The organism is Solwaraspora sp. WMMB762 (assembly GCF_049179115.1).
In the GTDB taxonomy this organism is placed as follows: domain Bacteria; phylum Actinomycetota; class Actinomycetes; order Mycobacteriales; family Micromonosporaceae; genus Micromonospora_E.
The window spans coordinates 1,437,063-1,898,435 of record NZ_JBMHMD010000001.1 but is presented as its reverse complement, the minus strand read 5'-3'; the positions used below and the strand labels follow the sequence as shown (position 1 = coordinate 1,898,435).

Sequence of the window (461,373 nt, the reverse complement as noted above, 5' to 3'; positions counted from 1 at the left end):
CGCAGGTCGACGGCGTGGCTGACGATGGCGATGAGTCCGTTGCTGACCACGTCGGCGGTGCCGACCACGGCGAGCGGCACCAGCCACAGCCAGGGGCTGCGGTAGGTGATCAGCAGCAGGGCGGCGACAACGGCGACGGTGGCGGCGAGCAGGGTGACGTTGGCACCGTCGAAGGCGGCGGCGACGTCAGCGGTGAAGCCGGCACCGCCGGTGAGTTCCGCTTCGGCGCCGGCGGGAAGTCCAGCGCGGGCCTCGGCGCGGAGCCGGTCGACGATCTCGCCGAGGCGTTCGATGTCGATCTCGGCCGGTAGTGGGACGGCGACCAGGGCGGCGGTGCGGTCGGGGGCGTACACCGGTGGGCCGACCTCGCCGACGGCGTCGCGGGCGAAGGCTTCACGGTCGGCGGCGATGGCGGCGTCGTCGGCGGCGGTCAGCGGCTGTCCGTCGCGGGAGTAGACGACGAGGGCGGGGTTGAGCTGCCCGCCGGGCAGTTGCCGGCGCAGTTCGGCGACCTGGACCGACTCGGCGGTGTCGGGGAGCGCCCCGGTGGGATCGTTGCCGGTGCGGGGATCGCCGGCGAAGCCGATCACCAGCGCGGAAAATGCGGCTGCGGTGAGCAGAACCAGCCAGGCGGTCCACCGGCCGCAGATGATCGCGGTCAGCCGGGTGCCGAGCGGTGTGGGCATGTGTGCACCTCGTTCGTCGCCGGTTGGGCGGGGCAAAATCTCACGGTCATCCAGTATCTCGTTCATCGAGACTATAGCCGGGCTGGGATAGGGTCATGTCAGGACATGGATCGGAGGGCACACGGTGGGCGCCGGTGTATGGGGGACCCGGCCGAGTGGTCGGTCAGCGGTGGTGGCGGAGATCATCCGCCGGTTGCGCAGCTACACCGCCGACGCCGGCCATGTCGGCCATGCCTTCGCCGCGCTGCACGACCTGCACGCCACCGACCTGCAGGCGCTGATCGCGGTGATGGACGCCGAGCAGACCGGGAGCCCGATCACCCCGGGCGGCCTCGGCGCACATCTCAATCTGACCTCCGGCTCGGTCACCGCACTGGTGGACCGGCTGGAGCGGGCCGGACACCTGTACCGCGATCGGGACCCGGACGACCGGCGCAAGGTGCGGCTGCGGTACGCGGCCGAGGGCGCCGCCCTGGCCCGCGAGTTCTTCGCCCCGCTGGGCCGGCGTACCGACGCCGTGATGGCCGACTTCACCGACGACGAGTTGGAGACGGTCCGCCGGTTCCTGGCGGCGATGGGCGAGTCAACCCGGGCGCACCGCGACGAGGTGCGCGCCGCCGCTCGGGACGGCGGCCGTGGGCGCTGACGGCGTACCCGACGGCCGGCCCGATCGGCGGCACGGTGTCGCGGGCCTGCGGCGGTTCGGGGTCCCGGGCCTGCGGCGGTTCGGGGCCGGGGGTCCGTCGCGGGTGCGGATCCGGCGCGACCTCGCCGTGCGGACCCGCGACGGGCTGCGGCTGCGGACCGACCACTATCGGCCGGTGGGTGCGGGCGCCGCGCCGACCGTGCTGATCCGGACCCCGTACGGTCGGGGCGGTCCGGTCCGGCTGCTCGGTCTGCTGTTCGCCCGCCGTGGCTGGCACTGCGTCGTCCAGTCCTGCCGGGGCACGTTCGGGTCCGACGGGCTGTTCGAGCCGCTGCTGCACGAGCGGGCCGACGGGCTGGACACCCTGGAGTGGCTGCGCCGGCAACCCTGGTACGACGGCCGGCTCGGCACCTTCGGCATCTCCTACCAGGGCTTCGGGCAGTGGGCCACGGCCGCCCATGCCGGCGACGACCTGCGGGCGATGGTCGCGGTGGTCACCGCCGCGCAAACCCGCGACTCCACGTACGCCGGCGGGGCGTTCTCCCTGGACACGGTGCTGACCTGGGCGGAGCTGATGTCGGCCCAGCAGGTGCCGTGGCTGACCCGCCAGCGTGAGCTACGTCGTGGCCTGCCCCGGCTGACCGCCGGCCTGGCGCACCTGCCACTGGCCGAGGCGGACCGGGTCGCGACCGGCTCCACCGTGCCGTTCTTCCAGGAGTGGCTCACCCAGCACCGCCCGGCGGCACCGTACTGGTTGCCCCGCACCTTCCACCGGGAGGTCGCCCAGGTCCGGGCCCCGGTGTCGATGGTGACCGGTTGGCACGACATCTTTCTGCCGGCCCAGCTGGCCGACTACGCGGCGTTGCGGGCGGCGGGTCGGCGGCCCCGCCTCACCGTCGGGCCGTGGACGCACGGCAGTCCCGGACTGTTCGTCACGGCGTACCGGGAGGCGGCGGAGTTCTTCGCGACCCATTTCGGCGAAGGGCCCGCCTCGTCCGGGCACCGGCCGGTGCGGGTGCACGTCGCCGGGGCCGGGTGGCGTGACCTCGCCGACTGGCCGCCGCCGGTGACGACCACCGGGTGGTACCTGTGGCCCGGTGGTCGGCTGGGCCGGTCGGTGCCGCCCCGGTCGGCGCCGGACCGGCACCGCTACGACCCGGCGGTGCCCACGCCGGCGGTGGGCGGGCCGATGCTGATCGCCCAGCACGCCGGGGTGCGCGACAACCGGGAGCTGGAGGCCCGCCCGGATGTGCTGACCTACACGAGCGGGCCGCTGGACCGGCCGGTGGAGCTGATCGGCCCGGTGACGGCCGAGGTGTACGTCCGCTGCAGCGTCGAGTACTTCGACGTGTTCGTCCGGCTGTGCCGCGTCGACCGGCGCGGTGGATCCTGGAACATCTGTGATGGACTGTCCCGGGTGGATGGCGAGGCGGGCGGCGAGGCAGTCCGGGTGCCGGTGACCCTCTGGCCGACCGCCTGCCGGCTGGCAGCAGGGGAGCGGTTACGGGTTCAGATCAGCGGTGGCGCGCATCCGCGGTGGGCGAGGAACCCGGGATCCGGCGAGCCGCTGGGTACCGCCGCCCGGCTGCGGAGCAGCGAACGGTGGATCTTCCACGACCCGCAGCGGCCGTCGGTGGTCTGGTTGCCGGTCACACAGGACTGACGATCCCTGCCGCCGGCCACCACCCGGCCTCCAGCGGTGGGCCGGTGCCAACCGATCCGAACCAGCAGCGGTCCACAACTTTACCCATTGCCGCCAATACTCAGAGTTATTTGCCCTGGTCAGAAGCTTGTTGGCCGCGCTATTCTCGATACATGGCACCGTCGGGAGGGCGTCGGTCACCAAGACTGACGACACCGGGAGGACCGGGTTCGAGCTGTCGCCGGACGTGCCAGTCGAAGTGAGTCACCGGCCTGGCCAGCCGGTGAGCACAGTGGACCTTATGGTGCGGCGGCGCCCGTACCGGTGAGCGGAACCGCACCGGCGAGCGGGGCCGCCCGGCAGGTGGCGGCCGAGCCGGTCCATGGTCCCATGCTCCTCCGACGTCGACCGGAATCGATCCACCCACCCATCCGCCGGCTGGGAAAGGAGGCACCACCACATGGGAATCTGGACCGATCTCGCTACCTGGCGGGGTCCCACCGTGAACAGCGGCAACGGCACCGGTGCGTTGAACGAGCCGGAGGACCGGCTCGACGCGCACCACGGCATCGTGGTGCACATCGCCGCCGGCTACTTCGAGGGCACCATCGCCTGGCAGCGTAATCCCGCGTCGCGGGTGTCGTCGCACTTCGTCGTGGCCAAGGACGGGCGCATCGCGCAGATGGTCGACACCGAGATCCGGGCGTGGACACAGCGGGCCGGCAACCGCACCTGGCTCAGTATCGAGAACGAAGGGTTCCTGCCGGACCGGCTCACCGCACCGCAGCTGGAGGCGAACGCCCAACTGCTGGCCCGATCACACCTCGAACACGGCGTGCCGGTCCGCAACGCGAACAGCCCGCGCGAACGCGGACTCGGCCATCACAGCATGGGTGCCGAGAACGGATTCGACTGGGGACACAGCCAGTGTCCCGGTCCGGCGATCGTCGCTCAGAAACCGACGATCGTCGCCCGCGCGGCGCAGATCGTCACCGCGATCCGACCGCCGGTACCACCCCGACCGAGATGGATTATCGACGACCTCGACGACCCGGGAGACACCGTCATGTATCTCGTGCAGTGCACCATCCAGACCCCGAACCCGATCTACGTCGTGCACGACAGCGGCAAGGTCCGGCACATCGGGCCCGCCGAACTCGCGTACCTGCGCGGCCTCGGTGGCGAGGACGAGGTGCCTACCATCACCGAGTCCGATCCGGCCGCCTGCTCGCGGTTGCTGGCCGAGGCCCGGGTCGCCCAGGGCTTCCTGCAGAACTGACGGTCCGGTGCGGCCCCGGCCTCATCCGGCCGGTGTCAAGGACTCCCAGCTGACGCCCGGGTACCCGCCGGACTGCCGCCAGAAGTCGTCGAACTGGGCGAGGGTCAGCTGACCCGGCATCGGATACCGGGCCGGGATCGCCTGCAACGCCTCGTCGTACCGCGCGTACAGCGACATCTCACAGGGAAAGTCCGCCAGGTTCCGGCCAAGGTAGCGCCCGCTGCGGGCGGCCCGGTCGAGCACCGCCTGCCACCGCTCGGGCGGCGGCCAGCCGACCGCGTTCGGCACACCGTTCTGGAACAGCGCCAGGTGGATGTCGGCGTACGGTTCCCGCTCGTCCAGGTAGCGCTGCACGTCGTGCAGGCTCGGATCCATGGTGAACGTCATCCAGTAGGGCACCGAGCCGGTCCGCAACGTCCACCACGGGTCGAGCACGATGAACGATTCGATCAGCAGCCGGCGCGCCGGGATGCGCCGCTGCCGGTACCACCACTGGTAGAGGTCGGCGACCATCGGCGACGGCGCCGACGGCCGGTCGAACCCGATCCGGCGGACCTGGTAGCCGTTCTCGGCGGCGAACCGGTCGATGTCCTCGGCCAGTTGCGGGGCGAAACCCCACTCCGCCTCCGGGCTGACGCTGTCCGGTTCCGGGCCGACCCACCGGCGTACCGGGGAGTCGTAGCGGTGCAGGTACGCCGCCACCCGGGGGCCACCCCGGTGGAACTCGTTCTGGGTGGCACCGCCGACCGCACCGTGCTGGAACACCTGCCGCTCACCGACCGCGGTGGTCCGCCACTGCTTGCGGCAGTCGGCGATGATGATCGTCCCGCCGGGCGCGAGCCGTTCCCGGAGGAACGCCTCGTACTCCGCACCCAGGGTGCGGCGCTTGAACCGGAAGTAGGTCAGCGCCCGCACCATCAGCCGGTCCTGGTTGGCGTCGTGCATGTGGTGCAGTTGGATGTCCGGGTTGGCGTCGAGCAGCGCCCGACCCGGCTTCAGACCTTTGCGCAGCGCGGTCGTCGGATCGTCCGGATGCACCCGCTGGGCGACCGGGATGAAGAAGGTCTGCGGCAGCCACGGCACCCCCAGCGCCGCCCACAGGTGCACCAGCGCGCCGCTGGACGAACCGACCGCCACCGCCGGATAGCGGCGCCGCGGGTATTCCCGGGTCACCCACCGGGAAACCTCCGCCACGTCGATGCGGCCCATTTTCGCGGCCCGTACCGCCTCGGTCAGCCCGCCGACGATGAACGCCTTCTCCCTGGCCCGGCCCGGCAGCAGGTCGGTCACCTTCACCAGCGGCTTCAACAGTCTCGACTGGCCGAGGGCGGGAAACGACTCACCCCGCAGGTATGCGGCAGTGGCCAGCAGCATCGCCGAGGCCGAGTCGAAGCTAGCCAGGAACGCGGGCGCGGGCACCGTCGACACCTCCGCCGGTTGTCGCGAGCTCGTCGAGGAAGCCGTGGATCACCCGGGCGAACTCGGCCGGGTTGTCGTGGCTCATCGCGTGCACCACGCCGGGCAGTCGGCACAGCCGGGCATCGGGGGCCTGCCGGCGCAGGTCGGCGACCCACTGGTCGGAAACCAGCGGGTCGCGGGTGCCCCGGCACACCAGCACCGGCGCGCCGACCCGGCGGATCCTGTCCTCGGGCCGGTCCGCCAGCGCCGCCGAGAAGGTTCGCAGCACCGGCCGCACCCCCGCCCGGCGGTAGTCGGTCAGCTGGATCCGTTTGAGCCGGACGGACTGGGTGGTCTGCTCGGCCTGCCAGCGCCACAGTTGGCTGCGCCACGTGCGGCGACCCGGATCCACCGTGGGGCTGGCCAGCACCACCGCCGACACCCAGTCGGGGGCCTGGGCGGCCGCCTCCAGCACCACCTGACAACCGAGCGACACGCCGACCAGAACGGCCGGGGCGGTGACCACGGCGGGCAGCCAGCTGGCCACGGCGGTGCCGAGCTCGGCGATGCCGGGCACCGGCTGCGGCTTGCTGCTGTGGCCGCAGCCGGGCAGGTCCGGAGCCAGTACGGTGCCGGTGGCGGCGAGCCGACCCGCCACCGGCACGCCGAGTCCGGCGGCGACTCCGAGCCCGTGCACCAGCACGATCGGCGGCCGCCGATCGGTCGGAGCCAGGTCGGCCGGTGCCGGCGGCCGGTCCGGGCGCTGCGTTGCCGGCGCCGCCGGTCGGTCCCAGCACAGGCTGGTGACCGTCCACATGGTGTCCGAGGACGCGCCGGCCCGGACCCGCCAGCTCGGTGGGGCCGGCACCTCGACCTGTCGGGTGACCGGCTGCGGTGTCGGCGAGCCGGGCGGCGACGGCGTCAGCAGCGGGCTCATCGGGCACCACCCGAGGCGGGGTACGCCGTACTCCGGCCGCTGTCGACCCGGGCACCGAGCGGCATGGGTCGTAGCAGGTTGCCGGCGGTATAGCCGACCGGGACGTCGGCGACCTGGGTCCGCCGCGCCGCCCGGGCGCGGGCCCGCTCGGTCAGCGCCGGCAGCAGCCGGGCGGCGAGCATCCCGCGCCGGGCACCGGGCCCGACGTGGACCTCCCGGCGAGGGCTGCGGACCAGCTGGACGACGGCCCCGGCCACCTCGTCGGGGTGGCAGGGGCGGGCCGGCGGCACCATCCGCCGGCCGGTCCAGTTGGCGGTGCTGCGCGACATCGGGGTGTCCACCGGCCCCGCCAGCACCGTGCACACCGCGATCCCGGGCACGTCGCGGACCTCCTGCCGGGTGCAGTCGCTCAGCGCCCGGATCGCGTGTGCGCTCGCCGCGTACGCGCTCTGCTGCGGCGACGGTGCCCAGCCGTGCACCGACGAGACGGTGATCAGGGTCCCGTGTCCCTGGTCCCGCAACCACGGCAGCGCGGCCCGGATGCCGTGGTACGTGCCGAACAGGTTGGTCCGCACCACCTGATGCCACAGGTGTGCGGGAGTTTCCTCGACCGCGCCGTACAGGTTGACCCCCGCGTTGTTGACCCAGACGTCGATCCGGCCGAACCGGGCGACGGCCTGCCGGGCGGCGTCGGCGACGGCGTCGGCGTCGGTCACGTCGAGTGGAACCACCAGCACCTGTCCGCCCCGCCCGCGGCATTCGGTGGCCGCCGTCTCCAGCGCGTCCCGGCGGCGGGCCAGCAGCACCAGGGTGGCGCCGGCGGCGGCGAAGCGGTGGGCGCAGGCCCGTCCGATTCCGCTGGACGCGCCGGTGACGACGACGACCCGGTCGTCGAGATGTCTGGCCATGGGTTCCTCCCGGTCTCGGTGGGCAGGGGTCAGTTCATCGGGGGTACGCCGAACGGCAGCGCCATCGGCCGGCCCCAGTCCCGCCACGGTGGGCAGGGCAGTGCAGGTTCGTCGTCGAGGAACCGGTTGACTTCGTGGTAGAACGCCGGGGTGTCCGGCAGGAAGGGGTGTGCCTCGCGGACCGGGCAGACGTTGCGGGCGACCGGCAGCCGCCAGCCGTGCGGCATGAGTGGCAGGTCGGTCGCCGAGGTGACCGCCACCGCCCGCGCCGGTGGTGGCAGCGGCTCGGTCAGCACGGTGGCCCCGCCGTTGGCCGGGGCGAGTAGTTCCCGGGCGGCCGGGGCGTCCGGCTCGAAGTGGAAGTCCACCCAGTCGGAGATCGGCACCAGCAGCCGGAACAGGTCGCTGCCGACCCGACCGGGCCCGTCGCGACCCGGTGGGAGGTAGCCGGCCGGGCTGTCCGGGAACGGCCCGACCAGGATCAGATAGTCCACCTGGGCGGTGGCTCCGCCGGCCATCGCCTCCCAGGCCACCCACACCGCGTGCGAGTGGGCGGCGACGACCAGCGGGCGGGGCAGATCCCGGACCTGGTCGGCGAAGACGGCCACCTGCTCGGCGAACGGCCGCTGGGTGTCCGCCCGGTGGTACGGGGCGCCGGTGCGGATCGGGCAGCGGGCCCGGCCCCGCGGCTGGCCGTCGCCGGGGCCGGCGTAGGAGAAGTAGAACGTCTGCGCGCAGGTGTAGCCGAGGACGTCGGTGCGGGTGCCGAAGATGGTGCCCCGGCCGGAGGCGGAGTTGATCCCGCTCATCAGCAGGATGGAGCCGGCGCGCGGGGCGGCCGGGTCGGTGACCGGCACCGACCTGGTGGCGATGGACACGGCGGTCGCGACGAGGAACAGCGCGGCGACGCCGGCGAGTCGCAGCCGGGGGTACGCCGGGGCCGGGCGGGCGAGCAGCCGGACCGTGACCGCGGTCAACGCCCCGGAGACCGGCACGGCGACCAGCCGCAGCGCCGGGATCTGTTCGGCGAGCACGCCGAGGCCGATCAGGGCGGCCGCGTACGGCACGGTCACCTCGACCCGCAGCCCGTGGCGCCAGGCGCGCGGCCAGGCCTGGCGCAGTCGCGTGGTGCCCTGCCACGGCAGCGTGACGACGACGGCCACGACCAGCGCCAGCAGCCCGACGGCGGCCCAGAACAGCCGGGAGTAGAGGACGGCGGCGGCGATGTAGGTGGCCTCGGCGGCGAACAGCAGGACCGGCAGCGCCGTGAGGTAGACGGTGGCGGCCAGGCGTAACCGTTGCCGGTCCAGCCCGCCGAGCATCAGCGCCAGCACGCTCACCCGTACCGCCAGCGCCCCGATCAGCCCGGCGGCGAACCACGGCCGGGACGGCGCTCTGGTCAGCAGCAGCCGCAGGTCGGTGTACAGGTCGACCGGGGGCAGGGCGACCAGGTGCGCGAGGCCGGGCCAGTGGGGCAGCGCGCCGGTGGCCGCCAGCAGGGTCACCCCGACGGTCAGCACGGCCAGCGGCCAGAGCCGGGGCGGTCCGAGGGTCGGGGCCGCCCGGATCGCGGCGGTGTCCGTTGCGTCCCGTGTGCCCATCCGGTCGTGCCGCCCGTCCTGTCCCGGCCGGCCGTGGAGAGCCGGGTCTGGTGATGCCGAACGACGGCTGCCCGCCGGCGGGTGGCTCAAACCTGCCCGGCGGCGGATGCCGGTGCCGGGGATCGGCGGACGGTTTCGGTCCGGGGTGATGTGGGTACGACTGCGGTGTTCACACCCGTTGCGCCCGTACCGTGAGGAGCGAACGATCATGGCCGACCAGCACATCCGGCAGGATCCGACGGAGCAGTACGGTCAGCGGCGGGGGCAGCCGGTGCAGAAGCAGCCACCGCCGGGCACCGGCGCCAGGATGGATCCGCCGCCGGACCACGGCGAGGAGAGTTACCGCGGCTCCGGCAGGTTGACCGACCGGCGGGCGGTGATCACCGGCGGGGACTCGGGGATCGGCCGCGCGGTCGCGCTCGCGTTCGCCCGGGAGGGCGCCGACGTCGTCCTGTCGTACCTGCCGCAGGAGGAGCGCGACGCCCGGGAGACGGTCCGGCTGGTCGAGTCGGCCGGCCGGCGGGCGGTGCCGGTGCCCGGCGACATCACCACCGAGCATCAGTGCGTCGAGCTGGTGCGACGCGCCGTCGAGGAGCTCGGCGGCATCGACATTCTGGTCAACAACGCCGGGTATCAGATGGCGCAGGAGAAGGGGATCGCGGAGATCTCCACCGAGCAGTTCGACCGGGTGCTGAAGACCAACCTGTACGCGTTGTTCTGGATCTGCAAGGCGGCCGTGCCGCACATGCCGCCGGGGTCCAGCATCATCAACACGTCGTCGATCCAGGCGTTCGATCCGTCGCCGTCGTTGCTGGACTACGCGACCACCAAGGCGGGCATCGTCAACTTCACCAAGGGGCTGGCGGCGAACCTGGTCGACCAGGGTATCCGGGTCAACTCGGTGGCGCCCGGGCCGGTCTGGACACCGCTGATCCCGGCGACCATGCCGCCGGAGGCGGTGGGGGAGTTCGGCACCACGTCGCCGATCGGCCGGCCGGCGCAGCCGGCGGAGCTGGCCCCGTCGTTCGTCTTCTTCGCGTCGCAGGAGTCCAGCTACACCACGGGTGAGGTGCTCGCCGTGACCGGCGGTCGCCGCACCATCTGACCGTCGCCGCAGCGCCGGTGACGGGTCACCAGCCGCGGGCCCGCCACTGCGGCAGCGCCGGGCGTTCGGCACCGAGTGTGGAGTCCCTGCCGTGACCGGGGTAGAACCAGGTGTCGTCGGGTAGCCGGTCGAACAGTTTGCGCTCGACGTCGTCGATCAGAGACAAGAAGTTGCGGCGGTTGCCGCGGGTGTTGCCGACCCCGCCGGGGAACAAGGCGTCGCCGGTGAACAAATGCGCCACCCCGTGCGGGTCCCGGTAGAGCAGGGCGACCGAGCCGGGCGTGTGCCCGACCAGGTGGACGACCTCCAGTTCACAGTCGCCGACCGCGACCCGGTCGTCGTCGGCGATGGTGGCGGTGACCAGCGGCAGCCCGTCGGCGTCGGCCGGGTGGGCGAGCGAGGCGGCCCCGGTCGCGGCGGCCACCTCCTCCAGCGCCACCCAGTGGTCCATGTGCTGGTGGGTGGTGACGACGGCGGCGAGCCCGGCCGGACCGATCAGCTCCAGCAGCCGGGGTGCCTCGTTCGCCGCGTCGATCAGCACCTGCTCGCCGGTGCTGGTGCAGCGCAGCAGGTAGGCGTTGTTGTCCATCGGCCCGACCGCGATCTTGGTGATGGTGAGCTCGGTCAGCTCCCGGACGTCCGGCGCGCCGCCGCCGGTGACGTCTCCCTGGTAGGGCACCGGAACCTCCTGCTGGTCGTGGCCGGGCGGAATTGGCTTTCCCGGGCTGCCGTCAGAAGGCTACCGTTGCCGTGACGCGTCAGGCAGAGCTCTCCGGAGGGAGGTGGTGGTGACCGTGACTGTCCCCTGCGGTCCGTCCGCTTCTCCTTCCCACCGGGGTCGTCCGGCCGGTCCGGCCGGCGGGCACCCCACGACCTGACAAGGGTTCTCATGACGTTCGATCTCGCGTCCCTCGGCTGGGACGCCTTCCACGACCGTGCCCTGCCGGCTCTCGACACCGACCACCAGCCCGGCCGGGTGGCCCGGGTGGACCGCGGGGTGTGCACCGTACTGGTGGCCGACGGACCGATGCGGGCGAGTGTCGCCGGCGCGGTCCTCACCGCCGCCGCGTCCGACCCGGTGGCCCTGCCCTGCGCCGGCGACTGGGTGCTGGTGCGGACCTGGCCGGACGAGCGGACCACCGTCGAGCAGGTGCTGCCCCGGCGGACCGCGCTGGTGCGCCGTACCGCCGACAAGGACTCCACCGGGCAGGTGCTCGCCGCCAACGTCGACACGGCCGCCGTCGTCGAACCGATGCACCCGGCACCCGACCTGGGCCGCGTCGAACGCTTCCTGGCGTTGGCCTGGGAGTCCGGCGCCGAGCCGGTGGTCCTGCTGACCAAGTGCGACGCGGTGGCCGACCCGGCGGCGGTGGCCGACCAGGTGGCCGCCGTGGCGCCGGGCGTACCGGTGATCGCGGTCAGCGCGCAACGCGGTGACGGCATCGACGAGGTGTCCCGGCTCGTGGCGCCCGGTCGCACTCTGGGGCTGTTGGGGCCGTCCGGGGCGGGCAAGTCGACGCTGGTCAACGCCCTGGCCGGCACCGAGGTGATGGGGGTGCAGGCCATCCGCCGGGTCGACGGCAAGGGCCGGCACACCACCACCTACCGGGCGCTGATCCCGATCCCCGGCGGCGGGGCGGTGCTGGACACCCCAGGGGTACGGGCGGTGGGTCTGCTGGACTCCGCCGACGGCTTGGACGAGGCGTTCTCCGACGTGGCCGAGCTCGCTGCCGCCTGCCGGTTCGCCGACTGCGCGCACAGCGGTGAGCCGGGCTGCGCGGTGCGTGCCGCGATCGAGTCGGGCGACCTGCCGGTGCGCCGCTGGGAGAGTTGGCAGCGCCTGCAGCGGGAGGTCGCGCACGAGATGCGTCGCCGGGACGCGCGGCTGGCCGCCGCCGAGCGGGCCAAGTGGAAGCGGATCTCGAAGGACAACCGGGCACGTTACCGGCAGCGGTGACGCCGTTCGGTGGGCTCCGGTGACGGTCGTCGTCACCGGGCCCACCGGTCGCGGGGCGGTCCGGGTGGCGGCGGCGTGGGTCAGCTGCCGGTCGGGTGTTCGCGCAGCCAGTCGTCGACGGTGTCGCCACGGACCGCCGCGTACAGGTCCGCCGCGGCCGCCTCGTCGGGGAAGACGACACTCTGCCCGGCCTGCTGGCCGGTGCCCGCCGACGGCGAGGTGAGCATGGTCAGGTCGGTGCTGCGCAGCTGCCGCAGCGCCCACACCGTGTCGAACACCGAGGTGCCCTCGTCGACGGTGACCGCGTCGGCGGTGGCGCGCAGGAAGTCGTCCAGCCGGCCCGGGCTGGTGAGCAGCCCGCTGCCGCTGGCCTGGTCCAGCACCGCCGCGATGATCTCCTGCTGGTGCCGTACCCGGGTGAAGTCGCCGTCGGCGAACTGTTTGCGCTGCCGGGCGTAGTCCAGCGCGGTGTCGCCGTCCATCTGCTGCAGCCCGGCGGTGAACTGCCGGTACGGCGGGTGGACCGAGGTGAACGACTCGTCGACGGCGAGTTCGATTCCGCCGACGGCGTCGATGATCTCGGCGAAGCCGGCGAAGTCGATGAGCACCACGTGGTCGATCCGGACTCCGGTGAACGCCTCCACGGTCTGCACCAGCAGCGGCGTCCCACCGGTCGCGTACGCGGAATTGATCTTGTCCTGGCGGCCGTCGCCGCCGTCCGGGTCCGGAACCTGGACCCAGGTGTCCCGGGGGATGGAGATCATCTGTACGCCGCTGCGGTCGGCCGGCAGGTGCGCCAGGATGATCGTGTCGGTGCGGGAACCGGAGGTGTCCGGATCCCGGGAGTCGCTGCCGACGATCAGGAAGTTCCTCGCCTGCTCGACGGCCTTGACCGGGCGTTGCGCCTCGGGCAGTGCGGTGAAGATCTCCACCTTGTCGACGTGCGACTCGACGGAGCGGGCGTACAGCCATCCGGCGGTGGCGGTACCACCGACCACCAGGAGTAGCGACAGCCCCGCCACGAGCAGGGCGAGACGTAGCCAGCGGCCACCGCGGCGGCGGGTGGTCGGCCGCCCGGTCGCTTCGAGTGACGGCCCGGTCGCGTCGGGTGGCGACACAGTGTCGGGGGTGGGCGCTTCGGGCGTGGCGTTCGCTTCGACCATGGGGTCGGAGACCGCGTCGGACATGGGATCAGAGGCTACGTCGCCGCTGACCGGCCCGACATTGCCGGCTTGGTCGGTCCTGCCGGCCAGATGGCAGCGGGGGCCGACCCGTCCCACCCCCCGATCGGACGGGCCGGCCCGCTGACACGTGGAGGAACCCCCTGCTCCACGCCAGGTCAATGGGTGACTTGACCAATATGTGCAGTATGCCGGGAGATCCGGCTCGCCCGGGCGGTATTGGCGGGACCGGTGCCGGGATACCCCGATCGGGTGACGACGTGTGTCGGGCAGAGTTGTCGGAGCCCGGGGCTACAGTTGCCGAGGCATCGGCCGGGTCGGCGCAGACCTACTGACCCGGCACCGTCAAACGTGACGATTCAGACACCTGACAAATACGCACCTTTGTGAGCCTCTACGGGAGCAGGCGGACCGTGGCCGACCGATTGATCATCCGTGGCGCGCGTGAGCACAACCTCCGCGACGTCAGCCTCGACCTGCCGCGTGACGCGCTCATCGTGTTCACCGGGCTGTCCGGCTCGGGCAAGTCGAGCCTCGCGTTCGACACCATCTTCGCCGAGGGACAGCGGCGGTACGTCGAGTCGCTGTCGTCGTACGCCCGGCAGTTCCTCGGCCAGATGGACAAGCCGGACGTCGACTTCATCGAAGGGCTGTCCCCGGCGGTCTCCATCGACCAGAAGTCCACCTCGCGCAACCCGCGGTCCACCGTCGGCACGATCACCGAGGTCTACGACTACCTGCGGCTGCTCTTCGCCCGGGTCGGCGAGCCGCACTGCCCGGTCTGCGGCGAACGGATCTCCCGGCAGACCCCGCAGCAGATCGTCGACCGGGTGCTGGCCATGCCCGAGGGCACCCGGTTCATGGTGCTCGCCCCGGTGGTGCGCGGCCGCAAGGGCGAGTACCTCGACCTCTTCGCCGACCTGCAGGCCAAGGGGTACGCCCGGGCCCGGGTCGACGGGGTGGTCCACCCGTTGACCGAGCCGCCGAAGCTCAAGAAGCAGGAGAAGCACACCATCGAGGTGGTCGTCGACCGGCTCACCGTCAAACAGAACGCCCGGCGGCGGCTGACCGACTCGGTGGAGTCGGCGCTCGGCCTCACCGGTGGCATCGTGCTGCTCGACTTCGTCGACCTCGCCGAGGACGACCCGGCCCGTGAGCGGCGCTTCTCCGAGCACCTGGCCTGCCCGAACGACCATCCGCTGGCGATCGAGGACCTGGAGCCGCGGGTCTTCTCATTCAACGCGCCGTACGGTGCCTGTCCCGAATGTGTCGGTCTGGGGACGAAGAAGGAGGTCGACGCGGAGCTGGTCGTCCCGGACGTGGAACGGTCGCTGCGCGACGGCGCCATCCAGCCCTGGTCCGGCGGGCAGACCCAGGAGTACTTCGCCCGGCTGCTCGCCGCGCTCGGCGAGGCGGAGCACTTCGACCTGGACACCCCGTGGCGCAAACTGCCCAGCCGGGCGCAGAAGACCATCCTGTACGGCGCCGACGACCAGGTGCACGTCCGCTACCGCAACAAGTACGGCCGGGAACGGTCCTACTACACCGGCTTCGAGGGCGTGGTGCAGTGGATCGAGCGGCGGCACACCGACACCGAGTCGGAGTGGTCGCGGGAGAAGTACGAAGGCTACATGCGGGACGTGCCGTGCGGGTCGTGCGGCGGCGCCCGGCTCAAGCCCGAGGTGCTCGCGGTCACCGTGGCCGGTCGCAACATCGCGGAGGTGACCGGGCTGTCCGTCGGTGAGTGCGCCGACCTGCTGGGTGGGCTGGTGCTCACCGACCGGCAGAAGATGATCGCCGAGCGGGTGCTCAAGGAGATCAACGCCCGGCTGCGGTTCCTGGTCGACGTCGGCCTGGACTACCTGTCGCTGGACCGCCCGGCCGGCACCCTCTCCGGCGGCGAGGCGCAGCGGATCCGGCTCGCCACCCAGATCGGCTCCGGCCTGGTCGGGGTGCTGTACGTGCTGGACGAGCCGTCGATCGGGCTGCACCAGCGGGACAACCACCGGCTGATCGAGACCCTGGTGCGGCTGCGCGGCCTGGGCAACACGCTGATCGTGGTCGAGCACGACGAGGACACCATCCGGACCGCCGACTGGATCGTCGACATCGGGCCCGGCGCCGGTGAGCACGGCGGCCGGATCGTGCACAGCGGGCCGGTCGACGAGCTGCTGACCAGCGAGGAGTCGCTGACCGGGGCGTACCTGTCCGGCCGCAGGGCGATCCCGGTGCCGGCCACCCGGCGGCCGGCGACGGCCGGCCGCGAGTTGGTGGTGCACGGCGCCCGCGAGCACAACCTGCGCAACCTGACCGTCACGTTCCCGCTCGGCCAGCTGATCGCGGTCACCGGGGTCAGCGGCTCCGGCAAGTCGACGCTGGTCAACGACATCCTCTACACCGTGCTGGCCAACCAGATCAACAACGCCCGGCTGGTGCCCGGCCGGCACACCCGGATCACCGGGCTGGACTACGTGGACAAGGTCGTCGGGGTCGACCAGTCGCCGATCGGTCGTACCCCACGGTCGAATCCGGCGACGTACACCGGGGTGTTCGACCACGTCCGCCGGTTGTTCGCCGAGACGACCGAGGCCAAGGTGCGCGGTTACGGTCCGGGGCGGTTCTCGTTCAACGTCAAGGGCGGCCGGTGCGAGGCGTGCTCGGGCGACGGCACCATCAAGATCGAGATGAACTTCCTGCCGGACGTCTACGTGCCGTGCGAGGTCTGCAAGGGCGACCGGTACAACCGGGAGACCCTCGAGGTCCACTACAAGGGCCGGACCATCGCCGAGATCCTGCAGATGCCGATCGAGGAGGCGGCCGAATTCTTCGAGGCCATCCCGGCGATCCACCGGCACCTGAAGACCCTGGTCGACGTGGGGCTGGGCTACGTGCGGCTCGGGCAACCGGCGCCGACCCTGTCCGGCGGCGAGGCACAGCGCGTCAAGCTCGCCTCCGAGTTGCAGAAGCGCTCCACGGGCCGGACGGTCTACGTACTCGACGAGCCGACCACCGGGCTGCACTTCGAGGACATCCGCAAGCTGCTGACCGTGCTGGCCGGCCTGGTCGACAAGGGCAACACCGTGGTGGTCATCGAGCACAACCTCGACGTGATCAAGACCGCCGACTGGCTGATCGACATGGGGCCGGAGGGCGGGCACCGGGGCGGCACCGTGGTCGCCGCCGGCACACCGGAGGAGGTCGCCGAGGTCGCCGAGAGCCACACCGGGGCGTTCCTGCGCCCGGTCCTGGGCCGTACCGGCGCCGCCGGTGGAGCCGCCGCCGCGTCCGCGCGGGCCGCGAAGGCCAACGGTACGCCCGGCCGGACGAACAGCCCGACGACCAGAGCCAAGCGCGGCACTGGTGGGCGACGGGCGGCCGAAGCGGTCGCACAGCATTGACACAGCTCCCGTACAGCGGCGTCTACGGCTGCGCTTGGATCATGGTCCTGCCGTCATATCGGGATGAACCGTTCGTGACGCCTCGCCGTTTCTACTGGCGTGGCCATGGACGACCAGCCGTGGCAACTGACAGGAGGCAAGCTGAATGACTGAGCACCAGACGACCACCGACGCCGGTCCGACCAGCCGCCGGGCGCTGCTGATCGGCGCGGGCGGGGTCGGAGCGACCGTGGCGCTCGCCGCCTGCGGCACCGGTACCGACGACGACCTGGGCGACGGTGCCAACGCGCCGGTCGACGCGGGCCAGTCCGCCGGCGCGGACGGCGGCGCGGACAGCGGTACGGACGGCGGCGACACCGGATCCGGCGGTGACGGGCTCACCACCAGCCAGGTGCCGGTCGGCAGCGGCGTCATCCTCGCCGCCCAGGGCGTCGTGGTCACCCAGCCCGCCGAGGGCCAGTTCAAGGCGTTCAGCAATGTCTGCACCCACCAGGGCTGCCCGGTGGCCAACCTTGACGGCGGCACCATCAACTGCACCTGCCACTTCAGCAGTTTCTCCATCTCCGACGGCTCGGTGCTCTCCGGCCCGGCGTCGGCGCCGCTGGAGGAAAAGACCGTCACCGTCGATGGCGAGACCATCTCGGTGGCCTGACGACCGGATCGTCCGCGTCCGCCGGGTGCGTGCCGCCCACGCGGACGCGGACGCCCGGAGCTGTCACAGCCCTGGACTACGCTGACGGCGATGCCAGATCCGTCCAGCTACCGCCCCGCCCCCGGCACCATCCCGGACTCGCCGGGGGTCTACCGGTTCCGTGATCCCACCGGGCGGGTCATCTACGTCGGCAAGGCCAAGAGCCTGCGCAGCCGGCTCAACTCCTACTTCGGCGACCTCTGGCAGCTGCACCAGCGGACCCAGCAGATGGTCACCACCGCGGCGTCGGTCGACTGGGTGACCGTCGGCAGCGAGGTCGAGGCGCTGCAGCTGGAGTACCTCTGGATCAAGGAGTACGACCCCCGGTTCAACGTCCGCTACCGGGACGACAAGTCCTACCCGTACCTGGCGGTGACGCTGGACGAGGAGTTTCCCCGGCTGCAGGTGATGCGCGGGGCGAAACGCAAAGGGGTGCGTTACTTCGGGCCGTACTCGCACGCCTGGGCGATCCGCGAGACCCTCGACCTGTTACTGCGGGTCTTCCCGGCGCGGACCTGCTCGGCCGGGGTGTTCCGGCAGGCCGGCCAGGTCGGGCGGCCGTGTCTGCTCGGCGACATCGGCAAGTGCTCGGCGCCGTGCGTCGGCCGGGTCGACGCCGCCGGGCACCGGGCGATCGTCGACGAGTTCTGCGACTTCATGGCCGGGCGCACCGACACCATGGTGCGCCGGCTGGAGCGGGACATGCACGACGCCGCCGAGGCGTTGGAGTTCGAACGGGCCGCCCGGCTGCGTGACGACGTCGCGGCGCTGCGCAAGGCGATGGAGAAGCAGACCGTCGTGCTCGGTGACGGCACCGACGCCGACGTGGTCGCCTTCGCAGAGGACCCGCTCGAAGCCGCGGTGCAGGTATTCCACGTCCGCGGCGGTCGGGTACGCGGTCAGCGCGGCTGGGTGGTGGAGAAGGTCGAGCAGCTGACCACCGCCGACCTGGTGCACCACTTCTGCACCCAGGTGTACGGACCCGAGCAGGGCGAGACCGACGTGCCCCGGGAGCTGCTGGTGCCCGAGCTGCCGGCGGACGCGCCGGCGCTCGCCGACTGGCTGACCGCCCGCCGGGGCAGTCGGGTGACCCTGCGGGTGCCGCAACGCGGCGACAAACGCGCCCTGATGGAGACCGTGGCCCGCAACGCCGGCGAGGCGCTGACCCGGCACAAGCTGCGCCGGGCCAGTGACCTGACCACCCGCAGCCAGGCGTTGGAGGAGATCGCCGAGGCGCTCGGGCTGGCCGCCGCGCCGCTGCGCATCGAGTGTTTCGACGTGTCGCAGATCCAGGGCACCGACGTGGTCGCCAGCCTGGTGGTGTTCGAGGACGGGCTGCCCCGCAAGGCCGAGTACCGCCGGTTCGCGGTCCGCGGCGCGACCGACGACCTGTCCGCGATGAGCGAGGTGCTGCGCAGACGCTTCGCCCGCCACCGCCAGCCCCCCGACGAACCGCCGCCGGCTGCGGATGGGCTGTCGGCGACGCAGACGGCTGCCGACGGGGCCCAGCCGCCGCCGGGTGTCGACCCGCAGACCGGACGGCCGCGCCGGTTCGCGTACCCGCCGCAGTTGGTCGTGGTCGACGGCGGTGCGCCGCAGGTGCAGGCCGCCGCGACGGTGCTGGCCGAGCTCGGCGTCGACGACGTCGCGCTGTGCGGGCTGGCCAAGCGGCTGGAGGAGGTGTGGCTGCCCGGCGACGACTACCCGGTGATTCTGCCGCGCACCTCCGAAGGGCTCTACCTGCTGCAGCGGATCCGCGACGAGGCGCACCGGTTCGCGATCACCTACCACCGGCAGCGCCGGTCGAAGCGGATGACCGCCTCCGGGCTGGACCAGGTGCCCGGGCTCGGCGAGACCCGGCGCAAGGCGCTGCTGCGGCACTTCGGCTCGGTCCGGCGGATCGCCTCGGCGACCGTCGACGAGATCACCGAGGTGCCCGGCATCGGCCGGCGGACCGCGGAGACGATCGTCGCTGCGCTCGCCGGGTCGCCGGATGATGGCGCGGATCGCACCTAGAATCCCATCTGTGGTGCCGACCTGCGCGCACCTGGCGCGCCGCGTACCCGAGGCAGGAGGACCGTGAGGCAGAACAGCCTGAACCCGGGCGACGACATCACCCGTCGGGCCGTCGGCCCGGCCGATGACCCGCCGGCCGGCGACCGGTCGGTCCCCGACCAGTCCGCCGTGGCCTCGGTCGACGACCTGGCCAGCAGCGCCGTGCACGACGGCGAGCCGGTCGGCACCGTGGCCGACCAGAACGAGGCCCGGCTGGTCGTGGTGACCGGGGTGTCCGGTGGCGGACGCAGCACGGTGGCCCGGGCCCTGGAGAACGTCGGCTACTACGTGGTGGACAACCTGCCGCAGGCGCTGCTGCTCGACATGGCCGAGCTGGCGATGCGGGCCGGTGGGGCGGCCCGGCGTACCGCGATGGTGCTGGACGTGCGCAGCCGTGCCTTCTCCACCGACCTGGTCGGCGCGATCCGGGCACTCAAGGAACGCGGCTACCAGCCCCGGGTGGTCTTCGTCGATGCCGCCGCCGACGTGCTGATCCGCCGGTTCGAAAGTGTCCGGCGCTCGCATCCGCTGCAGGGTGACGGCCGGCTGGCGGACGGCATCGCCGCCGAGCGGGACCTGCTCGCCGAGGCCCGCGACCAGGCCGATGTGATCATCGACACCAGCCATCTGAACGAGAACCAGCTCCGGCGCCGGGTCGAGGAGCTGTTCGGCGGCGAGGACGCCCGCCGGCTGCGGATCACCGTGCTGTCGTTCGGCTTCAAGTACGGGCTGCCGCCGGACGCCGACTTCGTCATCGACGCGCGGTTCCTGCCCAACCCGTACTGGGTCCCGGACCTGCGCGAGTACACCGGCCGGGAGGCGTCGGTCAGCGGGTACGTGCTCAGCCAGGAAGGCGCCGACGACTTCGTCCGCAACTACGCCGAGCTGGTCAACGCCACCACCGCCGGGTTCGAGCGGGAGGGCAAACGCTATCTGACCGTGGCGGTCGGCTGCACCGGCGGCAAGCACCGCAGCGTCGCGATCGCCGAGGAGCTCGCCGTACGGCTGCGCCAGGCCCGGCTGTCGGTCAACGCCCAGCACCGTGACCTGGGGCGCGAGTGAGCGTACTGCGGGTGGTGGCCTTCGGCGGCGGGCACGGGCTGGCCGCCTCGCTGCGTGGCCTGCGCCACGCCGGTGCCGACCTGGCGCTGGACCTCACCGCAGTGGTCACGGTCGGTGACGACGGTGGGTCGAGTGGCCGGCTGCGGGCCGACCGTGGCGCGCTGCCCCCCGGCGATCTGCGCCAGGCGCTCGCCGCGCTGGCCGGGCCGGCGCCGGCCGACCAGTTGACCGCCGAGCTGTTCCAGCACCGGTTCGTGCCGGTGCCGGGGGAGGCGCCGGCGACCGACCGTCCCGACCCACTCACCGGGCACGCCGTCGGCAACCTGGTGCTGTGCGGGCTGATGGAGCTGCTCGGTGACCCGGTCGCCGCGCTCGACCACGTCGGCCGGCTGCTCGGCGCGACCGGCCGGGTGCTGCCGATGTCCTGCGAGCCGGTGTCGATCGAAGCCGACGTGCGTGGCGGTGACCCGCGCCGGCCGGCCGACGTGGTCACCGTCCGGGGCCAGCACGCGGTGGCGGTCACCCGGGGCCGGGTCGAGTCGGTCCGGCTGCAGCCGAAGGCACCGGCCGCCTGCCGGCCGGTGTTGGCGGCGGTGCGTGACGCGGACTGGCTGATCTTCGGGCCGGGTAGCTGGTACACCAGCGTCATCCCGCATCTGCTGGTGCCGGACCTGGCCGCCGCGATCGTGGCCAGCCCGGCCCGTCGGCTGGTCACCCTGAACCTGGCGGCGGAGAAGGAGACCCTCGGGCTGTCGGTCGCCGACCACCTCGCCGCACTCAGCTGGTACCTGCCGCAGCTGCAGGTCGACACGGTGCTCGCCGACGGTACGGCGGTCGGCGATCCCGACCCGGCCGCCCGTGCGGCAGAATCGCTGGGTGCGCGTTTGACGCTCGCCCCGTTGGCGGTCGCCGACGGCAGCCCCCGGCACGATCCCGTCGCGTTGGGTGCCGCCCTGGTGCCTGTCCTGCGGTCCGCTCGTTAAGCACGTACGTATCGGTACCCGCCGTCTAACCGGCCCCCGTGAGGTGAATGACTATGGCGATGACCGCTGCCGTCAAGGACGAGCTGAGCCGGGTCGACGTGCCCAAGCCGTGCTGCCGTCGTGCAGAGATGGCCGCGTTGCTGCGCTTCTCCGGCGGGCTGCACATCGTCGCCGGCCGGGTCGTCGTCGAAGCCGAGCTGGACACCAACGCGGTCGCCCGGCGGCTGCGCCGGGAGGTGGCCGACGTCTACGGCTACTCGAGTGAGATCCACGTGCTGAGCCCGAGCGGGCTGCGCAAGGGCAACCATTTCATCATCCGGGTGGTCAAGGACGGCGAGGCGTTGGCCCGCCAGACCGGCCTGCTGGACGTGCGGGGCCGGCCGGTGCGTGGCCTGCCCCCGCACCTGGTGTCGGCGAACGTCTGCTGCGCCGTGTCGGCCTGGCGGGGCGCGTTCATGTCGCACGGGTCGTTGACCGAGCCGGGCCGGTCCAGTGCGTTGGAGATCACCTGTCCGGGGCCGGAGTCGGCGCTGGCGCTGGTCGGTGCCGCCCGGCGGCTGGGGATCGCCGCCAAGGCACGCGAGGTGCGCGGCGTCGACCGGGTGGTGGTCAAGGACGGTGACGCGATCGCCGCGCTGCTCACCCGGATCGGCGCGCACTCCAGCGTGCTGACCTGGGAGGAGCGGCGGGTACGCCGGGAGGTGCGGGCCACCGCGAACCGGCTGGCCAACTTCGACGACGCCAACCTGCGCCGCTCGGCCCGCGCGGCGGTGGCCGCCGCCGCCCGGGTGACCCGGGCGTTGGAGATCCTCGCCGACGACGCCCCGCGGCATCTGACGTCGGCGGGCCGGCTGCGCCTGGAGCACCGCCAGGCGTCGCTGGAGGAGCTGGGCGCCCTGGCCGACCCGCCGCTGACCAAGGACGCGATCGCCGGGCGGATCCGGCGGCTGCTGGCGCTGGCCGACAAACGGGCCCGCGATCTCGGCATTCCGGACACCGAGGACGCGGTGACGGCGGAGATGCTCGTCGGGTGAACACCAGTTGTGAACCAGGGTGACCGGACGCCCCGGCGCAACACGGCACGGGCTTCTCGGATAGGGTCGCAGTGTACGGCGACGGGGCCGGCACCCGGCTCTCCCGCCGCGACCACCGCCTCGGGTGTCCCGCCCGAGCCACGTACGGCTGCGGCGTGACCAGCCGGATCATCTGATCGGCGCCCGGCCCGCCACGCGGTCGGCGCACACCAATCCGTCCGGCTCCGGCCCGGACGGGCGAGAAGCAAGGAGATGGGACCTGTGACCATCCGGGTTGGCATCAACGGCTTCGGCCGTATCGGCCGTAACTTCACGCGGGCGGTGCTCGCCTCCGGCGCGGACATCCAGATCGTCGCGTTCAACGACCTGGGCGACACCGCGACCACCGCGCACCTGCTCAAGTACGACAGCATCCTGGGCCGGCTGCCGCACGAGGTGAAGGCCAGCGGCGACGAGATCACCGTCGGCGGGCAGACCATCAAGGCGCTCGCCGAGCGCGACCCGGCCAAGCTGCCCTGGGGTGAGCTCGGCGCCGACGTGGTGATCGAGTCGACCGGCTTCTTCACCGACGCCACCAAGGCCAAGGCACACGTCGACGGCGGCGCCAAGAAGGTCATCATCTCGGCCCCGGCCAAGAACGAGGACTTCACCGTCGTGCTCGGCGTCAACGACGGCCAGTACGACCCGGCCAAGCACACGATCATCTCGAACGCCTCCTGCACCACCAACTGCCTCGCCCCGATGGCCAAGGTGCTGCAGGACACGTTCGGCATCGAGCGCGGCCTGATGACCACCATCCACGCGTACACCCAGGACCAGAACCTGCAGGACGGCCCGCACAAGGACCTGCGCCGGGCCCGCGCCGCCGCGCTGAACATCGTGCCGACCTCGACCGGCGCCGCCAAGGCGATCGGCCTGGTGCTGCCGGAGCTCAAGGGCAAGCTGGACGGCTACGCGCTGCGGGTGCCGATCCCGACCGGCTCGGCCACCGACCTGACCGTCACCGTCGGCCGCGAGACCACCGTCGAAGAGGTCAACGCCGCGGTCAAGGCCGCCGCGCAGGGCCCGCTGGCCGGCATCCTCACCTACACCGAGGACCCGATCGTGTCGGCCGACATCGTCACCGACCCGGCGTCGTGCATCTTCGACGCCGGCCTGACCAAGGTGATCGGCGACCAGGTCAAGGTCGTCGGCTGGTACGACAACGAGTGGGGCTACTCCAACCGCCTGGTGGACCTGGTCAAGCTGGTGGGCGCGTCCCTGTGAGCCAGGTAGCCACTCTCGACGACCTTCTCGCCGAGGGTGTGTCGGGTCGGCGCGTGCTGCTGCGCGCCGACCTGAACGTCCCGTTCGAGAAGGACAACCCGGGGGTCATCGCCGACGACGGCCGGATCCGGGCGGTGCTGCCCACCCTGACCGCGCTGCGTGACGCCGGCGCGGCCGTGGTGGTCTGCTCTCACCTGGGCCGGCCCAAGGGCGCCCCGGACCCGAAGTACACCCTGGCCCCGGTCGCCGCCCGGCTCGGCGAACTGCTCGGCGCGCCGGTCGCGTTCGCCACCGACACCGTCGGTGCCTCGGCGCAGGCCACCGTCGCCGGCCTGACCGGCGGTCAGACCGCGCTGCTGGAGAACCTGCGGTTCAACCCGGGGGAGACCAGCAAGGACGTCGACGAGCGGGGTGCCTTCGCCGACCAGTTGGCGGCGTTCGCCGACGCGTACGTCGACGACGCGTTCGGCGCCGTGCACCGCAAGCACGCCAGCGTGTACGACGTACCGGCGCGGCTGCCGCACGTCGCCGGCAAGCTGGTGCACCGCGAGGTCGAGGTGCTCGGCAAGCTGACCGGCGCGCCGGAGCGGCCGTACGTGGTGGTGCTCGGCGGGTCGAAGGTCTCCGACAAGCTCGCCGTGATCGAGGCGCTGCTGCCGACCGTGGACAAGCTGCTGGTCGGCGGCGGCATGTGCTTCACCTTCCTCAAGGCCCAGGGTCACGAGGTCGGCAGGTCGTTGCTGGAGACCGAGATGGTCGACACCTGCCGTGAACTGCTGGAGCGGGGTGCCGGCAAGATCGTGCTGCCGGTGGACGTGGTGGCCGCCACCGCGTTCGCCGCCGACGCCGACCACGACGTGGTCGACGCCGCCGCGATCCCGGCCGACCGGCTCGGCCTGGACATCGGCCCGCGCAGCGTCGCCGCGTTCGCCGAGGCCCTGGCCGGGGCGCGGACGGTGTTCTGGAACGGCCCGATGGGCGTGTTCGAGCTGGCGCCGTTCGCCGCCGGCACCCGCGGCGTCGCCGAGGCGATCACCAAGGTCGACGGTTTCACCGTCGTCGGCGGCGGTGACTCGGCGGCCGCGGTGCGCACCCTCGGCCTCGACGAGTCCGCCTTCGGGCACATCTCGACCGGCGGGGGCGCCTCGCTGGAGTACCTGGAGGGCAAGACCCTGCCCGGCATCGCCGCCCTGGAGAAGTGAGAGCAGTGCCTGAGACCGTTTCCCGCCGGCCGCTGATGGCCGGCAACTGGAAGATGAACCTCAACCACCTGGAAGCCATCGCGCTGGTTCAGAAGCTGGCGTTCAGCCTGAACGAGCAGCAGTTGACCGACGTCGAGGTGGCGGTGCTGCCGCCGTTCACCGCGCTGCGCAGCGTGCAGACGCTGATCGACGGCGACAAGCTGGCAATCGGGTACGGCGCACAGGACCTGTCGCCGTACGCCTCCGGTGCCTACACCGGTGACGTCTCCGGGGCGATGCTGGCGAAGCTGGGCTGCCAGTACGTGACCGTCGGCCACTCGGAGCGGCGGGCGTACCACAACGAGGACGACGCGGTGGTCAAGGCCAAGGTGGCCGCCGCGCTGGCCAACGGGATCACCCCGATCCTCTGCGTCGGTGAGGGCCTGGACGTGCGGGAGGCCGGCGGCCACGTCGCGCACTGCCGCGACCAGGTCGACGCCGCGCTGGCCGGGCTGACGGCCGAGCAGGTGGTCAAGGTCGTCATCGCGTACGAGCCGGTCTGGGCGATCGGCACCGGCAAGACCGCCACCCCGGCCGACGCGCAGGAGGTGTGCGGGGCGATCCGGGCCCGGCTGGCCGAGTCGTACGACCAGGCCACCGCCGACCAGACCCGGATCTTGTACGGCGGCTCGGTCAAGGCGGCGAACATCGCCGCGATCATGGCCGAGGTCGACGTCGACGGCGCGCTGATCGGCGGTGCCAGCCTGGACGCCGACGAGTTCGCCCAGATCGCCCGCTTCCCGGAGCACGTCAAGCGCTGACCCGGTCGGCTCCGGGGCACGTCGGCCCCGGAGCCGGTCGGCAACCGGACACCCGGCCCGCTATCCTTGGTGGGCCTGTGCTCCGGCCAGCGCGGGCTCGCCCGGGTCGCCCCCGAGATCCCGGCGACCGTCACGAGAGGACTGACCACTACCATGCCGATCGAGTTCGCCTACGTATTGATCGTGTTGCTGGTGATCACGAGCGTGATGCTCACCATGCTGATCCTGCTGCACAAGGGCAAGGGTGGTGGCATGTCGAGCATGTTCGGCGGTGGGGTGAGCACCAGCCTCGCCGGATCCTCGGTGGCCGAGAAGAACCTCGACCGCTACACCGTGCTGACCGGCATCGTGTGGTTCGCCTGCATCGTCGGTCTCGGCCTGTGGCTGAAGGTCGCGATGAGTGCGGGTGTGTGATCCGTCGCATTCCGTCGTAAGATTTCGCGCGGCCCGTTGATACGGGCCGCGCATTCTTTTGGGTACGCCCGCTTCACCGGCGTCGCACCACCGCATCGTGCCGTGGTGACACCCCCTCCCCGACGACAGGAGCGACAACATGGCGAGTGCCAACACGATCCGGGGCAGCCGGATCGGTGCCAGCCCGGCCCGGCCCACCGAGCGGGCTGAACCCGCACCCCGCCGGCAGACCACCTACTGGTGCGCCAACTCGCACGCGGTGGAGATCAGTCTCGCCGTGGAGGCGGCAGCCCCGGAGACCTGGGAGTGCCCGCGCTGTGGGCTGCCCGCCGGGCAGGACCGGCACAATCCGCCGGCCCGGCCACGGACCGAGCCGTACAAGTCGCACCTGGCGTACGTGAAGGAGCGCCGCAGCGACGCCGACGCCGAGGCGATCCTCGCCGAGGCGCTCGCGGCGGTCCGCGCCCGACGCGGCGAGGCCTGACCGGCTGCCTACCCCCACTCCCGACGCACCGGAGGCTGACCCGGCTCATCATGCCCGGGATCGGCATCGACCGCGCCGAACATGTCCTCCGGTGCCACCCGGGCCGGCAGCTCGCCGAACCTGGCGCGCCGCAGCCGGTCGAATTCGTCGTCCGCCGACGGCGCTGTCCGCTCCCGATCCTCATCCATGGCGAAGTCCCTTCGTCGGACTCCAGTATCCCGCTGCCGTCCGTCAGGCGCAGGGTTGCGTCGCCACCGCGGCATGGGGGTCAGTCGGGGCGGGCACCAGCACTGTCGTGCCTGACCAGTTGATGTGCGCGTTTCGGATGTGGTGCCACGGTTCGCCGTCCTCGTCGAGGCCGGTCAGTTCGGCGAGGTAGTGGCCGAAGCCGTACCCGCCGGCCCGCAGGGTGGCGATCGCCCACGGGTGGAGCTGGTCGGCGACGCGGTCGGGGTGGCGCTGGTCGTACGGGACCTCGATGACGCCGAGCAGGTCGTAGCGCTCGTCGGTGCCACCGGGGTCGACCACCCGGCACAGCGAGAATCCGTACCGTTCGCGCTGCTCACCGTCCACCCAGCTGAGTTGTACGGCCACTGTGTCCTCCATGATCATTGATTGGATGCTGCGGTGCACGAAGCATCGCGCTAAAACTCGCTTATATCAACCCCTTGTGTTGTTCATGATCACCTGGTGTGATGTCGTGGTCACCGTCCAATCGTGAGAGAGGCCACCGATGGCACGTGCACCGAGGACCCGCAAGGCACCCGCCAACCCCGCCATGTCGCCCACCGTGCAGGCCATGGAGCTCGGCATCCGGCTACGCGAGCGCCGCGAAGAGCTCGGCATGACCGCCGTCGGCGTCGGCCGCAGCAGCGGCATCACCCAGGCGTACGTCTCCGGAGTGGAGATCGGCAAGGTCAAACTCCCCGCCGACCGGCTCGCCCAGCTCGTCAAGATCTACGAGATCGACGACCAGGAGGCCGCCGAGCTGGAGGCGCTGCGGATCGGCGCGATGGCCCGCGCCTGGTGGCACACGTACAAGCAGCTCTTCCCGGCCGAATTCCTGCGCTTCCTCGGCTACGAGGCCGGAGCCGACCACGTCCGCACCTACCAGAGCGAGCTGATCGACGGCCTGCTGCAGACCGAGGCGTACGCCCGCGCGATCCTGCGCGGCGGCAACACCTACGTCCGGCTCACCGAGACCGAGCAGCGCGTCGAGGTACGGATGGCCCGGCAGCGCCGGCTCGCCGAGGACCCACCGCTGCGGATCACCGCGATCTTTGGCGAGGGTGCGATCCGGCAGCAGGTCGGCGGCCCCGCAGTGATGCGCGCCCAACTCGATCACCTGGCCGACCTGATGACCCGCCATTCGGAGCAGATCCGGGTGCACATCATCCCGTTCTCGGCCGGTGCGTACCCGGCGCTCGGTGGGCCGTTCCAGATCCTGACATTTCCGTCGCCACGGGTGCCGGATCTGGTCTGGCAGGAGGTACTGACCTCCAGCGACATCATCGACCAGTCCAGCCGGGTCGCCGACTACACGATCACCTTCGGTGAGACGCTGGAGCGGGCGTTAAGCTTCGACGAGTCCCTCGCCCTGATCCGCCAGGTGGCCCAGGAGATGACATGACCGAGCACACCCCCGCACACGGCTGGTTCACATCCTCCCGCAGCGCGAACAACGCCGCCTGCGTCGAGGTTCGCCTCAGCGCCGACACCATCGGCGTACGCGACTCCAAGGACCGCGGCGGCCCGGCGCTTGCCTTCGACCCGGCCGCCTGGACCGGCTTCCTCACCACCCTCAAGGCCGCCACGCCGGGCTCGTAGCCATCGAGGCTATCGCCAGAACGTCAACCGCCGCCTGCGCCACGGAGTCGCGGCGTAGGCGGCCAGCCCGACAGCCAGCAGCACGGCGCTGAGCACGAGACTGGGCACATCGTCGTACGGCCGTGCGCTGAACTCCCACCACCGATACTGATCGTTCCCGCCGAACCCCCAGTACCACAGAACGACGGCGACGACCGTGGGCAGCGTCCAGGCCAGCCGCCAGCCGAGGACCGCTCCGGCGAGCAGCGCCAGGCCGAACCAGGCGATCCACCCCCGCGCCATGATCGCAACGACAGCCGGCTGCGTGGTCAGTGCGGAGATGCCCAGGAAGATCACTGCGGAGCCAATGCCCAAGCCGGCGAGGTAGAACCGTTGCATGGACCGTAGTCGTCGGGTGGCTGCCAGCTCCAGGCCAGCGAGGGGACTAGCCAGCCCGATAACTGGCAGGACGGCAGCGCCCATGGCGAGCAGCCGCCACAATGGGACGAACGCTGTGTCGTGTTCGACCGTCCGAGGTAGCGGTGCCTCGACCATGCCGAACCAGGTCACGAGCGCGCCCAGAAGCACCATGCCGGCGAGGACGCTACGTGCCGGCCGAACCGAGAGAAACAGCCTGACAGGTACGGTGCCTGTGGACACCTCAACGACCCGGCTGGCAGTAACGTCCATGAATGTACTTCACCTCTTCGTTCGCCCATATAAACTGATCGGACAGGGAATTTCCGTTTGCGATCTCGCGTCCATCCGACCAGGCTTCTTGCGTGTCCGCAGGTGCATTGGTCTGATAATCCGGGCTGCTTTCCCCAGCCAGATATGCCTCCAGCCAGGCGCCAAGCGCCTCGAATCGCCTCCGGTCGGGCGGGATTAGGACGTTCCAGTCGCAGGATTCAAACTTGAAGGTCGAGGAAATTATCGCCGTACCGATGCTGCCTGAGAAAGACCATGAACTTCCCTCGAAAATGTAGAAAATTGGTGGTGCTCCGTTGTAGCTGAGGTGCCACTGCCCGTCGGGCAAGCGAATCCAGGCTTTCTGTAGGCCGGCCTGATTGATGCGTGGCGGGCGGACGAAGCTCTTTGGCAGCAGATCGATCCGCGCGCTGACCTCCCGCAGTGGGGGAAGGTACTTCTCGTGCTCCGGCCAGATGCACAATGTGGTCGTACCTTCGACGCACATCACGTCTTCTCCTGGCTGCTTCCGGTCCGTCACCGCGTTCGTGGCGACCAGGACTACGACGAGCGGCAACACCGCAGGGACCAGCAGCAGCGTCCTCCGCCGTCGCAGTGCATGGGAGGTCGGCAGGCAGAGCATCGTCAGCAGCAAGACTGTGACTGACGCCAGCCGTAGGGTGAGTGGTCCCGGGTCGACTGTCATCTCCGGTCGGCCGGAGATGACGACGAATCCGAACCGGTCGAGCAACGCGGTCAGAAACAGGAATCCCATTGCCGCCGTCAGCGCTGCGAACACCGAACCGAGCAACTTCCCGCACACCCAGCCCAGGGCGGTCGAGGTCAGAATCACGAAGATTCCGAGTAGCGCGTAGCCCAACCAAAGATGCACGCCGGGTGGAAACGTCCGAGCCGTGATCGTGAAGGCGACGGCCTGACCGACCAGGTACGGGACCAGCAGGACGACGACAGTAGCGCCCAGCCGGTTCGCCTCCAGCCGGGCCGGATGAAAACGCGAGGCCGTCAGCTGCTCCACGATCCGGTGTCGCTTCGGCGCGCTCGCTGCCCACGCCGCCGCACCGGCACCGACCACACCGAGCAGGTACGCGGGAGCCAGCGCTGCCGCGCCGGTCTCCGGCCAGACGCCGATCCAGTGGCGGTTGCGGAGGAACAGCACCGCCAGTTCGATGGCGACGAACACTGGCAACGCCCACCGGACCGGAGAGTTCCGGACGTGCAACCACAGCCCGCTCACAGGCTTCGCTCTCCTTCGGGCAGTAGATGCATGTACGCCCGCTCCAGCGGGGAGTGCCCGGGAAGTCCGTCGTGCCCCAGCGCAGACAGCTCGGCCACCGAACCGTCGAACCTGGCCACCCCGCCATGCATCACGATCACCCGGTCACAGACCGCCGCGACATCGTCGATGAGGTGGGTGCTGAGCACCACCACCGTTTCGCTCAGCCCTGCGACGATCTTGCGGAACTGGAGTCGTTGGCGCGGGTCCAGGCCGACGGTGGGCTCGTCGAGCAGCACCACGCGGGGACGTCCGACGATCGCCCAGGCGATGCCGGCGCGCTGGCGCATACCACCGGAGAGACTACGCATCCTCGAGCGCCGTCGATCAGCCAGGTCGACCATCTCCAACGTCTCGTCGACCGCTTGCCGCCACTTGCTAGCCGGCACCCCACGCATCCAGGCCGCATAGGTCACAAAGTCGACGACCTTCATCAGCGGGTCGAACCCGAAGTCCTGCGGTAGATAGCCGATGCGGTCCCTGATCTTGCGGGCCGACCGCTCGTCGTCGATCTCGACGTCGTCGATGTGGATCCGGCCGTTGCGTGGTGGCATGACGGTTGCCAGCGTCCGCAGCAAGGTTGTCTTCCCCGCGCCGTTGGGGCCCAACAGCGCGGTGATCCCGGGCTGCAGTGTGACGCTGAGGTTGTCGATGATGGTCGACTTCCCATAGCCCTGGGTCAGCGCATCGAGCACGATCGTCACCTGGCGACTCGCAATCACAGGTCCGAGGATTGGCAGAGCAAATACTGGCTCCCTGGATTCGCGCCGAACCAGGCCGGGCTGTCGGACCGGCCACAGTAGGCACGTTGACCCTGGCAGGATAGACCCGTCGGGAGACAATCGTCTCGGTCAGGAGGCGACATGGCTGAACGTGACTTCGCGCGAGCTCGGTTCATGACTTCGGACAGCACAGGCGATGCCGGCGGATCGGCCTTCGTGGTCCCGGCGGAGCTGGCCGCATCCCACGGCACCTACTTCGGCGACGCCGGGCGGGCCTGGATCGCGGCGTTGCCGCACCTGGCGGCAGCCACCATGGACGGGTGGAGGCTGCGCCCTGACGGGCCGGCGAGCTGCGGTGCGATCGCCCTCGTGCTGCCCGTCGTACAGGCCGACGGGTCCCCGGCCATGCTGAAGCTGCAGCCGATCGACGAGGAGACCGTCGGCGAGCCGGTGGCGCTGCGGACGTGGGACGGCGACGGCGCTGTCCGACTCCTACGGCACGACGCACGCTCCGGCGCGATGCTGCTGGAACGCCTCGATGCCGGCCGTACCCTCGCCGCCGTACCCGATGATCTGACCGCGCTGCGGATCCTCAGCCAGCTGCTCGCCCGGCTGACCTCGGTGGCCGCACCGCCCGACGTCCGTCGCCTCGCCGATGTCGCCGCCGGGATGCTCGACCGGGTGCCGCAGGCGCTGGTACGGCTACCCGCCGCCGACCATCCGCTGGTCCGGCGGTGCGCGGCGGCCGTCGAGGAGTTGCTGCCGGAGGCCGGGGACCGGCTGCTGCACTGGGATCTGCACTACGACAACGTCCTCGCGTCCCGGACCGACTCGTCCGGGTTCGGCTCGGCCGCGTCCGACAGTCAGGTGCCGTGGCTGGCGATCGACCCGAAACCACTCGCCGGCGACCCCTGCTTCGAGCTTCTCCCCGCCCTGCACAACCGCTGGGACGACGTTGCCGCCACCGGCGACGTGCCGCGTGCGGTCCGGCGACGCTTCGACCTGATGACCGAGATACTGGGCGTCGACCGGGAGCGGGCCATCGGTTGGACGCTCGGCCGCGTACTGCAGAACCTGCTCTGGGAGTCCGAAGCCGGCGGCCAGGCGTGGCACAGCGCGCCCGACCGCGCCATCGCCCACACCCTGCTGCGCCAGGATTGACCTGCCGTCAGCCGATCGTGGCGATGAGCCGTCGCAGCGCGGCGTGAGCCGGCGGACCCCACGTCGGCTTGCCGCCGGGGCGACCGTGGACCCCGGCGTCGCCGATCAGGATGCCGCCGAGGGCGCGGGCGATCGCCCAGCCACGGGCGCGGCGCATGGTGGCGGCGTCCAGAATCGGCTGGTACGCCGCGTAGAAGTGATCGATGCTGTCGTCCGGGAGCAGGATCCAGCCGGCGGCGAGGTCGTACGCCGGGTCGCCCACGCAGAGGTCCCCGAAGTCGATGACGCCGCAGATGGTGCCGTCAGCGGTGAGGACGTTGGCCGGATGCAGGTCGGCGTGCAGCCACAGGGCCGGGCCTGACCATCCGGGTGCGGTGACCGCGTCCTGCCAGACAGCCTGGACGGCGTCCGGGTCGTCGATCAGCCCGCGTGCGGTGACTTCGGCGAGGCCGCGAGTGAACTGGTCGGTGTGGTCGGTCAACGGCCCGCCCCGGCCGCTGCCGCTGCCTGTGGGTGCGTTGTTGGGAGCGGGTCGGTGCAGCGCGGTCAGGAACGCTGCCAGGGATTCAGCTGCCGCGCGGGCTCGCGTGACCGGGGCCCGGTCGGCGGGGGCACCCGGGACCCAGGTTGTGACGAGCCATGGCCGGGGGAACCGCGCTGACGGCTCGCCAAGTCGCTGCGGTACGGGGACCGGCAACGGTAGATGCGGTGCCAGCGTGGGCAGCCAGGCGTACTCCTTGACCAGCAGCGCGTCCGCCGAACCGGTCGCCCACGGCAGCCGGACGGCGAGATCCTCACCGAGGCGCCACATCTGGTTGTCCCAGCCGCGCGCGCCCAGCCGGACCGGCCGGTCGGCAAGGTCGGGACACTGATCGCGGAGCAGACACCGGACCAGCTCCGCGGTGACCTCAACCTCGACGTGGTCCACGGCGAGCAACAGTAGCCGTAGCCTGACGGTAGAGCCCAGGGAATCGGCGCAGGCCTGGAGGGTGGATTCGTGGAGGTGACGACCTACTTGGTGGTCTGCCGGCGGGTCGGCGACTGGTGGGCGATCAGTGTGCCTGAACTCAACGGCGTACATACGCAGGCCCGACGACCAGACCAGGTCGCTGCGGCGGCTCGAGAAGCGATCGTGTTGCTGCTTGACGTCAATCAAGCCGTGGTGGACGTCGATGTGTTTCCAGATCCTTCAGGCGTCTGCGACGGAGCTGGTCAGCCGGCCTGAGGCTGGGCCCGCTGGGCGGGCTCGATTGGGTACTCCATCGATGGTCGATGCTGCCGAGTAGTGCGTCTTGGTCGTCGGCCAGATGAGAACGAAGCGGCAGCGGGACGAATCGGCAGGCAACCCGTAGCTCGCCGTCCAACCCGGAACCCGTCACTGTGTGCTGCCAGGTATCGGGTGCGTCAGATGGAGCCCGCAGGTGGAAGTAGGCTGTGCGGCGGGGCCGACCGGTCCCGGGGTGTGGCTTGTCTTCCGCCCCGATCTCGCAGACCACGGTGACGTCGGTCAGGCCGGTCTCCTCGGCGGCTTCGCGTAGTACCGCGTCGTGCAACTCCTCGTCGGGTTGCACGCCACCAGCCGGCACCTGAGTGCCAGCGTCGGGGTGGTCGATCTGGTCGAAGACGAGGAGTTGCGCACCGCTGCCGGTGGTACGGATGACATATCCGGCGACGCGGATTCGTGGCCTCATCGGTACATCGTGCACGGCCGCTGGCCCGGCACCGACGGGTGTTGATGTCGGACCGACGGGGCTACGGACGCAGTCCAGACGTCGACGACGGTCAGGTGACCAGCGACTACGCCGTCGACGCGCAGGATGTGATCGCTCTGATGACCGGCGGCGTCCATCTGGTCGGCCACTCGTATGGCGGCACGGTGGCGATGACCGCTGCGGCGGCGCGGCCCGACCTGGTCCGGTCGTTGACGCTTATCGAGCCGTGCGCCCATCTGGTCGCGTCGGACGATCCGCTGGTCGCTGCGGCGATCGAGGACGTGCGCGAGTTCATGGCTGATGCCCGTAAACGGCCGGCACGGCGGTATCTGGACCTGGTCTACCCGGCTGGGCAGTCGCGTCCGGAGCCGGCGGATTGGCTGGACCGGGCGGCCCGCACCGTCCTGAACGAGCCCCACCGCGAGCAGTCCTACGCGGTCAACAAGGTGCTCGAACAGCTGTGGTCAACCGGGTGAGGTGGTAGTCCGCTCCATCTGCCGGTGGCCGATCGGATGCGTGCGGTCTGACATGGCGTCGGCGTGTCGGGTCGGTGGCGCGTAGTGGATCACACCCGGCCGGTGTTCTCGCCCCGTCGTTGGTCAGCAGGTCGAGTGGAACAGGCCGCCCACCGGCTGGGTCGCGGCCAGTTCGTTGTAGCGCTCCACGGCTTGCGTCGTCTCGGCGATGTACGGCGTGATGCCGTGCCGGTCGAGATGTTCGAGGGTGCGCGGGTCGACCTGGAGCTGAAGCTGCATGCCGCGTGACAGGACGATCGCGGTCGCGCCGTGGCGCAGCAGCTCCTCGACGTCTTCGGGTTGAATCCCCGGGCTGTGCCGGGTCCCGGTCGCGGACCAGTCCCAGGCCCGGCCGCCACCCGGGTGGAGCATGAAGTCCTTGCCGGTCCCGAGTCCTTCGACCTCCATCCGACCCCACGAGATCGCCAGCACCCTGGGGGATCGCCCTACGGCGTCAGTCAAGACATTCTCCGGTGCTTTGTGTGGAGTCCGGCGTGCTGCTCAGCGACCAGTATCCGCGGCGGAAGAATACCAGCGGCGCGGCGCTGCGCAGATGACGGAAACGGCGTACGAGACCGATGATCAGCAGGTGGTCCCCGGCGTTGTGGCTGGCGTGGAGATCGCAGTCGAGGTAGGCGAGGGAACCGTCGATGACGGGGGAGCCGGCCTCGGACGCGTGCCAGCTCAGGTCGGCGAACTTGTCGGGCCCGGTGGCAGCCAGTGCCCGGCTGACGTGGTCCTGATCGGCGGCGAGGACGTTGACGCTGAAAGTGCGGCCCGCACTGATCAGCGGCCAACTGGTGGAGGTGTTGTTGATGCCGAAGCCGATGAGGGGTGGCCGCAGTGAGATGGAGAAGAAGGAACCGACGACCAGTCCGACGGGGCGGGCGGCGTGGATGGCGGTGACAGCGACGACGCCGGTGGGGAAGTGCCCGAGTAGTAGGCGAAAGTCGTCCGTGGTCGCCGGTCCTTCAGCACGTGTCACGGCTGGCGTCTCCTTGACTCAGCTTGGGCGGCCGCGCTTGACTTCATAGAAGTAGGAGGTCTTCGCGAGCGTCGTGATCGCGTCGTAGAGCTCGCCGGCGTTGCCGGTCGGCGGGATCGTTTCGAAGACCGGGCCGTGGATTCCCCGGGGAGCGTCGGGAAACTCGATGACCGGGCTGCCCACGTCCGGCCCGGCCGAGGCGATCGCGGCGTGTGTCTCCGCTTTGATCTGGGCGTCCCAGCGTGGGTCGTGGAAGGCGTCGAAGGCATCCTCGACGCCGGTGGACTTGCTGGCTTGACGGACGAGATCTTCGGTGAACCCTTCGCCGTTGTCGTGGGCGGCGGTGCCGACGGCGGTGTAGAAGTCAGCGGCGTCGGCGGGGCGCCCGGCGTCGCGAAGTGCCTCGCCGACGCGTAGGGCGGCGTGGGAGGCGCCGAGCATGGCGGCCCAGTCGGGATTCATCTCCGCGCCGTAGAGGACCTTGAGGCTGAATGGCCGCCAGTCGATGTCGAAGGTCCGCTGTTCGGCGGCGGCGACCAGCCAGCGGCCGGTACGCCAGGACCAGAAGCAGGCAGGATCGGACCAGAACTTGACCAGGGTCACGGGTACTCCTTCAGATGGCGGCTGGTTGGGCTGGGGCGGTGTCGGGGGCGAGGGCGGCCTTGACCGCGGGTGCGACGTGTTCGCCGAACAGGCGCATGGAGCGGTTGCTGGCTTCAAAGTCGAGGCCGCCGAACTGGAACCAGCCCTGGAACATGTCGACTCCGGCCTTGGCCTTTTCCAGCAGCTGCGCCACGCACTGGTCGGGGGTGCCGAAGATGATCCGGTGATTTTCGACGGCTTCCTGGAAGGGAAGGCTGGTGATCTTGTCAAACCAGGCCTTGTGGTCCTCGTAGCCCTTGTCGACTGTGGTGCTTTGGTTGATCATCACTGAGGCTTCGTGTCCAGCGCCGAGCCAGGCTGCCAGGTGGGGCTGGGCGAGCTTGCGGGCCTCAGCCTCGGTCTCGGCCACGAAGATGTGCTGCATGGTGCCGTAGCTGCCGGTCGGTGTGCCCGGATGAGCGGCCTGCCACTCGTCGCGGTAGATCGCGGCGGTACGGGCGGTGTCGTCGGCGTCGAGGAACGCGGTGCACAGGTTGACGCCGAGCCGGGCGGCTTTGCGGATGGACTTCTCGCTGATGCCGGCCATCCACATCGGCGGGTGCGGCGTCTGGGTGGCCTCCGGGACGAGGGTGACGCCTTCGCCCTGCCAGGGGCCGGCGGCGTAGGACGCCACGCCGCCGTCGGTGAGGAGCTGCTTGATCAGTGGGAACGCCGCGTCGAACAGGCTTTCGCTGTCGGCGCGTTGGACACCGAACCCGGCCTGTTCGTGACCGGCGAGTCCACGGCCGAGGCCGATCTCCAGACGACCGTTGGTGAGCAGGTCGAGCATGCGGATCTCTTCGGCGGCCCGTACGGGGTGGTACAGCGGCAGGTTGAGGGTCATGGCCCCGAGCCGGACGTTGCTGGTCGTCTGGGACAGGGCGGCGATCATCAGGTGGGGGGAGGGGACGATCTGGAACCCGGCGTTGGAGTGGTGCTCGGTGAAGAAGTAGATGTCGATGCCCACCTCGTCGGCGATGCGGGCCTGTTCGAGGGAGTGCTGGTAGGCGGCGGAGTGGGGAAACTTGTTGTCGACGGGGCGCCAGGCTGACGCGCCGTCGGAGGTGGACGAGGTGATGTCGTAGACGCTGAATCGCACGGGCGGCTCCGGGGCAGGGCTGTCACCAGTGACGCAACGCGTCACTGGTGACAGCCGTGGGCAGGGACGACGGGTGGGTTCTACCGGCGGGTCGACAGGGTCACTGTCTGGGGGGCGCGAACCTGGTTGGTCTTCGGCACCAGACGGGCCAGCGGGTGAGCCGGGTCGATGGGGCGGTAGTCGCAGTTGGTGTCGGTGCTGGACAGTAGTTCGAGCTCGCCGAACGCGAACTCGATCGGCCGGCCGCGCCCATGTGGGCTGTCCGGCGGGTAGACCCAGCTCTTCTCGGAGACCTCGCACTGGCAGCCGCGGACCGGGGCCTGTGGGCCGCCCTGACGCACGTGTCGCCAACCTGCGGCGACGGCCCGGTCACGGATGTCGGCGTAGACCGCGCGGCTGTCAAGGCTGTCCTCGCGCAGGTCGATGCCGAGGTGGTCGACGAACGGCAGTGGACGGGTCACCGCGCCGGGAATGAGGTCCTCCTCGGCGATGGCGCCGCTGGTGAAGATGACCGCGATGCCGCTCGGGAAGCCGTACTTGCGGAAGTTGGGGGCGTCGCGTTGCGCGGAAACGTCCCCGGCCAGGATCTTGTCGTGGGGCAGCGCGTGCACGTCGGCGACCTTCACCTGAACGTGCACCGACTCGGCGATGCCGATCGCGGCGGCGAACGGGAAATCGGCAGTGAACAGCTCGTCGACGAGGGCTGCCTCGTCGGCGCTGATCAGGCCCAGTTCGGTGAAGAACCGAAGGGTGGCGGCGGCGGAGGACTGCTCGGGCATCGGTCACGCTCCCTGGGCGGCGATGTCTGCGACGGCGGCGACGAGTCGGTCGACCTCGTCGGCGGTGTTGTAGAGGTAGAGGCTGGCTCGGACGTTGCCGGCGCGGCTGTCCTCCTCGTGCAGTTCGTTGAAGAAGTAGTTGAGCGCGCAGTGTTGTCCGGCGCGTACGGCGACGCCGTAGCTGTCGTTGAGTAGCTGCCCCACTTCGGTGAAGTCGCGGCCGGCGATGTTGAACGAAACGACGGCGACCCGGTCGGCGGGTTCCGGTGGTCCGTACAGTTCCACGCCGTCGATCCTGGACAGGCCGGTGCAGAGCTGGTGCATGAGTTGCTGCTCGTGAGCGGCGAGGTTGTCCAGGCCCAGGGCGGTGAGGTAGTCGATCGCGGCGGCCAGTCCGAGTGCCTCTGCGATCGGCGGGGTGCCTGCCTGCCACTTGTCGGGCAACGAGGTGAACGAACAATCCGACAGGACACAGCCGTCCAGGGTCGGTGCGGCGCAGGCCGTCGTGTCGATCGTGCCGCCGCCCAGGACACCGGGGGTGAGTGAGACGGCGTACTGGCGGCGGATGTAGAGCACTCCGATACCGGTCGGGCCGAGCATCTTGTGGCCGGAGAAGGCGAGGAAGTCGCAGTTGAGCTTGCTCACGTCCAGCGGCAGGTGCGGGGCGGACTGGGCGGCATCGATCAGGAACAGCACGCCGCGTTCGCGACAGATCGCCCCGATCTCCTCGACCGGTAGCCGGTTGCCGAGGATGTTGGTGACGTGCGCCAGCGTGACGAGCTTGGTGCGATCGCTGAGCAGCCCTCGGAACGTGTCGAGGTCGAAGCTGCCGTCGCGGTCCGCGTTGTACCACCGCACGTTGACGCCCTGCTTGTTGGCGATGCGCATCCACGGGGCCATGTTCGACGTGTGCTCGAGGTTCGACAGCACGATCTCGTCGCCCGGCTCGAAGTCCAGAGTGGCGGCGACCAGGTTGATCGCCGTGGTGGTGTTGGAGGTGAGCACGATCTCCTCGGTAGAGGCGTTGAGGAACCGGGCGATCGTGGTCAACGCGTCGTCGAAGCGTTGCGAGGCGCGCATCGACAGGTCGTAGGAGCCGCGGTGCACGTTGGCGCGGTAGCTGGTGTAGTACTCGGTCATCGCGTCGATGACCGGTCGTGGCGTCAGGGATGACGCGACGCTGTCGAAGTAGGCCAACGAGCCCGACAGCGTCGGGAAGTCACCGCGGACCGTGGCGACGTCGAAGGTCGAGGCGAGCTGCTGCGGAGTGCCCATGCCGCCATCTTGGCACTCATGTTCCCTGCTTGCAACAGCCAAACCCGATTTCACTACAGCGGACCAATATCATCAACGAATGCTGTTGTTAGCTGTCGGTGGGATCTGGTTGAATGGTCCCATGGCACAGTCGCTGCAGGTCGCCCCACTGGAGTCCCCGTCGGAGACGGCGGAGCAGTGGGCTCCGGTGTTCAAGGCCCTGGGCGACCCGGTCCGGCTCGAGATCACCCTCCTCCTGGCGGCACGCCCCCGTACTGTCAAGGAGCTCCAGGAAGCCCTCGGGCACAACCAGGCCCTGGTCAGTCATCACCTCCGGACGTTGCGTGACCAGGGCGTCGTCACCTGCAACCCGCGCGGGCGCAGCAACGTCTACGAGATCCAGATTGACCCACTGGCCTGTCTCGCACAGTGCCTGACCTCGATGGTCAGCCCCACTGACCCGGACTGCGCCTGTCCGCCGTCGGCCTCCTGACCGCGGAAATCCGACACCCACTCATCGGTCCTGGTCACTACCCGAGTCTTGCTCGCGTGCCGGTCCCGCCGTTAGCCTGGCGCATGTTTCTATCATCAGCAGCTCCTGATGATGTCGGGATATGTCGTTAGGTGGCTGTCCGCACAGGGGGAGTACGAGCATGTCGGCCGACCGGATCACCCTGCCGCAAGTACCCGCCTCGTCCACCTGCGGCGGCGCTCCGCAGGACGAGAGCAAGGGCCTCATCGTCTACGTCCGTGACGAGGCCGAGAGTCGCGAGGTCACCGAGGTATTCGACCGACTCGACAATCCGCCGGACTGCTGCCGGCTGCGCACCCGCCAGCTCACCGAAGGCGCGCCGGCCGATCACCCGCGAATCGTCAGCGACGTCGCGGCCCACACCGGCGGCTGGCCGCTGCCGCTGACCGTGGTCGACGGCAACGCGGTGGTCGCCCGCCGGCTGCCGACATTCGACGAACTCGTCCGCTTCACCTCCGGCAAGACCGTAGGACACGCACCGGACCTGCTCCCGAGCACGACCTGAGCGGAGGCGACGCGATGTCGCGTACGGTGCGGGGCGCCTGTCCACACGACTGCCCCGACCGCTGCGGCTGGGAGGTCACCGTCGACGGGACGGGCGTGGCGGTGTCGCTCCGGGGATCCAGCACCCACCCGCTGACCGCCGGGCGGTTGTGCGGGAAGCTGGCCGGCTACCTCGACGACCGCGTATACCACCCCGACAGACTGACCCGGGCACTGCGCCGCGTCGGCCGCAAGGGGCAGGGACGCTTCATCGAGATCGGCCTCGACCAGGCTCTCGACGAGATCGCCGACCGGCTCCGCGACACCGCCGACACCGACGGGCCCGCCGCCATCGTCCCGTTCAGCTACGAGGGCACCCAGGGGCTGCTGCAGTCCAAGTCGATGAGCGAACGGTTCTTCGCCCGGCTCGGTGCCACCGAAGTCCTGCACACAATCTGCGGAGCCACCGCAGGCGCTGGCGTCTCCGCAGTCAACGGCAGCACCAACGGCGTACTGCCCGAGGACGCCCGACACGCCCAACTGGTGTTGGTCTGGGGAGCCAACCCGGTCGTCACCAACCAGCACCTCTGGCCCGCGGTGCTTGCCGCCCGGGCGAACGGCGGACGGATCGTCGTCATCGATCCGGTCCGTACCCGGACGGCAGCCGCTGCCGACTGGCACGTACAGCCCCGCCCTGGAACCGACGCGGTCCTGGCTCTGGGCATCGCACACGTCATCGTCGGTGACGGGCACACTGACCGGGACTGGCTCGGTGCCCACGCCACCGGCCTCGACGAGCTCGTCGTGTGCCTCGAGCGATTCACCCCGGAACACGTCGCGGGAATCGTCGGCATCCCCGCCGCCGAGGTCGTCGACCTGGCCCGCGCCTACGCCGGGGCGAGACCTGCCCTCATCCGCCTCATGATCGGTATGGAGCACCATCCCGGTGGCGCTGCCGCCTACACGGCAATCGCCGGCCTTCCGGTACTCACCGGCGCCTGGGCACACCACGGCGGTGGCCTCTCCTTCCATACCGCCGCCCACTTCATGAGCGCACTCAACATGGCCGGACTGAAGATGTCGCACCTGGCGGCCGGCCCCCGGAGACGGATCAACATGGTGCGGCTCGGCCACCTGCTCACCGACCCGGACCAGGACCCACCTGTCCGCGCTCTGTTCGTGCACGGCAGCAATCCGGCAGTCACCGTGCCTTCGGCAGGTCTCGTTCAGGCCGGCCTCGGCCGCGAGGACCTGTTCACCGTCGTGCACGACCACGTGCTCACCGACACCGCCCGGTTCGCCGACATCGTGATTCCGGCGACCACCCAGCCCGAACACCTCGATCTCATGTGGTCGTGGGGGCACACCGATCTCATGCTCAACACCCCCGCGCTCACCCCACCCGGCGACGCCATCAGCGTCACTGACCTGTTCCGCTCTCTCGCCGCCCGCATGGGCTTCACCGAACGCTGTTTCGGCGACACCGACGCCGAGCTGATCACGACCGCCGTCGACAGCGACCATCCATGGCTGGCCGGCATCAACGAGGACGAACTGCGCGCCACCGGCTGGCAGCGGCTGGCCCTTCCGGTGCCGTACCTGCCATTCGCCGACGGTTTCCCGACTCCCGACCGCAAGGCCAGGCTTTCCCCGGTGGCGAGGGTCGCGGCTGATCTCGACGGCGGCCCCGCGCCCCCTGGCTCTCCGACACGGCCACTGCAACTGCTGACCGTCAAGGCGCTGCATTCGATGAATTCGACGTACGCGGAGACTCCCCGCGCCACCAGAGGCGGCAGGTCCTGGCTGGACATCCACCCGGACGACGCTGCCCGGCGCGGTATCGGCGACAACAGCGTGGTGCGGGTGCACAACGACCGAGGAGAGATCCACCTCGTGGCTCGGGTCGGCCGGCGGGTGCGACCCGGGGTCGTCGCAACCGAGTTCGGCCGAGGGACAGCGACCAGTGCCGGGCGCCCAGCAGGCCCGGCCAACCTGCTGACCGACGACACCCTCACGGACGCGGGAGGTGCGGCGTTCCACCACACCTTCGTCGAGGTCGACCTCGTGAATTGACCACGGGGCCTCACGGCGAGGGCAGCAGGACGGGGCACTGACAGCTGCCGGGTCAGGCGGCGAAGCCGAGGACGACGGCGGCCACCAGTCCGGCACAGACGGGCGTGGCGGTCCAGGCGATCGCGAAGTCCCGGAGGGTCCTGCCGGAGATCCGGCTGAGTTGCCCGCCGGCGGAGCCGACGATCGCTCCGGTGGAGACCTGGGTGGTGGACATCGGCAGGGCGAGGACGGCGCCGGCTCCGACCAGGCAGGCGGTCGTCGCGTTGGCGGTGAAGCCTTCGGTGTGACTCATCCGGACGACCCTTTCGCCGAGGGTGCGGGCCACTCGGATGCCGAACAGCGAGCCAACCGCCATGGCGGTGGCGACCATCAGACTCACCGACGTGGCGGAGAACCCCGCTGGCAGCAGCGCAAATCCACCGACGGCGGCGATCTTCGGAGTGTCGTTGAGTCCTCGGGCGCATCCCGTAGCTCCACTGGAGACCCAGTGTAGGACCGTGATGAGCCTGGCCCGGTTCGCTTGGCCGCCAGCGCCGTCGATGGATTGCCCGGCCTGCCGTTCCTTGGCCGACGCTCCTCCTCCGCCGATGGGTGACACGCCCACGGTGACGATCTCGGGGTTGCCGGCGGCGCGGCGGCGTCGGATGAGCTGCACGCCGATGGCGAGTGCGGCTGAGATGCCGTACGCGACGACGATACTCAGCAGTAGCGGCAGCACGAATCGTTGCAGCACGCCGGACCACTGCACGCTGGTCGGTGCCAGTACGAGCCCGGCACCGACCAGCGCGCCGATGATCGCCTGCGTGGTGGACACCGGGAGCCTGGCGAGACTCGCGAACGCCACCCAGCTGGTGGCGCCGACGAGGACCGCGAGGGCGAAGGCCGCCGTTGGTGCTCCGTCGACGATTCCATTGGAAAACAATTTCCCCATGCTTCGTCCGACTTCGATCGAGAGCAGGGCGCCGAAGAGAGTGGTGACAGCGCCCCAGGCAACGGCGGTCCGGTATGCGGTAACACCGGCTCCAGCCAGGGTGGAAACGCCTTTGGAGACATCGTTTGCGCCGTTGGCGGCGGCGAGGAAGAGCAGCGTGACAAGGATGGCAACCGTCATTTCCGCCCCCTGTGTTCGGCGCAGGTCTTTGCTCAAGTTTGTAGCGCGGTTCACTGTCTGTCAATAAACAATTCACCTTTCGTTTGTCTGTCGGGTTGGGGCACGCGACAGACCTGCGTGTATCGAAAAAATTGAAGACTGGCGGGTCTGGCATTCGGCCCAGGGGGCGGCTGGTATCGTGTTGGCGGTACGGAGAATTGTTGGGTTCGTCCAGATCCGTCGCAAAAGGGCAGCGCTGTGTCGTGGTGCTGGATGCCGGGCGTACGGCTGGGACCATCCGGAGTGCCGGACGGGCTGTGGTAGCGGTGGGGCGTTCGTCAGGCTGGCGAAAAAACCCGGCCGAGCCGGGTGAGGGTCTGTGGATAGACCCAGTAGTAGACCCAGGTGCCGCGTCGCTGTGAACCCACCAGGCCGGTCTCGCGGAGCACTTTGAGGTGGTGAGAGATGGTGGGTCCGGTTACCTCGAACTGCTTGGTCAACTCGCAGACACACACCTCGCCGCCATCGCGAGAGGCGATCAACGAGAACAGCCGTAGCCTCACCGGGTCGCTGAGGGCCTTGAACACCTGCGCGTAATCCACCGCGTCGGCGGGGTCGATCGGTTCGGACAGCAGGGGAGACCAGCGGGAGATCGGGATCGGCGGAGCGGAACTCTGCTTGGCCACGCTCCATCGTCGCCTGTGACTGCTGCAAACCGCAAGGGCGGGGAGTCTCTGGTTACCGAGTGCTGCGGGCCGATACGGCGGCGAGGCATTGGGCCAGCTGATCAACCGCTGCCGGTACGAGCCAGTAGTACACCCAGGTGCCACGACGCTGGCAGTTGACCAGACCTGCCTCGCGTAGCACCTTCAAGTGGTAGGAGACGGTGGGTCCGCTCAGGTCGGAGGCGCTGACAAGATCGCATACGCAGACCTGACCGCGGGTCGCCATTGTGGTGAGCATCCGTAGCCGGGCCGGGTCCCCGAGCGCCCTGCACATCGCGGCGATCACTTGGTGCCGAGGGCCGTCGGGATCGTCGCCGACGAGGTGAGCCGGGTGGAATGCCTTGCGGGAGCGACGGCTCCGGCCATGCCGACCACCACCGTCCGGATGGGTCTTCGACAGGAGACTCGCCTCGGTGGGCGCGTCGGCCGAATTCGATTCCGGCTCACCCGGTCGCGGCATGAGGAAGCTCCCGTCGTCGTTGGGCTCCACGGCCGATGAAAGTCCCGACGCCGTGGATTCTGGACCGGGCACTGTTCGCCGGATCCGTGTCGCAAAAATCGGCTCGCTGGCGCGACAGGACATGCTGCAGGCAGGCGGGCGGGCCGCCTCTCGATGGAGTCGCGACGAGGAGCAGCTTTGATCAATGCGAGGCAGAAAGATGATCGAGGCGGTTGGCTGGGGTCCTGTCCGCCAGTCTTCCCAACGTTAATCACTGCGGTCAACCGGGTGAGTGGCATGCGATGGTGTGCTTGTTTGTTCACATCGTGAAACATCCTTGCTGATCATTTTCGGCATATCGCGATCTCGGCGATAGCGGGGAAGTGCCAGCTGAAGCGGTGTGCGTCGATGAACATGACGCATGTCGATCTTAGATTGGGTGGGTGGATCGTCCTTGACACGGGTGAGGGCTGGTTAGACGATGATGAAAGTCGACGGGTGGCTTGTCAGCTCTGCGGCCACCCCTCGGCTGCGCCTATTCCGGCGGCATTCGGATACCCCGATCTTGTACATCCATCATCCGCCAGGAGGTATCGGTATGGCCTTCCACGTCTCCACGGTTCAAAACGATCTTCGCCTGTTCACCGAGGCCGGTCTGCTCGCCGCACAAGAGGCCGAGCAGGTCCTCGAGGTGATCAGCGATGCCTTCCCATTCGCTCAGGCGATGGACAATGCCGAGTCAATTCATGTGCACGTCAACGCAGACGACGTGGCGAACCTGCCGGTGGGACAGCGGCTGGCGGACGCATGCCAGGAGACCTCGAACTCCGCCCAGGAGCGGAAGTTCTCCTTCCCTAGCGGCCTCAACGTCATCTTCGCCTCCGAGCCGACCGCCCAGGACGAGTTCATCCCCGGCGCGGCCCCACCGGTGAAGCCCTACGTCGACCATCTCGGGGTGGACCTGCGCGAAGAGAACGCGGCGACGCAACGGATCTTCGATGCGATCCCGGACGCCGCGAGCAGGGCCGGATGGCGGCACGTCTACCAGGCCGGACCGGTGCGCTGCTGCCACACGATGATGGGGCCGAAGCACTGGGTCTACCCACCGGAAGGGGCGCAGGGATCTCGTCGGCCGATCGAGTTCGCGTTCGGGGACCTGCACTCGTCCGACGAGTACCTGGGCTGCGACTACCGGCCGATCGACCCGGCACACCCGCTCGCCGCCGAGGCGGGTGAGTTGATCGCGGACTGTGGACCGTCTGCGGCGCCGGCGGTGACCGCCGTCGCGACCCGGCCGGTGTCGGCTCCGGTGAAGATCTACGTCTTCGAGGAGTGCTCCTGCAACACCACGCCGTCGCAGCCGCTTCTCGACGTGTTGCAGGAGCGGTACCCCTCAGCCGACATCAAGGCGTTCGACATGGCCAAGCCGACCGGGATGGTTCCGCTGCCGCCGGCGTTGTTCCTGGCCCTGCAGACCGAGGGCTCGCGGTGCCTGCCCGCGCTGGTGGTCGACGGGAAGGTCCGGACACAGGGCTGGCTGCCTACGCCGGACGCCGCAGCGGAGCTCATCGACGACCCCGACCCTGCGTCCGCGCCGTTGCGCCGCCCGGCGAGCGCCGCTGACGCCTGCTGCACCACCGACGCCTGCTGCTGACCACCCTCGCCCGATCGCCAGCCGCAGCCACTACGTCCGCCCGTCGAACTCGAATCAGCATCAGTCGACGTCATAGGAGACAGGAACAGCCCATGAAGATCGAAGTGTTCGTCAGCAGCGACGACGACCAGCTCACCGCTCAGCAGACGTTGGACGCGGTACCCGACGTTCCCGACACCGTGACACTCGTCGCCACGAACCTGTACGGCTCGACCCTCGACGGGGTTCCGGCGGTCGTCCTGCAGGTAATGCGGATCAAACGGTCGGGCACCATGCCGCTCACCGTCGTCGACGGCAAGCCGGTGCTCTCAGGTGAGCTGCCGACCGTCGATCAACTGACCGAGTACGTCACCGACGGCGTCGAGGCAGCAGCCGGCCTCGTCGACCGCGCCGACTCGGCGGTCGAGTTCGCCACCGCCAGCCGGATGCACATCAGCATGTTCGTCAACAACCTTGAGGAGAGCGTCAAGTTCTACCAGGTCTTCTTCGGCCAGCCGCCGACAAAGCACCTCGCCGACTACGCCAAGTTCGAGGTCGCGGAGCCACCCCTGGTGATCTCGTTCAACCCGGACCGCAAGCCCGCCTCCGGGGGCGCCGTCAACCACCTCGGTGTGCAGGTCAAGAGCACCGACATCGTCATGGCGATGAAGGAGCGGTTCGCTGCCGCCGGGTTCCTCACCGACGAGGAGGTCGCCACTCCCTGCTGCTACGCGGTGCAGACCAAAGTGTGGGTAGGCGACCCCGACGGAAACCGTTGGGAGGTCTACGTCGTCACCGAGGCCGATGCCGACGAGGGCTGTGGACCGGACTGCGCCTGCTACGCCGAGATCGCGCCCAGTCGGGTGAGCGTTGGCCAGTCGTCGAAGATGCCGGTTTCGGCGTGAGCCCCCGACCAGGTGAACAGGGAATGCCGATGACCAGCACCACGCCGCACACCGCGGACACCATCCAGGAGACGATCCGGCAACGGTACGGCGGCCGTGCCGCCGCTGCGGTGGACCTCGATGTCAGCGCTGCGGCCTCCTGCTGCGGCACCGACTCCAGCTGCTGTGGAGACACCCCGACCGTCGGCGTCAATGAATTCTCCGCCGACATCTACGCCCTCGACGAAATGGACGAGGTGCCGCTGCGCGCGGCACTGGCCCGCCTCGGCTGCGCGAATCCGACCGCCGTCGCGGCGCTGCGCCCCGGCGACGTCGTACTCGACCTCGGCTCCGGCGGCGGCCTCGATGCGATCCTCGCTGCCCGGCGGGTCGGCGAGGCCGGCCAGGTGTACGGCATCGACATGACAGACGAGATGCTCGGACTCGCCTGGCAGAACGCCGCCGCTGCCGGAGTCGGCAACGTGTCGTTCCTCAAGGGCGATATCGCCGACCTGCCGATGCCCGACGCCAGCGTCGACGTGGTCATCTCCAACTGCGTGATCAACCTTGCGGTCGACAAGCGGAAGGTCGTCGCCGAGACCTGGCGGGTGCTGCGACCCGGCGGGCGGCTCGCTGTCGCCGACGTCGTGATCCAGGGTGGTCTGCCGGCCGGATCCCCGTTCGCCGACGCGCTGCGCGCCGACCTGTACGCCTGGGGCAGCTGCGTCGGCGGCGCGCTCAGTGACGACGAGTATCTGCAGCTGCTGCGTGACCAGGGCTTCACCGAAGCGCGGATCGACATCCTGCGCCAGCACGACGCCACCGATCTGTTCCCGAGCGGGCTACCAGAGTACGCGGCGCTGGAACCCGTACCGGTCGTCGAGCAGATCCTGGCCCGATTCGCGAGCGCGATCGTCCGTGCCGAAAAGTCCTGACCACGCCTGCAACCGGGAGAGCCGATGAGTACCAAGTTCGTTGTGCTGAGTGGGTTCCTCGGCGCGGGCAAGACAACCACGATGACCGTGGCGGCCGATCAGTTGCGGGCCGTCGGCCAACGGGTCGCCGTGATCACCAACGACCAGGGCGTCGACCTGGTCGACACCGCCTTCGCCGCCAACGGGTCGGCCGACGTCGGTGAGGTCACGGGCGGCTGCTTCTGCTGCCGGTTCGAGGATCTGCTTGCCGTCATGTCGCAGCTGATTCACCGCATCAGCCCTGACGTCATCATCGCCGAATCCGTCGGCAGCTGCACCGACCTGACCGCCACCGTCGTCCGCCCGTTGACCGCACTGCATGGCGACGAGTTCGTCACCGCCCCGATGACCACCGTCGTCGATCCGATCCGCTACCTGCGGATGCTGCCCGACCTGGACCGAGGAGACGACGGTACTGACATCGCATACCTGTATCGGAAGCAACTCGAGGACGCCGCCGTGATCGGCGTCAACAAGGCCGATCTACTGGCAGCCGACGAGATCCAGTTGGTCGTCGAGTCGCTCGCGCGCCGGTTCCCGCGCGCGGAAGTGGTCACCTACTCGGCCGCCACCGGCCGCCTCACCGGGTTGCTCGACGCGTGGGCCGGACGGCACACCGCCGACGACGGGAACCTCGATCTCGACTACCAGCGGTACGGAACAGCCGAGGCCCGGCTCGCCTGGCTCGACCGGACCCTTGACCTGCAGGCGCTGCACCGTCCTTTCGACCCGGCCGCGTGGGCCCGGACCTTTCTGACGGCGATGGCCCGCGCGAGCCGAGACAAGGCGCACCTGATCGGCCACGTGAAGCTGATGTTCCAGGACACCGCCTCCGGCCTGTTGACGAAAGCCAGCCTCATCGACAGCAGTCAGTCCGGCGTAGTCGACCTCGCAGGTGCCACGACCAGCAGCGCAGGGCGGCTGGTCCTGAACGCCCGGGTCGCCTGTGAACCGGAACAGCTCGAACGCCTCGCCGACGAGTCGACGGCCGTGGCGGACCAGGACCAGGACGTACGGTCCACGCCGGCCGGTCAGCGCTCGTTCAAGCCGGGGCAGCCGCGTCCGACGCACCGCATGCTCGCCGGTGACACTACCGGCCAACGGCACCATCTGCCCCCTGCGCCGTTGTCGTCGTCGACCCGTCACGGGTCCGGGAAAGGTCGGGTAGCACCGTGAGTATCGACCGTGCCGTCCAGCAGCGGTACAGCGCCGCCGCCGAGGTCGTAGAGCCGGGTCTGTGCTGCCCGGTCGACTACGACCCCCAGTACCTCAAGGTCATTCCGGCCGACGTGCTGGAGAAGGACTACGGATGCGGCGATCCGGTCAGCTACCTGCAACCAGGAGAACGCGCCCTGGACCTCGGCAGCGGGGCCGGCAAGGTCTGCTTCATCGCCGCGCAGATCGTCGGCCCCTCCGGCGCTGTCATCGGCGTGGACCTCAATGACGACATGCTCGCCGTGGCCCGGCGAGCGCAGCCCGAGGTGACCCGACGACTCGGCTACGGCAACGTCACCTTCGCCAAAGCACGGATCGAGGACCTCGCGCTCGACCTCGACTTCCTCGACCGCCACCTGGACCGCCACCCGGTCCGCTCCCACGACGACCTGGTCCGACTCGATGAGCTGGCTGACCGGCTGCGCCGCGACTCGCCGCTCGTCCCCGACGGCAGCATCGACGTCGTCATCTCCAACTGCGTACTCAACCTGGTGGCGCCACAGCGCAAGCAGGACATGTTCGCTGAGATCGCCCGGGTGTTGCGGCCGGGTGGCCGGGCGGTGATCAGCGACATCGTCAGCGACATCGACGTGCCGACCGCGATGCGAGCCGATCCACAGCTATGGTCGGGCTGCTACAGCGGCGCACTGCAGGAGGAGCGCTTCCTCGACGGGTTCAACCAGGCCGGCCTGACCGGACTGACGATTCTCAAACGCGAGACCCGTCCCTGGGAAACGGTCGGCGACGTCGAGTTCCGCAGCGTCACCGTCGCCGCTTACAAGCCGCCGAGCCGCGAGAACGTGTCGACCGGACACGCCGCCGTCTACCGGGGACCGTTCGCCGCCGTGACGATCGATTCCGGCCTGCAGATGATCCGGGGCCGAGTCGTACCGATCGATGCGGAGGATCTCCGGTCGATTCTCGCCGGCCCGATCGCGGAGCACACCTTCATCCTGGAAGCCGAGCCGGTCGATCCGACGTCATCGCCATCGGAAGCTGCTCTGCCGACGAGTGCGGCTCCGGGAGTCGGTCAGAGCGCCGCCGCTGGGCGCCCCCGGTACCGGCCCGTTTCCGAACCGGCCAGTTGCGCCCAGCCAGGCGGGGGGTGTGGCTGCTGACCGGTGTGCGGTGTCAGGGTGGGCGACCCCCCCGACGTCAGCTGCCGATTGGTCCGCACGCCTCGATGCGGGTCGCCTCGCACGCGTCCCAGATGATTTGGTAATAGGAGTGTTCCACTGGCAGGTAGCCGTAGTCACGGTTGGAGCTGACCAGACAGGCGTCGCCCGTGCACCAGCCGCGTTCCTCCAGATACTCGGAATTGATCTTCAGCGTGGCGGTGCGGATCTTGGCTCGTAGGTCGTCGGGCAGCGCGGATCGGGTGACCACCGGCGAGTGTGGTGCCCTGACCTGCCAGAACGCCTTCAGCTCGCCCTCGGCGACGTCACCGGTCCGGATGGCGTTCTCCAGTTGAGCGTCCGCGACCAGCCCGATTTCACAGTCACCCCGCTTGACCGCGCGCGGGATGGTGTTGCCGGCTGGTACGACGAGGCGGGTGAAGTCCCGGTCAGGAGCGAGGCCGGCCTTGGAGAACTCGAACAGCGGCAGCAGGGTGGAGGTCGACGCCGGGTCCGGGAAGCAGACGGTCCTGCCGCGGAAGTCCTCCAGTGATGACAGCGTGCTCGATGCTCTGGTTACCCCGAGGACGACGTAGCCCGGTTGGTCGCCCTTGCGGTGCTGCAGCAGCCCGGTCGGCTCGATCTCCGCTCCGTTCTGTACGGCGAGGGCGTAGGAGAACGCGCCGAGCTGCGCCATGTCGACGCTGCCGGCGATGAGGGCCTCGATGACTCCCGCGTAGTCGGCGGCCTGGAACGTCTCGACCTCGATGCCGACCTCCTCGGACAGGGCCCTGATGAACAGTCCGTAGTGGTCCTTGAAGGTGCTCGCTTCACCGGCCGGCACGGCCGCGAACACGATCTTGTCCGGCCAGCCCGTCTGCGAACGGCCGTCGCCGCCGCCGCCGTCGCCGTTTCCGGCGCCGCAGCCGCCGGTGGCGGCCACCAGGAGGAGGGCGATCGCGGCCGTCGCGATCCGCCGGTTCTGTCTCATGAGCGCTCCTCATTGATGGTCTAGGGGGCCAGCCGTTGTGGGGTGGGGGACAGCTCGGCGAGGTCGTCGCCCGGCTCGTCGGCGACTGGAGTCTCCGGCGTGACGGGCACGCCGTCACGCTGGTAAACCTGCATCAGCTGCTGTCGGGTCAGGTCCCCGGTCGGCCGGTCCAGTACGGTGCTGCCCGCGCACAGGCCGATGACCCGGTGCGCCCAACCGAGTGCCATGTCGACCTGGTGCAGGCTGCAGATGACGGTGAGGTGTTCCTCGACGCAGATACGGCGTAGGACGTCCATCACCTGGCCCGACGACTCCGGGTCGAGGGAGGCGACAGGTTCGTCGGCAAGCAGCAGTTGCGGCCGCTGCATGAGGCTTCTCGCGATCGCGACCCGCTGCTGTTCCCCACCGGAGAGGGTGTCGGCTCGCTGGAATGCCTTGTGGCCGAGACCGACCCGGTCGAGGTGGTCGAGGGCGGTACGGCGTAGCGCCTTGGAGTAGGTCGACACGCCGAGCCGCGGGCCGCGCAGTCCGCCGAGGGCCCCGGACAGGACGTTCTCCATGCAGCTGAGCCGGCCGACCAGGTTGAACTGCTGAAAGATGAAGCCGACCTGGCACCGCAGATGCCGGATCGCGCGGGCGCGGGCGCGCACCACATCGACGCCGAGCACCTCGACCGTGCCGTCGCTGGGCGTGTGCAGTCCGTTGAGCAGCCGAAGCAGGGTCGACTTTCCCGATCCGGACAGGCCGATGACGGCGAGAAACTGCCCGCTGGGCAGGTCGAAGGATACGTCGTCGAGGGCGGTGTGGTCGCCGAATCGCTTCGTGAGGTGGGCGACGCGGACGGCCGGCGCCGGCTGACGGTCAGGCGGTGTTGCTGTCGGCCGTTTCACAGGATCCTCTTCCTGAGCATGTCGGAGAAGCGTTCGACGACGAAGACGGTGCCGAAGATGACGATCAGCACTGCGGCGGTGGTGCGGAACTGCAGCGTGTGCACCGACTGGTAGGTGATGAACCCGATCCCGCCGGCACCGACGATCCCGACGATGGTCGAGGATCGGATCGTGCTGTCCAGTGTGAACAGCGTCGTGGCCACGAAGGACGGTGCGACCTGTGGCACGACGCCGGCGGTCGCCTGCTGGAGCCGGGTCGCGCCGACCGACCGGAGCGCGGCCCGCGGCCCTGGGTCGAGATGCTCGATCGCGTCGGCCATCAGTTTCGCGGTCAGACCGATCGATCCCAGGCCGAGCGCGATCACGCCGGCGAACGGTCCGAGGCCGAATGCGGAGACGAAGATCAGTGCGAGGACCAGCGGCGGCAGACCTCGGGACAGGACAATGACCAGCCGGGCAGCGTGATAGACGGCGGGATGTGGGGCAACGGTACGGGCGGCGAGGAACGCGATCGGCAGGCTCAGCGTCGTCGCCAACGCGGTGGCGCACACGGCGATGGTGAGCGTCTCCGCGATCGCCGGTCCCAGATCCTCCCGGACGGAGGCGAAGTCCGGAGGCAGGAACGTTCCGACGCTCGCGACGAGTTCGGGAATGGCCCGTAGCAGCGCGCCCGGACTGATGCCGAGGCCGGCGAAGCTGACCATGGCCAGCCCGACGGCCGTCACCACGGCGATCTGTCGGGTCAGCCGGTCCCTGGTCCACGGCGGACTGAGCCGTGGGCCCTTGGCAGCGGCCGGCCGGTCCTGGACAGGCCGGCGGGGCCGAGGTCGCGCCCGGGTGGGCTGTTCGTGGGCGAGGATACTGGCCCGGATCGCGGCGGAGATCCGTTCGACGATCACGACCAGGGCGATGATGATCAGTGCGAGACCGAGGCCGCGCTGGTACTGGAGGGTGCGCAAGGTGTTGTAGAGCTCGAAGCCGATGCCGCCGGCGCCCACGAACCCGAGAACGGCGGAGGCTGCCACGTTCATGTCCAGCCGGTACAGGGTGGTGGAGACGAACGACGGCAGCACCTGCGGGAGGACCCCGGTCACGATCGCCTGCAGGCGGGTCGCCCCGACCGTCGCCACGGCCTGGTGGATCTCGTCGTCGACTTCCTCGATGGCGTCGGCGAACAGCTTTCCGATCATGCCGGTGGAATAGATCGCGACGGCGAGCACACCCGGCAGCACGCCGACGCCGAGGACCCGGACGAAGATCAGGGCGTACACCAGGTCGGGGATCGACCGGGCACCGAGGATGATCGCCCGTGCGACGGCTCGCACCGCGGGGGACGGGGCTGTGTTGGCGGCGGCGAGAAACGACAGAGGCAGGGACAGCAGCAGCGCCAGGGCGGTGCCGGCGACCGCCATCATCAGCGTGTCGAGGATGGGGCCGACGACGCGGGACGGCTGCGGCATCTCGACCGGCAGCATCCGGCCGAGCAGGTTGCCCAGGTCTGCCCAGCCGTCGACGAGCCGCTGCGGATCGACACCCACCTCACGGGCACTGACCACTATCGCGAGAACGGCACCGGTGGCCGCCGCGATGCCCACGATGCGGTTGCGGCTCCACGGCGGCCGCAGCGCGCGCTCGTCGTTCGCCGCGTCTGTCGAGGTCGTCGCTGCCCGGTCGGTGGTGGCGCGGTCCGGGCGTTCGGTGCTGTCCGTCGGGCTGGTCATCGAACAGATCGCTAGCTGCCGATTGGGCCGCAGGCATCAATCCGGGTGGCTTCACAAGCGTCCCAGATCACCTGGTAGTAGGTGCCGTCGATCGGGATGTAGCCGTAGTCGCCGCTGGCGCTGATCAGGCAGGCGTCACCACCGGAGCAGAAGCCTTGCTGCTCCAGGTACTCGGCGTTGATGCGGTTGGTGGCCTCCCGGATCCGGTCCCGCAGGTCCTGCGGGAGCTCGCTGCGGGTCGCCAGTGGGGAACCAGGCGCCCGAACCTCCCAGACGACCTTGAGGTCGTCCTGCCCGACATCGCCCTGCCGGATGGCGGATTCGAGTTGGGCCTGCGAGGCGAGGCCGACTTGGCAGTCGCCGCGTTTGACGGTGCGGGGGATGGTCGCGCCGGCCGGTACGGTGAGTCGACGGAAGTCCTTGTCGACGGTCATGCCCGCCTTGTGGAACTCGAACAGCGGGATGAGGGTCGTGGTGGAGGCCGGGTCGGGAAAGCAGACGGTCTTGCCGCGGAAGTCGGGGAAGCCGCTGATGGCGCTCGAGGACGGCACCATGCCGTAGATCACGTAGCCGGCCTGGTCGCCCTTGGCGTGGATACGGACGCCGGACGGCTCGATTAGTGCCCCATTCTGCACGGCGAGGGCGTACGAGAACGCGCCGAGCTGCGCGACGTCGACGGTGCCGGCGATCATTCCCTCGATGACCCCGGCGTAGTCCGCAGCTTGGAAGGTCTCGATCTTGATGCCGACGTCCCGCGACAGCGCGTCGACGAAGGGCCCGTAGTCGTCGTCGAACGTGCGCGCCTCACCACTCGGCGTTGCCGCGAAGACGATCTTCTCCGGCCAGCCGTTCGTATCCGTGCCCGTACCCGTATCGGCGGAGTCGCCACCGCAGCCGGTTGCGGCGAGAGCCGTGACGGTTACGGCGGCCAGCAACCGCCGTCTCCTGGTGGTCGATGTAGGCACTGTGGAACCTCCCTTGTCGTGGCGATGCCGGGTGGTGGCCGGGCAGCGATGCGCTGACCGATCGCTTCCGCGACGCTGGGCAGCGGTGACGGTCGATCCGGCCCGCTGGAGCCGAACCGATCGGACCCAGCGACCAGGTGGCACCTTCGGACGTAGGCCGGGTGCCCGTTCCGTATCTACTGGAAGACACCGGGCGCCGGCGCGGTGGTCTCCTCGGTGGTGATCCGAACAGCTTCGGCTTTTGTCGGGACCCGCTGGGTGACAACCGGATATCCGTCGACCACGGTCAACGGCAGCGGGCAGGACTCCTTGAGCCGCCAGAGGGCCACGACGACGTCCGGGAACTCGTCCGGACGATCGTTGGACAGCAGGCGGATCCGAAGCCGGTCCTGCGGTGGATCGTCAAGTTGGTCGAAGATCGCCTGGGCGGCTCGTGCCTCCTCGTCGGACTTGACGTAGACGATGATGCCCGCCATGTCCTCGCTGAGGCTGGCGCGACGGCTCTCCTCCCACGGCAGCGCCATCGTCGCCATCGGATGGGCAGGGTCGATGGGCCGGTGGTCGCAACCCAGGTAATTCTCGTCGATGCGCAGCTGGCCGTAGGCGAACTCTGTCGGCCGCAACCAGTCCTCGGCCCCACCCGGCCCGTACACCCAGTACTTCTCGGCCACCTGGGTGTGCGCCCCGTGGACGGGCCGCCCAGGTCCGCCCTGCCGGACGCTGCGCCATCGGTTGTGCGCAGCGACCGTCGGAATGTCGTCGAACCTCCGCCGTGTCCGGGTGTCCTCGGTGCGCATGTCGACCCCGAAGTGGTCGACGAAGGGTCTCGGCAGGGTGACCGCACCCTTGATCAGGTCGTCCTGGGCGATGGGGAAGGACGAAAAGATGACGTTCAGGTTGCCAGGCAGCCGGTACTTCACGTAACCGGGGGCCTTCCATCGTTCCAACTGGCCCCTGGCGTGCAGTTCATGATGCGGCAGGTCGGAGAGATCGTCGAGCTTGACGTGGATGTGGATGGACTCGGCGCTGGAGACGGCCTCGGTGAAGTCGAACCCTCGGTCGAGGAGCATCAGCAGTTGGTCGGGCTCTCGTCGGGAGAGGAGCTGGCGGCGCACGAGGTACTCCAGCTCCGGCTCGAGAACCGCTCGATCGAAAGGCATGGCCGGCCTCCCCGTCTCCCACTGCCCACAATAAACTCAAGATCATCGCCATCATCAAAAGTTACTGATTTCAATGGCATCTGCGATGCTATCGGTGCGCGTGAAGCCGGGCAAGGGGCCGCCTTCAGTGACCCGTTTTGGTTAGCTGCTCCGGGTGCGTATATAAAAGATCTGAACGGGAGAGAGCTGATTGACTGCCGGCTATGTTCTGATATATCGGGCGGTGTCGCGACGTGGCACTCGGTGGTGGCGCCCTGCCTTGGGTCGACAGTCGGCCATCCGACACGAGTGCGTCTGCTCGAGTCCGGTCCGGCTCGTCGCTGCGCTCGTGATCGTTGACCCGGTGGCGGCATGGCGTCACCCAGGCGGCATCGCCACCTGTGCCGTCATCGCCGCCTCGGGCTCGAATAGCGCGAAATCCGGACTCGGCATTGAATACCCTAATTTTGCGTCTGGTAGGCAGCGACTTGAGGGATCCGCTGCGGGTCGGCGACAGGTAGGGTGGCGGCGCTTGTTGCAGCGAACCTCCCGTGGTCGCCAGCGGCGGTCGCGGCAGTGGATTTCCCATCCCGAGCTGTGTGGCCGTCGGCAACCCGTGTTGGCGATTGCAATGACTCCTGTCAACATAGATGGATGTCTAAGCAGTCTGGTTGGCTCGGCCCGGCCGACGTCGGTGCGGGTGCGCCCTGCTGCGTGCCGATGAGTGAACGGTCGATCCCCGCCGAGACCGCAGTGGTAGTCGCGCCGGCCTTCAAGGCGCTCGGTGATCCCGTGCGGCTACAGCTGATGTCGATGATCGCCTCCGCGCCCGGCGGCGAGATCTGCGTCTGTGACCTCACTCCGGCGTTCGACCTGTCCGGGCCGACGATCTCCCACCATCTCAAGACCCTGCGTGCGGCCGGCCTCGTTACCGCCCAGCGCCGACGTACCTGGGTCTACTACCGGGCCCGGCCGGGCGTCCTGCGCCAGCTCGCGACCCTGCTCAGCATCGAACCCTCGGTCGATGTCCAGCCTGCGGGCGATCCGCGCACGAGCGCTGGCTGAGCGTGCCGTTCCACGGGCGATCCGGTAGACGGCCCCGGTGGGCCGTCTACCGGACGGTGCCCTACCGGGCGTCGCAGGCGCCGACGCAGGCGCACGGCGGCTCGATGAGGCCGCCGGCGACGGCCTCGAGCTCCTCGTCGCTGACCTCGATGACCTCCACCTCAGTCTCGTTGCTGGTCTCCATAGTTGTCACCTCCTTCCCGCTGCTCGTGGGCGGATCCGTGCCGTCGCGCCGCCGGGGCCGGTGGGCGATGGAGCGGCGGTGACGGCCGATGGTGGCTCACCCAGTTGCGCGGCGACCAGATCGGCGTAGCGGCCGGCGCGGTCGAGGAGGTCAGTGTGGCTGCCCTGCTCGCTGACCTTGCCTTGATCCAGAACGACGATGAGGTCAGCGTCGCGGACGGTGCTGAGCCGGTGCGCGATGATGATCTGGCTACAGTCCAGGGTGGCGAGGTTGCGATGGATGGCGGCCTCGGTGACGGCGTCGAGGTGGCTGGTGGCCTCGTCGAGCAGCAGCAGCCGGGGCCGACGCACCAACGCGCGGGCGATGGCGAGCCGCTGCCGTTGCCCGCCCGACAGGCCGCCACCCCGTTCGGTCAGGCGGGTACGGTAGCCGAGCTGCATCGCGGTGATCTCGTCGTGCAGACAGGCGAGCCGGGCGGCACGCTCGATATCGGCGTGGCCGACGGCGCTGTCGTGGAAAGCGATGTTCTCACTGATGGTGCCGGCGAACAGAGCCGGCTCCTGCAGGACCGTGCCGACCTGTCGGCGCAACGCACGCACGTCGAGGGCCGTCAGGTCGGTGCCGTCGATGGTGACCGTACCGGTGGTCGGCTGATGCAGGCCGAGAAGCAGAAGTGCCAGGGTGGACTTGCCCGTGCCGGACGGCCCGACGATCGCGACACGGCTGCCAGGGGCGATGACGAGGTCGATGCCGCGCAGGACCGGCGGGCTGTTGGTGTCGTAGCGGAAGGCGACGTCGCGTAGCTCGATACGGCCCGCAGCGTTGGGGGCGGCGTTTGTCGGCGAGCTTTCGGCGAGCTCCGCCGGCGTGTCGAAGACGTCGGCGAGGCGTTGCAGTTGCGCGCCTGCGTGTTGCAGTCGTTGACCGTTCGCTGCCAGGACCGCGAGTGGCACGACGACTGCGGCGGCCAGCCAGGTGAGGGCGATCGCGGTGCCGGCGGACAACTGACCTGAGGCCAGGCGGGTGGCCCCGAGCCAGAGGACCAGCAGAGGTGTCAAGGTCCGCAGCGCGGTGGAGGCGGTATCGAGGGCTGCGGTGAGGTGGTTGCGGGAGATGACCGTGCGGATCCAGGTTAGGAACAGCTCCGACCAGCGTGCCTGAGCCCGGTCCTCAGCCGCGGCGGCCTTGATGGTGGTGACGCCCTCGACCGTTTCGGTCATCCGACCGTAGCTCTGCGCCTGCGCAGACAGTTCGGCGGACATCCGGTCTCGGGCCAGCGGCAAGGTGATGGCCAGCAGTGCGACCTGAGCAGCGATGACGATCGTGACCACGCCGGTGACCGGCAGGTCGATGGTGGCCATGACAGCCAGGTAGATCCCGATTACGGCGAGGTCGAGAGCTGCGGTCAGTGTCTGGGCGGTGAGAACGTCGCGCAGAATGCCGATGCTGGAGGCCCGCAACATGATGTCGGCGGCGCTACGGCGCTGGAAGTAGGACAGTGGCAGGGCGAGCAGATGGGCGCTGAAGCTGACCATCGCATGGGTGTCGAGGCGTCCTTGCAGGTAGATGATCAGGGCGGAGCGCAGATAGCTGCTGACGAGATGAGCGGCGAAGACCACGACCACACCGATGCCGAGCAGGGTGAGCACCGATGAGGTCGGGGCTGGGGCCAGCCGGTCGACGACGACACCCGCCAGCAGCGGCAGCGCCAGGCCGAGCAGTTGTAGCACCGCGCTGACCGCGAGCAGTTGCCCGGCGGCCAGCCTGCTACCCGGCAACCGGAACAGCGCCTGTAGGTAACGGCGCCAGAATGGCGCGGTTGATGGTGGCCGGCTGGTGAAGTCGGGCCCGGGGCTGACGGCCAGCAGGACCTGACCGCAGCCGGCGTCGAACTCGTTCATGGTGATTCGGCGACGTCCACGAGCGGGATCGGCCAGGTGCACCCGGCCCCGGCGAACCCGGTCGACGACGACGAAGTGGTCGCTGCCCCAGTGCGCCACGACAGGTAGCGGTAGCCGGGGAAGTAGACCCGGCGCGGTCCGGTAGGCGCTGACGGTCAGACCCACGTTGCGGGCAGCCCGGGCCAGGGCGGCGGCGGTGGCGCCGTCACGTCCGGCGGGACACAGTTGCGCGGCCTCTCGTAGGGACAGATGGTGACCGTGGGCGGTCGCGACCATGGCCAGGCAGGCGGGGGCGCACTCGGTGTCGCTGCCCTGCAGCACCAGCGGCACCCGGAGCCGGGTCACGGCAACCGTCCGGTCACCGTCGTGAGAAGCACGCCGGCCACGGCGGCGAGCGCGACCAGCACGGCCCACAGCAGCGCGAGGAACCGGGGCCGCACGGTGCGGGGAAACAGCTCGGCCCGTGGGTCGTCGAGCATGCGTCGACCGTGGTCACCGAACATCGGCACACCCGCCTTCACCTTCGCCGGAACAGCACAGCCGGGGACGCGAGAGTCCGTTGTGACCCAGTGGTGTCGCCAACCCGCTCATGCCTGCCTTTCGCCGCGTTGGGCGTCCAGTGGTTGGCAGTACTGTCACCCATCGGCCGCGACTGAACCGTGACGGCGGCGTGATGTCGCCATGACGATCAGGGGGGTTCATCCCGAAGAGCCAGAACATAGACATGAAAAAATATCAGGCTATCCTGTTGTATCGACAAGGATGACGCGCAGCGGAGGTCGCGGATGACGGTGACGGCACCGCACGACCAAGTCCTACCGTCGGACGATGGGGAGGCACTGACACTGCGGTTGCTGGGCCGCTTCGAGGTGACCGGGGTACCGGCCAGTGCACTTGGCGCAGCCGGGCAGCGGCTGTTGGCGCTCATCGCGGTCAACGGTGGAGTGCTCGCCCGGTGGCAGGCGGCCCAGGCGCTGTACCCGACGACGGTGGACGCGAACGCAGCGGCGAACCTGCGGGCCCTGCTGTGGCGGCTGCAACGGCATTGCCCCGCCCTGCTGCGCACCTCCGCGACCGACCTGAGACTCGCGCCCCAGGTCCGAGTCGACTACCTGGTGGCCGTCGCCACCGCCCGACGCCTGCTGACCCCACCCGCCACCACGGCGCAGCCCGTCCCGGAGGTGGCCGCACAGCTACGGGAAGACTTGCTGCCGGGCTGGCCGGAGCCGTGGCTGGTCCACGAACGCGAACGCTTCCACCAACTCCGGCTGCACGCACTCGAAGCACTGTGCACCCATTTCAGCCTGGTCGGCAGGCACGGCGACGCGGTTGACACGGGACTGGAAGCCGTACGGGCTGACCCGTTACGGGAGTCGGCCCGCCGGGTGCTCATCGACGCCTACCTGACCGAGGGCAACGTCAGCGAGGCAGTCCGCCAGTACCAGGCGTTCGCCGTCGTCTTGCACGCCGAACTCGGTCTGCAACCCACACCGGCACTGCAACGACGGCTCGGGCCACGCGCGTCGATCAGCCCAGCCGGTGCCGTCATGACGGAGTCGTGGTCATGATGGTGCCAGCAGCCCTTCAAGTCGAGGCCGCTGCGAGCTGCGGACCAGCCGAGTGCGGCCCGGCGGGCCCGAACGCCCGTACCCGCTGGTTCCAGATGCTGGCCGACCCGACCCGCATGGCGATCCTGACGCTGCTGCTGACCGGCCCGCACCATGTCGGACAGATCGTCGCCGCGACCGGGTTGCCGCAGAGTCGAATCTCCAACCACCTGGCCTGCCTGCGAACCTGTCGCCTGGTCGTAGCGGAACGGCAGGGCCGACGAGTGCTCTACCGGATTGGCGACCCACGGCTGCGTCTGCTCCTCGATCTCGCCGACGACCTGGCCGCCGGCAGCAACGACCTGACGGACTGCGGGTTCTGACTTGGCGAACAGAAAGGTACGTGGAGCCTGCCCGCACGACTGCCCCGACCGGTGCAGCTGGGTCGTCACCGTCGACGATACCGGCACTGCTGTGGCCCTCAACGGCAACACCGACCACCCGCTCACCGCCGGCCGACTGTGCACCAAGGTCAACGGCTATCTCCAGGACCGGGTTTACAGCCCACACCGGATCACTCGGGCGCTGCGCAGGGCCGGCCCCAAGGGTTCGGGACAGTTCACCCCGATCGACCTGGACGATGCACTTGACGAAGTCGCCACTCGGCTGACCAGGATCGCCGCCACCGAAGGACCTGCGACGATCATCCCGTTCAGCTACGAGGGCACCCAAGGGCTCCTGCAGTCCAAGTCGATGAGCGAGCGGTTCTTCGCCCGGCTGGGCGCCGCCGAGGTCAGCCACACCATCTGCGGACCGACCGGCGCTGCCGGTCTGTCGGCGGTCAACGGGTTCACCGTCGGTGCGCTGCCCGAAGACGCTGTCCATGCCGAACTGATCATCGTCTGGGGCGCCAACCCGGTAGTGACCAATCAGCACCTGTGGCCGGCGATGCTCGCCGCCCGATCTCGCGGGGCCCGCATCGTCGTCATCGATCCGGTGGCTACCCGTACCGCCCGTGCGGCCGACTGGCACCTGATGCCCCGGCCCGGGTCGGACGCCGCGCTCGCCCTCGGCCTCGCTCACCTGGTCATCACCGGGGACTTCGTCGACCACGACTTCATCGCCACCCGCACCACCGGCTTCGACGAGCTTGCCGCCGCCGCTGCGGACTTCACCCCCGGCCGTACCGCCGACATCACCGGCATCGCCGAGTCCGACCTCCGTGCCCTCGCCGCCGAGTATGCTGCGGCCCGTCCGGCGCTGATCCGGCTCATGGTCGGTATGGAACACCACACCAACGGAGCTGCCCTGTACGCCGCCATCGCCGCGCTGCCCGTGTTGACCGGAATGTGGCGCCATCCTGGTGGCGGCATCGCCTACCACACCTCGCCCCTGTTCAACCGGTCCCTCAACCTCGACGGTCTGCGAATGGCGCACCTGGCCCCCGGACCGCGCCGACGCATCAACATGGTGCAACTCGGCCAGGCCCTCGCCGACCCGGACGCCGACCCGCCCGCCCGCGCGTTGGTCGTGCACGGCAGCAACCCCGCCGTCATCGTGCCCCGCCAGCCTCTCGTCCGCCGCGGTATGACTCGCGACGACCTGTTCACTGTCGTCCACGAGCATGTCCTCACGGACAGCGCCCGCTACGCCGACATCGTCCTGCCCGCCACCACCCAGCTCGAACACCTCGACCTGATGAAATCGTGGGGTCACACCGACCTCATGCTCAACCTGCCAGCCATCGATCCGCCCGGCGACGCGATCAGTGTCACCGACCTGTTCCGCGCGCTTGCCGCGCGGATGGGTTTCCCCGAACCCTGCTTCAGCGACAGCGACGACGATCTGCTCGCCACCGCGTTGAGCTCCACCCACCCCCATCTGGCTGGAATCACTCTGGATCGGCTGCGCGAACACGGGTGGCAACGCCTGAACATTCCCACCCCGCACACCCCGTACGCCGCGGAGTTCGCCACCCCGGACGGCCGGGCGCGCCTGGCCGCCGCCGCCCGCGCCGCCACGACTGCGCTTCCACGCCCGCCGGATGCCCGGTGGCCGCTGCAACTGCTCAGCGTCAAGGGCCTACGGTCGATGAACTCCACCTATGCGGACACGACCCAGTGCGCCCGCGACGGCGGCCCGTGGCTCGACCTGCACCCCGACGACGCGGCTGCACGAGCCATCGCCGACGGGGACCTGATCGAGGTGCACAACCAGCACGCCACCATCACCCTCCACGCGCGGGTCGGAGCCCGGACCCGGCCAGGGGTGGTGGCGGTCGTGTTCGGTGCCTGGAGCGTCACCCGCACCGGTGCCTCGGGCGCGTCGGTGAACCTGCTCACCCCGGACAGCCTCACCGACGCCGGCGGGTCCGCGTTTCATGACACCTACGTCGATGTGCGACCGGCGCGCTGAGCTGAGCGCGGCGCCGATGCGGGCCCAGGAAGGCGACCCGCAGCCGCGTCGGTGCGCGCCGGTCGCACGGTGGATCGGCGGCGACCGGCCCGGTCAGAACGGGCTGAGGACCACTCCGGCGGAGCGGGGGTCGCCGTCGTGCACGAGCGACTCGAACGCGCCGACGTCGTCGAAGGCGAACGCGTACGCTTTTCCATCACGCATGTTGGCGTGGATGATCCGGGCGTACTGGTTGGTCGGGTTGTTGCGGTAGAACTCGGCGGCGTTGGTGCTGGGCTGGGTGTGGATGGTGCCGAGGGTGCCCCGGTTCAGTGCGGCGCACAGCGTACGGGAGATCGGGCCGACCACCTGGTCGTTGGGGGCGGGCAGGTCACCGTCGCAGCCCCACACGCTCGCCGACGAGGGCCGGTTGAACGAGGCGACGACCTGACCGGCACCGTTGGTGAAGGTCATCACCCGGCCCGAGGTCCGCCCGTAGTAGCGGATGTCGGGGCGGTCGCCGAACGGTACGACGGTCAGCGTCCGGCTGGTGTACGTGTTCCACGCCGAGGCGATGTAGGAGTCCAGGTAGCTGGGGCTGAACAGGCCGGCGCCGGTCGCCTTGCCGGGGGCGAGCACCCGCAGTACGGTGCCGTCGCCCCGGGTCTGCACCGTGCTGGCCCAGCCGGACTGGGCGCGGATCCCGTTGATGATTGCGTTGCGGCCGCCCGCGACGACGTCGCCGGTGCGCTTGGTGACACCGCCCGCGGCGGTCACGGTGACCGCGTGCGGCACCGCGAACATGTCCACCTGGGAGCTGTTGAGCCACAGGCCGGCGTCGTTGTAGGTGAACTCGCTCCAGTCGAACAGGATGTCGCGGTTGGGGTCGCCGCCGGCCCACGGGGCGGGCTGCACCAGGCCGGTCGGAGTGAGGAAGAACTTCAGCTTCTCGCCGAGGGAGAAGTAGACCCGGCCGGAGAAGCCGCGCGGGAAGCGGACCGTCGTGCTGCCACCGTTGGTCGGTCCGGCGATCGAGGCGTCGGGGGCCGGCGACGGCGGGATCTGCCCACCGGACCAGGGGATGAACGTGCCGCCCTGGTTGACGTAGCCGAGGCGGCCCGTGGAGAGCTGCACGCCGATCACGTACAGGTGGACAGAGCCGGATCGGCCGGTGTTGTTGGTGACGGTGACCGGCAGCAGTGCCGGGCCGACGGCCTGGGCGGGCGCGGCGGCGACGAGGCCGGTCGGGACGGCGGTGAGCAGGGCCGCTGCGACGGCCAGCAGCCTTCTTCGGACAGCCATGAGGGACTCCTCCGGTCGGGATCGGTCGGCGGTCGGACGGGTAAGAGAGCGCTCTCCGAGAAGAGTCTTATTGTTAACACTGTTTGTCAATAGATGTACGGCGATGTGGTGACCTGGGGGTGTCGACCTCGGTTATCCGGTTGCCGGTGGGGTCGGGTGTCCCCGACGATGACCGTCATGGCGACGGGTGATCGGCCGATGGATGCCGCTCGTCGCCGCGAGCTTGCCCGCCGGGTGCTCGACGGCTACGCCAGCGGTCCCGACGCCCCGGTCCGGGCGACCGCCAACGCGCTGGCGAAGATCGACCGTGCCGTCGCCCTGGTGCTCGTCGAAGGTGTGAGCGACCAGATTGCGGTGGAGACGGCCGCGGCCGGCCGTGGCCGGGACCTCGACGCGGAACGGGTGGCGGTCGTGCCGATCGGTGGAGCACATGCCACCGGCCGGTTCCTGGCCGGCCTCGGTCCACAGCGGTCGCGGGTACGGCTCGCCGGGCTGTGCGACCTCGCCGAGGCGGACTTCGTCGCGCGGGGACTGGCCACCGCCGGGATCGGTGTGCCCCGAACGCACGACGACCTCGCCGAACTCGGGTTCTTCGTCTGCGTCGACGACCTGGAGGACGAACTGATCCGAGCGCTCGGAGTCGACGGAGTCGAGGCGATCCTGGCGACGCACGGCGACCTCGGGTCGTTCCGTACGCTGCAGGGCCAGCCCGCCTGGCGCGACCGGCGACCCGCAGCGCAGCTGCGCCGGTTCATGGGCAGCGGCTCGCGCCGCAAGTCACGCTACGCCCGGCTGCTCGTCGAGGCGGCGATCGCCCGGGACGTGTTGCCGCAGCCCCTCGACCGGCTACTCGCCTCCGTCGGCCCGCACTGAACAGACGGAGGCCGCCGGACGGGAACGTCCGGCGGCCACCACGTCACGGGTTTTCCGAGGCTAGCCAGCCGAGGTCGGCGCGGTGACCAGCTCGGCGGCCGCTGCTTGGTCGAGCAGCCACCAGGTGCGGCGCACGCCGCGTACGCCGGCTGCCGGCACGGCGACCGGGTCGCTGCCGCCGTACGCCCGACCGACCGCCGCCGCCTTGTCCGCACCGGCAGCGACCAGCCACACCTCGTCGGCGGTGTTGATCGTGGACAGGGTCAGCGTGATCCGGGTCGGCGGCGGTTTCGGGCTGTCCCGTACCGCCGCCACCGGGCGGGTCTCGCCAGTGACCGGATGCCCCGGGAACACCGACGCCACGTGCCCGTCCTCGCCGACGCCGAGCATCAGCACGTCGAACCGGGGCAGCGGGGCCGTACCCGGGCCGGCGACCCGGTCGAGGACGGCGGCGTACCGGGCGGCGGCCGCATCCGGGTCGTCGCCGTCCGGTCCGTCCGACGCCGGCATCGCGTGCACCCGCTGCGGGTCCAGCGGCAGTACGTCGAGCAGCGCCTCGCGGGCCTGGGTCTCGTTGCGGTCCGGGTCGCCGGCGGGCAGGAACCGTTCGTCACCCCACCAGACGTCCACCCGGGACCAGTCGACCGCCTGCCGGGCCGGCAGTTCGCCGACCGCGCGCAGCACGGCCGCCGCGACCCGCCCGCCGGTCAGCACCACCGACGCTTCGCCCCGCTCGGCCTGGGCGTCGATCAGCCGGACGACGAGCCGGGACGCCACCGCGCTGGCCAGCACGGTGGCGTCCGGGTGCACGACGAGCATGCCGGGGCCGCTCACGAGCCGCTCCGAGCCGGACCGGCCGCGACGACCGCCGGGTCCGTGCCGGCGGTCGGCCCGGTGGCCTCCGCCGGGTCCTTCCAGATGTGTACCCGTTTGGCGGGCCGGGCCGACAGATCCGGCAGTCCGGCGAGGGTGCCCAGCGCCTCGGAGTAGACCTGGTCGGCGTCGAGCCGCCGCAGCTCCTCGGCGAGCTCCTCGCCGAGCGGCCGGCGGACCAGCGGCATCTGCCGCTCCGGCTGGCCGGTCCGGGTGAACATCGCCGAACTGTCCTCGCGGACCAGGCTCAGCCCGTCGCCGTTGGCGCAGCGCAGCTCCACCGACCGCATCCGGGGGAACTCGCTGGTCTCCTCCCAGCGCGGCGTGATGCCGAGCCGGGCCGCCAGCCAGCTGATCATCAAGGCGGCCGTCGGGTCGGCCCGGGGCGCGGTCACCGTGGCACCGGTGATCTGCGCGTCGGTGGTGTCGAACGCCCCGGCGACCAGGGTGCGCCACGGGGTGATCCGGGTCCACGCCAGATCGGTGTCGCCGGACGCGTAGTCGACCGCCCGTTGCAGCAGCGCCTGCACCGGGTTGGGGGCCTGCGCCGAGTCGGTGATCCGCCGGTCGGCGACCACCCCCAGGTAGTCGTTGGCGATCTGCTCCGGCGGCTCGCCGTGCCACCAGGTCACCACCGGTACGTCCGGCACCAGCAGCGGCATCACCACCGACTCGGCGTGCAGCGCCAGCCGACCCGAGGTACGCATGACGACCGCCTCGCACGGCCCGAGCCGGCCGCCGACGACCACCTCGGCGTCGAGCCGGCTGACCTTGCGGTCGATGTCGGAGCGGACCACCACGAGCAGCCGGCACGGGTGGGCGGCGGCGGCGATGGTGGCCGCCGCCTCCGCCTCGCGTACCCGTTTCTCGTCGACCACCACGATCAGGGTCAGCGCCATTCCGCTGGCCACACCACCGGCGCTGCGCCGCTCCGCGGCCAGGGCCTTGACCACCTCGTTGCCGGTGGTGTCCCACAGGCTGATCATGCTCTCCTCCAGGACCGGCCCTCGCGGGCCAGCATCTCGTCGGCGGCCCGCGGACCCCACTCGCCGGACCGGTACGGCTCCGGCCGGGTGCCCTCCCAGGCCTCTTCGAGGGGGTCGATCACCCGCCAGCTCTGCTCCACCTCGGCGGCGTCGGGGAACAGGGTGCGGTCGCCGATCAGCACGTCGAGCACCAACCGCTCGTACGCCTCCGGACTGGCCTCGGTGAACGCCTCGCCGTACTGGAAGTCCATCGCGATGTCGCGGACCTCCATGGTGGTGCCCGGCACCTTGGCGCCGAACTTGAGCACCACGCCCTCGTCGGGCTGCACCCGGATGACCAGCTGGTTGTTGCTGAGCATCTCCACATCGGTGCCGTTGAACGGCAGGTGCGGTGCGGCCTTGAACATCACCGCCACCTCGGTCACCCGACGCGGCAACCGCTTTCCGGCGCGCAGATAGAACGGCACCCCGGCCCACCGGCGGTTCTGGATGCCCAGCCGCATCGCCACGTACGTCTCGGTGGTCGAGTCGGCCGGCACGTTCGGCTCCTCCAGGTACCCGACGGCCCGCTGCCCGGCCACCCAGCCCTTCAGGTACTGACCGCGTACGGTGCCGGCGGCCACGTCGTCGGGCAGGCTGATCGCCCGCAGCACCTTCAGCTTCTCCGCCCGGATCTCGGTGGCGTCGAAGCTGGTCGGCTCCTCCATGGTGACCAGGGCCAGCAGCTGCAGCAGATGGTTCTGCACCACGTCACGGGCGGCACCGGTGGCGTCGTAGAAGCCGGCCCGGCTGCCGATGCCGACGTCCTCGGCCATGGTGATCTGCACCGAGTCGACGTACTTGGAGTTCCACAGCGGTTCGAACAGGTTGTTGGCGAACCGCAATGCCATGATGTTCTGGACGGTTTCCTTGCCCAGATAGTGGTCGATGCGGAACACGTCGTCGCGGGTGAACACGTCGTCGACCAGGTCGTTGAGCGACTTCGCCGACGGCAGGTCGTAGCCGAACGGCTTCTCCACCACCACCCGACGCCAGCCGCCGCACCGCTCGTTGTCGGCCATGCCGGTGCGGGCCAGCTGCTTGAGCACCTGCGGGAACGCCGACGGCGGGATCGAGAAGTAGAACGCGGCGTTGCCGTGGATGCCGTGCGATTCGCGCAGCCCGTCCAGGCAGGCCGACAGCTTGTCGAACGCGGCGTCGTCGTCGAACGAGCCGCCGACGAACTTGATGTTGCCGGCCAGGCGGGACCAGACCTCCTCACGCCACGGGGTACGCGCGTACTCCTTGGCCGAGTCGTGGGCCAGCGACTCGAAGTCGCCGTCGGTCCAGTCCCGCCGGGCGAAGCCGAGCACCACGAAGCCGGGCGGCAGTAGCCCTCGGTTGGCCAGGTCGTAGATGCCGGGGAGTAGTTTCTTGCGAGCCAGATCACCGGTGACACCGAAGATCACCAGAGCGCAGGGCTCCGGGATGCGCGGCAGCCGCCGGTCCTGCGGGTCGCGCAGGGGGTTCACGTCGCCTCCTCAGTCCGTTTCTCTCCGGACCAATTGTCAGCTGGGCAGGTTTCGAATCGTGTCCAGGAGTTGGGCGACGCCGGCGGCCCGATCGGTCAGGTGCAGCCGCAGCAGCGGCCGGCCCCGTCCGGCGAGCGCCTCGCGGTCACCGGCGGCCTGCGCCGCCTGCAGCTCACCGAAACTGTACGGGCGACCGGGGACCGGCAGGTCGTCGGTGACTGCGCCGGTGATCTGCAGGAACGCGCCGACCTGCGGCCCGCCCTTGTGGTACTGCCCGGTGGAGTGCAGGAACCGCGGCCCCCAGCCGAAGGTGACCGGCCGGTCCGCGGCGGCCGCCAGCAGCGGGCGCACCCCGGCGGCGTCGGCGTCGCCGAACCGGTCCAGGTAGGCCATCACCGCGAGGTAGCCGTCGGTGCCGACGCCGTCGATCAGCCAGCGCAGCGCGCCGGCCAGCTCACCCGGTACGCCGTCCGGCCCGTACACCTCGATCGCGCCGTCGACGAACGACGGTGCCTCGGTCGGCGGCCCGGACGCCAGGATCCGGTTGGTGTTCTCCTTCGACTCGGTGACGTTGGGCTGGTTGAACGGGTCGATGCCGAGCACCCGGCCGGCGATCGCCGTCGCGTACTCCCAGACCAGGAACTGCGCGCCGAGCGGTCCGTTGACCGCCAGGTCGGGGCGGACCCCGCCGCCGGGCACCCCGCCCGGCTGGCCGGCACCGCCGTAGGTGACGGTGAGCACGTCCGGGCCGGACGCGCCGGGGGCGTCCGGTGCCTCGACGACCACCGGCAGGATGCCGATGCCGTCCTTGCCGGTCGACTCGGCGATCAGCTGCTCGATCCAGTCGCCGAGACCTTCGATGCCGGTGCCGTCGGAGACCAGCGCGATCTTGTCCCGGCCGGTGGTGGCCGCCGCGCCGAGCGCCGCGCCGAGCGCCAGCCCCGGGTTGTCCCGGTCACCGCCGAGCGCGGCGGACAGCTGCTCGGCCTGGTCGAGCAGCTCGACCACGTCCACGCCGGCCAGCGCCGACGGGACCAGACCGAACGCGGTCAGCGCCGAGTACCGTCCGCCGACCTCCGGGTCGGCGAGCACCACGGTGGCACCCATCTCCTCGGCGGTGGTGGCCAGCGGCGAGCCGGGGTCGGTGACGACCACGAACCGCCGCCCGGCCTCGGCCTCGCTCAACCCCGCGTCGAGGAACGCCTGCCAGTACGCCCGACGGTGGCTGTCGGTCTCCACGGTGCCGCCGGACTTGCTGGCCACCACCACGACGGTCCGGTCCAGCCGGTCGCCGAGCGCCGCCCGCACCTGGTGCGGGTCGGTGGTGTCCAGCACGGTCACCGGCTTGCCGACGGTGAGCGAGATCACCTCGGGAGCCAGCGACGACCCGCCCATCCCGGCCAGCACCACGTGGTCCAGGTCGCCCAGCTCGGCCCGCAGCTCGGCGAGCTGCGGCAGCAGCTCCCGGCTGCGGGTGAAGGTGTCCAGCCAGCCGAGCCGGATCTTCGCCTCGGCCTCGGCGTCCGGGCCCCACAGCGTCGGGTCCTTGCGGGCGAGCGAGCCGGGCACCCCGTCGCCGACCAGTGCGCCCCGGGTCGACGAGGCGGCCGAGGCGTCGACCGCGTCGGCCCCGTACACGCTCAGCCCGGCCGCGGCCTCGACCCCGCCGTCGAAGAAGTCGCTCATGCGTTACCTCCGGCCTGCTTGGCCGCGGCGGCGTGCCCGCCGGCGGCCGCGTTCGGCTCGTCGGCACCGGCCGCCGCCGCGTCCAGCGACGAGCGGACCCCGTCGAGCAGCTCCTGCCAGCTGGCCTCGAACTTGCTCACCCCCTCCGACTCCAGGGTCTTGACCACGTCGTCGAGGTCGACGCCGACGGCGATCAGGTCGTCGAGCACCTGCCGGGCGGCGGGGTACGAGCCGGTGACCGTGTCGCCCCGGGTCTCGCCGTGGTCGGCGTAGGCGTGCACCACCGACTCCGGCATGGTGTTGACCGTGCCGGGGGCGATCAGCTCCTCGACGTAGATGACGTCCCGGTAGGCCGGGTTCTTCGTCGAGGTGGAGGCCCACAGCGGGCGCTGCGGGTGGGCACCGGCGTCGGCCAGGGCCTGCCAGCGGTCCGAGGAGAAGACCTCCGCGTACCGCTCGTACGCCAGCTGCGCGTTCGCCACGGCGGCCTTGCCCTTGAGCGCCTTGGCCTGGTCGCTGCCGATCTTGTCGAGGCGCTTGTCGATCTCGGTGTCCACCCGGGAGACGAAGAACGACGCGACCGAGCCGATGGTGGTCAGGTCGTGGCCGTTGGCCTTCGCCTGCTCCAGGCCGGCGAGGAAGGCGTCCATCACCGCGCTGTAGCGGTCCAGCGAGAAGATCAGGGTCACGTTGACGCTGATCCCCTCGGCCAGGGTGGCGGTGATCGCCGGCAGCCCGGCCTCGGTCGCCGGGATCTTGATGAACAGGTTCGGCCGGTCGACCAGCCACCACAGCGCCTTCGCCTCGGCGACGGTCTCCGCGGTGCGGTACGCCAGCCGCGGGTCGACCTCGATCGACACCCGGCCGTCGACGCCACCGCTGGTCTCGTACGCCGGGCGCATCACGTCGCAGCCCCACCGCACGTCGTAGGTGGTGAGCATCCGGACCGCCTCGTCCACGCTGACGCCCCGGGCGGCCAGGTCACGCAGCTGCCAGTTGTACTCGTCGGCGTCGGCGAGCGCGGCGGCGAAGATGGTCGGGTTGGTGGTCACGCCGGCGACGTGCTTCTCGCGGCGCAGCTGGTCCAGGTTGCCGGTGCTGAGCCGTTGCCGGGACAGGTCGTCGAGCCAGACCGCCACGCCTGCGGCGGTGAGCTCACCCAATCGGTCCGTCATCTGGTGCCTCCTCAGTTTCCGGTGGTGGTGCCGGTGATGGCGCCGACCCGGGTCAGCGACGCGTGCGCCGCCGCGACCACGGCGTCGGCGGTGAAGCCGAACTGCTCGAACAGCACCTGGTACGGGGCGCTGGCCCCGTAGTGTTCAATGCTGACCGATTCGCCACAGTCGCCGACCAGGCCGCGCCAGGACATGCCGATGCCGGCCTCGACGCTGACCCGGGCCTTGACCCCGCGCGGCAGCACCGACTCGCGGTACGCCTCGTCCTGCTCGGTGAACCATTCCTGGCACGGCATCGAGACCACCCGGGTGGCGACGCCTTCGGCTTCGAGGCGCTCCTGGGCGGTGAGCAGCAGCTGCACCTCGGATCCGGAGCCCATCAGGATCACCTGCGGCTGGGCGTTGCCGGCGTCGGCCAGCACGTAGCCCCCCTTGCGGACCCCTTCGGCCGAGGCGTAGACGTCCCGGTCGATGACCGGCACCGCCTGCCGGGTCAGCGCCAGCGCGGTCGGCCGGTCGGTGTGCTCCAGGGCGACCCGCCAGGCCCAGGCGGTCTCGTTGGCGTCGGCCGGGCGGACCACGTCCAGGCCGGGGATGGCCCGCAGCGCCGACAGGTGCTCGATCGGCTGGTGGGTGGGGCCGTCCTCGCCGAGACCGATCGAGTCGTGCGTCCAGACGTAGATCACCGGGAGTTTCATCAGCGCGGCCAGCCGCACCGCCGGGCGCATGTAGTCGCTGAACACCAGGAAGGTACCGCCGTACGGGCGGGTGCCGCCGTGCAGCGCGATGCCGTTGAGGATCGCCCCCATGGCGTGTTCGCGGATGCCGAAGTGCAGGGTGCGGCCATACTCGTGGCCGGGGAACTCCTTGGTGGCGTACTCGGCCGGGACGAACGACGGCTCGCCCTTCATCGTGGTGTTGTTGCTCTCCGCCAGGTCGGCCGAGCCGCCCCACAGCTCCGGCAGCTCGGCGGCGAGGGCGCCGAGCACCTTGCCGGAAGCGGCCCGGGTGGCGACCCCCTTGGGGTCCGCCGGCCAGTCCGGCAGCGCGTCGGTCCAGCCGGTCGGCAGGGTACGGGTGGCGAGCCGGTCGTGCAGCGCCTTGCGCTCCGGGTTGGCCTGCGCCCACGCCTCGTACTTCTCGGTCCACCTGGCGTGTGCCTGCCGGCCCCGGTCGAGCACCTCGCGGATGTGGGCGAAGACCTTGTCGTCGACCGCGAAGTGCTGGTTGGGGTCGAAGCCGAGGATCTCCTTGGTGGCGGCGACCTCGTCGGCGCCGAGCGCCGAGCCGTGGATCTTGCCGGTGTTCTGCTTCTTCGGCGCCGGCCAGCCGATGATGGTGCGCAGCGCGATGAACGACGGGCGGTCGGTCTCGGCGCGGGCGGCGGTCAGCGCCGCGTACAGCGCCTCGACGTCCTCGTGGTACTCGCCGTCGCCGGCCGCGCCGGCCCGCCAGTCGACGGTCTGCACGTGCCAGCCGTACGCGGCGTAGCGGGCGGCGACGTCCTCGCTGAGCGCGATCCGGGTGTCGTCCTCGATGGAAATCTGGTTGTCGTCGTAGACGACGGTCAGGTTGCCGAGTTTCTGGTGCCCGGCCAGGGCGCTGGCCTCGTGGGTGATGCCCTCTTCGATGTCACCGTCGGAGGCGATCACCCAGATGTTGTGGTCGAAGACCGACTCGCCGGGCGCGGCGTCCGGGTCGAGCAGTCCGCGCTCCCGGCGGGCGGCCATCGCCATTCCGACCCCATTGGCCAGCCCTTGGCCGAGCGGACCGGTGGTGGTCTCCACTCCCCGGGTGTGGCCGTGCTCCGGGTGTCCGGGGGTCAGCGATCCCCACTGCCGCAACGCCTTGAGGTCGTCCAGGCTCAGCCCGTAACCAGAGAAGAAGAGTTGGATGTACAGGGTGAGACTGGAGTGCCCGGCGGAGAGGACGAACCGGTCCCGGCCGGCCCAGTCCGGGTCGCTCGGGTCGTGCCGCATGACCCGGTTGAACAGCAGGTACGCCGCGGGAGCGAGGCTCATCGCGGTGCCCGGATGGCCGTTGCCGGATTTCTCCACGGCGTCGGCGGCCAGCACGCGTGCGGTGTCGACCGCGCGGCGGTCGAGGTCGGACCAGTTCAGGGGGGCATCGGTTGGTGTTGCAGCCACGGTGGGTGTGCTCCTCGTCCAGCAGGTAGGCGGAACCCTCGTCACGACCCTATCGAGCAGGGTTGAACGCGCGCCCGCCGATCTCGACAACCGGATGGTCGTCCAGGGTCGTGGTCGGCCGTCGGACCCTCCGACCGACCACCGGGGGATACGCATCGTGGCCGGTGGAAAGCCTGTCGGGTGTGACGACGAGCACCGGTGACGGGTCGGCCGGGCAGGCAAAATACCTGCGCGTACGCTGTCGGAGGCGCGTCGGCCCGCAGGTCGCCGCCAGTTGAAGGTCACCCGCCGCCGACGCCGGAAGGTGCAGCCCGTGAGCATGGTCACCGAGCGCCCCGCCCATGACCGGGCGCGGGTCAGGTCCGTCGTCGAAGCGGACCGGGTGCCCGGCACAGCGGCGGTGGATCCGGGACCGGTGGCCGCCCCCGACTGGCTGGCCGTGCTCCGGGCGTACGTGTCGCTCACCAAGCCGCGGATCATCGAGCTGCTGCTGGTCACGACCGTACCGACGATGATGGTCGCGGCCGGTGGGCTGCCGTCGCTGGGGCTGGTGGCGGTGGTGCTGGTCGGTGGCACCCTGGCCGCCGGTGCGGCGAACGCGTTGAACTGCTTCATCGACCGGGACATCGACCAGTTGATGCGCCGGACGAAGCGCCGGCCGCTGCCGAACCACGTGGTCAGCCCCAGGCAAGCGCTGATCTTCGGGTTGGTGCTCGCGGTGGGTTCGGTGGCCCTGATGGCGGTCTTCACCAACTGGATCGCCACCGGGCTGACCCTCGCGGCGATCGCCTACTACGACCTCGTCTACACGCTGTGGTTGAAGCGCACGACGCCGCAGAACACGTTCTGGGGTGGCATCTGCGGCGCCGCCCCGGTGCTGATCGGTTGGGCGGCGGTGACCGGTGGCCTGGCCCCGGTGGCCTGGGCGCTGTTCGCCGTGGTGTTCTTCTGGCAGCTGCCGCACTTCTACGCGTTGGCGATCAAGTACAAGGTGGACTACGCGCGGGCCGGGATCCCGATGCTGCCGGTGGTGGCCTCCGAACGTCGGGTGGGCGTGGAGATCGTGCTGTTCAGCTGGTTGACGGTCGGGTCGTCGGTGCTGGTCTGGCCGTTGGGCATGTCGTTGATCTACGCGGTGCCGGCGGTCGTGGTCGGGGTCGTCTTCCTGCTGGAGGCCCACCGGCTGCAGCGCCGGTCCGGGCGTGGTCTGCCGGTCCAGCCGATGCGGCTGTTCCACTGGTCGACGACCTACCTCACGGTGCTCTTCGTCGCCGTGGCGCTGGACGCGCTGATCTGACGCCGGGTCCCGCCCCGTCCAGGTCCCGAACTTCTGTCGTGTTTGCCGTTTTTCGTGCTGAAATTTGTCCCTTTTTGTGGGCGGAAATCACCATCAATCATCTGTGGGACTTCTTAAGCCCACGGATGATTGGAGTCACAAAAAGCCGACATCCGATCGGCGAAACGTCGTCGCTCTGCTTACGCTTCGCGTATGGCAGATGGTTCCGATACGACGCTGGCGACCGAATCCGTCCCGGGGGACGCCCCCTCTGGTCTGGTCGCCGGCATCCGGTCCTTCGCCGCTGGCCACGGCGGTGCGAAGGCGGTCATCGAGTATGTCGGCAAGCGTGGCGCACGGATCGTCCTGGTGGGGGAGGACGGCGCCTGGGGCGACCAGTTCGCTGACGGCACCGACGTGGCCCGCGCCGCCTGCCTCAAGGCGGGGGTCGAGATCGAGAACGAGTGGGAGCGGGAGCTGATGGATCAGATGCGACCCAGCAACGACCTGTGGCGGTCGATGTCGCGTCGCAGTCTGGCGCGCTGACCAGCCCGTTCCCGTCCTGCATAACGAACGACGACCAGTTGCGTGACTGGACGAGCGGTCCGTCAGCTGGAGGAATAGAGCCGAGCGAGACCCGGGCGGTTACGCCCGGGTCTCGCTCGTTGTCTGCCGCGGCAACCTGCGGCTGGACGTCCGGGTGGTCGGCGGCTAGCCGCAGCTAGACGTGGGCCGGCGGCCGGACGGGTGCCGGTGGCACCGGCAGCGCGGTGCCGCTGTCGGCGCCCCAGCCGATCGTCCGGTACGTCTGCGGACGCCTGGCGCGCAGCCAGAGCGCCCAGCCGACGCCAGCCAGCGCGGCCAGGGCGTACCCGGCCGGGAACCACCAGCGCAGCGGGGACGCGCCGATGCCGAGCAGGTCACCGAAGCTGGTGACGGTGCCGACGAGGATCAGCCCGAGCGCACCGGTGGCCGCGCCCGGCGCGATCAGTCGCCGCCAGGCCGACTCGCCACGCGGGTCGCGGCGGAAGTAGCCGATCACCGCGAGCGAGGTCACGGTCATCAGGATCAGCACGCCGAGCCCACCGGTGACGGTCACCCAGAAGAACAGGTGGGTGATGGGATCCAGGCCGGTCGCCGCGTACGCCACGATCACCGCGGCGGCCAGCCCGCTCTGCACCAGCGAGCCCAACTTCGGCGCGCCGGTCCGCCGGTTCGTCCGGCCGAGCGCCGCTGGCAGCACCCGTTCCCGCCCGAGGGCGAACAGGTACCGGGCAACGGTGTTGTGGAACGCGAGCAGCGCGGCGAACAGGCTGGTCAGGAACAACAACCGGCCGGCGTCCACGAGCGTCGTGCCGATGTGCGGGCCGACCAGCACGAACATCAGTTCGGTGCCGTGCTCGCGGGCCTGGGCGACGACGTCGTTCGGGCCGGCCGCCACCGCCATCGCCCAGGCGGAACCCGCGTAGCAAACTCCGGCGATCGTCACCGCCAGGTAGGTGGCCCGGGCGACCGTACGACGCGGATCCCGGGTCTCCTCGGCGAACACCGTGCCGGCCTCGACACCGACGAAACCGGCTATGCCGCCGACCAGCATCGCCGCCACCCCCGGGGTGAGCAGCTGGCGGGGGTCGAGACCCGCCACGGCGGCACCGTCGGCGGGGTGGCCGACCATGACGATGCTGTAGCCGATGATGACCGCGAGCTCGGCCAGCAGCAGGCCGGCCAGGATCCGGCCGTTGAGGTCGACGCGGGCCAGGCCGAGCACGGTCACCAGGGCCCAGCCGGCCAGCGCGCAGAGCCACCACGGCACGGTGGCACCGGCGACGGCGAGTACCTCGGCGGCAACCACGCCGAAGGCGCCGTACAGCCCGATCTGCATCGCGTTGTACGCGACGACGGCGACGAACGCCGCCGCGATGCCGGGGATCCGGCCGAGACCGTGCGCGACGTAGCTGTACATCGCGCCGGCGTTGACGACGTGCCGGCTCATCGCCACGTAGCCGACGGCGAAGACCGCCATCACCACCGCGATGAGCAGGTAGGCGACCGGCACCGCAGTGGTGCCGGTGACGGCGTAGCCGGTGCTGGCGCCGCCGGCCACCACGGTCAGCGGCGCGGCGGCGGCGAGAACGAAGAACAACACCTGGGGTACGCCCAGGCGGGACCGGGCCAACGTCGCGGCGACCGTGCCGGACCGGCTCGTACGGAAGGTAGACACGCGGGAGCTCCGAAAGTGGGTCAGACAGGAAAACGCGGGAGTGCGCGTGCGGTGACGGAGGATCGTCCGGGGTGCCGCTACGCGGGTCTGGTCTGTCTGGTCCAGGCGAGGAACCGACCAGGGGCGCGGCAGCCACGGCACGGGGGGACCGTCACTGCCGCGCCCGGTTCGTCGTGCCGGTGGTTGTGCCCCGGCACAGGCGTAGCCTCACCGGTACTCTCCGCTATGGGGATAGGTCTGCCGTTTTCAACCGTCTTCAACGGTTGGTGACCTTACGGTTGCGCTCTGACTAGGGGGCGCTCGTTGCCGTCGTCGGAAACCGGCCCGGCCGCGTCCGGTGCCGGCCCGGTGGCGCCTGATCCCGGCCCGGTGGCGGCTGATCCCGGCCCCGTGGCACCCGGTTCCGGCCCGCCCGGCGCCCGGGTCCGGGTGGACCAGAGCACGCTGAGGGTGGCCAGCCACACCAGGCAGGCGCCGAGCATGTGCGCGCTGACCAGCGCGACCGGCAGGTCGGTGAGGTACTGGACCACGCCGATCAGGCCCTGGGCGAGCTCCACGACGACGAGCAGGGCCGCCGCGCGTACCGCCGGTCGGGGTGCGCCGACCGCGCGCAGCGCGAACCACCAGGCGGCCGACAACCCGATCAGCAGGGCGACGGAGTCGGCGTGCAGCTGGGACATGGCCTGCGGGTCCAGCCCGGTGCGCCCGGCGTCCGGATCGCCGGCGTGTGGGCCGCTGCCGGTCACCACGGTGCCGAGCACCAGCACCCCGAAGCTCACGGCGGTGATCACGAAGGCCAGCTGGCGCAGCGGCCGGGCCACCACGTCTCGGTTGGTGCGGCCGCCGACGCGTACCCGTCGCCACAACCCGTACGCCACCGCCAGGGTGACCATCGACAGCATGAAATGCAGCGCCACCACCCAGGGGTTGAGCTGCACTCGGACGCTGGCCCCGCCGATCAGGCCCTGCAGGATCACCAGACCCAGTACGCCGAGGGCCGGCCCGCGCAGGTCCAACCGGCGTGGCCGGGACCGCAGCACAGCCAGCAGGGTGGCGAGCGCGATCATGCCGACCAGGATGCCGAGGACCCGGTTGCCGAACTCGATGATGCCGAGCACGCCCATCTCCGGCGTGGTGACGTAGGAATCGTCGGTGCAGCGCGGCCAGGTCGGGCAGCCGAGTCCGGACCCGGTGAGCCGCACGCCGCCCCCGGTCAGCACGATCGCGACGTTGGCCACCAAGGAAGCGAGCGTGAGCCGCCGGAGCAGGGCGGGGCCGGCGGTCAGCCGACCGGACGGGGAGACAGGCACGGCGGCAATCGTACCGATATGGCGGATACCACAGCTGTGCGGTGCCGCCGGTACCACGGCCCTGCGGTGCCGCCGGCCGACTGCGGCAAGGCCGCGCCGTGCTTGTCCCGGTTGCGGTCACGCTCGGTGCGGTGGATCACCTGGGGGCGCGTTTGCGGCCGACCGCTGAAATACGTAACGTTGGCGTAGTGAAAAACAGGGTGGGCCTTCCAGAGGGCGGGTCGGCGACCGGTGCGGTCGCCGCCGGCCCGGACGGGCGTACCCGGGACCGCCTGGTCGGGCTGCTGCTGGAGCGGGGGGCGGCGACCGCCGCTCAGCTCGGTGACGAGCTCGGGCTGAGCCCTGCGGCGATCCGCCGCCACCTGGACGCGATGCTCGCCGACGGCGACGTGGTGACCCGGGACGCGGTCACCCGGGCCCGTCGGCGACGCGGCCGGCCGGCCAAGGTCTTCCGGCTCAGCGACGACGCCCGGTCCCGGCACGGGCGCTACCGCTACGACAGCATGGCCGCCGCCGCCCTGCGCTGGATCGCCGGCCACGGCGGCGAGGCGGAGCTGGAGGCGTTCGCCGCGGCTCAGGTCGCCGGGCTGGAGACGCGGTGCCGGGCGGCGATCGACGGTGCCGGTGCGGACCCGATCGCCCGCGCCGAAGCCCTCGCCGCCGCACTCAGCGCCGAGGGCTACGCTGCCAACGCGTCCACCATCGCGTCCGGGGGGCAGTTGTGCCAGCATCACTGTCCCGTGGCCCATGTGGCTGCCGAGTTTCCGCAGTTGTGCGAGGCTGAGACTGCGGTGATCTCCCGCCTGATCGGCACCCACGTGCAGCGGCTGGCCACCATCGCTCACGGCGACGGGGTGTGCACCACGCACATTCCAGACCCGAGACGGGCCGGCGGCGCCCCGACCGTTGCCACCAAAGTTTCCACCGACCACGTCACCAGCACTGTGAGGACAGATAGATGACCGAGCAGACCGTCGCGCCCATCTCCCAGGAGGAGCACCTCGCGGCCCTCGGCCGGTACGAGTACGGCTGGGCCGACCGCGACGTGGCCGGCGCTGCCGCCCAGCGCGGGCTCAACGAGGCGGTGGTGCGTGACATCTCCGCCAAGAAGAACGAGCCGCAGTGGATGCTCGACCTGCGACTCAAAGGGCTGCGGCTGTTCGGCCGCAAGCCCATGCCGGCCTGGGGTGCCGACCTCACCGGAATCGACTTCGACAACATCAAGTACTTCGTCCGCTCCACCGAGAAGCAGGCCGCCAGCTGGGAGGACCTGCCCGAGGAGATCAAGAACACCTACGACAAGCTGGGCATCCCGGAGGCGGAGAAGCAGCGGCTGATCGCCGGCGTCGCCGCCCAGTACGAGTCCGAGGTGGTCTACCACAAGATCCGTGAGGACCTGGAGGAGCAGGGCGTGGTGTTCCTCGATACCGACACCGCGCTGCGCGAGCACGAGGACATCTTCAAGGAGTACTTCGGCACCGTGATCCCGGTCGGCGACAACAAGTTCGCCGCGCTGAACACCGCGGTCTGGTCCGGTGGATCGTTCATCTACGTGCCGAAGGGTGTGCACGTGGAGATCCCGCTGCAGGCCTACTTCCGGATCAACACGGAGAACATGGGCCAGTTCGAGCGGACCCTGATCATCGTCGACGAGGGCGCCTACGTGCACTACGTCGAGGGCTGCACCGCGCCGATCTACTCCTCCGACTCGCTGCACAGCGCGGTGGTCGAGATCGTGGTGAAGAAGAACGCCCGCTGCCGCTACACGACCATCCAGAACTGGTCGAACAACGTCTACAACCTGGTCACCAAGCGGGCCGTCTGCCACGCCGGCGCCACCATGGAGTGGATCGACGGCAACATCGGTTCCAAGGTCACCATGAAGTACCCGGCCGTGTTCATGACCGGTGAGCACGCCAAGGGCGAGGTGCTCTCGGTGGCGATGGCCGGCGAGGGGCAGCACCAGGACGCCGGCGCGAAGATGGTGCATGCGGCGCCGCACACCTCCTCGACGATCGTCTCCAAGTCGATCGCCCGCGGCGGCGGCCGGACCTCCTACCGTGGGCTGGTCCAGGTGCTGGAGGGCTCGCAGCACAGCCGGTCGACGGTGAAGTGCGACGCGCTGCTGGTCGACGCGGTCTCCCGGTCGGACACCTACCCCTACGTCGACATCCGCGAGGACGACGTCGCCATGGGGCACGAGGCGACCGTCTCCAAGGTCAGCGACGACCAGCTGTTCTACCTGATGAGCCGGGGTCTGAGCGAGGACGAGGCGATGGCCATGATCGTCCGGGGCTTCATCGAGCCGATCGCCAAGGAACTCCCGATGGAGTACGCCCTCGAGCTGAACCGGCTGATCGAGCTGCAGATGGAGGGCGCGGTCGGCTGACCCGCCCGAGACACCGCCCCACCGACACCGCCGAGAACAGGAAGAGATGACTATTCAGGCCTCCGCGCCGCCCAAGACCAAGTCGCAGGCGTTGCGCTCGTACGATGTCGCCGACTTCCCGGCCCTGACCGGCCTGGAGGAGGAGTGGCGCTTCACCCCGCTCAAGCGGATGCGGGGACTGGCCACCGGGACCCCGGCTGCCAGCGGCTCGGTCCGGTACGAGTACGCCGACCTGCCCGCCGGGGTGACGGCGGGCCAGGTCGACCGCACCGACCGACGAGTCGGCGGCGTGCTGACCCCGTTCGACCGGATCAGTGCCCTGGCCTACAACGGGTGCGCAGAGGTCCTGCTGGTGGAGGTGGCACCGGAAGCCACCCCGGCCGAGCCGGCGGTGGTCCGGGTGCTCGGCGCCGGGGCGGACCAGATCGCGTACGGGCACACCCTGGTCGACGTCGGCCGGTTCGCCGAGGTGACCCTGGTGTTCGACCAGGTCGGCTCGACCACTCTGGCCGACAACGTCGAGGTGATCGTCGGCGACGGCGCGACGCTGACCCTGGTCACCGTCGCCGACTGGGCACCCGACGCGGTGCAGGCGCAGCATCTGAAGTTCCGGCTCGGCCGCGACGCCCGGGTCACGCACATCCAGGTCACCCTCGGCGGCGACCTGGTACGCCAGTTCACCAGCGTCGAGTACACCGGCCGGGGCGGCGACGCCGAGCTGTTCGGGCTCTACTTCGCCGACGCCGGCCAGCACCTGGAGCACCGGCAGCTGGTGGACCACACCGTGCCGGACTGCCGCAGCAACGTCGGCTACCGGGGGGCGCTGCAGGGCGACAGCGCGCACACCGTCTGGGTCGGCGACGTACTGATCCGCGCCGAGGCCACCGGCACCGACACGTACGAGATCAACCGGAACCTGGTGCTGACCGACGGCGCCCGGGCCGACTCGGTGCCCAACCTGGAGATCGAGACCGGCGAGGTGGCCGGGGCCGGGCACGCCAGCGCCACCGGCCGCTTCGACGACGAGCAGCTGTTCTACCTGATGGCCCGGGGCATCCCGGAGGCCGAGGCGCGCAAGCTGGTGGTCCGCGGGTTCTTCGCCGAGCTGGTCGACAAGATCCCGGTGGCGGAGCTGCGCGACCGGCTCGGCGACGCGATCGAGCAGCGGCTGCGCCGCGTCGAGGCCGGCGCGGGCGCGCCACGTACCGCTGCGGCGCAGCCGCCGACCGTGCCCGGCCAGCCCGGCCAGCCCGGTGCGGTCACCGAGGGGACCCGCTGAGCATGTCCGACCTGATCCGGGTCTGCGCCACCACCGAGATCCCGAAGGGTACGGCGGTCAGCGCCGACATCGACGGTACGCAGATCGCCCTGGTGCACACCGACGAGGACTCCTTCCACGCGGTGTACGACGAGTGCTCGCACGCCGCGGTCGCCCTCTCCGAAGGCGAGGTGGACGGCTGCACGTTGGAGTGCTGGCTGCACGGTTCGCGCTTCGATCTGCGCACCGGCGAGCCGACCGGGCTGCCCGCCACCGAACCCGTACCCGTCTTCCCCGTCGAGATCCGCGACGGCGACATCTACGTCAGTCTGACGCCGAGCAATGGAGTGACCGCACCATGAGCGTTCTGGATATCCGCGACCTGCAGGTTTCGGTCAAGCTGCCGGAAGGCGAGCTCAAGCCGATCCTGGCCGGGGTGACGCTGACCATCCGGTCGGGGGAGACCCACGCCATCATGGGCCCGAACGGCTCCGGCAAGTCGACGCTGGCGTACTCGATCGCCGGGCACCCCAAGTACGAGATCACCGGCGGGGAGGTGCTGCTCGACGGTGCGGACGTGCTGGCCATGTCGGTCGACGAGCGGGCCCGCGCCGGGCTGTTCCTCGCCATGCAGTACCCGGTGGAGGTGCCCGGCGTCTCGGTGGCGAACTTCCTGCGTACTGCCAAGACCGCTGTCGACGGCGCCGCGCCGAAGCTGCGCACCTGGGCCGGTGAGCTGCGCGGGGCGATGGAGCGGCTGCAGATGGACCCGGCGTTCGCGCAGCGCAACGTCAACGAGGGCTTCTCCGGTGGGGAGAAGAAGCGGCACGAGATCGTGCAGCTGGAGCTGCTCAAGCCGAAGATGGCCATCCTCGACGAGACCGACTCCGGGCTCGACATCGACGCCCTGCGGGTGGTCAGCGAAGGGGTCAACCGGGTCCGCTCCACCGGGGAGACCGGCCTGCTGCTGATCACCCACTACACCCGGATCCTGCGCTACATCAAGCCCGACTTCGTGCATGTCTTCGTCGGCGGACGCATCGTCGAGGAGGGCGGCCCGGAGCTGGCGGAGAAGCTGGAAGCCGAAGGCTACGAGCGGTACGTCGCGGGTGCCGGCGCGGCCTCGGCCTGAGACTCACTATCACCCTGTGTGCAGAAGGGCGGCGTCGAGCCGATGAGCACCATAGCCATCCCCCGGGACACGCCGGCGCCGGGCGGTCCGTCCGCTCTGGACGTCGACGCCGTCCGGGCCGACTTCCCGATCCTCGGTCGGGAGGTCAACGGGCATCCGCTGGTCTACCTGGACAGCGCCAACACCTCGCACAAGCCGCGCCAGGTGCTCGACGCGCTGACCGACTACTACCAGTCGCACAATGCCAACGTCGCCCGCTCGGTGCACACTCTCGGCACCGAGTCCACCGAGGCGTACGAGGGCGCCCGGGCCAAGCTGGCCGCGTTCGTCAACGCGGGCAGCCCGGACGAGGTGGTCTTCACCAAGAACTCCACCGAGGCGATCAACCTGGTCGCGTACGCGTTCTCCAACGCCTCGACGGGCGCCGCGATCGGGGCCGACCCCCGGTTCCGGCTCGGCCCCGGCGACGAGGTGGTGATCTCCGAGATGGAGCACCACTCGAACATCGTGCCGTGGCAGCTGCTCTGCGAACGCACCGGCGCCACGCTGCGCTGGTTCGGGCTGACCGAGGACGGTCGGCTGGACGAGTCGCAGCTGGACGAGTTGGTCACCGAGCGGACCAAACTGGTCTCGCTGGTGCACATGTCGAACATCCTCGGCACGGTCAACGACCTCACCGCGATCACCCGGCGGGTCCGCGAAGTCGGTGCGCTGCTGCTGCTGGACTGCTCGCAGTCGGTGCCGCACCGCCCGGTCGACGTCGCCGCGCTGGACGCCGACTTCATCGTCTTCACCGGGCACAAGATGTGCGGACCGACCGGGATCGGGGTGCTGTGGGGCCGCGCCGCGCTGCTCGCCGCGATGCCACCGGTGCTCGGCGGCGGCTCGATGATCGAGACGGTGGCGATGAGCGGGTCCACGTTCGCCGCCCCGCCGGCCCGGTTCGAGGCCGGCACCCCGCCGATCGCCCAGGCGGTCGGCCTCGGTGCCGCCGTCGACTACCTCGCCGGGCTGGGCATGCCGGCGGTCGCCGCGCACGAGCAGCGGATCACCGGGTACGCCCTGGAGGCACTGGCCACCGTGCCGGGGTTGCGGATCGTCGGCCCGCCCGGACCACACGGGCGAGGTGGCACGGTCTCGTTCGCGGTGGACGGGATCCACCCGCACGACGTGGGTCAGATCCTCGATGCCCAGGGGGTGCAGGTACGGGTCGGCCACCACTGCGCCCGGCCGGTCTGCGTGCGCTACGGCGTCCCGGCGACCACCCGGGCCTCGTTCTACCTCTACACCACGACCGGCGAGGTCGACGCGCTGGTGCATGGTCTGGAGAAGGCGCGGAAGGTCTTCGGCTGATGGAGCTCGACCAGCTGTACCAGGAGATCATCCTGGACCACTACAAGCGTCCGCAGGGGCGTGGTCTGCGTGAGCCGTACGCGGCGGAGGCGCACCACGTCAACCCGACCTGCGGCGACGAGATCACCGTACGGGTGAATCTGGGTGCCGACAACCGGCTCGGGGTGTCGCACGACGGCCAGGGCTGTTCGATCAGCCAGGCATCGGCGAGCGTGCTGTACGAGCTGGTCGACGGTCGACCGGTGGACGAGGCGTTCGCGGTGCACGGCGCATTCGTCGCGCTGGTGTCCGGCCGCGGCGAGGTCGAGCCGGACGAGGATGTGCTGGGTGACGGGGTGGCGTTCGCCGGTGTGGCGCGCTATCCGGCCCGGGTGAAGTGTGCGTTGCTGCCGTGGATGGCCTTCAAGGACGCCGCGGCGCGCGCCGGTGTGGGTGCGAGCCCGGAGGTGAAGCAGTGAGTGCCGAAGAGACCATGACCGGGGCGACGCAGGCGACGGAGCCCACCGACGGCGGTACGGCCGCCTCGGCGACCGTCGGCCAGCCGGCGATCGCCGACATCGAGGAGGCGATGAAGGACGTCGTCGACCCGGAGCTGGGCATCAACGTGGTCGATCTCGGCCTGGTGTACGGCGTACACGTCGACGATGACAACATCGCCACCCTGGACATGACGTTGACCAGTGCGGCCTGCCCGCTGACCGACGTGATCGAGGAGCAGGCCCGTACCGCGTTGACCACCGGACCCGGTGGCGGACTGGTGTCCGACATCCGGATCAACTGGGTGTGGATGCCGCCGTGGGGGCCCGACAAGATCACTGACGAGGGTCGGGACCAGTTGCGGGCGCTCGGCTTCAACGTCTGACGGCACCCGCGCCCGTCCAGTTCTAGCCGCGATCTAGAAGGATCTGGCCGGTATTTCGACCATGATTCTTCTAGATCGCGGCGAACTCGGGCGGCGGCGCGGCGGGTCAGTGCACCAGGCTGACCAGGGCCCGTTTCAGGAATCCGTCGTGCCGGTCGTCGACCCAGCTGACCGCGCTGATCGGGCGCCCCTGCCGGCGCGCCTCGTCGCAGTAGTCCAGCACGTCGGTGGCCGGCTGGTAGTCGGTCACCGCGAGCGCCGCGTTGGCGCGCATCCGGTACGCCGCGTCCTCGGCGTCGCGTACCGCCACCCGTCCGTCGTCGTCGCGGCGGGCGGCCACGGTGATCTGCCAGCCGAAGATCTGGACCAGCACGATTCCGGGCGGGGCGTTCGCCGGGATGCTCACCTCGGCGTTGGCCCGGGCGAGCGCCTCGGCCACCTCCCGTTGGTAGGTACCGGCCCAGGCCGCCTGCGCCTGTTGCGGACGCATCACCGACAGCAGGTCGGCCTGACGGTCCGCAGGCATCGCGGTGAGCAGGGCAGCGACCGTGGGTTGCGGCAGCCGGTCGGCCACCGCGTGCACCTGCTCGGCCGGCAGCCGGTTGAGCATGGCCACCGCCTCGGCGGTCGGCATGGCCCGGGCCAGGTCGGCCAGCTGATCGGTGCTGAGCAGGCCCATCAACCGGGACCGCAGATCGTCGCCGGCGGCCGGGAGCAGCCGGACGAGGTCGGAGGTCGTCAGCTCGGCGACTGCCACCGGGATGCGGTCGGCCGGCATGGCTGCCAGCAGCCCGACAGCCTGTCGCGGCGAAGTGCTGCGGACCATCGCGATCAGCTGGGTTATGGGCATCATCCCACCGGGCAGCATGAGTGTCGTCTCCAGGGAGTCAAGTGATCGTTACGCGCGCCTGATGTGCCTAACATCCCTGGTCGGCGCGGTGCATCACCCCGTTGGCGGACAAGTTCCCCGATTCGGTCAGGCCGGTCCACCGGGCCGGCGGTGCGCCGCGTACCGCTTGGTCAGCCGGCGTCCCGCGACACCGTCGGGGATGGATCACCGGATGCCGTCGGTTCGCCGGTCACTATCGATGATCTTGGCTCCGGTAACCGGCTGGGTGCCGGTGCCGACCGTCGGTACTATGGGTCCGTGCTGCTCTGCGAAGGCTGAACCGCCCCACGCCGACGGACAGGACGTCCGGTCGGCGTTTTGTCGTGTCCGCGAGTCAGCTTCCGATCTCAGGAGTGAGCTACCAATGATCACCGCTACCGGCCTGGAACTGCGTGCGGGCTCGCGGATCCTGCTGTCCGACACCACCCTGCGGGTGCAGCCCGGCGACCGGATCGGCCTGGTCGGCCGCAACGGTGCCGGCAAGACCACCACCCTGAAGGTGCTGGCCGGCGAGGGCCTGCCGTACGCCGGACAGATCGACCGGCGTAGCGCGGTCGGTTATCTTCCACAGGACCCGCGTACCGGCGACCTGAACGTGACCGCCCGCGACCGGGTGCTGTCGGCCCGCGGCCTGGACCGACTGATGTCCCAGATGAACGAAGTCGAGCAGCAGTTGGCGCAGGGCGGCACCGACGAGCGCCTGGTCCGCCGCTACGGCACGCTGGAGGACCAGTTCGCCTCCCTCGGCGGGTACGCCGCCGAGGCGGAGGCGGCCCGGATCTGCGCCAACCTGGGTCTGCCGGACCGGGTGCTGGGCCAGCCGATCGGCACGCTCTCCGGCGGTCAGCGCCGCCGTATCGAGCTGGCCAGGATCCTGTTCCGGGACGCGGCCGAGAACGGCGGCGGCATCCTGCTGCTCGACGAGCCGACCAACCACCTGGACGCCGACTCGATCACCTGGCTGCGTGGCTTCCTCGCCGGGCACAAGGGCGGACTGGTGGTGATCAGCCACGACGTGGATCTGCTGGACGCGGTGGTCAACAAGGTCTGGTTCCTCGACGCCACCCGCTCGGTGGTGGACGTCTACAACGTCGGCTGGGCGGCGTACCAGCAGCAGCGGGAGACCGACGAGCGGCGCCGTCGCCGGGAACGGGTGAACGCGGAGAAGAAGGCCGGGGCGCTGCTCGCCCAGGCCGACAAGATGCGGGCCAAGGCCACCAAGACGGTGGCCGCGCAGAACATGGCCCGGCGGGCGGAGAAACTGCTCGCCGGTCTGGAGGACGAGCGGGTCGCCGACAAGGTGGCCAAGGTCCGGTTCCCCAGCCCGGCCCCGTGCGGCAAGACGCCGTTGACGGCGGCGGGGCTGTCGAAGTCGTACGGATCGTTGGAGATCTTCTCCGGGGTCGACGTGGCGGTCGACCGTGGCTCCCGGGTGGCGATCCTCGGGCTGAACGGTGCCGGTAAGACGACGTTGCTGCGGATTCTCGGTGGCCTGGTCGAGCCGGATTCCGGGGCGGTGCGGCCCGGGCACGGGCTGCGGATCGGCTACTACGCGCAGGAGCACGAGACCCTGGAGGTGGAGCGTTCGGTGCTCGACCACATGCGCAGTGCGGCGATCGACCAGGCGGACACCGACCTGCGAAAGATTCTCGGTGCGTTCCTGTTCAGCGGTGAGGACGTGAACAAGCCGGCCGGGGTGCTCTCGGGCGGGGAGAAGACCCGGCTCGCGTTGGCCACGCTGGTCTGTTCGGGGGCGAACGTATTGCTGCTCGACGAGCCGACCAACAACCTGGATCCGGTCAGCCGTGAACAGGTTCTCGATGCCATCGCCCGGTATCCCGGAGCCATCGTCCTGGTGACCCATGATCCGGGTGCGGTGCTGGCTCTCAAACCGGACCGGGCGATTCTCCTGCCCGACGGAGACGAGGATGCGTGGAGTGACGACCTGCTCGAACTCGTGGAACTTGCATGAGGACGTGGTCCGCTCGACATGCCAGCCCGGGTCGATGCCGCATCGGTGAACGTCATTATCGGATAGCGCGAATTGTATGAACAAGGGGTACCGGGTTGAGGCCGACGAAGGGCTGCCGGCATGCCGCTGGGATTCCTCGGCGGCGCCGTATCGGGTAACTGACAGGGTTGTGCGTGTCGGTTGGCGAACAGTTGATATCTGGCGCATGATCGTTGGAGGCGGTCTAATAGGTGGGACCGCATCGAACCGCACAGTCTGGGACGTGAGGAATCAACATGGCAGCCACCGGCACAGCCGCCACCACCGAGAAGGGTCGCCGGATCGTCGGAGCCGAGCGTCAGACCCTGGCCAAGGACCTGGTCAAGCGGTACACATCCGGCGAGAGCATCCGCGCCCTTGCGGCCTCCACCGGCCGCTCGTACGGGTTCGTCCACCGAGTGCTCACCGAGTCCGGCGTGCAACTACGCCAGCGTGGCGGCGCTCGGCGTCGCAAGAAGGGGTGACCATCCGGTCGCGCCCCGTACCCCGCTGCCACGGTCAGGGCCCTCGTTGACCGTGTCCGGTGGCGTACGACTCGACTACGACGGGCCGGTCGCGACGGTGACGTTGGACCGGCCCGACGTGCTCAACGCTCAAACCCCGCAGATGTGGCGGGCGCTGCGCGGCATCGGCCGGGAGCTGCGCGGCGACGTCCGCGTCGTGGTGGTCCGCGGCGCCGGTCGGGCCTTCTCCGCAGGCCTCGACCGGGGCGCGATCCAGGCACTGCTCGATCCCAGCGCTGCGGGTGGCACCGATGCGGATCTCGCCGCGACCGACCATCCGCGAGCCGACTCGCCTGGTGACGGTCCGCCCGGTGACGATCCGACCCCGCCGCCGTTGGCCGCCCTGTCGCCGGACGAGTGCGCCGCCCGGATCGCCGAGTACCAGGAGGCCTTCACCTGGCTGGCACGCCCCGACGTGATCAGCGTCGCCGCCGTGCACGGGCCGGCCGTCGGCGCCGGATTCCAGCTTGCCCTCGGCTGCGACCTGCGCGTCCTGGCCGACGACGCCCGGCTGCGGATGGCCGAGGTGACCCTCGGCCTGGTGCCGGACCTCGGCGGCACTCGGCGACTGGTCGACCTGGTCGGCTACGCCCGCGCCCTGGAGATCTGCGTCACCGGTCGCTGGCTCGACGCGGCCGAGGCCGATCGGCTCGGGCTGGCCAACCTGGTGGTGCCCGCGACGGAGCTGGCCCCGGCCGTCGCCGACCTGGTCGCGGCCGTGCTGGCCGGGCCCCGCGACGCGGTCGTCGAGATCAAGGCCCTGCTCACCGGAGCCACCGACCGCACCCCCGCCGCCCAGCTGCGCGCCGAGCGGGAGGCGCAGACCCGACGGATCCGGGACCTGACCGGAGCCGGCGAGTAGCCGCCGGGTCGGGCAGTAAGGCCTCAACGGGAAGACACCAGTTACCTGAACTGTTGTCGTAGGCGTCCGGGACACTGGTACCCGCGACGGTGGCGAGACGAAGGTGGCGGGTGCCGATGGCTGGATCCGGTGGGATGGGTGGCATGGGGGCCGGCTGGGGCATGCTGCGCTCGATGCGCGACGGCGACCAGCTGAGTTCCCACCGGGTCAGCCGGGGAACCACCCGGCGGATCTTCGCCTTCGCCCGCCCGTACCGGCGGGACATCACCGTCTTCCTGATCACCGTCGTACTGGCGGCCGGTATCGGGGTCGCCACCCCGGTCCTCGCCGGCGACGTGGTGAACACGATCACCGCCGGTCGCGCCGACGCCGGCGCGACCGTGGTCCGGCTGGCCCTGCTGATCGCCGCGCTCGCCGTGGTGGACGCGCTGCTCTCCCTGGCCCAACGCTGGTACGCCGCCCGGATCGGTGAGGGCATCATCCTGGACCTGCGGACCCGGGTCTTCGACCACGTGCAGCGGATGCCGTTGCAGTTCTTCACCCGGACCCAGACCGGTGCGCTGGTCAGCCGGCTCAACAACGACGTGATCGGCGCCCAGCGGGCCTTCACCTCGACGCTGTCCGGTGTGGTCAGCAATGTCATCCAACTGGTGCTCACCGCCGCGGTGATGTTCACCCTGTCCTGGCAGATCACCGCGCTGTCCCTGGTGCTGCTGCCGATCTTCATCGTGCCGGCCCGCCGGGTCGGCAAGCGGCTCGCGGAGATCACCCGGGAGTCGTACGACCTCGACGCCAAGATGAACGCCACGATGACCGAGCGGTTCGGGGTCGCCGGCGCGCTTCTGGTCAAGCTCTTCGGCCAGCCCGAGGTCGAGGCACGCCGGTTCGCCGAGCGGGCCGACCGGGTCCGGGAGATCGGCATCCAGTCGGCGATGTACTCGCGTACCTTCTTCGTGGCGATGCTGCTGGTCGCCTCGCTCGCCCAGGCGCTCACCTACGGACTCGGCGGCTGGCTGGCGGTCACCGGCGCGGTCAGCGCCGGCACCGTGGTGACCCTGGCCCTGCTGCTCACCCGCCTCTACGGGCCGCTGACCGCGTTGAGCAACGTGCGGGTCGACGTGATGAGCGCGTTGGTCTCCTTCGACCGGGTGTTCGAGGTGCTCGACCTCGCCCCGTCGATCGCCGAGCGCCCGGACGCCGTCGTCGTGCCGCCCGGCTCGAGCCGACTGGAGTTCCGCGACGTCCGGTTCCGGTACCCCAGCGCCGCCGAGATCTCGCTGGCCTCGCTGGAGGACGTCGCGACGCTCGACCGGACCGTCTCCGAGCCGGTGCTGCGCGGGGTGTCGTTCACCGTGGAGCCGGGGCAGCTGGTCGCCCTGGTCGGCCCGTCCGGCGCCGGCAAGAGCACCACCGCGATGCTGGTCTCCCGGGTGTACGACGTGACCGATGGCGAGATCCGGGTAGGCGGGGTGGACGTGCGCGACGCGACACTCGACTCGCTGCGCGACACCATCGGGGTGGTCACCCAGGACTCCCACCTGTTCCACGAGACGATCGCGGAGAACCTGCGGTACGCCCGCCCGGACGCCACCGACGACGAGATGTGGGCGGCGCTGCGCGGCGCACAGGTCGAGGAGCTGGTCCGGGCCCTGCCGGACGGGCTGGACACGGTGGTCGGGGAGCGCGGCTACCGCTTCTCCGGCGGCGAGAAACAGCGGATCGCAATCGCCCGGCTGCTGCTCAAGGCGCCGTCGATCGTCATCCTCGACGAGGCCACCGCCCACCTCGACTCGGAGTCCGAGGCGGCGGTGCAGCGTGCTCTGTCGGTCGCGCTGACCGGCCGTACCGCACTGGTCATCGCGCACCGGCTGTCGACGGTGCGCGACGCGGACCAGATCCTCGTCCTCGACGAGGGCCGGATCGTCGAGCGCGGCCGACACGCCGAGCTGATCGCCGCCGGCGGGCTGTACGCCGAGCTGTACCGAACCCAGTTCGCGATGGCCGACTCGCCGACCCCGTACCTCGACGACACCGGGCTGGATCCAGTGACGGCCGGGTCGGGTCGCGCCTTCCCGACCGACCAGGACCTGCCCCCGCCGCCGGGCGGTGCCGCCGGATAGCGGCCCGCCGTCGACTACGCTGGGCCGGTGGAGCTGGAGGTTGAGGTCGCGGCGGCACTGCACGAGTTCGCTGCGCGGCTGGCCGCGCTCGATCCGGCACCGGTCCGGTCGGCTGGCGTGGCGCTCCGCGTCGGCGACGCCGACCCCGTCGTACTGTCCGAGTCGGTGGCTGCCGCGCTCTGCACCGCCCTGCGGTCGTACCACGATCCCCGCGACCGGGGCCGGTGCGCCCAGTGCGGGGGGCCACGTCTCGACGAAGGTCTTCAGTGTCTCGACTGCGGACAACCGGCCGGCCTGTTCGGTCAGCTGATCCGCGAGCGGATGGCCCGCCACCAGTAGTCGCTATCGTGGCGGTCCGGCCGCCACCGCCTGCCGCAGCCGGTCGAACTCGGCGACGAGCCGGTCGAGCTGGTAGTGGGCATTGAGCCCGCTCGGGTTGGGCAGCACCCAGAGCCTCGCACCGCCGAGCTGCTCGGGTCGGGGTCCGACGAGCGCCCGTGGCTGGCCGAACGCCAGCCGGTACGCGGTCACCCCGACCACGGCGATCCACCGGGGTCGGCACGCGGCGGCCAACCGGACGAGCCGCGCGCCTCCGGCGACCAGCTCCGGCGCCGAGAGTTCGTCGGCCCGCGCCGTCGCCCTGGCGACCAGGTTCGTCACGCCCAGCCCGAACCCCGGCAGCAGATGGTCCTCGCTGGGGTCGAGCCGCCGGGGCGTGAAGCCGGACCGGTGCAGTGTCGGCCAGAACCGGTTGCCCGGGCGGGCGAAGTGGTGGCCGACGGCGGCGGAGTACAGGCTCGGATTGATCCCGCAGAACAGCACGTCGAGGTCGGGTCCGACGACGTCGGGCAGGGTACGGCCGACAGCGTCGGCCAGGAGCTGCGCCATCGTGACCCGGTCGGTGGACACGCCGGGAAGCCGGTCAGGGGCAGGGCAGCGCGCCGCCGTCGACGGGCAGCGTGATGCCGGTCAGATAGCTCGCCGCCGGGGACAGGACGAACGCCGCCACTCGGCCGAACTCCGCCGGCTCGCCCAGCCGGCCGAGCGGGATGTCGGCCTCGGCCTCGGCCCGGGCCTGCTGCGGATCGTCGGTCGCGGCGAAGAGTTCCACGTTGCGGTCGGTCATGATCCGGCCGGGCAGCAGACTGACCACCCGGACGCCCCGGCCGGCGTAGCCGTCGGCGAGCTCCTTGGCGACCGCCGCAAGCCCGGGCCGCAGGCCGTTGGAGATGCCCAGTCCGGGCAGCGGCATCCGGGCTGACGTCGACAGCACCACGGCGACCGCCCCGCCGGCGGGTAGCGCGTCGGCGACGGTCCGCACCGCCCGTACCGTGCCGACGAATACCGTGTCGAACGCCGCCCGCCACTGTTCGTCGCTGACCGCGTGGCTGGGACCGGGTTTCGGCCCGCCGACCGAGATCAACGCCCCGTCGAGCCGGCCGAAGTGCTCCTGGGCCGTCGCGACCAGGCGTGCCGCGCAGCCCGGCTCGCCCAGGTCGGCGCTGACCGCGACCGCATGCTGCGGGCCGCCGAGACGTTGCGCCGCCGCCGTCACTCTGGCGGTGTCCCGGGCGGCGAGCACCACCCGCGCCCCGTCGGCGACCAGACAGGCGGCGGTGGCGTAGCCGAGTCCACGGGACGCGCCGGTGAGCACGTACACCCGGTTTTCGAGGCCTAGATCCATGGCCCGATCCTGCCGCATGCCGCGACGCCGCCGAACGTCCGTACCCGACCGCCGACCTGGACCGCCCACCCACCGGGCAGCCGGCGTACCGCCGGAAGCCGGCGTCGGCGGGGAACCGACGCCCCGTCGTAGCACCAGCCGACCTCCCGGCCGGCCAGCTCCGCCATGGCCAGGCCCGGCAGACGGTTGTCGGCGGCCAGCGCCCGGGCGAAGTCCCAACCGTCACTCAGCCCGCCCGCCGGTCGCCGGCCGGTTGCCCAGCGGACGAACGCGGCCGGCCAGGCGTCACCCAGCGAGGCGGCCAGCAGCGGCCAGTGCCGGGCCACCTCGCCGGCCCGCTTGCGGGCCAACGCGGTACGGGCGACCGCCAGCCGGTGCGGGTCGAATCCGGGTGGCGGATCGGCGCCGTCGACGAGGGATGCGACCAGTGCACGCTGGGCAGCGGCGAGCTCCGCCTGCCGAGCAGCGGCGAGCTCCGCCCGTCGGGCGGCGGCGAGCTCGGCACGGGGGTCGGAACCAGCGCCGGACGACACCCGTCCGGTCACGTGATCCGGTCCAGCCCGGCAGCCGCCGCGATGGAGTCCAACTCGGCGCGCAGCACCTCGCCCGGCGGATAGTGCCCGTCCCGCTCCAGCAGCACCGCTGGTGGCCGCCGCCGGGCGCACAGCTCGGCGAGCAGCTGCAGCACCTCGGCTGGGACCGGGTCGGTGTGCGTGTCGTGGTAGATCCCGTCCCGGTCGGCGGCACCGCCGGCGACGTGCACGTACGCGATGCGTTCCAGCGGCAGCCGGTCGAGCAGGGCGACCGGGTCGTCGCCCCGGTTGCGGGCGTTGGCATAGACGTTCGCGACATCCAACAGCAGCAGCGCACCGGAGCGCTCGACGATCTCGCTGACGAAGTCGGCTTCGTCGAGCTCGTCGTCGGGCCAGTCGAACACCGCGGCGATCGGTTCGAGCGCGACCGGCACCGGCAGCTCGGCGGCCACCCGCCGGACGTTGCCGACGACCGTGTCGACCGCCGCCCAGGTGCGGGGCAGCGGTAGCAGATGCCCGGCCTCGACCCCGCCGGCCCGGACGAAGGCGATGTGTTCGCTGACCAGTGGCGCGCCGAGCAGTTCGGCGACGCCCGCGAGCCGGTCGACTCGGTGCTGCTCGACCGGTTCGGCGCCGCCGAGGGACAGCCGTACGCCGTGCGCCACGACGGTCACCCCCCGCTCACGTAGCCGGCGCAGCCCGTCGTCCAGTGGCCGGCCGGGGTCGACGGACTCGGCGATCACCTCGCAGAAGCGCAATCCGGGCAATTCATCGACGAATCCCGAGATCTCCGGCCGCCAGCCGAGGCCGACCCCGAGCCCGCTGTCGGGGTTGACCGGCCAGGCGGTGGCGGACATCGGGCTCATCCGCCGCAGCCGCCACCGCAGCCGCCACCACCGCAGCCGCCGCCTCCGTCACCGCCGCTGTCACCGCCCCAACCGGAGGACCCGGTGCCGGCGCTCACCCGCTGGATCTCCGCGGTCCCCGCAAACGCCGGGTCCATGGCCCACAACGACGCTGCCCCGAAAACGCCGACCCCCATCGCCGCGCCGGCGACACCGTACGTCGCGGGGGCCGGCCGCAGGGTCGGCGAGAGGTGACGGTACTGGCTGCGCAGTTTGGTGAGGAGGCGATTGGCGGCCCGGGTGCGGCGTGGCACCGAGAAGAACAGCACCAGCGCCACCGGCACGGTGACCGCGAGCATCAGCACCAGGTAGCCGACCGGCCGGTTGTTCGCGGCGCCGGCGAACACCCGCAGCACACCGACGGCGGCGAGGATCCCGACCGTGCCGGCGAGCAGCCGGGCGGTACGGCGTTGGCCGTCGCCGATGGCCAGGCCGGCGCAGACCAGGCCGTCGCGCATCCGGTGCAGCGCGTCGGTGACCCACTGGTCGGTCTGCAGGTCGCGGACCCGTACCTGGCGCTGCGCGGCGTGGTGGACCGCCTGGTCGAGCTGCCCGGCACCGGTCGGCAGTGGACCGGCGGCCCGCAACGTACCGCGGGTGCCGACGTCGACGCTGCCTGCCGAGCGCAACGCCGCCAGGCTGGCGTACACAGCCAACCGGCCCCCGCCGTTGAGGTACGCGACCTCGGCGCCGCCGAGTGATCCGGTGCGGCCGCCGTGCCCGGCGAGCGCGATCCGCCGGTAGCCGAGGTTGGCGACGAGGAGTACCAGTGCGGTCAGGCCGAAGACGGCGAGGAAGGTGGGGCCGGGGATGCCCCAGGTTTCACCGGGCGTCATGGGTCTCCTCGGTTGCTGGGGGCGGGCGTCGGGTCGCCGACGCTCCCGCGCTGACGGTGGCCCCTATTGTGGGACGGCCGTGCCACCGGTCAGCGTGGCGGAGGACGACGTACCGCCTCCTCGACGATGTCGAGGACGGCGCCGAGGTCGCTGCCCGGCCGTCCCATCGCGAGCTGCAGCACCAGCCCGTCGTAGGCCAGCTCCAGGAACCGCGCCAGGACGTCGATCGGTACGTCGTCGCGCAGCACGCCGGCGTCGCGTTGGCGGCCGAGCCGTTCCCGGGTCGCCTCGGCGATCGCCGCCGACCGGGCGGCCCAGCGCCGGGCGAAGTCCGGGTCGGTACGCAGCCGCCGGGACACTTCGAGCTGGCTGCCCAGCCAGCCGGCGGTGTCCGGGGAGTCGGCCCGGGTGAGCAGATCGCGCATCACCTGGACCAGGCCGTTGCGGGCCACCGTCTCGACCATCGCGGCCGCGTCGTCCTCTGCGACGGCCAGGAACAGTGAGTCCTTGTCCCGGAAATGGTGGAAAATCGCTCCTCGGGACAGCCCGGTGGCCTCCTCCAGCCGGCGGACGGTGGCACCTTCGTACCCGTGCCGGGCGAAGCAGACCCGGGCGGCGGCGAGGATCTCCTGGCGGCGTGCGTCGAGCTGGATCTGGCTCACCCGGGGCATGATGTGATCGTGTCAGGTGGGCAGAGCGGTAGCAAGCCGTACGTACGGCTTGCTACCGGCACTCGTTTACATTCTGGGACTGTTCCCCGCCATACGGTGTCGCGTAAGGTGCGCCCGTGCCACTCCTGCTCCTGGATCTGGACAACACCCTGCTCGACCGGGCCGGGGCGTTCCGTGTGTGGGGTCAGGAATTCCTGGACTCGGTCGGTGCCCCACGAGACGACATCGACTGGCTGGTCTCCGTCGATGCCGACGGGCTGACCGACCGGTGGGATCTGGCCGACGCGCTCCGGGAGCGGTATCGGCTCCGGTCGTCGTCGGTCGACCTGGTCGAGGAGCTGCACGACGGCGTCGTGCGGCACACCCGACTGGATCCGCTGGTCGCCTGTTCATTGGCGATCGCCCGGGACGCCGGCTGGGTGCCGGTGATAGTCACCAACGGGACGGCCCGCCAGCAGGAGGCGAAGATCCGCCGGACCGGCCTGGACCGGTACGTGGCCGACTGGGTGATCTCGGAGGCCGCCGGGGTCAGCAAACCCAACCCGAGGATCTTCGCGCTGGCCGCGCAGAGCGTCCGGATGCGGCTACGCGGCGCCTGGATGGTGGGTGACAGCCCGGAGGCCGACATCGGCGGGGCCGCCGCGACCGGACTGCCCAGCGTCTGGCTGCACCGGGGCCGCAACTGGCTGGACGAGCGGTACGCGCCGACCCGGGAAGCGTCCGGCGTGATCCCGGCCGTGGCCGCGGTGCTGGCCGGCTGATCTGCGGCTGCCTGCGGCCTCGGGTACTACTGCAGGTAACCCTCCACCTCACCGGTGGGCCGTGGCTGGACGGCGTCCGGGTCGCCGCCGACGTTCCGGGCGGCCCGGCGGCGACGCAGCAGGTCCCAGCACTGGTCGAGCGCCTCTTCCAGCGCGCCCAGTCGGGCGTGCTCCTCGTCCGCGGAGAGCTGCCCGGCGGCGAACCTGCCACGCAGCTCGTGCTCCTCGTCGACCAGTTCCTGGATCCGGGCCAGCAGGGTCCTGTCGTCCATGGTCCGAGCTTGGCACAACACGGCGGTGGGTGGTGACCGGACCGGTCACCACCCACCGCCGCCGTTCATCCGTGACCGGATCAGCTGGCCAGCATCTTGCGCAGCACGAACTGCAGGATGCCGCCGTGCCGGTAGTAGTCGGCCTCGCCCGGGGTGTCGATCCGGACCACGGCCTCGAACTCGACACCGGTGTCGGTGCGCACGGTCACCGTACGCGGAGTGGCGCCGTCGTTGAGCGCGGTCACCCCGACGATGTCGATCGTCTCGGTGCCGGTGAGCCCGAGGGAGGCGGCGTCCTGCCCGGCCGGGTACTGCAACGGCAGCACCCCCATGCCGATCAGGTTGGAGCGGTGGATCCGCTCGTAGGACTCGGCGATGACCGCCCGTACGCCGAGCAGCATGGTGCCCTTGGCCGCCCAGTCCCGCGACGAACCGGAGCCGTACTCCTTGCCGGCCAGCACCACCAACGGCACGCCGGCCTGCGCGTACCCCACCGACGCGTCGTAGATGCTGGTCTGCTCACCGGTCAGATGGTTGACCGTGAAGCCGCCTTCGACGCCCGGCACCAGCTGGTTGCGCAGCCGGATGTTGGCGAAGGTGCCGCGGATCATCACCTCGTGGTTGCCGCGCCGCGACCCGTACGAGTTGAACTCGTGCCGGGGGACGCCGTGCTCACTGAGGTAGCGCCCGGCGGGGGAGTCCGGCTTGATCGCCCCGGCCGGCGAGATGTGGTCGGTGGTCACCGAGTCGCCGAGCTTGGCCAGCACCCGGGCGCCGGCGATGTCGGTCACCGGCTGCGGCGTCGGCGCCATGCCCTCGAAGTACGGGGGCTTACGGACGTAGGTCGACTCGTCTGCCCAGGTAAACGTGTCGCCGGTCGGGGTGGGCAGCGACTGCCAGCGGTCGTCGCCGGCGAACACGTCGGCGTACGCGGCGCCGAACCCGGCGGCACCGATCGCACTGGCCCGGACCTGTTCGATCTCGGCGTTGCTGGGCCAGATGTCGCGCAGGAACACCGGCTGGCCGTCGGACCCGGTGCCCAGCGGCTCATTGGCCAGGTCGATGTCCATCGTGCCGGCGAGGGCGTACGCGACGACCAGCGGCGGTGAGGCCAGGTAGTTCATCTTGACGTCCGGGTTGATCCGGCCCTCGAAGTTGCGGTTGCCGGACAGCACCGACACCACGGTCAGGTCGTGTTCGTTGACCGCGGCGGAGATCTCCTCGGGCAGCGGGCCGGAGTTGCCGATGCAGGTGGTGCAGCCGTAGCCGACCAGGTGGAAGCCGAGCTTCTCCAGGTACGGGGTGAGGCCGGCCCGCTCGTAGTAGTCCATGACGACCTTGGAACCAGGTGCCAGGGTGGTCTTCACCCACGGCTTGCGGGTCAACCCCCGGTCGACGGCGTTGCGGGCCAGCAGCGCGGCACCGAGCATCACCTGCGGGTTGGAGGTGTTGGTGCAGGAGGTGATCGCCGCGATCACCACGGCCCCGTGATCCAGCTCGAACCGGGCGCCGTCGGCACCGGTCACCTGCACCGGCTTGCTGGCCCGCCCACCGGCGCCGACCGAGGCGCTGATCAGCTCGTGCGGCTTGTCGGCCGGGTCGTCGGCGCCGTCGGCGGCCGGCGGGTCGCTGGCCGGGAAGGAGTCGACGCTGGCCTCGTCGGCCGGGCCGGCCACGGACGGGGTGTGGTCGTCGGCGACGTAGTCGGTCAGCGCCGAGCGGAACATGGTCTTGGCGCTGCCCAGCGGCACCCGGTCCTGCGGGCGCTTCGGCCCGGCCAGCGACGGTTCGATGGTCGACAGGTCGAGCTCGAGCCGCTCCGAGTAGTGCGGTTCGGCAGCCGGGTCGTGCCACAGGCCCTGTTCCTTGGCGTACGCCTCGACCAGCGCGACCTGGGCGTCGTCGCGACCGGTGAGCCGCAGGTAGTTGATGGTCTCCCCGTCGATCGGGAAAATCGCGACGGTGGAGCCGTACTCGGGCGACATGTTGCCGATGGTGGCCCGGTTGGCCAACGGTACGGCGCTGACGCCAGGTCCGTAGAACTCGACGAACTTACCGACCACGCCGTGCTGGCGCAGCATCTCGGTGATGGTGAGCACCAGGTCGGTGGCGGTGGTGCCAGCGGGTGCCTCGCCGGACAGCTTGAACCCGACGACCCGGGGGATCAACATGCTGACCGGCTGGCCGAGCATGGCGGCTTCCGCCTCGATGCCGCCGACGCCCCAGCCCACGACGCCCAGCCCGTTGACCATCGTGGTGTGCGAGTCGGTGCCGACGACGGTGTCCGGGTAGGCCTGCCCGTTGCGCTCCATGATCGTACGGGCCAGGTACTCGATGTTGACCTGGTGCACGATGCCGGTACCGGGCGGTACGACCTTGAACTCGTTGAACGCGGTCTGGCCCCAGCGCAGGAACTGGTAGCGCTCCTTGTTGCGGCCGTACTCCAGCTCGACGTTGCGGGCGAACGCGTCCTCGCGGCCGAACAGGTCGGCGATGACCGAGTGGTCGATGACCAGCTCGGCCGGGGCGAGCGGGTTGACCTTGGTCGGGTCGCCGCCGAGGTCGCGGACGGCCTCCCGCATGGTGGCGAGATCGACCACGCAGGGGACGCCGGTGAAGTCCTGCATCAGGACCCGGGCCGGGGTGAACTGGATCTCGACGCTCGGCTCGGCGGTCGGGTCCCAGGACCCGAGTGCCCGGATCTGCTCTGCGGTGACGTTGGCCCCGTCCTCGGTGCGGAGCAGGTTCTCCAGCAGGATCTTCAGGCTGTACGGCAGGTGCTCGTGACCCGCCACTGTGTTGATCTTGAAAATCTCGTAGCTCGCGTCGGCGACGCGCAGCTGGCTCTTCGCACCGAAGGTGTCGAGGCTCGCCACGTCGGACTCCTTACCGCTGTGTCCCTGGTCGTCCTGGCAGTCTTTCGTACGGATTACCGCGGCGTTGGGGTGAGGTAACACTTACCCGGAGCGCGGCTCGCAACAAAACCGTACGTCCGTCTTGCTATTGCTGCAACCCGGGTACCGGCTTCCGGGACGGGTTTGTCGACCGGTCCCACCGGGCACTGCGGTCTCGTGGACACCTCGACCGACCTCGACACGCTCGCCGGCTTCTTCGACCGGTACGGCGCGGCGATCACCGCCGGCGATGTGCCCGGTATCGCGGACTGCTTCGCGTCGCCGGCGATGGTCGTCGCCGATGCCTACAGCTTCGCGTTCTCCTCGCCGGCGGCGGTGGCGCTGTCCTTCGTCGGCGCCGCGCCCGACTACGCCCAACGGCGGATCGTCGCGTCGCACGCCCGCTTCCACCAGGTCCAGCAGGTGAGCATGACGTTGGTGGCGGTCGAGGTGGAGTGGGAGTACCTCGACGCCGACGGGCGGTCGGTGCCCGGTCAGCGATTCCACTATCTGTTGCGGCTTGGTCGCGACGCGGTGCGTATCTGTACTGTTACCCCACTCGACTAACTAGTCAGTAACTGGGCCTTTTGCACTGCGGGTCGGAATCGCTACTCTTCCGCGGGACGCCGGTGCGAAAAAGGGGGCCAACGTGGACGGCAGGCACGCCGCGCGCACCGCCTGGACCCCTTCCACCGTGATCGTCCTGGCACCATGGGTAGTCGTCCTGAGTGGACTAGCTGTCATGGTGGTCATCTTTCTGGTGGCTGCCGGTTGCGTGCCCATGCAGACCCGGGCGATCGGTGAGCCACCGCCGACCGTGGTCCCCGAGTCAGAGCCCGAGCCTGAACCGCGGGTCGCCGCGAGCCCGCCGGCGGTGAACACCGGCGGCCAGCTTGTCGCCGCCGCCCCGCCGCCGTCCGGTGAGGCGGTCCTGCGACCCGCACCCTCCTCGCCGGCACCATCCACTTCGGCTGCCATGCCGCCGTCGCCGGCCGGTCCGACCCACCGGCCGGTCGAGCCGCCGCGCGCCACGAAGCCTGCCCCGCCCCGCACCCCGGCGCCGCCGGCCGATCCCGACGTGGTCGGCCGCTACCGGGTGCTCCAGCAGTTCGGCGACGGGTTCATCGCCGAGGTGCTGGTGGTGAACACCTCGCGGCGCGATCGTGACTGGACCGTCACCGTGCGGTTCCCGGACAACGTCGGCCGGCTGTACGCAGCCTGGGTGGAAGGCGCGCCGCAGGCGACTGTGCGCCGGTCCGGCCGGGAGTATGTCTTCACCAGTTCGGTGCCGGTCGGGGCCCGTTCGTCCGTGCCGTTACGGTTCCACTTCGAACGCCATGGTCGCGGCACCACCCCGCAGCACTGCCTGGCCAACGGGGCGCCCTGCGATCTGGACTGACCACGCCTGCAAGATATTGCAGAATCTTGCAGCAAGGGTTAGCGTGCGCTCATCGTCAACGGAAGGCTGTCGATGGAAGCCGCACCCGTCCGCACCCGTGCGTCCCGCCTGGCGCCGTACGCTCTCGCCGCCGTCCTCGCCGCCACCCTGGCCGGCGTCCCGGCACCGGCGGCCGGTGCCGCACCCACCGGTGCCGCACCCACCGGGACCGCGTCTACCGGGACCGCCAGCGGCGCCGAACAGTTCTACTTCCTGCTGCCGGACCGGTTCGCCAACGGCGACCCGGGCAACGACCGGGGCGGGCTGACCGGCGACCGGCTCACCACCGGTCACGACCCCACCGACAAGGGCTTCTACCAGGGCGGCGACCTGCAGGGTGTGATCGACAACCTGGACTACATCCAGGGCCTGGGCACCACCGCCATCTGGCTCGCCCCGGTCTTCGTCAACCGACCGGTGCAGGGCAGCGGCGACGACGTGTCGGCCGGCTACCACGGATACTGGATCACCGACTTCACCCAGGTCGACCCGCACTTCGGCAGCACCGCCGACCTCAAACGGCTCGTCGACCTCGCCCACCGACGCGGCATCAAGATCTATCTGGACGTCATCGTCAACCACACCGCCGACGTCATCTCCTACGCCGAGGACAGCTACAGCTACGTCGACAAGGCCACCGAGCCGTACCGCGACGCCGCCGGCCGGCCGTTCGACGACCGCAACCACGCCGACGGCAGCCGCGCGTTCCCCGACGTCGACACCGACGCGTTCCCGTACACCCCGGTTGTCGACCCCGCCGACGCGCGGGTCAAGGTCCCGGCCTGGCTGAACGACCCGACCATGTACCACAACCGGGGCGACAGCACCTTCGCCGGCGAGAACAGCGAGTACGGTGACTTCTTCGGCCTCGACGACCTGTGGACCGAACGGCCGGAGGTGGTCCGCGGCATGACGAAGATCTTCGCCGACTGGATCCGTGCCACCGGGGTGGACGGCTACCGGCTGGACACCGTCAAACACGTCAACCTCGACTTCTGGCCGCAGTTCAGCCGGGGCATCGACGACGCCGCCCGACGCGCCGGGCACCCCGACTTCTTCATGTTTGGCGAGGTCTACTCCGCCGACGCCGAGGTCACCTCGACCTACGTCCGCCGCGGTGGGCTACCGGCCACCCTGGACTTCGGCTTCCAGGAGGCCACCCGGTCGTACGTCGCCGACGGCGGGCCCGCCGCCGCCCTGGCCGAGCTGTACGCCGCCGACCCGCTGTACACCGCCCGGGACACCGACGCCGGCCGGCTGCCCACCTTCCTCGGCAACCACGACATGGGTCGGATCGGCACGATCATCGCCGACGGTGGCACCGACCCGGCCAGCCACCTGCGTCGCGACCTGCTCGCCCACGAACTGATGTTCCTCACCCGGGGCCAGCCGGTGATCTACTCCGGTGACGAGCAGGGCTTCACCGGCGCCGGCGGAGACAAGGACGCCCGGCAGACGATGTTCGGCTCCCGGGTCGCCGACTACCTCGACGACGACCTGCTCGGCACCGACCGCACCCACGCCGACGACCAGTTCGACCGCGACCACCCGCTCTACCGGGGCATCGCCAAGCTCGGCGCGCTGCGCGCCGGCCACCCGGCGTTGCGCGACGGCATCCAGGTCACCCGGTACGCCGCCGACGGCCCCGGGGTTTTCGCCTTCTCCCGCGTCGACCCGGCCGAGCGCGTCGAGTACGTCGTCGCGGTCAACAACGCCACCACCGCCCAGCAGGTCACCGTCGACACCTGGTCACCCGGTGCCACGTTCACCGGCGTGTACGGCGGGCACCGGCCGGTCCACGCCGACGCCGCCGGGCGGATCACGGTCACCGTGCCGGCGCTGTCCTCGCTGGTGCACCGGGCCGGCACCCCTATCCCGACACCGGCCGGCGTACCGTCGATCTCGATCACCGCCCCGGCCGACGGTGCCGCCGTCGCCACCCGGGCCGCCGTCACCGCCGAGGTGACCGGTGACCCGCTGGCCGAGGTCACCGTCGCCGCCCGGGTCGGCGACGGCAAGTGGACCGTGCTCGGCCGGGCCCGGCACGCGCCGTACCAGGTGCACCACGACCTCGCCGGGTTGGCCGGCGGCACCCGGATCGAGTACAAGGCGGTGGTGCGCGACAGCAGACACCGGACCGCCACCGCCAGGACCACCGCCGTGGTCGGCACCCCGCGCTCCGGTGACGCCCGCGACTGGCTGGTCGTGCACTACCAGCGACCCGACGGCGACTACCCCGACTGGGGCCTGTACACCTGGGGCGACATCGACCCCGACTGGCAGACCAGCTGGCCGACCGGCCAACCGTTCGCCGGTGAGGACAGCTACGGACGGTTCGCCTGGGTGAAGCTCGCCCCCGGCGCGAAGTCGGTGGGATTCCTCGTCGTCGACGCCGACGGCACGAAGGACATCGACGTCGACCGGACCGTCGACGTGAGCGCCACCGGCGAGGTGTGGGTCAAGCAGGGCGACCCGGCGCTCTACCCGACCCGCCGCGACGCCACCGGCGAGGACGATCCGCCGGTCGACGACGGTGTCGCAGTGCTGCACTACCGCCGCGCCGACGGCGACTACACCGGCTGGGGGCTGCACGTCTGGGACGGCGCCGCCACCCCCACCGACTGGGCCGAGCCGCTGCCGCCCGCCGACCGGGACGACTACGGCGTCACCTTCCGGGTGCCGCTGACCGACGGCGCGACCGGGCTGAGCTACATCGTCCACCGGGGAGACGACAAGGACCTGCCGACCGACCAGCGGCTCGACTTCGCCGCCGCCGGCCGCGAGGTGTGGCTGCTCGCCGGTGACCCGCAGCGGCTGCTGCCACCGGCACCCGCCGGCGCCGGACGCGATCTCGACCTGACCGCTCAGCGGGCCTACTGGATCGACCGGTCCACCGTGGCCTGGGCCACCGGACCGACGGACGGCAGACGCTACGACCTGGTCTGGGCACCCGACGGCGGGCTGCGGGTCGACGGTGACGACCTCGTCGGCGACCATCGGTCGATCCCGCTGACCGCGCGGCGCAACGGGCTCACCGAGGCCCAGCGGGCCGCGTTCCCGCACCTGTGGGCGCACCGCGCCTTCACCGTCGACGCCCGGGACCGGGCGACGCTCGCCGCCGCGCTGCGCGGCCAGGTCGCGGTCACCGAACGCGACCATGAGGGCAACCTGCTGGCCGTCACCGGCGTGCAGACGCCCGGCGTGCTCGACGACCTGTACGCCGCCGCGACGAAAGCCCCGCTCGGGGTCACCTTCACCGGCCGGCGGCCCACCCTGTCGGTCTGGGCGCCGACCGCCCGTACCGTCGCGCTGGAGTTGTTCGACACGCCGACCGTCGAGCCGCAGACCGTGGCGATGCGCCGCGACGACCGCACCGGCGTGTGGTCGGTACGCGGTGAACCGTCCTGGTCCGGCCGCTACTACCGCTACCGGGTCGACGCCTGGCAGCCGGCCGCCGGGCGGATGGTGACCGCCTCGGTCACCGACCCGTACGCGGTGGCCCTGGCCGCCGACTCCACGCACAGCCTGATCGTCGACCTCGACGACCCGGCGCTGAGCCCGGACGGCTGGACGCGGCTACGCAAACCGGCGGCGGTGCCGGCCGGTCGGACCCAGATCCAGGAAGTGTCGGTCCGCGACTTCTCCATCGCCGACGACAGCGTCCCCGCCGCCCGGCGCGGCACCTACCTGGCGTTCACCGACCCGGACAGCACCGGGATGCGGCAGTTGCGGTCGCTGGCCGACGCCGGCGTCACCCACCTGCACCTGCTGCCGACCTTCGACTTCGCCACCATCCCGGAACGCCGCGCCGAGCAGGCCGAGCCGGACTGTGACCTGGCCGCGCTGCCGGCCGACTCACCCCGCCAGCAGGAGTGCGTCGCCGCCGTGGCCGACCGTGACGGCTACAACTGGGGCTACGACCCGCTGCACTACACGGTGCCGGAGGGCGGCTACGCCACCGACCCGGACGGTGCCGCCCGCACCGGCGAGTTCCGCCAGATGGTCGCCGGGCTCAACGCCGCCGGGCTGCGGGTGGTGCTCGACGTGGTCTACAACCACACGTTGGCGGCCGGCGTGGACCGGCACTCGGTGCTCGACCAGATCGTCCCCGGCTACTACCACCGGCTGCTCGACGACGGCACCGTCGCCACCTCCACCTGCTGCGCCAACACCGCCCCGGAACACGCCATGATGGGCCGGCTGGTCGTCGACTCGGTGGTCACCTGGGCCAAAGAGTACAAGGTAGACGGTTTCCGGTTCGACCTGATGGGCCACCACCCGAAGGCCAACATCCTGGCGGTCCGAGCGGCACTGGACCGGCTGACGCTGGCCCGCGACGGCGTCGACGGCCGCAACATCCTGCTCTACGGCGAGGGCTGGGACTTCGGCGAGGTCGCCGGCGACGCCCGCTTCGTCCAGGCCACCCAGGCCAACATGGCCGGCACCGGGATCGGTACGTTCACCGACCGGCTACGCGACGCGGTACGCGGCGGCGGCCCGTTCGACGCCAACCCCCGGGTGCAGGGCTTCGCCACCGGCCTGTTCACCGACCCGAACGGGGATCCGGTCAACGGCAGCCGCGCCGAGCAGCAGACCCGGTTGCGCCAGCAGCAGGACCTGATCAAGGTCGGGCTGACCGGCAACCTGGCCGGGTACTCGTTCACCGCTGCCAGCGGCGACCGGGTGACCGGTGCCGACGTCGACTACAACGGCTCACCGGCCGGCTACACGGCGGCACCGGGGGAGGCGGTGACCTACGTCGACGCGCACGACAACGAGATCCTCTACGACGCGCTGGCGTACAAGCTGCCGGCCGGTACGTCGACCGCCGACCGGTCCCGGGCCCAGGTGCTTGCCCTGTCAACGGTGATCTTTGCCCAGGGCACCGGGTTCGTCACCGCCGGCAGCGAACGGCTGCGGTCCAAGTCGTTGGACCGCAACTCGTACAACTCGGGGGACTGGTTCAACCAGATCCGCTGGGACTGCGAAGCCGGCAACGGCTTCGGTGCGGGGCTGCCGCCGGCCGCCGACAACGCCGACAAGTGGCCGTACGCCGGCCCACTGCTCGCCGATCCGGCGCTGGTCCCGGACTGCGCCACGATCGAGGCGACCGCCGCCCGGTACGCCGAACTGCTGCGGATCCGTACCTCGTCACCGGTGTTCGCCCTGTCCACCGCCCGCGAGGTGCAGCGGCGGGTCAGCTTTCCGCTGGCCGGGCCGGCCGAGACCCCCGGCGTGATCACCATGCGGCTGCGCTCCGCAGGCCTGGACCGGCGGTGGCGGTCGGTGACGGTGATCTTCAACGCGACTCCGCAGACCGCCCGGCAGCGGCTGCCCGAGCTGCGCCGGGCCGCCGTCGAACTGCACCCGGTGCTGCGCGAGTCGGCCGACCCGGTGAGCCGGCAGGCCAGCTTCGACACCGCCACCGGCACGTTCACCGTGCCGCCGCGTACCGTGGCGGTCTTCGTTCAGCCGACCTGACGGCCCACCGGATCGGCACCGGATCAGGTGAACCCGCGTCGGGCCGTCGGGGTCAGGGCAGCCGGGGGCCGGCGTCGCGCTGCGCCGCCAGCCAGGCCTCGACCTCGTCGGCCTGCCGGGGCAGCCCGGCCGACAGGTTCACCGCCCCGGCGGCGGTGACCAGCACGTCGTCCTCGATCCGGATGCCGACGCCGCGCAGCTCCTCGGGCACCAGCTCGTCCTCCGGCTGGAAGTACAGGCCGGGCTCGACGGTCAGCACGTACCCCTCGCCGAGCTCGCCGTCGCGGTAGCGTTCCTTACGGGCGTACGAGCAGTCGTGCACGTCGAGGCCGAGCATGTGGCCGAAGCCGTGCAGCGTCCACCGCCGGTAGACGGTCGACTCCTTGTCCATCGCCTCGTCCACGCTGACCGGCAGCACGCCCAGCTCGGCCAGGCCTTCGGCGAGCACCCGCATGCAGGTCTGGTGCACGTCGCTGAACTTCACCCCCGGCTTGATGTAGTCCATGCCGGCCTGCTGCGCGGCGTACACGATGTCGTAGACCTGGCGCTGCAGGGCGGTGAACCGGCCGGACACCGGCAGGGTCCGGGTCACGTCGGCGGTGTAGAGATGGTGCCCCTCCACGCCCATGTCCATCAGCAGCAGTTCACCCGGACGGGTGACGCCGTCGTTGCGGACCCAGTGCAGGATCGTCGCGTGCGCACCCGCGCCGACGATCGAACCGTAACCGACGTCGTTGCCGTCGTGCCGGGCCCGCAGCGCGAAGACCCCTTCCAGCAGCCGCTCGGCGACCGGCCGGTCGGCCGGCAGCACCCGGGCCACGTCCTCGAAGCCGCGGACCGTCGCGTCGATCGCCGCCTGCAGCTGGGCGACCTCCCATTCGTCCTTGACCAGCTTCGCCTCGGCGATCGCCGTGGCCAGCTCACGGTCGCGGGCCCCGGCGTCGTCGCCGCTGTCGTACGGCAGCACCGCCGCGTCCACCCGCGGGTCGAAGCCGCGCAGCACCCGGGTCCGGGCCGGCGCGGACCCGGCCAGCGCCTGCGGCAGCTCACTGAGCGGCGCTGTACGCAGACCCAGCTCGGTCGACTTCTCCGCCAGGGTGCGCCGCCGGCCCACCCACAACTCGCCGTCGCGGCTGCGGAAGAACTCGTCGTTGTCCCGCGACGACCGCTGCCGGGTGTAGAGCACCGCGTCGTGTCCGTCCCCGGTCGGGTGCAGCACCAGCACGCTGTCCGGATCGTGGTCACCGGTCAGGTAGACGAAGTCGCTGCCCGGCCGGAACGGGTAGTCGGTGTCGTTGGCCCGGGTCTTCTCGGTGCCGGTGGGCACCACCAGGGTCTCGCCGGGGAAGGCGTCGGCGAGGGCGGCGCGACGGCGGGCGTGGTTCGGTGCCTCGGTACGCGGGGCGAGCGGCAACGTGTCGTCGCGCCAGCCGGTGCGCATGAACTCCAGGAGTTTCTCCGGGAAGTCCGGGTCGTGCGACTCGGTGCGCGGCTGCTCGGCGACAACCTCGGCGGTCGTCTCGGTGCCTTCGGCGGTCATCTCGGTGCCGGTGGCGGCCGTCTCGGTGCCGGTGGCTCCGGCCCGGTCCGGTGCCGTGCCCTCGGTCTGATCTTGTGTCAATGCGTCCTCCCCACGGTTGGGCGTACTCGACGGTACCGCGTGACCGGCACGTGAAAAGATGTCTGCCATGTGCGGACTCCTGGCCTTTTTCAGCGCCCGCGGCGACGCCGGCGCACACCGCGACGCGATCGCCCACGCGTTGGAATGCCTGCACCACCGTGGCCCGGACGAGACCGGCGTGGAGGTGATCGGCGACCCGACCGGCCGGTGGGCGGACGCGGTGTTCGCGCACAAGCGGCTGGCCATCATCGACGTGGCGTCCAGCCAGGAGCCGCTCGCCTACGCCGACGGCCGCTACCTGCTCACCTTCAACGGCGAGATCTACAACTACATCGAGCTGCGCGACCAGCTGGTCCGGGAGTTCGGCGCGCAGTTCGCCACCGCCGGCGACGGTGAGGTGATCGTCGCCGGGTACCACTACTGGGGCGAGAAGGTGCTGCACAAGCTGCGCGGCATGTTCGCCTTCGTGATCTGGGACCGGCAGCGGCGTCGCGCGTTCGGCGCCCGGGACTACTTCGGCATCAAGCCGCTGCACTACCTGCACACCCCGGACGGCATCTACCTGGCTTCGGAGAAGAAGGCGCTGCTGCCGTTCTCCGCCGCCGCGGGTGCCGGCGACGCCGGGGTGGACACCGCGAATCTTTCGCACTATCTGACCCTGCAGTACGTGCCCGAGCCGCGCACCCTGCACTCCGGGATCAGCCGGATCGGCTCCGGGGAGTGCCTGACCTGGTCGCCGCCGGCGCTGGACCCGACGACCGGTGGGCCGGCGCCGGACCCGGCCGGCGGGGTGCAGGTCCGCCGCTGGTACCAGCCGATTTTCCGGCCGACGCCGACGCCCGACCCGCAGCGGCTGTACGACGAGATCCGCGAGACGCTGCGGGAGAGCGTACGCATGCACATGCGGGCCGACGTGCCGGTCGGGGCGTTCCTGTCCAGCGGCATCGACTCGACCGCGGTGGTGGCGCTGGCCCGCGAGTTCAACCCGAACATCCTGACCTTTACCGTCGGGTACGACGTGTCGGGCTACTCGGAGATCGAGGTCGCCCAGGACTCGGCCCGACACCTGAACGTGACCACCATCCCGACGAAGATCGGGCCGCAGGACATGATGGAGGCGCTGCCGCGCATCGTCTGGCACCTGGACGACCCGGTGGCCGACCCGGCGCTGGTGCCGCTGTACTTCGTGGCGCAGAAGGCCGCCGAACACGTGACCGTGGTGCTCTCCGGCGAAGGCGCGGACGAGTTCTTCGGCGGCTACACCATCTACCGCGAGCCGCTGTCGCTGGGCGCGGTGCACGGACTGCCGGATCCGATGCAGAAAGGTCTGCGTGCCGTCTCGAAGGTGATCCCACAGGGGGTCAAGGGCAAGAGTTTCCTGGAGCGGGGCACCACCCCGATCGAGGAGCGTTACTACGGCAACGCGCGGATGTTCACCGAGGAGGAGAAGCGGCACCTGCTGCGTCGCTACGACCCGTCGGTGCGCTACACCGACGTGACCGCGCCGATCTACGCCGAATGCGCCGAGCTCGACGACGTGACCAAGATGCAGTACGTCGACCTGTACACCTGGCTGCGCGGCGACATCCTGGTCAAGGCGGACCGGATCTCGATGGCGCATTCGCTGGAGGTGCGGGTGCCGTTCCTCGACAAGGAGGTCTTCGACGTAGCCGCGAAGATCCCGGTGGAGCTACGGCTGCCGCCCCGCTCCGACGCCACCAAGTACGCGATGCGCCAGGCCCTGCAGGGCGTGGTACCGCCGGCCATCGTGAACCGCCGCAAGCTGGGCTTCCCGACCCCGACCCGGGTGTGGTTGCGCGGCGAGATGTACGAGTGGGCCCGGCACATCTTCGCCACCTCGGGCGCCGGTGACCTGCTCGACCTGTCGTACGCGATGCGGCTGCTCGACGAGCACAAGCGGGAGGAGGCCGACCACTCCCGCAAGGTGTGGACGGTGCTGGTGTTCTGCATCTGGCACGCGATCTTCGTGGAGCGTTCGCTCGACCCCGGGATCCGGCGCAACCAGTCGGCGCTGCTCACCAAGCCGGTGGTCGGGTCGATGGTCGCCTGACCCACTGCGGTCACGCGTCGCCGGGACTACCCAGCCACGCACCGACCGGGCCCGGCAGCGTTTCGCGCTGCCGGGCCCGGTCAGGTGGGAATCTGCCGTGTGCGGCGGTGGATCAGCTCGCCGAGCAGGCCGTCGACGGTGTGCCGGGGCTGCCGTTGGCGACGAAGCCGAACGTGGTCGATCCGCTCGGCGACAGCGACCCGTTCCAGGCCGCGTTGCGGACGGTGACGCTCGATCCGCTCACCGTGTGGGTGCCGCTCCACAGGCTGTTGATGGTGACCCCGCTGCCGAAGTTCAGGGTCGTGGTCCATCCGCCGATGCTCGCGGAACTGTTGTTGGTGACCGTCACCTCACCCTGGAATCCGCCGGACCAGGAGCTGGTGGTCCGGTAGGTGGCCGAGCAGCCGCCGGTCGGCGGGTTGCTGGTCGGCGGCGCGGTGGTCGGCGGGGCCGTGGTGGGCGGGGGAGCCGTGGTGGGCGGCGGCGGAGCGGTGGTGGGCGGCGGGGGCGGGTTGTCTCCGCCGATCCCGGTGACCTCACCGTTGCCACCGTCGAACGTCACGTCCGAGCAGCCGAAGAAGTTCTCCTGGCTGTCCGAGCGCACCCACCGCGAGTAGATGATGTGCCGGCCGCTCTTGTTGCTGGGCAGGTTGCCGCTGAAGTAGTAGTGGCCGTCGTTGGTGCCGACCGCGCCGCGCTGCGGCGGGTTGGTCACCGTCAGGAACGGCGTCGCCTCCAGGTCGCTCCAGGCCAGCGCGCGGTTCGGGCTCCAGCTGTCCTTGGTCACGTAGAAGTAGAACGTGCCAGGGTGGTGGGCCCAGTTGCTGTACTTGAACTCCATCCGGGCACCGGCGGTCAGGTGGGTCAGCGGCCAGTCGTTGCGGGCCAGGTTGTAGCCGGAGAAGCCGGAGTTACCACCGCTGCACAGCTGTCCGTCGGGGATGAAGCCGGTGGTGCGGCCACCCGCGTCGGAGCGCAGCACGCTGAACCAGTTGTACAGCGAGTTGGCGCCGCTCTGGGCGACGGCGGCCGAGCAGGCCGGGTTCTGCGGGATGATCTGGCCGGTCTGCGTCAGACCGTCGACCCAGCAGAGGTAGGTGCGGCTGCCCGGCGTCATGGCGGCACCGTGCGCGGAAGCCGCGTTGGGGGTCACCACCGTGAGCAGGCCGGCGGTGAGCGCGGAAGCGGCGGCGACTACCGCCACTCTGCGTAGAGCTTTCACCGAGACTCCTTCGTGAACCGGTCCACGGCGCGGGACAGACCCGGGCCGGCGGACAGGGCGATGGGTTCCGACATGGCGGAACGTCAGGAAACATGAGGAGGAACGGCGCCGGCCGGCCGTGCCGCGGACGCGGTTGACCGACGTGCCGTCCGATGGACGTCTAGCGCGCTCGCGCAGCTCCCGGCGAGTCCGAAGGACAGCGAGTTGCCCCCACGCTGTCCTGGTAATCGATATCCCACCATACATCGATCGGAAGTGCAATAGTCGCTGCTCGATGTGCGGCGCGAGGTGCGGGGTGGCGACCGGTGCCCGGGCGCCGACCTGGCAGACTTCGCAGCGGCAAAACTGCAGGTGGGAGGAGATCCATGCGGTACGCGGTGGTGCTCGGCGAGGCACTGATCGACCTGCTCGACGGCGAATGCGCCGGCCAACCGGTCTACCGCCAGGTGATCGGCGGGGCACCGCTGAACGTCGCGGTCGGCGTCGCCCGGCTCGGCGGCGCGGTCGAGTTCGCCGGGACCCTCGGCGACGATCCGCTCGCCGACCGGATCCGCGACTTCCTGCGTACCGCCGGGGTCGGCGACCGGGCCCTGGTCACCGTGCCCGCGCCCACCACCCTGGCGGTGGCCACCTTCACCGGCGCCGAGCCGGACTTCCGCTTCTACGGCGACCCGCCCTCGTACGGGCTGCTCGAACCGGCCAGCCTCGACGGGAAACTCGTCGGCGACGCCGCCGTGCTGTACTGCGGCTCCATCGCCCTGCTGTGTGAGCCGACCCTGGCCGCCGCCCGGCAGGCTTGGGCAGGCACCGGCGGGCTGCGGGTCTTCGACCCCAACGTCCGGCCCCGGCTGCTGCCCGACGCGGCGTCGCTGGCCGCGTACCGGCAGGTCGTCGCCGGCTTCGCGGCAACCGCCGACCTGGTCAAGCTCAGCGCCGCCGACGCCGAGGCGCTCTACGACGGCGCCGACCCGGTGACCGCCGCCGCGCTGCTGCACGATCTCGGCGCCGGTGCGGTGGTGGTCACCCGGGGTGCGGACGGCGCCCTGGTCAGCGCCGGCCGCGAGGTGCTGACCGTGGCCGCCCCGACGGTGGCTGCGGTCGACGCCACCGGTGCCGGCGACTCGGTGATGGCCGCACTGATCGCCGAACTGCTCGACACCGGGCTGCCGGCCGACGCCGCCGGCTGGGCAGACCGGGTCGGGTTCGCCCTACAGGTGGCGGGGCTGGTGTGCGAGTCACCGGGCGGCGCGGTGTCGATGCCCACCCGGGCGGCCGTCGCCGAACGTTTCGGCTGACCTTTTGCGCCCGGCTGACCTGGTCGTCGCTGACGTTGGCGTCGAGACCGGGTCGGCGCAGCACGTGCACCCGGTCGGCGACCTCGGTGACGGTCGGCTCCATCCAGGTGGGAATCCACGTGGGACCCAGGTTTCGCGGACATTTCAGACGAGTATCGCTGGAAACCTTGACCGGTGGATGTGAGCGCTAACAGGATGAGGCTCCCGTCACGTTCGCGTCTGGAGCTCGCATGCAAGCGTCCATCGGCCGCCACGTTCCCCGTAGCTCATCCACACGCAGGCCCAATCCTGTCCGGACCGGGCTCGTACCGGTCCGCCTCGCCAGAATTGTCAGACGGTGCGTTGCGGCGATCGCCCGGATCCCAGCGATGGTTAGCGCTCACTGGGCCGGCCTACGACGCCGCCTCGCGTACGTCACGGCCGGCGTGCTCCTCTGTGGCGTACTGTCACCGGTCGGCGGGACGGCGCACGCCGCCGAGACCTGGTCCCCGCGCTCGTCGTACACGTCGACCGACAACGGCGACGGCACATACTCCGTACCGCTGCTGCGCTCCGACGTGCCGGACATCAGCGTCGAGCGGGTCCCGGCCGCCGAGAACGACGAAGGCCGGGACATCTACTACATGATCAGCACCACGATGCACCTCAGCCCTGGTGCGCCGATCATGAAGTCCTACGACCTGGTCAACTGGGAGATCGTCAACTACGTGTTCGACCGGGCGAGCATCGGCGACTCGTTCTCGCTGCGCAACGGAGGGAACTCGTACGGCCAGGGCCAGTGGGCGTCGTCGCTGCGCTACCACGACGGCACGTTCTACGTCGCGTTCAACACCAACAACCTCGGCGGCGCGTACATCTACCGTACCGATGACGTCGAAAACGGTGCCTGGCAGCGGACCCCGCTCGGCCGGGGCCTGCACGACCCGTCGCTGTTCTTCGACGTCGACGGCACCCCGTACATCTTCTACGGATCCGGCGGCACCAGCGCGGTACGGCTCAACGCCGACCTGACCGCGATCGAACAGGACTACCCTGACATCTTCACCGCCGGTGACTACGCCGGCCAGCCGTTCATCGGCGGACTGTTCGAAGGCGCCCAGTTCTACTACATCGACGGCTACTACTATGCCGTGATCATCACCTGGCCGTCCGGGCAGGGCCGGCAGGTCGTCATGTTCCGCTCGACCGAACTGCTCGGCCGCTACACCTCGACCGGCGGCGTCAACACATACGTTGCCCGTGGCGTGCTCAACTCCAACGGCTTCGCCCAGGGCAGCCTGGTGCCGATCGCCACCGCCGACGGCGGCACCGACTGGCACGGCATGTTCTTCCGCGACACGTTCCCGATCGGCCGCATCCCGGCGCTGATCCCGGCCACCTGGTCCGACGGCTGGCCGGTCTTCGGCACCAACGGCGTCGTGCCGGTCGGTGGCGTGTTCGACAAGCCGATCCGGCTCAGCGCGGCCGAGGAACTGTTCCAGCGGCAGAAAAGCATCGTCGTCTCCGACGACTTCGCCAACGACGCCCCGCACAAGGCGTACCAGGACGAACAGTGGACAATCCCTACCCCGCCACCGATCGACGACTCGCTGATCGGCGTCGAACTGCTCGACAACGCGGGCTTCGAATCCGGTGCGCTCACCCCGTGGAGCGCGCAGTACGGTGCCACGCTCAACCTGGACTCCACCGACCCGGCCAGCGGGCCGACGGCGCTGCGGGTGAGCAACCGGACCCTCAACGGGTCCGGCCCGAACCAGTTCCTCAACGGCAAAATGCAGCACGGTGTCACCTACACCGTCTCGGCAAAGGTCAAGTACACGTCGGGTCCGGCGAGCGTGCGCTTCAACCTGGTCGCCGACTGGGGCAGCGGTGTTCAGGTGATGGCCGCCGGTGACGTGCCGGCCGGCCAGTGGACCACCGTCACCGGCCGCTACACCGTGCCGGCCACCGCCAACCTGGCGAACTACAAGTTCGCCGTCGAAACGCCGTGGGCCAACCCGCAGCCACCGTCGTCGACCGTCGAATACCTGCTCGACGACGTGTCGATCGTCGGCCAGCCGTCGACCATCGAACACCCGACCGAGGCGGAGATCGCCCCCAACGGCTCCCGGCTCGACATGGCCTGGGAGTGGAACCACGCCCCGGACAACCGCTACTGGTCGCTCACCGACCGCGACGGCTGGCTGCGCCTGACCAACGGCAAGGTCGTCACCGGCGAGTACGTGTACACGAAGTTGTCCAACCGGGCCGAGCTCGCCTGGTTCGAGGAAGCCCGCAACACGCTGTCGCAGCGGACCTTCGGCCCGCGACAGTCCGCCGAGACCAGGATGGACATCTCCGCGATGCGCGACGGTGACGTCGCCGGCATCGCCGCCTACAACCGGGGTTTCTCGTACGCGGCGGTCAAGCGGGTCGACGGAGTCAACACCCTCGGCGTGGTCAACCGGGGCCAGCCGTTCGCCGTCGACCTCGACCAGGCCACGCTGGAGACCTTCCTACCCGGGACGACCGTGGCGCTCGGTGACGCCACCGAGGTGCACCTCAAGGCGGATCTGGACTTCGCCGCGCCGACCGGGCAGCTCTGGACCACCTTCTACTACAGCCTCGACGGGCTCAGCTGGACCCCGCTCGGTGACCGGGTCGGTCCGCAGACCCTCGACGGCTCCCTCGCCCACTTCATGGGCCACCGGGTCGGCCTGTTCACCTACGCCACCGAGACCACCGGCGGACACGTCGACTTCGACCACTACCTGCTCAGTGACACCCTGACCGCGCAGGGCCAGCCGCTGCGTACCGCCGACCTCGACGCCGCCATCGGGTACGCGGCGACGCTGCGCGCGGCCGACTACCCGGCGGACGCCTGGGCGGCGATGCGGGCCGCCCTCGACGACGCGGTGGCCGCGCGAGCCGGCCAGTTCGGCACCCAGAACCAGATCGATGCCCCGGAACGGGCGCTCAGCTACCAGCTGGCCCGGCTCGGCGTGCTCAGGCTCGACGTGCCGGCGCTGGTGTCGGTCACCACGTCGAGCCGCTGCCTGGCCAAGAAGGTCCAGCTGGTCGTGCACCTGACCGGTGCGGCGTCGTCGCGGGCGACCGGCACGGTGACCTCGCCGTACGGGACCAAGGAGTACGGGGTGCAGCCGGACGCCAGCAAGGTGCGCACCTTCCCGACCGGCGCGGCGTCGATTCCGGCCGGCGAGGTGACGGTGACCGCCACGGCACGTGTCGACGGCACCCCGGTCAGCACGACCGTGACGGTGCCGTACGACGCCCGCGTCTGCCAGTGACCGAATTCCCACCCACCAACCGGAATCACCAAGAGAGGATGCTCGTGAGACGACACGTGACAACGACGGCCCGGCGACGGGTCGGCGCACTCGCGGCGGTCGGCGCCCTGGTAGCCGCCGGGCTCGTCGCCCCGACGTCGCCGGTGTACGCCGCCGACGCCGACCTGATCGTCAACGGCGGGTTCGAGGCCGGGCTGGACGGCTGGTTCGTCAACAACGGCAACGCCACCGACAGTGCGACGCTGACGCCGACCGACGACGCCTTCTCGGGGGCGAGCGCGGTGCTCGTCACCGACCGGGCGACCACCGGATCCGGTCCGATGCAGGACCTGTCCGGCAAGGTGCAGGCCGGGCAGACCTACGCCCTCACCGCCCGGATCAGGTACGACAACGCGGCCTCGCCGGCGACCAAGCAGTTCTTCGCCACGATGCACTACGGCGGAGCCACCTACACCAACCTGGTCAGCGTGACCGCGGCCAAGGGCCAGTGGGCGCAGTTCTCCGGGCAGTTCACCATCCCGGCCAGCCAGAACGTCGCGACGGCACGGCTGTTCTTCGAAACGCCGTGGACGTCGAACCCGTCGGCGGACCCGGATCTGCACCTGATGGACTTCACCCTGGACGACGTGTCAGTGGTCGGCGCACCGCCGCCGCCGGCACCGTCGAAGACCATCGAGGTCGTCGGCAAGCTGCCCGGCGAACACAACCCGTTGATCGGGCACAAGTTCGGTGCCGACGGGTACGGCTTCGTCCACGACGGCCGAGTCTACCTGTACCTGACCAACGACACCCAGGGGTACGCCCCCGACCCGAACACCGGCGTCTCGCCCGGCATCAACTACGGCGACATCAACCAGATCACGGTGATCTCCACGACCGACATGGTCAACTGGACCGACCACGGCGAGATCCAGGTCGCCGGCCCGAACGGTGTCGCACCGTTCACCAACAACTCGTGGGCACCCGGCATGGCCCGCAAGGTGGTCGACGGTGAGGAGAAGTTCTTCCTCTACTACGCCAACGGCGGTGGGTCGAGCAACGTGATCACCGGTGCGTCGCCGATCGGCCCGTGGGTCAGCGAGCGGACGAGCACCCTGATCGACGGCCGTACGCCCGGCGCCGAGGATGTCGCCTGGAAGTTCGACCCGGCGCCGTTCGTCGACGACGACGGCGAGGAGTACCTCTACTTCGGTGGCGGTCCCGCGTCGACCAGCATGCCGCCGGAGGAGCGGTTCAACAACCCGAAGAACCTGCGGGCGATCGAACTCGGCGCGGACATGGTGTCGACCGAGGGTACGGCCGCCGTGGTGGACGCCCCGGTGGCCTTCGAAGCGGCCCAGGTGTTCAAGCGCGACGGCAAGTACTACCTGTCGTACTCGTCGCACTTCGGCGGGCCGGACTTCGGCGGCAACCAGACACCGCTGCCCGGCTACCCCGGCGGTGGCCAGATCGGCTACCTGATCTCCGACGACCCGATGTCGTGGCCGAAGGAAACGTACGCGGGCGTGCTGTTCCCCAACCAGTCGCAGTTCTTCGGGGCCGGCACCGGCGGCAACAACCACCAGTCGGTGTTCGAGTACGAGGGCAAGTACTACTTCACCTATCACGCCCCGACGCTGAACAAGCGGATCAACGGCAACACCACCCAGGGCTACCGCAGCCCGCACATCCAGGAGCTGACCTTCAACTCCGACGGCACCATCCAGCAGGTCGTCGGCACCTACGCCGGGGTGGAGCAGGTCCGCGACTTCGACCCGTACCGCGTGTTCGAGGCCGAGACGTTCGGTTGGAGCAAGGGGGTCGCGACCGCGAAGGTCGACGGCGGCTCCCCGCAGTTCGGCGACGCGGCACCCAACCTGGTGGTCCGCGACGTCGACAACGGCGACTGGACGGCGCTGTCGTCGGTGGACTTCGGTGCCGGGGTGGCGAGCCTGACGGCGAAGGTCCGTCCGCTGGTGGCCGGTGGGACGATCGAGGTGCGGCTCGGCGACGTCACCGCGCCGGTGGTGGCGACGATCCCGGTCGACGCGCCGCTGGGCGAGTGGACCGAGCTGACCGCGTCGCTCGACGGCGTCACCGGGGTGCACGACGTGTACTTCACCTACACCGGACCGGCCGGCGAGGACCTGTTCGAGCTGGACACCTGGGCGTTCGCGCGGGATCTGGCGGTCTTGGCGACAGGCAGCGTCCGGTGCTTCGGGCGTAACGCCCAGCTGGTCGTCGACGTCACCAACGACGCGTCGGCCCGGATCACCGGCTCGGTGACCACGGACTACGGGACCAAGGAGTACGGCGTCCAGCCGGGCACGAGCAAGGCGCGGACGTTCCCGACGGAGACGGCGACCGTACCGGCCGGTGTGGCGACGGTGACCGCCTCGGCGAAGGTCGACGGTGAGCTGGTGTCGGTGACGCTGGACGTGCCGTACGAGGCACATTCCTGCCTCTGAACCTGACGCTGTACCCGATGTGTGGGGCGGTCCGGTCGTCCGGGCCGCCCCACACCGCCGCTGTTGCATGCCTGACGAGGTGATCGCACGGTGGACACTCGGTGACGCCGACACGGAAGGGCGTCCCACAATGATCCTCTATCCGAAGTGATCCCCTGGCACCCGATGCCTTGCCGCGCGAGGATTCGAGCCGCGTCGAGCCGACTTCACCAGTAAGTCGTTGGCTGAGCCGAGGTTGCCGATCACGACTCCGGCCAGCAGCCACATGAGTCTGCGGGGGAGGACGAACGTGACGTCGATCCGCATGCGTTCGTCGGGTGGTACGTTCTCCTGCGCGTCAGGATTCATGCCATCAACCTGCCCCGAGCGGCGGTGCCACGTACCTGTGTCGGGGAGACACTGAAGTGCCGCTTGAAGTCTCGGGCGAACTGGTCGGGGCGAAGGTACCCGTACTCGGTCATGATTGTCTTGATCGGTGCGGCAGCCATCAAGGGATTTCGCAGGCTGCGGTGCGACGCCTCGAGGCGCAGTCGTTTGAGTAGTTGCATCGGCGTGATCCCCGTGTCCTGAAACAGCCTGTAAAGGTAGCGCGGTGACACGTTGGCAAGCTCCGCGAGCCGATCGGGGTCGAAAGCCGGGTCACTGAGGTGCCGGCGAAGAATGGTGCGAAACGACGCCATGCGCAGTAGGTGTCGGGTGCGCGGGGTGAATCCGAGCGGTTGGTTGAGCCGCTGGCGGATCAACCCGACCGTGCACTCCTGTAGAGCGGCCGCGAGATCTGGTTCGTCTTCCTGATCGGTGGCGGTGTCAGCCAGCCCGATGAGGAACTCGGCGATCAGGCTGCGTCCGGGTAGGTTCCTCGGCACGGCGGTGCCGACGAGTGGCGCGACGCCGGCGCGGGCGATCGGCAGCAACGTTCGCGGGAAAGTCAGCATGACCAGCTGCATCGGCACTGGGCCGGTTGGGTGCACGGCCTGCCACGGTCGGGACAGGTCGTACAGCCCGATGTCCCGGGCGCGGAACAGCACCTGCCTGCCCGCCTGCTCCATCCGGGCACCACCATTGACGCTGAGGAAGATCCGATAGCACTCAGGGTCACATTCCCTGATGAGGCGGCCGGTTCGGTGCGCGATGATTTCGGTGTCGGCGGCCCAGGTCACCGCCTCGATCTTGAAGTCGCCGACCTCAGCGACTGACATCACCGCGAGCAGGTCGCCTGGTGCACGTCCGTGGATGGCCACCGGGGCGAGTTCGGTAGCGACGCTGCTGCGGGCGTACTCGTACCGGTCGAGCGGATGAACGGACCTGGTGTCATAAAGTACATACATGACATTTCCCTGCTGCTCCAGACGTTGACATCCACCCATTGTCAAATGGGGAGAGCTGTTCGGGGTTGGCTGTGAACGCACAATCGGTCGCGGGCTCTTGATCCGATTGCCGCCACCGCTGCTCCCCAGCCAACCTCGACTCACGGGTGTCTCCGGGCCGGTGGCCGGAGTCTGGTGGTGACCGCCAGGACGGATGGCGTGGCCGCCGGCGAGGACGACCCGGCCTGCCGGCACTGCGCCGGCATCCTCAAGACGGCGACGATCTCGTTCGGCCAGTCGCTGCACGGACCGACCCTGCGGCGGGCGGCGCGGGCCGCCGCCGACTGCGACCTGATGCTCGCCGTCGGCACCTCGCTGACGGTGCAGCCGGCCGCCGGGCTGGTGGAGATCGCCGCCGAGTCCGGCGGCCACGTCGTGAACGTCAACGCCGCGCCGACCCCGTACGACGCGATCGCCGACGCGGTGGTGCGTGACCCGGTCGGATCGGGACCAACGTCCCTGGTGAACGGGTCGCGAAGCGGCGACGCTGGGTGAGAGGCGGGACAGGTATCCGCATCGACCGCCTCACCCGACCGTCCCGGAGGTGTCCCATGTCGGTGTCCTCGCTGTCCGCGTTGGCCGACGAGCAACTCGCCGTGGCCCAGGCCGCCGACAACGGGCGCAGTGCCAAGACCGTACACGGTGGACCTGGCGCGGCCCTGCGGCACACGCTGCTCGCGCTGACCGGCGGACACGCGCTCGCCGAACACGCCAGCCCGGGTGAGGCGACCCTGCTGGTGCTGCGGGGCCGGGTTCGGCTCGTCGCCGGAGACCGGTCCTGGCCGGGCGAGACGGGTGACCTGCTGGTCATCCCGGACGCCCGGCACGCGCTGTACGCCGACGAGGACTCGGCGGTGCTGTTGACCGTCGCCCGCTGACGGCGGTGTCGGCGGCTCAGCCCGCCAGCATCCCTGGCCCGAACACCTCGTAGACGATCCGCTCGGCGGGCAGGCCCCGGCGCAGCAGCCCGCCACGGACCTGGGCCATGAACGGCACCGGCCCGCACAGGTGCGCGTACGTGTCCAGCGCGAACGGGATCCGTGCCGGATCGACCCATCCGGAGTTGATCGTCGCCTTCAACTCGGGGAGTTCGCCGTCGGTGGCGTTTTCGTACCACAGGTGCACCGACAGGTTGGGCATCCGCTGCTGGAGCTCCGGCAACTCGTGGCGCAACGGGTGCGCGGCCGCGGACCGGTCGGCGTGCACCAGCACCACCTCGCGGGCCGGCGCGACCGTGCTCAGCTGGGCGAGGGCGGCCATCGCCGGAGTGACGCCGATCCCGGCGCTGACCAGCAGCAGCGGCGCGCCGGTGGAGCCGGCCCCGCCGGTGCCGCCGATCGAGCTGACCTCGCCGAACGCCGGGCTCAGCCGCAGGATGTCGCCGACGGCGGTCCGGTCGTGCAGCTGGCTGGAGACCGCCCCGTCCGGCACCGGCGACCCGGCCACCGGGCCGGCGGCTGACCCGTCCGCTGCGCCGCCCCTGCCCCGGAGCCGTTTGACGGTGATCCGCCAGGTCGCGGCGCCGGGCCGACCGGACAGACTGTACTGGCGGATCTGCCGCCCCTGGCCGCCGGCCAGATCGACCGCGACCGAGACGTACTGGCCGGGGGTGAAGGTGGGGGCCGGGTCGCCGTCGGCCGGGGCCAGGATCAGCGACACGACGTCGGCGGTCTCCGGAATCTTCTCGACGACCCGCCAGGGCCGCCAGCCGGCGTCGGCCTGCAGGGGAAGTCCGGCGACGGTGTACAGCCGGGCCTCCCGGGCGATCAACTCGCAGGCCAGCAGCCAGTAGACCTCGTCCCACGCCGTCGCGACCTCGGGCGTCACCGCGTCGCCGAGCACCTCGCCGACGGCGGCGAGTAGATGCCGCCCGACGATCGGATACTGGGTGGCGGTGATGCCGAGCGAGGCGTGCTTGTGCGCGATCCGGTCCAGGATCGGCGCCCAGGGCAGCATGCTGCGCCCGGTCAGGTGCTCGGCGTAGGCGACCACCGCGGCGGCCAGCGCCGCCTGCTGGCGGCCGGTCGCCTGGTTACCCCGGTTGAACAGATCCAGCAGCTCCGGATGGGCGGCGAACATGCGCTGGTAGAACCGGCTGGTGATGGCCTCACCGTGGGCCTGTACGGCGGGCAGGGTCGCGGTCACCACCGCTGCTGAGGACTTCGAGAGCACGGTCACTCCTTTGGGGATCGGACGGGTACGACGCCACTAAACAGGAATCTGCGACTCCTCTTTTAGGGCCATTGGTCCCGAGCCGCGATCACGCCGCGCCGGGCCGGCCGGCCGCGCCGAAGCGGCTGGACCGGTGCCGGCCTGCCGTGGCTGATTAAGAGGCCGCGCGGAATGGTTGGTGGTCATCGGCGGCGGGTGGGGCGGTTGTCCCATCGGTAGAGGGTCCATGCGCGTCGGGTGAGGCTGCGGACGGTGATGATCGCGTCGGCGAGGTCGAAGTACGCGTCGATGACCTTCTCTGTTCGTTCGTAGCAGCGTTGCAGCCGGTTGAACGCGTTGTGCCAGCTGTTCGTCCGTTCAACGTGCCACCGTTGGCTCGCCTGGATGGGTGCCTTGTCGCCCTTGTGGGCGATCTCGCCGGTCAGGCCGCGTTCGGCCAGCAGCGTTCGGGTGGTGGCGGAGTCGTAGCCGGCGTCAAGGTGCACCGTGATGGTCGGCGGTAGTGGGCCGAGGTCGTCGAGGTGATCGAGGGTGGGTGCCAGCAGGGGCGAGTCGTGTCGGTTCGCGCCGGCCAGGACCCGGCCGAGGGGAATGCCGTAGCCGTCGACCATCGTGGAGCGTTTCATGCCCTGCTTGCCCCGATCGACGGGGGACCGTCCGGCGCAGTCACCGCCGCCGGGAGCCTTGGTGATGCAGCCGTCTACGGCGATGTCACTCAAGACCAAGCCGACGAGCCGGTCGTAGGCGTCCACGGCGATCTGCTTGAGCTGGGCGAACACCCCGAGGCGGATCCATTCGTCACGGCGGCCGCGGATCGTGGTGGCCGAACAGGTGGCATCGGCGATCGCCTCGTAGGAGCAGCCGAACCGCAACACCTGAACCAGCTTGTCGAACACGATGCGGTCATCGACCCGTCTACGGTGACAGCCCAACGGGTGTGTCGGTTGGTAGGTCGGCCGATCGGGTAGCAGCGCGGCGAACTGGACCCACAACGGCTCGATCAGCCATGCTGGGATGGCAGGCACAGAACCTCCCGTGATCACGGAGCGTCAGCAACTTCATGATCACTAGTTCTGTGCCTGCATCCGTTCAGGCGCGCCGATCAACCCACCATTACGCGCGACCGCTAAGGTCGGGACGTGAAGCTCAACCGGTCCACGGACATGGCGTTACGGATCGCCATGCTCACCGCCGCGTCACGCACCCGTACCACGGTGGACGACCTGGCCGACCGGCTCGCCCTGCCACGCAGCCACGTCGCCAAGGTCGTGCAACGGCTGCAGCGGCTCGGCGTACTGGTTACGGTCCGGGGCCGGGCAGGCGGCACCGCGTTCGCCCCGGACGCCGCCAAGATGACCGTGGCCCAGGTGGTACGGGCCTTCGAAGGCGACGGTGAGGTGGTCTCCTGCGAACAGCCGGCCTGCCCGCTGCGCGCCGGCTGCCGGTTGCGGGTCGAGCTGCGCCGGGCCCAGGCGGCCTTCCTCGCCGCGCTCGACAAGGTCTGTCTTGGGGACCTCGTCGACGCCGACACCGGTCCACTGCCCGCACTGCTCACCATTGACCTCGGAGAACCGTCGCCGGCCCTCGACAGGCGCGCCGAGGTCAGTCAGGCCCGGTTGGACAGTTCGGCGTAGCCTCGGACGACCGCGACGCCCGCCGCCTGCGGCCCGAACGGCGCCCGCGCGGCCACCCGCGCCGGCGGTGCGCCGTCGGCGTGCCCGTCTCGGATCAGCCACTCCAACGCCACCAGGTCGGCGTGCTGGGCCCGGACGAAGTCGACGCCGACGCAGGCGCCGTGGCCGGGGACCACGACACTGGCCGGCCCGAGCCGCCGCAGCACCGCCGCGAGGGTGTCCGGCCACTCCAGCGGGTAGGCGTCGTCGAACGACGGTGGGGCACCCTGCTCGACCAGGTCACCGGCGACCAGCAGGTCCGCGTCCGGGACGTGCACCACCAGGTCGCCGATGGTGTGCCCACGCCCGGGATGCCACAGCTCGACCGCCCGGCCGCCCAGGTCGAGCGTCGCGGCGCGGGTCACCGTACGGTCCGGTGGGTGAACCACCGCGTGGCTGAGCTGCTCGGCCAGCTGCGGATCGTGGCCGATCATTTCGCGGTACGCCTCCTCGCGGACCACCTCGACCGGGCGGGCCAGCAGGCGGGCCGCCTCCTGATGGGCCCACACCGGCGCGGGCGGGTCCCCGGCGGCCACCTGGTTGCCGAAGCAGTGGTCGAAGTGGTGGTGGGTGTTCACCACCGACCACGGCAGGTGGGTGATCCGTCGGGCCGCCTCGACCAGCTCGGCGGCCTCGGCCGGCGTACTGCCGGTGTCGACGAGCACGGCGGCGGCCGCGCCGACGACCAGCGTCGAGTTGACGTCGAGCCGGGGCCGGCGCAGTACGTACACCCGGTCGCCGACCTCGACGAACCGGGCGCTCATCCGGAGACTGCCCGCTCACCGGTGGGGTCGTCGCCGGCGCGCGGCGCCGGCGTGCGGTCGAAGGCCCGCTCGACGAACCGGTGCCGGTCGACCAGGGCCCGCTCGATACGGCCCTGCGCGATGGTCGTGCCCGCCTCGAACACCACCACCTCGAAGACCAACCGCCGCCCGTCGACCTCGGTCAGCCGGGCCAGCGCGGCCACCGTGCGGCCGACCGGGGTCGCCGCCCGGTGGTCCAGCTCGACCCGGGTGCCGACGGTGGTCATGCCGGGTGGCAGCCCGGTGGCGGTGGCGGCGACCGTCGCCGCCTCGGCCAGCGCGAGCAGCCGCGGGGTACCCAGGACCGGTACGTCGCCCGAGCCGACCGCCTGGGCGGTGTCGGAATCGGTCACGGTCAGCTCGACCCGGGCGGTGGCACCCGGGCGGAAACTGTTCTCCGGCGTCTGTCCCATGACCATTCAGCCTAGGTGCTCGACCTGCGTCGGACCACGAAAGCCGGACCGCGCGCCGGCGGTGCTCTGCCGGACCGCCATGGTGAACGGGGTCTGCACGTCGTACGGCGGCCGGGGCGGGCGTCCCTCGATCCGGTCGACCAGCCGTCGGACCGCCAGCCGGGCGATCGCCGCCTTGTCCGGGGAGATGCTGGTCAGACTCGGGTTGGCGTACCGTCCCTCCTCGATGTCGTCGATCCCGACGACCGCGACGTCCTGCGGGATCCGTCGGCCGGCGTCGACGGCGGCGCGCATCGCGCCGAGCGCGATCAGGTCGTTGTACGCGAAGACCGCGTCCGGCGGCTCGGTGAGGGAGAGTAGTCGTCGCATAGCCGTCGAGCCGTCGGCCCGGCCGAACCGGTCGGTGACCACGGTCAGTTCCGGCCGGTCGGGCAGCCCGGCGGCGGCGAGGCCCGCCCGGAAACCGCGCAGCCGCAGCTGCGCCGACTGTCGGTCGTCGTGGCCACGGGCCCCGATGAAGGCGATTCGGCGGCGGCCGAGCGCGACCAGGTGCGCCACCGCCGCGCGGCTGGCCGCGACGTTGTCGATGGCGATGTGGTCGTGCGGTACGTCGGAGACACCCTCGCCGATGAGGACCAGCGGTAGCGCGTCGCGGCGGGCGAGCACCTCGGTACGGCCGATCCGCACCGGGCTGAGGATCAGCCCGTCGACGACGTGCCGGCGGGAGCCACCGAGCAGCGCCAGCTCCGTGTCGGGGTCTGCGTCGGTGCTCTCCATCACGAGGGTGTAGCCGAGGGCCGCAGCCTCCCGGATCGCCATCTCGGCCAGCTCGGCGAAGTACGGGTTGGTCAGCTCGGGGATGGCCAGCGCGATCAGTCCGGTTCGGCCGCGCCGCAGGTGCCGGGCGCTGAGGTTCGGGGTGTAGCCGAGTTCGTCGATGGCCTGCTGCACCCGGCGTCGGGTGGGTTCGGCCACCGGCCGGTAGCCGTTGACCACGTTGGAGACCGTGGCCAGTGAGACGCCCGCGCGCTCGGCGATGCTCCGCAGACTGGCACCCATGCGTCGATCCTGGCATACATCGACGGGCGGAGATTGACGGCGGTCGACCGGACGTCTATAACGTTATAAACAAGCCTCGACGTACCTCGATGCACGATCTGATCCGATCCCGTCCCCGGCCCGTCCACCGATGGAGACGACATGAGATCGCCCCGTACCCGTTGGACCGCTGTTGTGGCAGCGACCGTGACCGCGGCCGCCGGCCTGCTCGTCGCGCCCCCGGCCGCCGTCGCGGTGCCCGCCCGCCCCGCACCACTGATCACCCCGTGGACCGCCCAGGCGCTTACCGGCACCCCGCTGCCCGAGTACCCCCGACCGCAGATGACCCGCCCCGACTGGCGCAACCTCAACGGCGAATGGCAACTGCGGCAGTCCACCACCGACGACCCCCCGCAGTTCGGCGTCGACCTGCCCGAACGGGTCAACGTGCCGTTCCCGGTCGAGTCGGCGCTGTCCGGCATCGGCCGGGCCGCCGACGACGACCGGCACTACCTGACCTACCGGCGTACCTTCACCGTCCCGCGAAGCTGGACCGGGCGGCGGGTGCAGTTGCACTTCGGCGCCGTCGACTGGCAGACCACCGTCTGGGTCAACGGCCGGCGGGTCGGCGATCACACCGGCGGCTACGACGCCTTCAGCTTCGACATCACCAGTGCGCTGCGCGGCGGCCCGAACGAGCTGATCGTCACGGTCTGGGACCCGACCGACAGCCGCCAGCACGGCAGCCTGCCGCCGATCGGCAAACAGACCCGCACCCCCGGCGGGATCTTCTACACCCCGGCGTCGGGCATCTGGCAGACCGTCTGGCTGGAACCCACCCCGGCCACCTCGATCAGCGACGTCGACCTGCGCCCCGACCTGGCCAGCGACACCATCCGGGTCCGCGTCGCCACCCGGGGCAACGCCGCCGGCCACACCGTCCGCGCCGAAGCCCTCGCCGGCGGCACCGTCGTCGGCACCGCCACCGGCGGCTTCACCGAGTTCGCCGTACCGGTGCCGAACCCCCGCCTCTGGTCTCCGGACGACCCGTACCTCTACGACCTGCGGGTTACCCTGCGCGACCGGCGCGGTCGGGTCGTCGACCGGACCACCCACTACTTCGGGATGCGGGACATCGGCGTACGGATCATCGACGGGGTGCCGCGACCGACCCTCAACGGTGAGTTCGTCTTCCAGCTCGGCACCCTCGACCAGGGCTACTGGCCCGACGGCGGCTACACCGCGCCGACCGACGAGGCACTCGCCTTCGACCTGCGCAAACACAAGGACCTCGGGTTCAACATGGTGCGCAAGCACATCAAGGTCGAACCGCAGCGCTGGTTCTACCACGCCGACCGGCTCGGCCTGCTGGTCTGGCAGGACATCCCGTCGATGACCGCCCAGGACATCGACCCGACCGACGCCCAGCAGGCCCAGTTCGAGGCGGAGGCGCGCCAGATCGTCAACGAGCACCGCAACTCGCCGTCGGTGGTCGCCTACGTCGTCTACAACGAAGGCTGGGGCGAACGGGCCCTCGCCGACACGATCCGGGTCGGCCAGGCCGTCAAGGACCTCGACCCGACCCGGCTGGTCAACACCCACAGCGGGTACAACTGCTGCCAGTCGCTCGGCAACCCCGGCAACGGCGACATGGACGACTGGCATGTCTACGTCGGACCCGGCGCGCCCGCGCCGACCGGCGGGCGGATCTCCGTGCTCGGCGAGTTCGGCGGCCCCGGCCTGCGGGTGCCGGGCCACGAATACAGCCCGAACGGCAACTTCCAGGCATACGAGTGGCAGCCGACCCCGGCCGCGTTGACCGACCGCTACGTGGGGCTGATCCAGGGCACCACCAACCTGATGATCGGCCGAGGGCTGAGCGCCGCCGTCTACACCGAGATCACCGACGTCGAGGGCGAGCTGAACGGCTTCCTCACGTACGACCGCCAGGTGGTCAAGATGGACGAGCCCCGGGTACGGGCAGCCAACCTGGCGCTGATCGCCACCTCCCGGGCGCTGCCGTCGCGTACCCCGGTCGCCCTGCCGCTGGACGCCCACCGGTCGCTGCGGGTCACCACACCCGGCTTCACCGACCGCTACCTGCGGCACCGCGACAGCCTGGCCTACACCGACGTGGTCACCGCCGACAGCCCGCAGCTGCTCAAGGACGACGCGACGTACGTGACCCGGCCTGGTCTGGCCGACCCGGACTGCTACTCGTTCGAGTCGGTGAACTTCCCCGGCCAGTACCTGCGGCACGCCAACTCCCGGGTCCGCAACTCGCCCGACGACGGTACGGCGCTGCTGCGCGCCGACGCCACCTGGTGCGCCCGGCACGGGCTGACCGGATCCGATGTCTCGCTGGAGTCGTACAACTATCCGGGCTCGTTCCTGCGCCACTACGCCGCCGAGATCTGGCTCAGCGACGGCGCGGGCGGCCACAGCTGGAACTCGCCGACCAGCTGGGCGGCCGACGCGACCTGGGAGCTCAGCCCCGCCTGGGCTCCGTGAGCGCGCCGACGCGGTAACGGTCGGCGACCGCTGCGAAGGCTGCTTTGGGCTCCCACGGAAGGCCGGCGTAGGCACCGCTGCTGTGGCCGTCGATGACCTTGACGATCCCGGGGCTGGCGAGATCGAGGTCGTCGCGGGGGTCACCGTCGGGGCGGTGCGGCAGGTTGTCGAGCGCGAAGAGGTGTACGAATGTGCTGTCGACCCCGGCGGAGTCGAAGATTTCGAGCAGTTCGCTGAGGTACGCCGCCTGGCCGGCCTCGTCGCGTTGGTACCGCCCGTTGAGCCGCAGCGGCTCCCCGGTGGCCTCGTCGTACTCGATGATCTCCATGCTGCGGGGCGCGACATCGCCCGCGCCCCGCCAGGTGGCGGTGCCGAAGCCGGTGACGGCGACCGGTTTCGACGCAGCGACGAGACCGCGTACGCGGTCCCGGAACTGGTCGGCGACCTCGGCGGACCTGATCAGTTCGAGGGTGACGAAGTCGAACAGGTCCCAGTCGACGCCCTCGAACGGTATCGCGGCGTAGGTGACCTTTCCGTGGAATCGCTCGCGGATCGCCGCCACGGCGGTGGGCAGGAAGCGCCCGAGCCGGGAGCGTGCCTCGGCCATCCGGCGAGCCGGGTCGGCCATCAGGTGGTTGAGCCGTTGCTCGATGCGGTCGCCGTCAATGAACCCTCGGTTCATGACGCTCAGCTCGACCCCGGCGACGAACACCACCTCGGCGCCGGTTGCGCGCAGCCGTTCGGCCCGCTCGGCGCAGTCGAGCAACAGGGCGAGGATCTCGTCGGTCGTCAGGTCCAGCGGGTACGGCGAGAACCAGACCTCCAGTCCAAGGTCGGCGGCGGCGCGGGCGGCGAACTCCAAGCGCTGTGGGTCGCCGCCGACGACGTGGACGGCGTTGCAGTGCAGGTCGTCGCGGATGACGGTCAGCTCTCGCCGGACCCGCTCCGGATCGAAGTGTTCCAGGGAGTTCCGGTCGTCACGGACGAAGCCGGTGTCGTAGGCGATGCCTCTGGCTCGCATGTCCTCGTGGTCCTTCCTGGGCAGCTGTCGGGGGTCGTGCGGGCCGAGGCTAACATAAAAGTGCGCGTACGCAAGTTTGCGCGTACGCAATTAAGCGTGCGCGCAGTTGTCGTGCGATAGTGAGGGAGTGACAGCAGGTCGGCCACCCTTGCGTGAGCGGAAGAAGCAGGCCACCCGGGAGGCACTCCGGGCGGCGGCACTGCGACTGGCGCTGGAGCATGGGCCGGACAACGTGCGCGTCGACGACATCGCCGAGGCCGCAGGCGTATCACCGAGGACCTACAACAACTACTTCTCAAGCCGGGAGCAGGCGATCGTCGCGGCGGTCACGGCTGAGCGTGGGTCCCGGCTCGCGGCAGCCATCGCCGACCGCCCCGCTGACGTCGGTCTGGCCGACGCTGTCATCGACGCTGTCGTCGGGCAGTACGCCGACCCTGGCGACCACGCTCAGGGCACCCTCCTGATGATCACGAGCAGCGCCGCGCTCCGCGCCTGCTACGTTGACGCCGTCACCGCGATCGAAGGCCCGCTCGCCCAGGCCATCACCGGCCGGTGCCCGGACGTGGACGGTCTGACCGGACAGGTACTGGCCGCAAGCGCCAGCGCAGCAGCCAAGGTCGCGGTTCAGCAGTGGCTGCAGTCCAGCACGGTGCCGCCGTCGATGCCCGGATTCGTGGTGCCGTCCGGGTCGCTGCCGGACCTGGTCCGGGCCGCGTTGACGCCGCTGCGACCGGCCTTCGACGCCGTTGCGCCGCCGTCGCCGTCGCAATGATCAGGGCTCGAGTCGGGTGGCCTCGGGATCAGGCCCGTTGACTGCCCGCCCGCTGTTGACGGCGAGGACGACGCCACTGACGAATCCGGCGGCGGGAGACAACAAAAGGCGACAGGGGCACGGTACCGCTCGAACCGGTCGGTGGCGATGGAGCCGAGCGCGACAGCGTTGGTACGGATGCCGGCCGGGCCGTGATCCACCGCCATCGCCCGGGTCAGACCCTCGACAGCAGCCTTCGCGGTTGCATAGGGCAGCGCTCCACGGACCAGGCGCTGCGCCTGGTGGGACGGGACGTTGACGATGGCCTCGCCGCGCCCATGCGCCAGGAAGTGGTTGACCGCGACGTGGCAGCCGGTGACCGCCAGAGCCAGTTTGGTGGAGATCAGGTCCAGGATCTGAGCCGCAGACACGTCACCCATACCCGCGTCACCGAAGGCCGCGGTGCTGACCCTCGTGGGCCAGGCGTTCGGCGATCGCGCGACCGATGCCCCGGGCACCTCCAGTGACCACATACGACGGCCGCGTCACCATGCTCGGATGCCTCCGCCGTGTGCTCGGTCCTCAGGTGTCGATGAGGCTCCGGGGAGGTTGTGGCGCTGCCTCGGCTCCAGCCGCGCAGGTGGAGCCGAGGCTGGGTGATCCGACCTACGGCCAGCTCAGGGCTTCAGATCGGCGGCGGTCGACACGAAGGACTGCCACGCGGCCGGCCCGAAGGCCAGGGTGCCACCGTCACGGTCCTTGGTGTCCCGGACGAGGACGCGCCCGGTGAAGTTGTCGGCCACCTCGACGCAGGCCCCTGTGTCGGACTTGGTGCTCTTGCGCCAACGAGGCTTGGTGAGGTCCATGTCTCTCCCGCCTTCGTGATCAGTTCGAGCGAGTGCGCGCAGGGTAGAGCGTACTGCCGGATCGACTCCCAGCCGCTCTCCAGGCTCGATGCCGGTGCGGTCGGGCGACTGGGCTGCCACCGGGATAGGGGCCGACTCCGGAGAGGGAAGATCTTTGGTATCTAGCCCACATCGCGGGAAGTCGCACAGTTAGTGCGACGTGCGCCGCTGTGGGGTTGGGTAGTTCATCAAATTGGGGCACACTGTGAAGGTGACAATTCCTCATGAGCGCACATGGTGATCGACTTCATGTCTCAAAATAGCTTGACATTGAAAAAATTCACCATCTTGAAGTCTGTCTTGTGTCTATGCGTCACCCACCCGGCTCGCCGTCGTTTACGTACGGTCGGTAGCCTGATGATGGGAGACGACTTGGGACCGATTTACGGCTTTCCGTGGCATCCTGAGATGGAGATCCGGAGGGTCCTGGAGGAACTGTACTGCCGTGGATTTACGGGTCGGGTGAGCCGACCGGAAGGTCGAATCTTCTGCAGTTGTGGCAATCACTCCAAGAGTTTGAAGTGGAGTCCGGAAGATGCCATGAGGTATGCGGATCGCCTCAGGGCATGGGCAAACTCGCTCAGATGTCGACGGCGTCCAACCGGGGGTCGGCGGAAGAGGGATCGGAGGCTAGAATCGTATAAGGAGCTGAACGGATGGAGGCGAGGATCGTCTTACGGGCCGTGCCCCGAGGATGGGGTGCAGGGCTACGGCCAGTCGCAGCCGAGTTGCATGCCGATGCGGAACGCCTCTTGGAAGAGATCCTCGCGGTTGAGAACTCGGCCAGTGTCGCAGATGTTTCAACCTCCAGCGACGCCATCGAGGGTGTCATCGAAGTTGAGGCCTTCATTGAGGCCGAGAGGGAGGGTGCTGCGGTCGATTGGCTCGTGAGCGCCTTCGCGGTCGCGGCGGATGCCATCGAGCGTCGCCGGCCAGGCGGTCGGCAGTCGATCAAATATCGCAAGAAGCTTCTCTATATCGAATACTCCAATGATGAGTTGTCGCGCGGTGACGATGGTGATCCCGAGTTGCCGCGCGGTGCCCATGGTAAATCTGATCCATCACGCCGGAACGTTTCCGGTGGACAAGGTGGGGATTTGATCATTGGTTGGCCAGACGCCGATAATGCGGCGCGAGAGCGGCCGTCGCAGGATGGAAAAGGGTCCTTCGGGGAAACTGGCGACCGTGTGGTGGCTGTACAGTATCTGCTGATTCCGAAGGTGGGGTGGCATCCCTCACCGGTGCGGCCCCCGGGTGTGTGACGCTGTTCCCCTGACGAGACCAGGCGAAACAGGACGAGCTCCCGGTCACCGATCAGGTGACCGGGAGCCCTTAGTATCCTGGGCCAGGACCTGCAGTGCACGCCCCGTCCGGAGTACGCCGGGGCAGGGGCCCACACCCGCACGTACTCGGTCGTCGGAGGTTCGGCCGCCCCGACGGGAGTCGTCGTCCGGCGGTGCCGCGGGCTACCGTCGCGTGATGAGTGGTGTACGCGACGACGTCGACATCCGACAGGTCACCGGTTGGGTCGCCGCCGCCCGAGGGGTCCTGGCGTTGACCGGAGCCGGCATCTCCACCGACTCCGGGATTCCCGACTTCCGGGGCCCCAACGGCGTCTGGACCCGGGACCCGGAGGCGGCCAAGCTGTTCACCCTCGACGCGTACGTCGCCGACCCGGCGGTGCGGCGTCGGTCCTGGATCGGCCGCCGGGACCATCCGGCCTGGTCCGCGCAGCCAAACGACGGCCACGCGAGCCTGGTAGAGCTGGAGCGGTCCGGCCGGCTGGCCGCGATCGTCACCCAGAACATCGACGGCCTGCACCAGCGCGCCGGCAACAGTCCGGACAAGGTGATCGAGATCCACGGCACCATGTCCGAGGTCGAGTGCCTGAGCTGTGACGACCGGACCGGCATGGACGAGGCGCTGGCCCGGGTGGCCGCCGGCGAGGACGACCCGGACTGCCGCTTGTGCGGCGGCATCCTGAAGGCGGCGACGATTTCGTTCGGCCAGTCGCTGCACGGGCCTACCCTGCGCCGGGCGGTGCGTGCCGCCGAACGCTGCGACCTGCTGCTCGCCGTCGGGACGTCGCTGACCGTGCAGCCCGCCGCCGGCCTGGTGGAGGTCGCTGCCGAAGCCGGCGCCCGAGTGGTGATCGTCAACGCGGCGGCGACGCCGTACGACCCGATCGCCGACGCGGTGCTGCGCGAACCCATCGGTACGGTGCTGCCCGCCCTCGTCCACCAGTTGATCTAGAAGGATCTGGCCGGTATATCGACCACAATCCTTCTAGATCGCTTCTAGATCGGCGGCTGCGGCGGTGGCGGATCGGCTGGCGTGCTGCGGGCGGCGCGGGCCCGGTCGCTGAGCTCCGCCGCCAGCCACCACGCCTCGGCGACGTCGCGGTCCTTAGCGGCGGCGCTCGGCCCGCCGGCGGTGTCGGCGTACACGGTGGCCAACCCGAGCAGCCGCTGCAGCGGCCCGCGCACCACCCGTACGCTCTGCATCCGCGCGTACGGTACGACCAGCATCTGCCGGGCCAGCAACCCGCTGCGGACGCTGAACACGTCGTCGGCAAGCCCGGCACCGAGCTTCGGCTGCACCAGCGGGTTGAGCCAGCGGGCCCGGCGCGGCGGCGGCGTCATCGGCAGCGCGTCGAGCGCGATGCCGGGCAGCACGTCGGCGAGGATGTGGTTGGCGGTGGGCAGTACACCGACCGGCAGCAACTGGCCGGACTGGGTGCCGCCGCCCTGCCCGTCCGGTGCGGCGTATCCGGCGACGTGCAGCCGCATCCGCAGCCACTTCTTCCCCCGCCACAGCAGCGGCCAGGTCGCCCCGACCGCCTGAATCCGGTGCAGCGGTACGGTCTGCGACCGGGTCTCGGTCAGCCCGTGCCGGACCCGCAGACCCACCTCGTCGCGGGCCAGCCGGAAGTTCCAGTCGCTGAGCACCCGCCGGATCGGCTGCAGGATCACCCCGGCGGTGGCGGTCAGGGTGCTGGCGACCGCCACGAACGACCAGGTGGCGTCCATCGCGAACTGGGCGATCACGAACGCGACACCGAACGGCAGGAACATGGTTTGCGGGGTGAGCAGCTGGCTGATCAGCAGGTCCCGGTTGACCACCGTGTGCAGCAGCCGGCCGGGTGGCGGCGCGGACGGGTCGGGCAGGCTGGCCGGGGTGCCGTCCGGCGGCGGTGCCGTCCCGTCGAGGGCTGCCGCGTCCGGTGCCGGCCCGGTGCGGCCGGTGCGGCCGGCGAGCGTCAGCAGCCGGGCCCGCAGCGTGGCGGCGTCGGCGACAGTCAGGTACGCCAGTGGTGCCTCGGTCTGGCCACCGCCGACCACTTCGAGCCGCAGCTCGGCCAGGCCGGTCAGTTGGGCGAGCAGCGGCCGGACCACTTCGACGGCCTGCAGCCGCTCCAGCGGGATGGCACGGGTCCGCCGCCATAGCAGACCTTCGTGAATTCGCAGCTCACGGCCGACCACGTGGTAGCCGGTGTTGTACCAGCTGATCACCGCCACCGCCAGGTAGCCGAGCAGGCACAGCACGACCAGCAGCGCGAAGCGGCCGAAACCGACCCGGCCGAGCGTCTGCCAGGACAGGCCGGCGATGATCACCACGAGGGCCCTGCTGCCCTTGAGGATCGGGCTCAGCGGATGCAGCCGCTGGCGGGGCTCCTCGACCGGACCGGACGGCGGGTACGGCGGGTACGGCTGGCCCGGTAGCGGGTAGGCCTGGCCGGGCAGCGGGTACGGCGGCGGGACCGGTTCGTGCGGCTGGCTCACAGGCCCTCCGCCCGGATCTCGCCGAGCGCGGTGAGCCGGTCCCGTAGCCGGGACGCCTCGGCGGGCCGCAGCCCGGGCACCCGAGCGTCGCTGGCCGCCGCGGCCGTGTGCAACTGCACGGTCGCCAGGTCGAAGGCCCGCTCCAGTGGGCCGGCGGAGACGTCGACGAACTGCATCCGGGCGTACGGGACGATCGACAGCCGGCGGACCAGTAGCCCATGCCGCACCAGCAGGTCGTCGTCGCGCTCGGCGTACCCCCAGGCGTAGACGGCCCGCACCGTCGCCACCACCCGCAGCACGGTGAGCAGCACGGCGGCGGCGAAGCCGACGCCGACGAACCAGAAACCGGTGATCGCCCAGCCGACGCCGAGCCCGACGAGCAGGAAACTCATCCCGATGGCGAGCCGGATCAGCTCCACCCAGACCAGGTCGCGGGAGACGGGCTGCCACTGCACCGTCTCCGGCCAGGGCTCCAACGGGCTGATCGGGGCTGCCGGTGCGGCGGACTGTTCGGTCACCCTTACGAGCGTAGGCGATCAGCCAAGCGGTGCCACGTCGCGGAGAAATCCGCGTACGTGCAGGAAGTCACCGAGCCGGTCCCGGTGGTCGGCGCAGGCCAGCCAGGTTTTGCGGCGTTCGGGCTGGTGCAGCCGGGGATTGTTCCAGTTGAGCGCCCAGATCGCCGGGGCGCGGCAGCCCTTGGCGGAGCAGATCAACTGCTCACCTGGTGCGGTGTCGGCAGGATCGGGGGAGGCGGCCACGGCACGAGTCTAGGTCGGGACCAGGCCGGAGGCGGCACGAGCCGGGGGTGTGAGCGCCGGGCGGCCACGGGGGAAGCCGCCCGGCGACGGCTGAATCGTACACACGCCGATCCCCCTCGTGTCTACCCACCGGGCGGTGCTTTCTCAGCCCCTGCCCGCCGGTTCGGACCGGCGTGCGACGCTTAGTGCGGCACGACCTTTTCGACCGACGACGCCAGAACCCTGACGACGCCAGAACACGCTGTGGAGGACCGGTGGCCCAGCCGACCACGCCCGAATCTTCGACACCGACCGCTGCGCCGCCGTCGCCCCCCGAGGCGACACCGGCCATCGACGCGACCCTGCTCGAGCGGGCGATGTTCGAGGTCAAACGGGTCATCGTCGGTCAGGACCGGATGGTCGAGCGGATGTTCGTCGCGCTGCTCGCCCGAGGGCACTGCCTACTCGAAGGCGTCCCGGGGGTGGCGAAGACCCTCGCCGTGGAGACCCTCGCCACCGTCGTCGGCGGCTCGTTCGCCCGGATCCAGTTCACCCCCGACCTGGTCCCCGCCGACCTGGTCGGCACCCGGATCTACCGGCAGTCCAGCGAGAAGTTCGACATCGAGCTCGGGCCGGTGTTCGTCAACTTCCTGCTCGCCGACGAGATCAACCGCGCGCCGGCCAAGGTGCAGTCGGCGCTGCTCGAGGTGATGAGCGAGCGGCAGGTGTCGCTGGGCGGGCAGACGCATCCCGTACCGGATCCGTTCCTGGTGATGGCCACCCAGAACCCGATCGAGCAGGAGGGCGTCTACCCACTGCCGGAGGCCCAGCGGGACCGGTTCCTGATGAAGATCGTGGTGGGCTATCCGACCGACGCGGAGGAGCGGGAGATCGTCTACCGGATGGGGGTGGAGGCGCCGCAGCCGAGCGTCGTATTCAACCCCACCGACCTGGTCGACCTGCAGCGCAAGGCGGACAAGGTGTTCGTGCACAACGCGCTGGTCGACTACACCGTACGCCTGGTGCTGGCCACCCGGGCGCCGGCTGAGCACGGCATGCCGGACGTCGCGCAGCTGATCCAGTACGGTGCCAGCCCGCGTGCCTCGCTGGGCATCGTGCGGGCCACCCGGGCGTTGGCGCTGCTGCGCGGGCGCGACTACGCGTTGCCGCAGGACGTGCAGGACATCGCCCCGGACATCCTGCGTCACCGGCTGGTGCTCAGCTACGACGCGCTCGCCGACGACGTACCAGCCGACCACGTCGTCGGGCGGATCATGCAGATGGTGCCGCTGCCGTCGGTCGCCCCCCGGCAGAACGCGACGCCGCAGCCGGTGGGACCGATGGGACATGCCGCGCCGGCCGCCGCGGTGCCCGGCCCGCCCGGTGGCGCCGGCTGGCCCGGGCAGTCGCAGTGACCGCTGCGGTGCCGAGTTCGGGCCGCGCGGAGGCGGTGCTGTCCCGGCTCTACCTGACCGTCACCCGCAAGCTCGACGGCCTCCTGCAGGGCGACTACGTGGGGCTGCTGCCCGGTCCGGGCAGCGAGGCCGGTGAGTCGACCGAGTACCGGCCCGGTGACGACGTACGCCGGATGGACTGGCCGGTGACGGCCCGGACCACCGTGCCGCACGTACGGCGTACCGTCGCCGACCGGGAGCTGGAAGCCTGGGTGGCGGTGGACCTGTCGGCCAGCCTGGACTTCGGCACCGCCCGGTGCCTCAAACGGGACCTGGCCGTCTCGGCGGCGGCGGCGATGGTGCACCTGACCGCGCGGGGCGGCAACCGGGTCGGCGCGGTGATCGGCACCGGTGATCCGGCGCTCGGCGGCGTCCTCACCCGGCTGCCGGCGCGGACCGGCCGCAAGGAGGCGCACGGGCTGCTGCGGGCGATCGCCGGCACCCCGTCCCGGCCCGGCCGCAGCGACCTCGGCGCCCTGATCGACATGCTGAACCGGCCGCCGCGTCGCCGTGGTGTCGCCGTGGTGATCTCCGATTTCCTGGCCCCGCCGCAGCAGTGGGGCCGGCCGGTCCGCAAACTCGCAGTCCGCCATGACGTCCTCGCCGTCGAGGTGGTCGATCCGCGTGAACTGGAGCTGCCCGACGCCGGCGTGCTGACCCTGGCCGACCCGGAGACCGGCACGCTGCACGAGGTGCAGACCGCCGATCCCCGGCTGCGCCGACGGTACGCCGAGGCGGCCGGGGCCCAGCGGGCGGCGATCGCGCAGACCCTGCGCGGTGCCGGCGCGGCCCATCTGCGGCTGCGGACCGACTCGGACTGGCTGCTGGACATCGTCCGGTTCGTCGCCGGGCAGCGGCACGCCCGTACCCGTGGCATCGCCCGCCCGGCCCCCACCCCGCGCCCGGAAAGCGAAGCTCGATGATCCGTTTCCTGCAGCCCTGGTGGCTGCTCGCCCTGCTGCCGGTTCTGGCGATCGCCGGGATGTACGTGTGGCGTCAGTTCCGCCGCAAGGCGTACGCGGTCCGGTTCACCAACGTGGACCTGCTGCGTACGCTGGCTCCGCGTGGTCTGGGCTGGCGCCGTCACCTGGCCGCCGGGGCGTTCCTGCTCAGCCTGCTGGTGTTGGCGTCGGCGCTGGCCCGGCCGTCGATCGACGCCGAGGAGTCGCTGGAGCGGGCCACCGTCATTCTCGCCATCGACGTGTCGCTGTCGATGGAGGCCGACGACGTGACCCCCAGCCGGATCGAGGCGGCCCAGCAGGCGGCGAAGGAGTTCGTCGCGGAGCTGCCGGAGGGCTACAACATCGGGCTGGTCGCGTTCGCCAAGTCGGCGAACGTGCTGGTCTCGCCGACCAAGGACCGGGCTGCGGTGTCCCAGGCGATCGACGGTCTGGTGCTGGCCGAGGCCACCGCCACCGGCGAGGCGGTGTTCACCTCGTTGGAGGCGATCCGGCTGGTGCCGACCGACGGCGCGCAGGGCCCGCCGCCGGCCCGGATCGTGCTGTTGTCGGACGGCTACCGCACCTCGGGCCGGTCGGTCGAGGAGGCCGCTGCGGCGGCGTCGGCGGCCAACGTACCGGTGTCGACGATCGCGTTCGGCACCGACGACGGCCAGGTGCAGATCGGCAACCAGGTGCAGCGGGTGCCGGTGGACCGGTTCGCGCTGGCCGAGCTGGCCGAGACGACCAACGGCTTCTTCTACGAGGCGGCGTCGGTGGGCGAGCTCAACCAGGTGTACGAGGACATGGGCTCGTCGATCGGGCAGCGGACCGTGCCCCGGGAGATAACCCAGTGGTACGCGGCCCTGGCGTTGCTGCTGGCGTTGGGCGCGGCCGTGCTCAGTCTGCTGTGGACCTCGCGGCTGCCGTGAGACGGCCGGACCAGCAGGTGACAGGGCCCTGCCCGGCGGGCGACGGACACCCGCCGGGCCGGGACCCGTCACCGTGCGCCGCTGGCCAGTACGAAGATGACGGCGATCCAGACGGCGGCCAGGGTGAACCCCAGCGGTGCGACGTAACGGTTCATCGAGGGTGGACTCCGGCGACGGGCCGGCCACCTGTGGATCAGGGTGACCGGCGGGCGGGCTGACGGGGCGACACGGGCAGATCGCGCGGGCGCACCGGGAGCCGCGCCGACCTCAGCGCGCTCGACCGGTGGCCCGGCGACGACTAGGAGGATCGCTATCTCGCACAGCGATCACCTCCACAGGTCGTCCGGCCGTTGAACCGGGCAAGAGCGTACACCCGCGCCGGCGGGTCGGCACAATCCACAGCAACGTGATCAGCGCGACGGCGAGAACCGGCAGGTAGACGGCCCGGTCGAGAAGCCACCCGGGATGCTCCGGCGCGGTGTGCACCCCGGCGACGGCGGTCCCGCCGGCGAGCCACAGCGCGGCGACCGTCAGCCCGACCAGTACCGGCTGGTGCCACAGGTAGACGCCGAGCGCGTGCCGGTTCAGCGCCGCGACCAATGACCACCACCGGGCGGTGGTGTCGATCCGCCCTCGCCACCACCGGATAGCCAGCCCGGCCGCACCGACCTGCGCGGCCACCAACGCCAGCGTCGCCAGCGACGGCGGGTTCAGGTTCGACCGGACCTGCCCAGGTACGCCGACCGCGCTGGCCGGGTACCCGCCGACGACGGTCAGCACGGTCAGCACGGCCACGCCGCCGACCAGTAGGCCCACCGCGCAGCGTGCCGGCGGTGGACCGTACTCGGCCATCAGCAGCCCGGCGAGGAACGGCATCAGCCAGGCGGCGAAGACGGCGAGCACCGGCGGAAGATGACCGACATCGGCGGCGGTGACCACGGTGAGCGCCGCCGTCACCAGCGGCGTCACGATCACCAGCGCCCGTTCCGGGCCCTGCCGGACACCGCGCAGCAGTGGGCCGCTGACCGCCCGCAGGACCAGCAGTACCACGAGGAACCACAACGGACTGACGGTGAGCGTCGCGACGGTCACCAGGCTGCCGGTCGGCGCACCGGCGAGGTAGCCGACGACCAGCGCCAGCACCAGGCCCCCGGCCAGCCCGGTCAGCGGTCCACGAAGCGCTCGGAGCCCGCCGGGCGTCCGGAGCGCACCGGGGCGGGCCCCGGCTGGGCCGGCCGGGCCGCTGCTGCTGCGCGCGGCGGCGAACCCGGCGGCGAAGAACAGCAGGCCGAGGGTCTGCGCCAGCCAGCTCAGCGGGCTCAGCCAGGGCAGGTCGGTCAGCGGGCTGGCGGTCCGCAGCACCCCGTCGTCGGTCAGTACCACGGCGGTCACCCACCAGTGGCCGGCGACGACACCGACGATGGCGAGCGCCCGGATCAGGTCGACGACCGGCTCCCGCTGCGACGTCGCCGCCGGCTCCGTCGGCACCCCGTTCACCGCGCCACCGCCATCGCTCGGGTGCCGGGTCGGCCCGGGCCGTCGGCGACCAGGTCAGCCGGGTCGCCCGCGACGAGTTCGGCGAGCGCGGCCAGGGTGCCGCTGCCCGGCCGCAGGTAGCCGTCGTGTCCGTCGACGCCGTCGGTGGGCAGCGGCCGGGCGCCGAACGACGGCTCCGCCGGTGCCGTGCCGTGGCCGAACCCGGCCAGCCGTACCGCCGGCACCCGCCGGATCCAGTCGTCGGCGGCGGTGGCCTGCCAGACCCGGGCCGAGGTGCCCAGATCGTCGACGTGCGGCGCACCCATCCCGGGCGCGCCGAGCGCGACCAGGTCGGTGACGCAGCCGTCGAGCCGCGCCGCGGCCAGCCCAGTCACGAGCGCGCCATAGCTGTGTCCGATCGCCACGATGGAGGCGGCCGGCTGCCGGCGGCACAGCTCGGCGACGAACCCGACCAGTGCGGCCGCGCCGTCCTCGGCCCGGTCCCAGCGCAGCGCCGCCGGTCCGAACCCCTCCGGCGGGTCGTAGCCGAGCCAGGCCACCACGGCGGTACGCGGTTCGCGGCGGTGCGCCGCCCCGTACAGCACCCGGGCCTGCACCGCCGGGGCGCGGTGGGTGACCCCGTCGAGGCCACGGTCGAAGGTGGCCAGCGTGTTGTCCGTACCGGGCACCAGCACCGCGATCCGGCGGCTGGTCGCCAGATCGCCGACCACTTCGACAGCGGTGCCGTCGCCGGCGGTGTCGAAGACCAGGAACCGCCGGCCGGTGGTGTCCGGCCACGGTCCGCCGGGACCGGTCGGCGCGGTGCCCAGGGTGACGCCGCACAACGTCGCGAGGACGATCAGTCGGATACGCATACCGGTGAGCCTGCGGTGGCGACGGGTCGCGCCGCGTCGTGCCGCAGAGCCAGAACCGGCGTGCCACCGGGGAGCTATTCGCCGGCGGCGACCAGCCCGGACTCGTACGCGACGACCACCGCCTGTGCCCGGTCGCGGACTGCGAGCTTGCTGAGGATCCGTCCGACGTGGGTCTTGACGGTCTGCTCGGCCACCACCAGGTCGGCGGCGATCTCGCCGTTGGACCGGCCCCGGGCGATCAACCGCAGCACCTCGGTCTCCCGGTCGGTCAATGAGGTCAGCGACACCGGTCGGGGACGGTGCTGCCCGGGGCGGGTGGCGAACTCGGCGATCAGCCGGCGGGTGACCGACGGGGACAGCAGCCCGTCCCCGGCGGCCACCACCCGTACCGCGTTGACCAGATCGGCGGCGGGTGCGTCCTTGAGCAGGAACCCGCTGGCCCCGGCGCGCAGCGCCTCGTAGACGTAGTCGTCGAGGTCGAAGGTGGTCAGGATGAGCACCCGGGGCGGTTCGTCGCGGGACCGTCCGTCGAGCAGTTGCCGGGTGGCGGCGATCCCGTCCAGCACCGGCATCCGAACGTCCATCAGCACCACGTCGGGGTCGAGCCGGCGGGCCGCGCTGACCGCGTCGGCGCCGTTGGCGGCGTCACCGACCACCACCAGGTCCGGTTGGGCGCCGAGCAACGCGCCGAAACCCTGCCGGACCATCGCCTGGTCGTCGGCGATCAGCACTTTGATCATGTCGTCCTTCGGTCGTCGTCGGGCACGCTACCCGGTCGGTTGGTACGGCAACCAGGCGGTGACCACGAAGCCGGACCGGCCGTCCGGACCGGCGGTGAAGGTGCCGCCCAGCAGCTCGGCCCGTTCCCGCATCCCGACCAGCCCGTGCCCCCCGGTGGAGCGGTCGCGGTCGGCGGCCAGCCGGGCAGGCCCGTTGCTGACCCGGACCACCAGGCGCGCGACCGTGGTCTGCAGCTCCACCTGGACCTTCGCCCCGGGTGCGTGCCGGCCGGCGTTGGTCAACGCCTCCTGCACGATCCGGTAGGCCGCCAATCCGACCGGTTCGGCCACGGTGTGTGTGGCCAGGCGCGGGTCCGTCCGCAGGTCGACGTCGAGCCCGGCCCGGCGGGCGGAGTCGACCATCTCGGCGACGTCGGCCAGGTCGGGCTGCGGGCTGCGCTGCGCCCGTTCCGTCTCGCTGCGCAGTACGCCGAGCAGCCGGCGCATGTCGGCGAGCGCGGTACGGGCGGCACCGGCGATCGCGGTGAACTCGTCACGGGTCGGCCCGGTCATTCCGGGGAGCCGGTACGGCGCGGTCTCCGCCTGCACGGCGATCATCGACATGTGATGCGCGACGACGTCGTGCATCTCCCGGGCGATCCGGGCCCGTTCCTCCAGCACCGCCCGGCGCTGCTGCTCCTGCTGGGTGACGACGGTCTGGCTGGCCAGCGCGTGCTGGCTGACGCGTCGCCGGCGCACCTGGTCCGCGACCGCGATGACCAGCGCGATCAGTCCGACCAGCACATACATGACGTCCGAGCCGGTGAACACGAGGACGGGCAAGGCGGTCACCACTCCGGCTGTCGCCGAAACCCGCAGCTCAGCCCGCAGGGCGAGGGTGGCCAGCACGGACAGCAGGGCCACGAGCTGGAACGGACTCCACGGAACCCCGTACGGGTACAGGACCATGCCGGGGAACAACAGCAGGAACGAGATCTGCCAGGCCCGCAACGGCCTGAGGTAGGCGAGCGCAGCCGGTGCGACGCTGACGAAGCCGAGGACCGGCCCGAGCGGTCCCGGCAGGTGGCTGATCCCGTGCAGGTCGTACGCCGCCGCGCCGCCGAGGAGCAGGAACAGGGCGAACGCCAGCCACCTGCCGATGACCTGCCGCCGACCGGGTGTGGCGGCGGCGGGCGGCGGCGGATAGTCGGGTCCGGAGATCATCTGGTGCCACGTCTGCCGGACCTGCTCGGTCACACTGTTGCTCACCGCTGCCACCACCGCGAGGCTACGACCGGACCGACCTGGTGTCATGACACCAGGGAGCTAGCACCCCCGGGTTACTGCTTACCCGGCGGTAGCACCTAGTCTCCAAAGCCGGATCATCGACGACGAGGGGGGAACGTGGCCCGCACCGTACTGGTCACCGGCGGTAACCGGGGCATCGGCCTGGCGATCGCGCAGGCGTTCGCGAAGCAGGGCGACCGGGTCGCGGTCACCTACCGATCCGGCTTCGACGAGCAGGCCGGCCTGTTCGGCGTACGCTGTGACGTCACCGACGCCGACTCGGTCGACCAGGCCTTCAGCGCGGTCGAAGCCGAGCTCGGGCCGGTCGAGGTGCTGGTCGCCAACGCCGGCGTCACCGACGACACGCTGCTGCTGCGAATGTCCGAGGAGCAGTTCACCTCGGTGCTGGACACCAACCTGACCGGTGCGTACCGCTGCGCCAAGCGCGCCTCGACGAAGATGCTGCGGGCCCGCTGGGGCCGGCTGATCTTCATCTCGTCGGTGGTCGGCCTGCTCGGCTCGCCCGGTCAGGTCAACTACGCGGCGAGCAAGGCCGGCCTGGTCGGCATGGCCCGGTCGATCACCCGCGAACTCGGCGGACGCAACATCACCGCCAACGTCGTCGCCCCCGGCTACGTCGAGACCGACATGACGGCGGCGCTGCCCGAGGAGCGCAAGGCCGAGTACCGCAAGGCCATCCCGGCCGGCCGGTTCGCCACCGCCGACGAGGTGGCCGCTGCGGTGACGTGGCTTGCCGGCGACTCTGCCGGTTACATCTGCGGGGCGGTCATTCCCGTCGACGGTGGCCTCGGCATGGGGCACTGACCGTCGACGCCGCACTGACCGTCAACGCCGCACCGACCTGCGACACCGCACCGACCCGACCTGGCTACGAAACACCGAACGGAGAAACCTGTGTCCGCACTGCTGGCCGGTAAGCGGCTGCTCGTCACCGGCGTCATCACCGACCAGTCGATCGCTTTCTCGGTGGCGAAGCTCGCCCAGGAGAACGGCGCCACCGTGGTGCTCACCGGGTTCGGCCGGATGTCGCTGGTGGAGCGGATCGCCAAGCGGCTGCCGGCCGAGGCGCCGGTGATCGAGCTCGACGTGACCAACCCGGAGCATCTGGCCGGGTTGGCCGACAAGGTCGGCGGGCACGTCGACGGCCTCGACGGGGTGGTGCACTCGATCGGGTTCGCCCCGCAGAGCTGCCTCGGTGGCGGGTTCCTCGACGCGCCCTGGGACGACGTGGCCACCGCGCTGCACATCTCCACCTTTTCGTACAAGTCGCTGGCGATGGCGGCGCTGCCGCTGATGCGTCCCGGCGGCGCGGTCGTCGGGCTGACCTTCGACGCCACCCTGGCCTGGCCGGTCTACGACTGGATGGGGGTCGCCAAGGCCGGCCTGGAGTCCGCGTCCCGCTACCTGGCGCTGCACCTGGGACCGAAGGGCATCCGCAGCAACCTGGTCTCCGCCGGCCCGCTGCGCACCATGGCGGCCAAGTCGATCCCCGGCTTCGAGGCCTTCGAGCAGGCCTGGACCGAGCGGGCGCCGCTGGGCTGGCAGCTGACCGACCAGGAGCCGGCGGCGCGGGCCTGCCTGGCGCTGCTGTCGGACTGGTTCCCGGCGACCACCGGCGAGATCGTGCACGTCGACGGCGGCTTCCACGCCATCGGCGCCTGATCTCCGGATGCGCCGCCGCCCGGCCCCGCCCGACCAGGAACAATAGGCCCATGGCGTACGACGCACTGGTTCTGCTGTCGTTCGGCGGCCCGGAAGGTCCGCAGGACGTGCTGCCCTTCCTGCGCAACGTGACCCGAGGGCGCAACGTGCCGCCGGAGCGGTTGGCCGAGGTCGCCGAGCACTACCAGCACTTCGGCGGCGTGTCGCCGATCAACCAGCAGTGCCGGGAGCTGCTGGCCGCGATCCGGGCCGACTTCGCCGCCCACGGGATCGACCTGCCGGTGTACTGGGGCAACCGCAACTGGCATCCGATGCTGGCCGACACGGTGGCCCGGATGCGCGACGACGGGGTCCGCCGCGCCCTCGCCTTCGCCACCAGCGCCTACGGCGGCTACTCGTCGTGCCGGCAGTACCAGGAGGACATCGCGGCGGCGCGGGCCGCGGTCGGCCCGGACGCCCCGGTGATCGACAAGCTGCGGCAGTTCCACGACCATCCCGGGTTCGTCGGCCCGCACGTCGAAGCGGTCCGGGCCGCGCTGGGCACCCTCGACCCGGCGCTGCGTCGGCGTACCCGGCTGGTGTTCACCGCCCATTCGGTCCCGACCAGCGCGGCGGCCGCCGCCGGCCCGGAGGGCGGGCGTTACCAGGCCCAGCTGGCCGAGACCGCCCGGCTGGTCGCCGCCGACGCCGCCCCGGACCTGCCGTACGACCTGGTCTGGCAAAGCCGGTCCGGGCCGCCGCAGGTGCCCTGGCTGGAGCCGGACGTCAACGACCACCTGCGCGAGCTCGCCGGTCAGGGGGTCGACGCGGTGGTGGTCAGCCCGATCGGCTTCGTCTCCGACCACCTCGAGGTGGTCTGGGACCTGGACACCGAGGCGGCGGCGACCGCCAAGGAGCTGGGTCTGGCGTACGCCCGGGCGGCCAGCCCCGGCACCCACCCGGCCTTCGTGTCGATGGTCCGGGACCTGGTGTCGGAGCGGCTGCGCCCGGACGGCGCGGTCACCCGGGCACGGCTCGGTACGCTGCCGGTCTGGGACACCTGCCCGGTGAACTGCTGCATCCCGTCATCCACCCCCCGGAGATCCTCGTGACCGACCGTAAGCCCGTCGAGAGTTGGCTGACCGACATGGACGGTGTGCTGGTGCACGAGGGCCAACCGGTCCCGGGTGCGCCGGAGTTCATCAACCGGCTGCGCGCCTCCGGCAAACCGTTCCTGGTGCTGACCAACAACTCCATCTACACCCCCCGCGACCTGCAGGCCCGGCTCACCCGGATGGGGTTCGACGTGCCGGAGCAGGCGATCTGGACGGCGGCGCTGGCCACCGCGCAGTTTCTCGCCGACCAGCGGCCGGGTGGCACCGCGTACGTCATCGGTGAGGCCGGGCTGACCACGGCGATGCACGCGGTCGGCTACATCCTGTCCGACTACGCCCCGGACTACGTGGTGCTGGGGGAGACCCGCACCTACAGCTTCGAGGCGATCACCAAGGCGGTCCGGCTGATCAACGGCGGCGCCCGGTTCATCTGCACCAACCCGGACCCGACCGGGCCGTCGACCGAGGGTGCGCTGCCGGCGGCCGGCTCGGTCGCGGCGATGATCTCGAAGGCGACCGGGGTGGAGCCGTACTTCGTCGGCAAGCCGAACCCGATGATGATGCGGTCGGCGTTGAACACGATCGACGCGCACTCGGAGAGCACCGCGATGATCGGCGACCGGATGGACACCGACGTGCTCTGCGGGCTGGAAGCGGGACTGCAGACGATCCTGGTGCTCACCGGGATCAGCAGCCGTACCGACATCGACCGCTACCCGTACCGTCCGTCGCGGATCGTCCCGTCGGTGGCCGATCTGATCGACGAGATCTGACGCCACCGCCCCGTCAAGGCTGCGACCGGGAGTCAGGGCCGCAGTGGGGCGTTGCAGGCGGCGACCAGCGCCCGGCGGCAGGCGGTGGTGAGCGGCCGCAGCGCGGCGTCGCGCTGCTGGGCCTCGTAGCCGTTGACGGCACCGCCGGGGGCGACGTGCTCGGCGAGCGCCAGTACCTGGTCCAGCACGCTGGCCCGGGCGAACAACCGGCGGGCCCGCGGATCGAAACCGGGTGGCAGGTCCATCCCACCGTCCGGGCGGCGCAGCGCGGCCAGCGCCCCGGCCAGCTCCGGCCGCCAGTGGGCGACGTCCAGTCGGGTCAGCGCCGTGGTCGTCTCGGCCAGCGCGGTGGACAACTCGGCCTCGGCCTCGGCGGCGCTCGGCCCGGCGTGCCCGGCGGCGGGCAGCTCCTGCGGCAGCGGGTAGATCCGCCACAGCACCGTCTCGAAGGTGACCCCGGACCCGGACGTGTGCGAGCGTACTTCGGGGATGACGCCCAGCCCGCGCGCCACCACCGCCTCGCCGGCCAGCAGCGCGGCACCGGTGAACTCACCCGGACCGGGCAGGCCACGCGGGTCGCCAGGGGCCGGCAACGCCAGCCGGATCTCGTCCGGCGGCAGCTTCGCGAAGCAGGACAGCGCGTCGCGCAACGGCAGGTCGGTCCAGGCACCGGGCGCGTCGGCGACCAGATGCTCCTCGTCGCCGGCTATCTCGTCGGCTATCTCGTCGTACGGCACCAGGCCGGCGCGCCACGCGCGCACCCAGGCCACGAACCGGCTGGAGCGGCGCGTCGCGAGGGTCGCCGCGCCTGCTGCGGGGGACATGCACGCTAGGGTACGTGCCGCGCTGCCGGTTGTCTCGACACCGGGCGGCAGGTCACCGTCGGGGGTGTCCGGTCGGCGCGTCGGCGGGCCACCGCCAGCCGATGCGGTTAGCCTGCCCGACGTGGGTGGTGACCGGCGGTACGGCGACGACGTGTTGGCGGGCAACTGGCGCCGACGTCGGGTGGTACCGGAGGTCGACGCCGAGCCGGACCTCGTGGTGGAGGACGCCGACTCCGGTTTCTGCGGTGCGGTCGTCGGCTTCGAGTCCGGCGCGGTGACGCTGGAGGACCGGCACGGCCGCCGGCGGCATTTCCCGCTGGTCCCGGCCGGTTTCCTGCTGGACGGCCAGCCGGTGACGCTGCGCCGGCCGCCCCGCGAGCCGGCCGCGCCCCGGCAGCGGCAGCGCACCGCCTCCGGGTCGGTCGCGGTCGGCCACCGGCCGGCCCGGGTGGCCCAGGCCAGCCGGATCTGGGTGGAGGGGGTGCACGACGCCGCGCTCATCGAGCGGATCTGGGGCGACGACCTGCGGGTCGAGGGTGTCGTCGTCGAACCGTTGGACGGCATCGACGGCCTGGCCGCAGCGGTGGCCGATTTCGCGCCCGGCCCGCAGCGCCGGCTCGGCGTGCTGGTCGACCACCTGGTCCCCGGGTCCAAGGAGAGCCGGGTCGTCGCCACGGTCACCTCGCCGTACGTGCTGGTCACCGGGCATCCGTACGTGGACGTGTGGCAGGCGGTCAGACCGGACCGGATCGGGTTGCGCCAGTGGCCCCGGATCCCGCCCGGCCAGCCGTGGAAGGAAGGCGTCTGCGCGGCGGTCGGCGTGGCCGATCCGGCGCAGCTGTGGCGCCGGATCCTGTCCAGTGTGCACAGCTATCAGGATGTGGAGACGCCGCTGATCAACGCGATGGAGCGGCTGATCGACTTCGTCACCGTACCGCCGCAGTGAGCCGCCGCACCGTCTCAGTGAGCCGACCGCGCCACAGCAGTGGGGTGCGCGGGCGGCCGGTCAGCCGAGGTCGTCCGGGTCGCGGGTGAGGACGAAGGTGGCCAGGTCCAGCGCCGTCGGGGTGCCGGTCGGTCCACGCCGTACGGTGAGGATCTCGCCCTGCTGGGCGCCGCTGCGGCCCTGCCAGCGGTCCGCACCCGCCGCGACGAACCGCGACGTCACCGGGTGCACCGGCCCGAGCAGGGTGAGGACCAGCTCGGCGGCGTCGGCGTCCCAGGAGACCTGCATCTCCCGTCCCATCCACCACCACCGGCCGCAGATCGCGTCGATCTCCGGCGGCGGCGCCGTGCCCGGCCGCCACGGCTGTGGCGCGACCGGTTCCCGGTCGAGCACCCCGGCCAGCACCCGGAGCCCCAGTTCGCGGATGGTGCCCCGGGCGAAGCCGTACGAGTTGGCGAAAGTGACCACGCCGGTGCCGGTGGCGCGGTGTACGGCGAGCAGCGCCACGTAGCCGGGCATCGAGCCGCCGTGGCCGGCGAAGACCCGCTCGCCGACCCGGTACAGCTCGGGGCCGAGCCCGTGGCCGCCGGTCCACCGGTGCGGGTCGTTGATCGCCACCGGCAGGCACATCTCCGCCATCGTGTCGGGGTCCAGCACCGCCGGGTCCGGGTCGGCGAGGAACGCCGCCCACCGGCTCAGGTCGGTGACGGTGGACCAGAGCTGGCCGGCGGGGGCCATCGCCCGGGTGTCGGTACGCGGCTCCTCGCGCAGCGTGCCGTGCCACGGGTGCACCACGTAGCCGGCGGCGTACGGGGCGGTGGCGTGGTACGTGGTGCGGGTCATGCCGAGCGGGCCGAGCAGGTCGGTGGCGACCAGTTCGGCCCACGGCGTGCCGGTGATCCGCTGCAGGGCGGCGCCGAGCAGCCCGTACGCCAGGTTCGAGTAGTGGTACGTACGGTGCGGCGGGAAGGCCATCTTGTCCGGTCCGAGCCCGGCCAGCAGGGTGGCGACGTCGGTGCCGGTGCTGCGTTCCCACCAGCCGTCACTGTCCGGTTCGCGTTGCAGGCCGGCGGCGTGGCCGAGGAGCTGGCGCAGGGTGATCCGCTCGTACGGGGCGTCCGGCAGGTGGTCACGGAGCCGGTCGTCGAGGTCGAGCCGGCCGGCGTCGCGTAGCCGCAGCACCAGGGTGGCGGTGAAGGTCTTGGTGATCGAGCCGATCCGGTACTGCAGGTCCGCGTGGGGTGCCGGGTGGTCACCGGCGGCCGCGACGTGCACCAGCCGCCGGTCCCGGAGCACGCCGAGGACGACGGAGGGTGCCCGGCCGGACGACTGGGTCTCGGCGACTGCGGTGTCGATCATGCTGATGGTGTCGGGGGACAGGGGTGCGGACACGCGTACCTGCTCCTTGCTCGTGACTCAGGCAGAAGGGATCGTGACTCAGTGTGGCCGGATCGGTCCGGCTCACCGATAGCTGCCCGATTTGTCGGGTTGAGGGTCGCCGGTGGTGCGCGTACATGTCACGATCGGTGTGTGGAACCCGTCCTGTGGATCGTATTGGGCGTCGTGCTCGCGGTCGCGGAATTATTCACCGCGACGCTGTTCCTCGTCATGTTCGCAGCCGGCGCGTTCGCCGCGGCGATCGCCGCCGCTCTCGGCGCCCCGGTGGCCGCCCAGGCCCTGGTCTTCGCCGCCGTCTCGGCGCTGACCGTGGTCGCCGTCCGGCCGGTCATCCAGCGGCACCGGCAGTCCGCGCTCAGCGGTGGCGAGGAACCGTTCGGCGTGCAGGCGATCGAGGGTGCATCGGCGCTGGTGCTGGAGCGGGTCGACGCCGACGGCGGCCAAGTCAAGATCGACGGCGAGTTGTGGAGCGCCCGCTCGTACGACGGCACCCAGGTCTTCGCCCCCGGCGAACGGGTACAGGTGATCCAGGTCAAGGGCGTCACCGCGCTCGTCTGGCGGGACGACGTCACCGGCGGCGGACCGGCATGAACACCCCGGGCCGGCATCAACATCCCGAGCCGAGAAGGTGAACGACGATGGACTTAGTGATCGCGGTGCTGGTCGGGGCGGTCGCCCTGATCACGGTGATAACCCTGATCCGGGCGGTGCGGATCGTCCCGCAGCAGCGGATGGACCTGGTCGAACGGCTCGGCCGGTACCAGCGCACCCTGACTCCCGGTCTCAACCTGCTCGTCCCGTTCGTCGACACCGTACGGGCCAAGGTCGACATGCGGGAACAGGTGGTCAGCTTCCCGCCCCAACCGGTGATCACCTCGGACAACCTGGTGGTGTCGATCGACACCGTCCTGTACTTCAAGGTCGTCGACCCCCGGGCCGCCACCTACGAGATCGCCAACTTCCTGCAGGCGATCGAGCAGCTCACCGTCACCACGCTGCGTAACGTCATCGGCTCGCTCGACCTGGAGCGGGCGCTGACCAGCCGCGAGGAGATCAACCAGCACCTGTCCGGTGTGCTGGACGAGACCACCGGCCGGTGGGGCATCAAGGTGACCCGGGTGGAGATCAAGGCGATCGAGCCGCCGCCGAGCATCCGCGACTCAATGGAGAAGCAGATGCGCGCCGAGCGGGACCGCCGCGCCGCGATCCTCACCGCCGAGGGGCACAAGCAGTCGCAGATCCTCGGCGCCGAGGGCGAGAAGCAGGCCGCGGTGCTGCGCGCGGACGGTGACCGGCAGGCCCGGATCCTGCAGGCCGAAGGCCAGGCCAAGGCGATCCGGACCGTCTTCGACGCCATCCACCAGGCCAATCCGAGCCAGAAGGTGCTCGCCTACCAGTACCTGCAGGCGCTGCCGCAGATCGCCAACGGCCAGTCCAACAAGATGTGGATCGTCCCGGCCGAGCTGACCAAGGCACTCGAAGGTCTGGGCGGGGCGCTCGGCGGGCTCAGCCAGATGGTCGGTGACGCGCCGTCGCAGGAGGTCGACTCCAGCGCCGTGGAGCGGGAGGCGGCCGAGGCGGCCGAGGCCGCCGCCGCCGAGGCGCAGCGGGTCAACGACGAGGTGCGGGCCGCCGAGCAGGTCACCAGCGGCGGTACGGCGGCCGGCGGCGCCAAGGCCAGGCCGGCCGGGCTGCCCGCGCCCGAGCCGGTGCCCGCGTCCGAGCTGCTCGGCGAGCTGAACTCCGAGCAGCAGCGCCCGCAGGCCGAACACGGCTGACCCGCAGCCGGGGCCCGGCCCGAGCCGATCGGGGCCGGGCCGGGCTGACCCGACCGGCTGAAATCCGAGGAACCCGCGCGTACCGCCGCCGTCGGCTGCCACGATCGGTCGGTCAGTGAGGACAGCCGACGGGGCCCGGGCGGCCCCGCAGCGCGGGGGAGGCGACACCGTGACGCGTGCCGTCAGGAACACCCGGCCCCGGACCACCGCGTCCAACGCCGGCCGGTCCGGTCCGGTTCGGGTGGTCTCCCGCAGCGACGCCGGGGTCGCCGTGGTGGCCGCCGCCGCACCGGAGAACACCCCGGTCGGCCCGGCCACCAACGCCGCCTGGGCATGGTCGATCCGTCGGTTCAGCCGGGTCGCCATCTGGACGTTGCCGGCGTACGCGATCGCGTTCGGGATCGGCAGCCTGAGCGGACTGCGCGGCGGCGGCCCGGCACCCGACCTGGTCGACGGCCGGCCGGCGTACCTGGTCTCCTGGGTGATCGCCAGCTGGCTGGGGCTGGTCGCGTTGGTGGCGATCGCCGGGATCCACGCCGCCGCCCGCAGCCGGGGCACCGCCGTTTCCGCGTTGCTGGTCGGCCTGGCCGGTACGGCGTCGACGGTGCCGTTCGTCGGGCTGCCCGACGGCACCGCCGTCTACGGCACGTCGGCCCGGTCGATCGCCCTGGTCGGCGCCGCACTGTACAGCCTCGGCTGGCTGCTCGCCGGTGCCGCGGTGCTGCGTTCGGAGCTGTTCAACCGGCTCGACGGCTGGCTGCTGATCGTCGCGTCCCCGCTGCTCGGGCTCGTCGGGCTGCTCTCCGGGCCGCTGCAGACCGTCGGCGCGGTCCTCACCCTGACCGCCGGGATCGGTCTGGCCTGGTCCGCCGGCCGGATGGTGCCCAGCGTGCAGGCGCCGTCAACCGCCCCGGCCCGCGCCTGACAACCGGCCAGCCAGGCCTGCCGGCAGCACCACCCCGGCCAGCTCCCGTCAGGCCGGGTCGTCGCGGCACAGCTCCCAGAAGGCGACCGCCGCCGCCGTCGCCACGTTGAGTGAGTCGACACCGCGCCGCATCGGCACCGCCACCCGTACGTCGGCGGCCTGGACCGCCGCGGTGCTCAACCCGGGCCCTTCCGCGCCGAGCAGCAGCGCCGGCCGCGCCCGGGCCGCGGCGTCCAGCCGCTGGACCGGCACCGCGTCCGGTGCCGGGGTCATCGCGAGCAGCCGGAACCCGGCGGTACGGATGGTGGCCAGCGCCGCCGGCCAGGCCGCCGCCCGGGCGTACGGCACCGCGAACACCTCGCCCATGCTGACCCGCACTGACCGCCGGTACAGCGGATCCGCGCAGGTGGGGGAGAGGACCACGGCGTCCATGCCGAGCGCCGCCGCGCTGCGGAACAGCGCACCCAGGTTGGTGTGCGTGTTGATCCCTTCGCAGACAACCAGCCGGCGGGCCCGGTCGAGCACCTCGTCCAGGCTGGGCAGGGCCCGGCGGTGGAACGAGGCCAGCACCCCTCGGTGTACGTGGAATCCGGTGATCGACTCCAGCACCGCCGGGGTCGCCGCGTAGACCGTCGCCTCCGCCGGCAGTTCGGCGAGCTGGTCGACCCGCTTGGCGTCGACAAGCACCGACCGTAGCCGGTAGCCGGCCCGCAGGGCCCGCCCGATGACCAGCTCGCCCTCAGCGATGAACAGGCCGTTCGGCGGCTCCCACCGGGTCCGCAGCTCGACGTCGGTCAGCGCCCGGTAGTCGGCGATCCGCTCGTCGTCCGGGTCCATGATCTCCGTTGTTGGCACACCGGGCATTGTGCCGGTCGCCGGGGTAGCGTACTGCGGGTGTTCCCGACCGTCCGTGAGGTGCTGGCGCTCGACCCGGTGCGCAACGGCGGACCCCGGGTGGTCGCCGCCGAGGAGGGCCTGGACCGACCGGTGCGCTGGGTGCACGTCACCGAGGTGCCGGACATCGCCAGCCTGCTGCGCGGCGGCGAGCTGGTGCTGACCACCGGGATCGGGCTGCCCGCCGACGACGCCGGCGTGCGGGCCTTCATCGCCGACCTGGCCGAGGTAGGTGTCGCCGGTCTGGTGGTGGAGCTCGGCCGCCGCTACCACGGCGGGGTGCCGAAGGTGATGGCCGCGGCCGCGCACCGGCACGGGCTGCCGCTGGTGGAGCTGCGCCGGGAGACTCCGTTCGTGCTGATCACCGAGGCGGTGCACGCCCTGATCGTGGACGCCCAGCTGGCCGAGCTGCGGGCCACCGAGGAGATCCACCAGCGGTTCACCGAGCTGTCCGTGGAGGGCGCGGAGGCCACCGAGGTGGTACGTCAAGCGGCCGAGCTGGCCGGTGCACCGGTGGTGCTGGAGAACCTGTCCCGCCGGGTGCTGGCCTATCACACCGCCGGGGAGAACCCCCGGCTGCTGCTGGACGGCTGGGAGCAGCATTCGCGCCGGATCCAGCCGACCGGGCGTACCGCGTACCACGCGGACACCGGTTGGCTGGTGACCATGGTCGGCGCCCGGGGCCAGGACTGGGGCCGGCTGCTGCTGCGCTGCCCGGCTGCCGGGCCGGGTGTCTCGGGCGGGTTCAGCGGGTCGGGCGGGCCGCCGCTGCGGTGGTCGATCCTGCTCGAACGGGCCGCGTCGACCCTGGCGTTGGGCCGGCTGATCCGCCGCGACGCCGAAGGTCTGGAGCGGCAGATTCACCGGACGCTGCTGACCGCGCTGCTGGACGGGTCGCAGCCGGTCGACGAGGTGGCGATGCGGGCCCTGGCGCTCGGCGTCGGCCTGGACCGGCGGCATCTGGTCGGCGTTGCGGTCCGGTTCCGCGACGCCGGTTTCGACGCCGCCGGTGCCGCTGGCGCCGTCAGATCGGCTGGGTCTGCCGGGCCGGCCGGGTCCACCGGGTCGACTGTCGCGGTGCCGTCGGCCGACAGCGCCGAGACGGTCCAGGCCCGGCTGCGCGACCTCGCCGAGACGGTCGGCCTGGCGTTGCGGGAAGCCGGGCTGACCGGCCTGGCCAGCCCGTTGGACGAGCATGCGGTCGGCGTACTGCTGGCGGTCCGCGACGCCACGGCGGCGGACCCGGCGCTGGACGGTCTGCTGGCCGCGCTGCACCGGTTGCGCCGGTCCGAGCCGGTGCCGGTGGTGGTCGCTGCCGGCAGCGGGGTGGACGGCGTCCGGGAGGCCCGGCGGACCCTGGTCGAGGCGCGCCAGGTGGCCGAGGCCGGCCGCCGGGACCGCCGCGCCGACCAGGTGCTGCGGCTGCCGGACGTCGGCCTGGCCGGGCTGCTGCACCTGCTGCGGGAGGAACCCCGGTTGCAGGTCTTCGTCGAGCGTGAGCTGGGCCCGCTGCTGGCGTACGAGGCCCGTCATCCCCGGCAGCGGATGCTGGCCACGCTGCGGGCGTACCTGGAGCACGGCCGCAACAAGTCGGCGGCGGCCGCGGCGGTGCACCTGTCCCGGCCGGCGTTCTACGAGCGGTTGACCCGACTGGGGCAGATTCTCGGCGTCGACCTGGACTCGGTGCAGACGTGCCTGTCGCTGCACGTCGCGGTGCTGGCGCTGGACGAGGTACGGGCCCGCCCACCGGCCTGACCGGTCGCGGGACTGACCGCCCGCCTGGCCTGTGGGGCTGGCGCCGTACCGGGTCGAAGGTCCTGAATCTTCGGGACCTTGAGCCACCGCCTCCCATATACCCCCCGGGGTATGTTTGGACTGAATCCGGCAACCGTGAACCAGCCGCCGAAGGAGGTCCCGGGCATGTTCTTCGCCCAGTACTACCTGGACTGCCTGTCCCAGGCGTCCTACCTGATCGCCGACGAGACCACGAAGCGCGCCGTCGTGGTCGACCCGCGTCGCGACGTCACCGAATACCTGGCCGACGCGCAGGCGCACGGCCTCACCATCGAAGGCGTCGTCAACACCCACTTCCACGCCGACTTCATCGCCGGCCACCTGGAACTCGCCGCGCGCACCGGCGCGTGGATCGGCTACGGCCGGCAGGCCGAGGCCGACTACCCGATCCGCAAGCTGGCCGACGGGGACCGGATCAGCCTCGGCGACGTGACCCTGGAGATCATGGAGACCCCCGGGCACACCCCGGAGTCGATCAGCATCCTGGTGTACGAACACGCCGACGACCCGGTCGCGTACGGCGTACTCACCGGCGACGCGCTGTTCATCGGCGACGTCGGCCGGCCCGACCTGCTGGCCTCGCTCGGCGTCACCGCCGACGAACTCGGTCGGATGCTCTACGACAGCGTGCAGCACAAGCTGATGACGCTGCCCGACCCGGTGCGGGTCTTCCCGGCCCACGGCGCCGGATCGGCGTGCGGCAAGAACCTGTCCACCGAGCGCTCGTCGACCATCGGCGAGCAGCGGGCCACCAACTACGCCTGCGCCCCGATGGACGCCGAGCAGTTCCTGGCGATCGTCACCGCCGGCCAGCCGGCCGCCCCGGCGTACTTCGGCTACGACGCGGTGCTCAACCGCCGCGACCACGCCCTGTTCGACGTCACCGCCGCACCCACGCCGCTGAACCCGGCGGAGTTCGTCGCCCGGCAGGCCGCCGGCGCCGTCGTGGTCGACGCCCGCGACCCGCAGGAGTACGCCGCCGGCCACCTGCAGGGGGCGCTGAACGTCCCCGCTGACGGCCGGTTCGCCGAGACCGCCGGCACCGTGCTGGCCCCCGGCACACAGATCCTGGTGGTCGCCCCGCAGGACCGCGAGGAGGAGATCGTCACCCGGCTTGCCCGGATCGGTTTCGACACCGTCGCCGGCTACCTGCGCGAGCCGGAGCAGGCGTTCCTGCAGATGGTCGACCAGCTGACCCGGGCGAGCCGGCTGACCGTGGCGCAGTTGGCCGCCGCACTCGACGGCGAGCAGCCACCGGTGGTGCTCGACGTGCGCAACGCCAGCGAGCGGGCCGCCGGGGTGATCGACGGTGCGCGTGAGCCCGGGGTCATCGAGGGTGCGCTGCACATCCCGCTGGCCGAACTGTCCCGGCGGATCGCCGAGGTGCCGGCCGACCGGCCGGTGGTGGTGCACTGCGCCGGCGGATACCGCTCGTCGGTCGCGGCCAGCCTGCTGCGGGCCAACGGCCACCCGGACGTCTCCGACCTGCTCGGCGGCTACCAGGCCTGGCGGGCACTGCGTCAGCCGGTCGGCACCGTCTGAGCCCTCGGCCATCTACCTACCAGTGAAAGGGTATCAACGATCATGAGCGACACCGTCTCCGTACCGGCTCCGGCACCGCGACTGCCGTTGATCGGCGACCGGGCACCCGACTTCACGGCGGAGAGCACCCACGGCCCGGTCCGGCTGGCCGACTACGCCGGCCGCTGGCTGGTGCTGTTCAGCCACCCGGCCGACTTCACCCCGGTCTGCACCACCGAGTTCGTCGCCTTCGCCGAACTGGCCGACGAGTTCGCCGCCCGCGACGTGGCGTTGCTGGGCAACTCGGTGGACTCGGTCTTCAGCCACCTGGCCTGGACCCGGTCGATCCACGACAAGCTCGGCGTGCGGATCCCGTTCCCGATCATCGCCGACCTGGACATGGCGGTGTCGCACGCGTACGGGATGCTGCATCCGAACACGTCCGGTACGGCGGCGGTGCGGGCCGTGTTCGTCATCGACGCCGAGCAGATCGTCCGGGCGGTGCTGTACTACCCGATGAACGCCGGCCGGATGATCCCGGAGATCCTGCGGCTGGTCGACGCGCTGCAGACCGCGGACCGTGACGGGGTGTCCTGCCCGGCGAACTGGCGACCTGGTGACGACGTGGTGCTCGGTGCGCCGCGTACCGAAGCCGACCTGGACGCGCGGCTGACCGACGACACGGTCAAGCTGACCGACTGGTACCTGGCCACCCGGCCGGCCCGGGGCTGACCCGGCGACCCTGCCCGGGGCCCGGCGACCCACCGGGCCCCGGCGGATCGCCGGGGCCCGGCGTCAGGCCGGTCCGTCGGGCTCCGGCGTCAGGCCAGGGAGAGGAACAGCTTCTCCATCTGCTCCAGGCTGGCCTTGCGCTCGGTGACGTCGGCGTCGGGGCCCATGCACTGTTCGAGCCCACTGGCGATGACCTTGAAGCCGGCCCGGTCGAGCGCCCGGGAGACGGCGGCGAGCTGGGTGACCACCTCGGCGCAGTCCCGGCCGGACTCCAGCATCGCGATGATGCCGCGGATCTGCCCTTCGGCCCGGCGTAGCCGCTTGACCACGTCCGCCGTGGTGTTCTCCTCGACCTGCATGGCGAGTTCCTCCTGGTCCGGGGTCTCCCGCTGGTGCTTCCGGGCCTACCCAACTGGGTTTACACGATACACCCGGGGGTATCACTTGCAGATGTACGTTCATTCGAACATACTGGGTCCGTAGATACCCCCAGGGGTATGCGCGAGAGCGGAGGAGCACCCGTGGAACTCATCTCATTCCGTACCCCCGGCCTCGGCGACCAGTCCTACCTGCTGGTCCACGAAGGCAAGGGGGTGCTCGTCGACCCGCAGCGCGACATCGACCGGTTCCTCGACGCCGCCGCCGAGCGCGACGTCGACCTGCGGTTCGTCCTGGAGACCCACCTGCACAACGACTACGTCTCCGGCGGGCCGCAGCTTGCCCGGCGCACCGGCGCCGAACTGGTCCTGCCGGCTGGCGCGGCACCGACCTACCGGCACACGCCCGCCTTCCACCTCGAGGACATCAAGGCCGACAACCTCACCCTGCGTCCCGTCCACACCCCCGGTCACACCCCGGAACACACCAGCTACCTGGTGCTGATCGACGGTGAGCCGGTCGCCGTCTTCTCCGGCGGCAGTCTGCTCGTCGCCTCCGCCGGCCGACCCGACCTGCTCGGCCCCGACCGGGCCCGCACCCTGGCCCGGCTGCAGCACGGCTCGCTGCACCGCCTCGCCGGCCTGCCCCGGGCCGTCGAGCTCTATCCGACCCACGGTGAAGGCTCGTTCTGCACCGCCACCGGCGCCGGCCGGTTCATCTCCACCATCGGCGACGAGGTCGACACCAATCCGCTGCTCGGCATCGGCGACCCGGAGACGTTCGCCGACCGGCTGCTCGCCGAGCCGATGCCGATCCCGGCCTTCTACCAGTACATGGGCCCGGCCAATCTGCGTGGCGGCGAGCCGATGCCGGCCGTCGAGATCCCGGAGATGACCGCCGCCGACCTGCCGACCACCGACGACGCCCAGTTGCTGGACATCCGGCCCCGACCCGCCCAGGCCGCCGGCCTGCTGCCCGGCTCCGTCGGCATCGAGCTCACCGACGACTTCGGCAGCTGGGCTGGCTGGCTGCTGCCGTACGGCGCACCCGTCGTGCTGATCGCCGAACCCGGCCAGGACGTCACCGAAGCCGTCGTCCAGCTGGCCCGGATCGGGCTCGACACCGTCCAGGGCGTCCACCGGCCGGCCCCCGCCGACCAGCTCGGCCCCGGCTACGAACTACTCGACCTGGACAGCTTCCGGCAGCGGCTGGCCCAGCCCGACGCACAGCTGCTCGACGTACGGATGCCGAGCGAGCGGGCGCAGGTCAGCTGGCCTGGGTCGGTCGAACGCTTCCTCGCCGACCTGGTCACCGACGGCATCCCCGCCGAACTCGACCCGCAGCGACCGGTCCTCGTCGCCTGCGGCAGCGGACGGCGGGCCGCCATCGCCGCCAGCCTGCTGGTCCGCGCCGGCCACCGGCCCGCCGTGCTCAGCGGGGCCGGCGTCGCCGACCTGGCCACCGAATCCTGACCACCACCGCACGACCCCGAACGAACACCCGCGCACGGAGGAATGACATGCCCCCCACCACCAACCCGAACATCCAGGTGCCCGCCGCCCGCGCCCTGCTGGCCGACAACCCGGACACCCTGGTCGTCGACGTGCGCACCCCGGCCGAGTTCGAGACCGCCCACATCGACGGGGCGATCAACCTGCCGCTGGACCAGGTCGACGCGCACCTCAACCGGATCGTCGCCGACGCCGGCGGCCGCATCCTGCTGATCTGCCAGTCCGGCAACCGGGCCAACCAGGCCTGCGCGAAACTCACTGGCGCCGGCCTGGACAGCGCGACCGTACTCGACGGTGGGATGAACGCCTGGATCTCCGCCGGCGCCCCGGTCAACCGGGGCCGCCAGCGGTGGAGCCTGGAACGTCAGGTACGGCTGGTCGCCGGCGCGATCGTGCTGGTCTCGGTGCTGGCCAGCATCTGGTACCCGCCGGCCCGGTACGTCGCCGGACTCATCGGGGCCGGGCTGACCGTTGCCGCGTTGACCAACACCTGCGCCATGGGCATGCTGCTGGCCCGCCTGCCGTACAACCAGGGCGCCGGGTGTGACGTCGACGCCTCACTCACCCGGATCAGCCGGGCCGGCGCAGCGAAATGACCACCACCGCGTACCCCCGCCAGGAGCGCACCGGCCCGGCGCGGATCGTGCCCATCCTCGGTTGGCGGCGCGGATACGACCGGCACGTGCTGCGCCATGACCTGATCGCCGGCCTCACCGTCGCGGTGATGCTGGTGCCGCAGAGCATGGCGTACGCCGCCCTCGCCGGCATGCCACCGGTCACCGGCCTGTACGCAGCGATCGTGCCGGTGCTGGTGTACGCACTGCTCGGCACCTCCGGTTCACTCGCCGTCGGCCCGGTGGCGATCACCGCCCTGATGACGGCCACCGCGCTCGCCCCACTGGCGCACGGCGACCCCGGCCGGTACGCCGCCCTCGCCGGCCTGCTCGCCCTGCTGGTCGGCGCCATCCAGATCCTGATGGGGGTGCTGCGCCTCGGCGCGCTGGTGAACTTCCTGTCCCACTCGGTGCTGTCCGGGTTCACCTCAGCCGCCGCGCTCGTCATCGCCGCGAGCCAGGTCAAGGACCTGCTGGGGATGCGAGTCGAGCGGGCCGAGAACCTGCCCGGCATCCTGGCCAGCCTGTGGCAGGGCGTCGCCACGATCCACCCGCTGACCGTGGCGGTCGCCGCGGCCAGCATCGCCGGGCTGGTCCTGCTGCGCCGGTACGCCCCGAAGGTGCCGGCGGCACTGCTGGTCGTCGCCGCCGTCACGGCGGTCAGCGCCGTACTGGCCCTCGGCAACCGGGGCGTACCCATCCTGCGGGATGTGCCGAGCGGGCTGCCCACCCCGGACCTGCCGGCGCTCGCCCTGGCCGACCTGCGGTCCCTGCTGCCGGCCGCGATCGCGATCGCCCTGGTCGCCTACATGGAGGGCATCGCGGTGGCCAAGTCGCTGGCCGCCCGGTCCCGCCAGCACGTCGACCCGAACGCCGAACTCGTCGCGGTCGGCGCGGCGAACGCCGCCGCCGGTGCCTTCCACGCCTTCCCGGTGGCCGGCGGGTTCTCCCGCAGCGCGGTCAACTTCTCCGCCGGGGCCCGCACCCCGGTCGCGTCGGTGGTCACCGCTGGCGTGGTGGGGCTGACCGCGCTACTGCTCACCCCGGCCTTCTACCACCTGCCCAAGGCGGTGCTCGGGGCGATCGTCGTGGTCGCCGTACTCGGGCTGGTCGACTACCGGGGCGCCTGGACGGCCTGGCGTCTTCGTCGGGTCGACGGGCTGACTCTGGCGCTGACCTTCGCGGTCACCCTGGTCGCCGGGGTGGAGCCGGGCCTGGCCGCCGGGGTGGTGTTCAGCCTCGCGGTGTTCCTGCGCCGGTCCGCCCGCCCGCACACCGCCGAACTGGGCCGGGTGCCCGGCACCGCCACCTTCCGCAACGTGGCCCGTTACCAGGGCCTGGTCACCGATCCGCAAGTGGTGGTGCTGCGCATCGACGGGCCGCTGTACTTCGCCAACGCGCAGTACCTCGCCGACCGGCTGCTGACGCTGGCCGAGACCCGCGAAGCGCTACGGGCGGTGGTGGTCGACGCCAGCGCGATCGGCGACGCCGACGCCGACGGCGCGCACGCCCTGGCCCAGGCCAGGGAGCGGCTGGCCAGCCGGGGCGTGGCGCTGCACCTGGCCACCGTCCGGGGACCGGTGCGGGACCTGCTCACCCGCTCCGGCCTGTGGCCGACGATGCGGGAGGCCGGGCAGCTGCATCCGGAGGTGGCCGGCGCGGTCGACGCCGTCACCGGCGAAGGCGGGGCGACCGGCGGTGACGGGACCGCGGACACTGGCTCAACGCCCCGCCTGCCGCAGGAGGTGTACTGACGTGCCGGACCGGTTCGCCACCGTGGTGACCTGCATCGACGGCCGGATTCACGGGCCGCTCGGGCAGTGGGTCCGCGACCGGCTCGGCGTCGACCACCTCGACCTGATCACCGAACCAGGCGCCGACCGAGTGCTGGCCACCGCCGACCCGGCGGAACTGACCCGGCTGCTGGACGCGGTGGGCGTCTCCCGGACCGCGCACGGCAGCGGCACTCTGGTGCTGGCCGGGCACGCCGACTGCGCCGGCAACCCGGTCAGCGAGGCCGAGCACCACGATCAGCTGCGCCACGCCGCCGACCGGCTCGCTGCCCGGCTGCCCGGCCTGCGGATCCTCGCCGTACACACCGGCAGCTGCGGAGCCGGCTGCTGGCAGCCGCACCTGGTCGACGACCGCCACATGTAGGCGGTGTGGGCAACCGATGGATCAGTGGCAGGGATGCTCTCGCCAGCTGTAGTACGTGGTCCGTTGGCCCCACAGCTCATCCGTGTAGGTGCCGTCACAAACTCCGTAGAGCCACCGACCGACCTCATTGGAGCAATGTTCGGCTGTCGTTGAGGATAAAGAAGAAGAGCGTGGATCGGCAGCCGTCCGCGAAATGCGACATCCTTTTAGGTTCCGGGAGCGGTTGTCCATCGCACGGTACGGCTCCGCCGCGAGCCGGATCTCAGGCCAACGCGGTGAGGACCTTCGCGTACGCCGCCGGCACGTGGTGCGGCCCGCCGGGCAGCAGTACGTCGGAGGCGTCGACCGCCGGCCAGGCCTGTTCCGGCACCGCCGCCATCAGCTCCCGTACCAGTGGGGTATCGCGCCACTGCGGCGACCCGGCGAGCATCCGCAACGCGACGAGGGACTCCTCGACCTCACCGACACACTCGAACGGCTTGTGCCCGTCGAGGCCGAGCAGCTCCCGGTAGCCGGCCGACTGGGCCGGATCGGCGAGCAGGTCGACGCCGAAGATGCCGACCAGCCGGTCCCGCGACATGAACGGCGCGAACGCCAGGAAAACGAACCGGCACTTCGGGCACGCCCCGCACCAGCGTTCGCTGCGGTCCCGCAGCTTGAACGCCGCGTTGCAGCTGGTCACCACCGGGTCGTAGCCGGTCGAGCGGGCGTACAGCTTGGCGATGTGCAGCTCGGACAGGGTGCGCAGCAGCGAGAAGTACGGCTCGGTCAGCCCGGCGTGGCCGTGCAGCGCGGCCCGCAGCAACCCCTCGGCCTCAACGCCTTTGGACCACTGGTGGTTGATCTCGTGACCGTTCCAGACCAGGTTCGGGTCCGAGGCGGACCGCTCGTTGGACATCACCACCGGCCCGAGGCCGTGCAGCACCGCCGTACCGACCGCGATCAGCGAGTTGACGGCGGTCACCGGAACATGGCCGTTGTACGCACCGGCCGCGTTGAGGTCGAACAGCCGCGGGTCCAACCCCCGGCGGGCGGCCAGCGCCGGCAGCCCGGAGGCCGCGTTGACCGCGACGATCACCGGGTTCGGGTTGACCGAGAACGGCACCGGGTCGAACCCGGCCCGGCGCAGCGCCTCCAGGGTGACGATCGAGTCCTTGCCGCCGCCGACCGCCGACAGCGGCCGCCGGTCGGCGGTGTCCATCGGCTGCGGCGGCGCCGGCACCCCATCCGGCACGACGGGGGTCAACTCGAGCACGTGCGGCAGACCGTTGCGGTACGCGTACTCGGCCAGGCCCTTGGTGTAGACGGCGGTGACCAGCGCGACCGCCTCAGGCCCCAGCGGCGCGGGCGCCACCAGCGACGGCGGAGCCGCCGCCTTGTAGTAGCTGACCCCGGCGACCAGGTGCAGCAGCTCCAGGACCCGACGGAACGTCGACCCGGGCCCGCTCGGCGGCGGGGTGCCACCCTCGGGCATGGGGAAGGTGATCCGCTCGACGAAGGTCAGCTCCGCGCCGTCGTCGCCGGTGAGCGCGTAGCCCAGCTCGGCCACCCCGGTCACCGGGTCGAATTCCAGACTAGGGAAGGTAAACGCGGTGTAACGTCGCAATTCGTCGATTTCCACCCGTACCTCCTCCACAGCTCACCGACCAGACATACTAGTCCCAGCGCGCGCCCGCCCCGGCAACACCGCAGTGCCGGTCACCGTGGTGCCCGGAATCGATGGTCGAGGTGCTATACACAGCGGCATGCTTCGCGACCGGACGATCGCCTGTCTACTGTTCGCCGTCGCCTTCTTCGGGCTGGTGATGCAGTGGATCTACCCGTTCAGTGACATCCCCGAGATGGTGAGTATCGCCATCACCCTGGTCTCGGTGGCGAGCGCGCTCACCGGCGTACGGCTGTGGCTGCGCTCCTCGCGGCAACACTCCGGCGGTGCGGACGTGGAAGTGGAGTCCGACGGGGCAGCAGATGCGGGGGCGAGCGGCTCGGGCGACTGACGGCGGGCCTCGGGCCACCGGCCCGGCTGGTCCGGCCGGTCAGGCGACGCAGTGTCAGGTCGGGCCGGGCCGGCCGCTACACGATGACAGTTGCTCCCGATCCGGTCCCGGTGGGAAGGTGCTCCCATCGACGACCCAGGGAGCGTGGTGCCGCAGATGACCGCCGACGACCTGCTCACCCGGCACCGGGCCGTGATGCCCGACTGGATGCCGCTCTACTACGCCGAACCACTGGAGATCGTCGCCGGCTCCGGCCGGCGGGTCACCGCCGCCGACGGACGCAGCTACCTGGACTTCTTCGGCGGCGTGCTGACCAACATGATCGGCTACGACATCCCGGAGATCCGCGACGCGGTGCAGCGCCAGCTCGCCACCGGCGTGGTGCACACCTCGACGCTCTACCTGATCCGCCACCAGGTCGAGCTGGCCGAACGGATCGCCGCGCTGTCCGGCATCGCCGACGCCCGGGTCTTCTTCACCAACTCCGGCACCGAAGCCAACGAGGCCGCGCTGCTGGCCGCCACCAACTACCGCCGGTCGCATCAGATCCTCGCGGTGCGCAACAGCTACCACGGCCGGTCGTACGCCACGATGGGCATCACCGGGCACCGCAGCTGGTCGGCCAGCGCCCTCAACCCGCTGCAGGTGAGCTGGCTGCACTCCGGTGACCGGCTGCGCGGCCTGCTGGCCCGGCTCGGCCCGGACGCCCAGCTCGACGCCGCCGTCGAAGACCTGCGCGAGGTCCTCGCCACCCAGACCGCCGGTGACGTCGCCTGCCTGATCGCCGAACCGATCCAGGGCGTCGGCGGCTTCGTACACGGCCCCGACGGGCTGCTCGGCGAATGGAAGAAGGTTCTCGACGAGTCCGGCATCCTGCTGATCTCCGACGAGGTGCAGACCGGCTGGGGGCGTACCGGCGAACACTTCTGGGGCTACCAGGCGCACGGCGTCGTGCCGGACCTGCTCACCTTCGCCAAGGGCATCGGCAACGGCTTCGCCCTGGCCGGCGTCGTCGGCCGCGCCGACGTGCTCAACTGCGTACCGGCGATCTCGTTCTCCACCTTCGGCGGCAACCCGGTCAGCACCGCCGCCGGCGTCGCGGTCCTCGACTACCTGCGCGAGCATGATCTGCAGGCCAACGCCGCCCGCACCGGCGAGCTGCTGCGTACCGGACTGGTGGAGGCGGCGGCGCGGCATCCGATCGTCGGCGAGGTGCGTGGCAAGGGCCTGATGCTGGCCGTCGAGTTCGTCCGGCCCGGCACCCGCGACCCGGACCCGGCCGCGACCACCGCCGTGTTCGAGGCCTGCCGCGCCGGCGGGCTGCTGGTCGGCAAGGGCGGCCTGTACGGCAACGTGCTGCGGATGGGGCCACCGTTGACGCTCACCGACGATGAGGCCCGGGAAGGGCTGGCCATCCTGGTCGACGCGATCGCGTCGGTCTCGGCGACTGTCGTGGCAGGTGCGGCGTGAACCGGATTCCGCACTTCGTCGACGGTGCCCGTACCACTGTGATCGAAGCCGGCGGCGACGGTCGCCACGGTGAGGTGTTCGACCCGGCGACCGGGCAGGTCGCCGCGACCGTCGGCTTCGCCACGGCCGCGCAGGTCGACGCGGTCGTGCAGGTGGCGGCGCGGGCGGCCCGCGACTGGCGGGACGTGTCGCTGGCGCGGCGCACCAGCGTGCTGTTCGCCTTCCGGGAGATCATCAACGCCCGGCGCGACGAACTCGCCGCAGTGATCACCGCCGAGCACGGCAAGGTCCTCGCCGACGCCGCCGGCGAGGTGCAACGCGGCCTGGAGGTCGTCGAGTACGCCTGCGGCATCCCCTCGCTGCTGACCGGCGGCTTCAGCGAGAATGTCTCCACCGAGGTCGACTCGTACAGCATGCGTCAGCCGCTCGGCGTGGTCGCGGTGATCTCGCCGTTCAACTTCCCGGCGATGGTGCCGCTGTGGTTCGTGCCGATCGCCGTGGCCTGTGGCAACGCCGTCGTGGTCAAACCGTCCGAGAAGGACCCGTCGGCGGCGGTGCTGCTCGCGCAGTGGTTCACCGAGGCCGGCCTGCCGCCCGGGGTCTGCAACGTGGTGCACGGCGACCGTGAGGCCGTCGACGCACTGCTGGACAATCCGGGCGTACGGGCGGTGTCGTTCGTCGGCTCCACCCCGGTGGCCCGGCACGTCTACCAGCGGGGCACCGCCGCCGGCAAACGCGTGCAGGCCCTCGGCGGGGCGAAGAACCACATGGTGGTGCTGCCCGACGCCGACCTCGACCTGGCCGCCGACGCGGCGGTCAACGCCGGCTTCGGCTCGGCGGGGGAGCGGTGCATGGCGATCTCCGCCCTGGTGGCGGTGGAACCGGTCGGCGACGACCTGGTCGCCCGGATCGTCGAACGGCTCGGGAAGATCCGCACCGGGGACGGCCGCCGGCCCGGCTGCGACATGGGCCCGCTGATCACCGCCGCGCACCGCGATCGGGTCGCCGGGTACGTGGCCGCCGGTGCCGCCGACGGCGCGAAGATCGTCGTCGACGGCCGGGGCGTGCCGGTCGACGGCGACGCCGCCGGCTTCTGGCTCGGCCCGACCCTGCTGGACCAGGTGACCCCGCAGATGTCCGTCTACACCGACGAGATCTTCGGCCCGGTGCTGTCGGTACTGCGGGTCGACTCGTACGACGCCGCGTTGGAGCTGGTCAACGCCAACCCCTACGGCAACGGTACGGCGATCTTCACCAACGACGGCGGTGCCGCCCGGCGCTTCCAGCACGAGGTGGAGGTCGGCATGGTCGGCATCAACGTGCCGATCCCGGTGCCGATGGCCTACTTCTCGTTCGGCGGCTGGAAGTCGTCGCTGTTCGGCGACAGCCACGCCCACGGGCGCGACGGGGTGCACTTCTTCACCCGGGGCAAGGTGGTGACCAGCCGTTGGCTCGACCCCCGCCACGGTGGTGTCAACCTCGGCTTCCCCACCCAGACCTGACCGACCCGCTGGCCCCGCCCCATCTCTCCCTCAACTTGGAGGGGATTCCGTGCCAGATCACCTCCATGGGGTGTCGTGTACCGTAGGTTCTGTCAGTCACTGACACAACCGTCATTAGGTGCCGGGATGATCGGCAACTCAGGGAGAGTGTGATGGCCGAACCAGCAGAGACCGTCCGGGTCCACGACCGCTTCTACATCGACGGCAGGTGGGTCGAGCCCAGCTCGGACGCCATGATCGAGGTGATCGACTCGGCGACCGAGGAGCCGTTCCTCCGGGTCGCGGCGGCGCAGCAGCCGGACATGGACCGGGCGATCGCCGCCGCCCGCCGGGCATTCGACGAGGGCCCCTGGCCCCGCCTGTCACACGGGGAGCGGGCGGACTACCTCCGCAAGCTCGCCACCGGTATCAAGGCCCGGACCGAGGACTTCGCGGGCGTGTGGGCGCGGGAGACGGGCGTGCTCTACAACTTCGCCGTACGGATCGGCGCGATGGCCGAGCACAGCCTGAACGGCTACGCGGACCTGGCCGAGACGTTCGCCTTCGAGGAACCGGGCCTGCCCAGCATGTGGGGCGGCTCCGGGATGCTGATCCGGGAGCCGGTCGGCGTGGTCGGGGCGATCTACCCGTGGAACGGTGCCCTCGAGTACATCGTGCACAAGGCCGGCCCGGCGCTGCTCGCCGGCTGCACGGTCGTGCTGAAGTCACCGTCCCAGGCGCCGGGCGAGGCGTACCTCGTCGCCGAGATCGCCGACGAGATCGGCCTGCCACCGGGAGTCCTCAACATCGTGACGGCGGACCGGACCGTCGGCGAGCAACTCGTCACCGACCCCCGGATCGACAAGATCACCTTCACCGGCTCGACCGCGGCGGGCCGGCGGATCGCCGCGCTCGGCGGCCAGCGGGTCGCCCGGGTGACCCTGGAACTCGGCGGCAAGTCGGCCGCGGTCATCCTCGACGACGCCGACGTCGCGGGCGCCGCCAGGTCGCTCGCCGGCATCGAGTGCTTCCAGTCCGGTCAGGTGTGCGCCTCACTCACCCGGATCATCGTGCCGCGCAGCCGGCACGACGAGATGGTCGAGGCCATCGCCGCCGTGTTCCGGGAGGTCCGGGTCGGGTCGCCGTTCGACCCGCAGACGCAGATGGGGCCGCTGGCGTCCGCCGCGCAGCGGGAACGGGTCGAGGGGTACGTCGCCAAGGGCGTCGCGAGCGGAGCCACCCTCGCCGCTGGCGGCGGCCGGCCGAAGGAACTCGACCGGGGCTGGTTCGTCGAGCCGACGGTGTTCGGCAACGTCGACAACTCGTCGGTGATCGCCCAGGAGGAGATCTTCGGGCCCGTCCTGAGCGTGATCCCGGCGCAGGACGAGAAGGACGCCGTACGGCTGGCGAACGACTCCATCTACGGCCTCAACGCCGCCGTGTTCACCCCGGACACCGACCGGGCCCTCGCCGTCGCCCGGCAGTTGCGCAGCGGCACCGTCGGGCAGAACGGCTTCAAACCCGACTTCGGCATCGCCTTCGGCGGCTTCAAGCAGTCCGGTATCGGGCGCGAAGGTGTCCGGGAAGGCATCCGGGCGTACCTGGAGACCAAGACCGTCATCCTCGGTGACGCCGTGGCGATCGGCTGAGCCGCACGCCGTAGCCAGTTTGTGGGCCGCCCGACCGGGTCACCGGACCGGGCGGCCCACGCTGTACGCGCAACGGGCCGTCGTCAGGGACGTACCAGCTGCCGTCGGGACGTACCAGCTGCCGTCAGGGGCGTACCAGCCACAGCGGGTCGGCGAGATAGCGGGCGGCCACCTCCACCGTGCCGGGCTGGTTCTCCGCCCACAGATCCGCCGGCAACGCGTCCTCGCGATGGGTGGTGGCCCAGCCCAGCATGGTGAGCCGGCGCAGCATCGACAGGGCGCAGGCCACGTCGAGGTCGGCGGCGTGCAGCGGTACGTGCTCCTGATAGCCGGCCAGCCACCGCGCCGCCATCTCGCGGGCCTCCGCACGATGCTCGTAGAACGTCAACGCGGCCCCGAAATCGTAGAGGTAGTAGCCGTACCCGCAGTCGTCGAAATCGATGACGGTCAGCGCGTCAGCATTGGTCATGGCGTCCGAGTGCGTCATGGCGTTCGATGGACGCAGATCGGCGTGGATCAGGCCGACGCTCTCGGCCGGGTCCCGCGAGCCGGTCCGGTCGGCGACGACAGCGCAGGCCCGCGCCTCGGCCCGTTCCAGAACGCGCCGCTGCGTCGCGGACAGTTCGGCGCGACGCCAGTCACCCCACCGGGCCGTCGGGCCGACGAGGTCGGCGAGCCCCCAGGTGAACCGGTGGAAACCGGCCGGCGGGGTCCACTGCCGGGCATGCCGGTGCAGGACCGCGGTGACCGCCCCGATCTCCTGGAACCAGCGGGGAGTGTCGTCCCGGTCCTCCAGCACCGTCCCGGCGACGAACTCGAACGCCACCGCGTTCCACGTGCCCCCTGCCTCGTCTCGGATGAGCTGCAGCAGGCCGCCGTCGGCCCCGGGCACCGGCGTCGGCGTCGACAGGCCGACGTCGCGGCGCAGCGCCTCGATCCACCGCAGCTCCGAGCGCAGGTGCGCGGCGCTGGTGGCGTAGCCGGGCCGGGCCAGGCGGATCACCAGCGCTGGGCGGCCGGCCACGTCCACCCGGAACGTGACGTTCTCCGACAGCACGATGAGGCGGACGACGGTGTCGGAAGCGAGGCCCCACGCGGTGACGACACCGTCGCGTACCCAGTCGGGCGCGTCGTCGCCGCGCCGCAGGGACGCGAAGGACGCGAGCCCGGTCGGCTGCGCGGCGGTGCCGGTTCCGTCAACGACTTCGAACATCAGGAGACCCTCCGTGAGGGCCGGACGCAGGTCGAGAATATCCGCCGGTGGTGCGAATGGCGATACGGCCGGGGTGCAGGTAACACGCCATTCACGGATACCGGGGGATCTGTTACATGCCGGAAAAAGTGGCCCTCCCATCGGGCAGATCGGCTCCGTACGCTCGATGACATCACCAGTCACCCGGCCGGACGCACCCGCCCGTGACAAAGCCAGTTGTCTCGATGTCAGCGAAGGAAAACGATCGAAGAATGGCGTCTACGGAGCTTCGAAACGGGTCACGGCACGGCCTGACCGGTAAGGCATCGATCCTCGACGGAAACAGCTTCCGTGCCGAGAACGCCCCGGCGTTGACCGCCCGTACGGATTCGCTCGTGCAGCGCCGCCGGAGGGTTCTCGGCCCCGCGTACCGACTCTTCTACCGCAACCCGGTCGAGGTGGTCCGGGGCCGAGGGTCGCGGGTGTGGGACGCCGACGGCGTGGAGTACCTCGACCTCTACAACAACGTTCCGTCGGTCGGGCACGCCCACCCGGCGGTCGTCGCCGCCGTGCAGCGGCAGATGTCGCTGCTGAACACCCACACGCGCTACCTGCACGAAGCGATCCTGCGGTACGCCGACGACCTGCTGACGACCTTCGCCGGCCCGATCGACCAGGTGATGTTCGTCTGCACCGGGTCCGAGGCGAACGACCTGGCGCTGCGCGTCGGCCGGGCGTACACCGGCGGGCAGGCCTACATCGCGACGAGCGAGGCGTACCACGGCAACACCGCCCTGGTGTCGGCCCACTCGCCGGCGCTGTCGGACTGCGAGCCGATGGACCCGGCGTTGCGGGTAGTCGATCCACCCGACACCTACCGGTACGGCTCGTCGGACGCCGCCGGCGCTGCCTTCCTCGCCTCGGTCCGGGCGGCGATCGACGACATCGAATCGTCCGGTGACCGCCTCGCCGGCCTGATCCTCGACACGTCGTTCTCGTCCGACGGCATCTACCCCGGCCGCCCAGGCATGATCCGGGCGGCGGTCGAGCTGGTCCGTGGGCGCGGCGGCGTCGTCATCGCCGACGAGGTCCAGCCCGGTTTCGCCCGGACCGGCGAGTCGTTCTGGGGCTACCAGCGGCACGGGCTCGACCCGGACATCGTCACCACCGGCAAACCGATGGGCAACGGCTTCCCGATCGCCGCCGTGGCGGCCCGGTCCGAGGTCCTCGCCCCGTTCGCCGGCACCCGCCCTTACTTCAACACCTTCGGCGGCAACCCGGTCGCGATCGCCGCGGCGCAGGCCGTACTCGACGTCATCCGGGACGACGAACTGCAGTCACACGCCCTGGCCACCGGGGAGTCACTGCGCGCCGGCCTGCGGGAACTCGCCGGTACGCATCCCGCGATCGGCGACGTACGCGGGGTCGGCCTGTACACCGGGGTCGAACTCGTCCCCGACGGCACCAGCCGCGAGCCGGCGACCGGCCTGGCGCTCGACGTCATCGAGGAGCTGCGCGCCCGGCGGGTGCTGACCAGCGTTTGCGGCCCGGCGAACAACGTGCTGAAACTGCGCCCGCCGCTGCCGTTCGCCGCCGCTGACATCCCACAGCTGATCGAAGCGCTCGACGGCGCGCTGACCGCCTCCGGCGCCTGACCTTGTCCCGTCACCCGCCAACTCCGCCTATCATTCGCGACAGAAGGAAGAAGACCATGAGTACGTATGTCGAGTTCATCAAGGAGTACAGCGAGTTCATCGAGTCCACGATTCTCGATGAGCCGACGTTCCTGGCCAAGCTGCCGGACTACATCACCGATGAGTCGGTCCTCGCCGAACCCGACAGCCTCTTCGGCCGCCTCGTCGGAATCGACGGGTGGAACACGTGGCGCAGCGGCGCCGCTGACATGGCCGTCCGTACGGGCATCCAGTTCGCGGCGAGCAACTCCCAGTACTTCGAGAACGGGGACACGGTGCTGCACTACTACGACATCGAGTTCTCGCCCCGCGAGGGCTACCCGGACGGCTGGCGTACCTCCATCATCGAACGCTACGACTTCGCCGACGGGAAGATCGCGACACTGACCGAGTACTACGCCGACACGACCGCGTTCGTCAACTTCTTCGCCTGACGAGGAGCGGCGCGGGCGGGGCTTTCGTCAGGTGCGAGCCCCGCCCTGCCGCGTGTCGGGGCACTTCCGGGCGTACGACCGGACCAGTCACCTCGGGCGGACCGCCCGCTTCCAGCTCGTACCCAGGCGTTCGAGTGAGATCCGGGTCCGGTCGGCGCGGAACAGGTCACGCGACAGCTCGATCGGGCGATCCGCCGTATCGACGGTGAGGCGACGGATGTCGAACAGCGGGGCACCGACCGGCACCTGCAGGATTCGGGCCTGCGCGTCGGTCGCGGCGCCCAGCTCGATCGTCTCCGCCGCCCGCGCCGGCTCGATCCCGTACTCCCGGCGAAGGATCTCGTAGACACTCACCGAAAAATCGAGTCGGGTCCACCCGGGCAGCAGCCGGGCGGGAATGGTCATGCTGTCCAGGGACAGCGGGACGCCGGCGGCGTCGCGTCTTCGGGTCAGTCGGATGACCGGGTCCCGCTCGGCCAGGCGCAGCTGGCGACACTCCAGGCGGTCAGGGGTGCCCACTTCCGCCCGGAGCAGGCTGGTGTCGTGCCGGAGGCCCTGCTGCCGGAGCATGTCCGGGACACCCTGAATCGTGTTCGGGTGTCGGGTCACCTTGCCGTCACTGACGAAGACGCCGCCGAGGCGGCCCATCGTGCGCCGGATCTCACCGCACCGCTCAAGCACCTCCAAGGCGGCACGCAGCGGCGAGCGGTCGACCCCCAGCGCCGCGCACAGCCCGCGCTCCGAGCCGAGGCGCTCGCCGGGCCGGAGCTGCTCGCGCTTGATCATCCCGCGAACGCGCTGCACGATCTCCTCGCGTGAAGCGCCCGTCGACGAGCGTGGTCTGTCCTGGTCCAGCACCTTCCGCACCCGCCCCCCACGTCGCGAGCCTGCGTACTCCAGCCGAGCTGCTGCTACAGCGTACGCTGGTTATGGCAGTCGCTGCTATTGGTGACAGTCGGTGTGCTCTCATGCGAGGTCTGCTTGGTGGTCGCTGCCGGCTGATCTGCCGAATTGGGGTAGAGGTCCGGGGTGGCGGACTGCCGGCGTCGCTACGGTAGCTTCGGGGTGCTTGCTGCGAGTAGGCGGTGCATATGACCGTCGAGATGGTCGTGCCAGCCTGGATGCGCGAGCAGGTCACGGCCGAGCAGTACGCGGCGTGGACAGAAGAACAGTGCGCGGGCATCGAGATCGTGGATGGGACGGTCCAGGTGAGCCCGCGCGCCTCCAAGCGACACAACCGCCTGGCCAGGCTCCTAGCGAACGCCCTGGACGGGGCGGCTGGGTCGGAATGGAACGCTGGCACAGGTTTCGACGTCCGGCTCCAGGACGTGCCGCTGAACAACCGTCGGCCTGACGTGGCGGTCTACTGGGCGGATGCCATCGACGTCACGCCGACCCGACCAGAGCATGTCCTTCTAGTCGTCGAGGTGGTCTCTCCCGGTTCGGAGACGACCGATCGGATCGTCAAGGCAAACCAGTACGCGAGGTCCGGGATTCAGTTCTACTGGCGTGTAGAGCAGGCAGTCACTGGCGCTCCTATCGTCTACACGCACGTGCTCGACCCGGCAACGGGCCGCTACCGCGACGACGAGATCTTCACGGGCCTCGTAAAGCTGACCGTGCCCTTCCCCGTCGAGGTCGATCTCGGCGAGATGTGACTGGTCCTGGCCCGCCTGGCAACGGCGGCATACTTCGATCGTTGACGATCAGCCGAGGTCGTGCTCGTCCGGTCTCGTGTCGAGGACAATGCCTTCTGTGTCGGGCGACGTGATCTCCGACGAGCAGTACGTCTGCGACCGGCAGCCAGACGGCGTCGGACTGCGGCTTGCTCCACACAACCGGGTCGGGGATCCGGCCGACGCCCGCGCCGCCTCGATTAGGGATGCACAGTCCGACGAGCCTGGGCGCCGGGACACCTGCCATGAACCGGGTCGTGATGATCACATGAGCGTACCCAGGTGGCGGCAGATCGAGAGCGGACCGGCAGGGCTGGTTTCGTATCGATGAGACTCGTACACAGTGATCATCGCGGTGAGGTCGCCGAGCGTCACGACCGTGGACATGTGCCTGCCGATGGCCTCCGAGTTTATGTCCGATGGGTACGCCGCCCAACGCCGTTTGACGTAGATGACCAGTTGCCCCGCGCGACCCGATGTCCATGTGGCTTGACCTTGTCCACTCAGTAGCCACGCCCCGAGCGTCACTGACCGCTCGGCAGCGGCTGCCCGGCCGTGCGTGGCGGCCGCTGCCGAGCGGCGAGTAGCTGGGACGCAGGGGTCGAGGCGAGCGCTCCGCTTTACGGACAGTCGCTATCAGAGCTGCCACCTCCAGGTTTGCGAGGTGAGTCGGAGGCGCGCCGAGAACCGGTGCACGCCAACGCAATCGCGCTGGATGTGATCCAGATCATAATTTTATCAACGTCGATCTAATGATTGTTACCGCGAGTGATCGACCCATCTCCAAGGGCTTAAATATTGATGAACATAGATCAATTGTGGGTTCTGCGGTTCCGTCATGCTGCAGCGGGGGGTAACCCAGATCGGTCCGGGGCCGTACAGTCGCCGCCACTGATAGCTCTATCCACGGGGGTGTGTGTTGAGGGTTCGGTGGCGGCGTGGTTTGTCCGCTGGGGTGACGGCTGTGGTGGCTGTCGGGATCATCGCTGTTCCAACACCGGAGCAGGTTGCCGCACAGACGCCAGAGTGCGTGGACGTGGCCGGCTCTGAGGTCGAGGCGACAACGCTCGCGGTTGCGTGCGGTCAGCCGGTCGTGGTGGACGGGTCGCGAACAGAGCTCGCCGAGGTGACCGCCTTACCGGACGGTCGGTTGCGGTTCGTGTCGGCGGTCGTGCCGCAGCGCACGCGCAGGGGCGGCATCTGGGCCGACATCGACCTCGAACTTGCTCAAGGTGGGGACGGGCTGTGGCGGCCAGAGGTGTCGGTCGCGGATGTCGCCTTTTCGAACGGCGGTGATGGCGCGATGGTGACGCTGGTGCGTGACGGGCGAACGGTCACGCTGTCGTGGCCGCAGACACTGCCCCCACCGACGGTGTCGGACGACTCGTTGACGTACCCGAACGTGCTGGACGACGTGGACCTAGTGGCGCGGGCGACGCGGACAGGCTTCACGCACGTCCTGGTGGTGAAGACCCCAGCGGCCGCGCAGCTTGCGGACGTACGTGCGGCGCGGTTCCAAATCGGTGGCGACGTGGATGTCGTCTCGGGGCAGGACGGAGGACTGCGGGCGATGGCGGGGTCGGTTCTAGTTGCCTCGGCGGAGCCAGCGGTGATGTGGGATTCCCGAGTGGATCTCCCGGCCGACCTCTCAACCCGGGGACTGCAGGCGGAGAGCACGCAGTCGACGGCGACGGAGGCCGGAGACGCGGCTCGGATCGGCTCGGTCGATGTCGAGGTTTCCGAGGGCAACCTGGTGCTGCGCCCGGATGTGACGCTGCTGGACGATCCGGACGCGGTGTACCCGCTGTTTGTGGACCCGGCGTGGTCGGTCGTCAAGAACAAGTGGGCGTACGGGACGAACAACGGGTCGTCGAACTCGGACCTGAGCGCCGCGCGGGTGGGGCGTAGGCCAGACACCGGTGATCTGTACCGCTCATACTTCCAGTTCCCGACGACGGCCAACGGGGTATCGCTCAAGGGCAAGCACATCGAGTCCGCGTACGTCCAGATGAAGCTGGACCACTCGTGGTCATGTGGGCCGACAGTGGCGTCGATGTACCTGACTCCGGCGATCAACGCGACGCCGAAGGCGAGTTGGTCGGCGATGACGCTGACATCGTTCATGAGTTCGGCGACCGGTAACGCGAATGAGGCAGGTGGATGTTCGTCGATCCAGCCGGACATGATCATGAACTTCAGCGGGTCAGGCACCACCAACCAGGTACAGGCTGCAGCGAACAAGAATTGGAACTCGATCACCGTGGGGTTCACGGCGCGGGCAGCTAACGGGTCGGGGGAGTCGACGCAGGATCGATGGAAGCGGTTCTTCCCCAACAACGCGAAGCTGTTCGTCGACTACGACACCAAGCCCGGTGCTCCGCACACCTTGCAGGTCGCGGGTGTGAGCTGTGGCTCCAGCGTGCTGAGGATAGGTACTCTGAGCCCGACGTTCTCTGCGGTCTTCCCCGATGGCGACAGCAGTGACTCGCTGACCGGCACCTTCGAATGGATCGAGGTACCGGCTGGGGGCATAGGCGCGGTGACCGACACGACCCCGGCCCGCAAGAGCCCGCCGCCAGCGAAGACGGGAATCACCCCGAACAGTCGCGCCACGAGTTCCGCCGTGGCGATCACATCCGGCCGCACGTACGCGTTCCGAGCCAGGGGAACCGACAAACCCCCCTACTCGATCACCGGCCCGTGGTCGTCGTGGTGTCAGTTCATCCCGGACACCACCGCGCCGCCAGTGCCCACCATCACCCCAGGTGCAGCGGGGGAGCCGGGTAGGACCATGACCTTCGCGCTCAGCACGACCACGACGGACGTGACCAAGTTCCGCTATGGCTGGTCCAACCCGCCGACGACCGAGGTCGCCGCCAGCGGCACCAACCCGAAGACGGCGACGGTCAACGTCACCGTGCCGAGCTTTGGCCAGAACACCTTCTGGGTGCGCGGCATCGACGCAACGGGCAACCTCGGCAACGTCGGATCCGCCACCTTCACCGCTCCCCGCTCAGCACCGGCCGTCGCCAAATGGGGTTTGGAGCATTACCCGGGCGTGGATCAGACCGAGGCGCTCGCCGACCAGCAACCCAGCCTGGCGGGCGAGACCAGCCTGGGCACCTCCGACGTCAGCTGGACCGACGATGTCCGCATCATCGGTGGCCAAACCTCCTCGTTCAACGGCACATCGAGTCATGCGTTCACGACTGATCCAATTATCGACCCGACAGCTTCGTTCTCCGTCTCCGCCTGGGTAAAGCTGGGGAATGCCGGTGACACCCTTCCCACCGTGAATCGGATCGGGATGACCCAGGACGGAGCCTTGAACGGCAGCTTCGTGCTGGGATATCACGCGGGCACCCAGAAGTGGTCCATGTGGATGCACAGCGACGATACCGCAACGACGACGACGTTCGGCTTGGTAAATTCTCCATCGCCGGTTGTCATGGGCTCCTGGACGCATTTAGCCGGCGTGTATGATGCGACCAGTAGGACGTCGACGATATATGTAAACGGACAAGCGCCGACCTCGGTTGCGGCCACAGGTATGCAGCCTTGGCCGAACCGACAACGGATCGTAATTGGTCGGGAGCTCTGGAAAGGCTCCCCCGTCAACTTCTGGTCCGGTGAGATCGCCGACGTCCAGGTATTCGACAGGGTGCTGGTGCCGCACGACTTTACCGGCATGCTCGCGCACGACCCGATGTCGAGCGGATTCCATGAGCCCGGGATCCTGACACCAGTGCAGGTAGGAAACTGGGACTTCGAGGCTGCGACCCCCTGCTATCTGGCAGATTTGAAGGACACCTGCGAGGCCCCTGACACGGTGACGGCCTGGGGCCGGTGGCTGGCGTTGACACGGGGGTCTGCCGTGGGAACAGGCTACTCCGCCAACGGCTCCGGACTGTGGCTCGACTACGAGTACTTCCCGGATGAAGGCTACACCGAGAGCACTGCGGAGTACGCCAGGAGTGCGGTGAAGGCGGGCACCACGCCGCCGGACACCGATGGTCTGGAGTTCACCCAGTGGCAGGACCGGGCAGTCCTGCGTACTGACCAGTCGTTCACGATGTCGGCCTGGGTGATGCTCGATCGACTCGATGGCATGCGGACAGCGGTGTCCCAACGGGGGGTGCATGAGAGCGCCGGCTGGCTCAAGTACAGCGCCGATGTGGGCAAGTGGCAGTTTGCCATCAGTGACGAAGATGTCATCACCACGTCGACGGCCAGCATCAGGTCGACGTCGGCTGCTGAGGAGGGCGTGTGGACTCACCTTGTCGGGGTCTACGACGCGGAGCGGAACCAGATTCGCCTCTATGTCAACGGTGAACTTGAAGGGGTTACGCAGAACATCCCGTTTACCCCGATGGTCTCGACCGGCCCGCTACTCGTGGGTCACACTCTGTGGAAGGACGAGCTGATGGATCAATGGACCGGCGGCATCGACGAAGTCGCCGTGTTCCAAGGGGCGCTGACGGACACGGCGGTGTCCATGCTGTACGACTCGTAGTTCCCGTTCGGGGCCAGAGTCACGGCCCGGTCTCGACCTCTGTCGACCGTCTCGACCGGGCCGCATCGATCGGATTAGGCCGCAAGGCCTGAATCTTGCTGGATCTTGTACATGTCGATGTGACCCATCTACTCCACTGCGCCGTGCGGCTGTCCTTCCGGGGGAGAACACATGATGTCTGCACAATCTGCCCGAGCTCCGTGGCAGCGACGACGGAAGTCTCAGCGGGCGAGCCGCCTACGCCGGTGGATCGCGGGCCTGACGGTGGTGCCCGTGGCGGCGTCGCTGCTGGTCGGAGGACCGGCTCAGGCCGCCGCACCGGCGGTAGAGCCGGCGCCGCCCCAGGCGGAGAAGCTGGACTCGCATGGCGGTCCGGTCACCGGGCGGGCGTGGACACAGAAGCCGGTACGGGAATCGCCGGTTCCCAAGCCGCTGTGGCCGGCGGCCGGCACCACTCGGGTGGAACTCGACTCGCCGATCCCGGCTGGCCGGGGCACCAGAGCGGGTACGTTGCCGGTGTGGGTCACCCGCGGCGACGGTCCGGGTGGCATCCGGGCCACCAGCCTGAACGTACAGGTGGTGGACCGGGAATCGCTGCCGGCAAGCTGGCGTGACGGTCTGGTGCTCAAGGTCGCGGCACCGGCCGGAGCCGCAGCCGGCACGGCGAAGGTGACGGTGGATTACAGCTCGTTCCGGTACGCCGTGGGCGGGTCCTGGGCATCGCGGCTGCGCCTCTGGCAAGTCCCGGCCTGCATGCTGTCCACACACGAGATACCAGCCTGCCGATCGGTGCCACTTTCCACGACGAACGATCTCGGCGCAGGAGTGGTCACCGCCGAGGTGCCCGTCGCCGCCACGACCGCAGCGCTGCCCGAGCGGGGTCGGCAGCCGGGCGATGTGGCGGCTCGGTCCAGCGGCTCCTACCTCGTCCTGGCGGCTGCCGGTTCGGGTGCGGACGGCGACTTCACCGCGACCACGCTGGCCCCGTCGTCGACCTGGACGGCAGGCGGCTCCTCGGGTGACTTCTCGTGGAGCTATCCGCTGCGGACCCCGCCAGCTGCCGGTCCGGAGCCTTCGATCGGCCTCGCCTACTCCTCGTCCTCCGTCGACGGCCGGTCGGAGGTGACGAACAACCAACCGTCGTGGATCGGGGAAGGCTTCGACTACTCGCCCGGCTTCATCGAGCGCCGGTACGTGCCGTGTGCCGAGGACCGAAGGGTCGCCGGCGCGAACAACGCCCAGGACAGCGGCGACCAGTGCTGGCGCTCGGACAACGCGACGATGAGCCTCAACGGCCGTAGCACCGAGCTTGTGTTCGAAAACGGCAAGGGCTGGCACCCGCGTTCCGAAGACGGTTCCAAGATCGAGAAGCTGACCGGTGCGACGGGTAACGGTGACGACAACGGCGAGCACTGGAAGGTGACGACCAGTGACGGCACGCAGTACTTCTTCGGCTTGCACTCGTTGCCGGGCCACACCTCGAAGACCAACTCGACGTTGGCCGTACCGGTGTTCGGCAACCACGCCAACGAGCCCTGCCACGCCACGACGTTCGCCAACTCCGACTGCCACCAGGCGTGGCGGTGGAACCTCGACTACATCGTCGACGTGCGCGGCAACACCATGTCGCTGTGGTACGGCAAGGAGACCAACAAGTACGCCCGCAACGACACCGACTCCGACGACGTCTCCTACGATCGTGGGGGATACCTGACCCGGATCGACTACGGCACCTACGACCGTACGTTGGCGACGCACGGCGTCGCCGAGCGCAGCGTCAACCCGTACGCGCAGGTGGTGTTCGAGACGGACATGCGGTGCTTCTCGAACTGCGGCACCGAGTCCAATCCGGTCGAGGAGTCGTGGAAGGACACTCCCTGGGACCAGGAGTGCGAGGCGTCGGCCACATCGTGTCCGCAGCAGTATTCGCCCACGTTCTGGACGACGAAGCGGTTGAAGAAGATCACCACCAGGGTGTGGGACACCACCAAGACCACCCCGGCCTGGCAAAACGTCGAGTCATGGACCCTGTCGCACACGTTCGCGGCGACGGCTGACTCCACGCACACCGGTCTGTGGTTGAACAGGATCGACCACGCAGGGCACGTCGGCGGCACCGTCAGCCTGCCGCCGGTGACGTTCGAGGCCGTGTCGCTGCCCAACCGGGTGTTGACCGAGCACGGCACGACCGACAACTGGCTGCGGATCTCCAGCATCGTGACCGAGACCGGATCCCGGATCAAGGTGGACTACGCGGAGCCGGAGTGCACCGAGGCGATGGTCCAGAACCTGAACCCGCACACGAACACGAAACGGTGTTACCCGGTACGGGTGCCGGACCCGGCCGACCCGACCGGCCAGCAGCTAATCACCGAATGGTGGCACAAACACCGGGTCGAGCACGTGGCCGAGGACGACGTGCAACTCACCGACGGACACCAGGCACCGTCGAAGCACACCTGGTACGAGTACGTGGGCACGCCGTCGTGGCACTACGCCGACGACGACGGTCTGACCCGGCCCGAACGCAAGACGTGGTCCCAGTGGCGTGGCTACGCCCAGGTCAAAACCCGGGTCGGTGACGACTCGGCGACCCGGACCCTCGCGGTCACCACCTTCATGCGGGGGATGCACGGCGACAAGGCCAGCCCGAGCGGAGGCACCCGCAGCGTGACGGTCCCGGCCTCGTTGGGCTCCGAGACGGTCTACGACCAGGACCAGTTCGCCGGCCAGGTGCGGGAGCAGGTCGTCTACAACGGGGTGGACACCAAACCGGTGTCGAAGACGGTCAACGTACCGTGGCGATCGAATCCGACCGCGAGTCGGACGATCAACGGTGACACCGTCGACGCCCGGTTCGTCGAGACCCAGGCCACCTATACGGCGACTGCTCTGGGCGTCGACGGCAGCCGCGGCTGGCGGACCTCGCGGGGCAGGAAGAACCTGGATCACACGTACGGCACGGTCAACTGGTCGCAGGACGACGGCGACATCAGCGTCCCCGGCGACGAGAAGTGCATCACCTACCAGTACAACCGCAACACCGCCAAGAACCTCACGACCACGGTGAAGCGGACGACCACCACCGTGCTGGCCTGCGGCACGAACCCGTCCACGGTCGACGACGTGATCTCCGACGCGCGGACCTACTACGACGGTGCCGGCAGCGTCGACACGGCACCGACCTTCGGGTCGGTGACGAAGACCGAGCATCTCAAGGACTGGGTGGCCGGTACCGGCACCGTCTGGCAGGTCGTGTCGCAGGGCGGCTACGACCACACCGGCCGGCCGGTGAGCACCACCGACATCAAAGGCAACGTCACCACGACCGCGTACACGCCGGCCGTCGGCGGCCCGGTCACAAAGGTGACCACGACCGGTCCGGCGCCGTTCAACTGGACGTCGTCCGTCGACACCAACCCCTACTGGGGCTCCACGGTCAGGGCGATCGACCCCAACAACCGGGCGATCTCGGACGTCGAGTATGACGCGCTCGGACGGGTCAGCAAGGTGTGGGGGCTGGGCTGGACCAAGGCCGCCAACCCGACCACCCCATCGGCCCAGTACACATACACGTTCGCCCCGGGCCGGGACGCCTATCCGTCTGTCAGGGCACAGACGCTCAACGCGGACGGAAACTACGTCACCTCGTACGAGATCCTCGACGGGTTGCTGCGCCCCCGACAGACCCAGACCCCAGCAGTGAACGGAACCGGGGACCGGGTGGTCACCGACACGATCTACGACAGCTTCGGCCGCGCCGCGGTCTCCTACGGGGCACACGCCGAACCCGGGGCCGCGTCCGGCACATTGTGGTGGGAGCCGGAATGGTCCGTCCCCGCCGTCTCCAAGACCGTATTCGACCGGGCGTCACGCCCCACGAACACGATCTTTCTTTCCGGTGACGGAGTGACCAACCTGGTCGAGAAGTGGCGCACGGTTACCGATCACGAGGGCGATCTGACCAAGGTCACTCCACCGCAGGGCGACACCGCGACCACCACGGTGACCGACATCGAGGGCCGCGTCGTCCAGCTACGTCAGCACACCACCACAGCCGGAGTCGACGGGGCCTACCAGGAGACCGAGTACGTCTACAACCGCAAGGGCCAGCTGGTCCGGACTCTCGACCCGGCCGGGAACCGGTGGGTCAACGAGTACGATGCCAAGGGCCGCCTCTGGCGCACGACGGATCCCGACAAAGGTGCGACGACCAGCACCTTCAACGACGAAAACGACCTGGTCCAGACGACGGACGCCCGAGGCGAGGTGCTGTGGTATGGCTACGACGCGCTGGGCCGGAAGAAGGAACTGCGGGACGACTCCGAAACCGGGCCACTGCGCGCCGAGTGGAGGTACGACACCCTTTACACCGGGCAAAGCGGATTCAAGGGCCAACTCACCCAGGCGATCCGCTACGAACCGGCCGGTAGCAGCAACGCCTACCGGTGGCAGGTACGTAGCTTCGACGACCGCTACCAGCCCAAGGGCGTCAACTACGTCATCCCCAGCAGCGAGACCGGCCTGAGCGGGACCTACATCTACGCCTACGCATACGCGCCGGCGACCGGTGCTCCGACGTCCATCTCGTATCCGGAAGGTGGTGGCCTCGTCACCGAGCAAGTCACCACCGACTACGACGCCACCACCGGGATGCCCGTCCGGCTGGACACCAGTATCACCGGTTCCGTCGGCACGATGGCCACCGCCACCTACACGGCGTACGGCGAACGCAGCGGCGCGATCTACAAGATGCCCGGCGGTACCTGGACCCAGGATGCCGTCTACCGGGACGAGGCCACCCGCCGGATCACCCGCACGACTGTGGGGCGGGAGACCATCGCTGGTACGGTCTCCGACCGCAACTACACCTACGACCACAGCGGTAACATCACCTCCATCGAGGAGAAGCCGCAGATTGGTCAGGCCGACACCCAGTGCTTCCGGCAGGATCCGCTGGGCCGGCTCGCCAGCGCCTGGACCCCGCAGACCGGGGTGGCCTGCCAGACCGATCCGACGGTGGCGAACCTGGGCGGTCCGGCCCCGTACTGGCATGACTGGACGTTCGACTCCACCGGCTCCCGGCTGACCGAGACCAGCCACACCGCCGGCGGTGACACCACCCGCAGCTACACGGTGCCGACGGGTGGCCAGGGTGTCGCACGCCCGCACGCCGTCACCGCGATGACCACCCAGGCACCAGGTCAGAGCGGCGTCGTCAACGCCTACGCCTACGACGCGGCCGGTAACACGACCTGCCGGCCGACCGGCACCGCCGCCAACAACTGCGGCACCGGTACCAACAGTCAGACCCTGGGCTGGGACGCCGAGGGCAAGCTGGCCACGGTCTCGGCCGCCGGTCAGACAATCGAAACCAACATCTACGACGCCAACGGGGCCAGGATCATCCGCCGCGACAGCAGCGGCACCACTGTCTACCTGCCCGGGCAGGAGATTCGCCGCGAGGGCGGCGTCAACACTGGCACCCGCTACTACAGCTTCGCCGGCACCGTCTGTGGCTCCCGTACGGGCGGATCGGCGGCCACCAACCTGACCTGGCTGTTCAACGATCATCAGGGCACGCAGCAGATCGCGGTGAACGCCGGCACCCAGGCCGTCTCCGTGCGTCGTCAGACCCCGTACGGGGTGCCGCGCGGCGCGAGCCCGACCTGGGCGAACAACAAGGGCTTCGTCGGCGGGGACATCGACCCGACCGGCCTGACCAACGTCGGCGCCCGACAGTACGACCAGACGTTGGGCCGGTTCATCTCCGTGGACCCGGTCCTGGTCGCCGACGATCCGGACCAGTACAACGCATACCAGTACGGCGGCAACAACCCGGTCGACAACGCCGACCCGACCGGCATGTACTACACGGAGAACAGCGACGATACCGGCGACCGCGGCTACGTCATGTCCAACGGCACGACCAAGATCGTCAAGAAGTACGTGCCGCCCGCCTGCACCGCTGAATGCCAGCAACGACGCGAGGCGGTTCACAGGGCGATCGACGAACGCGTCGAAGCAGAACGCAAGCATCGCGAATGCCAGGCCAGCTTCTGGTGCCGCAACAGTCAGCGAGCCAAGGACTTCGGCTCGGGTCTCGTAGATACCGTAGTGCAAAACGCCGATGTGGTGGGCGTGATCGCGGGCGTGGCTGTCGGGCTCACCTGCACGGTGGTGACCGGCGGCAGCGGGGCGCTCCTATGTGGTGCGCTCGGCGGCGCGGTCTCTGGTCTCGTAACTGGCGGGCTGAAATGCGCGGGCGGTGACCAGAGTCGGTGTTCGGTGGGAAGTCTGGCTCTTGACGCCGCAGTCGGCGCCGGGCTCGGATTTTTCGGCGGTGCTGTCGGAGCGGCGGTCGGTGGCGCGCTAGCTGGCGCTGCCTCCCAATTTACGGCCAGGGCTGCAGGTGCCGGTGTTCGGTCAGGCCTAGGGAAGGCATGGAATGGTATTTTGCCTGCTGCGCGGGATTTGAAGAACACAAAATCTTTTGTCATGGGGTCCGCAAGAAACTGGAGTGACGATGCGAAAATGATGGGTGGAGGCGTTAAGGGGCATTCCCGGATTGCGCTGGATACTCTCCTGATGGTTGAAAGTGGGGCCGCCTCCAGTAGTGGTCTAGCTGGCGGTCTGGTCGGGGGGGCTATGCCTACAACTAGAGATGACGTGAGTCAGTTCATGCGCGAAGGTTACGTGTTCAATCAGGTTACGCACCCTATGCAAATTATGGGCGGCCTTGTGGGAGGGGCATTCTGACTGGTCAGCCAGATGTGGTCGGAGACTCGCGCGACGATAGGTCGCGCGAGATCTCGGCTTGGCATCATTATGGGCCGGCCGTATACCGAATTCGTCAATTGTTCTTCGCGGCAACGACGATTCTTCTTTCAGTCTTCTTGACGTTTGTCTGTCTAACGGTTTCTAGTTTCTACCCTGGAACTGGTTCTGCCCGGCCTTACGGTCCAGCCGAAAGGTCGGTTGAAGCGATTGTCGAGGATTGTCGTAGGGTTGGCCCGGTAAGCGACCATGGATTCGGCTACTGGTGGGTCTGTGACATAGCCGTGTCGCGGCTTGTCGGGGCCAACGCGGTGGTTGACCGATCCATTGCTGTGCCAGAAGACGTTGGGCAGGTAATTACGCTGCGTGAGGCGTGTTACGGCGAGAATCAAACCGACTGTCGATACGGCGAGCCGACGTCCGCTATTTGGCCGGTTCTCATGGTTGTCCTGAGAATGCTCTGGCGAGGATTTTTGGTGGTTGCGCTCTTTATGGTGCTCATCTACTTAATGAAGTCGATTCTCGGTGCGCCCAGATCTTATGCTCTGGTTGATCGGTTGCGCGGGAAGCATGGAAACATGTGAGGAGGAGACTAGTGTGATTTCCGCAGACGAGTATCTGAGGGCTGTCCGGCAACGATTCGTTGCCGCTGGGTGTGCGGTAACCGAGGAAGCCATCGGTTCGTTGCCGGTGGTCGTCGGATACCGGGCAAAGGTTCGACTATTGACGAGGATGCACAGCTTCGCGGTAGTGGCGAAGGTGGAGCGGGTGGACGAGGAGAGCCTGCGCGGGTTCGTCGACGATGTGGTCAACCTCGGATTGGGGCGTAAGGGTCAGTGGCGCGGCATGCAGTCGGGCGTGATCGTGCTGCCCATCCTGGTGGCCGAGGCGGTAGATCCGGCCGCTGCTGCGCTGACCCAGAAGGCGTACCGGCTGAACCTGAACGGCTTCGCGGCGATGGCCCAACCCGCAGTGGTGGACGTGACCGCTGGCCGGGTGTGGACCTTCCGGGGAACCCGGTTGTGGGGCTACGCGTTCAACTCGCTGATCAAGCAGTCGTACGAGGCGTACCTGCCGGAGCCGGCGGCTGAGTTGAGCTGATGGCGAACGGCTCCCTGCTTGGCCGGCCCCCCACGGTTGGTTGGGCGGACGGCGTCGGTCGCGGCAAGGACATCTAGGCTGCCGGGAGTGTGCGTATGGTAAATGTCAATGAGGCCATTGAGGGGCGGCTGCGCTCCGACGGTTGCGAGGTAATAAAGGAAGATGTCGATGATGAGACCATCACGCTCGGCTATACGTCTGAGTGGAGATGGCTGTGTCGAGTGCATGTACTCGTCGCTGTGGTGAGCAGGGCGGTGGTAACTGAAGAAGATGTCCGGGACTTCACCCTCGAGGTCTTAATGGTGGCCGACAGGATGGGCTTTGAGGAACGGCCTCCAGTCGGGCGTACTGGTGATGCCGATATTGGTGGCGTCTGTCATTGGAGAGGAGATACCCGATATGATGTCGCGATCCTTTCGCCTCGGAACTTCTGGTTTTGCGGCTATGGCTCAACCTGCTGTCGTAGATGCGGGCAGCGGTCACGTATACACCTTTCGAGGACGTCGCCTGCTGGGTGCCGCTTTTGTGAAACTGGTCCATGAAAAGATTGAAACCTATTTGGCTGGCCTTGCTGAGGGTCGGAATTCCTAAGCCCCGATCAACGTGCCTCGCGGCTGCCGAGTGCTTTGAGGTGGGCGCCGCGCTTCCCGCTTCCGGAGGCAATGGGTATCGGGGCTTCGTCGTTGGTGCTCTTCGATCGGGATCGGCTGCTGGCTGAGCTGTCGGAAGAACTCGACTGCAAACTGACAAATACTGAGAGGCTCAAGGTGACGAGCGCCAAGTGGGAATCGACGTAGGTGATGTCGGGTCGTCGGGGACGGGGTGGGGCGTGGTCATCGTCACGGTGCTATTTATTATTGCGGGACTGGCTACAAAAATCTGGATGGCCAACTGGCCCTTCGGTACGCCGTGGGCAAAGGATCTCACTGACAAGGAGCGCCGTATTGAGGTCGACCACAATCGGCGGCACCATCGCGGTGTGGCACGCATCATGTTGCCGGTTCTTGCCTTCGGTTTCGCAATCACATCGATCGAAAGTTTCGCGGGCCCGAAGAGCAACCGGTCTGCGTCAGTCGCCCTAGGTGTGTGTTCGGTCGTGTGCGTAGGCATGTTTGTTGCACTGATCAAGGGAGACCGAAGACGGCGGTCTTCGAAACGGCGACAAACTCCCACTGAGCCCTTTTCATGCTGCGTAGCGGTCGGTCTCGACGTGGTGCAGAACGAGGATGGCCTGCACGATCGCGGTCGCTCGCCGTGGACAGCAGCGCAGCTTGGCCAGGATCTTCCAGGCCTTGAGGGTGGCGATTGCGCGTTCACCGCGGGCGCGGATCTTCGCGTGGGCGCGGTTGATGGCCTTCTGCCGGCGTGACAGCTTCGGGCGGAAGCGGCGTCGCTTGAACGGAGTGCGCACGCTGCCGCGGGCTCCTTGGTAGCCCTTATCGGCGAAGGTCATCACGTCCGCCCTGGTCAGCGCATCGATAATGCCGTAGGTCCTGGCTGCGGTCAGGTCATGAACCGAACCGGGCAGCGCCGGTGAAGCCCAGACGAGCCGGCCAGCGGCATCGGCGATGACCTGCACATTCACGCCGTGGTGCTTGTGTTTCCCAGAGTAGTAGGGTCGCTGGTCGGCGACCCGATCGATCGGAATCAGGGTGCCGTCCAGGATCGCGTACGCCAGTCGGCGGATCCGTACCATGGCGGTGGCCAGGTCATCGGCGGCCGTCGCGAGCAGGGCTATCGCTTCCTGGACGTAGCGCCAGGCGGTGGCGACGCCGATCTCGAAGCCGGCCGCGAGTCGGGTGTAGGTGTCGCCGTTGCGCAGATGGGCCAGGGCGAGCAGCGCCTGCCGGCCGGGTTCGAGGCGCCGCCACCGCGATCGGCGCTGCTTACGGTGGCTGCGGATGCGTTCGGCCAGGTGGTTCAGGGTGCGGCTGGACAACGAGATCGTGGCGGGGTAGGACAGCATGGCGAGGCTCCCGGTCGGGGCTTCGAGTCTTGGTCGACAGCTGTCCTACCTGGAGCCTCGCACCCATCGATCAGCGGGCCTACCGCATCCGCCCTGAGCTGCAAGATCAGCTTGGAAAAGGCTCACTCTTGGACGGGCTGGGATCGGAGGGCGCTGTAGCCGCCGCTCCTGTCGGTTCCACAGGTACACCCGACTCAACTTGCGTCTACGTTTCCCGGTCGAGGAGTTGCCGCTCATCGCGGGGTGCGGGCGGGTGGTGTGGGGCCACCTCGGGGTACCCGAGGTGACCCCCCACCGTGGGTTTGGGTCAGTGAGGGAGGGCGCCGGTCTGCAGGGCGGTGGTGAAGGTGCCCCACTGGGCGGTGCTGAACGTCAAGGTGGGGCCGGTGCGGTCCTTGCTGTCGCGTACCTCGGCGCGGCCGGCGTGCCGGCGGGCCTCGACGCACTGACCGCCGTTGCCGCCGCTGCGGCTGGAGGTGAACCAGGGGGTGTCAGGCTTCATGCCAGGTGCTCCTCGATTGGGATCGACTGCGCGCGGATCTCGCGGAAAATTCGACGGTACTCGGCCAACTCTTCAGGACGCTCCAGGTAGCGGGAGCCGAGATGGGTTTCCACGTAGGCGATGTCGGGGTCATCGGGGTCGGCGAAGTCGAGCAGGGTGAACGGGCTGACCATCGCGGCGTGTGCACCGGCGGACCACGGCAGGACCCGGATCTCCACCCGGACCCGTCGACCGACGCTGGCCAGGTGGGCGCGTTGCTCGGCCATCACCGCCGGGCCACCGACCTCGCGGGCGAGGGCGCCGGCTCCGAAGACGGCAACGATCCTCGCCGGCTCGGCCCGGTCGTAGTAGGAAATCTGCCGATCCAGCCGCAGCGACACCAGCCGCTCGATCTGCTGCTCCGACGCCTGCCGGTCGGCGGCCCGGAACACGGCGCGCATGTAGTCCGGGGTCTGGAGTAGACCGTGGATCAGCTCCGGGTCGTAGAGCTGGATCTCGGTGGCGGCGGCTTCGAGTCCGATGTACAAGCGGAACCAGTCCGGTACGGCGTCGCCGTGCGACTCCCACCAGCCGTGCTCGTCACACGCGGCGGCGAGCCGGGTCAACGCGTCCGTCGTCTCCGGGTCGGCACCGTAGAACCAGCAGAGACCTCGCACCGTGTTCATCTTCACCGGAAACTTGCCGTTCTCGATGCGCCACAACGTCGTACGGGAACAGACCTTCGCCCGCTCCACCTCCTGCTCGGTGCGGGCCGCCTCCTCCCGCAGCCGGCGCAGCCGCCGCCCCAGTTGGCGGCGCACCATTGTCGGTCCGGTGACCGGCATCGCTTCACCTTCCTCTCATCCGACACACCCACCACCCATGCCAATGTTTCAAAATGAAACACCGGGCCGGGTTGACCGCCGAATTCGCACGTCAGAGCCGTGACAGGTCGGCGTCCACGATCGAGTCACCGTACCCGGGCGAAGAATGTGGTCCGCCACCAGGGTGGAATCGACGCGTGTTCGCAGACGAAAGTTGATCAACGGTGTCCGGCGGTCATCAGCCGATCGCTCATCCGCACCGCTCATTCGGGCCTGCCGGTGAGCTGACGTGACGCCCCTTGATCAGCTGACGGCTGATGCCGGGCGGCGGCGATACCCCGACGTTCGGCTGATTGCCGATGCGATCAACGCTTCGCCAGGATGGGTGCCGACTTCTCACGTTAGGCGGGTCGTTGGTCTATTCGCTCTCGCAGGTCCCAACTGGTCGGGTGGTGTGGATCAGGCACCTACGCGTGAGCGACTGGGAACAGGAATTATTGACATCGACTGATGCTCCGGCCGTCGTCGTTCAGCGTACCGCCGGGTCATCCAGCCAGCAGACGACGGTCGCCGCCGTCCTCGACGAGTTGGAGGCGACCGCCCGCCAACTGTTCCCCACCTGGCTGCCCGGAGCCGAAGGCATCACAACATCGGCCGGGGCCGCGCGGGCCGCCGTGCGGCGGCTCGCCGTCGCCCACGCCGCCGCGACCGCCCAGTCCGGCCCGTTCCTCGCCGACCTGGCCGCCGCCGCCCTGACCGGTTCGACGGCACACACCCGGCGGCACCATGCCGAGGTACGGGCACGCGGCTTGGCGCGGGTCATCGCGGCCAGCTTCGACCGGCCAGGGTGCGCGCTGGTGCTGCGCCCGCCCGATCACCTCGACGAGACGGCGACGCTGGCACTGGCCCAGGCGGCACAGTGGCTGGTCGACCACGGCCGGCTGACCGTGTGGATCGACAGCGATTCGCCGTACGGCATCGACAGCCGGCCGCGAGCGACGGAGCCGCCGCGCGCCGAAGTGACGCCGCCGCCCATCGTGACGCCGCCGGCCCGCCCGCGCCGTGAGTCGCGGGTCAGCACCCGACGGACGCCGAGCGTCATCGGCAAGCCGCACCCGACCAGCCGCGCCGAAGTAGTGCTCGAAGCCGCCCTGGCCCGCCGGGCCTGGGCCGCCGGCCGCGCCTGGAACCACACCGTCCGGCCCGGTCCGCTGGTCAACCCCGTCCGGGTCGACCTGCTGTGGAAACGGGAACGGTGCGTCGTCGAGATCGACGGAGACGACCACCGTACGCCCGGGAAGTTCACCGAGGACCGGCACCGTGACGTGATGCTCCAGCTCAACGGGTACGCCGTACTTCGCTTCACCAACGCGCAGGTGCTCGACGACATCGACAACGTGCTCGTACTCCTGCAGCAGTTCCTCACCAACCGTCGACGTACCGGAAAAGGACCCTGACATGTCGGACGAGAAGTTGACCATGGTCGAGACGTCGGCGCTGCTGATTCTCCTTGCCGAGGCCGGCCCGGTGCCCAACGCCAGCCTCACCAATGATCATCGCTGCGAGCTGAAGAAGCCGTCCCGGGAAAAGCTGGAACGGTTGAAACTGATCGAAGTCGGCGGTACGCCGCGCCGGCTCGTCCTGACGTTGAGTGAAGCGGGTTGGCGGCGCTGCCGCACCGAACTCGCTGCGGGCTCGCCGCCACCCGGATCGGGTGCCATCGGCGGTGCGCTCTACGCCGTACTCCTGCGATTGGATCGTTTTCTGACCGCGCAGCGACTCAGCCTCGGCGAGTTCGTGACCGCCTCGAACGCCCCCGCCGCCGAGGACCTACCGGTCGCCGAAGACCTATCGGCCGTGCCCGACGCGCCGAAAGCGGACGAGCCAGCCGCGGACGAGCCAACCGTCGAGGAGCGCGTACTGTCCGCGTACCACAAGGTTGCCAGCCGGGCCGGCGACCTGGTCAACCTTGCCGACCTGCGCGATCTGGTCGACGACCTCGACCGGGCCGACATCGACGCCGCCCTGCGCCGGTTGCACCGCCGACCCGGCGTCACCCTGGTGCCGGAAGCCAACCAGAAGGCCCTCGACGCACGGACCCGGGCCGCCGCCGTCGTGGTCGGCGATCAGCCCAAGCACATGATCACCATGGCGGCGTCATGACCGAAGCAGCGCTGAAAGCACTCACGCATCTGCAGTTCAACTACACGCCGGCGATGAACGACGTCTGGCGGCCGGCGGCGTCCCACGTCGACGGGCTGCACCCGGACGTGCTCCGGACCATCCTCGACGGACTGGCGCTGGCCAAGAAAAGCCCGGACACCAGCCCGATCGGTGTCGCCGTGCAGGGCCAACGCGGCGCGGGCAAGACCCACCTGCTCAGCCGGGTCCGCGAGTTGACCCAGCTCGATGGCGGCTACTTCTTCCTGATCAACCTGCTCGATGCCAGCGCCTTCTGGCGCAGCGCGGCCGTCTCGATGGTCGACGGTCTGCACCAGCCGGTGGACGACGACGGCACCACCCAGCTGCAGATGTTTCTGCACCGGCTCGTCGACGGCCTCGAACTGTCCGTGGTGACCCGGATGGCGGTGACCGGCCGGGCCCCGATGACCGTGGACCGGCTCAACGAGTTCGTGGCCGCCCTGAGCTGGTCGAACCGCCGGATCGGGATCGGCTGCCGGGACACCGCCCGCGCGCTGACCCTGCTCGCCGGCATCGACCCACGAGCCCAGGACGTCGCCAACTCGTACCTGCTCGCCGGCGAGGAGGCCGAGCCCGGCGAACGCCTCGCCTGGGGCATCCGGCCAGCCCGGCGGCTGCCGCAGGAGATCGTCTCCGACGTGTCCCGCCTGCTGGCGCTGACCGGACCGTCGGTCATCGCGGTGGACCAGGTCGACGGACTGATCGCGCAGGTGGCCAACCGCAGCCACGCTTCCGGGCCGCCCAGCACCGGGGCAGAGGAGGACGGCTGGCGGGCGGCTGTCTCGATCGACCAGGTCGCCAGCGGCCTGATGGAGCTGCGCGAGCTGACCCACCGGACGCTGACCGTGCTGTCGCTGTTGCCCGTCTCCTGGGTGTTGATCAAGAGCAACGCGGTCGACACCGCGCAGGACCGGTTCCGGGAAACCGCCCCGCTCGAATCGATCCCGGACGCCGACCTCGGCCGGACCCTGGTCGAACGACGGCTCGCCGCACACTACGCCGACGTCGGGTTCGTGCCACCGTACCCGAGCTGGCCGGTGCGGCCCGAAGCGTTCGCCGACGCCCCGGACTACACCCCACGGCAGCTGCTCATCAACGTCGAACGCCACATCCGCGCGTGCGTACGCGACGGCCAGGTCACCGAGATGACCACGCTCACCACGCTCACCACGGCCGCCGCCGAGAAGCCGACCGCCGAGGCGAAACCGGCTCCGACGAGGCCGACGGCACCGGCCGCTGACGGCTCGTCGTTGGGCACGCTCGATCAGCGGTACGCCGAACTTCGCGCGAAGGCACAGGTAGCCGGACTGCTCGGCCCGGCCAACGAGGACACCCAGGTGCCGCAGCTGCTCGCCGCCGGCCTGCGCGCCTGGACCTGGGAAAGCACGGACACCGACTTCGACCAGGACACCATCCCGGCCCGCCGGCCGGTGCTGCACGCCCGGCTGCGCCGCACCCTCGACGACGCGACCGGCGACGAGGCGCACTGGGCGCTCCGGGCCATCGCCGCACAGCATTACAACGGCGAGCTGTCCCGGCTGCGCAACGCGTGCGTGGCCGCCGGGTTGGCGCACGGAGTCGCCAACCGGCGACTGTTCATCCTGCGCAACGACGAGTGGCCGCGAACTCCTGCCGTGCGCAAGGCGGCGGACGATTTCGCCGCCGCCGGTGGGCGGACGCTGCCGGTCACCGAGGACGACCTACGCAGCCTGGTCGCGCTGCGGACACTCCTCGCCGAGGAACCGGACGGCCTGCAGGCATGGCTGGCCGACCGTCGCCCCGCCTCGCGTACCGCCCTGTTGTCGACCGCGCTCGCCGACGCCGCCCGCGAACCGGCCGCCGACGGACCCGGCCGCGAGTCGGCCGCCGTCGACGGCCCCGGACCGTACCTGCGGGTGGGTGCCGACTTCGACCACGGCGATCCGGTACGGGTGGAGCTGGCCGCGCTGCGCAAGCACGTCGCCATCTTCGCCGGCTCCGGCTCCGGCAAGACCGTCCTGATCCGGCGAGTCATCGAAGAGTGCGCGCTGCTCGGCGTGTCCGCGATCGTCCTGGACCCCAACAACGACCTCGCCCGGCTCGGCGACGCCTGGCCGGAGCCGCCGGCCGCCTGGGGCGACGGCGACGCGCGGGCGGCCGCCGACTACCTCGCCGCGACCGAGGTCGTGGTGTGGACGCCGGGACGGGAGGGCGGCCGGCCGTTGACGTTCCAGCCCTTGCCGGACTTCTCCGGCGTACGCGACGATCCCGACGAGTTCACCCAGGCGGTGGACAGCGCCGTCGACGCGTTGGCCCCGCGTGCCAAGGTGGCCGCCACCACCGCCAAGGCGATGCGTGGGCAGGCCGTCCTGCGGCAGGCGTTGCGCCACTACGGCCGGCACAGCGACACGGCGACCCTCGCCGGGCTGATCGCCCTGCTCCGCGACCTGCCGGACGGGGTGAGCGAGCTGACCGGAGCGGCGGCGATCGCCGCCGACCTGGCCGAGAACCTGGAGGCGGCGCGGATCAACGACCCGATGTTCGGCGGTACGGGCGAGTCGGCCGACCCCAGCACGCTGCTGACCCCGGCCCCGGGCAAACGCGCCCGTGTCTCGGTGATCAGCTTCGTCGGACTGCCGGGGGAGGAGAAACGACAGGGCTTCGTCAACCAGCTCCAGCTGGCCCTCTTCGCCTGGATCAAGCGAAACCCGGCCGGTGACCGGCCGCTGGGCGGACTGCTGGTGATGGACGAGGCGCAGACCCTCGCCCCCTCCGGCCCGATCACGCCCTGCACCCGCAGCACCCTGATGCTCGCCTCCCAGGCCCGCAAGTACGGGCTCGGCCTGGTCTTCGCCACCCAGGCGCCGAAGGGCCTGCACAGTCAGATTCCCGGCAACGCGGCGACGCAGTTCTTCGGGCTGCTCAACGCACCGGTGCACATCGAAGCGGCTCGCGAGATGGCCCGGTTCAAGGGCGGCGACGTGCCGGACATCTCGCGACTGACCAGCGGACAGTTCTACATCGCCGTCGAGGGACAGTCGTTCCGCAAGGCCCGTACGCCGCTCTGCCTCACCCACCACCCGGCCAGCCCACTCACCGCCGAAGACGTCCTCACCCGCGCCCAGCAGAGAATGTCGCCATCGGACGCTACAGTGTCGCCCGCCGAGTAGTCCCCGATAGGCGCTTTAGCACATCCGTCCTCGGTGAGTGCTGTCCTGCGCCGATGCAAATGCGAAAGGAATTCTGAGTGCGTTCGTTGAATCTTGATGTGTTGCTGGCCGCCGGGTCGCCCGGTGGGTCGAGCTGTCTGACGTCGACGACCACGTTGGAGCCGGCCGGTGGCCGGCACACCTCGGTCGCGCCGGCTAAGTTCGCCCCCGAGCGGGGGAAGGGGTCGGTGTACGCGTACGAGCAGCGGTTTCTCGGCGACGAGAGCCGGTACGCCGCGATCATCGACTCGAAGCAGTCCCAGCTCAACCGGGCCGAGCAGGCCCTCGCTCAGGCCATCGAGGATGGACATCCGCTGCTGTCGCGGGTGCCGCACGTGCAGGTCACCTACGAGCGGGACGGCGCGGTCGAGCGCTACTACGACCTGACGCTGCCGCACCGGGTGTTCGACGGTCACATTCGCGCCGGCACCATCGACGGGGTGCCGACCACGCAGACTCCGGCGTACCGGGCGGTGCGGGACGCGAGCCCGGCGAACGCGCGGGCACTGCTGGAGACCAGCCCGATCACGCTGGTCTTCGGCGGCTGGGATTCGAGCCGACGGAGCCGGCAGGGCCGGTGGCGCAGCGCCCTGGTCGGGGAGATCGTCGGCTTCGTCGCGGCGAGCCGGGACGGGACCGGCGCCCTGATGGAGCCCAAGCCCGGTCGACGGGGCGGGGCTCGGGTCGATCCGGTCGGCATGCAGATCAACCTCGACAAGAAGACGATGACCGAGACAGCGAACTGGCAGCAGGCCGAGCTGAGCCCAGTCACGCATAGCAAGATCCTCAAGGCAGCTGGTGCGATCAAGGTCGGCACCGCGGAATCGGCGTCCGCGCTCGGCCTCGGCGGCATCCCGCCGACCCTGGACCAGTTGGCCGGCGTCGCCTGCGACACCATCATCCGTACGCACGTGTTGTCGTTCGCGACGCTGCGGCAGATGCGCTTCGGGGCCGGCGTCGACGGCGACGCCGCCTGCCGGGCACTGCTGGCCGCGTTGGCGCTCAACGCGCTCGCCCGATCCGACGCCGAACTGTGCCTGCGGGCCAACTGCGACCTGGTCGAGGCCGAGCAGCCGAAGGTCCGGCTCGACCAGCGCGGCGGGTCGTTCGCCGATGTTGAGCCGCTGAGCATCGACGCGGCCGACCTGCTGCTCGGCGAGGCCCTCGCGCACGCCGAGAAGGTCGCCGACGTGACCTGGTCGGGTCTGGCGATGCGGGTCGACGGCAACCCGGACATCGTCTCCGGCGCGCTCGAAACGGGTGACGACCAGTGAGCTTCGCGATCGTCGCCGAGCCGGTCCTCGGCATCTACAAGGGGCACGTCGGCAGCGGCGAACTCGACCCGCTGCCGTCGCCGGCCCGGCTGCACGCCGCTCTGCTCTGCGCGGCGGCGCAGGGGGTGCGGGCGGTCCCCGACGGCGACAGTCTCCAGCCGTGCGACACCGACCGGGAGGCGCTGCGCTGGCTGGAGGCCAACCCACCGGACGGCATCGCCGTGCCACAGACCCTGCCCAACGGCGGTGGCGCGACGGCGTACCGGCAGGAGGGTCTGATCGTCAAGGAAGGCCGCGGCCCGCTGGCGGACAAGCTGGTCGGCAAGCCGGCGGTGACCGGTGTCGCGGTGACCGGCCGGTACGCGTGGACCTGGGAGCAGCCGCCACCGGAGCCGGTGGCCGCCGCGCTGACCGCGCTCTGCCCGGAGGTGCCCTACCTCGGCACGACCGAGTCACCGGTACGGCTCGTCGTCGCCGACGCCGAGCCGACACACCGCCTCGACCCCGACGCCGACCTGTTCACCGGCGACGGGCTCGACCTGGCGGTGGCCGTCGCCGGCCGGTCGGACGCCCTCGAAGCGGCGCACCGGGAGACGACGGCCGCGCCACCGCTGAAGTCCGACGCGCACAGGTCGAGCGAGAAGACGGTAGCGCCGCCGACCGTGACCGCCGGCGTCGAACTCGGCCGCTACACCCCTACGGAGCAGCAGCCCCCGCTGACGCCGTGGACGTCGGTGCTGCTGTTCGGCATGGACCACCCGGTCCCGCCGCAGCTGCGGGTGCGGTACGCGGTCGCCGTACACCGGGCGTTGATCTCGCTCGTCGGCGACGGCGCGCCCGCGATCCTCACCGGCGCGTACGGCGACAACGTGCCGCAGCCGGCGAACCGGTGCGCGATCCAGTTCGTCGGCCCGGACGCGCCGCACGTCGGAGGCACCGCGCTGGCGTTGCTGCTGCCCCGCGACGCCGACGACATCGACCTGACCCTGATCCGGATGGCGGCGCACCACCTGCGGCAGGTCAAGGTCGGCACCGGCCCGTTCGGGGTCAAGCCGCCGGTCGAGGTCCCGGCCGACGAGTTCTGGCCGCAGCCGGCCGCCGGCACGCAGCGGTGGTGGCAGACCGAGCCGGTCGCCGTACCGGAGAGTCGGCCGCCGCGCGGACGCGTCCGCGCCTGGTCCCTCACCGACGCCGCCGCGCTGTCGGTCGCCCTGGTCTGGCGCGACGAGTTCGAGAAGGTGCCGGACCGGGGCGAAGCCCGCTACGCGGCGTTGGCGCGGGCGGCGTCCGCGCGCGGGGTCCGGGTCGAATCAGCGGTACGGGTGATGGACGGCGACGTCGGCCGGTACGTCCACAAGGTCCACAGTGACACGATCATCCAGCCGTACCGGGCGGTGCTCAACCTCGGCACGCTCACCGGGCCTCGGACGATCGCCGCGATCGGGCAGAGCCGGCACCTCGGCGGCGGCCTGCTGGTGCCCCGGGACCTGCCAGAGGCCATCGCCCGCCGGCTGGCCCGGTGAGCGTCGACCGCGCCGACTTCGGCGCCTTCTTCGCCGCCGTCCGCAACGGCCAGCAGCCGTTCCGCTGGCAGGAGCGGCTCCTCGACCACCTGCTGACCACCGGCCGCTGGCCGGACCAGCTGGTTGCGCCGACCGGGGCCGGTAAGACCAGCGTCATCGACGTGCACGTGTTCGCGGTGGCGCTGATGGCCGCCGGCCACCCGGTACGGGTGCCGCGCCGGCTCGCCCTCGTCGTCGACCGTCGGGCACTCGTCGACGACCAGCACGCACACGCCACGGCGGTCGCCGACCTGTTGGCGACGGCCCGGGGCGGCCGGACCGTGCTGGCCCGGGTCGCCGCCGCGCTCGACTCGCTGCGTACCGGGCAGGCCGAACCGACCGCGAGTCCGCTGTCGGTGGCGTTGCTGCGCGGCGGCGCGCCGCCGTCCCGGTCCTGGTTGGACGAGCCGACCGGTGCGGCGGTGCTCTGCGCCACCCCGGACATGTGGGGGTCGCGGCTGCTGCTCGCCGGATACGGGTCGCGGGCGCAGGCCCGGCCTCGGGAAGCCGGGCTGCTCGCCTACGACACCGTCGCCGTCGTCGACGAGGCGCACCTGTCCCGGCAGCTGGTGACCACCGCCCGCCGGGTCGCCGAGCTGGCCGCCGTCGCCGACGAACCGCTCGGCGTACCGGTGCTGCAGGTCGTCGAGACCACCGCCACGCCGCACGCCGACGCCGGGGTGGCGGTCGGCGTCGAAGCCGACGACCTGGCCGTGGACGCGCCGCTGCGGCAGCGGCTGACCAGCCCGAAACCGGTCACCCTGCGGCCGATCCCGGCCTGGCCGATCCCACGCAGCGGCCCGGCCTACAAGGCGGGCGTCGCGGCGCTCGCCGACGAGGCGGCCCGGCTGCATGCGGCGTACGGCGCGACGGTCGGCTGTTTCGTCAACAGTGTCGCGGTCGCCGCCGCTGTCGCGGGGGAGCTACGCGCCCGTGACCTCAGAGTCGAGTTGATCTGCGGGCGGCTGCGGCCGTACGACGTGGACCGGTTGCGGCCGCCCGCGTCGAACCTGCTCAGCCTCGGCGGTGATCCGACGGTCGATGTCCTGGTCAGCACGCAGAGTCTCGAAGTCGGTGTCGACCTTGATCTGGCGGCTGCCGTGACCGAGCTCGCCCCCGGTGGGGCGCTCGCCCAGCGGGCCGGCCGAGTCAACCGGCTCGGCCTCCGTTCAGCTACGCAGGTCAGCGTGCTGGTGCCGGCCGGCGAGCTGCCCGACCCGGCCCAGTCCGGGCCGTACCAGCGGGACGACCTTGCGGCGGCGCGCGCCTGGCTGGCCGGGCGGGCCGTCGACCCGGCGGGCCTCGCCCCGTGGGCACTGCGCGACCCCCGGCCACCCGCCCCGGAGCTGCGGCGCGACCTGCTGCAACGGCTGGAGCTGGCGCAGGCGTGGCAGCTGGCGCGGACCAGCGACGACCTCGCCGCCGCCGCACAGGACGACCTCGACCTGTGGCTCTCCGACGACCTCGACGCAGCCGACCACGAGTTCGGCGTCGTGGTGCGGCGGGCACTGCCGGCCGACACCGCCGACGCCGTCAAGCTGATCGAGGCACTGCCGCCCCGCCCGTACGAGGTCTTCCCGGTGTCGATCCGAAAGTCGACGGAGATCGGTAAGCGGCTCGACGACCTTGCGGAGGCAGCTGTCAAGGCCCGCTTGGACCCGCCGCCCACGCCGATACTGGTCCGGCCGGGTGAGTCACCGCCGCGCCCGCTGACCATCGACGACCGGATCCGCCCCGGTGACATGCTCGTCGTCGACGACACCACCCCGCTGTTCACCTCCAAAGTCGTCGACCCGGACGGCACCGAACAGGTCGACGACGTGCTCGACCTCATCGCCGCCCCGAAACCCGGCGACGTGGTGTTGCGAATCGAACGGGACACGGCCGCGCACCGCCGGTTCCTCGACGCCGTCGCCGCCACCATCGTCGACCAGGACGACCCGGACACCCACGGTGCCGTGGAACCCGACCCGGAGGAGGTCGCCCAACTGCTGCGGGTGCACCGCGACGAGCTGACGCCGCGCCCGATGGTGATCGCGGCGGCGGCTCTGCTCGACCGGCCGGAGACTGAGCGGGCCGGGGCCGAGGTGATCCCGCACTGGCAGGAATCCGACGACGGCAAGCCGCAACTCGCCCGGCTGATCGTCGTCGACCTGCGAAAGGCGACCGTAGACGACGAGCTGCGCCAGACCTGGACCCCGCGCCGCCGCCGGGTGCCGCTGCACCAGCACGCCGACGCGGTGGCCGCCCGCGCCGAAACGGTCGGCGACCGGCTCGGCCTTCCCGCCGAGCTGGTGCAGGTGCTGCGCCTCGCCGGCCTGCATCACGACGACGGCAAGACCGACAAACGGTTCCAGCAGTCGCTGTGCGACGGGGAGCCACCGCCCGAGCCACTGGCCAAGAGTGGAGTACGGGACATGCGGACGATCCGGCGGCTGCGCCAGAAGTCCGGGCTGCCGACCGGATGGCGCCACGAGCAGCTGTCGGCACGCCTGGCCTGGTCGAGGCTGTCTACTCAGGACTCCACCGTCCAGGACGATGACCTTCGGGAGCTGATCGTCCGGCTGGTCGGCACCAGCCACGGGCACGGCCGGCACGGCTTCCCACACACCGCCGGGCAGCTCGTCGGCACCGTCGACGACACCGCCGTCGACTTGTTCGACGAGGGCCGGTGGGACGAACTGATCGAACGCACCCATCGCCGGTGGGGGGTGTGGGGCTGCGCCTACCTGGAAGCGCTGCTCCGCGCCGCCGACGGGCAGATCTCCGCGGAGGGGTCATGACCGACTTCGTACTGCCGCACGCCGACCCGTACACGATGCTGTCGCACATGACGCTGCACGGGCTCGCCGCCATCGCCGAGGACGCCGGCCTCGACGACGTCCGGCTCTCCTGGACACCCGGCATGAACTCTCGCCCGGTGCTCAGCGCCCCGCAGGCCACGCCGGAAACGATCGGCGAGATCGTCCGCCGGCACGCCGCCCGCCACGACGACCCGGACGCCTGGCCCAGCCGGCACCTGCGCGACGGCGAACAGCGCGCGCTGATGAGCCCCCGGATCAGCGTCATCACCACCGGCGACAGCTGGCAATCACTGCAGCAGCGGCGGCACGCTGTGCTCGACCAGCTCACGCGGGCACGGGCGCTGCTCGACCTGCGGCTGATCGCCGCACTCGGCGAACCGGCCTACTGGAGCTGCAACGGCAAAGGCGACCGACTCCAGGACGACGGCGCCAGCCGGCTGGAAATGCAGCCCCGTAACCAGGGCTCCGAGTTCGTCGGCAACCGACTGCGGCCCCTCGCCGCGGCCGTCGCCGCCCGTACCGCTGAGGAGGTCGCCGACGGGCTGACCGGCGGCCGGGTCCGCGACGAGATCGCCAAAGACAAACCCGACAGCCGTACGCCGACCGGCTTCGCCGCCCCCGGCCCGACCGACAACGCGGTGGCCTGGTGTGCGCTCTGGGGCATCTCGCAGTTCCCGATCGCCCAGCGGGTCAACGCCACCGCCACCACCACCGGCCACCTCGGGCGGGCAACGGGCGGCTGGTTCTGCGTACCCGTGTGGACCGGGCGGTGGCGCACGGCCCGGCACCGGACGGTCCTCGCCAGCGGGCAGCTGACCCGGTTCGCGGCGGCCGGGCTGCCATCAAAGGCGCTCGGGAAGCCGCCGGACAGCACACCGGTCGACGGCGAACCCGCCCGAGCGTGGCTGGCCGCCCGGGGCGTCACCGCCGTCATCCGGTTCCCGGTGCAGCGGTTCGGCAGCGACAGCGCCCCCGAACGCCGGGCCATGCGCGGCGAGCTGCTCAAGACCGACAAGCCACTCGTCGCGAGAACCTGACGATGACGACGCCGGAACTGCTTCCGATCAGCCTGGTGGCGCACCAGGCCTTCTGCCCACGCCGGGCCTGGCTGGAAGCAGCCGGCGAGTCGACCGACACCCAGCAGGTGCAGGTCGGCGTCCAGGCCCACATCCCGGCCGACGACCCGACCGGGTCGCGGTCCCGGCGCTACCGGGCCGTCGACGTGGTCAGCCACGACCTCGGCGTGTACGGGCGCTGCGACACCGTCGAACTCGACGACGACGCCGCGATGACCGTCGTCGAACACAAGGCCACCCCGGTGCGCCGCCGGCCGGACGTCACCGATCCGATGCGGATCCAGGTGGCGTTGCTCGCTGGGGCGTTGGCGGACATGGGCTACCCGGTGGCCGGGCAGGCGGTCTACTTCACGAACCACCGGGTGCGGGTCGACATCACCCTGTCGCCGGCGGACGTGGCGGCCGCCCGGGAGATGGTGGCGGCAACCGTGCGTACGCTCGACGCCGAGCAGGCCCCGCCGCCGCTGGAGAACGACCGGCGCTGCTCCCGCTGCTCACACATCAGCGTCTGCCTGCCCGACGAACGCCCACTCGCGCCGGTGATCCGCCGGATCGTCGTCGCCGACCCCGACACCCAGGTGCTGCACCTGACCACACCCGGCTCGCGGGCGTACGTCGAGCGAGGCCGGATCGAGGTCAGCAAAAGCGGCGAGAAGCTCGGGTCGTTTCCGATCGAACGGGTGCAGGGCCTGGTGGTGCACGGCAACGTCGACCTGTCCAGCGGCCTGATCAGGGAGGTGCTGTGGCGCAGCCTGTCGGTGGTGTGGTGCACCAGCACCGGCCGGGTCACCGGCTGGGCCCGGCCGGCGCAGGGACCCAACGGCGGCCCGCGACTGTTGCAGCACGTCGCCTCCCACAACGGGCGCATCGACCTGGCCCGGCAGTTCGTCACCGCGAAAATCGCCAACCAGGCGACGTTGCTGCGCCGCCACGGCAACGCCCCGGACACGGTGACCCGGCTGCGCGAGCTGCAACGCCAAGCCCTCGACGCGCTGTCGTTGGCTGACCTGTTCGGCATCGAAGGTGAGGCCGCCGCCGGCTACTTCGCCCAGTTCCTGACCATGTTCCGGCCGAAGGTCGTCGACGCCGAGCAGCTGACGTTCTCCGTACGGACCCGACGCCCGGCCCGCGATCCGATCAACGCCGCGTTGAACCTCTGCTACGGGCTGTTGACCGCAGACGTGCTCCGGGCCGTCGTCGCCTGCGGGCTCGACCCGCACGCCGGCTTTCTGCACAGCTCCGGCCGCAACAAGCCGGCGCTGGCTCTCGACCTGGTCGAGGAGTTCCGGGCAGCCGTCGCCGACTCGGTGGTCGTCACCGCCTTCAACAACGGCGAACTCCGCGCCCGGGACTTCACCACGGTGCTCGGCACCACCCGGATCAGCGCGAACGGACGGAAAGCGCTCATCGCCGGTTACGAACGCCGGGTTACCGGCACCTTCCGCCACCCGATCTTCGGCTACGAGGTGAGCTGGCGGCGCGCGATGGAGATCCAGGCGCGCCTGGTGCTCGGCGTGATCGACGGGACGCAGCCCCGATACGAGGGGATCAAGATCCGATGAGCCTCGACGACGTACGGCGTTATTTGATCGCATACGACGTTTCCGACGACGTCCGCCGCACGCGGGTGGCCAAGAAGCTCGAATCGTACGGCGACCGCGTCCAGTACAGCGTGTTTGTCGTGGATGTCCGTCCGGCGAAGATCCTGCGGCTACGGGCCGAGCTGACCGACATGATCAACCAGGGTACGGATTCGATCCTGTTCTGCGACCTGGGTACGCTGCGAGAGCGCGCCAGCCGATCCCTCGACGTGATCGGCCAGGGTCGGCCGATCACCGGCCACGGCCCCGCGATTCTGTAGCCCCGCCCGTCACCCGCCGCGAAGGGTCCGTCGTGACGGCCGTGAGCGCGGACCCTTCGCGGAGCTGTTTTACCTGCTCAGATGCTATTCTATAGTGGACGCAAGCGGCTGTCGGGGCGTCGCGAGGCTCTCCGTCGACGGACCCTTCGCGAACCCCTCGCTCCACCGCAGGTCGGGAGGGGTAAGATTCGGGCCCAGTCGCAGCTCTCTCGGGAGCTGCCCTTCATTGAGGCGCCAGCGCGGCTACCCGACCATCGCCAACGTCGCCGACCCGTCGCAGCTCTCTCGGGAGCTGCCCTTCATTGAGGCACGCTGCTGACGGGGACGGCGATCACGTCCACGGTCGCAGCTCTCTCGGGAGCTGCCCTTCATTGAGGCGGGCGGATCACCGGCACCGGCCGGCCCGGCAGCAGTCGCAGCTCTCTCGGGAGCTGCCCTTCATTGAGGCACTGAGACAGTCGCGGGTCCGCCACGGATACGCCCGATTGTCGCAGCTCTCTCGGGAGCTGCCCTTCATTGAGGCTGGCGCAACGGCAAGGGCGTGCCATCATAAGTTTCGTCGCAGCTCTCTCGGGAGCTGCCCTTCATTGAGGCGCGGAGAAGTACGCCGACTGGACGACAGCATTCGAGGTCGCAGCTCTCTCGGGAGCTGCCCTTCATTGAGGCGACCACCGTGGTGCTGCTGCCCGCTCGCGCCGCACCAGGTCGCAGCTCTCTCGGGAGCTGCCCTTCATTGAGGCTGGCGCAACGGCAAGGGCGTGCCATCATAAGTTTCGTCGCAGCTCTCTCGGGAGCTGCCCTTCATTGAGGCGCGGAGAAGTACGCCGACTGGACGACAGCATTCGAGGTCGCAGCTCTCTCGGGAGCTGCCCTTCATTGAGGCGACCACCGTGGTGCTGCTGCCCGCTCGCGCCGCACCAGGTCGCAGCTCTCTCGGGAGCTGCCCTTCATTGAGGCGCGAGGACGGTCACGGCTGTTCCTGGGTGTACGGAGTCGCAGCTCTCTCGGGAGCTGCCCTTCATTGAGGCCTTCGATGGTGATCGCGTTACCCATAGCGAAAGACGTCGCAGCTCTCTCGGGAGCTGCCCTTCATTGAGGCGAATACTGCCAACTTGAAACCACCAACTTCGAAAGTCGCAGCTCTCTCGGGAGCTGCCCTTCATTGAGGCGCGCGCAGCCGGCGGGCAGTGCTCATCGTGCCCGAGTCGCAGCTCTCTCGGGAGCTGCCCTTCATTGAGGCGTGGACCTGCGCCCCGAGGGCTTCCTGGGACAACCGTCGCAGCTCTCTCGGGAGCTGCCCTTCATTGAGGCGTGGCGAGCTGCAGCACGTGGACGGCGACCTCCCGTCGCAGCTCTCTCGGGAGCTGCCCTTCATTGAGCCTTTTCCAAGCTGATCTTGCAGCTCAGGGCGGATGCGGTAGGCCCGCTGATCGATGGGTGCGAGGCTCCAGGTAGGACAGCTGTCGACCAAGACTCGAAGCCCCGACCGGGAGCCTCGCCATGCTGTCCTACCCCGCCACGATCTCGTTGTCCAGCCGCACCCTGAACCACCTGGCCGAACGCATCCGCAGCCACCGTAAGCAGCGCCGATCGCGGTGGCGGCGCCTCGAACCCGGCCGGCAGGCGCTGCTCGCCCTGGCCCATCTGCGCAACGGCGACACCTACACCCGACTCGCGGCCGGCTTCGAGATCGGCGTCGCCACCGCCTGGCGCTACGTCCAGGAAGCGATAGCCCTGCTCGCGACGGCCGCCGATGACCTGGCCACCGCCATGGTACGGATCCGCCGACTGGCGTACGCGATCCTGGACGGCACCCTGATTCCGATCGATCGGGTCGCCGACCAGCGACCCTACTACTCTGGGAAACACAAGCACCACGGCGTGAATGTGCAGGTCATCGCCGATGCCGCTGGCCGGCTCGTCTGGGCTTCACCGGCGCTGCCCGGTTCGGTTCATGACCTGACCGCAGCCAGGACCTACGGCATTATCGATGCGCTGACCAGGGCGGACGTGATGACCTTCGCCGATAAGGGCTACCAAGGAGCCCGCGGCAGCGTGCGCACTCCGTTCAAGCGACGCCGCTTCCGCCCGAAGCTGTCACGCCGGCAGAAGGCCATCAACCGCGCCCACGCGAAGATCCGCGCCCGCGGTGAACGCGCAATCGCCACCCTCAAGGCCTGGAAGATCCTGGCCAAGCTGCGCTGCTGTCCACGGCGAGCGACCGCGATCGTGCAGGCCATCCTCGTTCTGCACCACGTCGAGACCGACCGCTACGCAGCATGAAAAGGGCTCATTGAGGCTCCTCGGCGTGGAGCTGGCCGAGGATGCAGTCGCACCCGGGTCGCAGCTCTCTCGGGAGCTGCCCTTCATTGGTGCGGCAGGGCGGTGGGGGCCGCCTCGGGTACCGAGGCGGCCTTCACCGCCGTGGGTGGGGTCAGTGGGGGAGGGCGCCGGTTCGCAGGGCGGTGGTGAAGGTGCCCCACTGCGCCGCGGTGAAGGTGAGAGTGGGACCGGTGCGGTCCTTGCTGTCGCGTACTTCAGCGCGGCCGGCGTGCCGGCGGGCTTCGACGCATTCGCCGCCGTTGCCGGCGCTGCGGCTGGAGGTGAACCAGGGGGTGTCGGGCTTCATCGTAGGTACTCCTCGATCGGGATCGACTGGTCGCGGATCAGCCGGAAAACTCGACGGTACTCCGCCAACTCCTCCGGACGCTCCATGTAGCGAGCGCCCATATGGGACTCGACGTAGACCACGTCAGGGTCGTCGGGGTCGGCGAAGTCCAGCACGGTGAAAGCGCCTGCGAACGCGGCGTGTGCACCAGCGGCTCCGGGCAGGACGCGGATCTCCACTCGTACCCGTCGACCCACGCTGGCCAGGTGGGCGCGTTGCTTGGCCATGACCGCCGGGCCGCCGACCTCGCGAGTCATTGCACCCTCTCCGAGGATCGCGACGATCCGGGCCGGCTGCTCGCGGTCGTAGTAGGAGATCTGCCGATCGAGCCGCAGCGACACCAGCCGTTCGATCTGCTGCTCGGAGGCCTGCGGGTCGGCGGCCTGGAAAACCGCCCGCATGTAGTCCGGCGTCTGCAACAGACCGTGGACCAACTCCGGGTTGTAGTTGTGGATCTCCGTCGCGGCGGCTTCGAGGCCGATGTACAAGCGGAACCAGTCCGGTACGGCGTCGCCGTGCGACTCCCACCAGCCGTGCTCGTCGGACGCGGCGGCGAGCCGGGTCAGCGCGTCCGTCGTCTCCGGGTCCGCTCCGTAGAACCAGCAGAGGCCTCGTACGGTGTTCATCTTGACCGGAAATTTGCCGTTCTCGATCCGCCACAACGTCGTACGGGAACAGACCTTGGCCCGTTCCACCTCCTGCTCGGTGCGGGAAGCCTCCTCTCGCAGTCGGCGCAGCCGCCGCCCCAGCTGGCGGCGCACCACAGTCGGTCCGGTCACCGGCATCGCTTCACCTTCCTCTCATCCGACACACTCACCACCCGCGCCAATGTTTCAAAATGAAACACCGGGCCGGGCCGCTCGCCGGATCGCCACGTCACAGTGGAGACAAAGCCCGGCGTACGCGATCGATTCTGCCTTATCGGGGAGGGAAACGCAGGCCGCGACAATGGTGAATTCGACGGAGGTTGTGATGGGATGGGTGAAAGCCAGGAGGGCGCACGTAGGCTGCGGTCGGCGGTGGAAGGTAGGGCGAACGGAAGGCTGCAAGATGGATCTTCACGAGGGCGTGCCGGCCGACTGCCTGTTCTGCCGGCGCGATGATGGGCAGCTCAACCGCATCTCGCACGAGAACGCGACCTGCTTCGCCCGGCTGGACAACTTCCCGGCGACGGAAGGGCACACCGAGATCGTGCCGAAGCGCCACGTCGAGTCGTTCTTCGACCTCACCCCTCAGGAGCTGCAGGACACGTACGAGCTGATCTTGATGGTGCGCAACGATTTGACCGGGAAGCTGCGGCCGGATGGGTACACGATCGGGATCAACGAAGACGTCCTCTCACATCCGACCTGCCGACCTGACCCGCCTCACCCTGACCCGCTGGCGACCGCCTCGTTCACGGGCGCAGGCGTGCAGCGGCTCCGGGACGGCGTTGACATTTCGACAGGCTTCCGGCCCACCCGGGCGGCTCAGGCTGAGTGTCGACAGGGAACACGATTCCCCTGGGAGGGAGATGACGATGCTCGTTCGGAAGGCACTCAGCAGTGTCGTGGCGGTCGGGGTCGCGGTCGCCGCCGCCCTGACGATCGCACCGAGCGCGGCGCACGCCGCCTACACGCCGGAGGGGGTGTGCGGCAGTGGCTACTACGTCCAGCGGTCGTACCCGTTGCCCGGTGCGCGGGTCTACCAGCTCTACAACGGTTCGAGCAACTGTGTCGTGACCATCAAGACCGCCTCGGTGGGCACCCCGACCCGTACCACGGCGGCACTCCAGGTGTCGGGTAGTGACTGGTCGACGGACACGGGCGACTACCGCTACTACGCCGGACCGGTACGGGTCCCGGCGGCGGGCAAGTGCGTCCGGTACTTCGGCTACCACGGTGGCACCAGCTACACCAGCCCGTGGGGCAACTGCGGGTGAGCCACCCGGCTCTGGGCCGGCGGACCTCCTCAGCGGTGGTCCGCCGGTACCGGTCTGTTCGCCGTACGGCGCCGCCGCCTACCGCGTCCACATCGATGTCGACACCGGTGCAGGTCAATCGGTCGCTACCACCCGAACGAGAAAGAAGACCGGTCGGGAACTGGGAAAGAACAGCTCTCCCTGGTCGTCGACCATTTTCCACCGGACCATGCAGTCGCCCGGGGTGCTCCGTGCGGTAACGGTCACGCTGATCTTTACTCGCTCGTTCGGCAGGGTGTTGCTGATCGGAATCCGGTGCGGTGTTTGACAGTCATCTGGCGCGGCCGGCGAGTCCTCTCGCTGCAGATGCCGGCCGTACCAGGGAACGGTGCCGCTGTTCTCGATTTCCCATACCTTGACGAAGGTCATGCCGGTGGTCACCGTCGTGCCGTCCGGAACGGTGACGTCGGTGATGAACCGACTGTGGTCGCCGCTGATTCGCGGAGCCGGGGGCAGCGGCACGGTTGGGTGCGCCGTCTCCGGCCCTGGCTCCGCGGTTGTCCGGTCCTCCGGACGTAGCGCGAGCGCGGTCCCAGATAGCACGGCGAGTAGGATGAGCGCACCTGCGACGGTCAGGACCCGCCGGGGCGACCGGAGGGGGAGCGGGGCGGCTGGTCCGGGCTCGGCCGTTGGTCCGTGGCCGCCAGCAGGTTCGACCTCGGCGACAGGACGGCTCGCTGGTCGGAGCGGGCCGGCCTGGGCGCAGCGCTCCCACCGGGCCCGCCACTGTGTCTCGTCGCCGCCGCAGGCGTGGATGTACTCCCGGGTCGTCTCCCAGGAAGGAAACCGATTCCCGGTCGCGGCCTCGTGCAGGGTGGTGTGCGAGATCCTGCCGGAGCGGCCGGCCATCCGCCGGAAGGAAGGGTTCCCCGCCAGGGCGCGCAACTGTCGCAACTCCTTGGCGAACTGCGCGGTCGTCGTTTCCCGTTGGCCGTCGTCGTCAGGGTCTAGTTCTGGCATTTGATTCCCGTGTCATCCCGTCAGATCTGTTGTCCGATGTTGTAAGAGCATACCGGACGGTCAATGTCCGGGTCGATGCTGGCGGTAAAGGCAGATCGATGTGAAAAGATCTCGCAGTCTTGTCTGCAACCCTGATGGTCGGCGATGTCGGAGATGGAACGAGGGCTGAAAATGTATCTTCGGGTACTGGGGCTGGTCGAGCTGCGGATCGACGGACGGACGCTGGTCGCCCGGCGACCGCAGCAGGCGGCCGTGTTGGCGGCGTTGGCGGTGGATGCCAACCGACCACTGCGCACCGAGGCGTTGATCGCGCGGATCTGGGGGGAGCAGCCGCCCGAGCGGGCCCGGCGGACCTTGCACACCCACATCAGCGGTCTGCGGCGACTGCTGGAGCAAGGTGGTGGGGAACGGACGACGGCTCAACTGCTGCGTCGACCCGGCTGCTACCTGCTGGAGGTCGATGCCGACTGCGTCGACCTGCACCGGTTCCAGCGCCTCACGGACACCGCCGCGGACCGGACCGGCGACGAGCGGGTGATGCTGCTGCGGGCTGCGATGCGCCTTTGGCGGGGTGACGCCCTGGCAGGGGTCCCCGGTGACTGGGCGCAGCGGGTCCGGGAGGCATACCGGCAGCACTATCTCGGCACTGTTGTGAACTGGGCGCAGGCAGAGGTGGTGGCCGGCAACGCAGACACCGTGATCGGTCCGTTGACGCTGCTGGCCGGCGAGTACCCGCTGACCGAGTCCCTGGCCGGCGCCCTGATGCGGGCGCTGCACGCGGCTGGGCGCGGCGCTGACGCGCTGGATCAGTACGCGCGCACGAGACGCCGGCTCGTCGACGAACTGGGCGTCGAACCTGGCCCGGACCTGCGGGCCGTGAACGCGGCGATCCTGCGGGGCGAACCGCTGCCCGCCCGCCCCGGCGCGCCCGACGCTCCGATCCTCAGCAGCGTGCCGTGATCGGCAGTCATCGCTTGTACGATGGCCGTCGGGACGTCACACGACAGGCTGCGGACGCGGCGGCAGGTCGGCGGTGGAGGCCGCGGGTGACCGGAAGGCCACAAAATGGACGTTTCTGAGGACCTGTTGGTGGACTGCCTGTTCTGCCGGCGGGATGATGAGCAGCTCAACCGCATCTCGCACGAGAATGCGACCTGCTTCGCCCGGCTGGACAACTTCCCAGCAGCGGAGGGGCACACCGAGATCGTGCCGAAGCGCCACATCGAGTCGTTCTTCGACCTCACCCCTCAGGAGCTGCAGGACACGTACGAGCTGATCTTGATGGTGCGCAACGATTTGACCGGGAAGCTGCGGCCGGATGGGTACACGATCGGGATCAACGAAGGTCGCGCGGCCGGGCGTAGCGTCGACCACCTGCACGTCCATGTGATCCCGCGCTGGTTCGGTGACGTCGAGGACCCGGCCGGCGGCATCCGACAGATTCTGCCGAACTGTGACCCGCAGACCTGGGCGGCTGCGACGGCCGAAGCGCTCGGCTGGCCCGGTCCGCTGCCGCGCTGAGCGGCGTGCGTGCGCCGGACCGGATCAGCGTCGTGCCGGATCAGACGTGGGCCAGGCCGTCGTCGCCGAGCAGGACGCAGAGCGAGTTGATCTCGTGCCACAGGTCGTCACCGACGAGGGTGGCGAAGCCACGGCTGCTGTCCACGCTGACGCAGCCGACGAACTCGCCCTCGCCGTCACGAATCGGGCTCGCGAACACGGCGCCCCGGTGGCGGACCCGGAGGAAGTCCAGCCAGGTCAGATTCATGACCGCATCGCCGCCGTGCGCCGTGACGTGCGCCTCGTACGCGGCCTGTGTTGGCAGCTCCGCGGCGAGCGCCTCGACGTCGACGGCGACCTCTTCGTTGCGTTTCCAGCAGAGCCCGACGACTCCGACGCCGCACCCTGGCGCGAACGCCCGGGTGGTCGGTGTGCTGCCCAGCCGGTACGTGCCCACCCGGACCAGCCGGCGGTGCGGGCGGCGTAGCGACCAGGAGACCCGCCACACGTGCAGGCCGAGATCGGCTGCGGGCAGCGGCGGCGCCGTCCGGGCGGCTATCGTCAGCAGCCGGCCGAGGTGGTGCAAGACCTGCTGTCGTACGGCGGTGCGGCGGGCCACCTGGGACCGTTCCGCCCACAGCTGGGCCGGCGTGAGCGCGCCGAACGTCGCGATGGCCGTGACGGCGACGCCGACGATGTGGCCGCGACCGCCCGCGAATCCGTCCCAGAACGTCGCCGACGGCACCGAATTCTGTTCCGCAACCAGTACGCAAGTTGCGGTCAGCATGATCGTGCGATCAAGGAGCTTCGCCGTGAGTGGCCGCATGTCTCAACGGTAAGTCGTAATGCCACCTCCGCAGTGTCGATCAAACTGTCGGCAGTGACGTCCGTCGAGTCTCTGATACCGTAAACGTCTACGCTTAACCATCCAGCGTGGAGGTCGGTATGGCCCGGTTTTCGGCGTGTGATGGTGACGAGCTGTGCGACGAGTTCCGCTCGGGCGGTGGCGGCAGCTTCGCCGCCGTATACCGGGGAGATCCGCCGAGTCGGACGATCGCGTCCCTGTCGGGGCTGCGGCTCGTCGCTGACCTGTCTCCGCTGGTCGTGGGGCATCTGCTCCTGCTGCCGGAGCGCCACCATCTCAGTTTCGGTCATCTTGACGGCGGGCTGATCGCCCAGGTTCGGGACGTCGTCGGGTGGCTGCGGCCGCGCTATGTCGCCACCTTCGGCCAGATGGCCATCATGGAGCATGGATCTTCCACGACAACGCCGTCCGGGTGTATCACCCACGCCCACTGGCATATCCTGCCGGTGAATGGATCACAGCTGGCGGAAATGATCACCCGCGACGGGCTGTCGGCCATCCGACTGCCCGATTTCACCGCGCTGCGGCGCTTCGCCGAGTCCGACCGACCCTACTTCTACTGCGCCGACGGCGACACCACTCACGTCGCATTCGACGCGCAGCGTCGCATCCGGTCACAGTATCTGCGTTCGGTGGCCGGCACACTGCTCGGCATCGCGGAACCCGAATGGGACTGGTCGCTGGTGGTCCGCAGGCACCTGCTGCGGGCGACGATGATCGCCACTGCCGGCTGGCAGGAGCAACTCATCACCCCTGATCACCGCGACGGGTCCAACGTGTCCATGCGTGCTCGCGTGAATGACGTACGGTGACGACAGTCCCGCTTCGACAGAAGGCCACCTCGCCGATGCGCCACGAACTCGCGATCTCCATTGACGGCCCTACCGCCAGCGGTAAGACAAGTCTCGCGTACGCGCTCGCGGCGCAGCTGGACATGCGCGTACTCGACACCGGGCTCACGTACCGCGCCGTCGCCTACGTCGCCTCGCGTGGGCCGGTGCCGCCCGGCCGGCAACTGTTCGACGCGCTGCGGCACGAGCCGGCCACGCCGGGGACGCGACCGGTCACCCCGACGGTCGTTTACCACCAGGAGAGCATCATCGACGATCTCTGGTCGTCGGAAGTGGAACAGCACCTACGGGCCGTGTCGGCCGACCCGGCATGGCGCCACGACATCACCGAATACCATCGCACGATCGTTGACGGCCATGAGCGGATGATCGCGGTCGGCCGCGACTGCGCCACGACGATCATGACCGACGCCGACTGCCACATCTTCCTCACCGCCGCCGACGCGATCCGGCGGGAACGCCGCCGCGCCCAGCACCGGGCGCAGCCGGGCCGTGTCATCCACGTTGGACCGCCGGCGCGGCTCGACGACACCATCCGCGAACACGTCGCCTGCCGGCCACACGGCCTGGTACTGGACACCACGTTTCTGCCGGCAGCCGCCGTGCTGCGGGCAGTCGTACACCATCTGGGAGCGCGCCGATGACCTCGCCCGCCAGCTACTCCGATGAACCGAGCCGGGTCGCCGCGCTCGTCGGCGCATTCCTCGCCGGCCAGTCCGGCTCGGTCCTCGGCGACAGCCACGGCCCGTACGCCACCCTCACCGCCGGTGCGGACACCCGCGACGACTGCGCGATCTACGACCTCGACGGGCCGGTCACCCTCGTCGTCGGATCCGATTACGTACGCGGCCCGAAGTTCGCCCTCTACGAACACGGCCTGCTCACCAACGTCGACATCGGCTACTACCTGGTCGCCGCCAACGTCAGCGACATCGCGGCGATGGGTGCCGCGCCGATCGGCGTACTGACCGTCGTGCGCTACCCGAACGACCTCGACGACTCCGGGTTCCTCGACGTCATGGCCGGCATCCACCAGGCCTGCACCGACTTCGGCACCGTCAACGTCGGCGGCGACATCGGCAACGCTGAACGTATCGTGCTCTCCGCGTCCGCGATCGGCATCTGCCGTACCGGCACCGCCCTGACCCGCCGCGGCGCGCGACCCGGCGACCACCTCTGCGTCACCGGCCCCTGCGGGATCCTCGGCGCGGCCGTCGCCTACTTCCCGAAGCGTGCCGTCAACGGGTGGACCCTGCCCGACAGTATCGAAGCCGACCTGCTCGACAGTTGGCGCCGGCCCCGCGCCCGGGTCGCCGAAGGCCGGCTGCTCTCCACCGGCGGCTACGCCACCGCCTGCCAGGACACCTCGGACGGCCTGCGCGCCACGATCGAGCAACTCGCCGCCGCCAGCGGTGTCGGCTTCACCATCACCGCCGACGACATCGCCGTCCACCCCGCCGTCAGCGCCGTCGCCAAACTCGCCGGCACCGACGACGTCACCCTCGCGATGAGCGCGTCAGCCGATTTTCAGCTCGCCTTCACGGTGCCCGACGACCGGCTCGACGCCTGCCGGGACGCCTTCGACCGCGACGGTCTCACCTTCGACGTCATCGGTCGCGCCACGCCACCCGACGACGGTGTCAGCCTGCTCACCCGTGACGGCAGCAGGACCGACCTGCCCGGCGTCGCCTGGAAACATCAGAGCACCGACATCAGCACCCTCGTCACCGGCGGCGGCGCCCCGGGCGCCCCGGCACGGTGACCCCCGTGCCCGCCGTGACCGCCGGCTGGTCCGGAACCGCCCAGGTGCGCCGCTCCTATGCGGCCCTGGCCGAGCATTACACGGCGATGACCGCCGACTACCGCCGGTTTCCCGGGCTGCGACAGGAGTTGACGGCCTTCCTCACCGCGCTCGGGCCGGGGCCGGTGCTCGACCTCGGCTGCGGCGCGGGTCGCGACGCCGACCTGGTCGCCGGCACCGGCCGGGCCGTCGTCCTCGCCGACGTCACCCCGGAACTGCTGCGCGCGACCACCGTACGGATCGCCGTCAACGCTGCTGTCTGCTGCGACGCGCTCGCCCTGCCGCTGCGTTCCGCGACCTTCGCCGGTGTCATCGCCAGCGGGGTCCTGTTACACCTGCCCCGGCAGCACACGGTCACCGCGCTCGACAACATCCGGCGGGTCCTGCTGCCCGGCGGAAAGGCGCTGATCAGCATGAAACACGGCGGTCGCGACGGCTGGCGCAGCACTGACGACTTCCCGGCCCCGCGCTGGTTCACCTACTACGCGCCGGAGGAGTTTGCGGCGCTGTGTCGCAAGGTGGGGCTGCGTGTCGCGCAGCTGGACGTCAGCAGCCGCAAGGACTGGTTCACCGCCACCACCGAACGTCCCGAGCTATAAGATCCGTTGTGGACCGCTGCCACCGACTGCGCGGCGCCTGCCCTCAGTTGGGCAGCCAGAGTGGACGAAGGGTACAATCCACACCGCACATCGGCAGGAGGCTTATGGGACAGGTCTCATATTGCGAAAGCTCGGACAGGAAGGGACATAGGCAGCTTCCGTCATTAATTGATCGACTGGTATTCTTGTCTCCCAGATCGGCCAATGGAGGAGTCGATGAAGCTTCGCCTTCTGTCCACATCGAGCAACGCTGGATCTTGTCCGACGCTCTACGAGACCGATACCGGCGACATCGTCGTCCAAGGCTACGAGTTGACCGACCCGGAGGCGCTTTCGCAGCTCCGTGACGTGCTGCCGGGCGAGAATTTCGTCGTAGTGCCGCGTTCGCTCATGTCATGGTTCGAAGGCAAAAGTAGCGAATGACGGCAATCATCGACGACCCTGACGCGTTTCAGAAGCTGTTTCTGAGCTTTGAGCATGTCGCTTTCAAGTTCGAGGTGCGAAGATCCTACGGGGTGAAGGCCGAAGACCTTCCATTCCAGGAGTTCCTGGCTGGCCGGGACCCCGGCATCGAATGGCTCCGGGACTGGCTGGACTTGATGGCGTCGCAGACCTCGACCGGGAAGCGGGTGGAACGCGTCCGGGTCGTCGATGATCCACCCAGCGACTATCTCCGTTTCGAAATTTCCATCACCCCGTACAACTCGGCTGTTGGTGAGGAAATCCGTTACATTGATCGCGATCTGGCCGAAGCGTTGGACCTCCCGCACCATGACTTCTGGCTATTCGACTCGCGCAAACTCGCGGTCCTGCACTTCGGCGACGACGACACTTTCCTCGGCTTCGAGACGGTCGACGGGGTTCACGACATACTCCGGCACTGCTACTGGCGCGACGTGGCATGGACCCGCGCGACCAGGTTCGCCGACTACCGGTCGTAATGACGGGATGCGCGGTGACCGTCTGCGAGTCCCGGTCTGCGGCGAAGCGAGGGAGGTGCAGGCATGTCGAGCTCACTGTGGGTCGGTGACCTCGTCCGGTTGCGGGCGATCGAACCCGATGACGACCGCTACTACCAGGCCTTCGGCGAGGACACCGAGGACGCGCGGTCCGTGTTCCGCGTCGAGCCGCCGCGCTCGACGGCGCAACGCCGGCAGGAGATCGCCGCCCTCGGCACCTGGCAGGCCGGAAGCGACTGCTTCGCGCTGGCCATCGAACGGGTCGACAACCCGGGAATGATCGGGGCGATCTCGACCCGCGACGCGGACCCCCGTACTGGCAGCTTCAGCTACGGCCTCGCCATCGCACGGGACCAACGGCGTCACGGTCATGCGACGGAAGCCGCACGAATCCTGCTGCGCTACATGTTCACCGAACGGCGCTACCACAAGTGCCTTGTGGACATTTACGCTACCAACGTCGCTTCGCTGCGGCTGCACGAACGACTGGGATTCGTCATCGAAGGGCTACTGCGCGAACAGGAGTACTTCGACGGCAGGTATCAGGATGTCGTGCTGATGGGGCTGCGGGGTTCCGAGTTTCTCGCCGCGCGCGGCGAAACCGAGGTGGTATGAACCCGACCCAGGGCAACGCCGATGCCGACAACGACTTCGCCGGCGGTGCCGGTGCGGTCGTCCAAGCTGCGCAGATCTCCGGCGGCGTGCACGTCCGGATCACTGACGTCCCGCTTCCGCCGCCGCGCCAACTGCCACCCGCTACGAAAGGATTCATCGATCGTGAGCTGCATATCCGGCAGCTCGACTCGCTACTCGACGAGACGGATCTACGGACCAGCGACGGCAAGCTTCCAGTCGTGACGATTTCGACCGTTTCCGGCAGTGCCGGCGTCGGCAAGACCGCGCTCGCCGTCCACTGGGCGCACCGGGTGCGCGCCCGGTTCCCGGACGGGGACCTCTACATCAACCTGCGCGGCTACGATGCCGTGCCGCCGTTGACACCGCAGGAGGCCCTGGACGGGTTCCTACGGGCGCTGAACGTACCGCCGGAGAAGATCCCGACGGACCTGCCCGGACGGACCGCGCTCTACCGGTCGCTGACCGACGGACGCCGCATGCTGGTGCTGCTGGACAACGCGTCGACCGCCGAGCAGGTGCGACCGCTGCTACCCGCCTCCCCGACCTGCATGGTGATCATCACGAGCCGGGACAGGCTTTCCGGTCTTGCGGTACGCGATGGCGCGATCCGGGCCGTGCTCGACGTGCTGACCGACGACGACTCGATCCGGCTGTTGCGCGAGACGACCAGCCCGGAACGCATCGACGCCGAACCCGGTCAGGCCATCAGGCTGGCGGAACTCTGCTCGCGGCTCCCGCTCGCGCTACGCATCGTGGCCGACCGCGCCGTCAGCGATCCGGACATGAGCCTGGCCGATCTGGTGACGGAGCTGGAGGAGGAGAACGGCCGGCTCGACGCACTGTCCGTGCCCGGTGACGAGTTGTCCGCCGTCCGTACCGTCTTCTCGTGGACCTACCGGTCGCTCGACCCTCCGGTCGCGCGCACCTTCCGGTTGCTGGGGCTGCATCCGGGCGCGGACGTCTCGTTGTCGGCGGTGGCGGCACTGACCGGGCGGCCGGTGTCGGAGACGCGCCGGCACCTGGACTCACTGGTCGGGCTGCACATGCTGACCCGGATCGGAGGGCACCGGTACCGGTTGCACGACCTGCTCCGTCTCTACACGGCGGAACGGACGCAAGCGGACGAGCCACCCGCCGAGGTCAAGGCCGGGCTGGCGCGGATGTTCGACTGGTACCTGGTCCGGGTGTACGACAGCAATCGCAAGATCCTCCCCCAGGGCCGACCGATTCCGGGCCTGACCGGTGTCACCGCTGACGGGCAGCCCCCGTTCGCAACGCTCGACGAGGCGCTGCGCTGGTCCGAGCAGGAGCGCCTGAACGTACTCGACGTCATCCGCCTGGCGCACGACACCGGGCACTGCGACGTTACCTGGAAACTCGCCGCCGCCTCGATGGCGTTCTTCGAACGACGCTCCTACTGGCGGGCCTGGATCGACAGCCATCTGCTGGCCCTCGACTGCACCCGCCACCTGGCGGACCGATCGGCCGAAGGCTTCATGCTGCTGCTCCTCGGCGACGCCTGGTGGGACCGCGGTGAGATCGACGAGGCACTGCAGTACTACTCGGCAGCGCGGGACGCGGCCCAGCAGGTCGGCGACAGCTGGACAGCCGGCTACGCGCTGCGCGGCTGCTGCCTCGCCTACGAGGACTCGGGACGATTCGACGAGGCGATCGAGTGCGCCGAGGGCGCGTTGGAGATCTTCCGCGACGCCGGCGAGGACCGGGGCATCGGCCTGTCCCTGATGAGCCTCGGCAACGGCCACCGCAACATGCTCCGGTACGCCGAGGCGATCGCGTCGTACGAGCAGGCAATGGAGATCTTCCGGACTCTCGGAAACCGCTGGAGCGAGGGCCTGGTCGAGCTGCAGCTCGGCCGCACGCTGATCGAGGTGCCGGAGCCTGCCACGGCGCTCGACCACCTCGCCCGCGCTCGGGAACTGTTTGCGGCGGCGGGCGATCCCCGCCACGAGTGCATCGCCATGATGTATACGGGCGACGCGCACGCGGCGGACGGAGACCGGGCCGAAGCGTGCCAGGCGTGGTCGGCGGCGCTGACGACGCTGATCGGGCTGGACGACCCGCTCGTCGCTGAGGTGCGGCGGCGGTTGGAGTCAGCTGAGGAAGGACGTGAGTGAGGATGGACGACCCGGTCCTGACCGCTGTCGCGACAGCGCTGGCGACGGGTGTGGTCGCTGAGGTGACCGCTGGCGGCAAGGCCGCGTTCACGGCACTGGTCCGGCTCGTCCGGCGTAAGGCGACCGAGCAGCCCGCCACCGGGACCGCACTCGCCGCAGCACAACGTGCGCCATCGGACGATCAGCGAATCGCGCAACTATCCGCTGCGCTGACCGCAGCCGCGCTCAACGACCGTGTGTTCGCCGCCGAGCTGCACCGGCTCTGGGGTGAGGTCAGGGCGGCGCGGACAGTAGACGACCACAGCCGGGCCAGCAACACGATCTCCGGCCCGGTATGCGGCCCGGCGGTGCAGGCACGTGACATCCACGGCGGCGTGCACTTCGGCTCCGGAGGATGAGAAGCGGTAGTGGACGGTCAGTGGGTGGGCTGCGGCCGGCTGCGGATGCAATCGCCGACCTCGTCGAGGATCTGGCGATGACGGTGCAGCAGGCTGCCGGCTTGACCCGCCTTGCCCAATCCACCCAGGGCGGCGGCTGCCTGGACGGATTCGCGTAGCAGCTCGGGCAGGGTCCGGGGGAGCAGCGCTGCGTCGGCCGTACCCAGGTGGTGGTCCCGGGCGTGCGCGTCGGCGGCCTCGGCGATGACCGCTTCCGCGGTGGTCGCGGTGCCGTGGGTGATCGGAGCGCGGTCACGGGCTCTGTTGAGCAACAGAAGGATGTGCGCTGGCCATGCCTGCGTCATCCCTTGGTCCTTGATCTTGTTGTCTCGCAGATCGTCGCGGAACTTTCGGTACGTCCCGCCCTTGTTGTCCTTCGGATTGGTGGCGGCGATGGACGCCTCCAAGGCGTCGGCGGCGAGGACCAGCAGGCGAATGCGGGCAGCCTGTGTCGTCGCCTCGTCGAGGGCCGCGTGGACGAGCTCCAGCCGCTGGACGGCCAGTCCCTTGGTCCATCTGGTGTCGGTGGCGCTGGCCGGAGTGTGTCGGTGGTCGTCGGGTGGCTGTCGGCTGGCGAAGGCGTCGGCCAGTCGTCGTGCCTGATCGGTGACGTCCGCGCCGATCGCGGATGCGGCCAGCAGCCGCCAGGCTACGTCCAGTTCCAACGAGCGCAGTGCCCGTTCTGCGGCGATGAGCAGTGGCAGGTCCCCGCCGGTGATGGCGGGCCACAGGTGGACGTTGCGGTAGCCGTCGGGGCCGACGGGGGCGGCGTTTTCCCGGACGAACAGCGGGATGCCGTGTCGGGCACCGATGAGGCGCATGGCGCGGATCAGGGCGAGGACCACCGGCTTGCGGCCGGTGGGGATGAGCAGCAGCGCGCCGGTCTCGCGGGTGAGTCGGGCCTCGACGGCGCGCTCGATGGCGGCTTCGTCGATGTCGGCCAAGGTGATCGGTTCGACCCAGCTTTCGCCTCTGGCCGAGCCCGTGACGTGGTGCGTGATCGTGGTGATCGATTCGGCGTCGGCCGTGGCGACGTCGTGGCTACCTCGGCCGTCGTCGACAGCGAAGATGACGGCGCGCAGCCGGTTTTCGTGCATGCCGAGGAAGTCCCGCACCGCTACGGGGATGCCACTGCTGAGCTGGTCTCCGACGGACTTTTCGGTGCCGCCGCCGCGCGGGACCCCGGCTTGCCAGACTGCCAGCACGGTGTCTGCCGGGGCGACCGGCGGCTGAGGCAGGCCGGCGTCGCTCCAACCGTCGACGTCGACAGCGAACTGGGTGAGGTAGTCACCGATGAAGGTGGCGTCGCAGGAGGTGGGCGGGCGGAGGTTGTGACTGCCCTTTCCGATGTTCTGCAGCGAAGCGACCTCGGATCCGTACAGCCATCGGTAGGACGGCAGGTCGACGGAGGCGCAGATCATCGGGTCGTCGTGGCGAGAGTGGGCGGTCAAGTCGAGCTTCGCGCCGAGCGGAGGGCCGCCGCTGGGCTTCTCGTACCGTTTCAGTAGGTCCTCAGGCCAGGTGCGGTCGGTCCGGTCGACTTCCAGCAGTTCCTCGTAGCGGCTGACGACGTAGCGGCGGACGGCGAGGCTGGCGGTGCCGTCGCGACGGACGACGGCGTCGGCGAGCACCGCGCGCAACGACGCGGTGTCGTACGCGGCGAATCCTCGGTCGTGGCGCTCGGCGGCCCGGCGGACGAGGTCGTGTCCGTCGTCGGTGAGCTCGACCATGGGCGGATCGGTCCGGGCGAGGTCCGCGAGGGCCTGGAACATGCGCCAGCGGACCAGGACGCCAGCGACCGGGTCGCGGTCGAGCCGGCCCAGTGGGTCGACGATCTCGTACGGGGCCCGGCCGCTGGTGACGACGAGCCGCCAGGGGATCCCCGCCTGGGACAGCGCGGTGAGCACGCCCATGGCGAGGGTGGTGGAGCCGGAGCCCCAGGTCACGACCGCTTCGGTGTAGCGCGGGGAGCGGTCGAGGTGGGCGACGACGGCGCGGATGACGTCCACTTCGGCCAGGCCTTCGATGGTGGCCGTCGCGATGGCGTGGATGGTCGTGTCCTCGCTGGTCCGGGCGCGCAGCACCTCGGCGAGGGTCTGGGCGATCGGCGCCGTGTCCAGGTCATCAGCCTGCTGCTGCTGGGTGCCGATCAACATCACGTCGAGGTCCGGGGTCTCGGTGAGTCTGGTCAGGGCGCCGAGCAGTGGGCTGGGTGCGGCAGTACGCGGGTGGTCGTCCTCCCATGTTCCGTCGGTGAGTAGTCGCCGGGCTGCGGACGGCCCGGCGGGGCCGGCAGCTGTCGCGGCGAGTTGTCGGCAGCGATCTCGGACCCGGTCGGCGCGGACGGTCTTGGGGGTGGGGCCGTCCGAGCGAAGCAGGAGGTCCGCTTCGCCGGTGACGTGAACCAGCAGACGCATGCGGCCATTGTGGAGGACGACGGCGCGGGTTGTCACGGGGTGTCGGAATGCTGTCCCACCCCGCCCCGACAGCACATCCCTATCCAAACTTTGACTACTTTAGTAGTTGAACGATCGGAGTAGTTGTGCGTAAGGTGTCGGCCGTGCATGTCTTCCCGGCCGAGGTCCCGGCAGCCGAGGCCCGCCGCGCCGACGTGGTGGAGGTGCGGGTGGCCCGCAAGGTCGCCTCGCTGTTCGGGGTGGACGGCGACCTCCCCCCGTTCTGCCGGTCCTGGGTGTGTGACTACACCACCCTGTCGCTGGCCGAGATCGGGCGTGGCGCGCCTGCCCCGGACAAGGCACAACGGTCCGGTCTGGACGCCGCAATGCTCGCCGCGCCGGTCACCGCCGGCGACCGGGACTGGTCGTGGGCGGGCCGGGCGGTCTGGGCACCGCCGCAGGCACCCCTGCCTGGCGGCTTGAGCAACGCCACGCTGAACCGGTACGGCCCCGACACCAAGGCCGCTGCGGTGCTGGCAGCCGCCAACCGGCTGCTGCGTGACGCGACGGCCGCTGTCGCTGCCGCCGCCCAACGGCTCGGCTCCTGCGACTGTGATCGCGAGATCCGCTTGGCGGTGTGGGCGGGCCTGGTCCTCGAGGTCTATCGGGCACAGCCGGCCCTGGTCGTCGCGGCCGTTCAGGCCCGGCAGGTGCAGCGGTCGCTGTCGGCCCGGTGGGGCAGGCAGGTCGACCGGGCACGGGTGGTCGCAGGTGACGACGCCCCGTCGGAGATCCGTCCCTGGGCGCCGCAGCCCGCCGACGACACCGGCGCGGAGCGGGCCGACACCCGCTGGCGGCCGACGTCGTTCGACCTGGTCGACGCGACACTTCCGGCGGTCGGGCTCACCGTGGACAGGTCTGGCGACCCGGCCGGTGGCGCTGCGGCGGTGCCCCCGGAGACACTCGACGACATCGCCTCGGCCTGGTGCCACCGGCTGCTTGACGTCGGGCGTCCCGGCAGGGGAGTGGTGTGGCTGACCGAGGACGACCGGGGCTCCCGTCACGTCCAGGCCATGGTGCGGGTCGGTGCCGTCGTCGCTCCGTTCGTGGCGGCCGCCCTCGGCGGCGTGACCCGCGTCGGCCACGCCCCGACACCGACGCTGCCGACGTTGCCCGACGCCGGTGAGCTGGCAGGCCTTCCGCTGTCGCACCGCCGCGCCCACCTGCTGGTCGCCCACATCGCCACCAACTACCTCCGCTACCGCGACGAACTCCTGACGACCCGGTCGGACCTGCGGCACCAGACCCGGGAGCTTGTCGCCCTCGCCGTCGCGCGCAGCGGCGAGGTGCTCGACCCCACGGACCCGGTGGCGTTGCTGCTTCGCGCCTACGACGCCTACCTCGACATGTGGGACTCGACCCGCGGCCTGCCCGGCCCTGACACCGACCCGGATCCCCACCGGGTGTCCTCGGTGCAGCGACTGATCGCCTCGCAGCAGCACGTCGTGGAGTCCTGGCGGTCCGGTCGGCTGGACCCCGGCGCGGCGGCGTACCTGCTGGAGATCGGCATCACCGCGATGCTCGGCGCCACCTCTCCGCCTGCGGCGCTGCCCGAACCGGACTCCCCAACGGACCGGACCGAGATGTCCGTCGCCCAGATCCCCGCGTCGATGATGCGGTCGTGGTGGTCGGCGACGTTGGCGGCACGGGGGATCGACCCGGACACCGACCTGGCCGCCGTGATCGACTCTCTCAGCGACGCCCAGGTGTTCCACCTGCACCACTACGCGGACTGGCGGTCCCGCACCGGCCGACGTGGCGACCTTCGTCAAGCCCTCGCCGTACAGGAACGGGTGGCTGCGGTGCGTACGGAGGTCGTCCGCCGGGAAACGGCCGGATACGCCGCCAAGGCCGTCGCCGCCCGCTCCAGCCACCAGCTCGCGGCCCGGATCGCCACCGACCTCGCCCTGGCCACGCCCGACCGGGAACACGCAGCCCGGGCGCGAGCCTGCGACACGGCGGTCCGGCACGCCCGGACGGTGCTGGCCGACCTGACGGTGCGGCGTGACTCGCCGCAGGCGTCCGCCTCGACCGCACAGGTGGTGGCGCGGGCGCTGTGCGTGGCCGCCGCCAACGGCAGCACCGTGGATCCCCGCGACGCCGCTGCGGCGGTGGCGCTGCTCGACCGGGTCACCGCCGCAGCGGCGTCGGCAGACCGGACGCCGAGTAGTCACTGGGTGGGCGGGTTGCCGCTCACCCAGTGGCACGACTGGCACACGACGCTCGCCGCCATCGCCAGCCACGGCACCAGCGGGTAGCGACCCGCACCTTCCAGCCCTTCACCGAACGAATGGCGAGACTCTGGACATGAACGGCGAACCATCTCCGACCGAACACACCGGCCGCCGGCACTGGGTGCTGATCGAGACGGGCGGCAACCAGCGGTACATCTTCGGCAGCAACCGGCTGCGGCACGTCGTCGGGGCGTCGCAGCTCGTCCACGAGATCGGCACCGAGTGGGTGCCGGCCGCGGTCGGGCGACTCGATGATCCCGACGCCACCGTGGTGATGACCGCCTCCGGCAAGGCCCTGCTGCTGGTGGGTTCGGTCGACGCCGGCAGGGCCGTCATCCGCCAGGTCAGCTGCCGGGCGTTGCGGGAGGCCCCCGGCCTGCAGGTGACCGGGGTGGTCGGCCCGCCATTCGACGCGACCGACCCCGCCGCGCACGAGCCGGCGCGGCGCGACACGTACGAGCTCCACGCCGAGGTGCGGGCGGCCCGCCGGGATCCGCTGCTGCGGGACCGGGTGTTTCCCTGGCACCGACTGTGCCGGGACAGTGGCCAACCGGCCGCCCGCGTGGAACGGTACAGTGAGGACGAACTCGTGGCGGCCTCGGCCGGGGTGCTGGCCCGGTCCGATGCCAGACACCGCGCCCGCCGACGGCTCGTGGAGCAGCTGACCGGCGACCTCGGTGATGTCGTACCGGCCAACACCGACGTTCTGCGGCAGAGCGGGTGGGCAGCGGTCGTACACGCCGACGGCAACGGCGTCGGTGGCCTGTTCCGTGGCTTCCTCGACCATGTCATGGCGATCGAGGGCACCGGCCCGGTCGACCTGGCCACCCATCTGCGCTACCAGCGGTTGGTGTCCGCAGAGCTGGAGACGGCGACCTGGAACGCCGTACGGGATGCGATTGCCGCCCTGCGGGAGCAGCGGGCGGGGGAGGAACTGACCGGGCGGCTACTGCCGATCGTCGTCGGCGGAGACGACGTGACACTGATCTGCGACGCGGCGCTCGCCGTGCCGTTCGTGCGGGCCTTCGCCGAAGGGTTCGCCCGGCACACCGCCGCGCAGCCGACGCTGTCGGCCATCGCCCTGCAGGCCACCGGCCATGGCGGTCTCACCGCCTCCGCCGGGATCGCGGTGGTGAAGCCGCATCACCCCTTCAGGGCCGCGTACGAGCTGGCCGAGGCGCTCACCGTGTCAGCCAAACGGTTCCGGTCAGCGGCCGCGTTCGACCTGCATGTGGCGCACGCCGCCACCCTGCAGGACCTGACACTGCTGCGGGAGCACACCGAACCGGCCGCGAAGTGCGGCCCACAGGTGGCCCGCTACGCCGGCCCTTACCTGCTCGGGGCCGTCGAGGACCTGCCCGTTGAACTGCGTCACCGCAGTGTGGAACTGCTCGACGAGGTGCACGGCTGGCTCGGCCGGGCCGGCTGGTTGTCGACCGCGCAGGCCCACGCCCTGCGTGAGGCCGCTGACCGGAGCCTCGCCGAATACCGCCACCAGGTGCGCCTGACGGTGCCCCGCGCCCCCGACCCGGACCGGGCCGGCACCCTACTCGACGTCCAGCCGCCCACCCTGGGCCAGGTCACCGACGGCGGGCCGACTGCTCCGGTGGCCGGCACCGACGCGCCGTTCCTGCGGCTGTTCGACGCGATGCACCTGCACGGCCTGCGCCTGGACACCTTCGCTCCGGCCCCGTCGACCGACCGGTCCGCCTCCAAGAAGGACATCCGATGACGTTGCCCACGACATTCAAGATCACCCTGACATTCCTCAGCGACTGGCACATCGGCACCGGCCAGGGCCGGTTGGGCAGCATCGACGCCGAGATCCGCCGTGACAGCGACCACCTGCCGTTCGTGCCGGCCAAGACCATCGTCGGGATCTGGCGGGACGCCTGCGAAACGGTGGCGGACACCTTCGACCGGGTCGGCGACCGGCCGGCGGCCTGGCGGGCATGGGTGGACTGGCTGTTCGGTACCCACCCACCGGCCGAGGAAGGGGACTCCGCCCGTACCGGGAAGGAGCCGACGCCGGCGGTCCTGCGGGTCACCCCCGCCCAGGCCCCGGCCTGGCTGCGCGACGGGGTCAGGGGACAGCCGACGCTGGCGCAGGCCGCTGTTGTTCTCCGTCCCGGGGTGAAGATCGACGACGAGACCGGTACGGCGGCCGACCGGTTCCTCCGGGTCGAGGAACGGGCGCTGCGCGGCATGCGGCTGTACGCCCAGGTCAGCGTCGCCGCCACGATCCCAGGTGAGCCCGATCGGCTGCCCGCGTCGGCGGAGCTGCTGTTGCGCGCCGGCGCCCGGCTCGTGGAGGCGGTCGGCGGCAGACGCAACCGTGGCGGTGGGCGGGTCGCCTTCCTACTGCCCGGTGCCCGGGTGGACGGCGACGGTCCGCATGCGACGGTCACCGACAGCCGGCTGGTCGAGCTGCTGGCCGGTGGGGTGCCCGCCGACCCACCAGCGCCACCGCCGGCCGGTCCGCTGGTCGAGGTGCACCCGTACGACCGGCTGCACCCGGACCGGCACCGGGTCGTGCGGGTGGTGCTGCGGGTCCGTACCCCGGTGGTGGCCGTCGCCGATGTGCTGGGAAACGTCATCAGTGGCCATGACAGCATCCCCGGCACGATGCTGCTCGGCACGGTCCTGCGCCGGATCCAGCCGGGGCCCTCGGCTGACGGTGGTGGGCGTGCCCGGATCGGCCTGGCCGACGTGCGGGTCGGCGACGCGGTGCCTGCGGCGGTCGAGGACCCTGGCGATCCTGCCTCGGTGGTCCCCGCCCGCCCGGTGCCGACGGTGTGGCGTCGGAGCAGGAAGGGCCGGGGCGACACCGTCTGGAACGTCCTCTGCGGTGAACCGGCACCGGAGGAACAGGCCAAACGCATGTCCGGGTGGGTGGCACCCGCCGGAACCGGATGGCGATCGGCCGACCCGGCGAAGACGGTGTCGACCCACGCCGTCGTCGACGACGCGCAGCGCCGCCCGACCGTCGCCAGCGGTGGCCTGTTCACCAATCTCGGCATCGCGGCCGGGACGCTGCTCTGCAGCGACATCGTGCTGCCGGAGCAGGCGCGGCTGCGACTGGATCCGGGAGAGCTGTTGCGGTTTGGCCGCTCCCGAAAGGACGACTTCGGCCTGGTCGAGGTCGTCCGGGTGATCGACCCGCTGCCGACCCCACCACCGCCGACCCTCACCGACGGGCAGCTGCTGGTGTGGTGCGTCTCCGACATCCTGCTGCGCGACGAACGGCTGGCCCCCGATCCGTCACCACAGGGGCTGGCCCGGGCATTGTCTGCGGCATTGGCGCCGGCGTCGGTCGAGGCGACCGGGCGGCCGACCACCGATGCGGCCCGGCGGGAAGGATTCGCCGTCGCCTGGGGACGGCCCCGGTCCAGCCAGGTGGCGTTGCGGGCCGGCAGCGTCGTGCGCCTCACCGTGACCGGCCAGCTGGACCCGGCCGTGCTCAGCCGGCTGGAACGCGACGGCATCGGCGAACGCACCGTCGAGGGGTACGGCCGGATCCGGTTCAACCCGCCGGAGCTGTCGACCGCCGTACCCGACGTCGACTTCACGACCGGTTCCACCCCGCCGGCGACGCGGGCCACGACGACGCGGGCCACGCCGACCGGGTCCGATGGATCGGCTGGGCTGGCGGAGCCGGCCCATCCGATCGAACTCCAGGCGTGGCGGCGGGCGATCCGACGGGCCAGCGCCGAGCTGCGGCCAGAAGAGGTCATCAAGGGCATTGACCGGCTGGCCGGCCAGCGGGCACAGCTCGGGTCGCTGCGCGCCCAACTGGAACGGCTGACCCTCCCCGGCGGGGCGGACATGGTCCGCGACTGGCTGGCGGGCACTTGGGCGGTCCGGGCCCGCCGCGAGACCTGGACCGAGCCCGTCCTGGATGACCTGTCCGCGTTGCTGCTCACCGATCGGGGACTCGTCTGGGAACGGCTCGGGCTGGCCGGTGACCAACCCACCCTGGTCCTCGCCGCCGGGCGGGAGGACACGCTGCGGCGGCGGTTGCACACCGAGGCACTGCTGACCGTGGTCACCACCGCCCTGCGTGCACTTGGCCGGACCAGGTCCACAGCGGCCAGGTCCACAGCGGCCGCCGGCACCCGCGCCACCACTGGGAAGGAGCTTTCCTGATGGGACAGTCGCTCGGCACCCGTATCGAGGTGTTCGGGACCCTGACCTGCCTCGGCCCGGTCCATGTCGGCGGCTGGGACACCACCGCCGTGGCGGACCTGAGTATCGCCCGGGACGGCACCGACCGGCCCTTCCTCCCCGGATCCTCCATCGCCGGAGCCCTCCGGGCGTACCTCGCCAGCGTCGACCGGTTCGGTGGCGACCGGTCGGGTGGCGGGGGGCCCACCGCACCGCTGGATGCACTCTTCGGGCACGTCACGCCGTACTCGCACAGTGGATCACCGTCCTGGATCCGGATCGACGACGCCCCGCTGACCGGCGAAACGGTCACCCCCGCGGTCCGCGACGGTGTGGGTATCGACCGCCGGTCGGCCAGCGCCGCAGCGGCCTACCTCTACACGCGGGAGGTGCTGCCGGCCGGCACCGCCTTCGCGCTGCGTCTGGTCGCGGACACCCCGACCGCCGCGCCCGAACCCGGGTACCCCGGCGGATGGTCGGCACTGGTCCACGACGCGGTGGAGACCATCGTCGCCGGACTGTGCCACGGCCGGGTCCCGATCGGTGCCGGTCGGGGCCGTGGCCACGGGCGGGTGCAGCTGCGCGACGTCACCGTCCGACACGCCGACCTGTCCACACCGGCCGGTCTGGCCGCCTGGCTGACCGGAACCGCCGAACCCACCCGGCCACCGGTGGCGGACCTGCCGCCGCTGGACGGCCGGCTGCGGATCACCGTCGCCTGGCGGCCGACCACCCCGGTCCTGGTACGCGATTCGCTCAGCGGCACGGTGGTCGACACGCTGCCGCTGACCGCGACCGATGTGGACGGCACCGTGCGGCTGCTGCTGCCCGGCTCGTCGATCCGCGGTGTCGTACGGGCACACGCCGAACGGATCGTGCGTACCCTGCTGCGGCAGGACGCCCCCGATCACGCTGACGGCGACGGCTTCGGTGAGAACCTGCGCCGACCACCGATCGGCGTCGACGTGCTGTTCGGGGCGGCACCGGACGGGCACCGGCAGGGCCGACCAGGCAGCCGGGACACGACCGGCTGGCGGGGCGCGGTGAGCGTGGCCGACTGCCACAGCCTCGGCCAGCTCAGCGCGCAGAGCTGGAACAGCGTGGTCACCGTCAGTCCGAAGGCACGGGCCGCGACCGCCCGGACGGCACCGGGCACCGAGCCCCGCCAGGAACGGGCCGACCGCAACAGCGACCGCGACCAGGCCCGCACCCGGCTGTACGGCCTGCTCGGCGACATCTCGTCGGAGGTGCCCTTCCAGATCAGTGACCATGTCGCCATTGACCGGTGGACCGGAGGGGCCAGCGACCACCGACTGTTCAGCGTCCTGGAGCCGGGCCCCACCGTCCGGTGGGAGCCGATCAGCATCGAGGTGGACGTCGCCCGGCTCGCTCGCTTCGCCCGGCCCGACCGGTCCGACCCCCGGCACGCGTCGGCAACGGCCGCGCTGCCGCTGCTGCTGCTCGTCCTGCGGGACCTGCGGGACGGCTGGTTGACCCTCGGCTACGGCAGCACCCGGGGCCGGGGCCAGATCAAGGTCACCGATGTGACCTTCGAGGGCGCCGGTCTGGTCGGTGCGTGGCAGTCGCTCGCCGGCCGCACCCTCGACGCCATCCTCGCCGACCCACCCACGGACATCGTCGACGCGATGGCCACGTGGGCAAACCAGTTCCAGGAGAATCCAGCGTGAGAGAAACCGCCCTCGGCGCGACCCTGCACGCCGTTCGTGCCGCCACCGCGCTCACCGCCGCCGAAGCGGTCAGCTGGTTCACCGCCCACCCGGCGGCAGCGGGCCAGACCGTCGGCTACACCTTCTCCGCTGGTGCCGCCACCTGGCTGTCGATCGGCCTCGACGGTGCCGTCGAGCAGGTCAGCGACGCCGACGACGTCCTCGCCGAAGCGTACGAGCTGCTGCTGTTCGACGGTGAACGGGAACTGCGCTGGCTGCGCGAACCTGATGGACGCGGCACCGCGGTCGCCCTCGGCGAGGACCCGGCCCACCTGCCGCTCGGCCGGCCGGTCACCGCCGAGCCGGCACCGCGACGCGGTGACACCCACCGGCGGCTGCTGGCCGGCACCCCGCAGCAGCATCCCAGAGCCGGCTGGACCACGCTGGCCAGCGACCGGTACGCCGCCGCGCACCTGCCGGTGACGGCCGTCGGTGCCAAGGCGCTCACCGTGGAGACCGTCGAATACCTCGTCGAGGACGTCCACGGCAACCTCGACGTCGCCGACGTCCGTACGGTCGCGCTGCGGGCCACGGTCGCGGACACCGGGGCCGCGCGCGAGCAGGGAAGGACGACGGCATGAGTACGTCGAACGACAAGCTGAAGCGCAGGGTCCAGGCCGAGCTGACCAAGCGGGACGGCCACCTCGAAGGAGTGATCGACGGCCGCGGCAAGGCGGCAAAGCTGAAACCCCTTAAGCCGTCCGAGTGGGACGGTGCCCTCACCGACCACGTGGCCACCATGGCCGACGGCGACACCGTCACCGTCACCGTCGTCACCGACCTGGCCGCCAACGGGAAGCGGACCGCCCAGCTCGTTGGGGTCGCCCCGCTGGCGAAGGTCACCACCGACCCGGACCGGAGCGAGCGGCTCGACTCTGTCGGCGGCTTCGTCAACCCGTACACCTTCGTGCCGACCCTGCCCCGGACGGACCGGGACGGCACCCGCCTGGCCGACACCGGCCTCGACGACGCCGTGCCACCCAGCCACGCCTACCATGCCGATGGACAGTTCAGCGGCACCCTGGCCCTGACCTTGACGACCGTCACCCCGTTACTGCTGCCGGTCCGTGCCGAACCACAGCCAGCCGACGGCATCCGTACCTTCGATGTCCGGGTCGACCCGCACGGACTGCCACTGCTCCACGGCGCCTCCGTCAAAGGTGCCCTGCGCAGTGCCGTGGAGACGGTCACCGCCAGCCGGTACGGGGTATTCTTCGACCACCAGGAGCGGCTCGCCCACCGGGCCACCACCGACGCCGCGTTGAATCTCACCCCGGCACGGGTTCACCAGCTTGCCGACGGCAGCACCGCCTTCCGGCTGTGCCAGGGAGACGCCGGTTGGCCACGGACCAGCGGCAACCAGACCCAGTACGCCGCCCTGGTGCCCGCCTACGGAGCCGAGTCAGCCGTACGCCTCCTTGGCGAACTCGACGGCACGCCGCTGTCGGACCACCATGGCACGCTGGTCCATGCCCGGGTCGTCCTGCGGCGCGACGGCGGCCGCGCCTGGCGGGTCACCCACCTGGCCCGTACCGAGAAGGAGTTGCACGCGGGCCTGGCAGAGCAGGGCGTCACGTCGGTTCGTGCCACCGAGGAGCGGCACCGGATCGTGTGGGGCTGGCTCTCCGCGACCGGGAAAACCATCAAGACCAAGCGCTACGAACGGCTGTTCGTGGAGACCGCCGGCCGGGACGTGCCGGTCACCGACGACCACAAACGCTACTGGCAGGCGGTGCTGCGGGCCTACGACCTGGCCCACGGATACAACGACCCCCAGGCCACCTACCGCCGCGAACCCGCGACAGCCAAGGGAATCGTCCGGTCCAAGCACGTGCCCAGCACCCGCGAGCTGCGGGAACTGCCGGTGGGCACCCTCGTCTACGTCAGGTACGACAAGTCCCGCGACGAGATCACCGAGGTCCACCCGGTCATGGTCGGCCGGCTGCCCTTCGCCGCCGCGCCCGACGACCTGCTGCATCCCAGCCTGCGCCCCGCGCAGGACCGCGACCAGCTCTCCCCAGCGGACCGGCTGTTCGGGTGGGTGCCGTCCGGTGGCGGCGACGACGTTTCCGAGGCCAACGACGGGGCCTCGGGCTACCGTGGCCGGCTGCGGGTACGGTCGGTCACCTGCGTCACCCCCGACTGGAAACCCACGGATTTTCCGCCGGACGGCGTCGTCCTCGCTCCGCTGAGCACCCCCAAACCCACCCAGTCGCGCTTCTACGCCGCGTCCGACAACGCCGGGACACCTCTTCGGCGTGGGGTGCGCAAAGCCGACGGGTACGCCGCCGACGGCGGGCTACGCGGCCGCAAGATGTACCGCTGGCGGGCGGAAGCCCCGGACCACTGGGAGCCCGGCCGCGACCGCACCGTTCCCGGCCCTGGCTACCTGGCCCTGCCCGAGCAGCGCGCGGACCACGCCACGCAGCTGGCCCGCCACCGAGGCTGGGTGCGACCCGGTGCGACCTTCCAGGTCGAGCTGTTCCTCGACGCTGTGCCGGAGGCCGAACTCGGTGCCCTGCTGTGGTTGGTCACCCGTGGCGGCGACACGCCGTTGCGGCTTGGCGCCGGCAAGCCGTACGGCTTCGGCGTCGTCGACGTCCAGCTCGACCGGGACCGGACCCGGCTGTGGGATGCCGCCGGAGTCCAGGCCGGCTGGCTGCGGCTGACCCGCCCCGATCCTGTCGACGCGGCTCGGCTGACCGAACTCGCAGACCGATTCGCCACGATAGCGAAGGGCAACGAGGTGCTGCGCGAGGCCACCGAGTCGTACCTGGCCGCCGCCAGGCCCGTCACCGAGGAGGTGCACTACCCCCGGAAGACTCGCCGGCCGCAGGCCGAAAGCTACGAGTGGTTCGTCGCGAACGAACGGCTGGAGAAGAAGGCGGTCGTGGAGGGATGGGCGTTGCCGCATGTACGCGACCCCGAGCAACGGCTGCCGTACCTCGGCAGTGGCGGGGGCTGACGACAGCGGGCGGCAGGGATCATCCTTGTCCGGCAACCTCGGTACGCTCTCGGGAGAGCATCGGCCGGTCTCTCGATGTGATCGGCTGTAGTGGCTCGATCGCCAGCCGTGCTCTGGCAAATCCGGTAGCCCAATCGCCGCCCGCCGCGAAGGGTCCGTCATGACGGCCGTGAGCGCGGACCCTTCGCGGAGCTGTTTTCCCTGCTCAGCACCTGTTCCGTAGTGGACGATGATGGCTGTGGGACCGTCGGAAGACCCGCTGCCGGTGGACCCTTCGCGGACCGGTCGCTCCGGCGCAGGTCAGGAGGGGTAAAATCTTGACCCTGTCGCAGCTCCCTCGGGAGCTGCCCTTCATTGAGGCGGATCTTCGACGCTGCCGACGCGTTCGACGGAGAGTCGCAGCTCCCTCGGGAGCTGCCCTTCATTGAGGCAACACCTCTTCGCTGACCAGCGGTTCCCAGCCGCCGTCGCAGCTCCCTCGGGAGCTGCCCTTCATTGAGGCGCCTCGCGGAAGTCGCCATAGGCAATCGGGGTGGTGGTCGCAGCTCCCTCGGGAGCTGCCCTTCATTGAGGCGGCGCCGCGTTGATGGAGGATGGACCGGGTCGGTTCCGGTCGCAGCTCCCTCGGGAGCTGCCCTTCATTGAGGCTCCGTCGGCGAGACCGGCACCACGGCGTCCATGAACGTCGCAGCTCCCTCGGGAGCTGCCCTTCATTGAGGCATCTCACGGGTTCGCCCGTACGATCCGCTCTCATCACGTCGCAGCTCCCTCGGGAGCTGCCCTTCATTGAGGCACCACCTCCGGTCGCACCTCGGTGAGCACGTGCATCAGCGGTCGCAGCTCCCTCGGGAGCTGCCCTTCATTGAGGCCGAGTCGACCGGCTAAAGTGACGGCTGTGAGTACGCCGTCGCAGCTCCCTCGGGAGCTGCCCTTCATTGAGGCGCTGGCGCTGACCTCCCCTGGTCTCGTGTGGCCCGACGTCGCAGCTCCCTCGGGAGCTGCCCTTCATTGAGGCTGATGCCGGTAGCCGTCCCAGGTCCGGCGACCGACCACCAGTCGCAGCTCCCTCGGGAGCTGCCCTTCATTGAGGCCCACGGGATCCACCCCCACCTGGTCGTCATCCCCCGGTCGCAGCTCCCTCGGGAGCTGCCCTTCATTGAGGCGCGCCCCGCTGGATCGGCCGGTGCTCGGCGTTGAGGGTCGCAGCTCCCTCGGGAGCTGCCCTTCATTGAGGCTCGTGGAGCATCCGCCGGGGGGTGCGGGTCTTCGGGGTCGCAGCTCCCTCGGGAGCTGCCCTTCATTGAGGCGCCGGCGACCCGATCGGCCTGGCCGTCGACATCGCGTCGCAGCTCCCTCGGGAGCTGCCCTTCATTGAGGCGCGACACACAACGCCGCATGTGGAACCGGAACATCGCTAGGGTCGCAGCTCCCTCGGGAGCTGCCCTTCATTGAGGCTCAACTCTGCCGGTAGGGTGGCCTGGCAAGGGAGGGATCAGTCGCAGCTCCCTCGGGAGCTGCCCTTCATCGAGGCCCTAAGAATCGAGCATGGTCCCCCCGCCACGAAGCGTCGCAGCTCCCTCGGGAGCTGCCCTTCATTGAGGCGGCCCGGACGTCGCGGTCAGGCCGGGGTAGACCACGGGTCGCAGCTCCCTCGGGAGCTGCCCTTCATTGAGGCTCGAGCCGACCGGGAACGCCGATCGCGTCGAGGTCGCAGCTCCCTCGGGAGCTGCCCTTCATTGAGGCCCGGCCGGATACCGGTGCCTGCCTCACTCACCCGCCGTCGGTCGCAGCTCCCTCGGGAGCTGCCCTTCATTGAGGCAGCGGGGAGTGCGTCAGCGGCTCGTAGATGCGGGTCGCAGCTCGAGAAACTACTCCTTGCCGAGGCTGGGTCGATGGTGAAAGCAGCCTGGTGGTTTACAGGGTGGTCGCTACCGAAGCGGGCTGGCCATCGCAAGGACCTGCGACGGCCAGCCCCGCTCCGGGCGGTCGTGTCCTATGTCTGCTGGGCAGTTCAGATTTCGGGATCGACACTGTTGGCGGACCGGCGGTTGGGTTCGTGGACGCCGGGTCGGGTGAGGGCGCTCTTGTAGACGGCGATCGACACCATCCGGCCGTCGCGGCCGGCTCCGGTGACGGTCGCCAGGATGCCGATGACGGGGGAGCTCGGGTCGTCGTGGCCGTACCGGATGTCGGAGACGCGGACCCGCATGGCGCGGTCGCCGTACACCCAGTCGGCCTTGCCGAGACGGAGGTTGTCTCCGACGCGCAAGAGTTCGTCAGGCACCGGCGTCGTCCTCACGGGGCTGCTGTCCCGGCGACCACAGACCGGACAGGTGCAGGACGGCCCGTACCCGGCGGGCCTTGGCCGGATCCCAGCGTTGCACGATCACCAGCGCGCGGAGGAAAGGCCTGCAGGGCGCCGCGACGTCGCAGCGGCGGCATTCGCCGAGCCGGCTGGGCAGATGTACGTTGAGCGCGTCGAGTGCCCGGGTGAGTGCCCGCTGGGCGGCCGGGCTGCGGGTCGCGGCGGTCGTGTCGGCGCGTGCGCCGGTCGGTGCCGCTGCGGCCCCGCCCGCCGTGGCCAGGCGGAACCGGCGGTCGGAGTCGACGTCGTTCTGACCGGGGGTACGCCGGGGCAGCGGCGGCCTGTTCGGGGTGGGTTCGGAGTGCGGCGGCGTACCGATCGAGGTGTAGCGGGCGAGTCGTGGCGTGCCGCCGATACCATCGTTGCGCAACAAAGTGGATCTCCCTTGCGGCGGAGATGTTCATGCCTGTCCTGATCCACCCTGGACGTCGACGCAGGATTGTGAAAGATTGACAGCTGGCAGCGAATCGGACTGTTCTTCATGCCTGAGGGGAAGGATGAGGAAAGATGAGTGGCTACAGCGCGCTGGCGCGGATTCTGAAATTCGCTCGGAATCAGGCCGGCATGACGCAGGAGCAGCTGGCGGCACGGCTCAACGTCTCGTCGTCCCTGATCGCGAAGTTCGAGACCAGCCGACTCATTCCAAAGCCGGACACCGCGCGCCGGCTGGACGCGCTCTTTGACTCGGGCGACATGTTCCGAGAGTTGGCGGCGGAGGCCCGCGCCAATTTCGGCCAGCCGATCTGGGTCCGGCCGTGGCTGGAGCACGAACGCAACGCCACCATGATCCGTTCGTTCCAGCCGCTGGTCGTGCCAGGCCTACTGCAGACCGAGGAGTACGCCCGCGCCATCCTGTCCGACGGGGGGACCCGCGTGTCGGACATCGAGTCGGCGGTGGCTGGGCGCTTGGCGCGGTCGGACGTACTCCACCGCACCGACACTCCATGCCGGTTGTTCGCTGTCCTGGACGAGACCGTGTTACGACGCCCGATTGGTGGGCCGGCGGTAATGCGCGAGCAGCTCCAGACGATCGTCAAGGCTTGCTCGCAGCCCAATGTCGAGGTAGCGGTAGTGCCATCTTCGACCGGGTCGTACCCCGGCCTGAATGGTCCGGTGGCTATCGGAACCGTAGACGGACGCACCGTCGCAATCCTGGACGGACCGCTGGGCGGTCAGGTGATCGAGGATCCCGATGATGTCGCGCTGCTGGAGGAGCTCTGGGAGGCGGTCCGAGGCTACGCTCTGCCCAGAGGGTCATCCCTTGATCTGATCATGGAGGTAGCAGAGTCGTGGAGTTGATCGACGCCCCTCACTGGCGGAAGTCCAGCCGTAGCAATGGCCAGGGCGGTGACTGTGTGGAGGTTGCTGACAACCTGCCTGGTCGGGTGTTGGTGCGGGACTCGAAGGATCCGGCTGGTCCGGTGCTGACGTTCGGCCCGGACACGTGGCGGACCTTCGTGGCCGGCGCGGTAGCCCGGGGGTGAACTGTCCGGTAGGTGGTGGGCCGGTGCGTCGCCGCTCCACCACCTACCGGAACCACCCTGCTCAACCTTCGGCCGTCGGCGGAGGCTCCCAGTAGACCTCCACCCGGTGACCGTCCGGGTCCAGGCACTTGAACGCGGCGTACGCCGGTTCGTCGTACCGCTCGATGATCTCGACGCCGTCGGCTCCCATCCGGTCGAGCAGTGCGCGGACCGCCTCGGGTCGTGGAATGCGGAAGCCGAAGTGCAGGAACGGCGGTGACGCGCCGACCGCCTCAACTGGGTGGAGTGCGAGGTCGAAACCGTCGGTGTCGCGGATGATGACCGTGCCGTCCGGGTAGCGCTGCACAGTGGCCGGATCAAAGCCGAAGTAGCTCTGGTAGAAGCGGACGCTGCGCTGCGGATCACGCACCGGCAGGCCGAGGTGGTTCAGTCGCACGGATCCACGGTACGCCGGCCGGTATCGCTGGATCAGTCGTCGAGGAAGTCGTCGACGTGACGGATCAGCTCGGCCCAGGCGGATTCGGTCGCGGTGAACAGGTGGTTGGCGCTGTCGAGCAGCACCAGCCGGCTGTCGTCGATCAGCGCGGCGAGTTCCGTGGCGTCCGAGGCGGGGACCCGGGGGTCGTTGCGGGCGTGCAGGATCAGCGTGGGGCAGCGGACCTGCCCCGCCAGCGAGAACACGTCCATTGTGGTGATCATCTGGAAGAAGCGGACCAGGTTCTCCAGCGACGTGGTGCGTCGGGTGAAGGCGATGTACGCGTCCAGCTCGGCCGGGGCGGCGTTGGGCAGGAACTGGGCGGCGTAGGCGCGCAGGAAGCTCGGGTCGGCGGACTGCCAGGCGACGGTGGCCAGGTCCAGGTCGACGTCGGCGACCCGGCGGTCCAGGTCGGTGTGGGCGCGGGCCTGCCGGCCCCGGGCGTGGCTGCTGATCAGGACCATCCGGGTGATCCGTTCCGGGCGCAGCGCCGCGTAGGCGATCGCGGTGGCGGCGGCCTGGGCCGTCCCGATGATCGCGAAGGTGTCGTAGCCGGCGGCGTCGGCGACGGTGTCGAGGTCCTCGACCCACACCTGCGGTGAGGCCGACGGCGGGCACCAGTCGGACAGCCCGCAGCCCCGTTCGTCGTAGCGCAGCCCGCGTCGGCTGTCGCGCATCAGGTCCCGGTACCAGTGGATCCACATCGGATCGCGCCGGTCGAGACCGAGGTGGGTCAGCCAGTTGGCGGTGGAGATCAGCGGGGGACCGGCGCCGGTGACGGTGTAGGCGAGTCGGATGCCGTCCCTGGTCCGGCAGAACCGGACGGTGTCGTAGTCCTTGGGCTCGGCGACCGGGGTGACGTCGGCGACGAACTGGTAGCCGCGCCGGTGGACGGTGCGGATGATCTCCTGATGGCCGCCGGTCTCGCGGACCGAGTGACGGGCGGCGCGCAGGGCCGAGGCGAAGACGGACTCGGTGACGTGCTGCCCGGACCAGAGGGTGTCCAGCAGTTCCTGCCTGGTGACCAGCCGGTCCCGGTGAGCGGCGAGGTGGCACAGCAACTCGACGGCTCGTGGCTCCAGCAGGATCTGCTGGCCCCGGTGGCGTAGTTGCCGGTGTTCCAGGTCCAACTCGTACTGGCCGAACCAGAGTCGTGCGTGTGCCACCGCCGGAGCATAGCGGCATCGATGCGGCGGTCCTGATCATGATCGAGGGGTTTGGCCAGGTGGTAGCGCTCCCAGCCGGTAACGGTTTGAAAACTTCGCCCACGGTCTTGACACGGAGGGGGTGTTAGTAAGAACTTTTACCACTAACAGTTAACAGTCCTTCCCGAAAGGTCGACGCCGATGGCTGACAGCGAGGTGGAGATCCCCGCGGGGACCGCGGTGGTCGACGCCCCGGGGCCGGCCGACACGGTGCTCGCCCGGATCCGGCTCACCGAGTTCACCGGTGCGCTGCGCCGGGTCGCCGACCAGGTGCTCACCGACCCGGCCGCGGCCGCCCGCGCCACCATCGTCGAGCTGGCCGAACGCAGCGGTACGTCGCCGGCGACGGTCACCCGGTTCTGCCGGGCGCTCGGCTTCGACGGCTACGCCGACCTGCGGCTCGGCATCGCCGCCGAGACCGGCCGGGCCCGCGCCGCAGGCTGGACCGTCGACATCGGCCGGGAGATCCAGCCCGGTGATCCGCTCGACCGGGTGCTCGGCCAGATCATGGCCGCCGACACCCAGGCCATGCACGACACCGCCGCCCTGCTCGACCTCAGCCAGGTCGAGCAGGCCGCCGACGCGGTCGCCGCCGCCAGCCGGGTCAACATCTTCGGCGCCAGCGGCAGCGCCCTGGTCGGCGAGGAGATGCAGTTCAGCCTGCACCGTATCGGCGTACCGGCGTGGGCCTGGACCGACCTGCACAACGGCCTGGCCAGCGCGGCGCTGATGCGCGACGGCGATGTGGCCCTCGGTATCTCGCACACCGGCCAGACCAGGGAGACCATCGAGATGGTCGCCGAGGCCGGCAGCCACGGCGCGACCACCGTCGCGTTGACCAGTTTCCCCCGCTCCACTCTGGCCGACCTGGCTGACATCGTCCTGCTCACCGCCCCGCAGGCGACCACCTTCCGGCCGGACGCGCTCTCCGCCCGCCACCCCCAACTCGTCGTCCTCGACCTGCTCTACGTCGCCGTCGCGCAGCGCACCCACGACCGTGCGCACGCGGCGTTCCGCCGCACCGCCCGAGCCGTCGACGGTCACAAGGCCGTCGACCGGATCACGATCCGCCCCGCCGAAACCTCCAGCTGAGGAGCACACATCATGTCGATCTACCCCGATTCCGTGCGGATCCCGTCCGCCGTCGCCGGCGCCTCGGTGCGTCGGCGGACCCTGCTGCGCCGCGCGGCCGCCGCCGGGCTGCTGGCCGGTCCGGCGGCCGGCCTGCTCTCCGCCTGCGCCGGCAGCGACCCCGGCACGGGTACGGAGACCGGCACCAAGAGCGCCGACAACCCGTTCGGTGTCGCCGACGACAGCAGCGTCGACGTCGTCGTGTTCAACGGCGGCCTCGGCGACGAGTACCCCGAGTTCGACAAGACGCTGTTCGTGGCCAAGCACGACAGCGTCACCGTCAACCTCAGCTCCACCCAGAAGATCAAGACCGAGCAGCAGCCGAAGTTCTCCACCACCCCGGCCGACCTGATCAACAACTCAGGTGCCGACCTGATGGCGATCGACACCCTGATCAACGAGGGCGCGCTGACCGAGCTGACCCCGCTGCTGGACGCGCCGAGCTGGGACGACCCGGCCGTCAAGGTCCGCGACACGCTGCTGCCCGGCACCGTCGACGACGGTACGTTCGACGGCGAGTTCTTCCAGCTCAACTACGCGTACACGGTCTTCGGTCTCTGGTTCGACCAGGCGTTGTTCGACCGCAACGGGTGGGCGGTGCCGACCAGCTTCGACGAGTTCTTCACCCTCGCGCCGAAGATCAAGGCGGCCGGTGTCGCGCCGTTCGCCTTCGCCGGCAAGTACCCGTACTACATGCGCTGGCCGATCATGACCTGGATCTGGCTGGCCGGCGGCCGGCAGGCGGTCGTCGACATCGACAACCTGAAGGAAGGCGCCTGGCAGACCGACGCGGTCACCGCCGCGATGAGCGCCGTCGAGAAGATGGTCGCCGACGGCTACACCCTCACCGGCAGCGACACCCTGACCCACACCGAGTCGCAGCAGGCCTGGCTGGACGGCAAGGCGGCGTTCCTGCCCTGCGGCACCTGGCTGGAGAACGAGATGCGGGCCACCATCCCGGGCGGCTTCCAGATGAAGATCGCCCCGGTGTGGAGCGTCGGCGCCGACGACGCCGCCCCGTACGGCACAGTGCAGGCCGGCTCCGGCGAAGGCTGGATCGTGCCGAAGAAGGCCGCCAACGCCCCCGGCGGCATGGAGTTCCTGCGGGCCATGCTCTCCAAGGAGGGCGCCGGCAAGTTCGCCGAACTGACCAGCTCGCTCGCCTCGGTCAAGGGCTCCGGCGACAACGTCACCACCTCCACCGCGCTGACCTCGGCCAACGAGCTGATGACCAACGCCCCCGGCGACCTGGTCTCGTTCCGTCACCCCGACTGGTACGCCGACCTGGACAAGGTGGAGCAGAACGCGATCGGCGAGCTGATGGCCGGCCGGATGACCGCCAAGAAGTTCCAGGACACCCTGCAGCAGGCGGCCGACGAGATCGCTGCGGACGACGCGGTGAACAAGTTCACCCGGTCCTGAGTCGTCGCTCCGCTGACCCGACCGAGCAGAAAGTGACCTGACGATGCAGCACGGAAAGGCCCGGTTCGTGACGGGCTTCCTGGCACTGCCGGTGGCGCTGTACGTGTTCTACGTCGTCTGGCCGTACGCCCAGGCGGCCGGCTACTCGCTGACCAACTGGGGCGGCTATTCCGACACCCAGGAGTTCGTCGGGCTGGCCAACTACGTCCAGATGTTCGGCGACGAGCTGATCCGTACGGCGTTCTGGCACAACGTCTTCTTCCTGGTCACCCTGCCGTTGTTCACCATCGCGCTGGCCCTGTTCCTCGCCTTCCTGCTCAACGTGGGCGGGCGCGGGGACAGGGCCGGCGTACGCGGCGTACGCGGCTCCGGCGTCTACAAGGTGATCTTCTTCTTCCCGCAGGTGCTGTCCCTGGTGCTGGTCGCCATCATGTGGGGCGCCATCTACCGGGGCGACAGCCAGGGGCTGCTCAACGGCATCCTGATCAGGATCGGTCTGGTCGACGCGGAGCAGCCGCTGAAGTTCGTCTCCGACCCGACGCCGTTCCTCGGCGTGCCGGCGGTGCTGTGGTGGCTGCTGCTGATCGCCGTCTGGGGCGGGGTCGGCTTCTACATGGTGCTGTTCTCCGCCGCCATGCAGTCGATCCCGAAGGACATCTTCGAGGCGGCGATGCTCGACGGCGCCAGCCGGATCACCAGCTTCCTGCGGATCACCCTGCCGCTGCTGCGTGACAGTATCTCGGTCGCCTGGGTCTATCTCGGCTTCATCGCCCTGGACATGTACGCGCTGGTCTTCGTGATGACCCCCAACCAGGGCGGCCCCGACCACGCCAGCGAAGTCTTCGCCTCGGTCATCAACTTCACCGCCTTCAACAAGGGCCAGTTCGGCTACGCCTGCGCGATCGGGGTCGCGCTGGCCATCTTCACGCTGCTGCTCGCCGCGGTGCAGTTGCGGATCACCCGCCGTGAGCGGATCGAATTCTAGGGAGGGCCGCGCGATGAGCACTGTCACCAACCCACCGACCAGCGCGGCCAGCCCGCCGCCACCGCCGTCGAAGACCGCCGGTGGCCGGCGTACCACCCGGTCGCGGCCGCCCCGGCGGGCCGGCGCGGTCAGCGACTCCTTCTTCAACGGCTTCTCCCACCTGTTCCTGCTGATCTGGGGCGCGATGGTGGTGCTGCCGCTGCTGTGGGTGATTATGTCGTCGTTCAAGGACGACGCGCAGATCATCCGGGAGCCGCTGTCGCTGATCCCGGACCAGCTGCACTGGGAGAACTTCGCCCGGGCCTGGGTCGACGGCGGCATCGGCGACTTCTTCGTCAACACCATCCTCATCGTCGGCGGCGGGGTCTTCCTGACCATGCTGCTCGGCTCGATGGCCGCCTACGTGCTGGCCCGCTACGAGTTCCCCGGCAACCGGGTCATCTACTACATGTTCCTGTCCGGGCTGACCCTGCCGGTGTTCATGGCCGCGGTGCCGCTGTACAAGGGCGTCTACAACACCGGCGTGTTCATCCCATTGCTCGGCCCGAACAGCCACGTGATGCTGATCCTCGTCTACGTGGCCTGGTCGCTGGCGTTCACGGTCTTCTTCATGCACTCATTCTTCAAGACGCTGCCGACCACGGTCGCCGAGGCGGCGATGGTGGACGGCGCGTCGCACAGCACGCTGTTCTTCCGGGTGATGCTGCCGATGTCGAAACCCGGGCTGATCAGCATCGGCATCTTCAACGTGATCGGTCAGTGGAACCAGTGGTACCTGCCGTACCTGCTGATGCAGCCCAACGGCGGTGAGGCGAAGAACCAGGTGATCGCCCAGGGCCTGATCGACCTGTCGGTGAACCAGGGCTACAAGTCCGACTGGTCGGGCCTGTTCGCCGGGGTGACCATGGCGATGCTGCCGGTGCTGCTGGTCTACATCGTCTTCCAGCGGCAGGTGCAGTCCGGCCTCACCGGCAGCGTCTCCAAGTAGCCGGTGGTGGTCAGTACACGTAGGTGACGTCCACCATGTGCGCGCCCCCGGTGCGCGGCGGCGACAGCAGATGGGTGGTCGACGCGGGCACCTGGAAGTAGAACGTCCAGCTCTGCGACGCGGGCTGGCCGACGAACGCGGTGGTGACGCCGGACGCTCCGGTCAGCTTCGAGCAGCCGACCGGGATGCACAGGTACGCCTCGACCCCTGAATGGTTGCTCAGGCTGTACGACCAGTGCACGGTGGTGATCAGCGCGCCGGTCGGCGCGGTGCCGGAGACCGTGCTGCTGGTGTACCACCAGTTCGTCTGGTACAGGACCCCGCCGATCGGGTTGCGCATGTAGTTGCTCACCGCCGCCTCGGCGGCATTCGCCGGCAACATGACGGCGATGATTGCGCTGAACGCGACGAGCGTACGGCGTAGTGCTTTCATAATCGTCCTCCCGGTGATTGAGGCGGATCTCGAATCTAACCGGCTGATCGACCCCGAGAAATGTTGCACCGTCTTCTCGACATACGCATTTCTGCGTTCTTGACCTGACCCTGACCACTGCCCGTCGACACGGTTGCCCACCTGGTGTTCGCAGGTCTGATGCATGTGTGGCATCGCGATGCCACACATGCATCAGACCTGGAGAGCACATGCGTCAGGCCCGCAGGGCGATGTCGGGTCGGCGCCGGCCGCACCGCATGACCGGGAGACCGGACCGGTGTCGTACGCCGGGGCGACAATGAGCGGGTGCTGGTGGCGGTGGCGGCAGGTCCGGGCGGCGGCGGGGTGCGCCGGCTGCTGCACGCCGACGGGCGGCCCGCCGGCCCGGCCGAGGCCGTGCCCGACCTGGCGGCGGCCGTCGACCGGCCGTCACCATCGCAGGCACCGGCGGCTGGGCCGCCACCGTCGCAGCCACCGGCGGCGCGTCCGGTGCCCGAGCCGCGCTGGCTGTGGGCGACGACCGCGGCGATCTACCCGGCCCTGCTGCGGGCCGGCGTACGGATCGAGCGGTGCCACGACGTCGAGCTGACCGAGGCGCTGCTGCTCGGCTACGACGGACGCTGGGGCGAGCCCCGGTCGCTCGCCGCCGCGTACGCCCGGCTGACCGGCGCGCCGGTGCCACCCGACCCGCCCGCGCCCGGTGCCGCGCCACCCGGGCACGGCCAGGCCGCGCTGTTCGACGACGTGCCGGCCCCGGCGACGGTCGCCGACCCGATCGACGCGCTCACCCGGGTGTACGCCGACCAGCAGCGCCGCATCGCGGGCACCGCCCGGCCGGACCGGTTCCGACTGCTGGTCGCCGCCGAGTCGGCGGGCGCGCTGGTCGCCGCCGAGATGGGTGCCGCCGGGCTGCCGTTGCGCGCCGACCTGCACGACGCGCTGCTCACCGAGCTGCTCGGCGCGCCGTCGCCGGTCGGCGGGCCGCCGCGCCGGCTGGCCGAGCTCGCCGGTCGGATCGCCGCCGCGTTCGGCGTCCGGCAGCTGCACGCCGACTCACCGGCCGAGGTGCTGCGGGCCTTCGCCCGGGTCGGGATCAGCCTGCCGAACACCCGGGCCTGGGTGCTGCGTGGCGTGGACCACCCCGCCGTGCCGCTGCTCATCGAGTACAAGGAACTGCACCGGATCTGGACCGCGCACGGCTGGGCGTGGCGGCAGGCATGGGTCCGCGACGGCCGGTTCCGCCCCGAGTACGTGCCGGGTGGGGTGGTGTCCGGCCGGTGGGCCACCCGGGGCGGCGGGGCGTTGCAGATCCCCAAGGCGGTCCGCCGGGCGGTGGTCGCCGATCCCGGCTGGTGCTTCGTGGTGGCCGACGCCGCCCAGCTGGAGCCCCGGGTGCTCGCCGCGATGTCCGGTGACCGCCGGCTGGCCGCCGCCGGCGGCGCCGGTGACCTGTACGCCGCGCTGGCCCGCGACTCGTTCGGCGGTGACCGGGCCCGGGCGAAGGTGGCGCTGCTCGGCGCCATGTACGGGCAGACCGGCGGCGCCGCCGTGCCGGCCCTCGCCGTGCTGCGCCGCAGCTACCCGGTCGCGTTCGAGTACCTGGAGTCGGCGGCCCGGACCGGTGAGACCGGTGGCCTGGTGCGCTCCTGGCTCGGCCGGACCTGTCCACCGTCCGACGTCGGCACCCCGGCCCGGGGGCGGTTCACCCGCAACTTCGTCGCCCAGGCGACCGCCGCCGAGTGGGCGCTTGTCCTGCTGGCCACCGTCCGTCAGGCGATCGCCGGCACCGCCGCCGAGCTGGTCTTCTTCCAGCACGACGAGGTGGTGGTGCACTGTCCGGAGACGCAGGCGGCGGCGGTGGCCGCCGCCGTGCGGGAGTGCGCCGGCCGGGCCACCACGGTGCTGTTCGGCGACACCCCGGTCCGGGTGCCGCTCGAGGTGTCCACCGTCACCTGCTACGCGGACGCCACCTGATCGCCACCTGATCGTTGGGCCCGTTGTGCGTTCCATCGGATCGGGCAGCGTTTGGCGGGCGCTGTGACCGCCGGCCGGGCTGGACCGGCCGGGGCAGACGTTGCGGGGGTGGCTCAGCTGAGTCGGATCGCGGGGATGATCATCGCGGCTGGTGGGGGTCGGCGGATCGGCGGGCCGGAGGCCCTGCTGTACCGCGGCGATCAACTGCTGGTCGAACGGGCGTTGCGGATCGTGGGGGAGACCGGCTGTGATCCGGTCGTGGTGGTGCTCGGTGCCGCCGCCGACCAGGTACGCGACACCGCCGACCTGACCGGCGCCACCGTGGTGGTCAACCGGGCCTGGGGGACCGGGCTCGGCTCGTCGCTGCGGGTCGGTCTGGACGCGTTGAAGGACAGCGACGCCGAGGCGGTGGTGGTGTTTCCGGTCAACATGCCGGGGATCACCGCCGACGCGCTTCGCCGGGTGACCGCGCTGCCGTACCCGGAGGTGCTGGTCTGCGCCACCTACGCCGGCACGCGCAGCTACCCGATGGTGTTCGGCCGGCGGCACTGGGCGGCGATCGCGACCCTGGCCAATGCCGACGGGGGTGCCCGGCCGTACCTGCTCGCGCACACCGGCGAGGTGATCGACATCTCCTGCGACGGGGTCGCCGAAGGTGGACTGGTGGACACCCCGGAGTCGGTGGCGGCGTGGGGGCTGGCGGTGCCGGTGCAGCGCACCCCGGCGTGACCCGAGCCGACCGTACCCAGGGCCGCCCGGACCTGAGTCGACTCGCCCTGACCTGACTGGTGGGTCAGCTGTCGGTGAAGTGCCGGTGCACCGCCGGGATGGCCAGCCCGATGATGGCCAGTACCGACACGACGGTGAACACGCCACGGAGCACGACCACCTCGAACTTGCTGCCGGCCTTGATGGAGAACCGGTCCGACGGGCCGATCATCCGCCACATCCGCCGGCCGATCGGGATCGGCCACAGGATCGGTACGCCGGCCCGGGTGATCAGGTCGCCGAGGATGTGGACGAAGCAGCCGACCCCCATCGCCAGGCCGAGCATCGGGTAGCCCCGGTCACCGGGCAGATGCAGGTAGGTGAAGTAGGCGGCGCCGAGCGACAGCAGGGTGACGATCACCCAGCCGGCGCGTTTGGCCCACTCGTCGAACAGGCCCCGCAACGCCAGGCCGATCATGAAGAACAGGATGGCGATCACCGCCCACTTGCCGTACGCGGCGCACAGCGCGGTGGTGCCCCAGCCGACCAGCACGGTGAACGGGATGGTGTGGGTGAGGGTCCGGTGGCCGTTGTTGCGGTGCGGGTCCTTGCTGAGCTTCGTCGCGTGGTAGACGCCGAGGGAGATCTTCTCGATGACCTCGGCGACGAACAGCGACGCCACCCCGAAGGTCCGGGCGACGGTGGCGCCGCCCTGGTTGCGGGTGACCTTGCCGGACAGGTCCAGGTCCGGGAAAAGCGCGCCGCCGGCGCAGACGGCGGTGCCGACCGCGATCATCAGTGGCGACTGCTCGTAGCCGGCGAACTGGTCGAGCGCCCAGGAACCGGCTAGCCACACGGCGGCGCCGGAGAGCGCGTGGGACGGACCCATCATGGCAGAGCATCCTCCAAGGTCAACTTCTCGGCGGAGGCAACTCTGTCAGATGGTGGTGGCACCGTCCACACCGGTACGGCGGTCAGAGCACCCGGGTGACTCCTTCGCTGTCCACCCTGGGGTCGAGCCGGTCCGGGTCCAGGTTGACGCAGAGCACCACGCTCGCGCCGACGGCGAGCGGTGCGAGCAGCCAGAACAGCGGGTGCTCGTGCTGGCCGCCGTCGACCAGCACCCGGTCACCGGCGGTGACGTCCTGCTGCGCGGCGATCTCCAGCGCCAGTGAACCCCACTCGGCGTAACTGGTCCCGTCCACGCTGGCCAGATCACCTGGCCGGACCAGCCCGTACGCCGGTGGCTGACCGGAGTACCGGCACGCCTCGGCGAGAAAGTCGCGGTAGCCCTCCGGCGGCGGGGTGCCCGCCGCCGCCCGGGCACCGACGTCGAGCATGAACCGGTGCCGCGCCCCGGGCACGTCCTCCAACCAGTCGTCGATCCGACCACGGGCGGCGAACACCGCGTCCAACGGCTCGTCGCCACCCGGCTCGATCACCGGTAGGCCAGCGGTGGCGGCCAGCCGGATCGACACCGACACCCCGATCGACCAGGCACCCAGCAGAACGGCGGCGGTCTGCCAGTGCGGCGGCAGCAGGATCGCCGCCCGGTCGCCGGCGACCAGCCCGCAGCCGTCGCGCAGCACCGCCGCCGTCCGGGCCGCCCAGGCACCCAGCGCGGTGGCGGAGAGCTCGGTCCGCTCGCCGGTGGCGTCGTCGTAGCAGGTCAGCAGGGGCGTCGTCGGGTCGCCCGGGTAGATGCCCAGGCCGGGCGCGCTGGCGAGGGCGGACGCGTCCATGCGTACTCCAGGGTGTGAATGGTCGTCGCGGCCGACCCTACCGGGTCAGCGCGCCGGGAACCCGTAACCGCGCGGCCACGTCGCGCAGCCGGGGCCAGCTCACGGCGGTGGCGCCGGGTGGGGTGCCGGCGGTCACCCGGCGCAGCATCCGGTCGGTCTCGTCCACGTCGAGCCGTCGTCTCGGGTCGCGGCGCAGCAGCCCGGCGAGCACCGGCCGCAGCGGCCCGGCCCGGGTCGCCGGGTCCGGTGGCGCGGTGGCCAGCGCGGTCAGCGTCGCCATCGGGGTCGACCGGGCGTACGGGGAACGGCCCTGGACGGCGGCGTACAGCGTGGCGCCGAGTGACCACAGGTCGGCCGCCACGGTGGACACCCCGTCGCGGGCGCGCTCCGGGGCGATGTACTGCGGCGAGCCGATCACCATCCCGGTCCGGGTGATCGAGCCGTCGCCGTCCAGGGTGGCGAGTCCGAAATCGGTCAGTACCACCCGGCCCCGGTCGCCGATCAACACGTTGTGCGGCTTGACGTCGCGGTGCAGGACCCCGTGGCCGTGCGCGGCCCGCAGCGCGGCCAGCACCCGCCGGCCGATCGCCGCAACCCGCACCGGCGGCAGCGGGCCGTCCTCGGCGACGACCTGGTGCAGCGAGCGGGACCGGACGTACTCCATCACGATCAGCGGGCAGCCGGCGACGTGCCGTACGTCGTAGATGCGGACCACGTTGGGGTGGTTGAGCCGGGCGGCGCTGCGCGCCTCCCGCAGCGTACGGCGGCGCAGCGCCTCGCGTTCGGCGTCGTTCATCCAGTCCGGGGGCAGCACCTCCTTGACCGCGACGTCGCGGTGCAGGACCTCGTCGCGGGCCAGCCAGACCCGTCCCATCCCGCCGCTGCCGACCGGACGTACGAGCCGGTAGCGGTCCGCGATCAGCTGCGGTCGCACCATCACCGTCTCCCATCGTCAGCCCACGACTGCATACAGTAGTCGTGGGCTGACGATGCCGGATCAGCTGGAGAAGCGGCCATCATCCACCGTTTCGCTGCACCGGGTGACCTAACAGCCGAGTATCCTGCCGACGAGCAACCGCGCTGCCGATGAGCAGCTGAAGCCGCCTACGAGACGGCGCCGCCGACCGCCGCGAGCAGGTTGCCGTCCGGCACGACGAGTTTGCCCGCCCCGCCGGCCAACTGTGCGGCGGCCCGCCGGGTGTTGAAGCCCGGCGCCTCGCGCACGGCGGCGGCGTACGTGGCGGCGGTCTGCGCCGCGATCGTCGCCCAGCCGTACCGCCGGGTCACCAGCTGCCGGGCCGACCGGGCCACCCGTCGGGCGAACAACTCGTCGGAGAGCAGCGTGTGCACCGCCTGGGCCAGCCCGTGCGGATCCTGCGGCCGGAACGTCGTGCCGGTCACGCCGGGCTCGACGATCTCGGCGAGCCCGCCGGTGGCCGACACGGCCAGCGGCGCGCCGGCCGCCGCCGCCTCCAACGCCACCATGCCGAACGGCTCGTAGAGGCTCGGCACCACGGTCGCGTCGGTCGCGCCCAGCACCGCCGGCAGCTGCGACTCGGTCATGAACCCGGCGAAATCGATCAGATCGGCGACGCCGAGCCGCGCGGCCTGCGCCTGCAGCTCACCCCGGTACGGCCCGTCGCCGGCGACGATCACCCGCAGCCCGGGATGGCGTTGCCGCAGCCACGGCAGCGCGGCGATCAGGTGCTGGACGCCCTTTTCGTAGACCAGCCGGCCGGCGAAGCCGATCAGCGGCCCGTCGGCGGCGTACCGCTCGCGGGCCGCCGCCACCGCCCGCGTCGACGAGCGCCACACCCGGTCGTTCACCCCGTTGGCGATCACGTCCACCCGCGACGCCGGCAGCTCCAGCAGGTGGCTGACCTCCCAACGCATGTAGCCGGAGCAGGCGATCACCCGGCACGACTCGTGGCCGAGCCAGTGCTCGATGGAGTGGATGGACTTGTTCATCTCGTCGGGGAGCCAGCCTTGGTGGCGGCCGGCTTCGGTGGCGTGGATGGTGGCGACGAGGGGGATGTCGAGGTGTTCCTTGAGGGTGATGGCGGTGTGGGCGACGAGCCAGTCGTGGGCGTGGATGACGTCGTATTCGGCGGTCTGGGTGGCGCGCAGGGCGGCGCGGGTGAGGGTGTGGTTGAAGGCCATGGTCCAGGCGAGGAGGCTGGGGGTGGCGAGGGGGAACAGGGGTGGGTCTTCGGCGGCGCGGATGATGCGGACGCCGTCGGCGTATTCCTCGAGGGGGGCGCCGGGGGCGTGGCGGGTGACGACGGTGACCTCGTGGCCGGCGTTGGCGAGGGCGACGGAGAGGGCGTGTACGTGTCGGCCCAGTCCGCCCACCACGACGGGTGGGTACTCCCAGGACAGCATCAGAATCCGCTGCGACCGTGGTGCGCGGATGTCGATCACGTCGGCGGCAGGTGACATCGACAGACCCCCCTCAATTCAAATCGGCACCGGACATGCGCGATCAGACACCTATTGCGGGTGCTGACGCGTCTTTGGGTTGCCGACGATACTGCCGGCAACGGGATAACCAGGGAAGACATTCGCGTTGCGCTGATGTAACAGCAACTGATCAGACTTGTCGGACCCGGAGTAGTTCGGCCACCGACCACGCCTGGAACGGGCAGCCGGTGGCGCCGTGCGGCGGATCCCCGTCAGCCGTTTCGCTGACCGAGCCGAGTCCGTACTCGCTCAGGTGGGCGGTCAGCCCGAGGAACACGTCGGAGACGTCCAGACCGGCCCGCCGGGCCGCCGACACGTACGGGCCGATCAGCCACGGCCAGACCGTGCCCTGGTGGTAGGCGCCGTCGCGGCGGGCCGGGCCGCCCCGGTGCTGCCCGAGGTAGCCGGCCGAGTCCGGGGCCAGGCTGCGCAGACCCAGCGGGGTCAGCAGCGCCGCGCCGATCGCCCGCAGCGGTGCCGGGTCCGGCTCCAACGGGGCGTACGGCAGCGACCAGGCGAGCAGCTGGTTCGGCCGCAGCGCGTCGTCGTCGGCGTGCGGATCCCCGCCCAACGGGTACTGCGCCGGAGTGTCCAGCACGTCGTAGAGCCACCCCGACGGGGCCGGGTAGCGGGCCCGGAACGACTCCTGCGCCTTCGGGTACACGCTCGTCGCCGCCCCCGGGTCACCGTCCACCAGCTGCGCCAGCTCGCTCACCGCCGCCAGCCCGTTGACCCACAGGGCGTTCACCTCGACCGGCTTGCCTTCCCGGGAGGTGATCGGCACCCCGTACACCCGGGCGTCCATCCAGGTCAGTGCCTCACCGCCGGCACCGCCGGTGAGCAGCCCGTCGGCCTCGTCCACCCGGATGCCGTACCGGGTGCCGCGCAGATGCGCCGCGACCACCTCGCGCAGCGCCGGCAGCAGCTCGGCCGCCAGGTCGATGTCGCTGGTCGCGGTGACATGCCGGTCCACCGCGTGCAGGAACCACAGGGTGCCGTCGACGGTGTTGTACTCCACGTGCCCGGTGTCAGCGGTGTTCGCCAGCATCCCCTCGGACAGCGTCGCCGCGTAGCCGCGCAGCAGCTCCCGGCCCTCGTCGGCCCGCCCGGTCGCCAGGAACAGCCCCTCGTACGACGTCATCGTGTCCCGTGACCACGCACCGAACCACGGGTAGCCGGCCACCACGTCCGGCCCGGAGCCGGTGCGCACCACGAACGCGTCGGCGGCCAGGGCCAGCGTGGCGTCGACGGCGTCGGCCGGTTTCGCGGCCGCCACCACGGCCCGGTTGCGGGTCCGGGCGGCGGCGACGATCGTGGCCGCCGGGGCCGGCACCTGTTCCAGCTGTTCCGCCCACGCGGTCACCTCGGCCACCGCGCCGGGGCCGTCGAGGGTGGCGGTGAAGCTGCCCGCGTACCACAGGTCCTCCTCGGCCCGCAGCCCACGCGCCGCCTCCTCGCGGTGGTACACGCCGTCCCACCAGTTGCCCGCCGGCACCCAGTCCGGTCCGTGTACCCGGAACGCGCCCTCGATCACCGTCCCGCCGTCGACGTTGTCCATCCTCGGCGGGGGAGCCTGCCCGTCCCGTTCGCCGTGCGCGTCCCGCCAGGTGGTCACCGCGGCCAGGGTGAGGGTGACCGGTCCGCCGCTGACCAGCCGGTGGGTGACCGCCACGCACGGCGAGCCGTGCGTCATCGCGATCTCCCGTTCGATCACCACGTCGCCGATCCGCCACCGCCAGCGCGGCACCCCGTCGGTCAGGTCGAACCGCTCCAGCAGGGTGTGACCGGGCGGGTCGACCACGCCGGATGCCCATTCGTGCACGCCGAGGCGGACCTGCGCGCCGGACGGCAGGGTGACCGCCGGGTCCAGGCTGACCAGCCCGACCCGCCGGGTTGCCGGGGTGGCCCCGGCGACCACCAGCAGGCCGTGGTAACGCCGCGTACGCAGGCCACTGACCGTGCCCATCGCGTAGCCGCCCCGGCCGTCGGTGACCAGCCACTCCCGGCTGGCTCCGGCGGCCAGGTCGCCGCAGACCTGCGGTCCGAAGCTGATGTCGAGCAATGTTCCTCCATGGCTGGTCGACCGGCGAGAGCGGGCTGCGGGCCGGTGGCGGGCGGTGGTACGGCGGGGCGGTGGTACGGCGGGCGGTGCTGGGCGGTGGCGGAGCGGTTCCGGGCCGGCGAAACGGCGCTGGTGTGCCGGCAAGGTGACGGTCCGACAAGTGCCGGAAACACGTCCCAGGAAGAATGACCGTCATGGTCAACTCCAGGCGGACGTATCGTGATCCGGAGCGCACCCGGTTGGCGGAAGCCGACGCGGGTGAGCAGCCGTGGCGGGCATGGGGGCCCTACGTGTCAGAGCGGGCATGGGGAACGGTACGGGAGGACTACAGCGAGCACGGTACGGCGTGGGACTACTTCCCGCATGATCATGCCCGATCCCGGGCGTACCGCTGGAACGAGGATGGCATGGCCGGCGTCTGTGACGACCGGCAGACGTTCTGCTTCGGCCTGGCGCTGTGGAACGGCGAGGACCCGATCCTCAAGGAGCGCATGTTCGGCCTGGGCGGCGACGGCGGCAACCACGGCGAGGACGCGAAGGACTACTGGTGGTACGAGGATTCCACGCCCACCCACTCCTGGATGCGTTGGCGCTACCACTATCCGCAGGCCGCCTTTCCGTACGACGATCTCGTCGCGGTCAACGGTATGCGCGGCCGCGACGAGACCGAGTATGAACTGGTCGACACCGGCATCTTCGACGACGACCGGTACTGGGCGGTAACCGTCGACTACGCCAAAGCGGGGCCGACCGACATGTGCATCGAGATCACCGTCGCCAACCGGGGCGACACCGATGCCCGACTGCACGTCCTCCCCAGCCTGTGGTTCCGCAACACCTGGGGATGGGGGCTGCCCGGCCGCGACCAGATCCCGGTGCTCACCGGCGACGGCGACCGCCTGATCGGCCACCACTGGGTGCTCGGGCAGCTGGTGCTGCAGGGCGACGGCGACCCCACCCCGCTGCTGTGCGACAACGACAGCAACGCCGAACGGCTCTGGGGGCTGCCGTCGCGTACCCCGTACCCGAAGGACGGCATCAACGACCACGTCGTCGACGGCGCCGACACGGTCAACCCGGAGCTGACCGGCACCAAGGGCGCACTGCACTACGTCCTCGACGTGCCGGCCGGCGGCGAGGACCGGATCCGGCTGCGGCTGACGTTGACCGCCCCGCCGCCGGGCAACACCCCGCCGCCCCGGCTCAGCCTCGGCGCCGGGCACGCCGCGACGCTGGCCGCCCGGCACGCCGAGGCGGACCGCTACTACGACACCGTCATCCCGGCCGCCGCCACCGACGACGAACGTCTCGTCGCCCGTCGGGCGTTCGCCGGCGTGCTCTGGGGCAAGCAGTTCTACCACTTCGACGTCGCCCAGTGGCTGGCCGGTGACCCGGCCAGCCCGCCGCCGCCGAACGGGCGTGCCCACGGCCGCAACGCCGCGTGGCGGCACATGAACAGCTTCGACGTCATCTCCATGCCGGACCCCTGGGAGTATCCCTGGTACGCCGCCTGGGACCTGGCGTTCCACTGCTCGACGCTGGCCCGGGTCGACCCGCAGTTCGCCAAGGACCAGCTGCTGTTGCTGCTGCGCGAGTGGTACATGCACCCCAACGGGCAGATCCCGGCGTACGAGTGGGCGTTCGCCGACGTCAACCCGCCGGTGCACGCCTGGGCGGCGCTGCGGGTGTTCGACATCGACGGCCGGCGCGACTTCGAGTTCCTCGCCCGGATCATGCACAAGCTGCTGCTCAACTTCACCTGGTGGGTCAACCGCAAGGACATCAACGGCAACAACGTCTTCGAGGGCGGCTTCCTCGGGCTGGACAACGTCGGGCCGTTCGACCGGTCCGCCGCGCTGCCGGTGGCCGGGGTGCTGGAGCAGTCCGACGGCACCGGCTGGATGGCGACGTACGCGCTGAACATGCTGGACATGGCGTTGACCCTGGCCGTGCACGACCACACCTACACCGACATCGCCACCAAGTTCCTGGAACACTTCGCCTACATCGCCGCCGCCGCCTACGACCAGGGGCTGTGGGATGAAGAGGACTCGTTCTTCTACGACCAGCTGCGGCTGCCCGACGGCGACACCCTGCCGCTGAAGGTGCGGTCGGTGGTCGGCCTGCTGCCGCTGGCCGCCACCACCACGCTGCACTCCGGCACCCTGGCCCGGCTGCCCGAGCTGGCGGCCCGGCTGCGCTGGTTCCTGACCAACAAACCGGAGTACGCCGACGTGATCGGCGCCCGCCGGCTGGCCGGCGACGGCCGGCAGCACCGGCTGCTGTCCATGGTCGGCCCGGAGCAGATCGTGCGGATTCTCGCCCCGATGCTCGACGAGGACGAGTTTCTCTCCCCGTACGGGCTGCGTACCCTGTCCCGGCGGCACCTCGACGAACCGTTCACCGTCTCGCTCGGCGGGCAGGACTTCACCGTCGGCTACGAGCCGGCCGAGTCGGCCAGCGGGCTGTTCGGCGGCAACTCCAACTGGCGGGGGCCGATCTGGATGCCGACCAACTACCTGCTGGTCTGCGCGCTGCGGGACTTCGCCACCTTCTTCGGCGACGACCTGCTGATCGAGTACCCGACCCGGTCCGGCTCCAAGCGCACGCTCAACGCGATCGCCGACGACCTGTCGCACCGGCTGATCTCGCTGTTCCTGCGCGACGGGTACGGCCGGCGGCCGATCTACGGTGCCGCCGAGACGTTCCAGCAGCACCCCGACTGGCGGGACCTGATCGCCTTCCCGGAGTACTTCCACGGCGACAACGGCGCCGGTCTGGGCGCCTGGCACCAGACCGGCTGGACGGCGCTGGTCGCCGACCTGATCCTGACCGTGCGGGCCGATCGGGGGGGTCAGCCGGGCTGAACCCGCCGGCGGGCGTACTCCGGTGCGTGCTCGGGACGCGGTCCGATGCCGATCAGGTAGGCGGGCAGCAGCGACGCCGGTGGGAACCGGCGCATCAGGGTCAGCAGCGGGGCCGGTGGGCCGACCCGCCGACCGTCCAAAATCGGCTGGACGATGGTGCGGTGCAGGCTCTGCTGCAGGGTCTGCACCACGACGGTCGGCAGGGCCCGGCGGGCCCGTACCGTGGCCAGCTCCGCCGGGGTGATCCGACCCCGGCGCAGCGGCTCGGCCAGCCGGGTCGCCGCCGCGACGGCGTCGGCGACGGCGAGGTTGATGCCGACCCCGCCCACCGGGCTCATCGCGTGCGCGGCGTCGCCGATGCAGAGCAGCCCGTCGCGGTGCCAGCGGCGCAGCCGGTTCACCCGTACGTCCAGATGTTTGACGTCGTCCATGCTGGTCAGCGCGTCGAGCCGGTCGGCGAGCCGGGGCGCGACGGTGGCCACCTGACGCTGGAACGCCGCCAGCCCGCGGCTACGCAGCTCGGCGTCGGTCCCCTTGCGGGCGATGTAGGCGACCTGAAGGTGGCCCTCCCGGGGGAACACCACGACCATCGCGCCGTGGCCGGCGGCCGGTACCAGGCCCGACAGGTCGTCGGTGTCCCGTCGGGGCAGCCGGAACCACCAGACGTCGATCGGCACCGGGAACTCGCGGGGCCGCAGCCCGGCCGCCCGCCGTACCGCCGACCAGCGTCCGTCGCAGGCCACGGTCAACGCCGAGCGGATCTCGCCGGTCACACCGTCCGCGGTCCGGTAGCGCACCCCGGCGACCCGGTCACCGTCGTGCAGCAGGCCGGTCACCTCGGTCCCCATCCGCAGGGTGAAGGTCGGTTCGGTCGACGCCGCCCCGGCCAGCAGGTTGAGCAGGTCCCACTGCGGCACCATCGCGATGTACGGGTGCGGGGTGTGCAACCGGTGTAAATCCCCGACGACGATCTGCCGGCCCTCGCCGGTCGGAAAGGCGACCTGGTGGATCCGGGTCTGCGGCAGGGCGGCGAACTGGTCGCCGAGGCCGAGCTCGTCGAGCAGCCGCAACGTCGACGGGTGGACGGTGTCGCCGCGGAAGTCCCGTAGGAAGTCGTCGTGCTTCTCACAGACGACGACCCGCACCCCGGCTCGGGCCAGCAGCAGGCCGAGCATCATGCCGGCCGGTCCACCACCGGCGACCACACAGTCGGCAGTGTCAGTGTCCATCGCGCCCACCTCCATCGATTTCATCATGTGTTGAATAAATCGACGATAGCGTGACCACGGCGATCCGTCCGACCCATCGGACGGGGTGTGGGCAACGACACCGATCGACTGAACGCGGGCGGGTCAGCCGACGAGCAGCGGCAGCAGAGTGAGTGAGTTGACCGCACCGTGCACGGCGACGATCGCCCACCCGTTGCGGTACCGCGACCAGAGGTAGCCGAGGAACAGGCCGAGTCCGCCGTTGAACATCAGGACCACCGCGACCGTGTCAGCCAGCGGACCGGTGCCGACCCGGTGGGTGTGCATCGCCGCGTACAGCAGTGCGGTCGCGGTGATCGCCGGCCAGCGGCCGAGCAGCGCCTCCAACCGCGTCTGCAGCAGCAGCCGGTAGAAGACCTCCTCCAGCACACTCGCGGTCAGGAAGGTCAGCAGCATCGCCGTGAGCAGGACCATCGGATCGTACGCCCGGTAGCCGGACAGGTCGGACGGTCCGGTCAGCGGGCTGTGGTACGCCAACCAGGCCCAGCCGACGACTGCCGGCACCGGGCCCAGCCAGTACCAGAGCCCCGGGAGCGACTGTCGATGCTCCCGACCGCCGGGCGGTGGCGCCGGCCAGTTCCGCAGCACCCACCAGGCACCGCCGAGCAGCAGCGCGACCTTCACCGGGCCGTACCAGACGCTTCCCGGCCCGAGGAGCAGCACCAGCACCGCGAACACCACCGCGACCGCGCACAGGCCGACCACCTGCCGGGTGAGCGCCGCCCGGCCGTCGGCAACCGTGGGCTGCAACGCCGGCAGCCGCGGCGGCACCAGCCTGGCCAGCAGCATCCCGGCGACCAACGGCACCACGACCGCAGGGATCGTCACCGGGGACGCCTCGACGTCCGCCGAGGTCGTCACCTCGGTACGCCCAGTGGCGAGCAGCCACAGCGGTGCGCCGCCGATCATCGCCAGCCCGAACCCGGTCAACAGCCGGTCCGGAGCGGCGGCGCGTGACGGCATGGCGCCGAGGGTAGCCAGCGGTCGCATCCCGGTGTACGTGCTCACTGCGTCGAGGCCGGCACCGCTCAGCATTTCGCTGCCCCGGCCGACCGCGCGGGTAGGGTGGCGGGCATGGCTGTCACCTCAGAGATGGTGCCGTTGGGCACCCCCGCGCCCGACTTCGCGCTGGCGGACGTCTCCGGTCACGTGGTCCGCCGCGACGACTTCGCCGACGCCCCGGCGCTGCTCGTCGCCTTTGTCTGCAACCACTGCCCGTACGTGAAACACGTCGAGGTCGCACTGGCCAAGGTGCTCACCGAGTTCCCGACCCTGGCCGTCGTCGGCATCTGCACCAACGACGCCGAGGCGTACCCCGACGACGCCCCCGCGCAGCTCGCCGCGCAGGCCCAGCGGGCCGGCTGGACGTTCCCGTACCTCGTCGACTCCACCCAGCAGGTCGGGCGAGCCTACCAGGCGGTGTGCACTCCGGACTTCTTCCTGTACGGCGCCGACCGCACCCTGGCCTACCGGGGCGCGTTCGACGACTCCACCCCGGGCAACGGCAAGCCGGTCACCGGGGCGGCGCTGCGGGCCGCGATCGAACTGGTGCTGGCCGGGCAGCCGGTGCCCGAGCCGCACCAGCCGAGCATGGGCTGTTCGATCAAGTGGCGGTCCTGACCGGACCGTCGGTGCGGGCTGGATCCGGCCGCTGGTAAACCCCGGTCGGCGGCCGCGCGTCAGTCCGGTATGACCCATCTGCGCGTACCGATGATCGTCAGCCTCGCCGTACTGCTGGCCGCCGCCGGCTGTACCACGGCCGAACCGACGGGAGCCGGCGCCGGCCAGCCACCGGACGGAACCGGTGCCGGGACCCTGACACCGCCCGGACCGGCAGCGGGCCAGCGGGAGTCGCCCGTGGTGGGCCTCAGCCGCAGCGGCCCGGACGGACCGCCCGGCCCCGGCCCGGGCGAGTACCAGGTGCGGTACGGCTGGGCGGTGCCGTCGCAGACCGTCGTCATCCGCAACGACGTCCGTCCGCCGGTCGCACCTCGGCCGGCTCCGCCGCTGCCGTACCTGGTGGAGATCGAGGCCACCGACCACGCTGACACCGACCCGGCGTACAGCCGGATCTCGTTCGTGTTCCGGTCCGGATTCCCGTCCTACGAGGTCGGTTACCAACCGCGGATCGTCTTCGAAGGCACGGGGGAGCCGGTCGACCTGGCGGGCGACTGTTTCCTGCAGATCCGGTTCGTCTCCGCGCAGGCACACGACGCGTACGGCCGGATGTCAGTCCAGCGATCGCCCGGCCCGCAGCTGCGGCTGGGCAGCCTGCGTGGCTACGGGTTCGCCGGCGACTACGAGGGCCGGGTCACCTACGGTCTCGGTCTCGACCCGGCCGGCGGGCCGGACCAGCCGCCGCCGGTACGGGTCGCCGAGGTCGGCGTCGGCGACCGGTTCATCGTCGCCGTCGATGTCGGGTACTGACCGCCGACCGCTGCGGTTGAGAGCCGGCGCGGGCACCGCTGCGGTTAGGGTCGTCGCACGGGACCGTGACCCGGTCCGGCAGGATGTGGCCCGGCGGGTACGGGTACCGCCCGGAGCGGACCGGCCGGGCGGACGGGACGGACAGGAGAGACGGTGTCTGACGCGGTGGTGGTCGGAGCCGGCATCATCGGGCTCAGCTGTGCCGTCCGGCTGCAGCAACAGGGACTACGGGTGACCGTGGTCACCGCCCACCCCGTCGAGCAGACCGTGTCGGCGGTGGCCGCCGCGGTCTGGTACCCGACCCGGACCGACGGCACGTCCCGGGCGCTCGACTGGGCCCGTCGCACCTTCGACGAACTGGCCGACCAGGCTCGGCAGCCGGTCCCGGGGGTGGTGATGCGACCGACCCGGATGCTGCTGCGTGCCCCGGTCGACGATCCACCGTGGTGGGCGGCGGCCGTTCCCGACCTGCGCTACTGCCCGGTCGCCCCGGTGGTGCCGGCCGCCGGCTCCGGTCCGGCCGGTGGGGTGGTGGCTGAGTGGCGGTGCACGGTGCCCACTGTGGAGATGCGGCCGTACCTGGACTGGCTCACCCGACAGTTCGTCGCCGCCGGCGGCGTGCTGCGCCAGCGTGACCTGTCCGATCTGGCCGAGGCGGGCCAGCTGGCGCCGGTGGTGGTGAACGCCACCGGCCTGGCCGCCGGCCGGTTGGCCGCCGACCCTGCGGTGCATCCGATCCGTGGCCAGGTGGTGCTGGTGGCCAATCCCGGCATCGCCACCTCGGTACGCGACGAGCACCACCCCGACGGTGCCACGTACGTGCACCCCCGGCGGCGCGACGTCGTGCTCGGCGGCACGTTCGAGCCGGGAGTCGACGGCGAACTGCCCGACCCGGCGACGAGCCGGGCGATCCGGGCCCGCTGCGCCGCCCTCGTTCCCGAGCTGGCCGGCGCGGCCGTCCTCGCCCAACGGGTCGGGCTGCGGCCCGGGCGGCACGGCGGTGCCCGGGTGGAGGCCGATCCCGCGCCGCCGGCCGGGGTCACCCGGCTGATCCACTGCTACGGCCACGGCGGCGCCGGCGTGACGCTGAGCTGGGGCTGTGCCGACGAAGTGGCGTCGCTGGTCAGCGAAGCGGCGTGACAGTGCCGCGTTGGCCTCAGGCGTCGGGCCGGCCTCAGGCGTCGGGCTGGTCGAGCGCGGCGATCGTCACCTGGTACGACGGGTCGTCGGCGTACTCCTCGCGGTAGCAGATCCGTTGGATCTGCCGGTCGGTGACGAACAGTGCCACGTCGACGAGGACGCCGAGGTGGGCGACGGCACCGGCCGGTTCATGGCGCTTGTCCTGCAGTACGTCGCCGATGCCGCCGAGGAAGTTCGTCGCATGGCCGAACTGGTGCTCGCTGGGGCGGCGGCGTACCACGACCTCCAGCGCAACCGGCTCGGTCAGCGGCGTCCAGCCGCTGCGCTGCGCCGCGTCGCACGCTGCGGTCAGCAGGGTACGGACCCGCGCTGCCTGCCGATTGCCGGCGGTGAAGATGGACAGTGTCTGATTCTTCAGTGGTGGCAGGCCCGGGACCTCGAACGCCAACGCGAGCGCCTGACGGTCACGCATCAGGACCTCCTCGAGGATCGACGGCGGGGCCCGCCGGGCTGCCGGCGGGCGCACCGGCGGGAAGAGCGGGTCGGCGGCGGCGGCGACCGAGTCGTAACGAAAACTACCTACCCTGTTCACGCGTCGCCCAGGGTCCGTTCGTTCACAATCCCGGATCCAGCGTTGTGAGCGGACCGGCGGCGCGAGCGCCGCACTCCCGACGGCGGACGGATCGGCGGGCACCGTCGGGGCCGGTGCCGGCACCGGTGTTTGCCGACGCAACGAACGGGTAGCGCGGTACCGGGGCAGACCCGAGCCGAACCGAAGGAGCTATCGATGGACGACCCGATCAACCTGTCGGTGATCTACTACAGCGCCACCGGGACCACCTACCAGATGGCGCAGGCCGCCGTGGAGGCCGCGGAGAAGGCCGGCGCGCAGGTGCGGCTGCGCAAGGTTCGCGAACTCGCCCCGGAGGAGGCGATCCGGTCCAACTCCGGCTGGCACGCGCACCGGTTGGAGACCGAGGACGTGATGGAGGCCGAGATCGACGACCTGGCCTGGTCGGACGCGGTCATCTTCGGCACCCCGACCCGGTACGGGGTGATGGCCGCGCAGCTGAAGCAGTTCATCGACGGCAGTGGGCCGCTGTGGGCCAAGGGGGTCCTGGTCAACAAGGTGTTCTCCGGGTTCTGCTCCACCGCAACGGCGCACGGCGGACAGGAGGCGACGCTGCTGTCGCTGTACAACGTCGTCTACCACTGGGGCGGCATCGTGGTCACCCCCGGCTACGTGGAGCCGAGCCAGTTCGTCGGCGGCAACCCGTACGGCGCCTCCCACACCAGCAACAACGGCGAGATCCCGCCGGACGAGGTGGCGCTGACCGCGACCGCCCTGACCGCCCGGCGGGTGGTCGACATCGCTGCGGCGGTCAAACGCGGTCTGGCCGCCGGTTGACCGCGACCAGATCGACCAGCAGCTCCCGCAGCACGTCCAGGCCGTCCGGGCTGAGCACCGATTCGGGATGGAACTGCACCCCGGCGAACCGTGGGCCGACCAGCGCGTGCACCGCGTCGTCGGTCTCGTCCCGGCACAGCCGGACCTGCCCGTACCGGGTGGGCAGGCTGGCGGTTCCGCAGCTGGCGGTGAAACTTGAGTAGAAGCCGACCCGGCGCGGGACGCCGAAGAAGTCGATCTCCCGCTGCAGTCCCTGGCTGGGCAGCGGCCGGCGGGTCACCGCCAGGCCGAGCCGGTCGGCCAGCACCTGGTGGCCCAGACAGATACCGAGCAGCGGCTGCCCACGGTGCAGCGCGGCGTCCACGATCCGGTGCATCGCCGCCATCCGGGGCTGCGCCGGGTCGGTCGGGTCACCCGGGCCGGGACCGGCCACCAGGACGTCCGCCGTGGCCGGGTCGACCGTCGCGGTCCGGTCCCAGCGGACCTGCCGGACCACCGCGCCGAGCGCCCGCAGCAGGTGGGCGAGCATGCCGGTGAAGCTGTCCTCGGCGTCGACCACCAGCACGTCCAGACCGGTCAACCGGGACTCGGCCACCGCCCCGGGAACCCGCTGCTCCAGCCAGAAGCGGGCCAGCCGGTCGTTGCGGGCGGCCAACGCGCGTACCACCGTGGGGTGTTCGGGATGGGCGAGCGCGGCGGTGACGCCGGTGCCGGGCGACCCGGCCGGCAGTCCGATTCCGCAGCTGGCGGCACCGTCGGCCGCCGACCGGTCCGCCGGCACCGCCGGTCCGGGTGCGGCTCCGGAGACAGGTCCGGAGACAGGTCCGGAGACAGGTCCGGAGACAGGCCCGGAGGCGAGCCCGAGCGACGCGAGGACCGCCGACGCCTTCGCGTGCGTCTCGGCCACCTCACCGGACGGTGTGGAATGACGCACCAGGGTCGCGCCGACCGGCACCCGGATCTCCCCGGTCAGATCGATCTCGGCGGCCCGGATCAGGATCGGGGCGTCCAGCGTCTGCGCGCCGTCGCTGTCGTGGCCGAGCAGCGCGAGCACCCCGGCGTAGTAGCGGCGTCCGCCGGGGCTGTACCGGGCGATCACCCGGCAGGCGCTCTCGATTGGGCTGCCGGTGACGGTCGGCGCGAACATCGTCTGCCGGAGCACCTCCCGGACGTCGTGGCAGTTGCGTCCGGCGAGCAGGTACTCGGTGTGGCTCAGCCGGGACATCCGCTTCAGGTAGGGGCCGATCACCTGGCCGCCGTGCTCGGCAACCGTCGCCATCATTTTGAGCTCCTCGTCGAGCACCATGTAGAGCTCCTCGATCTCCTTGGGATCGTCGAGGAACGACAGCACGGTGGCGAGCTCCGGCTCGCCCTGCGGATGCCGCAGAGTGCCGCTGATCGGGTTCATCATGGCCAGTCCGTCGCTGACGCTGACGTGCCGTTCCGGCGTCGCGCCGACCAGCACCCGCTCGCCGGTGTAGACCAGGAACGTCCAGTAGGCCCCGCGTTCGTCGCGCAGCAGCCGGCGAAGCGCGCTCAGCCCGGCGACCAGCGCCGCCGAGCGGCCCACCCGGTCGGCGGCGGACCCGCCAGGTGCCACCAGCCGGGCCCGGTAGGTGCGGTGCAGCACGAAGTTGGCACCGGCTCCGTTGCCGATCTCGTCCCGCAGCACCCGGGCCACCAGGTCGGCGTACTCGTCGTCGGCGATGTCGAAGCCGCCGCCGTCGGTCGCCACCGGCGTGCCGGGCAGGTCCCGGATCGCCGTCGCGACCGGCACCTGCCGGTAGGTCGACACCCGGATGCACTCCAGTGGCAGCCCGTCGTCGACGTGGGCGAATCCGCGTTCGGCGATCTGCCGGTACGGGACCACTGCCAGCGTCGCCGGCTGGTTCGCCGGTCCAGGCTGATCCGCCGGTCCAGGCTGATCCGCCGGTCCAGGCTGATCCGCCGGTCCAGGCTGATCCGCCGGTCCAGGCGGCAGCGGGATGTCCGCCAGCCGGTCGGCGCGGTGCGGTGTGCCGCGAAGCAGTTCGACGACGTCGGCGCCGTCGCGACGCAGCAGCGCGAACGGACCTGGGTCGACGCCGTCGTGCACGGCGCGCAGCAGGCTGGAAAGGTGGTCGGTCATCGGGTCCCTCCGGGCTTCGGGCGGCCCGGCGAGGAACTGCCCGGGTGGGAACCCGGTGGCCGCCTCGACGGGCGGCCGGATGGTTTCGCGCTAGACGCGCGGCGGGGCCGCCAGGTCGGCGGGCCACCAGCAACGAGTGAGCGCGAGCATGGCGACAGCATACCGGTCCAGGCCGGTGGCTGGGTACGGTGATCGACGATGAGCATCCTCGCCCTCGATCTCGGCACCTCCTCGGTGCGCGGCCTGATCCTCGACAACGCGGCCGCGCCGCAGCAGGACGCGTTGGCCCGCCGCAAGGTGGCGCTGGCGGTTGACCGGGACGGCGCCGCGACCCTCGACCCGGCCGACTACCTGGCCGCTCTCATCGACTGCGTCGACGAGCTCGACTCGGCCGGCCGGCTCGACGGTGTCGAGTTGGTTGCCTCGGCGGCCCAGTGGCATTCGGTGTTGCCGCTGGATCCTGCCGGTGCCCCGATCGGCCCCCTGATGACCTGGTTGGACACCCGGCCGGCCGCGTTGCCCGGTGCGGCCGCGCCGGCCGACGAGGCCGATTTCCACCAGCGCACCGGCACCTGGTGGCACCGCTTCTACTGGACGGTGCGACTGCCGTGGCTGCGCCGCCACTGCGGCGGCCGGCCGGCGTGCTTCGTCGGCCTGCCGGAGTATGTGCTGACCGGTCTGCTCGGGTCTGCACCGATGTCGGTGTCCCAGGCATCCGGCACCGGCATGCTCGACCTGGTGACCATGCAGTGGGACCCCGAGGCCGTGCAGTTGGCCGCAGTGCGTCCCGGTGAGCTTCCGGAGCTGGCCCCGGCGGACTGGCGTGGGCAGCTGCGGGCCGAGTTCGCCCGGCGTTGGCCGGCGTTGGCCGGCGTGCCGTGGACCCCGACGATCGGCGACGGCGCCGCCTCCAACATCGGCTCCGGATGCCTGGACCCCAGTCGGGCCGCGGTCACCGTCGGCACCTCAGCGGCGGTACGAGTGGTCCAGTTGGCCGCGCCGGGGGTCCCGTTGCCGCCGTTGCCGGCGCACCTGTGGCGCTACCGGGTCGACCACACCCGGATCGTCACCGGCCGGGCCTACTCCGCCGGCGGCAACCTCTACAGCTGGGCGAACCGGGAACTGCGCCTGCCGCAGGGCGCCGAGCTGGAACGGGCGCTGGAACTGATCGAGCCGGGTGAGGGCGTACCGGCGGATCCCCGGTTCGGCGGCGACCGCCCGCCGGGCCGAGCCCCGGCCGGCTCCGGCGAGCTGCGCGGACTGGGGTTCGGCACCACGGCGGTCGACATCTTCGCCGGGCTGATGGAGGGCGTATGCCGGCAGGTGGCCGGTGACCTGGACGAGATCGAGTCGACGATGGCCGGCCCGGTGACCGAGGTCGTTCTCGGCGGTGGCGCACTCGCCGCGTCCAACTGGTGGCGTCGAGCGTTCGGTGCGGCACTCGCCCCGCGTCAGGTGCGCTACATGGCCGAGCCCGAGGTCGGTGCCACCGGGGCCGCGCTGGTCGCGCTCGGCCGGCTCGACGGTCCGGGGCCGGCACGCGACATCGGCCGGACGGACGATGGCGAGTCGGCGGGTAAGCTACCCGCCAGTCAGCCACTGTATCCTTCGTGAGTCTTCCCGCAGGTCGCCGCGTTGACAGCGGAACGTGGCCTGGTTGGATGGACTCCGCTCCTCGGCTTGGCCGGTGTCGGGGAAACTGCGAGGAGGCGTGGTGGTTGCTCCCGGTGGCCCGTACGACAACGCGGTGCCGTACCCCCGCCGCCGCCTGACCGACGACGACGGGGTGACGCCACACCGTCGTCGGCTCCGGCTGCGCCCCCGGGACTGGCGGATGGGCGCGAAGCTCGCTGCGGTTCTGATCGTCCCATCGGTGGCGTTCCTGGTGGTCGCCTCGGTACAGACCGGCTCACTGGTCGGCCAGGCGACGGCACTCAACGAGTTCGCCCGGCAGGTGCAGATCGGCGAGCAGGTCACCGCCCTGGTACACGAGCTGCAGCAGGAACGCGACCGGTCCGCCGGCGAACTCGCGGTCCGGCAGGCCGGCGTCGGGTTCGACCCGGAGCGCAGCGTCGAGGTGCTGCAGCCGCACTACGACGCGGTCGACCGCCGGATCGCCGACTTCCTGGCCGCCGCCGGTCCGCAGTCCGGCGGGGACGCGGCCTGGCAGACCGCCTACAGCCGGGTGCTCGAATCACTGGACCAGCTGCCACCGCTGCGTGAGTCCATCTCCGGCGGCGCGGTCGGAGCCGATACTGTCTTCGGCAACTACACCCGGGCCATCGACGCTCTGCTGGAGCTACTCGCTGAACCGTCGCCGGGTCAGGACCGACCGGAGCTGACCCAGGCGGTGCTGCGCAGCGTCCAGCTGGCCCGGGTCAAGGAACTCGGCTCCCGGATCCGGGCACAGCTGTACGCCGCCGCCCGGGCCGGCCGGTACGGCCCCGAGGACCAGGTCAGCCTGACCGACCTACGGGCGCAGCAACTGACCGCGCTCGCCGAGTTTCGGGTGACCGCGACCGGCAACCAGATCGCCCGGTACAGCCAGGCCGCCGCCGACCCCCGGTTCGTCGCCGCGGTGGAACTGGAGGAAACCACCATCGTCGGTGGCGCCGCCAGCCCGGCGGTGCTGGAACCGGACGCCTGGTGGGCCGCCAGCCAGGACCGGCACCAGCTGCTGCGCCAGGTCGAGTCGAGCGTGCTGGGCAGCGCGGTGAGCCTCGCCGACGCCCGCAGCGACCAGCAGCTGCAACGGACCGTGCTGGTCGCCGGTGCGGTGCTCGGCGTGCTGTTCATCGCGTTGTTCACCTCGGTGGCGATCGGGCGGTCGATCGCCCGATCGCTGCGTGTCCTGCGGAGTCAGGCGTTGCAGGTCGCCCAGCTCGACCTGCCGGACACCCTGCAACGGCTCCGTTCGGTGGAGTCCGGGGTCCCGCAGATCGAGATTCCGCCGGCGGCGGTACGCACCCGCGACGAGGTCGGTGAGGTCGCCGAGGCGTTCGTCGCGGTGCACCGTAGCGCGGTGACCGTCGCGGTGGAGCAGGCGGTGATGCGCCGCAACGTCAATGCGATGTTCGTCAACCTGGCCCGCCGCAGCCAGGTGCTGGTCGAACGGCAACTGGAGCTGCTTGACGAGCTGGAACGCGACGAGGGTGACCCGGACCAGCTGGATAACCTGTTCAAGCTCGACCACCTGGCCGCCCGGATGCGCCGCAACGACGAGAGCCTGCTGGTGCTGGCCGGCACCGAGGCGAGCCGCCGGTGGAGCCGCCCGGTGGCGCTGTCGGCGGTGACCCTGGCGGCCGCCGCTGAGATCGAGCAGTACCCGCGGATCCGCCACGACGTCGAGGACAAGCTGCAGATCGTCGGACACGCCGTCGGCGACCTGGTGCATCTGCTCGCCGAGTTGCTGGAGAACGCCACCGCCTTCTCTCCGCCGTACACCAACGTGCACGTCACCGGACACGAGTACGCGCCCCAGTCGGTTCTCATCGAGATCACCGACGAGGGGATGGGGATGTCCGCCGAGGCGATCGAGCAGGCCAACGTGACCCTGGCCGAACCGCCCGCCGCCGACGTCGCCGCCTCCGAGCGGATGGGGCTGTTCGTGGTCAGCCACCTGGCCGCCCGGCTCGGGGTTCGGGTGCAGTTGCGGCCGGCCGAACGTGGGCTGGTGGCCAACGTGTGGCTGCCCGGCACGGTGCTGGCCGCCCCGGACGAAAATCCGCCGTACGTCGCGTCGGCCGGCCGTAGTCCCACCGACTACCCGACCAGGGAGATGCGTGCCGTCGGAGCGGCGGTGCGGGCCAGCGCCGGTGACCCGGTGGCCGGCCAGCCACCGGCCGCACTGGCTGGTCGTGGGCCGGCGTTCGCCCCGCCGGCCGCTCGTCCGTCGATCCCGGCGGACGAACCGGTTCCGGTCGTGCCGGCGCAACCAGCTGTGATCGAGCAGCCGCGGGCGGTACCGACGCTGCGTCCGATGACCGCGCTGCCGGCCGGACCGGCCGCCGGTGACCGGGCCGTGGCGGTCCGGCGCGGCGGCCGTCGACCCACACCGGCGCGGGCCGAGGACATCCTCGCCTCGGCCGGTGGCGCATCGGCCGGCGGCGCTGCGGCCGGTGGCGGCAGCGTGTGGTGGGAACGGCAGCGTGGACCGGTTGCTCCGCTGCCACCGACACCAGCGCCGCCGGTGGTTCCGGTGACCGCCGGGACCAGCAGCAAGGGACTACCGGTACGGGTACCGATGGCGTCGTTGCCCGTTTCCGCCGAATCTCCCGCAGCTCCCGTTCCGGCGCCGGTCGACGAGCCGGATCCGGATGCGGTCAGCAGCGTGCTGTCCCGCTTCTACGGCGGTGTGCGGCGGGCTGAGTCCGAGGACACCAGCGAAATGACCCTGGCGCCGGCCGGCCGCCGTGGTGAGGAGGAGCAAGAGTGAAGACCTTGAGCAAGGAGGCCCGCGACCTCAGCTGGTTGGTGAGCGCGTTCGCGGAGCGCGTGCCGGGTGTCGCGCATGCCATCGTGGTGTCGTCGGACGGTCTGCTGGTCGCGGTCTCGGATCATCTGCCCCGGGACCACGCCGACAAGCTGTCGGCGGTGACCTCCGGGCTGATGAGCATCACCAGCGGCGCGGCCCAGATGTTCGACAATGACGTGGTGAAGCAGACCGTGGTCGAGATGGGCCGCGGCTACTTCTTGATCATGAACATCCGGGACGGTTCGATCCTCGCCACGCTTGCCGCAAGCGACGCGGACATCGGTGTCGTCGGCTATGAGATGGCGCGGTTGGCCAAGCAGGCCGGTGAGATGCTGACTCCGGCGTTGCGCGCCGAACTGCAGCAGGCGCTGCCGCGCTGAACTCAGTCGGCGACGTCCACCATGAGCGTGGTGAGCATGAGGTCGAGCTGGATGGAAATATTGGTGTCCACTGTGCCCTCTCGTCGGTGTCCGGCGAGTCTCGACCTCAGCTCACCGGCCCGGTGTCGTAGCTGCTCAGGCGTGGCACCTTCCGCCACCGAGACGCGCAACTGGTCGGCCGCGTCGCGTAGGTCAGCTGCGGCATCCGCACGGATCCGCCCGTCGGTGGAGCCGTCGGCCACGAGCAGATCGAACTGCTCCACCACCCGCGCCGCCGTGGCCAGCAGCTCCGGCGGCGTGTCGTCCGACCCGGTCGGTGGCCCGGTCGCCCCGGTCGCCGGCGCGGTCGCAACCGGCGAGGGCGCCGCCGCGTGTTCGGCGGCCGGCAGAGGTGCGCCGAGTACCGCGGCCGCCACGACCGCGAAGGCCAGCAGCGCTGCCGCTCCGGCCCCGGCAAGACCGACCGCCGTCGGGGACAACCGGGCCCGGTCGGTGGGCGGTCGCGCGCCGGCCCGGTCCGCCGTGCCCGCTGGGACGGCCGACCGCGCCACCATCGCGGCCCGCCGCGGTGCCGGCCGGTGCGGCTGGGCCACCATCGCGGCCTGCCGCAGCACCGGCCCGGCCGGCCGGGTCGTCGGCAGCCGGTCCACCAAGGTCCGGCCGCCGGGCGAGGCGCCGACCGGGCGCGGGCCGGGCAACGGGAACTCGACCATTACGCCGAGCACCGTGTGCAGGGCGTCGGCGACCTCACCGGCGGCCGGCCGCTGGGCCGGATCCCGGCTCAGGCAGGCGAGGCAGAGGTCGGCGGCCGGGGCGGGCAGTCCGTTGGCGCGGGGCCGCGTCGGCGGGTCCGGCCGCTGCAGTCGGACGGCCGCCTCCCGCCAACTGCCGGCGGGCACGGGTGGTGCCCCGGTCAGCATCTCGTAGTAGAGCGCGCCGAGGGCGTAGACGTCGGCCGCCGGATGGGCCGGCCAGTGGTGCAGCCGTTCCGGTGCGGCGTACGCCGGGGTGCCGAGCAACCAGCCGGCGTCGGGCGCAGGTCGGCCGTCGGCCACCGCGGCGATGCCGAAGTCCAGGATCTTGGCGCCACTGGCGGTGAGCATGATGTTGCCCGGCTTGATGTCCCGATGCACCACCCCGATCCGGTGGGCGGCGGCCAGGCCGCTGGCCACCTGTGCGGTCAACCAGACCGCAGCCTGCCAGGGCAGCGGCCCGCCGGCCAGTCGGGCGGCGAGATTCTCCCCGTCGACCAGTTCGAGGACCAGAAACGGCACCACGTCGGTTTCGGTGATCGCCGCCTCGCCGTAGTCGTACACCTGGGTGACGTGCGGATGCGTGATCCGGGCTGCGGCCTGGGCCTCCTTCCGACAGGCGGCCCGTACCGCTGGCGCGATCGGCGGCGTGAGCGCCTTCACCGCGACCGGTCGGCCGAGCAGTTCGTCGCTGGCCCGCCACACCTCGGACATCCCACCCAGCCCGATCCGGTCGACCAATACGTATCTCCGGTCGAGACGCAACCCAGGACCGAACACCATGGTCACAGTCTGTCCTGGTGCGTGTGTGGTTTGGTGCGGTTTTCTGGTTACCGACGGTGAGTTCCACCGGAGGATGTAATCCCGGCCGTCTCCCGCCCGGCCGGCCATGGGGCATCGTCTCTGTCAGATGGCGTTCTCCGCGATCACCCGTCGGTACCAGTGTGCGCTCCGCTTGAAGATCCGCCGCTGCGTCGGGTAGTCAACGTAGATCAGCCCCCAGCGCTGCTGGTACCCCTCGGCCCATTCGAAGTTGTCCAGCAACGACCAGACGTGGTAGCTCTCCACGTTGACGCCGGTGCTGATCGCCCGATGCACGGCGGCGAGGTGATCCCGGAGGAAGGCAACCCGGCCAGGGTCGTCCACCGAACCGTCCGCCGCCAACCGGTCCGGGGTGGGCAGGCCGTTCTCAGTGATCGTGATCGGCACGGTGCCGTACTCCCGGTGCACCCGGGTGAGAACGTCGAACATGCCGTCCGGGTAGATCTGCTGCCAGTCCGCCTCCGAGGTCGGCCAGCGTCGGACCGTGCTGCCGTCTGCGGCGACGTAGAACGGGGTGTAGTACTGGACGGCCAGCAGGTCGATCGGCTCGGCGATGACATCGAGGTCACCGTCGTGGATCCCACCGGCCAGCCGGCTGGCCGGGCCGAGATCGGCAAGGACGTCCGCCGGGTAGCTGGCGAGGAAGATCGGGTCCAGGTACAGCCGGTTCTCGTAGCCGTCGTACAGGCGGGCCGCGGCGGCGGCGGCCGGGCTGCCGTCGGCGGGGTAGCAGGGATGCAGGTTGAGCGCCGGGCCGATCCGGCACGCGGCCCGCTCGGCGCGCAGCGCCTGTACGGCCAGGCCGTGCGCGAGTTGGAGGTGGTGGGCCACCAGGTACGCCGCGTCCGCGTCCGGTCGGCCCGGTGCGTGATGCCCGCTGAGGTAGCCGTTCTGTACCACGGTCTTGGGTTCGTTGATCGTCAGCCAGATCGGGACCTCGCTACCGAGGGCGTGGAACAGGATCTGGGCGTACTCGGCGAAGCGGTACGCTACGTCGCGCTGTTCCCAACCGCCGAGGTCCTGCAGCGCCTGTGGCAGGTCCCAGTGGAACAGGGTGGCCATCGGCTCGATGCCCCGCTCGACCAGCCCGGCGACCAGCCGGCGGTAGAAGTCCAGCCCGCGCCGGTTGGGCTGCCCGGTGCCGTCGGGCTGGATCCGTGGCCAGGAGATGGAGAACCGGTAGCTGTGCAGCCCGAGCTTACGCATCAGGTCGAGGTCGTGGCCGTACCGATGGTAGTGGTCGGCCGCGACGTCGCCGGTGTCGCCGCCGCGGGTCCGACCGGGGGTGTGGCTGAAGGTGTCCCACACCGATTCGCCCCGGCCGTCCTCTTTGGCGGCGCCTTCGATCTGGTAGGCGGAGGTCGCCGCGCCCCAGCGGAAGTTGTTGGGAAAGTGCAGACCGATCGGACGTTCGGGATCGGTGCGGTGGCGGATGGCCGGGTCGGCTCCGGTCGCGCCGCCCGGGTCGGCGATGGCTTGGCCGGGTTCGGCACCGGTGGTGCGTCCGGTGCCGGTGGCGCGGCCTGGATCGCCGCTCAGATCGCCGCTCGCGGCGCGGACGGCGGAACGCTCGGCCCGGCGGTGCAGGTGCCGGCGGGACAGTACGGCCATCGGGCTCTCCTGACAGTGGTGTCCGATCCACTGCGGTGCGGCACGGGCGCGCGGATGCGCCGGTCAGGTGGCGCGGATGGGGGATCGGCGGTGGTGGAACCGGGTCGCGTCGGCCGGACGGCCGGACGGGGTGCCGGGTCGACCGATTTCCTGCCGGATGCGGGGAAGTAGTGTGGGGACGGGGAGGGCAACCCCCGTCCCCACCATCAGTTGCTCTCACGCACGAGCGGTTTGGCGTCCAGGTCGTGCGTGACGCGCGGGAGCCGGGCCACGCGAGTGGCTCTGGATCCACCTCCTCTCCCGGGTGGTGTCTGCAGCTGCCGGCGGAGTCCGGGCTGGCCCGCCGTCAGCTGTACGACCGGTAGTGGTGTGCTCCACCGGGGCGGCGGAGCACCGCAGGTACGGTGTACTCTCACGTGTTGCCACATCCATCGATGGAAGCGCTCCCATCGACGTTGGTTCTGGACTGTAGTCTCCGTCACGGGTTTGTGAAAGACCCAAAACGAGATCGAAACATGTTGGTGGCGTGAGTGAGTTCGTCCGCGCCCGACCTTCCCCGGTGAATCGCCTGCTCAGCGTGGGTTCATCTCGGGTCCGTGGTGGGTCGTCGAAGGTTGCCACTTGCTGCGGGAGCGCTCCCATGTAACACTGTCGACCATCGCAGGTGGGAGCCAGCAGACCACGCGACAGCGGCAGCCGAGGGCATCCGACTCCTTGTCGGTACGGCGCCACGCAGTGAACCGGAGCCGCCGGTCCGGCGCCCTCCGTCGTATGCAGACCCCGGTCCGGGACGGGTCGCACCCATCCGGCGCCTGGCGTCCGACGCGCTGCTCCACGACATCGCCCACCGCGCCCAAGGCGCCAAGCCGAGGTGTACCTCACTGCCTCGGCCTGGTTCGCGAGGAGAACCCCGCACATGAGATTGACCGCGACGAGACGGCGGCTGGCAATGTTCGCCGCTGGCGTGATGGTCGTCGGAGGTGTCGCCGCCGTCCCCGGCGTCGCCAACGCGGCCACCGCCTGCGACGTCGTCTATTCGACCAATGACTGGAACAACGGCTTCACCGCCAACGTGACCATCGAGAACCTCGGTGATCCGCTCACCGGGTGGACCCTGCGCTTCACGTTCCCGGGCGGCCAGCGGGTCACCCAGGGCTGGTCGGCCAACTGGACCCAGTCCGGCAACGTGGTGACCGCGACCAACGCCGCCTGGAACGGCAACCTGGCCACCGGTCAGTCCACCAACATCGGCTTCAACGGCTCGCACACCGGCTCGAACCCCCGGCCTACCTCGTTCTCCATCAACGGTGTGACCTGCAACGGCGCGGCGGAGAACCAGCCGCCCACGGTTGGTCTGACGGTGCCGTCGGGGCCGTTCATCGCCCCGGCCGACGTCCCGCTGACCGCGACCGCCAGCGACCCCGACGGCACCGTCGACCGGGTCGAGTTCTACCGCAACGGGTTGCTGGTCAACACCGACACGACCAGCCCTTACCAGTACGTCATGGAGGACCTGCCGGCAGGCAGCTACACCGTGCAGGCCCGGGCGTACGACAACGCCGGCGCCAGCGCCACCGCCGAACGGTCGTTCACCGTCGGCCAGGCAAACCCCGGTCCGGAATTGATCGCCACGCCGTCGTCGGTGAGCGTCGAAGAAGGCGGCAGCAACACCTTCAACCTGCGGTTGAGCTCCGCCCCGACCAGCAACGTGCCGGTCAGCCTGGCGATCTCCGGCGACAACAGCATCACCCGGTCGCCGTCGTCGGTCACCCTGACGCCGAGCAACTGGAACACCGGCGCGACGGTCACCGTGTCGGCCGCCGAGGACAGCGACACGGTCAGCGGTACGGCCACGATCACCGCCACGGCGAGTGGTCTGGCGCCACTGGCCATCGTGGTCACCGAGATGGACAACGACTCGGTCGGCGGTGACAACGAGTACATCGAACGCTTCCTGGAGCAGTACGGCAAGATCAAGAACTCGGGGTACTTCAGCCCCGAGGGCGTGCCCTACCACTCCATCGAGACGCTGATCGTCGAGGCCCCGGACCACGGTCACGAGACCACCTCCGAGGCGTTCAGCTTCTGGATCTGGCTGGAGGCCAACTACGGCCGGGTGACCGAGAACTGGGCACCGTTCAACAACTCGTGGACCGTGATGGAGCAGTACATCATCCCGGGCACCGCCGACCAGCCGACCGCAGGTGTGGCCGGCGAGCCGCAGTACGCCGCCGAGTACCTGCAACCCAACCAGTACCCGTCGCGGCTGGACCAGAACGTCCCGGTCGGCACCGACCCGCTGCGCAGCGAGCTGCAGTCGGCGTACGGCACCGGCGAGATCTACGGCATGCACTGGCTGCTCGACGTGGACAACGTCTACGGCTACGGCCACTGCGGTGACGGCACCACCCGGCCCGCGTACATCAACACCTTCCAGCGCGGTCCGCAGGAGTCGGTCTGGGAGACCGTCCCGCAGCCGTCCTGCGACACCAAGGCGCACGGTGGCCCGAACGGCTACCTGGACCTGTTCATCGCCGAGGACAACGCCCCGGCGTCGCAATGGAAGTACACCAACGCACCGGACGCCGACGCCCGCGCCATCCAGGCGGCCTACTGGGCGCTGGTCTGGGCTGAGGAGCAGGGCAACGAGAGCGAGGTCGCGGCCACCGTCGCGAAGGCCGCCCGGATGGGTGACTACCTGCGCTACGCGATGTTCGACAAGTACTTCAAGCGGATCGGCAACTGTGTCGGCGCGTCCAGCTGCCCGGCCGGCACCGGCAAGGACTCGGCGCACTACCTGATGTCCTGGTACTACGCCTGGGGTGGCGCGACCGACACCTCGGCGGCCTGGTCGTGGCGGATCGGCTCCAGCCACAACCACTTCGGCTACCAGAACCCGTTCGCGGCCTGGGCGCTGACCAACGTGCCCGAGCTGCGGCCGCGCGGTGCCACCGCGGTGCAGGACTGGACCGAGAGCTTCGACCGGCAGATGGAGTTCTACCAGTGGCTGCAGTCCGCTGAAGGTGCCATCGCCGGTGGTGCCACCAACAGCTGGAACGGCTCCTACGCCCAGCCGCCGTCGGGAACCCCGACCTTCTACGGCATGTACTACACGGAGCACCCGGTCTACCACGACCCGGGCAGCAACGAGTGGTTCGGCATGCAGGTCTGGTCGCTGCAGCGGGTGGCCGAGGTCTACTACGTGACGGGTGACGCCCGAGCCAAGCAGATCCTCGACAAGTGGGTGCCGTGGGCCATCTCGCATACCGAGATCGGCACCGGCGGGGACTTCTCGATCCCGTCGACCATGGAGTGGACCGGTGCGCCGGACACCTGGAACCCGAGCAACCCCGGTGCCAACAACAACCTGCACGTCGAGGTCGTCGGCACCGGCCAGGACGTCGGCGTCGCCTCGGCCTACGCCCGGACCCTGATGTGGTACGCGGCCGCCTCCGGTGACACCGAGGCCCGTGACACCGCCAAGGGCCTGCTGGACGCGTTGTACGCCAACGCCGACGCGCAGGGCTCCTCCACGGTGGAGACGCGGGGCGACTACCGTCGCTTCGACGACGTCTACGACGCCTCGACCGGGCAGGGTCTGTACATCCCGAACGGCTGGTCGGGCACCATGCCCAACGGCGACGTGATCGAGCCGGGCGCGAGCTTCCTGGACATCCGGTCGTTCTACCTGGACGACCCGGACTGGCCGAAGGTCGAGGCGTACCTCAACGGTGGGCCGGAGCCGGAGTTCCGCTACCACCGGTTCTGGGCACAGGCTGACCTGGCGATGGCCTACGCCGACTTCGGTCACCTGTTCCCGGACAACTGAGACCGGTGTCCGGGTGGGCGGCCGGCCCCGCCCACCCGGACACCTTCACCACGATCCATCACCTGAACCGACACCGACGTACCACCGTCCCACCAAACGGTCCGGCACCGCCTGACGGTGCCGAACCACCGCAGACGGCCTGATACCCACGGTCAGGCCCGCCCGTGGTGGGTCGGCCGGGATTGGCCAACGCAGCGATCCCGGTCGGCCCACCACACCCTTGTGTTCGTCGGCTGACGTCAGCCCCGGAAGCACCGCCAGCTGTACGCGTCCCGACGACTGCCGGCCTCGGCGATGACCGGCTCGCCGTACCGACTGGCGCAGGCCCGGCGGACGTCGAGATCCCGGTCATGATGGGTCCACGGCCGGACGCATTCCCAGTCGGTGCCGTTGCCCGGCCAGTCGCGCGGCCACGCCATCCACTCGCCGCCGTGCTCCTGTTTGCAGTAGCTGTCCAGCATGCCCCGGAGATCGTCGCTGTTGTCCGGGCCGAGCAGCTCCGGCTCGCCGCCGCCGGGCGGGGCGGCGCTGGACGCCGGCGGATCCTCCGACGGGGGCGGGGGAGGGGCGGGGTCGGACGCCGGCTGTTCGGGGGGCACGGCCGGCGGTTCGGCCTGCCGCACCTCGGGTGACTGCTCGCCGTCGCCGTCGCCGTCGCCGTTGCCGGCGGCCGGCGAGGCGTCGGTGACCTCCGGCGTGACGGTCGCGGCCGGGGCGCTGCCCGCCGTCGCGGTCGGCGAGCCCGTCGAACTCGCCGGGCTCCACAACAGTCCGTTGCCGGAGACGAACGGTGCCGAGCACAGCAGCGCCACCGCGGCGACCGAACCGGCGGCCACCACCCAGCCGTACCGGCGGGCCAGCGCGATGAACCGGTCCGGCTCGTCCGGTGGCGCGGTCCGGGCCGGCCCTGGCGCGGTCGCTGCCGGTCCCGGCAGGGTTTCCGTCGGTCCCGGCCCGGTGCCGGCCGGTCCCGCTGACGGTTGTGCCGATCCCGCTACGGTGCCGGTCGGTCCAACCGGTGGTTGTGCCGGGCCGGCGGGCAGGTCCGCGTCGGCGGCGTCGGCAGCGGGACGGACGGCCGCAGGGCGGACCACCGGCTGCTCGACCGTCGGTTCGTCGAACGCGTCGGCCTGGCGGTTCGCGGCCCGACGGCCCCGGCGAGCCGTGGCGCTCGACGGCTGGACGATCGGCTGCTCGACCGTTGGCTGCTCAATCGCCGGCTGCTCGACCGTTGGCTGCTCGACCGCCGGTGCGTCCGGAACCCTCGGGCCCGGCGGCCGGCCACCGGGCAGCGCGTTCAGCTCGACGGTCGGCTGCGTGAGGGCACTGTCCGCAGCGAAGTCGCTGCGTCTGGTGCCGCGAGCGGAGTCAGCAGGTTTCTCGGCCACGGAAACGCCTGCCTCCTTGTGCGGATGCGGTCGGGACAGCGTGTCACTCTAGTCACATCCGTACCGGCCCGGGTCGTACGGGAGGCCGATTCGTCACCGCAGGTCGGCCGGTACCGGATGGCGTATCCCCGGGTGCCCGGCCGGAAGCGACCGGCGGAGCACCCACCAGCTCACCGCCAGGCAGGCGGCGACCAGCGGCCAGGTCAGCGCGACCCGTAAGGCGGCCAGCGCCATCACCTGGTCGGCGAGATAGAGCGGGACGAAGACGGCCACCCGGGTCACGTACTGCCCCACCCAGACCCAGCTGGCCCGGCCGTACGCGCGCAGCAGCGCCGGATCCCGGCGCCACCGGGTGCGTTGGCCCAGCACCGCGCCCACCACCACGCCGAGCAGCGGCCACCGGACGACGATGCTGAGCACCCAGGCCAGTGCGCTCGCCGCGTTGGACAGCAGCTGCAGCAGGAAGTAGTCGGACGCCCGACCGGTACGCAGCGCGATCACCGCGGCGACGCAGACGGCGATCAGCCCGATCAGCACCGACCGGGGCCGATCGCGACGCCACAGGCGTACCCCGGCGATCACCACACCGACCGCGACCGCGCAGCACACGCCGACCCAGATCGACTCCCCGCCGGCCACCCATCCGACGCCGTACGCCACCGCCGGCAGCGTGGCGTCGATGGCGCCTCGTCGCCCGCCGAGCAGCTGCGCGAGTGACTCCGTCTGGGTGTCGCCCGATGTCCCGGTCACCGTCCGCCTCCCGCCGCCGTCCTTAGGTAAGGCTAACCGCTCCCTGTGGTGTCGGCGGTGGCGGCTGTCCGCCGGCGACCGTCCCAGCGCAGCGGACCGGGGTGCAGCGACCAGACCAGCCGCTGCCACCACGGCCGCCGGGCACGTAGCGCCGCCACCCAGACGGTGGCGTAACCACCGGCGCGCCGGGCCTGCTCGTCGTCGGTCTGCCCCGGTGCGAAGCTGGCGAGGTTGACCAGCTCGGCCAGTGGGTCGAGCCGGGGCAGCGCCGCACCGTCCGGCAGCGCCCGACCGTGTCCGGCCACCTCGCTGGCGGACATGTGCACCCCGGCCGGGTGACCGGCCAGCCGGAGCGCGTCGACCACCTCGAGCCAGGCCCCGCAGATCCGGTGCGCGGGCGGGCCGCTGTCGAGTCGCCGGTCGCGTAGCCGGCGACGCAGCAGCAGGACGACGCCGGCCCATCCGGCCGCGCCGGCCCCGGCCACCGTTGCCGCGACGACGCCGAGCAGCCTGCCGGACGGCCGACCGCCCGGCGGTGCGGAGGCCGCCGAGGGCGGTGTCGACGGCGGCGGGTCGACCGTCGGTAGCACGGACGGCTCCACCGACTGCGTCGGCTCGTCCGGTGCCGGCCGGAACTCCTCCTCGATCGGGCGCGGCGTGCTGTCCGGTCGGGGCAGCGGATCGAACGGCACCCAACCGACACCGGAGAAGAACACCTCCGGCCAGGCCACCGCGTGCCTGCCGTGCACCGTCGCGTCACCGGACGGCACCACGAACCCGACGACCACCCGGGTGGGCAGCCCCATCAGCCGTCCGAGCAGCGCGTATGCGGCGGCGAACTGCTCGGAGGTGCCCCGCTGGCCGCCGGCGTCGCGCGGCCCGAAGAGGAAGAAACCCAGATTCGGGTACGCGTGCCCGCTCGGCGCGTCGGCGACAAGTTGGTAGTGGTCGGCGAGGAACTGCTCGACGGCCAGCGCCCGCTGGTACGGCGCACCGTTGTCCCGGGCGAGCTGCTGGGCGAGCCGACGGATCTCCGCTGGCACCCCGTCGGCCACCCGCAGGGTCCGGGCAACCGACTCCCCGGCCGGCACGTCTGCGGTGGTCAGCGCGTTCAGCGGTGGTCGACGCGGCACCGAGTCGACGGCGTACCTGACGCCGGGAGTGAGACCCTCGGGGTGCAGCAGGGTGCTGCTGGCCCGGTCGTACGCCACCCGGACGCCGTCGACCCGTACCGGGGCGGTGATCGCGGGCAGCAGCCGGCCGGACAGCTCGGCCACGGTGATCTCCTGGCGTACGGCGTCCGTCGACGACGCGTCGGTCTGCGACGCCGCAGCGTCCTCGACCGGCGGCAGCACCCGGCCGGCGTTGCGATAGGTCCCGCCGACCCGCCAGGTGACGCCGTCGTAGTCGTGCAGCACAGCCAGGGTCAACCGCAGCGCACCGTCTCCGGTCGGACGCGGGCCGGCCCCAGCCGCTCGTCGCCCGTCCACCGTCGAGACCGGCGACGCGCCGACCCGCAGGTCGAACAGCGGCTGGTCGGGATTGAGCGCCCAACCGGAGATCCTGATCAGGGGATTCTCGTCGAGAATCTCCACCTGCGGTGGTGCGACGTAGCGGCGTGGGTCGACGTCGGTCGTCGCGATCCGGGCCACCACCCACGGGGCGCTCACCGCCACCAGCAGCAGTACGGCGGCCGCACCGGCCAACGACACCGCCGCCGTCCGCAGCCGTACCGCCGTCAGCGCGCCACCACCACCGCCACCGCTGCCCGGCCCGGCCGGCTGGTCGACCGTTGCCGCCGGCTCGCTCGGCCGGGCAGCGGGCACCGGTGCCGCGGTGACCAGCAGCCCGACCGCCGCCGCCGCGACGAACAGCAGCGCCAGCCACCGGGCCGGCTCGGCGTTCGGCCCGACCACGAACGCCGCCGCGCCGAACAACAGCAGCGGCGGTAGGCAGCCGAGCAGCATACGCCGGGCCCGTACCGCGAGCTCGGTCGCGGTGAAGCCGGCGAGCCAGCTGGCCACGACCGGAACCACCACCGTGTCCGGCACCGCCTCCATCGGGATCATCGCGGTCAGCAGCCGGGGAACCCCGTTCGCGGCGGCATCGGCGAGTAGCCGGGTCACCGTGCCGGTCAGCTCCGCCCGGTCCGCCGTCCACCATCCGGCCGCCAGCAGGTAGCCAGCCATCAGCACGACTGACAGCGGCGCCACCTGCCAGTTCGGTAGCCGCCGGGCGAACGTGCCGACCAGCACCGCCGCCGCGCCGGCGCCGGCGATCAGCCAGCCGGCCGCCGAACCGTCGTAGATCCGGCCGAGCAGGACCGCTGCTGACCCGGTCATCGCGATCAGCGCCGCCGCCACCGCACCGAGACGCGCCAGCCCGGTCGTTTGGTCACCGGTCACCGGTCACCTGCCGCGTCCCAGCCGGCGGCGAAGCCGGCACCATCGGCCGCCTCGACGAACAGCACTCCGGCCAGCCCGGTCGAGGCACCCGCCGCCGGTGGCCCGACCGCCGGCCGGCCGACGGCACCGGTGATCCGGCCAACCAGGATGGACGCGAAGACGCCCCGTAGCCCACCGATGCGGGCGACGGCGTCCGGATCACCGGCGCCGGCCAGATAGACCAGCGTGTCGCCGGGCCGTTGCTGGCGCAGCTGGTCGCAGACCTGTCGGACCGGGTCCCCGCCGGTCAGCCGGTCGGCGCCGGCCAGCGTGACCTCGGCCAGCCGGTCCAGCGGGTGCCGACTCGGCGTGTCGTCCGGCGGCGGCTGGTCGACGACCATCCGCAGCAGCACCGGAAGGTCGGCCCGGGTCGCCGCGTCGACCACCGACGCCGCCGCCTCACAGGCCGACTCGAACGTCGCCGACGCCCCGTCAACCTGGTCGTGGTACGCGACCGTCCGGTTGTCCAGCAGGACCACCATCCGGGGCAGACTGGTGTCGACGTGTTCCCGCACCATCAGCTGGCCGATCCGGGCGCTGGTCCGCCAGTGCACCCGGCGCAGTTCGTCGCCGACGACGTACTCCCGCAACGAGTCGAAGGTGATGCTGCCGTGCGGCACCCGGTCGATCTGGCCGTCCAGGCTCCGGGCGATCCCGGCCGGCACCGCGCGCAGCGGATGCACCTGCGGCCGGACCCACACCCGGACCGGTTCGCCGTCCGCGCGCGCGACGGCGACCAGGCCGAACGGGTCGCGGCGGAGCACCCGCAACGGGCCGACCGGGAGCACGCCCCGGCGATCGGTGGGCACCGGATAGCGCACCGTGGTCGTGGCGCCGGAGCGCAACCGGGCCAGCGGCACCGGAATCCACCGCCGGCCGCACCGCTCCTCGGCGAGGACGCTCGCCACGCCCCACCGCCGCAGGTTGCCGACCTGCAACGTCACGGTGCACACATCGCCCCGGTTCACCCGGTCGGGTTCGACGGTACGGCGTACCGACAGCCGGGGCTGCCACAGCGCGTAGCCGGCCGCGTAGCCGACCACCGTCAGCCCGGCGGTGCCGAGCAGTGCGAGCTCCGGATAGCCGAGCACGGACCCGACGGCGGTGAGCAGCGCGGCGGTGACGCCGAGGCCGAGACAGCGGGCGGTGACGTTCATGGGCCGGCGGCTCAGAGGACGTTTGATTCACGTGTTTTGCCGGTTATGCGGGTTTAGCCGTATCGCCAGGTTGGGGTGGTTTCGGCGGTGAGTCGTTTGGCGAGGTTGTCGATCATCGCGATGGTGATCATGCTGGCGGAGTTGTCGGGTCGGGCTTCGTAGTCGCGTACGAGCCGGCGGTGGTGCATGAGCCAGCCGAGGGTGCGTTCGACGACCCATCGGCGCTTGACCACGCTGAAGCCCTTGGCCTGTGGGTCTTTGGTGACGATCTCGACGTCGACGCCGAGTGCGGCACCGTGTTCGACGACGCGGTTCTTGAAGCCGGCGTCGGCCCAGGTCTTGGTGAGGGTGGGGTAGGTGGTGGTGGCCTGGTCGAGCAGGTCTGCGCCGATGGCGTTGTCGCTGGCGCTGGCGGCGGTGACGATGACGGCGAGGAGCAGGCCGAGGGTGTCGGTGATGATGCCGCGTTTGCGGCCTACGATCTTCTTTCCGGCGTCGGTGCCCTGTGTGGACAGTGGGACGTTGGTGGAGGTCTTGACGCTCTGGCTGTCCATGATGGATGCGGTGGGTTGGATGGCGCGGCCGTGGTGGTCGCGGACGAGGCCGGTGAGGTGGTAGTTGAGTTCGGTGAAGATGCCTTCCTTGCTCCAGGCGGCGAAGTAGCCGTAGACGGTGCGGTGGGGCGGGAAGTCGTGGGGCAGGTAGCGCCATGCGATGCCGGTGCGGTTGACGTAGAGGATGGCGTTGAAGATGTCGCGCAGGTCGTGGGTGGGGGTGCGGCCGCTGACGCCGGCGTCGGTGCGGGCCTGTCGCCAGGCGGTCAGGCGGGGTGCGATCAGGGCCCAGCGGGCGTCGGACAGGTCGGACGGATAGGCTCGCCGTTCGGTCATTCGGTAGGCGTACGGTGTTCGGGCGGCGGCTCGGCGGACGTCATGTCCGTCGATGTGGGGATCAAAGTGAATCAGACACGATCCCGGGGTGGAATGCGGCGAAGCCGGGCGGGCCTGTGGCTGCCGGTATGCTGTCTTTCTGGGTCGGGTCGGGCATCTTGCTCTGCTGGGGTCGGTACGTGAATCGGCCGCTACTGGCGCGAAGATGAAGCAAACGTCCAGTCAGACCCCGGCCGCTGCCGGCTGGGCTGCCGGCAGCGGCACCGGGACCGACCGGACCACGTCGGCGAGCACCTCGGCCGCCGTGACGCCACGCAGTTGGGCGTCCGCGGTGAGCAGCAGCCGGTGCGCGAAGACCGGCTCCAGCAGGGCCTTCAGATCCTCGGGCAGCACGAACCCCCGGCCGCCGATCAGCGCGTACGCGCAGGCCGCCCGGGTCAGCGCGATCACCCCGCGTGGACTGACCCCCACCCGGATCTGCGGATGTGTCCTGGTCGCGGCCGCCAGCCGCACCGCGTACCCGTACAACGGGTCGGCGATGTGCACCCGCTGCGCCAGCTGGATGAGCTGGCCGACGGTGGCTGTGTCAGTCACCGGGTCAAGCGCCTCGGGGGACCGCAGGGTCGCCCCGCGCAGCACCTCGATCTCGGTCTGCTCATCGGGGTAGCCGACCGACAACCGGACCAGGAACCGGTCCAGCTGGGCCTCCGGCAACCGGTAGGTGCCGTCCATCTCGACCGGGTTCTGGGTGGCCACTACCAGGAACGGCCGGGGCACCGGATGCCGGACGCCGTCCACGGTGACCGTGCGTTCCTCCATCACCTCCAGCAGCGCCGACTGGGTCTTCGGCGAGGCGCGGTTGATCTCGTCGGCGATGACGATGTTGGCGAACACCGGGCCGGGATGGAACTCGAACCCCTGAGTGGACTGGTTGAAGATGGTCACTCCGGACACGTCGGCGGGCAACAGGTCGGGGGTGAACTGGATTCGACGCCAGTGGCCGTGCACCGTCGCGGCGACGGCCCGTGCCAGCGTGGTCTTGCCCACCCCGGGCACGTCCTCCAGCAGGACGTGGCCCTGCGCGAACAGGGCCGTCAGGGTCAGTCGCACCACCTGCGGTTTGCCCAGCACCACGGTGGAGATCTCCCCGGCCAGTCGGGCGGCGGTCGAGGCGAAGCCGGTCACCTCGTGGGGCGTCAGCGGGGTGGTCGTGGTCACTGCGGCTGGTCTCCTCGCCGGGGTGGATCGGTGGCTGTCCGGGTGGGCGGTGTCAGCAGGTGGGCAGCTGGTTCAGGTCGTCGCCGCCGGCCAGGTTCAACCAGGCCCACGGGATGTAGTTCTTCCCGCTGTACTCCACCCGGATCCACCAGGTGCTGGCCTTGCCGCCGTTGTAGATCCAGGCGTCGACGTGTCCGCCCTGGCGGCGGCACAGCGCGGTGAGTCGGGTGCCGTCGGGCACCCAGCCGACCTGGCGGCTGTTGTCCTGCTCCGGCACGGCGAAGATCTCGTTGCCGTTGCGCCCGGGAACGTCGTCGTCGCAGTAGGTGCGTTGCTCGCCGTCCGGGCCGTTGACGCAGGTGGCGGTGCCGTACAGGTCCGCGGTCGCCCGGCTGTGGGTGGCGGTGCCGGTGCCGGCCACGTTGCTGGCCCGGACGGTGAACCGGTAGGACCGTCCCGGGTAGAGTCCGCCGACCCGGATGCTGTCGCAGCTGCCGGTGACGGGGGCCGCGCCGTCGGCCGCCGCGCTGCAGGCGACGTTCCCGCCGCCGGCATCCACCGAGAAGCTCAGGGTGACCGCGTTGGTGCCGGCGGTGGCACCGGTGACGGTGACCTTCGGCTCGGCGACGGTACGGGCCGTGGTACTCACCGCCGAGCCCTCCCCGGCCTCGTTGACCGCATGCACCGAGACCGTCACGTCGGCCCCGTCGCCCAGCCCGGTCAGGGTGACGGCGGTGCCGTCGGACACCTCGGTGCGCTGGTCGCCGGCGGTCACCACGTATCGGGTGATCGGCCGCCCATTGTCCGGCGCCGGCGACCAGCCGACCCGGAGGGCTCCCCGTTGGTCGGCGACGGTGGTCGCCTCGACCGCCGCCGGCTCGCCCGGGACCGTGAAGGGCACCACCGAGTTGCTCAACGGTGACGCCGTCGAGTTGGCTCCCTGGTCGCTGACCGCGACGACGGTGAACGCGTACTGCGTGCCGTAGTCGAGCGACCCGGGCGCGAGGACCAGCTCGGTGCCGGAGACGTCGCCGACCGGCGCCGTGGCCTCGGCCGAGACCGCGGTGACCGTGTAGCCGCCGATGACGTTGCCCTGGCCGTCGGCGGCCGGCCAGCTCACCGCGACCGAGCCGTCCGCGCGGGCCTGCGCGGTGACGTTCGCCGGGGCGTCGGGCACCTCGGCGGTGGGGACGACCGGGTTGGACTCCCGCTCAGGACCCGCGCCCTCGGCGTTGACCGCGTGGACCGAGAACCGATACGTCTCGCCGTTGACCAGCTCGGTGACCTCGAACGACCGTTGGTTGGCCCCGACCTCGAAGCTGCGGCCGTCGCCGGTGACCACGTACCGCTGGATGCTCGCGCCGTTGTCCGCGGCCGCCTGCCAGCTGACCCGCACGGTGGTGTCGCCGGCCGCCGCGCTGACCGCGCGTGGCGCACCCGGCCGGCCGACCGTCGGCTCCGGTGGTGGTGGCGGTGGTGGTGGCGTCGGCGGTGGGTCACCGCCGAGGATGTCGTTGGCGTACTTGTCCACCTGCCGTACCTCGTGGGCGTCGGTGACGACCCGGGCGGTGGCCGCGTCGGGCGCGTTGATGAACAGGTGGTTCTCCCGGACCTCCAGGTCGAGTGGGCCGCTGGTTTCGGTGACGTCGATCGATGGGAGCAGCGCTCCCGCTCCGTCGAACGCGAAGATCTCCCGGCTGCGTTCGTCGGCGCAGTAGACCCGGCCCGCCCAGCTGACGGCGGGACGTAGCGCGGATCCGCTGCCCGGCACCGACAACTGCCGGACCTCGTCGTCGTCGACCAGGACGATGCGTCGCCGCTCGGGAACGGTGACCGCGACCAGGCTGCCGGTCGTACGGGCCGGCAGGACGCCCGGACCGTCCAGGTCGAGCGGCACCTCGCGGCGGTCCCCGCCGCGCAGCAGGGTCAGCGCGCCGGCTGTCCGGTTGAGCACCGCGACGCCGTCGTCGAGCGCGGAGATGGTCAACTCGTTGCTGGGCGGGGCGACCGCCACGGTCCGGACTCGGGCCGGCCCGGCGGTGGCGTCGGCGGCGTCCGCTTCCGGCTCGGTAGCGGCCGGCTGGGGGACCGACGAGTCGAAGACGGCCTCCGCCGCGCCCTGCGCCGGGTCGCTCGGCAGCGGCGCGGCGGTGATCGCCGAGACGGTACCCTCGCTCGGCACTGCGATCCACAGCCGACCGGCGCCGTCGAAGTGTCCACCGGCGATCCCTGGCGGGTAGCGCACCGGGTCGCCGACGGGCTGCAGCGACCTGGGGTCGATCTGACGAACCACGCCCTGGACGGCGTCGATGACGAAGGCCCCGTCGCCTTGCATCGCCACGCTCACCCCGAGCCCGGTCGTGCTCTGGACTGTCGCGCCGACCTGCAACGTGGCGAGATCGAGCGAGCTCACCTTGCCGGTGGCCAGCTCGCGCAGGATCAGGAACTGGTCCGTCTGCACCACCTGAGTCTGGCGGCCCTGGGCGTCGGCGACCTCGACCCGGGTGTCGACCCGCCCGGTGAGCCCGTTGACCCTGGCCAGCTCGCTTCGGGCGGAGCTCCACAACCACGAACTCGCGTCGTAGCCGGCCGCCGCGTGGTCGGCCGCGCCGAGCCCGAGCACGGTGAGCCCCATGCCGACGACGAGCGCGGTGACCGTGCCGACAGTCACCAGCGTGCCGCGGCCGCGTCGTCGCCGGCCGTCGGGTCCGGCGCTCTGCCGTGTGCCGCCGTCGTGTGTGCCGCCGTCGGCTGTGTTGCCGTCGCCCGTGGTGACCACAGTAGGTCGCCTTCCGCCCGTCGGTCGTCTGGTGTCCGTCGTCCGTATCGTCGATCGTCGCCGGCCGGGGATCGCCCCGACACCCGGCCGGAGGCCATCCTATGGGGCCGTCACGCTCACGGGAAACTGCTCTGGCAGCCCCTGTGGACAACGTCGGACGGGATTACCGAGGAACTGCTCGAGAATTCATGTTTCCGCTGATCAACACCGAGTTTGTCGACTAGTCCGGATCGGCTGTCCGGCGGTCGGTGCAGACCTGGTCCGAGGGGACGTACTCGTCGGCGGAGTAGACGGCGAGCACCGCGAAACAGTAGTCGAGTTCGGGATTCAACCCGTTCACGGTGAATACGGTCTGGCCGGGATTGACTGTGGCGAGTGCGCCGAGTTGTTGTCCGCTACGGCCACTTGCGACGATGAACGGCACCGTTCCCGCGGTCGGGTCGGACCAGGCCAGCGTCACGGCCGTGATGTCGTCGGTCAGCCGCAGGGCGGTCGGCGGGTCGCCGCCCGCAGTGGGGTCGGACCCTGGACGCCCCGGTCCGGTCGGTGTGGTGGCTCGTCCGTCGAGCAGGACGGTGACGCCCACGATGACCACGACCACGGCGGCGATGACCGCTGCGGCCGCGGCGCCGACCGCGACGACGACCGGTAGGGACCGCGACGGTGCCGCAACGCCCGCGGCCGGTCCGGTCACGGCGATGGACAACGGCGGCGGCCGATCGGCGGCGGTCGTTACCTCCCGGCCGGAAACCGGGGGTGCCGGTACCGGTGGTGTCGGCTGGGTGGGCGGTGTCGGCTGAGTGGGCGGTGTCGGCCGGGTCGGCAGGTCTGGCTCGCGCTGCGCAGCGGTGGGCGCCGGATCGACCGGGGCGACCGATGCGCCGGCCAGGTACTCCCGGGCCGCCCGGATCTGCCAGTGGTCATCGCCGAGCTGGGCCGGGCCGGCGGCGGCGACCCGGGCGAAGTTACGGCGGGCCTCATGCCGGTTGCCCAGTTCTTCGGCGAGCGTGCCGAGCTCGTACGCGATGGCCAGCATGACCGGCTCCCGGTCACCCAACCGTAGTTCGCCTGCGGCCAGCGACTCCTCCAACAACCGCCGGGCGGCTGTTGGGTCGCCGGCCTCACGCCGGAGGCGGGCCAGCAGGTGCGCGGTCCACAGGACCTCTGGTTCGTCCGTGCCGAAGGCGTCGCGGGCCGAATCCAGCGCCCGCAGCAGGTATTCGCACGCGCCGGCGAGGTCGCCGCCAGCACGCATGGCGGCCGCGTTGTCGCGGACACCGACGAGGAGGGAAGGCTGGGCCACCTCGTCATGCTGCCGGGTGCCGTCGATCCACCCGGTCCCGGGGTACCCGAGCGGCACGTCGGGGAGTTCGGATCCAAGCGTACGGATCCGCTGCCTGTCCGTCCGATGTGACCTGAGTCACCAGATTGTTTCCGGCGGAACTGGCATTGTTGCCGGTTGTCGTCGGAAGCCGGTCAGCTGACCTGGTTTTGCCCGCACCGGGTTGGCGTTATTGGTCGACAGAGTTCACACGGTCGTAACTGGTTGCCGCTAAGTTTCTCCGCAGAGTGACATCGATTGATGCAGAATATTCGCTCTGAGCTGCCGCAACGGTGGATCCTCCGGCGGTCAGCATCGAATCCGGGACCACTGCTCACGAAGCGGGAGTCTGATGAGTACTGCAGTCGACATGCGTGACCTGGTGATCGCCTACACCCCCTGCGGTGAGATCGAGCCGAGCCCACGCATCGCCAGCGCGGTCCGCCGGGGCGGCGGCACCGGCGTGCTCGACCTGGCCGGAAGCCGGCCGCAGGTCCTGCGCGCCGTGGAGCAGTTGGCCGCCTGGTCGGACGGGCCGATCGCGGTCCGCGTCCCGGCGAGCTGTCCGGCCTCGGTGGACGACCTCGAACGGCTCGCGCCCGGCCGGGTGGAGCTGGTGGTCGTCACCGGCGAGCTGCCGTGGAACCTGTCCGAACTGGTGACCCGCTACCGCGTACTCGCCGAGGTGACCAGCCTCGCCGCGGCCCGGACCGCAGCGGCGGCGGGTGTGCACGGGCTGATCGCCCGCGGCATGGAGTCCGGTGGCGAGGTCGGCGAGCTGAGCACCTTCGTCCTCGTCCAGCAACTCACCGCCGCCGACCTGGGCGTGCCGGTCTGGGCGCTGGGCGGGATCGGGCCATACACGGCCGCCGCCTGCGTGCTGGGCGGGGCCGCCGGTGTGGTGCTGGACAACCAGCTAGCCCTGATGCCCGAGTCGGACCTGCCGGCCGACGTACTGACCGCGATCCGGCGGATGGACGGCTCGGAGAGCGTCCTGGTCGACGGATACCGGGGGATCCCACGGGCTCCGCGCCGGCCGGGCGCGGCCGGTGTCCCGGCCCGCGCCGACCTGCTGCCGGTCGGCCAGGACGGCTGGCTGGCCGCCGAGTTCGCCGGCCGCTGGTCCGACGCCGCAGCCGCGGTCCGTGGCATCCGCGAGTCGATCGTCGACGCGGCGACCGACGCCGCTGCGGCCGAGGTACTGCGCCCCGGCGGTCCGTTGGCCCAGGACCTCGGCCTGCGGGTGCCGGTCGCGCAGGGCCCGATGACCCGGGTCAGCGACGAGGCCGGCTTCGCCGCAGCAGTCGCCGCCGACGGGGCGCTGCCGTTCATCGCGCTGGCACTGGCCACCGCCGAACGCACCGAGGAGATGCTCACCGACACCGCCGCCCGCATCGGCGGACGTCCCTGGGGCGTCGGTGTGCTCGGCTTCGCGCCCGAGGAGATCCGCGCCGCCCAGCTCGACGTGATCCGGCGGATCCGGCCGGACTTCGCCATCATCGCCGGGGGCCGCCCACCACAGGCCAAGGAACTGGAACGGGAAGGGATCCGGACCTTCCTGCACGTGCCGTCACCGGGGCTGCTGCGCCAGTTCCTGCGCTCCGGTGCCCGCCGGTTCATCTTCGAAGGCGCCGAGTGCGGCGGCCACATCGGCCCCCGGGCCAGTTTTCCGCTGTGGGAGGCGCAGCTCGCCGTACTCGCCGAGCACCTCGCCGGTGCGACACCGGAAGAGGCGGCCGAGATCCAGATCTTCTTCGCCGGCGGCATCCACGATGACCGGTCGGCGGCCATGATCGCCGCGATGGCCGCCCCGCTGACCCGGCGAGGCGTCCGGGTAGGGGTGCTGATGGGCACCGCCTACCTGTTCACCGCGGAGGCCGTCGCGCACGGCGCGATCCAACCAACCTTCGCCCGGATGGCCCGGGAAGCGACCCGGACCGCGTTGCTGGAGACCGCACCGGGACACGTGACCCGGTGCCTGCAGAGCGACTTCGTCGACGACTTCCACGCGCTGCGAGCCGAGCTCGAGTCCGCCGGCCTGGAGAACCGCCAGGTGTGGGAGCACCTCGAGCTGCTCAACGTGGGCCGGCTGCGGATCGCCAGCAAGGGTAAGCGGCGCGACGGCGACGCGCTGGTGGACGTCAACGAGGCGGCCCAGCTCAGCGAGGGCATGTTCATGGCCGGCCAGGTCGCGGTGCTGCGGGAGCAGGAGACCACCGTCTCGGCGCTGCACGGTACGGTCACCGACCAGGCGGTCGCCTTCCACGCCGCCCGGTCCCAGCGGCTGCGGGCCGACTGGACCCCGGCCGAGCCGGAGGTGCCGGCGGAGCCGCTGGACATCGCCATCGTCGGCATGGCGTGCATGCTGCCGAACTCGCCGGACCTCGCCGCGTTCTGGCGTACCGTGCTGGACGGCGCCGACGCTGTCACCGAGGTGCCGCCGCACCGGTGGAACCCGGACATCTACTACGCGCCCGAGGTCGGACCCGGTCAGACCGGCCGGTACAGCGTCTCGAAGTGGGGTGGCTTTCTCGCCGAGGTCCCGTTCGACGCCATCGGGTACGGGATTCCGCCGTCCGCCCTGGCCAGCATCGACCCCACCCAGCTACTGGCCCTGGAGGTCTCCCAGCGGGCCCTCGTCGACGCCGGCTACACCCCCGGCAGCGACGGGGTGGACCACTCCCGTACCGGAGTGATCTTCGGAGCCGAGGCCGGCAGCGACATGGGGCACGCGCAGACGCTGCGGACCATGCTGCCGGCCTACCTGCCGGAGGTTCCCGGTGAGCTGGACGAGCAGCTGCCGACCGTCACCGAGGACTCGTTCCCCGGCATCCTGGCCAACGTCATCGCCGGTCGGGTCGCCAACCGGCTCGACCTGGGCGGCCCCAACTACACCGTCGACGCGGCCTGCGCCTCGTCGCTGGCCGCCATGGACGCCGCCTGCAAGGAACTCGCCAGCGGCGGCAGCGACCTGATGATCTGCGGTGGTGCCGACCTGCACAACGGCATCAACGACTACCTCATGTTCACCTCGGCGCACGCGCTGTCCCCGACCGGGCGGTGCCGTTCGTTCGACAGCGCCGGTGACGGGATCGCGCTCGGCGAGGGCGTCGCCGCCGTCGTGCTCAAGCGACTGTCCGACGCGCAGCGCGATGGCGACCGCGTCTACGCGGTGATCAAAGGACTCGGCGGGTCCAGCGACGGACGGGCCCTGGGCCTGACCGCGCCTCGGGCGGCCGGCCAGCGGCGGGCCCTGGACCGCGCGTACCGGCAGGCCGGGGTGTCGCCGGCGCAGGTCGGCCTGATCGAAGCACACGGCACCGGCACGGTGGTCGGCGACCGTACCGAGCTGGAGACGCTGACCACGGTGTTCAGCGAGGCGGGTGCCACGCCCGGCAGCTGCACCCTCGGGTCGGTCAAGTCGCAGATCGGGCACACCAAGTGCGTGGCCGGTCTGGCCGGTCTGATCAAGGCCACGCTCGCGTTGTACACCGGGGTCCGGCCGCCCACCCTGCACGTGACCCGGCCCAACCCGGCCTGGCACCCCGATCGGAGCCCGTTCGCCTTCGAGACCTCGGCGCGGCCGTGGGCGGCACCGGCCAGCGAACGCGTCGCCGGGGTCAGCGCCTTCGGGTTCGGCGGCACCAACTTCCACGCGGTGCTCAGCGCCTACGCCGACGCACCCGAACCGCGACACGCCCGCGACGAATGGCCGGCCGAGCTGTTCTGCTTCCGGGCCGGCGACCGGGCCGGCACGCACCAGGCGATGCGGGCGCTGCTGGACACCATCGACACCCGCGACGCGCTGGGCCGGCGCTGGCGGTTGCGCGACCTCGCCGCCGCCCAGTCCCGCCAGGCTGAGAACCGGTCCGGCCCGGTGCAGGTCGCCATCGTCGCCAGTGACCTCGACGACCTGGCCGGACTGCTGCGCCGGGCGATCGCCGGTGAGCACGATCCGGCGCGCGGGCTGTTCCAGCCGGCTGAGCCACCGGGCGCGGACGGCAAGGTCGCCTTCCTTTTCCCGGGCCAGGGCAGCCAGCGCCCGGGCGCGTTGGCCGACCTGTTCGTCAGCTTCCCCGAGCTGCGGCGGTTCCTGGACATCGGCCGCGACTACGTCGAACCGCTCTTCCCCCCGGCCGCGTTCGACCCCGAGTACGACCGGGGTCAACAGGACCGGGTCCGGGACACCCGGATCGCCCAGCCGGTGCTCGGCATCGGTGGGCTCGCCGTGCACCACCTGCTCGGTCGGCTGAACATCCGGCCGGACCTGGCCGGCGGGCACAGCTACGGCGAGCTGGTGGCGCTGTGCGTCGCCGGCGCATTCGAGGACCGGACACTGCTCGAGCTGAGCCGCCAGCGCGCCGACGCGATCCTGGCGGCCGCCGGCGACGATCCCGGTACGATGGCCGCGGTGGCGGCCACCGCCGAGCAGATCGGTGAGGTGCTGTCCGGGGCCGGGCTGGCCGGCGAGGTGGTGCTCGCCAACCACAACGGCCCGCGGCAGGTGGTGATCTCCGGCCCGACCCCGGCGGTGCGCCGCGCGGTGTCCGTGCTCAAGGAGAAGGGTCTGTCTGCCCGGCCGATCGCGGTGGCCTGTGCGTTTCACAGCCCGGTGGTTGCCGACGGTGTCACCGCCTTCAGATCCACCCTCGACGGCCATCCGGTGGCCGCCCCCAACCTCCCCGTCTGGTCCAACCGCACCGCCCAGCCCTACCCGGGTGGTGCAGACCAGATCCGCGACGAACTCGCCGCGCAGATCGGCGCCCCGGTGCGGTTCGTCGACCAGATCGAAGCGATGTACGCCGCCGGAGCCCGCGTCTTCGTCGAAGCCGGTCCCGGCCAGGTACTCACCCGGCTGGTCGACGCCGTCCTGGGTGAGCGCCCACACGTGGCGGTCGCCTGCGACGGTCGGCGGGCGGACGGACTACGTGGTTTTCTCTCCGCCGTCGCCGAACTGGCCTGCGCCGGGGTCCCGGTGCAGACCGACTGGCTCTACCGCGGCCGGCGAGTCGCCGAGATCGCGCCCGCCCCGCCGTCGTCGCGTCCGGTCTGGACGGTCGACGGGCAGCTGGTACGCGACCAGCATGGCCGGCCGCTGCCCGGCGGCATGACGCCTCCCCGACAAATCAAGGAGCTGTCGATGAGTGCATCCACCGAGGCCGGAAACGGTCGTGGTCTCGGCAACGTGTCCGGCAACGGCCATGGTCCCGGCAACGGCCATGGCAACGGCGTGGCGCATGTGTCCGGCAACGGGCATGGTCCAAGCAACGGGCATGGTCCCGGCAACGGCGTGGCGCATGTGTCCGGCGACGGCCATGGCTCCGGCAACGGCCATGGCAACGGCGTGGCGCATGTGTCCGGCAACGGGCATAGCCATGTCCACGGCAACGGGATCAGCCACCTTCCAGCTGCCGATGCCGGGGTCCGGCCCGTCCCCGCAGCCGGCTACCGGGACGGGCGCGACGAACTGATCAGCGAGTTTCTGCGGACGAGTCGGGAACTGATCGCCTCCCAGCGGGACGTGATGTTGGCGTACTTCGGGGAGCAGCCGCCGGCCGGCAACGGGTGGGTCGGGCCTGCGGCGTATCCGTCGGTGGTGGCTCAGCCGGCGATTGCCGCGCCGAGCAGCTACCCCGAGGTGGTCGCGCCGACCAGCGCACCCCGGGTGACCGATGTGCCGGCCATCCCGGCGTCGCCTGCCGACCCGACGCCTCCGGCGGCACCCGCCGCCCAGGCTGCACCGGCGGCACCCGCCGTCCGGCCCGCTCCAGCGGTGCGCGAGGACGTGCCGGCGGCCACGACGGTCCACAAGACCGCCGCACCGGCTGTCGCCGCCACGTCGGTGGCGGCCCCCACGGATCCCGTGTCGACGGCAGCGACGGTGACCGCGACGGTCGCGGTACGGCCGGCGGCTGCGTCGGTGGGGGTGGCGCAGTTCCAGGAGGCAATCCTGGAGGTGTTGAGTGAGCGGACCGGGTATCCGGTGGATTTGATCGAGTTGGATTTGGATCTTGAGGCGGATCTGAGTATCGATTCGATCAAGCGGGCTGAGGTTGCTGGTGAGGTGGCGACCCGGTTGCGGTTGTCGGTGGATGGTGACGAGTCGGAGTTGGAGGAGCTGGTTCGGGCTCGGACGGTGCGCACGATGGTGGCGTGGTTGGCCGAGAAGATGGCGGCCGCACCCGCGACCGTCGAACCGGTCACGTCGGTGACCGCGCCGAGCCCTGCGCCTGCGGTCACCACGACCACTGCTACCGCGCCACCTGTCTCCCCGGCTGCTGTTGCCATGTCGTCTCCGGCGGCTGCGTCGGTGGGGGTGGCGCAGTTCCAGGAGGCGATCCTGGAGGTGTTGAGTGAGCGGACCGGGTATCCGGTGGATTTGATCGAGTTGGATTTGGATCTTGAGGCGGATCTGAGTATCGATTCGATCAAGCGGGCTGAGGTTGCTGGTGAGGTGGCGACCCGGTTGCGGTTGTCGGTGGATGGTGACGAGTCGGAGTTGGAGGAGCTGGTTCGGGCTCGGACGGTGCGCACGATGGTGGCGTGGTTGGCCGAGAAGATGGCGGCCGATCAGGCACCCGAGGCGGCACCGGCGGCATCTCCGGCCGTACCCCCGGCGGCCGTGCCGACCACGGCCACCGCGCCGGCCGTCTCGGCACCCGCTGTGTCCACGTCGCCTTCGGCGGCCGGGCCGGCGGCTGTGTCGGTGGGGGTGGCGCAGTTCCAGGAGGCGATCCTGGAGGTGTTGAGTGAGCGGACCGGGTATCCGGTGGATTTGATCGAGTTGGATTTGGATCTTGAGGCGGATCTGAGTATCGATTCGATCAAGCGGGCTGAGGTTGCTGGTGAGGTGGCGACCCGGTTGCGGTTGTCGGTGGATGGTGACGAGTCGGAGTTGGAGGAGCTGGTTCGGGCTCGGACGGTGCGCACGATGGTGGCGTGGTTGGCCGAGAAGATGGCGGCCGATCAGGCACCCGAGGCGGCACCGGCGGCATCTCCGGCGCAGCCGGCCGGACCCGGCCCGGACAGCGGTACGGCCCCACGTCGACTCGTCGCCCGGCCGGTTCCCGCCACCGGTGCGGTCGTCGCGCCGGAGGCGCTCGCCGGTACCCGGTTCCTGATCACCGGCGGGTCGCCGGCCCTGGCACCGCTGGCCGAGCAGCTCGCCCAGCACGGCGCGGCAGGCGCCACCGGATCGATCCACGCCGGTGGGTCGGACCAGGTGGCCGGCTACGACGGCGTGATCATCCTGGACGGGCTGAGTGACAGCGGCGGGCCGCTGCTGCCCGGCATCTTCCCGTTCGTCAAGCAGGCCCTCGCGGCGGGCGTGCGGTGGCTGGTCGCCGCCGGCACCGCCGGTCCGCGTACCGACGGATTCGCCGGCCTGTTCCGGACCATCCAACGGGAGTACCCGCAGGTCTCGGTGACCTATCTGGAGGTACCGGCGGGCGCCGACCACACCCAGCTTGCCACCGGCCTGGTCACCGAACTGCTCAGTGGCGGACAGACCCCGATCGTCACCTGGTCGGCGACCGGCCGGCAGACCGTCGACCTGGCTGCGGTCGATCTCGGCCCGCTCGCCGCAGGCGGTGCCGGACCGGCCGGTGACGGTGTCGCCGAGACCCAGGCGATCGGTCTGGACCAAGACTCGGTGGTGGTGCTCGTCGGTGGTGCCCGGGGCATCACCCCGTGGTTCGCCCGTACCCTGGCCGCCGCCAGCAGATGCCGCATCGAGCTGGTCGGCCGTACCCCGCTGCCGCAGGAGGCGGAGTCCCCGGCGCTGGCCGCCGCGGCGGACAAGCCGGCGTTGCGGGCCGCGCTGGTCGCCCAGGGGATGCGCGCACCGGCGGAGATCGACCGTACGGCCACCGCGATCCTGGCCGCCCGCGAGGTCCGCGCGACCCTGGACGAGCTGCGGGAACTCGGCAGCCAGGTGCGCTACCACAGCCTCGACGTCACCGACGCCGACGCCACCCGGCAACTGCTCAAGGAGATTCAGGGCGAGCACGGACGGATCGACGGTCTGGTCTACGCGGCCGGCCGGATCGAGGACAAGCTGATCGCCGAGAAGGATCCGGCGTCGTTCGACCGGGTGTTCCAGACGAAGGTGCAAGGTGCGGTGACGGTGCTCGACGCGCTGCGCGACGGCTCCGAGCCACGCTTCGTGGTGCTGTTCGGCAGCATCGCGGCCGCGTACGGCAACCGGGGTCAGAGCGACTACGCCGCCGCCAACGACGCGCTCGACCGGATCGGTGGCCGATGGGCGGCCGGCACCGGGGTGCGTTGCCTGACCGTGCACTGGGGGCCGTGGGCGCCGGGCTCGGTGCACGGCGGGATGGTCAGCGCCGAGCTGAGCCGGGAGTACGCCCGCCGGGGCATCGACCTGATCGATCCCGAGGAGGGCGCGCTGAGTCTGCTTCGCGAGCTCGCCTGGGGTGACCCGGCGGTCACCTCCGTGGTCTACACCGCCTCGGGATGGTGAACCAGATGTCGGACCTGAACGACCCACACCAGACGATCGCTATCGTCGGCATGGCGGCGCTGATGCCGGGCGCCCCCGACCTGGACGCCTACTGGCGCAACCTGGTCGACGGCGTCGACGCCATCACCGACGTGCCGGCGCACCGCTGGGACGAGGAGTTCTACGATCCCGACCAGGCGCACCGCCCCGACCGGATGTACTGCCGGCGTGGTGGGTTCGTCGACGACCACGCGAGCTTCGAGCCGCTGCGCTTCGGCATCATGCCGACTTCGATCGGCGACATCGAGCCGGACCAGCTGATCACCCTGCAGGTCGCCGCCGCCGCCATCGACGACGCCGGTGGCCAGGACCGGCTGCCGGACCGGGACCGGATCGGCGTCCTGCTCGGCCGGGGCGGGATCCTGAGTCCGGCACAGGCGCGCTACGCCCAGCGGGTCCGGATGTCCAGCCAGGTCATCGGCATCCTCAAGGAGCTGATGCCGGATCTGCCGCCGGAGAGCCTCGACCGGGTCCGGCGCAAGTTCGACGAACGGCTCGGCCCGCAGCAGCCCGAAGGCACGATCGGGCTGGTGCCCAACCTCGCCGCCTCCCGGGTGGCGAACCGGTTGAACCTTCGCGGCCCGTCGTACACCATCGACGCCGCCTGTGCCTCGTCGCTGATCGCGGTCGACCAGGGCATGACCGAACTGCGGGCCGGCCGGTTGGACGCGGTGCTCGCCGGCGGTGTGCACCACGTGCACGACATCAGCTTCTGGTCGGTGTTCAGCCAGCTCCGGGCGCTGTCCCGGCAGGGTGAGATCCGTCCGTTCGACTCGTCAGCGGACGGCCTGCTGATCGGCGAGGGCACCGGGATCGTGGTGTTGAAACGACTGGCCGACGCGCTGGACGCCGGTGACCGGGTGTACGCGGTGATCCGCGGCAGCGGTGTGTCCAGCGACGGCCGCTCGGCGAGCATGTTCAACCCGGCGAGCAGCGGCCAGTCGCTGGCCATCCGGCGGGCCTGGCAGGCCGCCGGGCTGGATCCGACCGCGCCGGACGCGCTCGGCCTGCTGGAGGCGCACGGCACCGGAACGCCGACCGGGGACGCCGCCGAACTGGTCACCGTCGCCGAGGTGTTCGGCGGGTACCAGGGCGGGCCACGGCCGGTGATCGGCTCGGTCAAGTCGATGATCGGGCACACCATGCCGGCGGCCGGGATCGCCGGCCTGATCAAGGCGACCCTCGCCGTGCACCGGGGCGTCCTGCCACCCACCCTGCACTGCGGGCAGCCCCGCGAGGAGATGGCCGCGACCCGGTTCGCGCCGATCGCAGCCGCCCAGCCGTGGGAGAGCGACGGACCACGCCGGGCCGGGGTCAACGCGTTCGGCTTCGGTGGGATCAACGCCCACCTGATCATCGAGCAGCCGCCGTCCGCCCCGTCCGCCTGGGCGGCCGTGCCGAACGGTACGGCCGGGCAGCCGGCCCGCCCGGCCAGCGTCGAGGTCGCCGAACCGGACCAGGTGCTGTGGCTGGCCGCCGACGACCCGGCCGGCCTCGCCGCGCTGCTGGACCGCGACGATTCGCTGGTACGGCGTGAGGGTGCCGCGTTCGCCGACGGACCGCAGGCTCACGCCGCGCCGCCGTGCCGGATCGGTGTGGTGGACCCGACCGACAAGCGGCTGGCCACCGCCCGACGCGCGGTGAGCCGGGGGGAGCCCTGGCGGGGTGCCCGGGACATCTGGTTCACCACGGCTGGGCTGCTGACCGCCGGCGGGAAGCTGGCGTTCGTCTTCCCCGGGCTGGAGGCCGAGTTCACGCCCCGTACCAAGGATCTGGCCGCGCACTTCGGGCTGGCGGACCGGGAGTGGTCCGCCGCCGACCTGGGCCGGCACGGTGCCGGCCTGATCGAAGTGGGTAAGTTCCTCGACGAGGTGCTCGGCCGGATCGGCATCCGGCCGGACGCGGTCGCCGGGCACAGCATCGGTGAATGGTCCGCGGCGGCGGTGAGCGGGCAGGTCAGCACCACTGACATGGACGGTTTCCTCAAGCTGTTCGACGCCGACTCGGTGGCGGTGTCCGGCTATGTCTTCGCCGCCGTCGGTGCCGGTGCCGACCAGGTGACGCCGGTGCTCGGCGGCTATCCGGGAGTGGTCCTGTCCCACGACAACGCGCCTGCGCAGTCGGTGGTCAACGGCCCGGAGGAGCAGGTCGACCGACTGGTTGACGAGCTGCGCCGGCGTAACGTGCTGTGCCAGAAGCTGCCGTTCCGGTCGGCCTTCCACACTCCGGCGTTCGCCGACGGGCTGCGGTCGATCGGGGTCGCTCTGCAGTCCTGGCGGGTGCATCCGACCACGGTCCCGGTCTGGTCGGCGACCCTGGCGGCGCCGTTCCCCGCCGACGAGCAGCAGGTCAACCAGATCTTCGTCCGGCACATGATGGAGCCGGTCTGGTTCCGGCAGTTGACCGCCGCGATGTACGACGCCGGGTTCCGGGTCTTCCTGCAGGTCGGCGCGGGACAGTTGGCGTCGTTGGTCAGCGACAACCTGCGCGGTCGGGACCATCTCGCGATGCCGGTCAACGTGGGTCACCGTACCGGTCTCGATCAGTTGCGCCGGGTGGCCACCGCGCTGTGGGTGGAGGGCGCGGCACCGGACCTGCGGGCGCTGCGGCCACCCGCTGCGGTCGCCGCCCCGGCGACGCCGGCACCGGCTGCCCCGGCGGCACCACCGCGCCGGGGGCCGAAGATCCAGCTGGACCTGGGTGGCCCGTTGGTGCGCCTCGGGCCGGGCGCCGACACCCTGCTCGGCCTGGCCGATCTGCCGTCACACCGGCCGTCCGGTCCGCCGGTCGTCGAGGCCCAACCGTCGGCCGCCGCCACCGCCGCCGCCACACAGGAGGTACCCGCGCCGCCTGCTGAACCCCGGCCACCTGCTTCACCCCGGCGACCGGCGCACGCCGAATCGCCGGCAGAAACCGAGCCGTCGGCCGCTGTTCAGCCGTCGGCAGCAGCCGAGCCGTCGGCCGGGTCGCTCACCGCGTTGCACCGGCTCGCCGGCCGGTCCAAGGCCGCGGCCGAACTCGCCGCGCTGCTGCGGGACACCGCGGACGGCGCGGTGACCGTGCTGGACGCCGCCACCCGACCCGCCGGCCCGGCCCCGGTGTCAACGGCTTCGGTGTCAGCGGCTCCGGCGTCAGCGGCCCCGGTGTCCCCGGCCGCGCCGGCCCGGCCGGCCACCGTACCGCCGACTGACGCCCGGCCGGTCACCGTACCGGCCGCAGCCGGGCCGACCAGGTCGGCGCCGGTGCCGACGGCCGCCCCACCGCCCCGTACCGAGATCGCCCGGACCACCCTGCGGGTCTCCGTGCAGACCATGCCGTACCTGCTCGACCACTGCTTCTTCGTGCAGCCGGAGGACTGGCCGAACCCGGAGGACCGGTGGCCGGTGGTGCCGGCGACGACCGTCGTGCACCACATGATGGACGCCGTCGCGCAGGCTGTCCCCGGTCTGCGGGTGGTCGGTGTGCGCGACGCCCGGTTCAACCGGTGGACCATCGCGGCACCGGCGCAGGACGTCGAGATCGTCGTACGGTCGGCCGGCCCGGACTCGTACGCGGTGAACTTCGGCAGCTTCGCCCGGGCGACGGTCGACGTGGCCGCCGACTATCCGGCCCCGGTGAGCGAACCGTGGACCCATGATCCGGCCACCGAGACCGCTCCCCGGATCAGCGCCGAGGAGATGTACGCGGAGCGGCTGATGTTCCACGGTCCCCAGTTCCACGGGGTGACCACGGTGCACGCCCTCGGCGAGATGCACGTACGCGGCGTGGTCACCGCGCCCGTCCCGCCGGGTGCCCTGCTGGACAATGCCCTGCAGCTGATCGGGAACTGGCTCATCACCACCCAGCCGATGCGCACCGTGGCGCTGCCGGTCGGTCTCGGCCACGTCCGATTCTTCGGCCCGCCGCCCGAGCCCGGCACGGCGTTCGAGTGCGTCGCCCGGGTCCGATCGATCGACGACGCTCAACTGGTCGCGGACACCCAGCTGTCCGTCGGCGGCCGGGTCTGGGCGCAGATCGACGGCGCGGTCGACCGTCGGTTCGACAGCCACCCGCAGGCACGTCCGGCTGAACGATTCCCGGAACGTCACCCGATGTCGGTCCGTCAGCCGGAAGGGTGGACCGCGGTGTTCGACTGCTGGACCGATCTGGTCACCCAGTCGATGGCCGCGCGGGGCATCCTCGGTACCGCCGCGTCCGCCGACTACGAGCGGCAGCCAGGGAAGACCCGCAAACAGTGGCTGCTCGGCCGGATCGCGGCGAAGGACGCGGTGCGGTTCCGACAGTGGGACGCCGGACACACCGACGTGTACCCGATCGAGTTGACCATCGCCAACGACCCGAACGGCCGGCCGCGTGCCGACCTGCGTCCCGGCCGGGACCTGCGGGAGTGCGACCTGTCCCTGGCGCACTGCGCCGAAGCCGCCGTGGCGATCGCCGGCCCGGCCCGGTCGACGCCGGACGGCCCCGGCGTCGGTATCGACATTGTCGAGGTCACCGACCGGCCGGACAGCACGGTCGACTACGCCCTGTCCGGTGCGGAGGTCGCGTTGCTCGACCAGGTCAGCGCCGGCAGCGACCGGTGGTTCTGGTTCGCCTGTTTCTGGGCGGCCAAGGAGGCCGCCGGCAAGGCGGAGGGGACCGGGCTGGACGGAGCGCCCCGCCGGCTACGGGTGGTCGCCGTCGACGCCGGCACCCTGCTGGTCGAGGCTCCCTCCGGCAGGTCCTACCGGGTCACCTGCCGGAGCCTGGAGAACCCGCCCGACCTGCCGCAGCGACGCTATGTCGTTGGTTGGACCTGGGGCCCGGAACCTACCCGGTAGGCCCCGAAAACGGCCCGATCGACCTGCCGAGAAAGCCGATCGACGTCCTGACAAGGAGACCCGCATCATGCCCGCCGACCACGACACCATCCTGACGGAGATCTCGCAGATGCTGCGCGCGGTGCTGCCCGGCATCGATCCGGACGAGGAAATCACGATGGACACCAGCTTCCGGGACGACCTGGAGATGGAGAGCATCGACGTCATTTCGCTCGCCGGGCGGCTGCAGGCCCGGTACGGCGACTCGGTCAACTTCGCCCAGTTCGTCGCGGGGCTCGACGTGGACTCGCTGCGCGCGCTGCGGGTCGGCGAACTGGTCGAGCACATCGCCACCGCGCTGGACAGCCCGCCGGCCAGCGTGGCGCAGGTGGCCGGCCAGTGACGATGATCCAGGTCAACGGCCTGGTGACGCATGTCCAGGAACTCCCACCGGTGGCCGCCGACCCGGCTGCCGGGGGAGTGGCCGCTGCTGCGGATGCCGGCCCAGGCGGCGAACCTGGTGCCGGCCCGGCGGTCGGCCCAGCGGCCGAATCGCCGGCCGGCCGGCCGGTCGCGGTCCTGGTCCACGGTATCGGGCCGGACAGCCTGGCCAGCTGGTATCTCAGCCTGGCACATCCACTGGCCGACGCCGGATTCCGGGTGATCATGTACGACCTGCGGGGCCACGGACGGACCGAGCGGCCGCCGGCCGGCTACCGGTTGGACGACCTGGTCGACGACCTGGCCGCGCTGCTGGAGCGGCTCGGTGTCGACGCACCGGTGCATCTGCTGGGCAACTCGCTGGGCGGTTCCATCGCCTTCGGGTACGCGGCCCGCCACCCGGACCGGGTCGCCTCGCTGGTCGCGGTGGAGTCGGCGCCGGCCACCGCCCAGTGGCTCGCCCGGGTGGGCCGTCAGCTGGAGCGGGCCGCGCAGCCGGACGGCGACGGCGAGCCGCCGGCGCTGACTACCCGCGGGGGTGAGCGGGGCGCCCGGTACGCCGCGGCGGTCCGCCGGCTCGTCGCCACCACTACCGCAGGCCGGGACCTGCCGGCCAGCACACCCGCCGACCCGGCCGCGCTACGGGCGATCACCTGCCCGGTGCTCGGAATCTTCGGTAGCGACTCGTCCGCCGCCGATCTGGCACCGGCACTGGTCGGACTGCTGCCGCAGACCGAGCTGGTGGTCGTCCCCGGGCACCGGCACGCGGTGCTGGTCACCGCCCGCGACCAGGTCCGGCGCCAGGTATTGCCCTGGCTCGCCCGCCAACTCGCCGACACCGGTCAGCCCGCCCTGCGCGGCTGACGTCGTCGTTTTCACCAGGAGGTTTCGATGCAGTTCGAGGCGCCCGGACGGGCGATCATCATCAGCAGCGGGCGGTGTGGTTCCACCCTGCTGTCCGACCTGATCGTCGAGGAGCCGGCAACCCTGTCCGTCCAGGAGTTCTTCATGGCCACCCCGTCATGGGCGAAGGTCGGGGAGCCGATCACCGGGGCGGCGTACTGGCAGGTGCTGAGCAGCCCGAAACCGGAACTCGCCACGCTGTTCGCCATCGGCCTGCCGCCGAAGGAGGTCCGCTACCCGGCGGACGGCAGGTGGGCCGGCAACCTGACCGAGTTGCCGCAACTGCTGGCGATTACCCTGCCGAAGCTCACCGACGACCCGGACGGCCTGTTCGACCGGCTCGCCGGGCAGGTGCCGGACTTCCCTGAGCAGCCGTTCGTCGACCACCACCGGATGTTCCTGGACCTGCTCACCCGGTCAACCGGCAAACAACGCTGGGTGGAGCGGTCCGGCGGGTCCAGCCAGATCGCCCCGCACCTGCTGCGGTCGTTCCCGGACACCCGGATCGTCTACCTGACCCGCAACTGGGCGGACACCGCGCGGTCGATGAGCCGGCACTCGTCGTTCCAGCTCATTCAGCTGCGGCTGGAGTTCGTCTCGCGGTGCGGCGTGGACCCGTTTCGGATGGGCCCGGACCAGCAGGTGCCGGCCGAGCTCGAGCATCTGCTGCCCGGGCGGATCACCGCCGACCTGCTCCGCGAGCGGGGCGAGGACAGCACCCGCTACCTCGGGCTCTGCGCGTTCATGGCGGCGCAGGCCGAGCAGGCGCTCGCCGACAACCCGCCGGCGCACCTGCACACCATGACCTACGAGGACCTGGTCGCCGACCCGGAGCCGCAGCTGGCCCGGCTCGGTGAGTTCCTGGAGTTCGACGACCCGTCCGGCTGGGCCCGACAGGTCGCCGGCCGGGTGGGCAAGGGTGGCGCGGTACGGCAGACCGCCGCCGTGTGACCCGGAGCCATCCCGCACCAGTCAACCACAGTAGAGGGAGAGAGTTTTTGATGCGTAGGTTGCGCCCATCCGCGAGCCGGTCGGTCGCCGCCGCCGTGCTCGCCGGGCTGCTTCTGGCCGCCGGCCCGGCCGCCGCCGCACCGGTGGCCGGTACCGAGTCGGCAGCCACCACCGACGGCAGGCACGGTGGACACCACGGCGGAACCCGCTACCAGAGCACCCTGTTGGCCAAGGCGTCGGCCGACGAGTGTTTCGTCGACATCGGGGTCGACTATCCGCCGGGACCGCCCTGCGAGACAGGGCAGCCCAAGGTCAACCAGGCCTACGTCTGGGGACTGACCCGCTACAAGGACCGGTTGTGGTTCGGCACCGGCGCCAACCCCAACTGCCTGACCAGCGGCAACAACCTGCGCAACACGCAGCCGACGCGCAACGACGACTGGGTCTGCGAGTACGGCCAGAGCCAGATCGCCCGCGCCAACCCGGACCTGCCGCCGACCGTCGGTGACCACCGGGCCCCCCGGGTGTACACCTACGACCTGAAGCAGCGCAGCATGGTCGAACGCACCGCCGACCTGCGCGGCGCCTCACCCGACGACGAGGCCCGCCTGCTGCGGACCGTCGGCTTCCGGGCCGCCGGCAACCACCGCGGCGTGGTGCTGCTCGGTGGCCCGGCGCTCGGTGCCACGATCAACCTGTTCGCGTTCGACGCCGACACCGGTGCCTACCTTGGCTCGCGAAACTTCACCGAGTACGGCAACATCCGGCACTTCGTCATCGCCGACGGCGAGATGTACGCCGGCGTCGGGGTAGGCCCCAACGGTGGTCAGCGCGGGCTGGTGCTGCGGTGGACCGGCAGCAAGTCCGACCCGTTCAGCTTCCTGCCGGTGGCGGACCTGCCGGCCCAGGCGGTGGACCTGACCGTGCACCAGGGCCGGATCTTCGTCACCACCTGGCCGGGTGCGGAGGACACCCAGTCGTTCGGACCGGGACCGGTGTCACCGACCGCCGGCATCGCCGACGAACCCACCGATGAGGACCCGGTTCCGCTCAACATCGCCGGGGTCTGGATGAGCCCGAAACTGTCCGCGAACGGACCCGGCCTGGACAGCCGGGACGTCGACGGGTGGACCCGGGTGTGGCACGTGATGGAGTACGAGCCGGATCCGATCATCGCCCGCACCTACGGGTTGGGCGGGCTTGCCTCCTACGGTGGCTACCTCTACTGGGGGACCATGCACGTGCCCTTCAAGTCGACGACGGTGCACCTGGCGGTGTATCCGCCGACCGACGAGCAGGGCGTGCGGGACTCGGTGCGCAACACCCAGCGTGCCATCGGCGTCTTCCGGGGCAGCTTCGGCCACAGCCATCAGCACGGCCACGGCGAGCGCGGTGGCGGTCACGGCGACCGGGTCGACCTGCTCTACGGTGCCAGCGAGCTGCCGGCCTACGACCCGGCGGCCGGCGACGGCGCCGGCGTCTGGGCCAGCACGTCGACCGGGTACACCCCGCTCTACGGGGCGTCCGGGTTCGACAACCCGACGCTCAACTACACCTGGAAGATGGTCGTCGCCGGGGGCCGGCTCTATGTCGGCACGATGGACTGGAGCTACCTGGCAAAGGAGCTGCAGCAGGAGGAGCCGGTGCCGCCGGCGGACGCCGCCCGCGGTGGGGACGACGACGATGAGGAAGAGGAGCTGGCCTTCGGCGCCGACCTCTGGGTCTTCGAGTCGCCGCACCGGCCGGCCAAGATGGTGGACAACGCCGGGCTCGGGAACTACCTCAATTACGGCGTCCGTAGCATGGTGGTGGACGGGTCCACGGTATACCTCGGTATGGCCAACCCGATGAATCTGCGGACAGATCCGACAGATGACGTCCCTGAGGGCGGCTGGGAGTTGATCAAGTTGACTCCGAAACACCACCACCACTAAGAGAAGCAGGTGAGCGATGTCGCGGTTCCGGCGCCGGTCGGCGGTTCTGGTCGTCACGGGAGTCCTCGGGACACTCGTCGCAGGCTGCACGTCGGCGCCGGACCCGGCACCGCCGACATCGGGCACCACCCCGCCGGCCACGGACGGCGGGGTGGTCGCTCCGGTCGACACCCCACCGGTCGGCTCGTCGGCCGGGTCGATCACCGTCGACGGGCAGGAACGGACCTACCGGGTGTACCGCCCGGCCGATGTCGCCGAGACGACGCCGGTGCCGGTCGTCGTCATGCTGCACGGCCTGCTCGGCAGCGGCCGGCAGGCCGAATCCTGGTACGGCTGGAACGCCGTCGCCGACCAGCACGGCTTCGTGGTGGTCTACCCGGATTCCCGTAACCGGGCCTGGGCGGTGACCGAGGAGTGCTGCGGTGCTTCGGCGCGCGACGGTGTCGACGACGTGGGGTTCGTCCTCACCCTGGTGGAGTCGCTCGGGCAGCAGCTCTCCTTCGACCCCGACCGTCACTACCTCGCCGGCATGTCCAACGGCGGCATGCTCGCCTACCGGATCGCCTGCGACAGTTCGACGTTCGCTGCGGTGACCGGGGTGGCGACGACCATGCTCGGCGACTGCCCGGCCCCGGAGCCGATCTCCGTGCTGCACATCCACGGCACCGCCGACGAGACGATCCCGTACACCGGCGGCCCGGGTCGCCGCGACGGCGCCGGCAACGGCCGGGTGCCGGACAAGGCCGACGGCCCCGCTGCGCCGGACCTGGTGAGCCGGTGGCGACAGGTCGACGAGTGCGGTGCCGCGCGGACCGCCACTGAGGGGAGTGTCACCACCTCGGTGGCGGACTGCGCCGCGGGTCGCGGCGTCACCCTGATCACCATCGACGGTGCCGGGCACCAGTGGCCCGGCTCCGAGACGACTGCGGCGGGCCGGCTCCTCGGCCTGGACCCGCCCGCCACCGAACTGGACGCCACCGCGACCAGCTGGCAGTTCTTCGCCTCGCATCCCAGACCCGCCTGAGCAGGAGAGCAGATGTCCAGTACCGGCACCCACCCGTTGGTCGACGGTCTCGGCGCCGCCGCGGCACCGGCCGCCCCGGCACCGGGCGGCCAACCCGGCTCCGGCCCGGCGGTCGAGGTCGTCGACCTGGTCAAGCGGTATCCGGGCCAGGACCGCAACGCCATCGACTCGCTGTCGTTCGCGGTCCGACCCGGTGAGGTCTTCGGTCTGCTGGGGCCTAACGGCGCCGGCAAGTCGACCACGGTGGGCGTGCTCACCACGACGATCCGGGCCAGCTCGGGCACGGCGCGGGTGGACGGCGTCGACGTCGTCCGGCACCCGGTGGCGGCCCGGACCCGGTTCGCCGTGGTGCCGCAGTACAACAACCTGGACCGGGCGTTGACGCCCCGGCAGAACCTGCTCAGCCACGCCGCGTACCACGGGGTGCCCCGGGCCGAGCGGCGCCGCCGGGCCGACCGGCTGCTGACCGAGTTCGGGCTGGACAAGCAGGCCGACTCGCGGGTCGACTTCTTCTCCGGCGGCATGTCCCAGCGCCTGATGATCGCTCGGGCGCTGATGCACGACCCCCGGGTGGTCTTCCTCGACGAACCGACCAACGGTCTGGAGCCGCAGGCCCGGCTGCTGATCCGGACCCGGATCCGGCAGCTGCGCGAGCGCGGGGTGACCGTTGTGCTGACCAGCCACGAGATGACCGAAGTGGCGGAGCTGGCCGACCGGGTGGCGATCGTCGACCACGGCCGGCTGCTCACCCTGGACACCCCGGCGAACCTGGTACGCGGGGTCGCCGGCCGGGCGGTGCTGGACCTGGCCGTACGCCCCGGGCCGGGTGACGGTGCGACTGATCTGCTCGCCGCGCTCACCGCACTCGACGGTGTCCGTACCGGGGAGGTCACCACCGGCGGCGCGGCCGCCCCCGGCCCGGCGGGTCGCGGCGGTCCGGGGCTCGCCGGGCTGGCCGCCGATCCACGAATCGCGGCCCGGATCGCCGCCGCCAGGTCCGATCCCCGGAAGGCCGCGAAGCTCGCCGCCGCCCGCAACGATCCACGGTTCGCCGCGTTGTTCGCCGCCGCACCGGCGGCTACGGCCGACGGACCGGCGGGCGAGATCCGGCTGCGGCTGCACCTCGACGCCGACCCCGCCGCCGTGCTCGGTCCGGCGTTGACGGTGTTGACCGGCCGCGCGGCCCGGCTGACCGACGTGCACATCGGCAAGCCCGGCCTGGAGGACATCTTCCTGAGCCTGACCGGTAAGGAGATCCGTTGAGCCTGGCCGAGGTCACCCCCGTACCGTCGTCGGACGCCACCGCGGCGTCGGCACCGCCCGCGCCACCGCGACCACCGGTGGCGCGGGCCTTCGGCGCGATCCTGTGGCGGGACCTGTTCGTCGCCGGCAAGGACATCTGGTTCGTCCTCGCGCAGGTGCTGATGACCCCGCTGTTCATGCTGTTCATCTTCACCCAGGTGCTGACCATGCAGGGCATCGTCGGCGTCGGGTTCGCCGACATCCTGCTGCCCGGTACGGTCGCCCTTGCCACCTTCACCACCGCGCTGCAGAGTGTGGCGGTACCACTGGTCAAGGAGTTCGGCTTCACCCGGGAGATCGAGGACCGGCTGCTGTCGCCGCTGCCGACGGCGCTGGTGGCGGTCGGCAAGCTGATGGTCGCGACGCTTCGTGGCCTGTTCGCGGCGGTGGTGGTCTACCCGCTCGGCGCGCTGGTTGTCGGGTCCGCACCGGGCGGCTGGTCGGCGTTGCCACTGTCCCTGGTGGTGGTGCTGCTGGCCGGCTGGGTCGGCGCGGCCCTGGGCATGACCCTGGCGACGGTACTGCCGTTGCAGCGCATCCAGGCCACCTTCTCGCTTTTCGTCACCCCGATCATCTGGACCGGGTGCGTGCACTATCCGTGGCAGCGGCTGGCCGAGATGCCGTGGTTCCAGGTGGCGACCGCGGCGAACCCGATGACGTACGCCGCAGAGGCGCTCCGCGCGGCGATGGCGCCACACGTCACCCACCTGCCGATCGGTCTGTGCCTGCTGGTCCTGTCGGGGGTCGCGGCAGCGGCCACCGCCGCCGCGTTGCGGGCCTTCGCCCGGCGTGCCGTGCGGTGACGTCACGCCGCGCGTCGGCGGCCACCCGCCCGGCGGTCCGCGCGGTCAGTCGATCCGGTAGACCCGCCGGGCGGTGTCGGCGAAGACTGCCTGCCGGTGCGGTTCGGGTAGCTCGGCGCAGGCGGCCCGGACCACCCCGAGCCAGCGACGGTAGCCGGTGGCCAGCGTGGCCACCGGCCAGTCCCCACCGAACAGGCACCGGTCCGGCCCGAAATGGCGTAGCGCGTGCTCGAGGTAGGGCAGCAGGTCGTGACCGAGCCAGCCACGGGACGACTCGGTGGCCAGCCCGGAGAGCTTGCAGACCACGTTCGGCAACTGCGCGATGCGGGCCAGGTCGTCGTGCCATCGCGCGGTGTCGCCGACGGCCACCGGTGGTTTGCCGAGATGGTCCAGGACGAAGGTGACCTCCGGCACCCGGGCCGCCAGTGCCGTCACCTCGGGCAGTTGGTGGTGCCGCACGCACAGGTCGAAGCTGAGCCCGGCCTCGCCCAGCAGCCGGACCCCGGCGGTGAAGTCGTCGGTGGTGGTGAAGCCGTCGGCTTCGTCCTGGAGGTTGCGGCGTACTCCGGTGACCAGCCGATGGCGGCGCAGCGCGGCGATTCTTGCGCCGGCGTCGGCGCCCCGCTCCAGCGGTACGTGGGCCACCACCGCCCGGAGCATCGGCCATTCGGCGGCGAGCTGTTCGACCCAGTCGACCTCGGCGTCGGCGTCCGTGTCGGCCCGGCCGGCCTCGACGAACACCACCGCTTCGAGGTGGAATCCGCCCGATCCGAGCCCGGCGGTGGCGGTCGAGAGGTCCGCTGGCAGGTAGCTGCGCCGTAGCCGGGGGACCTGCGCCAGCCACGGGTAGTCAAGCAGTCGTGGGTCCCACAGGTGCAGGTGGGAGTCGATGACCGTGACCGGCGGGTCACCAGACTGGTCGATCATTGTCGATGGCACGCCGCTCCCGTCGGACGGTCGGTGGACAGATCCATCCTGTCGCAACCGGACCTACGGGGAAAGAGCTGTCCGTCCGGCTGCCGTGGCGCGCTACGGCAGCCGGCCCGCGTCCCGGTCGAGAGGTCAGCCAGATCCTGACCTGACTGATCCTGATTTACCACCTCAACAGATGATTCACCGGGTTACCGTCGGTTGACGTGCTGGGTGAAAGAGGCGGCGATGACGGAGCAGACCACGACGGTGGGTACGCCACAGACGGCCCCGCCGCGCCCGGTAGCGCTGGGAGCCGACGGTGCCACCCCCGGCCCGGTCCGCCCCGCGGTGCCGGGCAACTCGCTGACCAGGCTGCTGCGGACCACCGACGCCAAGCAGATCGGACTGCTGTACCTCGGCACGTCCTTCGGCTACTTCGTGGTGGGCGGGGCCATGGCCCTGCTGACGCGCGCCGAGCTGGCCCGGCCCGGCATGCAGTTCCTCTCGCCGGAGCAGTACAACCAGCTGTTCACCATGCACGGCACGATCATGCTGCTGTTGTTCGCCACCCCGCTGTTGTTCGGGTTCGCCAACTACCTGGTGCCGCTACAGATCGGTGCCCCGGACGTAGCGTTCCCCCGGCTCAACGCGCTGGCGTACTGGCTCTACCTGCTCGGAGGGCTGCTGGTCCTGGGGGGATTCCTGACTCCCGGTGGCGCTCCCGACTTCGGCTGGTTCGCCTACACCCCGTTGAGCCGGATGGAGCACACCCCAGGTGTCGGCGCCAACATGTGGATCGTCGGTCTGGCCATCTCGGGCCTCGGCACCATCCTCGGCTCGGTCAACCTGATCGCCACCATCATCACCCTGCGCGCCCCCGGGATGACCATGTTCCGGATGCCGATCTTCACCTGGAACATCCTGGTCACCAGCCTCCTGGTGATCATGGTCTTCCCGCTGCTGGCCGCCGCGCTGCTCGCACTCGCCGCCGACCGGTTGCTCGGTGCCCACGTGTACGCGCCGGAGACCGGCGGGCCACTGCTGTGGCAGCACCTGTTCTGGTTCTTCGGCCATCCCGAGGTGTACATCGTCGCCCTGCCGTTCTTCGGCATCATCAGTGAGGTCATCCCGGTCTTCGCCCGCAAGCCGATCTTCGGCTACAAAGGGCTGGTGGCCGCGACGATCGCGATCGCCGCGCTGTCGATGAGCGTCTGGGCGCACCACATGTTCGGCACCGGGCAGGTGCTGCTGCCGTTCTTCGCCATGCTCAGCTTCCTGATCGCGGTCCCGACCGGGATCAAGTTCTTCAACTGGATCGGCACCATGTGGAAGGGGCAGTTGACCTTCGAGACGCCGATGCTTTTCGCCGTCGGCTTCCTGGTGACCTTCCTGCTCGGAGGGCTGACCGGGGTGCTGCTGGCCAGTCCACCGGTCGACTTCCACGTCACCGACACCTATTTCGTGGTGGCCCACTTCCACTACGTTCTGTTCGGTACGATCGTCTTCGCAGCGTTCGCTGGAATCTATTTCTGGTTCCCGAAGATGACCGGCCGACTGCTCGACGAAGGGCTCGGCAAGGCGCACTTCTGGACGATGTTCATCGGCTTCCACGCCACCTTTCTGGTCCAGCACTGGCTCGGCAGTGAGGGCTTTCCCCGCCGGTACGCCGACTATCTGCCGACCGACGGCTTCACCGTCCTGAACACCATCGCCACCATCGGCTCGTTCATCCTCGGGGCGTCCACGCTGTTCTTCATTTGGAACGTGTGGAAGTCGTACCGGTTCGGCGAGCAGGTGAGCGTGCACGACCCGTGGGGATTCGGCAACTCGCTCGAGTGGGCGACCACCTGCCCGCCGCCACTGCGCAACTTCGACCGGTTGCCCCGGATCAGGTCCGAACGTCCGGCGTTCGAGGCCAAGTACGGCCTGTTCGTCTCGGACCTCGGCCGGGACTTGCCGCAGCGGGACACTGAGCCGCCGCAGCACCTCGTCGACGAACTGCACCGCGATCCGGCCGCCCACCGGATCGTCCCGCGCGGTCCGGCGCAAGGTCCCACCGAGGTCGCCACCTTCGTGCCGGACCCGGTGTCCGGTGCCCGGGCCGTCCAGGTGCCCCGGCCGGAACAGGTCCGCCGGCCCAGTTTCGAGCAGACCACCGAACCGGAGAACACTCTCGGTGCGCAACGTGGTCCGCAGGAACGACGCTGGCGGCTTCCGTCGGCGGACGAGGACGAAGACTCCTGACCGACTCTGCGGTACGCACCGCCCGGCGGTCGCCGGGTGGCTGCTGCCGTACCGGTTCCTGGTGGGTTAGCCTCCGATCCCTGGTCGCCATGACTGCCGTGGAACCGCCGAGGAGGCGTAGACATGTTCGAGGAAGTCGCGGGAATCCCCGCCCATCCACTGCTGCTGCACGCGGCGGTGGTCTTCGTCCCGCTGCTGGCGTTGCTGGCGGTCGGGTACGCCCTGGTCCCGTTCATCCGGGCGCACACCCGGTGGGTGCTGGCCGTGCTGGCCGTTGTCACGCCGATCGCCGCCCTGGTCACCAAGCTTTCCGGCGACGCGTTCCTGAGTCGGATGGACGCGGCCGGCCGGATCACCGAGAGTTTCCGGCCGGTGATCGAGGAGCACGAACAACTGGGGAACCTGACCCTGATCGCGTCGATCGTGCTGGCGCTCGCCACCTTGGCCCTGGTCTACCTGGTCGGTCCCCGGGTCGCCGCCGCCGCGCACAGCACGACCGCCACCGGCGCGCGCGGTAACGGGGTGCTTGCCCTGGTGGTGAAGGGTTTGGTCGTCGTCGCCGCCGGGGTAAGCCTCTACTTCGTGGTGCGGGCCGGCGACTCGGGGGCGAAAGCCGTCTGGACTGGCTACTGATCGTCACCAAGTGCTGGTTGGCTGCGTCGGCGTCACGGTATCCGGATGCCGACTTGAAATTCCGGCCCGGCCAGTGAACTCTTCGCACTGAATCGCCGTTGGTGGGGATATGGGCACTGGGGCGTACCACACCGGTGGCCATTCGGTGACGGAGGAAAAGTGACGGTAAGTGCACGTAGTGAAGCTGTTCGGTCGGTACATGCGCCGAGTATCGGGCTGCTCGCCCAGATCACGGTCCTGCTGATCCTGGCGGCGACCAGTGGCCTCGGCGTGGCCGGCTGGTCGGCCGGACTGGTCTACGGCCTGGCGACCTGGGCGCTGCTCATCCGGGCGATGCAGCAGCCCGAGGTGGCCGGCTGGGGTCCGGCGGACAGCGTCACCCTGGCCCGGGGCACCCTGGTCGGCGCGGTGACCGCGCTGGTGGCCGACTCGTTCGTCGGTCCGGTCCCGGTCGCGCTGCTGGTGACCCTGGCCGCGGTGGCTTTGGCGCTCGACGGGGTAGACGGCCAGGTGGCCCGCCGGACCGGCACCTGCTCGCGGCTGGGTGCCCGGTTCGACATGGAAACCGACTCGGCGCTGGTCCTGGTGCTCAGCGTGTTCGTGGCCGCGTCGGTCGGCTGGTGGGTGCTGGCGATCGGGGTCTTCCGCTACGTGTTCGGCGCCGCCGCCCGGTTGCTGCCCTGGCTGCGGGTGCCGCTGCCGCCCCGGTTCAGCCGCAAGACGGTGGCCGCCACCCAGGGCGCCGTGCTGGTGCTGGCCGCCGCCGGGATCGCGCCGCCGGCCGTGGTCACCGCGTTGGTCGCCGGCGTGCTGGCCGCGCTGCTCTGGTCGTTCGGGCGGGACGTGCACTGGCTGTGGCGCGGCCGCGATCCTCAGGTCGACCGGTGGCGGGCGGAGCTCGCCGGCTGACCGGCCGACGTCACAGCCCGCCGGTCGCCGGTCCGCCCGGCAGCACCGCGTAGACGTCGCCCGAGTTGGCCGCGTGCGGCAGTGCCCGTACATGATCGGCCATCTCCGCTTCCGACACCCACCGTCCGAAGGTCAGCCGCTGGCTCTCACCCAACGCGACGTCGAACCGGTAGTCGCCGAGCCCAGCCAACCGCCGCAGACAGCGCAGCGCCGTGTCCCGCTGGATCGTGGTGAACTCGAAGGACAGCGCCGGCAGCGGCCTGGACAACCCGACGAGCACGGTCTCCTCGAACCCCTCGACGTCGATCTTGACGAACGCGGGCCGGCCGTACTCGGCGACCAGCTGGTCGAGAGTCGTCGCCGGCACCTCGATCTCGCCGTCCCAGACCTGGCCCTTCCAGCCGTCGGCACCGTCGGCGGCACCCACGAAGTCGGCCGAGGCGGTGGAGACCGTGGGGTTGGCCGAGTTGATGTACATCCGTACCGGCCCGGCGGTGTCACCGCACGCCGCCGGCAGGACGGTCACCGCCGGATCGTCCGCGTAGACCAGCCGTACCGCGCGGGCACACAACGGCTGCGGCTCCACCGCCACCACCCGCGCGCCCAACCGCCGGAAGCTGCCGACCCGGTCGCCGACGTGCGCACCGATGTCGAAGACCAGATCGCCCGGTGCGACGAACCGCCGGTAGAGCAGGTCCATCGCGGCGTCCCGGTCCGGATCGCCGTAGTAGAACTCCAGCGACCGGCGCAACCCGGCGAGCTGCGGATCGGCGGCCAGCACCCGGGACGGCACAGCGGTGCGTGGCTGGTCAGCGGCGGTCACCGGTCGATGGTACGCCGCCCGTGTGCTTGCCTGGCGGTGAACGCCTCCCGGGTCAGGAACGCAAGCTGAGCACGCTTGTCGGCCAACGCCAGCTCCACGTCGAACTCGAAGCCCAGTCGCTTCCAGCGGCGCAGCGCCCGGTCGTTGCGGACGTCCGGCTCGATGACGATCCGGCGTCGGCTCGGATCGGCGAACAGGTATCCGGTGAACGCGTCCGCCACCGCGCCGGTGAACCCGGCGACCGGCCGCCGGGCCGGAGCGAGGAACAGATGGATCCCGATGTCACCGTCGCGCACCGGGTAGTGCTCGCCGAGCGGGTCCTCGGCCGGCAGGTAGGTCTGGAAGATGCCGACCGGTTCGTCGTCGACGGTCATCAGGTACGCGTGGTGCGAGTCCAGACCGTCGAGGAACCGGTAGATCTCGCCCACCTGGTCCCGGGTGTGCCCGGTCATCCCCCAGAACCGGGCCCGTGGCTCGGTGACCCAGCCGTACAGCAGGTCGAGGTCCTCAGTGGGGTCCAGCACCACCAGACGGAACCGGCCGATGCCGGGCAGTTGCTCGACGTACACGGCCGGCCGTGCCGTCCCGCCGGGACCGGCGGTCCAGCGCACCGGCGCGACCGGGACCAGCTGACCTGCCGCCCACCGGGGCAGCTGGTCGGCGAAGTGCCGGTCACCGGGCCGTCCCGAGGCACCGAACGGCACCACCCAGCGGCTCGCCGACGGGTCGGCGAGGTCCCACACGTAGCGGGCCACCGGCCCGCGCCAGCACACGTCGGAGACACCGGGCACGCTGGAGGTGGCCAGGACGCTGCCGGTGTCGCCGTCGAGCGGGACCGGGCTGCCGAGCGCGTCGGTGGCCGGGTCGGCGGCGCCGGGCAGCACCCGTACCGGGTGCAGCAGGTGCCGGTCGCCCCACCGACCCGGCGGCGGCCCGTCGGCCACCTCGACCAGCGCGGCCACCGCGCAGCGGCCCGGGTCGCCACCCAGCCGGGGCAGCCCGTCGACCAGCCGGTCCAGCGCCAGCCCGATCCGGCCCACCGGGTCGGTCCACGGGGCGAACAGTTCGTCGAAGCCGGGTTCGGCGTGCAGCGGCCGCAGGCAGGGCTCGGCGGACAGCCGGTGGACCAGCGCGGCCCGCCAGGCGGCGAACAGCCCGGCGTCGGCGCTGTCGGCCGCCATCCGACCGTCCCAGTCGAGCAGCTTCTCGCGCAGCCGGCGCACCGGCCCGGGCTGGTCGGTCAGGTCCAGGCCGCACAGCAGCCGGCGCAGCCCGGCCAGCGGCACCAGGGTGTCCATGTGCACCAACTCGGGTGCGGCCCCGCCGTCGACCAGCTGGCGGATCCGTCGGGCCCGGTGCGGTGCGGCGAAGTCGACGCCGAGGTCAGCGGTGTCGCCGCCGCGCCGGTCGTTGGCATTGACCACCACATCGGACACGTCGGCGGCGGGCAGGGCGGCGTAGCCGGGTCGCCAGGCGTACCGGGGTGCCCAGCCGGGCACCGGCACCTGCCGGCACCGGTCGTCGCGTACCGGCACCCGGCCGGCGACCAGCCGGCGCACCGTGCCGGAGCGGTCCGCGACCAGCACACTGTTGACCGGCTCCACCCAGTGCCGCAGTGCCCGTTCGACGTCGCCGACCCGGCGGGCGCGCAGCAGCGGCAGCAGCGCGTCGAAGCCCAGCGCCCCGCCGACCCGGCTCGGCGTCCGCAGGCTGATCGCCTCACCGGTGCGTAGGTCCACGTCGATCACCGGCCCACGCGGGGTCTCGATCACCTCCACCGGCACCGGGTCGGCGTCGCGTACCTCGATCAGCTCGGTGTGCGCCGGCACCGGGGCCCAGCCGTCGACCTGGCGGACCAGCACCCGTCCGTCGACCCGGCGCAGCTGTTCGCGGTACAGGTCCTGGTAGTCGGCCATGGCGTTGGTGATCGCCCAGGCGACGTCGCCGGCGTGGCCGAAGTGCGGCAGCCCCGGCACGCCGGGGAAGGCGAACCCGAAGACGTCGAACTCGGGGCAGGTCAGCTGCACCTGCTGGTAGACATTGGGCAGCTCCAGGATCCGGTGCGGGTCGCCGGCGATGACCGGGGATCCGGTGCCGCTGTGCTGTCCGGTCACCGCCCAGGCGTTGCTGCCCGACGACGCGGGCGGCTCCATGGCGAACAGGTCGACCGCCGCCGGACCGAGGGTCGCGGTGACGTGCGCCCGCCACAGCTTGTTGCCGAAGGTGCCGAACAGCACGTGCTGCACCAGGAACACGCCGAGCGGGGTCCACGGCCGCCAGGTGCCGGCGGTGGTGCCGGTGGCGGCGAACTCGGGTGCCGCGACGGCGCCCTCGGCCAGACCGTCGTTGACGCCGTCGACGTACGCGCCCACCCAGCGGCGGGTCGCCGGGTCCAGCCGGTGGAAGCAGCGTTCGGCGGTGTCGTCGAGGCGGACCCGGCGGGCGAACCGGTCCCAGCCGACCTCGGTTGGGCCGAGCCGGCTGGCCAACGCGCCCTCCGAGCGCCACCGCTCGACCTCGATCTGCCAGGCCCGGTCGATGGCGGCGGTGTGCCCCTGCAGGTAGGCGAGGTCGTCGACGTCGGCCGCCCACAGGTGCGGTACGCCGTACCCGTCCCGGTGCACCCGCCCGGACCGGCCGGTGCCGTACCGGGCCGTGCCGGGGCCGGCGCCGGATGGAGCCGTCACGGGGCCGGCGCCGCGACGGCGGCGATCGGGTTGTCCTGTGTACCGACGAAGATCAACGACCCGGCCTGGTCGGTCAGGTCGACCATCTGCAGCGTGTTGCGCAGCTGCAACCGGTTCAGACAGGAGTGCCGGAAAGTGGGCGCGAAGAAGTTCAACCGGTCCCGCAGCTGCGGGTGATCGTCGCCGTGCTGACGGACGCACTCGGCAACCAGCTGCCAGAACCGGTCCGCCGGCAGCACGCCGTCGGCGTCCAGGATCGCGGCGAGGAAACGCAGGAACCCGTCGAAGACGTCGGTGAACACGGCCAGGACCCGGAAGTCGTCGTCGACCGGCATCCGGATCCGCTCGACCGTGGCCGGCAGCTCCCGGTCGTGCATGGCGACGACCTCCTCGCCGATGTCCTTCATGAACACCCGGACCGGTACGTGGTCCGCCAGCACGAGGATCAGGTTCTCCCCGTGCGGCATGAACGCCAGGTCGTGGCCGAGTAGGCAGTGCAGCAGCGGGCGCAGGTAGGCCCGCAGGTACCGGGCCAGCCAGTCGGCGGCCGGCAGGCCGGACGCCGCGATCAGCGCGGTGGCCAGGTGCGCGCCGTCGCGGTCGCGGTGCAGCAGGCTGGCCATGGTGGCCAGCCGCTGCCCGGGCGCGATCCGGGGCACCGGGCTTTCCCGCCACAGCGCGGCGAGCATCCGCTGGTACGCCGAGACCGGCGCCCCGCTGCGGTGGTACGCGTCCCCGGTGTAGCCGACCGAGGCCAGCTCCCGCAGCACCTCGAACCCGCAGTCGCGCAGCGTGTCGTCGGCGGCGACCAGGTCGGCGACCCAGTCGTTGATCGGCGGGGTCGCCCGCATGTAGGCGGGGGACAGCCCGCGCATGAAGCCCATGTTCTGGATGGACAGTGCGGTCTTGACGTAGTGCCGGTGCGGGTGGTCGATGTTGAAGAAGGTACGGATCGACTGCTGCGCCCGGTACCGGTCCGGGCTCGTGCCGACCGGGACGATCGCCCGGGACGCCACGTCGGCGGCGAAGGTGACGCCGACCTTGTGTTCCCACTGCCACGGATGCACCGGCAGGTACCGGTAGTTGGCCGGGTCGAGGCCGAGGTCGTGCAGCTGGTCGGCGAACCGGTGCAGCGTCTCGGCACCCAGTTCGTCGAGGTAGTGGCTCTGCTCGTCGACGCCGTGGCCGGCGGTGAAGGTGCTGAGGTCGCGGCGTACCGCCAGCCAGACCAGCCGCACCGGGGTGCCGGCTTCCGGCGCGTACGCCTCGTGGTCGGCCAGGCCGAAGCCGATCCGGCCGTTGTTGGCGACGAACAGCGGGTGGCCCTCGGTCATCGCCGACTCGATGGTCTGGAAGTCGGCGTGCACCAGGTCGGCGGCGCGTTCCCGGCGGTGGTGGTGCTTCCAGGCGGCACCGGCCAGGGTGGCGCTGATCTCCTCCAGGTAGGTGCCGAGCAGCTTCGCCGGGATGCCCAGCGTCTCCCGCAGCTCGACGACGAGGTCGAGGGCGTCCAGCTCCGCTGGGGTGCCGTCGACCTCGCGGGTCAGCGACGCGGCGTCGATCAGCCAGTGGTCGAGAGCGTACCGGCGGGCCCGGAACCGGTACGCGACCCGGTCGCCGGTCGTCAGCTGGTACCCGTCGCCGCCGGGACCGGCCGGGAGCGTGTCGTCGGGTCGGGGCTGGATCAGCCGTTCGTGGCTGAACTCGGCGATGGCCTTGGCGACCAGCTGGCGGTGGGCGGCCGCGATCGGGCCCGGCGCGAGGTGGGCGGGGGGTGTCATTGGGCTCTCCGTGGCTGATCCGTCGGCACCGGCCAGCCGGCTGGCGCTGAACGCGGACCGGGAACAGAAGCTGAGCCGGGCCTGCTTGTCGGACAGTTGGATCAGCCGGTCGACGACGAAGCCGGCTTCGGCGTTCTTCACGGCGATCGCCTCGTTGCGCACGTCGGGCTCGACGACGACCCGGTGGTGCGCCGGGTCGGCGAAGACGAAGGCCATCACCGTCCGCATCACCGCCGACGTCACCCCGTGCCGGGGCTCGCCGTCCGGCGGTGCGACCAGCACGTGCATCCCGACGTCGCCGGGCTGTACGGGGTAGTGGTCGGCGAGTTCGCTGTGTGCGGGTTCGTAGGTCTCGGTGAGGAACAGCGGTACGCCGTCGAGTCGGCCGAGCCACGCGTGATGGTGCGGGTTGGCGTCGATGCGCTGGTACTCGCGCCGTACGGTGTCGAAATCAGCGTCGGGCATCCCCCAGAACACCGACCGGGGGTGGGTGATCCAGGCGTGCAGCAGGTCGGCGTGACCGGCGACGTCGAGCGGTTCGACGGTCATCCGGCCGAGCGGGTCGTCGATGGTGAACATGGTCGTCGTGGCGGCGGTCACCGGATCAGCGCCTCCTGCCGCTGCGTGGCCACCGGACCGGTAGCGGCCGCCGGTGCCGACGGTGTGTTGCTGTCCGACGGCGCGCCGAAGTGCTGGAAGGCGATCTTGCGCTCGACCGGGTAGACCTCGCGGCCGAGCATGTTGGCGATGATCACCGAGTTGCGGTAGGGGCCCATGCCCAGGTCGGGTGCGGTGAGGCTGTGGGTGTGCTCCTCGGCGTTCTGCACGAAGATCTCCCGGTCGCCGTGGTCGACGGTGTAGCCGAGCGCCACGTCGAACCGGCCCCGCTCGTCCCACCGGATCCGGTCGCGGACCGGGTCCAGGAACGCCGGCACGGCCGGCCGGTAGCCGGTGGCGAGCACCAGGCCGTCGGTGTCCATGGTGAAATCGCGGTCCTGCTCCTGGTGGTGCAGGGCGAGTCGGTACCGTCCGGTGTCGGGGTCCCAGTCGGCGCCGGTCAGCGCGGTCCCGGTGAGCAGGGTGGTCGGCACCGGGCCGGCGACGTCCTTGCGGTACAGCGTGTCGAAGATGGTGTCCACCAGGTCGCCGCTGATGCCCTTGTAGAGGCTGCGCTGGTCCCGGTTGAGCCGGTCCCGGCTGGCCGCCGGCAGCCCGTGGAAGTAGCGGACGTACTCCGGTGAGGTCATCTCCAGGGTGAGCTTGGTGTACTCCATCGGGAAGAACCGGGGCGACCGGGTGACCCAGTTGAGCTGGTAGCCGTGGGTGTCGATCTCCTCCAGCAGGTCAAGGTAGATCTCCGCGGCGCTCTGCCCGCTGCCGACCACGGTGACCGACCCGAGGCTCTGCAGCCGGGCCTTGTTCGCCAGGTAGTCGGCGCTGTGCACGGCCGGGCCGGGCAGGTCCCGGACCACCGCCGGGCGGTACGGCACGGTACCGATGCCGAGCACCAGCCGCCGGGTCCGCAGCGTCGTCGTCGCCCCGGTGCCGGCCTCGGTGACCCGTACCAGGTAGTCGCCGGTCGCGGCGTCGTGCTCGACCCGGTCGACCCGGCTGCCGAACCGGACGTTGGGCAGCTGGGCGGCCGCCCAGCGGCAGTACGCGTCGTACTCGGCGCGCAGCGGGTAGAAGTTCTCCCGGATGTAGAAGCGGTAGAGCCGGCCGGTCTGCTTCAGATAGTTGAGGAACGAGTACGGCGACGTCGGGTCGGCCATTGTCACCAGGTCGGCCAGGAACGGCACCTGGATGGTGACTCCCTCGATCATCAGCCCGGGGTGCCAGGCGAACTCGTCGCGCTGCTCCAGGAACACCCCGTCCAGGTCGTCGACCGGCGCGGTCAGGCAGGCCAGGCCGAGGTTGAACGGCCCGAGCCCGACGGCGACGAAGTCATACGTTCGCATTGGCGCACACCTCCGGGGTGACCGGCTCCGGGACGATCAGCGCCGGATCCCATTCGGCGTCGAGCAGCTCCTGGCCGGTGCGGCGGATCAGCTCGATCACGGTACGCAGGTCTTCGACGGTGGTGTTCGGGTTGAGCAGCGTGAACTTGAGCCAGTAGTGCCCGTCGACGACGGTGCCGGCGATGATCGCGGCGCCGTCGGCGAACAGCCGAGCCCGCAGCCGGGGCAGCAGCCGGTCGCAGTCCTCCACCGGTAGCCAGTCCGGTCGGTACCGGAACAGCACGGTGCTCAGCACCGGTCGCATGACCAGCTCGAAGTCGTCGCTTTCGCGGAGCAGACCGTAGGCCTGTTGGGCCAGGTAGACGACCTGGTCGAACATCTCGCCGAGCTGGTCGGCGCCGATCGCCCGCAATGTCATCCACAACTTCAGGGCGTCCAGCCGGCGGGTGGTCTGCAGGCTCTTGTCGACCTGGTTCGGCACGGTCGCGGTACGTGGGTTCAGGTAGTCGGCGTGCACCGCGACCCGCCGCATGGTCGGCGCGTTCCGGACGATGATGGCGCTGGAGCTGATCGGTTGGAAGAAGCTCTTGTGGAAGTCGACGGTGACCGAGTCGGCGGCGGCGATGCCGTCGAGCAGGTGCCGGTGGCGGGTGGAGATCAGCAGACCACAGCCGTACGCCGCGTCGACGTGCAGCCACACCGCCCGGTCGCGGCAGATGGTGCCGATCGCGGCGAGCGGGTCGACGCAGCCGCGGTCGGTGGTGCCGGCGGTGGCGACGACCGCCATCGGCACCAGGTCCTGGTCGAGCAGCCGATCGATCTCGGCGTCGAGCGCCACCGGGTCCATCCGGCCGGTGCCGTCGGTGGCGACCGGGACGACCGCGTCGGCGGCGAGTCCGAGCAGACCGGCGGACTTGCTGACGCTGAAGTGGCTCTCCGCCGTGGCCAGGACCCGCAGCCGGGGCAGCATCGTGGCCCGGTCGGCGTCGGCGCGGGCCAGGCGGTCCTCCCGGGCCAGTAGCAGGCCGTGCAGGTTCGACTGGGTGCCGCCGCTGGTGAAGACGCCGTCGGCGGTCGGGCCGAATCCGATCCGCTCGGCCGTCCAGGCGATCAGCCGGCGCTCGATCAGCGTGCCGGTGGTGCTCTGGTCCCAGGTGTCGACCGAGGTGTTGACAGCGGCGAGCAGCAGTTCGGCGTTGAGTGCGGGGATCGCCACCGGGCAGTTCAGGTGGGCCAGGTAGGTGGGTTCGTGGAACCACACCGCGTGGTCCAGATACAGGTCGGCGACCTCGTCCAGTGCGGCGTCGGTGGTGCCGAGCGGTGCGTCCAGGTCGACGCTGTCGACCTTGGCCTGCAGCGGTGCCACGGCGTCGCCGGAGTACGGCTGGCGGACCGCCCGTACACGGTCGGCGAGGACCGCTGCGGTCCGGTCGATGCTGGACACGTAGGTGTCCACGGTGTGCCGGCCGAACAGATGCGGGTACATTGGTCTCTCCAACACCGCCTCCATAAGGGTAACCTAACCTAACTTAGGCGAGGCTACTGGGAGGGCCGGTGAAACGGAACTGGGCAGGACCCCTTCTCCACGGGACACGGGGCCGGCAGGCGCGTCCCACGCCCCTCGGCGGGACCGCTGTCGTGCGTCGTGACCAGCGGATTCATGCCGCCAGCGGAGGCCGAGCGGACGCTTGTGACCTGCGTCCCACCAGGTGGATTCCGGTGCGGCCGCTCGGCGTCGGTGGGAGGGCCGCCGGATGACCGCCGCCGTCGCCGCCCGCGGGCGCACCATGTCGACACTGACCGCGCTGTACGTCACCCAGTACCTGGGATTCGGGTTCATCACCGTCGGGTTGGCCAGCATTTTGCGCGCCGGCGGCACCTCGCTGGAGACTCTCGCGCTGCTCAACCTGATCGGTCTGATCTGGCCGGTCAAGTTTCTCTGGGCACCGATCCTGGACCGGTACGGCCCACGGCGGGGCGGCCACTACCGCTCCTGGCTGCTGGTGCTGCAGAGCGGCATGGTGCTGGCCCTGCTGGCCCTGCTCGCCGCCGACCCGGCGACCGGGCGGCTCGGCCCGGTCGTGCTGATCTGCGCGCTGTTCGTGTTCCTGTCCGCCACCCAGGACATCGCCGCCGACGCGGTCGCGGTGCGGATGCTGGCCGACTCGGTCCGGGGCACCGGCAACGGGATCCAGGTGGCGGCGAGCTACGTCGGCAACATCCTGGGCGGCGGCGTCTGCGTGGTGGTCTACGACCGATTCGGCTGGCAGGCAGCAGTCGGCCTGCTCGCCGCGCTCACCGCGACCGGTCTGCTGGTGGTGTGGCGGTTCCGCGAGCCCGAGCGGATCGCCCGGCCGGCCGGGGCGCGTCAGGCGTACGGCGCGCTGCTGTCCGTCCTCAGCCAGCCCGGCTGCCGCCGCTGGGCGCTCGGCGTGGTGCCGCTGCTCTACATGGGAGCCGGGGCGGCGTACGGACTGGTGTCGCCGGCCCTGGTCGACGCCGGCTGGTCGTTGCAGCGGATCGGCTTCGTGACCGGGATCGTCACCAGCGTCCCGGCCGTCGTCGCCGGACTGGTCGCCGGTGGCCTGGTGGACCGGATCGGCCGGGCCGGGGTGCTGGTGGTCGGTGGCGGGTCGATGGTCGTCGCCACGGTGCTGCTGCTGCCGATGCTCACCGGCCGGGCCGCCGGCGGGTTCACCACGGTCGCGTTGTGCTGCTTCATGGCCGCGTACACGGTGGCGAACGTCGCGCTGTACACGGTGAACATGGACTACTCCCGGCCGGGCACCGGGGGTACCGACTTCACGGTGCTGTCGTCGTTCGGGCTGGTCTGTTCCTACCTGGCTGCGGCGCTCGGCCTGACGGCGGCGGCCCGGGTCGGCTACCCGGCGGTCGCAGTGGCCGCGATCGTGCTGATCCTCGCCGGAGTCGTCGTCGGCGTCCGCCACCAGCGCCGGTACCGGCCGGCGACCGGCCCGCAGCCGTTCCCGGAGCCGACCGGATCACCAGGGCAACGGTCGGACGAACATGGCGTGCTGGCGCCAGCCGGGGAAGGGCACCAGGTCGCCGACGTGCTGCCAGCCCAGCACCCGCATGCTGCGCAGCACCCGGGAGTTGGAATCGGCGACCGCCAGTGAGGCCCGTTCCTCGGTGCGGCTGGCCAGCAACTGGGAGAACAACGCCACGCCGACCTGCTGACGTTGGAATTCGGGCAGCACGAACGCCTCACAGACGGCGAAGGTCCGGCCCGGCCACTCCCGGGCAAGGTCCGGGTCGGCCGCCGACCGCAGGTCGCGCCACCAGAGCGTCTCCGGTGGCAGCGGACAGCCCATCACCGTTCCGGCCAGTTGGTCGCCGACGTAGCCGACGGTGGCGGCGAATCCGGGTGCCTGCGCCGTCCACTCCAGCCGTTGCTCCACCGACGGCTGGGTGTGGTCGGTCAGGTGCAGGTCCTTGGCGTGCACCTGGCGGTACACCTTTGCGAGATCGTCGATCTGCACCCGGTCGGTCAGCACCACCCGGTGGCGTGCGGCGCCGGCGTCCGTCGTGTGGTCGAGGCCCATGCCACTCCCTTCGTCGATGAGGTGAGCCTAACCTAACTGGATGACCGGATTCTGCCAAGGCCGCCGGTTCCGCCGACCGGCTGCCGGTAGTCGACCGCCGCCGGGGTCGCCTGCGGAACGACCCGGTGCCCGACCAGCAACCGGTGCAGACCGATCACGATGGCGGCGACCAGGACCGCGTTGCGGGCGGCCAGCAGCACGGCCCCCGGCCAGCCCGGCGTGCCGATCACATCGGGATAGAACCACGGAAAGTAGGTGCTGGTCAGTACGGTCGCCCCGACGATCAGCACGGCCGGTGCCCGTTGGGTGGTGTCCCGGCGGGTCAGACAGACCGCGGCCAGTCCGAGCAGCCAGAGCAGATACTGCGGGGAGAGCACCCGGCTGGTGACCACCGCCACCCCGACGGCCAGCAGCGCCAGGTCGAAGCCGACCGTCGGGGTCCAGTCGATCCGGCGCCCCCGGAAGAGCCACCACCAGCCGAGCAGACCCAGACCGGCGAGGGTCGACGAGGGCAGCACGGCGGCGACCGAGGTGGCGACCGGGTGGATGAACTCCATCGCGCCGTAGCTGTACTCCACCACGATCGACGGATCGGCGATCCGGGCCAGGACCAGCGGGGTGGCGGCGACCGACTCGACCTGGAGCCCACGGTCCGCCTGGTTGTCCGAGAAACCGGACCAGGCACCGGCGTAGGAGACCGTCAGTACGGCGCCCAGCACGGCCGTTGCGGTCACGAAGCCGATCGACATGGGGCGCAGCCCGCGCAGCGGCCGAGCGGTGATAAGCAACATCGCCGGCCAGACCTTGGCCAGCGCACCGACCGCCAGCGTCGCGCCGGCCAGCGCCGGCCGGCGGACCGTGGCGGCCAGCGCGACCACCGCTGGCGCGGTGACGAAGACGTCGTACCGCGCGTAGGTCAGCAGGCTCAGCAGCGGTACGGCGAGCGCCCAGCACAGCGCGCCGAGAATCCGGTTGCCGCCCCGGGACAGCCGGATCAGGGCCAGCAGGACCACCAGGTCCGCGCCGAGGGCGAACAGGACGAAGACCGTGGTGTAGCCGGTCCGCGTCGACTCGGCGAGCCAGCCGACCGCGACGAACAACGCCGCCGCGCCCGGCGGATACTGCCACATCGGGTCGGCGCTCGGCACCCGGCCGTCGCGCAGCTGCCCGCTCCACCGCCGGTACAGGTCGACGTCGGCGAACACCTCACCGGCGTCGAACCCGGGAACGAGTTGTGCGTAGACCGCCATCAGCGCGGCCCGGGTGACCAGCCACACCAGTACCGTCGCCGGCACCGCCCACCGGCTCTGTAGGAGTCTCATCCGCGTCGGCAGCGTCAGCTCGACGGCGGTGTGACCAGCTGCGGGCCGGGCCGACCGCGCAGCACCCGCAGCGCGACGGCCGGGCGGACCACCGCAGACAACGGTGCGACCAGGTGGAACACGTCGGTCAGGACGCGCTGCACGTACGGATCGCGGTTGGCGACGTCGGCCGCCCGGTCCAGGTACCAGCGGGACAGCACACCGCCGCGCCGCGGTCGTGGCCCGACGGTCGTCGGGTACCGCAGGTCGGCGCCGGTGGCGATCAGCCAGGCGGTCTCGCTGCAGCCGGCCACCCGGGCCTGCGCCGCGCGGCCCAGCGCGCCACCGCTGTCGCGCAGCTGCTCGGCCAGCACCACCGCCGTCCGGGCGGCCACGGCCATCCCCTGGCCGTAGACCGGGTTGAAGGTGCACGAGGCGTCGCCGACCACCGCGAACCCGTCCGGCCAGCGTGGCATCGCCTCGTATCGGCGGCGATGGTTCGCGGTGTTGCGGAACCCGTGGATCGGTGAGTCGGGTGTGGCGTCGCGGATCGCCTGGTGGATCAGCGGGCTGCGCAGCCCACGGGCGAACTCCAGGAAACCGGCCTCGTCGGTCGGCGGGTGGTCGCCGCCCAGGCCGCCGAGGGTCACCATCCACCGTCCGTTCTCGATCGGATAGATCACCCCGCCCCGACCGGACCGGGGCGGCTGCGGCATCACCACGATGTTCTTCCACCCGGCACTGGCCCCCGGCGGCAGCAGGTAGCGCCGACTCGCGTAGCCGAGTCCCGCGTCGATCCGGGTCTCGTCGGGGCGGCCGTAGCCGAGCTCGGCCAACCAGTCCGGCGCGTGTGAGCCGCGGCCGCTGGCGTCCACCACCAGGTCGGCCGGCAGGCTCCGGTCGGCGGCACCCGCAGCGCGGGGACGCATCCGTACGCCGGTGACCGCGTCGCGGCCGTCGGCGCCGAGTAGCCCGATCACGTCATGGGACGGCTCGAACCGGATCCGTGGATCGGTGGCCAGCCGCTGGCGGACCGTCCAGTCGAGCAGCTCCCGGCTGGTCCCGACCAGCTGGTGGGTCGCCGGGAACCGTTCCCGCCACCCGGTCGGCGCCAGGTACAGGACGTCGGTCGGCGCGTCGACCCGAACCGCGCCGGCGGCGTGCAGTTCGGCGATCAGGCCGGGGAAGAGCTGATCGAGCGCACGCTGCCCGGCGGTGATCAGCACGTGCAGGTGGTGCGCCTGCGGGACGCCGGCGCGGACCTGCGGCGCGTCGGGGAACCGGTCCCGGTCGACCACGGTCACCCGGTCGACGTGCTCGGCGAGTGCGCGGGCCGCGCACAGCCCGGCGAGACTGCCGCCGATGACGACTGCGTGCCGGGCGGCGGAAACGGATCGGGCCATGCCGCTATCTTCGCTGATCGGTCCGATGTGCACCACCGGGCATCCGCCGGTACACCGGGGCGAGTCGGCGGTGCAGCTCCCGGTAGACGTCGAAGAGTTCGTCGTAGCGGACGCGGTGCGCCGCCGTCGGGGCGAACACCTGGTCGGTCCGCAGCAACGCCGGGATCTGCCCAAACGTCAGCTGCCCGGTGCCGACCGCGCCGATCCAGCCGGCGCCACGGGCGTTGACCGCGACCGGGTCCGGGTCCCGACGCACCTCGACGCCGAGCACGTCGGCGAAGATCTGGCACCAGGCCGTCGACCGGGCGCCGCCACCGGTGACGGTCAACGAGGTCACCGGGGTGCCGAGGAACCGGTCGACCGCCGCCGACAGCCACCGGGTGTTCAACGCGACGCCTTCGAAGACGGCCCGCAGCAGATCGGACCGGTTGGTGTCGAGCGAGATGTTGACGAACGCGGCACGCAGGTCCGGATCATCGACCGGTGCGCGTTCGCCGTAGAGCCACGGCAGGTAGAGCACCCCGTTGGCGCCGGCCGGCACGGTCGGCAGGATCGCGTCGAACGCGTCGAAGATCGACGTCTCGTCGGTGGCGAGGCGGCCGGCGCCGACCAGCGGGTCGTCGTACTCGACGATCTTTTCCTTCAGCCAGGTGAGGTTCGCCCCGGCGGTGGCCTGCAGCGCGGTCATCAGGTACCGGTCGCCGATCGCGCACGGCACGGCGGCGATCTGCGCGACCGGGTCGGTCTTCTTGCGGCGCACGTGCGCCGCGATCCACGACGAGGTGCCCAGGTACAGGTGCGGGTCGTCGTCGGCGGTGGTACCGGCGCCGATCGCCGCCGCCGTGGTGTCGATCGCCCCGGCCACCACCTGGACGGTCGGCGGCAGACCGAGGTGGGCGGCGGCGTCCGGGTGCAGCGTGCCGATCACCTCGGTGCAGGCCACGATCGGCGGCAGTTTGTCCGCGTCGATGCCGCAGTCGGCGACCAGGGCGGGAGAGTAGCGGACCCGGTCGGGTCGGCGGTTGTCCGTCACCCACGAGGTGAGGACCGAGTCGACCGTGGCCACCGTACGGCCGGTGAGCTTGAGGTTGATCCAGTCCAGCGCGTTGAGGAAGGTCGCGGTCCGCGCGTACACCTCGGGCATGGTGTCGCGGACCAGCAGCATGTGCGCGGCCGGGTCCTTGCCGGTGGTGGACGGCATCCCGCCGGTCAGCCGCAGCCAGCGCACGATCCGGCGGACCGACATTCCGCCGTACGCCGGGAAGCCGCCGAACTGCCGCCGCAGGTGCGCCGCGCCGCGCATGTCCAACCAGGTGATGCAGCGGGTCAGTGGCGTCCCGGCGGCGTCCACCGCGATGGTCCCCTCGCCCTGGGTGGACGAGCAGACGGTGGTGACCGCGCGCAGGTGTTCCGGGTGGGCCCGGCCGAGGTCGGCGACCACTTCGCCGAGCGCCGTCCACCAGGCCTGCGGGTCCTGTTCGGCGCCGCCGCCGGGCAGCACCAGCAGCGGCACCGGCCGCTGCGCCCAGCCGGTCACCGTACCGTCGGCGGCGACCAGCGCGGCCTTCATCCCCGAGGTGCCCAGGTCGATCGCGAGAACCTGCGGCGGGACGGCCGACACCGGGTCAGACCCCTTCCACCTGCGCGAACACCCGGTCGAACCGGTCCAGCGCGGTGTCGATCACCTCGTCGGTGTCGGCCATCGAGGTGTACATCCGGGAGCCGGCCAGGGTGATGACGCCATGCGCCGTGTACGCCGCACCCATCTGCTCCATCAGCCGCTTGCGGGACTTGTTCTCCCGGAGCAGCTTGATCGGGTTGCGCATGTCGAGCAGCATGACGCCACTGCACTCCAGATGCACGATCGACCCCTGGTTGTAGGCCACGTACGGCAGACCGTACCGGTCGATCAGCCGCTGCAGTCCCCGGGTGAGCCGGTCCCCGGCCCGGCCGGCGATCACCGGGGCGTTGGTCCGGGCCATCTCGGCGATGGCGAAGTAGCCGGCCGCGCAGGACAGCGGGTTCGCCGACAGGGTGCCGCCGACCTGGATGTGCGTCCCGCCGCGCCCGTCGAGCCCGGCGCCGAAGACGGCCATCACGTCGGCCCGCCCGCCGACGCCGCCGGCCATCGGGTAGCCACCGGAGACCGCCTTGCCGAACACGGTCAGGTCGGGGGTGACACCGAAGTAGCCGGCCGCCCCGCCGAGCCCGACCCGGAACCCGGTGACCACCTCGTCGAAGATCAGCAGCGCGCCGAACTCGTCGCACAACGCGCGGACCCTGGCGTTGAAGTCGCGCGGCACCGGGCGGGTGCCGGACTCCGGGCCGAGTGGTTCGACGATCACCGCAGCGGTGCCGCCCCGGACCCGGTTCTCGATCAGTTTGCGGCGCAACGCCCCGAGGTCGTGCGGGAACGCCTCCCGGGTGTTGGCGGTGGCGCCGAACGGGATGCCCTTGGCGTTCATCCGGTACGTCCCCGGCACCCGCAGCCCGTACACCATCGTGTCGGACCAGCCGTGGTACGCCCCACCGACCTTGATCACCATGTGTTTGCCGGTGAAGGCGCGGGCACCGCGTACCGCCGCCATCACCGCCTCGGTGCCGGAGCCGAGGGACCGGTACATCTCGATGTGCGGCAGGTACCGGTGGATGATCTCGGCGAGCTTCAGTTCGTACTCGTGGAACAGCCCGGTCACCGGCCCCGACTCCTTGACCACCGCGGCGACCTGCTCGTTGACCGGGCCGTAGTTGCTGCCCAGGATCGTCGGGCCGCCGGCCTGCAGGAAGTCGATGTACGTGTTGCCGTCGCGGTCGGTCAGGTAGGCGCCATCGGCCGCGTCGATCGCCAACGGGAACGGGTAGTTGAAGGCCAGGTTGTGCTGTACCCCGCCCGGGATGCGCTTCTTCGCCCGGTCGGTGATTTCTCTGCTGGCCCGGCACCGGTCGGTGAAGTAGCCGAGCACGTCGAGCATCGCGTCGTGGCGCAGCCCACGCACCGGCTGGGCGACCAGGGCCTTGAGTCGGCGCATCGTGTCGTCGACGTCCAGGTACTCGGTGATCGCGTAGCCGAGTCGTGCGGACTCGCTGCCCGGCAGGTGCGCGGTGGTGGTGTCGGCGGTCGGCGGCCCGGCGGCGGCGATCTCGGCCGCCACCGCGTCGGCGCTGGGCAGCTGCTCCTGCGGTGGCACGCGCACCGGCGGGACCGCCTCGGTGATCTGCGCGGCGATCCGCTTCTCGTCGGCGCGCAGCTTGGTGAACGCGACCTCCCGGATCGCGGTCGGGATGGTGTAGACCTTGCCGGCTTCGCTGGTCAACGCCAGGAGATAGGCGATCGACACCTTCTCCAGCAGCGCCATGTTGAACACCGCGCGGTCCGGGTCGGTCCCCAGCGCGACGACCCCATGGTTGGCGATGATGAACGCGTTGTCGCCGCTGGCCACCTTCTTCTGCACGTTGCGGGCCAGCATCCCGGTGCCGGACGGGGCGTAGTCGACGATCGCCACCTGGCGGCCGAGGAAGCGCACCTGCTCGTCGGTGAGCGCCGGGATCGGCCGGCGCAGGAACGCCAGGGCCGAGGCGTACGGCTGGTGGGTGTGCACGATCGCGTTGACGTCGGGCCGCTGCCGGTAGATGTTGGCGTGCATCCCGGCCTCGATCGACGGCGCGAGGTCACTGCCGGTGCCGTCGGGTATGTGCGTACCGTCGAAGTCGACCAGGCAGATGTCCTCGATCCGCATCCGGTCGTAGTCGTAGTTGCTCGGCGTGACGGCGTACAGCCGGTGTCCCGGAACCCGGACCGACACGTTGCCCTCGGTGGCCTTCAGATAGCCCCGGTCCAGCATGGTTCGACACATGTCGACGACGTGCCGGCGGGAAGTGTGGTGGTCCATGGCGGGTCCTCCGGTCCTCCGGGGGGGGGTACGCGGCGAGAAACCTATCCTCGCCGCCGGCCGCCGCTGGGACACCGTCCCGCCGGCAGCGGAAAACAGCGACCGGATTGTCACCACGTGACAAATTCAGGCTGCGTGCGCCGTCAACGACCCGTTGCCCTGGGTCGGATTCTCACTAAATTGTCATCACGTGACAGAGTGGCGGGGTGCGAGCCCGCCCAGTGACCGTCACCCCCTGGCAGCGGCTGCCCGCCGAGCTGGCCCCGGCGATGCGGCCCCGGCTGGCGGCGGTGGTCGACACCGTGGCCGCTGCGGTGACCGAGCTGACCCCTGAGTTCGTCGGGATCGACGACCCGAAGTTCCGGGCCGACGTCCGGACTGCGGTCGACGTCGCCCTACAGCGTTTTCTGGACCTGGTCGGCACCACCGAGCCGGCGTTGCCGCCCCGGGTGCGGGAGGTCTTCGTCGCGCTCGGCGCGGCCGAGGCCCGGGAGGACCGTGGCCCCCAGGCGCTGCTCGCCGCCCTGCGGGTGGCCGGCCGACTGTTGCTGCGTCAGGTCGGTCAGGCGCTCGCCACGGTGCGCCCGGTCGACGCCGAGGCCCTCGCCGACTGCGCCGACGCGGTCACCGGTTTCGTCGACGAGCTGGCTGCGGCCGGCACCGACGGGTTCGCCCGCCAGCTGCGCGAACAGTCCGGCGAGGGCGACCGGGCCCGCCGGCAGCTGGGCGAACTGCTGCTGGTCGGCGGAGCCGGCGCCGCCACCGTGGCGGCGGCCGCCGTCCGGGCCGGCTGGCGGGACCTGGCCACCGTGCTGCCGGTCGTGCTGCCGGCCCGGCAGGCCCGCGACGCACGGTTCCGGTTCGGTACCGACGGCATCGTGGTCGACCGGGGCCGCGACGCCGTACTGCTGCTGCGCGCCGGCCCCCGGACCACCCGACCGGTGCTGGCCGACGCGCTGCACGGCTGGCGGGCCACGGTGGGCCCGGCGTTGCCGTGGCCGCAGGTGCCCCAGGCGGTACGACTTGCCGAACTCGCGGCGACCGTAGCCCGGACCGGCGGAGCCAACCAGGGCGATCCCGTCGACCGCACCGCCGTCTTCGCCGAGGACCACCTCACCGTGCTGGCGCTGCACGGCCACCCCGACGCGCTGGCGGTGCTGACCGGCCGCCGGCTGGCGCCCTTCGGCGCGCTGCCGCCCACCCAGCGCGCCGGACTGCTGCGTACGCTGCACAGCTGGCTGCGGCACTGGGGGTCCCGGTCGGCGGTCGCCGCCGAGCTGTTCGTCCATCCGCAGACCGTCAGCTACCGGCTCAAGCGGCTGCGGACGCTGCTCGGCGACGACCTGGACGACCCGGACCGCCGGTTCGAGCTGCTGTTGGTGCTCACCGTCGCCGACCCGCGCTGACCAGCGCGCTACCTGCCGGTCAGCGGTAGCGGCGCTGCCGCCACGCCGACTCGCGGGCCTCGTGGGTCAGCCGTTCGTGCATTGCCGCCGCCCGCAGCGACCGGCGGGACCGCCGGAGCAGCATCAGCTCGGCCAGGACCAGGCCGACGCACACCACGGCCAGCAGCGCGGTGCCGGCCAGCGCCGGCGACCGGGCGGCGACCGGAGCGAGCCCGACCAGCACGACGACGACCGCGACCCGGGTGACGGTGACCGTGCCGAGCATCCGGGCCTGGAACCCCACCTGGGCGACGAAGAACAACGCCACCCCGCCGAAGGCCAACGGCATGGTCGGACCCGCAGCCGGGGTCGACAGGTCGACCCCGGCGGTGCCGAGGTGATGCAACGCCTCCTCCATGCCGAGCGCGGTCAGGATCAGCCCGGCGATCATCGGCTGGTGCAGGTAGACGTACGCGTCGCGGGCCAGCGCCGCGCGCGACCGGCCGTCACCGGTGGCATGGAACGCCTGCAGCGCGGCCGGCGCGACCAGGTCGAAGTGCGACCACCACAGGGCGGCGGCGATCGCCACCGCGAAGGTCGCGCCGGCCACCGCCGGCCAGGTGACCGGCCTAGCGATCAGGTCGCTGCCGACGCCGACCGACACGATCAGTTCGCCCAGCGCGATCATCAGGATGAGCTCGAACCGCTCCACCCAGTGGTTGGCGGACCGCACCGCCCATCCCCAGGTGGCCAGCAGGTATCCGGCTGCGTACTCAACCGTCAGCGCGGCCAGCCAACAGCCGACCTGCAGCGCGAACACGACGTTCGGCGACAGGCCCAGGTACGGCGCCACGCCGGCGCCCACCAGCAGCGCGGTGGCGAGCAGCGGAGGGACCGCCAGCCGACCCAGCCGGGGGCCACCGGCCCGGTCGTCGGTAGGGGCCAGCCCGTACAGCAGCAGGTGCAGGCCCCGGACGACCAGGTAGCAGCCGGCCATCAGCAGCGGACCGGGAAGGCCGCTCGGCTTGTCGCTGAACGCCTGCGGGATGGTCAACGCGGCGATGAAGACCGCTGCCATCGCCGCGAACATCACCAGCGGCGCGATGCCCTCGCCGAGCCGGATCCGGTTGGCGAGCATCAGGTGTGAACACCACGCCCACCACAGCAGCGCCAGGATCAGCATTCCGGCGACGAGACCATGGCCGGTGAGCTCGCCGGCGGTCACCCGGGCGATGTTGTAGAACGCGAAGACGAAGACCAGGTCGAAGAAGATCTCCAGCCGGTCGACCCGGGCACCGGGACGGACCGGGCGCAGCCCGCCGCGCGCCGGCCGGGTCTCGTCCATGCCTGCCTCCGCAGCGGCCTCGCCGTGCCTGCGCCCGGCCGGACCAACCCGGACCCGTCAGTGTGCGCCTGCTCACCTGCGGTGATGATAGTTCGTTGGTGGGTGGCGGACCGGAAAATCGACGCCGGGCAGTGGTCGGGCCGCCGTCGGCCCGGGCCGGCTGACATCTGATACGGACTGGAAAACCCGGAAATGGCCCGATGGATCTCGTCGCTGTGCACCAGTGCGATCATCCCGTGGCACTGTCTGGACTCGATGATCGCCACTTATAGTTGCCGTGCCACCGTTCGTGTTCGCGGACGCGCCTGTCCGGTGTGTCCGTCATCTTGCTGGAGGTTCGTTAAAATGACGGCAACTATCGGACAATCGGGCGATGTGCGAGCCGATGTGGAAAATGCCAACATCGCCCGGATCTACGACTATTACCTCGGTGGACTCTACAACTTCGCGATCGACCGCGAGCGGGCCGAACGCATCAAGCTGATGCTGCCCAGCGTCGACCTGCTCGCCCGGAGCAACCGGGACTGGCTGCGCCGTTCGGTGCGCTACCTGGTCGGCCAGGGCGTGCGGCAGTTCATTGACATCGCCTCAGGACTGCCGACGGTCGGCAACACGCACGAGGTGGCGCACGCACTGGATCCGCAGGCCCGGGTGATCTACGTGGACAACGATCACTCGGCTGTCGTCCACGGTGAGGACATCCTCGCCACGGAGCCGCTGGTGGCGATGGCCGAGGTCGACGGTAGGTATCCCGACCAGGTGTGGTCGCATTCGGCGGTCCGCGAGCTGATCGACCTGTCGCAGCCGGTAGGCATTGTCCTCGGCGGGCTGCTCGTCTTCGTTCAGGACGACGAGGATCCGGCCGGGCTCGTCGCGGCCTACCGGGACGCGCTGGCACCGGGCAGCTACATCGCGATGTCGCACCTCAGCGCGGACACGGCCGACGAGGAGACCCGCGGGCAGGTGGACCGGATGGTCGCCGCCTACCAGGCCGGCGTCGGCGCGAACCTCTACGTCCGGGACAAGGCCACCATCACCTCCTGGTTCGACGGCATGGAGCTGGTCGAGCCCGGTGTGACCCTGATGGCTGACTGGCGGCCGGACCCGGGTCTCGACGTGGACGCACAGACCCCGTCCCGGCAGCTCGGCTACGGCGGGATGGCCCGCATCGGGTAACCCATCCGGTAAGCGCGGTTCGGTGTCCCCCCCCGGCTCTTGGCCGGACACCGTCCAGCCGCCTGGCGAGCGTCCGGCCCCGTCGACCGGCCGGGTCAACCTCCCGGCCCGGTGCCGCGTCTTCGTGGTGTCCGCTCGACCAGGAGGTTTCCCGTGACCGTCACTCCCAATCCGGGCAGTTCCGAACCGCTGTGGTCGGTGGGCGGCATCACTGCCGCGGTCACCGCGCTGCTGGGCGTGGTGACCGCGTTCGGTTTGCCGCTCACCGAGGCACAACAGGCCGCGGTCCTCGGCCTCGCCGCGGTTCTCGCTCCGCTGATCGTCGCGCTGGTCGGCCGCGCCCGGGTGTACGCGCCGGCGACCGTCGAACGACTGGTCGGTGACACCACCCCAGGGGCCGACGGGTGAGCCATGCCGGTCCGGGCTAGGGCCGGCGGAGGTCAGCTACCGCGCCACATGCTCCCGGCCGATGGTGGACAATCGGCCGGTGCCGTGACGCGGTGGGAGGTAGCGGGTGCGGATCCTGCTGGTCGACAATTACGACTCCTACACGTACAACCTCTTCCAGTTGCTCGCGGCGGTCGCCGGCAGCGAGCCGACCGTGCTGGCCAACGACGACCCCCGGCTTGCCGCCGTCGACCGGTTTGCCGCGCAGTGCGTGGTGATCTCGCCCGGCCCAGGTCGGCCGCACCGGGTGACCGACCTGGGCTGGGGGTGGGAACTGCTCGACCGCCGTCGCGACCTGCCGGTGCTCGGGGTGTGCCTCGGCCACCAGGCGATCGCGTTGCACGCCGGCGCGCGGGTCGACCAGCGGCGGGCCCGGCACGGACTGATCGACCGGGTGCGGCACACCGGTGCCGGGCTGTTCGCCGGCATACCTCAGGGTTTCGCGGCGGTCCGGTACCACTCGCTGCGGGTGGCTGAGCCGGTGCCGGCGGACCTCATGGCGAGCGCGTGGGCCGCCGACGGCACGGTGATGGCGTTGACGCACCGTCGGTTGCCCCGTTGGGGCGTGCAGTTCCATCCGGAGTCGATCGCCAGCGAACACGGTGCCCAGCTGGTCGGCAACTTCCTGGCCCTGGCCCGGGCCGCCATCGTCCCGGTAAGATACCGAGGAGTCGCGACCGGGTCCGCCACTGCCACTGCCACCGCCCGTCCGGTGGCGGCCGGGCCGCGCCGTGCCGCCACCGCACCGGTGACAACCCGGCAGCCGGCCCCTGACGCTGCGGCTCCTGACCCTGCGGCCCCTGACGCTGCGGCCTCCGGCCCCGGCTGGCGGCGCGACGTGACGGTCCTCGACGCGGAGATCGACACCGAGGTGGTCTTCCAGGAGCTGTACGCCGACGCACGGTACGCGTACTGGCTCGACGGCGCCGACGTCGAGGCCGGGCGTTCCCGGTTCTCCTTCCTCGGTGACGCCGACGGACCGCTGGCCGAGGTGCTCAGCTACCGGATCGGCAGTGGCCGGGTCGAGGTGCGCCGGCCGGACCGTCCCGTCGGGCAGGAGACCGGCGGCATACTCGACGTGCTCCGCCAGCGGTTGGCGCGGCGGCGGCTGCCCCCAGCCGGGCTGCCGTTCGACTTCGCCGGCGGCTACGTCGGCTATCTCGGCTACGAGATGAAGGCCGACTGTGCGCCCACCACCGCCCGCCGGGCCGACACCCCCGACGCGGTCTGGATCTTCGCCGACCGGCTGATCGCCGTCGATCACCTGCACCGGCGCACCTACCTGGTGGCGCTGAGCATCGACGACGTCGGGCAGCACGCTGCCCGGGACTGGCTGGCGGCGACGGCGACCCGGCTGCGCGCGGTGCCGTCGTCGGCGCGGCCCGGGCCGTCCGACAAGCCGTCGGCACCGGACGCCGGGACGGACCTGTGGCGGTGGGTGACGCCCGCCCGCGACCGCAGGCACTACCTCGCCGACGTCGACGCGGCCCGCACCCAGCTGCGACGCGGCGAGAGCTACGAGATCTGCCTGACCAACCAACTGCGGCTGCCACCGGTCGCGGACCCGCTGGCCTACTACCGGACGCTGCGTCGGATCAACCCCGCGCCTTACGCCGCGTACCTGCGGCTGGATGACGTCGCCGTGGCCAGCTCCTCCCCGGAGCGGTTCCTGCGCATCCGCCCGGACGGCCGGGTCGACAGTAGCCCGGTGAAGGGCACCTCGGCCCGCGCGGACGACGCCGACGAGGACGACCGGCTACGTCGTACGCTGGCCAGCTCAGCCAAGACCCGGGCCGAGAACCTGATGATCGTCGACCTGCTCCGCAACGATCTCGGCCGGGTCTGCGAGGTCGGCTCGGTGCGCGTCCCCCGGTTCCTGGCCACCGAGACCTACCCCACCCTGCACCAGCTGGTGTCCACCGTCGAAGGACGGCTGCGTCCGTCGATCAGCGCGGTCGACTGCGTACGGTCGTGTTTCCCCGGCGGGTCGATGACCGGTGCGCCGAAGCTGCGCACCATGGAGATCATCGACCGGCTGGAGCAGCGGGCCCGGGGGATCTACTCCGGTGCCCTCGGCTACTTCGGCCTCGGCGGCGGTGCCGACTTCAGCATCGTGATCCGTACTGCGGTGCTGACCGGCGACGGGGTCACCATCGGCACCGGCGGTGCCATCGTGCTGGACTCCGACCCGGCCGACGAGTACGCCGAGACGATGCTCAAGGCGCGGGCGCTGCTCGTCGCGTACCGGTCGGCCACCAGGTCGGTCCGGTGACCGGGTGAGCTGGACCCCGGCAACCAGGGCGATCCGGGCTCACGGTTCAGCGTCAGGTCGCAGGCATGACCGGTCGTCGGCCGGGTACCCGGCTCCGGTGGCTCAGGACACTGCGACCCGCGTCCCCGCCGTCGACGTCGCGCTCGACGCGGACGTGATGGTGCCCGCCGGTACCCGGGCGGTGGTGCTGTTCGCCCACGGCAGCGGCAGCTCCCGGCTCAGTCCACGCAACCGGACGGTGGCCGGCCGGCTGCACGCGACCGGCCTCGCGACCGTCCTGGCCGATCTGCTGACCAAGGAGGAGGAGCAGATCGACGCGACCACCGCCCAACTGCGCTTCGACATCGCCCTGCTCAGCCGGCGGTTGACCGCGGTGGTGGACTGGGCCGTCGAGCAGCCGGAACTCGCCGGCCTGCCGGTGGGACTGTTCGGTGCCAGTACCGGCGCGGCGGCGGCGCTGAGTGCCGCCGCCTCCCGGCCGGAACGGGTCGGTGCCGTGGTGTCGCGGGGCGGCCGGCCCGACCTGGCCGGCAATGTCCTGGCCGAGGTACGGGCACCGACCCTGCTGCTGGTTGGGGAGCTTGATCCGCAGGTCGCGGAGCTCAACGCGGCGGCTGCGGCCGCCCTGCGGGCACCGCACGACCTGCGGGTGGTGCCGGGCGCCGGCCACCTGTTCGCCGAGCCGGGCGCGCTGGACCGGGTCGCCGCCGACGCCGCCGGCTGGTTCGACACACATCTGCGGTGAAAGTCGCTGCGTTCCGTCGCTGACCCGTCACTTAGTCGCGCTAGCTGCGAGTGACGTGCGCGCACTTGTTACGGTCGTCGACCGGTGCGACGTACGGAGGACGCGGCGATGATGAACGGGACCATTGCTTACCTGGTGACCGGGCTGGGATGCCTGATCGCGACGGCTGGTGTGGTGGTGGCGGCGATCGCCGTGTGGCAGACCCGGACCCGGGCCGGTGGCTCTCGGAAGAGGCCCGGTGGGGGACCGGTCGATCCGTTCCACACCGGTGACACCGACGCGTTGCGTGGCGATCCGCGTCGCCTCGGCCCCGGTGACATCGTAGAGATCCGGGCACAGTCGTACGCGGTCCGCGGCAGCCTGCACTTCGCCGAGGGCAGCTGGACCTGGAGCGAGCACTTCCTCGACGACGCGCGGGGCGACAAGCTGTGGCTCTCCGTCGAGTCCGATCCCGACCTGGAGCTGGTGCTGTGGCGGGCGGCCGGGCCGGACCTGCAACACCTGCAGCCCGGCCCGGCGGTGGTGGACGCCGCTGGGCGCCGTTACCGGCTCGACGAGTCCGGCCAGGCCCGGTTCACCAGCACCGGGGCGACCGGGCTGACCCCCAGCGGCTTCGTGCGCTACTTCGACTACACCGCCCCGGACAACGCCCGGCTGTCCTTCGAAGGCTTCGGCGACTCGGGCCGCTGGGAGGTCGGCTTCGGCGAGGTGCTGCACCGCGCCGAGGTGATGATCTACCCGTCCGCTGGTCAGGCACCGACCGTCGGGAAGGCCTGACATGCTGGTCGCCCTGGACGCACCGTACGTCGACACCAGCGCGGCGGAGCTCAGCTTCGCGCTCGGTCTGGCCGAGCGACCCGCCCTGCACGTGCTCGAGCTGCCCCTGCCGGGCGCTGGCGGCGGCGCCCGCTCCGGTTCGCCGCCGACCGGTTCGCCGCCGGCAGGGCTGCTGCGCCTGCGGTTGCTCGGGGCCTCGCATCAGGTCGTGCTGCGTACCGCCGGCCATGACCTGGTCGAGACGCTCGCCTGCCTGCCCGGTCACCCGCCCGACCTGCCGGCGGTGGTGGACGCCGATGACGGCTACCGGTTCGCCGCGCGGGCGCTTCGGCTGTCGGCCGGCGAACTCGCCGGGCGGGCCGACCGCCTCCGCCGGCAGCTGACCGGTGACCCGCACGCCCTGGTCGGCGTCTTTCCGGGCAGCCCGGACGCACTCACCGCGCTGCACGCCCGGATCGATGGTGCCCGGATCAGTTGGCGCACCTGGCATGCGTACCCGCAGACAGCCGAGTTGGTCGAGACCGAGACGGTGGTGACAGTACGGTGACTTCCCGCAAATGGATCGTCGGTGGCGTGGTCCTCGCTCTGGTGGGCGTGATCGTGTCGTGCTGCGGGCTGGCCGCCGGCACCTTCTCCGCCCGCGGCTACGTCGAGCGCAGCTATGCCCGCTCGGTGGTCGACGACATCGGCTCCGACGCCGAGGGGTACCGCTCCGATCTGCCACCGCGCCAGGTGGCGCAGCAGCTCACCCGGGCGTTCAGCCCGGCCGACGAGTACACCGTCGGTGACCGCTACTACCTGCGCTACGGCGACGACTCGGTGGTCATCCTGCCGATCGCCGCCGGCTCGCTGATCCTGCTGGAACGCATGACGACCGCGTACCCCCGGTACCGCTCCGTCGTCGGCAACTCGTGGAACTGGCAGCGCGGCAGCACGATCCGGGGCGGCGGTCCCGGCACCGGCAAGTAACCACCCCCATCCCACCACCTGGAGTTGGCACATGTTCCGTACCTTGTTCGTCGACCTGCTGCTCACCCTGGCGTACGCCGGGGTCGGTCTGGTCCTGATGGCGCTCGGCTACCTGCTGGTCGACCTGGTCACCCCGGGCAAGCTGCACGAACTCATCTGGGCGCAGCGCAACCGCAACGCGACCGTGCTGCTCGCCTCGAACTTGCTCGCGGTGGGCACCATCGTCGTCGCGGCGATCGCCGCCGGGGAGAACAGCTTCGTCACCGGCCTGGTCGGCACCGCCGGGTACGGGCTGCTCGGCCTGCTGGTGATGGCGGTGTCGTTCGTGCTGCTGGACGCGGTCACGCCGGGCCGCCTCGGGGAAATCCTGGTGGACCGGGAGCCGCACCCGGCGGTCTGGGTCAGCGCGACCATTCACCTCGCCACCGGCGCCATCGTGGCGGCGGCGATCAGTTGATGTCGGCGGTCAGTTGATGTCGGCGGTAGCGGTGCCGGCGCCGGGCGACGGTGCCGGCACCGGCCGCCGGTACGCCCGGCTGGCCCGGCCGGCGGTGCTGGCTGCGGTCTTCGTCTGCGCGGCCTGCGGCCTGGTGTACGAGCTGGCGCTGGTCGCTCTGGGCAGCTACCTGATCGGTGACACCGTCGGCCAGGCGTCGATCGTGCTGGGCGTGATGGTCTTCGCGATGGGCGTCGGCGCGTTGGCGGCCAAGCCGCTGCAGCACCGCGCGGTGGTGGCCTTCGCCGCGGTCGAGCTCACCCTGGCGCTGCTCGGCGGGCTGTCGGTGCTGGGCCTGTACGCCGCCTTCGCCTGGCTGGACCTCTATGCGCCCGCGCTGGTGGCGACCGCGTTCGTGCTGGGGCTGCTGATCGGGGCGGAGATTCCGCTGCTGATGGTGCTGCTGCAGCGGATCCGGGCGCAGGCGGCCGGCAGCGCGGTCGCCGACCTGTTCGCGGCCGACTACGTCGGTGCCCTGCTCGGCGGCCTGGCCTTTCCGTTCCTGCTGATCCCGTTCTTCGGCCAACTGCGTGGGGCGTTGCTGGTCGGCGCGGTGAACGCGCTGGCCGGAATCCTGCTGGTCGGCACGGTTTTCCGGGGCGATCTCGGCCGACGGGGCCGGGCCGGGGTCGCGCTCGCCGCCACGGTGGTGATGGCGACGCTGGCCGGTGCCTACCTGGTCGCGGCGGACTTCGAGGTGACCGCGCGGCAGCAGCTCTACCGGGATCCGGTGGTGCACGCCGAACGCAGCCGATACCAGGAGATTGTCCTTACCCGGGCGGTGTCGCCGGTCGCCGACGGCTCCGACCTGCGGCTGTACCTCGACGGGGATCTGCAGTTCAGCTCGGTGGACGAGTACCGCTACCACGAGGCGTTGGTCCATCCGGCGCTGTCCGGGCGGCGCGACCGGGTGCTGCTGCTCGGCGGGGGGGACGGGCTGGCCCTGCGCGAGGTGCTGCGCTACCCGGACGTCACCTCGGTGACGGTCGTCGAGCTGGACCCGGCGGTGGTCGCGTTGGCCCGGGCCGAGCCGGACATTCGGGCGCTCAACGGTGCGGCCTTCGACGATCCGCGGGTACGCCTGGTGCACGCCGACGCGTTCGCCTGGCTGCGTGGAGCCCCAGGCGTGTTCGACGCGGTCGTCGTCGATCTGCCGGACCCGGACCAGACCGCGACGGCGAAGCTCTACTCGGTGGAGTTCTACTCGCTCCTCCGGCAGGCACTCGGTCCGCAGGGCAGGATGGTGGTGCAGGCCGGGTCTCCGTACTTCGCGCCACGTGCGTTCTGGTGCATCGAGGCGTCGGTGCGGCAGGCGGGCTGGACGACCCGGCCGTACCACGTCGATGTTCCGTCGTTCGGCGACTGGGGTTTCCTGCTCGCGGTCGCCGACGGCGAGGGAGCCGGCCCGGTGCCGACGCCGCAGGTGCCGGCGGAGGCGCCCGCGCTGCGCTTCCTGGCGCCCGAGGTGCTGCGGGCGGCGCAGGTCTTCCCACCGGACCGGGGTCCGGTGCCGGTCGAGCCGTCGACGCTGCTGGACCCGCAGGTGCTCACCTACAGCCGGGCGGCGTGGCGCGGCTACTGACCCACCGTGTCCGCTGGATGTGTGGACGATCACCGGTGACGGGTGAGCGGGACCACCGGCGACCAAGCAAGCGACCGGTATGGTCGGTGGCCGGTTGGTCAGCGCGAGGGGGTGCCCGATGGCGACGGGGTCGGACTGGATGACGCCGGGAGCACACCCGGTCGCGGACGGGGTGTACCGGATTCCACTGCCGATGCCCGACGACGCGCTGCGGGCGGTCAACGTCTACGCGATCGAGGACGACGCCGGGCTGGTGCTGGTCGACGCCGGCTGGGCGGTGCCGGCCGCACGCAAGGCGCTCGAGGCGGCGCTCGGTGACCGTGGGCACGACCTCGCCGCGATCCGCCGTTTCCTGGTCACTCACATCCACCAGGACCACTATTCGCAGGCGGTTGCGATCCGGCGGGAGACCGGGGTGCCGATCGCGCTCGGGGTGGGCGAGCGGCCGAGCCTGGAGTTCATGGCGGCCGGCACCGACGAGCCGTACGCCGCCCCGCTGGCCCAGCTGCGCGCCGCCGGTGCCGCCGACCTCGCCGACCAGGTGAAGCGGCTGACCGCCGACGCGGAGCAGTCGGAACTCGACTGGCAACCGCCGGACGAGTGGCTGTCCGGTGAGCGTGAGGTGGCGTTGTCCGGCCGCCGGTTGCGGGCGTTGCCGACCCCGGGCCATACCGCCGGGCACTACGTCTTCCGTGACCCGCAGGCCGGGCTGCTCTTCGCCGGTGACCACGTGTTGCCGGGCATCACCCCGTCGGTCGGCTTCGAGGCGGTGGCGGCGCACCGCCCGCTGGGCCGGTACCTGGAGTCGCTGCGGGCGGTACGTGCGTTGCCGGACGCGCTGCTGCTGCCGGCGCACGGGCCGGTGGGCGACAGCGTCCATCGACGGGTGGACGAACTGCTGGCCCATCACCGGGACCGGTTGGCCGAGATGGCGGTTGCGGTCGGTGCCGGCGCGCGGACCGCGTACCAGGTGGCGCGGACCCTGCCCTGGACGCGACGTCGCCGCACGCTCGACGATCTGCCGCCGTACCACCGGATGCTGGCGGTCAACGAGACGGCGTTGCATCTCGACCTGCTGGCCGAGCAGGGCCGGGTGGCGACGCACCGGATGGACGGCGTGACGGCGTACCGGCCGGTGGCCTGACCACGGGTTTACCTGTGGCCTGACCACGGGTTTCGCGGCGGCACGGGATGCGGTAGTGTCAGGCACCAAGCAAGCGCTTGTGAGGTGATCGTGATGCTGTCAGCCGACTCGACACCGATCCCGGCCCCCGGTGGCCGTCGATGACGGTGATCAACCGACCGGCCGACCCGACCAGCCTGCTACGCCCCGGCATTCTGATCGACGGACAGTGGCGCGACACCGGCACCGGCGGTCGACGCGACCACGTCGACCCGGGCACCGGCCGCGTCCAGCAGAGCTTCGCCCTGGCCGGGGCCGCCGAGGTGGACGAGGCGGTCGCCGCCGCCCGGGCCGCCGCCCCCGGCTGGCGCAGTTGGCCCACCGACCGGCGCCGCCAGGCGCTGTCCCGCCTCGGCGACCTGATCCGGGCCAACGCCGCCGACCTCGCCGCGATCAACGCGCTCGAGGTCGGCACCCCGGCGGCCCTGTCGTACGGCCGCTACACCACCGGCCAGACCTTCTTTGACTACTACGCCGGCTGGCTGGACAAGGCCGCCGGCGACGCGCTGCGGATGCCCGGAGCGTTGGACCTGACCCTGCTGGAACCGGTCGGCGTGGTCGGCGCGATCCTCACCTGGAACCATCCGCTGGCCAACATCCAGACCACCGTCGCCCCGGCGCTGGCCGCCGGGTGCACGGTCATCGTCAAACCACCGGAGCAGGCCCCGTTCGCGGCGTTGCGGTTCGGTCGACTCTGCGCCGAGGCCGGGCTGCCACCCGGCGTGGTCAACGTCCTGCCCGGCGGCCCGGCGGTCGGCGACGCCCTGGTCCGCCACCCCGAGGTGGACAAGATCGGGTTCGTCGGCGGTCCGGCGACGGCGGCCCGGATCCAGGCGGCGGCCGCCCCGACGCTCAAGCCGCTGCTGCTGGAGCTCGGCGGCAAGAGCGCGTCGCTGGTCTTCCCGGACGCCGACCTCGACCGGGCCTGCCGGTTCGCGCTGCTGATCACCGCCAACAGCGGACAGGGCTGCACCATCCCGACCCGGATGTTCGTCCACGACGACGTGTACGACGAGGTGCTCGGCCGGCTGCTGGACGGCCTGCGCGCGGTCACCGTCGGCGACCCGTTCGACCCGGCGGCCCGGATGGGACCGCTGATCGACGCGGCCGCCTGCGAGCGGGTCGTCGGGACCATCGACCGGGCCCGGGAGAACAACACCGGTGACCTGGTGCTCGGCGGGCACCGGCTGGGCGGCGAGCTGGCCGCCGGCTACTACGTCGCCCCGACCGTCTTCTCCGACGTCGACCCGCACAGTGAGCTCGCCACCGAGGAGATCTTCGGCCCGGTGCTGTCGGTCTGCCGGTTCGACGGCGAAGCCGAGGCGGTCGAGGCGGCCAACGCCAGCCGGTACGGGCTCGCCGGCTATGTGCACACCCGCGACGTCGACCGGGCGATGCGGGTCGCGTCGGCGCTGGCCGTCGGAAACGTCGGGGTCAACGGGGCCGGCGCCCCCGCCGGGCCGTTCGCGCCGTTCGGCGGGGTGAAACAGAGCGGCTACGGCAAGGTCGGCGGGCTCGCCGGACTGCTGGAGTTCAGCCGGGTCAAGAACGTACTGCTGGCGATCGACGAATGAGCTTGTCCGGCGGACCGTCGGGCGGCGGAGAAAAGAGGTCGGGATGACAGCACTGGCGGACGGAGCGGTGCTGGTCACCGGTGCCGGATCGGGGATCGGGGCGGCGACCGCACTGCAGGTCGCGGCGGCCGGCGCGGCGGTCGCCGTCAACGACCTCGACCCGGCCGCCGCCCAGGCCGCCGCCGACACGGTCGTCGCCGCCGGCGGCACCGCCTACCCAGTCGCCGGGGACGTGGCCGACCCACGGTCCGCCGCGGCCGTCGTGGCCGCCGCCGTCGACCGGCTCGGCCGGCTCACCGGACTGGTCAACAACGTCGGCGTGGTACGCGGCGGAGCACTGCGGTCGGTCAGCCCGGACGACTGGGACGCGATCATGCGGATCGACTGCGCCAGCGCGCTCTACTGCAGCCAGGCCGCCCTGCCCGCGATGGCGTCGGGCGGCGCGATCGTCAACATTTCGTCGCTGTGCGGCATCCACGTCGCACCCGGCGCCGGCGCCTACAACGCCGCCAAGGCAGCGGTGATCGCCCTGACCCGGCAGATGGCGCTGGAATGGGGTCCGGACGGCATCCGGGCGAACGCCGTCGCACCGGGCATCGTCAGCGGCACCAACTTCTCGGCCAGCAGCCGCGACCCGCAGGCCGCGCAGCGCCGTGGTGCCGCCGTACCGCTGGGTCGCACCGGGTCCGCGACGGACATCGCCCCGGTCGTGGTCTTCCTGCTCGGCGACGCCGCCCGGTACGTCACCGGCCAGGTGATCGCCGTCGACGGCGGGCTGGGCGTCGCGCTGCAGACGCTACTGCCGGCATGACCGGCGGGCCGGGCGGTGACCCACTGGCCGCACCGCTGACCGTCGGCCGGCACCGGCTGCGCAACCGGATGGTGATGACCCCGCACCTCGGTCGGCTGCCGTCCCGGCGGCTGCGGCGCTACGTGGCCGAGCGCGCGGCCGGCGGGGTGGCGATGATCGTGCTGCCGGCCGGCCAGGGGGTGTACGCCAACCCGGTCTACCCGCTGGATGCCTGCGCCGGTGACCCGGACGGCTACGTCGACCCCGACGCGGTCTCGTTTCACGTCCGCGACCCCCGGCACCGCCAGGTGCTGCTCGCGGCGACGCACGAGCACCTGGCCGGGCTGGCGGACGCGGCGCACGGCGGCGGGGCACTCGCCGTCGGCCAGATCCACCACCCGGGCGCGGAGCGCGGCTGGGACAACTTCCAGCCGACCCTCGCTCCGTCGCAGGTACGGGGCGACGACACCGGAGCCGTCCCGCACGCGCTCACCGCCGCCGAGATCGACGACCTGGTGACCGGCTACCTGGCCACCGCCACGGCGATCGTCGCCGCCGGGTTCGACGGCGTCGAACTGCACGCCGGCCACGGGTACCTGCTGAACCGGTTCCTGTCCCCGCACTACAACCGGCGCACCGACCGGTACGGCGGCTCCCCAGCCGGCCGGCTGCGGCTGATCCGCCGGATCCTGCGCGCGGTGCGCGCCGAGCTGGGGGACCGGTCGCTGCTCGGCGTCCGACTCACCGCCGGCGAGGAGGTGCCGGGCGGGATCGACGCCGCCGGGGTGACCGCAATCGCCACCGGGATCGCCGATCTCGTCGACTACGTCAACCTGACGCTGGGCAACCACGACGGGCTGCGCGACGGCCGGCCGGCTACCGCGTACACCGGATCCTGGCTGGTGCCACCGGCGCCGGCGGCGCAGACCGCCCGGCGGGTCCGCGCCGTGGTCGACGTGCCGGTCCTGGTCTCCGGCCGGATCACCGACCCGGCGATCGCCCGTACCCTGGTCGCCGACGGCGCGGCCGACCTGGTGGGACTGGCCCGGGCGCTGATCGCGGACCCCACCTTTCCCCGGCGCGCGGTCAGCGGGGACGACGCCGGCATCGTCCGCTGCGTCGCCTGCAACGAATGCGTACGGGTGCCGTTCTCCTGCCCGGCGAACCCGGCCGCCGGCCGGGAAGCCGAGTTCGACCCGCTGCCGCCTGGCCCACCGCAGCCCGGTCCACGGCCAGTCGATCCGCCGGCCGGCGGGCCGGCCCTCGTCCACCGCCGGCGTGCCCGCCGACGGATTACCGTCGTCGGCGCCGGGCCGGCCGGGGTGGAGGTGGCGGCCGGTGCCGCAGCGGCCGGAGCCGAGGTGACCCTGACCGAGGCCGCCGACGCGGTCGGCGGGGCGCTGCGCCACCTGGTCGCTACGCCACTGCTCGCCGACTGGGCGCCGCTGCTGCACCGGCTCGAGCGGCGGCTGGCCCCGCTGCTGGACCGGCCGTCGCCGGCCGGCGGGCGGGTGGTCCTGCGTACCGGCACCACCGTCACCGCCGACGATCCCGACCTGATCGGCGCGGACCTGGTGGTGCTGGCCACCGGTGCCCGGCCAGGCCCGGTCGGCTTTCCCGTCGACCGACCGGTACTGACCACGATGGATCTGCTGGTCGGTCGCCGACCGACGCCGGGCGTGCCGGTGCTGGTGGTCGGCGGCGCCGAGCGGCATCTCGAGCCGCTACTCGCCGCCGAGCTGCTGGCCGGGGAGGGCTGGCCGGTCCAGGTGTGCACCGAATGCGTCGACATCGGACCCGACCTCGATCAGCGGACCCGGCCGGCGGTGCTGCGTCGGCTGTACGGCCGGGCGGTGGGGTTCGCCCCGATGACCAGGGTGCACCGGTGGTCCGGCGGGGTCGTCGAGGTGGAGCAGTTGTTCACCGGGCACCGGTCGACCCTCGACGCCGGCGCGGTGGTTCTCGCGCACGGCCGTACCGCCGACGACGGCCTGCGCGCCGCGCTACCGCCGAACGTCGAATGTCAGGTGGTCGGCGACGCGTTGGCGCCGCGTCGGCTGACGCACGCCATCCTGGAAGGAGCCAGGTTTGGATACGCGCTGTCCGCCGCCGACCGGCGATAGCCCCGAACCGCCGGTCGACGTGCTGGTGGTCGGTGCCGGCCTGGCCGGCTGGTGCGCGGCGGTCCGCGCCCAGCAGGCCGGCGCGTCGGTGGTCGTCGTCGAACGGTCCCGGCGCCGCCCCGGCTGGGGCAACTCGGTGCTGTCCGGCGGCGCTTTGCACGCTGCGCTGCGCGATCCGGAAACCCCGCCGGCCCGGCTGCGGGATCAGGTACGGGAGTTGACCGATGGCCGGGCCGACGAGGCGGTGCTGCGTACCTGGAGCGAACGCCTGCGGCCCACCCTGGACTGGCTGGCTGAGCACGGCGCCCGGCTGGTCACCGACGGCGACGCCGCGCACCGGGCGCGGGTGTTCGCCCCGGTGCGCCGCACCGAGCCCGGCCGGCGGTACGCCAACTTCGGCGTCTGGACCTTCCTGAGCGGGCTCGCCGACGAGTTCACCACCGCCGGCGGCACACTGCGGCAGCCGGCCCGGGCCCGACGGCTGCGGCCCGCGCCCGGTGCGGCCTGGCGGGTCGGGCTGGACCTGCCGGGCGGCGCCACCGGGTGGATCACCAGCCGGGCCGTGGTCCTCGCCGACGGCGGGTTCCAGGCCGACCCGGGCCTGCGCCGCGACCTGCTGGGTACCGACCGGGTGCTGCTGCGCGGTGCCGGCACCGCGACCGGCGACGGCCTGCGGATGGGCCGCTCGGCCGGCGCGGCGCTCGTCCCGGACACCGGGTTCTACGGCCACCTGCTGGTCCGTGAGGCGCGGCACGACCGTCGACTGTGGCCGTACCCGATCCTGGACCCGTTGGCGGCGGTCGGGATCGTCGTCGGCCCGGACGGTCGGCGGCTGGTCGACGAGAGCCATCACGGGGTGACCACGACCAACACGGTGGCCCACGGCCCGGCACCCGACGGGTGCTGGTTGATCGTCGACGACGACGGGTGGCGCACCGAGGGACGGATCGGCGACCCGGCACCCAACCCGTACCTGCTCGACTGCGGCGCCACCGTGCTGACCGGAACCGGTCCGGCGGACCTGGCGGCACGAGCCGGCATCGACCCGGCCGGGTTGTCCGCCACGGTGGCGCAGCTGCGGGCGGCGCCGGAGGGCGCGTCGCCGCCGCGCACCGGCCGGCTGCGGCTGGCCGTGCCGCCGCTGCGGGCGGTGCCGCTGGTGGCCGGGGTGACGTTCGCCCTCGGCGGGCTGCGGGTCGACGGCCGGGCCCGGTTGTGCGACGCCGCCGGCCAGCCGATCACCGGGCTGTACGCGGCCGGCGCGACCATGGGCGGGCTGCACGGCGGCCCGCGCGCCGGCTACGCGGGCGGGTTGCTCGAGGCGGCGGTCTTCGGCCTGGTCGCCGGCGAGGAAGCGGCCCGGCGGTCGCGGTGACCCCCCGCAGTGGCCCGGCCCCGGTTCGCCGGCTCAGCCGGTGAGGTGACAGGCGGACCAGCCACCGCCGGCGACCGGCACCGGCTGCGGGATCACCTCGGCGCACACCGGCATCGCATGCGGGCAGCGGGTGCGGAACCGGCAACCCGACGGCGGGTCGATCGGACTGGGGATCTCCCCGGTCGGGGTGGTCCGGCCGGCGAGCCCGTGACTGGCCGGGGTCAGCATCGAAGCCAGCAACGCCCGGGTGTACGGGTGTGCGGGGTGGCTGTACACCCGGCTGGCGGGACCGCTCTCCACCACCCGCCCCAGGTACATCACCGCCAGCTCGTGACTGACATGGTGGACCAGCGCGAGGTCGTGGGCGATGAACAGGAAGGCGATGCCCTCAGCCTCCTGGATGTCCTGGACCAGGTTGACGATCTGCGACCGGGTGGAGACGTCCAGCGCGCTCACCGGCTCGTCACAGATGATCAGTTGGGGTTCGAGCGCCAGCGCGCGGGCGAACGAGATCCGCTGTCGCTGGCCGCCGGAGAGCGCTCGCGGCGACCGGCGGGCCAGCGCCGGGTCCAGGCCGACCCGTTCCAGCAGCTGGCCGATCCGGCGGCGGCGCTCGGCCGGGGTGAGCCGGGAGTGCACCACCAGCGGTTCGGCGATGCTCTGCCCGACCGTCATCGACGGGTCCAACGAGGCGTACGGGTCCTGGAACACCATCTGCATACCGCGTCGGTGCGACCGCAGCTCACCCCGGCTCATCGCGGCGAGGTCCCGACCGAGGAAGGAGACCTCCCCGCTGCTGGGTTCGATCAGCCGCAGGGCGAGCCGGCCGACGGTCGACTTGCCGGAGCCGCTCTCGCCGACCAGGCCGAGGGTCCGGCCACGGGCCACCGTCAGGTCGACGCCGTCGACCGCGTGCACCACCACCCGGCGCAGGCCGAGCACCCCGCGCCGGATCGGGAACTGTTTGCCGAGGCCGCGCAGCCACAGCACGGCCCCGTCCCCGGTGTCGCCATCGTCGGTCGGACCGGCGGTGCCGGCATCCTCGACGGCCGACTCGGCCGCGGCCAGGTCCTCGCTCGCCAGGTTCTCGACACCGGTGTCAGGTACCGGGCCGGTGCCGGGCAGCTCCAGCTCGTCGTACCGGCCGCACCGGGTGCCCCGGTCGCCGCCGTCCAGCACCGTCCACGGCGGGTCCGTCCGGGTCCACTCCGGCGTGGCGTGGGCGCACCGGTTGGCGAACCGGCAGCCGGCGGCGGGGAAGTGGCCCGGGCGCGGCACCTGGCCGGGGATGACCGGCAGCCGGGTGGCCTTCTCGGCGACCTCCGCGCTGGACGAGATCAGCGCCGAGGTGTACGGGTGCCGGGGCGCGGCGAACACGTCGCGGACCGGGCCGGACTCGACGACCTGACCGGCGTACATGACGCTGAGCCGTTGCGCCATCGTGGCGATGACGCCGAGATCGTGCGACACCAGCAGCAAAGACATCCCCAGCGCGTCACGCAGGTCGCCGAGCAGCTGCAGGATCTGCAGCTGGACCGTCACGTCCAGGGCTGTCGTCGGTTCGTCGGCGATCAGCAGCTCCGGTTCGCCGGCGATGGCCATCGCGATCAGCGCCCGTTGGGCCATTCCGCCGGACAGCTCGTGCGGATAGCTGGCCACCCGCTGTTGCGGGTCCGGGATCCGGACCAGGTCGAGCAGTTCCACCGCGCGGGCCCGGGCCTGCCGGCGGTTCATGCTGGAGTGTCGTAGCAGGCTCTCGACGATCTGGTTGCCGACGGTGAACGCCGGGTTCAGGCTGCTCAACGCCTCCTGGAAGACCATGCCGACCCGGTTGCCCCGGAACCGGGTCAGTTCGGCGGGGGAGCGGCCGGTGAGCTCCTGTCCGGCGAAGCGGATCGAACCGCCGGTGATCCGGGCTCCGGGCGGCAACAGTCCGGCCAGGGCGAGACAGGTGATGCTCTTGCCGGAGCCGCTCTCGCCGACCAGGCCGAGGGTCTCGCCGGCGGCGATGCTCAGATCGACCTGTTCGACCAGGTGCACGGTGTCCCGTCCGGATCCGACGCTGACGGTCAGGCCGTCGACCTCCAGCAGTGGGCGGGTCGTCGTGGTGGCGGCGCTCATCTGCGGCCTGCTTTCTGCGGGTGCCCGCCGGACAGGGCCTGGCTGAGTCCGTCGCCGAGCACCTGGAAGGCGACGACCGTGAGGGTGATGGTCAGGCCGGGGATGAAGATCAACCAGGGTGCCGAGGCGACCGACGAGAACGCCCGTTGCAGCAGGTTGCCCCAGCTCGCCTCCGGCGGCTGGATGCTGAGCCCGAGGTAGCTCATCGCGCCTTCGGCGACGATCGCCACGGCCATGGTGATGAAGACCTGGACGACCAGTGGACCGGCGATATTGGGCAGCACGTGCCGCAGCACCGACCGCAGGTGGGAGACCCCGATCGACCGGGCCGCCTCCAGGTAGGTCTCCTCGCGTACCGCCAGTGCCTGGATGCGGCTCAGCCGGGCGAAGATCGGCACGAAGATGACCGCGAGGGCGAACATGGCGTTGCGCAGCCCGGGCCCGAGCACGCCGACGATGGACATCGCCAGCAGCAGGCCGGGGACGCTGAGCACGGCGTCGATCAGCGTCATCACCAGCCGGTCCACCCAGCCGCCGAAGTAGCCGGCGGTCACGCCGAGCAGGACCCCGCCGAACAGGCCGAGCCCGACCGCCTGCAGGCAGGCCAGCAGGGAGGACCGGGAGGCGTACAGCAGCCGGCTGAGCATGTCCCGACCGAGGTCGTCGGTGCCGAGCCAGTGCGCGGCCGACGGCGGGTCGAGGATCGCCCGGAAATCGGTGGCGTACGGGTCGTACGGGCTGACCAGCGGTGCGGCGACCGCCAACAGGCTGAGCAGCACCAGGTAGCCGAGAGCGACCACGGTCATGGGTTGGCTGCGGATCCGGGCGACGAGCGTGTCGCCGCGGTCGCGGCGGTCGAGTCCGTCCGGCTCCGGCCCGGCACCGGTCTCGGTGGGGGCGGCGGTGGACGCGGTGTCGTCGGTGCTCACTGGTCGGCTCAAGAGATCCGCACCTTCGGGTTGAGGAGTCCGTAGGCGATGTCGACGAGCAGGTTCGCGGTGAGCACGACCACCGCGGAGACCAGGACGACAGCCTGTACGACGGTGAAGTCCCGGTTGAGGATGGCGTCGATGGCGAACTTGCCGAGTCCTGGCATGCCGAAGATGGACTCGACGATCACCGCGCCGGACAGCAGGTGTCCGAGCCGGATGCCGAGCACGGTGATCGCTGGCGCAGCCGCGTTCTTCAGCGCGTGTTTGCCGATCACGGTGCGTGCCGGCAGCCCTTTGGACCAGGCGGTCCGGATGTAGGGCTGGGCGTACGCGTGGAGGAAGCCGGTGCGCAGCTGGCGGGCCATTTCGGCGGCGGTGAATACGCCGAGGGTGATCGACGGCATGATCAGGTGCTGGGCCCAGGGCAGCACACCCTCGCTGAGCGGGGTGTAACCGGTGGCCGGCAGCCAGCGCAGTTGCACCGCGAAGATGGTGATCAGCATGGTGGCCAGCCAGAAGTTCGGCACGGCCAGGCCGGCGGCGCTGCCGAGCAGGCCGAGCCGGTCGACGACGCGGCCGGCGTAGACGCCCTGCAGGATGCCGGTCGGTACGCCGATCAGCAGCACGACGACGAGGGTGCCCAGGGCGATGCTCGCGGTCAGCGGCGCGCGGCGCAGGATCTCGTCGCTGATCGCCCGGCCGGTCACCAGCGAGTCACCCAGGTCGCCCTGCAGGATGCCGCCGAGCCAGTGCGCGTAGCGGACCAGGAAGGGGTCGTCGAGGCGTAGCTGTTGGCGCAGTGCGGCCAGCTGCTCCGGGGTGGCGTGTTCGCCGGCGATCGCCATCGCCTGGTCGCCGGGGAGCAAGGCGACCAGGGAGAACGCGCCCAGCGAGACGATCAGCAGGAGTGGGATCGCCGACAGGAGTCGCCGGAGGACGAGGGTGACCATTCGTGGGTGATCCTTTGGCCGCCGGAACGCTGGCTGACCAGCATCTGACTGTCCGGGCAACCTACCTAACGAGCGCTTGTTCGTCAACGTCTCAGCGGTGCCGACCCGCGCCGGCCGGTGCCCGGCCCTGCGCCCCGTCCGCCTGCATGTCGTCGCAGCGAGCCGCGCGTTGACGAACAAGCGCTTTGTTGGCTAGCGTCGGCCGGGATGACGACGGACACCGCGGTCGACGACCCCGCCGGTCCGGCGGACCGGTACGACGTGCTGGTCGTCGGGGCCGGGTTCGCCGGGATGTACCTGATCCACAAGCTGCGCGCGCTCGGCTTCACCGTGCACGCGGTCGAGGCGGCTGGCAGCGTCGGCGGCACCTGGTACTGGAACCGGTACCCCGGTGCCCGCTGCGACGTGGCGAGCCTGGAGTACTCCTACTCGTTTTCCGAGCCGCTGCAGCAGGAGTGGGAATGGACCGAGCGGTTCGCCGCCCAGCCGGAGATCCTGCGCTACGCCGAACATGTCGCCGACCGGTTCGACCTGCGCCGCGACATCACCTTCGACACCCGGATCCGGACGGCCGACTTCGACGAGCGGGCCGGGCTGTGGCGGCTGCGCGCAGATGGCGGGCGGACCTTCGTCGGCCGGTTCCTGATCACCGCCGTCGGCTGCCTGTCCGCCGCCCGGACCCCGGACTGGCCCGGCCAGCGCGACTTCACCGGCCCGATCTACCACACCGGACAGTGGCCGCACCACGAGGTCGACTTCACCGGCCAGCGGGTCGCGGTCGTCGGCACCGGCTCGTCCGGCATCCAGGTGATCCCGCCGATCGCCGAGCAGGCGGCACACCTGACGGTCTTCCAACGGACCGCCAATTTCAGCCTGCCCACCCGCAACCGGCCGCTGCTGCCCGGCGAACAGGCCGACGTCAAGGCCCGGTACCCGCAGATCCGGGCGATGATGCGGGACAACCCTCGGGCGCTGCACCGGCGGACCGGCAAGGGGGTGCTGCAGGTCCCGGAGCAGGTCCGCCGGGCCGAGCTGGAACAGCGCTGGCGCGATGGTGAGGTGTCCTTCCTGACCGCGTTCACCGACGTGCTGACCGACGCCGACGCCAACCGGGCGGTGGCCGACTTCGTCCGGGAGAAGATCCGGGCCACGGTGACCGACCCGGTCGTCGCCGAACTGCTCTGCCCGCAGGGCCACCCGATCGGGACGAAGCGGATCTGCCGCGACACCGGGTACTTCGAGACCTTCAACCGCGATGACGTCGACCTGGTCGACGTACGGTCCGAGCCGATCGTCGAGCTGACCCCGGGCGGGGTGCGGACCAGCCGCCGGGAGTACCCGGTCGATGCGGTCGTCTTCGCCACCGGTTACGACGCGATGACCGGAGCGCTGACCCGCATCGACATCCGGGGTCGGGGCGGGCGGTCGCTGCGCCAGGTGTGGGCCGACGGGCCGCGCAGCTACCTCGGGCTGGCCGTCGCCGGCTTTCCGAACATGTTCACCGTAACCGGACCGGGCAGCCCGTCGGTGCTGGTCAACGTGATCATGGCAATCGAGCAGCACGTCGAATGGCTCGCCGAGCTGCTCGGGCACCTGCGTGACCGGGGAGTGACCCGGGTGGAGGCCGACCCCGGCCACCAGGACGCGTGGGTGGCGCACGTCGCCGACCTCGCGGCGGCCACCCTCTACCCGCAGGCCGACTCGTGGTTCATCGGCGCGAACGTGCCCGGCAAACCCCGGGTCTTCCTGCCGTACGTCGGCGGGCTGGACCGCTACCGGCGGCGGTGCGACGAGATCGCGGCGGCCGGCTACCCGGGCCTGCGCTTCGACGACCCGGCACCCGACCCGTACCCGGCACCCGACCCGACGCCGACCAGTGACCCGGTGGTCTGACCCATGGCACTCGATCCGCAGTCCGCCGCCGCTGTCACGGCGGCCGCCCGGCGGATGCCGGCGCTCGGTACCGAGGTGTACGACGCCGCCGAGGCGCGGCGGATTCTCGCCACCCGCCCGGGCAACCCGCCGCCCGGTCCGCCGGTGCACCGGGTCGCCGAGCACCGTGCCGGTCCGGCCGGTCCCCGGGTACGGGTCTACCACCCGGCGCCGACCGGGCGGCCGCAGCCGGCGGTGGTGTTCTGCCACGGCGGCGGCTTCACGTTCTGCTCGCTGGACACCCACGACGGGCTGTGCCGGCTGATGGCCCGCGACAGCGGCGCGGTGGTGGTGTCGGTCGACTACCGGCTCGCCCCCGAACACCGCTTCCCGGCCGCCGCCGAGGACGCCTACGCCGCGACCGCCTGGACCGCCGACAACGCCGCCGCGCTGGGCGTCGACCCGGCGCGGATCGCGGTGGCCGGCGACAGCGCCGGCGGCAACCTCGCCGCGGTCACCGCCCAGCTCGCCGTCGCGCGCGGCGGTCCAGCCCTGGCGTACCAACTGCTGGTCTACCCGATGCTCGACCACCGGTTCGACACCGACTCCTACCGCAGCAACGGCCACGGGTACGCGGTCACTGTCGACCACCTGCGCTGGTACTGGCACCAGTACCTGGGCGACGCCGACCCGGACCAGCCGGCGGCCTGCCCGCTGCGCGCCGGCGACCTTGCCGGCCTGCCGCCGACCTACCTGGTCACCGCCGAGCACTGCCCGCTGCGCAGCGAGAACGAGGCGTACGCGGCCCGGCTGCGGGCCGCCGGGGTCGCGGTGACCCTGGCCAGCCATCCCGGTGTGGTGCACGGCTTCTTCACCCAGTGGCACCAGTTGGACACCGGCCGGACCGCGACCGCTCAGGCGTTCGCCGTGCTGCGGGCGGTGCTGGATGGCTGAGCCACGGGTGGCGGTGGTCACCGGGGCCGCCGCCGGCATCGGCCAGGCCACCGCCGAGCACCTCGCCGCGCTCGGCGACACCGTACTCGGGGTGGACGTCGACCCCGACGGCCTAGCCGCGCTGCGCGAGCGGGTGGGAGCCGGCGGCGGCCGGGTCGGGACGCTCACCGCCGACCTGGCCGAGCCTGCGGCGGCGGCCACCGTCGTCGAGACCTGCCAGCGCCGGTACGGCCGGATCGACGTGCTCGCCCTGGTCGCCGGGGTGGGCCAGGCCGGACCGTCCGAGGCGGTCACCGTCGCCGAGTGGGACCGGGTGCTCGACGTCAACCTGCGGGCGCCGTTCCTGCTCGCCCAGGCCGCGATGCCGCACCTGGTGGCCACCGGCGGCACCGTCGTGGCGGTCTCCTCGGTGGCCGGGCTGCACGGCTGGTCCGGCAGCGCGGTTTACGCGGCGTCCAAAGGCGGGCTGATCGCGCTGATGCGCTCGCTGGCCGCCGAGTACGGCCCAGCCGGCGTACGGATCAACGTGCTCTGCCCCGGCGCGGTGCGGACCCGGCTGGCCGACGGGATGCGGGCCGCGCTGGCCGGCGGTGACCCGGCGCGGCCGCCCGGCGGTGCGGCCGCCGGCCCGGCCCCGGCGCGGCCGCCCGGCCGGCGGGCCGAACCGGCTGAGATCGCCCGTACCATCGCGTTCCTGGCCTCGCCGGACGCGTCGTTCGTCGCCGGCAGCGTGCTGCGCGCCGACGGCGGCGCGCTGGCCTGACCGGCCACCGTCTTTCGATCCACCCACATCCGCACACCGCCGAGCGGGGTGTTCCTGCTGGCCGGCCGACCGGCACCCGGCACGCCACAGCGCCGTGGGATCCGTCCGACGGATCCCACGGCGCCGCTGGTGCGTCCGCCCGCGCAAGGCGGTCCGGGTGGTCAGCCGACCGGCACCCGGCCCTCGGTGATGTACAACCCGTCGAAGATCATGTTCGACCGGGTGGAGCCGCGCTGCACCCCGCCGACGTGGGCACCCATCGCGGTGTGCCCGGCGACGAAGAACAACGGCACCCCGGCGGCGGCCTCCTCGGAGACCAGGGTGGCCGCCTGGCGCAGCAGGTCGGCCCGCTCGTCTGGGTCGACCGCGGCGTCCGCCTGGACGACCAGGTCGCGCAGACCGGGGATGGTCTCGCCGGACGGGTTGTACCGGCCGTCCTCGAAGAACCGTTCCCGGAACCGGCTGGACGGTGACCGGGCCGGTGCCATGGCCAGCGGCGCGGCGGCGATCTGCGGCGGCGAGTCGGCGGTGCCGTACAGCCGGGCCAGCATCTGCGCCGGGTCGATCAGCTGCAGGTCCATGGTGAACCCGGCCTGCTCCAGCTGTGCCTGCACCAGCTCACCCATCCGGACGTACGCGGTGAAGGTGCCACCGATCTCGGCGGTGAAGGTCACCCCGTCCGGATAGCCGGCCTCGGCCAGCAACTCCCGGGCCCGGTCCGGGTCGTACGGGTAGGCGTCGGCCAACTCGGGCGAGTACGGCACCGATCCCTCCGGGAACCACTGGGTGGCCGCCTCGGACCGGCCGTCGGTCAGCGCCTCGGTGATCGCCTCGCGGTTCAGGGCGTACTGCAGGGCCTGCCGGACCCGCACATCGTCGAACGGCTCCATCGCCTGGTTGATCAGCAGCGCGCGGACCTCGTTGGTCGACGAGGACATCACCCGTAGCCGGTCGTCGGCGCAGGCCGCGGCGACCTTGTCGTCCTCGATGTACTGCACGTCCAGGTCACCGGCCTGCAGCGCGCCGAGGCTGGCGTCGGTGGAGGTCTCGATGAAGTCGATCCCGCCGAGCAGCCGCTCCTGCGCGTTCCAGTAGCCGTCCCAGGCCCGGACACTGACCTTCTCCCGGGCGTACCAGGGGCCTTCGACGGCGTACGGGCCGGCGCCGACCGGGGCGTCGCTGAACGCCGTCGAGGAGCCGGCGGCCTGTACGGCGGTGGGCGAGGCCATCAGCCCGGGCCGGTCGGACAGGACGATCGGGAAGGCGGCCGGGTTCGGCGGATCCAGCTCGAACCGTACGGTGAGGTCGTCGACCACCTCGACGGCCTGGACGTTGGCCAGGTCGCCCTTGATGTTCGACTCCTCGTCGTTCATCGCCCGGTCGATGTTGAAGCGCACCGCCTCGGCGTCGAACGGGGTGCCGTCGGAGAAGACGACGCCGTCGCGGAGCTTGAACTCCATGACGTTGTCCTCGACGACGCTCCACTCGGTGGCCAGTCCAGGGATGGGTTGGTCGTTGGCGTCGAGCTTGACCAGCGGGTCGAAGATCGTCTGCAGCACGGTGATCTCGTTGGCCTCGACCATCCGGATCGGGTCGAGCGAGCTGGCCGGCACGCTGCCGTACTTGAGGATCGCGGTCGGGTCGTGGGCCACCGTGCCCGACGTCGCCGGCGGGCAGCCGGGCGCGGCGGTGGCGTTGTCGTCGGTGGTGTCGGAGTCGGTATCGGAACTGGTGCTGCAAGCGGCGAGCGGCAGCAGGGACAACGCCAGCAACGGCGCGAGTGTGCGGTGTAGGGATCTCACTTTTCGGTCCCACCTTCGGTAGGCGGCAGTTGCTCTACCAGCGGTGCGGCACGGCACGGCGCCGGCGAGAGTAGGCGAGGAAGCTACCAACAAAGCGCTTGCTTCGTCAACGGCATGTTGCGCCGATGTTGCAGCCCGATGCCGGGGTCAGTGCCCGCCCAGCTCGGTGGCGATCAGCCCGGCGGCAGTTCGCAGCGCCGTCGCGACCTCGGGGATTCGGGTGTTCGGGCAACGCGCGGTGGGCATCCCGGCCGCCAGCGCGCCGCGCACCCGGCCCGTCGTGTCGCGCAGGCAGACCCCGATCCCGGTGATGCCCCGCTCGCTCTCCTCGCGGTTCACCGCGTAGCCGAGACGGCGTGCGGTGGTCAACTGGCGACGCAGGGTGGCGAGATCCTCGACCGCGGGGCCGTACACCGCCGGCAGCCCTCGGGGATAGAGCACCTCCAGCTCCGCCGGGCTGAGCTGGGCGAGCAGCACCTTGCCCCCGGAGGTGCAGTGCGCCGGCATCGACATCCCGGCCCGGGAACCGACCCGCAGACCGTGGGTGGCCTCCACCCCGTCGAGGAACCGGACCGCGGTGCCCTGCAGCACCGCCAGGTGCACCGTCTCCTGCAGCTCACCGCTGAGCCGCTCCAGATGCGGCCGCACCACGGTACGCAGGTCCGGGCCGGACCGGCCGGCGAGCAGCCCCAGGTCGGCGAAGACCGGGCCGGGCAGGTACGCCCGCCGGCCGTCCTGGACGGCGAAGCCGTGATGCTTCAACATGCCGAGCAGCCGGTGCGCGGTGGACGGCGCCACCCCGAGGTGGCGGGCGGCCTCGGCCACGCCGAGCCGGGACCGCTCCCGCAGCAGCAGGATCAGGCGCAGGGCGTTGTCGACGGACTCGATGGGGTACGGCACGGCGTTCTGCACCCGAGAATTATGACCACGTGATCATTCCGTCGTAAAGAAGGTTCCTAACCTGGCGACATGGTTGACCTGGACTCCGAGGCCGCTGCCGGCACGGTGCAGGACCGCGCTTTGCAGCAGCTCTACACCGACTTCGACGCCGCTGGACTCAAACCGCTGTGGACCGTGCGGGACGGTCTGATGCCGGTCGCCCCGACACCCCGGGCGGTACCCCACGTCTGGCCGTGGGACCGGCTGCTGCCGCTCGCCGCCCGCGCCGGTGACCTCGTCCCGGTCGGCCGTGGCGGCGAACGACGGGCCATCGCCCTGGCCAACCCCGGCCTGCCCGGCGACCCGTTCGCCACCGCCACCCTCTGGGCGGCGGTGCAGTACCTCGGGCCCCGCGAGGTCGCCCCGGCCCACCGGCACAGCCAGAACGCGTTCCGTTTCGTGCTCGACGGGGAAGGCGTCTGGACGGTGGTCGACGGCGACCCGGTCGCCATGCGCCGGGGTGACCTGCTGCTGACCCCGGGCTGGGCCTGGCATGAGCACCACAACACCGCCGACACCGCGATGGTCTGGCTGGACGGACTCGACATCCCGTTGAACGCTCAACTCGACGCCGGGTTCTTCGAGTTCGGCCCGGACCAGCTCACCGACACGTCGACCCCGGCCGTCTCGCGGGGCGAACGGCTCTGGGCCCACCCCGGGCTGCGCCCACTGTCGGCCGGGGCGGACACCGTTCACTCGCCGCTGCCGGCGTACCGCTGGACGCACACCGACGCCGCGCTCACCGCGCAGCTGGAGCTCGCCGACGAAGGACATCCGGCGCTCGTCGAGCCCGGCCACGCGGCGGTACGGTTCGTCAACCCGACCACCGGCCGCGACGCCCTGGCGACGCTGCGCCTGGAGATGCACCGGCTGGCCGCCGGGACCGCCACGGCGACCCGCCGGGAGGTCGGCTCCTCGGTGTGGCAGGTCTTCAGCGGGCAGGCCACCGTGCTGCTGGACGGCCGGGAACACCAGGTCGGCACCGGCGATCTGTTCGCCGTACCGTCCTGGTGCCCGGTGAGCCTGCGGTCACCGGACGGCGCCGACCTGTTCCGGTTCAGCGACGCACCCAGCTACCAGGCCCTGCACCTGGACCGGCACCAGGTGGGTGATCCGGCGTGAGGCTGGCCACCATCCGTACCGGCGACCGGACCGCCGTGGTCCGGGTCGACGCCGACGCGGCGGTCGAGGTCGGCGCCGCCGACCTCGGCGAGCTGCTCACCGACCCCGGTTGGGCGCAGCGCGCCGCCGCCGCCGACGGCACCCGGCACCCGGTCGACGGACTCGACCACGCTCCGCTGGTCAGCCGACCGGAGAAGATCATCTGCGTCGGGCTGAACTACCGCCGGCACATCCTGGAGATGGGCCGGCAGCTCCCGGAACATCCGACGATCTTCGCCAAGTACCCACCGGCGCTGATCGGGGCCACCGACCCGGTCGTACTGCCGGCCGCCTCGACCGCGATGGACTGGGAGGCCGAACTCGCGGTCGTCGTCGGCACCACGGTCCGGCACGCCGACCCCGAGCAGGCCGCCGCCGCGATCGCCGGCTACACCGTGCTCAACGACGTCACCGCCCGGGACTGGCAGTACCGCACCCCGCAGTGGCTGGCCGGCAAGACCTTCGAGGCGACCACCCCGCTCGGACCCTGCCTGGTCACCCCGGACGAACTCGACCTCGACACCGGACTCAGCGTCGAGTGCCTGGTCAACGGCGAGGTGGTGCAGAGCTCCGACAGCACCGAACTGGTCTTCGACCCGCCCGCGCTGGTGGCGTACCTGTCCACCATCTGCACCCTGCGGCCCGGCGACGTGATCGCCACCGGTACCCCCGGCGGGGTGGGCCACGCCCGTAGACCACCCTGGTACCTGGCCGACGGCGACGTGCTGGTCACCCGGATCGGCGGGGTCGGCGAGTGCCGCAACACCTGCCGGGCGGAGCGGCCGTGACCGGCGCGGGGTCCGACGCTGTCAGCGGCTGGCTGGCAGCCGGGGAGCAACGGTGCCGGGAACTGGTCGACCGGCTCACCGACGCCGACGCTGCGGCACCGAGCCGGCTGCCCGGCTGGACCCGCGCCCACCTGGTCACCCACCTGGCCCGCAACGCCGACGCCCTGGTGAACCTGTTGACCTGGGCGCGGACCGGGGTGCCGACCCCGATGTACGCCAGCGCCGCCCAGCGCGGCGCGGACATCGACGCCGGCGCCGGGCGCGGCGCCGACGAGCTGCGCGCCGACCTGGCCGGTGCGGCGGGTCGGCTCGCCGACGCCGTCCGGGTCATGCCCGACGACGCCTGGTCGGCCACCGTCCGTACCGGTCAGGGCCGCGAGGTCCCCGCCGACCAGGTGCTCTGGCTGCGGGTCCGGGAGGTCTGGGTGCACCAGGCCGACCTCGACCTCGGCGGCACCCTGGCCGATCTGCCCGGTCCGCTCACCGACGCGCTGCTGGACGAGGTGACCGCCACCTTCACCGGCCGTGGTACCGGCCCGGCGGTCGAGCTGCGGGCGACCGACCGGCCACGGGTCTGGCGGACCGGTCCGGGAACCGTGGCGACCAGCGGTACGGGAAGCGTGGCGACCAGCGGTGCGGCCGGGTCCGGTGATACCGCACCGGTCCGGCCGGTGGAGCTGTCCGGAGCCGGTTGGCAGCTGCTCGGCTGGCTGATCGGGCGAGTGCCGGCGGACCGTTTGACGGTCCGGCCGACCGGTGCCGTGGTCGCGCCACCGCCGCCGTGGATATGACCCGGTCCGCTCGTCGGACCCCGCTGACCAGGCACGATGACATGATCGATTTCTGGTGGCCGCCGGTTACGGCGAGTCACCGACGATAGGAGGGAGGCACCGGTGGACGGCAACGTGATCGAGTCCGACGTACTCGTCATCGGTGGGGGAATCGCCGGCTGCGTGGCGGCCGTGCGGGCCGCGGAGGCGGGTGCCTCGGTGGTCCTGGTCGACAAGACCCGGTCGGTACGGCGCTCCGGCGACGCCGGCCGGGGACTGGCCTTCCTCACCACCTACCTGGATCTCGGCGAGCCCTGGGACACCCCGGAGGTCTTCGCTGAGTGGTACTGCGACATCGCCCTCGGGCTGGTCGACATGGAGGTGGCCCGGCCGCTGGGCATCGAACCGCTGCCGGCGGTCTGCCGGTTCCTGGAGGAGTCCGGTGTGCCGCTGCGCAACGCCGACGGCGACTACGAGCGGGTCGGCCGGATGTGGACGCCCGGTCCGATCGTGCTCAAGTTCGACGGCGCCGACATCAAGCCCCGGCTGGCCGAGCGGGCGGCGGCCACCGACCGGGTCCGGATCATCGGCGGGGTGCACGCCACCAGCGTGCAGCTCGACGACACCGGCCGGGCGGTCGGCGCGACCGGCTTCGACATCCGGTCCTGCGAGTTTCTGACCTTCCGCGCCGGCGCGGTGATCGTCGCCACCGGCAACGCCGAACGGGTCATCTTCAACTCGCCCCGGCGCGACGCGTTCCACACCTACCACCGGCCCTACCACGCCACCACCGGGTTCGCGCTCGCCGCCCGGGCCGGCGCGGTGGCCGCCAACATCGAGTTCCTCGGGACCTTCCTCTTCCCGCGTGGCTTCGCCACCGGTGCGATGGGCAACCTGCTGGAGGCCGGTGGCCGGCTGGTCAACGGCAACGGTCAGCTCATCGCCGACCTGCCGGACGTCGAGGGGGAGCGGCGGTTCGGCTTCGGCATCGTCGGTAAGGCGGCCGGTGAGGTGCTCGCCGGCCGTGGTCCGGTGTACATCGACTGCACCCACCTGCCGCCCGCCGAGATCGCCGCGATCAGCGACTACATCTCCTACGACGCCCCGCTGTTCCTGGAGTTCCTGGAGCAGTCCGGCATCGACCTGTCCCGGCACCCGGTCGAGTTCGAACTGTTCAACGGCGCCTGGTCGGCCACCGGATCGCCCAAGGGCGTGGTGGTCGGCGCGGACGGGCAGACCCGGGTTCCCGGCCTGTTCGCCGCCGGTGACCTGGCCACCCCGGCGTACGCCCTGGCCGGCTCACTGGCCAGCGGGTACGTCATCGGCCGGACCGCCGCCGAGTTCGCCCGGTCCGCCGCCGCGCCGGTGCTGGACGCCTCGGCGGTGGCCGCCGAACGTCGGCGGACCCTGGCACCGCTGAACCGGACCAGCGGGATCGGCTGGCGCGAGTACGAGCACCAGCTGCAGGACCTGATGACCAAGTACGTGGGGATGGACCGCAACGAGATCGGGCTGCGGCAGGCCGCCGAGTACCTGCGCGGATACGCGGCGGCGGCCGGCGAGGTCCACGCCGGTAACGGTCACGAGCTGATGCGCGCCCATGAGGCGTTCGACCTGCGGCTGTTCGACGAGATGATGACCGCCGTCGCGCTGGAGCGCGACGAGAGCCGGTTCAGCTTCCTGATGGGTCACTACCGCACCGACCGGCCGGGCGCCGACGACCAGCGGTGGCTCGGCGTGTCGATCCTCGCCGGACACGACGGTGAGCAACCGGTGCTGGAGCACACCGTGCCGACCCCGTCCTGGCGTGCGGCGCAACTGGAGAACCGGTCGGTCGTGGAGCTGGTCGGTGAGCGGGGAGCACGGCTCGCCGGAAAGGTGGGATAGGCATGGCACCACGGATCAATGAGAACCTTTGTACGCTCTGCGGGATCTGTCAGGACGTCTGTCCGGGCGACATCCTGCACATCGACCGGGGCGTGGCGGAGATGGTCCGCTACCCGGACGAGTGCAGCTACTGCGACGTCTGCCGGGTGGAGTGTCCGGCCGGCGCGATCGACATCGAGTTCACCTGGAGCATGCGGCAGCAGCCGATCTCCATCCTGCCGGGTCGGCCCGACCATGATTGAGGCGAGCTACACCCTGGACATCGACGTCGGCGTCGACGAGGTGTGGTCGTTCGTCGAGGTGATCCCGAACTGGGCGCACTTCCTGGTCGGTTTTCAGAAGCTGGACCTGGTCGACGACCGGCGGTCGATCTGGACGCTGCGCGGTGACGTCGGGGTCCTCGCCCGTGAGGTGGACCTGCAGGCCGACATCACCGTCTGGGAGCCGGGCCGGCGGGCGGAGTTCACCATCACCGGGCTGACCGAGCGGATCACCGGGCAGGGCAGCTTCGACATCGAGCCGATCGACGTGCCGTCGGGACCGGGCGACGCCACCGCGGCCGGCCCGGCTGACGGTTCCTCGGCTGACGGTTCCCCGGCTGGCGGTTCCGCAACCTCGGGAGAGCAGCGACGGCCCGAGCGCGGCGACGAACAGACCCGACCCGGCCTGTTGCGCCGGATCAGGTTCGCCGTGGCAGGCCGCCTGCTGCGCTGGTTGAACCGCCGCCGGGCGACCCACCCACCGGCCGGTCCGGCGGCCAACCCTCCGGCGGCGACCAACCCTCCCGAGGCGAGTGATCACGTGTCGGGCAGGCCGACATCGGCCGGGCCGCCCCGGACAGGCCGATCCCGGCTGCGTTTCCATCTGCAGCTCACCCCGGGCGGGCCGATGGCCCCGATGGTCGAGCTGTTGATGGGGCCGATGGTGGAGCCGACCGCCGAGGACTTCCTGCGCAACATCCGCCAGGCACTCGAAGCCCGGCGGGCCAGCGCCTGACGAGGGGAGCAGACGAGCCATGCACGAGTTGCCACGCCGTACCGATGTGGTGGTGGTCGGCACCGGCGCCGCCGGGCTGACCGCCGCGTTGACCGCCGCCGCGGCCGGCCTGCAGGTCACCATCCTGGAGAAGGCGCCGGTGATCGGCGGCACCACCGTGGTCTCCGGCGGCTCCATCTGGGCGCCGGCGAACCGCTGGCTGGCCGAGGCGGGCGTGCCGGACAGCCGCGACGACGCGCTGACCTACCTGCGACGGCTCGCCCTGGACCGGGTCCCCGACCGGGTCATCGAGGCCTTCGTCGACCAGGTCAACCCGATGCTGGACCTGGTGGTGGCGCGCACCGGGCTGCGCTTCACCCCGAACCTGGAGCACCCCGACTACCAGCCGGAGTTGCCCGGGGCGCATCCGGGCGGACGCACCCTGCAGAGCGACCTGTTCGACGCGACCGTCCTCGGTGAGCTGCGCGGCAAGCTGCGGCCGACGCATTCGACGGTGCCGGTCACCAAGCTCGAACTGGACCAGTGGGGGATGGACACCCTCGACCGGTGGGACTGGGCGCTGATCGCCGAACGCACCGCGAAGGGCGTGGTCGGCATGGGTGCCGCCCTGGTCGGTGAGCTGCTGTACGGCTGCCTGCGGCTCGGCGCCACGGTGCACACCGACACCCGGGCGGTCCGGCTGCGGCGCACCGGCGGACGGGTCGACGGGATCACCGTGGCCACCGGCGACGGCGAGGTGGAGATCGTCGCGCAGCGGGGTGTGGTGCTGGCCTCCGGCGGGTTCGAGTGGGACCCGGCGATGGTCGGGCAGTTCCTCGGCGTACCGATGGACGCACCGGCCAGCCCACCGGCGAACGCCGGCGACGGGTTGCGCATGGTGATGGAGGTCGGTGCCGCGCTCGGCAACATGAACGAGGCCTGGTGGGGGCCGATGGTGTACGCGGTCGGCGACACCTACGACGGCGCGCCGCTGTTCCGGCCCACGTCAGGTCTGCGGGCGCTGCCCGGCGGGATCATCGTCAACCGGCACGGCCGGCGGTTCTCCAACGAGGCGATGAACTACAACGACCTCGGCAAGGCGATGGCCACGTTCGACCCGATCCGCTACGAGTACGCCAACCTGCCCTGCTGGCTGGTGTTCGACGACCGGTTCCGGTCGTCGTACTCGGTCGCCACGGCGACCCCGGACGCGCCGACCCCGGGGTGGATGTCGACGGCACCGACCCTGGCGGAGCTGGCCGGCGCGGTCGGCATCGACCCGGACGGGTTGGTCGAGCAGGTCGCCGAGTTCAATCGGCACGCCGCACAGGGCCGGGATCCGCAGTTCGGTCGGGGCGCGAGCGTGTACGACCGGTACCGGGGCGATCCGACGGTGACCCCGCACCGCAATCTACGTCCGCTCGGTGACGGTCCCTACTACGCGGTACGGCTGCACCTGGGCTGTCTGGGTACCAAGGGCGGCCCGCTCTGCGACGAGCACGGCCAGGTGCGGGACGTCGACGGTGGGCTGATCGGCGGGCTGTATGCCTGCGGGAACGTGGCGGCCAGCCCGTTCGGACCGGGCTATCCGGGTGCCGGCGCGACGCTCGCCGCCGGGATGACGTACGGATATCTGAGCGGTCGCTCGCTGGCCGCCGGATGAGCAGCCGGCCGGTTACCGGCCGGTCAGCCGGCCGGTGCCGGCGCCGCCCCGTCGACTGCGGCTGGTGGGGTCGGCAGGGCCGCCGGGGCCGGCGTGTCCGCATCGGTCGGGCGCGCTGCCAGGCCGTCGAGGAAGATCGCGGTGCACTGGTCGGCGAGCCGGCTGGTGGGATTGTCGGGGCCCGGGTGGAACCACCGGACCGACAGCCAGACCGCGTCGCGGATGAAGCGGTAGAACACCCGGGTGTCGATGTCGGGGCGGAACGCTCCGCTGCTGACGCCCGCTTCGATCACCCCGAGCCAGGCGCTCTGCACCTCGCGGGCGACGTCCTTGAGGTAGTGGAACCGGGCCAGGCCACGCAGGTAGTTGACGTCATTCTGATAGATCTCGGTGGCGTGCGGGTGCGCCGCGGCGGTGTCCAGCGAGGCGCGGACCAGCTCGCGCAGCCGGGTCGCCGGGTCGTTCTCCCCGGCCAGTACCTCGGCGTACCGGTGGCGCAGATCCTCCAGGTAGGGACCGAGGATCGCCTCGATGATCGCTTCCTTCGAGTCGAAATGGTGGTACAGGCTGCCGGACAGGATGCCGACCTCGTCGGCGATCTGCCGGACCGTGGTGGCGGCCACGCCGCGACTGGCGAAGAAGGCCGCCGCGCAGGCGATGATCTGCTGTCGTCGATCCAGCGACTCTGCCACGGTGCCTCTTTCGGGTCTGCGGTGCAACGGGCGGGCGCCAGCATAGCAGAGTCAATCAAGCGCTTGGTGCGACGGGTGTCGGTGCCGGGCTGGTCGCCCCAGATCGAGCTCGGGTAACAATCTCCAAGCGAGCGCTTGATTGGTGGCCGGTACGCAGCTAGTTTACATGGCATTCACAAAGCCTCGGGCTTCACGGCTACCAGGAGAAGCAGATGGCAACTGGTCGGAAATACAAGTGGAACGGGGCGCCCGCCCGCGTCGCGGTGGCCGGGCTGCTGCTCGCCACCGTCGCCGCCTGCGGCGACGACAACGAAACCAACGAGACCGGCGGCACAATCACCATGGCCACCTGGTCCGCCACCCAGTCACTCGACCCGGTCCAGGTGGCCGGCACCGGCAACTCCGGCGGCGCGGAGCTCGCGGCGCTCTACGACACGATCATGCGGTACGACCCGGCCAGCGGCGCCTTCGAGCCGCAGACCGCCGAGTCGCTGACCCCCAATGACGACTTCACCCAGTGGACCCTCACCCTGCGGTCCGGGATCACCTTCAGCGACGGCGCGCCGTACGACTCGGCGGCCGTCGTGGCGAACATGCAACGGCACACCGAGGCACGGTCCAACGCCAGTTCGCTGGTCGCGCCGATCACCGACTACGCCACCCCCGACGACCTGACGGTGGTGTTCACCCTCGCCTTCCCGTGGAACAACTTCCCGTTCGCCCTCGCCGGGACCCCCGGCATGGTGGTCAACCCGGCGGCGGTGGCCGCCCAGGGCGACGCGTTCGGCACCAACCCGCAGGGCGCCGGTGCCGGGCCGTTCGTCTTCGACGAGTTCCGGCCCGACGAGTCGCTGACCCTCACCCGCAACCCCGACTACTGGGGCGGCGACGTCCCGCTGGACGGGGTGCGGTTCATCCACGCCGGTGACGGGCCGCAGACCTACGAGGCGTTCCGCGCGGGCAGCGTCGACCTGGCATTCCTGCGTGACGCCGGGGCGATCGCGGACGCCGAGGCGGACGGTGCCGAGGGCATCCGGGTCCAGTACTCCGCCAACGACACCCTGATCATGAACAACGGGTTCCCGATCACCTGCCAGGAAGGCGAGCCGGCACCGCGGTGCGAGGGCCAGCCGGACGGCACCGAACTGGAGTCCACCGCACCCACCGCCGACAAGCGGGTCCGGCAGGCGGTGGCCGCCGCCATCGACCTGGAGACGCTCAAACAGCGGGTGTACGGCGGCGCCGGCTTCATGTCCAGCGCCCTGATCTCCGAAGAGTCCCGCTGGTACGACGGTGTCGAAGGACCGGCCTACGACATCGAGCGGGCCCGCGACCTGGTCGAGCAGGCCAAGGCCGACGGCTGGGACGGGCGCATCCGGGTCAGCTGCCACACCGGCCTGCCGACCTGGGGGACCGCCGTGCAGGGCATGCTGGAGGCGGCCGGTATGCAGGTCGACCTCACCGACCAGCAGGAGATTGCCGCGAACACCTCGGCGGTCATCGTGCGCAAGGACTTCGACCTGGCCTGCTTCGGCTCGTCGATCTCCGACGCCGAGCCGTTCTTCGCCCTCAACCGCGACTTCAACTCGACCTACGTCACCACCGGCGGTGGCAACTTCTCCGGCTACGTCAACCCCAGCGTCGACGAGGCGATCGCCGCCGGCCGGGCCGCCGGCAGCGAGGCCGAGGTCAAGGCCGCGATCAGCACCATCGCCCGGGCGTACGCCGAGGACGTGCCGTTCCTCGCGCTGACCGCGCAGCCGGAGGTCGTGCTGATCTCCGACGAGGTCGGCGACGTGCTGCAGAGCGTCAACACCGTGGTGCTGCTCGGTCGGGCGACGCGGGGATGACCGGACGATCCGCGACCGACGCCGCTGACCCGTCGGCGCGGGTCACCGGGCGGGGTGGTGCCGGCAGCGCCGGTACCACCCCGGCACCCCCGGTGGCCCTGATCACCGCGGCCGCCCACGGAATCGGGGCGGCCACCGCACGGTCGTTCGCCGAGGCCGGACACCGGCTGGTGCTGGCCGACGTCGACGCGGCCGGGCTGGCAGCGACCGCCGCCGACCTGGCCGGCGCCGACCGGGCTGGCGCCGACCGGGCTGGCGCCGACCGGGTGACGACCGTGGTCGCCGACGCGACCACCGAGGCCGGCGCCGCCGCGGCGGTCGACGCGGCCACCACCCGGTACGGGCGGCTGGACGCGCTGATCAACGTGGTGGGCGGCAGCCGGCCCGGCCGTACCGTGATCGACATCGACCTCGCCGAGTGGGACCGCTGGCTGGCACTCAACCTCACCTCGGTCTACCTGATGTGCCGGGCCGCGCTGCCGCAGCTGACAGCGGTCGGCGGGGCCATCGTCAACGTCTCGTCCGGGGCCGGACTGCGCGGCATGCGGGCCAACCCGGCGTACTGCGCCGCCAAGGCCGGGGTGGTCGGACTGACCCGGGCGCTGGCCATCGACCACGGTCCCGCCGGGGTCCGGGTCAACTGCGTCGCACCCGGACCGGTCCGTACCCCGTTGATGGAGCGCAACCGCAGCGCCGCCGAGATCGACGCGATGGGCCGGATCGCGGTCCTCGGCCGGATCGGCGACCCTGCCGAGATCGCCGCGGCGATCCGATGGCTGGCCAGCGACGCGGCGTCGTACCTGACCGGCCAGACCATCGAGGTCGACGGCGGCCCGGCCCCGCTGGTGTGACCCGGCGACGACGAGAGGAGGAGCACTGATGTTACGGACGGTGGCCGTCAAACTGGCCCTGCTCGTCCCGGTGCTGTTCCTGGTCAGCGTGGGCACGTTCGTCCTGCTTCAGCTGGGGCCGGGCGACCCCGCCGCGCAGGTGCTCGGCAACACCGGTACGCCTGCCGACTACCAGCGGATCCGGACCGAGATGGGGCTGGACCAGCCGCCCGTGCAGCGCTACCTCGAATGGCTCGGTGGCGTACTGCGTGGCGACCTCGGCCAGAACCTGGTCCCGCCGATCGAGAACGTCTCCGACCGGCTGCTGCGGGCGTTCCCGGTGAACCTGCAGCTCGCCGCGATGGCCATCGTGCTGGCCCTGCTGATCGCCGTCCCGTTGGCGATGTGGTCGGCGTACCGGGCCGGTGGGCTGGTCGACCGGTGGATCTCGGCCGGCACCATCGGCGTCATCTCGGTCCCGCCGTTCCTGGTCGGCCTGCTCCTGCTGCTGGTGTTCGCCATCCACCTGGACTGGTTCCCACTCGGACAGTGGTCCCGGCCGTCCGACGACGGTCTGGGCCAGAACCTGTGGCACGCCTTCCTGCCCGCGCTCACCCTGGCGTTGGCCGAGGCCCCGGTCTTCGCCCGGCTGCTGCGCGGCGACCTGGTCGCCACCCTGCAGGAGGACTTCATCCTGGCCGCGAAGGCCAAGGGCATGCCCGGCTGGCACATCATGCTCCGGGAGGCGCTGCGCCCCTCGTCGTTCTCGCTGATCACCCTGGCCGGGGTGAGCGCCGGCCGGCTGCTCGGCGGCACCATCATCGTCGAGGCGGTCTTCGTGCTGCCCGGGGTGGGCAACGTGATCATCAACGCCGCGCAGAGCAACGACTACAAGCTGGTGCAGGGCGGTGTCCTGCTGATCGCGGTCATCTACCTGCTGCTGAACCTCACCGTCGACGTGCTGTACGGCTATCTGGACCCACGGATCCGGAGGCGGCATGCCTGAGCCCAGCCGTACCCGACGCCGTCGGATCGACCTCGCCTTCTGGTTCAGCCTCGGCTGGCTGGTCGTCCTCACCGGTTGCGCCCTGCTCGCCGACCTGCTGCCGCTGGGCAACGCCGACGACACCACCCAGACGATCGGGATCGCCGGCTACGCCCGACCCGACCTGTTCTCGGCCAACCCGCTGGGCACCAACGGCTTCGGTCTCGACCTGCTGGCCCGGTCCATCTACGGAGCCCGGGTGAGCCTGCTGACCGTCGGCTGCACCGTACTGGTCAGCCTGCTGATCGGCGGTGCGGTCGGTATGGTCGCCGGCTACTTCCGTGGCTGGGTGGACGTGGTGATCGGAGTCTTCGCCGACGCCGCCCTGGTGATTCCCGCCCTCGTCCTGCTGATCGCCTTCGCCGCGGTGCTCGGCCCGCCCCGGACCGTGCCGGAGGCGGTACTCAAGAGCGGTCTGGCCCTGGCCGTGGTCGGCATCCCGACGATGATCCGGCTGGCCCGGGCCAACACGCTGCTGTTCGCCCAACGGGAGTTCGTCACCGCCAGCCGGGCGATGGGCGCCCGGCACACCCGGATCCTGATCCGCGAACTGCTGCCCAACGTGGCACTGCCGCTGGTCTCCTACGCCTTCATCGTCGCCGCCGTGCTGATCGTCGCGGAAGGATCGCTGGCCTTCCTCGGCCTCGGGCTGCAGCAGCCCGCCCCGTCCTGGGGAAACATGATCGCCGAGGGTGGCCTGCGGGAGCTGCGCCGGCACCCGCACGTGCCGCTGATCCCCGGTGTGTTCATGTTCCTCACCGTCTTCAGCCTGAACATCGTCGGGGAACGTGCCCGGGCCCGCTGGGATCCCCGGGACTTGCAGGTCTGACGACAACGTCCGGGACCTGGCCGCCCTCGACCCGAGCAGCAGGAGGTACGTCATGCGGATGGACGAGTCGGCGTTCCGGCTGGACGGCCGGGTGGCCACGGTCACCGGCGCCGGCAGCGGAATCGGCCAGGCGGTCGCGCAGACCCTTGCCCGGGTCGGCGCGGCGGTGGTGGTCGCCGACATCGACGGCGAGCGCGGCGCGGCGACCGTCGCGGCGATCACCGACGCCGGCGGTCGGGCCAGCTTCCAGCATACCGATGTCAGCCGTCGGGCCGACCTGGACGCCCTGGCCGCCGCCGCCGTCGACCGGTACGGCGGCCTCGACGTCGCGTGCAACATCGCCGGTGTGCCGTCGCTGGTCCGTGAGCTGACCGAGGTCACCGGGGCGGACCTCGACGCCGAGTTCGCGATCAGCGTCAAGGGCGTGCTGTACGGCTGCCAGGCCGCCGCCGCAGTGATGACCCGCCAGGGCCACGGAGCCATCGTGAACATCTCGTCGACCGCCGCCGACCTGCCCGCCGCCGGCTACGGGCTGTACCACCTCGGCAAACTCGCCGTCGTCGGGATGACCCGGACCCTCGCCCTGGAGCTCGGCCCGAAAGGGGTCCGGGTCAACGCGATCGCGCCCGGCGCCACGCTGACCAATTTCAGTGCCCGCAACTTCACCGCCGCCGACGGCACCGTCGACGAGGAGCGGCGCAGCCAGTGGCTGGCCGGCATGGCGGCCCGCTCGCCGCTGAACATCGTCGGTGAGCCGCAGGACCAGGCACTGCTGGTGCTCTACCTGGTCTCCGACGCCGCCCGGTTCGTCACCGGGCAGCTGATTCGGGCCAACGGCGGATGGTCGATGGGGTGACGCCGACCAGCGTCAACGGAAGGAATGCGATGACGTCCCGACCCGAGTTCGCCGCCCGTACCGCCGGGATGCGTCCGTCGAGGCTGCGGGAGCTGGTCGCGGCGGCGGCCCGGCCGTCCGCCGGTGACGTATCCGGGCCGACGCTGCTGTCGCTCGGCGGCGGGCTGCCGCCGGCCGAGGCGTTCCCGGCGCGGGCGGTCGCCGAGGCGGCCGAGCGGGCGCTGGCCGGCGCCGCCGGCGCCGCCCTGCAGTACTCGGCCACCGAGGGCGACCCGGACCTGCTCGACCTGGTCGGCGCCGACCTGGCCGGCCGGCTGCGGCTGCCCGACCCGACCGGGCGGTTGCTGGTCACCACCGGTTCGCAACAGGCGCTCGACCTGATCGGCAAGGTGCTGCTGGACCCCGGTGACGTGGCGGTGGTCGAGTCGCCGGCCTACGTCGGGGCGCTGCGGGCGTTGGCCGGCTACCAGCCGAGGATCGTCGAGGTGCCGGTCGACGACGACGGGATGGACACCGCGCTGCTGGCCGGGCGGCTACGGGCCGGGTTACGGCCGAAGCTGTGCTACCTGGTGCCGAACTTCTCCAACCCGAGCGGACGCACCCTCACCGCGCGACGGCGTACCCGACTGGCGCAGCTCGCGGCCCGGTACGGCTTCCTCATCGTCGAGGACGACCCGTACGGCCAGCTGCGGTTCGCCGGAGCGGACCTGCCGCCGGTCGCCGCCGACGCCGCCGAGCAGGTGGTCTACCTCGGCAGCTTCTCCAAGCTGGTGGCACCCGGGCTGCGGGTCGGCTACCTGGCCGCACCGAGGTGGCTGCACCGGGCGCTAACGGTGGCCAAACAGGCGACCGACCTGAACTCCGCCGCGTTGAGCCAACGGCTGCTCGTCGAGCTGCTGGCCGATCCGGACTGGTTCGCCGGGCACCTGGCCGGGCTGCGGGACCTGTACCGGGTGCGGGCCGAAGCCCTGACCGGGGCGGTGGCCGACCAGCTGGCCGGTCGGCTGGCCACCCAGATGCCGGACGGCGGGATGTTTGTCTGGGCCAGCGTCCAGACCCCGGGGATCGACGCGTTGGCCCTGGCCCGCGCCGCGATGCGCCGGGCCGTCTCGGTGGTCCCGGGTAACGAGTTCTCACTGGCCGACGGCTATCCCCGGCACCTGCGCCTGTCGTTCAGCATGCTGGGCCCGGCGGGTCTGGTGGCTGCGGTCGACCGCCTCGGGGACGCTTTCGACGACCTGACGGCGTCCGGGTGAGCCCGGCGATGCCGGACCCACCCGGATCTGTCCGCACCCCCGGATCTGCCTGCGACGACCGGTCAGTCGGCCGGCTGGGCGGCGGTGGTGAACCGGGGCACCGGCCAGGTGGTCGGCGAGCTGGTGCTCCAGAGCACCTGGTGCACCCGTTCACTGATCCGCCAGCCGTCGCCGGTGCGGATCAGCCGGTCGGCGTAGTGCAGTCCTCGGTGCACCACCTCGTGCCCGTCCGGCACCGGCCGGACCAGGTGGGCCACCGTGTACGAGCTGGCGACCGCCGAGTCGCCGTCGACCTCGATGGTGGCCGAGCCGACCACGTGCTGGCTGGCGGCCAGTCGGGCCAGCGGCGCCATGTGCGCGACGATGTGGCGCACCCCGCGCGGCAACCGCTTGCCGGAGTACTCGGCCTGGGCGTCGTCGGTGAAGCAGCCGCCGACCGCCTCGAACTCACGCCGGTCGCAGCACTGCGCGTACCGGTTCAGCAATTCGACGATGGCCGCTCGGTCATCGGCGTATCCGGGCATCATGCACACCTTTCGATTGGGTGCCGCTGTTACGCGACACCGTCGACTCAAGAACGGGAGATCGGGTCATGGAAACGCTGACCGCCGACCGGCTGGCCATCGCCGACGTGGTGAACCGGTACTTCATGGCGATCGACAGCCGGGACTGGGACCGGCTGCGTGGCTGCTTCACCGACGACGTGGAGGGAATCTACGAAGGAGTACGGGTAGCCGGCGGGATCGACCGGATCATGGCGTTCTTCACCGGCCAGTCGCCGGTCCGGTTCCCCCTGGAGATCGTCGACCTGCGGGCGTCGATGCACTTCATCGGCAACCACTTCGCCGAGGTGACCGGCGACCGTGCGGTGGCGCAGACCTACGCCCAGGCCCACCTGATCGACCGGCCGGCCACCGGCCCCCGGATGCGCACCCGGGGTCTGCGCTACCTCGACGAACTGGTCCGGGTCGACGGCCGCTGGCTGATCAGCCGTCGGGAACACGTGCTGGACTGGATGCGCCACGACGAGCTGCTCGTGGCGCCGGCCGCCGCGGACTGACCCGGCCCTCACGGCCGCGACCGGCCGGCGGTGGGTCCGTCGGCCGGCGCGTCCTGCGGGAAGTGGCAGGCGACGTACTGGTCCGGGCCGGTCTGGCGCAGCTGCGGCTCGGTGCGGGCGCAGACATCCGCCGCGCGTGGGCACCGGGTTCGGAACCGGCAGCCGCTCGGCGGGTCGAGCGCCGACGGCAGTTCACCGCTGGTGCGGGCCGGTGCCGGGGAGCCGTCGTCCAGCTCCGGGATCGAGCGCAGCAGCAGCGCCGTGTACGGGTGGGCGGGACGGGCGAACAGCACGTCCGGCGATGCGACCTCGCAGATCTTACCCAGGTACATCACCACGATTCGGTCGCTGACCCGCTTCACCACCGCCAGATCGTGGGCGACGAACAGCAGCGTCAGGCCGTACCGCTGTTTCATCTCCTCCAGCAGGTTGAGGATCTGGGCCTGCACCGAGACGTCCAGCGCGCTGACCGGTTCGTCGCAGAGCACCACGGCCGGTTCCAGCACCAGCGCGCGGGCGATGCAGACCCGCTGGCACTGCCCGCCGGAGAGCTCGTGCGGTCGTCGGTCGCCGACCAGCCGGGGGTCCAGCCCGACGGCGTCGAGGACCTCGTCCACCCGCCGACGGGCGGCGGGACCGCCCTCGCGGTGCCAGATCCGCAGACCTTCGGCGACGATGTCCCGGACGGTACGGCGGGGGTTGAGCGACGAGATCGGGTCCTGGAAGATCATCTGGAGTCGGGTGCGGGTGCGCCGCAGCCGCTCGCCGCGCAGCGCCGTCAACTCGGTGCCGTCGAACCGGACCGATCCACTGGTCGGCGGGGGCAGCTGCAGGATCGCCCGGCCGGTGGTGGACTTTCCGCAGCCCGACTCACCGACCAGGCCGACGGTCTCCCGGACCCGGGCGTCGAGGCTGATCCCGGAGACCGCCTGCACGCTGCGTCCCCGGCCGGCCGGGAACCGTACGGTCAGGTCCTCGACCCGCAGCACCACGTCGTCGGTGTCGCGCAGGTGCGCCTTGCCGGTGCCGGCCATCAGTTCACCGCCCCGTCGAGGGTGGACCGGTCGGTGCGGACCGGTGTGAGGTCCAGTCCGGCCCCGGTCCGGCCGTCGGCGAGGTTCTCGGCGAGCGCGCGGTCGCCGGCCTCGGTGCCGACCGGGTAGAAGCAGGCGTACCGGTGCCCGGGCTTGTCGGCCAGCGCCGGGTCCTCCTGCTGGCACCGGGGCCGGGCCTGCCGGCAGCGGGGGGCGAAGCGGCAGCCGGGCGGTGGGTGCACCAGGTCGGGGGCGCCGCCGGCGATCACCTCCAGCGGAGTGTGGCTGGGCTGGTCGATCCGGGGGGTCGAGCGCAGCAGGGCCGTCGTGTACGGGTGCCGGGTGTGCCGGAACAGCTCGGCGGTCGGACCGATCTCGGCTACCCGGCCGGCGTACATGACCATGGTCCGGTCGGTGCGGCCGGACACCACGGCCAGGTCGTGACTGATCAGGATCATCGCCATCCGCAGCTCGGTACGCAGCCGGGCGAGCAGGTCGAGGATCTCCTTCTGCACGGTCACGTCCAGCGCGGTGGTCGGCTCGTCGGCGATGAGCAGCTTGGGCGAGCAGGACAGCGCGATGCCGATCATGACGCGTTGCCGCATGCCGCCGGAGAGTTCGTGCGGGTACTGGCTCAACCGTCGGACCGGCTCGCTGATGCCGACCTCGGCGAGTAGTTCGGCGGCACGGGTGTCGGCGGCCCGTCTGCTGAGCCCGAGGTGGTGACGCATCGGCTCGGTGAGTTGCCGACCGATGGTGCGGACCGGGTTGAGCGATGTCATCGGATCCTGGAACACCATGGCCACCTCCGCGCCCCAGAAGTGTCGGGCGGCGGCGCCTCGTCGGTCGCGTACCTCCTGGCCCTCGAACAGGATCCGACTTTCCGCCGCGACCTGCGCCTGCCGGGGCAGGATGTTCATGACGGTGCGGACCAGCACCGATTTGCCGGATCCGGATTCGCCGACGACGCCGAGCGCCTCGCTGGGCGCGAGGGTGAAGGAGACCCCGTCGACGGCGCGCAGCACACCCCGCGGCGTCGAGAAGCTCGTGGCGAGGTTCTCGACGGCGAGCAACGGAGCCGGTTCATCGGATTGCACGTTGCCAGCCTAACAAGCGCTTGGTACTTTGAGCGAGACCCCGTTACCTGCCTGAAACGTGGAGACCCGATGACTGACGACGAACTCGACGAACTGATCGCCGTGGTCCAACTGCCCGAGCGGACCCCGGAGACGGTCGAGCAGCGGGTGGCCCTCGCCGAGGACCACCGCCGGATCGCCGACCTGGTGATGCTCTACGGCTGGCTGTGCGACCGGCGCCGCTGGGACGACCTGCTGGAGTACTACACCGAGGACTTCGAGCGGCAGTTGCGCGGCACCCTGAACGAGACCGTCAAGGGCAAGGAGAAGCTCCGCGAGCTGTACTTCCGCCCGGTCCTGCCCCGCTCCGGTGACGCCGACGGGCCACCGTCCGCCGACGTGATCAACTCCTACGAACTGCGTCACCTCATCCACCCTCCGGTGATCCGGGTCGCCGATGACGGCCGGACCGCCTCGGTCGCCGCCGTGTACAGCCTCGTCGCGACCAGCGGCGACGGCCCGCAGTTTCGCCGGGGCGAGCACGAAGGTGCCTACCTGTTCGGCATGCGACGTGAGTCCGACGTCGGCTGGCGCTTCGCCACCATGGTCGTGATCAGCGAAAACGCCCGCAACCCCCTGTTCCAGAAAGGCTGAAGCGATGCCCGGGAGATTCACCGGAAAGGTTGCTCTGGTCACCGGCGCCGGCCGGGGGATCGGCCGGGCCACCGCGCTGCGGTTCGCCGCCGAATCAGCGACGGTCGTCGTCAACGACATCAATCCCGACGGCATCGCCGAGACCCGGGCGGCCGCCGCCGACCTGCCCGGCCGCGCGGTCGCCGGCCGGGCCGACATCACCTCGGCCGACCAGGTGACCGACCTGGTCGCCGAGGTGGCCGACCGGTACGGCCCGGTCGACATCCTGGTCAACAACGCCGGTGGAGCACTGCCCGGCGCCGCCTGGGCGGCGGTGGCCGACGCCAGCATCGAGGACTGGAGCGGATTCCTCGCGTTGAACCTCACCTCGGCGTTCCTCTGCGCCCGGGCCGTACTGCCCGGCATGCTGGCCGCCGGGCGCGGGCACATCGTCGGCATCGGCTCGATCTCCGGCACCAACGGCCAGGTCAACGGTGCGGCCTACGCCGCCGCCAAGGCCGGAATGGGTGCCCTGGTCGCCTCGATCGCCAAGGAGTACGGGTCCCGCGGGATCTCGTCGAACGGGATCGTCGTCGGCAACGCGCCGTTTCCCAACCGGACCCCGGACCGCCAGCAGCATCTCGACCGGGCGGTGCACCTGGGCCGGGTCGGCGGGTACGACGAGTTCGCGGCGGCCATCGCTTTTTTGTGCTCGGAGGACTCGTCGTACCTGTCCGGGGCGATGATCCCGGTCGATGGCGGATTCCACCGGTCCAACTTGTTGTGACGAACTGGTCGCTAACACCGGCAGCCCGGCCTGCGGTATCCACCAAACAGTCCACCAGGGACACCGAACGCTGGAGTGTCGGCCCCCCAGGCCATGATCGCAGGCCGTAGTCTGGCGGACATGGCCTCTGGACGCCGCCGGCAGTGGTCGACCGCGCTGCGCTCCTGGGTGAAGGTCGGGGCGAACCAGCCGTTACTGCCGGTGGTGCGCCGGGCCTTCCTGGCGTTCCTGCTGGCCTGCCTGGCCACTGTGATTCCACAGTGGCTGATCTCGCCGGTGGTCGAGCCGAGCCGGTCCTGGCCGGTGCTACCCGCCGTCGCCGTCCTGGCGGTGCTCGCCGTGCGGCTGTACCGTCGGGAACGACCGACGATCGCCCACGATCTGGTGGCCGCCGCCGCTGTCGGTGTGGTGATCTGGGCGGTCGGGGCGCTGCCGGCGGGTGGGGTGCTGTTCGTCGGCACCGCGCTGCGCGCGCTCTACGGTGGGCTGCCCGCGGCGTTGCTCTCGGTCGGGTTCACCCTCGCTGCGATGACCACCGGCGTGCTCGCCGCTGGCGGCACCCTGGCTGAGGTGCAGCTCGGCCAGTACGGACCCGGCCTGCTGCTGTCGTCGTTGGCGCTGCGCCTGGTGCTGCTCGCGGTCCGCCGGTTCGAGACCGGTACGGCGGCCCGGTTCGAGGCGGTCGTCCGGTCGTCGCGCGACGTGATCGTGCTGACCGACCGGGACACCACGGTCAGCTACCTGAGCCCGGCGGCGGCGGACGTGTTCCGGCTCGCCGACGGGCTGCCCGGTGACCGGCTGCTGTCCTGGATCGTCCCGCCGGACCGGCCGGCGGCCGACGCCTGGCTCGCCCGGCTGCTCGGCGACTCCGGTGCGGCGGCGACCCTGCAGTGCCGGGTCGCGGCCCCGGACGCCGACCAACCCGCCACGGTCGAGATCAGCGGGCAGAACCTGCTGCACGATCCGAACGTACGCGGGCTGTTGTTCGCCGTCCGTGACGTGACCGAGCGGGTACGGCTCACCGAACGGCTGCGCCATCAGGCGTACCACGATCCGTTGACCGGACTGGCCAACCGGGCCCTGCTGCGGGAACGGTTGGCCGCAGAGCTCGGCACCACCATCGACGTCGCACTGTTGCTGCTCGACATCGATTCGTTCAAGGTGGTCAACGACGCTCTCGGCCACCAGGCGGGTGACGACCTGCTGGTCGAGGTCGCCGGCCTGCTGCGGCACCGGCTGCCGGACTCCGACCTGCTGGCCGGGCTCGGCGGTGACGAGTTCGCGGTGCTGCTGACCGCCGAGCGGGCCGCCGCCCGCGACACCGAGCGGATCGCCGACGACCTGTTGGCGGTCTTCGACCGGCCGATCGAGGTGGCCGGCCACCTGCGGCTGGTCTCCGCCCGGGTCGGTATCGCGGTCAGCGACGGTGACGCCGACGCCGACCGGCTGATGCGCGAGGCCGACATCGCGCTGCGGATCGCCAAGGCCGCCCCACGGGCCCGCCGGGTGCGGTACCGCACGGAGCTGCACCAGCCGGCGGTCGACCGGCTACGCCTGCAGGTCGAGGCGCAGGACGCGCTGCCGCGGCGCGAGTTCGTGCTGCACTACCAGCCGATCCACACGCTGTCCGACGGTGCGGTACGCGGAGTGGAGGCGCTGGTCCGGTGGCGTCACCCGCAGCGCGGCATGGTCCGGCCGGACCAGTTCATCCCGCTGGTCGAGGGCAGTGGTCTGATCGTCCCCCTCGGCCGCTGGATTCTCCACGAGGCCTGTGTCACCGGTGCCGGATGGCAGCGACTCAGCGGGCGACCGCTGCAGATCAACGTCAATGTCAGCGTGCGCCAGTTCATGCTGGGCGACGTGGTCGCGGACGTGCTGGCCGCGTTGGAACGCTCCGGTCTGCCGCCGGCCACGCTGACCTTGGAGATGACCGAGAGCGTCCTGGCCACCGAGCACGACGCGATCGAGTCGCAGCTGTCCGCGCTGCGTCGACTCGGCGTGCGGATCGCCCTGGACGACTTCGGCACCGGATTCAGCTCCCTCGGCCACCTGCACCGGTATCCGATCGACGAGTTGAAGATCGACAAGATGTTCGTGGGCCGGATCGGCGCCGAGGATCCGACCTGCCTGCCGGTGGTCCAGGCCATCCTGGCGATGAGCCGAGGGCTGCGGCTCAGCACGGTGGCCGAGGGGATCGAGAACGACGACCAGCGGGCCGAGCTGACCGCGATGGGCTGCGAGTTCGGGCAGGGGTTCGGCCTGTCCCGGCCGGTGGAGGAGCCGGCCCTGCGGGCCCTGCTGCGCCGGTCCGCCGTGTCCTAGCCGGTCCGGACTGAGACCAGCGGGTGTCGGGTGTCGGGTTCAGACCAGGGTGTCGGCGAGGGTCTCCGGGGCGAACAGCTCCGCCGGGTCCAGCCGCCGCCGGGCCAGGCCCTGCTCGTGCGAGTAGCGCAGAAACGTCTCCAGCACCGTCCGGTTGGGTTCGACGCCGTACGGCCAGAAGTCGTCGCCCAGCAGCGCCGCCGCCTCCTCGGCGGCCGGCACCACCCACGGCAGGCTGACCTTCAACGCGGTCACCTCCCGCAGTTCGGTGTAGACCTGGTCCTTAGCCTCGGTGAACGCGTCCAGCAGCGCCCGGGCCAGCCACCGGTGCCGCTGGTAGACGTCGCGGCGCAGCACCACCGTATGCATGATCGGGAAGATGCCGGTGGCCCGCAGGTACGTCCGTTCGGCGGCGGCCGGGTCGGCGAACAGCCGCCGGACCCGGTCCGGGCCGGCGGCCGGGTCGAACGACCGGGGTGCCCGCGCGGTGTACAGGGCGTCGATCGCGCCGGTGCGCAGCAGCCCGTCAAGGGTCTCGTCCGCCCCGATCGGCCGTACGTCGAACCGGTCCGGCAGGTCCAGCCGCAGCTTCTCCTGCCGGCCGGCGTGGTGCAGCCCGCCGGTGCGGTAGCTGACCGCGTCGACCGGCAGCCCGTGGTGTTCGGCCAGGATGCCGCGAATCCACACGGCGGCGGTCATCTGGTACTCCGGGATCCCGACGGTGCGACCGGCCAGCTCGGCCGGGTCGCGGACCGTAGACGACGGCGCCAGGTAGATCGAGCCGTGCCGGAACACCCGCGACGGGAAGACCGGGATCGCCACGAACGGCGGCTCGTCGGCGAACAGCGACAGCACGTACGACGACAGGGACATCTCCGCGACGTCGAACTCCTGCCAGCGCAGCATCCGGAAGAAGGTCTCCTCCGGCGACAGCGGAAGGTAGGTCAGGTCCACGCCGGTCGGCCGTACGGTGCCCTCCCGCAACGCCCGGGTGCGGTCGTAGTCCCAGCAGGCCAGGCTGATCGGCAGCCGGTGCGCCATGGTGCCTCCAATCCTCGCGACGGTCTGAACTTTCTCAGTGGAACGCCGCGCCGCCGTCGACGTTGACCGTCTGCCCGGTGATGAAGTCGCTGTCCGGCCCGGCGAGGAAGGCGACCACGCCGACCAGGTCGGCCGGCACCTGCCGCCGTTTGATCGCCTGGCCTGCGACGATCGCCGCCTCCTGCTCCGGGGTGACGGTGGCCCGCGGGATCTCGGTACGGGTGGCACCCGGGGTGACCGCGTTGACCCGTACCCCGGCCGGGCCCAGCTCGGTGGCCAGCGCCCGGGTCATCCCGATCAGCGCCGCCTTGGAGGTCACGTAGTGCAGGTAGTGCGGTCGGCCGATCCACACGGTGGCCGACGAGATGTTGACCACCTTGCCGTAGCCGGCCCGGCGCATCACCGGCGCGACCGCCCGGGTGCACAGGAACGGTCCGCGGACGTTGACCGCCATCACCTGGTCCCACTCGGCCGGGTCGATCTGGTCGAACGGCCGCATCGCCAGGGTGGAGAAGATCGCCGCGTTGTTGACCAGGACGTCGATCCCACCGAACGCGTCGGTGCCGCGCCGGACCATCGCCGCCACGCTGTCCGGGTCGGCGACGTCGACCTCGACGGCGAGCGCGCCGTCGCCGATCTCGGCGGCGACGGCACCGGCCGCCTCGGTGTTGCGGTCGGCCACCACCACCCGCGCCCCGTCGGCCGCCAGCCGGTGCGCGAAGGCCCGGCCGAGCCCTTGTCCGCCGCCGGTGACGATGGCCACCCGGCCGGTCAGCCGGTCAGCCATCGCCGAGCCGGGACAGTTCGGTACGGGCGTCCATCGGCTGCCACCACGGTTCGACACCCAGGTCGCGGGCGATCACCCCGGCGGCGATGTACCCGGCGCCACCGCTGATCGCCCCGTTGGGGTGGCAGGCCGAGCCGGCCAGGTAGAGGTTCGGCAGTGGGGTGCGGTAACCGAAGTGGTTGTGCAGCACCTGGTCGGCGCTGAGCGCCCCCATGAAGATGTCGCCGTGCCGCATGTTGATCAGTTCCTGCGCGTACTCGTACGCGGTGTAGGTGTACGAGCCCAGCACGGTGGCGTCGGTCAGGTTGGGCGCGTACTCCCGCCACCTGTCCATGATCGACGCGGCCATGTCGCCCTGCATCCGGCGCAGGTTCTCGTGGTCGCCGTCGGGTGCCCACGGCACCACATGCCAGGCGTACGCGGTGTGCTTGCCCGGCGGCGCCTGGCTCGGGTCGAGCACGCTCAGCGCCCCGGCACCGAACTGGACGTTGCTCGGCACCCGGCCGTTGTCCACGTCGTCGTGTGCGGCCATCAGGCTGGCGATCGTCTCCGAGCCGATGTTGTACTTCAGCGCCCCGTTCACATGCGGGTCGAAGGCCGCCGAGGTGTACGCCGGGGCCTCGTCGAGCGCCAGGTGCAGGCCGAACAGTGTCCAGCCGGTGTAGTGGAACTTGTCCAGCCGGGCCAGGTAGTCGGCGGGCAGCTGATCGCGGCCGACCAGCGTCTCCAGGGTCTGGTGCAGGTCCAGGGTGCTGGCCACGAACTGCCGGGCCCGCATCGAGCGCCCGTCGGCGAGTTCGATGCCGGTGGCCCGACCGCCCTCGACGACGATCCGCTCGACGTGCGCCTGGTTGACGAAGTGTCCGCCAGCGGCGATGAACTCCTCCATCAGCCCGCGGGCCAGATTCCAACTGCCGCCGGCGCACAGCTCGTAGCCGGTGGTCAGGTCGAAGGCGCGGATCAGCGAGCCGAGCGGGCTGTGCGTGCCGAGCGTCTCGTGCAGCACGGTGCCGAACAGTGACAGCTTGAACAGGAACAGCACCTTGACCCGCTCGTCGGTGAACAGCTCCTCGACCACCTCGCCGGGTTGCCGTCGGGTCAGCTCCAGGAAGTCACGGCCCAACGCGGTACGGCCGAGCAGATCGTCGCGGTCGGCCGGGCTCAGCGGCTCACTGAACCGCTCCCGCAGGAAGATCCGCTGGGTCATCTCCTCCGCCTTGGCGTTCCACTCCCGGAACGTGTCGGCGTCGGCCTTGCTGAACCGGCCGATGCTGGCCAGCGTCTCGTCGAGGTCGCGGGAGAAGACCAGCGCGCTGCCGTCGCGGTGCGGCTGGGCGAACTCGTACCGTGGGGTCAGGTAGCGCACCCGGGCGGACAGCCCCAGGTCACGGAACCATGGCGTCGAGGTGACGCTGAAGTGGTTGATCGAGTGCAAGTTGTGCTGGAATCCGGGCAGGGTGCGTTCCTCGGTGCTCAGCCCGCCGCCGTGGCGCAGCCGCCGTTCGACCAGGAGCACCCGCAGCCCGGCCCGGGCCAGGTAGGTGCCGAGGATCAGGCCGTGCTGGCCGGCCCCGATGATGATGCCGTCGTAGGTGTCGGCCGGGTGGTCAGTGGTCGCCACGGTCGCCTCCTCGTGGGTCGTTCGTCGGTCCCAGGTGGACGGTGACCGACTTGGGCTGGGTGAACGAGTGCAGTTCCTCGACGCTCTCCTCGCTGCCGAGGCCGGAGTCCTTGACCCCGCCGAACGGCAGGCCGGCGAAGTGCCGGGACGCGGTGTTGATCCACACGTAGCCGGCGTCGACCGACCGGGCCCAGCGGTGCGCCCGACCGACGTCGCCGGTCCACACGCTGGCGGTCAGACCGTACGGCGAGTCGTTGACCATCCGCAGCGCCTCCCGTTCGTCGTCGAACGGGGTGACGCAGAGCACCGGCCCGAAGATCTCCTCGCGGGCCAGCGGATTGTCCGGCGGCACGTCGACGAAGACGGTGGGTTCGACGTACGCGCCGGGCCCGTCCGGCAGGCCACCGCCGGTGGCCACGGTCAGCCCGGTGTCGCGACCCTGCCGCAGGAAGCCGGCGATCCGGTCCCGGTGGGCGGCCGAGACCATGGTGCCCATCTCGGTGGCCGGGTCCAGCGGGTCACCGACCCGCACGGTGCGGGTGCCGGCCACTACCCGCTCGACCACCTCGTCGACGAGCGAGCGGTGCACCAGCAGCCGGGAGGTGGAGCCGCAGGACTGCCCGCCGGTCCAGTGGAAGTTCATTCCGGCGACCGCGCCGGCGCTGGCGGCGGCCACGTCGGCGTCGGCCAGGATCACCATCGGGTTCTTGCCGCCCAGCTCCAACGACACCTGTTTGACGCCGTGCGCGGCGGCGGTGCGCAGCACCGCCTGGCCGGTACCGGTGCTGCCGGTGAACGCGATCCGCCGCACCAGTGGGTGGCCGACCAGCGCCGGCCCGACGGTGGCGCCGTCGCCGGTCAGCACCGCCAGCACCCCGGCTGGCAGCAGCTCGGCGACCAGCTCACCGAAACGCAGCGCGGACAGCGGCGTCTGGTCGGGGGCCTTGAGCACCACCGAGTTGCCGGCCAGCAGCGGTGCCGCGACCCGGGAGGCGGCGAACATGACCGGATGGTTGTACGGCACGATCCGGGCGACCACGCCGTACGGCCGTCGGGTGGTGTAGTGCAGATGGTCGTCGCCGCCGGGCAGGGTCCGGCCGCCGAGTTGGTCGGCCCAGTCGGCGAACCGGTCCAGCAGCTCGGCGGCGAGGTCGACATCGGCGGTCATCGCGGTGACCGGGTTGCCGCCGTCGGCGGCGTCGAGGTGACCGAGTTCGGCGCGGTGTGCGCGCAGCACGTCGGCCATCGACCGTAGTACGGCGGCCCGTTGCCGGGGCGGGGTGGCCGCCCACTGCGGTTGTGCGGCGTGTGCCGCCCGTACGGCCCGGTCGACGTCGGCGACGGTGGCGGCGGGTGCCCGGCCGAGCACCACGCCGGTGGCCGGTGACCGGGTCGGGGTCGCCCCGCCGTCGCTGGCCGGGACCAGCCGACCGTCGATCAGCAGACGCCAGTCGCGTCCGGGGTCGGGGATCATCGCGCCTCGTCTCGGCTTGTCGTCGGGGTGGCGGTCGGCGCGTCCGGCACCAGGTTCGCGGTGGGACTCGCGGTGGGACTCGCGGTGGGACTCGCGGTGGGGTTCGCGGTGGGGGAGGAGCCGCGCTGGGCGGCGGTGTGGCCGAAGAGCCAGTCGGTGGACTGGTAGTCGGTGGGGCCACGGTGGGCCAGCGCGTCATCGCGCAGCGCGGCGGCGACGCCGTCGACGTGCCAGATGTCGCCCCAGGTGCGGGCGTTGCGCTGCACCCGGGCGGTGCGGGGGGCCCGTTCGCGGACGAACTCCCGCAGCGCGAGGTGGACCGGCGCGTCGGCTCCGATCGGCCCGGCGGGCAGGTGCCGGGTGACGGCGGCGGCGAGCGCGGCGGCGTCCTCCAGCGCCTGGCAGGCACCCTGGGCCAGGTACTGCAGCATCGGATGGGCGGCGTCGCCGAGCAGGGTGACCCGGCCGCCGTGCACCCAGTCGTCGATCGGCGTCCGGTCGTACATCGGCCACCGCTGGTCGGTCCGGATCGCCTGGACGGCGGTCCGCACGTGCGGGCAGGCCCGGGAGAACGCCTCCTGCAGCTCGGCCGGGCCGCCCCAGTCCGGGTCGCCCTGCCGGTACCGTTCGCTGCGGAACACCGCGACCTGGTTGTAGTAGCTGCCGCCGCGCAGGGCGTACTGCACGAAGTGCATCCCGGGGCCGATGAAGGCGACCACCTCGGACAGGTCGGCGGTCCGGCTGGCCTGTTCGATCGGGATCGCGCCCCGGTAGGCGACGTAGCCGCTGCATTCCGGCTCGTCGTCGCTGACCAGGGCGCGGAACCGGGAGTGCAGGCCGTCGGCGGCGACGACCGCCCGGGCCCGGTGACGCTGCCCGCCGGCGCAGTCGATCTCGACGGCGTCCGGGCCGGGCCGGATCGCGGTCACCTCCCGATCGGGTTCGAGTACCGCGCCGGCCTCGGCGGCCCCGGCGAGCAGCAGGTCGAGCAGGTCACGGCGGTGCGCGACGACGTACGGGGCCAGGTAACGCTCGGTGAACGGCCCGGTGAGGTCGAGCCGGTTCAGTTCCCGCCCGGTGCGGGCGTCGGCGAGGACCAGGTGCCGGGGCGCCAGCCCGGCGGCGATCAACCGGTCGAGCAGGCCCCATTCGCGTAGCAGCCTGGTGGCGTTGGGGGCGAGCTGGATGCCGGCACCGACCTCGCCGAAGGCGGCGGCCCGTTCCAACACCCGGACCTGCCGCCCGGCGCGGGCCAGGGCGAGAGCGGTGCCGAGCCCGCCGATGCCGCCACCGACCACGATGAACTCATCGGTCTGCCCGTCGCTGGCAGTCAACGTGCCTCCTGGTGGGTGTGGGCCGGGCCGGTCTGCGGACGCGGGGCCGGCCGAGGTTGCCCGACGCTAACCCCGCTTCTGTTCAGAAGAATCTGCGTTGACCGGCGTTTCTGGTCAGCAGAACGACAGCCGGTTGCCGGGCTGCCGGTCATGTCGACCATGGCGTACCAAGCGCTTGTTAGGGTACGCTGCCCGCCATGTCGCCCCGAGACTCCGCAACCCCGCAGGCCGTTATCGTCGCCGCCGCCCGCTCGCCGATCGGCCGGGCGCGCAAGGGCTCGCTCGCCACGCTGCGCCCCGACGACCTCGCCGTGGACATCACTCGGGCCGCGCTGGCGCAGGTGCCCGCCCTGGACCCGGCACAGGTGCAGGACGTCCTGCTCGGTTGCGCCCAGCCGGCCGGCGAACACGGCCACAACCTGGCCCGGATGGTCGCCGTCGGGTTGGGCCTGGACGGCACCCCGGGCACCACCGTGCAGCGCTACTGCGCCTCGTCGGTGCAGACCACCCGGATGGCGTTCCACGCGATCCGGGCCGGGGAGGGCGATGTCTTCGTCTCCGCCGGTGTGGAAATGGTCTCCCGGTACGACGCCGGCAAGTCGGACAATCTGCCGGGGACCCGCAACGAGCGGTACGCGGCCGCCGGTGCCCGCAGCGCGGCGCGCGCCGCCGGCGACGGCGGGCGGTGGCGGGACCCCCGGGACACCGGGGCGTTGCCGGATCCGTACATCGCGATGGGCGAGACCGCCGAGAACGTCGCGCAGGTGTACGGGGTGAGCCGGGCCGACCAGGACGAGTTCGCGGTGCGCAGCCAGAACCTGGCCGAGCAGGCGATCGCCGACGGCTTCTACGCCCGCGACATCACCCCGGTGACGTTGCCGGACGGCACGGTCGTCGACCGCGACGACGGCCCCCGCCCCGGGGTGCGGTTGGCGTCGGTCGCCGCGCTCAAGCCGGTGTTCCGCCCGGACGGCACGGTCACCGCCGGGAACTGCTGCCCGCTCAACGACGGTGCCGCGGCTCTGGTGGTGATGAGCGCCGCCCGGGCGGCCGAGCTGGGCGTCACCCCGCTGGCCCGGATCGTGGCCACCGGTGTCTCCGCGCTCAGTCCGGAGATCATGGGCCTCGGCCCGGTGGAGGCGACCCGGCGGGCGTTGGGGCACGCCGGGCTGACCGTCGGCGACATCGACCTGGTGGAGATCAACGAGGCCTTCGCCGCCCAGGTGCTGCCCTGCGTGCGGCTGCTCGGCATCGATCCCGACCGGGTGAACGTCAACGGCGGGGCGATCGCGGTGGGTCACCCGTTCGGGATGACCGGTGCCCGGATCACCACCACCCTGATCCGGGCGCTGCGCGAACGTGACCGGCAGTTCGGGCTGGTCACCATGTGCGCCGCCGGTGGCCAGGGCATGGCGATGGTGATCGAACGGGCGAGCTGAACCCGGGCTGGTCAACCAATCAAGCGCTTGGTACATTGCGGGTGCGCCGGTTCCGGCGTACCCGCACCCGTGACCAGCCAGGATCGAGTAGGTGGCGATGACCGACAAACGGATGACCGCCGAGCAGGTGGTGAGCGAACTGCGCTCCGGCATGACCATCGGCATCGGCGGCTGGGGCTCGCGCCGCAAGCCGATGTCCCTGGTCCGGGCGATCCTGCGGTCGGACCTCGAGGACCTGACCGTCGTCACCTACGGCGGCCCCGACGCCGGCCTGCTGCTCGCCGCCGGCAAGGTCCGCCGGCTGGTGTACGGCTTCGTCTCGCTCGACTCGATCCCGCTGGAGCCGCACTTCCGGGCCGCCCGCCAGGCCGGCGCCGTCGAGGCCGTCGAGTACGACGAGGGCATGCTCTACCTCGGCCTGTACGCCGCCGCCTGCCGACTGCCGTTCCTGCCCACCCGGGTCGGACTCGGCTCCGACCTGATGCGGATCAACCCCGACCTGCGGACCGTGCGCTCGCCGTACGACGACGAGGAACTGCTCGCCGTGCCGGCGCTGCGGCTGGACGCCGCCCTGGTCCACCTGCACCGCGCCGACATCCACGGCAACGCCCTCTGTCTCGGGCCCGACCCGTACTTCGACGACCTGTACTGCGCGGCCGCCGACCGCGCCTACGTCTCCTGCGAACAGGTCGTGCCGACCGAGCAGCTCACCCCGGCGTCGGCGGTGCTGGTGCGCCGCCACCAGGTCCGCGGCGTGGTGCCGGCCGCGCGCGGGGCCCACTTCACCTCGTGCGACCCGGACTACCCGCGCGACGAACCCTTCCAGCGGGAGTACGCCGCGGCGGCCGGCACCGAGCGGTGGACCGCGTTCCGGGACCGCTACCTCGACACCGACGAGGCCGGCTACCAGCGGGCCGTCGCCGACCGCAACGAGTGGACGGAGGTGGCCCGGTGAGCGCACCGGCCGAACCGACCCGCGCCGAGGTGTGTGTGGTCGCCTGCGCCGAGGCGTGGCGCGGCGACGGGGAGATCCTGGCCAGCCCGATCGGACTGGTGCCGACGATCGGCGCCCGGCTGGCCCGGGCCACCTTCTCCCCGGATCTGCTGCTCACCGACGGTGAGGCCGCGCTCGGTGTGGGCACCTGGCCGGTCGGCGGATCCCCGGCACAGACCGAGGGGGCGCTGCCGTTCCGGCAGATCTTCGAGCTGATCTGGTCCGGCCGCCGGCACGTGATGATGGGACCGGGCCAGATCGACCGGTACGGCAACATCAACATCTCGGCGATCGGCGACTTCCACCGGCCCAAGGTGGCGCTGCTCGGAGTACGGGGCGCGCCGGGCAACACGGTCAGCCACCCGTGCAGCTACTGGGTGCCCCGGCACAGCCGCCGGACCTTCGTCGAGCAGGTCGACCTGGTCTGCGGCATCGGCTACGACCGGGCCGCGGCGGCCGGGACGTCCGCGTCGCGCTTCCACCAGCTGCGTCGGGTGGTCAGCGACCTCGGGGTCTTCGACTTCACCGGCCCGGACCACCGGATGCGACTGGTCTCGACGCATCCCGGCGTCACCGTCGAACAGGTCCACGAGGCGACCGGGTTCGAGCTGTGGACCGGCGGGGAGGTGCCGCAGACCCGGCTGCCGACGGCGCAGGAGCTGACCCTCATCCGTACCGTCATCGACCCGGCCGGCCACCGCGACGCCGAGGTGCGGCGATGACCGACCGCCCGGCGCGGCCGGCCGCCGGCCCGACGCCGACCCACCCGGCGCTGCGCACCCCGATCTGCGAACTGTTCGGGGTGCGCTACCCGATCGTGCAGACCGGCATGGGCTTCGTCTCCGGCCCCCGGCTGGTCGCCGCCACCGCCGAGGCCGGCGGGCTGGGCATTCTCGCCGGCGCCACCCTCGACCTGCCCGACCTGGCCACCGCGATAGCCGAGATCCGGCGGAACACGACGCGGCCGTTCGGGGTGAACGTGCGGGCCGACGCCGCCGACGCCGCGCAGCGGATCGACCTGCTGATCCGGGAGAACGTCCGGGTCGCCTCGTTCGCCCTGGCCCCGAAGCCGGAGCTGATCGCCCGGCTGCGCGACGCCGGGGTACGGGTGGTGCCGTCGGTCGGCGCCCGCCGGCACGCCGAGAAGGTGGCCGCCTGGGGCGCCGACGCGGTCATCGTGCAGGGCGGCGAGGGCGGCGGCCACACCGGAGCGGTCCCGACCAGTCTGCTGCTGCCGCAGGTGGCCGACGCCGTCGACATCCCGGTGATCGGTGCCGGCGGGTTCTTCGACGGCCGGGGGCTGGTCGCCGCCCTCGCCTACGGCGCGGCCGGGGTGGCGATGGGCACCCGGTTCCTGCTCACCAGCGACAGCACGGTCAGCCCGCAGGTACTGCGGCGCTACCTCGCCGCCGGGTTGGACGGCACCGTGGTCACCCGGGCGCTCGACGGCGTACCACAGCGGGTGCTGCGCACCGACTTCATCGACCGGCTGGAACGCGCCGGGCCGGCACGCCGGCTGGTCCGCTCGGTCCGCAGCGCCGCCCGGTTCCGGCGGCTCACCGGCACCTCGTGGCGGCACCTGCTCACCGAGGGCCGGGCGATGCGCCGCAACCGGGAGCTGACCTGGGGCCAGGTGCTGCTCGCCGCGAACACCCCGATGCTGCTGCGGGCCGCGATGGTCGACGGCCGGGCCGACCTCGGGGTGATGGCGACCGGGCAGGTGACCGGGCTCATCGACGACCTGCCCAGCTGCGCCGAACTGATCGACCGGATCGTCGCCGAGGCGTCGGCGGTGCTGGACGGACTGCAGGAGGGACGAGCCGATGGCGACCGTTGAACCACCGACCGGACGCACGTCCACCGGGCCGCGCCCGCCCGGCGGGGCGGCCGGGCCGCCGCCGCCCGCCGGGCACGGCCTGCTCGCCGGCCGGACCGTGCTGGTCACCGCCGCCGCCGGCACCGGCATCGGCGCGGCGACCGCCCGACGCTGCGCCGAGGAGGGCGCCCGGGTGGCGATCAGCGACCGGCACGAGACCCGGCTGCGGGCGACCGCCACCGAGATCGCCGCCGCCACCGGTGTCGAACCCCTCGCCGTCGTCTGCGACGTGACCGTCGAATCCCAGGTCCAAGCCATGATCGACCAGGTCGTCGCCGGCTACGGCCAGCTCGACGTGCTGGTCAACAACGCCGGCCTGGGCGGCACCGCCCGGATCACCGAGATGACCGACGACCAGTGGCACCGGGTCCTGGACGTCACCCTCACCGGCACCTTCCGGTGCACCCGCGCCGCGCTGCGGCACATGATGCCGCGCGGCAGCGGCGTGATCGTCAACAACGCCTCCGTACTCGGCTGGCGGGCCCAGCAGGGCCAGGCGCACTACGCCGCGGCCAAGGCCGGGGTGATGGCGCTGACCCGGTGCAGCGCCGTGGAGGCCGCCGAGGCCGGGGTCCGGGTGAACGCCGTCGCGCCGAGCCTCGCCATGCACGCCAACCTGGCCAAGGTCACCGACGACGCCCTGCTGGCCACGCTGGCCGACCGGGAGGCGTTCGGCCGGGCCGCCGAACCCTGGGAGGTGGCCAACGTGATCGTCTTCCTGGCCAGCGACTACGCCTCGTACCTGGTGGGCGAGGTGCTCTCGGTCAGCAGCCAACACCCGTGAGGAACCGACCATGACATCCACAGCGGACAGCACGATGGTCGTCGCGACCACCGGCACCGACGGAGTGACCGAGATCGTGGTCGACCGGCCGCCGGTCAACGCCCTGCCGGTCGCCGGCTGGTACCGCCTCGCCGAGGCGGTCACCGCCGCCGGCGCCGACCCGGCCACCCGGGTGGTGGTGCTGCGGGCGCAGGGCCGTGGCTTCAACGCCGGCGTCGACATCAAGCAGATCCAGGCCGACCCCGGCAACGACGCGCTGATCGGCGCCAACCGGGGCTGCTTCGCGGCGTTCGCCGCCGTCTACGACTGCCCGGTGCCGGTCGTCGCCGCCGTCCACGGCTTCTGCCTCGGCGGCGGCATCGGCCTGGTCGGCAACGCCGACATCATCGTGGCCAGCGACGACGCCACGTTCGGGCTGCCCGAGGTGGACCGGGGCGCGCTCGGCGCCGCCACCCACCTGTCCCGGCTGGTGCCGCAGCACCGGGCCCGGGCGATGCTCTACACCTCCGCCACCGCCACCGCCGCCGAGCTGCACGCCTACGGCTCGGTGCTGCGCGTGGTCCCCGCCGCCGAGCTGCGGTCCGCCGCGCTGGAGGTCGCCCGGCAGATCGCCGTCAAGGACCCGGCGGTGATCCGGGCGGCCAAGGAATCGCTCAACGGCATCGACCCGTGGGACGTCAAACGCAGCTACCGCTACGAACAGGGCTTCACCTTCGAGTTGAACCTGTCCGGTGTCGCGCACCGGGTCCGCGACGGTTTCGGCGACCGGCCCGCCTCCGGGCCGGCACAGCAACACGGTGCTGGCCGGGCCGCCGACCCGGGCCGGGAGGGCTGACCGATGGACCTGCGTCCGGACCCCGCCGACGAACAGTTCCGCGCCGAGGCCCGCGACTGGCTGCGCGCCCACCGGCCGGCCCGCCCGCTACCCTCCGGTGACACCCGGGCCGGCTTCGCCGCCCACCTGGAATGGGAGCGCACGCTGCACGACGGCGGCTGGTCGGTGGTCTCCTGGCCGCGCCGCTACGGCGGCCGGGACGCCTCGCTCTGGCAGTGGCTGATCTTCGAGGAGGAGTACGCCGCCGCCGGCGCTCCGCAGCGGGTCACTCAGAACGGCATCTTCCTGCTCGCGCCGACCCTGTTCGAGTTCGGCACCGACGAGCAGCGGGACCGGATCCTCCCGGCGATGGCCGCCGCCGAGCAGCTGTGGTGCCAGGGCTGGTCCGAACCGGAGGCCGGCAGCGACCTGGCCGCGTTGACCAGCCGGGCGGTCCGCGACGACGCGGCCGGCGGGTGGCGGCTGACCGGGCACAAGACGTGGACCACCCGGGGCGCGTTCTGCACCCACCTGTTCGGCCTGTTCCGCACCGACCCGCAGCAGCAGCGGCACCGGGGGCTGACCTACTTCCTGGTGCCGCTGGACGTCCCCGGGGTGACCGTGCGGGGATTCGGCCGGTTCGACGGCGACGAGGGGTTCGCCGACGTCTACCTCGACGACGTGTTCGTCCCCGACGCCGACGTGATCGGCGAGGTCGGGGCCGGCTGGCGGGTGGCGATGGCCACCACCGGCTCCGAACGGGGCCTCACCCTGCGCCCGCCGGGCCGGTTCACTGCGGCCGCCGCCCGGCTGGTCCAGCTGGCCGGCGACCGGCCAGACCGGCTCACCGGCCGGCTGCGCGAGCAGGTGGTACGGGCCTGGCTCGGCGCCCGCGCCTACCACCTGTTCACCCTGGCCCAGGTGACCCGGATGCTTGACGGTGACCCGCCGGGCGCGGCGTCCAGCCTCAACAAGATCCACTGGTCCGAGCTGGACATCGCGCTGCACCGTACCGCCCTCGACCTGCTCGGCCCGGACGCCGAGGTCGACGCCGACTGGACCCGGGGCTTCCAGTTCTCCCTGGCCGGCCCGATCTACGCCGGCACCAACGAGATCCAACGCGGCATCGTCGCCGAGCGGCTGCTCGGCCTGCCCCGACGCTGAGGAGGAGACGGCATGCGGTTCGCCCTCACCGACGAGCAGGCCACGCTGCGCGACGCGGTCGACGACCTGCTCACCGCCGAATGCCCACCGGCGGTGGTCCGCGCCGGCTGGCCCGGCGGTGACCCCGCGCCGCTGGACCGGCTGTGGACCGCGCTCGCTGAGATGGGCCTGCTCGCCGCGATGGTGCCCGAGTCCGCTGGCGGACTCGGACTGACCGAGGTGGACCTGGTGCCGCTGCTCACCGCCGCCGGGTACGCGGCGGTGCCACTGCCGCTGGCCGAGACCGCCGCCGTCGCCGGCCCGCTGCTGGCCGCGGCCGGCGATCCCGGCGGGCAGCTCGCCGCGCTCGTCGAGGGCCGCTGCCGGATCGCCGTCGCCGGGCCGGGCGGCCTGGTCCCGTACGGGCAGCGGGCCGACCTGCTGCTGCTCCTGACCCCACCGGACGGACCCCGACTGGTCCGGCCGGACGAGGTCGCGACCACGCCGGTGCCGACCATGGACGGCAGCCGGGCCGCGCTGCGACTCACCGGCGACCCCGCCGTCGGGCCGTCCGTCGGCACCCGGCTCGACGTGCCGGCGGACCTGCTGGCGCTGACCGCCGACCGGGCCACCCTGGCCGCGTCGGCCCAGCTGGTCGGGCTCGGCCGGCGGATGCTCGACCTCACCGTCGCGCACGTCGGCACCCGCCGCCAGTTCGGCGCCCCGGTCGGCAGCTTCCAGGCGGTGCAGCACCAGCTCGCCGACGCCCTGCTCGGGCTGGAACTCGCCGCCCCGGCCGTGCTCGCCGCCGGCTGGGCGGCCGCCACCGGTGCCGACAGCCGTCCGGCCGATGTCTCGGCCGGCTACCTGCTCGCCGCCGACGCCGCCGAACGGACCGCCCGCGCCGCGCTGCAGTGCCACGGCGCGATCGGCTACACGACCGAGTACGACCTGCACCTGTACGCCAAGCGAGCGTGGGCGCTCGTGGCCGCGACCGCCGGCACCGACCACCACCTCGACCGGCTCGGCACCGCGATCGGACTGCCCGCCGCCACCGCCGAGCAAGGAGGACGACCGTGACCGACGCCGCCGCGAGGCCGCCATCCGCCGACGACCGTACGGCCCACGACGACCGTCGTGCCTCCGCCGACGACGAGGCGGTGGTCCGGTACGCCACCGACGGGCCGGTGGCGGTGGTCACCATGAACCGCCCCCGGTACGCCAACGCGCAGAACTCCGCGATGACCTACGCCCTCGACGACGCCTTCTCCCGGGCAGCCGCCGACGACGACGTACGGGTGGTGGTGCTCGCCGGTGCCGGCAAGCACTTCTCGGCCGGGCACGACATCGGCACCCCCGGGCGCGACGCCGACCGCAGCTTCCCCCGCCGGGCCGGGTTGTGGTGGGACCACGTCGGCAAGGCCGGTGCGGAGAGCCGGTTCGCCCGCGAGTCCGAGGTCTACCTCGGCATGTGCCGGCGCTGGCGGGAACTGCCCAAACCGACCATCGCCATGGTGCAGGGCGCCTGCATCGCCGGCGGTCTGATGCTCGCCTGGTGCTGTGACCTGATCGTCGCCGCCGACGACGCCCGGTTCGCCGATCCGGTGGTACGGATGGGCATCCCCGGCGTCGAGTACTTCGCCCACCCGTGGGTGATGGGACCCCGGTTCGCCAAGGAGTTCCTTTTCCTCGGCGAGCGGGTGGACGCGGACCGGGCGTTGGCCCTCGGCATGGTCAACCGGGTGGTGCCCCGGGCCGAGCTGGAGCCGTACACGATGGAGCTGGCCGGCCGGATCGCCACCATGCCCCGGCTCGGCCTGGCACTGACCAAGAAGGCGGTCAACCAGGCCGAGGACCTGATGGGCCTGCGCGCCGGGATGGACTCGGTGTTCGGTCTGCACCACGTGGCGCACGCGCACAACGCGGAGGTCGGCGACGATCCGCTGGCCGGCCACGACGCCCGCAGCATGCGCGAGCGGACGGACGGTGCCGGCTGATGCGGTTCGACCTGCAGCTGTTCGGTCTGCCGGCCGCCGAGTACGCGTCGCTCGCGGTGCACGCCGAGCAGCTCGGCTTCCACACAGTCTGGCTGGCCGACCACGTGATCACCCCGGCAACCTACGCACCGACCTACCCGTACCGGTCCTCCGGCGACCCCGGCATCCGGCCGAGCACCCCACTGGCCGACGTGACGGTGACGCTCGGCCACCTGGCCGCCCGGACCACCCGGATCCGGCTCGGCACCGGCGTGCTGATCGCCCCGCTGCGGGACCCGTTCCACATCGCCCGTGCCTGGGCCAGCCTGCAACAGCTGTCCGGTGGCCGGGCGGTGCTCGGCGTCGGGGTCGGCTGGATGGCCGAGGAGTTCGCCGCGCTCGGCGCCGACTTCGGCACCCGGGGTGCCCGCGCCGACGAAATGCTGCGGGTGCTCGACCTGCTCTGGTCCGGCCGGCCGGTCGCCCACCACGGGCGGTTCTTCGACTTTCCGACCGTACACTTTGGTGCCGCGCCGCAACCGCCGGTGCCGGTGGTGGTCGGCGGGCACAGCCGGGCCGCGCTGCGTCGGGCGGCCCGGCACGGCGCCGGCTGGTTCGGGCCGGACGTCGACCTGGCGACCTCCGCCCGGCTGTGCGGTCGGATAACCGCGCTACGGGAGGAGCTCGGCCGGGCCGACGACGACTTCACCCACCACGTCCGGCTCTCCGGCGAGATCAGCGTCGCCGCCGTCGAGGCGTACCGCGACGCAGGACTCGACCACCTGGTCGTCGCGCCGTTCACCCGGCTGCCACCGGCGGCCACCCGGGCGGACCGGCTGGCCGCCCTCGACTCCGTCGCCGAGCGGCTCGCGCCGCTGTGGCCCGACCCGGCATCGGCCGGCCGTCCCACAGGAGAGAACGCATGACCGCAGCCACCGGACCGGCCGTCTTCGACCGGGCGACCATCGACGAGTACACCCGGGCCGGGCACTGGGACGACGACACCATCGCGTCGATGGTCGCCCGGCACGCCGCCGCCCGCCCCGACGACCCGGCGTTCTTCGCCACCGACGCCACCCTGAGCTGGTCGGCGTACGACACGCTGAGCACCCGGCTGGCCGGCGGTTACGTGCTGGCCGGCCTGCGGCCGGGGGAGCGGATCGCCACCCTGCTCACCAACGGCGCGCTGGTGCACGTCGCCTACCTGGCGGCGCAGAAGGCCGGCCTGGTGACGGTCGGCATCGGCCCCCGGGCCGGCACTGCCGAGGTACGGCACCTGATCCGGCGTACCCGGGCGACCGCGCTGCTCACCCGGCCGGTGCACCGGGGCCGCGCCGCCGCCGACCTGGCCGCCGAGCTGCGCGCCGGTGCACTCCCGGCCGGTGCACCCCCGGCCGACCCGCCGACGCACCTGACCGTGCGGCTCACCTCGGCCGGCGAGGTCAGCCTGCTGCGCGACGGTGAGCCGCTCCCGCTGCCCGACGTGGCCGCGGCGACCGCCGCCCTCGCCGGCCGCGGCCTCGGCGCCAACGATTTGTTCTTCCTCAACTCCACGTCGGGCACGACCGGGCTGCCCAAGTGCGTGATGCAGACGATGAACACCCGCAAGTATTTCGGGCCGCTCGCGGCCGAGGCCGCCCGGTTCGGTCCGGACGAGGTGTTCGCCAGTGTGCTGCCCGCCCCGTACGGCTTCGGGCAGTGGAGCGGGCACGTGGTGCCGACCATGTACGGCTACCCGACGGTGCTGGCCGAGGAGTTCGACGCGGAGCAGACCTGGCAGCTGATCGAACGGCACCGGGTCACCGTGCTCGCCGCAGTGACCAGCCAGTTCGTGATGATGCTCAACGCCGGTGGGCACGCCGGGCGGGACGTGTCGTCGCTGCGGGTGCTGTTCACCGGCGGGGAGCGGGTGCCGGCCCAGCGGGCGGCGAAGTTCGAGGAGGAGACCGGCTGCGCCGTGCTGCAGTTCTACGGCTCCAACGAGGCCGGACCGATCAGCGTGACCCGGGTCGACGACTCCCGGGAACATCGGCTCGGCACCGCCGGCCGGGTGATCCCGCAGATGCGGGTCCGGCTGTTCGACGCCGACGGTGCCGACGTGACCGCGTCCGGCGGGCCGGGACAGTGCGCCGCCCGGGGGCCCGGGCTGACTCCCGGGTACTACGACGACCCGGACGCCAACCGGCAACTGGTCAACCCGCAGGGCTGGATGCTCACCGGTGACCTGGTGCGGATCGATCCGGCCGGCTACCTGACGGTCACCGGCCGGGTGGCGGACTTCATCATCCGGGGTGGACACAACATCAGCGTGCTGGCCGTCGAGGAGGCGGTCGGCGGCTGCGAACGGGTCGCCCAGGTGGCGGTGGTGCCGGCCGCCGACGAGGTGCTCGGCGAGCGGGCCTGCGCGTACGTGGTGACCACCGACGGGGCCGAGCTGACCCTCGACGAGCTGCGGGCCGAGCTGGCTGCCCGGGGCGTCTCCAAGTACGAGTGGCCGGAACGGCTGGTCACCCTGGCCGAGCTGCCGCTGAGCGCGGGCGGCAAGGCGGACAAGGCCCGGCTGCGGGCCGACGCCGCGAACCGATTCGGCTGACCGGCCGGTACCCCGTCTCGCGACAGTGACGCTGCGCTCGTTGGCCGGTGCGGGGTCAGGAGCCGGACCAGATCGCGATGACCTGATCGCTGGTGGTCCAGTCCTCTGGGGCGAGCAGGGCCCGGAAGGCCGGTTCGCAGGCGGCGGTGAGCTCGGCGTTGTTGTTGGCGACGCAGTCGGCCGGCACGACGGTGAAATAGTCCCGTTCGATCGCGTCGCGGACGGTCGACTCGACACATCCGGTGCCGGCGACACCGGCCACCACCAGGCTGCGGATGTCCCGGCTGCGCAGCAGGTTCTCCAGCTGGGTGCCGACGAACGCGCTGCGCCGCAGCTTCTCGAACACCACGTCGCCCGGCTGCGGGGCGAGCTCGTCCACGATCTCCCAACCCCAGGTGCCCCGCATGCAGTGCAGCGGGTCGAAGCCGTGCCGCAGGTTGTCGGCGAGCCAGACCGGTGAGGCCAGCGACCCGTCGGGATGCTGCACCACCCGGCAGTAGAGCACCGCGACGCCGGCCGTACGGGCGGCGGCGGCGAGTCGGGCGATCGGCGCGACCACGCTCTGAAAGCCGGCCACCATCGCCGTGCCGAAGGCCTTCGCGCAGTATCCGTCGTCGTGCACGAAATCGTTCTGCATGTCAACGACGAGCAGCGCCGTACGGGTCGGTTCGATCTTGAGGTCGAGGCGGTCGGGCAGGACATGACCGAGGTAGCTGCGGGCCATCGGAGCTCCCGGGGATCGGCGGTGCGCGGGTGCCCGGGGTCCCACCGGGCATCTGCCAAGCAAGTGCTTGGTTGACCTGATGGTATGCCCGGCCCGGTCGACCGGGCAATGCCCCGGCCCGGCAACCCGCCCGCCGACGGAGACCCGGGGCGATCCGGTGGCACCCAGGGGCGCGCCGACGACCGTCGACGCGCCCCCGGGCAGCGGTCACCAGGTGGCGCAGTACCCGACGCTGAACGTCCGGGCACCAGCCTTCAACGTCCGGTTCCAGTCCACGCCGGTGATCCGCCAGGTCCCGTCGCCGAATGACTCCCGCTCGAAGTTCCACGCGGTGTAGATGTCGCCGGGCAGCTCGACCGCCGCCCGCCAGTCGACCGGCTGATCGGTGGCGTTGCTGGCGACGATCTCCGTGCAGTACCCGCCGCCGCTGTCCGAGTCCCACTGCGTGATCGGCTCGAACGTCACGTCGACGTTGGTGCCGTCGACCAGCCGGCCGACCCCCCACCGTGCGGTCGTCTGGTAGCCGACGCCGTCGGACTCGGCCCAGTTGCGGATCGCCGTACGGGCACCGTCGGCGGCGTCGTTGACCTGGAAGTCCAGCCCATGGAAGGTGTCCAGACCGCCGTACTCCAGCAGGCTGATCGCCGCCTCGACGGTGTAGCCCGTCTCGGTGCGCACCGCCGCGCTGGTCAACCGGCCGGCCTGGAACGCCTCGTCACCGGTGCCGAACGAGACGACGTTGTCGGCGTTGATCCGGATCTGCGTGTCGTCGTAGCGGTACGGGCCGTTCTTCGCGTTGCCGGCGTCGACGTAGATCTCCACCGAGTCCTGCGTCCACGGATCGGAGCCGGTGACGTCGACCACCGGGTCGGCCACCTCGGCCAGCACGTACAACGTCTGGTCCTGCCACAGGGTCCGCACGGTGGCCACCGCCCCGTCGGTGCCGGATACCTGCTTGGCGGTGGTGACCTGGTTCGCGTGCGACCAGCCCGCGTCTACCGTGCCGTCGACGACCGGCGCGGTCGGCGTCCGGACGACCTCCAGGTAGGACAGCTCCTCGACCAGGGTGAGGGTGCCGACGGTGCCGGCCGTGGCCCATCCGGTCGTGGTGTCGTCGTCGGTGATCCGCAGGTCGAAGGGGACGGTGCTGTCTTCGGCCGGATCGGTCAGCGGCAGGTGCGCGACGACGGCGTAGCCACCGTCCCGCTCGGTCACCACCGCCGGTACGTCCCCCGACCCGTCCCGGGACACCGGGTACAGCTCGCCGTCGAGCACGAACTCGACCCGGTCGTCCGGCGACGCGGTGGGGTCGGTGACCGAGACGTACGCGGTCAGCCGGTCGGCCGACCAACGCAGTTGGAATCCCGCCGTTTCCTCCACCGGGTGCAGGGGCAGCTTGCGCCAGGTGAGGTCCGAGGTGGCCCCGTCGGACAACGCGACGTCGCCGGCGAAGACGTTCGCGGTGCGCAGCCGGGCCGGCAGCTCCGCGTCGACCGCGCCGTAGTACGCCGGCTTGGCCTGGTATCCGTCGTCGAACAGCAGCGGGGCGCCGCTGTCAGAGCGCCACGACCGACCGTCGGTCAGCCCCCACACGGTGACGACGGCCAGTTCATCGGTGTACGCCCGGAAGATCCGGAACGCGTCCCGCAGAAAATAGCCCTGCTCGATCAGGTTGGCCTGGGTCACCGGGGTACCGATGGTGACGTCGAGCTCGGTGACCGCCTGAACCACCGGCAGACCGGCGAACCTCTCCAGCGTGGTTTCGAGGCTGCCGACCGGTGTCGACAGCGACACGTGGAACTGGTGTCCCACCCCGTCCAGCGGCACGCCTCGGTCGAGCAGCCGCTGCACGAGCGCGTGATAGCGCGCCTGCTTGCCGCTCTGCTCGGTGTTGTAGTCGTTGATGAACAGAGTGACCGGATCGGTGTCGGCCACCGCGTACACGTCGTTGAACGCCTCGTCGGCGTACTGGAACGACAGGTCGATGAACTCCTCGCCGAGGATCCGGTACCACTCGCTGCGGCGCAGGCCGTCGGCGTACTCGCCGCTGTCGCTGACCACCTCGTTGACCACGTCGAACGCGTTCAGCGGGTTGGTGTCGGAGCCGAACCGGCCGTACCGGTCGCTCAGCGACTCGGCCACCGCGAAGATATGCCCGCGCAGCCGGTCGCGCAGCACCTGCTGGTCGGCGGCCGACGAACTCAACGGCTCGCCGTCGGCGTCCTGGAACATCCACTCGGGGGTCTGGCTGTGCCAGACCAGCACGTGCCCGTACACGCCGAGCTCGTTGGCCTGCGCGAAGTCCATCATCGCGATCGCCTGCTCGTGTGGCCGGAAGTTGCGGTCCGCGTCGTACCACGCCTCCGGCTTCATGTGGTTCTCCGGTGTGACGTTGGTGAAGTGCCGGGTCAGCAACTCGGCGGCGGACCCGACGGTCTCCCGGCTGTCGATCGCGACGCCGACCGGGAAGTTGGTGGTCTCGTGGATCCCGGTGAGGTCCTCGACGACCGGTGGCTCGGGCACCCGCACCACGACGTCGTCGAGCAGGAAGTCGCTGGTGTTGCCGGTGACGTCCGCGCCCTGCCAGCTGGTCTCGAAGTAGAGGAACGCGCTGGTGAAGGTCGGCGCGGTGAAGCTCGCGGTCACTTCGGTCCACCCGTCATCGGTGACCGTGTCGAACTGGGCGAGGGTGCTGAACGACTCGCTGCCGTCGGCGGTGGTGGCGGCAATGCTCAACCAGATCGCGTCGGTCGGCTGACCCTGCGCGAACCGCAGCCAGCCGGACAGTTCGTAGCCGACGCCCGGCTCGAACGCGGTGGTGACGTCCCGCCCGATTCCGGCGCCCTGGTTGACCCGGTCGGTGACGAGCGCGGCCGTCGCGCCGCCGTGCGCGACGTCGGTCAACTCGACGGTCGGTGCTCCCGGGCCACCGTCGCGCGGCCCCCAACCGTCGAGGCCGTCCTCGAAGTCGCTGTCGATGACGACGGTGCCCGGCGGCGGCCCGCCCGGCCCGGTGTCCGGCGCGGTGATCAGGATGTCGTCGACCAGGTACGTGGCGGTGGCCTCGGCGGCCTCCAGGTAGACCTGGTACGTGGCCGGGTCGGCGTCGGCCGGCACGGTGAACTCGCCGGTCACCGTGGTCCAGTCGTCGGCGGTGACCGTGGTGTCGCCGATCCAGTCGTAGTCCGGCTTCATGACGAACCGGAATCCGGACGACGCCGGCCCGTCCGGGGCCAGCCGGACGCGCGCCGAGAAGGTGTAGGTGACGCCGGCGGTGAAGATTCCGGTCGGGCTCTGCAGCCCGTCGAACCCTTCGACACGGTCGCTGACCCGCAGCGCCCGGCCGTCGTCGGTGTCCACGACGGTCAGGGTGGGGCCACCGCTGGCGGACCAGGTGCCGGTGGTGCCGTCCTCGAAGTCGACCGCGCTCACCGTGACCACGCCGGGAGTCTCGTCGGGGCCGGTGACGAGAACGTCGTCGAGCAGGAAGGGGGTGGTCCCGGCGGCTTCGACGTACAGCGTCGCCGAGGCCAGGCCCGCCGGCATGGTGTACTCACCGCCGATCCGCACCCAGCTGTCGGCGGTGGTCTCGGCCTCGTCGCCGATCCAGGTGTACGTGTCGTCGCCGCCGTCGGCCGGGGTGGCGGCGACGGTGAAGTGGACACCGGCCGCGCCGTCGGTGCCGGCCGGCAGCTTCACCCAGGCGGTGACCGAGTAGGCGACGCCGGGCGAGAACAGGTCGGTCGCGCTGGTCGCGGGGCCCTGCCAGTCGGCGGTACGGCCGGTGACCGACAGACTGCTCGCGCTGTCCCGACCTTCCTCGGCGATCGCCAGCGTCACGTCACCGCGGGGGCCCCACGGTGCGTACGAGCCGGATTCGAAGTCGTTGGCGAGCACCGTGGTGTCCGCCGTCGCGGCCGGGGCGGTCGCGATCGTGGCCACCAGCGCGGCCGCGCAGGCCGCGGCGAGGGCGGCCGGTCGCGCAGGGGGACGGGGTGGGTGGTATCTGAGGCGCATGAAGGCTCCTGCACGGACGTACGTACGTGTGGTCGGTGCCTGGTGAATCGCGCCAGCAGATCCAGACGGCGGAAATGTTAGCCGGGCGGAGCGGGCACGTCGAGGTCCGGTCCATCCCCGGACTGTTCTGACTGCCTCCCTCGCCCTGGCCCAATAATATTGATAGTCTTCGTTCTAAACTAAAACACACCTGCTCACCGGTCGAGCGGGTGTGTGTCCGGTCCATCATCGAAGGGGTCATTGAGATGAGACACACCATCGGATGGCGGGTATCCGCAGCTGCGGCGGCGGCACTCGTCACCGTCAGTGGCGGCGTCCTCGCCCTGACCGCCACCGCCGCCACCGCCGCCTCCGGATGCCGCGTCGACTACCAGATCGCCAGCCAGTGGACTGGCGGATTCGGTGCCACCATCGCCGTCACCAACCTGGGCGACCCCCTCACCGCCTGGCGGCTCACCTGGTCGTTCACCGCCGGGCAGACGGTCACCCAGGCCTGGAACGCCGTGGTGACCCAGTCCGGGGCACAGGTCACCGCCGACAACGCCAGCTACAACGGCAACCTCGCGACCAGCGCCACCGTCTCCTTCGGCTTCAACGGCGCCTGGAGCGACACCAGCAATCCGCCACCGACCGCCTTCGCTCTCAACGGTGTCGCCTGTACCGGCGCGACCACCCCGACCACGGCACCGCCGACCACCGCACCGCCGCCGACCACGCCACCGCCCACCTCCGGTTGGAACCCGCCCGCCCACCTTGTCACCCCGCTCGACCAGGTCTGGCAGCACCAGGAGCAGACCTACAACAACGGCAACCTGTACGCCTTCCGCAACTACGGCTGGGACCAGGTGATGGCCAACCGCGGCTACGTCAGCTACTGCGTCCGCTGGGACTCCACCGCCAGCGTCACCGCCGCTCAGCGTGACCGGATCCACGCCACTCTTGCCCGGCAGCACAAGAAGTGGATGGACACCCTGGTCGGCCACAACGCCTGGCCGTACACCGACGTCCCAGTCCGGGTCGTCGGCTGGGCGGTCCGCGACCGCAACCAGTTGCAGTGGACCGACAACTCCGTCGACATCTACGTCAACGACATCCGGGAGAACGCCCCGCAGTGCGCCACCGGCTGTGGCCGGTTCTTCAACCAGAACGGCCAGTACCCCAACTGTCCCGGCGGCGCCGCACGGCACTACGACCAGTCACTGTGGCTCACCGACGGCTTCGGCGGCGGTGCCGGTGGTGACTGGGGCCAGCGGATGGGCCGCGAGTACTTCATGAACAGTCTCGACGCCGAGAACATGACGATCCTGCTGCACGAGATCGGCCACACCTGGGGTCTCGACGACTTCTACGACTGGACACCCACCGGCGTGGACAACTTCATCATGCGCGCCGGTAGCAGCAGCGCGATCACCGAGTTCGACAAGTGGATGCTCCGCGACTGGTGGCGTCATCTGAAGTCGCGCTACGGCTACTGAAACCGGCCGGGTCAACAGTTGTTGCTGGTCAGCCGCACGGTGTACTCGTAGTCGTCGTGGGTGATGCCCGACGGTAGGCCGTCGAAGTAGGTCTCCACCTTCTGCCAGCCGCGCCGCTGCTCGTAGTGCAGGTGTGGCGCGCCGGAATTGCCGGTGCTGCCGAGCAGCCCGATCGGTTCGCCGCGCGCCACCCGCTGACCCTCTCGGACCATCGGCGGTTCGAGCAGATGCAGGTACTGCGTCTCCCACCGACCGCCATGGTCGATCTTGACCCAGTAACCGCCACCACGGCCCCGGGGGCCGTCCGGATCCTCCGGGTTCCGACCGCCCACCGAGCCGTTGACGCCGGCCACGGTGACCACGCCGTCGTAGGAGGCGAGCACCGGTCGACCCCACGGGTCGCCCTCGGTCGGGAACAGGTCGACGTCGTAGTCGTCGTGGCCGGGGTAGGTGCCCAGCTGCCAGGTCTCGCCGCAGGCGACCGGGAGCTGGAACAACGGCCGCGGCCCCGGCTCCCGCAGCCACGGCACCACGACCACACCCAGCGCGACGACGGCCGGCACCGTCGCGACGGCGACGAGGATCAGCAGGATACGCAGGGTCCGGCCGCGGCGGCGGCCGGTAGGAAACCCGGTGGTCACCCTTGCGAGCATGGCAGACGTCGGCACCATGCCGGGAGGTGGGCCGTCGTACTGCCAGCTGACCGTCAGCTTCCGCCCAGCTGGACCTGGACACCAGGAGCTACCGTGGCGGGCGTCGGGACCCAGGGCTGGAGGAGCCTACGATGAGCAGCTTCATCAAACGTTTCCTGCTGTCGATGCTTGCGTCGAAGCTGAGCCGGCACGCCCGGCGGCGGGGGCACGGCTCGCCCGTCGACAGCCTGCTCCGTGAGGTCGACCACCGGCTCAACCGCCGGCACCGGGGCGGCCACTACGGTCACTACGGCAGTGGCCACCACGGCTACCACGGGCACTACCGGCGCAAGCGCTGGTGACCGCCGCCGGCCGGGCAGGTCAACTGTCGGTGACGATGGCGAACCCACGCCGCCAGTTCTTGGCGTCGGTGTCCGGCTGGTAGTTGTTCTCGATGTTGCCCGCGGCGTCCACCGAGAACCAGAAGACCTTCGTTCCGTACGGCACGGTCAGGGTCTCGCCGCCCTCCCGTACCCCGCCGGCGGCGTAGAGCGTCGACCCGAAGGTTGGCTGGCTACCGTCCAGCGTGTAGAAGATCGCCGCCGGTTCGCTGACCTCGAACCGGACGTCGACCAGGGTGTCGTCCGGCCCCGGCGAGGTGACCAGGGAACTCGTCGGCCGTCTGCGGTCCTTGTCGTGGTCGCGGGCCACCCGCATCAGTTCGACGAGGCCGTTGGCGTACTCCATGGTCTGCTGGTGTGCCTCGTCCCAGGCCGGTTGGAACGAGGTGCCGACTTCGAAGTTCCACGCGTAGATGCCGTACTTGTACCACAGCATGTCCCCGGAGTTGCCGGCGGCGGAGTAGAGCACGTCGGAGATGGGGCCGGTCCTGGCCGGGGTCACCGCCAGGTTGCGGTGCCGCTTGATCGCGGTGAGGATCCGCGACGACGCCCCCCAGAAGAACGACTCCTGCGCCAGGGTCGGCCGTGGCGCGGTGACCCGGCCCGGGGTGACGTACGAACCCGGCGACCACATGAAGTAGTTCCCCGACGAGTGCAGGTTCATCGAGAACTTGATGTTCGGCCGGCTGGCCAGCCAGTCCAGGTTCTTGTTCTCCGGCTCGGACAGTTCGCTCGGGCCGGCGTACACGTCGCTGGTGCAGCTGGTCGACGCGCCGGAGTACCCGTCGAAGAGGCTGTACTCGCTGTAGTTGCGGTTGTTGTCCACACCCCACGAGTTGCGGGCCAGCGCGTCGGTCGTGCCACCGGCGGCGCAGTGGTTCGTCATGTTGCGGCGCTGGAATCCGTAATCGTAGAAGGAGTAGTGGCCGCCGTCGGGGTTGATCGACGGCGCGATCCAGATGTCCAGCGTACGGAGCAGTTGCTTGGTGTTCTCGTCGGTACGGTGGTTGCGCAGCAGGCGTTCGGCGGTCTCGATGGCGACCAGCGGGGGAACCCATTCGCGGGCGTGCTCCTGCGCGTAGGCGAGCACCCCGGTGCGCGAGCCGTCCCGGTACTTGCCGATCCGCAGCGCGTACACCGGGTGCGGGTCGCGGGAGACGGTGGCTGGCGCGGTCAGGTTGTCGCTCAACGGGGTCACCGGGGCCGGGGTGACAACGCCGTTGCCGGCGCTGCCCCGGTAGGTGTAGGCACTGACCAGGTCGCCCGCCGAGGCGTTGATCGCGGCGGCGACCTGCGCGGCGGTGCTGGCCACCGTGCCGCCGCCGTCGGTGGCCAGGTTGACCTGGATGGCGCTGCCGTCGACGGTGACCGACAGGGGCCGGTCGCCGGCACCGGGGTCGACCAGTTCCACGGTGATGTCGTTGCCGCCCTGGTGACCCCATGCGTGCGAGTCGACGGCGACCCGGTTCGCCGTGGTGGCACCCAGCACGACCTGTGCCTTGCGTCGGTAGCCGTTGGTCCGGTACGGCAGTTCGACGACTTCGGCGAGGTGGGGGAACTCGTCGGCCAGTCGTTGGATCCGGTCGTACAGCTCGGTCGGGGTGAGGTAGCTGGTCACGAAGTCCTTCTGGTACCCGGGGCCCTCGGGGGAGTCGTCCGGGACCGGCAGCCACTGCTCGACCTGGGCCACCGCCACGTCGCCGGTCGGGCTGACGATCTGGATCCGGTCCGGCGGTACGCCGACCGTGCTCGCGCCCCGGTGGTAGAGGTAGACGCCGGCGTCGACGAACCGCGTGATGACCTGTGTGCCACCGGAACCCATGGCGGTGCCCGGGCCACTGTCCCGGGCCACGGTCAACGTGCTCGGTGAGCTCTGTCCCTGGGCCCACTTCGCTTCTACCGACAGCACCTGGTCGGTGCCGGAGGTGTAGTAGTCGGCCCGGATGATCCTGATGTCGGCAACGGCGGCGTCCTGCCGCACCCGCGCGGTGAACGTCTGATTGTCGGCGCGGTGGTCGGCGATCGTCGCCTCCCGCTCGGCGACGCGTGCCCGCGTGTCGGCCGGTTCGTGCAGCAGTTGGCCGATCCGGAAGCCACCGGCCCGCAGACCGTCGATCTCGGTCGGGGTGACGACGGCGTGGACGACGATCCCGGCCGCGGTCTGCGACACGTGGTGATCCAGGTCGACTCCGGTGGCGACGAGATCGTCGAGCTCGTCGCGGTCGGTCACGACGACCTCCACGACGCTGGCCTGCTCGTCGGCCAGCCGTTCGAGCGGGGCCTGGATCCGCGCACGGTCGGTAACCTGCGGACGGTCGGCGGACGGCGCGGTGGCCGGACCGGCCAACAGGACGACGGCACCGGCGGCGGCCACGGCCGCCGCGAGCTGTCGTCGCCACTGGGATGCAGGTGTGGGGACCATGTGGGGACCTTCCACTCGCGGTGCCGCTGATCTACGGGTGGGAGCAGGGCGGAGGCCGCAACGATCCGCGACGACGCACGGTGCGGCACCGCCACGGGTAGGCGAGAAGTGATCGACCAGTACGGATTTGATCATCCTGAATGGCGGCGGGGTGCTCTGTCAACGACCCGCCGGTGCGGGCGTATCGGCGGTCAGACCGGCGGGTCGCCACCGGCGATCGCCGACCGCAGCTGAGCACAGGCCTGGTCCGCCGTACGCGCGAGTCGCTCGCGTGCGTCGGGGCTCAACCCGCGCTCGGTGGCGGTCCAGCCGACCCAGGCCGCGGCGACGTCGGGCAGGACCGGTCCGGCCACCGGGTCGGCACCGGCTTCGGCGGCGAGCGCCGGCAGGCCGAGTACGGCGAGCACCCGGCGTGGACCCAGCTGCAGTGGATGGCAGGCGGCCTGCTCGACGAACTGCTCGACGAGCAGGTCGACCGCGCGGCTGGCGGTGCCGTCGGTCGGGAACCCGGCAGCCGCCTCGGAAGCCAGGAACGCCCGCTTCAGCAGCTCGATCTCCACGGTGGTCGGAAACGGCTCCGGCGGGGCCGCGACGTCACTGAGCGCGCGGGCCCGGGCCAGCGTCAACGCCCGCATCTTCCGGTACGCGTCGGGCATCGGCCGCAGCTTGTATTCCGGGTTCTCCATGAGTTCGTCCGACGTGGCGACGGCGTCCTCGAGCAGTCGTCGGGCCAGTGCCGGATCGAGCGGTTCGGTCACGAAACCGTCCTCGCCCCCGTGTGTCCGGTCGAGCAACTGCCGTAGCGAGTCGACCCGGGTGCCGAGCAGGATCTCCCGGATCCGTCCACCGCCGATCGCCTGGTCGATCACGGTGAGGATGCCGTGTTCGTCGGCGCCGCCGTAGGAGAAGCCGCAGAGCAGTACCGCCGTCTCGCCGTACGGGTCGTGCGTCCACCGGCAGCAGTCGACGTCGACCCGGCCGATGGTGCCGGCCCAGGGCGGTTCCGGCAGCCCGTGCCCGACGAGCCGGTCGGCGTTGAGCCGGGCGAGTTCCCGTTGAGTGTCGATGGTGCTCATCGCCTGGAAACCGCGTAGCGCGGCGACCGCCGTCGGGGTCCGCCGCCGGCCCAGTTCGTGAATGACCGCGGCGTCGTCCTGTACGGCGTCGGCGAGTGGCAGGCCGATCCCTTCGGCGCTCTCGTGGGCGAGCAACTGGGTCATGCTCTGCTCCACCGACCACGGGGAACTCTCTCCTTTCAGCGAGAAGCTCCACTCCAGGAAGTCCGCGCTCGCCGAGGCGCGGTCGACGCTCTCATCGCTGTCACCCATGGCGCGATTGTCGCAGTCGGCGGGCCGTGGTGCGACGAAGGCCGACCGTGGGTCGGGCAACTGTCGATTCCTCTGCCCGGCGGACTCGTTGGGATGGGCGATGCTGAGTACACCGGGCGGTGCGAGAGAATCTGCGGTCAGCGTGCTGATCCTGGGTACGGCCGAATGGGATTCGGCCGTCGCCACCAATCAGCACTACGTCACCCGGGAGTTGGCGGTCGGTGCGCGGGTCACCTTCGTGGAATCGCTCGGTCTACGTCGACCGACGCTGCGCCCCGACGACATCGCCCGGATGTTCGGCCGCGCCCGGCGGGCCTTCGGCGCGTCGGCCGGTCCGGTGCCTCGCCAGCCGGCCAGAGTGAGGCCGGCGAACACCACGATCGTCTCGCCGCTGGTGGTACCGGTGCACCGGGCACCGACGCGACGACTGAACCGGGCCGTCCTGCGCCGGGCGACGGCGGACTGGCTCACCGGTGACCGGCCCCGGGTGCTGTGGACGTTCGCCCCGGTGACCTACGGGCTTGAGGATGCGGCGGACGTGGTCGTCTACCACTGTGTCGACCTGCTGGCCAGGTTCCCCGGCGTCGACCCGGTGGCCGTGGCCAACGGCGAGCGCGACCTCGCCGCCCGGCCCGGCGTGGTGGCGATCGCGACCAGTGACGCGGTACGCGAACACCTGGCGTCGTCCGGTTTCTCCCGGATCGAGCTGTTGGAGAACGTCGCGGACACCACGGTGTTCCAGCTGGGCAGCCGTCCGGCGGTCGAGCGTCGACCGGCGGTGATCTTTTCCGGCAACCTCACCACCGCCAAGCTCGACGTCGCGCTGCTGGAGCGGGTCGGCGCCACCGTCGGAGAGTTGGGTGGTGAGCTGATCCTGGCCGGCCCACTCGCCGCTGGTGGCGGCAGCTTCACCGCCGAGCTGCGCCGGCTCGAACGGGTGGGCGCCCGCCACGTCGGTCTGCTCACTCCGTCGCAGCTCGCCGAGGTGGCCGGCAGCTGCGCGGTCGGCCTGGTCCCGTACGCGCTGAACGAGTACACCGTCGGCGTCAGCCCGTTGAAGTGCTTCGAGTACCTGTCGTCCGGCCTCGCGGTGCTCAGCACCGCGCTGCCATCGGTGCGCCGGGTGGCGGAGTCGAACCCGCACGTCGTCACCGCCGGGGACGACGAATTCACCGAACATCTGGGCCGGTTGCTGACCCCGGTCACCGACGAGGTGATCGCCGAACGGATCGACAGCGCCGGGCGGCACGGCTGGGGCGAGCGTGGTCAGCTGCTGCGTCAGCTGCTGGCCGCGCTGCTCACCGCCCGGCGGACCGCCGCCGGATGACCGAATTCACCGGCTCCTCCGACCCCCGATCGAGGCCCGAAAATGCGCAACCGGATCGTGGCCGCTGCGGCGCAGGTACCGCAACGGACCGGCGTCATGATCGTCTTCGCGCTCGCGGTACCGCAGCTGTATCTCCTGCCGGCCGGCACGATCGACATCCCGTTGTCGACGGTCGCCGCCCTGGCGCTGGCGCCGGTCGTCGCCGCCCGGGCGTGCCGCACCCCCGGTAGCCGACTGTTGCGCACCGCCCTGGTGCGCAGCCTGCTCGTGCTGCTGCTGGCCCGGTTGGCGGCGTTCGCCTGGTCGCCGGATCCGGGGGACGGGCGGCTGCCGACCATGCTGCTGGTGCAGTTCCTGGTCACGCTGGTGCTGATGGACAACGCGGCTCGGGAGGATCCGTGGCTGCTCTACCGGGCCCACTACCTGCTGTGGCCGTTCGTCGTCGCGCAGTCCGGCGTGGTCGCGGTCTTTCAGCTCTTCCCCGATGTGGAGGACGCCTACCTCCGCTGGGTCGCGGGATACTTCGCCGGGCAGAACACCGTCGCCGGGCTGTTCGACGTGAACCGGAACAACGTTCTCGACCCGGCGAAGGCCGGTGGCGTGTTCGTCAACGGCAACGTCGCCGGGCTGTTTCTCGGCGTCTGCGCGATGGCGGCGTTCGCCATCTGGTCGGTTACCCGGCAGCGGATCGTGCTGATCTGCGGGCTCGTCGCCTATCTGGGCGTCTGGTTCACCGGCTCCAAGGCGGGCCGGGTGCTCGCGGTGGTGCTGCCGCTGGCCGTGGTCGTCGCGTACTACTGGCAGACCCGGATGACCGCCCGGGCCCGCCGCCTTCTGCTGGTCGCGGTGGGCGCCACGGCGGTGCCGGCCGTGCTGGTGGTGACCCTCGGTGACGGCGGCGGATTTCTCGGCGCGGTCCGGACGGCGTTCGGCCAGCGGACCGATATCTGGGGGTACGCCGTCGAGGCGTTCCGGGACGGCCCGGTGCTGGGGCTCGGCTGGGGTGGCTGGTTCGAAGGCTTCGCCGACTACGCGCGCCGCAACGACATCTACGACGACACCTTCCCACCGCACAACATCCTGCTGGCGGCCTGGGCGTCCACCGGCCTGCTGGGTCTTGCCGCGACGATCGGGTTCCTCGTCGCCGAGTTCCGGCTTGTCGCCCGCGCAGCGGCCGGTGGCTCTCCACGCAACGCGATGTTCGTCGCCTGGACCGGTGCGGCCGTTGCCTGGGTCTGCATCCAGGCGATGGGGGAGAACACCGACGTCTTCGGCGACATCCATACGATCCCGGTGATCGCCCTGCTCCTGTGCTTTTTGGCCCATCCGCTTCCCGAGGAGGTCCGACGTGTCCGGCAGACCGAGCGTGGGGATAGTGCGCCACCAGCTGTTCCAGCCGTCCGAGACGTTCATCCAGGCGCAGGCGCTGGCGATGCGCACGTACCATCCGGTCTTCGTCGGTCGGGACCCGGCGCTGCGGGCGCCGGCCGGCGCTGACGTCGTCAGTCTCGCCACCCACGGCCGGGCGGCGACGTTTTCGTACCTGCTGACCCGCCGCTCCGACCGGATGGTCAAGGAAATCAGTGACCGGGGCGTGCGGATTCTGCACGCACACTTCGGCGTCGAGGGCGTCTACCTCGTCCCGACGGCCCGCACGCTCGGAGTGCCGCTGGTGACGACCCTGCACGGTTTCGACGTGACCGTCACCAAGAAGCAACTCCTGGCATCGCGGAAGCCGTCCTGGATCAACTATGTGGCCCGGCGGGACTCACTGTTCGACACCGGTGTGAAGTTCATCTGCGTATCCGGGCACATCCAGCGGTGCGCGATCGAGTGGGGCTACCCGGCTGAGCGGACCCTGATGCTTCCGATCGGGGTGGACACCGAGGTCGTCACCCCGGTGCCGCTGCCGGAGACACCCCGGATCGTGCACGTTGCCCGGCTGGTCGAGAAGAAGGGCACCGCTGACCTGCTGCGCGCCTTCGCCGTCGTGCGCCGAGCCGTGCCGGCGGCAGAACTCGTCATCATTGGCGACGGCCCGTTGCGTGGGCCCTTGGGTGCGCTCGCCACTGAGCTGGGCGTAGCGGAGACGGTGCGGTTCCTCGGAGCCCGTCCACACGCCGAGGTACTGGCCACGGTGGCGCAGTCTCGAGTGCTGTGCCTGCCGAGCGTGACGGCGGCCAACGGAGACCAGGAAGGGCTCGGCATGGCGCTGTTGGAAGCCGCCGCCACCGGTCGACCCGTTGTCGGCACCCGACACGGCGGCATCCCTGAGGCCGTCGTCGACGGCGTCACCGGCTACCTGGTGCCGGAGCGCGATCCCGCCGCGCTCGCTGATCGTCTGGTCGCGCTGCTCGGTGATCCGGACCTGTGCCAGCGGCTCGGTACCGGCGGACGGACATTGATCGAGGACCGCTTCGACCTGAGCAGGCAGACCGCAAAGCTCGAATCACTCTACCGGGAGCTGGTGTGACCGGGCTGGCGACGGGCCGTGGCTAGCACCTTTCTTCGTCTCGTACTTGGTGGTATCGCGGGGAAGCTCCTCGGCATCGTCCGCGAGGTGCTGCTGGCGGCGCTGTTCGGTGCCGGCCGGGCGGTCGGGGCGAACCGGGTCGCGCAGACCGCGACCATGGTGCCGGTCAACTTCTTCACCGCGGACGCGCTGTCCGCCGGATTCCTGCCGCTCTACGTGCGCTACCGGCAGGACAGCCCGGCGCTGGCGTTGGCGCTCTACCGGGCGGTCCGGACGATCCTCGGCGGGCTTTCGGTGCTGCTGGTCGTCGCGTTGCTGCTGCTGCGAGAGCTGTGGATCGCACTGCTCGGGCCGGGACTCGACGACGCCGCCGCCACGCTTGCCGTCGCGATGCTGACCATCGCGGCGTTCTCGGTGCCGTTCTACGTGCAGTACGCGCTGTACATACTGGTCGCCCTGGCCCGCGACGACGTCAGCCTGGTCAACCTGCGCGCCGGCGTGCAGAGCGTCGGCCTGATCGGCGCGACGCTGCTCGCCTATTTCACCGGTGACGTGGTCCTGCTCGCCTGGGGTTTCACCGTGCCGTACGTGGTGCTCTTCCTCTGGGGGGCGTACTGGGTCCGGCGCAGGGGTTACCTGCGGGCCGACGGCGGTGACGGGTCGCTGCCGCCCACGTCGCGGGCGCAGTACGAGGTGGCGTTGACCATGTTCTGGCGTCGGCTCCGCCCGTTGCTGCTGCTTCCGGTGCTGCTGCAGGGGTCGATCGCCGTCGAGCGGGCGGTGGGTTCGCTGCTCGGCATCGAGGTGGTCGCCGCGACCGAGTACTCCCGGTTCGTCGTCGACTCGCTGATGGCATTGATCGCCGCCCCGCTCGGCCTGGCCAGCCTCGCCGCCTTCGCCCGGATGCGCGACGACGAGGTCGTCGCCGGGCTGGAGCGGCTGATCGCCCCGGTGCTGCTGGTGACGATCCCGCTGTCCGTCGCGTTGACGGTGAACGCCCGCGGCATCACCTCGCTGCTGTACGCTCGTGGCGCGTTCGACGACCGGGCGGTGGACGTGACGTCGGTCATGCTGCTCGGCTTCGCCCTCGGCATCTGGGCGCACGTGCTCGGGTACACCTTCGTGAAGGTGCTCAACGCCCGGGGCAGGAACCGGCGGGTGGCGGTGGTCAACGGGCTGGCGTTCGGCGCCGCCGCCGTGGTCAACCTCGTCATGTGGCGCTACTGGGGTCCGGTCACCATCGGTGTCGCCGCGACGGTCGCCAGCCTCGTGATGCTGGTCGGCTCGGCGTTGTCGCTGCACCTGCTCCGCCAACTGGTCCGGCTACTGTCGCTGCTGGCCCCGGCGGTGGCGGTGGCGGCCCTCGTCGGTTGGGCGCTGGCCGGTGACGGACTGCTCCACACGGCCGCCTCGTGCGTCGCGATCGGCCTGGTCTGGTCGGGCTACCCGGTGCTGGTGCCGTCGTTGCGGCAGGTCGTCGTCACCGAACTCTGGGCGAAGGTCGGCGGCCGGACGGCCTGACGTGCCGGGCCCGGACGGCCTGACGTGCCGGGCCCGGACGATGCGTCCGGGCCCGGCACGTCACCGGTCAGAGCGCCCGCAGTCGTACGTCGCGGAACTCCATCACGTCGCTGTTACCGTGGTTCTGCAAACCGATGAATCCGCTGACGAACTGGCGCAGATCGGTGGGCGGATCACCGGCCCGGGACGACTGCTTGCCCGGCACGTTGTCGAACTCGCTGATCGTCACCCCGTTACGGATGATCGTGTAGTGCTGCCCGACCACCCGGATCTCGTAGTCGTTCCACTCGCCCTTCGGCGCGGGCAGCGCCTGCTCCAGGTCGTTGGGCTGGAAGTTGTAGATCGACCCGGTCTTCTGCGGTTCCCCGGTTGCCCCGTCGTAGAGCTGGATCTCGTGGCCGCAGAAGATCGCCACCCAGGCCTGGGAACTGCGGGCGGAGCCGACCGTGCCGCAGCTGCCCTCCGGACGCTCGTCCACCGGCACCCGTGGATCCGGGAACCGGACGAACACCCCGCTGTTGGCCCGGGTGTCACCCGGCGAGACGTCCTTGAACCGCAGCCGCAGCGAGTAGTCGGCGAACTCCTCCTCGCCGTACCAGAGCATGCCCAGCCCGCCGGAGCTGCTGATCGACCCGTCCGGTAGCAGCCGGAACGTGCCGCCGGGGGCCTGCCGCCAGCCGGACAGCGAATAGCTGGTGCCGTCGAACAACGTCCGGTAGCCGGCTGTCCGGCCGACGGGGGAGTCTGCGCCGGCGGTGCGCAGCGTCGCCGCCTCCTGCTCGTCGAGCACCTCGGCGTCGGTGAGCTGCGCCAGCACCTCGTCCAGGTGGCTGACGAACGAGCCCTGGTTCGGCCACTGCCGCTCGTCGTCGATCAGGTCGTTGACCGTGCACCCGGCACCGGCGTCGTGATTCGGTACGCCGGTGTCGGTGTCCAGCAGCCAGACCGTCTTCCGGGCGTCCGGTGCGTCGCAGCCGGTGTCGACCACGACGGTGTGCTCGGCCACCTCGCCGTCGGCGTAGGTCACCTTCACCGTCGCCTCGAACCGCCCGTGCTTACGGTAGGTGTGGGTCGGGTGCGGCAGGTGCGACACCCGGTTGCCCTCACCGAAGGTCCACTCCCAGGCCACCCCGCCGACCCGGTGGCTGGAGAAGGTGACCGTGCGCGGGTCGCTCGGGTCCGGGACCCGGGCCGAGGCGTACTCCGGTCCCGGGGTCGGCGCGCCGCCGTCGTAGACGATTCGGATCAGCTTCTGGTTGCCGTGCAGGGTGAAGAAGCCGCCGCCGTAGTCCAGCAGGTAGAGCGCGCCGTCCGGGCCGAACTTGGCGTCCATCCAGGACTGCAGCTGGGCGCCGCCGCCACCGCCGGGGATGATCGCCCGCAGATCCTCCGCGTAGGCGGGGGCACCATGGTCGGGCACCACCGCCGGGTCGACGGTGACCGCCACCCGGTTGCCGGAGTTGGACTGGTCACCGATGAACCACTTGCCGTCCCAGTACGCCGGCCAGGCGACGCCACTGTCGGTGTCGACCTGCGAGCGGTGGTACGTCGGGCCGTTCATCACGGCCTGGCCGCCGCCGCGCAGGTACGGTCGGGTGAAGGTCTCCTCGCCCGGCTCGTAGGTCGGCAGCCCGCTGCCGTCGGTGCGGGTCGGGAAGACCGGACCGCCGCCCTGCGGCGAGTACCAGATCATGTTGTCCCGTACCGGCGGCAGCTCCACCAGGCCGGTGTTGCGCGGCGAGGTGTTGCGCGGGTTGTCGCAGTCGTACCAGCCGGTCAGCACCGACGCGTCGGTGTTGCTGCGGTCCCGGTACGGCTGCCGGTTACCCATGCAGTACGGCCAGCCCTGGTTACCGGCGGAGGTGATGATCGTGGCGTGCTCGTACTTCGCCGGACCCAGCTCCGGGTCCGGGTTGGTGGCGTCCGGGCCGACCCAGGCGGCGGTCAGCCAGTCGTTGACCGGGTCCCAGGCGATCCGCGACGGGTTGCGTACCCCCATCACGTAGATCTCCGGGCGGGTCTTGCCGCCCCCTTCCTCGTCACCGGTGAACAGGTTGCCGTCCGGGATGCGGTACGTGCCGTCCGGCTCCGGCGTGATCCGCAGGATCTTGCCGTTGAGGTTGTTGGTGTTGCCGGCGGTACGGCGGGCGTCCTGGAACGACGTGCCGGCGTACTCCTGGGTCCAGTTGTTGCCGGAGTAGCCGCTGGAGCCGCCGGACGAGTTGGCGTCACCGGTGCTGACGTACAGGTTGCCCGCGTCGTCGAAGGTCATCCCGCCGCCGGCGTGGCAGCAGCTGTGGATCTGGGTGTCCCAGCTGAGCAGGTCTTTCCGGGTGGCCTGGTCGATGCTGGCGGTGTCGTGGTCGTAGGTGAACCGGGACACGGTCCGCTGACCGATCCGGTTCTCCCGGTCGATCGACTCGTGCGGCATCCAGTAGACGTAGAACCAGCCGTTGTCGGCGAACGCCGGGTCCAGGGTCATGCCCAGCAGACCCTCCTCGCTCTTGACCAGCTCGCTGCCGCTGCCCCGGTTGCCCATCACCTCCAGGGTGGTGAGCAGCTTCACCTCCCGGGTCTGCGGATCCCACTGGTGGATGGTGCCGCAGCCCTTGCCGATGTCCGGGTTGGACCAGTCGGGGATCGCCCCGGAGGCGCAGGCGGCGCGGCCGATGTAGAAGACCGTGCCGTCCGGCGCGATGGTCAGCCCGTGCGGTTCGCCGATCTGGTCCATCTCGCCCTGCTGGTTGGCGCCGGTGAGCCGCTCGACCCGGTAGTTGGCGGCGATCGTCGCCTGGCAGTCACCGCGTACCGTGCCGGCGGTCCACCGGATCGCGCCGAGGATGTGGTCGCGGAACCGCAGGTCCTTGGCCCAGCTCGCCTCGGTGCGGCCCATCCCGGTGTAGAACGACCGGCCACCGTCGTAGTCGTGGCACCAGGCGACCGGGTGGAACGGACCGTTGCCGCTGAGCCCCGCGTCGTAGCTGGTCTCGTCGACCTGGGCCACGACGTGCACCCGGCCCACCGGGCTCGGATCCCAGCTGATCCACTGGTCGTCGCGGGTCCAGTGCACCGGCAGGTCGCGGGTCGCCGGGTGGTTCCGGTCGGTGACGTCGACCTTCGCCTGCTGGACCTGGGTCTCCGGGGCCGCACCGGCGTCGGCGCCGATCAGCCAGAGCTCGGCGAGCTGGGTCAGCGGCTCGCCGCTGTTCGCCGTGATGTCCAGCCGGTAGTGCCGGTACGCCTCGGCGTTGTCGAACGCGAACTGCCGGGTGAGGAACCGCTGCGGGAAGCTCTGCCCGGTCCGGCGGTCCAGGTCGGTCCAGGTCTCGCCGTCGTTGGAGCCCTGCAGCGTCCAGTCCCGGGGATCCCGGCCGGCGAAGTCGTTGGCCGAGGTCAGCGCGTACCGGTTGACCACGGTCGGCTCGGCCAGCTCACCGGCCAACCAGCCGGTCGGGGAGCGGGTCAGCCACTTGGTGCCGGTGGCGCGGTCGAACGCGTGGCTGGCGGTCTCGTTCGGCGGGTTGTTGCCGCTGGCGCTCGCCTCGACCACCGTCTCCGCCGGTGGCAGGGTCGGTGCCGGCCGGGTGCCGAGCAGGCCGGTGAACCATTCCGATCCGGGTTGGGCGTACGCCGCGTCGTGCACGCCGACGAAGCCGCCGCCGCCCTTGACGTACGCCTGGAACGCCGCCTCCTGCGCGTCGTCGAGGGTGACACCGGCGGTGGAGAGGAAGACCACGCTGCGGTAGCGGGCCAGGTTGTCGGGGTTGAACACGCTCGGATCGTCGGACGAGTGCACGTAGAAGCCGTGCTCGTTGCCGAGCCGTCGGATGACGTTGGTGGCCCGGCGGACCGGGTCGGCCTGTTCGGCCTCGGGGCCGTGGAAGACCAGCACGTTGACGACCCGGTTGCCCCAGGTGGGTGGCGTGGGGTCGGCCTGGGCGGGGGAGACCGGCGCGGTCAGCAGACCGGCCAGCAGGGTGACGGCCGCGGCTGCGGCGGCTGATCGGTGGCGCAGTCGGGGGAATCTGAAATGGCGTCTGTCGGCCATTCCTGCTCCTTAGGGCGGCCGGCGCGGGGTGCGCCGGGGTGGGGTGGCTGGGGTCAGTTCTGGTGGCCGTCGTGTCCGGCACCGGCCTGGACGTCGGCGGCCGGCCCGCCGCCGACGTCGACACCCGACTGGGCGAGCACCGCCCGGTGCTGGTGACCGCCGGGTGGCATCTGTCCGTTCTCGTCGAGGACGTGCAGAGTGGTGGCCATGCCCAGGTCGGAGTGGAACTGCATGTGGCAGTGCAGCATCCAGTGGCCCGGTCCGACCGAGTCGCCGGCGATGATGGTCACGCCGAACGAATCGCCGGGACCGAGGGTCTTGTTGTCGATCACCGGGATGGAGTCGACGATCGCCTTGTTGTCGCCAGCGACCACGCCGGTGCGGGTGTCCGCCCAGGAGTGGCCGTGAACGTGCCAGGTGTGCATGTCGTCGCCGGTGCCGACCACGATGAACTCGACCCGCTCGCCGACCTTCGCGACGAAGCAGGCCGGGCCGGGCACCGGGTTGTCGAGGTCGCAGTCGTCGGTCGCGGCCCCTCGGCGCAGGTTGATCGACTGGCGGTCGCCGAAGACGGTCACGTAGGTCCGGTCCGGCCGGGGGTCGCCCTGCCGGCGTACCACCAGGCCGCCGAACAGGCCCGAGCCGATGCCCTGAGTGCCGTGCGGGCCGCCGACCACGTGGTCGTGGTACCACCAGTAGCCGGCGGTGCCCGGCGATCCGGTCCGGGAGCTGCGCGGCTTCGCGTACCAGGTGTAGGTCCGCGACTCACCCGGCCCGACATAGGAGCCGCTGTGTACGGTTCCGTCGGAGTCCTGGGTGTACTTCACCCCGTGCGCGTGCAACGAGACGCCCAGCGGGTGCTCCGGATCGGTCCGCAGCTGCCCCAGCGTCTCGGCGGTCACCTGGTTGTGCAGGGTGATCGCCAGGCACTCGCCTTCGATCATCTCCATCGTCGGGCCCGGGTAGGAGGCGGTCTGCGGGGTCAGGCCGTAGCCCAGCCGGATCTGGTTGGTCACCGGGTCGCGGGGCAGCTCCACGGCGTACAGCTGCAGTTCCCGGTCGGGTGCCACACAGCCTTCGGGTACCACGCCGTCGGCCGGTTCGACCGCGGCGACCTGGTCGGTGGCGCGGTGGTTGACGGCATACGCGGCACCCGCGCTGGCGAAGGTGACCGCCAGGACCGCCAGGACCACCAGGGCCCGGCCCACGCCGTTGCCGAGCGGGCCGCCCGGTCTGGCCGGTTCGTCGATCGGTTCGGTGCTCAACTCTGTCGTTTCGTTCAACGCCCGTTCCTGTTCGTCGGGCCGGTCATCGCCGGCCGGGTGTGGGGTGTCCGTCGGGGTCCCGGTCCGCTCACGGCGTCAGCGGTGCGATCCGGACGTTGCGGAAGCTGACGATGTCGTCGGCGCCGTGCACCTGCAGGCCGAGGTAGCCTTCGGCGCGCTGCCGCCCGGCGCCGCCCGGGTCGTCGGCCCGGGGCGGGTCGAACACCAGGTCGGGGGTGTTGACGAACTCGTTGACCAGCTCCCCGTTGCGGAAGATCGAGTAGTGCTGCCCGACCACCCGGATCTCGTAGTCGTTCCAGGTGCCCTTCGGGGTGACCCGGGCCCCGTCGACGTCGACGCCGTCGAACCCGTACACCGAACCGGTCTTGTAGCGGTCGCCGTCCGGGCTGTCGAAGATCTGCACCTCGTGGCCGTACTTGATGGCCACCCACTCCGGCCGGGGCTCCTGGGGATGCTGGTGCACGGCGGGGAACCGGACGAAGACGCCGCTGTTGGCCCGGGCGTCACCCGGTGCGTCGTCGCGCCACTGCAGCTTCATCGAGAAGTCGCCGTAGGTGCGGATCGGGAACCAGAGCAGGCCGAGTCCGGCTACCGGCCGGCTGGTGACCGAACCGTCGGCGTTGCGGGTGAACCCGCCCGCGCCGACCTGCTCCCACTGATCGAACGACGCGCCCGACCGGTTGAGGATCGACTGGTAGCCGGTGTGTGCGTCGGACTTGCCGACCGCGGACAGCTTGGCCGTGTCGATCAGGGTGACCCGTTCGGCCTGGCTGATGACGCCCTGCTCGCGCAGGTTCTTGACCACGGCGCGGACGTGCTGCATGAACTCGTTGTGGTTACGCCAGATCCGTTCGCTGGCGATCAGGTTGTTGATGGTGCAGCCAGGACCCACCTGCCGGTTGGTCACCCCGCTGTTGCGGGTGCCCAGCCAGACCGTCGGGCGGGTGTCCAGCACCGGGCACTGCGGATCGCCGCCGCCGGCGACCACGGTGAAGGTGACCGATCCGGGGTCGGAGGTGTTGCCGGCTTCGTCGGTGGCGCGGTAGCTGACCGTGTGCGTACCCGGGCTGTTCACCGTGACCGGGGCGGTGTAGTCGGTGTAGGCGCCGCTGTCGAGGGAGTACTCGACACTGGCGACCCCGGAGTCGTCGTCGGCCGCGGTGACGGTCACCGTTGCGGTGTCGAGGTAGGAACCGTCCTCGCTCTGCGCGCCGGACACGGACGCGGTCACCGTGGGTGCGGTGGTGTCCGGGTCCGGTGGCGGGGCGACGGTGAAGGTGACCGACTGCGGGTCCGAGGTGTTGCCGGCGATGTCGGTCGCCCGGTAGGCCACCGTGTGCTGGCCCGGCTCGTTGACGGTGACCGGGGCGGTGTACTCGCTGAACTCGCCGCCGTCGAGGGAGTGCTCGATGGTGTCGACACCGGACATGTCGTCGGTGGCGGTGAGGGTGACGGTGGCGGCACCGAGGTAGGCCCCGTCGTCGTCGCGCGGCCCGGACAGTGCCGCGGTCACCTGGGGTGCGGTGGTGTCTTCGGTGTTGTCGTCGCTGACCACCAGTAGCCCGTTCATCAGACCGTGGCCGGGGATGGCGCAGAAGTACCGGTACGTCCCCGGGGTGAGCACCACGTCGACGGTCCACAGGCCGCCGTTGGCGTCGTACGGGTCGGCCAGGATGTTGACGTTCACGTCCTGGTTGTAGGTCGGGTCACCGGTCTCGAAGGTGAGCGTGTGCTGCATGCCGCTGGTGTTGCCGGTCGCTGCGCTGTTCTCGAAGACCAGCGTCGCCGGGCCGGGCTCGGCGGTGGTCGGCGCCGAGGTGTACGCAGTGACGTCGTTGCCGGCGGTCCAGGTCAGCACCTGGGCGGCCCGGTACTCCGGTGGACCGCCGTGGGTCGGGCGGGCGTTGACCGGCGCCGCGGCCAAGGTACTGGTGAGGACCATGGCGAGCACGGCCGCCAGCGCGGTCAGCGATCGTCTCGGCCTGGTCGGCGGTCTGCTCGGGCGGACAGCTCCGCCGTGTTGGTCAGGGTTGACTGCCATCTCAGCGTACCTTTCATCACAGACCGGTCCGTTTCGGACGGACTCGGTGCATGGTCGGCCACCGGCCGGGGTGATCCGGGCGCGCGGAAACTGCACCAGTGGGGGTACGGGTGCGGCCACGCTTCACCGGCACCCGGGGCAGGCGGCCGACGCCGGGCGGGTGCGGTGGTGATACCGGGTGTGCGGGTAGGTAGGTGACGGGAAACGTTGGGCGGGTCCGACAGGTGACGACTGCCCTGGCGGGCCAGGGGTGAGTAGGGCGACGGGAGGTGGAGGCGCGCGCCGCCGCGCCGATCGGATGCGTCCAGTGTTTCCGGGGGGTGCCACGGCCCCGGCGAGATTGTCGCCGTCGGGCGGGTGCCGTGCCCGCCCGACGGCGTCCGGTCGGGGCAGCCAAACTGTTTGGTTACCTAACCGAATGCCTCGGTGATCTGGAGGCTAGCGGACTTGGGATCGAGGTGTCTACATCTTTCGGTGGTTCATCCCAGACTTTTGCCAGTGTCGACAGAAGATGTGGAAGGGCGTAGGGTCACCAGCAGTGACCACAGTGTCGGCTGAACCTGTTCGGGGGCCGCCGGGATCAGGTTCGGGACCGGGCCAGAAGGTAGACGAAGTACGGGGCACCGATCAGTGCCACCGCCAGTCCCGCCGGCAGCTGGGCCGGCGCGACCACGGTGCGGCCCACGGTGTCGGCCAGTCCGAGCAGGACCGCACCGAGCAGCACCGCGACCGGGATGATCCGGGCGTGCCGGCCGCCGACGAGCGCCCGTGCGGCGTGCGGAGCGACCAACCCGACGAAACCGACGACGCCGATCGCGGTCACGCTCAACGCGGCCAGCACGGCGGCGACCGCCAGCACCAGGAGACGGATCCGTTCCAGACCGACACCGACGATCCGGGGCGTGTCCTCGTCGACGGCGATCAGGTCCAGTTCCCGGCGGGCGGCCAGGGCGACCGGCAGCGCCACCAGCAGGGCGACCACCACCGGGACCACCTGGGTCCAGTTGCGGCCGTACGTCGTGCCGGACAGCCACGTGTAGATCTTCGGCGTGTCCCACGGATTCGACCGCACCAGCAGATAGGTCGTCAGGGCGGTCGCCGCGTACCAGACCCCGACACCGATCAGGACCAGCCGGTCGGTGTGCAGCCCGCCTCGCCAGGCCACGGAGTAGACCAGACCGAAGGCGGCCAGTGCGCCGCCGGTGGCGGCGGCGATCATCGTCGCGTTGCCGCCGACGCCGCCGGTTACCACGATCACCGCGGCCAGCCCGGCACCACCGGTGATGCCGAGAATTCCCGGCTCGGCGAGCGGATTGCGGCAGGTCGCCTGGACCAGGGAGCCGGACAACGCGAGGGCACCCCCGGCGGCCAGCGCCGCCGCCACCCGTGGTGCCCGTTCGTCCAGCGCGAAGCGGATGACGGGCGGTCCCTCACCGGACAGCCAGAGCGCGATGTCGCCGGTGAGCAGCCAGGTGTTGCCGGCGAGCAGGCCGAGCAGCCCGGCGCCGGCGGCGGTCGCGCCGACGACCGCCAGGACCGTCCAGTACCGGCGGCGACTCCGGGGCCCCATCCGGCTGCCCGGCGGTTGCCGGGTCGGGCCGGAGTCGCGTACCCGGCGGGCCAGCACGATGAGCAGGACGGCACCGACCAGGGTGGTGGCCACCCCGGTCGGCACCCGGCCGGCCCGGTCCGCGCCGAGCAGGGCGCGGATCACCCCGTCGGCCAGGACGACCGTCAGCGCGCCGACCAGACCCGCCGCCGGCACCAGTACGGCGTGCCGGTGCAGCGCCGGTACGAACCGTGCCGACATCCGGGTCACCGCCGGCGCGCAGAGACCGACGAACCCGATCGGGCCGGCCAGGGTCACCGCCGCCGCGGTGAGCAGCACCGCGAGCACCGTCCCGACCGCCCGGGTCGCCCGGACGGGTACGCCCAGCGCCCCGGCCGTGTCGTCGCCGAGACCCAGCAGATCGAGTCGGCGGGCCAGCAGCCCGGCCACCGCCGTGGCGCCGACCACGACCGGCGCGGCCTGCCCGAAGGCGGTCAGCCCGAGCTGGCTCAGCGATCCGCTGCCCCAGGCGAACAGCCCGGTCGTTTCCTGCTGGAAGCCGATCAGCACCGCGGCCGTGGCCGACTGCAACGCCATCGCGACGACGGAGCCGGCCAGGACGAGACGAGTCGTCGAGCTGCCCGCGCCGCCGGCGAGACCCAGAACAAGACCGGCGGCCAGCAGCCCGCCGACGAAGGCGACGACGCCCGACGCCCAGAGCGGCACACCGAGGCCGAACGCCGCGACCGCACTGACGGCGAAGTACGCCCCCGCGGTCACCGCGAGGGTGTCCGGTGAGGCGAGTGTGTTGCGGGCCAGCGACTGGAACAGCGCGCCGGCGACGCCGAGGGCGAAGCCGACCGCGATCCCGGCCGCCAGCCGCGGGAGCCGGGAGCCGAGCAGGATCTCCCGGACCGCCTCGTCGGCGCCCGTCTCCCCGCCGCCCGCCGCCGCGAGCAGGTCGGCGAGCCCCACCCCCGAGGTGCCCTGGGTCAGGTGCCAGCCGGCGGCGACCACCAGGGCCACCCCGAGCGACAGCAGGGTGCCCAACCCGCCGACCACGGCCCGGCGGTCCACACCGGACGCCGCCACCGGTCGGGTGGCGGCGGCGCCCGGCGTCGGACGGATCCCCGTGGGCACCCGTGGACCGTCGTTCACGATGGTCAGCTGGCCAGGACGTCGACGTAGGCGTCGAGCACCTGCTGCGACGAGCGGGGGCCGCCGAAGGTCCAGATGCCGGCCGGGAAGGCGTACGCCCGCCCCTGCTCGACCGCCGGCAGCGACGCCCAGATCTCGTTCTTTTCCAGCTCGGTCAGGACGCTGCCGGCGGGGTCGGTGGTGCCGGTGTACAACAGGGTGGCGTCGCCGACGGTGGTCATCCCCTCGATGTCGGTCTGGCCCAGGCCGTACGCCGGGTCGACCTCGCCGGTCCAGGCGTTCGTCAGGCCGATCGCCTCGCCGAGTTCACCGACCAGCGATCCCTGGCCGAACGGCCGGATGGCGACGTTGCCGCCCTGGACCCAGCCGTCGAAGTAGACGAACTCGGTGCTCGTGAGCTCAGCACCGGCGATCTGCTGCTTCGCCTCGTCCAGGCTGGCCTGGAACTCGTCGGCGACGAGGTCGGCCCGCTCGGAGCGGCCGAGGGTCTCGGCGATCATCGCGAAGGTGTCCAGCATGTTCTGGACCGGGTCGGCGGCATCCGCCCCCCGGGTGGCCAGCACCGGGACGTCGTACTCGGCGAGCTGCGCGATGACCGGGTCGTCCTCGGCGGTGGCCTCGACGATCACCAGGTCCGGATCGGCGGCGAACAGCGCGTCGAGGTTGGGCTCGCCGCGCAGGCCGACGTCGGCGACGCCGTCCGGCAGCTCCTCGGCGGTGTCCCAGGTGCGGTAGCCGTCCGGGTCGGCCACCGCCACCGGGGTCAGGCACAGGGTGAGGACGTCCTCGATCTGCTGCCACTCCAGTACGGCCACCCGCTGCGCCGGCGCGTCCAACGTCACGGTGCGCCCGAGCGCGTCGGTGACCTCCACCGGTCCGGTAGAGGTCACGGTGGTGTCGTCGGCGCATTCACCGGAGGCGTTGGCCGTGGGCGTCTCGTCTGCGGTCTGCGGATCGCTGGTGCCGCAGGCGGCCAGCGCCGACGGGATCAACAGGACGGCGGCGAGGGCAGCCGTCATCGATCGGGTTCTCATCAGATTCCTCACTCGTTGGTTGACCGGGCGCTCAGCGGCGCCGGTGGTGTCGCCCTCGGGGCTCGACCCGCACCAGACCGGTGGTCGGGTCCACGGTGGTGTCGATCGGCAACCCGTAGACCTCGGACAGGTGTTCCGTGGTCAGTACCTCGGCCGCCGCGCCGGCGGCCCGCACCCGGCCCTGGCTCAGCAGCACGATCTGGTCGGCCACGCCGGCGGCCTGGTTCAGGTCGTGCAGGACGACGCCGAGCGCCGTCTGGTGCCGGTCCGCGAGGTCACGGACCAGGTCGAGGATCTCGACCTGGTAGCGCAGGTCGAGATGGTTGGTCGGCTCGTCGAGCAGCAGCACGCCGGTGTCCTGGGCGAGGCAGGCGGCCAACCACACCCGTTGCAGCTCACCGCCGGAGAGCTGGTCGACCGCGCGATGGGCCATCGGCGTGGTCCCGGTCAGCTCCATGGCGTGGTCGACCATCGCCTGGTCGTTGTCGGTGAGCGGGCTGAACCGGCGCCGGTGCGGGTGGCGCCCGAAGGCGACGACGTCGCGGACCCGCAGGCCGGACGGGTGCGGTCGGGACTGGGACAGCAGGGTCACCCGGCGGGCGAAGTCGCGGGCGGACAGCGGTGCCGCGTCCTCGAGGTCGCCGTTTTCGCGGCCGAGCAGGATCCGGCCGGACGACGCCCGGTGCAGTCGGGCGAGCGAGCGCAGCACGGTGGACTTGCCACTGCCGTTGGGGCCGATCAGGGCGGTCACCACGCCGGGGTGGATGGCGACGGACACGCCGTGGACGACCGTGGTGCGCTGGTATCCGAGCACCAGGTCGTCGCCGTGCAACGCCGTCGCGATCATGTTAGGTGAGGCTACCCTAAACGTTGATCGAGGGAAAGTCGCCGGTCACCGGCCGCTCGGCGTACCGGCGGCGACGCCGGATCCCCGGCCCGCCGGACGCCGCTCGGGCATCTCGCGGACCGGGGATCCGGCACCGGTCAGGGCAGCGTGTTCAGCACCAGCGTGCCAATCTCGGAACCCAGCTCCTCGGCCCGGTTCTCGCCGGCGACCCCGTCGGCCCGGTTCATCAGCACCGCCACGACGATCCCGTCGTCCGGGTACATCTGCAGGTACGCGGTGGACCCGTCGGCGCCGCCGTTCTTGCCGATCCGTCGGTGTCCGTCCTCGGTGCTGATCGACCACCCGTACGCGTAGCTCCACCCGGTGTCGACCCACATGGCGTCGAGCGAGTCCGGGCCGACGATCTCGCCGTCGATCAGCTTGTCGCCGAACCGGGCCAGGTCGGCGATCGAGGACTCCATCCCGCCGCCGAGGACCTTCCAGCTCACCTCGTCGCCGCCGTACTCGTCGTTGGCGCCGTCGTAGAAGGTGCTGCGCCGCACCGAGGTGTCCGACAGGTCCTCGGGCCGCAGGGTGCCCAGGCCGAACGCGGCGGTCAACTCCGACTCGGTCAGCTCCGCCACCGGGGTGCCGGTCGCGCCCTCCAACGCCGCGCCCAGGATGGTGTAGCCGTGAGTGCTGTAGTGCCCGTCACCGATCGAGCAGACCAGGTCGGAGTCCCAGAACTCGGCCGCGGCCGCGGTGGCGTTGGCGTACCAGGTGGTGCTGAGATCGGTGTCCTCGGCCTGCCACTGCGCGACGTCGGCCGGGTCGGCGCCGTCGGCGGCCTCCGTGCCCGCGTAGTGCCGCACACAGGCCCGGTTGCTGGCCACCTGCTCCACTGTGTACGCGTGGTGGGTGGGCAGCCCGGGGATGTGATCGCGGACGTCGTCGGCCGGGTCGATCTGCCCGTCCTCGACCGCCCGCATGGTGAGCACCCCGCCGATCCCCTTGGACACCGACGCGATCCGCAGCACGTGCCCGGAGTCCAGCCACACGTCGTCGTCGACGTTGGCGTGCCCGAACCCGCGCAGGTAGCGGAACTCACCGTCCTGCATCACCGCCACGGCGATGCCCGGCATGTTGAGACTGTTCGCCTCGCCCTGGACCAGGTTGTCCACCGACCGGCGCAGCTTCCAGCCCGGCCGGTCGGAGTTCTGCCGCCAGACCCCGGCGTACCGGGTGCCCTTGGCGGTCTCGTACCGCTCGAAGTTGATCACCCGGTATCCCTCGTCGGCGTACCGGTGCCACCAGTTGACGTACTCCTGCCGGGTCAGATCGCTACGTACCCGCCAGCGGCGGTGGTTGGTGTTCTCCACCCAGATGCCGGCGTACCGCTGGCCCACCGTGGTGAGCGCCGAGTCGACCACCAACGACCGGTAGACGATCTGGTAGGCGTCGACCGCGTCCTGGTACTCGGTGCGGGTGATGCCGCCGAGCAGCCGCCAGTCCAGGTTCTCGGCGTTGTCCACCCAGACGAGCGCATACCTGGTGCCGGCACCGGTCGGGTAGATGTCGACGTCGACCGGCAGCCGGGTGCGTCGTTGCTCCGTGTAGTACGCGGTGAACTCGGCGGCGGTCAGGTTGTACTTCATCGACCAGCCGTAGCCCTCCACGTTGCGCACCCAGGCGGCGGCGTAGTAGCGGGCACTGCCCTCGACGTAGGTCTCGAAGTCGACCAGCCGCATCCCGTCGTCCGCCGCCTTGACGAACTCGGTGTCGAACTCGGCCTTGGTCAGCCTGGTGCGTACCAGCCAGCCCCGCCCGTCGAGGTTGCGTTGGAAGGCGGCGCCGATGCGCCGTCCGTCGTCGGCCACGTCCACATCCAGGTCGACGACCAGGTAACCGGCGGCGGCGTACTCGTCGAACCGCACCTGGAAGTCGGCCGGGGTCATGTCCCGTACCGACGCCCAGCCCACCTCGTCGGGGTCGAAGACGGCCGAGGGCGGGCCCGGGTGGGCCGCCGCCGGGGTCGTCGCCCCACCGGCGAGAGTGGCCGCCGTCGCCGCGACGATCAGCGCGGCGAGTACGCGGCTCAAGGTGCCGCGTACGGATTCGGATCTCATGGTCCGCTGCTCCTCTCGATGTGCCCGACGGTTGTCGGACAACAACTGGGAGAGCGGCGGTCCGCTCTGACCAACAGGTTCTGCTGTCCGGTGGACGACAGTACGAACGGGCCAGGGCGCCAGGGTTCGGATTCGGCCGGGCCGTCACCGTTGCCTCGATATTCCGCTATGGTATGCGGAGATTGCCCGTTTTTGTGCTGGTAGTAGGTGTGCGCCCCGAGTCGGCAGTGAATGGAGTCGGTCATGACCCGCGTGATGACGGTCGTCGGCACCCGGCCGGAGATCATCCGGCTGTCCCGGGTGATGGACCGACTGGACCGTACCGTCGACCATGTCCTGGTACACACCGGGCAGAACTGGGATCCGTTCCTCTCCGAGGTCTTCTTCACCGAACTGCGGCTGCGCCCGCCGGACCGGTCGTTGGGGGTGGACACCACCTCGCTCGGCCGGGTGCTCGGCGGCGTGCTGGTCGGTATCGAGGCAGCTGTCGACGACTGCCGGCCGGACGCCCTGCTGGTGCTCGGGGACACCAACAGCGCCATCGCCGCCCTGATGGCCCGCCGGATGCGGGTGCCGGTCTACCACATGGAGGCCGGCAACCGGTGCTTCGACCTGAACGTGCCGGAGGAGACCAACCGACGGCTGGTCGACCACGTCTCCGACTTCAATCTCGTCTACAGCGAGCACGCCCGCCGCAACCTGATCGCCGAAGGACTGCATCCGCGGCGCATCCTGCACACCGGCTCCCCGATGCGCGAGGTGCTGGAGCACTACCGGCAGGACATCGCCCGGTCCACCGTGCTCGACCAGCTCGGGCTGACCGCCGGCGGGTACTTCGTGGTCAGTGCCCACCGTGAGGAGAACGTCGACCGGCCGGACCGGCTGCACCGGCTGCTCGACTGTCTGCGGGCGGTACGCGACGAGTGGGCGCTGCCGGTGCTGGTCTCCACCCATCCGCGTACCCGCAAACGGCTGGAGGCGCTGGCCACCGACCCGACCAGCCTCGACCGGATCACCTTCCACGAGCCGTTCGGGCTGTTCGACTACGTACGCCTGCAGTGCGCCGCCCGTTGCACGTTGTCCGACAGCGGCACGATCAGCGAGGAAGCGGCGATCCTGGGCTTTCCAGCGGTGACGTTGCGGGAGTCGATCGAACGGCCGGAGGCGTTGGACGCCGGCGGCATCATCATGACCGGGCTGGACCCGGCCGGCGTGGTGGAAGCGGTCCGGGCGACCGTCGAGCAGGTCGCCTCGGCCGGGGTGCCCTGCCCGGCGGACTACCAGGTGCCCGACACCTCACGGCGGGTCGTCGACTTCATCCTGTCCACCGTGCGGCGCCACCACGAGTGGGCCGGGCTGCGTCGCTGAGCGCGGCAGCCGGACGAATCGAAGGCCGAGCCGACAGTGCGTGAAACGACGACCCCGGTCCGGCCCGCCGCCGGCGGGCCGGCGACCCGGCAGAACACCGCCGACGCGGCGACCACCACGTTCCGGATCCTCGCCACCGCCGCGGTGTTCGAGCCGGGATTCCGTGGCGGCGGCCCGATCCGGTCGCTGCGCTTCATCCTGGACACCCTGCCCGACGACCTCGACGTGACCCTGGTCACCCGGGACCGGGACCTGTACGCGACCGACCGGTACCCGGGGCTGTCCGGCGAACTGGTCCACCGCGACGCCCGGTCCGCGGTGTTCTATCTCGACCCGGTGCGCCCCCGGCAGTGGCTGCGGCTGCTGCGGCAGGTCCGGTCGCGGCCGGTCGATCTGCTCTACGTCAACAGCCTGTGGTCGATGTTCTCGGTGGTCCCGATCCTGGCGGTGGCCCTGCGACTGCTGCGGGTACCGGCGATCATGATCGCCCCGCGCGGCGAACTGGCCCCGGCCGCCCTGGCCATCAAAGGCGGCAAGAAGCGGCTCTTCCTGGCGGTGTGGGCACCGGTGCTGCGGCACCTCGGCGTGCGGTGGCAGGCGTGCAGCCAACTGGAGGCGGACCAGATCACGTCGGCCCTGCCCTGGGCCCGGGTGATGGTCAACGGCAACGAGTGCCCGATCCCGGACCGTCCGCCGCCGCCGGTCGTGGCGCACGACGGTCCGTTGCGGCTGGTCTTCATCGGCCGGATCTCACCGATGAAGAACCTGGTCACGGCGCTGGCAGCGGTGGCCCGGGCGACCCGGCCGGTCGACTTCGACATCTTCGGGCCCGACGAGGACGAGCCGTACTGGGCGCGCTGCGGCCAGCTCATCGCGACGATGCCCGGCCATGTCCGGGTGCGGTACCACGGCGAGCTGCCGGCCGACGAGGTGCTGTCAACCTTCGCCCGGTACGACGCATTCCTGTTCCCGACCCTGGGCGAGAACTTCGGACACGTCATCCTGGAGAGCCTGGCGGCCGGCTGCCCGGTCGTCTGTTCCGACCGGACCCCGTTCAGCGAGTTGATTTCCAGCGCCGGCGGGGCGGTGGTCCGGCCGATGGCCGTGTCGGCGCTGGCCGAGGTGGTGAACGAACTGGCTGTCCGGTCGGCGGGTGAGCGGGCGGCGGCGAAGGTGACGGCGGGGCGGCGGTACCGGCTCTGGCGGCGGCAGGTCCGCGAACTCAACGTCCTCGACCACGCCCGCCACTTCTGCCGGTGACCCGCCGTAACCGGTGCCGCGCCAGGCTCGTTGGACTGGGTGTGTCCAGTCGTCTTCGTACCATCGTCCGGCGGGTGCGGGACCATCTGGCGGCCAGCCGTGACCCTGAGGCGTTCGTCAGATCGTTGGGGGTCAACCTGACCGGTCGGGTGCGGTTCTACGGCGTGAACCGGGCGATGTTCGGCTCGGAGCCGTGGCTGATCACGATCGGCGACAACGTCTACATCACCTCCGAGGTGCAGTTCGTCACCCACGACGGGGGCACCCTGATCCTCCGCAAGGAGCATCCCGAGCTGGACTGGACCGCTCCGATCGTCATCGGTGACGACGTCTACATCGGGATGCGATCGATGATCCTGGCCGGGGTGACCATCGGCAACCGGTGCGTCATCGGCGCGGGTTCGGTCGTCACCCGCGACATCCCGGACAACACCGTGGCGGCGGGGGTGCCGGCCCGACCGCTGCGCACGACCGACGAGTACCTGCGCCGGCTGCAGGCCAAGTCGCTGGGCATCGGGCACCTTCCGGTCGCCGCCAAGCACGCGGAGATGAAGCGGATCTACGGCGTACCGGCGCGGTGATCAGGCCCGCCGGTAGGCGATCCGCGGCGGCGGGAACTGGTGCACGCCGGCGACGGTGACCGGTCCGAGTAGACCAGCCACACCGGACATCTGGTAGCCGAACCGGTCACCGGTCATCGCCGCCGGGCCGGTGCCGATGTTCAACGCCGTGGCACCGCCGACCTGACTGGTCCGCAGGGTGGGCGGGGTGGTGGCGGAGCCCTGCCACACGACCGCGTACCAGTGCCAGCCGGCGGGCAGCGTCACCGGCGCGGCCAGCACGTACTCCCGGATTCCGGCGGTGGCCACGCCGAGCGCGCCGAAGTCGGCGATCGGTCCCTGCGACGCCGGTCGTCCGGTCGTCGGGTCGTGGGCGTACACGCCGTGGCGTAGCCAGCCGCTGCCGGCCGCCGTCACCTCCACACACACCCGGTCGACCCGGACGGCCTCCGCCAGGTACATCGGGTGCAGCAGCAGCCGCTGGAACGCGCCGGTGCAGGTGGTGGTCCCGGTCGGACCGGCCAGCGGCAGGAAGTAGCTGCCGATCCCGGAGGTGGCGCCGGGCAGCGGCTGTGGGCTGGCCTGGTCGGGGTCCGCCCGCCACATGCCGTACCCGGGGGAGACCGGCACCTGGTAGGCGATGCCGTCGGCCGCGATCCGCTCCGCGACCGCGAGGTTCGTCGGTCCGACCGGGACCAGCCGACGGTGGAACAGCTCCGGCACGGCCATCCGGGCGGCGGCGACGGTGCCCACCCGTTCGATGATCACGAAGTCGCGGCTGCCGTCGGAGACGACCAGCTCGGTGGCGGCCGAGGGCGGTGCCAGATAGCGGCGGTACGCGGTACCGGTGACCGTCTGCCCCGGCCAGAGCTCGCGGCCCCACACCAGCTGTGGGTAGTTCTTCTTCAGACTGGACGAGACGAACCAGCTCTTCGCCGTGGTGTACCGCACCCTGATCGCCGGCTGTCCGTCGTCGACCGGCAGCAGGCCGGCGGCGATTCCCCACAGCTGGGCCCCGCCGCCGCTGACCGCCCACTGGGTCATGCCGGCCGCCGGCATCGTCGGGTCCCGCAGGCTCGCCGGGGTGATGTCGGTGATCGCGGTGATCGTGTCGATCCGCGCCCAGGTCGACCAGTTCAGTGTCCCGGCGACTTCGACGTTCGGCATGAACTGCCGGCGGCTGCCGCCCGCCGGGACGGTCAGCGCCGAGCACTGGGTGACCCCGGTACTCAGGGTGAACCGGTCCATGGCGGTCACCCGCTGGGTGACCAGCAGGCCCGCCGGTGACCAGCGGTAGTCGTTGTCGATCCGACACATCGGCGGGATCCGGGTCATGATCGTGGCGAGCGGTGTGCCGATGTTGGCCTGGGCGGTGTCGATCATGCCCCGGTACGAGGGGATGATGTACGACTCCCGGATCCGTAGCTGGTCACCGACGGACCGGCCGTCGGGCAGTGGCCGGCCGTCGAGGTCGACGACCACGGTGTGCGAGTGGGTGGCCGGGCGGATCTGTACGTCCGGGGTCAGCACCGTGATCGGTACCGTGGTCCGGTTCGTCGCCCCGGCGACGTGAGTGAGCGCCGCCGCCGGCCGCACCCGCACTCCCTGGGCGACGCCGTCGACGATCGTGTACGGGTTGCCGAACAGCAGGCTGTTGCCGTTCGGCACGCCGAGCAGGGTGAAGATCCGGATTCCGTCGGTCCACCGGGAGCCCAGGTCGGCGGTGGTCTTGCCGTGGTTGGTGACCGCGATCTGGGTGCCGATGTTGTAGCCGTGGTTTCCGCCGACGTACGACCAGCCGGTGTGTATCGGGCAGTTGTCGTCTGAGGTGTCGTGAATCCGGGTACCCACCGCCGACATGACCGGCCAGACCTGGGCGTCGGTGGCGGTCGACGGCACGAGGGTGACCTGGGGCAGGCCCGCGTGCCACATGCCGACCATCGACTCGGCGTAGGCCAGGTTGGCCGGCATCACCAGGTCCCGGGTGCCGTCGAACCTCGACCTGATCGACATCAGGGCGTTCGACCGGTAGACCGTCAGTCCGGGCATCTCGGCACCTCCATGGCGAGCCGCTCGATCTGCTGTCACTGTGCGCCTTTTCACTGGCCAGGACGGTTCTCCGGTCGGTGACGTGACAGCGCTGTCGGCCGTTTGGCGGGTGCCTGCCGCACGATCGGCGGTACCCACGGGCGACATGGCTGATCTAAACCGATATTTCCAAATAAAAGATGTTATAGACCCGTTACTCGGCCCTTGGTTGGCTCGATGTACAGGTGACCGGGCGGCACTGTGAGGAGTTGTCCATGCGCATTCTGATCACTGGCGGTGCCGGCTTCATCGGCTCCAACCTGGCCCGCGCCGCACTGGTCGAGCCGGCGGTGAAGGAGGTCACCGTCCTGGACGACCTGTCGGTCGGACTGCGCGACAACCTCACCGGGCTGGACGTCGAGGTCGTCGAGGGGTCGATCCTGGATCCGGCCGCACTGGACGCCGCGATGGCCGGCCGGGAGGCCGTGGTCCACCTGGCCGCCCTGCCCAGCGTGCCCCGGTCGCTAAGCGACCCGGTGGCCTCTCATCACGCGAACGCGACCGGGACCCTGCTGGTGCTGGAGGCGGCCCGCCGGCACGACATATCCCACTTGCTGGTCGCCTCCTCCTCGTCGGTGTACGGCATGAACCCGACGCTGCCGAAGACCGAGCTGACCTGGACCCGGCCGATGAGCCCGTACGCGGCCAGCAAGCTCGCCACCGAGGCGTACGCCCTGGCCCACCAGGCGTCGTTCGGGCTGCCGACGCTGGCGCTGCGGTTCTTCAACGTCTACGGCCCCGGGCAGCGGCACGACCACGCCTACGCAGCGGTCATCCCCCGGTTCGTCCACGCCGCGCTGCGGGGCGAGCCGGCCCTGGTGCACGGCGACGGCACCCAGTCCCGGGACTTCACCTACGTCGGCACGGTGTGCGCGGTCATCCTGGACGCACTGCGGCGCCGGGTGTGTCACCCGCACCCGGTCAACCTTGCCTTCGGTGCCCGCGCCAGCCTGCTGGAGGTTCTCGACGACCTCGCCGGCCTGCTCGGCCGGCGCATCGACCGCGAGCACGCGCCGCCGCGTCCCGGCGACGTCGCGCACTCCCTGGCCGACACCGCCACGTTGCGGGATCTCTTTCCCGGCATCACCCCGGTCGACCGCCGGGACGGCTTGCGGGCGACCGTCGAGTGGATGGCCCGTCGGCTGGCCGTCGGGCCCGTCGCGAGCCGGTGACCGGGGCCGTCGACCGGACCGGGCCGGACGGCCATGACCGGGACCGTGACCGTGCCGTCCGGTCCGGCATCGCCGCGGCAATGGCGGCGAAGGCGACCGGCATGGCGGCCCCGCTGGTCATCACCCCGGCCTGCTTCCAGTACCTCGGCGACCAGCGGTACGGGCTGTGGATGGCGGTCACCGCGCTCACCGGGATGGCCTGGTTCGCCGACCTGGGCCTGGGCAACGGGCTGCTCACCCGGCTCAGCCGGCTCGGTACCGACGTAGGGCAGCAGGCCAGGGAGATCTCCAGCGCGTTCGCCACCGTCGGCACGGTCGCCATCGCCCTGCTCGGCGGCCTGCTCGTGGTCAATCCGCTGGTGCCCTGGGACCGGCTGCTCGGGGTGACCGATCCGGGCATCGCCGCCGAGACGTCTACGGTGGTCCTGCTGTCGTTCGGGGCGTTCGCCGGCAACATTCCGCTGTCGCTGATCCAACGGATCCAGTACGCCGACGGTCAGGTCGTGCAGAGCAGCGTCTGGCAGTCGGCGGGCTCGCTGGCCGCCATGGTGGCTGTGCTGTGCGCCATCGGCGGTGGATGGGATCCGCTGGCGGTGATCGCCTGCGCGGTGCTGGCGGTGCCCGCCGTCAACCTGGTCAACACCGTGGTCTACTTCGGCGTCCAACAGCCGGCCAAGCGCCCCGGCCCCAGGCTGGTCGACCGGGCGACCGCAGCCGGCCTGCTCCGGCTCGGCCTGCGGTTCTTCGCGCTTACCACGATGTCGTCGATCGCGATCAACATCGACAGCCCGCTGGTGGCGAACATCCTCGGACTCGCCGTGGCGGCGCACTACGCCGTCGTGGTGAAGCTCTTCGGCGTGCTGTCCATCTTCGTCGGCCTGGTTGGCATGACCGTCTGGCCGGTGAACGGCGCGGCGTTGGCCCGTGGTGAGGTGGCCTGGGTACGCCGGCACACCCGACGGATGGTGTTGCTCTACGGAGCGGTGGTCGGGATGGCGGGTGCGGCGCTGGTCGGCTGGGGGCACCCGTTGATCGAGTTGTGGGTCGGCGGCATCGACCGGGCCGCGGTTCCGGTTCCGGTCCTCGCCGGACTCGCCTGCTGGTCCTTCCTGGTCGCGGTCAGCTCGCCGCTGATCCTGGTGCAGAACAGCGCCGGTCTGCTCCGGCCGCAGGCGGTCGGCTGGGCCGCGTTCCTGGTCCTGGCGACCGGCCTGAAGATCTGGGGGCTGCACCAGTTCGGTCTGGTGGCCGTGCCGCTGGCGGCCTGCATGGCGTATCTGCTCACCATCTGGCCCGCTGCGGTGATCGGCTACCGGCGGGCAGTGGACCGGGCCGGCCAGGGCGCCGGCCCGTCGCCTGCAGCGCCCGACCTTGCAGCGCCCGACCCGGGCGCTGGCGGTGGCACGGCGCTCCGGCCGACAGTCGACGAAAGGGGGACCGGTGTCCGAGTTGGTGGTTGACCAGGGCGACGTCCGTGACCATCCGGACCCGCCCGGCGGTGGGGCGGCCGCCCCACCGCCGGGCGCCCCACCGCCGGGCGTGGCCCGCCGCCGCGTCCTGCGGGTGGTGGGCGAACTGAACTTCGGCGGCACCGAGACGCGTACCGCGGAACTGCTGCCACGGCTCGTCCGTGGCGGAACCGAGATGCATCTGGTCACGCTCAGCCACCGCGTCGGGCCTGGGCCGCTGGCCGGGACGGTCGAGCGGTACGGCGGCTCGGTGACCGCCGTACCGCTCGGTGCGTGGTTCCCGGTCCGGTTCCACCGTCTGCTGCGCCAGCTGCGGCCCGACGTGGTGCACGTCGACTGCGCCAACTTCTCCGGCGTGCTGCTCGCCCTCGCCGCGGTCGCCGGGGTGCCCGGCCGGGTCGCGCACTTCCGGGGGGACGACAACGCGCCGAGGAGCCTGCGCCGTCGGATCCTCCGGTGGCTCGGCGGGCGGCTGCTGCGGACCTTCGCCACCGACGTCCTGGGCGTGTCGCCCGGCTCGCTCACCTTCGGCTTCCACCGGGCCTGGCGGGACGATCCACGCTGCCAGGTGGTGCTCAACGGGCTCGACCTGGACCGCCTGCGTCAACCGTCGGTCGACGACCTACGGGCGATGATCGGAGCGGGCGTCGCCGATGTCGTCTGCGTCAGCGTGGGACGGGCCTCGGCGGAGAAGCGCCGCTGGCTGCTGCCGCCGATCCTGGCCGCGTTGCGTGACCGGGGGGTCTCCGCGCACGCCGTACTCGTCGGGCCGGGTGATCCTGCCGACGACGCCCGGGTGCGGGCCGCGGCGGACGCCGCCGGGGTGACCGACCGGGTGCATCTGCTCGGGCCTCGGGACGACGTGGGCGGCCTGCTGGCACAGGCCGACCTGGTCATCCACCCGTCCAGCCTGGAAGGGTTGCCCGGCGGGGTGCTGGAGCCGGTCGCGCTGGGTATCGGCACGGTGGCCTGCGACCTGCCCGGCGTGCGGTTCATCGACGAGCGGCTGCCCGGCGTCGTGATCGTCGATCCCGGGGCGTCGGCGGCGGACTGGGCGGAGGCGGCGCTCGTCGCGGCCGCGTACACCGCCGCGACCACCCCTGCGGCCGCCGGCGAGCGCTTCGCCCACAGCGCGTTCGCGATCGACGCTGCGGCCGAAACCCACCTGGCGATCTACCGACGGCGTCCGGCCCGCGTCCGGCCCAGCACCGAAGGAGTCCGATGACCGAGCAGACCACGACGGTCGAGCACGGACCACGACCCGGTGACCGGCCGGCAGACCGGCGGCGTCGGCCACGACCGCTGCTGATCGGCGCGTACGCGTTTCCGTACGGCGACGCCACCTCGAACCGGCTGCTGCAACTCGCCCGCTGCGCCGCCGGCGCCGCCGGGCCGACACTGGTGGTCAACGACTGGCCTTGCGAACTGCCGTTCCCGCCGGACGGGCCACGGGCCAGCGGTGTCGAACTGATCACCTTGCGGATCAGGGGAGCCAACCACTTCAGCCGGATGTGGGCCCGGCTGGCCCGTCCGGTCCGCGTGCTGCGGGCGTTGCGGCGCCGTGGCGTCGGCCGCGGCGACGTCTCCGTGGTCCTGCTGCCGATGGCCATGATGACGCTCGGCAACTGGGCGGTGCTGCGTCTCGGGCTGCGCTGCCCGATCGTGGTCGACGCCAGCGAACGCCACGACCGGCGACAGTTCCGGCGCGGCTGGTCCGATCCCTACTTCGTGCGCCACCGGTGGTCGACGTTCCTGGCGACCAGGCTCGTCGACCGGTTCACCGCGGTTTCCACCACCCTGGCCGGGCACTTCGAGCGGCGTGGCGGCGCCGTACTGGTGGTGCCACCGCAGGTGGACTGCGACGAGTTCGCGCCACCACGGCCGCCGTCGCTCGACGCCGGCCTGCGACTGCTGTACGCGGGTACGCCAGGCCGCAAGGACATGCTCCACGTGATCGTCGCGGGGATTGGCCGACTGGCGCCGCTGGACCAGCGGCGGGTCCGGCTGACCATTGCCGGGATCACCCGCGACGACGCGGCGAACCTGTCCGACCTGGACCCGGCGGTGCTCGATGCGGTCCACGCCGAGGTGGTGTTCCTCGGCCGGGTACCCCGGGCGACCGTGTTGGACCTGCTGGCCGAGTCGCACTTCGCCATGCTGGTGCGGCCCACCGGCGGCTACGCGGCGAACGGCTTCCCGTCCAAGGTGCCGGAGAGTCTCGCCGCGGGGTGCCCGGTGCTGCTCAACCACACCAGTGACCTGGCCGACTATGTGCGTGACGGCGCCGAAGGGCTGGTGCTCGATGGCAACGGTCCGGACGACGTCCGGCTGGCGGTGCAGCGCGCGTTGCGGCTGCGTGACGAGCAGTGGGCGGCGATGAGCCAGGCGGCGCGGTCGCGGGCCCGCCGTTCGTTCGACCACCGGGCCTGGTCGGAGCGGGTCAGTGAGTTCGTTGTCCCGGTCGAGGGCCGGGACTGACCACTACCGCAGGACCGGGGTCCGCCCCCGGTGGGGCGACGTGCCCGGCTCAGCCGACGGTGCTGGCCGCGGCGAGGCAGCTGGCTGTGGCGACGCCTCCGGTCGGGGCGACGGCGGTGGGGCGTCCGCCGCCGCCCGGTGGTGTCCGGCCCGTCGCCGGGCGGGCAGGTGCAGCAGGACGGCGACCACGGCGAGCCAGAACACGTACGGGTACGTCTGCCCGGTACCGAACATCGCCGACTCGGTGACCTGGATCAGCAGGCCGGTGACGATGAGCCAGACCAGACCCGAGTTCGCCCGGTTCACCGGAGCCCGGACGGCGGCCCACCCGGCGGCGAGCACGGTGAGCAGCAGCGGCACCGCGGCCACCAGCCCGAGCTCCAGCATCATCTGCAGGTAGCTGTTGTGCACCAGCCCGACGTTGAAGCCGCGCAGTTCGTCGTAGCTGGCCAGCTCGTAGAGATGGTCGCGGGACGCGTACCCGTAACCGAGCGCCGGATGGTTCTCCCACCACAGGTCGACCGTCATGTGCCACAGCCGGATCCGGCCGTTGGACAGGTCGCTCTGAGTGAACCGGCTGACGAACTGCTGCATCCAGGACGCGGCGAAGACGGACGGCAACAGGCCGGACAGGTACCCGGCCAGCAGGGCCGCGGTCGCGCCGACGACGAACCGGGTCAGGGTACCGATCCCATGTCGTAGCACCACCCAGAGCGCCCCGACGAGCACGGCGCCCAGTCCGGTGCGGGACTGGGACAACACGAGGGCGCCAGCCACCGGCAGGATGCCGAGCAGTTCGGCACGTCGCCCGGTCTCCCGGTAGACCGCCCAGCCGAGCGGCACGGCCAACGCACAGACCATGCCGAGCATGTTGGGGTTGCTGAACAGCCCTTGGAACCGGGAACTGCCGGACAACGCGGTGGCCAACGTGCCGTTGGTCGCTCCGTAGCCGATGCTGACCACGACGGATACGGCCAGCACCAGGTAGACCACCCGCAGGTCGGCCATCATGACCGCCCGGTCCGGCCACCGCCGCTGAGCCAGCAGGTGGACCAGCCCGGCCAGCAGCAGCAGGGCCAGGCCACGCTGGAAGGACTCAAACGGAGCGATCGACCAGACCGCACTGAGCGTGGCGAGACCGGCGAGTACCCACAGCGACCCGATGAGGACACCGGTCCACGGCTTCGTCGGCCCGGCAGCGGCGGATCGGCGGAGACACAGCGTCCAGACGACCAGGCCGCCGACGGCCACGTACCGCGGATAGAAGCTGGCGTCGGCCAATGCCTCTACATCGGACGACGCGCCGACCAGCAGCGCCATCGTCAGGGCCAGCAGCCATCGCCAGCCATCCATCTGGAATGCGCAGATGAGCATGACGAGCAGCGCGACGGCGGCCGAGGCGACCAGCGGATTCCGTACCGCGAGGATGGTCGTGACCCCCAGCAGGACTGCCGCGCCGACCAGCACGGTCAGTCGGCTCATTCGGTCTACCACGTGTCGTCCTTCGGCTTGCGGTCGGCCGGGGTCACCCCTAGCGGTCTGTCAGTCGGTCCGGCGCGTCAGACCACGAGGCGCTGCCGGTCCGCCTCGGTCAGGGCACCTGCCCAGCGGGCCCGGGCGGCGTTCATCGACCGGACCATGTCCGGCCAGGAGGGCGGACGGTAGCCGGTGGCCTCGGCCAGCCGATCGGCGCGCATCGACCGGTCACAGACGAACCCGTCGTCTGGCACGATGTCACCCGGCCACCGGTACACCTCGGCGATCAACCGGAGCAGGTCGTATTTCGAGATCGGCTCGGCGGCCAGGTGGTACAGCCCGGTGAGATCGGTCCGGGGCAGCACCACGGTCCGTAGCAGCCGGGCGAACTCGACGGTCGTCACGCCGGTGTAGATCGCCCCGGTCCAGCCCCGGACGCCACCGGGGCGCGACAGAAACCAGTCCACCAACGACCGGTTGCTGGTCAGCTCGTGACCGATGATCGAGGTGCGCAGCGTGAGCGCTCCCTCTCCGGTGACCTCGCCCAGCAGCTTCGACCGTCCGTAGAGGTCCGGTGGGTCGGGTAGGTCGTCCTCGACGTAGCCGCCCCGGCGTCCGGAAAAGACACAGTCGGTGCTGACGTGGATCAGTCGGCTGCCGAACTGGCCGCACGTCCGCGCCAACAGATGCGGGAAGAGAGCGTTCAGGGTGACGGTGTGGGTGGCGTCCCGTACGTCAGGGCGTTGCTTGATCACCCCGACACAGTTGACGACCACGTCCGGCCGGAGTTCGTCGACGATCCGGTGGACCTGGTCGAACCGGGTGGCGTCGATGTCGCCGGTGATCCGGTCGACCAGTGGCACCGGGAAGTGGTGTGCGCGGTCGGCCAGGTTGCGGGCGGTGCCGTGGGCGTCGAGCTCCGGATCGGCGCTGAGCTCCCGCAACAGGGCGTGGCCGAGCATCCCGGTGCCGCCAACGATGAGGACCCGCCGTCGAGCGGGAACCGGCCCGTCGGTCCGCCGCCGCGGCACCCGCTCCAGGTGCCCGCCATCGCCGGCAAGGGCGCTCATGCCGCGCCGACCGGGGTCGCGGCGGCATCGAGGTGCGCCCGCACCTCCGGCAGGGTGAGTAGCAGCGACTCGACCTCCGGCACGGTCAGCCGTCGGGCGTTGTGCGAATTGAAGTCGGTGAGCCCGCCGCTGGCGACGTCGCCCTCGTCGACGTAGAGGGCGTAGTTGAGATCGCGGCTGTCCACCGGGACCCGGAGGAACTCACCCAGGTCTTCGGCGTGGGACAGCTCCTCGCGGCTGGCCAACGTCTCGTACATCTTCTCGCCGTGCCGGATGCCGAGCACGTCGAACTTGGCCGGTACGCCGAACAGGTTGCACAATGCGGTGGCCAGGTCGCCTATGGTGCAGGCGTCGGCCTTGCGGATGAAGACGTCGCCCTGCCGGCCGCTGTGGAACGCGTGTTCCACCAGGTCGACCGACTGGGCCAGGGACATCAGGAACCGGGTCATCGACGGCTCGGTGACGGTCGGCAGGCTGCCGTGGCGGATCTGGTCGATGAACAGCGGGATGACCGAGCCGCGCGAGTACATGACGTTGCCGTACCGCACGCAGCAGACGCGGGTCCGGGCCGTCAGGTTGTCCCGGGCGTGTGCCTGTGCCACCTTCTCCATCAGCGCCTTGGTCATGCCCATCGCGTTGACCGGATAGACGGCCTTGTCGGTGCTGAGCAGCACCAGTGCCTCGACCCCGACCCGTTCACACGCGTCCACCAGGTGCGCGCTGCCGAGGACGTTGGTCCGGACCGCTTCGAGTGGGAAGAACTCACACGACGGCACCTGCTTGAGCGCGGCGGCGTGGAAGACGAACTCCATGCCCCGTACGGCTTTGAGCACACTGTCGTAGTCTCGGATGTCACCCACGTAGTAGCGGACGCGCTCGTCGGCGAGTCGGTGCCGCATGGCGTCCTGTTTGGACTCGTCGCGGCTGAAGACCCGGACCTCCTCGGCGCCGGCGTTCAGCAACCGGGCAACCATTGTCTGGCCGAAGGACCCGGTGCCACCGGTGACCAGGAAGCGCCGGTCCGATAGCGAGGAAACCACATCTGCCCCTGTCTTGCTTCTCCCGTCGGGCCACCCTGGGGGGACGGTGGAGGTTGTCGCACGTGACGATATAGCTACATAACTGGCGTAGAGGGCATTTCCGGCAAGGTGAGGAAAGCTCGGATGCTCCGGCGGCCCGCGATCGCGGGCCGGGTCATCATTAACCGCGAAAAGGGCAAAACATTCCTTAATGGCTGGTAGTTGTATTGCATGCTGATCGGTCTGCTCACCCAGTGGTTCGATCCCGAGCCGGGGCCGGCCGCGCTGCCTGGCCGGCTCGCTCACGCCCTCGCTCGACGGGGACACGAGGTACGGGTGGTCACCGGCTTCCCGAACTATCCGACCGGCCGGCTCACACCCGGCTACCGGATGGCGCGTCGGGTCGACGAGATGGACGGCGACGTGCGGATCCGTCGGGTGGCGCTCTATCCCAGCCATGACCGGTCCGCCGCACGACGACTGGTCAACTACGGCTCGTTCGCTGGCTCGGCGCTGATCTCCGGCGCCGACGCGCTGCGCGGACTCGACGCACTCTGGGTCGGCAACTCGCCGATCTCGGTGGCGATGCCGATGTGGTACGCCCGGTACATGCACCGGGTACCGGTCCTGCTGCACGTTCTGGACATCTGGCCGGACAGCGCGGTGGCCAGCGGATTCCTCGGTGGCGGTCCATTGTCACGGGGCCTCGCGCGGGGGATGGCCGGTTGGTGCGAGGCGATGTACCGCAGCGCGGATCGGGTGGCCTACGTCTCGCCCGGCGCGGGCGGGCTGCTTGCCGGGCGGGGCGTACCGCCGGAGAAGCTGGTCTACATTCCGATGTGGGCCGACGAGGCGACGCCGGTTCGCCAACCCGACCTGCGCGCCGAGCTCGGGATCCGTCCCGATCAGGTGGTGCTGTCGTACGCCGGGGCGCTCGGTGAGGCACAGGGTCTCGACCCGCTGATCGACGCGTGCGTCCGGGTCGACGATCCGAGGCTGGTCTGTCTCATCGCCGGGTCGGGCACCACCGAGGACCGGCTGCGTGCCCGGGCGGCGCGGGCAGGCGCCTCCAACATCCGGTTTCTCGGCCGGCTGCCCCGCGACCGGATGCCCGCACTGATGGCCACCGGCGACGTGCACTACGTGAGCCTGCGCCCCGGTGGGATGTCGGCGTACACGATGCCGAGCAAGGTGCAGGCGATCCTTGCGGCAGGTCGGGCACTGCTCGTCGCGGCCGAAGGCGACGCCGCAACGGTCGCCCAGGACAGCGGCGCCGGCTTCGTCGCCCGGGCGGGGGATCCGGACTCGATCGGAACCGCCCTGCGCGAAGCGTGCGACCTGGGCCGCGAGAAGCTCGAGCTGCTCGGGCAGGCTGGTCGGTCCTATTACGACCAGGTATTCTCGGTCGCGGTCGGTGCTGAGCGGGTCGAGCAGACGCTGCGAGCGATGGTGGACGGCTCTCGGACGCGGCCGCGTCCCCCGAGCACGGGCTGAGCAGCGGTCCGCGAGATTTCCGGAAACCTGCTCGATCCTCGATCAGCCCGATCGCCAGCGGCGCGGCGGCACCCCACCTCGGTTCTTCACACCCGGCTCGTTCGCACCCACCGACTGGTGGTGAACAGCCTATACCAGCGGTACGGGATTGAGCCCACGGCGTCCGGAAGTCTCCGGGACATTTCCGGAAGACGTTGACAGGCCAATTTCGACGGTCCAATACTGGCGGTCGTCGGTAGGAGTTCGACGTCGTCGATGCCATCCTCTCCGCGGCTGGACCAGGTGAAACACCACCCCCAGCGGTGGTCCACACGATCCTCCGCCGGCTGCCGTCGCCCGGCCACCGGCCGGCCTTCGTCGTCGCCTCCGCCGAGGCGACGACGGGCCTGGCTGGAGGAGTTCTGGTGATCGGCGAGTTGACGCGTGCCTACCGTCAGGAGGCGGGGTTGACCCAGGAGGAGTTGGCGGAGCGTACCGGGATCAGCTCGCGCACGATCCGGGCGATCGAGAGCGGGCGGAGCCCATCGCCGCGCCGGATCACCGTCGGTCTGCTCGCCGACGTGTTCGGCCTGTCCGGTACCGACCGGGAGCGGTTCTACGCGTCCGCCGCGTCGTGGCGGCTGCCGGCACCGGCACAGCGCACCGCCGCGCCACCCGCAGCCGGGCGATCGGCCGGTGCAATGCCCGACCTGCTGCCGGTCGTGGCGGACTTCGTCGGCCGCCACGCGGAGCTGACGCGGCTGAACGGTCTGCTGGACAGCCAGGCGGGGGCCACCGTCGTCGTGTCGGGGACCGCCGGCGTCGGCAAGACCACCCTTGCGGTGCACTGGGGACGGACCGTGGCCGGTAACTTTCCCGACGGGCGTCTGTACGTCAACCTCCGCGGCTTCGACCCGGCCGGGTCGGCGGTCAGCCCCGCCGAGGCGCTGCGGAACCTGCTCGGCGCACTCGGGGTACCGACCGGCGAACTGCCCCCGGACCTGCCCGGCCGCACCTCCCTGTACCGCCGCCTGCTGGCCGATCAGCGGGTTCTGGTGGTTGTCGACAACGCCGTCGACGCAGCACAGGTCCGGCCGCTGATCGCCGGGACCGCAGGCTGTCTGACCCTGGTGACCAGCCGCCGGCAGTTGGCCGGCCTGGTCGCCACCGACGGCGCCGTCCCGCTGAGTCTGGACCTGCTCACCGTCGAGGAGTCCCGACAGCTGCTGGTCCGCCGGCTCGGTTCACGGCGGATCTCGACCGAGCCGGTGGCCGTGGACGCCCTTGTCGCGCGGAGCGGCCGGTTGCCCCTGGCGCTGGCCGTGGTCGCCGCCCGGGCGGCGATCAATCCCACGTTCTCCCTGGCTGGGCTCGTCGGCCAGATGGACCGCGCGGAGAACCGGCTCGACGCGCTGCACGGCACCGAGGCGGCCATCGACGTGCGGACCGTGCTCTCCTGGTCGTACCGGCAGCTGCGCCCCGCTGCCGCCCGCCTTTTCCGGCTGCTCGGCCTGCATCCCGGCCTGGACTTCGCCGCGCCAGCCGCCGCCAGCCTGGTCGGGGCCACGGTCCGCGACGTCGAGCCGCTACTGGCAGAGCTCGCCGACGCGCACCTGGTGACCGAACCGGCTCCCGGCCGCTACGGCCTGCACGATCTCTGGCGCAGCTACGCCAGCGAGTTGGTCGGCCAGGTCGACTCCGCAGTAGACCGCCGGGCCGCGCTGCGTCGACTGCTGGACCATTGTCTGCACACGAGTGCGACGGCGGACCGGGCGCTCGGCGTACACCGGGACCGGCTGGCCCTGCCGCCGCCGGTGCCCGGCGCCGTGTGCACCGGGTTTTCCGACAGCGATGCCGCGATGCGCTGGTTCGACGCCGAGTTCGAGACGGTCCTCGGCGGCATCCGGATCGCCGCCGAGCTCGGGCTCGACGGGTACGTCGGGCGCCTGGCTGCGAACCTGCGCACCTACCTGCACCGGCAGGGCCGCTGGCCGGAGATGTCGGCGGTCCACCTCACCGCGCTGCGGGCGGCACGTCGGATGGGGGATCTGCCCATGCAGGCGCGCAGCGATCACCACATCGGTGAGGCGGCGGCCAACCTCGACCGGTTCGACGAGGCCCACCGCCACCTGCGCCGGGCCGACCGGTGCTACGCCGGGATCGGCGACCGTGCGGGCCAGGCCCGGGTCGCGTTGACCAGTGCGTACGCCCTCGAACGGCAGCAGCTGCCCGATCAGGCACTGGGACAGGTCCTGGTGGCGCTGCGACTGGCCCGCGAGGCCGCCGACCCCTGGTTGCAGGCCCGCGCCCACAACGCGGTCGGCTGGTACCACGCGCTGCTCGGCGAACCGGAGCAGACCCGACTGCACTGCGTCGAGGCATTGATCCTGTTCGAGGAGCTCGACGATCCGGACGGGGCCGCCGATACCTGGGACAGCATCGGATTCGCCAATCACCGCCTCGGCCGGCACAGCGAGGCGGTCGACTGCTACCAGCGGGCCCTGCGGCTGTACCGGGCCTCGGGCAACCGGTTCTTCGAGGCGGCGACGCTGACCCATCTCGGGCACGCTCACCTGGCGGCCGGTGACGTCGGGCCGGCTCAGGCCGCCTGGCGGGCGGCACTCGACATCCTCGACGACCTCGGCCACCGGGATGCCTTCGAGCTCCGCTCCCTGCTGCGGAGCATCGACCGTCCGCCCGGCGGCGGCGAGCGCGGGTGTCCCGGCACTTCCGGGTGAGCCGGTCGCCCCAGGTCGACCACGGCGGCAGCCGACCGGAAACATTTCTTCCGGTCAATGCTCCTGGTCGCCCCGGGCGGCCGCTGCTTGACTGACGCGGCCAGCGCCCTGGGCCGGTCGGGGCGCAGACCCGTGGGAGGCAGTGGAGTTGACCAGGCCCGACCAGGCGACAGATGTCACGACCATCGTGGACGCGGTCCACCGGGGTGCGGTGCGGGCGGGCATCATCGCCGTTCCGGCCGCAGTGCCTGGTTGCTGGCACGACCGCCGACCGGCACCTGCGAGTCTGCTCGCGATGCCCCCCGGCGAACCGTTCTCCGTGACCGGGCTGTCCGGTATCGACCTGTCGACGATTGAGGTGGCGATCATCGGGACCGAGCTGGTCCGGGCCGGGACCCTGGAACGGCTCAGCGATACCTTCGCCGCGGTCGGATTCCGCCGCTCGGCGTTCCCCGTGCCCAGGGGCGGCGCAGAGGGGGTCGGTATCGTCGCAGACCTGGCGCTGGTCCGGCCCGGCGAGCAGGGGCAGCTGTGAACGTCGACGAACTGCTGCTGCGGGCGGTACGGGCCGGGGTGACGTTGAGCCTCGACGGTGACCGGCTCAGCTACCGGGCCACCGGCGGGTTGCCCGACGATCTGCGAGGGCATCTCGTCGACCACCGGGACGAGATCGTCGGCGTACTGCGCCGCACCGACACCGAGCCGATGGCGCCGACCAGGTCCACCAGTGCCGGGTCCGGCATATCCAGCGGACAGCAACGGCTCTGGCTCGTCGAGCAGATGGTGGGACCGAGCACCCTGCACCACGTACACGTCCGGTTGCGGTGGCGCGGCCGTCTGGATCCGGCGGTAATGTCGGCCGCCGCCCGCGCACTGGCGCGCCGGCACGCCGCACTCCGTACCGTCTTCCGTACCTCCGGGGCGGCGCCGGTCGCGGTGGTCCGTCCGGCGGACGATGAGCCCTTGGTCGAGATCGCCACCGCCGACCCGTCCGACGCGGCGGCCGACGAACTGCTGCGCAGCCAGCAGCACACCCCGTTCGACCTGGCGTCCGGACCGCTCACCCGGATCGCCGTGGTTACCGTCGCCGACGACGAGCATCTGATCGCCGTCACCCAGCATCACCTGGTCACCGACGGCTGGTCCGTCGGGTTGCTCCTGGCCGAGCTGGTACGGAGCTACGGCGCGCTGACGAGCGGCCGGCCCGCCGCCGGGCCGCTGTCCGACGTTGGCTCGGTCGACTACCCGGACTTCGTCCGCTGGGAGAAGGCCCGGCGGTCCGCGCCGGCGTACCGGAACCGGCTCGACTGGTGGCGTCGGCACCTGGCCGACATGGTCCCGCTGAACCTGCCCTGGGACGGCGACGGCACAGCCCCGGAACGCGACCACCGCGGCTCGACGTGGCACTTCCGGGTGCCGGCGCGGCTGCTGCACCGGCTACGGGTGCTGGCCCGGCAACTGGACACCACGCCGTACGTCGTTCTGCTCACGGCCTGGGCGGCGCTGCTGCACCGGCACACCGGGCAGGACGACATCGCGATCGGCACCGTCACCAGCGGCCGGGACCGCCCCGAGCTGGCCGGCACGGTCGGTTTCCTGGCCAACACCGTGGTGCTGCGCTGCGACCTGTCCGACGGTCCGACCGTGACCGGGCTGATCCACCGACTGAGGTCACTGACCGCACAGGCGTTCGCGCACGAGGTGCCGTTCGCCGACGTCGTCGCGGCGACCGGCACCGCCCGGGACACCGGCCTGAACCCGCTGTTCCAGGCTGCTTTCGTGTACGAGAACCTGCCCGCTCCACCCGTCGCTGACCCGTCCGAGGTACCGGGGCTGGTCTCGGTCGTCACCGAGGGCCGGGTCGACGGTTCCGTGGACGGCACCACCAAGTTCGATTTGTCCCTGGTCGTCGGCCGCGACGGCGACGGCCTCGCCGGACTGGTCGAGTACCCGCGTACCCGGTTCAGCCCAACAACGATCGCCCGGCTGGCGGAGCACTACCTCGTGCTGCTTGACGGGATCGGGACCGCGCCGGACACCCCGGTCGGTGCGCTACCGATGACCCGCGCCGCCGACCGTCGGCGACTGCTCGACGAGCGGGCGGACCGGGTGGCGGTCCGGCTGCTTTCCGACGTCGCTCCGGCTCGACCGGCGCCGGTACGGATCGTCGACTGCCGTCCGGAGAACGTCCCGGGTCCTCTGGCTTGGGCGCCCGGTGTGTCGTACGTCGGTCCGCAGTCCCTGGGGGCGCTGCTGCTGCTGGACATCCCAGCCGACTGCACCGTGCGGGATCTGCTCGGACACGGCCGGATCGCCACCATGGCCGGATACGCGCACGGCGACTTCGACGTCTGTGCCCTGCTGGACCTGCGGGCCGAGCGCGCCGGGCAGATTGGTGCGGCGACGGATGGTTTCGTGATGTTCAACGCCTGGGACGTAGCGGCCGACGAGCGTGGTCCGGTCGACCCGGCCAGCGGGTCACGGCCGACCGAGGTGATGGTGTCCCGACGCTCCGACAACCTCATGGACATGCAGGGCGAACTCGTCTTCTGGTCGTGGCGGGTGCCCGGCGCGGTCTGGGTGAGGATCAACATCGACGAACATCTGGCCGGTGTGGACGCGGCGACGCTGCTGCGCCGAACCGAGCGGTTCGTCGAACTCGCCGCGGACGACCCGGCGGCGACGGTGGCTCGGCTGGTGCGGCTGGCCATCGCCGACGAGCCGGACGGCACGCCGGCGCACCTTCGGCGACAACCCTCGTCTCCTCATCCGATTAAAGGAGTGACCGACCATGCAGCCATTCGCCACGACCTCGGACCTCGTCGTACTCGGTGACCATCGCGCGGCACCAGCTGACCGGCGTCACCGTCGTCCGCCGCGCCACTGGTCTACCCCGAGGTTCGCACGTACCTGGTCACCGCGCGGCGGTCGCCGGCCCGGCCCGCTGCCTGACGCGGTGCGCAAGGTCAGCTCCCGGCGTCGGCGAGCAACGGCTCCAGCACCAGGTCGGGGTCGCGGTTGCGGACGGTGGACAGCCGCCACTTGTCGGGGAACAGGGCGAGTAGTTCACCGTCGCGCACCCGGGTCATCACCTCGACCCCGGGGGCGGCGTTCAACCCGGCCACGCTCGCCGCTTCGGTGCGCCGGGCGAGGGTGTACGGCAGATGGTCGACCGCGGTCGGTACCCCGAACTCGGTCGCCAGCCGGTGGGTGGCGACCTCGAACTGCATCGGCCCGACCGCGGCGAGTACCGGGGACTGCTCTCCTCGGCGGTCCGATCGCAGTACCTGGACCACGCCTTCGCCGTCGAGTTGTTCGATGCCGCGGCGGAACCGTTTGAACTTCGACGCGTCGGTGGCCCGGATGGCGACGAAGTGTTCGGGGGCGAACGACGGCAGCTGTGGGAATGTCACCGCCGGCCCAGGCGCGTAGAGGCTGTCGCCGATGCTCAGCGCGGTGGCGTTGACCAGTCCGACCACGTCGCCCGGGTACGCCTCGTCGATGGTGTCCCGGTCGCGGCCGAAGACCTGCTGGGCGTACTTGGTGGCGAACGGGCGGCCGGTGCCGGCGTGGGTGACGACCATGCCGCGTTCGAACCGGCCGGAGCAGACCCGGACGAACGCCACCTGGTCACGGTGGGCCGGGTTCATGTTGGCCTGGGTCTTGAAGACGAATCCGGCGAACGGCGCGTCCAGTTCGCGGGGGGTGCCGGTGGTGTCCGGTCGGGCCGTCGGCGCGGGGGCGGTGTCCACCAGCACGTCGAGGAGCTGGCGTACGCCGGCGTTGGTGACCGCGGCGCCGAACAGCACGGGCGTGGTGGTCGCGGCGACGAACGCGGCCCGGTCGTGTTCGGCGCCGGTGGCGGCGAGCAGGTCCAGCTCTTCGACCGCCTGGGTCCAGTCGGCGCCGTACCGTCGGCTGGCCTCGTCGGCGGTGAAGGTTTCCTCGATGACGGCGCTCGCCCCGCCCGGGGTGCGGGTGAACGCGACCATCCGGCCGGTGCGCCGGTCGGCCACCCCGTGGAACTGCCCCGCGACACCGACCGGCCAGGTCAGTGGGGTGCAGCGCAACCCGATCCGTTGCTCGATCTCGTCGAGCAGCTCGAGTGGCTCCAGCCCGGGTCGGTCCCACTTGTTGATGAAGGTGATCACCGGTACCCGGCGGTGGCGGCACACCTCGAACAGCTTCAGTGTCTGCGGCTCCAGTCCTTTGGCGGCGTCGAGCAGCATCACCGCGCAGTCGACCGCGGTCAGCACCCGGTAGGTGTCCTCGGAGAAGTCCGCGTGCCCGGGCGTGTCGAGCAGGTTCACCACCGTGTCGCGGTAGGTGAACTGCAGCGCCGCCGAGGTGATCGAGATGCCGCGCTGCTGCTCCAGGGCCATCCAGTCGGAAACCACGCCACGGCGGTCGCCCTTGCCGTGCACGGCGCCGGCGGAGTTGATCGCCCGAGCGTGCAACGCGAGGGCCTCGGTGATGGTGGACTTGCCGGCGTCCGGGTGGGAGATCACCGCGAAGGTACGCCGCCGCGCCGCCTCCGCCGTGACCGGTCGTAGGGCTTCCGCTGTTCCCGACACCTGACGTCCTTCTCCTTTCGTCGCCCGTGTGTGGTGGCAGGTCGACGACCGGACTCTAACGTAAGGGGCCGAATTGTCGGTCGGCGCGGGTTCAGTCCGCTGCCGCGCGGTGACCTGCTCCGGTCGGCTGCCTTCGGCGTCTCACGGCAGCCGGCCGTGTCGTCCCCTGCCGCCAGCGGCACGGGACAACACGGCCGGCACACCGGTGCCGTCCGACGTGACGGATCAGCAGGACGGCACCATGCTCTTGACGTCGTGGGTGGTATTGATCCAGGTGTCCGCGGCGAATCCGGTGGCACCGGTGGCCGGATCGGTGATCCGGTCCCACGTCGATGACGGCCAGTACCCGCCGCCGACGTACTCACCGAAGGTGTAGCAGGAGATGGTCACCGTACTGCCGTAGTAGGTGTATCCGACGACGGCGGACGTGGTGCTGGGACCGGCCCGGACGTTGAGCCACGGGCTGGCCAGGATCGTCCCGGTCACGCCGCCCGGCGTGCCGCCGCCGCCGAGCCGGTTCACCGCCGCCTGCGCGGCGGACAGGTGGTTGGCGTACACGCCGCTGTTGTAGGTCGACCACGGCTGCCAGTTGCTGCCGCCGCTGGAGATGTTGTACGCGGCGTTCGCGTTGCACTGGGCGTCGTAGGCGCAGGTGTCGGTCACGGTGGGGTGGTAACAGTTGTTGATCTGCCAGAGTCCGCGGTCCAGTGATCCGTAGGGACATCCCACGGTGGGGCCGTTGCTGCCGACCGCCGACGGGTTGCACGAGGACTCCGCCATGGCCACCGCGACCGCAGTGACCAGTGGGCTGCCCCGGAACCCGGCGGCGTACCCCACCTGGGCGCACAGGTCGATACCGACGGCGTTGACGCTGACGGTGTCCGGTGCCGGCGTGGCGGCCGGCTCGCCGACGCTGGCCGGGACGGTGCCGTCGACGGCACCGCTGTCCGGTGCGGCGCTGGCCGTGCCGGGCACCGCGAGAGCGACCGCGCCGACGACGGAAAGCAGGGCGAGGCCCAGCGCCAGCCGAGGACGGCGCCGACGGCCGCCGGCGGAGGCGGGCGGGAGATGATCGGGATCCATCATGTTCCTAATGAGTTCTGGGAGTGAGCCATCCGGCAGACTCCTGATGGATAGGTAGCCGCCGGCGGGTGAGCACTCGTTGTTCCCGGACGTCGAGTCCTGACGGAAGATCGTGCCCCTGCCGGTCGGTGTGGAGAGTTGATCGCTGATGGGATGTCGTGCCCGCCCGGTCGCGGCGTGAGCACTGCTTCATTAGGTCGCTGATGGTTCTCCTCCCGGCTACCGAAGGTGATCGACTCGATAGACGGGAGACGTGTTGCTGTTCGTAGGAGATGACTGGGCGGAGGACCACCACGACGTCGAGGTGATGGACGCCTCCGGCCGCCGGCTGGCCAGGGCCCGGCTGCCCGAGGGCGTCGCGGGGATGACCAGGCTGCACGCGATGATCGGCCAGGCCCTCGGTGACGACATCGACACCGACGACGACGCCCGGGTGAGGATCGGCATCGAGACCGATCGGGGCCCGTGGGTGCAGGCCCTCGTCGCCGCCGGCTACACGGTGTACGCGGTCAATCCGTTGCAGGCGTCCCGCTACCGGGAACGCCTGGCGTTGTCGGGGGCCAAGAGCGACGCCGCCGACGCGCACATGCTGGCCGACATGGTGCGCACCGACTCGCACCAACTGCGCCCGATCGCCGGAGACACCGCCGACGCGCAGGCGGTCAAGGTCGTCACCCGAACACACAAAACCCTGGTCTGGGAACGCACCCGCGCCGGTCAGCGGCTGCGACACGCGCTGCGCGACTACTTCCCCGCCGCCCTCACGGCGTTCGCCGACCTCGACGCCCCGGACGCCCTGGAACTCCTCGCGAAGGCCCCCGACCCGGCGGCCGCCGCCCGGTTGAGCCTGACGCAGATCAGCGCGGCCCTCAAACGGGCCCGCCGCCGCGACATCCCGGCCAAGGCGGCCACGATCCAAGCCGCGCTGCGCGCCGAGCACCTCGGCCAGCCCGCCGTGGTCACCGCCGCGTACGCCGCGTCGGTACGTGCCCTGGTCGCGTTGCTGGTCACCCTCAACGAACAGGTCAAGGCCCTGCAAGGGCAGGTGGAGGACCATTTTGGCCGGCACCCGGACGCTGAGATCATCCTGTCCCAGCCCGGACTGGGTGCCGTCCTCGGCGCCCGGGTGCTCGCCGAGTTCGGTGACGACCACGACCGCTACGCCACCGCGAAGGCCCGGAAGAACTACGCCGCGACCAGCCCGATCACCCGCGCGTCCGGGAAGAAGAGGACCGTCGCGGCCCGGTTCGTGCACAACGACCGACTCATCGACGCCCTGATGACGCAGGCGTTCTCCGCCCTGCACACATCCCCGGGTGCCCGCGCCTACTACGACCGGCAACGAGCCCGTGGCGCCGGCTACAACGCCGCGCTGCGTCAGCTCGCCAACCGGCTCGTCGGCATCCTCCACGGATGCCTGAAGACCGGCACCGTCTACGACGAGGCGACCGCGTGGTCGCATCACCTCAACGAAGCTGCTGCTTGACATTCAAGCTCCTGGGATGTCTTCCTGGAAACGACGAGCGATGACTGAGTTCCGACGGGTGAAGCGGCGGTCGGGTGAAGCGGTGGTCAACGTCCCGGCCACTCCGGGTCCGCGTACGACCAGCCGAGGTACGGCGCGCCGGGCCAACTGAGCGAGACCTGCCGGATGGTGGGGGCGGTGGTGATGTAACTGCCGTTGCCCTCGGAGAGCATCACGTGACCGGCGTAGCCGTTGATCTGCGCTCCGGCGAAGAAGACCAGGGCGCCGGGCGGCGGTGTGCCGGTGGTGTGGATGAGGCCGCGCTGGTACAACGCGTTGTAGTGGACCAGTGCGGTGGCGTAGCCGCTGGCGGCCCGTCCGTACGCGTGCCCGACGAAGTTGTCGCACCAGCCGTCCCACGGATGGTTGCTGTCGCCGAGGTCGCCGTTGGTGTGCGTGTGTCCGAGGACCGACCGGGCCCAGGCGAGGGCGCGCTGCTCCCGGGTGCCGGTCGGCGGCGGGGTGCCGGAGCCGCACTCCGGCTCGCCCGGCAGGTACTGGTTGAAGCCGGGCGTGGTGGTGTAGTAGTCGCTGATCCAGCCGTTCACCGGCGCGCTGATCTGGTGCCAGACATTGTTGCCGTAGATGTTGCGGCCGCGTACCGCGCACTCGGCGGTGAAATACGTGCCGTCGGCGAGGACGGTGACCGCCGGTGCCGAGGCATCGTGCGGGCTGGTCCGCACGATCAGCCCGGCACCACCGGTGCCGGTCACCCGGTAGCCGGTGATCCCGGCGATCGCCGGTGCGGCTGCTCCGACCAGGACCATCACCAGTGCGGCGAGGGACGCCAGGACACCCCGCAGGATCCGGGGGAGGGTTCTGGACACCGGTCGGCGGGCGGGTACGGGTTCAGTCTGCTTGCGGTGGTGCACGCGGTCCTCCTGTCGTAGAGCGGGCTGCCCGTCCCCCCGATACCGCGTCCATGCCGGACGCCTCCGCAGGCGGCTTCCGTCGCCCGGATACGCCGGTCGGTCAGGATACGAAGGCGCACGTGGTCCAGTACGGACTGTGAGACGCTGTTCACTGGCGTCTATCCAACGGGCAGCTGCGTCGAGGTTGATACTGGCGCGGACCTGCTCGTAAAGCACTGGCTTGACCGCTGTTGACACCAGGTTTACGCGTTCAGGAGAGGCCATGACGGATCAAAATGGACACGCCGGCACTCGTGCCGCCGCCGGCCAGATCGGTGCCTTCGTCGCCGATCTGGAACAGCTTCGACGCGACGCCGGGCAGCCCTCGTTGCGCAAGATGGCGGAGAAGGCCCACTACTCGCACACCGCGCTGTCCGGTGTGCTGTCCGGAACCCGGCTGCCCTCGCTGGAGCTGACCTTGGCGTTCGTCCGTGCCTGTGACGGAGACGAGGACAACTGGCGGCAGCGGTGGAGCCAGGTCGACGCACTCATCAACGGTGCCGCGCCACCAGCCGACCGGCCCGCCGTACGCGAGCCGCACGTCTCCCGCCGGGCGCTGGCGGCGACCGGCGGGATCGCGGCTGTCGTCGCTGCGGTGATCCTGGTGCCGACGTCGGTACTCGACCGGCTCGGCGGGGCGGTGCAGGAACCCGTGGCGACCTCGGCCGCCGTGTCACCGGCGGCGGACGGCGCGGACCCGCAGCAGGAACAGTGCCACCTCGACGCGGTGAGCACGCACACCGTGCAGGTTCCCGACCGGGACGCGACCCAGCCGCCCTACGGCAGCCTCACCCTGCGTTACTCCCAGCGATGCCAGGCGGCCTGGCCACTCTTCGTCTCCACCGAGCGGGTGCCGACCGGGGTCACCATCCGGCTGTCCATCAGGCGTCCGTCCGACGGGGCCGTCAGTCGGTTCGACTATCCCTATCTGGTGCCGAGCCAGGTGTACAGCGTGTACGGCAACGTCCTGCGGACCACCGAGGGGTGCGTCGAGGTCGCGGTCGAGATCAGCAGCGCGGACGACCGCGCCGCGTTGGCCACTGCGTCGACCCCGTGCGCCCATCCCGACCCGACCGGCACACCGACCGCCCTGCAGGTCCGCGACCTGCGCATTCCGGTGGCGGCTCTGCCGATCGCCGCTCAGCCGGGCGGCGGCTGACCCGGTTCGCCCGGCGGCCGTGCCTGGGTCTGCGCCAGGTACACGGTGTTGGCCGAGTCGTTGCCGATCAGTGGGTTGCGGAACGTGACCACCTCGGCGCGGACCTGCGGGAACACCTGGCCGAGCGCTTCGGTGAACCCGGCTTCCGGTGGGTCGTCGGACCACAGCGCGAATACGCCGCCGGGCCGCAGATGGCTGGCCAGGTGCCGCAGGCCGTCCGGTCGGTAGAAGGCGGCGTGCGACGGGTGCAGGACATGCCCGGGGGAGTGGTCGATGTCGACGAGGACGGCGTCGAACCGTCGTCCAGGTGCGGCCGGATCGGGGCCGGCCGCCGCAGTCAGGGCGAAGAAGTCTCCGGCCACCAACCGGCACCGGGGATCCGCGACCAGCGCCTCTCCACCCGGCACCAGACCGCGTTGGTGCCACCCGACGACGTCGGCCAGCGCTTCGACGACGATCATCGACCGGACCCGACGATCCCGCAGTACGGCGTGGGCGGTGTAGCCGAGGCCGAGCCCGCCGACGACGACGTCGAGGTCTTCACGGGACAGCTCGGCCAGGGCGAGCCGGGCCAGTTCGATCTCGGCGACGGTGAACAGGCTCGACATCAGGTACTCGTCGCCCAGTTTGACCTCGTACACCTCGCGGTTCACGACCGGGTCCCGCCGCCGCCGGAGGCTGATCTCGCCCATCGGGGTCTGCCGCCAGTCAAGTTCCTCGAAACGCGCGGCCATCGGCACTCCTTCTGATGGGCGCAGGTTGGCCCGCCGACTCTACCGTCTCGTGCGGGTGTGCCGGGTGGACGCACAGTCCGCCAACCGTCTTGACAGCCAGTCCTTCGACGGACATCGACGGCCCCTGCGGGGAATCTTTCGTCTGAGATGAGCAAAAGTTTGACTCGATCGCTCAGAAGATCTTGCTACTTCAGCGAATGTGACTCATGATGTGCCGCAGCCGTGCTTCGAGATCATCTCGTCCACCGGGCAGGCACCCCCTCGGCGATGGTTGCGACCGCGGCGTTCATCGGCACCCTCGAAGGGGGAGGAATGTCTCCACGCCCGCCAAGAACACGTGGCCCGGCCATAGTCGTCGTCACCGCCATGCTCGCTTCACTGACCGCTGTCGGGGCGTCACCGGCCGCCGCCCAGATCGTCGACCTGCCGCCGCAGGAGCCGGGTGTCACCCTGCGTACCTATGATGTCGGCGTACCGCTGACCGAGATCTGCACCCTCAAGCCCGGACAGACCCCGAACGTCGACAAGTTGATGCCGGTCGTCGACTGGTCCACGGCGGACGACTTCGGGCAGGAGGACAACTTCGTCACGCACGCCCTCGCCAACCTGCACGTCGCCGCTGCGGGGACGTACACGTTCCGGCTGGTCAGCGACGACGGCTCCCGTCTCTACATCGACGACGCGGTGGTGGTCGACCACGACGGGCTGCACGGGGCGACCCCGATGGACGGTGCGGTGACCCTGACCGAGGGTTACCACGCGTTGCGGATCGAGTACTTCGAGGCCGGTGGCGGGCAGGAGCTCACCCTGTCCTGGCAGCCGCCGGGCGCCGAGGAGTTCACCGTCGTGCCCAACTCCGTACTGAGCACCGACGCCGGAGTGGTCCGGGTGACCGCGCCCGGCCGCAAGGCGTGCCAGGGTGTTACCGACACCCCTGGCGACGGGCTTCCGCTGGACGCGGTGCACCCCGACTACACCCTGACCGACCTGCGGCCGGACGGGTTCGAACCGCAGGTCTCGGGCATGGACTGGACCGAGGACGGTCGGCTGGTCATCGCCACCTGGGGCGGCAGTGAGGAGATTCTCGGCGAGGTCTACATCGTCGAGAACGTCACCGGGACGACCAGCGCCGAGCAGGTCACGTACAAGAAGGTCGCCAGCGGCCTGCGGGAGCCGATGGGCCTGGCGGTGGTCGACGGCACCATCTACGTCTCGCAGAAGCACGAGCTCACCGAGCTGCGCGACACCGACGGTGACGAGGTCGCCGACGAGTACCGGACGGTGGCCAGGTGGCCGTACGGGGGCAACTTCCACGAGTTCGCCTTCGGCCTGCTCTACCGGGGCGGCCACTTCTACCTCAACCTCTCGGTGGCGATCGACTACGGCGGCGCCACCACCGACCCGCAGCCGATCGGCAACCGGGGTACCAGCATCAAGGTGAACCGGCGCACCGGCGAGGTCAGCTACATCGCCGGTGGTCTGCGGACCCCGAACGGCATCGGCTGGGGCCGGGACCAGGAGCTCTTCGTCACCGACAACCAGGGTGGCTGGCTGCCCGCCTCCAAGCTGGTGCACATCGAGCAGGACCGGTTCTTCAACCACTACACCAACCCGGACGGGCCGTTCGACGCCAACCCGGTCAGCCAACCGGCGCTCTGGCTGCCGCAGAACGAGATCGCCAACTCGCCGAGCACCCCGGTGCGGATCAAGAAGGGCCCGTACCGGGACCAGCTCCTGATCGGTGACGTCACCTACGGTGGCCTGCAGCGCGCGTACCTGGAGGAGGTGCACGGCGAGTACCAGGGCGCGGTGTTCCGGCACACCCAGGGGCTGGAGGCCGGCGTCAACGAGGTCTCGATCGGCCCGGACGGCTCGATCTACGTGGGTGGGCTCGGTGCCGACGGCAACTGGGGTCAGGCCGGCAAGCTGCGGTACGGACTGCAGAAGCTGACCCCGAACGGCAACCGGACGTTCGACATGAAGTCGATGAGCGCCACCCCGAACGGCTTCAAGATCGAATACACCCGGCCGCTGTCCACCGAGACGATCCAGGACATCGCCGAGCGCTACCAGATCAAGCAGTGGCGCTACGCGCCGACCCCCACGTACGGCGGACCGAAGGTCGACGAGGAGACGCTGACCGTCCGCGAGGTCATCGTCTCCAACGACCGCCGTACCGTCCGGTTGATGGTCGACGGCCTGCAGCAGGGCCGGGTGGTGCACCTGCGCTCGCCCCGCTCGTTCACCGCCTCCAACGGCGAGGAGCTGTGGAGCACCGAGGCCTGGTACACGCTCAACGCCATTCCTGGTGCCCAGCCGGACCGCATCTTCTACGAGGCCGAGGAGGGCTACCAGCAGGGCAGTGCCCGGTACGACACCGAGCACGCCGGCCACTCGGGTGTCGGCTTCGTGGCCGGGTTCGGCGAGTTGAACGCCGCCAACACCGTGCACGTCGAGGTGAAGCGCAACGGCGAGTACGAGGTGGGGCTGCGTTACAGCAACGGCCCGAACCCGTTCCAGGGCGACAAGACGGTCAGCATCTACGTGAACGGCGAGAAGGTACGGCAGACCGTCCTGCCGACCACCGTCACCTGGAAGGAGTGGGCCACCAAGACGGAACTGCTCACCCTGCGTCGGGGCACCAACGCGATCCAGTACCGGGTGGACGCGACCGACACCGGTCACGTCAACCTGGATCTGATCACCGTCCGTAAGCCTGGTGAACGGATCGTGTTGTTCGACGGCGGTAACCTGTCCGAGTGGCAGCACACCGACGGTCGATCGGCGAGCTGGCCGCTGGTCGGTGACGGGGCGATGGAGGTCTGCTGCGGCGACCTGCGTACCCGGCAGGCGTTCGGCGACTTCCGGCTGCACGTCGAGTTCAAGGTGCCGCAGTTGCCGCCGGAGGTCACCGGGCAGAACCGCGGCAACAGCGGCGTCTACCTGCAGGAACGCTACGAGATCCAAATCCTCGACTCGTACGGGGACCCGACCCTCGACAACAACGAGGCGGGTGCCATCTACCTGCAGAAGCCGCCGGACGTCAACGCCGCGAGGCCGCCGGAGACCTGGCAGACCTACGACATCACCTACCGTGCGGCCCGCTACGACAGCGCCGGTGAGAAGACCTCCGACGCCCGGGTTGCCCTGGTCTGGAACGGTGTGACCGTGCACGACGACGTCGTCATCACCGGCCCGACCGGCGGCAACATCCCCGAGGGGCCGGCGACCGGGTCCATCCGGCTGCAGGACCACCAGAACGCCGTGCAGTACCGCAACATCTGGGTCGAGCCGCTGAGCTGACCCAAGTACGACAGCCGCGCCGGACCGGGAATCCCGGTCCGGCGCGGCCGCGTGGCGCGACCGGCCAGGCAGCGATATTCAACTTTTCCGTGACGGTCGTCAGAATTTGTTGACATCTGGCGGCCTCGTAGTCGAGCATGGCCACCACGGCAGGGTGACTCCGCTCACATCGATACATATTTGCGCGGGGTGGGCCTACTGCCGGGATTGACGCACCCCACGACCTCCGTCCCGGAAGGCCTCGTCAGTGAAGAAGACACTTACCTTCGGGCTGATCGCCACCATGGCGTTCGCCCTTACCGCTTGCACCGACTCGGACGCGACCCCGACCGACGACCAGACGGACGGCGAGCTGCGTCAGGTCCGGGTCGCGGCGCTGCCGATCACGGAAACCGCCGCGCTGTGGGGCGGCATCGAAGCCGGCATCTTCGCCGAGCGGGGGATCGAGGTAGAGGTGCTGCCCGCGCAGGGCGGCGCCCAGGCGATCCCCGCCCTGATCAACGGGGACATCGACTTCGCCATCGGCCAGCCGTTCGGCCCGTTCCGCGCCGACCTGCAGGACCTCGGCGTCGTGCTCATCGGCAACTACGCGTCCTCCTACGCGGAGGGCGACGACATCAACGCCGTGGTGGCGTCCGCGGCGTCCGGCATCACCCGTCCCGCCGAACTCGCCGGGCGTCGGGTCGCGGTGAACAGCCTCGGCGCGGCCGGCGACGTGACGATCATGGCGGCGGTGGAGCAGGACGGGGGCGACCCGACGACGATCGAGTTCGT

General features: G+C 71.0%; 367 protein-coding genes, 5 pseudogenes and 2 CRISPR repeat arrays (2 of these 374 running past the window's edge). Of the genes and pseudogenes, 219 read left to right on the top strand and 153 right to left on the bottom strand.

Annotation, left to right across the window (positions count from 1 at the left end; genetic code table 11):
- Positions 1–686: the 5' portion of an MMPL family transporter gene (locus ACN27J_RS08355; protein WP_421364901.1), read on the bottom strand. It extends 1,489 nt beyond the left edge of the window; the window shows 686 of its 2,175 coding nt (coding positions 1–686); it begins with the start codon at positions 684–686; its stop codon lies beyond the left edge, outside the window.
- A 124-nt stretch (positions 687–810) separates the two neighbouring features.
- On the opposite strand from ACN27J_RS08355, the gene ACN27J_RS08350 reads away from it, so the two are divergent.
- The 3 genes from ACN27J_RS08350 to ACN27J_RS08340 all read left to right on the top strand — a co-directional run bounded on the left by ACN27J_RS08350 (position 811) and on the right by ACN27J_RS08340 (position 4,253).
- A complete protein-coding gene (locus ACN27J_RS08350; RefSeq protein WP_421364900.1) occupies positions 811–1,332 on the top strand; it encodes a MarR family winged helix-turn-helix transcriptional regulator in 522 nt (173 codons plus the stop codon).
- Positions 1,333–1,378: 46 nt separating this feature from the next.
- The gene (locus tag ACN27J_RS08345; protein ID WP_421372154.1) at positions 1,379–2,995 is read left to right on the top strand and encodes a CocE/NonD family hydrolase; all 1,617 of its coding nucleotides are present in this window, start codon (positions 1,379–1,381) and stop codon (positions 2,993–2,995) included.
- Positions 2,996–3,434: 439 nt separating this feature from the next.
- Positions 3,435–4,253, top strand: coding sequence for an N-acetylmuramoyl-L-alanine amidase (locus ACN27J_RS08340; RefSeq protein WP_421364898.1), 819 nt, complete (start codon positions 3,435–3,437; stop codon positions 4,251–4,253).
- A gap of 21 nt (positions 4,254–4,274) precedes the next feature.
- On the opposite strand, the gene ACN27J_RS08335 is transcribed toward ACN27J_RS08340, so the two are convergent.
- Genes ACN27J_RS08335 through ACN27J_RS08320 form a run of 4 tightly spaced genes read right to left on the bottom strand, consistent with a single transcriptional unit; the run spans position 4,275 to position 9,097 of the window.
- Entirely contained in the window at positions 4,275–5,672 is a 1,398-nt protein-coding gene (locus tag ACN27J_RS08335; RefSeq protein WP_421364896.1) for a hypothetical protein, read from the bottom strand.
- The gene (locus tag ACN27J_RS08330; RefSeq protein ID WP_421364895.1) at positions 5,647–6,588 is read right to left on the bottom strand and encodes an alpha/beta fold hydrolase; all 942 of its coding nucleotides are present in this window, start codon (positions 6,586–6,588) and stop codon (positions 5,647–5,649) included. Before ACN27J_RS08330 ends, ACN27J_RS08335 begins: the two co-directional genes overlap by 26 nt.
- Complete coding sequence (locus tag ACN27J_RS08325) at positions 6,585–7,496, bottom strand: SDR family NAD(P)-dependent oxidoreductase (RefSeq protein WP_421364893.1); 912 nt, start codon at positions 7,494–7,496, stop codon at positions 6,585–6,587. Before ACN27J_RS08325 ends, ACN27J_RS08330 begins: the two co-directional genes overlap by 4 nt.
- A 29-nt stretch (positions 7,497–7,525) precedes the next feature.
- Complete coding sequence (locus tag ACN27J_RS08320) at positions 7,526–9,097, bottom strand: hypothetical protein (RefSeq protein ID WP_421364892.1); 1,572 nt, start codon at positions 9,095–9,097, stop codon at positions 7,526–7,528.
- Between the two features lie 208 nt (positions 9,098–9,305).
- Here ACN27J_RS08320 and ACN27J_RS08315 point away from each other — a divergent pair, with 208 nt between their 5' ends.
- Positions 9,306–10,202, top strand: coding sequence for an SDR family oxidoreductase (locus ACN27J_RS08315; RefSeq protein WP_421364890.1), 897 nt, complete (start codon positions 9,306–9,308; stop codon positions 10,200–10,202).
- A 25-nt stretch (positions 10,203–10,227) separates the two neighbouring features.
- On the opposite strand, the gene ACN27J_RS08310 is transcribed toward ACN27J_RS08315, so the two are convergent.
- Positions 10,228–10,881 carry an MBL fold metallo-hydrolase gene (locus ACN27J_RS08310; RefSeq protein WP_421364888.1) on the bottom strand — a complete coding sequence of 218 codons (654 nt, stop codon included), beginning with the start codon at positions 10,879–10,881 and terminating at the stop codon, positions 10,228–10,230.
- Between the two features lie 210 nt (positions 10,882–11,091).
- Here ACN27J_RS08310 and rsgA point away from each other — a divergent pair, with 210 nt between their 5' ends.
- Positions 11,092–12,159, top strand: coding sequence for a ribosome small subunit-dependent GTPase A (rsgA, locus tag ACN27J_RS08305; protein ID WP_421364886.1), 1,068 nt, complete (start codon positions 11,092–11,094; stop codon positions 12,157–12,159).
- A gap of 80 nt (positions 12,160–12,239) precedes the next feature.
- Here rsgA and ACN27J_RS08300 read toward each other — a convergent pair whose 3' ends face one another.
- Positions 12,240–13,346 carry an LCP family protein gene (locus ACN27J_RS08300; protein ID WP_421364884.1) on the bottom strand — a complete coding sequence of 369 codons (1,107 nt, stop codon included), beginning with the start codon at positions 13,344–13,346 and terminating at the stop codon, positions 12,240–12,242.
- Positions 13,347–13,753: 407 nt separating this feature from the next.
- On the opposite strand from ACN27J_RS08300, the gene uvrA reads away from it, so the two are divergent.
- From uvrA to ACN27J_RS08245, 11 genes are all read left to right on the top strand, one after another.
- Positions 13,754–16,738 (top strand): excinuclease ABC subunit UvrA, encoded by a 2,985-nt coding sequence (gene uvrA / locus ACN27J_RS08295; protein ID WP_421364882.1) that lies wholly within the window; start codon positions 13,754–13,756, stop codon positions 16,736–16,738.
- Positions 16,739–16,883: 145 nt separating this feature from the next.
- Positions 16,884–17,390, top strand: coding sequence for a Rieske 2Fe-2S domain-containing protein (locus ACN27J_RS08290; protein WP_421364880.1), 507 nt, complete (start codon positions 16,884–16,886; stop codon positions 17,388–17,390).
- Positions 17,391–17,480: 90 nt separating this feature from the next.
- The gene (gene uvrC / locus ACN27J_RS08285; protein WP_421364879.1) at positions 17,481–19,445 is read left to right on the top strand and encodes an excinuclease ABC subunit UvrC; all 1,965 of its coding nucleotides are present in this window, start codon (positions 17,481–17,483) and stop codon (positions 19,443–19,445) included.
- Positions 19,446–19,646: 201 nt separating this feature from the next.
- Positions 19,647–20,546, top strand: a complete 900-nt coding sequence (gene rapZ / locus ACN27J_RS08280) for an RNase adapter RapZ (RefSeq protein WP_421372153.1) — start codon at positions 19,647–19,649, stop codon at positions 20,544–20,546.
- Positions 20,543–21,529 carry a gluconeogenesis factor YvcK family protein gene (locus ACN27J_RS08275; RefSeq protein WP_421364877.1) on the top strand — a complete coding sequence of 329 codons (987 nt, stop codon included), beginning with the start codon at positions 20,543–20,545 and terminating at the stop codon, positions 21,527–21,529. Before rapZ ends, ACN27J_RS08275 begins: the two co-directional genes overlap by 4 nt.
- A 53-nt stretch (positions 21,530–21,582) precedes the next feature.
- Positions 21,583–22,563 (top strand): DNA-binding protein WhiA, encoded by a 981-nt coding sequence (gene whiA / locus ACN27J_RS08270; RefSeq protein ID WP_123602428.1) that lies wholly within the window; start codon positions 21,583–21,585, stop codon positions 22,561–22,563.
- A gap of 261 nt (positions 22,564–22,824) precedes the next feature.
- Positions 22,825–23,829, top strand: a complete 1,005-nt coding sequence (gene gap, locus ACN27J_RS08265) for a type I glyceraldehyde-3-phosphate dehydrogenase (protein WP_278169959.1) — start codon at positions 22,825–22,827, stop codon at positions 23,827–23,829.
- Positions 23,826–25,031 carry a phosphoglycerate kinase gene (locus ACN27J_RS08260; RefSeq protein ID WP_421364875.1) on the top strand — a complete coding sequence of 402 codons (1,206 nt, stop codon included), beginning with the start codon at positions 23,826–23,828 and terminating at the stop codon, positions 25,029–25,031. The genes gap and ACN27J_RS08260 overlap by 4 nt, the downstream gene beginning before the upstream one ends.
- A 35-nt stretch (positions 25,032–25,066) precedes the next feature.
- On the top strand, positions 25,067–25,831 hold the full coding sequence (gene tpiA, locus ACN27J_RS08255) for a triose-phosphate isomerase (protein WP_421372151.1): 765 nt from the start codon (positions 25,067–25,069) through the stop codon (positions 25,829–25,831).
- 153 nt (positions 25,832–25,984) lie between these two features.
- Positions 25,985–26,245, top strand: a complete 261-nt coding sequence (gene secG, locus ACN27J_RS08250) for a preprotein translocase subunit SecG (protein WP_278169949.1) — start codon at positions 25,985–25,987, stop codon at positions 26,243–26,245.
- Positions 26,246–26,384: 139 nt separating this feature from the next.
- Positions 26,385–26,729 carry an RNA polymerase-binding protein RbpA gene (locus tag ACN27J_RS08245; protein ID WP_421364873.1) on the top strand — a complete coding sequence of 115 codons (345 nt, stop codon included), beginning with the start codon at positions 26,385–26,387 and terminating at the stop codon, positions 26,727–26,729.
- 8 nt (positions 26,730–26,737) lie between these two features.
- Here the strand turns inward: ACN27J_RS08245 and ACN27J_RS08240 are convergent, their stop codons facing one another.
- Positions 26,738–26,917 carry a hypothetical protein gene (locus tag ACN27J_RS08240; protein WP_282231269.1) on the bottom strand — a complete coding sequence of 60 codons (180 nt, stop codon included), beginning with the start codon at positions 26,915–26,917 and terminating at the stop codon, positions 26,738–26,740.
- Between the two features lie 43 nt (positions 26,918–26,960).
- The gene (locus ACN27J_RS08235; protein WP_421364871.1) at positions 26,961–27,335 is read right to left on the bottom strand and encodes a hypothetical protein; all 375 of its coding nucleotides are present in this window, start codon (positions 27,333–27,335) and stop codon (positions 26,961–26,963) included.
- A 127-nt stretch (positions 27,336–27,462) separates the two neighbouring features.
- Between ACN27J_RS08235 and ACN27J_RS08230 the strand changes: the two genes are divergently transcribed.
- Together ACN27J_RS08230 and ACN27J_RS08225 are read left to right on the top strand one after the other, a co-directional pair.
- A complete protein-coding gene (locus tag ACN27J_RS08230; RefSeq protein WP_421364869.1) occupies positions 27,463–28,359 on the top strand; it encodes a helix-turn-helix domain-containing protein in 897 nt (298 codons plus the stop codon).
- Positions 28,356–28,556, top strand: a complete 201-nt coding sequence (locus ACN27J_RS08225) for a DUF397 domain-containing protein (protein ID WP_421364867.1) — start codon at positions 28,356–28,358, stop codon at positions 28,554–28,556. The genes ACN27J_RS08230 and ACN27J_RS08225 overlap by 4 nt, the downstream gene beginning before the upstream one ends.
- A 9-nt stretch (positions 28,557–28,565) precedes the next feature.
- Here the strand turns inward: ACN27J_RS08225 and ACN27J_RS08220 are convergent, their stop codons facing one another.
- The 3 genes from ACN27J_RS08220 to ACN27J_RS08210 all read right to left on the bottom strand — a co-directional run bounded on the left by ACN27J_RS08220 (position 28,566) and on the right by ACN27J_RS08210 (position 31,211).
- Positions 28,566–29,126: a hypothetical protein gene (locus ACN27J_RS08220; RefSeq protein WP_421364865.1), complete on the bottom strand. Its 561-nt coding sequence runs from the start codon at positions 29,124–29,126 to the stop codon at positions 28,566–28,568.
- Positions 29,127–29,196: 70 nt separating this feature from the next.
- Positions 29,197–30,423 carry a hypothetical protein gene (locus ACN27J_RS08215; protein WP_421364863.1) on the bottom strand — a complete coding sequence of 409 codons (1,227 nt, stop codon included), beginning with the start codon at positions 30,421–30,423 and terminating at the stop codon, positions 29,197–29,199.
- Between the two features lie 50 nt (positions 30,424–30,473).
- Complete coding sequence (locus tag ACN27J_RS08210; RefSeq protein ID WP_421364861.1) at positions 30,474–31,211, bottom strand: ATP-binding cassette domain-containing protein; 738 nt, start codon at positions 31,209–31,211, stop codon at positions 30,474–30,476.
- A 201-nt stretch (positions 31,212–31,412) separates the two neighbouring features.
- On the opposite strand from ACN27J_RS08210, the gene ACN27J_RS08205 reads away from it, so the two are divergent.
- Complete coding sequence (locus ACN27J_RS08205) at positions 31,413–32,399, top strand: aminoglycoside phosphotransferase family protein (protein ID WP_421372150.1); 987 nt, start codon at positions 31,413–31,415, stop codon at positions 32,397–32,399.
- Between the two features lie 7 nt (positions 32,400–32,406).
- On the opposite strand, the gene ACN27J_RS08200 is transcribed toward ACN27J_RS08205, so the two are convergent.
- Complete coding sequence (locus ACN27J_RS08200) at positions 32,407–33,327, bottom strand: aminoglycoside phosphotransferase family protein (protein ID WP_421364860.1); 921 nt, start codon at positions 33,325–33,327, stop codon at positions 32,407–32,409.
- A gap of 69 nt (positions 33,328–33,396) precedes the next feature.
- Between ACN27J_RS08200 and ACN27J_RS08195 the strand changes: the two genes are divergently transcribed.
- Positions 33,397–33,624 (top strand): type II toxin-antitoxin system HicB family antitoxin, encoded by a 228-nt coding sequence (locus ACN27J_RS08195; RefSeq protein ID WP_421372683.1) that lies wholly within the window; start codon positions 33,397–33,399, stop codon positions 33,622–33,624.
- Here the strand turns inward: ACN27J_RS08195 and ACN27J_RS08190 are convergent.
- Positions 33,548–34,090 carry an NUDIX hydrolase gene (locus tag ACN27J_RS08190; protein WP_421372149.1) on the bottom strand — a complete coding sequence of 181 codons (543 nt, stop codon included), beginning with the start codon at positions 34,088–34,090 and terminating at the stop codon, positions 33,548–33,550. The two genes, ACN27J_RS08195 and ACN27J_RS08190, sit on opposite strands and share 77 nt — an antisense overlap.
- A 44-nt stretch (positions 34,091–34,134) precedes the next feature.
- On the opposite strand from ACN27J_RS08190, the gene ACN27J_RS08185 reads away from it, so the two are divergent.
- Positions 34,135–34,587, top strand: coding sequence for an alpha/beta fold hydrolase (locus tag ACN27J_RS08185; protein ID WP_421364859.1), 453 nt, complete (start codon positions 34,135–34,137; stop codon positions 34,585–34,587).
- Positions 34,588–34,710: 123 nt separating this feature from the next.
- Here the strand turns inward: ACN27J_RS08185 and ACN27J_RS08180 are convergent, their stop codons facing one another.
- From ACN27J_RS08180 to ACN27J_RS08155, 6 genes are all read right to left on the bottom strand, one after another.
- The gene (locus tag ACN27J_RS08180; RefSeq protein ID WP_421364858.1) at positions 34,711–35,088 is read right to left on the bottom strand and encodes an Mth938-like domain-containing protein; all 378 of its coding nucleotides are present in this window, start codon (positions 35,086–35,088) and stop codon (positions 34,711–34,713) included.
- A complete protein-coding gene (locus ACN27J_RS08175) occupies positions 35,081–35,611 on the bottom strand; it encodes a flavin reductase family protein (RefSeq protein WP_421364857.1) in 531 nt (176 codons plus the stop codon). The genes ACN27J_RS08180 and ACN27J_RS08175 overlap by 8 nt, the downstream gene beginning before the upstream one ends.
- 18 nt (positions 35,612–35,629) lie before the next feature.
- On the bottom strand, positions 35,630–36,214 hold the full coding sequence (locus ACN27J_RS08170; protein ID WP_421364856.1) for a hypothetical protein: 585 nt from the start codon (positions 36,212–36,214) through the stop codon (positions 35,630–35,632).
- A gap of 10 nt (positions 36,215–36,224) precedes the next feature.
- Complete coding sequence (locus tag ACN27J_RS08165; RefSeq protein WP_421364855.1) at positions 36,225–37,352, bottom strand: LLM class flavin-dependent oxidoreductase; 1,128 nt, start codon at positions 37,350–37,352, stop codon at positions 36,225–36,227.
- Positions 37,353–37,432: 80 nt separating this feature from the next.
- Complete coding sequence (locus ACN27J_RS08160) at positions 37,433–38,131, bottom strand: hypothetical protein (RefSeq protein ID WP_421364854.1); 699 nt, start codon at positions 38,129–38,131, stop codon at positions 37,433–37,435.
- Positions 38,132–38,134: 3 nt separating this feature from the next.
- On the bottom strand, positions 38,135–39,406 hold the full coding sequence (locus ACN27J_RS08155) for an aminotransferase class V-fold PLP-dependent enzyme (RefSeq protein ID WP_421364853.1): 1,272 nt from the start codon (positions 39,404–39,406) through the stop codon (positions 38,135–38,137).
- 121 nt (positions 39,407–39,527) lie between these two features.
- Here ACN27J_RS08155 and ACN27J_RS08150 point away from each other — a divergent pair, with 121 nt between their 5' ends.
- The 3 genes from ACN27J_RS08150 to ACN27J_RS08140 all read left to right on the top strand — a co-directional run bounded on the left by ACN27J_RS08150 (position 39,528) and on the right by ACN27J_RS08140 (position 42,473).
- Positions 39,528–39,878 carry an ArsR/SmtB family transcription factor gene (locus ACN27J_RS08150; RefSeq protein ID WP_421364852.1) on the top strand — a complete coding sequence of 117 codons (351 nt, stop codon included), beginning with the start codon at positions 39,528–39,530 and terminating at the stop codon, positions 39,876–39,878.
- Between the two features lie 160 nt (positions 39,879–40,038).
- The gene (locus ACN27J_RS08145) at positions 40,039–40,422 is read left to right on the top strand and encodes a hypothetical protein (protein WP_421364851.1); all 384 of its coding nucleotides are present in this window, start codon (positions 40,039–40,041) and stop codon (positions 40,420–40,422) included.
- 14 nt (positions 40,423–40,436) lie between these two features.
- Positions 40,437–42,473, top strand: coding sequence for a molybdopterin-containing oxidoreductase family protein (locus tag ACN27J_RS08140; RefSeq protein ID WP_421364850.1), 2,037 nt, complete (start codon positions 40,437–40,439; stop codon positions 42,471–42,473).
- Positions 42,474–42,525: 52 nt separating this feature from the next.
- Here the strand turns inward: ACN27J_RS08140 and ACN27J_RS08135 are convergent, their stop codons facing one another.
- From ACN27J_RS08135 to ACN27J_RS08125, 3 genes are all read right to left on the bottom strand, one after another.
- Positions 42,526–43,584 (bottom strand): inorganic phosphate transporter, encoded by a 1,059-nt coding sequence (locus ACN27J_RS08135; RefSeq protein WP_421364849.1) that lies wholly within the window; start codon positions 43,582–43,584, stop codon positions 42,526–42,528.
- Between the two features lie 317 nt (positions 43,585–43,901).
- Positions 43,902–44,249, bottom strand: coding sequence for an ArsR/SmtB family transcription factor (locus ACN27J_RS08130; RefSeq protein ID WP_421364848.1), 348 nt, complete (start codon positions 44,247–44,249; stop codon positions 43,902–43,904).
- A 52-nt stretch (positions 44,250–44,301) separates the two neighbouring features.
- Positions 44,302–44,562 (bottom strand): ArsR/SmtB family transcription factor, encoded by a 261-nt coding sequence (locus tag ACN27J_RS08125; RefSeq protein ID WP_421364847.1) that lies wholly within the window; start codon positions 44,560–44,562, stop codon positions 44,302–44,304.
- A gap of 763 nt (positions 44,563–45,325) precedes the next feature.
- Between ACN27J_RS08125 and ACN27J_RS08120 the strand changes: the two genes are divergently transcribed.
- The 5 genes from ACN27J_RS08120 (at position 45,326) to ACN27J_RS08100 (ending at position 50,551) form a co-directional block, all read left to right on the top strand.
- On the top strand, positions 45,326–46,381 hold the full coding sequence (locus ACN27J_RS08120; protein ID WP_421364846.1) for a hypothetical protein: 1,056 nt from the start codon (positions 45,326–45,328) through the stop codon (positions 46,379–46,381).
- 92 nt (positions 46,382–46,473) lie between these two features.
- On the top strand, positions 46,474–47,265 hold the full coding sequence (locus ACN27J_RS08115; protein WP_421364845.1) for an ArsI/CadI family heavy metal resistance metalloenzyme: 792 nt from the start codon (positions 46,474–46,476) through the stop codon (positions 47,263–47,265).
- Between the two features lie 29 nt (positions 47,266–47,294).
- Positions 47,295–48,179: an arsenite methyltransferase gene (gene arsM / locus ACN27J_RS08110; RefSeq protein WP_421364844.1), complete on the top strand. Its 885-nt coding sequence runs from the start codon at positions 47,295–47,297 to the stop codon at positions 48,177–48,179.
- 24 nt (positions 48,180–48,203) lie between these two features.
- Positions 48,204–49,394, top strand: coding sequence for a GTP-binding protein (locus ACN27J_RS08105; RefSeq protein ID WP_421364843.1), 1,191 nt, complete (start codon positions 48,204–48,206; stop codon positions 49,392–49,394).
- Positions 49,391–50,551 (top strand): methyltransferase domain-containing protein, encoded by a 1,161-nt coding sequence (locus ACN27J_RS08100; RefSeq protein WP_421364842.1) that lies wholly within the window; start codon positions 49,391–49,393, stop codon positions 50,549–50,551. Before ACN27J_RS08105 ends, ACN27J_RS08100 begins: the two co-directional genes overlap by 4 nt.
- Before the next feature lie 37 nt (positions 50,552–50,588).
- Here ACN27J_RS08100 and phnD (ACN27J_RS08095) read toward each other — a convergent pair whose 3' ends face one another.
- The 5 genes from phnD (ACN27J_RS08095) to ACN27J_RS08075 form a co-directional block, all read right to left on the bottom strand.
- Complete coding sequence (gene phnD / locus ACN27J_RS08095; protein WP_421364841.1) at positions 50,589–51,539, bottom strand: phosphate/phosphite/phosphonate ABC transporter substrate-binding protein; 951 nt, start codon at positions 51,537–51,539, stop codon at positions 50,589–50,591.
- 20 nt (positions 51,540–51,559) lie between these two features.
- Entirely contained in the window at positions 51,560–52,429 is an 870-nt protein-coding gene (phnC, locus tag ACN27J_RS08090) for a phosphonate ABC transporter ATP-binding protein (RefSeq protein WP_421364840.1), read from the bottom strand.
- Complete coding sequence (gene phnE, locus ACN27J_RS08085) at positions 52,426–54,150, bottom strand: phosphonate ABC transporter, permease protein PhnE (RefSeq protein WP_421364839.1); 1,725 nt, start codon at positions 54,148–54,150, stop codon at positions 52,426–52,428. The genes phnC and phnE overlap by 4 nt, the downstream gene beginning before the upstream one ends.
- Positions 54,151–54,161: 11 nt before the next feature.
- Positions 54,162–55,115 (bottom strand): phosphate/phosphite/phosphonate ABC transporter substrate-binding protein, encoded by a 954-nt coding sequence (phnD, locus tag ACN27J_RS08080; protein ID WP_421364838.1) that lies wholly within the window; start codon positions 55,113–55,115, stop codon positions 54,162–54,164.
- Between the two features lie 176 nt (positions 55,116–55,291).
- On the bottom strand, positions 55,292–56,275 hold the full coding sequence (locus ACN27J_RS08075) for a hypothetical protein (protein WP_421364837.1): 984 nt from the start codon (positions 56,273–56,275) through the stop codon (positions 55,292–55,294).
- Positions 56,276–56,908: 633 nt separating this feature from the next.
- Here ACN27J_RS08075 and ACN27J_RS08070 point away from each other — a divergent pair.
- The gene (locus tag ACN27J_RS08070) at positions 56,909–57,319 is read left to right on the top strand and encodes an ArsR/SmtB family transcription factor (RefSeq protein ID WP_421364836.1); all 411 of its coding nucleotides are present in this window, start codon (positions 56,909–56,911) and stop codon (positions 57,317–57,319) included.
- Positions 57,320–57,380: 61 nt separating this feature from the next.
- Here the strand turns inward: ACN27J_RS08070 and ACN27J_RS08065 are convergent, their stop codons facing one another.
- Genes ACN27J_RS08065 through ACN27J_RS08055 form a run of 3 tightly spaced genes read right to left on the bottom strand, consistent with a single transcriptional unit; the run spans position 57,381 to position 59,883 of the window.
- Positions 57,381–57,503 (bottom strand): hypothetical protein, encoded by a 123-nt coding sequence (locus ACN27J_RS08065; RefSeq protein WP_421364835.1) that lies wholly within the window; start codon positions 57,501–57,503, stop codon positions 57,381–57,383.
- 5 nt (positions 57,504–57,508) lie between these two features.
- Positions 57,509–59,749: a peptidase domain-containing ABC transporter gene (locus ACN27J_RS08060; protein ID WP_421364834.1), complete on the bottom strand. Its 2,241-nt coding sequence runs from the start codon at positions 59,747–59,749 to the stop codon at positions 57,509–57,511.
- Positions 59,746–59,883: a hypothetical protein gene (locus ACN27J_RS08055; protein WP_278169906.1), complete on the bottom strand. Its 138-nt coding sequence runs from the start codon at positions 59,881–59,883 to the stop codon at positions 59,746–59,748. Before ACN27J_RS08055 ends, ACN27J_RS08060 begins: the two co-directional genes overlap by 4 nt.
- A gap of 306 nt (positions 59,884–60,189) precedes the next feature.
- Between ACN27J_RS08055 and ACN27J_RS08050 the strand changes: the two genes are divergently transcribed.
- From ACN27J_RS08050 to ACN27J_RS08040, 3 genes are read left to right on the top strand one after another with little or no spacing between them, the layout of a single operon-like run.
- Entirely contained in the window at positions 60,190–60,972 is a 783-nt protein-coding gene (locus ACN27J_RS08050; RefSeq protein WP_421364833.1) for an AfsR/SARP family transcriptional regulator, read from the top strand.
- Positions 60,969–61,334: an ArsR/SmtB family transcription factor gene (locus ACN27J_RS08045; protein WP_421364832.1), complete on the top strand. Its 366-nt coding sequence runs from the start codon at positions 60,969–60,971 to the stop codon at positions 61,332–61,334. Before ACN27J_RS08050 ends, ACN27J_RS08045 begins: the two co-directional genes overlap by 4 nt.
- Before the next feature lies 1 nt (position 61,335).
- The gene (locus tag ACN27J_RS08040; RefSeq protein ID WP_421364831.1) at positions 61,336–63,366 is read left to right on the top strand and encodes a molybdopterin-dependent oxidoreductase; all 2,031 of its coding nucleotides are present in this window, start codon (positions 61,336–61,338) and stop codon (positions 63,364–63,366) included.
- A 93-nt stretch (positions 63,367–63,459) separates the two neighbouring features.
- Here the strand turns inward: ACN27J_RS08040 and ACN27J_RS08035 are convergent, their stop codons facing one another.
- Complete coding sequence (locus tag ACN27J_RS08035) at positions 63,460–64,647, bottom strand: beta-1,3-glucanase family protein (protein ID WP_421364830.1); 1,188 nt, start codon at positions 64,645–64,647, stop codon at positions 63,460–63,462.
- Positions 64,648–64,845: 198 nt separating this feature from the next.
- Between ACN27J_RS08035 and ACN27J_RS08030 the strand changes: the two genes are divergently transcribed.
- A complete protein-coding gene (locus ACN27J_RS08030) occupies positions 64,846–65,520 on the top strand; it encodes a TOPRIM nucleotidyl transferase/hydrolase domain-containing protein (protein WP_421364829.1) in 675 nt (224 codons plus the stop codon).
- Positions 65,521–65,580: 60 nt separating this feature from the next.
- On the opposite strand, the gene pgl is transcribed toward ACN27J_RS08030, so the two are convergent.
- The 6 genes from pgl to tkt are packed head-to-tail and all read right to left on the bottom strand — an operon-like array spanning position 65,581 to position 73,898.
- On the bottom strand, positions 65,581–66,339 hold the full coding sequence (gene pgl, locus ACN27J_RS08025) for a 6-phosphogluconolactonase (RefSeq protein ID WP_421372148.1): 759 nt from the start codon (positions 66,337–66,339) through the stop codon (positions 65,581–65,583).
- An 11-nt stretch (positions 66,340–66,350) separates the two neighbouring features.
- Positions 66,351–67,379, bottom strand: coding sequence for a glucose-6-phosphate dehydrogenase assembly protein OpcA (locus ACN27J_RS08020; protein WP_421364828.1), 1,029 nt, complete (start codon positions 67,377–67,379; stop codon positions 66,351–66,353).
- Positions 67,376–68,890: a glucose-6-phosphate dehydrogenase gene (gene zwf / locus ACN27J_RS08015; RefSeq protein ID WP_278169898.1), complete on the bottom strand. Its 1,515-nt coding sequence runs from the start codon at positions 68,888–68,890 to the stop codon at positions 67,376–67,378. The genes ACN27J_RS08020 and zwf overlap by 4 nt, the downstream gene beginning before the upstream one ends.
- Positions 68,891–68,926: 36 nt before the next feature.
- The gene (locus ACN27J_RS08010; protein WP_421364827.1) at positions 68,927–70,576 is read right to left on the bottom strand and encodes a glucose-6-phosphate isomerase; all 1,650 of its coding nucleotides are present in this window, start codon (positions 70,574–70,576) and stop codon (positions 68,927–68,929) included.
- The gene (tal, locus tag ACN27J_RS08005) at positions 70,573–71,751 is read right to left on the bottom strand and encodes a transaldolase (RefSeq protein ID WP_421364826.1); all 1,179 of its coding nucleotides are present in this window, start codon (positions 71,749–71,751) and stop codon (positions 70,573–70,575) included. Before tal ends, ACN27J_RS08010 begins: the two co-directional genes overlap by 4 nt.
- Before the next feature lie 11 nt (positions 71,752–71,762).
- Positions 71,763–73,898, bottom strand: a complete 2,136-nt coding sequence (gene tkt, locus ACN27J_RS08000) for a transketolase (protein WP_421364825.1) — start codon at positions 73,896–73,898, stop codon at positions 71,763–71,765.
- A gap of 313 nt (positions 73,899–74,211) precedes the next feature.
- Here tkt and ACN27J_RS07995 point away from each other — a divergent pair, with 313 nt between their 5' ends.
- Both ACN27J_RS07995 and ACN27J_RS07990 read left to right on the top strand, forming a co-directional pair.
- Entirely contained in the window at positions 74,212–75,195 is a 984-nt protein-coding gene (locus ACN27J_RS07995; protein ID WP_421364824.1) for a heme o synthase, read from the top strand.
- 192 nt (positions 75,196–75,387) lie between these two features.
- Positions 75,388–75,720 (top strand): hypothetical protein, encoded by a 333-nt coding sequence (locus ACN27J_RS07990; protein WP_123602407.1) that lies wholly within the window; start codon positions 75,388–75,390, stop codon positions 75,718–75,720.
- A gap of 175 nt (positions 75,721–75,895) precedes the next feature.
- On the opposite strand, the gene ACN27J_RS07985 is transcribed toward ACN27J_RS07990, so the two are convergent.
- Both ACN27J_RS07985 and ACN27J_RS07980 read right to left on the bottom strand, forming a co-directional pair.
- Positions 75,896–77,395 (bottom strand): APC family permease, encoded by a 1,500-nt coding sequence (locus tag ACN27J_RS07985; protein ID WP_421364823.1) that lies wholly within the window; start codon positions 77,393–77,395, stop codon positions 75,896–75,898.
- A gap of 272 nt (positions 77,396–77,667) precedes the next feature.
- Positions 77,668–78,705, bottom strand: coding sequence for a COX15/CtaA family protein (locus ACN27J_RS07980; protein WP_421364822.1), 1,038 nt, complete (start codon positions 78,703–78,705; stop codon positions 77,668–77,670).
- 188 nt (positions 78,706–78,893) lie between these two features.
- Here ACN27J_RS07980 and ACN27J_RS07975 point away from each other — a divergent pair, with 188 nt between their 5' ends.
- From ACN27J_RS07975 to ACN27J_RS07940, 8 genes are read left to right on the top strand one after another with little or no spacing between them, the layout of a single operon-like run.
- Positions 78,894–79,667, top strand: coding sequence for a helix-turn-helix transcriptional regulator (locus tag ACN27J_RS07975; RefSeq protein WP_421364821.1), 774 nt, complete (start codon positions 78,894–78,896; stop codon positions 79,665–79,667).
- Positions 79,664–81,094: a Fe-S cluster assembly protein SufB gene (sufB, locus tag ACN27J_RS07970; RefSeq protein ID WP_278169891.1), complete on the top strand. Its 1,431-nt coding sequence runs from the start codon at positions 79,664–79,666 to the stop codon at positions 81,092–81,094. The genes ACN27J_RS07975 and sufB overlap by 4 nt, the downstream gene beginning before the upstream one ends.
- A 46-nt stretch (positions 81,095–81,140) precedes the next feature.
- The gene (sufD, locus tag ACN27J_RS07965; RefSeq protein ID WP_421364820.1) at positions 81,141–82,373 is read left to right on the top strand and encodes a Fe-S cluster assembly protein SufD; all 1,233 of its coding nucleotides are present in this window, start codon (positions 81,141–81,143) and stop codon (positions 82,371–82,373) included.
- Positions 82,374–82,384: 11 nt separating this feature from the next.
- Complete coding sequence (locus ACN27J_RS07960) at positions 82,385–82,714, top strand: non-heme iron oxygenase ferredoxin subunit (RefSeq protein WP_289213594.1); 330 nt, start codon at positions 82,385–82,387, stop codon at positions 82,712–82,714.
- Positions 82,711–83,484 carry a Fe-S cluster assembly ATPase SufC gene (sufC, locus tag ACN27J_RS07955; RefSeq protein ID WP_281550395.1) on the top strand — a complete coding sequence of 258 codons (774 nt, stop codon included), beginning with the start codon at positions 82,711–82,713 and terminating at the stop codon, positions 83,482–83,484. The genes ACN27J_RS07960 and sufC overlap by 4 nt, the downstream gene beginning before the upstream one ends.
- 42 nt (positions 83,485–83,526) lie before the next feature.
- Positions 83,527–84,837 carry a cysteine desulfurase gene (locus tag ACN27J_RS07950; protein WP_278169888.1) on the top strand — a complete coding sequence of 437 codons (1,311 nt, stop codon included), beginning with the start codon at positions 83,527–83,529 and terminating at the stop codon, positions 84,835–84,837.
- Positions 84,837–85,295: a Fe-S cluster assembly sulfur transfer protein SufU gene (gene sufU, locus ACN27J_RS07945; protein WP_421364819.1), complete on the top strand. Its 459-nt coding sequence runs from the start codon at positions 84,837–84,839 to the stop codon at positions 85,293–85,295. The genes ACN27J_RS07950 and sufU overlap by 1 nt, the downstream gene beginning before the upstream one ends.
- 14 nt (positions 85,296–85,309) lie before the next feature.
- Positions 85,310–85,699 (top strand): metal-sulfur cluster assembly factor, encoded by a 390-nt coding sequence (locus ACN27J_RS07940; RefSeq protein WP_123604781.1) that lies wholly within the window; start codon positions 85,310–85,312, stop codon positions 85,697–85,699.
- A 106-nt stretch (positions 85,700–85,805) separates the two neighbouring features.
- Here the strand turns inward: ACN27J_RS07940 and ACN27J_RS07935 are convergent, their stop codons facing one another.
- Positions 85,806–86,549, bottom strand: a complete 744-nt coding sequence (locus ACN27J_RS07935) for a magnesium transporter MgtE N-terminal domain-containing protein (protein WP_421364818.1) — start codon at positions 86,547–86,549, stop codon at positions 85,806–85,808.
- Positions 86,550–86,952: 403 nt separating this feature from the next.
- Between ACN27J_RS07935 and ACN27J_RS07930 the strand changes: the two genes are divergently transcribed.
- From ACN27J_RS07930 to ACN27J_RS07910, 5 genes are all read left to right on the top strand, one after another.
- Positions 86,953–88,560 (top strand): ABC-F family ATP-binding cassette domain-containing protein, encoded by a 1,608-nt coding sequence (locus tag ACN27J_RS07930; RefSeq protein ID WP_421364817.1) that lies wholly within the window; start codon positions 86,953–86,955, stop codon positions 88,558–88,560.
- A 275-nt stretch (positions 88,561–88,835) separates the two neighbouring features.
- The gene (locus tag ACN27J_RS07925; RefSeq protein WP_123602399.1) at positions 88,836–89,063 is read left to right on the top strand and encodes a helix-turn-helix domain-containing protein; all 228 of its coding nucleotides are present in this window, start codon (positions 88,836–88,838) and stop codon (positions 89,061–89,063) included.
- A gap of 46 nt (positions 89,064–89,109) precedes the next feature.
- Complete coding sequence (locus tag ACN27J_RS07920) at positions 89,110–89,964, top strand: enoyl-CoA hydratase/isomerase family protein (protein WP_289213085.1); 855 nt, start codon at positions 89,110–89,112, stop codon at positions 89,962–89,964.
- A gap of 116 nt (positions 89,965–90,080) precedes the next feature.
- Positions 90,081–92,084 carry an ABC transporter ATP-binding protein gene (locus ACN27J_RS07915; protein WP_421364816.1) on the top strand — a complete coding sequence of 668 codons (2,004 nt, stop codon included), beginning with the start codon at positions 90,081–90,083 and terminating at the stop codon, positions 92,082–92,084.
- A 27-nt stretch (positions 92,085–92,111) separates the two neighbouring features.
- Positions 92,112–92,423: a hypothetical protein gene (locus tag ACN27J_RS07910; protein ID WP_421364815.1), complete on the top strand. Its 312-nt coding sequence runs from the start codon at positions 92,112–92,114 to the stop codon at positions 92,421–92,423.
- A gap of 3 nt (positions 92,424–92,426) precedes the next feature.
- On the opposite strand, the gene mug is transcribed toward ACN27J_RS07910, so the two are convergent.
- The 6 genes from mug to ACN27J_RS07880 form a co-directional block, all read right to left on the bottom strand.
- Positions 92,427–92,993, bottom strand: a complete 567-nt coding sequence (mug, locus tag ACN27J_RS07905; RefSeq protein WP_421364814.1) for a G/U mismatch-specific DNA glycosylase — start codon at positions 92,991–92,993, stop codon at positions 92,427–92,429.
- Positions 92,994–93,006: 13 nt separating this feature from the next.
- Positions 93,007–93,768: an SDR family oxidoreductase gene (locus tag ACN27J_RS07900; RefSeq protein ID WP_421364813.1), complete on the bottom strand. Its 762-nt coding sequence runs from the start codon at positions 93,766–93,768 to the stop codon at positions 93,007–93,009.
- A complete protein-coding gene (locus tag ACN27J_RS07895; RefSeq protein WP_421364812.1) occupies positions 93,759–94,313 on the bottom strand; it encodes a hypothetical protein in 555 nt (184 codons plus the stop codon). Before ACN27J_RS07895 ends, ACN27J_RS07900 begins: the two co-directional genes overlap by 10 nt.
- A complete protein-coding gene (locus ACN27J_RS07890) occupies positions 94,310–95,158 on the bottom strand; it encodes a DUF692 domain-containing protein (protein ID WP_421364811.1) in 849 nt (282 codons plus the stop codon). Before ACN27J_RS07890 ends, ACN27J_RS07895 begins: the two co-directional genes overlap by 4 nt.
- A 5-nt stretch (positions 95,159–95,163) precedes the next feature.
- Positions 95,164–96,042: a TIGR04222 domain-containing membrane protein gene (locus tag ACN27J_RS07885; protein ID WP_421364810.1), complete on the bottom strand. Its 879-nt coding sequence runs from the start codon at positions 96,040–96,042 to the stop codon at positions 95,164–95,166.
- Positions 96,043–96,131: 89 nt separating this feature from the next.
- Positions 96,132–96,713: a TetR/AcrR family transcriptional regulator gene (locus ACN27J_RS07880; protein WP_281550382.1), complete on the bottom strand. Its 582-nt coding sequence runs from the start codon at positions 96,711–96,713 to the stop codon at positions 96,132–96,134.
- Positions 96,714–96,829: 116 nt separating this feature from the next.
- Here ACN27J_RS07880 and ACN27J_RS07875 point away from each other — a divergent pair, with 116 nt between their 5' ends.
- Positions 96,830–97,474: an HAD family hydrolase gene (locus ACN27J_RS07875; protein WP_123602392.1), complete on the top strand. Its 645-nt coding sequence runs from the start codon at positions 96,830–96,832 to the stop codon at positions 97,472–97,474.
- A 26-nt stretch (positions 97,475–97,500) separates the two neighbouring features.
- On the opposite strand, the gene ACN27J_RS07870 is transcribed toward ACN27J_RS07875, so the two are convergent.
- Both ACN27J_RS07870 and ACN27J_RS07865 read right to left on the bottom strand, forming a co-directional pair.
- Complete coding sequence (locus ACN27J_RS07870; RefSeq protein WP_421364809.1) at positions 97,501–97,746, bottom strand: DUF2630 family protein; 246 nt, start codon at positions 97,744–97,746, stop codon at positions 97,501–97,503.
- Positions 97,747–97,826: 80 nt separating this feature from the next.
- On the bottom strand, positions 97,827–100,622 hold the full coding sequence (locus tag ACN27J_RS07865) for an aconitate hydratase (protein ID WP_421364808.1): 2,796 nt from the start codon (positions 100,620–100,622) through the stop codon (positions 97,827–97,829).
- Positions 100,623–100,817: 195 nt separating this feature from the next.
- Between ACN27J_RS07865 and ACN27J_RS07860 the strand changes: the two genes are divergently transcribed.
- From ACN27J_RS07860 to pulA, 3 genes are all read left to right on the top strand, one after another.
- Complete coding sequence (locus ACN27J_RS07860; RefSeq protein ID WP_278169872.1) at positions 100,818–101,207, top strand: hypothetical protein; 390 nt, start codon at positions 100,818–100,820, stop codon at positions 101,205–101,207.
- A 175-nt stretch (positions 101,208–101,382) separates the two neighbouring features.
- Complete coding sequence (locus ACN27J_RS07855) at positions 101,383–102,039, top strand: cellulose binding domain-containing protein (RefSeq protein ID WP_421364807.1); 657 nt, start codon at positions 101,383–101,385, stop codon at positions 102,037–102,039.
- A gap of 72 nt (positions 102,040–102,111) precedes the next feature.
- Positions 102,112–107,559 carry a pullulanase-type alpha-1,6-glucosidase gene (gene pulA / locus ACN27J_RS07850; protein WP_421364806.1) on the top strand — a complete coding sequence of 1,816 codons (5,448 nt, stop codon included), beginning with the start codon at positions 102,112–102,114 and terminating at the stop codon, positions 107,557–107,559.
- A gap of 52 nt (positions 107,560–107,611) precedes the next feature.
- On the opposite strand, the gene ACN27J_RS07845 is transcribed toward pulA, so the two are convergent.
- A complete protein-coding gene (locus tag ACN27J_RS07845; RefSeq protein WP_421372147.1) occupies positions 107,612–109,099 on the bottom strand; it encodes an aminopeptidase P family protein in 1,488 nt (495 codons plus the stop codon).
- Between the two features lie 148 nt (positions 109,100–109,247).
- Here ACN27J_RS07845 and asnB point away from each other — a divergent pair, with 148 nt between their 5' ends.
- A complete protein-coding gene (gene asnB, locus ACN27J_RS07840) occupies positions 109,248–111,251 on the top strand; it encodes an asparagine synthase (glutamine-hydrolyzing) (RefSeq protein ID WP_421364805.1) in 2,004 nt (667 codons plus the stop codon).
- A gap of 112 nt (positions 111,252–111,363) precedes the next feature.
- Here asnB and ACN27J_RS07835 read toward each other — a convergent pair whose 3' ends face one another.
- Positions 111,364–112,473, bottom strand: coding sequence for a lytic polysaccharide monooxygenase auxiliary activity family 9 protein (locus tag ACN27J_RS07835; RefSeq protein WP_421364804.1), 1,110 nt, complete (start codon positions 112,471–112,473; stop codon positions 111,364–111,366).
- 365 nt (positions 112,474–112,838) lie between these two features.
- On the opposite strand from ACN27J_RS07835, the gene ACN27J_RS07830 reads away from it, so the two are divergent.
- From ACN27J_RS07830 to ACN27J_RS07820, 3 genes are all read left to right on the top strand, one after another.
- Positions 112,839–113,768 (top strand): carbohydrate kinase family protein, encoded by a 930-nt coding sequence (locus ACN27J_RS07830; RefSeq protein ID WP_421364803.1) that lies wholly within the window; start codon positions 112,839–112,841, stop codon positions 113,766–113,768.
- 368 nt (positions 113,769–114,136) lie between these two features.
- Complete coding sequence (locus ACN27J_RS07825; protein ID WP_421364802.1) at positions 114,137–117,055, top strand: family 43 glycosylhydrolase; 2,919 nt, start codon at positions 114,137–114,139, stop codon at positions 117,053–117,055.
- 56 nt (positions 117,056–117,111) lie between these two features.
- The gene (locus tag ACN27J_RS07820; protein ID WP_421364801.1) at positions 117,112–119,502 is read left to right on the top strand and encodes a family 43 glycosylhydrolase; all 2,391 of its coding nucleotides are present in this window, start codon (positions 117,112–117,114) and stop codon (positions 119,500–119,502) included.
- Positions 119,503–119,846: 344 nt separating this feature from the next.
- On the opposite strand, the gene ACN27J_RS07815 is transcribed toward ACN27J_RS07820, so the two are convergent.
- Positions 119,847–120,830 carry a helix-turn-helix domain-containing protein gene (locus ACN27J_RS07815; RefSeq protein WP_421372146.1) on the bottom strand — a complete coding sequence of 328 codons (984 nt, stop codon included), beginning with the start codon at positions 120,828–120,830 and terminating at the stop codon, positions 119,847–119,849.
- Between the two features lie 177 nt (positions 120,831–121,007).
- On the opposite strand from ACN27J_RS07815, the gene ACN27J_RS07810 reads away from it, so the two are divergent.
- Both ACN27J_RS07810 and ACN27J_RS07805 read left to right on the top strand, forming a co-directional pair.
- Positions 121,008–121,364: a Sir2 family NAD-dependent protein deacetylase gene (locus ACN27J_RS07810; RefSeq protein WP_421364800.1), complete on the top strand. Its 357-nt coding sequence runs from the start codon at positions 121,008–121,010 to the stop codon at positions 121,362–121,364.
- Between the two features lie 56 nt (positions 121,365–121,420).
- Entirely contained in the window at positions 121,421–121,747 is a 327-nt protein-coding gene (locus ACN27J_RS07805; protein ID WP_421364799.1) for a cupin domain-containing protein, read from the top strand.
- 16 nt (positions 121,748–121,763) lie between these two features.
- On the opposite strand, the gene ACN27J_RS07800 is transcribed toward ACN27J_RS07805, so the two are convergent.
- Both ACN27J_RS07800 and ACN27J_RS07795 read right to left on the bottom strand, forming a co-directional pair.
- A complete protein-coding gene (locus ACN27J_RS07800; RefSeq protein ID WP_421364798.1) occupies positions 121,764–123,047 on the bottom strand; it encodes a globin domain-containing protein in 1,284 nt (427 codons plus the stop codon).
- Positions 123,048–123,223: 176 nt separating this feature from the next.
- Entirely contained in the window at positions 123,224–124,066 is an 843-nt protein-coding gene (locus tag ACN27J_RS07795; protein ID WP_421364797.1) for an IS5 family transposase, read from the bottom strand.
- 114 nt (positions 124,067–124,180) lie between these two features.
- Here ACN27J_RS07795 and ACN27J_RS07790 point away from each other — a divergent pair, with 114 nt between their 5' ends.
- Entirely contained in the window at positions 124,181–124,675 is a 495-nt protein-coding gene (locus ACN27J_RS07790) for an RrF2 family transcriptional regulator (protein ID WP_421364796.1), read from the top strand.
- Here ACN27J_RS07790 and ACN27J_RS07785 read toward each other — a convergent pair.
- The 3 genes from ACN27J_RS07785 to ACN27J_RS07775 are packed head-to-tail and all read right to left on the bottom strand — an operon-like array spanning position 124,648 to position 126,989.
- On the bottom strand, positions 124,648–125,478 hold the full coding sequence (locus tag ACN27J_RS07785; RefSeq protein WP_421364795.1) for an MBL fold metallo-hydrolase: 831 nt from the start codon (positions 125,476–125,478) through the stop codon (positions 124,648–124,650). The genes ACN27J_RS07790 and ACN27J_RS07785 overlap by 28 nt on opposite strands.
- Positions 125,475–125,930 carry a thioesterase family protein gene (locus ACN27J_RS07780; protein ID WP_421364794.1) on the bottom strand — a complete coding sequence of 152 codons (456 nt, stop codon included), beginning with the start codon at positions 125,928–125,930 and terminating at the stop codon, positions 125,475–125,477. The genes ACN27J_RS07785 and ACN27J_RS07780 overlap by 4 nt, the downstream gene beginning before the upstream one ends.
- 6 nt (positions 125,931–125,936) lie before the next feature.
- Positions 125,937–126,989, bottom strand: coding sequence for a LacI family DNA-binding transcriptional regulator (locus ACN27J_RS07775; RefSeq protein WP_421364793.1), 1,053 nt, complete (start codon positions 126,987–126,989; stop codon positions 125,937–125,939).
- Positions 126,990–127,163: 174 nt separating this feature from the next.
- On the opposite strand from ACN27J_RS07775, the gene ACN27J_RS07770 reads away from it, so the two are divergent.
- Complete coding sequence (locus ACN27J_RS07770; RefSeq protein WP_421364792.1) at positions 127,164–129,479, top strand: AbfB domain-containing protein; 2,316 nt, start codon at positions 127,164–127,166, stop codon at positions 129,477–129,479.
- Here the strand turns inward: ACN27J_RS07770 and ACN27J_RS07765 are convergent.
- Positions 129,457–130,500: a hypothetical protein gene (locus ACN27J_RS07765; RefSeq protein ID WP_421364791.1), complete on the bottom strand. Its 1,044-nt coding sequence runs from the start codon at positions 130,498–130,500 to the stop codon at positions 129,457–129,459. The two genes, ACN27J_RS07770 and ACN27J_RS07765, sit on opposite strands and share 23 nt — an antisense overlap.
- Positions 130,501–130,648: 148 nt before the next feature.
- On the opposite strand from ACN27J_RS07765, the gene ACN27J_RS07760 reads away from it, so the two are divergent.
- On the top strand, positions 130,649–131,272 hold the full coding sequence (locus tag ACN27J_RS07760; protein WP_421364790.1) for a TetR/AcrR family transcriptional regulator: 624 nt from the start codon (positions 130,649–130,651) through the stop codon (positions 131,270–131,272).
- 179 nt (positions 131,273–131,451) lie between these two features.
- Here the strand turns inward: ACN27J_RS07760 and ACN27J_RS07755 are convergent.
- Positions 131,452–131,691: pseudogene (locus ACN27J_RS07755) on the bottom strand (SDR family NAD(P)-dependent oxidoreductase); the annotation flags it as partial.
- Between the two features lie 237 nt (positions 131,692–131,928).
- Positions 131,929–132,117 (bottom strand): DUF397 domain-containing protein, encoded by a 189-nt coding sequence (locus ACN27J_RS07750; RefSeq protein WP_421364789.1) that lies wholly within the window; start codon positions 132,115–132,117, stop codon positions 131,929–131,931.
- A 791-nt stretch (positions 132,118–132,908) separates the two neighbouring features.
- Between ACN27J_RS07750 and ACN27J_RS07745 the strand changes: the two genes are divergently transcribed.
- Together ACN27J_RS07745 and ACN27J_RS07740 are read left to right on the top strand one after the other, a co-directional pair.
- A complete protein-coding gene (locus tag ACN27J_RS07745; RefSeq protein ID WP_421364788.1) occupies positions 132,909–133,418 on the top strand; it encodes a hypothetical protein in 510 nt (169 codons plus the stop codon).
- Positions 133,419–133,635: 217 nt separating this feature from the next.
- On the top strand, positions 133,636–134,409 hold the full coding sequence (locus ACN27J_RS07740) for an SIR2 family NAD-dependent protein deacylase (protein WP_421364787.1): 774 nt from the start codon (positions 133,636–133,638) through the stop codon (positions 134,407–134,409).
- A 44-nt stretch (positions 134,410–134,453) separates the two neighbouring features.
- Here ACN27J_RS07740 and ACN27J_RS07735 read toward each other — a convergent pair whose 3' ends face one another.
- The 3 genes from ACN27J_RS07735 to ACN27J_RS07725 are packed head-to-tail and all read right to left on the bottom strand — an operon-like array spanning position 134,454 to position 136,699.
- A complete protein-coding gene (locus ACN27J_RS07735; protein WP_421372145.1) occupies positions 134,454–135,899 on the bottom strand; it encodes a PH domain-containing protein in 1,446 nt (481 codons plus the stop codon).
- A 35-nt stretch (positions 135,900–135,934) separates the two neighbouring features.
- Complete coding sequence (locus ACN27J_RS07730) at positions 135,935–136,456, bottom strand: PH domain-containing protein (protein ID WP_281567327.1); 522 nt, start codon at positions 136,454–136,456, stop codon at positions 135,935–135,937.
- Positions 136,457–136,474: 18 nt separating this feature from the next.
- Positions 136,475–136,699, bottom strand: a complete 225-nt coding sequence (locus ACN27J_RS07725) for a hypothetical protein (protein WP_421364786.1) — start codon at positions 136,697–136,699, stop codon at positions 136,475–136,477.
- Positions 136,700–136,953: 254 nt separating this feature from the next.
- Between ACN27J_RS07725 and ACN27J_RS07720 the strand changes: the two genes are divergently transcribed.
- Genes ACN27J_RS07720 through ACN27J_RS07710 form a run of 3 tightly spaced genes read left to right on the top strand, consistent with a single transcriptional unit; the run spans position 136,954 to position 140,002 of the window.
- The gene (locus ACN27J_RS07720; protein ID WP_421364785.1) at positions 136,954–138,093 is read left to right on the top strand and encodes an AAA family ATPase; all 1,140 of its coding nucleotides are present in this window, start codon (positions 136,954–136,956) and stop codon (positions 138,091–138,093) included.
- A complete protein-coding gene (locus ACN27J_RS07715) occupies positions 138,072–139,055 on the top strand; it encodes a DUF58 domain-containing protein (protein WP_421372144.1) in 984 nt (327 codons plus the stop codon). Before ACN27J_RS07720 ends, ACN27J_RS07715 begins: the two co-directional genes overlap by 22 nt.
- Complete coding sequence (locus tag ACN27J_RS07710; RefSeq protein ID WP_421364784.1) at positions 139,052–140,002, top strand: VWA domain-containing protein; 951 nt, start codon at positions 139,052–139,054, stop codon at positions 140,000–140,002. Before ACN27J_RS07715 ends, ACN27J_RS07710 begins: the two co-directional genes overlap by 4 nt.
- 267 nt (positions 140,003–140,269) lie before the next feature.
- On the opposite strand, the gene ACN27J_RS07705 is transcribed toward ACN27J_RS07710, so the two are convergent.
- From ACN27J_RS07705 to ACN27J_RS07690, 4 genes are all read right to left on the bottom strand, one after another.
- Complete coding sequence (locus ACN27J_RS07705) at positions 140,270–141,499, bottom strand: acyltransferase family protein (RefSeq protein WP_421364783.1); 1,230 nt, start codon at positions 141,497–141,499, stop codon at positions 140,270–140,272.
- Positions 141,496–142,353 carry an alpha/beta hydrolase gene (locus tag ACN27J_RS07700; RefSeq protein ID WP_421364782.1) on the bottom strand — a complete coding sequence of 286 codons (858 nt, stop codon included), beginning with the start codon at positions 142,351–142,353 and terminating at the stop codon, positions 141,496–141,498. The genes ACN27J_RS07705 and ACN27J_RS07700 overlap by 4 nt, the downstream gene beginning before the upstream one ends.
- Positions 142,354–142,427: 74 nt before the next feature.
- Positions 142,428–143,093 (bottom strand): response regulator, encoded by a 666-nt coding sequence (locus tag ACN27J_RS07695; RefSeq protein WP_421364781.1) that lies wholly within the window; start codon positions 143,091–143,093, stop codon positions 142,428–142,430.
- A 27-nt stretch (positions 143,094–143,120) separates the two neighbouring features.
- Positions 143,121–144,341 (bottom strand): sensor histidine kinase, encoded by a 1,221-nt coding sequence (locus ACN27J_RS07690; RefSeq protein ID WP_421364780.1) that lies wholly within the window; start codon positions 144,339–144,341, stop codon positions 143,121–143,123.
- A gap of 135 nt (positions 144,342–144,476) precedes the next feature.
- Between ACN27J_RS07690 and ACN27J_RS07685 the strand changes: the two genes are divergently transcribed.
- The 4 genes from ACN27J_RS07685 to ACN27J_RS07670 all read left to right on the top strand — a co-directional run bounded on the left by ACN27J_RS07685 (position 144,477) and on the right by ACN27J_RS07670 (position 147,909).
- On the top strand, positions 144,477–145,184 hold the full coding sequence (locus ACN27J_RS07685; RefSeq protein ID WP_421364779.1) for a beta-ketoacyl-ACP reductase: 708 nt from the start codon (positions 144,477–144,479) through the stop codon (positions 145,182–145,184).
- Positions 145,185–145,274: 90 nt separating this feature from the next.
- Positions 145,275–146,042 (top strand): enoyl-ACP reductase FabI, encoded by a 768-nt coding sequence (gene fabI, locus ACN27J_RS07680; protein ID WP_278169843.1) that lies wholly within the window; start codon positions 145,275–145,277, stop codon positions 146,040–146,042.
- Between the two features lie 50 nt (positions 146,043–146,092).
- Positions 146,093–147,133: a ferrochelatase gene (locus ACN27J_RS07675; protein ID WP_421364778.1), complete on the top strand. Its 1,041-nt coding sequence runs from the start codon at positions 146,093–146,095 to the stop codon at positions 147,131–147,133.
- Entirely contained in the window at positions 147,073–147,909 is an 837-nt protein-coding gene (locus tag ACN27J_RS07670) for an HAD-IIA family hydrolase (RefSeq protein WP_421372142.1), read from the top strand. The genes ACN27J_RS07675 and ACN27J_RS07670 overlap by 61 nt, the downstream gene beginning before the upstream one ends.
- A gap of 32 nt (positions 147,910–147,941) precedes the next feature.
- Here the strand turns inward: ACN27J_RS07670 and ACN27J_RS07665 are convergent, their stop codons facing one another.
- Positions 147,942–148,733: a hypothetical protein gene (locus tag ACN27J_RS07665; RefSeq protein ID WP_123602363.1), complete on the bottom strand. Its 792-nt coding sequence runs from the start codon at positions 148,731–148,733 to the stop codon at positions 147,942–147,944.
- Positions 148,734–148,854: 121 nt separating this feature from the next.
- Between ACN27J_RS07665 and ACN27J_RS07660 the strand changes: the two genes are divergently transcribed.
- The gene (locus ACN27J_RS07660; RefSeq protein WP_421364777.1) at positions 148,855–149,679 is read left to right on the top strand and encodes a DUF3097 domain-containing protein; all 825 of its coding nucleotides are present in this window, start codon (positions 148,855–148,857) and stop codon (positions 149,677–149,679) included.
- A gap of 60 nt (positions 149,680–149,739) precedes the next feature.
- Here the strand turns inward: ACN27J_RS07660 and ACN27J_RS07655 are convergent, their stop codons facing one another.
- On the bottom strand, positions 149,740–151,038 hold the full coding sequence (locus tag ACN27J_RS07655) for a serine hydrolase domain-containing protein (protein WP_421372141.1): 1,299 nt from the start codon (positions 151,036–151,038) through the stop codon (positions 149,740–149,742).
- A 171-nt stretch (positions 151,039–151,209) separates the two neighbouring features.
- Here ACN27J_RS07655 and ACN27J_RS07650 point away from each other — a divergent pair, with 171 nt between their 5' ends.
- The 3 genes from ACN27J_RS07650 to ACN27J_RS07640 all read left to right on the top strand — a co-directional run bounded on the left by ACN27J_RS07650 (position 151,210) and on the right by ACN27J_RS07640 (position 153,780).
- Positions 151,210–151,668 carry an NfeD family protein gene (locus tag ACN27J_RS07650; protein WP_278169839.1) on the top strand — a complete coding sequence of 153 codons (459 nt, stop codon included), beginning with the start codon at positions 151,210–151,212 and terminating at the stop codon, positions 151,666–151,668.
- 47 nt (positions 151,669–151,715) lie between these two features.
- On the top strand, positions 151,716–152,855 hold the full coding sequence (locus tag ACN27J_RS07645) for an SPFH domain-containing protein (protein WP_421364776.1): 1,140 nt from the start codon (positions 151,716–151,718) through the stop codon (positions 152,853–152,855).
- A gap of 169 nt (positions 152,856–153,024) precedes the next feature.
- Positions 153,025–153,780, top strand: coding sequence for a hypothetical protein (locus tag ACN27J_RS07640; protein ID WP_421364775.1), 756 nt, complete (start codon positions 153,025–153,027; stop codon positions 153,778–153,780).
- A 48-nt stretch (positions 153,781–153,828) separates the two neighbouring features.
- Here ACN27J_RS07640 and ACN27J_RS07635 read toward each other — a convergent pair whose 3' ends face one another.
- Complete coding sequence (locus tag ACN27J_RS07635) at positions 153,829–154,635, bottom strand: TrmH family RNA methyltransferase (protein WP_421364774.1); 807 nt, start codon at positions 154,633–154,635, stop codon at positions 153,829–153,831.
- A gap of 39 nt (positions 154,636–154,674) precedes the next feature.
- Here ACN27J_RS07635 and ACN27J_RS07630 point away from each other — a divergent pair, with 39 nt between their 5' ends.
- From ACN27J_RS07630 to ACN27J_RS07620, 3 genes are all read left to right on the top strand, one after another.
- A complete protein-coding gene (locus ACN27J_RS07630) occupies positions 154,675–156,429 on the top strand; it encodes a PucR family transcriptional regulator (protein WP_421364773.1) in 1,755 nt (584 codons plus the stop codon).
- A 165-nt stretch (positions 156,430–156,594) separates the two neighbouring features.
- Positions 156,595–158,010 carry a rhodanese-like domain-containing protein gene (locus ACN27J_RS07625; RefSeq protein WP_421364772.1) on the top strand — a complete coding sequence of 472 codons (1,416 nt, stop codon included), beginning with the start codon at positions 156,595–156,597 and terminating at the stop codon, positions 158,008–158,010.
- Between the two features lie 42 nt (positions 158,011–158,052).
- Positions 158,053–158,721 carry a peroxiredoxin gene (locus tag ACN27J_RS07620; protein WP_421364771.1) on the top strand — a complete coding sequence of 223 codons (669 nt, stop codon included), beginning with the start codon at positions 158,053–158,055 and terminating at the stop codon, positions 158,719–158,721.
- Positions 158,722–158,810: 89 nt separating this feature from the next.
- Here ACN27J_RS07620 and ACN27J_RS07615 read toward each other — a convergent pair whose 3' ends face one another.
- The gene (locus tag ACN27J_RS07615; RefSeq protein ID WP_421364770.1) at positions 158,811–159,080 is read right to left on the bottom strand and encodes a metal-sensitive transcriptional regulator; all 270 of its coding nucleotides are present in this window, start codon (positions 159,078–159,080) and stop codon (positions 158,811–158,813) included.
- Between the two features lie 162 nt (positions 159,081–159,242).
- Between ACN27J_RS07615 and ACN27J_RS07610 the strand changes: the two genes are divergently transcribed.
- From ACN27J_RS07610 to ACN27J_RS07595, 4 genes are read left to right on the top strand one after another with little or no spacing between them, the layout of a single operon-like run.
- Positions 159,243–160,571, top strand: coding sequence for an MBL fold metallo-hydrolase (locus ACN27J_RS07610; RefSeq protein WP_421364769.1), 1,329 nt, complete (start codon positions 159,243–159,245; stop codon positions 160,569–160,571).
- Between the two features lie 47 nt (positions 160,572–160,618).
- Positions 160,619–161,206, top strand: a complete 588-nt coding sequence (locus ACN27J_RS07605) for a rhodanese-like domain-containing protein (RefSeq protein WP_421364768.1) — start codon at positions 160,619–160,621, stop codon at positions 161,204–161,206.
- The gene (gene sulP, locus ACN27J_RS07600; protein WP_421364767.1) at positions 161,203–162,978 is read left to right on the top strand and encodes a sulfate permease; all 1,776 of its coding nucleotides are present in this window, start codon (positions 161,203–161,205) and stop codon (positions 162,976–162,978) included. The genes ACN27J_RS07605 and sulP overlap by 4 nt, the downstream gene beginning before the upstream one ends.
- Position 162,979: 1 nt before the next feature.
- Positions 162,980–163,381 carry a carbonic anhydrase gene (locus ACN27J_RS07595; protein ID WP_421364766.1) on the top strand — a complete coding sequence of 134 codons (402 nt, stop codon included), beginning with the start codon at positions 162,980–162,982 and terminating at the stop codon, positions 163,379–163,381.
- Between the two features lie 262 nt (positions 163,382–163,643).
- On the opposite strand, the gene ACN27J_RS07590 is transcribed toward ACN27J_RS07595, so the two are convergent.
- Positions 163,644–165,002: a hypothetical protein gene (locus ACN27J_RS07590; protein ID WP_421364765.1), complete on the bottom strand. Its 1,359-nt coding sequence runs from the start codon at positions 165,000–165,002 to the stop codon at positions 163,644–163,646.
- Positions 165,003–165,126: 124 nt separating this feature from the next.
- On the opposite strand from ACN27J_RS07590, the gene ACN27J_RS07585 reads away from it, so the two are divergent.
- From ACN27J_RS07585 to ACN27J_RS07570, 4 genes are all read left to right on the top strand, one after another.
- Positions 165,127–165,378 (top strand): hypothetical protein, encoded by a 252-nt coding sequence (locus ACN27J_RS07585; protein WP_421364764.1) that lies wholly within the window; start codon positions 165,127–165,129, stop codon positions 165,376–165,378.
- 156 nt (positions 165,379–165,534) lie between these two features.
- A complete protein-coding gene (locus tag ACN27J_RS07580) occupies positions 165,535–166,848 on the top strand; it encodes an aspartate aminotransferase family protein (protein WP_421364763.1) in 1,314 nt (437 codons plus the stop codon).
- Positions 166,845–168,350 carry a CoA-acylating methylmalonate-semialdehyde dehydrogenase gene (locus tag ACN27J_RS07575; RefSeq protein WP_421364762.1) on the top strand — a complete coding sequence of 502 codons (1,506 nt, stop codon included), beginning with the start codon at positions 166,845–166,847 and terminating at the stop codon, positions 168,348–168,350. The genes ACN27J_RS07580 and ACN27J_RS07575 overlap by 4 nt, the downstream gene beginning before the upstream one ends.
- 152 nt (positions 168,351–168,502) lie before the next feature.
- Positions 168,503–169,978 carry an aldehyde dehydrogenase gene (locus ACN27J_RS07570; RefSeq protein WP_421364761.1) on the top strand — a complete coding sequence of 492 codons (1,476 nt, stop codon included), beginning with the start codon at positions 168,503–168,505 and terminating at the stop codon, positions 169,976–169,978.
- Between the two features lie 124 nt (positions 169,979–170,102).
- On the opposite strand, the gene ACN27J_RS07565 is transcribed toward ACN27J_RS07570, so the two are convergent.
- Entirely contained in the window at positions 170,103–171,191 is a 1,089-nt protein-coding gene (locus ACN27J_RS07565; RefSeq protein ID WP_421364760.1) for a phosphotransferase enzyme family protein, read from the bottom strand.
- 251 nt (positions 171,192–171,442) lie between these two features.
- Here ACN27J_RS07565 and ACN27J_RS07560 point away from each other — a divergent pair, with 251 nt between their 5' ends.
- Both ACN27J_RS07560 and ACN27J_RS07555 read left to right on the top strand, forming a co-directional pair.
- Positions 171,443–172,825 (top strand): aspartate aminotransferase family protein, encoded by a 1,383-nt coding sequence (locus tag ACN27J_RS07560; RefSeq protein WP_421364759.1) that lies wholly within the window; start codon positions 171,443–171,445, stop codon positions 172,823–172,825.
- 56 nt (positions 172,826–172,881) lie between these two features.
- Positions 172,882–173,298, top strand: coding sequence for a hypothetical protein (locus ACN27J_RS07555; protein ID WP_421364758.1), 417 nt, complete (start codon positions 172,882–172,884; stop codon positions 173,296–173,298).
- 87 nt (positions 173,299–173,385) lie between these two features.
- Here ACN27J_RS07555 and ACN27J_RS07550 read toward each other — a convergent pair whose 3' ends face one another.
- Positions 173,386–174,102: a GntR family transcriptional regulator gene (locus tag ACN27J_RS07550; RefSeq protein ID WP_421364757.1), complete on the bottom strand. Its 717-nt coding sequence runs from the start codon at positions 174,100–174,102 to the stop codon at positions 173,386–173,388.
- Positions 174,103–174,389: 287 nt separating this feature from the next.
- Between ACN27J_RS07550 and ACN27J_RS07545 the strand changes: the two genes are divergently transcribed.
- The 5 genes from ACN27J_RS07545 to ACN27J_RS07525 all read left to right on the top strand — a co-directional run bounded on the left by ACN27J_RS07545 (position 174,390) and on the right by ACN27J_RS07525 (position 187,365).
- A complete protein-coding gene (locus ACN27J_RS07545) occupies positions 174,390–174,956 on the top strand; it encodes a Uma2 family endonuclease (RefSeq protein WP_421364756.1) in 567 nt (188 codons plus the stop codon).
- Between the two features lie 937 nt (positions 174,957–175,893).
- Positions 175,894–179,487 (top strand): LamG-like jellyroll fold domain-containing protein, encoded by a 3,594-nt coding sequence (locus tag ACN27J_RS07540; RefSeq protein ID WP_421364755.1) that lies wholly within the window; start codon positions 175,894–175,896, stop codon positions 179,485–179,487.
- A 273-nt stretch (positions 179,488–179,760) separates the two neighbouring features.
- Positions 179,761–186,246 (top strand): RHS repeat-associated core domain-containing protein, encoded by a 6,486-nt coding sequence (locus ACN27J_RS07535; RefSeq protein WP_421364754.1) that lies wholly within the window; start codon positions 179,761–179,763, stop codon positions 186,244–186,246.
- A 14-nt stretch (positions 186,247–186,260) separates the two neighbouring features.
- Positions 186,261–186,848 (top strand): DUF6346 domain-containing protein, encoded by a 588-nt coding sequence (locus ACN27J_RS07530; RefSeq protein WP_421364753.1) that lies wholly within the window; start codon positions 186,261–186,263, stop codon positions 186,846–186,848.
- Positions 186,835–187,365, top strand: a complete 531-nt coding sequence (locus ACN27J_RS07525; protein ID WP_421364752.1) for a hypothetical protein — start codon at positions 186,835–186,837, stop codon at positions 187,363–187,365. The genes ACN27J_RS07530 and ACN27J_RS07525 overlap by 14 nt, the downstream gene beginning before the upstream one ends.
- Before the next feature lie 1,183 nt (positions 187,366–188,548).
- On the opposite strand, the gene ACN27J_RS07520 is transcribed toward ACN27J_RS07525, so the two are convergent.
- The 3 genes from ACN27J_RS07520 to ACN27J_RS07510 all read right to left on the bottom strand — a co-directional run bounded on the left by ACN27J_RS07520 (position 188,549) and on the right by ACN27J_RS07510 (position 190,657).
- Positions 188,549–189,331: a transposase family protein gene (locus ACN27J_RS07520; protein ID WP_278168437.1), complete on the bottom strand. Its 783-nt coding sequence runs from the start codon at positions 189,329–189,331 to the stop codon at positions 188,549–188,551.
- Between the two features lie 307 nt (positions 189,332–189,638).
- On the bottom strand, positions 189,639–189,833 hold the full coding sequence (locus ACN27J_RS07515; RefSeq protein ID WP_289205724.1) for a DUF397 domain-containing protein: 195 nt from the start codon (positions 189,831–189,833) through the stop codon (positions 189,639–189,641).
- The gene (locus ACN27J_RS07510; RefSeq protein WP_421364751.1) at positions 189,830–190,657 is read right to left on the bottom strand and encodes a DUF5753 domain-containing protein; all 828 of its coding nucleotides are present in this window, start codon (positions 190,655–190,657) and stop codon (positions 189,830–189,832) included. The genes ACN27J_RS07515 and ACN27J_RS07510 overlap by 4 nt, the downstream gene beginning before the upstream one ends.
- A 452-nt stretch (positions 190,658–191,109) precedes the next feature.
- Here ACN27J_RS07510 and ACN27J_RS07505 point away from each other — a divergent pair, with 452 nt between their 5' ends.
- The 10 genes from ACN27J_RS07505 (at position 191,110) to ACN27J_RS07460 (ending at position 206,886) form a co-directional block, all read left to right on the top strand.
- The gene (locus tag ACN27J_RS07505; protein WP_421364750.1) at positions 191,110–192,093 is read left to right on the top strand and encodes an endonuclease domain-containing protein; all 984 of its coding nucleotides are present in this window, start codon (positions 191,110–191,112) and stop codon (positions 192,091–192,093) included.
- A gap of 1 nt (position 192,094) precedes the next feature.
- Positions 192,095–192,799, top strand: a complete 705-nt coding sequence (locus tag ACN27J_RS07500) for a hypothetical protein (protein ID WP_421364749.1) — start codon at positions 192,095–192,097, stop codon at positions 192,797–192,799.
- Positions 192,796–195,987, top strand: a complete 3,192-nt coding sequence (locus ACN27J_RS07495; protein WP_421364748.1) for an ATP-binding protein — start codon at positions 192,796–192,798, stop codon at positions 195,985–195,987. Before ACN27J_RS07500 ends, ACN27J_RS07495 begins: the two co-directional genes overlap by 4 nt.
- A 77-nt stretch (positions 195,988–196,064) precedes the next feature.
- Positions 196,065–197,300 (top strand): type I-G CRISPR-associated RAMP protein Csb1/Cas7g, encoded by a 1,236-nt coding sequence (gene cas7g / locus ACN27J_RS07490; RefSeq protein ID WP_421364747.1) that lies wholly within the window; start codon positions 196,065–196,067, stop codon positions 197,298–197,300.
- Positions 197,297–198,823, top strand: coding sequence for a type I-G CRISPR-associated protein Csb2 (gene csb2 / locus ACN27J_RS07485; RefSeq protein ID WP_421364746.1), 1,527 nt, complete (start codon positions 197,297–197,299; stop codon positions 198,821–198,823). Before cas7g ends, csb2 begins: the two co-directional genes overlap by 4 nt.
- A complete protein-coding gene (cas3g, locus tag ACN27J_RS07480; protein ID WP_421364745.1) occupies positions 198,820–201,645 on the top strand; it encodes a type I-G CRISPR-associated helicase/endonuclease Cas3g in 2,826 nt (941 codons plus the stop codon). The genes csb2 and cas3g overlap by 4 nt, the downstream gene beginning before the upstream one ends.
- Positions 201,642–202,703, top strand: coding sequence for a hypothetical protein (locus tag ACN27J_RS07475; protein ID WP_421364744.1), 1,062 nt, complete (start codon positions 201,642–201,644; stop codon positions 202,701–202,703). Before cas3g ends, ACN27J_RS07475 begins: the two co-directional genes overlap by 4 nt.
- Positions 202,704–202,705: 2 nt before the next feature.
- Complete coding sequence (gene cas1 / locus ACN27J_RS07470) at positions 202,706–204,304, top strand: CRISPR-associated endonuclease Cas1 (RefSeq protein ID WP_421364743.1); 1,599 nt, start codon at positions 202,706–202,708, stop codon at positions 204,302–204,304.
- The gene (gene cas2 / locus ACN27J_RS07465) at positions 204,301–204,603 is read left to right on the top strand and encodes a CRISPR-associated endonuclease Cas2 (protein ID WP_421364742.1); all 303 of its coding nucleotides are present in this window, start codon (positions 204,301–204,303) and stop codon (positions 204,601–204,603) included. The genes cas1 and cas2 overlap by 4 nt, the downstream gene beginning before the upstream one ends.
- 197 nt (positions 204,604–204,800) lie before the next feature.
- Positions 204,801–205,984: a CRISPR direct-repeat array (repeat unit 36 nt; unit sequence GTCGCAGCTCTCTCGGGAGCTGCCCTTCATTGAGGC).
- Between the two features lie 119 nt (positions 205,985–206,103).
- Positions 206,104–206,886 carry a transposase family protein gene (locus ACN27J_RS07460; protein WP_278168437.1) on the top strand — a complete coding sequence of 261 codons (783 nt, stop codon included), beginning with the start codon at positions 206,104–206,106 and terminating at the stop codon, positions 206,884–206,886.
- Between the two features lie 151 nt (positions 206,887–207,037).
- Here the strand turns inward: ACN27J_RS07460 and ACN27J_RS07455 are convergent, their stop codons facing one another.
- Both ACN27J_RS07455 and ACN27J_RS07450 read right to left on the bottom strand, forming a co-directional pair.
- On the bottom strand, positions 207,038–207,232 hold the full coding sequence (locus ACN27J_RS07455; protein ID WP_421364741.1) for a DUF397 domain-containing protein: 195 nt from the start codon (positions 207,230–207,232) through the stop codon (positions 207,038–207,040).
- The gene (locus tag ACN27J_RS07450) at positions 207,229–208,050 is read right to left on the bottom strand and encodes a DUF5753 domain-containing protein (RefSeq protein ID WP_421364740.1); all 822 of its coding nucleotides are present in this window, start codon (positions 208,048–208,050) and stop codon (positions 207,229–207,231) included. Before ACN27J_RS07450 ends, ACN27J_RS07455 begins: the two co-directional genes overlap by 4 nt.
- Positions 208,051–208,099: 49 nt before the next feature.
- Here ACN27J_RS07450 and ACN27J_RS07445 point away from each other — a divergent pair.
- A pseudogene (locus ACN27J_RS07445) lies at positions 208,100–208,588 on the top strand (HIT family protein); the annotation flags it as partial.
- Positions 208,589–208,790: 202 nt separating this feature from the next.
- Positions 208,791–209,192 carry a hypothetical protein gene (locus tag ACN27J_RS07440; RefSeq protein WP_421372680.1) on the top strand — a complete coding sequence of 134 codons (402 nt, stop codon included), beginning with the start codon at positions 208,791–208,793 and terminating at the stop codon, positions 209,190–209,192.
- 114 nt (positions 209,193–209,306) lie between these two features.
- On the opposite strand, the gene ACN27J_RS07435 is transcribed toward ACN27J_RS07440, so the two are convergent.
- Entirely contained in the window at positions 209,307–210,191 is an 885-nt protein-coding gene (locus ACN27J_RS07435) for an NBR1-Ig-like domain-containing protein (protein WP_421364739.1), read from the bottom strand.
- A 171-nt stretch (positions 210,192–210,362) separates the two neighbouring features.
- On the opposite strand from ACN27J_RS07435, the gene ACN27J_RS07430 reads away from it, so the two are divergent.
- Entirely contained in the window at positions 210,363–211,151 is a 789-nt protein-coding gene (locus ACN27J_RS07430; RefSeq protein ID WP_421364738.1) for an AfsR/SARP family transcriptional regulator, read from the top strand.
- A gap of 105 nt (positions 211,152–211,256) precedes the next feature.
- Positions 211,257–211,712: an HIT family protein gene (locus ACN27J_RS07425; protein ID WP_421364737.1), complete on the top strand. Its 456-nt coding sequence runs from the start codon at positions 211,257–211,259 to the stop codon at positions 211,710–211,712.
- A gap of 40 nt (positions 211,713–211,752) precedes the next feature.
- Here the strand turns inward: ACN27J_RS07425 and ACN27J_RS07420 are convergent, their stop codons facing one another.
- Positions 211,753–212,517, bottom strand: a complete 765-nt coding sequence (locus ACN27J_RS07420) for a hypothetical protein (RefSeq protein WP_421364736.1) — start codon at positions 212,515–212,517, stop codon at positions 211,753–211,755.
- A gap of 278 nt (positions 212,518–212,795) precedes the next feature.
- On the opposite strand from ACN27J_RS07420, the gene ACN27J_RS07415 reads away from it, so the two are divergent.
- From ACN27J_RS07415 to ACN27J_RS07375, 9 genes are all read left to right on the top strand, one after another.
- Complete coding sequence (locus tag ACN27J_RS07415) at positions 212,796–213,368, top strand: hypothetical protein (protein WP_421364735.1); 573 nt, start codon at positions 212,796–212,798, stop codon at positions 213,366–213,368.
- A 35-nt stretch (positions 213,369–213,403) separates the two neighbouring features.
- Positions 213,404–214,051, top strand: a complete 648-nt coding sequence (locus ACN27J_RS07410) for a (d)CMP kinase (protein ID WP_421364734.1) — start codon at positions 213,404–213,406, stop codon at positions 214,049–214,051.
- Positions 214,048–215,169 (top strand): thiamine-phosphate kinase, encoded by a 1,122-nt coding sequence (gene thiL / locus ACN27J_RS07405; protein WP_421364733.1) that lies wholly within the window; start codon positions 214,048–214,050, stop codon positions 215,167–215,169. The genes ACN27J_RS07410 and thiL overlap by 4 nt, the downstream gene beginning before the upstream one ends.
- A gap of 5 nt (positions 215,170–215,174) precedes the next feature.
- The gene (locus ACN27J_RS07400; RefSeq protein WP_421364732.1) at positions 215,175–215,807 is read left to right on the top strand and encodes a class I SAM-dependent methyltransferase; all 633 of its coding nucleotides are present in this window, start codon (positions 215,175–215,177) and stop codon (positions 215,805–215,807) included.
- 216 nt (positions 215,808–216,023) lie between these two features.
- Positions 216,024–216,230 (top strand): hypothetical protein, encoded by a 207-nt coding sequence (locus ACN27J_RS07395; RefSeq protein ID WP_421364731.1) that lies wholly within the window; start codon positions 216,024–216,026, stop codon positions 216,228–216,230.
- Complete coding sequence (locus ACN27J_RS07390; protein WP_421364730.1) at positions 216,227–216,748, top strand: DUF6879 family protein; 522 nt, start codon at positions 216,227–216,229, stop codon at positions 216,746–216,748. Before ACN27J_RS07395 ends, ACN27J_RS07390 begins: the two co-directional genes overlap by 4 nt.
- A 63-nt stretch (positions 216,749–216,811) precedes the next feature.
- Positions 216,812–217,381 (top strand): GNAT family N-acetyltransferase, encoded by a 570-nt coding sequence (locus ACN27J_RS07385; RefSeq protein ID WP_421364729.1) that lies wholly within the window; start codon positions 216,812–216,814, stop codon positions 217,379–217,381.
- Positions 217,378–219,537, top strand: a complete 2,160-nt coding sequence (locus ACN27J_RS07380; RefSeq protein WP_421364728.1) for an ATP-binding protein — start codon at positions 217,378–217,380, stop codon at positions 219,535–219,537. The genes ACN27J_RS07385 and ACN27J_RS07380 overlap by 4 nt, the downstream gene beginning before the upstream one ends.
- Positions 219,538–219,539: 2 nt before the next feature.
- The gene (locus tag ACN27J_RS07375; RefSeq protein WP_421364727.1) at positions 219,540–219,935 is read left to right on the top strand and encodes a hypothetical protein; all 396 of its coding nucleotides are present in this window, start codon (positions 219,540–219,542) and stop codon (positions 219,933–219,935) included.
- 17 nt (positions 219,936–219,952) lie between these two features.
- On the opposite strand, the gene ACN27J_RS07370 is transcribed toward ACN27J_RS07375, so the two are convergent.
- Positions 219,953–222,391, bottom strand: coding sequence for a hypothetical protein (locus tag ACN27J_RS07370; protein WP_421364726.1), 2,439 nt, complete (start codon positions 222,389–222,391; stop codon positions 219,953–219,955).
- A gap of 143 nt (positions 222,392–222,534) precedes the next feature.
- On the opposite strand from ACN27J_RS07370, the gene ACN27J_RS07365 reads away from it, so the two are divergent.
- From ACN27J_RS07365 to ACN27J_RS07340, 6 genes are read left to right on the top strand one after another with little or no spacing between them, the layout of a single operon-like run.
- Positions 222,535–224,688 carry a hypothetical protein gene (locus tag ACN27J_RS07365; RefSeq protein WP_421364725.1) on the top strand — a complete coding sequence of 718 codons (2,154 nt, stop codon included), beginning with the start codon at positions 222,535–222,537 and terminating at the stop codon, positions 224,686–224,688.
- Between the two features lie 49 nt (positions 224,689–224,737).
- Entirely contained in the window at positions 224,738–226,396 is a 1,659-nt protein-coding gene (locus tag ACN27J_RS07360; protein ID WP_421364724.1) for a Cas10/Cmr2 second palm domain-containing protein, read from the top strand.
- A complete protein-coding gene (locus ACN27J_RS07355) occupies positions 226,393–228,810 on the top strand; it encodes an RAMP superfamily CRISPR-associated protein (RefSeq protein WP_421364723.1) in 2,418 nt (805 codons plus the stop codon). The genes ACN27J_RS07360 and ACN27J_RS07355 overlap by 4 nt, the downstream gene beginning before the upstream one ends.
- Positions 228,810–230,516 carry an RAMP superfamily CRISPR-associated protein gene (locus ACN27J_RS07350; RefSeq protein WP_421364722.1) on the top strand — a complete coding sequence of 569 codons (1,707 nt, stop codon included), beginning with the start codon at positions 228,810–228,812 and terminating at the stop codon, positions 230,514–230,516. Before ACN27J_RS07355 ends, ACN27J_RS07350 begins: the two co-directional genes overlap by 1 nt.
- The gene (csx19, locus tag ACN27J_RS07345) at positions 230,513–231,136 is read left to right on the top strand and encodes a type III-D CRISPR-associated protein Csx19 (RefSeq protein WP_421364721.1); all 624 of its coding nucleotides are present in this window, start codon (positions 230,513–230,515) and stop codon (positions 231,134–231,136) included. Before ACN27J_RS07350 ends, csx19 begins: the two co-directional genes overlap by 4 nt.
- Positions 231,133–233,520, top strand: coding sequence for a TIGR03986 family type III CRISPR-associated RAMP protein (locus ACN27J_RS07340; RefSeq protein WP_421364720.1), 2,388 nt, complete (start codon positions 231,133–231,135; stop codon positions 233,518–233,520). The genes csx19 and ACN27J_RS07340 overlap by 4 nt, the downstream gene beginning before the upstream one ends.
- A 325-nt stretch (positions 233,521–233,845) precedes the next feature.
- Positions 233,846–235,339: a CRISPR direct-repeat array (repeat unit 36 nt; unit sequence GTCGCAGCTCCCTCGGGAGCTGCCCTTCATTGAGGC).
- Positions 235,340–235,531: 192 nt separating this feature from the next.
- On the opposite strand, the gene ACN27J_RS07335 is transcribed toward ACN27J_RS07340, so the two are convergent.
- Together ACN27J_RS07335 and ACN27J_RS07330 are read right to left on the bottom strand one after the other, a co-directional pair.
- The gene (locus tag ACN27J_RS07335; RefSeq protein WP_421364719.1) at positions 235,532–235,804 is read right to left on the bottom strand and encodes a hypothetical protein; all 273 of its coding nucleotides are present in this window, start codon (positions 235,802–235,804) and stop codon (positions 235,532–235,534) included.
- Positions 235,797–236,255 (bottom strand): hypothetical protein, encoded by a 459-nt coding sequence (locus ACN27J_RS07330; RefSeq protein ID WP_421364718.1) that lies wholly within the window; start codon positions 236,253–236,255, stop codon positions 235,797–235,799. The genes ACN27J_RS07335 and ACN27J_RS07330 overlap by 8 nt, the downstream gene beginning before the upstream one ends.
- A 137-nt stretch (positions 236,256–236,392) precedes the next feature.
- Between ACN27J_RS07330 and ACN27J_RS07325 the strand changes: the two genes are divergently transcribed.
- Together ACN27J_RS07325 and ACN27J_RS07320 are read left to right on the top strand one after the other, a co-directional pair.
- The gene (locus tag ACN27J_RS07325) at positions 236,393–237,184 is read left to right on the top strand and encodes a helix-turn-helix domain-containing protein (RefSeq protein WP_421364717.1); all 792 of its coding nucleotides are present in this window, start codon (positions 236,393–236,395) and stop codon (positions 237,182–237,184) included.
- The gene (locus ACN27J_RS07320; RefSeq protein WP_421364716.1) at positions 237,181–237,369 is read left to right on the top strand and encodes a DUF397 domain-containing protein; all 189 of its coding nucleotides are present in this window, start codon (positions 237,181–237,183) and stop codon (positions 237,367–237,369) included. The genes ACN27J_RS07325 and ACN27J_RS07320 overlap by 4 nt, the downstream gene beginning before the upstream one ends.
- 61 nt (positions 237,370–237,430) lie before the next feature.
- Here the strand turns inward: ACN27J_RS07320 and ACN27J_RS07315 are convergent, their stop codons facing one another.
- Together ACN27J_RS07315 and ACN27J_RS07310 are read right to left on the bottom strand one after the other, a co-directional pair.
- Positions 237,431–237,805 carry a VOC family protein gene (locus ACN27J_RS07315; RefSeq protein ID WP_421364715.1) on the bottom strand — a complete coding sequence of 125 codons (375 nt, stop codon included), beginning with the start codon at positions 237,803–237,805 and terminating at the stop codon, positions 237,431–237,433.
- A gap of 32 nt (positions 237,806–237,837) precedes the next feature.
- A complete protein-coding gene (locus tag ACN27J_RS07310) occupies positions 237,838–239,010 on the bottom strand; it encodes an alpha/beta fold hydrolase (protein WP_421364714.1) in 1,173 nt (390 codons plus the stop codon).
- A gap of 180 nt (positions 239,011–239,190) precedes the next feature.
- Between ACN27J_RS07310 and ACN27J_RS07305 the strand changes: the two genes are divergently transcribed.
- From ACN27J_RS07305 to ACN27J_RS07290, 4 genes are read left to right on the top strand one after another with little or no spacing between them, the layout of a single operon-like run.
- Positions 239,191–240,141, top strand: a complete 951-nt coding sequence (locus ACN27J_RS07305; RefSeq protein WP_421364713.1) for a MurR/RpiR family transcriptional regulator — start codon at positions 239,191–239,193, stop codon at positions 240,139–240,141.
- A 12-nt stretch (positions 240,142–240,153) separates the two neighbouring features.
- Complete coding sequence (gene ngcE, locus ACN27J_RS07300; protein ID WP_421364712.1) at positions 240,154–241,602, top strand: N-acetylglucosamine/diacetylchitobiose ABC transporter substrate-binding protein; 1,449 nt, start codon at positions 240,154–240,156, stop codon at positions 241,600–241,602.
- Positions 241,603–241,645: 43 nt separating this feature from the next.
- Entirely contained in the window at positions 241,646–242,587 is a 942-nt protein-coding gene (locus tag ACN27J_RS07295; protein ID WP_421364711.1) for a carbohydrate ABC transporter permease, read from the top strand.
- A gap of 13 nt (positions 242,588–242,600) precedes the next feature.
- Positions 242,601–243,575 (top strand): carbohydrate ABC transporter permease, encoded by a 975-nt coding sequence (locus ACN27J_RS07290; protein WP_421364710.1) that lies wholly within the window; start codon positions 242,601–242,603, stop codon positions 243,573–243,575.
- Positions 243,576–243,585: 10 nt separating this feature from the next.
- Here the strand turns inward: ACN27J_RS07290 and ACN27J_RS07285 are convergent, their stop codons facing one another.
- On the bottom strand, positions 243,586–244,008 hold the full coding sequence (locus ACN27J_RS07285) for a flagellar protein FlhE (protein ID WP_421364709.1): 423 nt from the start codon (positions 244,006–244,008) through the stop codon (positions 243,586–243,588).
- Between the two features lie 306 nt (positions 244,009–244,314).
- On the opposite strand from ACN27J_RS07285, the gene ACN27J_RS07280 reads away from it, so the two are divergent.
- Both ACN27J_RS07280 and ACN27J_RS07275 read left to right on the top strand, forming a co-directional pair.
- Complete coding sequence (locus ACN27J_RS07280; protein WP_421364708.1) at positions 244,315–245,982, top strand: bifunctional 3'-5' exonuclease/DNA polymerase; 1,668 nt, start codon at positions 244,315–244,317, stop codon at positions 245,980–245,982.
- 135 nt (positions 245,983–246,117) lie between these two features.
- The gene (locus ACN27J_RS07275; protein ID WP_289213592.1) at positions 246,118–246,711 is read left to right on the top strand and encodes a nucleotidyltransferase family protein; all 594 of its coding nucleotides are present in this window, start codon (positions 246,118–246,120) and stop codon (positions 246,709–246,711) included.
- Between the two features lie 64 nt (positions 246,712–246,775).
- Here ACN27J_RS07275 and ACN27J_RS07270 read toward each other — a convergent pair whose 3' ends face one another.
- From ACN27J_RS07270 to ACN27J_RS07250, 5 genes and pseudogenes are all read right to left on the bottom strand, one after another.
- Entirely contained in the window at positions 246,776–247,582 is an 807-nt protein-coding gene (locus ACN27J_RS07270; RefSeq protein ID WP_421364707.1) for a metal-dependent hydrolase, read from the bottom strand.
- A gap of 82 nt (positions 247,583–247,664) precedes the next feature.
- Entirely contained in the window at positions 247,665–248,432 is a 768-nt protein-coding gene (locus tag ACN27J_RS07265) for a TIGR03089 family protein (protein ID WP_421364706.1), read from the bottom strand.
- 136 nt (positions 248,433–248,568) lie between these two features.
- Positions 248,569–249,369, bottom strand: a pseudogene (locus ACN27J_RS07260) (serine/threonine-protein kinase); the annotation flags it as partial.
- 167 nt (positions 249,370–249,536) lie between these two features.
- Positions 249,537–250,871, bottom strand: coding sequence for a glycosyltransferase family 4 protein (locus tag ACN27J_RS07255; RefSeq protein ID WP_421364705.1), 1,335 nt, complete (start codon positions 250,869–250,871; stop codon positions 249,537–249,539).
- A 151-nt stretch (positions 250,872–251,022) separates the two neighbouring features.
- Positions 251,023–252,954 (bottom strand): amylo-alpha-1,6-glucosidase, encoded by a 1,932-nt coding sequence (locus ACN27J_RS07250; RefSeq protein ID WP_421364704.1) that lies wholly within the window; start codon positions 252,952–252,954, stop codon positions 251,023–251,025.
- A gap of 194 nt (positions 252,955–253,148) precedes the next feature.
- Between ACN27J_RS07250 and ACN27J_RS07245 the strand changes: the two genes are divergently transcribed.
- Positions 253,149–255,821, top strand: coding sequence for an MGH1-like glycoside hydrolase domain-containing protein (locus tag ACN27J_RS07245; RefSeq protein ID WP_421364703.1), 2,673 nt, complete (start codon positions 253,149–253,151; stop codon positions 255,819–255,821).
- Here ACN27J_RS07245 and ACN27J_RS07240 read toward each other — a convergent pair.
- Positions 255,809–257,050: an FAD-dependent oxidoreductase gene (locus ACN27J_RS07240; protein WP_421364702.1), complete on the bottom strand. Its 1,242-nt coding sequence runs from the start codon at positions 257,048–257,050 to the stop codon at positions 255,809–255,811. The two genes, ACN27J_RS07245 and ACN27J_RS07240, sit on opposite strands and share 13 nt — an antisense overlap.
- 123 nt (positions 257,051–257,173) lie before the next feature.
- Positions 257,174–258,052, bottom strand: coding sequence for a CPBP family intramembrane glutamic endopeptidase (locus ACN27J_RS07235; RefSeq protein ID WP_421364701.1), 879 nt, complete (start codon positions 258,050–258,052; stop codon positions 257,174–257,176).
- Between the two features lie 111 nt (positions 258,053–258,163).
- Between ACN27J_RS07235 and ACN27J_RS07230 the strand changes: the two genes are divergently transcribed.
- From ACN27J_RS07230 to ACN27J_RS07220, 3 genes are all read left to right on the top strand, one after another.
- On the top strand, positions 258,164–258,709 hold the full coding sequence (locus ACN27J_RS07230; RefSeq protein ID WP_421364700.1) for a thioredoxin family protein: 546 nt from the start codon (positions 258,164–258,166) through the stop codon (positions 258,707–258,709).
- 69 nt (positions 258,710–258,778) lie between these two features.
- Positions 258,779–259,516, top strand: coding sequence for an AMIN-like domain-containing (lipo)protein (locus ACN27J_RS07225; RefSeq protein WP_421364699.1), 738 nt, complete (start codon positions 258,779–258,781; stop codon positions 259,514–259,516).
- A 153-nt stretch (positions 259,517–259,669) separates the two neighbouring features.
- Positions 259,670–260,656: an FAD-dependent oxidoreductase gene (locus ACN27J_RS07220; RefSeq protein WP_421364698.1), complete on the top strand. Its 987-nt coding sequence runs from the start codon at positions 259,670–259,672 to the stop codon at positions 260,654–260,656.
- A gap of 34 nt (positions 260,657–260,690) precedes the next feature.
- On the opposite strand, the gene ACN27J_RS07215 is transcribed toward ACN27J_RS07220, so the two are convergent.
- Entirely contained in the window at positions 260,691–261,128 is a 438-nt protein-coding gene (locus tag ACN27J_RS07215; protein ID WP_421372140.1) for a hypothetical protein, read from the bottom strand.
- 315 nt (positions 261,129–261,443) lie between these two features.
- Here ACN27J_RS07215 and wrbA point away from each other — a divergent pair, with 315 nt between their 5' ends.
- Positions 261,444–262,064, top strand: a complete 621-nt coding sequence (wrbA, locus tag ACN27J_RS07210; protein ID WP_421364697.1) for an NAD(P)H:quinone oxidoreductase — start codon at positions 261,444–261,446, stop codon at positions 262,062–262,064.
- Here wrbA and ACN27J_RS07205 read toward each other — a convergent pair.
- A complete protein-coding gene (locus ACN27J_RS07205) occupies positions 262,039–264,192 on the bottom strand; it encodes an anthranilate synthase family protein (protein WP_421364696.1) in 2,154 nt (717 codons plus the stop codon). The two genes, wrbA and ACN27J_RS07205, sit on opposite strands and share 26 nt — an antisense overlap.
- A gap of 198 nt (positions 264,193–264,390) precedes the next feature.
- Between ACN27J_RS07205 and ACN27J_RS07200 the strand changes: the two genes are divergently transcribed.
- The 3 genes from ACN27J_RS07200 (at position 264,391) to ACN27J_RS07190 (ending at position 269,046) form a co-directional block, all read left to right on the top strand.
- Complete coding sequence (locus tag ACN27J_RS07200; RefSeq protein WP_278169726.1) at positions 264,391–265,806, top strand: FGGY family carbohydrate kinase; 1,416 nt, start codon at positions 264,391–264,393, stop codon at positions 265,804–265,806.
- A gap of 100 nt (positions 265,807–265,906) precedes the next feature.
- Positions 265,907–268,627 carry a nitrate- and nitrite sensing domain-containing protein gene (locus ACN27J_RS07195; RefSeq protein WP_421364695.1) on the top strand — a complete coding sequence of 907 codons (2,721 nt, stop codon included), beginning with the start codon at positions 265,907–265,909 and terminating at the stop codon, positions 268,625–268,627.
- A gap of 5 nt (positions 268,628–268,632) precedes the next feature.
- Entirely contained in the window at positions 268,633–269,046 is a 414-nt protein-coding gene (locus ACN27J_RS07190; protein WP_199757848.1) for a roadblock/LC7 domain-containing protein, read from the top strand.
- Between the two features lie 2 nt (positions 269,047–269,048).
- Here the strand turns inward: ACN27J_RS07190 and ACN27J_RS07185 are convergent, their stop codons facing one another.
- Together ACN27J_RS07185 and ACN27J_RS07180 are read right to left on the bottom strand one after the other, a co-directional pair.
- Positions 269,049–270,581, bottom strand: a complete 1,533-nt coding sequence (locus ACN27J_RS07185; protein ID WP_421364694.1) for a protein kinase domain-containing protein — start codon at positions 270,579–270,581, stop codon at positions 269,049–269,051.
- A gap of 123 nt (positions 270,582–270,704) precedes the next feature.
- Positions 270,705–272,231, bottom strand: a complete 1,527-nt coding sequence (locus tag ACN27J_RS07180; RefSeq protein WP_421364693.1) for a GH1 family beta-glucosidase — start codon at positions 272,229–272,231, stop codon at positions 270,705–270,707.
- 916 nt (positions 272,232–273,147) lie between these two features.
- Here ACN27J_RS07180 and ACN27J_RS07175 point away from each other — a divergent pair.
- Positions 273,148–276,060: a glycoside hydrolase family 48 protein gene (locus ACN27J_RS07175; protein ID WP_421364692.1), complete on the top strand. Its 2,913-nt coding sequence runs from the start codon at positions 273,148–273,150 to the stop codon at positions 276,058–276,060.
- Positions 276,061–276,299: 239 nt separating this feature from the next.
- On the opposite strand, the gene ACN27J_RS07170 is transcribed toward ACN27J_RS07175, so the two are convergent.
- From ACN27J_RS07170 to ACN27J_RS07135, 8 genes are all read right to left on the bottom strand, one after another.
- Positions 276,300–277,448 (bottom strand): hypothetical protein, encoded by a 1,149-nt coding sequence (locus ACN27J_RS07170; RefSeq protein ID WP_421364691.1) that lies wholly within the window; start codon positions 277,446–277,448, stop codon positions 276,300–276,302.
- Between the two features lie 93 nt (positions 277,449–277,541).
- Positions 277,542–278,198 (bottom strand): DUF3159 domain-containing protein, encoded by a 657-nt coding sequence (locus tag ACN27J_RS07165; protein ID WP_278169715.1) that lies wholly within the window; start codon positions 278,196–278,198, stop codon positions 277,542–277,544.
- 32 nt (positions 278,199–278,230) lie between these two features.
- A complete protein-coding gene (locus ACN27J_RS07160; protein WP_421364689.1) occupies positions 278,231–280,603 on the bottom strand; it encodes a transglutaminaseTgpA domain-containing protein in 2,373 nt (790 codons plus the stop codon).
- Positions 280,600–281,799 carry a DUF58 domain-containing protein gene (locus ACN27J_RS07155; protein WP_421364687.1) on the bottom strand — a complete coding sequence of 400 codons (1,200 nt, stop codon included), beginning with the start codon at positions 281,797–281,799 and terminating at the stop codon, positions 280,600–280,602. The genes ACN27J_RS07160 and ACN27J_RS07155 overlap by 4 nt, the downstream gene beginning before the upstream one ends.
- A gap of 53 nt (positions 281,800–281,852) precedes the next feature.
- Entirely contained in the window at positions 281,853–282,689 is an 837-nt protein-coding gene (locus tag ACN27J_RS07150; RefSeq protein WP_421364685.1) for an IS5 family transposase, read from the bottom strand.
- A 222-nt stretch (positions 282,690–282,911) separates the two neighbouring features.
- Positions 282,912–283,907, bottom strand: coding sequence for an AAA family ATPase (locus ACN27J_RS07145; protein WP_421364683.1), 996 nt, complete (start codon positions 283,905–283,907; stop codon positions 282,912–282,914).
- 52 nt (positions 283,908–283,959) lie between these two features.
- Entirely contained in the window at positions 283,960–286,578 is a 2,619-nt protein-coding gene (locus ACN27J_RS07140) for a fibronectin type III domain-containing protein (RefSeq protein ID WP_421372138.1), read from the bottom strand.
- A 328-nt stretch (positions 286,579–286,906) separates the two neighbouring features.
- The gene (locus tag ACN27J_RS07135) at positions 286,907–287,989 is read right to left on the bottom strand and encodes a tetratricopeptide repeat protein (protein ID WP_421364681.1); all 1,083 of its coding nucleotides are present in this window, start codon (positions 287,987–287,989) and stop codon (positions 286,907–286,909) included.
- A 370-nt stretch (positions 287,990–288,359) separates the two neighbouring features.
- Between ACN27J_RS07135 and ACN27J_RS07130 the strand changes: the two genes are divergently transcribed.
- The 9 genes from ACN27J_RS07130 (at position 288,360) to ACN27J_RS07090 (ending at position 308,685) form a co-directional block, all read left to right on the top strand.
- Complete coding sequence (locus ACN27J_RS07130; protein ID WP_421364679.1) at positions 288,360–296,489, top strand: SDR family NAD(P)-dependent oxidoreductase; 8,130 nt, start codon at positions 288,360–288,362, stop codon at positions 296,487–296,489.
- A gap of 5 nt (positions 296,490–296,494) precedes the next feature.
- On the top strand, positions 296,495–301,348 hold the full coding sequence (locus ACN27J_RS07125) for a beta-ketoacyl synthase N-terminal-like domain-containing protein (RefSeq protein WP_421364677.1): 4,854 nt from the start codon (positions 296,495–296,497) through the stop codon (positions 301,346–301,348).
- 67 nt (positions 301,349–301,415) lie between these two features.
- Entirely contained in the window at positions 301,416–301,730 is a 315-nt protein-coding gene (locus ACN27J_RS07120; protein WP_278169701.1) for an acyl carrier protein, read from the top strand.
- A 2-nt stretch (positions 301,731–301,732) separates the two neighbouring features.
- Positions 301,733–302,632 carry an alpha/beta fold hydrolase gene (locus tag ACN27J_RS07115; RefSeq protein WP_421372137.1) on the top strand — a complete coding sequence of 300 codons (900 nt, stop codon included), beginning with the start codon at positions 301,733–301,735 and terminating at the stop codon, positions 302,630–302,632.
- 27 nt (positions 302,633–302,659) lie between these two features.
- Positions 302,660–303,622 carry a sulfotransferase domain-containing protein gene (locus ACN27J_RS07110; protein WP_421364675.1) on the top strand — a complete coding sequence of 321 codons (963 nt, stop codon included), beginning with the start codon at positions 302,660–302,662 and terminating at the stop codon, positions 303,620–303,622.
- 50 nt (positions 303,623–303,672) lie between these two features.
- Complete coding sequence (locus tag ACN27J_RS07105; RefSeq protein WP_421364673.1) at positions 303,673–305,556, top strand: hypothetical protein; 1,884 nt, start codon at positions 303,673–303,675, stop codon at positions 305,554–305,556.
- A gap of 16 nt (positions 305,557–305,572) precedes the next feature.
- On the top strand, positions 305,573–306,580 hold the full coding sequence (locus ACN27J_RS07100) for an alpha/beta hydrolase family esterase (RefSeq protein ID WP_421364672.1): 1,008 nt from the start codon (positions 305,573–305,575) through the stop codon (positions 306,578–306,580).
- Positions 306,581–306,592: 12 nt separating this feature from the next.
- Entirely contained in the window at positions 306,593–307,843 is a 1,251-nt protein-coding gene (locus tag ACN27J_RS07095; protein ID WP_421364671.1) for an ABC transporter ATP-binding protein, read from the top strand.
- Positions 307,840–308,685 carry an ABC transporter permease gene (locus ACN27J_RS07090; protein WP_421364670.1) on the top strand — a complete coding sequence of 282 codons (846 nt, stop codon included), beginning with the start codon at positions 307,840–307,842 and terminating at the stop codon, positions 308,683–308,685. The genes ACN27J_RS07095 and ACN27J_RS07090 overlap by 4 nt, the downstream gene beginning before the upstream one ends.
- Before the next feature lie 45 nt (positions 308,686–308,730).
- Here ACN27J_RS07090 and ACN27J_RS07085 read toward each other — a convergent pair whose 3' ends face one another.
- Positions 308,731–309,612 (bottom strand): amidohydrolase family protein, encoded by an 882-nt coding sequence (locus ACN27J_RS07085; RefSeq protein WP_421364669.1) that lies wholly within the window; start codon positions 309,610–309,612, stop codon positions 308,731–308,733.
- A 231-nt stretch (positions 309,613–309,843) separates the two neighbouring features.
- On the opposite strand from ACN27J_RS07085, the gene ctaD reads away from it, so the two are divergent.
- The 3 genes from ctaD to ACN27J_RS07070 all read left to right on the top strand — a co-directional run bounded on the left by ctaD (position 309,844) and on the right by ACN27J_RS07070 (position 313,383).
- Positions 309,844–311,841: a cytochrome c oxidase subunit I gene (gene ctaD / locus ACN27J_RS07080; RefSeq protein WP_421364668.1), complete on the top strand. Its 1,998-nt coding sequence runs from the start codon at positions 309,844–309,846 to the stop codon at positions 311,839–311,841.
- Positions 311,842–311,964: 123 nt separating this feature from the next.
- Positions 311,965–312,474: a hypothetical protein gene (locus tag ACN27J_RS07075; protein WP_421364667.1), complete on the top strand. Its 510-nt coding sequence runs from the start codon at positions 311,965–311,967 to the stop codon at positions 312,472–312,474.
- Positions 312,475–312,633: 159 nt separating this feature from the next.
- Positions 312,634–313,383 carry a CDP-alcohol phosphatidyltransferase family protein gene (locus ACN27J_RS07070; RefSeq protein ID WP_421364665.1) on the top strand — a complete coding sequence of 250 codons (750 nt, stop codon included), beginning with the start codon at positions 312,634–312,636 and terminating at the stop codon, positions 313,381–313,383.
- A gap of 10 nt (positions 313,384–313,393) precedes the next feature.
- On the opposite strand, the gene ACN27J_RS07065 is transcribed toward ACN27J_RS07070, so the two are convergent.
- The 6 genes and pseudogenes from ACN27J_RS07065 to ACN27J_RS07040 form a co-directional block, all read right to left on the bottom strand.
- Positions 313,394–314,206, bottom strand: coding sequence for an FkbM family methyltransferase (locus ACN27J_RS07065; RefSeq protein WP_421364663.1), 813 nt, complete (start codon positions 314,204–314,206; stop codon positions 313,394–313,396).
- Complete coding sequence (locus ACN27J_RS07060) at positions 314,203–314,775, bottom strand: GNAT family N-acetyltransferase (RefSeq protein WP_421372136.1); 573 nt, start codon at positions 314,773–314,775, stop codon at positions 314,203–314,205. Before ACN27J_RS07060 ends, ACN27J_RS07065 begins: the two co-directional genes overlap by 4 nt.
- 57 nt (positions 314,776–314,832) lie before the next feature.
- Positions 314,833–316,830, bottom strand: a pseudogene (locus ACN27J_RS07055) (penicillin acylase family protein); the annotation flags it as partial.
- A 59-nt stretch (positions 316,831–316,889) separates the two neighbouring features.
- On the bottom strand, positions 316,890–319,223 hold the full coding sequence (locus ACN27J_RS07050; RefSeq protein WP_421372135.1) for a GNAT family N-acetyltransferase: 2,334 nt from the start codon (positions 319,221–319,223) through the stop codon (positions 316,890–316,892).
- Between the two features lie 47 nt (positions 319,224–319,270).
- Positions 319,271–320,632: a lysine N(6)-hydroxylase/L-ornithine N(5)-oxygenase family protein gene (locus tag ACN27J_RS07045; RefSeq protein ID WP_421364661.1), complete on the bottom strand. Its 1,362-nt coding sequence runs from the start codon at positions 320,630–320,632 to the stop codon at positions 319,271–319,273.
- Positions 320,619–322,118 carry a pyridoxal phosphate-dependent decarboxylase family protein gene (locus ACN27J_RS07040; RefSeq protein ID WP_421364660.1) on the bottom strand — a complete coding sequence of 500 codons (1,500 nt, stop codon included), beginning with the start codon at positions 322,116–322,118 and terminating at the stop codon, positions 320,619–320,621. The genes ACN27J_RS07045 and ACN27J_RS07040 overlap by 14 nt, the downstream gene beginning before the upstream one ends.
- 268 nt (positions 322,119–322,386) lie before the next feature.
- On the opposite strand from ACN27J_RS07040, the gene ACN27J_RS07035 reads away from it, so the two are divergent.
- Entirely contained in the window at positions 322,387–323,769 is a 1,383-nt protein-coding gene (locus tag ACN27J_RS07035; RefSeq protein WP_421364658.1) for an MFS transporter, read from the top strand.
- Positions 323,770–323,772: 3 nt separating this feature from the next.
- On the opposite strand, the pseudogene ACN27J_RS07030 reads toward ACN27J_RS07035, so the two are convergent.
- From ACN27J_RS07030 to ACN27J_RS07010, 5 genes and pseudogenes are all read right to left on the bottom strand, one after another.
- Positions 323,773–324,195: pseudogene (locus ACN27J_RS07030) on the bottom strand (N-acetyltransferase); the annotation flags it as partial.
- 32 nt (positions 324,196–324,227) lie between these two features.
- Positions 324,228–325,517 carry a glycosyltransferase 87 family protein gene (locus tag ACN27J_RS07025; RefSeq protein WP_421364656.1) on the bottom strand — a complete coding sequence of 430 codons (1,290 nt, stop codon included), beginning with the start codon at positions 325,515–325,517 and terminating at the stop codon, positions 324,228–324,230.
- Positions 325,518–325,531: 14 nt separating this feature from the next.
- Entirely contained in the window at positions 325,532–326,899 is a 1,368-nt protein-coding gene (locus ACN27J_RS07020) for an NAD(P)/FAD-dependent oxidoreductase (protein ID WP_421364654.1), read from the bottom strand.
- A 4-nt stretch (positions 326,900–326,903) separates the two neighbouring features.
- On the bottom strand, positions 326,904–328,520 hold the full coding sequence (locus ACN27J_RS07015; RefSeq protein ID WP_421364653.1) for a xylulokinase: 1,617 nt from the start codon (positions 328,518–328,520) through the stop codon (positions 326,904–326,906).
- A gap of 4 nt (positions 328,521–328,524) precedes the next feature.
- Positions 328,525–330,789 (bottom strand): aminotransferase class III-fold pyridoxal phosphate-dependent enzyme, encoded by a 2,265-nt coding sequence (locus ACN27J_RS07010; RefSeq protein WP_421364651.1) that lies wholly within the window; start codon positions 330,787–330,789, stop codon positions 328,525–328,527.
- 206 nt (positions 330,790–330,995) lie between these two features.
- Here ACN27J_RS07010 and ACN27J_RS07005 point away from each other — a divergent pair, with 206 nt between their 5' ends.
- A complete protein-coding gene (locus ACN27J_RS07005) occupies positions 330,996–332,195 on the top strand; it encodes a helix-turn-helix domain-containing protein (protein ID WP_421364649.1) in 1,200 nt (399 codons plus the stop codon).
- 19 nt (positions 332,196–332,214) lie between these two features.
- On the opposite strand, the gene ACN27J_RS07000 is transcribed toward ACN27J_RS07005, so the two are convergent.
- Entirely contained in the window at positions 332,215–333,519 is a 1,305-nt protein-coding gene (locus ACN27J_RS07000) for a low temperature requirement protein A (protein ID WP_421364647.1), read from the bottom strand.
- Positions 333,520–333,894: 375 nt separating this feature from the next.
- On the opposite strand from ACN27J_RS07000, the gene ACN27J_RS06995 reads away from it, so the two are divergent.
- The 14 genes from ACN27J_RS06995 (at position 333,895) to ACN27J_RS06930 (ending at position 349,028) form a co-directional block, all read left to right on the top strand.
- Positions 333,895–334,695, top strand: a complete 801-nt coding sequence (locus ACN27J_RS06995; RefSeq protein ID WP_421364645.1) for an SAM-dependent methyltransferase — start codon at positions 333,895–333,897, stop codon at positions 334,693–334,695.
- Between the two features lie 153 nt (positions 334,696–334,848).
- Positions 334,849–335,103 carry a hypothetical protein gene (locus ACN27J_RS06990; RefSeq protein WP_278169671.1) on the top strand — a complete coding sequence of 85 codons (255 nt, stop codon included), beginning with the start codon at positions 334,849–334,851 and terminating at the stop codon, positions 335,101–335,103.
- A gap of 106 nt (positions 335,104–335,209) precedes the next feature.
- Positions 335,210–337,414 carry an aminodeoxychorismate synthase component I gene (pabB, locus tag ACN27J_RS06985; RefSeq protein ID WP_421364643.1) on the top strand — a complete coding sequence of 735 codons (2,205 nt, stop codon included), beginning with the start codon at positions 335,210–335,212 and terminating at the stop codon, positions 337,412–337,414.
- 157 nt (positions 337,415–337,571) lie between these two features.
- Positions 337,572–338,159 carry a dienelactone hydrolase family protein gene (locus tag ACN27J_RS06980; RefSeq protein ID WP_421372134.1) on the top strand — a complete coding sequence of 196 codons (588 nt, stop codon included), beginning with the start codon at positions 337,572–337,574 and terminating at the stop codon, positions 338,157–338,159.
- 111 nt (positions 338,160–338,270) lie between these two features.
- Positions 338,271–338,936 carry a DUF4178 domain-containing protein gene (locus ACN27J_RS06975; RefSeq protein ID WP_421372133.1) on the top strand — a complete coding sequence of 222 codons (666 nt, stop codon included), beginning with the start codon at positions 338,271–338,273 and terminating at the stop codon, positions 338,934–338,936.
- Position 338,937: 1 nt separating this feature from the next.
- Positions 338,938–339,483, top strand: a complete 546-nt coding sequence (locus ACN27J_RS06970) for a DUF2617 family protein (protein ID WP_421364641.1) — start codon at positions 338,938–338,940, stop codon at positions 339,481–339,483.
- On the top strand, positions 339,480–339,905 hold the full coding sequence (locus ACN27J_RS06965; RefSeq protein WP_421364639.1) for a DUF4247 domain-containing protein: 426 nt from the start codon (positions 339,480–339,482) through the stop codon (positions 339,903–339,905). Before ACN27J_RS06970 ends, ACN27J_RS06965 begins: the two co-directional genes overlap by 4 nt.
- Positions 339,906–339,936: 31 nt before the next feature.
- Entirely contained in the window at positions 339,937–340,362 is a 426-nt protein-coding gene (locus tag ACN27J_RS06960) for a DUF350 domain-containing protein (RefSeq protein WP_278169665.1), read from the top strand.
- A gap of 16 nt (positions 340,363–340,378) precedes the next feature.
- Positions 340,379–341,983 (top strand): polyamine aminopropyltransferase, encoded by a 1,605-nt coding sequence (locus ACN27J_RS06955; RefSeq protein ID WP_421364637.1) that lies wholly within the window; start codon positions 340,379–340,381, stop codon positions 341,981–341,983.
- Positions 341,984–342,101: 118 nt separating this feature from the next.
- The gene (locus tag ACN27J_RS06950) at positions 342,102–343,127 is read left to right on the top strand and encodes an MBL fold metallo-hydrolase (protein WP_421364635.1); all 1,026 of its coding nucleotides are present in this window, start codon (positions 342,102–342,104) and stop codon (positions 343,125–343,127) included.
- A 140-nt stretch (positions 343,128–343,267) separates the two neighbouring features.
- The gene (locus ACN27J_RS06945) at positions 343,268–344,740 is read left to right on the top strand and encodes an aldehyde dehydrogenase family protein (protein WP_421364633.1); all 1,473 of its coding nucleotides are present in this window, start codon (positions 343,268–343,270) and stop codon (positions 344,738–344,740) included.
- 43 nt (positions 344,741–344,783) lie between these two features.
- Positions 344,784–345,551 carry an SDR family NAD(P)-dependent oxidoreductase gene (locus tag ACN27J_RS06940; RefSeq protein WP_421364632.1) on the top strand — a complete coding sequence of 256 codons (768 nt, stop codon included), beginning with the start codon at positions 344,784–344,786 and terminating at the stop codon, positions 345,549–345,551.
- Entirely contained in the window at positions 345,548–347,653 is a 2,106-nt protein-coding gene (locus tag ACN27J_RS06935; protein WP_421364630.1) for a hypothetical protein, read from the top strand. The genes ACN27J_RS06940 and ACN27J_RS06935 overlap by 4 nt, the downstream gene beginning before the upstream one ends.
- Positions 347,619–349,028, top strand: coding sequence for an FAD-dependent oxidoreductase (locus ACN27J_RS06930; RefSeq protein WP_421364628.1), 1,410 nt, complete (start codon positions 347,619–347,621; stop codon positions 349,026–349,028). Before ACN27J_RS06935 ends, ACN27J_RS06930 begins: the two co-directional genes overlap by 35 nt.
- 33 nt (positions 349,029–349,061) lie before the next feature.
- Here ACN27J_RS06930 and ACN27J_RS06925 read toward each other — a convergent pair whose 3' ends face one another.
- The 3 genes from ACN27J_RS06925 to ACN27J_RS06915 are packed head-to-tail and all read right to left on the bottom strand — an operon-like array spanning position 349,062 to position 353,031.
- On the bottom strand, positions 349,062–351,149 hold the full coding sequence (locus ACN27J_RS06925; protein WP_421364626.1) for a dipeptide ABC transporter ATP-binding protein: 2,088 nt from the start codon (positions 351,147–351,149) through the stop codon (positions 349,062–349,064).
- Positions 351,146–352,090 carry an ABC transporter permease gene (locus ACN27J_RS06920; RefSeq protein ID WP_421364624.1) on the bottom strand — a complete coding sequence of 315 codons (945 nt, stop codon included), beginning with the start codon at positions 352,088–352,090 and terminating at the stop codon, positions 351,146–351,148. Before ACN27J_RS06920 ends, ACN27J_RS06925 begins: the two co-directional genes overlap by 4 nt.
- Positions 352,087–353,031 carry an ABC transporter permease gene (locus ACN27J_RS06915; protein ID WP_278169652.1) on the bottom strand — a complete coding sequence of 315 codons (945 nt, stop codon included), beginning with the start codon at positions 353,029–353,031 and terminating at the stop codon, positions 352,087–352,089. The genes ACN27J_RS06920 and ACN27J_RS06915 overlap by 4 nt, the downstream gene beginning before the upstream one ends.
- 207 nt (positions 353,032–353,238) lie before the next feature.
- On the opposite strand from ACN27J_RS06915, the gene ACN27J_RS06910 reads away from it, so the two are divergent.
- From ACN27J_RS06910 to ACN27J_RS06900, 3 genes are read left to right on the top strand one after another with little or no spacing between them, the layout of a single operon-like run.
- Positions 353,239–354,924, top strand: coding sequence for a flavin-containing monooxygenase (locus ACN27J_RS06910; protein WP_421364621.1), 1,686 nt, complete (start codon positions 353,239–353,241; stop codon positions 354,922–354,924).
- Between the two features lie 3 nt (positions 354,925–354,927).
- The gene (locus tag ACN27J_RS06905) at positions 354,928–355,857 is read left to right on the top strand and encodes an alpha/beta hydrolase (protein WP_421364619.1); all 930 of its coding nucleotides are present in this window, start codon (positions 354,928–354,930) and stop codon (positions 355,855–355,857) included.
- Entirely contained in the window at positions 355,850–356,620 is a 771-nt protein-coding gene (locus ACN27J_RS06900; protein ID WP_421364617.1) for an SDR family NAD(P)-dependent oxidoreductase, read from the top strand. Before ACN27J_RS06905 ends, ACN27J_RS06900 begins: the two co-directional genes overlap by 8 nt.
- Before the next feature lie 161 nt (positions 356,621–356,781).
- Here the strand turns inward: ACN27J_RS06900 and ACN27J_RS06895 are convergent, their stop codons facing one another.
- Both ACN27J_RS06895 and ACN27J_RS06890 read right to left on the bottom strand, forming a co-directional pair.
- Complete coding sequence (locus ACN27J_RS06895) at positions 356,782–358,422, bottom strand: ABC transporter substrate-binding protein (RefSeq protein WP_421364615.1); 1,641 nt, start codon at positions 358,420–358,422, stop codon at positions 356,782–356,784.
- Positions 358,423–358,569: 147 nt separating this feature from the next.
- A complete protein-coding gene (locus ACN27J_RS06890; RefSeq protein ID WP_421364613.1) occupies positions 358,570–359,334 on the bottom strand; it encodes an IclR family transcriptional regulator in 765 nt (254 codons plus the stop codon).
- A 57-nt stretch (positions 359,335–359,391) separates the two neighbouring features.
- Between ACN27J_RS06890 and ACN27J_RS06885 the strand changes: the two genes are divergently transcribed.
- From ACN27J_RS06885 to ACN27J_RS06855, 7 genes are all read left to right on the top strand, one after another.
- A complete protein-coding gene (locus ACN27J_RS06885) occupies positions 359,392–360,483 on the top strand; it encodes a cupin domain-containing protein (protein ID WP_421364611.1) in 1,092 nt (363 codons plus the stop codon).
- Positions 360,480–361,310: a fumarylacetoacetate hydrolase family protein gene (locus tag ACN27J_RS06880; protein WP_421364609.1), complete on the top strand. Its 831-nt coding sequence runs from the start codon at positions 360,480–360,482 to the stop codon at positions 361,308–361,310. Before ACN27J_RS06885 ends, ACN27J_RS06880 begins: the two co-directional genes overlap by 4 nt.
- Positions 361,307–362,101: a maleylpyruvate isomerase N-terminal domain-containing protein gene (locus ACN27J_RS06875; protein WP_421364607.1), complete on the top strand. Its 795-nt coding sequence runs from the start codon at positions 361,307–361,309 to the stop codon at positions 362,099–362,101. Before ACN27J_RS06880 ends, ACN27J_RS06875 begins: the two co-directional genes overlap by 4 nt.
- A gap of 102 nt (positions 362,102–362,203) precedes the next feature.
- Positions 362,204–363,967: an FAD-dependent oxidoreductase gene (locus ACN27J_RS06870; protein WP_421364606.1), complete on the top strand. Its 1,764-nt coding sequence runs from the start codon at positions 362,204–362,206 to the stop codon at positions 363,965–363,967.
- 2 nt (positions 363,968–363,969) lie between these two features.
- Entirely contained in the window at positions 363,970–364,209 is a 240-nt protein-coding gene (locus ACN27J_RS06865) for a 4Fe-4S dicluster domain-containing protein (RefSeq protein ID WP_123602230.1), read from the top strand.
- On the top strand, positions 364,202–364,963 hold the full coding sequence (locus tag ACN27J_RS06860) for a hypothetical protein (RefSeq protein ID WP_421364605.1): 762 nt from the start codon (positions 364,202–364,204) through the stop codon (positions 364,961–364,963). Before ACN27J_RS06865 ends, ACN27J_RS06860 begins: the two co-directional genes overlap by 8 nt.
- Positions 364,964–364,982: 19 nt before the next feature.
- Positions 364,983–366,605, top strand: coding sequence for an FAD-dependent oxidoreductase (locus ACN27J_RS06855; RefSeq protein WP_421364604.1), 1,623 nt, complete (start codon positions 364,983–364,985; stop codon positions 366,603–366,605).
- A gap of 23 nt (positions 366,606–366,628) precedes the next feature.
- On the opposite strand, the gene ACN27J_RS06850 is transcribed toward ACN27J_RS06855, so the two are convergent.
- Entirely contained in the window at positions 366,629–367,297 is a 669-nt protein-coding gene (locus ACN27J_RS06850) for a TetR/AcrR family transcriptional regulator (protein ID WP_421364602.1), read from the bottom strand.
- Between the two features lie 212 nt (positions 367,298–367,509).
- Here ACN27J_RS06850 and ACN27J_RS06845 point away from each other — a divergent pair, with 212 nt between their 5' ends.
- From ACN27J_RS06845 to ACN27J_RS06820, 6 genes are read left to right on the top strand one after another with little or no spacing between them, the layout of a single operon-like run.
- Positions 367,510–369,147 (top strand): ABC transporter substrate-binding protein, encoded by a 1,638-nt coding sequence (locus tag ACN27J_RS06845; RefSeq protein WP_421364601.1) that lies wholly within the window; start codon positions 367,510–367,512, stop codon positions 369,145–369,147.
- Positions 369,144–369,998 carry an SDR family NAD(P)-dependent oxidoreductase gene (locus ACN27J_RS06840; protein ID WP_421364599.1) on the top strand — a complete coding sequence of 285 codons (855 nt, stop codon included), beginning with the start codon at positions 369,144–369,146 and terminating at the stop codon, positions 369,996–369,998. Before ACN27J_RS06845 ends, ACN27J_RS06840 begins: the two co-directional genes overlap by 4 nt.
- Positions 369,999–370,026: 28 nt before the next feature.
- Complete coding sequence (locus ACN27J_RS06835; RefSeq protein ID WP_278169628.1) at positions 370,027–370,983, top strand: ABC transporter permease; 957 nt, start codon at positions 370,027–370,029, stop codon at positions 370,981–370,983.
- Positions 370,976–371,851: an ABC transporter permease gene (locus ACN27J_RS06830; RefSeq protein WP_421364597.1), complete on the top strand. Its 876-nt coding sequence runs from the start codon at positions 370,976–370,978 to the stop codon at positions 371,849–371,851. The genes ACN27J_RS06835 and ACN27J_RS06830 overlap by 8 nt, the downstream gene beginning before the upstream one ends.
- A gap of 52 nt (positions 371,852–371,903) precedes the next feature.
- Positions 371,904–372,707, top strand: coding sequence for an SDR family NAD(P)-dependent oxidoreductase (locus ACN27J_RS06825; RefSeq protein WP_421364596.1), 804 nt, complete (start codon positions 371,904–371,906; stop codon positions 372,705–372,707).
- Positions 372,708–372,736: 29 nt separating this feature from the next.
- Positions 372,737–373,963, top strand: coding sequence for a PLP-dependent aminotransferase family protein (locus ACN27J_RS06820; protein WP_421364594.1), 1,227 nt, complete (start codon positions 372,737–372,739; stop codon positions 373,961–373,963).
- Positions 373,964–374,025: 62 nt separating this feature from the next.
- Here the strand turns inward: ACN27J_RS06820 and ACN27J_RS06815 are convergent, their stop codons facing one another.
- A complete protein-coding gene (locus ACN27J_RS06815) occupies positions 374,026–374,487 on the bottom strand; it encodes a nuclear transport factor 2 family protein (protein WP_421364592.1) in 462 nt (153 codons plus the stop codon).
- A 68-nt stretch (positions 374,488–374,555) separates the two neighbouring features.
- On the opposite strand from ACN27J_RS06815, the gene ACN27J_RS06810 reads away from it, so the two are divergent.
- Positions 374,556–375,023 carry a nuclear transport factor 2 family protein gene (locus tag ACN27J_RS06810; RefSeq protein WP_421364590.1) on the top strand — a complete coding sequence of 156 codons (468 nt, stop codon included), beginning with the start codon at positions 374,556–374,558 and terminating at the stop codon, positions 375,021–375,023.
- A gap of 8 nt (positions 375,024–375,031) precedes the next feature.
- Here ACN27J_RS06810 and ACN27J_RS06805 read toward each other — a convergent pair whose 3' ends face one another.
- Positions 375,032–376,057 (bottom strand): ABC transporter ATP-binding protein, encoded by a 1,026-nt coding sequence (locus tag ACN27J_RS06805; RefSeq protein WP_278169622.1) that lies wholly within the window; start codon positions 376,055–376,057, stop codon positions 375,032–375,034.
- Complete coding sequence (locus tag ACN27J_RS06800) at positions 376,057–377,154, bottom strand: ABC transporter ATP-binding protein (RefSeq protein WP_421364589.1); 1,098 nt, start codon at positions 377,152–377,154, stop codon at positions 376,057–376,059. The genes ACN27J_RS06805 and ACN27J_RS06800 overlap by 1 nt, the downstream gene beginning before the upstream one ends.
- Before the next feature lie 69 nt (positions 377,155–377,223).
- Here ACN27J_RS06800 and ACN27J_RS06795 point away from each other — a divergent pair, with 69 nt between their 5' ends.
- From ACN27J_RS06795 to ACN27J_RS06785, 3 genes are all read left to right on the top strand, one after another.
- Positions 377,224–377,787, top strand: coding sequence for a nuclear transport factor 2 family protein (locus tag ACN27J_RS06795; RefSeq protein WP_421364587.1), 564 nt, complete (start codon positions 377,224–377,226; stop codon positions 377,785–377,787).
- Between the two features lie 4 nt (positions 377,788–377,791).
- Positions 377,792–378,553 (top strand): SDR family NAD(P)-dependent oxidoreductase, encoded by a 762-nt coding sequence (locus ACN27J_RS06790; RefSeq protein WP_421364586.1) that lies wholly within the window; start codon positions 377,792–377,794, stop codon positions 378,551–378,553.
- Positions 378,554–378,673: 120 nt separating this feature from the next.
- Entirely contained in the window at positions 378,674–380,875 is a 2,202-nt protein-coding gene (locus ACN27J_RS06785; protein ID WP_421364585.1) for a putative bifunctional diguanylate cyclase/phosphodiesterase, read from the top strand.
- A 39-nt stretch (positions 380,876–380,914) separates the two neighbouring features.
- Here ACN27J_RS06785 and ACN27J_RS06780 read toward each other — a convergent pair whose 3' ends face one another.
- The 5 genes from ACN27J_RS06780 to ACN27J_RS06760 are packed head-to-tail and all read right to left on the bottom strand — an operon-like array spanning position 380,915 to position 387,132.
- Positions 380,915–381,916 carry an ABC transporter substrate-binding protein gene (locus ACN27J_RS06780; protein ID WP_421364583.1) on the bottom strand — a complete coding sequence of 334 codons (1,002 nt, stop codon included), beginning with the start codon at positions 381,914–381,916 and terminating at the stop codon, positions 380,915–380,917.
- A gap of 34 nt (positions 381,917–381,950) precedes the next feature.
- Entirely contained in the window at positions 381,951–382,703 is a 753-nt protein-coding gene (locus ACN27J_RS06775) for an SDR family NAD(P)-dependent oxidoreductase (RefSeq protein WP_421364581.1), read from the bottom strand.
- A complete protein-coding gene (locus ACN27J_RS06770) occupies positions 382,696–384,324 on the bottom strand; it encodes a phytoene desaturase family protein (RefSeq protein ID WP_421364580.1) in 1,629 nt (542 codons plus the stop codon). Before ACN27J_RS06770 ends, ACN27J_RS06775 begins: the two co-directional genes overlap by 8 nt.
- Complete coding sequence (locus tag ACN27J_RS06765) at positions 384,311–385,798, bottom strand: aldehyde dehydrogenase family protein (protein WP_421364579.1); 1,488 nt, start codon at positions 385,796–385,798, stop codon at positions 384,311–384,313. The genes ACN27J_RS06770 and ACN27J_RS06765 overlap by 14 nt, the downstream gene beginning before the upstream one ends.
- A complete protein-coding gene (locus ACN27J_RS06760) occupies positions 385,795–387,132 on the bottom strand; it encodes an FAD-dependent monooxygenase (RefSeq protein WP_421364577.1) in 1,338 nt (445 codons plus the stop codon). Before ACN27J_RS06760 ends, ACN27J_RS06765 begins: the two co-directional genes overlap by 4 nt.
- 188 nt (positions 387,133–387,320) lie before the next feature.
- Here ACN27J_RS06760 and ACN27J_RS06755 point away from each other — a divergent pair, with 188 nt between their 5' ends.
- The 11 genes from ACN27J_RS06755 (at position 387,321) to ACN27J_RS06705 (ending at position 398,751) form a co-directional block, all read left to right on the top strand.
- The gene (locus tag ACN27J_RS06755; protein WP_421372132.1) at positions 387,321–388,571 is read left to right on the top strand and encodes an acetyl-CoA C-acetyltransferase; all 1,251 of its coding nucleotides are present in this window, start codon (positions 387,321–387,323) and stop codon (positions 388,569–388,571) included.
- A gap of 97 nt (positions 388,572–388,668) precedes the next feature.
- On the top strand, positions 388,669–389,526 hold the full coding sequence (locus ACN27J_RS06750; RefSeq protein ID WP_421364576.1) for a CoA transferase subunit A: 858 nt from the start codon (positions 388,669–388,671) through the stop codon (positions 389,524–389,526).
- Positions 389,523–390,287, top strand: a complete 765-nt coding sequence (locus tag ACN27J_RS06745; RefSeq protein ID WP_421364574.1) for a CoA-transferase subunit beta — start codon at positions 389,523–389,525, stop codon at positions 390,285–390,287. Before ACN27J_RS06750 ends, ACN27J_RS06745 begins: the two co-directional genes overlap by 4 nt.
- Entirely contained in the window at positions 390,284–391,402 is a 1,119-nt protein-coding gene (locus tag ACN27J_RS06740) for an NAD(P)H-dependent flavin oxidoreductase (RefSeq protein ID WP_421364572.1), read from the top strand. Before ACN27J_RS06745 ends, ACN27J_RS06740 begins: the two co-directional genes overlap by 4 nt.
- Positions 391,389–392,225: an SDR family oxidoreductase gene (locus ACN27J_RS06735; protein WP_421364570.1), complete on the top strand. Its 837-nt coding sequence runs from the start codon at positions 391,389–391,391 to the stop codon at positions 392,223–392,225. The genes ACN27J_RS06740 and ACN27J_RS06735 overlap by 14 nt, the downstream gene beginning before the upstream one ends.
- 34 nt (positions 392,226–392,259) lie before the next feature.
- Positions 392,260–393,060, top strand: a complete 801-nt coding sequence (locus ACN27J_RS06730) for an enoyl-CoA hydratase family protein (protein WP_421372131.1) — start codon at positions 392,260–392,262, stop codon at positions 393,058–393,060.
- A 3-nt stretch (positions 393,061–393,063) separates the two neighbouring features.
- Positions 393,064–394,203, top strand: coding sequence for an acyl-CoA dehydrogenase family protein (locus ACN27J_RS06725; protein ID WP_421364569.1), 1,140 nt, complete (start codon positions 393,064–393,066; stop codon positions 394,201–394,203).
- A 12-nt stretch (positions 394,204–394,215) separates the two neighbouring features.
- Positions 394,216–395,262: an acyl-CoA dehydrogenase family protein gene (locus ACN27J_RS06720; protein WP_421364567.1), complete on the top strand. Its 1,047-nt coding sequence runs from the start codon at positions 394,216–394,218 to the stop codon at positions 395,260–395,262.
- Positions 395,263–395,342: 80 nt separating this feature from the next.
- Positions 395,343–396,179, top strand: a complete 837-nt coding sequence (locus ACN27J_RS06715) for an enoyl-CoA hydratase (RefSeq protein ID WP_421372130.1) — start codon at positions 395,343–395,345, stop codon at positions 396,177–396,179.
- Positions 396,179–397,084 (top strand): TIGR03619 family F420-dependent LLM class oxidoreductase, encoded by a 906-nt coding sequence (locus ACN27J_RS06710; RefSeq protein WP_421364566.1) that lies wholly within the window; start codon positions 396,179–396,181, stop codon positions 397,082–397,084. Before ACN27J_RS06715 ends, ACN27J_RS06710 begins: the two co-directional genes overlap by 1 nt.
- Positions 397,081–398,751 (top strand): class I adenylate-forming enzyme family protein, encoded by a 1,671-nt coding sequence (locus ACN27J_RS06705; RefSeq protein WP_421364564.1) that lies wholly within the window; start codon positions 397,081–397,083, stop codon positions 398,749–398,751. Before ACN27J_RS06710 ends, ACN27J_RS06705 begins: the two co-directional genes overlap by 4 nt.
- 55 nt (positions 398,752–398,806) lie before the next feature.
- On the opposite strand, the gene ACN27J_RS06700 is transcribed toward ACN27J_RS06705, so the two are convergent.
- Complete coding sequence (locus tag ACN27J_RS06700) at positions 398,807–399,475, bottom strand: cysteine hydrolase family protein (protein ID WP_421364562.1); 669 nt, start codon at positions 399,473–399,475, stop codon at positions 398,807–398,809.
- A gap of 207 nt (positions 399,476–399,682) precedes the next feature.
- A complete protein-coding gene (locus ACN27J_RS06695; RefSeq protein ID WP_421364560.1) occupies positions 399,683–403,492 on the bottom strand; it encodes an endo-1,4-beta-xylanase in 3,810 nt (1,269 codons plus the stop codon).
- A gap of 245 nt (positions 403,493–403,737) precedes the next feature.
- Between ACN27J_RS06695 and ACN27J_RS06690 the strand changes: the two genes are divergently transcribed.
- Positions 403,738–404,967: a cellulose-binding domain-containing protein gene (locus ACN27J_RS06690; RefSeq protein ID WP_421364559.1), complete on the top strand. Its 1,230-nt coding sequence runs from the start codon at positions 403,738–403,740 to the stop codon at positions 404,965–404,967.
- Positions 404,968–404,978: 11 nt separating this feature from the next.
- Here the strand turns inward: ACN27J_RS06690 and ACN27J_RS06685 are convergent, their stop codons facing one another.
- Complete coding sequence (locus tag ACN27J_RS06685; protein ID WP_421364557.1) at positions 404,979–405,608, bottom strand: M23 family metallopeptidase; 630 nt, start codon at positions 405,606–405,608, stop codon at positions 404,979–404,981.
- 143 nt (positions 405,609–405,751) lie between these two features.
- On the opposite strand from ACN27J_RS06685, the gene ACN27J_RS06680 reads away from it, so the two are divergent.
- On the top strand, positions 405,752–405,961 hold the full coding sequence (locus ACN27J_RS06680) for a hypothetical protein (RefSeq protein ID WP_278169587.1): 210 nt from the start codon (positions 405,752–405,754) through the stop codon (positions 405,959–405,961).
- A gap of 19 nt (positions 405,962–405,980) precedes the next feature.
- Here ACN27J_RS06680 and ACN27J_RS06675 read toward each other — a convergent pair whose 3' ends face one another.
- Both ACN27J_RS06675 and ACN27J_RS06670 read right to left on the bottom strand, forming a co-directional pair.
- Positions 405,981–408,422 carry a M14 family metallopeptidase gene (locus tag ACN27J_RS06675; RefSeq protein WP_421364555.1) on the bottom strand — a complete coding sequence of 814 codons (2,442 nt, stop codon included), beginning with the start codon at positions 408,420–408,422 and terminating at the stop codon, positions 405,981–405,983.
- Positions 408,423–408,613: 191 nt separating this feature from the next.
- Positions 408,614–409,750, bottom strand: coding sequence for a hypothetical protein (locus ACN27J_RS06670; RefSeq protein WP_421364553.1), 1,137 nt, complete (start codon positions 409,748–409,750; stop codon positions 408,614–408,616).
- Between the two features lie 100 nt (positions 409,751–409,850).
- Between ACN27J_RS06670 and ACN27J_RS06665 the strand changes: the two genes are divergently transcribed.
- The 4 genes from ACN27J_RS06665 to ACN27J_RS06650 are packed head-to-tail and all read left to right on the top strand — an operon-like array spanning position 409,851 to position 415,071.
- Positions 409,851–411,077, top strand: a complete 1,227-nt coding sequence (locus ACN27J_RS06665; protein WP_421364551.1) for a glycosyl transferase family 1 — start codon at positions 409,851–409,853, stop codon at positions 411,075–411,077.
- Between the two features lie 42 nt (positions 411,078–411,119).
- On the top strand, positions 411,120–412,574 hold the full coding sequence (locus tag ACN27J_RS06660) for an O-antigen ligase family protein (RefSeq protein ID WP_421364549.1): 1,455 nt from the start codon (positions 411,120–411,122) through the stop codon (positions 412,572–412,574).
- Positions 412,510–413,550: a glycosyltransferase gene (locus ACN27J_RS06655; protein ID WP_421364547.1), complete on the top strand. Its 1,041-nt coding sequence runs from the start codon at positions 412,510–412,512 to the stop codon at positions 413,548–413,550. The genes ACN27J_RS06660 and ACN27J_RS06655 overlap by 65 nt, the downstream gene beginning before the upstream one ends.
- Positions 413,551–413,568: 18 nt before the next feature.
- Positions 413,569–415,071 (top strand): lipid II flippase MurJ, encoded by a 1,503-nt coding sequence (locus ACN27J_RS06650; protein ID WP_421364546.1) that lies wholly within the window; start codon positions 413,569–413,571, stop codon positions 415,069–415,071.
- 67 nt (positions 415,072–415,138) lie between these two features.
- Here ACN27J_RS06650 and ACN27J_RS06645 read toward each other — a convergent pair whose 3' ends face one another.
- The 7 genes from ACN27J_RS06645 to ACN27J_RS06615 all read right to left on the bottom strand — a co-directional run bounded on the left by ACN27J_RS06645 (position 415,139) and on the right by ACN27J_RS06615 (position 429,139).
- Positions 415,139–419,119, bottom strand: a complete 3,981-nt coding sequence (locus tag ACN27J_RS06645; RefSeq protein ID WP_421364545.1) for a ThuA domain-containing protein — start codon at positions 419,117–419,119, stop codon at positions 415,139–415,141.
- 53 nt (positions 419,120–419,172) lie between these two features.
- Positions 419,173–420,402, bottom strand: coding sequence for a multicopper oxidase domain-containing protein (locus ACN27J_RS06640; protein WP_421364544.1), 1,230 nt, complete (start codon positions 420,400–420,402; stop codon positions 419,173–419,175).
- A gap of 70 nt (positions 420,403–420,472) precedes the next feature.
- Positions 420,473–422,446 carry an OmpL47-type beta-barrel domain-containing protein gene (locus tag ACN27J_RS06635; RefSeq protein WP_421364543.1) on the bottom strand — a complete coding sequence of 658 codons (1,974 nt, stop codon included), beginning with the start codon at positions 422,444–422,446 and terminating at the stop codon, positions 420,473–420,475.
- 580 nt (positions 422,447–423,026) lie between these two features.
- Positions 423,027–425,135 carry an iron ABC transporter permease gene (locus ACN27J_RS06630; protein WP_421364542.1) on the bottom strand — a complete coding sequence of 703 codons (2,109 nt, stop codon included), beginning with the start codon at positions 425,133–425,135 and terminating at the stop codon, positions 423,027–423,029.
- A 23-nt stretch (positions 425,136–425,158) separates the two neighbouring features.
- Positions 425,159–426,187, bottom strand: coding sequence for an ABC transporter substrate-binding protein (locus tag ACN27J_RS06625; protein WP_421364540.1), 1,029 nt, complete (start codon positions 426,185–426,187; stop codon positions 425,159–425,161).
- Positions 426,188–426,218: 31 nt separating this feature from the next.
- Positions 426,219–427,034, bottom strand: coding sequence for an ABC transporter ATP-binding protein (locus tag ACN27J_RS06620; protein ID WP_421364538.1), 816 nt, complete (start codon positions 427,032–427,034; stop codon positions 426,219–426,221).
- Positions 427,035–427,171: 137 nt separating this feature from the next.
- Positions 427,172–429,139 (bottom strand): serine hydrolase, encoded by a 1,968-nt coding sequence (locus ACN27J_RS06615; RefSeq protein ID WP_421364536.1) that lies wholly within the window; start codon positions 429,137–429,139, stop codon positions 427,172–427,174.
- Between the two features lie 243 nt (positions 429,140–429,382).
- Between ACN27J_RS06615 and wecB the strand changes: the two genes are divergently transcribed.
- The 3 genes from wecB (at position 429,383) to ACN27J_RS06600 (ending at position 432,348) form a co-directional block, all read left to right on the top strand.
- Positions 429,383–430,507 carry a non-hydrolyzing UDP-N-acetylglucosamine 2-epimerase gene (gene wecB / locus ACN27J_RS06610; protein ID WP_421364534.1) on the top strand — a complete coding sequence of 375 codons (1,125 nt, stop codon included), beginning with the start codon at positions 429,383–429,385 and terminating at the stop codon, positions 430,505–430,507.
- Positions 430,508–430,543: 36 nt separating this feature from the next.
- Positions 430,544–431,767, top strand: coding sequence for a glycosyltransferase family 4 protein (locus ACN27J_RS06605; RefSeq protein ID WP_421364532.1), 1,224 nt, complete (start codon positions 430,544–430,546; stop codon positions 431,765–431,767).
- Between the two features lie 74 nt (positions 431,768–431,841).
- On the top strand, positions 431,842–432,348 hold the full coding sequence (locus tag ACN27J_RS06600) for an acyltransferase (protein ID WP_421364530.1): 507 nt from the start codon (positions 431,842–431,844) through the stop codon (positions 432,346–432,348).
- Here the strand turns inward: ACN27J_RS06600 and ACN27J_RS06595 are convergent, their stop codons facing one another.
- Positions 432,349–434,376 carry a hypothetical protein gene (locus ACN27J_RS06595; protein WP_421364528.1) on the bottom strand — a complete coding sequence of 676 codons (2,028 nt, stop codon included), beginning with the start codon at positions 434,374–434,376 and terminating at the stop codon, positions 432,349–432,351.
- Between the two features lie 254 nt (positions 434,377–434,630).
- On the opposite strand from ACN27J_RS06595, the gene ACN27J_RS06590 reads away from it, so the two are divergent.
- Genes ACN27J_RS06590 through ACN27J_RS06575 form a run of 4 tightly spaced genes read left to right on the top strand, consistent with a single transcriptional unit; the run spans position 434,631 to position 439,534 of the window.
- Positions 434,631–435,587, top strand: coding sequence for an NAD-dependent epimerase/dehydratase family protein (locus ACN27J_RS06590; RefSeq protein ID WP_421364527.1), 957 nt, complete (start codon positions 434,631–434,633; stop codon positions 435,585–435,587).
- Entirely contained in the window at positions 435,584–437,047 is a 1,464-nt protein-coding gene (locus ACN27J_RS06585; RefSeq protein WP_421364525.1) for a lipopolysaccharide biosynthesis protein, read from the top strand. Before ACN27J_RS06590 ends, ACN27J_RS06585 begins: the two co-directional genes overlap by 4 nt.
- Positions 437,028–438,281, top strand: a complete 1,254-nt coding sequence (locus tag ACN27J_RS06580) for a glycosyltransferase (RefSeq protein WP_421364523.1) — start codon at positions 437,028–437,030, stop codon at positions 438,279–438,281. Before ACN27J_RS06585 ends, ACN27J_RS06580 begins: the two co-directional genes overlap by 20 nt.
- Positions 438,278–439,534 (top strand): glycosyltransferase family 4 protein, encoded by a 1,257-nt coding sequence (locus tag ACN27J_RS06575; protein WP_421364522.1) that lies wholly within the window; start codon positions 438,278–438,280, stop codon positions 439,532–439,534. Before ACN27J_RS06580 ends, ACN27J_RS06575 begins: the two co-directional genes overlap by 4 nt.
- 3 nt (positions 439,535–439,537) lie before the next feature.
- On the opposite strand, the gene ACN27J_RS06570 is transcribed toward ACN27J_RS06575, so the two are convergent.
- The 3 genes from ACN27J_RS06570 to ACN27J_RS06560 all read right to left on the bottom strand — a co-directional run bounded on the left by ACN27J_RS06570 (position 439,538) and on the right by ACN27J_RS06560 (position 443,120).
- The gene (locus ACN27J_RS06570) at positions 439,538–441,016 is read right to left on the bottom strand and encodes an O-antigen ligase family protein (protein WP_421364520.1); all 1,479 of its coding nucleotides are present in this window, start codon (positions 441,014–441,016) and stop codon (positions 439,538–439,540) included.
- 77 nt (positions 441,017–441,093) lie between these two features.
- The gene (locus tag ACN27J_RS06565) at positions 441,094–442,080 is read right to left on the bottom strand and encodes a dTDP-4-dehydrorhamnose reductase family protein (RefSeq protein WP_421364518.1); all 987 of its coding nucleotides are present in this window, start codon (positions 442,078–442,080) and stop codon (positions 441,094–441,096) included.
- On the bottom strand, positions 442,077–443,120 hold the full coding sequence (locus ACN27J_RS06560) for a polysaccharide biosynthesis protein (protein WP_421364516.1): 1,044 nt from the start codon (positions 443,118–443,120) through the stop codon (positions 442,077–442,079). The genes ACN27J_RS06565 and ACN27J_RS06560 overlap by 4 nt, the downstream gene beginning before the upstream one ends.
- 210 nt (positions 443,121–443,330) lie before the next feature.
- On the opposite strand from ACN27J_RS06560, the gene ACN27J_RS06555 reads away from it, so the two are divergent.
- From ACN27J_RS06555 to ACN27J_RS06540, 4 genes are all read left to right on the top strand, one after another.
- Positions 443,331–444,593 (top strand): glycosyltransferase family 4 protein, encoded by a 1,263-nt coding sequence (locus ACN27J_RS06555; protein ID WP_421364514.1) that lies wholly within the window; start codon positions 443,331–443,333, stop codon positions 444,591–444,593.
- A gap of 302 nt (positions 444,594–444,895) precedes the next feature.
- Complete coding sequence (locus tag ACN27J_RS06550; RefSeq protein WP_421364512.1) at positions 444,896–447,310, top strand: ATP-binding protein; 2,415 nt, start codon at positions 444,896–444,898, stop codon at positions 447,308–447,310.
- A 148-nt stretch (positions 447,311–447,458) separates the two neighbouring features.
- Positions 447,459–447,845, top strand: a complete 387-nt coding sequence (locus tag ACN27J_RS06545) for a hypothetical protein (protein WP_421364511.1) — start codon at positions 447,459–447,461, stop codon at positions 447,843–447,845.
- Positions 447,842–450,145, top strand: a complete 2,304-nt coding sequence (locus ACN27J_RS06540) for a condensation domain-containing protein (protein WP_421364509.1) — start codon at positions 447,842–447,844, stop codon at positions 450,143–450,145. The genes ACN27J_RS06545 and ACN27J_RS06540 overlap by 4 nt, the downstream gene beginning before the upstream one ends.
- A 131-nt stretch (positions 450,146–450,276) precedes the next feature.
- Here the strand turns inward: ACN27J_RS06540 and ACN27J_RS06535 are convergent, their stop codons facing one another.
- The gene (locus tag ACN27J_RS06535; protein ID WP_421364507.1) at positions 450,277–451,884 is read right to left on the bottom strand and encodes a peptide chain release factor 3; all 1,608 of its coding nucleotides are present in this window, start codon (positions 451,882–451,884) and stop codon (positions 450,277–450,279) included.
- Positions 451,885–452,109: 225 nt separating this feature from the next.
- On the bottom strand, positions 452,110–452,970 hold the full coding sequence (locus tag ACN27J_RS06530; protein WP_421364505.1) for a transglycosylase SLT domain-containing protein: 861 nt from the start codon (positions 452,968–452,970) through the stop codon (positions 452,110–452,112).
- Between the two features lie 253 nt (positions 452,971–453,223).
- Between ACN27J_RS06530 and ACN27J_RS06525 the strand changes: the two genes are divergently transcribed.
- Positions 453,224–454,453: an IS110 family transposase gene (locus tag ACN27J_RS06525; protein WP_421364504.1), complete on the top strand. Its 1,230-nt coding sequence runs from the start codon at positions 453,224–453,226 to the stop codon at positions 454,451–454,453.
- A gap of 86 nt (positions 454,454–454,539) precedes the next feature.
- Here the strand turns inward: ACN27J_RS06525 and ACN27J_RS06520 are convergent, their stop codons facing one another.
- On the bottom strand, positions 454,540–455,319 hold the full coding sequence (locus ACN27J_RS06520) for a hypothetical protein (RefSeq protein WP_421364502.1): 780 nt from the start codon (positions 455,317–455,319) through the stop codon (positions 454,540–454,542).
- 307 nt (positions 455,320–455,626) lie between these two features.
- On the opposite strand from ACN27J_RS06520, the gene ACN27J_RS06515 reads away from it, so the two are divergent.
- Positions 455,627–456,562 (top strand): DUF2690 domain-containing protein, encoded by a 936-nt coding sequence (locus ACN27J_RS06515; RefSeq protein WP_421364501.1) that lies wholly within the window; start codon positions 455,627–455,629, stop codon positions 456,560–456,562.
- On the opposite strand, the gene ACN27J_RS06510 is transcribed toward ACN27J_RS06515, so the two are convergent.
- Positions 456,544–457,296: a spermidine synthase gene (locus ACN27J_RS06510; protein WP_421364500.1), complete on the bottom strand. Its 753-nt coding sequence runs from the start codon at positions 457,294–457,296 to the stop codon at positions 456,544–456,546. The two genes, ACN27J_RS06515 and ACN27J_RS06510, sit on opposite strands and share 19 nt — an antisense overlap.
- A 366-nt stretch (positions 457,297–457,662) precedes the next feature.
- Here ACN27J_RS06510 and ACN27J_RS06505 point away from each other — a divergent pair, with 366 nt between their 5' ends.
- Both ACN27J_RS06505 and ACN27J_RS06500 read left to right on the top strand, forming a co-directional pair.
- Positions 457,663–460,599, top strand: coding sequence for a family 16 glycoside hydrolase (locus ACN27J_RS06505; protein WP_421364498.1), 2,937 nt, complete (start codon positions 457,663–457,665; stop codon positions 460,597–460,599).
- A gap of 247 nt (positions 460,600–460,846) precedes the next feature.
- Positions 460,847–461,373, top strand: partial view of an ABC transporter substrate-binding protein gene (locus tag ACN27J_RS06500; protein WP_421364497.1) — the 5' portion only. Its footprint extends 448 nt past the window's final position; only the first 527 of its 975 coding nucleotides appear in the window; the start codon lies at positions 460,847–460,849; its stop codon lies off the right edge, out of view.

What these genes read in the sequence shown, in the direction of transcription:
- ACN27J_RS08340 (WP_421364898.1), top strand. Translation starts at nt 3,435, where the DNA reads ATGGGAATCTGGACCGATCTCGCTACCTGGCGGGGTCCCACCGTGAAC.
- ACN27J_RS08330 (WP_421364895.1), bottom strand. Translation starts at nt 6,588, where the DNA reads ATGAGCCCGCTGCTGACGCCGTCGCCGCCCGGCTCGCCGACACCGCAG.
- ACN27J_RS08325 (WP_421364893.1), bottom strand. Translation starts at nt 7,496, where the DNA reads ATGGCCAGACATCTCGACGACCGGGTCGTCGTCGTCACCGGCGCGTCC.
- ACN27J_RS08320 (WP_421364892.1), bottom strand. Translation starts at nt 9,097, where the DNA reads ATGGGCACACGGGACGCAACGGACACCGCCGCGATCCGGGCGGCCCCG.
- ACN27J_RS08315 (WP_421364890.1), top strand. Translation starts at nt 9,306, where the DNA reads ATGGCCGACCAGCACATCCGGCAGGATCCGACGGAGCAGTACGGTCAG.
- rsgA (WP_421364886.1), top strand. Translation starts at nt 11,092, where the DNA reads ATGACGTTCGATCTCGCGTCCCTCGGCTGGGACGCCTTCCACGACCGT.
- ACN27J_RS08300 (WP_421364884.1), bottom strand. Translation starts at nt 13,346, where the DNA reads ATGTCCGACGCGGTCTCCGACCCCATGGTCGAAGCGAACGCCACGCCC.
- ACN27J_RS08290 (WP_421364880.1), top strand. Translation starts at nt 16,884, where the DNA reads ATGACTGAGCACCAGACGACCACCGACGCCGGTCCGACCAGCCGCCGG.
- uvrC (WP_421364879.1), top strand. Translation starts at nt 17,481, where the DNA reads ATGCCAGATCCGTCCAGCTACCGCCCCGCCCCCGGCACCATCCCGGAC.
- whiA (WP_123602428.1), top strand. Translation starts at nt 21,583, where the DNA reads ATGGCGATGACCGCTGCCGTCAAGGACGAGCTGAGCCGGGTCGACGTG.
- tpiA (WP_421372151.1), top strand. Translation starts at nt 25,067, where the DNA reads ATGGCCGGCAACTGGAAGATGAACCTCAACCACCTGGAAGCCATCGCG.
- secG (WP_278169949.1), top strand. Translation starts at nt 25,985, where the DNA reads ATGCCGATCGAGTTCGCCTACGTATTGATCGTGTTGCTGGTGATCACG.
- ACN27J_RS08245 (WP_421364873.1), top strand. Translation starts at nt 26,385, where the DNA reads ATGGCGAGTGCCAACACGATCCGGGGCAGCCGGATCGGTGCCAGCCCG.
- ACN27J_RS08240 (WP_282231269.1), bottom strand. Translation starts at nt 26,917, where the DNA reads ATGGATGAGGATCGGGAGCGGACAGCGCCGTCGGCGGACGACGAATTC.
- ACN27J_RS08235 (WP_421364871.1), bottom strand. Translation starts at nt 27,335, where the DNA reads ATGGAGGACACAGTGGCCGTACAACTCAGCTGGGTGGACGGTGAGCAG.
- ACN27J_RS08230 (WP_421364869.1), top strand. Translation starts at nt 27,463, where the DNA reads ATGGCACGTGCACCGAGGACCCGCAAGGCACCCGCCAACCCCGCCATG.
- ACN27J_RS08225 (WP_421364867.1), top strand. Translation starts at nt 28,356, where the DNA reads ATGACCGAGCACACCCCCGCACACGGCTGGTTCACATCCTCCCGCAGC.
- ACN27J_RS08220 (WP_421364865.1), bottom strand. Translation starts at nt 29,126, where the DNA reads ATGGTGCTTCTGGGCGCGCTCGTGACCTGGTTCGGCATGGTCGAGGCA.
- ACN27J_RS08205 (WP_421372150.1), top strand. Translation starts at nt 31,413, where the DNA reads ATGACTTCGGACAGCACAGGCGATGCCGGCGGATCGGCCTTCGTGGTC.
- ACN27J_RS08190 (WP_421372149.1), bottom strand. Translation starts at nt 34,090, where the DNA reads ATGAGGCCACGAATCCGCGTCGCCGGATATGTCATCCGTACCACCGGC.
- ACN27J_RS08185 (WP_421364859.1), top strand. Translation starts at nt 34,135, where the DNA reads ATGTCGGACCGACGGGGCTACGGACGCAGTCCAGACGTCGACGACGGT.
- ACN27J_RS08160 (WP_421364854.1), bottom strand. Translation starts at nt 38,131, where the DNA reads ATGCCCGAGCAGTCCTCCGCCGCCGCCACCCTTCGGTTCTTCACCGAA.
- ACN27J_RS08155 (WP_421364853.1), bottom strand. Translation starts at nt 39,406, where the DNA reads ATGGGCACTCCGCAGCAGCTCGCCTCGACCTTCGACGTCGCCACGGTC.
- ACN27J_RS08150 (WP_421364852.1), top strand. Translation starts at nt 39,528, where the DNA reads ATGGCACAGTCGCTGCAGGTCGCCCCACTGGAGTCCCCGTCGGAGACG.
- ACN27J_RS08145 (WP_421364851.1), top strand. Translation starts at nt 40,039, where the DNA reads ATGTCGGCCGACCGGATCACCCTGCCGCAAGTACCCGCCTCGTCCACC.
- ACN27J_RS08140 (WP_421364850.1), top strand. Translation starts at nt 40,437, where the DNA reads ATGTCGCGTACGGTGCGGGGCGCCTGTCCACACGACTGCCCCGACCGC.
- ACN27J_RS08135 (WP_421364849.1), bottom strand. Translation starts at nt 43,584, where the DNA reads ATGACGGTTGCCATCCTTGTCACGCTGCTCTTCCTCGCCGCCGCCAAC.
- ACN27J_RS08125 (WP_421364847.1), bottom strand. Translation starts at nt 44,562, where the DNA reads ATGTGCAGGGCGCTCGGGGACCCGGCCCGGCTACGGATGCTCACCACA.
- ACN27J_RS08120 (WP_421364846.1), top strand. Translation starts at nt 45,326, where the DNA reads ATGGCCTTCCACGTCTCCACGGTTCAAAACGATCTTCGCCTGTTCACC.
- ACN27J_RS08115 (WP_421364845.1), top strand. Translation starts at nt 46,474, where the DNA reads ATGAAGATCGAAGTGTTCGTCAGCAGCGACGACGACCAGCTCACCGCT.
- arsM (WP_421364844.1), top strand. Translation starts at nt 47,295, where the DNA reads ATGACCAGCACCACGCCGCACACCGCGGACACCATCCAGGAGACGATC.
- ACN27J_RS08105 (WP_421364843.1), top strand. Translation starts at nt 48,204, where the DNA reads ATGAGTACCAAGTTCGTTGTGCTGAGTGGGTTCCTCGGCGCGGGCAAG.
- phnD (WP_421364841.1), bottom strand. Translation starts at nt 51,539, where the DNA reads ATGAGACAGAACCGGCGGATCGCGACGGCCGCGATCGCCCTCCTCCTG.
- phnE (WP_421364839.1), bottom strand. Translation starts at nt 54,150, where the DNA reads ATGACCAGCCCGACGGACAGCACCGAACGCCCGGACCGCGCCACCACC.
- ACN27J_RS08075 (WP_421364837.1), bottom strand. Translation starts at nt 56,275, where the DNA reads ATGCCTTTCGATCGAGCGGTTCTCGAGCCGGAGCTGGAGTACCTCGTG.
- ACN27J_RS08070 (WP_421364836.1), top strand. Translation starts at nt 56,909, where the DNA reads ATGTCTAAGCAGTCTGGTTGGCTCGGCCCGGCCGACGTCGGTGCGGGT.
- ACN27J_RS08065 (WP_421364835.1), bottom strand. Translation starts at nt 57,503, where the DNA reads ATGGAGACCAGCAACGAGACTGAGGTGGAGGTCATCGAGGTCAGCGAC.
- ACN27J_RS08055 (WP_278169906.1), bottom strand. Translation starts at nt 59,883, where the DNA reads ATGCTCGACGACCCACGGGCCGAGCTGTTTCCCCGCACCGTGCGGCCC.
- ACN27J_RS08050 (WP_421364833.1), top strand. Translation starts at nt 60,190, where the DNA reads ATGACGGTGACGGCACCGCACGACCAAGTCCTACCGTCGGACGATGGG.
- ACN27J_RS08045 (WP_421364832.1), top strand. Translation starts at nt 60,969, where the DNA reads ATGATGGTGCCAGCAGCCCTTCAAGTCGAGGCCGCTGCGAGCTGCGGA.
- ACN27J_RS08035 (WP_421364830.1), bottom strand. Translation starts at nt 64,647, where the DNA reads ATGGCTGTCCGAAGAAGGCTGCTGGCCGTCGCAGCGGCCCTGCTCACC.
- ACN27J_RS08030 (WP_421364829.1), top strand. Translation starts at nt 64,846, where the DNA reads ATGGATGCCGCTCGTCGCCGCGAGCTTGCCCGCCGGGTGCTCGACGGC.
- pgl (WP_421372148.1), bottom strand. Translation starts at nt 66,339, where the DNA reads ATGCTCGTCGTGCACCCGGACGCCACCGTGCTGGCCAGCGCGGTGGCG.
- ACN27J_RS08020 (WP_421364828.1), bottom strand. Translation starts at nt 67,379, where the DNA reads ATGATCAGCCTGTGGGACACCACCGGCAACGAGGTGGTCAAGGCCCTG.
- ACN27J_RS08010 (WP_421364827.1), bottom strand. Translation starts at nt 70,576, where the DNA reads ATGAGCGACTTCTTCGACGGCGGGGTCGAGGCCGCGGCCGGGCTGAGC.
- tal (WP_421364826.1), bottom strand. Translation starts at nt 71,751, where the DNA reads ATGACGGACCGATTGGGTGAGCTCACCGCCGCAGGCGTGGCGGTCTGG.
- ACN27J_RS07990 (WP_123602407.1), top strand. Translation starts at nt 75,388, where the DNA reads ATGGCAGATGGTTCCGATACGACGCTGGCGACCGAATCCGTCCCGGGG.
- sufB (WP_278169891.1), top strand. Translation starts at nt 79,664, where the DNA reads ATGACCGAGCAGACCGTCGCGCCCATCTCCCAGGAGGAGCACCTCGCG.
- sufD (WP_421364820.1), top strand. Translation starts at nt 81,141, where the DNA reads ATGACTATTCAGGCCTCCGCGCCGCCCAAGACCAAGTCGCAGGCGTTG.
- sufC (WP_281550395.1), top strand. Translation starts at nt 82,711, where the DNA reads ATGAGCGTTCTGGATATCCGCGACCTGCAGGTTTCGGTCAAGCTGCCG.
- ACN27J_RS07950 (WP_278169888.1), top strand. Translation starts at nt 83,527, where the DNA reads ATGAGCACCATAGCCATCCCCCGGGACACGCCGGCGCCGGGCGGTCCG.
- sufU (WP_421364819.1), top strand. Translation starts at nt 84,837, where the DNA reads ATGGAGCTCGACCAGCTGTACCAGGAGATCATCCTGGACCACTACAAG.
- ACN27J_RS07940 (WP_123604781.1), top strand. Translation starts at nt 85,310, where the DNA reads ATGACCGGGGCGACGCAGGCGACGGAGCCCACCGACGGCGGTACGGCC.
- ACN27J_RS07935 (WP_421364818.1), bottom strand. Translation starts at nt 86,549, where the DNA reads ATGCCCATAACCCAGCTGATCGCGATGGTCCGCAGCACTTCGCCGCGA.
- ACN27J_RS07930 (WP_421364817.1), top strand. Translation starts at nt 86,953, where the DNA reads ATGATCACCGCTACCGGCCTGGAACTGCGTGCGGGCTCGCGGATCCTG.
- ACN27J_RS07925 (WP_123602399.1), top strand. Translation starts at nt 88,836, where the DNA reads ATGGCAGCCACCGGCACAGCCGCCACCACCGAGAAGGGTCGCCGGATC.
- ACN27J_RS07915 (WP_421364816.1), top strand. Translation starts at nt 90,081, where the DNA reads ATGGCTGGATCCGGTGGGATGGGTGGCATGGGGGCCGGCTGGGGCATG.
- ACN27J_RS07900 (WP_421364813.1), bottom strand. Translation starts at nt 93,768, where the DNA reads ATGGATCTAGGCCTCGAAAACCGGGTGTACGTGCTCACCGGCGCGTCC.
- ACN27J_RS07890 (WP_421364811.1), bottom strand. Translation starts at nt 95,158, where the DNA reads ATGTCCGCCACCGCCTGGCCGGTCAACCCCGACAGCGGGCTCGGGGTC.
- ACN27J_RS07885 (WP_421364810.1), bottom strand. Translation starts at nt 96,042, where the DNA reads ATGACGCCCGGTGAAACCTGGGGCATCCCCGGCCCCACCTTCCTCGCC.
- ACN27J_RS07880 (WP_281550382.1), bottom strand. Translation starts at nt 96,713, where the DNA reads ATGCCCCGGGTGAGCCAGATCCAGCTCGACGCACGCCGCCAGGAGATC.
- ACN27J_RS07870 (WP_421364809.1), bottom strand. Translation starts at nt 97,746, where the DNA reads ATGGACGACAGGACCCTGCTGGCCCGGATCCAGGAACTGGTCGACGAG.
- ACN27J_RS07855 (WP_421364807.1), top strand. Translation starts at nt 101,383, where the DNA reads ATGGTGGTCATCTTTCTGGTGGCTGCCGGTTGCGTGCCCATGCAGACC.
- pulA (WP_421364806.1), top strand. Translation starts at nt 102,112, where the DNA reads ATGGAAGCCGCACCCGTCCGCACCCGTGCGTCCCGCCTGGCGCCGTAC.
- ACN27J_RS07845 (WP_421372147.1), bottom strand. Translation starts at nt 109,099, where the DNA reads ATGACCGCCGAAGGCACCGAGACGACCGCCGAGGTTGTCGCCGAGCAG.
- asnB (WP_421364805.1), top strand. Translation starts at nt 109,248, where the DNA reads ATGTGCGGACTCCTGGCCTTTTTCAGCGCCCGCGGCGACGCCGGCGCA.
- ACN27J_RS07830 (WP_421364803.1), top strand. Translation starts at nt 112,839, where the DNA reads ATGCGGTACGCGGTGGTGCTCGGCGAGGCACTGATCGACCTGCTCGAC.
- ACN27J_RS07825 (WP_421364802.1), top strand. Translation starts at nt 114,137, where the DNA reads ATGGTTAGCGCTCACTGGGCCGGCCTACGACGCCGCCTCGCGTACGTC.
- ACN27J_RS07815 (WP_421372146.1), bottom strand. Translation starts at nt 120,830, where the DNA reads ATGTATGTACTTTATGACACCAGGTCCGTTCATCCGCTCGACCGGTAC.
- ACN27J_RS07805 (WP_421364799.1), top strand. Translation starts at nt 121,421, where the DNA reads ATGTCGGTGTCCTCGCTGTCCGCGTTGGCCGACGAGCAACTCGCCGTG.
- ACN27J_RS07785 (WP_421364795.1), bottom strand. Translation starts at nt 125,478, where the DNA reads ATGAGCGCCCGGTTCGTCGAGGTCGGCGACCGGGTGTACGTACTGCGC.
- ACN27J_RS07780 (WP_421364794.1), bottom strand. Translation starts at nt 125,930, where the DNA reads ATGGGACAGACGCCGGAGAACAGTTTCCGCCCGGGTGCCACCGCCCGG.
- ACN27J_RS07775 (WP_421364793.1), bottom strand. Translation starts at nt 126,989, where the DNA reads ATGGGTGCCAGTCTGCGGAGCATCGCCGAGCGCGCGGGCGTCTCACTG.
- ACN27J_RS07765 (WP_421364791.1), bottom strand. Translation starts at nt 130,500, where the DNA reads ATGCGAGCCAGAGGCATCGCCTACGACACCGGCTTCGTCCGTGACGAC.
- ACN27J_RS07750 (WP_421364789.1), bottom strand. Translation starts at nt 132,117, where the DNA reads ATGGACCTCACCAAGCCTCGTTGGCGCAAGAGCACCAAGTCCGACACA.
- ACN27J_RS07740 (WP_421364787.1), top strand. Translation starts at nt 133,636, where the DNA reads ATGAGTGGTGTACGCGACGACGTCGACATCCGACAGGTCACCGGTTGG.
- ACN27J_RS07710 (WP_421364784.1), top strand. Translation starts at nt 139,052, where the DNA reads ATGATCCGTTTCCTGCAGCCCTGGTGGCTGCTCGCCCTGCTGCCGGTT.
- ACN27J_RS07700 (WP_421364782.1), bottom strand. Translation starts at nt 142,353, where the DNA reads ATGCGTATCCGACTGATCGTCCTCGCGACGTTGTGCGGCGTCACCCTG.
- ACN27J_RS07695 (WP_421364781.1), bottom strand. Translation starts at nt 143,093, where the DNA reads ATGATCAAAGTGCTGATCGCCGACGACCAGGCGATGGTCCGGCAGGGT.
- ACN27J_RS07675 (WP_421364778.1), top strand. Translation starts at nt 146,093, where the DNA reads ATGGCGTACGACGCACTGGTTCTGCTGTCGTTCGGCGGCCCGGAAGGT.
- ACN27J_RS07665 (WP_123602363.1), bottom strand. Translation starts at nt 148,733, where the DNA reads ATGTCCCCCGCAGCAGGCGCGGCGACCCTCGCGACGCGCCGCTCCAGC.
- ACN27J_RS07655 (WP_421372141.1), bottom strand. Translation starts at nt 151,038, where the DNA reads ATGATCGACACCGCAGTCGCCGAGACCCAGTCGTCCGGCCGGGCACCC.
- ACN27J_RS07645 (WP_421364776.1), top strand. Translation starts at nt 151,716, where the DNA reads ATGGACTTAGTGATCGCGGTGCTGGTCGGGGCGGTCGCCCTGATCACG.
- ACN27J_RS07625 (WP_421364772.1), top strand. Translation starts at nt 156,595, where the DNA reads ATGTTCTTCGCCCAGTACTACCTGGACTGCCTGTCCCAGGCGTCCTAC.
- ACN27J_RS07620 (WP_421364771.1), top strand. Translation starts at nt 158,053, where the DNA reads ATGAGCGACACCGTCTCCGTACCGGCTCCGGCACCGCGACTGCCGTTG.
- ACN27J_RS07615 (WP_421364770.1), bottom strand. Translation starts at nt 159,080, where the DNA reads ATGCAGGTCGAGGAGAACACCACGGCGGACGTGGTCAAGCGGCTACGC.
- ACN27J_RS07605 (WP_421364768.1), top strand. Translation starts at nt 160,619, where the DNA reads ATGCCCCCCACCACCAACCCGAACATCCAGGTGCCCGCCGCCCGCGCC.
- sulP (WP_421364767.1), top strand. Translation starts at nt 161,203, where the DNA reads ATGACCACCACCGCGTACCCCCGCCAGGAGCGCACCGGCCCGGCGCGG.
- ACN27J_RS07585 (WP_421364764.1), top strand. Translation starts at nt 165,127, where the DNA reads ATGCTTCGCGACCGGACGATCGCCTGTCTACTGTTCGCCGTCGCCTTC.
- ACN27J_RS07580 (WP_421364763.1), top strand. Translation starts at nt 165,535, where the DNA reads ATGACCGCCGACGACCTGCTCACCCGGCACCGGGCCGTGATGCCCGAC.
- ACN27J_RS07570 (WP_421364761.1), top strand. Translation starts at nt 168,503, where the DNA reads ATGGCCGAACCAGCAGAGACCGTCCGGGTCCACGACCGCTTCTACATC.
- ACN27J_RS07565 (WP_421364760.1), bottom strand. Translation starts at nt 171,191, where the DNA reads ATGTTCGAAGTCGTTGACGGAACCGGCACCGCCGCGCAGCCGACCGGG.
- ACN27J_RS07560 (WP_421364759.1), top strand. Translation starts at nt 171,443, where the DNA reads ATGGCGTCTACGGAGCTTCGAAACGGGTCACGGCACGGCCTGACCGGT.
- ACN27J_RS07555 (WP_421364758.1), top strand. Translation starts at nt 172,882, where the DNA reads ATGAGTACGTATGTCGAGTTCATCAAGGAGTACAGCGAGTTCATCGAG.
- ACN27J_RS07545 (WP_421364756.1), top strand. Translation starts at nt 174,390, where the DNA reads ATGACCGTCGAGATGGTCGTGCCAGCCTGGATGCGCGAGCAGGTCACG.
- ACN27J_RS07525 (WP_421364752.1), top strand. Translation starts at nt 186,835, where the DNA reads ATGGAAACATGTGAGGAGGAGACTAGTGTGATTTCCGCAGACGAGTAT.
- ACN27J_RS07520 (WP_278168437.1), bottom strand. Translation starts at nt 189,331, where the DNA reads ATGCTGTCCTACCCCGCCACGATCTCGTTGTCCAGCCGCACCCTGAAC.
- ACN27J_RS07515 (WP_289205724.1), bottom strand. Translation starts at nt 189,833, where the DNA reads ATGAAGCCTGACACCCCCTGGTTCACCTCCAGCCGCAGCGGCGGCAAC.
- ACN27J_RS07510 (WP_421364751.1), bottom strand. Translation starts at nt 190,657, where the DNA reads ATGCCGGTCACCGGACCGACAATGGTGCGCCGCCAACTGGGGCGGCGG.
- ACN27J_RS07500 (WP_421364749.1), top strand. Translation starts at nt 192,095, where the DNA reads ATGTCGGACGAGAAGTTGACCATGGTCGAGACGTCGGCGCTGCTGATT.
- ACN27J_RS07495 (WP_421364748.1), top strand. Translation starts at nt 192,796, where the DNA reads ATGACCGAAGCAGCGCTGAAAGCACTCACGCATCTGCAGTTCAACTAC.
- ACN27J_RS07475 (WP_421364744.1), top strand. Translation starts at nt 201,642, where the DNA reads ATGACCGACTTCGTACTGCCGCACGCCGACCCGTACACGATGCTGTCG.
- cas1 (WP_421364743.1), top strand. Translation starts at nt 202,706, where the DNA reads ATGACGACGCCGGAACTGCTTCCGATCAGCCTGGTGGCGCACCAGGCC.
- cas2 (WP_421364742.1), top strand. Translation starts at nt 204,301, where the DNA reads ATGAGCCTCGACGACGTACGGCGTTATTTGATCGCATACGACGTTTCC.
- ACN27J_RS07460 (WP_278168437.1), top strand. Translation starts at nt 206,104, where the DNA reads ATGCTGTCCTACCCCGCCACGATCTCGTTGTCCAGCCGCACCCTGAAC.
- ACN27J_RS07455 (WP_421364741.1), bottom strand. Translation starts at nt 207,232, where the DNA reads ATGAAGCCCGACACCCCCTGGTTCACCTCCAGCCGCAGCGCCGGCAAC.
- ACN27J_RS07440 (WP_421372680.1), top strand. Translation starts at nt 208,791, where the DNA reads ATGCTCGTTCGGAAGGCACTCAGCAGTGTCGTGGCGGTCGGGGTCGCG.
- ACN27J_RS07435 (WP_421364739.1), bottom strand. Translation starts at nt 210,191, where the DNA reads ATGCCAGAACTAGACCCTGACGACGACGGCCAACGGGAAACGACGACC.
- ACN27J_RS07430 (WP_421364738.1), top strand. Translation starts at nt 210,363, where the DNA reads ATGTATCTTCGGGTACTGGGGCTGGTCGAGCTGCGGATCGACGGACGG.
- ACN27J_RS07425 (WP_421364737.1), top strand. Translation starts at nt 211,257, where the DNA reads ATGGACGTTTCTGAGGACCTGTTGGTGGACTGCCTGTTCTGCCGGCGG.
- ACN27J_RS07420 (WP_421364736.1), bottom strand. Translation starts at nt 212,517, where the DNA reads ATGCGGCCACTCACGGCGAAGCTCCTTGATCGCACGATCATGCTGACC.
- ACN27J_RS07410 (WP_421364734.1), top strand. Translation starts at nt 213,404, where the DNA reads ATGCGCCACGAACTCGCGATCTCCATTGACGGCCCTACCGCCAGCGGT.
- thiL (WP_421364733.1), top strand. Translation starts at nt 214,048, where the DNA reads ATGACCTCGCCCGCCAGCTACTCCGATGAACCGAGCCGGGTCGCCGCG.
- ACN27J_RS07395 (WP_421364731.1), top strand. Translation starts at nt 216,024, where the DNA reads ATGAAGCTTCGCCTTCTGTCCACATCGAGCAACGCTGGATCTTGTCCG.
- ACN27J_RS07390 (WP_421364730.1), top strand. Translation starts at nt 216,227, where the DNA reads ATGACGGCAATCATCGACGACCCTGACGCGTTTCAGAAGCTGTTTCTG.
- ACN27J_RS07385 (WP_421364729.1), top strand. Translation starts at nt 216,812, where the DNA reads ATGTCGAGCTCACTGTGGGTCGGTGACCTCGTCCGGTTGCGGGCGATC.
- ACN27J_RS07380 (WP_421364728.1), top strand. Translation starts at nt 217,378, where the DNA reads ATGAACCCGACCCAGGGCAACGCCGATGCCGACAACGACTTCGCCGGC.
- ACN27J_RS07375 (WP_421364727.1), top strand. Translation starts at nt 219,540, where the DNA reads ATGGACGACCCGGTCCTGACCGCTGTCGCGACAGCGCTGGCGACGGGT.
- ACN27J_RS07370 (WP_421364726.1), bottom strand. Translation starts at nt 222,391, where the DNA reads ATGCGTCTGCTGGTTCACGTCACCGGCGAAGCGGACCTCCTGCTTCGC.
- ACN27J_RS07360 (WP_421364724.1), top strand. Translation starts at nt 224,738, where the DNA reads ATGAACGGCGAACCATCTCCGACCGAACACACCGGCCGCCGGCACTGG.
- ACN27J_RS07355 (WP_421364723.1), top strand. Translation starts at nt 226,393, where the DNA reads ATGACGTTGCCCACGACATTCAAGATCACCCTGACATTCCTCAGCGAC.
- ACN27J_RS07350 (WP_421364722.1), top strand. Translation starts at nt 228,810, where the DNA reads ATGGGACAGTCGCTCGGCACCCGTATCGAGGTGTTCGGGACCCTGACC.
- ACN27J_RS07340 (WP_421364720.1), top strand. Translation starts at nt 231,133, where the DNA reads ATGAGTACGTCGAACGACAAGCTGAAGCGCAGGGTCCAGGCCGAGCTG.
- ACN27J_RS07325 (WP_421364717.1), top strand. Translation starts at nt 236,393, where the DNA reads ATGAGTGGCTACAGCGCGCTGGCGCGGATTCTGAAATTCGCTCGGAAT.
- ACN27J_RS07305 (WP_421364713.1), top strand. Translation starts at nt 239,191, where the DNA reads ATGGCTGACAGCGAGGTGGAGATCCCCGCGGGGACCGCGGTGGTCGAC.
- ngcE (WP_421364712.1), top strand. Translation starts at nt 240,154, where the DNA reads ATGTCGATCTACCCCGATTCCGTGCGGATCCCGTCCGCCGTCGCCGGC.
- ACN27J_RS07295 (WP_421364711.1), top strand. Translation starts at nt 241,646, where the DNA reads ATGCAGCACGGAAAGGCCCGGTTCGTGACGGGCTTCCTGGCACTGCCG.
- ACN27J_RS07290 (WP_421364710.1), top strand. Translation starts at nt 242,601, where the DNA reads ATGAGCACTGTCACCAACCCACCGACCAGCGCGGCCAGCCCGCCGCCA.
- ACN27J_RS07285 (WP_421364709.1), bottom strand. Translation starts at nt 244,008, where the DNA reads ATGAAAGCACTACGCCGTACGCTCGTCGCGTTCAGCGCAATCATCGCC.
- ACN27J_RS07275 (WP_289213592.1), top strand. Translation starts at nt 246,118, where the DNA reads ATGATCATCGCGGCTGGTGGGGGTCGGCGGATCGGCGGGCCGGAGGCC.
- ACN27J_RS07270 (WP_421364707.1), bottom strand. Translation starts at nt 247,582, where the DNA reads ATGATGGGTCCGTCCCACGCGCTCTCCGGCGCCGCCGTGTGGCTAGCC.
- ACN27J_RS07265 (WP_421364706.1), bottom strand. Translation starts at nt 248,432, where the DNA reads ATGGACGCGTCCGCCCTCGCCAGCGCGCCCGGCCTGGGCATCTACCCG.
- ACN27J_RS07255 (WP_421364705.1), bottom strand. Translation starts at nt 250,871, where the DNA reads ATGTCACCTGCCGCCGACGTGATCGACATCCGCGCACCACGGTCGCAG.
- ACN27J_RS07245 (WP_421364703.1), top strand. Translation starts at nt 253,149, where the DNA reads ATGGTCAACTCCAGGCGGACGTATCGTGATCCGGAGCGCACCCGGTTG.
- ACN27J_RS07240 (WP_421364702.1), bottom strand. Translation starts at nt 257,050, where the DNA reads ATGGACACTGACACTGCCGACTGTGTGGTCGCCGGTGGTGGACCGGCC.
- ACN27J_RS07235 (WP_421364701.1), bottom strand. Translation starts at nt 258,052, where the DNA reads ATGCCGTCACGCGCCGCCGCTCCGGACCGGCTGTTGACCGGGTTCGGG.
- ACN27J_RS07230 (WP_421364700.1), top strand. Translation starts at nt 258,164, where the DNA reads ATGGCTGTCACCTCAGAGATGGTGCCGTTGGGCACCCCCGCGCCCGAC.
- ACN27J_RS07225 (WP_421364699.1), top strand. Translation starts at nt 258,779, where the DNA reads ATGACCCATCTGCGCGTACCGATGATCGTCAGCCTCGCCGTACTGCTG.
- ACN27J_RS07215 (WP_421372140.1), bottom strand. Translation starts at nt 261,128, where the DNA reads ATGCGTGACCGTCAGGCGCTCGCGTTGGCGTTCGAGGTCCCGGGCCTG.
- wrbA (WP_421364697.1), top strand. Translation starts at nt 261,444, where the DNA reads ATGGACGACCCGATCAACCTGTCGGTGATCTACTACAGCGCCACCGGG.
- ACN27J_RS07205 (WP_421364696.1), bottom strand. Translation starts at nt 264,192, where the DNA reads ATGACCGACCACCTTTCCAGCCTGCTGCGCGCCGTGCACGACGGCGTC.
- ACN27J_RS07200 (WP_278169726.1), top strand. Translation starts at nt 264,391, where the DNA reads ATGAGCATCCTCGCCCTCGATCTCGGCACCTCCTCGGTGCGCGGCCTG.
- ACN27J_RS07185 (WP_421364694.1), bottom strand. Translation starts at nt 270,581, where the DNA reads ATGGTGTTCGGTCCTGGGTTGCGTCTCGACCGGAGATACGTATTGGTC.
- ACN27J_RS07180 (WP_421364693.1), bottom strand. Translation starts at nt 272,231, where the DNA reads ATGGCCGTACTGTCCCGCCGGCACCTGCACCGCCGGGCCGAGCGTTCC.
- ACN27J_RS07175 (WP_421364692.1), top strand. Translation starts at nt 273,148, where the DNA reads ATGAGATTGACCGCGACGAGACGGCGGCTGGCAATGTTCGCCGCTGGC.
- ACN27J_RS07155 (WP_421364687.1), bottom strand. Translation starts at nt 281,799, where the DNA reads ATGAACGTCACCGCCCGCTGTCTCGGCCTCGGCGTCACCGCCGCGCTG.
- ACN27J_RS07150 (WP_421364685.1), bottom strand. Translation starts at nt 282,689, where the DNA reads ATGACCGAACGGCGAGCCTATCCGTCCGACCTGTCCGACGCCCGCTGG.
- ACN27J_RS07130 (WP_421364679.1), top strand. Translation starts at nt 288,360, where the DNA reads ATGAGTACTGCAGTCGACATGCGTGACCTGGTGATCGCCTACACCCCC.
- ACN27J_RS07125 (WP_421364677.1), top strand. Translation starts at nt 296,495, where the DNA reads ATGTCGGACCTGAACGACCCACACCAGACGATCGCTATCGTCGGCATG.
- ACN27J_RS07120 (WP_278169701.1), top strand. Translation starts at nt 301,416, where the DNA reads ATGCCCGCCGACCACGACACCATCCTGACGGAGATCTCGCAGATGCTG.
- ACN27J_RS07115 (WP_421372137.1), top strand. Translation starts at nt 301,733, where the DNA reads ATGATCCAGGTCAACGGCCTGGTGACGCATGTCCAGGAACTCCCACCG.
- ACN27J_RS07110 (WP_421364675.1), top strand. Translation starts at nt 302,660, where the DNA reads ATGCAGTTCGAGGCGCCCGGACGGGCGATCATCATCAGCAGCGGGCGG.
- ACN27J_RS07105 (WP_421364673.1), top strand. Translation starts at nt 303,673, where the DNA reads ATGCGTAGGTTGCGCCCATCCGCGAGCCGGTCGGTCGCCGCCGCCGTG.
- ACN27J_RS07100 (WP_421364672.1), top strand. Translation starts at nt 305,573, where the DNA reads ATGTCGCGGTTCCGGCGCCGGTCGGCGGTTCTGGTCGTCACGGGAGTC.
- ACN27J_RS07095 (WP_421364671.1), top strand. Translation starts at nt 306,593, where the DNA reads ATGTCCAGTACCGGCACCCACCCGTTGGTCGACGGTCTCGGCGCCGCC.
- ACN27J_RS07085 (WP_421364669.1), bottom strand. Translation starts at nt 309,612, where the DNA reads ATGATCGACCAGTCTGGTGACCCGCCGGTCACGGTCATCGACTCCCAC.
- ctaD (WP_421364668.1), top strand. Translation starts at nt 309,844, where the DNA reads ATGACGGAGCAGACCACGACGGTGGGTACGCCACAGACGGCCCCGCCG.
- ACN27J_RS07075 (WP_421364667.1), top strand. Translation starts at nt 311,965, where the DNA reads ATGTTCGAGGAAGTCGCGGGAATCCCCGCCCATCCACTGCTGCTGCAC.
- ACN27J_RS07050 (WP_421372135.1), bottom strand. Translation starts at nt 319,223, where the DNA reads ATGACCGTCGAACCGCTCGACGTCGCCGGTCACGCCGACCTGCTGCAC.
- ACN27J_RS07045 (WP_421364661.1), bottom strand. Translation starts at nt 320,632, where the DNA reads ATGCGAACGTATGACTTCGTCGCCGTCGGGCTCGGGCCGTTCAACCTC.
- ACN27J_RS07040 (WP_421364660.1), bottom strand. Translation starts at nt 322,118, where the DNA reads ATGTACCCGCATCTGTTCGGCCGGCACACCGTGGACACCTACGTGTCC.
- ACN27J_RS07035 (WP_421364658.1), top strand. Translation starts at nt 322,387, where the DNA reads ATGACCGCCGCCGTCGCCGCCCGCGGGCGCACCATGTCGACACTGACC.
- ACN27J_RS07025 (WP_421364656.1), bottom strand. Translation starts at nt 325,517, where the DNA reads ATGAGACTCCTACAGAGCCGGTGGGCGGTGCCGGCGACGGTACTGGTG.
- ACN27J_RS07020 (WP_421364654.1), bottom strand. Translation starts at nt 326,899, where the DNA reads ATGGCCCGATCCGTTTCCGCCGCCCGGCACGCAGTCGTCATCGGCGGC.
- ACN27J_RS07010 (WP_421364651.1), bottom strand. Translation starts at nt 330,789, where the DNA reads ATGGACCACCACACTTCCCGCCGGCACGTCGTCGACATGTGTCGAACC.
- ACN27J_RS07000 (WP_421364647.1), bottom strand. Translation starts at nt 333,519, where the DNA reads ATGGACGAGACCCGGCCGGCGCGCGGCGGGCTGCGCCCGGTCCGTCCC.
- ACN27J_RS06980 (WP_421372134.1), top strand. Translation starts at nt 337,572, where the DNA reads ATGGTGCCCGCCGGTACCCGGGCGGTGGTGCTGTTCGCCCACGGCAGC.
- ACN27J_RS06975 (WP_421372133.1), top strand. Translation starts at nt 338,271, where the DNA reads ATGAACGGGACCATTGCTTACCTGGTGACCGGGCTGGGATGCCTGATC.
- ACN27J_RS06970 (WP_421364641.1), top strand. Translation starts at nt 338,938, where the DNA reads ATGCTGGTCGCCCTGGACGCACCGTACGTCGACACCAGCGCGGCGGAG.
- ACN27J_RS06960 (WP_278169665.1), top strand. Translation starts at nt 339,937, where the DNA reads ATGTTCCGTACCTTGTTCGTCGACCTGCTGCTCACCCTGGCGTACGCC.
- ACN27J_RS06955 (WP_421364637.1), top strand. Translation starts at nt 340,379, where the DNA reads ATGTCGGCGGTAGCGGTGCCGGCGCCGGGCGACGGTGCCGGCACCGGC.
- ACN27J_RS06950 (WP_421364635.1), top strand. Translation starts at nt 342,102, where the DNA reads ATGGCGACGGGGTCGGACTGGATGACGCCGGGAGCACACCCGGTCGCG.
- ACN27J_RS06945 (WP_421364633.1), top strand. Translation starts at nt 343,268, where the DNA reads ATGACGGTGATCAACCGACCGGCCGACCCGACCAGCCTGCTACGCCCC.
- ACN27J_RS06940 (WP_421364632.1), top strand. Translation starts at nt 344,784, where the DNA reads ATGACAGCACTGGCGGACGGAGCGGTGCTGGTCACCGGTGCCGGATCG.
- ACN27J_RS06935 (WP_421364630.1), top strand. Translation starts at nt 345,548, where the DNA reads ATGACCGGCGGGCCGGGCGGTGACCCACTGGCCGCACCGCTGACCGTC.
- ACN27J_RS06925 (WP_421364626.1), bottom strand. Translation starts at nt 351,149, where the DNA reads ATGAGCGCCGCCACCACGACGACCCGCCCACTGCTGGAGGTCGACGGC.
- ACN27J_RS06915 (WP_278169652.1), bottom strand. Translation starts at nt 353,031, where the DNA reads ATGGTCACCCTCGTCCTCCGGCGACTCCTGTCGGCGATCCCACTCCTG.
- ACN27J_RS06910 (WP_421364621.1), top strand. Translation starts at nt 353,239, where the DNA reads ATGACGACGGACACCGCGGTCGACGACCCCGCCGGTCCGGCGGACCGG.
- ACN27J_RS06905 (WP_421364619.1), top strand. Translation starts at nt 354,928, where the DNA reads ATGGCACTCGATCCGCAGTCCGCCGCCGCTGTCACGGCGGCCGCCCGG.
- ACN27J_RS06900 (WP_421364617.1), top strand. Translation starts at nt 355,850, where the DNA reads ATGGCTGAGCCACGGGTGGCGGTGGTCACCGGGGCCGCCGCCGGCATC.
- ACN27J_RS06885 (WP_421364611.1), top strand. Translation starts at nt 359,392, where the DNA reads ATGGTTGACCTGGACTCCGAGGCCGCTGCCGGCACGGTGCAGGACCGC.
- ACN27J_RS06865 (WP_123602230.1), top strand. Translation starts at nt 363,970, where the DNA reads ATGGCACCACGGATCAATGAGAACCTTTGTACGCTCTGCGGGATCTGT.
- ACN27J_RS06860 (WP_421364605.1), top strand. Translation starts at nt 364,202, where the DNA reads ATGATTGAGGCGAGCTACACCCTGGACATCGACGTCGGCGTCGACGAG.
- ACN27J_RS06855 (WP_421364604.1), top strand. Translation starts at nt 364,983, where the DNA reads ATGCACGAGTTGCCACGCCGTACCGATGTGGTGGTGGTCGGCACCGGC.
- ACN27J_RS06845 (WP_421364601.1), top strand. Translation starts at nt 367,510, where the DNA reads ATGGCAACTGGTCGGAAATACAAGTGGAACGGGGCGCCCGCCCGCGTC.
- ACN27J_RS06840 (WP_421364599.1), top strand. Translation starts at nt 369,144, where the DNA reads ATGACCGGACGATCCGCGACCGACGCCGCTGACCCGTCGGCGCGGGTC.
- ACN27J_RS06835 (WP_278169628.1), top strand. Translation starts at nt 370,027, where the DNA reads ATGTTACGGACGGTGGCCGTCAAACTGGCCCTGCTCGTCCCGGTGCTG.
- ACN27J_RS06830 (WP_421364597.1), top strand. Translation starts at nt 370,976, where the DNA reads ATGCCTGAGCCCAGCCGTACCCGACGCCGTCGGATCGACCTCGCCTTC.
- ACN27J_RS06825 (WP_421364596.1), top strand. Translation starts at nt 371,904, where the DNA reads ATGCGGATGGACGAGTCGGCGTTCCGGCTGGACGGCCGGGTGGCCACG.
- ACN27J_RS06820 (WP_421364594.1), top strand. Translation starts at nt 372,737, where the DNA reads ATGACGTCCCGACCCGAGTTCGCCGCCCGTACCGCCGGGATGCGTCCG.
- ACN27J_RS06815 (WP_421364592.1), bottom strand. Translation starts at nt 374,487, where the DNA reads ATGCCCGGATACGCCGATGACCGAGCGGCCATCGTCGAATTGCTGAAC.
- ACN27J_RS06810 (WP_421364590.1), top strand. Translation starts at nt 374,556, where the DNA reads ATGGAAACGCTGACCGCCGACCGGCTGGCCATCGCCGACGTGGTGAAC.
- ACN27J_RS06805 (WP_278169622.1), bottom strand. Translation starts at nt 376,057, where the DNA reads ATGGCCGGCACCGGCAAGGCGCACCTGCGCGACACCGACGACGTGGTG.
- ACN27J_RS06795 (WP_421364587.1), top strand. Translation starts at nt 377,224, where the DNA reads ATGACTGACGACGAACTCGACGAACTGATCGCCGTGGTCCAACTGCCC.
- ACN27J_RS06790 (WP_421364586.1), top strand. Translation starts at nt 377,792, where the DNA reads ATGCCCGGGAGATTCACCGGAAAGGTTGCTCTGGTCACCGGCGCCGGC.
- ACN27J_RS06785 (WP_421364585.1), top strand. Translation starts at nt 378,674, where the DNA reads ATGGCCTCTGGACGCCGCCGGCAGTGGTCGACCGCGCTGCGCTCCTGG.
- ACN27J_RS06780 (WP_421364583.1), bottom strand. Translation starts at nt 381,916, where the DNA reads ATGGCGCACCGGCTGCCGATCAGCCTGGCCTGCTGGGACTACGACCGC.
- ACN27J_RS06775 (WP_421364581.1), bottom strand. Translation starts at nt 382,703, where the DNA reads ATGGCTGACCGGCTGACCGGCCGGGTGGCCATCGTCACCGGCGGCGGA.
- ACN27J_RS06765 (WP_421364579.1), bottom strand. Translation starts at nt 385,798, where the DNA reads ATGATCCCCGACCCCGGACGCGACTGGCGTCTGCTGATCGACGGTCGG.
- ACN27J_RS06750 (WP_421364576.1), top strand. Translation starts at nt 388,669, where the DNA reads ATGACCGACAAACGGATGACCGCCGAGCAGGTGGTGAGCGAACTGCGC.
- ACN27J_RS06740 (WP_421364572.1), top strand. Translation starts at nt 390,284, where the DNA reads ATGACCGACCGCCCGGCGCGGCCGGCCGCCGGCCCGACGCCGACCCAC.
- ACN27J_RS06735 (WP_421364570.1), top strand. Translation starts at nt 391,389, where the DNA reads ATGGCGACCGTTGAACCACCGACCGGACGCACGTCCACCGGGCCGCGC.
- ACN27J_RS06730 (WP_421372131.1), top strand. Translation starts at nt 392,260, where the DNA reads ATGGTCGTCGCGACCACCGGCACCGACGGAGTGACCGAGATCGTGGTC.
- ACN27J_RS06725 (WP_421364569.1), top strand. Translation starts at nt 393,064, where the DNA reads ATGGACCTGCGTCCGGACCCCGCCGACGAACAGTTCCGCGCCGAGGCC.
- ACN27J_RS06720 (WP_421364567.1), top strand. Translation starts at nt 394,216, where the DNA reads ATGCGGTTCGCCCTCACCGACGAGCAGGCCACGCTGCGCGACGCGGTC.
- ACN27J_RS06710 (WP_421364566.1), top strand. Translation starts at nt 396,179, where the DNA reads ATGCGGTTCGACCTGCAGCTGTTCGGTCTGCCGGCCGCCGAGTACGCG.
- ACN27J_RS06705 (WP_421364564.1), top strand. Translation starts at nt 397,081, where the DNA reads ATGACCGCAGCCACCGGACCGGCCGTCTTCGACCGGGCGACCATCGAC.
- ACN27J_RS06700 (WP_421364562.1), bottom strand. Translation starts at nt 399,475, where the DNA reads ATGGCCCGCAGCTACCTCGGTCATGTCCTGCCCGACCGCCTCGACCTC.
- ACN27J_RS06695 (WP_421364560.1), bottom strand. Translation starts at nt 403,492, where the DNA reads ATGCGCCTCAGATACCACCCACCCCGTCCCCCTGCGCGACCGGCCGCC.
- ACN27J_RS06690 (WP_421364559.1), top strand. Translation starts at nt 403,738, where the DNA reads ATGAGACACACCATCGGATGGCGGGTATCCGCAGCTGCGGCGGCGGCA.
- ACN27J_RS06680 (WP_278169587.1), top strand. Translation starts at nt 405,752, where the DNA reads ATGAGCAGCTTCATCAAACGTTTCCTGCTGTCGATGCTTGCGTCGAAG.
- ACN27J_RS06675 (WP_421364555.1), bottom strand. Translation starts at nt 408,422, where the DNA reads ATGGTCCCCACACCTGCATCCCAGTGGCGACGACAGCTCGCGGCGGCC.
- ACN27J_RS06670 (WP_421364553.1), bottom strand. Translation starts at nt 409,750, where the DNA reads ATGGGTGACAGCGATGAGAGCGTCGACCGCGCCTCGGCGAGCGCGGAC.
- ACN27J_RS06665 (WP_421364551.1), top strand. Translation starts at nt 409,851, where the DNA reads ATGCTGAGTACACCGGGCGGTGCGAGAGAATCTGCGGTCAGCGTGCTG.
- ACN27J_RS06660 (WP_421364549.1), top strand. Translation starts at nt 411,120, where the DNA reads ATGCGCAACCGGATCGTGGCCGCTGCGGCGCAGGTACCGCAACGGACC.
- ACN27J_RS06655 (WP_421364547.1), top strand. Translation starts at nt 412,510, where the DNA reads ATGCGCACGTACCATCCGGTCTTCGTCGGTCGGGACCCGGCGCTGCGG.
- ACN27J_RS06645 (WP_421364545.1), bottom strand. Translation starts at nt 419,119, where the DNA reads ATGGCCGACAGACGCCATTTCAGATTCCCCCGACTGCGCCACCGATCA.
- ACN27J_RS06635 (WP_421364543.1), bottom strand. Translation starts at nt 422,446, where the DNA reads ATGGCAGTCAACCCTGACCAACACGGCGGAGCTGTCCGCCCGAGCAGA.
- ACN27J_RS06625 (WP_421364540.1), bottom strand. Translation starts at nt 426,187, where the DNA reads ATGAGAACCCGATCGATGACGGCTGCCCTCGCCGCCGTCCTGTTGATC.
- ACN27J_RS06620 (WP_421364538.1), bottom strand. Translation starts at nt 427,034, where the DNA reads ATGATCGCGACGGCGTTGCACGGCGACGACCTGGTGCTCGGATACCAG.
- ACN27J_RS06615 (WP_421364536.1), bottom strand. Translation starts at nt 429,139, where the DNA reads ATGAGATCCGAATCCGTACGCGGCACCTTGAGCCGCGTACTCGCCGCG.
- wecB (WP_421364534.1), top strand. Translation starts at nt 429,383, where the DNA reads ATGACCCGCGTGATGACGGTCGTCGGCACCCGGCCGGAGATCATCCGG.
- ACN27J_RS06595 (WP_421364528.1), bottom strand. Translation starts at nt 434,376, where the DNA reads ATGCCCGGACTGACGGTCTACCGGTCGAACGCCCTGATGTCGATCAGG.
- ACN27J_RS06590 (WP_421364527.1), top strand. Translation starts at nt 434,631, where the DNA reads ATGCGCATTCTGATCACTGGCGGTGCCGGCTTCATCGGCTCCAACCTG.
- ACN27J_RS06575 (WP_421364522.1), top strand. Translation starts at nt 438,278, where the DNA reads ATGACCGAGCAGACCACGACGGTCGAGCACGGACCACGACCCGGTGAC.
- ACN27J_RS06570 (WP_421364520.1), bottom strand. Translation starts at nt 441,016, where the DNA reads ATGAGCCGACTGACCGTGCTGGTCGGCGCGGCAGTCCTGCTGGGGGTC.
- ACN27J_RS06565 (WP_421364518.1), bottom strand. Translation starts at nt 442,080, where the DNA reads ATGAGCGCCCTTGCCGGCGATGGCGGGCACCTGGAGCGGGTGCCGCGG.
- ACN27J_RS06555 (WP_421364514.1), top strand. Translation starts at nt 443,331, where the DNA reads ATGCTGATCGGTCTGCTCACCCAGTGGTTCGATCCCGAGCCGGGGCCG.
- ACN27J_RS06530 (WP_421364505.1), bottom strand. Translation starts at nt 452,970, where the DNA reads ATGATGGATCCCGATCATCTCCCGCCCGCCTCCGCCGGCGGCCGTCGG.
- ACN27J_RS06515 (WP_421364501.1), top strand. Translation starts at nt 455,627, where the DNA reads ATGACGGATCAAAATGGACACGCCGGCACTCGTGCCGCCGCCGGCCAG.
- ACN27J_RS06510 (WP_421364500.1), bottom strand. Translation starts at nt 457,296, where the DNA reads ATGGCCGCGCGTTTCGAGGAACTTGACTGGCGGCAGACCCCGATGGGC.
- ACN27J_RS06505 (WP_421364498.1), top strand. Translation starts at nt 457,663, where the DNA reads ATGCTCGCTTCACTGACCGCTGTCGGGGCGTCACCGGCCGCCGCCCAG.